Consider the following 461373-nt stretch of genomic DNA (forward strand, 5'->3'; position numbering starts at 1 on the left):
TGCTGAAGTGCCTGGCCAGCGGGCAGCGTTTCCGCCGTTCCGCAATCACCTGGAATGGTGCGGCCTTCGTCGCCGTGGTGGAGTAAGCGCAATGTCCTTGAGTGCTCAAGGCGCCGCCGCGCTCGCCCGGACGTTGGTCCAGGCCAGCGGCATTGCGTCCCTGGCCGACCGGTTCCTTAAAGCCGTTTGTTCGGCGCCGGGGATACGTTACGGGGTCTGCTACTGGCGCGAGGCGGCCGGTGACAGCATCCGGCCGATCGCCAGTCATGGCGTCGCGCTGGACCTGTTGCCGGCATACTCCTTGCTCGATCTCGACAACCCCATCACCCACTGCCTGACCACCGCTCAGGCCCGTCATGTCGCACGTCTGGACAGCATGTTCGGCGTCGCGGGCGGCTATGAGGAACTCCGCGAGCGGCTCGCTGCCGCAGAGGCATGGCTGGTGGTGCCGCTGCTGGATGCGCGTCAGAAGGCTGTGGCGGTGTTGTTCCTGGCGGGAGCGGCGTCCGGGCTCAGGTCCTGGACGGCGGACCCCACTTGGCAGGAACTGTGCAGGTTGTATGACGCCGTCTTGAATGGTCTGCTCGATCGGCTTGGTTCAGTCGAGCTGACGCAGACGCGCCAGACCATGCACCACCAGCAGTCCGAGACGCGCGGACGCCGGCGTCTGCTGTCAACCGGCTTTGTCGGCACCGGACAGATTGCGCGGCGGCTACGCGAAGACATGCTGCGTTTCGCCGACTCTTCCTTGTCGTTGCTGGTCACCGGAGAAACGGGCTCGGGCAAGGACCATGCCGCCTGGCTGATCCACCAGGCATCCGCGCGCAAGGGCAAGTTCGTGCCGGTGAACTGCGCGGCCATCCCGAAGGACCTGATTGAAGCGGAACTCTTCGGCGCAACCCGTGGCGCCTACACCGGGGCCACGCAGGCGCGGACGGGGCTGGTCGCGGAAGCCGATGGCGGCACGTTGTTTCTGGACGAAATCGGGGATATGCCGCTGAGCCTGCAGGGCGCGCTGTTGCGCCTGCTCAACGAAAAGAAGTACCGGCCGGTGGGCGCAACGCGAGAGCTGCCGTCCAACTTTCGGCTGATCTGCGCCACCCATCGGTCTTTGCTTGAACTGGTGCGGGACGGGCGGTTCCGAGAGGACCTGTACTTCCGTGTCTGCCAACTGACGCTGCACATTGCGCCCCTGCGCGAGCGCCTTGAAGACGTTCCGGCGCTGGTCGCGCACATTCTGCTCGAGCACAACCGGGCATTCCCCGGCCGAGTCGCCGGCATTTCCGACAACGCGATTGCACAGCTCCAACGTCATCGGTTTCCCGGCAACGTCCGCGAGCTGCGCAGTCTGGTGCTTGCGGCCGCGGAGCGAACGCCGCCCGGCAAGCGCATCCAGACCAACCGGCTGGTTGAGCTGACAGATGGCGCGCACAAACCCGTAATCGATGACTCCGGCGAAGCCCGCCTGCAGCGCCTGTGGCGTACCGAAAGTCTTCCCGACGCGCTAGCCGCGTTCGAGCGCTTGCTGCTGGAAGACCGCTTGCGACAGGCCGCGGGCTCCCGTCGGGTAGCCGCGCAAAGCCTGGGGATTCCCAAACGCACCTTGGCGCGCAAGTGCCTTGATATGAATCTGACTGGAGAGGAAGCAATATGAAGCCATTCGGGGCGCTCCTGCTGGTTGCCGCCGTGCTCGTGGGCGGCGACGCGGCCACGGACGCGGTGGCGGCGGGCCGTAGTTGCAGGACCATCGTGTCGGCAATTGAACGGTTGGCCTGTTTTGACGCCGAAGCGGGCACACCGCCTGTACCTGCTGCGGAAATGGCGACACAGTCCACCGTGGCGCCGACTGCCGCGGCACCGGCCGCCGTGGTATCGACCGCCACGCCTCCCGCCATGGTTCGGGTGCCGGACATCGTCGGGCTGGTGCAACGCAACGAATCCCGCCGCAAGGCAGATCACGCCGGCGTGCTGCTGCTGCGCGTCGGCGATGCCATACCGGGCCAGGACAAGGTCGTCATCTCGGCGCCGGCTCTGACGGGAAGCGAGCCGCGGCCGCTGCTGGCAATCAGTTGCCTGCAGAACATTTCTCGCTTGCAGCTCATCACCCCCGAGCCGCTGGACGTCAGCCGCGTGAGCATCCGCGTGCTGTTGGACGGGCGGCCGATTTCCGACCGCCGGCCGTGGCAGGTCGTGGAGGACGGCACGGTCACGGATGCGGGTCGCGGCCTGGTCGCGATCGAACAGCTTCGTCATCTGACGCGCGCGTCCCAGCAGATGCAGCTTGAAAGCGACCATGCCGCGTTTCACGGGCTGTCGTTCGACACCGCGGCGCTTCACGAGCTGATGGCGCAACAACGCGAGGCATGTCATTGGTGAGCACGTTTCCCACGCTGGACCTCGACGCCATCCTGTCACCCATCTCGCCGCATCAGCCGGCCGGCGATTTCGACGAGGAAGACAACGCCTACCAGGGTGTCGAAAGCGAAATGATGAAGCTCGGCGGGCTGCAAGAGGCGACCATCGACTGGAGCTATGTGGATTCGGCATCGCGCCAGTATCTGCAGTCGCAGTGCAAGCACCTGCGCATTGCCGCGCAATTGGCGACCGCTCGCATGCGTTCAGGCGGTTGGCGCGGCTGGGCCGAGGCGGCGGGCGTGTTGGCCGGCATGACCAGCCGGTACTGGAGCACCAGCCATCCGAAGCCGGGCGCGGCCGGGTTGACGGCCAAGCGGCGCCTGATTTCTCAGCAGCTGGAGCGCCTGGGAGAGGCGCTGGCCAAACTGGACGGCAAGGGATACGCCGACGAGTTCTACAAATCTGGCCAACGGGCCTTGGACACGCTGCAGGGCTGTGCAAGCGAATCCAAGCTGGACGTGCCGACGCTGACTCGCCTGGAGGCGCAGCTACGGCTGAAGGCGGAGGCGACACGCGCGCCCGAGCTCGCCGATGCGCACATGGAGCTGTCGGCGCAACCCACCGGGATCACCGAGGCCTTCTTCACGCCGATGGCCATGGCGCAGGGCAACGAACGTGAAACGCGCCGATCGCTGTTGGCCGTGGCGGACCTCATCAACCAGCAAGACGCCTATGACCCGACCGGCTATCTGCTGCGCCGCTTCGCCTTATGGGCACACCTGAGCATTGCGCCATCGACTCGAAAGGACACGATGCGGACGGAGCTGATGGCCGTTCCCGCCGAAACCGCCGAGGCCTATTGGGATGCGCTGAAAGCGAATGCGGTCGATCCTGCGCTCCTGCAGCGCGTCGAAAAAAGCATTACTTCGTCGCCGTACTGGCTGCGCGGCAGCTTTCTGGCCGCCGGTATCGCCCGCCGCCTGGAGATGCAGAACGTCGCCGAGGCGATCCGCCAGTCCACCGAGCGCTTTGTGGCCAAGCTGCCCGCGTTGGTGAAGCTGCAATTTGCTGATGGCCGCGCTTTCGTCGATGGCGAAACGCAGTCGTGGATCAGTGGGGCGGATGCGGACACCGCGAAGCTGGGCGCCGGCCATGAGTACCCGGCGTTGCGCGAGGAGCTGCGCGAGGTGTTGGAAGCCACAGGGGTGGAATCGATGCTCAGGCGGCTGGAGGCCATCCAGAAGACGTCAGCAGATCCGCGCCATGGTTGCCATGTCATCACGATCGCCGCCGAACTGCTCGGCGCGCGTGGTTTGGCGTGGCTGGCCGATGGCTTGTATGCCCGCGCCCATCAGATCATGCAAGACGCATCCGCGGCGCAATGGGAGCCCAGTCTGTTCGGCCTGCTGGGGCGCCACGTCAACGCCGCAATCGAATGCAAGAAACAGGAGCAACCCCATGTTTAAGATTTGGTCGAAAGTGAAACGCTATGGCCAGCCCCTACTGAAATGGACAAAGCAGGGCATGCCAGTGGCGTTGCTGCTGATGCTGGCGCTCGCCTTGGCCGCCATCTGGTGGTTGGGGCCGATGTGGACCTGGGATGAATACCAACCGCTGGCAAGTCTGACCGCGCGCGTGCTGGCCACGCTCGTGCTGATTGCGCTGCCCTTGCTGGTCTGGGCCATCAGGCTGCGCAAACGGAATCTGACGCTGGAAGCCGAGCGGGCGCAGACGCAGAAGCAGCAAGACGATCCCTGCTTGCGCTACGTGCAGGCGCAGGAGCGGGATCTGGACAAGAGCCTGAGCGTGCTGCAGGCAAACCTGAAGGGCCGCAACGCGCTTTACCAACTGCCTTGGTACCTGGTGCTGGGACAGGAAAACGCGGGCAAAACCAGCTTCGTCAACCGGTCTAGCCAGACGTTTTCGTTGACCGGTGAGGTCAAGGCGGGCAGTCAGCGCCTGCAGGACGACCCGGACCGGATCTATCGCATTGACTGGTGGATCGGCGATGACGCGGTGCTGATCGACCCGCCAGGCGAACTGATCAGCCAGCCGCGAGTGACGGCGGAAATTGAAGCGTCTGCGGCGTCCGGAAGTACGGAAGCGCCAAGGCCGGGAGACGCTGCGGGACCCGCGCTCCTGCCCGAGGCGCTTCATTCCCGTCTGTGGGATAGCTTTGTGAGCTGGCTGGGGCGCAATCGCAGCCGCCGTCCGCTCAATGGTGTGGTGCTGATGGTCAGCCTGGTCACGCTGCTGAATCAGCAACCCAGCGACCGCAAGGCGCTGGCCTCGTTGCTGCGCGCGCGGCTGGCCGAACTGAGCCGACAGCTCGGCACGCGTCCGCCGCTGTATGTCGTGCTGAGCAAATTCGACTTGCTTGAAGGATTCGAGCCGCTGTTCGCGCGGCTGTCCAAGTCCGCTCGCGAGGACATCTTTGGGTTTTCGTTTACGCTGGACTCGGTGCAGCGTTACGATGCGTGGCGGGATGAACTGGGCGCGCGGTACGACGAATTTCTGACGCGTCTGAACGAGCAGGTATTTGATGCGTTGGCCGACGTCCGCGAATTGCGTCAACGGGAAGCCCTCTATTCCCTGGTGCGGCAGCTGACCGGCATGCGGCCGCTCTTGATGGAATTCCTGACCGATGTGCTGGGCAGCGATCGCTACATCACGCCGGCGCTGCCGCGTGGCGTCTTTCTGTCGTCGGTCTATCAGCAGGGCGTGCTGACCAACGCGTTCGTGGCGTCTGCCTCGCAGAACTACGATATCCGCGAGCCCGTGCCGGCCACGCATCCCAGCGGCCGCGCGATGGTTTACTTCGCCCAGCAGCTTTTTCAGCGCGTCATCTATCCCGAATCCGGCCTGGCGGGCGACAACCCGCGTGTGCGTGCCGAGAAGCGCCGCGCGCTGGCCTTGCGCTTCGGAGTGGCGTCGCTGGGCAGCGCGGTGATCCTCGGCGGCTGGTATCACTACTACGCAGTGAACCGGGACAAGGCCATGAGCGTTCTGGAGCGCAGCCGCGCTTATAGCGCCCACGCCATCGACGGCAAGCTGGACACGACGGGCCGCAATCTGCTTCAGCCGCTGGATCAGATCAGCAGCGCGGTGGCAGTGTATGGCGATTATCGGGAAGCGTGGCCGCTTGTGGCGGACATGGGTCTGTATCAGGGATGGCAGATTGGTCCGAAGGTCGATCAGGCCTATTTGACGCTGCTGTCCCAGCGATTCCTGCCTGCGCTGGCCAATGGGGTGATGGAGCACCTTGACGGCACCTCGATCGACAGCGATGCGCAGCTTGAGGCGTTGCGCGTGTACCGCATGATTGAGGATCGTCCCAACCGCCGGCCGCCGGTGGTGGAGCGTTGGATGGGGCGGCAGTGGGCACAGGCTTTCCCCGGCGAGGACAAGGTGCAGCGTGCGTTGATGCGGCATCTGGACTACGCGATGAAGTATGCCGACACGCTGCTGCCGCAGTTCCAGCAGCGCGTGTCCGTCGTGCAGCGCGACCTGCGGCAGATTCCGTTGCCGCAGCGCGTGTACATGACGATGCGCCGTCAGGCGGGCGAATTTCTCAGGGCGCCGCTGGATCTGCGCAATGAAATCGGCCCGGCCTTTGATGTGGTCTATCAGCCGGCGGCTGCGGCCAAGGCAGAAACGGGACAGCCCGCTTCCGATGGCCGTATCGACGCGCTGTTGACGGCCAAGGGATTTCACAATTACTTCGCGCCGCACAGCCAGGATCTGACCGAACTGGCGATGATCGATCAGTGGGCGTTGGGCGAGCGGCGCAATATCGATTATTCGGAGGCCGACAAGCGCGCATTGGCCGAGCGCATCCAGGCCATCTACGGCCGTGATTACATCGACACCTGGCAGCGCAACCTCAACCAGCTTGAGGTTCGGGATTTTCATGATCTTGCCGAGGCGGTCAATGTGCTGGGCACGGTGACGAGTCCTGCGGCGCCGTTGCGCCGGCTGGTGGAAACCGTGCGCGACAACAGTGAACTTGGCGCCAACACCCCTGCAGTCACGGGCGCGCTCGACGGGAAGGGCGCAGCGGTTGCGCAGGCTTCTGGCGTGGCGGAAAAGGTGGCAGCTGGCAAGGACGAAACCGGCGCGATATTCGGGATTGCGCGGGCGTTTGCGCCGATGAGCCAACTGTTGCAGGCCAAGGGCGATCGGGCGTCGTACCTGGACGAAACTCTGGTGGCGATCGGTAGCGTGCAAGACAAGGTGCGCACGGTGCACGACAGCCCGGACCGCGGCAAGACGGCGCTTGACGTGGTGCTGGAGCGCTTCGGGCTGAAAGGGCCGGATCCGATCAGCAATCTGCAGCGTATTGCTGCGGGTCTGCCCGAACCGCTGAACCGTCAGGTGGGCAAGCTGGCCGACGAGTCGTCGCGGGTGATTCTGGTGGAGGCATTGCGCGAGCTTGAGCGTCGTTGGGACATCGACGTGTATCGCTTTTATCGCGAGCGGTTGGCGAATCGTTATCCGTTCAATCCGGCGAGCCGTGAGGAAGTGGCGTTGGACGATTTCACGGCGTTTTTCGGGCCGCAGGGGCGTTTGCAGCAGTTTCGCGAGAAGTATCTGAATCTGTTCATCGAGGACAACCTTGAGGCGTTGTACTCGGAGCGGTTGGGCGGATATCTGGTGCGCAATGACGTGCTGACGCAGCTTGAAGCGGCCGAGAAGATCCGGGACGCGTTCTTCAATAGCCGCGGCACGTTGGGTGTGCAGTTCCATGTGGAGCCGTTGGGAATGGCGCCGAGCAAGCGCAGCAGCTCGCTTAGCGTGGAAGGGCAGTTGGTGACTTACAACCACGGTCCGACGACCAGCACGGCGTTGATCTGGCCGAACACGCTGGCGTCCAGCAATGAAAGCCGGATGACGTTGGTGCATGCGGGGGGCAGCAGCAGCGGACTGGCTTATCGCGGTCCGTGGTCGCTGTACCGGCTGCTCAGTCAGGCCCGCCTGAACGGTGCGACGAGCTCGAGCGTTGATATCAGCTTTGCTGCGCCGGACGGCGGTATGCGCTATCGCATCAGTACGGAGAAGGCGAACAATCCGTTCACGCAGCCGTTGTTCAAGGGGTTTGCCTTGCCGAAGACGCTTCTAGAGGATGGCGTGCGCGGTAACGATGCAGGAGGGCAGAGTGCGGGGGGCAAGGTTGGCGGGAAGCAGGCTGCCTCGGCGGGTGGCATGCCTGCGCGGGTGGCTCGGCAGGTGGGGGGGCCGGTAGGCGTGGTCCGGTGAGGGAGGCGTGGCAACGTGATCGCGCTGCCACGCCTGGATGGATCATTCGACCAGCCAGCCGGCCTCGCCTTCGATCAGCGTGCCGCCATGGCTGGTTTTGTCGCCTTGGCGCGCAACGGGTTGTCCTTCGATGATGGTGCCGGGCGAGCCGGTCTGAATGATTGCGCCGCAACTGATGCGGTCGCCGATGCGAGCGACGGCGCGGCCGTTGACGATGGCTTCGCTTGCACCGGTGACGACGGTGCCGGTGCCGTGCGTGGGGCAGCTATGGTGATGACCTACAAGAACGATGGGTTTCATGATTGGCTTCCTGACGTTTGGGGCTGTTGATTAGCCCCGTGTCGATCAAGGTCGGATCAGAACGGACAAGGCCGGCGCGTGATGCGCCGGCCTTGTTATTTAAGAAACCTGGGATCAGGCTTCTTGGGGCTTGCGCCAGTCGTCGGAGGCTTCGGTGCCGGCGATGGCGTGGGTCCAGGTGATCTTGCGGTAGGCCATGGCGACCTTGACGAGCTGGGTGTACTCGGCCTTGGTGGGGTCCTGGGCGTGCGGGAGTACGGTGTTGATGTTGACGATGGTGGCGTCTTCGAGCTTGGTGGTGAAGAAGTGCTCTTGCTTGCCTTCGGTGGAGGTGCGGTACCACTTGACTTCGACTTCGGGCAGCATTTCGCCGGAGGCGAGGGCCTGGTACATGAGGGGGGTGGCCTTGTTGAGGGGCGCGGTGAAGACGAAGGGCTTGTGGACGCGCTGGCCGGAAGGCTGGCCGCTTTGCGGGTCGGTGGGGGTGGCGATCAGGTGTTCGATTTCCTGGACCAGGATCTGGTCTTCATGACCTTCCTGGTAGACGTTGCCGACGGAGTCGGCGGTAAAGGCGCCTTGCGTGATGTTGCCCTGGGTCTTGCCCTGGATGCTGATGTAGGCGGGAGTCGGCATTTGCTGTTTCCTGGTTTGGTTTCTTTTGCGTGATGGCCTTATTGGCCGGTGTGTCATCGGGGATGACATCCGGTTAATTGCAAAGTCCGTGCCAGGGTTTGGCTGAATGCTGGTTTCCTCTTATTTATCAAAGGCTTAATTGATGGTTTCGGGGCTGATCGCTGATTACGGATTGCTCGAAAAACCCGAAAGTGGCTTTTTCTGCGGGGATTCGGGTCAGTTGTGGCTCGGTGCTTTTTTAAGTCTTTAAAAACAAAGCGGAAAAATTCGGGTCGGGAATGGCTCGGGTGGGTCGGAGTTGGCTCGGTCTGTTTTTTGGCTGACTCGGAGAAGCTGTTCGTTCGGGGGGGGGCTGGCGTTCGGGCGGGGTGGGTTCTTTAGACGCCCGGCGTGGCGGCGGCCTGGGTGCGCGGGGCTACGATTGCGGTCCGGAGCCTTCGCTCCGGACTGCCCCTTCGTCATCGTCGTTGTCGCCTGCGGCGCCTGCCTTCCGATTCCCTCGGGCGCATCTACACGCCCCGCACACCCAGGCCGCCGCCACACCGGGCTGCGGTGGTTTGAACTTGATAGGACGCTGGCGTGGGTGGGGTTCTTGAGGTTCTTGCCGACGCTTTTCGTGAGTCGGACCGTCTTGCGGGGCCCGCCCCACTGCGGCCGCGCGGGCGGCCTGGTGGGGCTTACGCGGTGTCTTGCGTCGGGGTGATGGCGCTGCGCGCTGGCGCGTAGGTGGTTTTTTGGCGGTGCCGTGTCGGTTGGCGACGGCTTGGCGACGGCTTAGTGATGGCTAGGTGTCTGACACCCCTCGGGCTAAACCGTAACGAGTGCAAGCCGGTCTACGCGGGGTGTCTGACACCGGGTTAGAAACGCTTCGCGTGTCAGACACCAAACTGGTTTGCGTTACTTCGTCGCGACCTTTTCCGGCGGGACCGGATTATCCCAGCCGCCGCCGATGGCGCGAATCAATGCCACCGTCGACCGGGCCTGTTCGGCAGTCAGTTGCACCGACACGCGTTGCTGCAAGAGCACGCTGCGGTCGGCTTCAATCACGTCCAGATAGCTGATCGAGCCTTCGCGGTACTGCGTGTGCGAGAGTTTCGCGGCGCGGGCAGCCGCTTCCACCGCCTCATTCTGGGCCTTGGTCTGGTCCGCGAGGATGCGCAGGTTCGCGAGGTTGTCTTCCACTTCGCGGAACGCGTTCAGGACGGTCTGGCGGTAGACGGCGACGTCTTCTTCGTAGACGGCGCGGGCGCGGTCCAGGCCGGCTTGGCGGCGGCCGCCGTCGAAGATGGGCATGGACAGGGCGGCGCCGACCAGGGGGCCCAGCAGGAACGTGCGGCTGGACCATTGGAAGAGGTTGCCCAGTTCCGAGGACTCGTAGCCGAAGGCGCCGGTGATATCCAGGCGGGGGAAGAACGCGGACTTGGCGGCGCCGACGCGGGCGTTGGCGGCGGCCATGGCGCGTTCGGCTGCGGCGATGTCGGGGCGGCGTTCGAGCAGCGTGGAGGGCAGGCCGGCGGGGATAGTCAGCGCGATCTTTTCGATGGGCTGGGGCGGCATGGTGAATTCGGACGGGGCGCGGCCCAGCAGGACGGCCAGCGCGTGTTCGGCGGTGGCGCGGCGGCGGTCGATGCCCAGGGCTTCGGATTGCGCGGAGGCGAGTTCGGCCTTGGCGCGTGCCAGGTCCAGTTCACTGATGTCGCCGGCGTCGTAGCGGCGCTGGATGAGTTGAAGGGTGTCGGTGCGCAGTTTGACGGTCTGGTGGTAGAGGCGCGATTCGGCGTCTTGTTCACGGACCAGGAAGTAAGTGGTGGCGACGTCGGCTTGCAGGGCGAGCAGGACGGAGCGGTAGAGCGCTTCGCTTTGCTGGGCGTCGGCGGTGGCGGCGTCAACTGTCGATGCGACGCGGCCGAAGAGGTCGGCCTCGTATGACACCGTGCCTTGCGCGCGCCAGGTGGTGACGGGGGAAGTCGACGTGCCGTCGGGCAGGCCTTGCGAGACGGCCGAGGGGCGTTGGCGGTTGGGGCCGAAGCCGGCGTCGAGGCTGGGGAAGAAGCCGGAGCGCGCTTCGCGTTGCAGGGCGCGGGCCTGGGTGAGGCGGGCGGCGGCGGCTTGGAGGTCCTGGTTGGCGCGCTGGGCTTCTTCTTCAAGCTGGTTCAGGCCTTCGTCGTTGAAGACCTTCCACCAGGCGCCGCGCAGGGCGTCCTCAGAAGGTTCGGCGGGCTTCCAGGTGCCGGCCTCGGACGCGGGCAGGGCGGCTTCCTTGAAGGCGGCGGGCGTGTCGGCCGCGGGGCGCTGGTAGGTGGGACCCACCGCGCAGCCGGCCAGCACGAGCAGCATGGCGAGCAGGGCGGATCCTCGGGTCAGTCTTTTGATCATGATGACGTTTCTCTTTGGCGCGCGTCCCGTGCAAATTCGGACGGGACGCGCTGGCTACTCTTTTTTCTGTCGGCTTACGCGTGGTGTTGCGGCGCGGGCGGCGCGTTGGGGTCGATGTGCGGCACGCAGACGGGCGCTTCGTGCGGCGCGGCGGAGTGCAGCTTCTTGCCGCCGAGCGAGCGGAGCAGGACGTAGAACACCGGCGTGAGGAACAGGCCGAACAGGGTCACGCCGAGCATGCCGAAGAAGACGGCGACACCCATGGCGTGGCGCATTTCGGAACCGGCGCCAGAGGACAGCACCAGCGGCACCACGCCCATGATGAACGCGATGGACGTCATCAGGATGGGACGCAGGCGCAGGCGGCTGGCTTCGATGGCGGCTTCGAGCGGCGTGCGGCCGTTCATTTCGAGCTCCCGGGCGAATTCGACGATCAGGATCGCGTTCTTCGCCGACAGCCCCACCAGCACCATCAGGCCGATCTGCGTGAAGATGTTGTTGTCGTTGCCGGTGAGGTAGACGCCGGTCAGCGCGGCCAGGATGCTCATCGGCACGATGAGGATCACGGCGAGCGGCAGGGTCAGGCTTTCGTACAACGCGGCCAGCACCAGAAAAACGAGCAGGACGCTGATGGGGAAGACCCACAGGCCGGCGTTGCCCGCGAGGATCTGCTGGTACGTGAGGTCAGTCCATTCGAACTTGACGCCACGCGGCAGGGTTTCGGCGGCGACGCGCTCGGCGGCGGCTTGCGCCTGGTCGGACGAGTAGCCGGGGGCGGGGCCGCCGTTGATGTCGGCGGCGGTGTAGCCGTTGTAGCGCACGACCATTTCGGGGCCGAAGGTCTGCTTGACGGTGACCAGCGAGGACAGCGGGACCATGTCGCCGGCGGCGTTGCGGGTCTTGAGCTGCAGGATGTCGTCGGCGTGGGCGCGGAAGGGCGCATCAGCCTGGGCGCGAACCTGGAAGACGCGGCCGAACCGGTTGAAGTCGTTGACGTACATGGAGCCCAGATAGATCTGCATGGTGTCGAAGACTTCGGTCACCGGCACGCCAAGCTGCTTGGCCTTGACGCGGTCCAGGTCGACGTCGAGCTGCGGGACGTTGATCTCGTAGCTGGAGAACGTGGGGCCCAGTTCCGGCGTCTGGCGCGCCTTTTCCAGGAAGGCCTGCTTGGCCTTGTCCAGTTCGGCATAGCCGAGGGCCGCGCGGTCTTCGAGCTGGAGCTTGAAGCCGCCGAGCGTGCCCAGGCCCATGACGGGCGGGGGCGGGAACACGGCGATGAACGAGTCCTGGATGGCTGCGAACTTCTGGTTCAGGGACGCGGCGATGGCGTTGCCGGACAGCTCGGCGTTGTTGCGTTCGCCGAAGGGCTTGAGCGTGACGAACACGATGCCGGCGCTGGAGCTGTTGGTGAAGCCGTTGATGGACAGGCCGGGGAAGGCGATGGCCGACTGCACGCCGGGCTCCTTCAGGGCGATGTCGCTCATGCGGCGGATCACGTCTTCGGTGCGGTCCAGCGAGGCGCCGTTGGGCAGCTGCGTGAAGCCGATCAGGTATTGCTTGTCCTGCGCGGGTACGAAGCCGCCCGGCACCAGGTACGACACGCCAATGGTCGCGGCGACCAGCACGGCGTACACGCCCATCGCGCCGGCCTTGCGGCGGATGACGCTGGCCACGCCCGTGCCGTAGGACTCGGACGCGCGGCCAAACATGTTGTTGAACCAGTTGAAGAAGCGGCCGAAGACGCGGTTCATGCCGCGGGTCAGCCAGTCGGGCTTGTCGTGGTGGCTCTTGAGCAGCAGGGCCGACAGTGCGGGCGACAGGGTCAGCGAGTTGAAGGCCGAGATCACCGTCGAGATGGCGATGGTCATGGCGAACTGCTTGTAGAACTGGCCGGTCAGGCCCGTCATGAAGGCAAGCGGCACGAACACGGCGCACAGCGTCAGCGCGATGGCGATGATGGGGCCGCTGACTTCGCGCATGGCGCGATAGGTCGCATCGCGTGGACTCAAGCCGGCCGCGATGTTGCGTTCGACGTTTTCGACGACCACGATGGCGTCGTCCACCACGATCCCGATGGCCAGCACCATGCCGAACAGCGACAGCGCGTTGATGGAGTAGCCGAACATCAGCAGCAGCGCGAACGTGCCGACGATGGACACGGGCACCGCGAGCAGCGGGATGATGGACGCGCGCCAGGTCTGCAGGAACAGAATCACGACCAGCACGACCAGCGCGATGGCTTCGAGCAGGGTGTGCACGACGGCTTCGATACTGGAGCGCACGAATTGCGTGGGGTCGTATTCGATGCGGTATTCCACGCCCGGCGGGAAGTCCTGGGCCAGCTCGGCCATCGCGGCGCGCACCTGGCTGGAGACGTCCAGCGCGTTGGCGCCGGGCGACTGCATGATGCCCATGCCGACCGCCTGCTTGTTGTTCAGGAGCGAACGCAGGCCGTATTCCTGCGCATCCAGTTCCACGCGGGCCACGTCGGACAGGTGCGTCACGGCGCCGTCCGGCGAGGTCTTCAGGATGATGTCGCGGAATTCTTCTTCGGTCTGCAGTCGGCCGCGCGCGTTCACGTTCAATTGCAGCGGCACGTCGCCCTGCGTGGGCGAGGCGCCGATCACGCCGGCGGCCACCTGCACGTTCTGTTCGCGGATCGCGTTGACGACTTCGGATGCGGTCATGCCGCGCTGCGCGACCTTTTGCGGATCGAGCCACACGCGCATGGAGTAGTTGCCCGACCCCCACACCGTCACTTCGCCCACGCCCGTGATGCGCGACAGGCGGTCCTTGACGTTCAGGATGGCGTAGTTGCGCAGGTAGGTGATGTCGTAGCGGTCATTGGGCGAGATCAGGTGCACGACCAGCGTCAGCGTGGGAGAGCTCTTGGCCGTGGTCACGCCCAGACGCTGCACATCCGGCGGCAGACGCGGCAGCGCTTGCGACACGCGGTTCTGCACCAGCTGCTGCGCCTTGTCCGGGTCCACGCCCAGCTTGAAGTTGACCGTCAGCGTCAGGTTGCCGTCGCTGTTGGCCTGCGACTGCATGTACAGCATGTCTTCGACGCCGTTGATGGATTCTTCCAGCGGCGAGGCGACGGTTTCGGCGATGACCTTGGGGTTGGCGCCCGGGTACTGCGCGCGCACCACCACGGACGGCGGCACGACTTCCGGGTATTCGGAGATGGGCAGCTGGAACATGGCCAGCAGGCCTGCCAGCAGCACCAGGATCGATAGCACGCCGGCGAAGATCGGCCGGTCGATGAAGAATTTCGAGATATTCATAAACGTTCTCGTTCGACGCGTCGGCTCAGTTCTGCGCCGAGGCGGTCTTGACCGGGTTGCGCTTGGCGGCAACCATGGGGACAACGGTCGGGGTCACGGCGTCGCCGGGGCGGATGCGCTGCAGGCCGTTGACGACGATGCGTTCGCCGGCAGTCAGGCCGGCGTCGACGACGCGCAGGCCTTCCTGATTGGCGCCCAGCTTCACCTGGCGGTAGACGGCGTGGTTCTTGTCGTCCAGCACCAGCACGAAGCGCTTGTCCTGGTCGGTGCCGATGGCGCGTTCGTCGATCAGCACGGCCTCGCGGGGTTCGCTGCCGCCCAGGCGGATGCGGGCGTAGAGGCCCGGCAGCAGGGTGCCGTCGGCATTGTCGAACTCGGCGCGCACGCGGATGGTGCCGGAGGTGGCGTCCAGGCGGTTGTCCACCGACTGCACGGCGCCGGTGCGCGAGTAGCCTTCCTCATTGGCCAGGCCCAGTTCGACAGGCACCGCGCCATTGCGGCCGTTGCGGGCGGGGTTCACGTAGCGCAGGAACGTTTGTTCGTCCACGTCGAACGATGCGTACATCTTGGACACCGACACCAGCGTGGTCAGCGGCACCGATGCGGCGCCGGCGGCGACCACGTTGCCCACGGTGACCTCGGCGCGCGACACGCGGCCGTCCACGGGGGCCTCGATACGCGTGTAGCCCAGGTTGAGCTTGGCGAAGTCCAGCGCGGCCTGGGCGCCCTGCAGGTTGGCGGCGGCTTCGCGCGCGGCGTTCTGCTTTTCCTCGAAGTCGCGGCGGGCGATGGCGTTGTCGGTCAAGAGGCGCTGGCCACGGGCCAGTTCCGAGGCCGTGTAGGCGGCGCGCGCCTTGGCGGCGGTCAGCGCCGCGGCGGCGCGGTCCACCTCGGCCGCGTAGGGGCGCGGGTCGATGGTGAAGAGCACGTCGCCCTTCTTGACGATGCTGCCGTCCTTGAAATGGACGGCGGTCAGCGTGCCGGAGACCAGGGGGCGGATGTCCACGCGGTCGATGGCTTCCAGGCGGCCGGAATAGCGCTGCCAGTCGACGATCGTCTTGTTGAGGACTTCCGCAACCTCGACGGGCGGCGCGGCGGGGGCGCCCTGCGCCATCGCGACATTGCCGCCCGCGGGGCCGCGGGTGAGGGCATAGCCGCCGCCCGCCGCCAGCACGGCTGCAAATACGACGAGCACAGCAATACGTTTACGCGAAACCATGGTGTTTCCTTTAGTGGTCTTTTAGAGGCGGAAGCGCGCTTGCCCGGGATGCGGGGACGAGGAGTCGGCGGGGCGGGGATGCCAGTCCTAAGAATCCGGCGCTATATGGATATGCTGCGGTGCAGCATCGACCGGGGTCGCTTATCCAGAGGCGGCGGGCGCCTGATCAGGGCGGGTCGCTGCGGGGGCGGAATCTGAGGATTGACATGCCCTTTTCTTGCGCCGGGCGGCAAGGGCACTTCAAGATGGTTTGCATTCTGAGTGTTTTGTCCGGGCGGATAAACCTGTCTATCCCGGCAACACTGTTCGTGGAGAATGACTAATCCAGGCCGAAATCGGGTTATGCTCCGTCCACCCCGACTTATTTGCCTAAGGACACCCTTGCCATGGACCGCTTTCAGGCTATGCAGGTGTTTGTGCGCGTCGTGGACGCCAATAGCTTCACCCGGGCGGCCGACAGCCTATCGCTTCCGCGCACCACCGTCACCACCATCATTCAGAATCTGGAACGCCTTCTTGGCGTTCGCCTGTTGAATCGCACCACGCGCCGCATCGGCCTGACGCCCGACGGCGCAGGCTATTACCAGCACTGCGTGCGCATCCTGGCCGACGTGGAAGAGACCGAGGCCTGCTTCCAGGAAGCGGCCCTGCGGCTCAAGGGCCGGCTGCGCATCGATGTGCCGACCTGCATCGGCCGGCTGATCCTGATTCCCTCATTGTGTGATTTCCACGACAAATACCCCGACGTCGAGCTGGTGCTGGGCCTGGGCGACCGTCCGGTCGACATGGTCCAGGAAGCCGTGGACTGCGTGATCCGCGCCGGCGATCTCGAAGATTCCAGCCTGGTCGCCCGCCGCATCGGCACGCTGCAGACCGTGACCTGCGCGTCGCCGACCTACGTGGCGCGCCACGGCATGCCGCAGACGATCGAATCGTTGCGCGACCACCACGCGGTGCATTATTTCTCCAGCCGCACCGGCCGCAACTGTGCCTGGGACTTCAAGGTGGACGGCAAGCACCAGGAAGTGGACATGAAGGGCACGGTGGCCGTGAACGAAGCGGGCGCCTACCTGGATTGCGGGCTGAAGGGCTTCGGGCTGATCCAGACCGCCCGCTACATGGCGCTGCCGTATCTGCAATCGGGTGAGCTGATCGAGATCCTGCCGCAGTGGAAGCCCAGCTCCACGGCAATCTCGGTGCTGTATCCGCAGAGCCGGCAGTTGTCGCCCAAGGTGCGGGCCTTTACCGACTGGGTGGCCGAACTGTTCGCCGGGTGTCCGCTGCTCAGCGGCCGCGACGAGACCGACCCGGCCGCCGCGTCCTGCGCGGTGTACCAGCGCAATCAGGGACAGACCGCTCCGGCGCAACCGCCCGTGCCCGCTATCCCGGCGCTGGCCGACATGGCCCCGCGTCGCCGCACCGCCCGCGAGGAAGCTGCGGAATACGTGCTGTAAATCCGCGTAGGCTGGACGACGACATGGCGGACCTTCGGGTCCGCCATCTGCGTTAAGCACGGGAAACCCCGTAGTAAATACAGCCCTTACGTCCCTCGTATTGCATGAAACGTCTGTATAGTCCGACAGTCAAAGCCTACAACGCCCTTACAGTCGATCCGCTATGCAGCCTGTTCTACCCGCCTACCTGATCGCCCGTTGGCTGTTGCTGCTTGTGCTGTTGGCGGGGGTTTACTTTCTTAGCGGATTCCTGGTTCCGGCCCTGGCGGCGCTGATCATCGGCCTGGCCAGCTGGCCCCTGTACCAACGCCTCGTCGTCCGTTGCGGCGGCCGCACGGCGGTTGCCGCGTCGCTGGCGCTGCTGGTCGTCGTCGTGGTGCTGATTGTCCCGTTGTCGCTGGCCCTGTCCTATGCCATCAAGGAAGCCAGCGCTTTCGTCGCCTGGGCCATCGCGGCCAACCGCCACGGCGTGGACGTGCCTGCGTGGATTTCGTCCCTGCCGGTGGTGGGCGATCGCCTGGGACAGTACTGGCAATCCTATATCGGCCAGCCTCACGCGCTGGGCGCGCTGGTCGAAGCCGTCAGCGGCGAACACCTGGGCAACATCTACCGCATGGCGCTGGCCGCCACGGGCAACGTGTTCCAGTTGCTGCTGACGGTGCTGTTCATGTTGATCACGCTGTTCTTCGTCTACAAGGACGGCATCCGCATGGTCGCGCAGCTGGACGTGCTGGGCGAGCGCATTCTGCCCGCCCGCTGGCAGCGCTTTTCGCGCGTGGTCCCGGCCACCATCAATTCCACCGTCACCGGCATGGGCCTGATCGCGCTGGGCGAAGGCGTGGTGCTGGGCATCGCCTACTGGGTCGCGGGTGTGCCGTCGCCCGTGCTGCTGGGCGTGGTCACCGGCTTCATGGCGCTGATTCCCGGTGGCGCGCCGCTGTCGTTCACGCTGGTGTCCCTGTATCTGGTGGGCTCGGGCCATGTGGTCGCGGGCATTGCGCTGATGGTCTGGGGCAGCGTCGAACTCTTCATCGTCGACAAAACCCTGCGCCCGCGCCTGGTGGGCGGTCCCGTCAAGCTGCCGTTCCTGCCGACCTTCTTCGGGCTGGTGGGCGGCGTGAAGACCATGGGCATCGTGGGATTGTTCGTGGGGCCGGTGCTGATGGCCCTGCTGGTGGCCGTCTGGCGCGAATGGGTGCACCACGAGGTCCAGGAGCGCGACGCCGCCCGGCTGACGCCGCCGCCGGTCCGCCCCGAGAAGACGCCAGCGGGCTGAGGACGCGGGAGCCGCCCGGCGGCCTTGCCATTTGGTAATCTAGCCATCCCGCGTGACCGGCGCCTTGCCCGGTGCGCGCCTGCCCGCCCGCAGACGCGCCGCCTACGCCGCGGGCTGTGAGGATCAAGATGTCCGGGTTATTGCCTGATGATCAGATAGCCATCCTGCGCGAGCAGGGCTTCGTGGTGGCGCGCCAGTTCGCCAACCCGGAGCAGGTTGCCGCGCTGCGTGCGCTGGCTGAACGCCATTTGCGCGATCACGTCGCTCCCATCGAATACGAAGCCGACCTGCGCTATCCTGGCGCGCCGCAATCGCGCAACGCCGAGGGCGGCCTGACCGTGCGCCGCCTGCTCAACGCCTACGCGCGCGACCCCCTGTTTGCCCAATGGGCCACCGATCCGCGCATCGGCCAGTGGTTGAAGCGCTATTTCAACGAGACGCCGGTGCTGTCCACCGTGCACCACAACTGTGTGATGACCAAGCACCCGGCGTACGGCAGCCTGACGGGCTGGCATCAGGACATCCGCTATTGGTCGTTCTCGGATACGGATCTGGTGTCCTGTTGGCTGGCCCTGGGGCCGGAGACGCGCGCCAATGGCGGGCTGTCGTTCATTCCGGGCTCGCACGCGGCGGCATTTACGCCGGACCAGTTCGACGACAAGAAATTTTTCCGCGAAGACGTGCCGCAGAACGCCGACTGGATCGCGCGCGCCGTCTGTCCGGAACTGCAAGCGGGCGATGTGGTGTTCTTTCACTGCCGCACCTTGCACGCCGCGCAGGGCAACAGCAGCGACCGCGTGAAGCTGTCGGTGGTTCATACCTACCACCCCGAGTCCTGCCATCCGCTGCCGGGCACCCGGTCGTCGTCGCAGGCGGGCGTGCCGCTGGCGGGGGCGTGACGCCCCGGAAAGCCCGTAGACTGTGGCATCAATGATCCGCGCGCCGGCAATGCACCCCTGCCGGTCCGGTCCGCAATCCCTACTTCGGAACTGAAGCAACATGCGTGAAAAAATTGTCTTCATCGGCGGCGGCAATATGGCCTCCGCCATCATCGACGGACTGATCGGCCAGGGCCGGGCGTTGACCGATTTTCTGGTGATCGAACCCTACGCGCCGACGCGCGAGGCGCTGGTCGCACGCGGCTTGCCCTGCCAGGAAAGCGTCAGTGCCGACATCGGCGACGCCGCCCTGTGCGTGCTGGCCACCAAACCGCAAGTGCTGCGCGAAGCCTGCGGCCAGGTCCGGCAGCATCTGCCGGCCGAGGCCACCGTGGTCAGCATCGCGGCGGGCGTCGAGCTGGCTGCGTTGTCGGAATGGCTGGGCGGGCACGCGCGCATCGTTCGCGCCATGCCCAACACGCCGGCCAAGGTGGGCCTGGGCATGACCGGCCTCTTCGCCACGCCGGCTTGCGAGCAGGCCCAGCGCGATCAGGTCGACGCGCTGTTCGCGGCGGTCGGCGAACGCATCTGGACCGAATCCGAAGCCATGATCGACGCCGTCACTGCGGTGACGGGCAGCGGCCCCGGTTACGTGTTCCATTTCATGGCGGCCTTGGAAAAGGGCGCCGTCGAATTGGGCTTTGCGCCCGCCGATGCGCGCCGGCTGGCTGTCGCCGCCTTCCGCGGTGCGTCGGAACTGGCCGCCAGCGAGGACGTGCCGTTGACCGAATTGCAGGACCGCGTCACTTCCAAGGGCGGCACCACCTACGCCGCCCTGTCGCACATGCAGCAGGCGGGCGTGGCCCAGGCCATCACCGAAGCTGTGCACAAGGCGCAGCAGCGCGCCCGCGAGTTGTCCGCGGGATAAAGGCCCCGGCGCGGCAACGGGCCGTCAGCGATGACGGCCCAGCCGCCACAGCAAGACGGCCGCCACCAGAATGGCCGCGACATTGAACTGCATGGCCGACGCAAACGCCTGCGCATGGCGCTCCGCTGCGCTGGCTTCCGCGTAAGCCTCCAGCGAACCGCCATACAGCATGCCCGCCGCCGACACGCCCAGCGCGGCGCCCACCTGCTGCAAGGTCGACACCACGCCCGCCGCCATGCCGGCCTGGCGGTCGTCGACCAGCCCCATCGCCAGGTTGACCAGGGGCGTGTTGACCGCGCCTTGCGCCGCGCCCAGCCACACCAGCGCAGGCAGCAACGTCCACGGCGACAGGCTGGCGCCGCCGATGCCGGTTTGCATCATCAGCGCCGCCGTCGCCCCGCCGTACAACAGCGCGGCCAGCGCGATCGCGCGCGTGCCGTACCGGGCGACCAGTCTTGGCGCCACCATCGATCCCGCCACGAATCCGACGCTGGCCGGCGCGAAGATCATGCCGGCCGTCAACGCATCCAGGCCAAAGCCCGTCTGCACCAGCAAGGCGTAGCAAAGAAACATGGCGCTGGCGGTGGAGAACACCAGCATCACGACGAGGCACCCCGCCGCAAAGCGCGGCTGCGCCAGCAAGTCCATGTCCACCAGCGGCACGCCGCCGTGCGCGGCGACCCGGCGCTGCAGCCGCACGAAGGCTGCCAGCGCAACCACCGATGCCCCGCCGCAGGCGAGCGTCCAGGCGGGCCATTGCTGGGCGGGGCCTTCGATCAACGCCAGCAGCAGCAACGCCAACCCCAGGCCCACGAGCGCGGCGCCGGGCCAGTCCATCGCCGCGCCCGAGGGCTCGGCGGATTCGGGGATGTGCCGGGCAAGCCAGCACGCCAGCAGCCCCAGCGGCAGATTGATCAGAAAGATGGCACGCCACGCCAACCCGAACAGATCCGCATGGATGATCCAACCGCCGAGCACCTGCCCGGCGATGGCGGCCAGGCCCAGCGTCATGCCCAGCAGCCCGAACGCCCGGCGCCGCGCATGCCCCTCGAAGCTGACGCGGATCAGCGCATACACCTGCGGAAACAGCAGGGCCGCGGCGGCGCCCTGCAGGATGCGCGCGGCGATCAGCGTGTCCGGCGTGGGCGCCAGGCCGCACAGCGCGGACGCCACCGCAAAGCCCGCCATGCCCAGCATGAACAGCCGTCGCCTGCCATGGCGGTCGCCCAACCGGCTGCCCGCGATGAGCAGCACGCCATACGCCAGTTCATAGGCGGCGATGATGAAGTTGATCTGCGCGAAGCTGGCCGACAGCGTGGCCTGCATGCTGGGGATGGCCACGTTCACGACGAACAGGTCGAAGATCGTGATGAAGCCGCCGGATAGCAGCACCGCCAGGCCGAGCTTGCCGAGTCGTGGCGAAGCGGGGTCGGCAGGGGCGGCCGACGGCGTGGCGGGAAGGGTAGTGGTCGACATGAAAGCGTCCAAAAAGTCAGGATCGGCGCTATTCTGGGCGGACCTTTAGCCTTATACAATTTAGCTGTTTATGCTATTACTCCGTGCAACCCCGTCATGACCGAACCCGCCATTTCACGCCGTCTGGACCGCACCCGGGCCGACCTGTCCGAATTCCTGCGCCTGCGCCGGGAACGGCTCACTCCCGCTGACCTGGGGCTTCCGCCCGGCCGCCGCCGCCGCACGCCGGGGTTGCGCCGCGAGGAAGTGGCGGCGCTGGCCGGCGTCGGACTGGCCTGGTACACGTGGTTTGAACAGGGGCGCAACATCAGTGTGTCGGCCACCTTTCTCGAAAACCTGGCGCGCGTGCTGCGGTTGGACGACGCCGAGCGCCGCCACCTGTATCTGCTGGCGCACCAGCGCCCGCCGGCCGAGACCGGCCGCACGTGGTGCACCGTGCCCGCGCAAGTTCGCCGCTTGATGGATGACCTGCCCGCGCGGCCCGCCTACATCCTGAACCTGCGTTGGGACGTCGTCGTGTGGAACGCCGCCGCGGACAAGGTGTTCAATTTTTCCGGGCAGGCGCCGGGACGGCGCAACCTTCTCTGGATGCTGTTCGTGGACCCCGCGATGCGTGAACGCTTTGTGGATTGGACGGTGCAGGCGTCCCGCATGCTGTCCTCGTTCCGGCGCGATTTCGCCAGCGCGACCGGCGTGTCCGATATCGCTGAACTGGTTGATGAATTGGAACGTGTGTCGCCCGAATTCCAGTCGTGGTGGCGCGAGCACGACGTGCATGGCACGTGCATGGGACTGCGCACGCTGCATGTGGATGCGTTGGGCGATATCGCGTTCGAGCATGCCACCTTGAGTGTCGATGAAAGCCGGCACTTGCGATTGGTGGTCTATGCGCCCGCGCCGGATGAACCCCGTGCCGCCGACTTCGCGCGATGGGTGCAGGCGGGTCCAGCTGTGTCGCTGGCGCCCTCGGAGTAGGATTTTTAGGGGACGCCAGCACAAGACATTGGCAGGGGATTTGACGCGACGGACAACGCGGGTATATCGTACGAGCTATCGTAAGACATATCGTAAGAGCTACCTATGCGCCAAACGGCTTTCCGCGAACACCCGCACCATGGGCGTCCCCACCATGGCCACCACCACCCCAGTCACCGCCACCCGCGTCACGCCAGCGCGGGTGGCGACTGGTTTTCCGGTTCCTCCGACGGCCGCGGCGATGCGGACGGGTTCGGCGGCGACGGACGCGGCTTCACTCGCAGCCGCAAAGTATCCAGCGACGACCTGCAACTGATGCTGCTCGGACTGCTGGAACAGAACGCCAGCCACGGCTACGAACTCATCAAGGCATTGGGCGCGCTCAGCAACGGTTTCTATACGCCCAGCCCCGGCATGGTCTACCCCGCGCTGACGTATCTGGAAGAACTGGGCTACGCCACCGTCGAGCAAGAGGGCGCCAAGAAGCGCTATCACCTGGCGGAACCGGGCAAGGCGTATCTGGACGCCAACCGCGACCGCCTGACGCTGATGTTCAACAAGCTCAAGCATGTCGCGCGCAAGATGGACTACATGCGCCAGGCCTGGAGCGGCCAGCCGCGCGCCACCGGCCCGGAAGGCGAGGACGCCCGCACCGGCTGGCTGCCGGAGTTCGTGGAGGCGCGCCAGGCGCTCAAGCGCGCGCTTCTGGACCGTACCGACGCCTCGCCTGCAGAACAACGACGCATCGCGGCCATCCTGGCGCGTGCGACCGATGAGATCACCGGCAAATCCGGCGCGTGATCCCGTCTCACCCTACTGGAGTTTCCATGACTCAAAGCGACCTGACCGTGGCGCGTGTGCGCCACACCCTCAAGATGCGCACGCTGACCGTGGCGCGCGTCGAACGCATTGCCGGCCTGCTGGCGCGCGTCACCTTCACCGGCGAAGACCTGCAGGATTTCGTGTCCGCTTCATTTGATGACCACGTGAAGATCTTCTTTCCCGCCGATCCCTCGCAGCCGCCCGTGCTGCCCACGGCCGGGCCCGACGGCATCAAGTTTCCCGATGGCGTGGCCCGGCCCGCGGCGCGCGACTACACGCCGCGCCGCTTCGATACGGCGCGCCAGGAACTGGAAATCGAATTCGTGCTGCACGGCGACGGCCCTGCGTCGACGTGGGCCGAACAAGCCGCGCCTGGCCAGCAACTGGGCATCGGCGGCCCGCGCGGTTCGTTTGTGGTGCCGACGGCGTTCGACTGGCATGTGCTGATCGGCGACGAGACCGCATTGCCGGCCATCGCACGGCGGCTGGAAGAACTGCCGGCCTCGGCGCAGGCGCTGGTGCTGATCGAAGTGCCGGGAGCAAACAACGAAATCCCGCTGCAAACGGCCGCGAAGGCATCGGTGCGCTGGCTGCATCGCAACGGAACGGCGCCCGGCTACAGCACGCTGCTGCTGGAAGCGGCGCGCGAACTGGCGCTGCCGTCAGGCGAAGGCTATGTGTGGGTGGCGGCGGAATCGGCCACGGCAAAAGCCGTGCGCGAAATCATGGTGGCGCAGCACGGCATCGACAAGAGCCGCATTCGCGCGGCCAGCTACTGGAAGCGCGGCGCGGTTGCCGTCCACGAATCGCACGACGATTGAGCGTCAGGACTTGCGGGCGGTCCGCGCCAGCGCCAGCAGATTCGCTGCCCGTCCACCCGCCGTGTCGCGCAAAGCCAACCCCAGCACCGCGCGCGGCCATTCCAGCGCGAACGGCCGATACACCACGCCATCCGGCCGCAGGTGACGCAGCGACGCCGGCACGATGGCCACGCCCATGCCTGCCGCCACCAGGTTCACCGCCGACGACAACTGCGGCGCTTGTTGCCCGATGCGCGGACTCAGCCCGTGCTGCCGGCACGCCGCCATGATGTCCGCGCTGAGTCCATAGCCCGATTTGCGCGAATACAGAATGAAGGTCTCGTGCTGCAGGTCGGCTGGGGCGAGGCGCTTGCGGCGCGCCAGCGCATGACCCAGCGGCAGCGCCACCACCAGCGGCTCCTCGACCAACTGCGTGAACGCCAACCCGCCATCAAGCGCGAAAGGCGGACGCACGAACGCGGCGTCGATCGTACCGTCGCGCAACTGCGCCACCAGCGTTTCACTATCCCCCTGAGACAGCGTCATCTCGACCTCGGGATAGCGCTCGCGATATTGCCGGATCAGCTCGGTCACCACGCCATTGAAGGACGCCGATTCGGTAAACCCCAATGTCAGTTCACCGACCTCGCCGCGCGCGGCGCGCTGCGCCGTGCGCACTGCGGCGTCCGCGCGTTGCAGGATGTCCTGGGCGCACGCCAGGAATGCGCGTCCCGCGTCGTTAAGCGCCACGCCGCGGCCCATGCGGTCAAACAGCGGTGTGCCGACTTCCTGTTCAAGCTGGCGGATCTGCTGGCTGAGCGGCGGCTGCGCCATGTTCAGCAGTTCGGCCGCGCGCGTGAAATGCTGGGCTTCGGCAGTGACGACGAAATAGCGCAAATGGCGCAGTTCCATTTTGATATCCAAAAAGTACTGATGAACAATTTTCAATATATTGGACATTCTAATGGCGCGCGCCGATCATGCAGGCATCAGATCCCCGAATGAAGGAACGCCCATCATGACTGCCAATCCGTCCCCTGGCGCGCGACTGCGCCAACACCTTGCCGACAGCATCGTGGTGGCGCCCGGCGCATACGACGGCCTATCGGCCCGCCTGGTCGCCGCGGCCGGGTTTCCAGCGGTGTACGCCAGCGGCGGCGCCATTGCGCGCGCCGCCGGCTATCCGGACATCGGACTGCTCAGCTTTACCGAAGTCATGGACCGCGTTGAAAAGATCGTCGAGGCCAGCGGCCTGCCGGTGATCGCGGATGCGGACACCGGATTCGGCGGCTCGGCCAATGTTGAGCGCACGGTGCGCACGATGGAACGCGCGGGCGTGGCGGCGTTCCATATCGAAGACCAGTCCTTTCCCAAGCGCTGCGGCCATCTGGACGACAAGAGCCTGGTGGACGCTGCCGAGATGGCCCGCAAGGTCCACATCGCGCGCCAGACGCTTGCCGACGCGGACACGCTGGTCATCGCGCGCACGGACGCCATTGCGGTCGAAGGCTTTGACGCCGCCATCGCGCGCGCCGAGCTGTACCTGAAGGCCGGCGCCGACATGATCTTTGTCGAGGCGCCCGAGACGCTGGCGCAGATCCGCGCCATTGCTGAGCGGTTGCCGGGCCTGAAACTCATCAACATGTTCTACGGCGGCAAGACGCCGCTGGTGCCGCTGCCGGATCTGGCCGCCATGGGCTATCGCCTGGCGATCATCCCGTCGGACCTGCAGCGCGCGGCGATCCATGCGATGCAGGCCACGCTCCAGGCCATCCGGCAGACGGGCGACAGCAGCGCGCTGGCGGATCGCCTGACCAGCTTCGCGGAGCGCGAAGAAATCGTGCAGACCCGCCGCTATCTGGCGCTGGACGCTCAGTAGGCGCGAGACGCCGCCGTGCGGTTGCAGCCATGCGGCATGCGCAGCGGCCACAGCCGTTGGCCGGCCGCACCGTACAGCGTGCGGATGCCGCATTGCATCTTCACCTGCGCCAGCATCTGGCCGGCGTGGTCGATGATGCGCGAATCGTCTTCCGTGGACACCACCGCGCGTTGGTCCGTAAAGCCCGACAAGGCCCGGAACTCGGCTGGAATGACGAACTGGCCCTGGCCGTTCACGTAGCCGTAGCTGCGGTCTTCGCTCGCGGGCGCCAGGCCTTCGCGCATCGGACCCAGCGCGTCGAAAGCCGGTCCCGTCAGCGCACCCTTGGCATCCACCCAACGCGCACCGCCGCCGGACAGCTGCGTCACGGCGCGTCCCTCCGAAAACGCGGACGCAAAGCCTTCGACCGTCACCCGGGTTTTGCCCGAAAGGTCGGTGTAGTCCGTCATGGTGCCGCGGTCTGCCGAGTAATGGCGGATCAGCAGGTCGGAACGCGACGGCCAGCTCCATTCGCCCTTGGGCAGGGTCGCGAGGATCTTGCCGCTGGCGTCCATCACGTGCGTGCCCGCCGCGTCCGCCGCCAGCGCGCGCGCCGGCGCGCCCTGGAACGCGGTGCCGATACGGGACGACGGCGCGATCTGCCAGGCGCCCTTCGCGTTCAGGTAACCCTGACGGTCGGCGCGGCGGATCTCCATCCAGTCACCCAGACGGACGTAGTCGGCGTCCTTCATGTCCAGCGCGTCCTCGCCGTCCGGCGAGATGATCCAGCGGCGCTCGCTATTGCCCGCGCTGACCGAGCCGTCTCCAAAATCGCCCACCTGCAACCCGCGCATGAACGCGGTCAGCGCCTTGCCCTTGGTGTTGAAGACCGCGGCGGGACGTTCGTATTCATTCTCTTGCTTACCCGGCTGCGTCACGCGCCACAGCGTGTCGTTCACGCGTTCCGCGCCTTGATGGCTGGCCGGCAGGATCCACTGCCCCTGCAGGTCGATGACGCCGACGCGCCCCGTGCCCAGCGAAGCGACGGCCTGGCCATTCTGGAACTCGCCGATGCTGCGGAACGCCGGCGCGGCCAGTTCCTTGCCGGCGACGAAGTCATACAGGCCCCACGGCGCGCCGTCGGCCGCCGTCTTCAAAAAACGCACCACGCCCGGGGCGACGACCTGCGTATCGAAGTTCTCGGGCAGTTCGAACGTCTTGCCGGCACGGTCGATCATGCGTACCACGCCGTCGCCATATACCTGCGCGTAGCCCTGGCGGAACATACCGATGTGCTGCTGCGCGGGCAGGTCCAGCGGCTTGCCGCGTGCATCCAGCAGCACCATGCCGTCGGCCGTCTCGGCCGCATAGCGCAACTGGTCCGCCGTGAGATCGGCGCCGTCGCCGGCGTCGTCCAGCGGCGTCACGGCGGTCCACGACGGATCGGTGACCGTGCTGCCGTCGGCCAGCAGCAGTCCCACCTGGACATCGTCGCAGTGGCAGTGGCTTTGACCCAGCAGGCCCAGCGGCGCGCCAGGCACGCCGGCCGGCAGTGACTGAAGCTGCTGGTTCTGAAGCGTCTTCACTATCTCGGGCTTGAGGAGCGCCTTGCCGTTCTTGTCCAGCACGTTGAGCAGCGCGCCTTGCGCGTCGGACAACCACAGATTGCCTTCGCGCGTTTCCATGCGGCGGGCGTCCGCCAGCCACGCGGGCGCCGCGTCGCCGTGCACCCACGCGCCCGTGGGCGTCAGTACGCCCGCGGTGCGGCTGGCGCCGTCCACGAACATCACATAGCCTTCGCTTTCGTCGCCGGCCGACAGGCCCTTGCCCAGCGTCAGGGGCTGCGGGCGCCCCGGCACCAGCGCCACGAGGTTTTCGCCGGACGGGTACACGATGGTGTCGGCAAAGCGTTGGGATGCGTGGCCTTCCGCGTCCGTCAGCGTCGCAATCACCGCGCCGTCGCGGTCCAGCACCGCAAACCCCGCCCGGCGCGGCAGCGCTGCGCTGTAGAAAGCCTTGCCCACGGGGTTCATGCTTTCGTATTGCTGGTCCGCGCCGATCAGTTTGCCGTCCGCCGTCACCAGCACCGAACCGTCAGGGCCATAGCCGGTGGCCAGGTTGCCGCTGTCCTGCGCGTAGATGTCGTCCAGCACCGGTTCCACTACCCAGTTCCAGTCCTTGTCCACCACGCCGTACTTGGACTCGCCGTTGGTGGCGATGTACAGGCCCTTGTCGCCCAGCGGCCGCGTGATCACGACGCCGGTTCCGCCGTAGCGCCGCTCGCCCTTGGCCGAGCGGTATTCCTCCTTGTACTGGACCGTGGCGCGCGCGGGCACGCCGTCGTACAGGCGCACCGCGCGCACCACGTCCTCGAACGGTTCGCCCGCAGGATTGCCGTGGCGATCGATCAGCAGCGGCTTGCCGTCCAGCGTCACAACTGCCAGTCCGATCTCGACAAAATCCTGCACTGCGTCAAAGCGCGGCGGAACGGCCATGCGGCCATTGCGGTCGATGTATCCCCACTTGCCTTGCCAACGCACCGCGGCCAGCCCGTGGCGGAAGTCGCCAACCGCCTCGAAGATCGGCTCGATCGCGACGCGGCCGTTCTGGTCCAGAAAACCCCAGGCGTGGCGGCGCAGCGAGTTGTCGTGCGGTACGCGGTCGATGTTCTCGATGGCGGACGGCAGCAGCACCGCGGCGCGGCCGTCGTGCAGGTCCCGGATGCAGCCGTTGCCGAAGGGGTTGCGCGAGGAAATGTCGTCGGCTGCCGGATAGGCCTGGTACTCCGCATCGCTCATGCAATACAGGTGCATCGACTGTATATAGCCGTTCTGCGCCTGGGCGGACAGGGATACGCCTAGCGCGGCCAGGGCGCAGGCAAGGCGGGTGGTTCGTAGCACGCGTGACGTCATGATCATTCTGCGTTGGCGTTGGCGGTCTCGGCGACGGGCGGTTTGACGCCGGTGGCCTCGGGGCAGGTGAGCTTCTGGGGCGGCCAGCTCTGCTGGTCCTTCGCATCCACGATCACCATCGTGTCGCACAGCACGCCGAACAGCGCGGTCGTGTTGCCCTTGGTGTCGATGTACTCGATCAGCCGATTTCGGCGGACCAGCGCGCGGCCTTCGTGAAAGTTGTCGGCCCACGTGAACGCCGGCGCAATCGCATAGCGTCCGGTCAGGTCGACGTACCCGAACAGCTTGCCGGTGCGTTCCAGGCGGCGGGCCCGCGCCAGGCCGTCCTTCAAGGGGCCAAGCTGATTGAAGTGCGCGCCCACGACGCGCTTGCCGTTTGCGTCGATGAAGCCGTACTTGTTGTCGCCATCGCTGTAAGGCACGACGCCTTCGCTGGCTTTGTCATAGTCGACGGCGTGGCGGCCCGGCAGGCGCGCGATCTCGCGTCCTTGCAGGTCCACCAGGATGCTGGACGAGCCCTCGTCGTCGTTGAATACGACGCGCTGCATCGAAGCCAGCGGCATGCCATCGCCCCATTTTTCCAGCATCGTCTTGCCGGTCTGGTCAATCACGCGATAGCCCGCGCCGCTATTGGCGCGCGCCAGGCCTTCGGGCTGGGTGAAGAAGGGATTGAATTCTCCATAGCGCGCCGGCACCTTCATGTTGCCGCGCGCGTCGATGGCGCCTTCGCGCTCGTCGAACTTGATGTAAAGCCAGTCGCCGTACTGCTGCTTGTCTTCGGGACGGCCGTCGGAGACACGAATCGCGCCGCCTTGCGCGTCGAACAACACGGCGCTCGCGTCGGCCAGTTCGCCCAGAAAGCGACCATCCTTCAGCTTCTGCGGCTTGCCTACTACCGGCTCGCTTGCCTTGCCGGTGCGCAGGTTGATGACGCGATAGGCGCGTTCGGTGTAGCCGCCGCGCTTGCGCGTGTCTTCGGGCGCTTCGGCCAGCATCATGCCGTTACCCAGGTATTCCAGGTCGTAGGCGCCGTTATAGCGGGCAGGCACTACCCACTGCCCCTCACGGTTGACCACGCCCCAGCGATTCTTGTCCCGCACCTTGGCCCAGTCGTCCTCGAACTCCTGGACTTCATCGAAGGCCGGCTTGAGCACGGGCGCACCCTTGCGCACGTTCCACAGGCCCATGCGGCGCTGGCGGTTTTCGTTCACCGCGCGGTATTGCAGCAGTTCGCCGTCGAGGCGCGATGTGTCTTCCAGCACGTTCGCGGGAACGGCCACCGTCTGGCCGCGGGTGTCGATGAGCAGCGCATCGCCGCGCAGCATGTCCTTCGTGCGGGCCCAGGTGTAGGGGCCTTTGAAGGGGCGCATTTCGCTGTACTGGGGCTCGATGGCCCACGTGCCGTCCGCGCCGATCGCGCCGACCGCGCCGGCCCGATCGGCCTTTGAACGCGCCACGATCGGCAGCGTGACGTCGTAGGTGTCGATGTTTGCCCAGTCTGGATTCGTGACGATATCGCCCGCCGCCGTCAGGATGCCGAGCGGCTGGTCATATTCGCTGGGTCGCAGGAGGGCCAGCGGCGCAGCGGCATCGGCGGCCGACTTGCGTGCGTAGTGGAACTCGCTGATGTCGTAGCCGCGCAGCTTGGCGACGGTGGTTTCGTCAAGGATGCCCAGGCCGTCGGGGTTGTAGATTTGATGCAGCGTCTCGTCGTCCGCGACGGCGTTGACGCTGCTTTGCACGGCGGCTGCGGCTGCGGCTGCGGTGGCGGTGTCGCTGGCGGCGTCCATTGCCGCGTCCATGGCAGCGTCTGCGGTCGCTTCTGACGGCGTTGCGGGGGTTGGGGCTGCGTCCGCGTAGGTCGCCTCCTTCGCGGCGTCCGCCGCGTCAGCGGCGACCGGCGGATCCTGGATCGCGGCTGCGGTTTCCGCTTGCGACGCGGCCTGCACGGCTGCACCCGCCGCAGCCGCCGCGGCCTCGTCTTCCGCGCTCATGTCGTCACGGGCGGCGTCCATGCCGGCGCCCGTAGCGCCTGCCAAAGAGACAGGCACGCCATACACCCATGCGCGTCCCTGATGAATCTTGACGTCGCCGTTGCGCAGGGCGAGCAGCTGCACGCTGCCTGCGGGATCGATCAGCAGCGTCATGCCGGGTTCGGCGGTAAAGCCCCAGCCGTCGCGGCGCTGCACGCCCAGATAGTCGCTCTTGAACGCGTGCAGGGTCTCAAGCTTGCTGTCCAACAGCACCGAACCGCCCTCGGCGTGGCGCGCCAGCCAGACGCCCGGCGCCAGCAATTCGACGCGTTCGTAGCGCTGTTCAGACAGCGGTTCGCCGCGTGCATCCACGAATTCCCAAGCGCGTTCGCGGTTAACAGCCAGCACGTCGCCATCGCGCAGCGGCGGGGCGAGCGAGCGCAGCACCTGCGGACTGATCGCCCATGCGCCGCTTTGGTCCAGCAATCCCCACCAGCCGCCGTAGCGCGAGTCGCGCGATTGCGCCGGCAGATAGTCGCCCGTCGGTTCGGCCAGCGCCATCACGCCGTCGGGCAGCGTGGCCGGTTTTCCGGTTGCGGTGTTGAATAGGCGCGGCGGGGTAGGGATCTCCATCGCCGCGAGCTTTTGGCCGGACTGGAACCCGCCCGTGCGCGTGCCCAGCGGAAAGGTCTTCACGACCTTGCCCTGGCGGTCGATCAGCACGTCCCGGCCGTCTTCCTCGGCCAGCGCCGTACCTTCGGCATTGAAGCCGGTGGCTTCCGAAAAGCGCGGCTCGATGACCCAGCGTCCACGCTTGTCGATGTAACCCCAGCGTTCATCCTGGCTGACGGCGGCCAGCCCATTCTGGAAGGACCGGGCGTCCGAATACGCAGGCGTAATCGACATCACTCCCTGCTTGTCGATGTAGCCCCACGCCGCAGATTCGCCATCGGCGGTGCCCACGAGCACCGCGGCTAGGCCTTCCTGGTAAGGCTGGTGGCACATGGTCCCCGCGCCTTCGCCATAGCTGCTGTAGGAGCACTGCTGCGTCCAGTCAGGCCGCGCCTGCGCGTTGCCAGGCGCCAGCAGCGTCATCCCGGCCAGCGCCACGACCAGCGCCAAGGGCTTGAAGAAGGGCGCCGCCGTCATGGCTTGCAGGCGCGGCGCAAGACCGCGGAAATGAAAGAGCCAGACCGGGCGTGCCACATGATTCGATGCCTGCCGAATGATTGGGAAGGCAGCACTGTAACCAGGGGTACCCGGGGACGGATCGACAGATGTAACTATTGCGGACGAAGCGTTAACACCTCTGGCTCTTTGATCTGAAATGTGGCTAATTTCGGCTAATGGTTCGCAAGTCAGGCATATTTAGATGTCACTTGCTGTGAAGAGACATTTTCCCTTCAAGCGTCGTCGCTTCAGGTCCGGAGGGCTTGACTCTCGCCAATACACATTCCTCCCGCGCATGCAGCGGACAAAAATTAATCGGTTGAATCGCCCGCGCGTCAGTTCTGTAATACATCCACTGCCCGCCCGGACGGGGGCGACGTTCCCTGCGAGAGGTTCGCCATGTCCACCCCCCAAAAACCTTCATTGGACGCATCCCAGCTTTGGCTGCTGGTCCTCGCCGGCGGCGTCGTCATGGGCCTTGCCCTGGGCGTGCGCCATGTGCAGGGCCTGTTTCTCCTGCCCGTCACGATGGACAGGGGCTGGAGCCGCGAGACCTTCGCCATCGCCCTGGCCGTGCAGAACCTGACGTGGGGCATCGTGCAGCCCTTCACCGGCATGATTGCCGACCGCTATGGCTCGGCCAAGGTGATTGCCGGCGGGTTGGTGTTCTACGCGCTGGGCCTTGCCGGCATGGCTCATGCCACGACGCCCGCCGCCTTCATGTGGACGGCGGGCGTGTGCATCGGCATCGCGTTGTCCGGCACGGCATTCGCAGCCATCTACGGCGCGCTTAGCCGTCTGGTGCCGCCGGAGCGCCGGAGCTGGGCGTTGGGCGTGGCGGGAGCGGTTGGCGGCCTGGGACAGTTCACGATGGTGCCGGCGGCGCAATGGCTGATCGGCGGCTGGGGCTGGGTCGCGGCGTTGCTGGTGTTCGCGATGGTGCTGATGATCTTGCTGCCGCTGGCGTTTCCGCTGCGCGAGCCCGCGAACCGCGTGCGCGATGCGGCCGCGCCCGACGCGAACCTGTCGCTGTCTGACGCCATCCGCGAGGCCTTCACACGCCCCGGTTTCTGGCTGCTGAATCTGGGATTTCTGGCGTGCGGTTTCCAGCTGGCGTTCATCGGCACGCACCTGCCCGCCTACCTGATGGACAAGGGCCTGCGCGCGTCGGACGCGGTGGCGGCGCTGGCCATTATTGCGCTCACCAACGTCATGGGCACGTACGTCTGCGGCATCCTTGGCGCGCATCATCGGCGCAAGTATCTGCTCGCGGGCATCTACCTGGTGCGGACCGCGGCGATTGCACTCTTCGTGCTCGTGCCGCTATCCACGTGGTCGGTCTATGCTTTCGCTGCCGTGATGGGGTTTGTGTGGCTGGGCACGGTGCCGCTCACCAATGGGCTCATCTCGCAGGTGTTCGGCGTGCGCTATATCACGACGCTCTTCGGCTTCGTGTTCTTTGGCCATCAGGTCGGCTCGTTCCTGGGGGTGTGGCTGGGCGGCGTGGTGTTCGAGGCCACACGATCCTACGACCTGATCTGGCTGGGCGCGATGGCGCTGGGCGTGCTGTCGGCCGCCTTGCACTGGCCGATCGACGACCGCGAGATCCAGCGCGCACGGCCAGCGGGCGCGGCGGGATAACCAGCGGGATGCGGCTACGCAAGCCGGTGCTGCGTGCCCGCGCCCATGGTGATGTGCAGCATGCGGCAAGGCTCCATGACCTTGACCGTATGCCATGCCCCTTTGGGGATGACGTAGGCGTCGCCGGCCAGCATCTTCACCACCTGGATGCCGGTGGGCCATTCCAGGTGCAGCTCGGCCGCGCCGGCCATCAGGCGCACTATCTCGTCGGCGCCGGGGTGCATCTCCCATTGCGGCCAGTCCGCGGCGAACTCGTATTCGGACACCAGCCAGCCGCGCCCGTATTGTTCGAGGTCTACCGGGGATTGGGACCAGAACTCGTCGCCGCCCGTCAAGGTGGCGGCGGCGCCGGAGGCGTCCAGGTACACATAGTGCGACGTCAGGTCGATAGCCATGTTGCGGGTCCTCGGGTGTGGGGATCAGGGCAGTGTATGTCAGCGCGCAGCCTGTCACATCGTTGCGTTTATCATGTCTGCCATCGGCAACAGGGAGAGCATGCGATGAGCAAGGGATTCGAAGGGGTGCGCCCCGCGTCCGAATCGTCCATCGAGATCGGGTTCTTCCACGACGGCCGGCATTGTGTCGAGCGTATCCGGGTCAAGCCCACCGCCGCCAACCTCAAGCGCGCTGCCGACCGGCGCGTTGCCATCCTGGAGGCCATAGCGCGCGGGGACTTCGACTACGACGCCGAATTCCCCAAACGCGGCGCTAAGCCATCACAGGGTCCCGCATGACGAGCAACACGCAGCTTGAAATCCACGATCTGTCGCCTGATGCCTTCAACGCCTACGGGTGGATGCTGGGCAAGCCTATGCCGGACGGCAACGGCGTTCCGTTGTACACGCACCCGGCCACCGACTTCTGGCACGAACACCAGTTCAACACCGGCGCCGGCGGCGATGCCGAACTGCTGTGGGTCAATTACCGCAGCCAATCGCTTGAGGTCGCCAGCCTTGAAAAGCATCTGCTGACGCAGCAGGCAATCGTTCCGCTGACCGGAAGCATCATCCAGATCGTGGCGCGCAGCGCCGCCGACGGCACGCCTGACCTGTCCACGCTGGCGGCCTTTCATGTGGCGCAGGGGCAGGGCGTGTGCATGCGGCCGGGCTGCTGGCACGCCACCCGGGTGGCGGGCGATGAGGTGACCTGCATGATGCTGACGCGTCGATCCACGACGGTTGATCTGATCCAGCATCTGACCACGGACGCCAACGCCACCGAAAGCGCCATCACCGCCATTCCCGCGCGTCAGCTGGAAGTGCCTCAGGATCTGCTGCAAAGCGCCTGAGAAGGGTCATTCCGCTTAGTTGCATTCGTAGCCCAGGCGCGCGAACAGGGGCCACTTGTTGCGGTAGCTGTCCGTCCAGCACATGCCGAAGAAGGCGGCAAACGGTGCATCGATCCGTTGCGCGGATATCCGCGCTGCCGCGTCGGCATCCCGAGGGCAGAAGGGCTGGCCGGGCGTCGGGTACAGCGCGCCGTCCCAGACCGGCTGCTCGCAATGCTCGCAAAAGTTGGACCATTCGCCGGATCGTGCCGGGTTTTCGCGGTAGAACGGCGCAATCGTGCGCAGGGTTTGCGCCACCTCGGGGGCGAGCGCCCGGGTCGACGAGATCATCGCCGGGCCGGGCATCGCCTGCCATTGCGCCGGCCCGAACAGCCAGTCCCGAAACGCCTGCGGATCCAGGCCGGGGCTGTCGGCGTCGTCTTCATCCAGCTCCAGTTCACCCTCGGTGCTTTCATGACCGGGCGGCACGGCCAGCGCCGCCACACGCGTCAGTTTGCTGCAGGCCGCGCAGGGGTGCTCGGCCTGCAGCACGAAGTACGACGACGCGCGAATGTTGAAAGCCTCTCCGTCCGGGCCGGTCATGCTGGGGTCTTGCGCTGCCATGCTGCTGTGTCTTTCCTGTTGCGTCGGCAAGGTGCGCCGATTCTTTGATATGCGGGGGAAATATGCCAGAATCCCCCGGAATTCGAGCCTGGCGCATTACACGCCGCCGTCACCGGGCGCCCGCGCCATCCCGTCATGCCGGAGCCCTGAATGCGCCACCGCCAGATTAGCACCGCATTTCGCCGCGCCACCTGCCGTCCGTTCATCGGTCTCGTTGCCGCCATCGCATTGGCGGGCGCCATGGCCGGCTGCACCTTCAGGTCACCCGACGCCGCTTCCGGCTCGCAGTGGGTCGGCATTGAAGGCGTCTCGGCACAACACGCGCGCACCATCGCCCGCGAATCCTACCTGTACGGCGCGCCCATGGTCGCCAGTTACCAGGCCATGTATGCATACAGCATCGACAAGAACGGCGCGCAATACAAAGGGCCGCTGAACACCATCAACCCGATGGGCACTGCCGCCGCTGCGGCGGCCGGGCTGGATCCCGCCTATCTGTATTCGTACGCGGCCCTGGACTTGCGCGCCGAGCCCGTCGTCGTCACCGTGCCTCGCGTGGAAAAGCAGCGCGACGCCTCGCTGCAGGTGATGGACCTGTATATGCACCACATCGGCGACCTGGGTTCGCGTGGCCTGGGCGGCGGCGTGTTCCTGGTGGCGGGTCCTTCCTGGAAGGGCAAGACCCCCGCGGGCATCACCAAGGTGATTCGCGCCGAGACGGAGCTTGCCACGCTGGTCGCCCGCACGCAGCGCTTCAATCCCGCCGACCAGGACAACGCCAAGCGCATCCAGTCACGCTTGAAGGTCCAGCCCCTGTCGGCGTTCCGCAACCGTTCCGCGCCTGCGGCGCCCGCCAAGGTTGAATGGATGGCGCCCGTACCGCGCGCGCAGATGTATTCGTCGCTCGAGTTCTACGACGAGCTGGCCTTCCTGCTGCGGTTCGCGCCCGCGCACAAGTCCGAGACGATGCTGCGCGAGCGCATGGCCAGCCTGGGCCTGCGGCCTGGCGATGCCTACGACACGGCGTCGTTGAACCCAGCCTTGCGGCGCGCGCTGCAAGAAGGCATGCACGACGGACAGAACGACATCGACAAGAACCGCGCGGCGCAGGGCGCCAACACCGATGCACTGTTCGGCGGCAGGGAGGCACTCAAGAACAACTACCTGACGCGGGCGACCGGCGCGCAGATGGGGCTGTTTGCGTTTGGCGGCATGAGTGCGGCCAAGGCGCCATCCAAGGCGCCACCCAAAGCCCAGCCTCCAACGCGTTAGGTGCGCACCGCATGAAGCGCAACTTCAACATCCACGACCTGCGGATTTTCTACGCCGTGGTCATGACCGGCTCGACGCGGCAGGCGGCGTTGGCCATGCACCTGACGCAGCCGGCGATCAGCCACGCGATCTCGCGCCTGGAAAGCGCGACTGGCGTCCAGCTGTTCGACAGATCGCACAAGACCCTGCGTCCCACGGAGGCGGGGCAGTATCTCTACAGCGAGGCCAAGTTCGTGCTGGACGAACTGGTGCGTATCGACGAGGCCCTGCACAGCATCGAACAATTCGGCGGGCGCGGCTTGCGCATCGCTTCTTCGCCCGCGTTGGCTCTGGGTTACGCGCCCGACGCCGTGCGCCGCTATCTGGACATCAACGGTACGCGGCCGTTTTCCATCGACGTGGAATCGTCGATGCAGGTCATCAGCGCGGTGGAAACGATGCGCGCCGACTTCGGCCTGGGCGCCGTGGGCCGCGACAGCACGCGGCTGACCTTCACCCCGTTTCTGCGTGCGGACGTCATGGCGATCGCGCATCGGGAACACCCGCTGGCCGGACGCGAGACCATTTCGGTGCTGGATATTCCGCCGGACACCTACGTCAAGCCGTTGTGGTCCGACTACGTGGTGGCGCAGGGCGACATCGCCGACTCGCTGCTGCTGCGGTCCGGCATGCAGGCGCACATGTCGCTGCTGCCGGGCACGGTGCGCGCGGTCAAGGGCATCAGCCTGGTGAACGCGCTGTCCGCGTCCGATATCGTCGCGTCGTTTCCAGATCTGGTGGCGGTGCCGCTCGCCTCGCGCCAGTGGTTCGACTTCCTGCTCATCACGCGCGCCGAGTCCCGCAACAACGAGCTGACCGGGCGGCTGCTGGATGCGCTGAGGTCCACGGCGCAGGCGCGGCGGCAGGGCGTTTACGCGGAGACGATCGCGCTGCTGTAGCGGCGATCGCCACGCCGTCATTGCGCCGGCGGCTGCCACGGCAGCGATTGCAGATCGCCGTCGATGCTGATTGCCTGGCCGCTGACCATGGCCCCGAACGGACTGGCCAGAAACAACGCCATGTTGGCGATGTCCGCCGCGCGAACAAACTGCCGCAGGCTGACGCCCGACAGCTCCAGTCGGGTCTGTTCCTCCACCGACAAGCCCATGTTCTTCGCCCGAGCCGCAATCACGCGTTCGATGCGTGGTCCGGCGACCAGTCCCGGCAGCAGCGCATTGACGCGGATGTTCAGCGGCCCCAGCTCCATCGCCAGCGAACGTGTCAAGCCCACCACGCCCCATTTGGTGGCGGCATACGGCGTGCGCATGGGCAGGCCCATCCGGCCTGCCACCGAACTGATGTTGATGATGCTGCCACCGCCAGCCTCGCGCAGCGCCGGCAACGCATGCCGCACCGTGTGGAATTGCGAGGCCAGGTTGATGTCCAGCGTGGCGTCCAGCTCCGCTTCCGTGATGTCGGCGATGCCCGCCGTCGGACCCGCGATGCCGGCGTTGTTCACGAGCACGTCAAGCCCGCCCAGATGCGACAGCGCGGTCTGCATGTAGCGGTCGATCTCGGCTCGGCTGCCCACATCTGCGCGCGCCCAGGGATGGCGGCACGCGGTCAGGGCTTGTTCATCCACGTCGCACAGATGCACGCGCGCGCCGCGCTCCGCAAAGGCGTCGGCCAGCGCGGCGCCGATGCCGGACGCGCCGGCCGTGACGATGACGCGCTTTCCGGACAGGTCGACGGGCAGGGCGGTGATCGCGGCGGGCGTATGCATAGGGGTTTCCGGTCGGTTCATGGTCAGGGCTTCATCAAGCGGCAGGTCGATTCCGCAGGCGACGTATACACCTGGTCGCCCGGCACCCGCGCCACCAGCTTGTAGTAATCCCACGGCGCCTTCGATTCCGCCGGCGTCTTCACCTGCATCAGGTACATGTCGTGCACCATCAGCCCGTCCGCACGGATCTTGCCGTCCTTCACGAAGAAGTCATTCACCGGATTGGCCTTCAGCCACTTCATGATGGTGTCGCCGTCGGTGCTCTTGGTGGCTTCCACCGCCTTTAGATAGGTCGTTGCCGCGGAATAGTCGCCGGCCTGCAGCATGGAAGGCTTTTTCTTCATCACGGACTCGAAACGCGACGCCCATTTACGCGATGCGTCGTCCTGATCCCAATACCACGCCGTGGTCAGGTACATGTTCTGCGCCGCTTGCAGGCCCAGCGCATGCACGTCGGTGATCAGCACCAGCAGGCCGGCAATCTTCATCTTGGGCGTCAGGCCGAACTCGTTGGCTGCCTTGACCGCATTGCTGGTGTCGCTGGCGGAATTGGCCAGGCCCAGCACCTGCGCGCCCGAGGCCTGCGCCTGCAGAATGAACGACGAGAAATCGGCTGTGTTCAACGGGTGCCGCACCCGGCCCTTGGCGTTGCCGCCATCGTCCTGCACCACCTTCGATGCGTCCCGCTCCAGCGCGTGACCAAACGCGTGGTCTACCGTCAGAAAGAACCAGTCCTTGTTGCCTTCCTTCATCATCGCGCGCGCCGTGCCGCGCGCCAGCGACACCGTGTCGTACACGTAATGCACGGTATAGGGCGTGCACTGTGAGTTCGTCAGCTCGGATGCGCCCGCGCTCACCACGAAGAACGGCGTTTTCTTTTCCTCGGCCACCTTCGCCATCGCCAGCGCTGCCGCAGAGTTTGCGCCCGCGATCAGCATGTTCACGCCGCGCTGATCCAGCCATTCCCGGGCGCGTGACGACGCGATATCCGCCCGGTTCTGATGGTCTGCGACCAGCACCTCCACCTTCTTGCCCGCCACGGTGCCGCCCAAGTCGGCGATCGCCATCTTGATCGCCTCGGCCCCGCCCGGTCCATCGGCGTCGGCCGACAGCCCCGACATATCCGTGATGAATCCGATTCGGATGACCCCGTCATCGGCCTGGGCCGCGCCCGCCATGCCCAACAGCGCGGCCAATGCCGTCGCACGCAACGTTTTCTTCATGTCTCGTCTCCCCACTGGGTGGATGTGTGTTTTCAGAACGCGACGTTGCCGCGTCCCTTCAGTTGCAGGGTCTCGCGTGCGTCGTCGGGTGTGGCGACCTGCAAGGACAGGTTTTCCAGAATCCGCCGGATGCGGCGTACCTGGTCTGCGTTGGACTGCGCCAATTCGCCGGGGCCGTCCCACAACGAATCTTCCAGGCCCACGCGCACGTTCCCGCCCATCGTGGCCGCCATCGTTGCCAACGGTGTCTGCTTTCGACCAGCGGCCAGCACCGACCAGATGTAGTCGTCGCCAAACAACCGGTCCGCCGTGCGCTTCATCATCATGACGTCTTCCGGGTGCGTGCCGATGCCGCCGCGGATGCCGAACACAGACTGGATCAGGAACGGCGGCTTGAGCAGCTTGCGGTCCACGAAATGCGCGGCCGTGTACAGGTGGCCGATGTCGTAGCACTCGATCTCGAAGCGCGTGCCGTTGTCACTGCAAGACGTGAGGATGTGCTCGATGTCCTTGAACGTGTTGCGGAAGATCAGGTCGTTGCTGCCCTCCAGATAGGGCCGTTCCCAGGCGTGTTGAAATTCCTTGAACCGCTCCAGCAGCTCATACATCCCGAAGTTCATCGACCCCATGTTCAGCGACGCGACTTCGGGCTTGAACTTCAGGGCCGGCGCCATGCGCTCGGCAATGGGCAACACTGGCGATCCACCCGTTGTGATGTTGACCACAACGTCCGACGCCTCCTTGATGCGCGGCAGAAACTGCGCATACAGCGCCGGATCCTGCGTAGGCTGGCCGGTGTCCGGCTGACGCGCGTGCAGATGCACGATGGCCGCGCCCGCCTCGGCGGCATCCAGCGCAGACTGCGCGATCTGATCGGGCGTGACGGGCAGATAGGGCGACATCGACGGCGTATGGACCGAACCGGTGATGGCGCAGGTGATGATGACCTTCCTGGACTTTTTCATGGGCCTCTGGCGCCGTGTGATTGCGCTGTGGATTCTTGTGGCCCCGGCTGTCTCCTCCGGGTGTAGGCCATTCTGTCGCAGGCCTTCAGGTTCTGTCACCTGAACAGAAATTATCAATTGATAGGAAATCCGGTGCTGCGGTGCAGCGTGGCGTGGCGCTGGCGCCAGGCGAAAAAAAACCGCCGCCAGGATCGCTCCGGGCGGCGGCTTTCTGAGCCAATTGGCGGCGAGGACTTAGTCCTTGCGGCTGGTCACTTCAACCAGGTGGTAGCCGAACTGGGTCTTCACCGGGCCTTGCACTTCGCCGACCGGGGCACTGAACACGACGGTGTCGAATTCCTTGACCATCTGGCCCGGGCCGAAGGTGCCCAGATTGCCACCGTCGCGGCTCGACGGGCAGCTCGAGTTTTCCTTGGCGAGCTGGGCGAAGTCAGCGCCATTCTCGATGGCGGTCTTGAGTTCGTTGGCCTTCGCTTCGGTGGAAACGAGGATGTGACGGGCGGAGGCTTGTGCCATGAGGGAACTCCTTGCAGACTGATTTGGGGAGGGGAGAGTAACGCATTCGCGTGAACTCGCTACGTTGGCAATGATAAACGGGGATTGATCCGGCCCCGGCTCAGGCTTGGTATGCGCATGTGACCAGCATCCGCACTTCCCCTAATACCTGCCCATATCCTTATACGATTATCGTATTTTCAACGCGCCCCTCCCGGGACGCGTCCACAGCCGAGGCAACGCGGGCTGGCAATGAGATGCACGTTTTCGGACGAGACTTCCTATGCCTGATTCAGCTTCCCGAGTACTGTTGAAAAGAGAGTCGGTCCCGCCGTTCTCGTCAGAGCCCAATCTGACGGACCGCGTCACCGAGATGCTGCTGGACGAGATTACCAGTGGCGACTACCAAGTCGGCGAGGTCCTGCCCCCAGAGCAGACCATCGCCACCCGGCTTGGCGTTTCGCGCACCGTGCTGCGCGAAGCGGTTTCCCGCCTGAAGGGCGACGGCATTGTGCAAAGCAAGCAGGGGCGCGGGCTGACCGTCATGCAGACGGCGCGGCCGTCGGTGCTGCGCATGCAGGCGGCGGACATTGGCGACGCGGATCAGGTGCTGCGCATCGTGGAATTGCGCCGGGGCTTCGAGATCGAGGCAGCTCCACTGGCGGCGGCTCGGCGGGACGAGGACGATCTGGCCGCGATGCGGCTGGCGCTGCGCAAGATGGCCGATGCGATTGCGTCCGGCGACGTGGCAGTTGGCGTGGATGCCGACATGGAGTTCCACCGCTGCGTGGCGCGCGCCACGCGCAATGAACACTATCTGAATTTCTTCGATTTCCTGGCGGTCCTGCTCAAAAAGAACCTGCGCGTGTCGCGCTCGCGGTCGGCCAAGATCGCGGGCCGCGGGGCGCAGGCGCAGAAGGAGCATGAAGCGCTGTTTGCCGCCATTGAGAAGGGCGACGTGGAACTTGCGCGGCAGTACGCGCGCACGCACGTCGACAACACGGAAGCACGTCTGCGTACAGCGGCGGCCACGGCTGAGAAGCCGTAGGCGCCCACTAAGGGCATCCTCCAAGGGGAAGTGGTGATGGGTCAGAAGACGATCGATGAGTTGGTGCGCGCCGAGGAAGGACTGGTCAGCCGGTCCATCTTCGTGGACGAAGAGATCTTTCAGCAGGAGCTGAAGCAGATCTTCTCGCGCGCGTGGCTGTTTGTGGGGCACGAAAGCCTGGTGCCCAAGCCGGACGATTACTTCGTCTCGCGCATGGGCACGGAGTCCGTGATCCTGACGCGCGACCGGCAGGGTCAGATTCAGGTCATGCTCAATAGCTGTGCGCATCGCGGCATGAAGCTGTGCCGCTATGACCACGGCAACAACCGCACCTTCACCTGTCCGTACCATGGCTGGAGCTTTTCCACCGACGGCAAACTGGTGGAACGGCCCGGCGAGCTGGTCGGGGTGCCCGGCCACGCGACGCACTACAAGGGCGAGCTCGACAAGAAGCAGTGGGGCCTGAAGACCGTGGCGCAGGTGGTGAACTACAAGGGCGCCATCTGGGCAACATGGGATCCCAACGCGCCGCCGTTTCTGGACTACATCGGCAACATGCGGCTGTACCTGGACGCGGCGCTGGATCACCGCAACGGCAGCCCGGGCGGCTCGGAAGTGATCGGTGGCGTGCAGAAGTGGCGCGTGAAGTGCAACTGGAAGTTCGCGCCCGAAAACTTCATTGGCGATCTGTACCACGACATCAGCCACCGCTCGGTGGACATCGTGGGCATCGGGCCGGGCGGCGGAAAAGGGCGGCGCGATGCGTCGGCCACGCGGTCGGCAATCTGTTTTCCGGAACTGGGCCACGGCCTGCTGGGCCGCTTGCCGTTCTACGAAGAAGGCCCCTACGCGCCGCAATACGGCCGCTACCCGGAGGTGGAAGCCTACTACCGCGAAATCCATGAGCAGCGCGAACGCACGCTGGGTTCGGCGATGCGGGTGCAGACCAGCGTGGGCACCATCTTCCCGAATATGTCGTTCCACGGACGCCAGCCGCGCACGCTGGCAGTGTTTCATCCGATCAGCTCGACCGAGATGGAAATGTGGCGCATGTATCTGGTGGACAAGGATGCGCCGGAGGCGGTCAAGGAGGCGGCTCGCCATTATTTCCTGCGCTATTCCGGACCGGGCGGCATGACGGAATCGGACGACATGGAGAACTGGACGGGCGCCACCGAGGCCAGCATGGGTGCGATGTCGCGCGAACTCTTCTTCAACTACCAGATGGGCGTGGGCCACCGCCAGGACGTGCCCGAGATTCCCGGCTGTGCGGTCAACGGCGAATACACCGAGGAAAACGCCCGGATCTACTACCGGCGCTGGGCGCAGTTCATGAACGGCATGTCCTGGGACCAACTGATGGCGGGCGCGGTGCGCCTTGAGGAGGCGGCATGAACGCACCCATCGAGAGCGCGCCGCCCGTGGCGCAGGACGACAGCGTGGACGACATGCTGCTGTGGTGGGAAGCGCACCGCTTCCTGCACTACGAGGCCGATCTGCTGGACCACCGCGAGTTCGACAAGTGGCTCACCCTCCTGGACGAGGCCATCACGTATCGCATGCCGCTGACGCGCAATGTTCGCCGCGACGCGATGGCGCAGGAATACTCCGGCAAACAGGATGCCGCCTGGTTCGACGAAGGCATCGACACGCTGCGCCAGCGCGTCGCGCAGATCAAGACGGGCATTCACTGGGCCGAAGAGCCGGCCTCGCGTGTGTCCCATCTGGTGACCAACATCCGCGTGCTGGACGTGACGCCAGACGACGACGGCGGCGATCTGGTGCGGGTGCGGTCGCGCTTCCTGATCTACCAGAACCGCCTGCAGTCCGAAGTGAATCTGTTCGTCGGCAAGCGCGAGGACGTGCTGCGCAGGCGCGATGGACGCTTCACGATTCTGTCGCGTGAGATCCACCTGGACCAGAACGTTCTCTTATCGAAGGCGCTGACGATCTTCTTCTAGCGCGCCCATGCCGGACCCGGCCCGTCTGCCGGGATTCGATGGTTTTCCTTCCACTCGGGGCCTGACCGCCGACAGGACGCGCTCGCCCACACCTGGAGTTGCAGCATGCAAAGACGTACTGTACTGAAGGCCATTGCCGGCGCGGCCGCGATGACGGCGACGGGAATTTCGTGGGGCGCCGACGCGGCATATCCCAGCAAGCCGATCCGCCTGATCGTCCCGTATCCGCCGGGCGGCGTCACGGATGTGGCGGGTCGCCTGGCCGGCGAGATCCTCACCCGCAAGTTCGGCCAGCCGGTGGTGGTGGAAAACCGGCCGGGTGCAAACGGCATGATCGGCAGCCAGCAGGTGGCTTCGGCGCCGCCGGACGGCTACACGCTGCTGCTCAACGGCCTGGGCGGCATGGTGCTGCCGATGGCCACCGTGACCGGACTGCCGCTGGACACGGCGCGCGCCTTCACGCCGATTGCGCAGATGGCCGAATTCATCAACGTGCTGATCGTGCGGGCGGATTCGCCGATCCGCAGCGTCGACGACCTGATCGCCACGGCGCGCAAGCGCAGCAAGGATGGCCTGAACTATGGGTCCAACGGCATCGGCTCGTCGGTGCATCTGACCACCGCGTTCTTCGCGCAGCACACGGGCACCAACCTGCTGCATGTGCCGTACAAGGGCAGCGGCGAGATGCTGGTGGATGTGGTGAACGGCAATCTGGACTTCAGCTTCAGCAACCTGCCGCCGGTGATGGGCCTGATCCGCAAGGGATCGATTCGTCCGATTGCGGTGACCAGCAGCTATCGCAGCAAGCAGTTGCCGGATGTGCCGACGATGGCCGAGCAGGGCGTGGCGGACTTCGACGTGACGAGCTGGCTGGGCGTGTACGGCCCCGCCGGCATGCCACCCGACATCGTGCAGAAGCTCAGCGCGGCTTTGCAGGAAGGCATGGCGCAACCCCAGTCGGTGGAAACCTTGACCGCCGCGGGCTTTGAGCCCAAGCCGAGAGGGGCGGGTGCTTTTGCTGAGCTGAACCGGGCCGAGCTGACGCGCTGGAAGCAGGTGGCCACCAAAGCCAGCATTTCCCTGAAATTCGGAGCGTGAGCATCATGGAAACCTCATCTGCTCCGCAGCGTGTCCACACGGCCATCATCGGCGCGGGGCATGCGGGCGTCGAATGCGCGTGGGCGTTGCGCGCCGCGGGCGTTGAAGGCGATATCGCGCTCTTCGGCGCGGAGACGCATGCGCCTTATGAACGGCCGCCGCTCTCCAAAGCGTTGCTCACCGGCTCGACCAGCGCCGAGCGCATCGCGTTGCGCGCGGGCAGCGCGTACGAGAAGTCGCGAGTGATCGTGGTGGCAGGCGATCCGGTGGCCGCCATCGACACGGCGGCGCACACGTTGCGCACGGCGTCGGGTCATATAGTGGCCTATGAACACTGCGTGCTTGCCACCGGCGCCAGCGCGCGTGGCATTGCGGAGGTGGCGGGCGAACAGGTGTTTTCCGTGCGCGGCCTGGACGACGCGCACCGGCTGCGCGAGGCGCTGCGCCCCGGCATCCGGCTGCTCGTCGTGGGCGCAGGATATCTGGGGCTGGAGGCCGCGTGTTCAGCGCGCAAGCTGGGCGCCGAGGTATTGGTGCTGGAACAGGGCGGCAACGTGATGGCGGGCAAGGTGTCCGAATCCACTGCCACGCGCATCGGCGACCTGCACCGCGAGGCCGGCATCGAGATCCGCCACGGCGCGGCGGTGCGGCGCTGGGAACGCACGGCGACGGGTTGGCGCGCGCATCTGGCCAGCGGAGAGCCCATCGACGCTGAACTCGTGCTGGTGTCCATCGGCGCGGTTGCCGAGACGGCGCTTGCCGAAGCGGCGGGCCTGATCTGCCTGGACGGCGTGGTCGTCGACGAATGTTGCCGGACTTCGGCACCCGGCGTCTACGCCATTGGCGATTGCGCAAGCGCCTTTCGCGGAGAGCTGCAGCGTTATGCCCGCATCGAAAGCGTGCAGAACGCGCTGGCGCAGGCGCGCACGGCGGCGGCAACCATTGCCGGCAAGGCCCCGCCAGCGGCGCGTCCGCCCACCTTCTGGTCCGAACAGCAGGGCCGCCGTCTGCAGATGGCCGGCCTCGTCGACCCTGCCGCGCCTTGCCGTGACGTCTTGCTGCCCACTGCCAAGGGCTGGCTGGTCGAGCGATACCAGCACGGCCGACTGGCCGCGATCGAAGCGGTCGACAGTCCCGTGGAATTCATCAAGGGCGTGCCACGGATCGGCGCGCCCGAAGCGGTTGCGGCCGCTGTGTAAACGAACCCTGGAGACAACATGCCCGTTGCGATATTTGAATTGCCCGATGGCGCCGAACAGGTGCTGGACGTGCCCGACGACTGGTCGCTGATGGAAGCCGCGCGGCGCGATGGCCTGGAAGGCATCGTCGCCGAATGCGGTGGCGGCGCCATCTGCGGTACCTGCCACGTGCAGGTGGACGCGGATTGGCACGCGCGGCTGGAGCCGCCCGGCATGGCCGAGGAGGCGCTGCTGGAAGTCGTGCCCGAGCGCTGTCCGACCAGCCGACTGTCCTGTCAGGTCATCATGACGCCCGAGCTGGACGGCATTCGCGTACGCGTGCCTTCGTCGCAGCTTGAACTGTAGCCGCGGCGCCTGACTCGCAAGACGCGAACACAAGGAGCAACCGCATGGCCGACAACAAATCCATCAACCTCGTCGATCTGCAACCCGGCGTGCGCGTGCGCATGGCGGGTGGCGCGTTGGCCGAGATCGTCGAGAACCCGCAAGACGGCTTCTGGCTGATCGTCCGTTACCTGGACCATCCCGCCGAGCCCGCGCTGGTCGACGCCGGAGAGCAACAGGTATTTGCCACCGACGTCGAAGCAATCGAACCCTGACCCCACTGGAGCCCCCAATGAATCAAAAGCCCAAAGTTATCGTCTCCGCACCCGTGCCACCCGACCTGCGCGAGCGCCTCGCTGAGCGCTGCGACATCGTCGAAGTGCCCACCGGACAGAATCCGGCCGAGGTGCTGGGCGCGGACGAGCGTGCGCAGATCGAAGGCATGGTGTGCACCGTGCGCACCAAGGTCGATCAAGCGCTGCTGGATGCGTTGCCCGCGCTGAAGGTCAGCTCGAACTTCGCAGTTGGGTTCGACAACGTCGACCTGGCGGCCGCCACGCGGCGCAAGGTGCTGATCTGCAATACGCCGGGCGTGCTGGATGGCGCGGTGGCTGATGTGACCATCGGCCTGATGCTGTGCCTGTCGCGCAACCTGGTGGCGGGCGACGCCTTCGTGCGCAGCGGCGCCTGGACCAAGGGCGCCTTTCCGTTGACGCGCGACATCCGCGGCAAGACGCTGGGCCTCTTGGGCATGGGCCGCATCGGCCGTGTCGTGGCGCGCGCGGCGCAGGCCTTCGACATGAAGGTGATCTATCACAACCGCCGCGAGGACCCGCAGGCCGAAGGCCTGGCCACCTATGTGGACCGCGATGAACTTTTCAAGACGTCGGACGTGCTGAGCGTGCATATCCCGCTGTCGGCGGAAACGCGCCATTCCATCGGCAAGCGCGAATTGGAACTGATGAAGCCCACGGCGTATCTGATCAACACCGCGCGTGGCCCCGTGATCGACGAGGCCGCGCTGATCGAAGCGCTGCGCGCCGGCACCATCGCGGGTGCGGGGCTGGACGTGATGGAGCAGGAACCGCTGCCGGCCGACAGCCCGCTGTGCGCCTTGCCGAACGTGGTGCTGCAGGCCCACGTAGGCAGCGCCACGCACGAAACGCGGCGCGCGATGATCGATCTGGCAGTGGCCAATCTGATGGATGCGCTGGCAGGCCAGAAGCCGAAGGCCATGGTCAATGCCGAGGTGTGGCAGGCGCGCGCCTGACGGCACTGCGCCGATAGACGCGGCCCCGCCAACATGGGGCTGACATGGCGGGGCCGGCGCATGCAGCCGGTCCCGCCTTTCCCTATTTCCCGCCGTAATCCACCACGATTCCCGCCTGCTGCGCGACCTCGCTCCAACGCTTGAACTCCGCCTTGGAGAATGCCTGGAACTGCGCGGCGTCGCGCAACTTGGGTTCAAAACCGGCGTTGATGATGCGGTTCTGGTATTCCGGCGCGGCCAGCCCGGTGACGATGGTGTTGGACAGTTGGGCGATGATCGCCGGGTCCACCTGCGCGGGCGCATACATGCCCAGCCAGCTCGTCACGTCGAAGTCCTTCATGCCCTGTTCCTGCATCGTCGGCACATTGGGCAACTGCCGCGCGCGGTAGGCGCTGGTCACCGCCAGCGCCTTCAGGCGCTTGCCGTCCACCATCGGCAGCGTGGGCGGCAGGTTCATGAAACAGAGGTCCAGGTCGCCGTTGGCCGTGCCCACCAGCGCCTCGCTGGCGCCCTTGTACGGCACATGATCGAACTTCAGGCCCGTGCGCATGGCAAAGAGCTCGGCCGTCATCTGCGACGAACTGCCGACGCCATTGCTGCCGTACAGCGGTTTGCGCTTCGTGGCGCGCAGGTATTCGATCAGCTCAGGCACCGTATCGGCCGGATGGTCCACCCGCACGACGAGCGCGTTGACGAACTCGGCCACCTGGGCGATGGGAAGCAGTGCGGTGGGGATGTCGATGGGCAGCCCGCGCAGCGTGGCGGGGGGCAGCACGTTGTGGCCAAGACCCCCGGTGGTGAGGGTGTAGCCGTCAGGCTTGGAGGCGGCGGCGGCCTGCATGCCGATGACGCCACCGGCGCCGGCGCGGTTTTCGATGACCACGCTCTGGCCGTATTTGGCATAGAGCAGGTCGCCGACCAACCGTCCCGCAAGATCGGTGGCGCTGCCTGGGGTGGATGAGACGATGATCTTGATGACGCGGGACGGATACGCCCCGTTCTGTGCCCAGCTTGCGCCGGTCAGGTGCAGGCCGGCGGCGGCCCCCATCAGCTTCAACGCACTGCGACGTTTCATGACGACTTCCCCTTGGGTTATAGACCTACTGCTTCACGTGCTGCTCCAAAAATGTGATCCGGACTTTGTACGATAAACATATTTCTCGTACGGTACGGGGCACACAAGCGCACGCAAATTGCGGCTAACCCTAGGGGAGTCGTTGCGGGCCTTGCGGCCCGTTTTTTAGCGCACCGGCCAGCCGTACATCAGGCCGCCGTTGCGGTACGAGGCGTTAAGCCCGCGTTCCAGTTTCAGCGGGCTGTTGGGGCCCAGGTTCTTCTCGAAGCTCTCGCCGTAATTGCCGACGGTCTTGATGATGTTGTAGGCCCACTTGTCGTCCACGCCCAGGTTCTTGCCCATGCCCGGCGTCACGCCCAGCAGGCGCTGGATGTTCGGGTTGGTGCTTTTCAGCATCTCGTCCACGTTCTTGGACGTGACGCCGTATTCCTCGGCTTCCAGCATGGCGTTCATGGTCCAGCGGACCAGGTTGAACCACTGCTCGTCGCCTTGGCGGACCATGGGGCCGAGCGGTTCCTTCGAAAAGTTCTCCGGCAGGATGTCGTACTTTTCCGGGCTTTCCAGGTTGCTGCGCGCGGCGGCGAGCTGCGACTTGTCGCCCGTGAATGCGTCGCAACGGCCCACGGCGAAGGCGCGGATGATCTCGTCCAGGCGCTCGACGACGACCGGCTTGAAGTTCACGTTCTGCGAGCGGAACCAGTCGGCCAGGTTCAGTTCGGTGGTGGTGCCCGGCTGCACGCAGACGGTGGCGCCTTCCAGTTCCTTGGCGCTTTTCACGCCCAGGGACTTGTTCACCATGATGCCCTGGCTGTCGTAGTAGTTGACGCCCACGCCGATCAGGCCCAGCGTCGTGTCGCGGGTCAGCGTCAGGGTGGTGTTGCGGGTCAGCACATCGACTTCGCCGGATTGCAGGGCAGTGAAGCGCTGCACGGCGCTGATCGCCTGGATCTTGGCCTTGGACGCGTCGCCGAACAGGGCGATGGCCAGCGCGCGGCACAGGTCCACGTCCAGGCCGATCCAGCCGCCCTTGCTGTCGTTCACGGAAAAGCCCGCGACGCCCGTGGATACGCCGCAGTGGACAAAGCCCTTGCTTTTGACCGCGTCGAAGGTCGCGCCGGCATGGGCGGTCCAGGACGAGATGAACAAGGCGGTTCCTGCCGCAGCCAGTTTGAGTGCTTTCATGGTGTCTCCGCGCAGCGTTGCGCATGTTTATCGCTCAGCCGAAGGCTGAAGTGCGGCGCATAGTACCAGTGGGTCCGGGAGGGAGAATCGGGGAATTCCCCTTAAATCCGAGTGGCGGAATTTGATGGGGAATAGAATCGGCCTATGACACGACATGACGACCCCGCAGGGCCGGACGATCAGCCGAGGCGCCCCTTCGCCTTCGTCAAGGACCAGTTGCTCGGCACCTGGACCGAGCTGACCCGCGTCCACGCCAGTGACCGCCCGTGGGAAATGCCTCTGGCCGCCGCGCTGTCGTCGGGCCTGCCGCTGATGGTGGGCGCATATTTCGGGCGCATGGACTACGGGCTGATGTCCAGCCTGGGCGGCATGGTGTTCCTGAGCCTGCCCAACGCCTCGCTGCAGATCCGCATGATGATGCTGCTGGCCGCGTCGTTCGGCATGGTCGCCTGCTATGCGCTGGGCGCGCTGACGCAGTTCTGGCCCACCGCCACCATCGCGGCGCTGACGCTGATCGCCATGGTGGTGAACATGGTGTGCCGCTGCTATCGCCTGGGACCGCCGGGCAGCCTGTTCTTCATCATGGCTACGGCGATTGCCGCGTACACGCCCGGCACCGTCCACGACGTGCCGCTGCGCGTGGGCATGGTGGCGCTGGGCTGCCTGGTCGCCTGCCTGGTGGCCTTTGCGTATTCACTGCATATGACGCGCGTCGCGCCGCCGCCCGCGCCCATGGAACTGCCCAAGCCGACGTTCGATTTCGTGGTCTACGACTCGGTGATCATCGGTCTTTTCGTCGGTATCTCTTTGCTGGTGGCCGAACTGCTGCAACTGCAGCGGCCCTATTGGGTGCCGGTGAGCTGCCTGGCGATCATCCAGGGCGCCAGCCTGCGCGCGGCATGGAGCCGGCAGATGCACCGCATCCTGGGCACGGCGGTCGGCCTGTGCGTGGCGTGGGCGCTGCTCAGCCTGCCGCTCAACGTCTGGACGTTGAGCCTGGTGATGATGGCGCTGTCCTTCGGCATCGAGACGCTGGTGGTGCGGCACTACGCCAGCGCAGTTGTGCTGATCACGCCCTTGACCATCTTCCTGGCCGAGGCGCCGCATCTGGGGCAGGGCTATCCCATCGACGTCATCGAGGCACGCTTTGTGGACACGGTGCTCGGCGCCTTCATCGGCGTGCTGGGCGCGGTGCTGCTGCACAACCAGCGCATCCGTCCCGTGCTGTCGCGATGGATGCGGGCGGTGCTGCCTCGCCGGGTGAATTGACGCCGCCGCGCCAACGCGGCAGCATGGGCTTTCCAAAACCCTGGAGGCACTTATGGATTGTTCTGTCGAAGGAAAGGTCGCGTTCGCCGACGGCCAGTCGTATCACTTCGCGACCGTGGACGCGGCGCTCGCATTCGCGGAATGCGTCAAAAGCACCCAGAATCCCGCGCAGTGCGCCGCCAAGCACGGCAGCACCAGTCAGGTCAAGCTTGAAGACGTGGCCGCGCAGGAAGACGCCGAGCGGCGCGAGCAGGATCCGGGGGCGGGTGTGTGAATCGCGTGGCGCGGGGAATGACACCGCGCCATCGCTCAGGGATCAGTCCGCCGTCCCGTCAGTCCCTTCGCCCGCCAGATACGCCTGCACCAATGTGATGATCCGTTCCGCGGTAGGCGACAAGCTGCGGCGGGCGCGATGGATGACGCTGTAGGTCAGCGGGCCGGAGGCCGGATAGGGCAGGGGCAACGGCACGAGCGCCCCTTGCGCCAGCTCGGCGACGATGGCCTCGCGCGTGCAGAACAGCACCACGTCGCTCCCCACGGCCACGTCGCGCAGCGCGCTGACGCTATCGCACTCGAAGGCAATCGGCAGTTCATCCACGCCGGCCACTTGATATAGCTTTGCCAGATACTCTCGCGCGCGTTGCGGCAGGTCGGTGGCAGCCAGCCGATATTGCGCCAACGCGGCACGTAACTTTGGCTTTCGGACCGATTGCAGCGGATGCCCGGCCCGCACGAAAAGGCCGCCGTGCTGCGGTGGCAGCGCACGCACGATGAAGTCCGCCGGCGGCGGCAGGCTGTGCGTCACCGCCACGGCAAAGTCCAGCTTGTCCTGCAACAGCTTGTCCAACAGCCGCTGCCAGCTTTCGATCTCTACATGCACGCTCAGGCCCGGGTGATCGCGAGCCAGGCGGACCAGCAGCGGCGACAGAAACCCCGCCGCCGGAAAGGCCCCGACCCCGAAGCTGACTCGTCCCGTGTCGTGGCCCCTCATCAATTCGGCCTCGCGCCGAAGGGCGAGAACATCGCCCAGGATGCGGCGCGAACGATCGAGCACCATTTTTCCTGCCTGCGTCGGCGTCACGCCGATCGACGCGCGATCCACCAGCACCAGGCCCAGCGTCTCTTCAAGGGACTGGATGCTGCGCGTCAGCGCCGACTGCGTCAGATGCAGCCGCTGGGCCGCCCGAGAGAAGTGCCGCTCTTCGGCGAGGACGGAAAAGTGCTGGAGCGAACGTATCGTCAGGCCCATGTGTTTTTCTCATCGGAACTGCGCCAAATATGCAATTGATTCGCGTCAGTTGCAAGACTAAAACAGCTTGACCACGGGCCGGCAGCAAATGTTGCAAGCACCCGGGAAAACACCATACAGAGCGATGCGCGGCCCCGCGACACGCCAACCTCGCAGGAGGAGACAACATGAACCGCAAGCCGATATTCCATCTGGCGGGCTGGAGCGCAGCCGCTGCGCTGAGCATGCTGGCCTGTACGGCGGCCGTCGCGGCGCCATCCCCGCAACCCGACGCCTGGCCTGCCTCGGGCAAGCCGATACGCATGGTCGTGCCGTTTCCGGCGGGGTCGGGCTCGGATTCGCTGGCGCGCATGCTGGCGGCCAAGGTGTCGCAGCAGACCGGCGCCTCCGTCATCATCGACAACAAGCCGGGCGCGGGCACGATGATCGGCGCGCAGGACGTGGCGCGCGCCAAGCCGGACGGCTATACGCTGCTGTACACCATCGTCGTCACGCACACGCAAAATCCGCATCTGTACAAAAAGCTGCCGTACGACCCGGTCAAGGACTTCACGCCGGTCCTGCAGGCGGTCAGGTCGGCAACCGTGCTTGTTGCCAACAACAACGCGCCGTTCTCCACAACCGCCGAGCTGATTGCCTACGCCAAGGCAAATCCCGGAAAGCTCAACTACGCCTCGTACAGCGCCGGGTCGACATCCCACTTGAATGGCGAGATTCTCAAGATGAAAACGGGCACCGACATCGTCCACGTGCCCTACAAGGGCACAGCCGACGCCAGCCGCGCGCTGTTGGCGGGCGATGTGCAGGTCTACTTCGACGGCACCGCCACCGCGGTCGAGAACGCCCGCGCGGGCAAGGTCAAGCTGCTGGGCCCGGCGACGGACCGGCGCCTGAGCGTGCTGCCTGAATTGCCGACGCTGGAGGAACAGGGGATCGAGGGTCTGAACATCGTGGGCTGGCAAGGCATCTTCGGTCCGGGCGACATGCCGCCCGCACTCGCCGAACGCGTGGCCCAGGTCTTTCGGGCCGCGCTGGAAACCCCTGAAATCACCCAGACCATCCTGTCGCAAGGCAATGAGGTCAGCGGCGCGGGTCCAAAGGAATTCTCGGCCATCGTGCAGCGCGACAGCGCGCGGTGGGGCGACGTGATCCGCCGGATCGGGCTGGTATTGGAATAAGGCTGACGGGCCCCCGGGCCCCAGGAGACAACAATGCACGATGTAGTGATACGCGGCGGCACGCTGGTGGACGGTTCAGGCGCCAGCGCCCGGGTGGGCGACCTTGCCATTGACGGCGGCCGGATCGTACAGGCCGGCGGCAAGGCGGGCGCCGCGCGGCGAGAGATCGACGCGGCGGGCGCGCTGGTGACGCCGGGCTGGGTCGACATCCACACCCATTACGACGGCCAGGCGACGTGGGACCCGTACCTCAGTCCATCGACATGGCATGGCGTCACCACCGCCATCATGGGCAACTGCGGGGTGGGCTTTGCGCCGGTGAAGCCCGACCGTCGCGAATGGCTGATCAAGGTAATGGAGGGCGTCGAGGACATTCCGGGCTCGGTGCTGTCGGAAGGCATCGAATGGGACTGGGAAACCTTTCCCGAGTATCTGGATGCGCTGGATCGGCGGCCCAAGGCGCTGGACATCGGGGCGCAGATCCCGCACAGCGCGGTGCGCGCGTACGTGATGGGCGACCGCGCCATTCATCACGACGAGGCCTCGCCCGCCGACCTGCTGGCCATGCGCGAGGTCGTGCGCGCAGCATTGCAGGCGGGGGCGGTCGGCTTTTCGACGTCGCGGACGTTCCTGCACAAGTACGACGAGCGCAAGTACCCGCCGGGCACGTTCGCCACCGGCGAAGAGATCAGCGCGCTGGGCTCCGTCATGGGCGAGGTCGGCCACGGCGTGTTCCAGATGACGGCCAACCATCCCGCGATGGAGGGCGAGATTCCCTGGCTGGAACAGCTTGCCCGCCACAATCGTCTGCCGGTGCTGTTCAACCTTCAGCAGACCGACGGCGCGCCTGACGTCTGGAAGCAGATCGTGCGCACGCTGGACAAGGCGCGCGATGAAGGCGTGCCGCTCATGGCCGGCATCAGCGGCCGGCCGCTGGGCATCCTGTTCTCCTGGCAAAGCTCGTTGCATCCCTTCATTGCCCATCCGACCTATCAGGCGCTGCACGCGCTGCCCCTGCCAGAAAAGCTCGCGCAACTGCGCGATCCGCAGGTCCGCCAGAAAATCATGAGCGAGCAGCGTGGCCTGCTGGACCGCCGGGCCGAGACCTTGTTCAGCAGCTTTCACAAGATCTACCGGCTGGGCCAGGATCCCGACTACGAGCCGCTGCCCGAAGACAGCGTGGCGGCCATGGCGGCGCGCACCGGGCGCCCGCCGTTGGAACTGGTGTATGACCTGATGCTGGAGAACGAGGGCCGGGCGATTCTCTACTATCCGTCCTTCAACTATTCCTATGAAAACCTCGATCACCTGCACCAGCTGATGCAGCATGCGAACACGGTGAACAGCCTGTCCGATGGCGGCGCGCATTGCGGCTACATCTGCGATGTCAGCATGCCGACCTTCATGCTCAGCCACTGGACGCGAGACCGTCGCCGAGGCCCGCTCCTGCCGCTTGAACACGTGGTGCGCCGGCAGACCCGCGATACCGCGCTGGTGTATGGCTTGCACGATCGGGGGCTATTGCAGCCGGGATATAAGGCCGACATCAACGTCATCGACCCGGATGCGCTGAAGGTGCATTGCCCGGAAATGGTGTTCGACCTGCCGGGTGGCGGGCGCAGGCTGGTGCAGCGTGCCGATGGCTACGCGGCCACGTTGGTCAACGGCCTGCCGATCTTCGAGCGCGGCGAGGCAACGGGAGAGCTGCCGGGCAAGTTGTTGCGGGGTGCCGGACCGCAACCGGGATGAGCATTGGGGCGTTCCTGTCAGACCCCGGAAGGCGGCGCCTTTTTGGTCCTTCTGCCCAGCACCTTCACCCCCGCTGGCACCGGCTTGTCGTGGATAACGTCCCGGATGTACTGCAGGAACAGCTCGGAACTTGCCGACAGCGACCGCAAGCGTCGCGTGATCAGACAGACCTCGCGCGACAACCGGGGCGAACTCAGTTCCCGGAACACGAACGGCCCCGGCTCGCTCCCTAGCGTCTGCGGCGGCGCGATGGAGCTTGCCGCAAGCGCCGGCAGGATCGAATATCGCCCGCCGCCACGCAGCACGGCGTGCAGCGACGACGTGCGCGACACCTCATCGTGCTGCTGCTCGAAGAACCCCGGCTTGCCGGCGTGTGCGCGCAGGAACGCGCCGATGCCGGTGTCTTCGGTAAACCCCACGTATTGCGCCGGATCCAGGTCGGCCCACTTCAATGGCTTTGCGCCTTGCGCGTACGGATACGACGCGGCGCAGATCACGCCGTAGCGGTCCTCGAACAGCGGCGTATAAACCAACTCTTCCAAACCATGATGCGAGGTCGAAATCGCAAAGTCGATGTCGCCGTTGGCGATCATTTTCTCGACCAGTTCCGAGCCGGCGTCGTGCAGTGAAAACGTGATCTTGGGATAGGCCTGGCGAAAGGCCGCGATGGCGTCGCCCAGAAAGTAGTTGGTGACCGACGCCACCACCGCGATCCGCACGTGTCCCTGGCGGCCCTGCGACAACGCCTCCAGGTCGCTCAGTGCGCCGTCGAACTGGCTGAGGATGCGCTCGGCCTCCGCCTTGAAGCGGGCGGCCTCCGGCGTCATCGCCACGCGGCGCGTACTGCGGTCGAACAGTTTGACGCCCACGGCGTCTTCAAATTGCTGGATGGTCGCGGTCAGCGATGACTGCGTCAGAAAGAGCTGCGACGCCGCCACGGTGAACGAGCCGGTGTTGGCCACCGCCACGAAACTGCGGAAGTGCCGCAGGGTGATGCTGCGCTTGGTCGACATGCTTCGCCACCGCTCTATATATTGGCAAAAACGAATAATAAGTAAAAACCAACAATTTGTAGTGAAGAAAAGCGCGCTCTAGAATTCTCCTCGACTCGGCGTCCCGTGCCGCCGTCATCGCGTGTAAGAGGGAGCAACCTGAGATGAGCAGTGCAGATGTATCGCAGACCGCATCCTGCTTTTCGCGCGTGGGCTGCCGCCCATGACCACACCACAACAACCGCTGCGGATCCTCATGTCCGAACCGACGCTAAGCCGCATCGGCAGCGAGATCGCGCAGGCGTTGGATGGACGCGCGTTCGAACCCGTCATCGCGGCGCGGACGCAGGGCAACGCGCCCGCCGGTGCCGACGTCGCTTTCATCTCGCGAGATGTGACCGGCCTGTCGACCAAGCATCGCGTCCTGGAACCGCTTGAAGCCTTCTACGTCTCGCTGCGTCAATCGCCGAAGCTGGCCTGGGTGCACGTGCACTCGGCGGGCGCGGACCGGCCGATCTTTGGCGAACTGAAATCCCGCGGCGTGCGTGTCACCACCTCGTCCGGCGCCAACGCGCAGGTGGTGGCGCAGACCGCGCTGGCCGGGATTCTGGCGCTGGCGCGCGAGTTTCCGCGCCTGTTCGACGCCCAGCGTGCCCAAACCTGGACGCCGCTGATCGGTGACCGGATGCCGCGCGATCTGCCTGGGCAGACCGCCGTGATCGTGGGATGGGGCCCGATCGGCCGCGCGCTGGGCGGGTATCTGCGGATGCTGGGACTGAACGTCATCGCCATGCGCAGCGCGGCCGCGCCGCCCGCGGACGGCGTGGAAACCTACGCCTTTGAAGATCTGCCGCACATTGCGGGCCGCGCCGACTGGCTGGTGCTGGCGTGCCCCTTGAGCGACCGCACGCGCGGCCTGGTGAACGCCCGCGTGCTGGCCGCCATGGCGCCGCACGCCCGGCTCATCAACGTCGCACGGGGCGAAGTCGTTGCCGAAGCCGACCTGATCAAGGCACTACGCACCAACGCGCTGGCTGGCGCCTTTCTGGATGTCTTCGAACACGAGCCGCTGGACGCCGCGTCGCCGCTCTGGACGCTGCCAAACGTGATCGCCACGCCGCATTCGGCAGGGCACTCCGACGGCAACGAGGCGCGCGTGGACCGCATCTTCCTCGATTACCTGCGCGGCTGGCGGCAATGATGCCGCCCGCGATGCCCGCGACTTTCGGGAACCTTCATGCTCCAGACCGCCGCGCGCATCCAGCGCGGACCGTCTACGCGGCCGCCACGCAATACGGGCAATCGGTCGCGCACGCTTGTCCGTTGGCAGGTTTGCCAAGATCTGGCTTTCCTGGCGCTTGCCCCGCAGGGTCCGTGCCGCCGCCATGAAAGCACTCATGCGCCAGCCACTGGCTCAGCCGCTCGTAGCTTTCCATGTTGCTGCGCCAGTTCGGCGCGCAAAGATAATAGCCAAGCGGGCTTTCAAAGGTGCGATCGAATATGTCGACCAGCTGCCCCGTGGCCAATTCCTTTTCGATCAGGCAGTGCGGCATCAGCGCCACGCCAAAGCCGGACGACGCGGCCTGGATAATCATTGAAAACAGATTGAAGCCGGGGCCAAAACGGGCGCGGTCATAATCGCCCAGGTACGTCGAAAACCAATATTCCCAGGACAGCGGAATTTCGATGTGCTGCAGCAGCGTGCACTGCTTGATGTCTTCCAGGCTGCTGATCGGATGCTGATCCAGGTATTCCCGCGAGCACACCAGGCGGGTTTCGCGGCCCGTCAGATACTTGGCGGCGCCGTCGTGCCAGTCGCCATAGCCGTACTGGATGGAGGCATCGAAATCCAGCTCGGTGCTTTTGTAATCCGCGACGCTGTAACGCACGAAATTGATGGAGATGTCCGGATTGACCTCGCGGAACGTCTTCAGACGCGGAAACAGCCATTGCGCCGCAAACGTGGGCGCGGCCGAGACATTCAGGGATTTTGCCGACTGCTGCGTCGCCATGACCTGCGACGTGGCGCTTTCCAGCGTATGCAACGCCGGCCGGATCAGGCTGAGGTAGGTGGCGCCCATGCGCGTGAGCTGCAACCCGTTCGTACCCCGAATGAACAGCGCGTGGCCAAGATAGCTTTCCAGCGTGGCGATATGCCGGCTGATGGCGCTTTGCGTGACGAACAGTTCCTTGCCCGCCTTCGAGAAAGACAGATGCCGTGCGGCCGCGGAAAACGCGTTCAATTCGGACAGGGTGGGGCAGCGGCGTCTCATAGGGGGGTATGAGTAAAGCTCATAAGGCTCTTCAAATTTGTGTCGAACGCATAGGGGGAGACCCGGTATCGGACCCCGGAATTGTACCGGTAGAGTTCGGCATGCCCCGATTTCCCGGCGTTTTGAACTGTTTACGTGGTTGATTTATGAATCCGGTTGTCATCAAGAATTGCAGGATCCTCAATACCCGAACCTTGGCCCTCGAAGCCGCTTCGACCGTGCTGGTCGAGGACGGGGTCATCACCCGCATCGCCGCCGACGCAACGGCGCCGGCGGATGCGCAGGTGGTGGACGCCAAGGGCATGACCTTGATGCCCGGCATGATCGACTGCCACGTGCACGTGGTGGCGTCGTCGTTCAACCTGGGCCGCGTCGCGGCCCTGCCCAACGCGCTGGCGCTGCTGCGCGCGCTGCCCATCATGCAGGGCATGCTGGACCGCGGCTTCACCTCGGTGCGCGACGCCGGCGGCGCCGATTGGGCGCTGGCGCAGGCCGTGCTGGACGGCACCATCGACGGCCCGCGTCTCTTCTGCTCGGGCAAGGCCCTGTCGCAGACTGGCGGCCATGGCGACTTCCGCCAGCGCAACGACGAACTGGATCCTTGCCCGTGCTCGGTCAAGATCGGCAACATCGGCCGCGTGGTCGACGGCGTCGACAACTGCCGCCTGGCCGTGCGCGAGGAAATCCTCAAGGGCGCCACGCAGATCAAGGTCATGGCGTCCGGCGGCGTGGCATCGCCCAACGATCCCATCCAGAACCTGGGCTTCTCCGAAGCCGAGCTGATCGCCATTGTGGAAGAGGCCAGCAACGCCAACACCTACGTGATGGCCCACGCCTACACCCCGCGCGCCATCACGCGTGCCGTGCGCTGCGGCGTGCGCACCATCGAGCACGGCAACCTCGTCGACCGTGAGGCCGCCGAGGTCATGAAGGAACACGGCGCCTACATGGTGCCCACGCTGATCACCTACGAAGGTCTGGCCAACGACGGCGAGCGCTACGGCTTGCCGCTGGACTCGGTCAAGAAGATCGCCACCGTGCGCACGCAGGGCCTGACCGCGCTGGAGATCCTGGACGACGTCGGCGTAAAGATGGGCTACGGCAGCGACCTGCTGGGCGAAACCCACTACATGCAGTCCGACGAACTGGTGCTGCGCAGCCGCGTGCTGGGCAACGCCAAGGTCATCCAGCAAGCCACGCTGATCGGCGCCGAGATCCTGAACCAGCAAGGCCTGCTGGGCGAAGTGTGCGAAGGCGCCTACGCCGATCTGCTGCTGATCGACGGCAATCCGCTGGACGACATCGAACTGCTGACCAAGCCGGATTCGATCAAGCTCATCATGAACCGCGGCCTGCTGCACAAGAACGCCTGCTGACGTTCGACCGCTTCGTTCCCCTCTTCTTTACTCCGGAATTTCCCCCATCATGTTTTCCGTATCCGACCGCCTGGAGCGGTTGCCCTTCAGCAGCTTTCATTTCCGGCTGCTGATGATCGGCGGCCTCGGCCTGGCCTTTGAAGCTTTGGACGCTGGCATCATCGCCTTCATCATTCCCTCGCTGCGCACGCAGTGGGGCCTGACCACCGGCCAGATCGGCTGGATCGCCAGCAGCACCTATGTCGGCTTCCTGGTCGGGGCGCTGTTTTCCGGCATCCTGGGCGACCGCTACGGCCGCAAGAAGATCATGATGTGGGCGCTGCTGCTGTTCTGCGTCGCCACGTTCTTCAACGCCTTTGCCCGCAACTATCACGAGTTCTACATCCTGCGCATGATTGCCGGCATCGGCATGGGCGCTGAAGGCGCCATCATCGCGCCGTACCTGGCCGAATTCGTCAGCAGCAAGTATCGCGGCCGCTTCACCGGCGCGCTGGCCGGCTTCTTCTCGTTCGGCTTCGTGATGTCCGCGTTGCTCGGCTATTTCATCGTGCCGATGAGCGACGACGGCTGGCGCTGGATCATGATCATCGCTTCTGTTCCCGTCGTGTTCCTGTTGTGGTGGCGCAAGTCGCTGTTTGAATCGCCGCGCTGGCTTGAACACACCGGCCAGACCGCGGAAGCCAACCGCATCTGCGAAGCCATCGAAGCCGAAGTCCTGAAGAGCACCGGCCGCCCGCTGCCCACGCCCGTTGCTACGCGCAAGGCCACTGCCACCGCCGCGCCGCAGCAGACCGCGATGGCCAAGCTGGCGCAGCTGTTCTCGAAGGAATACCTGGGCACGACCGTGCTGGTGTGGGTGTTCTGGATCACGGTGCTGTTCTGCTACTACGCCTTCCTGGTGTGGATTCCCAGCTTGCTGGTCGAACGCGGCTTCACCATCACCAAGAGCTTCTCGTACACCATCCTGATCTACCTGTCGCAGATTCCCGGCTACTTTTCGGCCGCGTATTTCAACGACAAGATCGGCCGCAAATACACCATCCTGGCCTACATGCTGCTGTCGTGCCTGTCCGCGCTGGGCTTGGCGCTGGCCAGCGGCGAGCAACAGATCATCATGCTGAGCATGCTGCTGTCCTTCGGCATGAATGGCGTGATCGCCGGCCAGTACACGTACACCGCCGAGATCTATCCCACGTCGATCCGTGCGACCGGCATGGGCGCGGCGTCGGCCTTCGCCCGCATCGGCTCCATCGCTTCGCCGACCATCGTCGGCGTCGCGTACCCGGTCCTGGGCTTTGCCGGCGTATTCGCGATGATGACCGCCATCCTGCTGGTCGGCGGCCTGGGCATCCTGTTCTACGGCAAGAACACGCGTGGCGTCGTGCTTGAGGAGATCAACGCATGACGAAGGCCTCCGCATTCCGGCCGCTGGCCGGGCACGCGCGCGATCTGGCGCTGGCGGCGGACCGGCGGGCGCAGTGGAGCGTGATCTCCGACCTGCTGCAAGCCTGCTTTGGCCACAAGCTGTTCACCGCGCTGCTGTACCTGCAGGACCACCGGCTGATGAAGCGCCTGCATACGTCGGACGAAAGCATCAGCCCGCTGGGCGGCTTCAAGGCCACCGGCAACGGCCCGTGGTCCCGGCTGGTGCTGGAAGAAGGGCGCTTGTATGTCGCCAGCAACGAAGACGACGTGCGCACCGTGTTTTCCGAGGCGCCGATGCTGATCGAGCGCGGGCTGCAATCGGCGTTCAACATTCCGGTGCGGCATGCGGGGCGGGTGATCGGCTCGCTGAACATGCTGGCCGCGCGTCACGCTTATGACGATATCGATCAGGATCTGGCGGCGGTGGTGGCTGGGTTGTGCGCGCCCGTGTTCATCGAAGCGATGCAGGACGCGGCGTCTGCGGCGGCCAATGTGGACCGCTCCGTGCTGGACAGCGTGTGAGACACGTTATTTGAGTATCCGTCCCGGTGCGGGACTGGGTTTGCGGGCCGCTTTTCGAAGCGGCCCTTTTTTCGTCCGGACACCGGGACGGCCCCGGTTTTGCACATTGTTTCGGGAACTGGTCTGAATTGTTGCGTGTTACCGCGTTTTTGCAAGAGGGGGAGCGAGCTTTAGAAGTCTTTCGATGTGCGAGCTTGCGGGGCGTCAAGAGAATGGTTGCTTTTTTTCGTGGCGGTTCTGCGGCGCTGCAATTGGCCGGCATCTGGCTTTTCGCATCTCCGAAGCCGCGCACGGGTTACGGAGCTTGCAATGCACTTCCCCCTTTCCCCGGTTGTCGCGGCGATTCTCGCCGCCACGATCCCGGCCTTTCCCTTGATGGTGTTGGCGGCGCCGATATCTCCGATCCTCCTCGATGACCCAGAAGGCAACGTGACAGTGGTGGTGGTCCCCGGGTCGAGCATTACGGTCAGCACGGGAGATGCAATTCGTGTCAACCACGGCAATAGCGTGTCCGGCGCTGGTTTTACGCTGACCACCGAAGGAGACGGCCGGGGCGCGCATGCCTACGGCGGCGGCAAGATCAGGATGGCGAGCAGCACGATCCAGACGCAAGCCGGCGCTGCATTGTCTGCGTCCCTGGAAGATAGCGCTATCCACGCCGACATCTCCCTCCTATCCTCAGAGGCAACGACCGTGCTTGCGACCGATGCGGGCCGCATCGAACTGCTTGGCGGAGCCGTGTCGGGATCGGGCGGTTTCCTGGGGACAGTCCGGGCTTCCGATGGGGGTGTCATCACGGCAAGTGACCTGGAGATCAAGAGCATTGATCTCAATGGCGTCAACAGCTATGGCGTGCGCGTCCAGTCAGGCGGGCGCGTCGAACTGTCCAACGTCATTGTGTCCAGCGTGGATGACATGGGCGCGGCGACCGGGGCGGACCTTTCGGTGCAAGAAGGCACGCTGTTGCTGACCGATAGCCAGGTCAAGGCAGGAAGCACGGAAAACGCCACGGCGGCAACCATGCATATCTCGCAAAACGCCATCGTCACCATTCAAGGAAGCACCATTGAAGGCCAGATATCCGTTATCGACGGTTCCAGCCTGACCGTGACGGATACGGTGGTTGCTGGTCCGCATTCGGTGAGCTTCGGCGTGCTCTTGTATAACGAGACGACGCAAACCGGTGTGTCTTCGGCGTCTTTGACGAACGTGACGATCGGCAGCGAAGCCGTCGCGTTCAACGAGGGCGTCACGGTGATGAACAACCATGTGATGACCGGAAAGAACCTGGACATCCGTGCGGACTTGTATGCGATCCGAAGCCGCAATGGGGCGGTACAGATTGAAGGCGGGACCTTACGCGGAAGACGCGCCGGCCTGTATGCACACTCGATCGATGACACGGCGACGACAACGATCGACGCCGTGGGAACGCATATCCTGGCCGAAGCCATGAATGCGGTAGGCGTGAGTGCCAACCATCGCGGCACGCAAGTGACATTGGACGGGGTTACCGTGGACGTGTCCGGCAGCGCGGGCGCAGCGCTTCGGGCAACCGACGAGGCACGCATCGACGCTGTCAATTCGCAGTTGAACGGGCAATCCACAGGCTCGATCGGCGTGCAGATGCTTGGAAACATCGGCGCCGGCGACACGACGGTTTCGCTGAGCGACACGCAAGTCATCATGACGGGCCAGAACGCAAACGGCGTGCAGAGCGTGCGCTACGAGCCGCAGGGCGCCAACTCGCTCGTATTGTCGAACGGCAGCAACCTCCAGACCCACGATGGTGTGGGGTTTCTCGTCAGGGGTGGAGACCACGACATCACCATTCAGAACGCCACCGTGGTGGCCCGAGCCGGCGGCGACGAAGCCAGCGGCATCCTGCTTAGAACGCAGGCGACCCCCAGCGCGGGAATCGTCCCCGGGCAACCGTACCAGACGCAACGCGTCACCCTGAACGCCACAGGCGCGCTCATGACGGGCGACGTGTTGACCTCCGACAGCGGCCGCGTCGATATTGACCTGGCCAGCGGCAGTGAGTGGACCGGCGCGGTGCGCGCGGGGCAGGGTTCGGTGGACAGCGTCAAGTTAGACGCCAGCAGCGTTTGGAACATGCGCGGCGATTCGGCCGTCAAGACCCTGACCAACGCGGGTGTCGTGCAGTTCGTGTCTCCCGGTGCGCAATCTGGATTCAAGACGCTGACCGTGTCCGACTACATCGGCGGCGGCACCTTGGTCATGAATACCCACCTGGGCGACGACACGTCCCTGACCGACCGGCTCGTCGTGGACGGCGGCGCGGTCACGGGCACCACCGGGCTGCGTGTCTTGAATGCAGGCGGCGCAGGCGCGTTGACCACGCAAGGCATCCGGCTCGTGCAAGCCACCAACGGGGCCACCATTTCAGGCAATGCTTTTTATCTGGACGCGGACTCGACTGGCTATCGGCCTTCAACCATTAGCCTGGCGCTCAATGGCTACGACTATTTCCTGGTTCAGGGCGGCACGGGCGGCGTGGCGTCCGATTGGTATCTGACGTCAACGACGCCGCCCGGAAGTGGCGTTGAGACACCTCCTGGCAGCGGCATCGAAACGCCGCCTGGCAGCGGCATTGAAACGCCTCCCGGCAGCGGCACTGAAACGCCGCCGGGTGGTGGCGCCGAAACGCCTCCTGGCAGCGGCATTGAAACGCCGCCGGGTAGTGGCGCCGAAACGCCTCCTGGCAGCGGCACCGAAACGCCTCCTGGCAGTGGCACCGAAACGCCGCCTGGCAGTGGGGGGACGACACCTCCCGGTAGTGGCGGCGGCGCCACCGGTCCTGCCCCGGGCACGCTGCAGAACGTTTCCCCGGAAAGCGGCGCGCACATCGGCAACCAGTTCGCAGCCACCCGCATGTTCGTACATCGCCTGGCGGATCGTAGCGTGGCGCAAACGTCGGCCGGCCAGTCTGCACCCGCCAGTGCGGCATCCCGGCAGTTGTGGGCACGTACCGAGGGCGCGCGCCATACCGGAATGGAACTTCAGCAAGGCCGGGTAAGCATCGATACCGACACCGCCATGCTGCAGTTGGGCGCCGACCTGTTGAGCACGCGCCTGGGTCAGCAAGGCGTCCTCAAGGCAGGCGTCATGGCCGGCGCGGGCGATGCACGCACGAACGCCACTTCCCAGCTCATCCACCCCGGTACCGGCATGGCGATGCGCGTTGACGCCCGCGGCAAGGTCACCGGGTATTCGGTGGGCGTCTATGCAACGGCTTACGCCGACGATGCCACCCGCCTGGGCGCGTACGCCGACTCGTGGTTGCAGTTCGGCCGCTACTCCAACGAAATCAATAGCGAACTGGGCTCGGCCCGTTACCGTTCAAACACCTGGACCGCATCGGTGGAAACCGGCTACGCCTTCAAGCCCTTCGCTGCGGATTCGGCATTGGGTTCGATGGTGGTGGTGCCGCAGGCACAACTGGCCTATACGCGTTACAACGCCCAGGACGCCGTCCTGCCCAGCATGACGCTGAAAAATTCGCCCGCCAGTTCGGTCACTTCGCGCGTGGGTGTCCGGGCGTACCCGCTTGGCAACGACGCCGCCACGTCGCCGGTGCGGCCTTACGTCGAGGCCAATTGGCTGCATAACTCGGGCAGCGCGAAAGCCAACGTGGGCGCCTCGACGTTCCAGGCAACGCCGATGCGCGACGCGGCGGAACTGCGAATCGGCGTGGCCGGAAATGTCCGCGAGTCGTGGCAGGTTGGCGGCGAGCTGTTCGGCCAGGCTGGAAACGGCGGTCAGCGGGGCTACGGCGGCATGCTGAACGTCGGGTATCGCTGGTAGCCTGCGCGCTGAAGGGCGGACTGCAATGCGGGCCGTTGATGGCCGCGGCGGTCTGCCCTTCATGGCGATGGCCGAGGCGATTCAAGCCACGCGCTTGTTGAGAATCACCAGAGACACGCCCGCCAGCACGAGCGCGGACGCGGCCACCAGCAAAACCGTCAGCGGTTCATTCAGAAACAGCGTCCCGCCCAACGCCGCCAGCACCGGGACACTGAGCTGCACGGTGGCGGCGCGCGTCACGTTCAACCGTTTCAGCGCGGCGTACCAGAGGATGTACCCCAGGCCCGACGTCACCGCGCCAGACGCCACGGCATAGGCGGCGCCGGCGGCGTCGAGCCGAACGTGCGACATGACGAACTGCGCAAGCAACAACGCCAGCGCAACCGGCGCGGCGCGGATGAAATTCCCGGCGGTTGCCGCCACCGGATTCCTTGCGCCCCGGCCCAGCAGCGAATAAATGCTCCACGCCACGCCGGACAGGATCATCAGGAATCCGTAGAACACGGGTGGCGCGTCCGTACCGGGCAGCATCAACGCGACAAGCCCGGCAATCGCCAACGCCATGCCAACGCATTGCAGCGGCGCCAATCGTTCGCCAATCGCCAGGCCGTACAGGATCATGCTGATCTGGATCGCCCCAAACAGCAGCAGGGCGCCCGTGCCGGCGGGAATATGCGTGTACGCAAAGGAGAACGCCAGTGCATATGCCAGCAGCGCCAACGCACCCGCCCAGGACCCTTCCAGACGCTCGGACTGCCGTCGCAGTGCCAGCACCAGCCATAGCATCAGCGCACCCGACACAACGCGGATGACAACGAAGGTGGTGGGATCGATCGCCGTCTGTTTGAGCGCGAGGCGGCAAAGCAGGGAATTGCCGGCAAAGGCCAGCATGGCGGAAAGGGTGAGCGCGAAGAGGCGGAGGGTCATGGCGGGGGTCTTTGAATCACCACTGCGATCCGCGGCCTCTGCCGTCTACTGCACGGCCGAAGCGGTCTCGCGGAACCGCTGCACCAGCGGAGAGCCGTCTTCCGAACGATACGCCAGCAGCACCTGGCTTTGGGCGTCTGGCGTATCCAGTTCGCGATAGGCCACGCCGGGAATGCCCGTTTTCATGTAGGTGTCGGGGAGGATGGAAATGCCCATCCCCGCCGCGACCAGACCGATGATGGTTGCGCCTTCGCGCGCCTCCTGGCCGACTTGCGGGGCGAAGCCCGCCCGGTTGGCCAGTACGCTCACGTGGTCGAACAGGCCGCAGCCCAGTCCGCGCGGGAACAGGATGAAGGATTCGTCTGCCAGGTCCGTCATTGACAGCGGCGTGTCACGGCGCGCCAGCGGATGCGATTGCGGCAGGGCGGCCATCAGCCGGTCGGTCCACAGCGGCAGCGTCGCGATGTTGGGCGGCGGCACGAACAGGATGGATGGCCGCAGAAATCCCACGTCGATGTCTTTGGAAGCCAGCGCCCGCAATTGCTGGCCCGTCGACTGATGGCTCAAGTCCACGCCCACGCCGGGAAAGTCCGTGCGAAAGGCATGCACGATGCGGGGAAAGGCGTCGAACATCGGCACAGACGCCGTGAATGCCACGCGGATCTCGCCGGTTTCTCCCAGCGCCGACTGCCGCACGACCTCGCCGGCGCGTTCCAGGTGGGACAGCGCGCGGCGCGCCTGGTCCAAGAACAGCGCGCCCGCCTGCGTCAGTTCCACGCTGCGGCTCGTGCGGGTCAGGAGCGGCGCCCCGAGTTCTTCTTCCAGCGCCTTGATCTGCAGGCTGAGGGGCGGCTGGCTGACGTGCAACCGGCGCGCGGCCCGGCTGAAGCTCAGTTCCTCGGCGACGGCGACGAAGTAACGCAGTTGGCGGAAATCCATATTGATTTGGAAAGCAAATAGATGATCTTGAAAAACGGTATTGGACGATATGAGTGTACGCCGCGCATCATTCGGGCATACCAACACGTATAACGACACAGGAGACAACCATGAAGGCTTTCAAGCCCTCCCGGTCCCGCCGCACGTTTGCCGCCGCCGCAGGCGTGGGCGCACTGATCGCCGCCATGCTGGCGCCGCTGCCGGCTGCCGCGCAGGCCAATTTCCCCGACAAGCCGATCCGTATCGTGGTGCCGTATGCCGCCGGCGGCGGCGTGGACATCGTCACCCGCCTGGTCAGCCAGAAGATGGGTGATGCGCTGAAGCAGACGATCATCGTCGAAAACAAACCTGGCGCGGCCACCAATATCGGCATGGACACCGTGGCGCGCGCCCCGGCGGACGGCTACACGCTGCTGACCGCGTCGAATACGCTGGCCGCCAACGGTGCGCTGTTCTCCAAGCTGACCTTCGATCCCGCGCACGACTTCACCCCCGTGGGCGCCATCGGTTACGCGCCGCTGGCCGTGGTGGTGCCGGTCGAGTCGTCGTTCAAGACCTTGAAGGACCTGACGGACTATGGCCGCGCGCATCCCGACAAGCTGACCTACGCGTCGGCCGGCAACGGCAGCTCCGGCCATCTGGCCAGCGAACTGCTCAAGCGCGAGAGCGGTATGAAGGCGCTGCATGTGCCGTACAAAGGCGGTTCACCCGCGGTCACCGACCTGTTGGGGCAGCGGATTTCCTTCATGTCCATCAACCCGCTGGAAGTCGTCTCGCACGTGAAGGCGGGCAAGCTGCGCGCATTGGCCGTGCTGGACGACGAGCCGGCAAGCATGCTGCCCGAGGTGCCCACGGTGGTGTCGCAAGGCCTGCCGGGCGCGATGGCCACGGTGTGGTGGGGCTTGATCGGCCCCAAGGATTTGCCGCCCGAGGTCACGGCAAAGCTGAATGCCGCGCTGCAATCCGCATTGAAGGACCCCGCCGTAAAGCAGCGCTTCGGCGAAATGGGCGCGGTCGTCACGCCCGGTACGGACAAGCAGTTCGGCCAATTCGTGGCAGCGGAGACCACCAAGTGGACCAAGGTCATCAAGGACGCGGGCATCAAGGCTGATTGACCGCGCTCGCGCTGGTACGGGTCCGCAGGGCGGGTCCGGCCGGCAACCATGCATAGAGGAACTGAAATGGAACGGCAAAAGAACGGGCTGGTGGTCAGCGCGCACTCCGCGGACTTCGTCTGGCGCGCGGGCGGCGCCATCGCCCTGTACGCCAAACGCGGCTGGAAAATGACCGTGGTCTGCCTGTCGTTCGGCGAACGCGGCGAATCCGCCAAGCTGTGGAAGCAGCCGGGCATGACGCTGGAACGCGTCAAGGCCGACCGCCGCGACGAAGCGCGTCTGGCGGCCGACATCCTGGGCGCGGACATCCGGTTCATGGACTGCGGCGACTATCCGCTGCGCGTCTCGGACGAGGCGCTTTTTGAACTGGTGGATGTGTACCGCGAACTGCAGCCGGAATTCGTGCTGACGCATTCGCAGAAAGACCCCTACAACTTCGACCATCCGCTTGCCACGCACGTCGCACAAGAGGCTCGCGTGATTGCGCAGGCGCACGGGCACCATCCCGAGCAGGCGGTGCTGGGCGCGCCGCCCGTGTTTCTGTTCGAGCCGCACCAGCCCGAGCAGTGCGAGTGGAAGCCCGAAGTGCTGTTCGATATCTCCGAAGTCTGGGACCAGAAGCGCCGGGCCTTCGAAACCATGGCCGCGCAGGAGCACCTGTGGGAGTACTACACCCGCGTCGCCTTGCAGCGCGGCGTGCAGGCATCGCGCAACTCGAACCTGAAGATCAAGTACGCCGAAGGCTATCAGCGCGTGTTCCCGCAAGTCACCGGGGAGCTTGCATGAGCATTGCCGTCAGGAACATCGACCGCGGCGACAGCAGGGTCATCGCACGCCTGGCGTCGGCAGGCGTGGCCACCGCACACGAGGCGCAGCATCGCACCGGCCTGCTGCAACCCTACCTGCGGCCCGTGTACGCAGGCGCATCCATCGCAGGCAGCGCCGTGACGGTGTTGGCGCAGCCGGGCGACAACTGGATGCTGCACGTTGCGATCGAACTCTGCCGGCCGGGCGATATCGTCGTCGTGGCCTGCGCGTCGTCGAGCGAGGACGGCATGTTCGGAGAACTGCTTGCCACCTCGATGCGCGCACGCGGCGTACAGGGGCTTGTCATCGACGCGGGCTGCCGTGATGTCGCGGCGCTGAAGGACATGCAGTTTCCCGTGTGGTCGAAGTGCATCTCTGCCAAGGGCACGGTCAAGGCGACGCCCGGGTCGGTGAACGTGCCGGTCGTGTGCGCGGGCGCGCTCGTTCAGCCCGGCGATGTCGTCATCGCCGACGACGACGGCGTGTGCATCGTGCCGCGCGAGCGTGCGGCGCAGGTTGCTGACGCCTGCGATGCGCGGCTGATTAACGAGACGGCCAAACGCAAGCGGTTGGCCGCCGGGGAACTGGGGCTGGATATCTATGGCATGCGGGAAAAGCTGGCCGCGGCGGGGCTGGTATACGTGGACCGCAATCCTGGAGCCTGAAACGCCGGCGCAGAAACTTAAGACGACCGCCTCAAGCGATGGATGAGGCCATCTGGATGACTCTTAGGGCCGCCGGCACAGATTCCACGATTGATGCGCCGATGCCACATCAAGATAACCCCCCATAGCGATAACTAATAAGAATGCTTATCATGCGCGTTTTACATAAAAGAACGCATGGGGTGGGGCTGTGGGTAAAGCATCGAAAGGCCGTCAAGGCAGGCAGAAGGGCGTCGCCCTGGCAGTGAAGCAGGCACTGGCGGGCAGCGCCGCGCTCTATGCCGCGTCGGTTTCCGCGCAGACGCAGGCCCCGGCTCCCGCCGGGATCACCGTCCTGCCCACCGTCACCGTGACCAGTGCCCCGATCGCCCTGGGCGAGGCGCCTGCGCCCATCGCCGGCGGCCTGATCGGCGGCGGCGCCCGCATGGGCATCCTGGGCAACACGTCCGTCATGGACACGCCGTTCAGCGTCACCAGCTATACCGCCCAGACCATCGAGAACGAGCAGGCGCGTTCCGTGGCCGACGTCGCCACTATGGATCCGTCCGTGCGCATGAGCAGCGCGCGTTCGAACATCAACGAAGACCTGACCATCCGCGGCTTCAATGTGCCGACTGCAGACTTCGCGTTCAACGGCATGTTCGGGCTGACGCCATATTGGCGCGCACCGGTCGAGACCCTGGAACGCGTGGAGATCATCAAGGGCCCGTCCGCGGCGCTATTCGGCATGACGCCGGGCGGCAGCGTGGGCGGCGTGGTCAACCTGGTGCCCAAGCGCGCGACCGATGAGCCCATCACCCGGCTCACGGGCTCAGTCATGTCGGACTCCGTCTTTGGCGTGCATGCCGACGTCGGCCGCCGTTTCGGCGAAGGCAACGCGTTCGGCATCCGCGTGAACGGGATGCTGCGCGACGGCGACACGCCGATCAAGGACCAGTCCACGCGCGAAGCGCTCGGCTCGGTTGCACTGGACTATCGCGGTGAAAGACTGCGGTCGTCCCTGGACCTGATCTGGCAGAAGGAACGCATCGACAATGTCGTGCGCCAGTTCCAGCTTGGCGACGACCTGACCTCGATTCCCGAGGCGCCCAGCAACAAGAATCCGTATCCCGGCCTGGGCTGGAGCGACGGCCGCAATACCGCTGGCGTCTTCAAGATCGAATACGACATCACGGACTACCTGACTGCCTATGCGGGCTACGGCCAGCGCAAGCTGGACTGGGACGCCTTTGCCGCCAACCCCGTGCTGCAGAATTCGCAGGGCGATTACTCATTTTTCGGCGGCTGGCAGCGGATGACGGTGGACAGCAAGTCCACCGAAGCCGGCCTGCGCAGCAATTTCAAGACCGGCCCCGTGAGCCACAAGGTCGCCTTCAGCTACACGCTGCTGGACCAGGACTCCGACCTGGGCTTCAACACCGGTTTCCCGCCCGGCAATTCCAACATCTACGCCGGCAACACCTTCGACACGCCGTCCATCTCGGGCGTCAGCAATCCGCTGAACCGTTACCAGAGCGTCAAGCTGACCAGCTATGCGCTGGCCGACACCCTGGGCTTCATGGACGACCGGCTGCAGTTGACGCTTGGCGTGCGCCGCCAGAACGTGCAGGGCCAGAACTACAACTTCACCAACGGCGAGCCCAGCGGCCCGCGCTACGACAAGAGCGCGACCACGCCGCTGGCCGGCGTCGTCTTCAAGGTGCGGCCGGACCTGTCCGTCTATGCCAGCTACGTCGAAGGCCTGTCCCAAGGCGACACCGCGCCGACCAGCGCGGCCATCACCAACCCGGGCGAGACGCTGTCGCCGTTCAAGTCCAAGCAGAAGGAAATCGGCGTCAAGTACAACCTGAACGACAACATGCTGGCCACTGTCGCCCTGTTTGAGCTGACGCGGCCCAGCTCCGGCATCTCTGGCAACACCTTCGGCGAGTTCGGCGAACAGCGCAACCGCGGCGTGGAAGCCAGCTTTGCCGGCGAAGTCACCAAGGGCGTGCGTCTGTTGGGCGGCATCAGCTATATCGACGCCGTCATCAACAAGGCCACCACGCCCGACCTTCAGGGCAACAAGGCCATCGGTGTGCCTGACTGGCAATTCAACCTGGGCGCCGAGTGGGATACGCCCTTCGTTCCCGGCTTGACGGTGTTGGGCCGCGTCATCTACACCGACAGAACGTATGCCAACGCCGACAACAGCCTGTCGGTGCCAAGCTGGACCCGCGTCGACGCCGGTGCCCGCTACGAAACCAAGATCAGCGGCACCCCCGTCACCTTCCGCTTCAACGTCGAGAACCTGTTCAACCGGAACTACTGGGGAACCGCCACCGCCGGTTATCTGTTCGTAGGCTCGCCGCGCACCTACACGTTCTCGACCAGCATCGCCTTCTAAGGAGGCAGATATGTCCACGCAAGCCTGGTCATGGATACACAAGTGGAGCAGTCTGATCTGCACGGTCTTCATGCTGCTGCTGTGTCTGACCGGGCTGCCCCTGATCTTTCACGAAGAGATCGAGCACCTGTCAGGCGTGGTCGAAGCGCCGCCCATGCCCGCCGGCACGCCCAACGCCAGCATGGACCAGATCGCCCAGACCGCGCTGGAACGGCGCCCGGGCGAAGTCATCCGCTACATGTTCTGGGATCAGGACGAGCATCCCGACATTACGTATGTCTCGATGGCCAGCGCCGTCGACGCCCCGCCCGAGGAGAACAACGCGGTTGTCATCGATTCGCGCACGGCCAAGGTCCTGGACGAGCCGGCTACCGACGAAGGCTTCATGTACGTCATGCTCAAGCTGCATACCGATATGTTCGCCGGCCTGCCGGGCATGCTGTTTCTGGGCGCAATGGGCCTCTTGATGGTGGTCGCCATCGTGTCCGGGGTGGTGCTGTATTACCCCTTTATGCGACGTCTGAAGTTCGGCGCGCTGCGCACCCAGCGCAGCACCCGCGTCAAATGGCTGGACTGGCACAACCTGCTGGGCATCGTCACCGTGGTGTGGCTGCTGGTCGTTGGCATCACGGGCAGCATCAACACCTTGAATCGCGTCGTGTTGAGCCTATGGCAGATGGACCAGATGGCGGAAATGACCGCGCCGTTCCGCGGCCTGCCGCCGGTTACGCAACCCGCACACCTGGAAGACTCCATCCGCACCGCGCGTGCCGCGGTGCCGGACATGGCGGTGAGCCTGGTGGCGTTTCCCGGGACGATGTTCTCCAGCCCGCACCATTACACGTTCTTCATGAAGGGCAATACGCCCGTGACTTCGCGCCTGCTCAAGCCGGCGCTGGTGGACGCGACGAATGGGGAACTGACCGACACGCGCGAAATGCCGTGGTACGTGAAGACCTTGTTCCTGTCGCAGCCGCTGCATTTTGGGGATTACGGCGGCTTGCCGTTGAAGATCCTCTGGGCGGTGTTGGATCTGTTTGCGATCGTGGTGCTGGGTAGCGGGTTGTACTTGTGGCTGCGCAAGCCCAAGGCTGCGACGGCTGCCAAGCCCTTGGCAGAGGATGCTGCTGAAACCGCCAATGCGCTGCGCCAAAGCGACCGTCAGGAGGCTGCGCAATGAACAGGACGAGCGAAGCGCGCGGCGCGCGCACCGAACACCTGCAGTCGGCTGGCGAGGTGTTCCGCGCGCCCATCTGGCTGGGCGTGGCGTCGGTGGTGGGACTGGTGTCGGCGCTGCTGGGCGATGGGGTGTGGGATGGCGTGTCGTGGTTGGCGATCTTTGCGCCGATCGGGGCGGTGTGGTGGGCGTGGCGGAGGCGGGGCGGGTGAAGTCTCCTTCATCTCGCCGCCGGCCGCTCGTCAGTGGCGCGCGGCCATCAGCGTAAGCACGTCGCTTAGCGATTGAACGGAGTCCGCTGACTTTGACGTGGCCGCGTGCCGGTCAAGGTGATAGCCGTGAATGCCGAATTTTCGTGGCCCGATCATGTCGGCCTCGATGGTGTCGCCGATCATCAGCACTTCATCGGGCCGGCACGCAATGCCATCACAAAGGTATTGGTAGATCTCGGCTTGCGGCTTCACGGCGCCGGCTTCGTACGACCAGGCGCAGAAGTCCGGCCGAATGGGCAGCAAGTCCAGCACCGGCGGACCATACGGCGCGGCCAGGTTGGAGCAAAGCGCGACCTTGATGCCGCGTTTCCGCAATGCAAGCAACGTCGGCGTGGCATCCGCGAAAAGCGAGATGGATTGAATCTCTTCACGCAATTCGGCTTCAAGCGCGTTCAGATCTGCATCGCTGACCACTCCGCCAAACAGGCTGGCGGCCTGTCGCAGGTCGATCGGATTGCTCATCGCGCGGACCCCGTCGTCGCGCTGGCGCGGACGACCCGCTTCATGCAGCAGCCGGACCAGCTTGCGGAACGGTCGGGTCGGCCGTTCGATGTGGACCAAGGTTCCGAATACGTCGAATGCCACGGCCTTGATTGCCATTGAACCTCCTGCGCCAATGAGGCTTTCCGGTGATTGGCCGGACCGTGATGTCCAGCCTGTCTGCGACGGATTCTAGCGGCAAAACTTCCGGCGGCTTGCTGGACCCCTTGGTCTTCGGATGAGCAGGGAGGAAGGAGCACCGGGTGAGGGGCTACTCGTCGCGAGCGACCGTGACGAATATGCCGTCGGCTTCGTTCAAGCGGGGGCCCACCGGCAGGATCATTACCGACACGTCATCGGGCAGATGGGACGCCAGCGCTTGCAGCCGTTCGCTGACGATGCTGTCCAACGAATCGCGGCGCGACGCTGCTGACACCGCAAGGCTTACCCCAACCTTGTTCCAGCTTTCCCAGGATTCCGGCGCTTGCCGGTATGCCACTGTTGTCCATTCCGATGGGTTGACGACGGTGCCGTCCGCCAACCTTGGGGGCGCATCGCTCCAGGCTTCCAACTTCTCACGTGTCGCGCCGGAGTAGATCCACGCAGGGGGCGGGCGGATTCCCTGGGTGGGCTGGGCGGAAATATCAAGTTTGGCGGCCAGCGCCTCCAATGCCTGATCCGTGGACAGCTTGGCTTCCTTAAGCCGGGTGGGATCGATCGAGAGCCAAAGCTGGATGGGTTCCGGCACATTGCTCCAGACCTGGGTGATGGTATGGCTATCGCCAATACCACGACCGATCCTGTCGGCCACCAGTTGTTGCAGCTCGGGCTTGCTGAGGCGCGGACTGGCCACCAGCAGGTAGAGATCCGCGCTGGGAACGGCGCCCCACACGAGGGCCGGCGGCTGGATGGCGTCTGATGGCGTTGCCTGCGCGGCATTTGCGGGCAGGTAGACGCAGAGGGCCAAAGCGGCAAGCCAGTTGCAGCGCGCCGGCCAAAAGCGGTGAATCCAGGTCATCAGAGGCATAGGTTTTTAGTTGTTCAAATGCTGTTAAATCCCGCACGCGATGGTCACGAGCGGGGATTTGATGGACATGATCATTGTTTCGATACCGGTCTACGGAAGCGCTGAGTCGCGCTCCTGACGGATCTGACGGTTGAGGGACCGGAGATTATCCCAGACGGAAAAAAACCCGCAGCGCGCGAGCGGGTGCGGGTTTGAGGTACTACCTGATATCAGTCCAGACAGGTGTCTGGTGCCCGGCGCGCAAAATCGAATCGGCGCGCCTGTCTTGCGCCTGGATTACTCGCTTTTCTCTGCGCGAACAAAATGATCAAGGCAAGAGTGATGATGAGCATAAACGAACCGACGTCGATATTTAACGCGTTCACTCGCTCACGCGCCGCGGCAAAGGCCGGCCGCGGCGCGTGCGCCTATCAACGCCGACGCGCGGTCAGCCAGTCGATCGGCTGTAGCGCCTGGCCGACGATACGGATCTCGCCGACGCTGCCAAAGAAGCCATCGGCCCGCGCGCCATCCCACGAACCGGCGCCGACGATCCACGGCATGTTGGCCGCCAACGTCGCCAGGCCGCGAGCGCCCGAGGTGTTGCGCAGAACCGGCGCGCCTTCCACGTACAGGATGGTTTCGTGCGTGGTGTCATCGTTCACCACGGCAACGTGCATCCACTTGTCGGGGATGATCTCGCCAGACCAGTTTGCCTTGGGACTACGCGATCCCGTGTCGTCCGGCACCACTTCCCACTGGATCTCGCGCAGGCTCGACACCGCAAACAGCAGCGGCGGGGATTCGGGATCTCCGCCCGAAAAGCCCGCCAGATCGCCGCGCTTGCCGTCACGCGTCATGATGTTCATCCACGCGTGCTTGGAAGCGACCCAGTCGCGGTCGATCTTGATGAAGGCTTCCACTGTGTAGCCGTCGGTCGCGGTTTCACCGTTGATGATGGCCGCGGCATCCGTCGTGAAGTAGCTCATGCGAGCCGTGTTCTTGTCGGTGTTCAGGAAGCGCACCGAGCCGGGCGCGGCCGACAGGTAATGGTGATCGTCGGACCAGACCACATCACCCACCTGCGCACCGGCTACGCCGTCGATATTCAGCGGCGCGCGCCGCATCGGATTCAGACCTGCGCGGTCCGCGATCACTTCGCCCACCGGAACCGGCTGTCCGTTGGTGCCGCCAAAGAAGCGCCAGTGCGCCAGCGTGCCTTGCACCTGCGGATAATCATCCGGATCGGCGGCGGGCTTCTGCTCGGCGGCGACGGGATCCGTGTAGTTCGCCAAAATCAATGCGCGCGCCTGGTCGATCAGCGCGGTGTGCGACGGCGTAGCCGCCTTGAATTCCTTATTGAAGCCGCCAAAGCGCTTCGCAAAATCCATCTTGATGGTGAACTGCTCGTTCGCGCCGGTCAGAATGGCCTGGTCAAACGTGTTGAGCGTGTTCTTCGGCTTTTGCGGCACCCACGGTGAGAACGACAGCACGCGGATCTCGTTGTTGCTGAGGTCGAATTCGTACAGACGCATCAGGCCGTTGCCGCCCTGATAGGCCATCTGATAATCCACCACCATTTCCTCGACCGAATTGCCGAACGCATTGGTCTTGGTCAGATGCGCGGCGCCATGATAGTGGCCGTTCAGCGTCATGAAGATCTGATCGTTGTCGCGGATCAGCTTGTCCCACAGCATCAGCCCGTAGGGCACTTCCAGCGGCGTGACACCATCCTTGTCGATGTTCAGCAACTGGTGGTTGACCAGGATCACCGGCAGTGTCGGGTTCGCGCGAATCACCTGGTTGGCCCAGGTCAACGCGTCATCGGAGATGCGCCACGACAGCGACAGCACCATGAACTTCTGGCCCTCGGCTTCGAACACGTGATATTCGTGGAAGCCGCTAGGATCGCGGCCGCCAAACGTGGCCTGGTTCTTGGCGCGATCGGCACTGAAGGTTTTCAAATAGGGCTCGTTGGCCAGATTGCGCTGCGCGTCCGTGGCGCTGGCCTGGCTGCTGGCGTCGACGTAGTCGCGATCCAGGATCACGTCGTGGTTGCCGGCCAGAATCGAGTACGGGACCTTGGCGTGTTCCAGAATCGCCATGGCGGCATCGGCCACTTTCCATTGATCCGGTTTGCCCTGTTGATCGACAACGTCGCCCAAGTGGATCAGGAACGGAATGCCCAGCGACTTCGAATGATCGGCCACCCACTGCGTCTGCGCCTTGAACGGCTCGCTGCCGTACTTGCGCATGAACTGCTGGTTTTCGGCGTCGGTTGCGTAGCGCGAATAGAACTGCGTGTCCGGCAGTACTGCTACAGCGAAGCTGGAGATGTTGACGGGTTGCGGTTGCGGCTCGGGTTGGGGCTGCGGTTGCGGTTGCGTGCCAGGCGTGTCGGGCGACGTGATGTCGTCGTCATCGTCGTCGCTGGAGCAGGCAGATAACAGCAGCGAACCGCCTACGGGCAGCAGCGTGGCGCCAAAGCCGGCCTTGAGCAAACTGCGACGACGCGGATCCGCATCGGTCGGCAGTGCCGCGAGTTTATTGGCAACCTCAAGTTTGCCGTCGTGCTTGTCGTTCGCCATCTGTGCTGCCCTTCAGAAAAAGCGGGAAGCTTAGGTAGGGCGGATGACGGGATGATGAATGTTGGCGAGGGATTGTTAGGTTGGTTTGGACGCGTGTGGCAGCTTGGCGGTACCACGGTTTAGACGCTGACTTGAGTCTGAATTCTGATCGTCTTGCTCTGGTAATCGGTCGCCGATGGATCTCCAAATATCTCCAATTGCCGCGATGCCATCCGGGGCAGGGTTTGGGGATCGAGTGCGCTGGCGCTTGGACCTTTCTTGCCGGCCGATCTGGGAGAGCATGCATTGAGTACGACCTGCGTCCCCGATCTCCATGCCGCGCTCTGCAAGCAAGCTAGAGAGTTCGACGTATGTCTTATGCGGTTTTGGTGATGCCGCCTGAGCTAAGACGATTTCGTCAGAAATGAGAAGGCCCAAACATGCAGCCGGACAAGCCGACTACAGAGGTTTGGGCGCGATTACAGTGATTGTTGATTCTGCGGCCAGGAAACAGCAAGCGTTTGGCTGGTTCTCAGATCGGGAGGTTGCCAAAGCAGGACCAAGTCGGACGATAAATGCGGGGCGTGTCTTTTGCGGCTTTGACCTGAACGGTGGTCGGGACGCAGCTAGCAGCTAGGGCGGCTCGCCATCGTGGAGAACGACGCTATGAAGGGAAAGGTGGAGAGATGCGCTTTTGCAGCGCCACACGCATGGAATTCGTGGTGCCCGGGGCCGGAATCGAACCGGCACGCCTTGCGGCGGGGGATTTTGAGTCCTTTACGAGTTTCCAGTCTCCATGCGGGTTTCGAGGCAATCTGTTCCGCATTTTTCCCATACTTTCATCGTAGGGAGCAACTGCAAATGCGGAACGCGTTTTAGCGGACGGGCTTGAGGCGCGCGACCTTAGTTCGATAGTGTCTCCTGGTCAGGTTGACGCTGCTGTGCTGAAGCAGTTGACTGGCTGCTTCATCGCTCTCGGATAGATCGCCAGCGCGCTTGCGCATATCGCGGAGGATCATTGACCGGATTTCTTCGGCAAGCTGAGGTTCGCCAGCCGCTTCCATGTTTAAGGCGGCTAGCTCGCGCGCGAACTCCCAGCGGTTGCGCAGCATGGTGTACGTCACCGGCCGGCCGGTCGCCGTGCTGAGCAGCATCTGATGATGCGCGCGGATGGACCGCCGGCGCTTTATCAAGCCGGGCAGGATCGTTGAAAGCGAGACATCGAAATCTGCCTTCTTCCCCGTTTTGTTAGCCCGCAGCCGCAACAGGTCGCCGTCCGGCAAAGGAACGAGGATCGTGTCTTTGATCCGCATGCCAGTTGCGGTGGCGATATCCATGGCATCTTGCAGCACTTGGTCGCCCGCATAGTAGACGGCCTCGAAAAGGTCGTCGGTAACTTCGAACTCGCGAGCCTTCTCCGGGTTCTTCCAGCGTGACTTTTCCAGGCCTGCTGCGGGCCAATGCGCGGCTGTGTAGCCCTCCTTGCGGGCCCAGTTCCAGACGATCTGAAGCAAAGCCATTTCCCGGTTGCCGCGGGTCTTCGCTGTGCGGCGCCGCAGATAGCCAGTAAGGTGGACAAGTTCGATAGATTCCCACGTTGCACCAGCGAAAACTGGCCGCAGCTTACGCAGGCATTTGGTGTATCCGTCGCGGGTTTCGGCGTTCTGATAGGAAAGCAGCCCGGTTTCCTTGTCGGATTCCCAGGCCGCAAATGCTTCTTCAAGCGTGCCGACTATACGTGGGCCACCCTGACGAATTTCGTCCCACTTCGCCACCGCTTGCTCGTAGTCCGTGCCGAGCGGGATATCTGCTTCTCCATCCGAACGGCGATCATAGAAGTAGTACGTGACGACTCGGCCACTTTTCCGCTTTCGCGTATGGGAACGAAGATTCGGGAACTTGTTGGTCATGAGACAGCGGACAGATTGGGGGCGGAGTGGCGCGGCGTGGGGCGGCCCTCTACCCAAGCGGCCACGTGTGCGACCAAGACAATGTTGTGTTTGCGCACCACCTTGTAGGGGATGCCGTATTCGTTCAAGACGCGTTGCTGTGCCGCTGCCTGGGCGTAGCCGGTCAGCCGTTGCAGCGCGGCGTCGGACAAGATCGGGTCCATATCGCCTCCAGAGTGAAGCCCGCAGTTAGGTGGGACGATCCAATAACGAAACATTGATGCGTCGAATGCGTCATAAATGAGTCATTTGTCCCAAAAGTGCTTTGACGTCGGCATAAGCCCGCATCGCGCGCTGCTCGTCGATTTTGTCGGCCCCGAGGGTTTCGGCGCACTCGCTGAGCTGGGCGGACAGGCGCTCGATCGCTGCCGCAGCTTCCAGCATGATCAGGGACGGAAGACGCATTCCTTCTGGTGCTGGACCGCTGCAATCTCGCCATCCAAACTCAGGCTCGCCGTTGATCATCGGACCCATCGCATACTTGCAGCGCAGTCGATGGGTCAGGTCGTCGGCTACGGGCGCGCGCAGCTTGGACAGCACCTTTTGGGCTTCGTACATGAGCAGCGTCACGGAGTCTTCGCCACCGTGCAGGCCGATCCATTGATTGAGCCGCGCAATCACGGCTTCCGGGCTTTGGTAGCCGTGCTGCTGGATCACGGCATTGACGTATTCATTGCTCAGCTGGTTCGTGCTTGCTGCCTGGGAGGCGGGGGTGTGGTCGGTCATGCTGCTTTCCTGATTGCGTCGATGGCATATGCAGCCAGCGGCGGCGGGTTGGCGTTGCCCAGCATGTGCAGCGCCAGGGCCTGGTTGTTTGGGAGGTGGTAGTCGTCTGGGAAGCCCATGCCGGCGCGATTCTCAGCGGTCGTGAGCATTCGCATGCGATCGCCGTCCACAAGCGCCCAGCGTGCGCGGGTCGTGATGGTGCCCAGCGGGCGGTCCAGCGAGCGGCCGGTAAGTCCCGAGCCGGAGCCGTAGTACGGCATGACGAAGCGGTCGCCGTACTGGCTACGGCCTGCCCGGACGCGCGCCAGGGTCTTGGGTGAACGGTCGGCGCGTTCGATAGCGGACCAACTGCCCGCGCCGAAGTCGATCACCTCCCGGATGGGGCGGTGAGGCAGGGTGGGGGCCGAAAGCTGGATAGGATGTTTGCTGCGCGTGGCCGCGATCAAAATGCGCTGGCGGTGTTGCGGCACGCCGCAATCTGCCGCGTCCCAGATGACGGGCGACAGGGCGTAGCCCAGGGCGTGCATCGCCGCGCACCACGCCGGGTAAAGCTGCCACTGTGCGAAGGCCGGCACGTTTTCCACCAGCACGAAGGGCGGACGGTGGCATTCAGCGGCAGACACTACCGCCCATGCAGTGGCGCGCGCGGCGTCGTGGTGCGGTTGCTCCTTGCCTCGGGCCGGGGTGTGCCCAGTGCAGGCAGGAGACGCAATCAGCAGGTCATGCGCCGGCACCCGGGTCCAGTCGGCTTGGTGGAGGTCTTGGCAGACGTGCTGCGCATCCGGATGGTTGGCCGCGTGCGTGTCCACCGCAGCGCGCCAGTGATTGGCAGCCCAAACCACCTGCACGCCGACGCGGCGAGCGCCCTCGGAATTGCCGCCCAGGCCTGCGAAAAGGTCGATGGCGGTTTTCACGGTGTGGGCCGCCTATCTGTGCTGTGATCGACGTCGGGTCGGCTAGGGCTAGCGCTGCCCATTGTTTCGACGGTCACGGACCGCGTGCAGGCCTTCCCGCAGTTCTCTAAGTGCTGCGCGGTCACATGGGAAGCGGTACTGGTGAAGTAGACCCAGCGGCCGCCATCGGTGAAGCGGTAGACGGTGATGCCCTTGTGGGTGAAGAGTTCCGCAACCGGAATGTCCTGGTTGTCGGTGGTGGACACGGCAACGGGATCTTTGGTGCAACCGGCCAGCGCGACAGCCGCCAGGAGCATGACAAGTGTTCGAAACATCACCGTTGGCCCTCCGGCTGCTGAGCGGCCTCGATGGCCGCATAGATCTGATCGGGAGTGTCACTGACGGTATGCACCTTTCCGTCCGCCGTTCGAATGTTGGCCTGGTTGCCGCCATAGCTGGATCGCGCCGCCGAGACAGACGCAATCAATTCCGAATTCAGAACGAGGGGGTAGCCGTCATAGTCGGTCAGTCGGATGAAGGCCATCAGGCATCCCCCTTTTCCTGCTGAGAGCCGAAAAGGGCGGCGATGAACTCCGGCTCGGCCAGCAAGCCGCGGATCGCGTCAATGATCAACACGCGCTCCCCCTCGTTGGGGATGTAGCGCGCGTCCTGCCCGAGCGCGTCCTCGCCACACATCTCGTAATCTGCAACGTAGTCCTGCATGACCTGCTCAGCACGGGCGAAATCCGGCTTCCGTGTATCACTGCCGACGCGGGCACGGCGTGCGGCCGAATCCTTCCTGAGGTTCTCTTCCCAGCACGAAGGGCAGAGCGTGTCCCAGGACATGCCGGAGAATGCGCCGCGGCAAGTCGCGCATTTCTTGCCGGGGGCGGAAGGCGACGTTTCAGGTGTGCCCAGGGCGGCGCCCAGGAAACTGCGGAGGGGCGCGTCGGCGGCGTCGAGTGCGTCGCGATAGCGCTGGCGGTCTTCCGGGGTCATCTTGGCGACGATGTCATGGAGGACGCGGGTGGAGAGGGCGGCCAGGTCGACGTCGTCCAGGCCGTCAAGGTTGTCGGGGGCGTTCATGCGTGGGCATCCTCTGCTGTGGGGATTTCGGCCTGGCTGGCTGTCGCCGCGGCCTCGGCTTGGCGACGTTGCTTCTCCGCCTGTTTGGCGCGGACCGTTTCAACGGCGCCGTGGGCCTGGAACAGATCGAGCAGCGCGGCGGCGGGGATGGTGATGGTTTCGGCCGCTACGCGGCCTTCTTGGATGTCCAGAAGGGTCGCGCGCTGGTTGGCGTCCAATCCCTGCATGAACGTGTCCACGCCGCTGATGAGCGGGGACACGACTTTGCGGGGCAGGGCGCGGCCGTGGATGGTGCTGGGCGTCACACGGGACTTGCCCGAGGCCTTGGCCTTTTCGAACTCACCTTGCAGGAATGCGCCAGCACCCTCGCCATGCTTGGCAACCGCCTCGATGGCAGTGGACGCCTTCACCGCCCCGGACCGCACCAGGGCATGCACATCGCTGTTGGCGTGGGCCAGTGCGATCATCTTGGCGACCCATTGGGGCGATACCTGTTCCAGGCGGCTGATGCGCTCGTTGTCCCACTTGAAGCCGGCCAACTTGGCGTAGCCGAAGGCGGTTTCCAGCGGGGTCAGGTGCCGGCCCTGGGCGCTGCTGATGATGCGCGCGGTGCGGTCGGCGTCGTTGCCGACGAAGGCCGTGACGTCGATCCAGACGACGCCGTCCTCATCCTGCAGCGGCGCGCCGGCAGCAATCGCGCGGCCGATCTGCGCATGGCGGCGGTGGCCGTCCACCAGCCACACGCCACCCGCCGGCCGGGGGCGGACTTCGAGCGGCGGAATCTTGCCGCCCGCCATGATGTGCTGAAACAGGGCTTCGTCGTCGGCCTCGGCGCGCTCGCGTTCCTCTCCATCCAGCAGATCGAGAGGGGTGCGCAGGTTAAAGCCGGGTTCGACGTGCAGATCCTCGTAGCGGGCCTGCATGGCGTGGGCGCGTTTGATTTCCCTGGACAGGATCTTCTGCCGGAAGGAAACGGGGGCGGTGGATTCGGTCATCGGAGCTCCGATTTGTTCGTGATCGGTCAACTACTTGCGTTCAAGCCGAACGCGGGTAGGGCGCGGGACGGGAACGGCAGGGCACCGACCGCTCCAAATGTTGCTGATGGTCTGGGGCGAGACGCCGTAGCACTCGCCCAGGTCTTTGGCGGTGAGGCGACCCTTGGCGTCCTTGATGAACGCCAGTTCCTCGGGGCGCATGGCTTCCTGTTTGGGGTCTGCCCAGCGCAGGCGCCGACGAGGCAGCGGGACCGGGGGCGTCCAGCCGGTGCGATCCCTCAGAATGAAGTCGATCCCGTTCATGCGACCGCCCGCAGCATCCAGCCCAGCATCGTCGGACCGAAGAGGAAGAACGCGGCCAGCGCCAGGCTGGCGGGCCATGCCCACAGCGGGATATCCGCGTCGTCGTTCCAGTTGCCCTTGCCTGCGTGGTCGCGGGGAGCGATCAGGGCGCCGAGCTTGCGGGCCGCCTGCTTGATCGTGATGGGGTGGCGATGGCGCACCTGGGGCGCGCTTGCGCTGATGGTGTTCATGTCGGGTTCCAGGGATCTGCCGCGGCATGGCGGCGGGCAAAATAATCACCGAGAGGGGCCGGCACCAAACACGCGAAAGCGCAAAGGGCGAGCCCCCAGCTGAGAGCAGAGATGGATGAGGGCATGCTGACTTGAAGGGAGGGTTGGGATACGATGCGCAGCGAATCGGAGGCGATCTATGGAGAACGACCGTGCCGTTACTTGCGGCGAAGCATTGACTGCGCTTGGCTTTGTCGGGCTATGCGTTGCGTTCGCATTGCACTACCCGGATAAGTCGGATGAATGGGCCGCTTGGATGCAAGCATTTGGTTCTGTGGCCGCAATTGCCGGCGCAGGCTGGGTAGCACGAGTGCAGCTGCGGGAGGCCGCGCGAGGCGCAGCAGACCTCAGGGTGCAGCAGTTGCGCGCCATTGCGACTTTGGTGGACCAGTTGTTCGGAACGTTCAATTCCACAGCTGATGAGCTGAAGTTTCATGGGCTCACAGGAGGCCTTGCGCCATACGCGAGACGTCGAATTGCGCCATTACAAGTAGCCGTAGCCGCACTGGAAGCCGTGCCGTTGCATACGATCCCCAACGCTTATGTGGGGTTGCCGCTATCCAACCTGAAGAACATGATTCACCACGGCTTGGAGATCCTTTCCGCAATAGATGAGGCCGGACCGACAGCGCACCAGGGTGGTTATGCCGACTTAATCAAACGCGCTAATCAATTCAGCTGGCATAGAGATCGAGCCAAGAAAGACCTGGACAAGATATGGGCCATTACGGAGGCCTATAAGGGCTACGACTCCCCCGTCGTTCTTGCTCGCGATTTGTAATGGGATCGCGAGTGCAGGTTTCGAAGAGCAGGCCGGTAGGCCGGTGTTGTTCCTGAAAGTCACTTTCAGCGCGAGTGACGTTGCTGCGCCGACCCGCTTTCCAAAGTCGCCGCGAAGGGCTGGCACTGCCGATCAACCTTAGAATGCTAAGTTTTCGCGCCTTCGGGAAAACAAATGGATCGACGTCGCACGCTTATCGGAGCAATCGTCACGTTTCTCTATCTGGCTGTGGTCGTCCTGCTCTCTTGGAACGGACGCCAAGAGATTCTCAAGCTAGCCCCGAATGAAGTGGGCGACTACCTCGCAGGCATATTCGGTCCGCTCGCCGTTCTATGGCTGATTCTCGGATACCTCCAACAAGGCGAGGAACTCCGTCAAAGCACGATGGCGTTAGCGCAGCAAGCGGAGGAACTTCGAAAATCAGTCGAGCACCAGCAGGCACTGGTCGAAGTTTCCCGCGCGCAGGTCGAAGCTCAAACACGCGCCTTTGAGGCCGATAGCGATCGGTGGAAGGCTTCATGGCAGCCTAGCTTCGTTCTATCGCTCAAGAAGACTTATCGCGATGCAGAAGGCACCTACACGTTTGTAGTCCTGTGTCGCAACGAAGGAAAGGGTGCGGTTGAGGTTCACCTTGAGGTGCAGGGGAGGCTGGTGGCGGCAAGTCACCGGCGGTTCCCGGATTTCCAACACGGCGATGAAATGCAATTCGACCTCGTTGACCTTGAACCAGACAACTTTGCGCCCGTTCATTTGCATTTTTCCTATACGGACGTGGCCGGCCATTTAGGTCGGCTTTCCAGGATCGCGTACTTCCACCCTGAGCCTCCCTCCGGCTTCAAAACGGTTCGGTTTAATGCCGCTCCGGTCGATCATTGAGATCCGCGTTCCTGCAACGCCGGCCGGCAATTTCGATATCGCGGTCAACGGCGTCACGTATCGTCGAGGTCAAAGCGGGCAGAAAGCTACTTGTTGATAGTTTCGCTGAAGTTCAGGACGTCGATGATTTCTTCGATGAAGCGGATGATCATTGCAGTCATGGGGAGTTCCGTTTGTCTGTCTTGGGTCGCCAGTGGCGTTGAGATGCTCTTAAGTTTTCCGAAAATGTGCCGTCGCTTAGGAGTACCTCCGGAGAATCTATGTTTTCGAACTTTGAGATGTATCGCGCTGGGATCCCGTCGTTTGTTTTGGCTTTCGTCGTATTGGCAGTGATCACGGCCTTTAGCAGGCTGTTGTTCCGAAGTTGGGAAAAGCCGGCGGCCTTTTGGGGCTTGGTAGCATTGTTGTTCGCCTTCTTTCTAGGCGGGCCGCTCTGGGACTGGTGGACCGCAGATGATCCAGCGCAATTTGTTAGCCGTTTAAGTTCCTTTGAACCTTTGTTCACGAAAGATCAGCTGTGGTCATTGGTGACGTTCCGATTTTGGGGTTGCGTTGCAGGAACCATCGCCGGCCTCTTGGGACTGCACCTTTACGAAAATTGGCGCTGGCGCTAAGCATGCTGTCCAAGCCGGCGCTCTGCCGGCTTTTTTTGATGATGATCAGTCGTCGTATTGCTCGGCAGCTGCCGATTCCACGTCAGCGGGTTCCATGTCCAGTGCCAGACGGGTGCGGCCGACGTACATCGACATGAGCATTGCGTCGAAATGGCTGATCACGTCTGGCAGGCTCGCCGGTGTGATCTGTTTGTCGCCGAGCCGCAAGGCATAGACGCTGCCGTCCTTTTGAAATGCGATGTGGTACTTCGCGCTGTACTTCCCGCCGTCAATCCCGTAGCCCTTTCCGGGCGTTTCGTTTTCGTCCAGATACAGCCAGCCGCCGCCGGAATTTGATCTTTCGAAGAGGGCGTAAAAAGCCTTCCGCTCATCGGAATACAGCATGCCTTCGCGTGCTGCGGTCATCAGTTCTGACATCTTGACGACGGGAGGCACTTCCGGAAGGGCAGCTTCCGCTGCTTCGGCGAGGGCTGCGCGCACAGCTTCTGAGTTTTGCCCGTGCACTGCCGATTGAAGCGCCGTGTTCAGCACATGCTGGAACTTCGCCACGTCATCGAGACGGAGCCCGTGAGGCATCGCCTCGATCAACTGCGCTTCAACTGCCTCTCTGAACTTGCTGCGATAGCCTGTTGCGGCTCTGATGGCGCCGGTGATCGCTTCGGTGATGTGCATGTCCAGAATGGGCTGGAGCTTTTCGGGTGCGATTGCCTGGGCGACGACTGCTTCCAGGTCGATATTGACTTTCAGTTCCATGGGATTCCTTTGCGCGGGCATGCGCTGATGGGGGAGTGCTTCGGTAAGCGCTGACTCGCAGCGCTGGCCGAAACCCGCTTTTCGGCGGAGTCGGTGGTTACACTCGTTCCCTCAATCGGAGGTGTACAGGTGACCCAGTTCACGAAAAAACTTGCGGCGTTTGCCGTTTTGCTTGCGTCGTTCAGTTCGAACGCCGCGGTCGCTGCGCCATCAGCGCAAGACTTAACTCACTGCAAAACGATGTCTGAAATTGCGAATGCCGTGATGGCCGCGCGTCAGGCAGGCGTGCGAATGTCGGCGGCTATGGAGTCGGCATCCAGGGCTGACGACTATTGGTCTGCAATCTCCTCCACGCTTATCGAAGAGGCATATAAGGAACCTATTCGCGCGGACGAAACTGCAAAGGCCGCGGTTGCGGGGGAATTCGAGGACACGATCTATGCGTCGTGCTTACGGACACGAAACAAGAGTTGAAATACAGAGTGCATGGGATATCGTCGCCTCCCATGCGCGGGCAGTGGCGTGGCGCCTATTCATTCAGACGCCCTCAGGGGTCGGCCAAGCGCCGGTTGCCCTGTTTCGCCCGTCCTCCCTCGCGGGGGCGGGCGGCCTCGATTGTTAAAGAGCGGTTCTCGCCTTCCCCATTCCGACTTTGTGGCGGTGACGTCTCCCGCTTAAGGCGATGCCCTGATTGCTGGCTGCGGGTCCGTGGGGTCTTTGGCGCAACAACAGCTGCGTTAAGACGGATATTAGTAAACACTAAACTTATCGTCAAGTAAAAACTAAACTCGCCCAAAAGCGGGGCAAAAAAAAAGCCACCCGAAGGTGGCTGTGCTGTTGCGCTGCTGTTTGCTATGAGCGGGTCCATTGCCCCGATTCGCCGTCCCCGATTCGGGTTCCGGCCCAAACAATCTGGCCGAGCACCCGGACGAGCGCGCCGTTCTCCAGAGGGATGTCCGGATATGCAGGGTTGAACGAGCGTGCCACCCATCGCTTAGTTAATCTGTCCTTCGTCACCGTCTTCACGATCATCTTGCCGTCGTAGTTGATGGCGTACACGCCTCCCGCCGCTACGTCCTGCAAGGTGAGGTTTTCGTTGGGCACGACTAGTAGGGCGGCACCGTCACGAATGATCGGCTCCATGCTGTCTCCCTTTGCATACACGACGCGGGCCTTCCCAGCGCTTGCGCCCACTGACCGCAAAAAGGACCGCCGGAACTGGACGGTCCCGGTTTCTTCCTCGACTAGGTTCTCGATTCCCTCACCAGCCGCCAGACGCACGTCGGCCATTTCCGCGACCTTCTCGAACTTATCGTTAGCCGCGGGAGGATCGCCAGGTGCAACGTTTGCGATGACCCCCGTCCGGGTGCTGATTCGGATCTTGTTCTCTTGCTCGGTCTGAAGCGTGGTTTTCCCACCTTCCCACGGCGCAGGCGGCAGCCCGCCGATGCGCATAGGGAAGGCATCGTCAGCTGCGTCCATGTCGACCAAACCGCTTCGCACGGGAGTTCGGCCGGTGGAGGCGGGAGGCGGGGCCACTGTGATCCCCAGTTTCATCTGGGCGATTGCGAGCGAGATAGCACCTTCCAGCGCGCTCAGCTGGCTCGCCGGCAAGGCCCGCACATCCTCTTCTTTGATAGTCAGAAAAGGCCACGGGGAGGGCGGTACTGCCTCCGGTGTCTGGGGTGCGTCGCCCGACGCAGCATCTAAGAATCCTTCGCCCATTCGGTAATCCCGCTCGAGCCTGCGTGCGGCGCGTTCCCCAATCGGGGCCGTGCCGGAGAGGACTTGCGAGAAATAGCTCTTCTCCTTGCTCGGAGTCCCATTCTGTTGGACCCAGGCACGGAGGTTCGCCCGTCGAATTTCTTGGATGGTCATGGCGAAAGTTTATAGGACACTAAATTAGTAAACACTTGACCTTACGGTTTAGTCCTCACTAAACTCGCCGCATGGACCTGAAGACCTACATAAACAGTAGCCCGCGCGGCACGGCGGCGAGTTTGGCCAAGGCGATTGGCGTCTCGCCCTCTTACTTATCCCAGATGGCATCCGGCTTCTCGCCTATATCAGCAGAGCGCTGCGTGGCGATTGAGCGGGAAACGTCGGGTGCCGTTCGGCGCAAGGACCTCATGCCGGATTGCTGGGACCGAATTTGGCCTGAACTCAAGGAGGTGTCGCATGTGTAGTGCTGACGCGGACCAAGCGCCTGAAGTAGCCGCCGCCCCCAATCCTACTGACAAGGTCCAGATCGGACCGCTTGACGTCTGAGTGTCGTTTTCCATGCAGCGCATCGTAGGGCCGCTGCTCAGCAATAGATACGTTCAGGAAATTCACATATGAACATCACCACTGCGGCCGATTTGACGGTGCATGACTACAAGGGCGGCAGCGAGGCGCTGGGGGCGGTTATCGGCATGTCGCCGGCCGTCCTGCGCAACAAGGTCAATCCCAACAACACCACGCATCACCTGACGCTGGCCGAGGCCGACCGCATTGTGCGAATGACAGGGGATGTGCGCATCCTGGCGGCCTTCGCACATGGCAACGGCTATCTGCTGGTCAAGGCGCCCGAGTCCTGCGGCGAGAGCGACATGTCCGTGCTCGAGCAGGTCGCGGCGCTGATGATCGCGCATGGCAAGTTCGGTCATGAGGTGTACGACGCCCTGGCTGATGGCGGCGTTGACCAGCAGGAAATGCAGCGCGTGAATGCTGCGGGCCGCGCCCTGATGGAAGCGGTCGCAGGCGTCGCGCGCCGCCTTAGCGGGATGGCCGAGCAATGATGCAGCGCGGAACATCCGGTGTACCCGTGCGGCCTCGTGTGCCGTCCACGGAGCGCAAGGGGGCGGCGCTGTCGCGCGCGGCTGCAATGATGTGCAACGGCGCGAAGTTCCAGCGGTGGGTTGTGTCCCGCATCGGCGCCGCCCCTGATGGCGTGTCGGCGAGCCAGCATGCGGCGCAGTACGTCCGCGACATCTGCGGGATCACCAGCCGCGCCCAGTTGGACCACAACGCCAAGGCGGCCAGCTTGTTTCATGAGGCGGTCCGCAAGCCGTTCGTGGAGTGGAGCGGCATCTATGGCTGACTGCCTGCATATGTTCCGGGGCTACCGCGTGCCGCCCGAAACGGTGGAGCAGGTCAAGCAGGCCATCATCGACACGCGCGGGCGGGTTGACCTTGAGGCTTTGCGCGGCATTGTGGCACCCGCGATGAAGGCCGTCGATCCTTGGTCCAGCACGACGCGGGCACAGGCGGCGGCTTGCGCGGTCGACTCGTTTCTTTTCGACGCCGCGCGGGCCGGCTTGGTGGAGCGCCACACGAACGGTTGGAAGTTCCCGGCCTGGTGGCGCGCCAAGAATCAGGCGGGGGCGGCATGTCGCTGACGCGAAAGACGCCGCTCCGGCAGAAGACGCCGTTGAAGCGTAGTGCGCCGATGATGCGCGCAACGCCTATGCCGCCACCACGTGCGGCCATGAAGGCGCGCAAAAAGGGCAAGAAGCCGCCCAAGACCGTCTACCGCAACCAGGCGCTGCTGGACCTTGCCGAAGGCGAGGAATGCTTGCTGCGCGTGCCGAGGTACTGCCAGGGCGGCACCGATACCACTGTGGCCTGCCATTCCAACCTGCTGCGCGACGGCAAGGGGAAGGGCATCAAGGCGCACGACTGGGCCATTGCGTTCGGCTGCGGGCCTTGCCACTGGTTCATAGACCAATCGCCAGCACCGCTGGAACAGAAGCTCACCTATTTCATCCCCGGCTTGCGCCTTACGCGCTTGCGAATCATCGCTATGGGCAAGTGGCCCGAAGAGGCGGAGCGCGGGTATCAACTTTTGTATGGAGGTGCGCAATGAGCGCAAAGGTATTCGGCGCTGTGTTCGAGCGCTACCGCAACGGAGGGGGCGAGCTGCTGCTTGCTCTTGCCCTGGCGGACCACGCGCACGATGACGGGACGCACATTTTTCCCTATGTGGAGACCTTGGCCGTCAAGACCCGCCAGTCCGTCCGCGCGGTGCAGTATCAACTGAAGAGCATGCGCGAAGCCGGCTGGCTGATTGCTGTGAACTCTGGGAACGGTGGGCGCAGCCAAGCTTCGGAGTATCGGATTTCGCCGGAGTGGCTTGCCGGGGGAGAAGCAATTCCGCCTGCAAAGAAAGACGAAAAAGGGGCAGACGAAAAAATTGCACCCTTTTCGGATGGCACGGCAAAGGGTGCAAACGGCAGCACAAAGGGTGCAACTGACGGCGCAAAGGGTGCAAACGACGACGCAAAAGGGTGCAGTGGGTTGCACCCGCATATAACCGTCAAGAACCAAAAGAAGAACCGTCAAGAACCGTCACCCGCGCGCAAGCGCTCGTCGGGATTCGATCCGATGCGTGTGGAGTTGCCCGCCTGGTTGGATGCGGAATTGTGGGAGCGCTGGGTGCGCCACCGCGTGCAGTTGCGCAAACCACTGACCGAGGAAGCTGCACGGCAGCAGGTCAAGGACCTGGCGACCTTTCGCCAGCAGGGGCACACGCCCGCCGCAGTTATCGAAAACGCCATCGGCAAAAGCTGGCAAGGCCTGTTCGCCCCGAGTGGCACCGCAGTTGGGGGCGCGCAGCGTCCCGGCAAGTTCAACCCGACCGACTACGTAAATCGCAATCGCACCCATGGAGGCCCCGACTATGACGACGGTCGCACAATCGACGAGTGAGCGAGCCGGCTGGGCCGTGCCGCTGGCGAAGCTGGAAGGCATTTCGCTGATCGACCACCTTTGGAATCGCTTGTCGGGCACGTACGGGGGGCGCTGGCTGAAGGACTTCCCGGACATGCAGAGCATCGAGAACTGGAAGGCGGCATGGGCCGAGGCGCTGGACGATGATCGCGTGACGCCGCAGGAAGTGGCCGAAGGGCTGCGCACCTGCCGCCGCATGTTCCCCGACTGGCCGCCCGCAGTGGGCGAGTTCATCCGGGCATGCCGTCCGGGTCTGATTCCTGAGAACGCCTTTCACGACGCCGTTGCAGGGATGACAGCACGCCGCCGTGGCGAAATGGGCCAATGGACCCATCCGGCGGTGTACTGGGCCGCTGTCCGTGTCGGGTCGCATGACCTGTTGAACTGCGGTTACTCGGTCATGCAGTCCCGGTGGGAGCGTTCGCTTTCGGAGGAACTGAGCCGAAGCGAATGGGCGGCCATCCCAGCGCCGGCCGTTGCGCTGCCTGCTCCGGGTGCCACGCAAGCCACGCCCGAAGAGGCAGCGAAGGCAATGAAGGCGATGGGCGCGGGCGCGATCCTGAACGACTCTGGCCGCGATCCGCACCGCTGGGCAAAGCGCATCCTGGCCGAAGCGCAGCGGAAGGGCGGGCGGGTGCCATCCCTGGCGGTGCTGGGCATGGCGCAGGCCGCATTAGGCGCGCCGATGGACGCCGGGGGCGGGGCATGAGTGCGATGCAACGGAACAAGGGCGCGGCCTTTGAGCGCAAGGTTGCCAACCTGCTGACCGACGCGACCGGCACGACCTGGCGCCGCCGCGTGCGAAACCAGGCTGGCGATAGTGACGTGGTGGCCGATGAGCCAGCATTCGCTGGGATCAGCGTCGAATGCAAGCACGCGAATGTCTTGTGTCTGCCCGCTTGGTGGCGCCAGGCCGTGGAGCAGGCGGGGGCGGGTGGTGTGCCGGTGCTGATCTACAGGCAGACGCGGGCGCGCGGCGAAACGGTGATGGTCGACGCGCACGACGTGAACCCCAAGATTTTTCCTGTCCGGGGGCGGCACACCGTCACCCTCGGGTGGGAAGCAGCAATGCAATGGATGCGGGAAATGCTGCCCGCGAAAGTGACCTATTCCCCGGGGATTATCTGATGACTACCTTGACTCCTTCTCGCGTCCCCTCAGTGCCGACCGTGGCGGCTAAGGCGGTGCCGCTCTTTTCCAGCGCGCATGCGGCGCTGATCTTCGCGTTGCACTACTCGATGCAGCAGTATGATCGGCCGCTCATGAATCGGATTGCGTCGGGCGAATTGACAGCAGGAATGTCCACCGGGGACGGGCCGGGGCTGTCCGGACTGGATGGGGCAGGGCAAGCGGGCATGATCCGTGCAGAACTGGCCCGGCTCAGTCCGATTGAGCAGGCGGTCCTGGTCGCTCACGCTGCGCCTTCACAGATTCCGTGCGCTTGTGGAATTGCGTGCTGCTCCGGCTTCAAGACCAATCCGGAATGGCAGGATGCGATGAGCACACTTACGACTGCGGCGGCGTCTGGGGCGCTGTCCGGCTGCGTGTCGAACGGCCGTCTCCGCTCGGCGCTCATCCAACGTTTGTTAGGTGCGAAGGTTACGCTGGCCGAGCTGGCTGAGCGGTTTGAGGTCGATGACAAAACCGCGGCCGCACATCATGCGAAGCTGAAGCGTTGGCTGTTCGGGGGCGCAGGCGAAAAAGCCGGGGGACTGCACCATCGGGCTTATTGCGCGCTGAGCGATCGGCTGAAGGCGTGCAAATGGATTGCGGAGGACGCGGACGCGTGAAAAAATTGACGAATGGGGTTTTTTGCCCCAAGATACGTCCCTGACGGATACGGTGTATTAGTCTGTCCAAATAAACCCGCCAAGCGCAAGCAGGCGGGTTTTTGCGTTTTTGGAGGCGTCACTGTCGAAGACACTGGTTGGTCTCGCGCATAAACTCCATATAAGCGCTGGCTCGCTTCTCATCGCTAATGCAAATATAAGTTTGGTTCAGCATCGCGCATGCCGCAGCCGTATCGGGTACCTTTTGGAATGTCGCTTTAAAAACTTGTGAGGCCTCGGCCTTGAAATTTGCAGACATTGGAAGTTGAGCAAACTTCGTCAGATCGACTCCTGCCTGGATAGCGAGCTGTCGATTGGTGTCGTATGACGCCGGAGGCGCAACACTGCAGGGGGGGGATTGACAGCCGCTTAACAACATTAGCAGAGCTACGGGAGCCATGCTGAATTGAGTTGCGCATCTCATATTAGCTCTCCTAGTTAGCGGGAGGTCAGCGACAAATTGATCGGTTCTTTAAAGCTCCATCAGCTCCGCGAACTTGCAATGGCACGCATGTATCACTGGGTGCAAGGGAAATAACCTTGCTTTCCGCAGAACGGTTACTGTTGTAGAAGACGACTACCCGCACCTGTTCGCGCGGTCCCCTGTTCTTCATTCCGTCGAGAAAGGTGTACGTGACGCGAAATCTATCAGTCGATCTCGGTCCGAGCACTTGCGCCACGGGTGTTTCCACGATCAATACCGGGTCGTCGGATGGATACCAAGCTTTCGCAGGGCTGCGCATTTGGGATTTTGCACCAGCCACGATCGCGCCTGTACTGTCTACGGTGACCGCATAAATTTCGGTTAACTCGACCACGGACGCTAGACCGCGCGAGCTCCTTAAATTCTCGTCGAACCAGACCTTGACTACAGAGATCTGCGCTGGCTTGTCACCCGAATTTCTGACAAATATATCGATCGCGATCGGCGGGTTTGATGTCAAGTTTCCGGGGGCGGGAATTTGCTGGACTACTGAGTCCACCACCAGCTTCGCCTCATCGGTCCGCTCGCAGGAATGGGTCTCCTTCAGGTAGGTTCTGAACTCGCTAATTTGGGCGTCTGAACGCCCTTGCTCGGACAAGCACGCTACTGTCCTAAGAAGCATTAAGCAGGAAGCGTCTTGATCCTTCACGGTCTGATAAGTCTCCTCGAATCGGTTGCGCCATTGGGCTTGGCTAAGATTCGCCGCCTTAACTACGCTTGCACTGAGCTCCGTTTGGACCGAGAGAAGGACGTTCTTGTCGGTAAGCGTTCTTTCTGGTGCAGCAATAGCGCAAGGGGTTCCGCTATTGGTTGTGGAACAGGCAACCAACATCAAGGCAGCGGCTGAGGAACATATGGACGTCCAGACTTTCAAGGCACCACCTCGCAATTTGTGGCGGGATTTTCGGGTTGTACCGCTGTGTTTATCTACTTCGCAATGGGTATTTTTCACCGGTGCTAAATGTTCTAGCTCTCGGATTGGACCCGGAACGGGACCCCGATCTCGAGGGTAAAACATCCAATAATGAAAGATGAAAATCAAAACACTTAAGCCGCGACTGCCAATTGCGGGCTCGCGGCTGGCAGTAGCTCCTCCGATCAGCGCGAAACGCATGACGGGCCGCAAGCTGCAAGACCGCCGGTTGCGTGTCTGGTCTGCCGATCCGCACTGCGCCCACTGCGGCGCGTTGACCGCATACCCCGAAGGGTTCGAGCTGGACCACAAGGTCAGTCTGCACGATGGGGGCGCGGACACCGATGAGAACTCGCAGGTGCTGTGCGTCTCGCGCGATGCGCACGGGCGCAAGGTGGGATGCCACGACGCTAAGACGCGGCAGGACATGGGATACAGGAGCCGCACGTAATGGCGCAAGTCACGGTCAAGCTTTCCCTGCGCGTCGCGTGGTGGGTCCGCTGGTACTTGGTCGGCATCGTCATCGCGGCACGGCTGACGGGCGCAACCCCGGACATGACGAAGGTGGAACGGTGGATCAGACGCGGCCTGTCCGTCCACGCCAGCAGGAAGGCGTAGGACGCCTCTGCATCGAGGCCGGGCCCGAGGCGCACCCGGTCCATCGTCGCGTCCAGTATGGCCTCTGCGTGGCTCCCTGGGGCATCGGCAGAGGGGCAGCGGCCGGTGGTCAGGCGGCAGGCAGGGGGGGCGGGTCGAAAGTCTAGGGCGGCTCGACACTGGAAACCACCTGTTCCCTCACGCACAGAAAATTTCCCCGTTTCGGAAAATTGTTAACCTAATCTTGTTAACCAAAACCTATGGCATTAACCGACAAAAAGCGCCGATTCGTCGATGCGCTGCTGTCGGGTCTAACCGGTGCGAAAGCCGCTATCCATGCGGGTTACAGCGAAAACGGGGCGGCCCAAGCAGCCGCCCGACTGATGCGTGACAAGCATGTTCTGGCCGCCGTGGGGCGCATTGCCGAGGTTAACAAATCAGTTAACAAAAATCGGATTAACAAAAAGGCCGAATCACCGAATCCCAAGGAGACGGATTCTCCGGCAAGCGGACCGCAAGCCACAGCTGCCGACACAGATCTCATCGACGGAATCGGCCTGAAAGCTCTCGGGCTTACCTCAGATCCGCGGGCTGTTCTCGTGGCGATCATGAACGACGCGGGGGAAGAACCGAAACTTCGGCTGGAGGCCGCGAAAGCGCTTATGCCGTTCACGCACGGGAAAATTGCGGAACAGGGCAAGAAGGGCGCGAAGCAGGAGGCGGCAAACAAGGCTGCTACCGGTGGGCGATTCGCGCCGCCACCGCCTCCCACGCATCTACGCGTTGTCGGGAAGGGGTAAACCATGGCCTGGACAACCGCGTGCCCTGATTGGGCGGAACGCCTGCGCACACGACAGTCGATCATTCCGCCGCCGATCTACCCCGACCAGGCCGAATATGCGCTTGGCATCTTCAAGCAGCTCAAGGTCGTAGATCTGGCGCAGGTCTACGACGAGGCCATCGGGGCGTACCGACACCAGACCTTCGGGGAGTGCTCCGAAGAATGGGTATTCGACTTTGTGCGGGCGATCTTCGGCGGATATGACGCCGCCACCGGCAAGCAACGGATCCGGGAATATGGCCTGTTGATCAGCAAGAAGAACACGAAATCGACTATTGCCGCCGGCATCATGCTGACGGCGGTAATCATCTGCTGGCGCCAGGAAGAGGAACACTTGATCCTGGCCCCGACCAAGGAAGTCGCAGACAACAGCTTCAAGCCAGCAGCCGCGATGATTCGGGCGGACGAGGAACTGTCCGACATGTTCCACGTTCAGGACCACATCCGCACCATCACTCACCGGACGACGCGCAATAGCCTCAAGGTGGTGGCCGCCGACACCGATACGGTATCGGGCAAGAAGTCCGGCCGCATCTTGGTCGATGAATTGTGGCTATTCGGCAAGCGCGCTAACGCGGTGGCGATGTTCCTGGAGGCGCTCGGCGGCCAAATATCGCGTGATGAAGGCTGGGTAATCTACCTGACCACACAGAGCGACGATCCGCCGGCGGGTGTCTTCAAAGAAAAGCTCGCCTACTGGCGCGACGTGCGAGACGGGCGGGTGGTCGATCCGAAGACGCTGGGCATCCTGTACGAGTTTCCGGAAGAAATGGTCGAGGCAAAAGCCTATCTCGACCCGGCCAACTTCTACGTCACCAATCCGAACCTCGGCCGCTCGGTCAGCGCCGAATGGTTGGGGGATCAGCTCAAGCTATTGCAGGCCAGAACGGACGGAGCATTCCAGCAGTTCCTGGCCAAGCACCTGAATGTCGAAATCGGGCTCAACCTTCGTTCCGACCGTTGGGCAGGTGCTGACCACTGGCAGGCTCAAGCCGACGCATCTCTACGCCGGTTGGAGGACTTCTTACGGCGGGTGGAAGTGGTGACCGGCGGCATCGACGGCGGCGGCCTGGACGATCTGTTGGGGCTGAGCCTGGTTGGCAGGGAAGTTGGGACCGGGCGGTGGCTCCACTGGGGGCGGGCCTGGGCGCACCCTTCTGTGCTGGAGCGTCGGAAAGAAATTGCGCCTCGCCTACGCGACTTTGAGCATGAAGGCGACCTAGTCATTGTCCAAAAGATTGGGGACGACGTAGCCGACCTAGCCCGAATTGTCCGGCGAGTTTTCGATGCGGGGTTGTTTCCTGAAAAGGAGGGCGTCGGCACTGACCCTAGCGGCATCACATTTGCCGAGGCATTTGTTGAGGCTGCAATCCCCGAGGAACTGCTTGTCGGCGTATCGCAGGGTTGGCGGCTTGGCGGCACGATCAAGACCGTCGAGAGAAAGCTCGCCGAGGGCACCTTTTTGCATGGGGGGCGGCCAATGATGGCGTGGTCGGTGGGCAATGCGCGCATCGAGCAGCGCGCGAATTCGATCCTCATCACCAAGCAGGCCAGCGGTTCCGCAAAGATTGACCCGCTCATGGCCCTCCTCGACGCAGCGCAACTCATGGCGCTCAACCCGTTGGCCGGGCCTAAGAAAATTCAACAGGGATTCGTGGTGATGTGATGGGACTACTTTCCAGATTTTTCGGCTCGGACGGCCAGCCGGCGCAGCCCACCAGCCGACAAGAGCCGGCAATTGGCAACCTGGCGGACGGTGAGACAGTCTCATCGTCTGATATCCGCATGTTCGAGATCTTCGGCGATCCACGGACCGCGGCGGGGGCGGTGGTCAATGAACAGACCGCTATGCGGGTGTCGGCGGTCTACGCCTGCGTGTCGCTGATCGCGGGGTCCATCGCCCAGTTGCCGCTTCCAGTATTTGAGCGGGTGGGGGGCGCCCGGCAGCAGGTGGATCACGCCTATTGGTGGGCGCTAAATGAGCAGTGCTGCCCAACTTGGGTGGCTTCTGCGGCGTGGGAGTTCCTGGTTACGCAGATGCTGTTGAGGGGCGATGGAATTGCATACATCGTTCGAAACCGCGCCGGCATGATGACCAACCTGATCCCATGGCCGCGATCCCGGGTGGATATCCGCGAACAGGAGCGCGATAGTGCGCGCGAGCTTCGGCGGCTGCAATACACGTTCTATGACGACAAGGGATTCTTCACTGTCGATCAGGACGACGTGATCCACATTCCGGGCTTCGGTTTCAACGGCATCAGTTCGATGTCGGTGATTCAGTGGGGGGCGCGCAACGGCATTGGCATCGCAATCCAGGGCGACGAGCATGCTGGGAAGTTCTTCAGCGAAGGCGGCAAGCCCGAGGTGGCGATCAAGGCGCCCGCCGCCATGTCTCCGGACATGCAAGAGGATTTTCGCGCCGCTTGGATTGCGAAGTATGGCGGCATTCAGGGTAACCGCCGCATTCCGCTGATTCTGACCGAAGGGTTGGATGTCAAGGAACTAACCATGTCGGCGGTGGACCAGCAATTGCTGGAATCCCGCCAATGGCAGGTGATCGACATTGCGCGAGCCTTCGGCGTGCCGCCGCACATGATTGGCGAGATGACGAAGTCCAGCAGTTGGGGCAGCGGTATCGAGCAGATGGGTATCGGCTTTGTGAAATACACGCTGGCTCCGCACTTGAAGCGGATCAAGGGCGAATTGAACCGAAAGCTGTTCCGCACCGCCCGATACTTCACCGAGCACAACACGGATGGGCTCATGGCGGGTGATTCCAAGGCGCAGGCCGAGTACTTCGCTAAGGCGCTGGGCGGCCCCGGCACGCAGGGCTGGATGAGCGTGGACGAAGTGCGCCGCGTTAAAAACCTCCAACCGTTGGGCGGCGATTTCGACCGGCCGACGCTGGCCGGCGCGCAAGCACAACGCGATACCCAGGACGATAACGAGCAAGACAGGGAAACCGAGAATGAAACTTCCGAAACTGCTTCAGCTGGCGCGTGATAACGCCGCCGGGTCGAAGCCGTTGCGCGCTGAGGCGGGCGACGGCGAGCACACGATCTACCTGCATGGCGTGATCGGCGGCTGGTGGGGAGATATCGACGCGACTGAGTTTGCCAAGGCGCTCGCGGGCGTCAAGGCTGACACTATCCATCTGCGTATCAACTCCCCGGGGGGCGATGTGTTCGACGCCCGAGCGATGATGACGGCCATCCGTCAGCATTCGGCGAAGGTGGTTGCCCATGTGGACGGCTTGGCCGCTTCCGCGGCGACCGACGTTTGCATGGCCTGCGACGAGGTAGAGATCTCGCAGGGGGCGTTCTTCATGATCCATAACGCATGGACGGTTGCCATCGGCAACAAGGCGGACATGCGGGAGACGGCCGACCTGCTGGAAAAAGTGGACGGTTCGATCACCGCCGACTACGTGGCTCGGTCCGGGCAGACGGTAGATCAAATCAAGACCTGGATGGATGCAGAGACCTGGTTCAGCGCCGACGAAGCGCTGGAGCATGGCTTCGTAGATCGCATTGTTGACGCCGCTGCGAAGAAGCCGACCACCTCTAATGCATGGAATCTGGCGGCTTACCAGAACGCGCCTAAGGCGCTGACCGAGCCGAAATCTCCCGTTGTGGATGATGCCGAGGTCAAAGCTCTGCGAAACGATCTTGAGCGGCGGTTTTCGCTGATCGAGGCCACCCCTGCCTAAGCGGCTCCCGCACGCAGGACAACCCACCGCCTTTAGGCGGTTTTTTTTCGACTGAAGGAACCTAGATTATGGCTTTCAATCTTCAAGCCGAGCGGGAGCGCCGCAACGCGCTGGCCAAGGAAACCCGCGCCCTGCTGGACAACAACCCCGGCGCCAACTGGAACGCCGAGCACCAAAAGAAATACGACGAAAACACGGCGGAAATCGAGCGAATCGATGCTGCCATCGCGCGCCATCAGAAGATGATGGACCTGACTGCAGACAATGATCTGCGCGACGCGGGCGTGCGTGAAGTCGAAGCCAGCGGCCGTGGCGCCGGTATGTCGTCGGAACTGCAACTGTTCGACCGCTGGGCCCGCCGCGGTGACAGCGCGTTGTCCGCCGAAGATTGGCGCCAGGTGCGCGGTGCCATGTCGGGCAATCCGGACGTCAATCCGGAGCAGGGCGGCTACACCGTCCCCACGACGCTCGCGACCCAAATTCTGGACGCGCTCAAGGAGTTTGGCGGCATGCGCCAAGTTGCGGACATCATTCGCACGTCCGGCGGCGAGCCCATGCAGTACCCCACTAGCGACGGCACCAACGAGGAAGGGGAGATCGTCGCCGAGAACCAGTCCGCATCCGACGAGGATGTGACCTTCGGCACCAAGGGCCTGCCGGTTTACAAATACAGCTCCAAGGTGGTGACGGTTCCCTGGGAACTGCTGCAAGACTCCTCCTCCGACATCGCCGGGTTCATCAACAAGCGGCTGAACACCCGCCTGGGCCGTGTCACGAATCGCCACTACACCGTCGGCAGTGGCGTCGGTCAGCCGATGGGTGCCGCGACGGCTGCGGCGGTGGGAAAGATCGGCGCTGTGTCGGCGATCCCCATCATCACCTACGACGACCTGGTCGACCTGGAGCACAGCGTGGACCCCGCATATCGGCTCAGCGCCAAGTGGATGTTCCACGATGACATGCTGAAGCTGGTTCGCAAGGTGAAAGACCAACAAGGGCGTCCGATCTTCGTGCCGGGATACGACCAGGGCAACCCCGGGGGTGCCCCGGACCGGCTGCTGAATCGTGCGATCCAGATCAACCAGCATTTGGCGGTGCCGGCTGCTGGCGCGAAGTCCATCCTGTTCGGCGACTTCAGCCTGTACAAGATTCGCGACGTGATGGCTATCACGCTGTTCCGCTTCAATGATTCTGCGTACGTCAAGAAGGGCCAAGTGGGCTTCCTGGCATGGATGCGGTCGGGCGGGAACTTGGTCGACGTCGGGGGCGCCGTGAAGGCGTTCCAGCAAGGCGCGGCCGCCTAAACCGCCTCCGGGTGATCGCAGGCCAGCGGGATTCGCCCGCTGGCCTTCTCGTTCAAGGAAAAATCATGGCACGAAAAACGACAGCCCAGGCCGCGCGGAGTGCGGGCCCCCAAGTCACGCCCGCTCTGCCGGACCAGGCGGGCGCACCCGCTGCTGCCACCGGTGAAGTCGGCACGACCGCCCCGGCGACGACAACGCTGGGCGCGGCTGATCCGCAGGCCACTCAATCAGCCGCGCCAAGTGGTGAACCCCAAATCCCTGCGTCTCAGCCAAACCAGGCAGGCGCAGCGGACGCGGCGGCTGGTGAGGTGGGCACGACGGCGCCAGTGGCGACAACGCCGGGCGCGGCCAATTTGTCGCCACTGGCGCACGAACAGGGCACTCGCCAATGGGTGAGGGCTCTGGTGCTGCACGACAGCATCTATGGCAAGTGCGGCGAAGTACGCGAGTTCGCCACTGAACATGTTCCGGCTCTGAAGGGGGCCGGATACATCGACCCCCACCCGAAAGCGGTGGAATCGGCTGGAGGCTGACGATGCTGCGCCTGATCACTGCCGCGACTGCCGAGCCCGTGAGCGTGGAGCAGGCGAAGCGGCTTTTGCACATTGACCACGACGCGCTGGACGAGGCCATTCCCGGCGTCATTACGGCGGCGCGCGAGCTGGTCGAGCGCCGGACGAGTTTCGCACTGGCCGAGGCATCGTACGAGTGGACGCCGGTCGGCGGCCGGGAATCGCCCTTGCCCATCTGGCCCGGTGAAACCTCCAGTGAGCCGGGCGCGTACCCGGTGCTGTTCACGACCAAACCCGGTCCTGTCCCGGAGCCGTTGAAGCTCGCGATTGTCATGCTGGTTGGAGACATGCTGGAACACCCCGAAGCAGCGGGCGAAAAGGTTCTTCACGAGAACCCGGGATTTGCGCGCCTGGTCTTCCCCTATACCCGGGTGCTGCCATGACCGCCCGCGCGCGAAATCGCCGCATCCTGGTTCAGCGACGCTCTGGCTCAGTGGATGATGCAGGTCAACCACTGGACGAATGGGTCGATGTCGGCCCCCTTTGGGCGGGCATTGCGAACGAGACGGGCTTGGGTGCGATCCGGTCAAGCCTCCAGGGCAATGTGTCCTCCTCCATTGCGCGCTACAGCCTAGAGGTAAGTTTCGAGGCGGCCAGGGCCCTGGGCATCATTGAGGGAATGCGGGTGCTGCACGACGGCGATGTTTTCGAGGTCAAGGGGATTACACGCGACTTCAGAGACCGCAGGAAGGCGTTCGTAATCTGCCAGCAGGGAGGCAGCGATGGCTAAGGGGCTACAGGCGACGTTTGATACGTCCGGGTGGCCTGCGGGTTTGGATCGGCTGTTGGGGCCCGCACGGGTCAGCCTGGCGCGCTCGATGGCCGTTGCTGGCGGCGAGGTGCTGCGGGATGAGGCCAAGGCGCGGGTGAACACGCACAACGGCGTCCTAGGTGCCGCCATCTACCTTGCCTTCCGGGAGCGGCACTCAACAGAGCAGGAAGTGCAGTACGCCGTCACCTGGAACAAGCGTAAGGCGCCACACGGCCACCTGGTGGAGTTCGGGCATTGGCAGATCTATGCCGTGATCCGCAAGCCGGACGGCAGCTATGTCACGGACAAGCGTCGCAGGCTGGCAAGGCCAAGGTGGGTGCCCGCTTATCCGTTCCTGCGACCGGCGTATGAAGCCGCCTCGGAACGTGCTCAAGCGGCAATGATTCAGCGCGGACGGCAGCGCCTGCCTGAGCTTCTGACCGGGCAGGAGGTGAACGATGACCCTTGAGTCCAAGTTGAAATCGCTTCTGGGTCCGCTGGTCGGCGGACGCGCGTATCCGGACGTCACACCGGACAAGCCGGAGTTCCCGCTGATCGTTTACCAGGGCGCGGGCGGGCAAGAGCGCTGGTACGTCGAGGGCAAGCGCCGCGAGAAGAGGAACCAGCGCTTGCAGGTGTTTGTCTGGGCCGCCACGCGGGCGCAGGCAAGTGACATTGCTGACCAGATCGGCACCGCCTTGTGCGAAAGCGACTTTCCTGCTGTTGAGCCGTACGGCTCGCCCACCAGCCTCTACGAAGAGGCAATCAAGAAGTACGGCACCCGCCAGGACTTCGGTATCTGGTTCCTTCCTTCCTGAATTTTCCCTGCTTCTACATCGAACCCGGCCTCGCGCCGGGTTTTTCCATTGAGGAACAAAAATGGCTTCCATCTTCATCAACGGGTCGCAGTTCCGGGTTTCGAAAACGATTGCCCTGGCTGTGGCGATTTCTTCGATTGCGAACGGCGTCGATCCGCTCGCGTCTACCGTCACCCCGCCGGAGGACGGCGACATTCTGGTCATCGACTCCGGCTGGGCCGCCTTGACCGAGGCTGTTTACCGCGCCACTGGCGCCACCGCGGACGGCTTCAAGCTGGAGGGCGCGGACACAACGGACCTGCGGTTGCACCCCGCAGGCAGCGGGGCGGGCTCTTACCAGCCGGTCACCGATTGGTTCAGCCTGGATCAGATCACGGACGTGCAGATCACCGGTGGTGAGCAGCAATACCACCAGTTCCAGTACGTCGAGGACCCGAGCGCAAAGCAACGGCAGAAGCCGACGGTCAAGAGCCCGACGGTGCTTACCTACACGCTCGACTACGACCTCAACAAGGCGTGGTATGCGGCGCTGGTCAAGGCGGACCGCCTGCGTATCCCAGTCGTCCTGGAAACGAAGTATCCGGATGGCGCTATCACGTACTACTACGGCTATCCGTCCTTCAACAAAAATCCGACCGGCGGCCAGAACGTGAACCTGCAAAACACGTTCACGCTGTCGCTTATCGCGGATCCGGTCACCTACGAGAGCGCGTAATGACGTTTCAGATCAAAGCCAACCCTACCATTCCGGCGACGATCACCATCGTCGGCCAGGGCCGTGAGCAGGCTCTGAACGTGGTTTATCGCCACATGACCGGCTCGGAGTACGAAGCGCTGATGAAGCAGCTCCATGAAGGTGAAATCACCATCGCCGACCTGCTGGTGGCACTGCTCGATTCCTGGGATGCGGATCAGCCCGTCGGCAAGGAAGCAATTGAGCTTTTGCGTGAGCACCAGCCGGGTGCGGATCTGGCTATCGCCAGCGCATACAACGAAGCAATCAACGTCGAACGAAAAAAAGCCTGACGCGGGCGGTGGCGGCCTTCCTTTGGGAGCCGCCATCGGCCGCGACATTGGCAAAGGCGGGGTTGAAGCTTCGGTACTTCGCCCGGCCCTCGGTCGAGCTTTGGGCCGAGCATGTGCCTGCGTTCAGCCTGTTCACCCGGAACTACACGCAGTGGCGTGTAGGGGCTGGAGGGCCGATAGGTCTGGATTACGGGGTGCTGTACCTCGACCTGGACCGTCGAGAAACTCCGAGGGCGGAGCAGCAGGAAATCATGGCCGTTCTCCGGATCATCGAGCGGGCTGCCCTGGAAATATTCCATAAGAGTTGAAAATGGCACAGGAAAGCATTGGCACCGCGCGGCTAGATATCGTCGTCGATACCTCGCAGTTTGACGCCGCGATTGCTTCGGCCAAGCGCGGAACGAGCGACATGTCTCAGTCTGCGCAGGCGGACTACACGAAGCTGGCAGCTGCTGAGCGTCGACGTGTTGATGCACTGGTGAGGCAGGCCGACACCATTGGCATGACTCGAAAGGAGCAGATCCTTTACAACGCTTCCCTGCGCGGAGTGCCAACGTCGATCCTGGATGAACTGAAGACGAAGCTTTCTGCAACGGGCTCCGCGGCGGCTGGCGCCACCAAGCAGATGAATCAGTACGGGGTGAGCGCCGCACAGCAGGCAGCGGCGCTTCGCGGCGTGCCGGCGCAGCTCACGGACATCGTGGTTTCGTTGCAGGGCGGCCAGCAGCCCCTTACGGTGTTGCTGCAACAGGGCGGCCAGTTGAAGGATATGTTCGGCGGCATCGTGCCGGCGGCGCGTGCCCTGGGTTCCACGATCATGGGTCTGGTGAACCCATGGACAGTCGCCGCCGCGGCGGTCGCCGTCTTTTCAACCGCTCTCGCTTCGGGCAAGGGCGAGCAGCAAGAATTCACCGACACTCTCATTCTGAGCGGCAACGCTGCCGGGCAGACTGCCGCCGGTATGTCTAACCTGGCCACGCGCATCGCGGACGTGGCGGGGTCTCGCGGGAAGGCCGTCGATGCGCTCAACCTGATCGCAGCTTCGGGCAAGATTGCCGGGCAGAACTTCGCAGTGGTCGGAGAAGCGGCGGTTGAGATGAACCGCGTCACCGGGAAGGCCATTTCCGACACGGTGCAGGAGTTCGAAACGCTGCGCGGTAAGCCGGCGGAGGCCATCGCCGCGCTGAACGAGCAGCAGCATTTCCTGACGCTGGAGACCTATCAGCAGATCGCAAGCCTGGAGCGGCAGGGGCGCAGCCAGGAAGCAGCGGCGCTGGCGCAGCGCACCTATGCGGACGCTGTGAAGCAGCAAGCCGCGGAAGTGCGCGAGAACCTGGGGACGCTGGAGACGGCTTGGGATGCGGTCAAGCAAGGCGCCAGCAGCGCCTGGGAGGCGATGAAAAGCCTGGGCCGTGCTCCCAGCTTCGACGACCTCACCAGCAAGCTGCGCGCCGTCAATGCCGAACTGGTCCAGATGCGCGCTAACGCGACTCCGCAGACGGACGAATCGCAGGCGTTCTTCGGGGACGGCGGTCGCGGTGCGCGCCGGCGCGCCCGGCCGCTGGAGCAGGAGAGCCGCCGACTGACAGCTGAAACAGCAATGCTTCAGCAGCAGGCCGATGAAGCGGCGATCGTGGGCCTGCAGAAGCGCCAGGAAGCCGAGAAGATCGCCGCCGCGGCCCGACTGTCTGCTCTCGCGAAGGAAACCGAGACCAATCGGCAGAAGCGCGAGCGTGAGATTGCACAGGTCAAGAAGGACGCCGATATCACCGGGGCGTCCCTTGAGACACAGAAAAAGCTGATCGACCAGATCAACGACAAGTACAAGGACCCGGCAGTCAAGGCGTACACGGAGGACGCCGCGACCAAGCTCCTGCAGCAGTACCGCGAGGCTGAAGCCTCCTTGCTTGCCCAGATCACCAGCGAGGGAAAGCTGGCCACCTGGGGGCAGAAGCGTGCCGAGTTCGAGCAGCAGATTGCCGACCTGAAGGACAAGAAAGTTCTGACGGCGGATCAGAAGAGCCTACTCGCCCAGGAGGACTTGCTGCGTCGCCAGCTCGATCTGAACGTGGCAGCTGAGAAGGAGCTACGGACCAAACAGGAAACTGCCAAGGTCGAAGCGCTACGCGCCAGTCTGGCTGGATCGCGTGATCTGGAGCAACAGCAGTACGACGATCAGGTGGCGGGCCTGGGCCGAGGAAATCGCGCGCAGGAGGAGCTGCGGGCCCGTCAAGGGATTCTGCGGGATTACCAACGTCAGAAAGCGCAGTTTGACCGCTCGATGGCCTCGGGCCAAATCTCGCAGGAGACATATCAAAGCGAAACCGCGCTCTTGCAGGAGCATCTGCAGCTCCGCCTGGAGATGCAGCAAAAGTACTTCGACCAGGTCCGGGAAGCCCAGGGCGATTGGAGAAACGGCGCTACCTCAGCCTTGGAAAACTATCTTGACTCAGCTTCCGACATTGCAGGGCAGACCAACGCGCTGTTCTCCAACGCCTTTCAGGGTATGGAAGACGCGATCGTCCGCTTCGCGACGACCGGAAAGCTGTCGTTCAAGGACTTTGCGACTTCCATAATTTCGGACCTTGCGAGAATCGCTGCGCGGCAAGCCATAGTCGGGATGCTTAGCCGGCTGGTCGGTGGCCTAGGCGGCGCTTCTGCGGGTATTGGCGGGGCCACCGCCGCGGACGTGGCAGGAGCTGGGGATGGACTCATGTTTCTTTCCGGCGGGGGATACACCGGGGATGCGCCTCGAAACAAGATCACTGGCCTGGTTCACGGCCAAGAGTACGTGCTGAACGCGGCGGCGACATCCCGCATTGGACGGCAAGCGTTGGATGCAATGAACGCTGGCGCACCGATCGCCCTGGGCGGACTTGACGCAGGCTTCACCAAGCCCTTGATGAGTTCGGTTTCGTCAGCGGTTCCGCAGCAAATGCCAAGAATCACGATCCATAACAACGGCACACCGCAGGAGTACCGCGCCGAGCAGTTGACCCGAGACGATGTTGTCTTGATTGCGCGAGACCAGGTCTTTTCGCAAGGCCCCCAAATGATGGAATCGCAATTGGGCCGGCCTAACTCTCGGGGGGCGCGCGCTATGAGTAAGAACTTCAAAACAGAGCGAAAGCGATGAGCGACTTCCCTGTAATGCCATTTCGCCCGGTGCGGGCCGGGTACGCGCCAGCGCTCGGAGATGGGTCTCAGCGCATTGGCTTAGAAGGCGGGAGCGGCCGATATCGAGCTGGCGTGCAAGGCGCACCGCACATGGTTGCCGTCACCTACGTCGTCTTCGGAGAGGAGTACGACATGCTGATGGGCTTCTGGCGAAACATGCGCCGTTTGGGCGGCGGCCCCTTTCACGCGGATATGGTGATTGATAGCAGCACCAGTCGAAGGTACGTCGCGCATTTCATGCCAGAAACGGCGCGGCCGGTCCCCATCGGTGGCGGTGGCTGGTCGGTTTCGTTTCAGCTTGAGGTGGACACGCTGCCTGAATTCGATGACGCCGATCTAGATTATTGGGGCTCGCTGGTAAACATGCTCGCCGTCTACGGCAGCTTGCCGGCCGCCAAGGAGATTCTGAGCCTGTTGGCTAAGTTGGTGAATGAGGACCTGCCTCATGATTAGCGCGAACGACGCCCAATACGTGGATTTCTACTTCGGGGCACCTCCAAGCATCGCGGAGCTTCAGACGTTGGAGATCAGCCATCCCGCTTTCTCGCAAGTATGGCGGCTGCAGCCAAACTACCGTGAAGGCTTTTGGGGGCGCTTGGAGACGGGAGAATTGGTGTTCTGGCAATACGTTCCCATGAGACTTCAACCGCTAGGTGATCGCGGAAATCTCGATTTCGGGATCGCCGTGACGCTCGGGGATCTGGGTGAAATCCTTCCCGATGAGATCGAGCGCGCTAGGCGGGCTGGAACTCTTCGCACCATCCCGCCGACGGTGATCCATCGCGCTTACCGCTCCGATGATCTGGAGGTGCCCATGGTCGGACCGATCTCGCTACAAGCGCGGAAGATCACCAGGAACCGGGACGGTGCGCAGTTCGACGGGACGGCTCCACAGGCGAACCTGACAAAGACCGGCATGCTGTATCGCACGGATCTGTTTCCAATGCTGTTGGGCTATTTATGAGCATCGATTTTCTTCTCATCCGAAGCTATGACCTCAACTCGTACAACTGCCTGCATTTCGCAGCCGACGCTTGGGAACATTTGACCGGAGACCGCCGCCTTCGCCAGGTCAATGAGCGAGACATAGCAGCAGGTCGGCTGGCCGAGCTGTTCCGGGGAATGCGAAAGGTGCAGGGTCCTTCGCAGTTTCCGTCTATCGCGCTCATGGAGACGCTGTACGGGGAAGCACATATCGCGGTTTGCGTCAGAGGACGGCTTCTACAGAACAACGAGTCTGGGCCATCATTTTTCCCAGTTGAAGCCCAGACCCGGTTGTACCGAAATATGAGGTTCTACGCATGACGACCGTTCATCTCTATCGCGCGCCGGACGGTAAGCGCGAAACCCGTGAAGTGGCTGACCTGCATGCCTTCCTTAAGGCGGAGCTGGGTCCGAGGTTGCCCCCGGGCTGCCGGATCACCGACATGGCTACCGGTCGATCGGTGAGGCCGCGCCAGCCGCAAGACATCGCGGAGCTGCGCCAGCTTCCAGGCCCGTTCGTCGTAGAAGCCTATCCTCTTGGCCCCATGTTTCTGCCGGCATTAGCGGTGGCACTGGTCACATCGGTGGCGTCGATGATATTGACGTCTATCCTGGCGCAAGATCCGCCGAATCAAACCGCACGGAATGTCCAGAACGAATCGCCCAACAATGGCTTATCCGAACGCACGAACCAGGTGCGAGTCAATGGGCGCGTTCCAGACATATACGGGCAAGTCCGCTCAACACCGGACCTTCTAGCGAGGCCCTATCTGGTCTTCGAGAACCATGTAGAGAAGGAAGTGGCGTTCATGTGCGTGGGCCGGGGTGCATACGAGGCACATGATGCGCGCGATGACACGACTTTGATCGAGGAAATTCCGGGAGCCTCCGTGGAGATCTACGCGCCGTTCACCTCTCCTAACAGTGGGCACGCTCCGCAGCTTCGGATAGGCAACGCGATTAATCTCCCGGTCACGACCGCGAAGCGAGCGAACAGCGTGAACGGTCAGAGCTTGCTGCCGCAAGACTATGGCAGCGTGGTCCGGCGCGGAATGGTGTTCCGTTCTCCGAACGAAATAGCCTCGCAAGACGCCGATCTAGACTTCGCGGAGTTGTTCGTACCCGGTGATGTAATCACGGTCACCAACGCTGCTCAATCTCAAGGGACGTTCTCCTACACGCCGCCTGGTGGCGCTCTTTTCGCGTCTGAGAACTCTCCTTCATCGCAATGGGGGGTTGTTGCCTTCGCTGGAGATCAGGCTGCTTCGTGGGCCGCCGGCCAAATTGTTACGTTGTCGAACGGTTACGTCACGTGGACGGCGTCGACTGGCGGGGATGCGGACATTCCCTATACGGTTTCCAGTAATGTTACTGGCATCTACGGGATTTTAAGCTCCTCTTATGACCCCATCGATGATGTGACCCGGTTGCGCTTGGACGTCGCTCAGAACTCTGCCGCATGGGCTGCTTTCAGAAACGCTTCCGCCGGTGTAACAGGGTCACCGGTGCTAACCCGACCTTCGGACATTGTTCAGTTCGACTTATCCGGGCAGTACACCATCACAACGGTAACTGGCTCACTATTGACGCTCAACAACCCCGCCGGTGTAAACAGTAGCTGGACTGTTATGCAAGCGGAATATGGTGGTCAATCAGTTGTGATGAACCCCACGATAAGCACGACCGGCGAGCGTTGGGTTGGGTGGTTCAGCGTGGAAAGCGTGCGTCCGATCACACGGCTGATTTCAAACGTTATCGCACTCAATGGCCTCTACAAGGACAATGGCCGGCAGCAATATCGTCGTGATGTGGTGTATCGAATCGAAGCCCAGCGGCTCGACGCATCAGGGGTTCCACATGGAGATGTTCTTGCGTTTGAGCGCACCATCCAGGGATCCGCGGTCACGCGATCTGTAAGGGCGGACACTTTGGACGCGCAATTGTCAGGGTCGGCCAGCACGCGGTGGCGCCTGCGCGCCAGGCGCTTGACCAATTCTGATACTGACTTTGAAGGGTCGGTTGTCGACGAGATCAAGTGGCGGGATCTGTATGCATGTTCATCGGTTGATCAAGCACACTTCGGCGACGTCACCACGGTGCAATCGGTAACGCTGGCGACAGATGGCGCTTTGGCCGTCAAGGAGCGAAAGCTGAACCTCCTTGTGACGCGCAAATTGCCTCGGCGGGTTTCGGGCGCAACTTTCACGACCGAGCTGTATCCGACAACTGATGTTGCGGACATCATATCGGCGGTATGCCTAGACCCTCTTATCGGAAATAGGACGCCGGCGGAAGTGGATTTCGAGAACATCTACGCGACAGCGGACGAAATACGCGAGTATTTTGGTGTGGATGTTGCGCGGTTCGATTACACCATCGACAGCGACAACCTCAGTTTCGAAGAAACACTCGCGATGATTGCGGAGGCAGTGTTCTGTCGCGCGTACCGGCGAGGCAGCGTCATACGCCTGTTTTTTGAGCGTGCCACTGACGATTCAACCATTTTGTTCAATCACCGGAACAAACTTCCTGGTTCTGAACAGCGTACCGATGGCAGCGATGAGGAGTACGACGGCGTGGAGTTTCAATGGATCGACCCCGCAAACGATGCGCCCGTGACGATCTATCTGCCGGAGGATCGGTCCGCGGTCAATCCGCTTAGGGTCGAATCGGTCGGCGTCAGAATGCAAGAGCAGGCACACATACATGCCTACCGGCGGTGGAACAAGATCCGCTATCACGATCAAGCCACTGAGTTTGACGCGCTACCCGAGGCAAACTTGCTGCGGGTAAGCGAGCGAGTGCTATGCGCGGACAACACGCTGGCGCTCAGTCAGGACGGCGACATTCTTGACGTGGATGAGGAAGACAGTCGGCTCGTGACGTTGTCGCAACCGTTCAACTGGGGCGATGGTCCGTATGTGATTTTCCTACAGGGAGGCGACGGCTTGGTCGAAAGCATGGCGGTAGCTTCTGGTGGAAGCCCGCGACTGGCCCTCCTTCAGCGCATACCGCGCGCACCGGTCATCTGCCGAGGCGCGGGGTACAACGCGACCGGGTACATCATTACCGAGGCCGGCGATGACCGCACGGCCAAACCGTTCATCTTGACCGAGAAGAACGAACCCAATGATGACGGGACTGTCCCGTTAAAGGCGATCAACTACGACGCCAGGTACTACCAGAACGATCTGGATTTCCACGCTTGACCTGATCTCTCATTGAAGCCATTCAGCCCCGCTTGCGAGCGGGGCTTTTTTTTGCGAGTCACACATGGGCTATATCACCCCACAGGAACTAAAAGTCGCCAGCTTAGACGCCGGCACGTTAAGGAAATTTGCGACAGGGTCCGCCGGCCAACCCAATATCAATCGCGTGGGCGTTGACGTGAAGAATCTCGCGACAATTCGTGTGGAGGCTCTCGACGCCGCGTCAGCAGCTGCAAATCTGCGTACCTACTTGACGAAAGCCGTTATGGACGCGGATACCAGCCAGCCAGTTCCAACTACGGGCCGGGTAGTCAAAGATCCAACAGTCCTAAACAACGGAGATTACGTCTGGACAGGATCCAGCTGGGAATGGTCGGAAGTTCAACCCGCCACATCAGCTGCGGTGCAGGCGGTTCGCTCGGACCTAGTGCAGACTGAAACGCAGGTTATGGCCCGATCGACACCATTCCGCGTGCTCATTTCTTCGTGGGATGAGCAGGCGCAAGATATCGTTGTCGACCCGGACCGCAGAATCGTTGGCGGCGGGGATGTCCTTGAAAGCCATGAGAGGCGTATTTCCGCCGTGGAGCAAGTCGGCGGCTTTAGCGAGATAGATGGCCTTGTTATACAGGGGCAAAGCAACGCGCGCGGCGCCCGCGGTTTGCCCTTGGATCCCACAACCACTGATGCGCTCTATCCCAATGCTGTCCTAATGCCCGCGGGACCTGGGATGAACGTGGTTTGCGGAACAGCTGGTGGTGAAGATTATGGGCCTCTTGACCCTGCGGCATTCGAAGGGTTCCAGTCGTTAGTGTCCATGGATCTCGGTTCGGGAGCGGGAACAACGCATGTCGAAGGTATGGCATTCGCTATCGCGTTGCGTCAGGCAGAAGAAGGATCGGTTCGGCGAACACTTTCCTGGAGCACCGCGAAAGGCGGCGCGTCGCTGGGGAACCGCAGCCCTGGGACGATACCTTATGAAAACACGCTCACAGCGCTCGACCGGTCGGTCGCAATTGCGGAGGCCTTAGGCGCATCGTATTCCGTCAAGGCCATCGCTACGGTCGAGGGCGAGGCTGACGCGGGCAACACAGCTTATGCAGAAAATTTGATCGACGTATATGCCGGTTCCCTTACGACCGCAATCTTGGCGCGTACAGGCCAAAAGCATCTTCCACCGATTCTGATGGCTCAACCTTCATCATTTTTTGCCAGTGTGGACGGTGCGATGGGGATTTACAACGTGTGTAAACAGCATCCGCGCTTTCATCTGGTGTGCGCCGGCTATCACCTTCCTTATTCAGATGACCTACTGCATTACTCATCTAGGGGAAATGTGAAATTGGGCGAGTACTTCGCCAAGGCATTGAACTATGTGCGGCTCGTTGGGAGTTGGCGGCCGCTCATGCCAAAGATGATTAGGTGGGATGGTGAGAAGGGCATCGACGTTTGGTTCCATGTTCCCCAGCCTCCGATTGTTCACGATCTTTCGATGCCTGACCATGGGGATTGGGGGTTCGATGTGCGAAGTGCGGGTGCAAATGTCGGTATTGCAAGCATCGAGATCGTAGGCCCTGACTCTATCCACATAGAAACAGCCGCACCGCTGACTACAAACCGCTTCTTGAGATATGCCATGCGAGGCTATCAAAGCAGCCCCCGACAACCAGGCGATGGGCCGATCGGCTCGTTGCGAGACAGCGATAGCACGCCATCCTTCACGGATGGTGCGCCGCTCTACAACTGGTGCGTGCATTTTTCGGAGCAGTTCTGATGCATACCATTCGCTTTACTGAGAAGACGCAGCCCAGCCTTGCAGCGAGATTTGGACAGGGAATGATGCCGGCAGATTCCCATGTCGATCGGCTTTTTGCCAATCTGGCCGATCCTGAAGGGAGGCCTTTCTTCGATTACATGATCTCGCCGAGTATGGCACTACTGGGGCCCGGTGGCGTTGGCGTTCGCGATCGCAGACAGCGAGATCTTCGCTGGCTGACGACGGGTTCTGGTGTGCTGTCAACTTCGGCAGGCAGGTTCGTGTTGCCGGGCACGTTTCTGTTGTCAGCGGGGAGCGCAGCGGCTGCCAACCCTTCGGCCTTCACCCTTGTGTGCAGGGCGAAGTTGATTGGCACAGGTGGGGCGCTGGTTGGAAGTCAAAATGCGTCAATCACCGGCACGGGTGCTGTGACCTTGGGCCCTTCTGGGGTGTTGACTGCCGCTGGCGGCGCCTCAAATGTGGCCGATAACGCCGGCAGTCTGGTGGGGGTCGACCTAGTGGTTACGGTCACGTTTTCAACAGAGCGTGGTGTTCAGATACGTCGCAACGGCGTGCAGACTTACGTAAACGCGGGGCGAACGGCGGCTAACGCTGGTAGTCAATTGAAAATCGGCGGCACCGGCACGGTTTCGAGCAGGTTCAATGGCGAGATCGGCTATTGGTTCTATTCTCTACGTGATCTTTCTGACCCGCGCTTGCTGTCAGGATTGGAAGCAATTGAGCGTGAACTCATCGCGATGGGATAGTCAAAATATATGTGCCTCAGAGGGCGATATCCCATTTAAGGGAAGACTAATCAGGAGGATAGAAGATGATGAAGTTTACGTTCAATGACGACGGCGTCATGAATTGGCCGAGCGATTTTCCGGCTAAACACTAATAGATCTTTCAACCAAGAAATGAGCCCGCTTCGGCGGGCTTTTTTTCGTCTCGAAGGAACGCAATGTTGTCGCTTCAAGGAAAGTTTCATGGCTGACGAACATTTGTCGGACGCCTTCATCAAGTCGCTGCACGCTCGGGTCGTGCAGATGGAGCAGGACATGGCAAGCAATGCTGAGGCAACCGCCCGGAACACATCCTCGATCGAGACGATCCGGCAGAACACGCAGGACATCGTTGACACGTTCCAGGCGCTATCTGGTGGGTTCAAGGTACTGCAAGGGTTGGGCAGGGTGGCTAAGCCGCTGGCTTACATCGTGGGGCTGGGAACGGCAATCATCACTGCTTATTCGGCATGGAGGGGGATCAAATGATGTTGGGTGACCTGAAGCGAAAGCTATTAGCGGCCGGGGGCGCTGGCGCCATTGCCATTGCGGGCGTGCTGGTGACCCACTTTGAGCCAGGTAGAACGCGCGGAAAGCCCTACATCGATCCTGTGGGCGTGCTTACAGTTTGCGATGGGCATACCGGGTCGGATATCGACCCGGCGCGGATCTACACCGAAGCCGAGTGCGACGCGTGGCGCGATGCGGACATTGCGGAGGCCGATGCGGCTGTGAGCCGCCTGATCAAAGTACCGCTCAACGAGTGGCAGCGCGCGGCGCTGATCGACTTTGCCTACAACCTGGGCGCCGGCAATCTGGCGTCGTCGACCATGCGGCGCAAATTCAATGCGCGCGACTATGTCGGCGGTTGCGCCGAACTGAACCGCTGGGTCAAGGGGCGGCAGGGCGGCGTGCTTGTGACTCTGCCGGGCCTGGTGACGCGAAGGGAGGCCAACACATGGGTCTGTTTGCAACAGTGACAGGCTGGAAGGGCTACGCAATGGCGGCCGTGGTGGGTGCAGCGCTTATGGCTGGGTCTGCGGGCGCCCTCGTCTGGTACGGGAACGTCCAGCGCGCGGCCGGGCGGGCCGAATGCCAGGAGGCCAACCGCGTGGCCGGCTTGGTGGAATTTAAGACCGAGGCCGAGCGGCTGACTGGGCTATCAAGCGATCTGCAGGCCCGCATCGACCAACTCGCCGCTAATCGGCCACAGGTCATCGAGAGGTATACCCGTGAAATTGTTGAGCGTCCTTTGCCCGCTGACTGTGTGCGCGACCCTAGCCGGGTGCGCGCAACCAACGACGCCATCGACGCGGCCAACGCTGCCAGTCAACCTCAGCGCGCCGTGTCCACCTATCTCGCACGTTGACTCCTCGTCATGGGATGATTTGGCGCAAGCGCATGCGGCGCTGGCGTTTCAGTACGCGGAGTGCGCCGCTCGACACCGGGCTGTGGTGGACGGTTGGACGAAAGCTACCGTCCCTGCGGCAGGCCTGCTGAAATGACTGCCTCATATCCCAAGGTTTCTGATCGTACTTTATGACGATATCGAGGTCGCGTGGACAACCCTTGCTTTCCTGGGGACGGAAAGCAATTGAGCGTGTAGGTGGAGCGCTGCCAGCAGTCTTCGGCGAAGTGTTCGGCCGAGACAGCATGTTACGATTCCCACCCCAATTCCGCAGGGAGGCCAAAAATGACAGATCGACAGAAGCAGTCTCCCTATGCGGGGCGACCGAGAAGCGCGTTTTGGAAGGCGTCAGTGGGTGGCAAGACGCCCGCGACCCTCAGAGATCTCTACAAAAAAAAGTACGTCATTTCGCCAGAAGACAACATCGCGACAGCCGGCAGTTGCTTTGCTCAGCATATCGCCCGAAACATGAAGGCTCTGGGGTATAACGTCATGGACGTTGAGCCCGCTCCTGACGGCGTTAGTGACTCGGTTGCAGTCGCATATGGCTATGGCGTTTATTCCGCCCGCTACGGGAATATCTACTACGCTCGACAGCTTCTGCAGCTGGCTCAAGAGGCGCTTGGCCAGCGCCAGCCGGCAGATTTCGTGTGGGAACGAGATGGTCGTTACTTCGACGCCCTTCGCCCCAGTGTTGAGCCCAACGGGTTGGAAACACCGGCGGCCGTTGTGAGACATAGGGAACGGCACCTTCAGGCGGTGAAGTCGCTCTTGGAAGATTGCGATGTATTTATCTTCACGTTTGGTCTTACTGAAGCGTGGGAGCACATCGCGTCGGGTACCGTTTATCCCACCGCACCTGGCACCATAGCGGGATCTTATGACCCGACAACCTGCCGTTTCGTGAACTTCGGATTCAACGAGGTTTACGGGGATTTCGTCGCATTCAAGGAATTGGTTGAATCCATTAATCCCTCGGTCCGATTCCTCGTTACTGTGTCTCCTGTTCCGCTTGCTGCCACCGCGTCCGACACGCACGTACTGCCGGCAACGATCTATTCCAAGAGCGTCTTGCGCGCCGTAACCGGCCAACTGGCAAATACGTTTGAGAACGTGGACTACTTCCCCTCTTACGAAATCATCACAAACGTCTTGGCCGGTCAATCATTCTTTGATGAGCCTTCTGGGCTGCGCAATGTGACGCCAGAGGGTGTGAAGACTGCGATGACTTATTTTTTTGCAGAACACAAGCCTGCGTCCGCACCTGCCGACGCGAAGCTGCTGGGTGAAGACGATGTAATTTGCGAAGAGGTCATGCTGGAGGCGTTCGGATCATGAAACTTTGTGTGATTGGCAACTCTCACGCAAGTGGGGCTTATAGCTTGTTGAGCCATGGTACGGGGGCGTTTGAAGCTGATTTCTTCCTCGAAAGGGCCACGGGTAAAGCCTCTTTGAAAATCGCCGGAGAAGTAGGCGCCGCGGTAGAAATCGATGATGTGATGATGGCGCGACTTGTGCCTGTCAGAACTCAGAAATACGATGCGTTCGCAGTCTACGCGATGGGTTTTTCGTTTGGGCGGTGTGTGGAGATGTTCCGTGATTACGCGCCAGACGGCCACCCAAACTCCAAAGCGAAATATTTGGTGTCAGACGCATTTTTCGATGCGGCAGTGCAGTCGATCCTCTTGGATAGCAAAGCTGTTCGCATAGTGCGGGCTTTGCGCTCGTTCAGTAACGCCCCTATCGTGCTAGTGCCCCAGCCTTTGCCTATGGAGTGGGCCGCAACTCGCTCTTTACGGCGGACAGAAGTCTTTGCGGATGCCCTGAGGCAGAACGCGCTGCAGCGTGTTTTGAGGATCTATTCAGAAACCGTCGAGAGATTGAGGGGAGACGGATTCACTGTGCTGGGACAACCAACGGAAACGCTCGCGTCAGAACATTTCACATTGTCTGAATTTGGGCTTGCGGACCCCAACGACAATCGCGCTGACTCCCTCTTTTCTCGTGGCGACTTCTTTCATGCGAACGAACGCTACGCCGGCGCAGTCCTTACCAGCTTAGCCACAGCCCTACGCGTCTAGGCCCGGCGCCGGTCTTTGTTTCAATTTGGCCGGTCAGTGCATCGGCCTCTCTGATTCGGGTTCCTACCCTCGAAGAGGGGCCTCGGTGCGGTGCTAACTGCCGTCACAAATACTCCGCATTCACTAGTCTGATCGCGTCTTGGGATCGCCACTTGCGTGTGGGAACATAGTTCACCACTACGCCGCGTTGGAGGCTCCCGATGAAACTCCCCGCAGGCAACGAGCCAGGTGACAAGCCGGCTCGATCACAAAGTCCCGACCAAACTCCTGAGCCCGACCATGACTCTCGCGAGAAGCCCGAGGAAGACTATCCTCGCCCGATGCGTTGGCCTGCTGACTTCCCGGCCAAGCACTAGGCGGAGGCGCGTGCGGCGGTTCATTGCGCGGCGTGCACTTCACTAGCCGATCCACGTCGAGGCGCATCTTTGATGATAGGACTGGCCAGCGAGCTCGTAAGCGCCCAAAAAAAGCCCGGGCTGTAAGCCCGGGTGAATCGCGCAGCTATCCGCCGGCACGGGCGGCGCGATCGCTGAGGGTAAGATGGACCGCACGGATAGACCATAATAAATCTACTATTGTCCGCGTGGTGAACGGCTACCCTGGTTGAATCCATTGCATCCACCATCCTTGGTAGTAGCGCCGACCGTCGATCTCTTCGAAGCCGCAGACCATCATTCCCCTATCGGAACAGAAGGTCAGTAGCTCTGGTTCGAGCAGGTCGGGTATCGGCCCTTTCGCCGTCGCGCCAAACTTGGCCAAGCCATCCATCGTCATGATGCGCACCTGGCGCCGAAGGTCCTCACGCGTGATCGAGTACATACGCACCGTGCCAGTCACGGCTGGTGCGGGGTCATTGTCCCGGCGCTTCTGGCCGAGGTAGTGGGTGCGGACGACGGAGCAAAGCATGATTCTGCTGCGATATTGCTGTATTAATATACAGTATATGGCAACAGAATCAGGGTCGGGTCAGCGGTGTGGCAACCAGCTTGTCGGAAGGGAACGGCACGAGGAAGCCGCGGCTTTGATCGGCGCTGGCGGTCAGCCAGTCGCCATACGCCCCTCGGGAAGGATCACCACCATGCGTCTTTCTTTGCCGGGTTGGTGGTAGTTGCGGAAAAGCGGATCCTGATCGGCGTTGATGGTGAGCATGGTGAAGCTCTCGTGCCATTGACCGGCAGCGTCTCGGAAACGATCCCACAGCCCGGCCACGCCCAGCGGCGCACCGTCCTCCCGCGTGAACCTGGTGGCAACCGCTTTGCCGGATCGCCAATCCGGTTCGAAGATGGCATCGGCTGGGATGATGCAGTGCTGCGCCCGGCGCCAGGCGTTGCGGAAGGTGAAGGCGTTGGCGACGCGGTCGTCGCGCGCGTTGAAGGTCGACAGCTTCTCCGCGCCAGCCAGCGCGTCCGGCCGGGTGGATCCCGAGATCAGGCCCCATCGGCCAATGATGGCTTCAATGTCCGGCACCGCCTCATCGCCGGTGTCATGCTCGGGTGTCCGACGGACGAAGATGCCTTGATACCGCGGCCACATGTCGTACCTGCTCAGGACGCCGGGCCGGGTCACGCCGAACCTCTTGAGCAGCAGTTCGGCATCTTTCAGGGTCTTTCCGTATAAAAACGTGGTGTCGGAAGATAGATGGCAAAGGGCCAAATGTGCATGGTTGACCCTTCAATGCGGTAGGAAGCGCTTTCGATTTCAGAATTGTCGATAGGTTGTCAAAGGGTGCTCCACGCGTCCAAGAATTTACCGTCAATAAACCTCGGTATCGATCGAAGGAGGCGTCAGCTCCATGTACGGCTTCGGCAATCCCGCTTTGACTACTGCCGAATCGATTTCGAAGGCGACGAATGCGAAGACGCGGACCGCCAGCTGATTCAGCAGATCGGGATTCTGTGCGTGAAAATCATGCACGTCGTGGAGCGCAGTCCCGTCCGGATGTTGAAAAAAGCCCTCTGCCTCAAACTCGCCAACCATGATCGAACTGGCAGGCTCTCCCGTCGTGAACGCGTCGAGCCCGACAGTGACTCGGAGGAGTGTATATAGAATTCCGTCATCATCCTTCACCGCTGAGGCACGGGCCTGGATCGAAATCTTTAAGTCGGAATTTTTGAAAGGCTTCACGAACCCTTCATCGTCCTTCGCTCGGCGAAGTTCCATCACAGGGAAGTCAACTTTGGCCAAAATCGGAGCCGGCCTGTCGGTTTTCCTTCGCTTTGGAGATGCGGCGGATTTCAGTGCTTTTGCCATTGGGCTGTATCAGACTCGTGGGAGTTATCAGATGACCAGAGAGTTTTCGTCGTGAATTCGAGTACTTTGCGGTGCGTCATAAACTTGTGGGCTGTGAGTGTCGCACCCTGAGCGCCAACTACAGCGAGGATCTCGTTAGGGGCGGCGGATTGCTCCTCCACTGCTGCTTGCACGATTTGCCTGAGGTACTCATTCATATTCAAGCCCAGCCGTCGAGCTTTTTGCGCAAGCTTACGATGGAGGTCAGGTCCGATGCGAACATTGAACGAACCCTTGTAGGGCTTCTCTGCCGCCTTCCCTCGTTCGGAACAAAAGGCGATGTACGAGTCGACAGCGTCCTCAAATGAGCGCTTCAAGGCGACAACGTCCATTCCGTCATAGAGGATGGTGTCTTCAATGAACTGGATTTGGCCGAACAGGCACTCGTCCTCGAGGCTAACCTCTATAGATCCTTGGTAGCCTTTGTAATCCATCAATTGGGTCATAGCAGTCCCAACGCCTCAAGGGCGTTCGCGAGATTCTTCATCTGAAAGTGTTTCATCACCAGATTGGGATGTGGCTTGGTGACGTCAATAGTCCGTTCCTCCCCGCCCACTGTACCCACAAAGTACTTGTGGGACGATCCACCTTTTGGTTCATGCAGTTGGAAGCCAAAACCGGCCAGTAACGTAACAACTTCGTTCCAGTGAAAGTCTGTTGGGGGCGGCTTCTTGCGGAATCGAGCAATCAATTTATCTTTCTGGGACATGGATTGTCGTCAAAAGGTCCGGCAGGTGCAACTATAGTTCAGTTGCTGTCGATTGGAAATGGAAGGCTGTTGATCGCACAGTTTGTAACGAATGCTGCCGCATTGTAGTGGAGAGTTCGGAAACGTTGGCTCCCTGAGTATGCGTCACGCATGAGCCCTGTCGGTTTTGCTCTGTCCCAGCGTGATAGTGAGACGAGGCTGAAAAACGTGGAACAGCCCCAAACCACCGCGCCATGTGAGGTTTGGGCGCGCGTCTGAACTGGGTATGGTTTGCGCCCTTGATCTTATGCGCCATCGTACACGGCGCGGAACATGCCGAGGAACGGATGCGGAACAGATCTAATAGAGCGTTAGCGACTTACGAAGTAAGTCTTTGATATCTCTATGGTGCCCGGGGCCGGAATCGAACCGGCACGCCTTGCGGCGGGGGATTTTGAGTCCCCTGCGTCTACCAATTTCACCACCCGGGCTAGGGGGTCGCGAGCGCGTCCAGGTGACGGCTGCGGGAGATGCGAAGACCGCGATTATATGCCGTCTTTGCCATCTTGTCAGGCGAGGGCCGGGCGGCCCTGCCGTTAAGGGCTGGCCGGGGGTTGCACACCCCTGACACGCGCCCCGTCAATCCTCACTTCTTCTCAGGCAAAAACCAGTTCATCACCAGCGCGCAAATCCCGCCGGTAGCGACGCCCGATTCCAGCACGCTCTTTACCGAGTGCGGCAGGTGCGACAGAATTTCCGGCACTTGCGACACGCCCAGGCCCAGCGCCAGAGACACGGCGATGATGAGCAGCGCGCGGCGGTCCAACTGAATGCCCGCCAGGATGTTGATCCCAGACGCGGCCACCGCGCCGAACATCACCATGGCTGCGCCGCCCAGGACGGGTTCGGGCACGGCTTGCAGGACGCCCGCGACGACCGGGAACAGGCCCAACAGAATCAGCATCCCCGCAATCCACACGCCGACATGGCGGCTGGCGATGCCGGTCAGCTGGATGACGCCATTGTTCTGCGCAAATACCGAGCTGGGAAACGTATTGAACACGCCTGCCAGCAGCGAGTTCGCGCCGTTGACCAGCACGCCGCCCTTGATGCGCTGCATCCAGAGCGGACCTTCAACCGGCTGCTTCGACACCTTGCTGGTGGCAGTGACGTCGCCAATCGCTTCCAGGGACGTGACCAGATAAATGATCAGCATCGGCACGAACAAGGCCCAAGAGAAACCCAGACCGAAGTGCAGCGGCACCGGAACCTGGAAGACGGCGGCTTCGCGGGCGCCGGTGAAATCCAGACGGCCCATGTAGGCGGCGGCGATGTAGCCGACGGCCAGCGCCAGCACCAGCGCAGTGCTGCGAATCCACACCACCGGCACGCGGTTGAGCAGGATGATGGTGCCCAGGACGAGGCCGGACAGGGTCAGGTTCTCGGCGCTGGCGAAGGTGCCGTTGGCCATGGCGCCAAAGCCGCCGCCCATGCTGATGAGGCCGACCTTGATGAGCGTCAGGCCGATCAGCAGCACGACGATGCCGGTGACGAGCGGGGTGATGAGGCGTTTGACGAAGGGCAGGATGCGGCTGATGCCCATTTCAACAAAGGACCCGGCGATGACGACGCCGAAGATCGCGGCCATGACGGCTTCGACCGGGGTGCCTTGCTTGACCATGACCGAGCCGCCGGCGATCAGCGGGCCGACGAAGTTAAAGCTCGTGCCCTGCACGATGAGCAGCCCGGCGCCCAGGGGGCCGAAACGCTTGCATTGGACGTAGGTGGCGATGCCGGAGATCACCAGCGACATGGAAACGATCAGGGTGGTGTCGCGGCTGCTGACGCCCAGGGCCTGGCAGATGAGCAGGCCGGGGGTGACGATGGGGACCAGGATGGCCAGCAGGTGCTGCAGGGCGGCGACGAAGGCGACGGGAGGCGCGGGGCGGTCGTCGGGGCCGTAGACCAGGTCGTGGCTGGTGTCGGCGTCATCGGACGTGCCGTGGGGGGCGGGTTGGGTCAGGGAGGCGGGTTGCATGGCGGGAGGGCCGGCCGGGGAGGGGGTAGGTGAGAAAAGTGCGGGATTTTACCGGGGACAGCCGCCTGTCAGGTTGCTTCTCCGCCACCCTGGTCTTGAAAAGTTCCCATTGGCCCCCACATCAGTAGGGTTTCCGGGCGGCCGCGCGGGCGCATCGCCCCAGTCGACCGATATTTGTCCCTAATTTATTTTCCGAGCCACGTAGAACTATGAGCCAAACCGCCACGAATTCCGCGTCCGAAACCCTGGGGTTCCAGGCCGAGGTGAAGCAACTGCTTCATCTGATGATCCATTCGCTTTACAGCAACAAGGAAATCTTCCTGCGCGAGCTGGTGTCGAACGCGTCGGACGCCTGCGACAAGCTGCGCTTCGAAGCCATCGACCAGCCGGAATTGCTGGGAGGCAACGGCGAACTGGCCATCACGGTCAGCTATGACAAGGCCGCCCGCACCATCACGATCTCCGACAACGGCATCGGCCTGTCGCGCGAAGAAGCGGTGGCCAACCTGGGCACGATCGCCCGCTCGGGCACGCGCGAGTTTTTCTCGCAGCTGACCGGCGACAAGCAGAAGGACGCGCAGCTCATCGGCCAGTTCGGCGTGGGCTTTTATTCGTCGTTCATCGTGGCGGACAAGGTGACGGTGGTCAGCCGCCGCGCCGGTTCCACGGACGCGATCCAGTGGGAATCCGACGGCCAGGGCGAGTTCACGATTGCCGCCGCTGAAAAGGCCAGCCGCGGCACGGACGTGACGCTGCACCTGCGCGCTGACGAAGACGAACTCCTGAACGGCTGGAAATTGCGCGAGATCCTGCGCCGCTACTCCGACCACATCTCGCTGCCGATCCGCATGGCCAAGGAAGAGTGGGATCAGGAAAAGGGCGAGCAGGTCAAGACCGACGAACTGGAAACGGTGAACCAGGCGAACGCCCTGTGGGCCCGCAACAAGTCCGAAGTGACGGAAGAGCAGTACCGCGAGTTCTACAAGACGGTCTCGCACGACTACGACGATCCGCTGGCCTGGACGCACAACCGCGTCGAAGGCCGCAGCGAGTACACGCAACTGCTGTACGTGCCCAAGCATGCGCCCATGGACATGTGGGACCGCGACGGCCGCCATGGCGTGAAGCTGTACGTGAAGCGTGTCTTCATCATGGACGACGCCGACCAGCTCCTGCCGTCGTACCTGCGCTTTGTGCGCGGCGTGATCGATTCGGCGGACCTGCCGTTGAACGTGTCGCGCGAAATCCTGCAGGAAAGCCGCGACGTGCGCGCCATTCGCGAGGGTTCGGCCAAGCGCATCCTGTCGCTGCTGGAAGACCTGGCCGAGAACAAGCCGGAAGACTACGCGACGTTCTGGTCGGAGTTTGGCCAGGTGTTGAAGGAAGGTGCGGGCGAGGACTCGGCCAATCTTGAGCGCATCGCCAAGCTGATGCGTTTTGCGTCGACAAATTCCGGTGAACAGGCGCAGACGGTGTCGTTTGCCGACTACGTGTCGCGCATGAAGGAAGGCCAGGACAAGATCTACTACGTTACGGCGGACACCTTCGCCGCGGCCAGCAACAGCCCGCATCTGGAAATCTTCCGCAAGAAGGGCATCGAAGTCCTGCTGCTGTCGGATCGCGTTGACGAGTGGATGCTGTCGTACCTGCGCGAATTCGACGGCAAGTCGCTGGTGTCGGTGGCCAAGGGTGGCCTCGATCTGGCCGAACTGGCCGACGAGGAAGAAAAGAAGCACCAGGCCGAAGTGGCCGAGGACTTCAAGCCGTTGGTCGAGCGTCTGCAAAAGACGCTGGAAGACCAGGTCAAGGAAGTGCGCGTGACGCTGCGCCTGGTGGATTCGCCGGCATGCGTGGTGGTGGGCCAGAATGAACTCAGCCCGCACCTGTTGCGCATGCTGAAGGCCGCCGGCCAGGAAGCGCCGAACGTGAAGCCGGTGCTGGAGATCAATCCCGAGCATCCGCTGCTGGCGCGTATTCGTGCGGCTGATGATGGCGAGTTCGATCAGTGGGCGCGTCTGCTGCTGGATCAAGCGCTGCTGGCCGAGGGCGCGCAGATTGCGGACCCGGCGGCGTTTGTGAAGCGGTTGAATGCGCTGCTGTTGAAGTAAGCGGTGGTTGGTGCGAAGAGGGGCGTCCGGAAGGACGCCCTTTTTTTCGTGGGCCATCGGATTACCGAGCGGTAATTTATCCCGGAAAATGATGGGTCGAGGGCCGAATTATTACCGCTCGGTAACTGGGGACTGCAAACCTGAAGACCTGTCCTGGCGAGGGGACTTCCCCCACGGATTAATGACCTGAAGTCAAAAGTGTTTGCCCGCTAGACGCCTTTTTCTGCAAGTATCCGGCCGTCATACTGCACGCCTGTCTATCCGATGTGCCGGCCATTTCAGGCCGGGCGCGCCCCAGGAACTCCCCGCCGGCGCCGTCGAACCCAAGGAACTTGCATGAATCCCCAAGAAACCCAGCCGGTGAAGGCCGGCCCGCCGTTGTTGGCGCTTGCCGTCGGTGCGTTTGGCATCGGCGTGACCGAGTTCTCTCCCATGGGCCTGTTGCCCGTCATCGCCGAGGGGGTGAATGTATCCATCCCCAGCGCGGGCATGCTGGTCAGCGCCTACGCGATCGGCGTGATGGTCGGCGCACCGCTGATGACGCTGGCGTTCTCGCGCTGGTCGCGGCGCAAGGCGCTGATTCTGCTGATGGCGATCTTCACCATCGGCAATATCCTGTCGGCGCTGTCGCCCAACTACACGACGCTGCTGCTGGCCCGCCTGGTGACCAGCCTGAACCACGGCGCGTTCTTTGGCCTGGGCTCGCTCGTGGCTGCCAGCGTGGTGCCCCGCCACAAGCAGGCCAGCGCGGTGGCGACGATGTTCATGGGGCTGACCATCGCCAACGTGGGCGGCGTGCCGGCCGCGACGTGGCTGGGTCAGACGATCGGCTGGCGGATGTCGTTCTTTGCGACGGCGGTGCTGGGCCTGATTGCGATGCTGTCGCTGTGGTTCGCCCTGCCGGCGGGCGAGGCGGGCCGGCGTCCCAACGTGCGCCATGAGCTGGCCGTGCTGCGCAGCCCTGCGGTGCTGCTGGCGCTGCTGACCACGGTGCTGGGCGCGGGCGCGATGTTCACGCTGTACACGTATATCGCCCCGACGCTGGCCGAGATTACCGGCGCGTCCCCGGCGTTCGTGACGGGCATGCTGGTGCTGATCGGTCTGGGCTTCACATTGGGCAACGGCGTGGGTGGACGCATGGCCGACCGCTCGCTCGATGGCACGCTGATCTTCTTCCTGGTGCTGGTCATCGTGGACCTGCTGGCGTTCCCGTGGCTGGCGTCCACGCCGGTCGGCGCGGCTGTGGCGCTGCTGATCTTCGGCGTCGCGACGTTCGCGGTGGTGCCGCCCCTGCAGATGGGCGTGATGCGCGCCGCGACCGATGCGCCGGGACTGGCCTCGTCGATGAACGTGGGCGCGTTCAACCTGGGCAACGCGGTGGGCGCGGCGGCCGGGGGCGCGGTGATCTCGGCGGGCTTGGGTTACGCGGCGGTGCCGATCGCCGGCGCGGTGATTGCAACGGCGGGACTGGCGCTGGTGCTGGTGCAGCGCGCCGGGAACGTGCGGCGGCGCAAGCTGGCAGTGCAGGGCTGCTGAGGTTTCGGCCTGCGGGCCGCCCAATGAAAAGCCTCGGTGGACGTGGATCCGCCGGGGCTTTTTGTTTGCCGTGAGCATCGCAGCCGGACTGGCACTCCCCACGGTCAGGAATTCGCCTGATCAGACAGAAGAATAAGCTGCGCCAAATTCGCCCCATATGAAAAAGGGCGTCCCGCGGGACGCCCCTTCATTCAAGGCCAGAATTCAAATCCAGGCCGATTCATCAAGCCTCGATCCGCTCCACCTTCCCGACCAGCAGGATGTACGACAGCGCGCCCAGCAACGCCAGCGACGATACGTACACGATGGCCGGCGCAAAGCTGTCCTTGGACACCAGCAAGCCAATCACGATGGGCGTGCAGATCGACGACAGGTTGCCGACGAAGTTGAACACGCCGCCGGTCAGGCCCAGGAGGCGAACCGGGGCCAGGGTTGAAACGAGCGACCACGTGATCGACGCCAGACCGTTCCCAAAGAACGCCACGGCGAGGAAGAAGATGACCCACGGCGTGGAGTCCGTGAAGTTCGCGCCGATCATGGACGTGGAGATCAACAGGCCCAGAATGATCGGCAGCTTGCGCGCCATGCCGACCGTGGCGCCGCGCCGGATCAGGAAGTCGGACAGCACGCCCGAGCACAGCACGCCGATGAAGGCCGCCAGGAACGGCACCGAGGCCAGAAAGCCGGACTTGATGAAGTCCATGCCGCGGTACTTGACCAGATATGTGGGGAACCAGGTCAGGAAGAACCACAGCGTGGAGGTCAGGCAGAACTGGCCGAGGTACACGCCCCACAGCTTGCGCTTGCTCATGACCAGGCCCAGGTCGTTCCAGTTGAACGGGGCCTTCTTTTCACGCACGCGCGTGTCCAGGTCGACGACGCCGCCGCCTTTCTGGATCAGCTCGATTTCCGCTGCGTTGGCGCCTTTGAACTGGCGCGGTTCGCGGTAGATCATGAACCACAGCACGCCCCAGATGATGCCTAGGAGACCGGTGCTGACGAACACCATGTGCCAGCCGTAATGATGCTGCAGCCAGGCCAGCACCGGCGTCAGGAACGCCAGGCCGACGAACTGGCCCGACGTGTAGAAGCCGATGGCGGTGGCGCGTTCGCGTTCGGGGAACCACGTGGTGACGACGCGGTTGTTGATGGGATAGGCCGGGGCTTCCAGCGCGCCCACGGCCAGGCGCAGGACGAACAGGATGACGAAGCTGCCGGCAAAGCCCATGAAGAACGTGGCCGCGGACCACAGGATCAGCGCGGCGGCATACAGCACGCGGGGGGACACGCGGTCCACCAGCCAGCCGCCGGGAATCTGCATGGCGGCGTAGGTCCAGCCGAAGGCCGACAGGATCAGGCCTTCATGCCAGGTGTCCAGGCCGAACTCGTCCTTCAGGGCGGGGGCGGCGATGGACAGGTTGCTGCGGTCCAGGTAGTTGATGACGACGGTGATGAACAGCATCACCATGATGATGTAGCGGCTGCGGGTCGGGCGCTGAGCGCCTTGCAGGCCGGCTTGGGCGACGGTGGACAATGGAGTCTCCTCTCTCTTTTATCGGCTTACCACTCGGCGAAGCTGCCGTCGGCGTGACGCCAGATGGGGTTGCGCCAGCGGTGGCCCACTGCGGCCCGTTCCTTGACGTATTCCTCGTTCACTTCGATGCCCAGGCCCGGCCCTTGCGGGATCGCGACCATGCCGTCCTCGTACGCGAAGACCTCGCGGTTGCTGACGTAGTCGAGCAGGTCGTTGGCGGCGTTGTAGTGGATGCCCAGGCTCTGCTCCTGGATGAACGCGTTGTAGCAGCCGGCGTCGATCTGCAGGCAGGTGGCCAGCGCGATGGGGCCGAGCGGGCAGTGCAGCGCCAGCGCGACGTCATAGGCTTCGGCCATCGCCGCGATCTTGCGGGTCTCGGTGATGCCGCCTGCGTGCGACGGGTCGGGCTGGATGATGTCGACGTAGCCTTCGGACAGCACGCGCTTGAAGTCCCAGCGCGAGAACAGGCGCTCGCCCAGCGCGATGGGCGTGGACGTCAGCGGCGCCAATTCCTTCAGCGCTTCGTAGTGTTCGCTCAGCACGGGCTCTTCGATGAACATGAGCTTGAACGGATCAAGTTCCTTCATCAGCACCTTGGCCATGGGCTTGTGGACGCGGCCGTGAAAGTCCACGCCGATGCCCACGTTCGGGCCAACGGCGTCGCGCACGGCGGCCACGTTCTCCAGGCACTTCTCGACCTTGTCGAACGAGTCGATGTACTGCAGCTCTTCGGTGCCGTTCATCTTGACGGCGGTGAAGCCACGCTCGACGGCGCTCTTGGCGGCCGCGGCGGTGTCGGCGGGACGGTCGCCGCCGATCCACGAGTACACGCGGATGCGGTCGCGCACGTTGCCGCCCAGAAGTTGCGACACGGGCACGCCAAGATGCTTGCCCTTGATGTCCCACAGTGCCTGGTCGATACCGGCCAGCGCGCTCATGTGGATGGCGCCGCCGCGGTAGAAGCCGCCGCGGTACAGGACCGTCCAGTGGTCTTCGATGTTGCGCGGATCCTTGCCGATCAGGTAATCGGACAGTTCTTCGACGGCGGCGGCAACCGAGTGCGCGCGGCCTTCGACGACGGGTTCACCCCAGCCGACGATGCCTTCGTCCGTTTCAATCTTCAGGAAGCACCACCGGGGCGGCACGATGTAGGTGGTGAGCTTGGTGATCTTCATGCTTGTGTCTCCTGGGCAGGATAGGCGCGTTGCCAGGCCGCGACGAAAGCGCGCGCGTTCTGGCCGGTTGCTTCGGCCGACAGGCCGGGTTTGTACAAGGCGGAGCCCAGGCCGAAGCCGCTGGCGCCCGCCTGGGCGTAATTCGAAAGGTTGTCGGGCGTGATGCCGCCCACGGGAACCAGCGCGATCGGCGGGCGCATCACGGCGCGCCAGGCCTTGAGCACGGCCGGGCCAAGCTGCTCGGCCGGGAACATCTTCAGCACGTCGGCGCCCGCCGCCAGCGCGGCAAAGGCTTCGGTGGGCGTGGCGACGCCGGGGCAGGACGCCATGCCCAGCTTCTTGGCCTGGCGGATGACGGCCGGATCGCTGTGCGGCATGACGATGAGTTCGCCGCCGGCCTGCTGGATGCGCGCGCAGTCGTCGGGATTGAGGACGGTGCCGGCGCCGATGAGGCAGTCGGTGGGCAGCGCGGCGCGCATGGCGCGGATGCTGTCCAGCGGATCCGGGGAATTCAGCGGCACTTCGATCAGGCGGAAGCCCGCGTCGTACAGCGCTTGCCCGACGGGTTCGGCTTCGGCGGGCGTGATGCCGCGCAGGATGGCGATCAGGCCGCAGTGGGCCATGGCGGTTTGCAGACCGGGATGGTTCATCGAAGGTTCCTATGCGGGGATCGGGGTGGAGGGGGACACAAGCCCGGCGCAGATGGCCAGGTGCCACAGGCCGCGCTCGGTCGCGTTCTGCGCCTGCTCGGGCGCGCCCAGGCCGTAATGCTGCATGGCCAGGAGGTAGCGCTTGCACAGCGCGGGCTCGCCGCACAGCACGATGTGGGGCAGTTCGCCCTGCTGGCGCAGCATCTCGGCCAGCGCGGCGACTTCATGGCCGATCAAGAGGCCCGACAGGTAATCGGCCTGCGACTCAGGCGCGAGTTCGCCGGTCAGGCCCAGCGCGCGCGTGCTGAAGATGGTGGACATCACGCCCGCCCGGCCAGCCGGCGCGCCGGCAACTTTCACGCCGCGCTCGAAGGCGGCCATGTCGGCGTTGGGGGCGTCGGCCATCGTGCGGCCCAGAATGGTGTGGCCGCGCAGCGCCGCGTAGACCTCGCCGGTCATGAAGGTGTCGAAGTGCGTGACGCGGCCACGGCGTGCGTTGACCCATTTGGAGTGCGTGCCGGGCAATCCGATGAGCACGCTGTCGGCATTGGCACTGGCTTCGTCGGCCATCACGCCGAAGACCTGGGTCTCTTCGCCTCGCATCACGTTGGGCAGGCCGTGGCGCTGGATGAGGCCGGGCACGATGTGCACGGGCGTGCCGCCAGGGCGTTCCACCACGGTCAGCAAGGTGCCGATGCGCTCCAGGTCGACGGGCACGTCCAGGTAGGCGGCTTCCTTCCAGCCCTGCGCGCTGCCGACCATGCCGCAGGCAATGACGGGCAGGGCGGGCTCGGCGCGCAGCCAGTCGCCGCATGCCTGATCAAAAGCCAGTTCAAAGCCGGATAGTGTGGTGCTGGCGGCGCCGTCCTGCAGCGGTTGCGGCAGGCGCATGATGCCCCAGGGCAGATGGCGCGTATCGAGCGTACGGCCCGTGGCGTCCAGGCGATAGGCGCGAAGTGAAGAGGTTCCCCAATCCAGCGCGATGAGAGCCGCACGGGCGGGCGATCCGGTATTCATCAGAGTCTGTCTCGTCTCTGGCCGCGCATCCGGCTGCCGTCGTTGCGCCGTCATGCGCGCGGGACTGGGCGGAGTGGTCGCGGACCCTGTTGTCTGAAATCTTGCCGTGCGCGCGCGGGAGGCGCGCGGTGCACGATGGCAAAAATTCTAGTTCAGCGCTTGAAAAATCTCAAAATATAGAATTAAATCCCACATACAGGGAATATGATGTGCATTTCAAGTAGGCTTTCAGTTGAGCCTTCGAAGTGTTTTGTTCGCTCGGCGAAGCGCCGTGCATATCCCTATCACTCACGCATCCGTGCTGCGGCGCCCGGTATGCTTGCTGATCTTTCCCATCGCGCTGCAACATTGCCTTTGCCACATGACCGCCATCACACTGCCCCCCGAGCAACCTGCCACGCTTGACCCCGATGCCGCCGCGCCCGCCGGCACGCAGACGCTGATGCGCGGTCTTGCCGTGGTGCAGGCGGTGGCCGATGGCGCACGCGACCTGAAGGAAATCTGCGCGCGCATCGGCGTGGCGCGCAGCACGACGCACCGGCTTGCAAGCTGTCTGGTGCAAGAGCGCTACCTGCGCGCGCTGCCGGGCGTGGGTTACGTGCTGGGTCCCAAGCTGATCGAGCTGGGTTTTCAGGCGCGCGAGGCGTTTCCGCTGGCGACGCTGGCGCGGCCCTATCTGGACAGCCTGGCCGACATGACCGGCGACACGATCCACCTGGCCGTGCGCGACAACAACGACGTGCTGTACCTGGAGAAGATTCCGGGCAAAAAGGGATTGGAAATGCGATCGCGGGTCGGCCACCGGATGCCGCTCGCCGCGACCGGTGTGGGCAAGGCATTGCTGCTGGACGCGGATGAGCCGCAGTGGAAGGCGCTGCATCGCGTCGGCGCACCGGTGTCGTCGCGCGCGCCCGGCGGACAGCAGGGATGGGAGGCGTTCCGTGATCGCATGCGCGATTACGCGTCGCAGGGTTATGCGTTCGACCTGGAAGACAACGAGCCTTCGATCCGCTGCGTGGCAGCGCCCGTGCGCGATGCCTCCAGCGGCATCGTCGCCGCCATCAGTGTGTCGAGCACCGTGCCTTATATGTCGCTGGAGCGCATGCGCGAGATGGTGCCGGTGGTGCAGGGCGCGGCTGCGGGGATTTCGGCCGAGATGGGATGGAAGGTTGAGCGGGGTTGATGGCTACTCAGGCAAATGATCCCGGACCGCGTGGCCATCGACGCGCGCTTTCGAGCCACTGGCGATCAGTCGGGCGCCACACGCTGTCTTCATGCCGTGCAGCGCCACCGGGATGCCATTGACCTTGTACGTCGGGCTGCCTTCGACGATGGGAAAAACGCCCTCGCATTTTGGGCATGAAACCTGATGGCCGACGCCGGCCATGGGTCTGCCATTGAGGTTGGTGTGCGGGAAACCCTCGAGCACGAACCCGCCGTGGTCTGTGGTGTCGTCTTTGCGGATGATTTCTGGCATGTGGTTGTTGCCTCCGCTATAGCGCTTTGACCAGACGCCAGGTGACTATTTGGCCGTTCACTTCCGGCAAGAGATCGTTGTGCATGAAGGTCTGCCTGCCTTGAGAAGGATCCTCCTCGCAGATCCAGATGCCAGGCCACGGACAAGGTGTGCCCGAGGGCATACGGAGGAAGTGACGCTCGTCTGCTTTAACGTTGCCCGCCTCGTCGATTACGGCCTTGATTTCCTGCGGCGTATCGAAGCGGCGCAGCCAGAGGTTGCTGGTCAGCGGATTGAAGCGAACCTCGCCGGCGATGGAGCCGTAGTGGAGTGATCCGATGTCTTGCACGCGCAATGAACGGATGGCGTTGTTGACTTTCACGTAGAGTTCGGGAGTGGGGTCTGTCTCGGCTTTGCCTAGCGCGGGCCAATCGCCTGCGCGGATGGCGGTGCCCCATTCGTAGGGGAGAAGGGCGATGCGTTCGTCGTTGAGCTTGGTCTTCAGTTCTTCCGGCGTGCCCAACGTGGCAATCCAGTGGTGGGCGAGGAAGGTGTACCAGTTGAGATTGGAATAGCCGTCGCGCCATGCTTCATTTCCCGTGGGGGTGCAAAGGTCAACGCCTCTGTACGCCCAGGCTGTTTCGTACTCGATGGTCTGGTAGTCCCCCCAGTTGTGGCATTCCTGAATACCTAGTCCGGCAGCGCCGTGGAGTGGGCGGAGCAACGCGCAGCATTTCAGCAAGAAGCTCTCAAACCGGGCTTTCCCGTCACCATGGATTTCTTCCACAGGCAGGTAGAACCGGACAGTGGTAAATGTTTTGTGAATCTGTTCGAACCAGCCTTCTGGAGAAAAGACGCCAAACATGTAATCACTGGCATGCCCCAGACTTAGTTGAGACATGCACTTGAACTCGACGGCGTTCATTGGGGAGGTCTTCAAAACGTAGTCCCGATAGGCGTCAAAGTTCATCTTGGAGAAGGGGCGAATTATCATCCGCTTGTCTTCTCTGTATCCCCCCTTCAACTTATCGCCATAGAGGTCGTGGTAAAGGGAGAAAGCGTCCGCAATGCCTTTGCGACGAACTGGGATATACGCGTCGATAAGATGAAAGACCGCAACAATTCCCACCTGCTGCACTGGAAGGGTTTTGTCGTCTTCATCCATGAAGGTGAAGAACCAGCGCTCGGCGTCGAACGCGCTAAAGAAATCGGTCATTGTTTTGTCTCCGGCGCATCGGGCCAGAACAGATACAGTTGCTCCGTGCGCGGTTGATGACGTTGGCTGGCCTCCCACACTTGGTAGGCCTTCCATTGGCGTTGAAGTTCAGGAGACAGTACAGGCTCGGAGCTCCCGTCATCCGACTTCGCATAGGCCACTGTCGCTCCTGCCGTTCCCGTCCCGCCTGTGAAACGCGCCCAGGAAAGAAGGCGGCCGTAATGCACGACTCGAGGTCCGGCGCGCGCCGCCAAGGTTGTTCCGGATACTGCGGCGCTGCCTCCAGCAACGGTGGCCATGCCAGCGCCGATGCCCGTGGCGCCTACGATGACGAACGGTCCCACAAGCGACATTTCAATCTGTCCGCGAGCCCGTGCCGCCTGTGCGGCTGCCTCTCGCATGCCTGGACTGGCGCTTATAACAGGGGTTCCAGGCGGAGGCGGCCTGACTTCAAGAACCTGCCGGGCCGCCTGATGCTCGGCGTCAATCAGGCCAACGACCAAACCGTGCGGATCGGCCGAAGCTCGCAGGGGAAGGGACATGACCTGCGATACAGGTTTGTAGACGGGTTCTTGCTGCGCAGCGGTCATCCACTCGCGACGCTGACGCCTGTCCGCTCTGTCACAACGGTCATTGTTCAGCAATCGAAACTTGAGTCTGTCGCCCGCGATTCTCTCGTAGGCCTTCTGCTGTCTATCCGAAAGCGCGTCGCCGCCGAACTTCATTTCAATTACGCTGGTGAGATTAGGTTGGCTGTATTGCGGCGCTCCCCCCATCGTGTGATCGGTGACTCTCACAACATCGGGAATTCGCAAGTTCCCCAAGTTCTCCGACTCGACATCCTGCCAAATCCCTTTTTCGACGTTTGAAGGTGAAGGCACCGGAACCATCTCCTCCAACTCATGCAGACTCAACAGGTCCACCACCACCTCGACACTGCTGTACTGAGGAAATTGCCGGCTGCTGATCCGCTTGTATTGAGACAGCGGAAAGGAACTCGGCCGATGCGGTTGCCTTTTGCTCATGATCGGCGCCGGTGGCGTCTTCGTCATGTCGTAGCCGACTTCGGCGCAGTAAGGCCAGCGATACTCAAAGAGCTCGTTATCCGCCCGGATCATCAGTGCCACCGTGCGTTGATACATGGGCGCTTCGTCGTTGGCACGCCGGTACGGATTGGCGCTGGCATAGCGCGCCTTTTCGCACAGGTACCAAAGGTCAAGCGGGTTGGTCACGGGCAGCACCTGACCTGATGCGTCAGGTTTGGTCGAGCCTCTGGTGCTGCCCCCGGGATTCTTCGGCCCGGTACGTACATGCTGGGTGGCCATGGTTAAGCCTTTCTCCTCGATGGGGTTGCGGGTGACTTGGGCAGCGCTATGCTTGTCGGTACGCTGACGCACAGACGAGAAGCTGACCCGCTACAACGCTTTGATCAGACGCCAGGTAACTACCTGCCCGTTCACTTCCGGCAAGAGATCGTTGTGCATGAAGGTCTGCCTGCCTTGAGAAGGATCCTCTTCGCAGATCCAGATGCCGGGCCATGGGCAGGGTGAGCCGGAGAGCATGCGCAGGAAGTGCCGTTCGTTTGTTTTGACGTTGCCTGCCTCGTCGATTACGGCCTTGATTTCCTGCGGCGTATCGAAGCGGCGCAGCCAGAGGTTGCTGGTCAGCGGATTGAAGCGAATCTCGCCGGCGATGGAGCCGTAGTGGAGTGATCCGATGTCTTGCACGCGCAATGAGCGGATGGCGTTGTTGACCTTTACGTAGAGTTCGGGAGTGGGGTCTGTCTCGGCTTTGCCTAGCGCGGGCCAATCACCAGCGCGGATGGCCGTGCCCCATTCGTAGGGGATAAGGGCGATGCGTTCGTCGTTGAGCTTGGTCTTCAGTTCTTCCGGCGTGCCCAACGTGGCAATCCAGTGGTGGGCAAGGAAGGTGTGCCAGTTGAGATTCTGGTAGCCCTGGCGCAAGTTTTTCTCTCCGGTCGGTCCGCAGACGTCTACCCCTCGGTATGCCCAGGCCGTTTCGTGTTCAAGGGTCTGGTAGTCCTCCCAATCGTGGCATTCCTGAATCCCGAGTCCGGCCGCGCCATGGAGAGGACGAAGCAATGCACAGCACTGCAACAAGAAAGCCTCGAACCGTGCTTTCCCTTCTCCCGCAAGCTCTTCTACGGGCAAATACGCCCTTACCGTGGTGAGAGGTTTGTGAACTTGCTCATACCATCCGGCAGGAGAATAGACCCCAAACATATAGTCACTGACATGGCCGAGACTTAACTTGGACATACATTTGAACTCGACGACTCCCATGGGACTCGTGTCCACGATGTAGTCTCGATAGGCCTCAGAGTCCATTTTGGCGAAGGGCCGGACGATCATGCGCTTATCTTCGCGATAACCGCCCTTGAGTTTGTCGCCATAGAGCTCGTAGTAGAGCGAGAATGCCTCCGCGATGCCTTTGCGGCGAACCGGTAGATAGGCGTCAACGAGATGGAAGATGGCAACGATGCCGACTTGTTGGACCAGTAGTGTGTTGTCGTCCTCATCCGCAAAGGTGAAGTACCAGCGTTCGGCATCGAACTCTTTGAAAAAATCGGTCATTTTTTTGTCTCCGGGGCGTCGGGCCAGAACAGATACAGCTGTTCCGTGCGCGGCTGGTATCTTTGGCTGGCTTCCCATTCCTGATAGGCCTGCCATTGGCGTTGAACTTCGGGAGTCAGTACTGGCGCTGAGCTTCCGTCTCCAGATCGTGCGTAGGCCATACTGGCTCCAGCTGAACCAGTTCCTCCGATGAGACGGCCCCAGCCGACAAGGCGGCCGTAGTGAACCATTCTTAGGCCGGCGCTTGCAGTCAGCGTTGAACTGGGAATCGCTGCACTGCCTCCAGCAACCGTTGCCATGCCGGCGCTGATAGCTGCCGCGCCTACAAATAAGAACGGGGCGGCAAGCGATATTTCGATTTGCGCTCGCGCCTGAGCGGCCCGCCGATTGGCCTCTCGAATGTCGGGGCCGGCGCTCATCACAGGGGTTCCCGGAGGCGGCGGACCGACTTCAAGGATGTGCCGTGCAGCTTGGTGTTCGGCATCAATCAGCCCAACGACCAACCTGTGAGGATCCGCCGCAGCTCTCAATGGGAGCGACATGACCTGTGATACGGGCTTGTAGACCGGTTCGTTTTGGGCAGCGGTCATCCATTCGCGACGCTGGCGCTTGTCGGCTCTGTTGCATCGATCCGTATGAAGCAAGCGGAACTTATCGCTGGTGCCAGCAATATCTCGGTATGCTCTTCTTTGGTCATCAGCGAGCGAGTCTTTCCCAAACTTCATTTCGATCACACCGGCCAGATTCGGCTGACTATATTGAGGCGCACCTCCCATCGTGTGGTTGACGACCCGAACAACGTCGGGAATACGCATCGGGCTTGTCGGCGGTTTCTGAATATCCTGCCAAATTCCGCTTTCGACAGCTGGAGGTAACGGCACCGGAATTATTTGCTCTAGCTCCTCCAGCCCCAACAGGTCCACCACCACCTCAACACTGCTGTACTGAGGAAACTGCCGGCTGCTGATCCGCTTGTATTGAGACAACGGAAAAGAACTCGGCCGATGCGGATGTTTCCTGCTCATGATCGGCGCCGGTGGCGTCTTCGTCATGTCGTAGCCGACTTCGGCGCAGTAAGGCCAGCGATACTCAAAGAGCTCGTTGTCCGCCCGGATCATCAGCGCGACCGTGCGTTGATACATGGGCGCGCCATTGCCTGACCGCCTGTACGGATTAGCGCTGGCATATCGCGCTTTCTCGCACAGATACCAAAGGTCGAGGGGATTAGTTACGGGCAGCACCTTCCCCGAAGCGTCAGGTCTGGTGGATCCTCTGGTGCTACCCCCGGGATTCTTCGGCCCGGGTCGTGCAGTTTGGTTGGCCATGATTCAGCCTGGCTCCTAGTTGGGATTGCGAAGAAAATCCAGCGAATAGCTGCCACCGCCATCCCAATAGCTGGCTTCCAGATGCAAGAGATCGTCAGGGTCCGGTATTGCCGAAGCCTCCAGAGGTTCTCTTGCGTCGCTGGTGATGACCTGCGTACGGCCTTGCGCGTCGGTCCGTCCGCGCACGATGTCGCCGCTGGCGCGGACGATCTCGTACGCGTGATCCGGCAGGATTCTGTTCGTGCTGGCGTCGCGCAGCACGAAGAACTCTTCAAACGGCCCGGGCCGGCCAGAGAATTGGCCCAGCGTGGGCACCATCGTTCCCGGTCCGGTCAAGTTATGGTCCGTTGCCTTGACGGTGAAGACGCCGGGCATACCCATCTCGATGTTGCCGCCCGCCATCTTGATATAGGCGCCGCCGCACAACAGGGTGATGTGTTCTTCGGCGGATACCGTGACATGGTTGTTGTTGGCGCGAACCTCCACGCTCTTGTCGGCATCGATACGGATGGCGTTGTGTTGCGCCTGCAAGAGCAGCTGGCCGGTATGCGCGATGTGGCGCATGTCTCCCCGTTGCGCGAACGTGCCCAGGCCATTGCCGGCGTTGACGACCACGCGTTCACCGGCTGTCAGTTGCAGGTTTGCGTGGGCGACGGCATCCAGATGCTCGCCCGCGCCCAACGCGATGGAGAGGGGCGTTCCGGCCGCGATGCCGGCGGGGGCGGAGAGCGCTATGACAGGCGCCGCGCCTTCGCCTGTGCCGCGGGTCTGGTCGTTGGCGCCATGGCCCAGGTCTCGCACCAATGCGGTCAGGTCCCGGCGGGGCTCGGCGTCGTGCGGGGCTCCTTGATGTTCACTGGCGTAGTTGCCCAGGCTGCGGGCAAGTTGTAGCGCTGCCTCCAGGACGGCCACGATTTCGTCGCGGTCGAGTTGGCCGCCCTGGGCGTTGGCTTGCGCTTCCGTGGTCAACAGCAGGCCTTGCGCTGCGCGCAGCGTCCCGTGCAAGTCGGTGCGCAGTTCGAAGCCTTCGCCGCGGGGCGCGCCGCCACTCGGACGCGGATGGGTGAGGTAACCCAGGTGCAGGTGGCTTGCGCCATGATCGTTCATCAGGGCGGCGCTGATTTGGGATGGCGTGTCATCCAGGCGCAGTTCGCTGGCCCGCTTGCCCTTGTGCTCCTTGCTCTTGACGGTTGCGAGGTCTTTGAACTTGGGAAGTTCGTAGGGCGGCAACTGCAGGCGGTTGTAGACGCGGCCGGTGATCACAGGCTGGTCCGGATCGCCGTCGAAGTACGAGACGATGACTTCCTGGCCGACGCGTGGAATGGCCATGTGCCCCCAGGTGGCGCCGGCGATGTTCTGGGAGACACGAATCCAGCAGGAGCTGAACCCATCATGTTTGCCCACGCGGTCCCAGGGAAACTGGACCTTCACGCGTCCATATTCGTCGGTATGGATTTCTTCGTTGGGTGGACCGACCACCACGGCGTTCTGCGGGCCATCGATGCGAGGCCGGGGCAGCGGCTCGGCGCGCCATTCGGCATCGTCCGGGACCAGTTCGGCTTCGTAGCGGTAATGCGTACCCGACTTCGCCTCAGCGCTTTCCTCAGCCTGGCTGGTGTGCTGCCTGCCCCGGTGGACGATGCGTACGGGGCGCCAGCCGCGATTCATGTCTTCGCGTGGATGACCGGCCAGCGTGAATGAAATGCCCGGCTGCAAGCGGGGATCGTCGCCTTCGACCAGCGCAATGCGCGCATCACGGCGATGGCCGCGCAGGCGGTTCTCGGCAAAGGGCTTGCCGGCTTCGTCGAACTTGGCGCGCGCCGGATAGTCGTAGCGCTCGTAGCGGCGGCCCTGGTGGTTCAGGTCTTGCCCGTCGCGGCTGTGCTGGTGCGCGTATTGCGGATGGTGGAAGGTGTAGTCGCGCTGCGTCTGGCGCGCGGTGCGCACGTTTTCGGTGTACGCGAAGCGGCGCAGTGCGGGCTGCGGCTGATCGCCGCCGGGTGTGGGGTTGTACTGGACCGGTTCGTCGCCCACGCGGCCATGGATGAACAGGCGGTCGCTGTGGACCAGCCGATGGCCTTCGGGGCTGTGGCGGAAGGAATAGAAGAAGCCTTCCTCGCGCATGATGCGCTCGACGAAGTGGTAGTCGGTGTCGCCGGCCTGCACGCAGTACTCGCGGGCCTGGTGCTCGGTGGTGTTGCGCTGCTCGTAGTCTTGAGTCAGACCATGCGCTTTGAGCACCGCTTCGGCGATCTGCGGGACCGTGACGGCCTGAAAGATGCGCCAGTCGGCACTGAGTTTCAGGCGCGCCAGCCGCGGCTCGACGACTGCGCGATAGCGGGTGCGGCGAAAGCCTGTGTCGCCCTGGACAAATGAAGACACCGCGCCATGCACGTACCGCGCCGGGGTGTCGCCATGCCAGAGAGTGAGCAGCGCGGCGCGGTCCAGCACCTGGGCGAAGTCGATGGCGGCGTTGCTGCTGGCCAGTTCCACTTCAAGCAGGAAGGTCTCGGACAGGCCTTCTTGCAGGGTGAATTCGACGACCTCAAAGGATTCGTCGCCGACGGAGAACGTGAAGCGAAGATCGGATTGGATAGGTATGACGTGCTCCCGCAACGACAGACCTTTCCCTGCAACGGTGAGCGTCAGGTCCGCCTATAGGCAAGCGTCCGCCGCAATCGGAGAATTGCAATGGACTCGCATGGCATGCGCTTCCATTTCGTCATACCGGCCAATTTCTGGGTATCGAACCGTTCTTATATTTGTCGGCAAGGGCGCTGAAAACGCGCGGAAACAGCCGGGCGCGATGGTGTCGGCCCGGATCTGCAACGTGCCATTGCATGATGCGTGTTCGACGCGGACGTGCAGCCCCTAGCTCACCGCTACTTTGCGCCGCCCCGGTGCTCGATGGTCGACAGCATCTCCAGCAACACGTCCATATCCACCGGCTTGACCAGATGCGCGTCGAAGCCGGCTTCCATCGATGCTCGGCGGTCTTCTTCCTGCCCCCAACCGCTAAGCGCGAGAATCGTTGCGCGCTGGCCCCAGTCCAGGGTGCGGATGTGGCGGCAGGCCTCGTGGCCGTTCATGCCGGGCATGCCGATGTCCATGAGGATCACTTGCGGCCTGACCTGCTCGCCCACGGTGATGGCTTCTTGGCCATCGTACGCAGCGGTGACGTCGTGGCCTTCAATGGCGAGCACCGCAACCAGGGACTCGACGGCATCGCGGTTGTCATCGACAACGAGCACCTTGCTTGCCACCGGCGACAGCGCGCCGGCAGGGAGTTGCGGCGCCACCTCCTGAATGTCGGTGACCGGCAGCCGCACGACGAATGCGCTGCCTTTGCCTTGACCGTCGCTGTGCGCGCGCACCGTGCCGCCGTGCATCTCGACCAGGCGTTTGACGAGCATCAGGCCGATGCCCAGTCCGCCCTGCGCGCGTTCCAGCGTTCGATCGACCTGCGTGAACATCTCGAAGATACGGTCGAGCTGATCCGGCGGAATGCCCGATCCGTTGTCGCGGACCGTGATGTCGACGCTGTCCTTGCCGGGCTCGACGAAGAGTTCGATGTCGCCGCCGGGAGGCGTGTATTTGGCCGCGTTGGACAGGAGGTTGCCGAAGACCTGTGTCAGGCGTTCGGCGTCGCCGTGCAGCATGATCTGCGCGTCGGGCTGCACCAGTCTCAGCCGGTGGCCGTGCTGTTCCAAGGCCGGCTTGCACGACTCGACGGCATGCTGCAGAACGGAGTCGAGGGTGAGGGCGGTCAGCCGAAGTTCCAGCTTGCCGCGATTGATGCGGTTGACGTCGAGCAGGTCGTCGACCAGCCGGACCAGCTGGCGCAACTGTCGGTCCATCACTTCGCGGGCGCGCGCCGTCATGCCGGGGTCGCGTTCGGCGCGCTTCAGCACTTCCAGCATGTTGCGCAGCGCGGCCAGCGGATTGCGCAGCTCGTGGGCCAGCACGGCCAGGAACTCATCCTTGTGCCGCCGTTCGCGCGCCAGTTCGGACTCCGCGATATGGCGCTCCAGCAGTTCGGCGGCCTGCCGCGCCAGCAGGTCGATGTAGCGCAAGGCTTCGGGTGTGGGGCCGCCGGGCCAGCGGTAGTGGTTGTTCAGCATGCCCAGCAGTTGGCCGCTGCGGCTGAGCAGCGGCGTGCATTGGATCGACCGGATGTTGTCTTCCATGACGATCTCAAGCCCCAGCGTGCCTTGCAGATCCGTCAGTTGCTCGACATCGGGCACGACCAGCCGTTCCAGGTGCTGGGCGGCTTCGGCGCAGCTTGCGACCCAGCCGTCTTCGGCGAAGTGTTCGACCAGGCGCGCGCTCAGGCCCTGGTGCACGGCGATGCGCAGCGTGTTCTTTGCCGGATCGTAGATCTGGATGTTGCCCTTTTCCGTTCCGGAAATGTCGGCGGCGGCGGCCAGGATCTTCTTGAGCAGCGGTTCGAATTCGCCGGGGCCGACAAGTTCGGCGCTCAGTGCCTGCAACCGGGATAGCGCGTTGACCTCGTTGCGCAGATCCGCCGCGGCGCGGTCGCGTTCCACGACAATGCTGGTTGCCAGCGCACCGAACTCGGCGACGCGCTGTTCCCACGGCGTGCAATGACGCACCTGCGGCAGGCAGAGCAGAAACCAGCCGACCGGGGTGCCGTCGGGCGCCATCGCGGCGCGCGCGTGGCAGGCGTGGATGCCGTTGTCGCGGCAGATGGTGCGCCAGGACTCGGCCCACGTCGTCGACTGCTCGATGTCTTCGCTCTCGACGGGATTGCCCCGCCGGATTGCCGGATCATCCGTCGCAAAGAGCGCATCGTGGATCGGCAGGCCGCGCAGGGGGCATGCGATCGAGGCGGGGAGATGGGTGGAATAGGCGTCGCCGACGGTGACGCGATCGGAGCCGGTCAACAGGACGCATGCCCGGCTGCCGGGCGCCAGGCGGCAGACGGCTTCGGTAAGCGCGTCCAGGCATGACCCCGTGGGGGCCCCCGAGGCGACAAGGAGCAGAAGCTGCCGCTGTTCTTGGTCCAGGGCAGCTTGGCTCGCGGAATCTGGCGGCTCGTGGGTCAAGTGCATCTCCTCTTCTTGCGACGCCTTGGCGGCGGCCGTCCCCCATCAGGGCGGGGGATTGAAACGAGGCGCTCAAGGCAAGGGCCAAGGCGCCTCAGAGGCTTCAAATAATTGCACGAATCGCGCAGAAGGAATGTTGCAATTTGTCCCGGTTGTGGCGGGGCGTGACGGCCCCCGTCCGGTTACTCCAGCGGCAGGGTCAGGACGCCTTGCGGAGCGGGGCGCATCATGACGCGCCGATACCACGCGGACAGCGCGGGCGTGTCGGGCCGCTCGATGGGCAGGGCCAGCCAGCGGTGCGCGGCGGCGACAAGCGCGATGTCGCCCATGGTGAGGTGACGCCCGGCGATGAACTCGCGGCCTTGCAGGGCCTGGTCCAGGATCAGCGCGCGGGCGTTGGAGCGTTTGATCGAATTTTCGATGGCGGCCTTGTCACGCTTGTCTTCCGGGGTGCGGATCAGGCCCAGAAAGGCCGGCCCCATGGCCGGCTGCCATTCGGTCGCCTGCCAGTCCATCCAGCGGTCCGCATCGGCGCGCAGGCAGACGTCCTCGGGCCACAGCGTGCCCACGCCGTAGCGCGCCGCCAGGTAGCGGACGATGGCGTTGGATTCCCACAAGATGAAGCCGCCGTCGTCGATGACGGGGACGAGGCGGTTGGGATTGAGCTTGGCGGCGTAATCGGCGGTGTCGACCACGCCGAACGGGCCGCCGGCCTGGACAAAGGTGTGCGGCAGGGCCAGCTCGCGTACGGCCAGCATCACTTTCTGAACGTTGACGGAGGTCAGGCGTCCCCAGATCTTCAACATAGCCAATCCTTCTAAGGGTCAGGCCGGCGGCAGGTGCCGCCGCGCAAAGCCGCTGTCGCGCCCGAAGCGCGTCCAGTCGAATGCCGGCCCGGGGTCGGTCTTGCGCCCCGGGGCGATATGTTCGTGTCCCTGGGCGGCAACCAGGGGATAGCGCGCGCGCAGGGTGTGGGTCAACCGGCGCAGCGACGCGTACTGTTCGCCAGTGTAGGGCAGCGTGTCCGTGCCTTCCAGTTCAATGCCGATGGAAAAATCGTTGCAACGCTCGCGGCCGGCAAAGCGCGATACGCCAGCGTGCCAGGCACGCCGGTCCGTCGAGACGAATTGCACGATGCGGCCGTCGCGGCGGATGAAAAAGTGCGCCGACACGCGCAGGCCGCGCAGGCGTTCCAGCCAGGGGTGTGAGCTGTAGTCGAGCGTGTTCAGGAAGAGGCCAGCGACTTCCGGTCCACCGAACTGACCCGGCGGCAGGCTGATGTTGTGCACGACCAGAAGCGAGACCTGCGCGTCCGCGGGGCGCGCGTCGCAGTTGGGTGAGCGCAGAAGTGATACGCCCGGCGCCGGCGCCAGCCAGCCATGTCGATCCAGGAGCAAGGGCATAGGGAGGGAGCGTGTGAGAATTCCGGCACCCATTATGCCGCGCCGCCGCTGGATGCCCTATCCAGCAATCCGCCGGGGCCGCGGCGCCCCGAATGGACGGGTCAGCGCTTTGCCGGACCCAAGCGGGCGTGGTCGGGGCTGCACCAGGTCTGGCCTTCCTGCAGCAGGGCCTCGGAGCGGGGCAGATGGATGCCGCAATGGGCGCAGCGCACCATGGATTCGATGGCGGGCGGGGGCTGCGCGCCCTGCGCCTTTTTCTTCTGGCCGCCTTGTGCGTCGGCCTGGCGCTGCGCGGCCATGCGGCCGGCAATGCGGGCGACAAACAGAACCAGGATGATCAGAACGATCCAGAACAGCAACTTGCCCACGTCAGCCTCGATGCAGAATCATTTCCAGCACGAACCGGCTGCCGGTGTAGGCCAGAATCAAAAAACCAAAACCCGTCAGGGTCCAGCGCAGCGCGACGCGGCCGCGCCAGCCCCAGATATGCCGGCCGGCCAGCAGCACGCCGAAGGTCAGCCAGGACAGCAGGGTGAAGACGGTCTTGTGGTCGAACGGCAGGATCTTGCCGGTCAGCTTCAGGGAGGCGACCGAGCCCGAGCCCACCGCCAGCGTCAGCACGACAAAGCCGATCCAGATGATGCGGAAAAGCAGCTGCTCCTGCACCAGCAGCGGCGGCTGCGAATCGAGCACGCGCCCGATGATGCTGCGCTCGGCGGGGGCATCCAGGGGACGGTGCAGATGGCGGTCCAGCAGGGCCATCATCATGGCGTGCAAGGCGGCGATGGTGATCAGGCCGTAGGCCGCCAGGGCGATCAAGAGGTGCACGCGCAGCCAGGGATCGTCGGCATGGGGCACGAACTGCCCCTGCGGGAAGATGGCGGCAAGGCCGCTGGCGATGGCGGCGGCGGGCAACAGCAGCAATTGCAGGCCGTCGATGCGTACCAGCAGGCTTTCCAGCCAGAACACCACCATGCCCAGCCAGATGGCGGCGGACAGGGCCAGCGCCCATCCAATGAAAAGATGCTGGGATCCCAGCATCGATTGTTGCAGCCCGATTCCATGGAGAACCAGGGCGCCCAGCAGGCACAGACGGGCGATTCTGCCGGTCTGTTCCACTTCCCCGGCGCCGGCCAGGCGGATCCAAAGCGACCCCCCTAGCACCGCGTACGCCAAGGCAGCCGCTGTGTGAAATACAATGCCGAGTGACATAGAAACCGTTGTCTGGATGGGGCCTTGGGGTGCGCGTCACCCGAAAGCGCAGAATCCGCGCCTGCGGCCACCGTTCAATCAACTAGTTTAAGCGGAAACGCCTCTCATGCTCGATAACCTAACTCAACGCCTGTCGCGCGTCGTCAAGACGCTGCGCGGGGAAGCCCGCCTGACCGAGGCCAACACGCAGGAGATGCTGCGCGAAGTGCGCATGGCGCTGCTGGAAGCCGACGTCGCGCTGCCGGTCGTTCGCGACTTTGTCGCGCGGGTGAAGGAAAAGGCGCTGGGCGAAGAAGTCGCCGGCAGCCTCAGCCCGGGCCAGGCGCTCGTCGGCGTCGTCAACAAGGAACTGACTGCCCTCATGGGCGGCGACCTGGGTGCCGACGCCAACGAACTGTCGCTGGCCGTCCAGCCGCCCGCCGTGATCCTGATGGCGGGCCTGCAGGGCGCCGGCAAGACCACCACCACCGGCAAGCTGGCGCGCTGGCTCAGCGAAGGGCAGCACACGCAGCACGGCCGCAAGACCGGCAAGAAGAAGGTACTGGTGGTGTCCGCCGACGTGTACCGTCCGGCCGCTATCGACCAGTTGAAGAGCGTGGCCGCGCAGGTCGGTGTGGATTTCCTGCCGTCCGATCCCAGCCAGAAGCCCGAAGACATCGCGCGCGGCGCGGTTGATCACGCCCGCCGCCATCATTACGACGTGCTGATCCTGGACACGGCCGGCCGCCTGGGCATCGACGAGGCCATGATGCGCGAGATCCGCGCGCTGCATGACCTGGTCAAGCCGGTGGAAACGCTGTTCGTGGTGGACGCGATGCAGGGCCAGGATGCGGTCAACACCGCGCGCGCCTTTGCCGACGCGCTGCCCCTGACCGGCGTCGTCCTGACCAAGCTGGACGGCGACGCCCGCGGCGGCGCGGCCCTGTCGGTGCGGCACGTCACCGGCAAGCCGCTCAAGTTTGTCGGCGTGTCGGAAAAGCTGGATGGCCTCGAGCCGTTCTACCCCGACCGCATGGCGCAGCGCGTGCTGGGCATGGGCGACATCGTCTCGCTCGTGGAGCAGGCGCAGAAGAACATCGACATCGCCGAAGCGCAGAAGCTTGCGTCCAAGATCAAGTCGGGCAACAAGTTCGACCTGAACGACTTCCGCGACCAGCTCGGCCAGGTCAAGAAGCTGGGCGACATGGGCTCGCTGCTTGAAAAGCTGCCGGCTCAGTTCCAGCAGGCCGCCGGTCAGTTGCAGGGCGGCCAGGCGGAAAAGCAGCTTCGCCGCACTGAAGGCATCCTGAATTCCATGACGGCCGCCGAACGCGCCAAGCCCGAACTGATCAAGGCCTCGCGCAAGCGCCGCATCGCCGCCGGCTCCGGCGTGCCGGTTCAAGAGGTCAACCGGCTGCTGGCTCAGTTCGAGCAGATGCAGGGCATGATGAAGCAGATGAAAAAGGGCGGCATGGCCAAGATGATGCGCGCCATGGGCGGCATGAAGGGGCTGGGCCGCTTCGGAATGAAGTAAGAGGCCTCACGCCGCTCTCGCTTCGCTCGCTTGCAGCCCCCGAAAGGGCTGCCCCGCTCTGCTACGAGGCCAGGTGTCAGACACCCGTGGGGCAGGCTTTTGGCGCGTGCGGGTGTCGCTGGGGTGTCAGACACCTTCAGACCGTCAGCCAAAAAAATGGCCAGACATTGCGTCTGGCCAAGCAATCGCGGCAGGCAGGGGGCGCCGCACCGCGACACAAGCCGGAGAACGCATGGGTGTCCTCCGGATTGTTTGAATTCAGTGCCGCTTACGACAGCGGCGGAATGCGCAGCACCTGGCCCGGGTAGATCTTGTCGGGGCTGGTGAGCATGGGCTTGTTGGCTTCGAAGATCAGGGTGTTCTTGGCGCCCTGGCCCTTGCCGTACTGCGCTTCGGCGATCTTCCACAGGTTGTCGCCCTTTTGCACGGTGTACATCTTGGCTTCCGGCGTGGCCTGCTTGACCTGCAGCTGGTTGTCCACCGCGGCCACGCCAACCGTGTTGCCCAGCGCCAGTGAAATCTTCTCGGCGTCTTCCGTGCTCAACGCCTGACCCGCGACCGTGACCTTGTCGCCGTCCACCGTGATTTGCAGGCCATCCGCGTTCAGGCCGTGCTTATCCAGCTCTTTCTTCAATTCCTCTGCCGTCGCGGCCTTGGCCTCGCTGGCGCCGAAGAGCTTTTCTCCAACGTCCTTGATGAAATTGAGCAGACCCATAGCGTTTCCTTTATCGATATTGCGGTGAGAAAACCTGCGCGCCCTGAAGGCGCCTGCCTCGGTCGAGGCGGCGCGATAGAAACGATTATGACTCGCACATTTGCCCTACGACGAGGGGTTGTGGTGTAACAGGTTGCTAGCCTCTTGCCAGACTACGCAACAATGCTGGCACCTTCGCAGGACGTTGGTATCCGTGGGTGTAGGCCGCCTCGTGCGCGCGGCGGCATGCAAAAAGGCCGCTGAGTGTCAGCGGCCTTCAAAGGCGTATCGCGATGCGGCGCCAAGGCGCTGCGATGACGGTAAGTCAGCCGCCGCCCACCGCGACCACGATCTCGATCTGGTCGCCGTCGGACAGCGCCGTCTGCGCGTGCTGGCTTTTGGGCACGATTTCGCCGTTGCGTTCAACGGCCACGCGCTTGCCCGCGTAGCCCAGCGTTTCGAGCAATTCGTTGACCGTGGTGTCCAGCGGGAACTCGCGGGCGTCTCCGTTCAGGGTGATGTGCATGTCAGGGCTCCTCACTGTTTGGCGTAGGCGTCGGTGGCGGCGATCAGGCGCGCCAGCGTACCGGGTTCGTCGAAGGCATGGCCGGCATCGGGCACCAGGTGAAATTGCGCTTCCGGCCACGCGCGGTGCAGGTCCCACGCGGTGCGCGCGGGCGTGCAGACGTCGTAGCGGCCCTGCACGATGGTGCCCGGGATGCCGCGCAGCTTCTGCGCGTCGCGGATCAGCTGGCCTTCTTCCATGAAGCCGGCGTTGAAGAAATAGTGGTTCTCGATGCGCGCAAAGGCCAGCGCCGCGCGGTCCGCGGCATGGCTTTGCTGATGGCGCGGGCTGGGCAGCAGCGTGATCGTGCTGTCTTCCCATTTGCTCCAGGCCTTGGCGGCGCGCAGTTGCTCGACGGGGTCGTTGCCCGTCAGGCGTTTATGGTACGCGGTGACCAGGTCGCCGCGTTCGGCCTCGGGGATCGGCGCCAGGTACTCTTCCCAGCGGTCGGGAAACAGCCACGACGCGCCTTCCTGGTAGAACCATTGGATCTCGGCGCGCCGCAGGCCGAAGATGCCGCGCAGCACGAGTTCGCTGGTGTGCGCCGGGTGCGTCTCGGAATAGGCCAGCCCCAGCGTCGACCCCCAGGACCCGCCAAACACCAGCCACTTCTCGGCGCCGATGACTTCGGTGCGCAGGCGTTCGATGTCGGTGACCAGATGCCAGGTGGTGTTGTTGTCCAGGCTGGCGTGGGGTTGCGAACGGCCGCAGCCGCGCTGATCAAACAGCAGCACGTTGTAGCGTTGCGGATCGAACAACTGCCGATGCACGGGCGAGCAGCCGCTGCCGGGCCCGCCATGCAGGAAGACGGCGGGCTTGCCGTTGGGGTTGCCGCACATTTCCCAATAGATCTGGTGACCGTCTCCGGTATCCAGCATGCCTTGACGGTAGGGTTCGATCGGCGGATAGAGCATCAGGCGACTCGCTTGAAGATCAGGTCCCAGACGCCGTGGCCCAGGCGCAGGCCGCGTGTCTCGAATTTGGTGAGGGGGCGGTAATCGGGGCGCGGCGCGTAGCCGTCGACGGTGTTCTTGAGGAGCGGCTCGCCGCTCAGCACTTCGAGCATCTGCACCGCGTAGTCTTCCCAATCGGTGGCGCAGTGGATGTAGCCGCCGGGCGCAATGCGGCTGGCCAGCAGCGAGATGAAGGCCGGCTGGATCAGGCGGCGCTTGTGATGGCGCTTCTTGGGCCACGGGTCCGGAAAGTAGATGTGCACGCCGGCCAGGGAATCGGGGGCGATCATGTCGCGCACCACTTCGACGGCATCGTGCTGGATGATGCGCAGGTTCTGAATGCTGGAGTCTTCGATGCGGCGCAGCAGCGATCCGACGCCGGCGTTGAACACTTCCACGCCCAGGAAGTTGTCGCCAGGCCGGGCCAGCGCGATCTTTTCGGTGGTTTCGCCCATGCCGAAGCCGATCTCCAGCACCGTCGGGGCCTGCCGTCCGAAGGCGGCGGCCGGATCCAGGCGGCGGGGGGCATAGGGGAGGGACCATTGGCCCATCAGGCGTTCCAGCGCAGCGAGCTGGCCCTGGGTGATGTGGCCGCGGCGATGGACGAAGCTGCGGATGTGCGCGGCGCCGGGACTGTTGGGCGCATACGCGGCGCTGGTCAGCGCGGCCTGGGTTTCCGGGGAAACGGGGGCGGGCGCGGCGTCGGCGGCGGGCGTGGCGGGCGCGTCTGCGGGGAGGTCCGCAGGGGTGTTCGTGGAGCTGTTGGTGGGGTTGTTCGTATTCATAGGCGGGATTGTAGTGGCAGGTCTGCCCGCGCGGAGCCGGTCATAGGGACGAAAACAGGGACGCATTTATTCCGGACGCCTGCGGCTATAGTTTCAGCCCGGTTTCCCTGCGCCGTAGTCCTTTGTCATGAACTTTGCCCGGATCGACCTCGTCACGCTTGCCCTGTTTGTTTCTGTTGCGCGCCAGGGAAGCATCTCGGCCGGCGCGCGCCAGTCGCATCTGGCAGTAGGCGCGGCCAGCAAGCGGATTTCCGACCTGGAAGCCGCGCTGGGGTCGCCCCTGCTGTTTCGCAATGCCGCCGGCGTGGAGTTGACCGATGCCGGACAGGCGTGCCTGGTGCACGCGCTGCGGGTGCTGCAGGAAGTCGAGCAGATGGCCGGCGCGCTGTCCGACTTTGCGCAGGGCGTGCGAGGCCAGGTGCGCATTGCCGCCAACACCTCGTCGCTGACACAGTTCCTGCCCGAGGACCTGGCCGCCTTCATGGACGAGCATCCTGCCGTGCGCATCGACCTGGAAGAGCAGAACAGCAGCGACATCGTCACCGCCGTGCTGGAGAACCGCGCGGACATCGGCGTCTTTGCCGACCGCACGCTGGCAGACGGTCTTGCCACCTTCCCGTATCGCCTGGACGAGTTGGTGCTGATCGTGCCGCAGCGCCATCCGTTGGCCGCGGAGCCGCAGGTCGCCTTCGCGGACACGCTGGCCTACGACTACGTCGGCCTGCCGCCCGCGACGTCGCTGGCGACCCGGCTGTCGGAAGAAAGCGGCCGGATGGGCCGGGCGATGCGGCTGCGTATCCAGGTGCGCAGTTTTGACGCCATCTGCCGCATGGTCGCGGCCACGCGTGGCGTGGGCATCCTGCCGCGCATCGCCGCCGAGCCGCACGCGCGGTCCATGCCGATCCGGCTGATTCCGCTGACCGACGAGTGGGCGCGCCGCTGGCTGCTTTTGGGCGTGCGCGACGCCGACACCCTGACCGTGGCCGCGCGGCTGCTGCTGGCCCACCTGCGCGGCGAGGGCTGAGGGTTAGCCCGGGGTTTCTCGTTCCGGGAATGCCCCTTTCCCCGATTGTCCATTCCGCTCCCCGGCGCTTTGCGCGCACACTGCCGTCCATCACTACCGTAAGACGCGCCTGGGAGGCGATATGGCAGGGCAGATTCTTGCCGGCATTCGTGTGCTGGAACTGGGACAACTCATCGCGGGGCCTTTTGCGGCCAAGACGCTGGCGGACTTTGGCGCGCAGGTCATCAAGATCGAGCCGCCGGGCCAGGGCGATCCGCTGCGCAAATGGCGTCTGCTGCACGAGGGCACCTCGGTGTGGTGGGAGGCGCAGTCGCGCAACAAGCAGTCGGTCTGCGTGGACCTGCGCCAGCAGGAAGGCCAGGACATCGTGCGCATGCTGGCGCGCGAGGCCGACGTGCTGATCGAGAATTTCCGCCCCGGCACGCTGGAAAAATGGGGCTTGTCGTGGGAAGCCCTGCACGAACTGAATCCCCGCCTGATCATGTTGCGCATCTCGGGCTACGGCCAGACCGGTCCCAAGGCGCGCGAACCGGGCTTCGCCGCGATCGGCGAAGCCATGGCGGGCCTGCGCTACCTGAACGGTGAGCCGGGCCGGGCGCCGGTGCGCGCCGGCCTGTCGCTGGGCGACACCATCGCCGGCCTGCATGGCGCGCTGGGCGTGATGCTGGCGCTGTATCAACGCGATGCGCGCGGTGGCGTGGGGCAGGTGATCGACACCGCGCTGTACGAAAGCCTGTTCAACCTGAGCGAGAGCCTGCTGCCCGAGTATTCGGTGTTCGGCGCGGTGCGTGAGCCCGCCGGCGCGTCGCTGCCCGGCATCGCGCCGTCCAACGCCTACCCGTGCCAGGACGGCTACGTGCTCATCGCGGGCAACGGCGACGCCATCTACACCCGGCTGATGGCCCGCATCGGCCGCGACGACCTGGGACAGGACCCGGCGCTGGCGCACAACGACGGCCGCGCGCGCCGTGTGGAAGAGATCGACGCCGCCATCGGCGCGTGGACGCAGGAACGGCGGATCGACGACGTGCTGGCCGCCATGCTGGAAGCGGGCGTGCCCGCCGGCCGCATCTATTCCATTGCCGATATTGCCAAGGATCCGCACTACCGCGCCCGCAACGCCATCACATCGATGGAATCCGCGGCGGGCGTGCAGGTCGAGATGCCCGCCGTCTTTCCGTACCTGTCGTCCAACCCGGGCGCGGTGCGCGAACGCGCGCCCACGCTCGGCGAACACACCGATGCGGTGCTGGCGTCCGTAGGGCTGACCGAAGAACAGCGCGCCGCGTTGCGCGCCAAGGGAGTGATTGCATGAACCACGGACCCGCCCGCATCGAGATCAACGAGGTCGGCCCGCGCGATGGCCTCCAGATCGAGAAGACCATGGTGTCCACGGACGACAAGGTCGCCTTCGTGGATGCGCTATCCGACTGCGGTTATGCCCGCATCGAGGTCACCAGCTTCACCTCGCCCAAGGCCATTCCCGCGCTGGCCGACGCCGTTGACGTCATGCGCCGCATCCGCCGCCGTCCCGGCGTGATCTATACCGCGCTGGTCCCGAACGTGCGCGGGCTGGAACGCGCGCTGGAGGCCGGCACCGACGAGATGAACCTCGTCATGTCGTGCAGCGAGACGCACAACCGCGCCAACCTGCGCATGACGCGCGACCAGTCGTTTGCCGAGCTGTCGCAGGTTCTGGCCGCCGCGGCAAAGGCCGGCGCGCCGTGCAACGTGTCGTTGTCGACCGCGTTCGGCTGTCCGTTCGACGGCGACGTGCCCGCGGACACGGTGCTGGACCTGGCGGCGCGTCTGGTCGATGCGGGCGCTGCCGGCATCACGCTGTGCGACACGACAGGCATGGCGTTTCCGACGCAAGTGGCCGCCCTGTGCGAACAGGCGGCGGCGCGCCTGCCATCCACCGCGCTGACCGTACACCTGCACAACACGCGCGGCATGGCGCTGGCCAACGCCATCGCGGCCTGGCAGACCGGCATCACCCGCTTTGACGCCGCGGCTGGCGGCCTGGGCGGATGTCCTTACGCGCCGGGCGCCAGCGGCAACGTCAACACCGAAGAGCTGGTCCACATGTTTGCTTGCATGGACGTGGAGACCGGCGTGTCGCTGGAGCCGCTGCTGGCCATCGTGCGAAGCCTGCCCGGTTTGGTCCAGCGCGATCTGTCCAACGCATTGCTGCAGGCGGGGCCGAGGCTGGCCTTGCATGCGCCGCCCGCGTGGCTGGCCGAACGGTTTCCGGCCGACGCCTGATTGATCTGTCTTTTCCAAGCTGTACCTGCCGTACCCGAACCACCCACAGATAAAACAATACCCAGGAGACAACGCATGGCCTCTTTCCGCCTGCCCACCGCACTGCGCGTCAGCGCCGCCTTCGCCCTGATCACCGCCGCCGGCGCCGCCAGCGCACAGGCCGAGTTTCCGAACCGTCCCGTCACGCTGATCGTGTCTGCCGCGCCCGGCGGCACCACCGACATCGCCGCCCGCCTGATTGCGCAGCCCTTGGGCGCGGCGCTGGGCCAGAGCGTCGTCGTCGAGAACAAGCCCGGCGCCTCTGGCGGCATCGCTGCGCAGGCCGTGGCGCGCGCCAAGCCGGACGGCTACACGCTGCTGCTGCAGTACTCGGGCTTTCAGGTCATCACGCCGCACGTGACGCCCGCCGCCGGCTGGGACCCCATCAAGGACTTTGCCCCGGTCGCCAACGTGCTGTCCGCGCCGCAAGTCGTGGTCGTGCGTCCCGATCTGCCCATCAAGTCCCTGAAGGAACTGGTCGCGTACGCCAAGGCCAACCCGGGCAAGCTGAACTACGCGTCGTCCGGCAACGGTTCGCTGCAGCAGGTCGCCACGGAACTGCTCAACCAGATGGCCGGCACGCAGATCACGCACATTCCGTACAAGGGCACCGGCCCCGCGCTGAATGACTTGCTGGGCGGCGCTGTCGACATGACGATCACCACGCCGCCGCCACTGCTGGGCCAGATCGCCGCAGGCAAGCTGCGTGCGCTGGCGGTCACGGGCAATGCCCGCTTGCCGTCGCTGCCCGACGTGCCCACGGCCGCCGAAGCCGGCTACCCCGACCTGATCGTGTCGTCGTGGTTTGCCATGTACGCACCCAAGGACACGCCCGCGCCGGTCGTCGACAAGATCGCGGGCGAGATCCAGAAAATCATGAAGACCGACGAGTTCCGCAAGAAGGCGGCCGAGCAGGGCGCCGAGGCGATCTTCATGGGCCCGAAGGAACTGGGCGCCTACACGCAGACCGAACTGGACCGGTGGGGCAAGGTGGTCAAGGCCGCGAACATCACGGCGAATTGATGGCGGCGGGTTTTTGGTAGAACGGGGCGGGCATTTTTGACCCGCCCCGACTGAAAAAACCCGCGCTATAATCGCGGCTCTGCCCGGCCCACGGCTGCGGCACGACACCCGAGCGGGTGTAGTTCAATGGTAGAACGGCAGCTTCCCAAGCTTCATACGAGGGTTCGATTCCCTTCACCCGCTCCATCAATCCCGGCAAGTTCCCTTCATGCGACGCTGATCACTTGATTCTGCGGCGTCGGCATTCATTCCCTGCATCGATCAACGCATTGCCCGAGGATGTCCGCGTCGACCTGCGCTGGGGCGTTCCTGAGCGCGCCTTCCGGTCAAGCGAGCCGGTGACAAACGGCCTCGATGTTGTAGCCGTCGGGGTCCAGGATGAAGGCGCCGTAATAGTGGGGGTGGTAATGCGTGCGCAAGCCTGGCGGGCCGTTGTCGCGGCCGCCGGCTGCCAAGGCGGCGCGATGAAACGCGTCGACCGCTTCGCGGCTGCGGGCGCGGAAGGCCACATGCACGCGCGGCGCGCAGGGCGTGCCCTCATGTATCCAGAATTCGCCACCGGGGTTGTTCTCGTTGTCCGGTTCTCCGACGCCGAAGCCCATGTCGGTCTCGAACGTCTTGCGTGCCACATAACCCAGCGCCGCCAACGCGCTCAGGTAAAACGCGCGGCTGCGCTCGAAGTTGCTCACATGGATCGTGATGTGGTCCAACATGCAACGCTCCTTCAGAAAGGTGGCCCATCGGGCCGGAACGATCAGCATAGGCCATCAGGGCGGACGACAGGGCGGTGATTCGCAAGGTGGCGTGATGGGAGGGAGCCGGCGCGGGAGGCGCTCACACCTGCGCCATCCCGCCATCGACAAACAGCGCGATGCTATTGACGAAGTTTGCCAATCGATCACCGAAATAATGGACAAATCCGGAAGGATTGAAACGACTATGCGTGTTTGTGGATAATCGCTTCATCTCAAGGAGTCTTCGGCATGGATCAATTGACCGCGATTCGCGGGTTTGCGCGCGTAGTGGAGGCGGGCAGTTTCACGCGGGCGGCGGATTCGCTGGATATGCCCAATGCCACGCTGAGCAAGATCGTGCAGGACCTGGAGGCGCACCTGGGCGTGCGCCTGCTTCAGCGAACGACGCGGCGCGTCACGGTCACGCCGGAAGGGCGCGAGTACTACGAGAAAGCGTTGCGCATCGTGCGCGACCTGGAAGACATCGACGGGTCGTTCAATGCCGTGCAAGGCAAGCCGAAAGGACACCTGCGCATCGACGTGGGCGGCTCCACCGCGAGCGACGTGCTGATCCCCGCGATCTCCGATTTTCTGACGCGCTATCCCGACATCCGGATCGACTTCGGGGTGTCAGACCGCCCCGTCAACCTGATCAGCGACAACGTCGACTGCGTGATCCGCGGCGGTCCGCTCGACGACTCTTCGCTGGTGGCGCGGCAGATCGGTACCGCCGATCTGATCACCTGCGCCACGCCGGGATACCTCAAGCAGTTCGGCACGCCTGCCTATCCGAATGAGTTGAAGAACGGCCACAAGCTGGTCAGCTACCTGTCGCCGCAGAACGGCCGCGCATTTCCGTTCCGCTTTGAGCGCGATGGGGAAAAGACGGAGATCAAGGTCGAGCATCGCGTCGGCGTCAATGAAAGCAACGCGCATCTGGCGGCGGCGCTGGCGGGCCTGGGGATCGTTCAGACGTTCACCTATGCGGCGGGCCCCGCGTTGCAAAGCGGCGCGCTCGTCGAGATTCTGAAACCGTGGCGGCCCCAGCCTTATCCGTTTCATGTGGTGTACCCGCACAACCGCCATGTGACGCATCGGCTGCGTGTGTTCATTGATTGGCTCGTGGCGAATCTGCCCGCGCAGCTCAAAGGATGAAGGGCAGGTGCTGGTCCACCCAAGCCCTCATCGAAGATGTCATGTTGGGAAAGGCGCACCCCGTCAACACGAAGTGCGCCCCGTTCAGAATTACTGATACGCGTTAGAAGCTGGGCTTTCTGGACTGGCTGCGCTGCACATACTCGATCCGCGCATTCATCCATGCCGGGTCGTGCATCTGGATGCTGACGCCGCTGTATTTCAATATCGCCTGCGTCAGGTCCGTCGAGCAGCCCATGCCAGGGTTCGTGCTGGGTTTGGTGCACCATTCCATGTTCAGGTCGTTGGGATAGTTGGACTGGCGGCCGTATTTTTCCAGCACGGCTTTGCCCATGGCTTCCTTGTTGGCCGGCGTCCACGGCAGTTCATAGCGGATCTGCGACACCGCCAGCGGCCGTTGCTTGTCGACAGGCACGCGCGGCTCGAAGTGGACGATGAAGCTGACGCCATCTTTGTCGTAGCTGAAGTTCATCGGCATCTTGGTGTTCGTGACGGGGTTGTTCGTCGCGTAGCCGATCCGGATGTCCTTCTTGCCAACATTGAAGTTCTTGGCGGTGGCGGCAAGGGCTTCGTCGAAGTCCATGCCCGTCTTGACGCCGGCGACATCAAACGTGCGGGCGTCGACCGAACGGGGAGACGCGGCATTCGCGGGAGCAACGACGACGGCGGTCAGCGCGGAAATGAGGAGTGCAGCTTTCAACTTCAAAATAAAGATCCTTTTCGAATAGCGCGGGGATTATCCGATCGGGTCTTTCTTATGTCCCTAATAAAGTGCAACCAAACTTGTCACCGAGGCCTTTTATTCAAAGCCTGAAGGCCAGCACAAAGCCCAGCAGGGCAACGGTCATCAGCCCGCCCGCGACGGCTGCGGAAGGACGGTGATCCGGGCCGGAGCCGTTGTCCTTGAACCGGAAAGGCCGTTTGACGCTGATGTACACGCTGGCCGCCAAGGCGGCCGCCGCAACTGCGCCGATTGTGTAGGCAAGCATCTGAACTCCTGGACCAATGAAGCGGCCGGGCGCGGGCCCGGCTACCAAATCAAACCGGTTGGCTCGGCTCTTCGGCCAGGAAACCCCCGCTCTGATGCCGCCACAGGCGCGCGTACACGCCGTTCATTGCCAGCAGTTCCGCATGGCTGCCCTGTTCGATGATCTGGCCTTGATCCATCACGATGAGACGGTCCATCGCGGCGATGGTGGACAGGCGGTGCGCGATGGCGATGACGGTTTTGCCCTGCATGACTTCGTCCAGGCTCTCCTGAATGGCGGCTTCCACTTCCGAATCCAATGCGCTGGTAGCTTCGTCCAGCAGCAGGATGGGCGCGTTCTTGAGCATGACGCGGGCAATTGCGATGCGCTGGCGCTGGCCGCCCGACAGCTTGACGCCGCGTTCGCCGACGAGCGTGTCGTAGCCGGTGTTGCCGTGCGAGTCGCTGAGCTGCTGGATGAAGTCGTCGGCCTGTGCGCGGGCCGCGGCGGCGCGGATTTCTTCGCGGCTGGCGTCGGGGCGGCCATACGCGATGTTGTCGCAGATGGAGCGGTGCAGGAGCGATGTGTCCTGCGTGACCATCCCGATGGCGCTGCGCAGGCTGTCCTGCGTGACCTTCGAGATGTCCTGGCCGTCGATGCGGATGTGTCCCCGTTCGACGTCGTAGAAGCGCAGCAGCAGGTTGATGAGCGTGGATTTGCCGGCGCCGGATCGTCCGACCAGGCCGATCTTTTCGCCGGGGCGCACGGTGAGGGTCAGGCCGTCGAGGACCTGGCGCTCGTTGTTGTAGTTGAAATAGACGTCATCGAACTGGACTTCGCCTTGCGTGACTTGCAGGGTGGCGGCGTTGGGCGCGTCCTGCACCTTCGGGACGTGGGTCAGGGTGGCGATGCCGTCCTGCACGGTGCCGATGTTCTCGAACAGCGAGGTCATCTGCCACATGATCCAGTGCGACATGCCGTTCACGCGCAGCGCCATCGCGGTCACCGCCGCCACAGCGCCGGTGCCGACTTCGTTGCCGTGCCACAGCCACAGCGCGTAGCCGCCGGCCGCCAGGATCAGCGCCGACACCAGCGCCTGGTTCACGATTTCAAACTGGCTGACCAGACGCATCTGGCGGTAGCCGGTTTCCTTGAAGTCCTCCATGGCGGCGCGCGCAAAGCGGGCCTCGCGATTGGTGTGCGAGAAAAGCTTGACGGTGGTGATGTTGGTGTAGGCATCGGTGACGCGTCCGGTCATGGACGATCGGGCATGCGCCTGCTCTTTGCCGACCTTGCCCAGCCGCGGCACGAAATACATCATGGCCAGGCCGTAGAGCGCCATCCAGCCGATGAAGGGCAGCATCAGACGCCAGTCGAAGCCCCCGGCCAGCGCGACGATGGTGACGAAGTAGACAGCGATGCCGAGCACGATTTCGCAGAAGGTCAGCAGCACTTCGCGCACGGCAAGCGCGGTCTGCATGACCTTGGTGGTGACGCGGCCGGCGAACTCATCAGAGAAAAACGACAGGCTTTGCCGCAGCATCATGCGGTGAAAGTCCCATCGCAGGCGCAGCGGCAGGTTGATGGCCAGGACCTGATGCTGGACCAGTGTACGTAGCGCGACGACGCCAACGCTGACGCACAGCACGATGGCAATGCCCCACAGGACCTGGCGTTCGTGTGCCGACGCGGCCTCGCCGGCTTTCCAGGCGGTGAGCATGTCGACAACCTGCCCCAGGAAGGCGAAGAGCCACGCTTCGTATATGGAGACCGCCGCGCTCAGGATCGCCAGCGCGGCGATGTAGCGGCGCGAACCGTGCGTGCAGAACCACAAGAAGGCGAAGAAACCCGTGGGCGGCGGGGGGACATTCTCGGAAGGGAACGGATTGAGCTGGCTTTCAAATCTGCGGAACAAGGCAGAGACTCCGGATTCTGGATATGGCTTTCGACGAGGCGCGGTGGCGGCGCACATTGGCGCTGCTGGCCTTGGGAAGCGAGTCCCCAATTAAAGCGATATTTAAGCGCATTCGGCCGAAGCCGAGAAATGCGGCGACAGAATCGTAGGAGTGGTGGTACAGCAAGGATCCGTGCCTGCTGACGAGATGCCGGCCGTTAGCACGATGATGCGGAGGGAATCGGACTGACGAGGTCAGCTTTTGGGGGTGGAAAACGCCGTCGCGTGACGCGTCAGCCAGCGCTGGAACTCATCCGCAAAGCAATCGACAACCCGGTCCTCGTGCCCGAGCGACGCGGCGCTGTTATGCGGGCTGATCCACACCGACGGCAGCGACCATAGCGGCGACGCTTGCGGCAGCGGTTCTTCCGTAAACGTGTCGAGGTAAGCGCCCGCCAGGCGTCCCGCTGCCAGCGCATCCGTTAGCGCGATTTCATCCACCAGCTCGCCGCGCGCGACATTGACGATGCGCGCGCCGCGCGGCAACAGGGCAATCCGGCGCGCGTCGATGATGCCGGCCGTCTCGGCATTCAACGGAAGCGCCAGCACGAGCCAGTCGCAATGGGGCAACGCGTCGTCCAGCTGCGCCATGCCGATGACATCGTCAAAGCCGGCCAGCGGCTCGGCATGCCGGCGAACGGCCGTCGTGCCCAGACCCAGCGCCGAGCACAAGCGCCCGATCTCCTGCCCGATGGCGCCCGCGCCCAGCACCAGCAAGTGCATGGACGACAGATCTCGCGGACGGGCGTCGCCGGTCAGCGGCTGCCATTCGCGCCGCGCCTGCGACGCGAGCCAGCGGTCGAAGCCGCGCGACTGCGCCAGGATGGCGGCCACGGCGGTCTGCGCGATGGGGGCAGCGGTGACGCCGGTGGAGGCGGTGACCGGAACGCCGCGCGCCAACGTGTGCGCATACTGCGGCAGGTCCTGCCCCGACGAACAGACGTGCAGCCAGCGCAGCCCCGGCGCGGCGTCCGCCACCCGAAAGAAGGCATCGGACAGCGGGCCGGGCTTGCGCAGCGAACTGCCTTCGTACAGATCACGTGAAAAGAACGCCACGTCGATACGCGCGGGGTCGGCGTCTTCGACCCGATGGCGTCGCAGGCGCACGCCGGCATCCAGTGCGAGGGCGTCGAGGCGCGGGCCATGCGCGCGGTCGACCTTGGCCGACAGCAGCAGGCCCAGCGCGGGGGCGGCCGTGTTCAACGGACGACCTGCCAGCGGTCGCGTTCGCCGGGATAGACCACACCGTATTCGGCGATGGCGTCGTCGCTGAACCGGAAGGCAAGGCCGGGCTCGGAAGGCACCAGCAGGTTGCCATCCTCGGCCTGCAGTTGGCGGTCGATCAGGCGGCGGAAGTTGACGATGTGGTCGTCCGGCATCCATTCCACGTAGGTCGCGTTGGGCGCGCTGGCGGCCAAGTGGATGTGCACGTCGTGCCAGGCGTGCGGCGCCACGGTGATGCCGTGGCTGTCGGCCGTGGCCGCGATGCGGCGCCATTCGGTGATGCCGCCGCACACGGTCGCGTCGGTCTGCAGGATGGTGGTGGCGCCGCTGGCGATCAGGTCCTTGAAGCGCCAGCGGCCGGCCTCGACTTCGCCGGTGGCGACGGTGACCGGCGTGGCGCGCGCCAGCCGCACGTGGTTGTCGATGTCGTCGGGCGAGAAGGGCTCCTCGATCCAGAAGGGGTGATAGGGCTCGAACGCGCGCATGTATTCCAGCGCGGTGGGCAGGTCGCGCCACGCGTTGTTGGCGTCCAGCATCAGGCGCACGTCGTCGCCGATGGCCTCGCGCACGGCGGCGATGCGCTTGCGCTCGCCGGCCACGCTTTCCAGGCCGACCTTCATCTTGACGGCGCGAAAGCCCTCTTTGACGTGCTGCGCCATCTCGGCGGCCAGCTTGTCCGGCGTCTTGCCCGGCTGGTAGTACCCGCCGCTGGCGTAGGCGGGCACGCGGTCTTTCACGGTGGCGCCCAGGTATTGGTAGAGCGGCACGCCGGCGCTGCGTGCGTTCAAATCCCAAAGCGCCGTGTCGATGGCGGACAGGGCGCGCATTACGCCGCCGGCGCGGCCCAGCAGCAGCGCTTCCTGGTACAGCTCGTTCCACAGGCCTTCGACGCGCAACGATTCCTGGCCGATCAGGCGGGGCGCCAGCAGGTCCGTCACGGCTACGGACAACAGGCGTCCCGCGCTGTTCACGGCGTAGCAGTAGCCCAGGCCCTCCTGGCCGTCGGTGGAGCGCACGCGCACCAGGCAGTATTCGCGCGCCTTGACCTGGCGTGTGGAGAACGTGACCGGATTCGCGAGCGGCACGCGGGCAATGCAGACAGAGACGGATTCGATGGTAGGCATATGCGGGGATGCTCCGGGTTGGATGGGATCAGTCGAACTTGATGTTGCTTTGCTTGATGACGCCAGCCCATTTCACTTTTTCGCTGTCGATCAATTGCTGGAACTGCGCGGGCGATTCATCCAGCGGTTTCAGGCCCATTTCATCCAGGCGCGCCTGCATGCCGGGCTCGCGGACCACGCGCGAAATCTCCTTGTGCAGGAAGTCGACGACCTGCGGCGGCGTGCCGGCGGGCGCGATGATGCCGAACCACACGTTGGCCTCGTAGCCGGGCACGCCGGACTCGGCCAGCGTGGGCACGTCGGGCAGTTGCGGCAGGCGCTCCTTGGAGGTCACCGCCAGCGCCTTGAGCTTGTTCTGCTTGATGAAGGGCAGGCTCTGCGTGGGCGTGGCGAAGATCAGCGGAATCATCCCGCCGATCACGTCGGTCTGCGCGGGCGCGCCGCCCTTGTAGGGGATGTGGTTCATGCGGATGCCGGCCATCTGGTCCAGAAGCTCCAGCGAGATGTGCTGCGTGGAACCCTGCCCCGGCGTGCCGAAGTCGATGCCGCGTTCTTTCTTCTTGGCCAGCGTGATCAGATCCTTGGTGGTGTTGGGCTCGAACTTGGGATTGGCCACCAGCACGAACGGCGTGTCGGCGATCAGCGAGACCGGCGCGAAGTCCTTGAGCGTATAGGTGAGGTTGGGATACAGCAGCGTGTTGGTGACGTGCGAGGAAATCACCAGCATCAGCGTGTAGCCGTCGGCGGGCGAGCGCTTCAGTTCGCCCGTGGCGATGGTGCTGTTCGCGCCCGGCTTGTTCTCGACGATCATCGGCTGCGGCCAGGTCTTCGATAGTTCCGCGGCGACCAGGCGGGCCACGGTGTCATTTGAGCCGCCGGGCGCCATGCCGACCATCAGGCGCACGGGTTTGGCGGGATAGCTCTCGGCGAAGGCGAGGGGGGCGGCAGCGGCAAAGGCGGCGGACAGGCAGCCGCCAACGAGGACACGGGCAAGGCGCTTCATGAAGTTGTCTCCTTGGATTGTTCTGCTGTTGTGAACCCATGATAGACAGGCCGTCTTAGTCGATGAATGGATAATTTGGATAAGAAAATCGAGGAAATCGATAAATGCGCGCGGGCATGTAATTGGCGCGCGAATGCGGGCGCGAGGCATAGCTGCCGTCGCGCCCGCAGGCATGCTTTTGTTGGGGAGGCGTCAGTCCAGCGTGCGGGCCAGCGCCTGTACGGCGGGCTGCAGGTGTTCGCGCAGCAGCGCCAGGAATGCCTGCGCGGCCAGCGAATCGGTGGCGTCGCGGCGCCGTGCCAGACAGATGTCGCGCTCGTTGATCGGCAGCGTCAGCGGCACGGCTTTCAAGCCGGCCAGCCGGAACTGAAAGAGCGCCAAGGTGGGGGCGATGGTGACGCCCAGGCCAGCCGCGATGAATCCGGCTGCAGTCGACAGGCTGTTGACCTGATGCGAGCGCAGCCACTGCCGGGGATAGATGGCGGCATCCAGATGCTGGCGGATGCTGCTGTTGCTTTCGAATCCGATGATCGGATAGTCCAGCACGTCCTGCACCGACAGGCGGCGGCGCGTTGCCAGCGGATGGCTGGCGGGGCAGATGAAATGGAACGTGTCGCGCGCAAGCACCTCGATGTCGAGGTCAGTGCTGGGATAGGCGGCCGCGCACAGCGCGAAATCCACCTGGCGGTTGCGGACCATGTCGATGCATACCGTGCTGGCCACGTCCTGCACCTGCACGCTGATGCCGGGGTAATCCGCGGTGAAGCGGGCGATGAGACCGGGCAGGATGCCCGACGATATCGACGGCAGCGCGGCGAGCGCGACGCGGCCCTTGCGGCGCTCGACGTGGTCGCGCATTTCGGCCAGGGCACGCTCGGTCTCGGGCAGCAGGTGGGCGATGATGTTCTGAAAGGCTTCGCCCTCGGCGGTCAGTTCCACGTTGCGCGTGCTGCGCGAAAACAGCTTCACGCCGAGGTCGCTTTCCAGATTGGAGATCAACGCGCTGAACGCGCTCTGGGTCAGGCAGCAGTGCTCGGCCGCGCGCGTGAAACTGCGCAATGCCGCCAGGGCCGTGAAGGCCTTCATGTGGCGTAGCGAAAGATTCATGCGGCGGTCTCCGCTGCGCTAAGGACTAGAAACCATACAGCGCCGCGGGATTGGCCGCCAGCACCTGGCGCTGGAGTGCTGCGTCCGGCAGCCAGGATCCGATTTCGTGCAGCAGGCGGACGGCCGGGACGTCGCGATACGCGCTGATCTCGGTCGGAAGTTTGCCCGGCTCGCGATTCGTATGCGGCCAATCGCTGGCCCACAGTGCACGTTCCGGATTGCGATCGATAAAGGCGCGGGCCAGCGCGGTTATGCGCTGGGCTTCGCCGCCGTCATGAGGGTCCGCGCTAATGCGGTAGGACGCCGACAGCTTGACGTAGGCGGCGCCGCTGCCGACCAGGTCCAGCACCTGCAGGACACGGGGATCGTCCAGCGCAACCTGCGCCGGAATCATCGCGAAGTGATCCAGCACCACCGGGACCGGCAGCCGGGCCAGCGCGGGGGCGGCGCTGGCGATGGCGTCGAGCGAGGCGTAGACCTGGATGTGCCAGCCTTGCCCCGCCAGACGACCGGCCGACGCCGACAGCGCGCGGCTGACGGCGGCGGCGTCGCTGGCGCCCGTGCTTTCCAGGTTGACGCGGACGCCGCGGACACCGGCGTCGTGCAGGCGCGTGAGTTCGGTGTCGGCGACGTCGTCATCCGCCACGGCAACGCCGCGCGCCGCGCCGTCAAACGCCAGCAGGCTGTCGACGAGCAGGCGGTTGTCGCTGCCATAAATGCTGGGCTGCACGATGACGGCGTGGGCGAGGCCCAGCCGTTGCATGTGAGCGCGCAGCGCATCCGCTGACGCGGGGCCGGGCGTATAGTGCCGGTCCGCCAGCATGGGGTAGTCGGCCTGCGGCGCCACCACGTGGACGTGGCAGTCGCAGGCGCCGGCGGGTAGCTGCGGCGCCGTCATGGTCAGCCCACCTGCAGGCGCGTGACGAAGGCCGCGCCGGCTTCGCGCGTGCCCAGCTTGCCGCCGACGTCGCGTGTGCATTCCTGCGCGAGGATGGTGTCGGCGATGGTGGCCTCGATGGCGGCGGCGGCCTGCGTGAACGCAGCGTTACCGGTCTTCTGGCCGTGCCAGTTCAGCAGCATCGCGCCCGACAGGATCAGCGAGATCGGGTTGGCGATGTTCTGGCCGGCGATGTCGGGCGCCGAGCCGTGCGCGGCCTGGCCCATCGCGTAGTCGCGGCCGGCGTTCAGCGAGCCGCCCAGGCCCAGGCTGCCCGACAGTTCGGCGGTCAGGTCGGACAAAATGTCGCCGAACATGTTGGTGGTGACGACGACGTCGTAGCGCTGCGGCGCGCGCACCACGTGCGCCATCATGGCGTCGACGATTACGTCGTCCACGCGCACTTCCGGAAACTCCTGGGCGACCCGGCGGCACATTTCCAGGAACATGCCGTCGCCCAGCTTAAGCACGTTGGCCTTGTGCACCATCGTGACGTGCTTGCTCCGCGTCATGGCCAGCTCGAACGCCGTGCGCGCGATGCGCTCGCAGCACTGTCGGGTAATGCGGCGCAGCGACACGACGACGTCGGGCGTGATCAGCATTTCGCTGCCGCCGGACTCGACGTTGCGGTCGGCGTAGAAGCCTTCGGTGTTTTCGCGCACCACGACCAGATCGAATTCGCCCAAACGCGCCTGCATGCCGGGGTAGGTCCGCGCAGGGCGGATGTTGGCGTGCAGGTCGAGCTTCTTGCGAAAGTACATCGACGGATTGATCTCGCCGCGGGCCTCGTCCTTGAAGTCATACGTGGCCATGGGGCCGAGCATCAGGCCGTCGGCGGCCTTGACCTTTTCCAGGAGGGCGGGCGTGACGGTGGCGCCGTGCTTTTTCAGGCTGTCATGGCCCGCGATGTCGTGGTCGAACTGCAGATTCAGGCCGAAGCGGCGCGACGCGGCTTCAAGCACGTCGACGGCGACCGCCATGGTTTCGGGGCCGATGCCGTCGCCGGGGAGTACAACGATTTTCATGGGAGCGTTTTCCTGTGGGTTGATCGGCCGGGCTTATTCGACCTGGACCCCGGTGGCTTGCACCAGGTTTTGATACTTGGCGGCTTCGCTGTGCACGAAGGCCGTGAATTCCTGCGAAGTGTTCGGACGCACGGCGGCGCCGTCGCCTTCCAGCCGCGACTTGATCGCGGGCTCGGCCAGGATGGCGTTCAGCTTCGCGTTGAGCTGTTCGACCACCGCCGGGGGTGTCTGCGCGGGCGCGAAGACGCCGCCCCACAGACTGAATTGGAAGTCCGGCACGGCGGCCTCGCTGATGGTGGGGACGTTGGGCAGGATGCCCAGGCGCTCCCGCGAGGATACCGCCAGCGCCTTCAAGCGGCCGCTGTTGATGTGGGGCATGACGGCCGATGCGCTGGAAAAGAAGAAGTCGACGTGGCCGCCCAGCAGGTCGGACATGGCCTGGCCCGCGCCCTTGTAGGGCGCGTGGATCATGCGGGTTTGCGTGCCGAGCGCCAACGCGGCGGCGGCCAGGTGGCCGGGCGTGGCGGTGCCGGAGGACGCGTAGGCCAGGGCGTCCGGCTTGGCGCGGGCCGCGGCGATCAGCGCGGCCAGGTCCGCATAGGGCGACTTTTCCGGAACGGCCAGCACCAGCGGCGAATCGCCCACCAGAATCACCGGCGCGAACTCGCGCAGCGGGTCGTAGCCCAGCGACTTCATGGCGTAAGGGTTGACGGCGATTTCGCCGGTCTGTCCGAGCAGCAGCGTGTAGCCATCGGCCGGCGCGCGCAGCACGATGCGCGACCCCACGGCGCCCGACGCGCCGGGGCGGTTTTCGACAATGAAGGTCTGCTTGAATTCCGTGCCCAGGCGTTCGGCCAGGATGCGGGCGAAGACGTCGCCCTGGCCGCCGGGCGCGTAGGGCACGATCATCGTCACGGGCTTGGACGGGTAAGCGTCGGCCGCGCGCGCCGCGCCGGCCAAAAACAATGCCGTGCCGGCCGCCGCTCCTTGCAGTAGGCGGCGGCGCGCGGGGTTCAGGGGGAAAGAATGCTGCATGGTGTCTCCTTGTTGTCTCTGTGCCGTCGCGGCGCGCGGCAGCTCAATCCAGCGCCATGCCGGACTTCTTGACCACGCCTTGCCACATCTCCAGTTCGGCGGCCAGCGCCTTGCCGAAGTCGTTCGGAGACCCGCTGATGGCCTGCGCGCCTTCGTGCTTGAGGCGATCGGCCACCAGCGTGTCGGCGGCGGCCGCGTTGATGGACTGGTTCAGTTTGGCGACGACTTCAGGCGGCGTGCCGGCCGGCGCCAAAACGCCCCACCACGTCGTGATGTCGAAGTCGGGCACACCCGCCTCGGCCACGGTAGGCGTGTCGGGAAAGAGTGGCGAGCGCGTCTTGCCCGTGACGGCCAGCAGGTCCACGCGCTGGTCGCGCACCTGCGACAGAATGGTGGGCACCGTGGCGAAGAACACCTGGACGCGACCGGCCAGCAGATCGACGGTGGCCGGGCCGCTGCCCTTGTACGGCACGTGTGTCATGGCGGTGTTGGTCTTCTGCTTGAACAGTTCGCCGGCCAGATGGTTGATGCTGCCGTTGCCGGCCGAGCAGAAGTTCAGGTCGGCGTCCGGCTTGGCGGCGAGTTCGCGCAGGCCGGCGATGGAGGTCAGCTTCAGGTCCTTGGCCGTCACGACGAAGAGCGGCCCGCGGCCCAGCATGGCGATAGGCGCGAAGGACTTGCGCACGTCGTAGGTGGTGCTGATGCCGGCGGCGGCGTTGGTCACGAAGGTCGACGTGGCAAAGAGCAGCGTGTAGCCGTCGGGGCGCGCGTTGGCGACCAGCGCGGCGCCGATGGAGCCGCCACCGCCGCCGCGGTTTTCCACGACCACGGATTGGCCCAGCTTGTCGGCCAGCGTGCGTGCCATGTCGCGCGCAATGCTGTCGGTGCCGCCGCCCGCCGCAAACGGCACCACCAGCGTGATGGGCCGGCTGGGATAGGTGTCGGCGGACGCGGCCACCGGCGTGCAAAGCGCGGGCAAAAGAAGGGCCAGCCCCGCCAGCAGACGCTGCGGGGATACGTTGAACTGCTTCATCGACTTGTCTCCGATCGACGGCCGCGCTCAGCCCTGGCGCAGCATCTTTAGGCGTTCCAGCAGGGCCTGGTGAATGTGATGTTGGGCGGCGTCTTGCGCGCCTTGGACGTCGCGGGCGCGGATGGCGTCGACGATGGCCTGGTGTTCCTGGTTGGAGCGGCCGGCCCGCTCGGATGAGCTGAGCGTGCTGCGTCCCAGCAGATAGGTGGTCTCGGTCAGCGAATGCAGCGAGCGGATCAGGTAGCGGTTGTGCGCGGCGCTGTAGATGGCCTGGTGAAAGCGCAGGTTCTGCGCGACGGGGTCGCCGTTGTCGCCTTCGTCCAGGATGGCCTGCATGTTCGCGATCTCGGCGTCGGTGGCGTGGCGCGCGGCGAAGGCGGCGGCGGCGCCTTCCAGCACTTCGCGCATGGAATAGAGCTCGCCGACCTCCTGCTGGTCCATCGTGGTGACGACCAGTCCGCGGCCGGGCTCGTGCGTGATGAGTCCTTCGTCCTGGATGCGCTTGAGCGCCTCGCGCACCGGGGTGCGGCCCATTTCGAGCTGGTCGGCGACTTCCACTTCGCGCAGGCGGTGGCTGGGCGTGAACATGCCCACCAGGATGCGGCGCTTGATCTCGTTGTAGGCCGCAAAGGCCTGCGAATTGCTTTTCGGAATGGGCAAGATTGTCTCGGCGCGTTTTTTGTATATTTTTGCATACAAAAAAATGACGGGCAATCCGGCCCTTGAATTCAGGTTGTGTCGGCGCGCCTTACGCCATGGCCGCCACGCGCCGCCGGAACATATCCGCCATCGTGGCGGCCGCCAGCGAAAGCGGCGTGCCCTGCAGCGTCATGATGCCGATGCTGGCCACCGGCATCGGCACGTCCGCGCGGATGCGCCGGGCCTCGTCGCCATAGGGTTTGATGTCGAGCATGCCGGACGGGCAGATGATGAGCGCGTCGCTGCGGGTCATGAGGCTCCACATGACGCCGAAGGTGTCGCATTCGATCACGCGGGCGGGCTCGGGCAGGCCGTGCGCGCGCAGGCCGCGCAGGAAGGCTTCGGTATGGCTGCCGCCCGAGACGTTGAGCAGCCATTCGCTGCCGCGGATGTCTTCCCAGCGCCGCGCGCGCGCCAGCGGATGGCCCTTGCGGCAGGCAATCATGAATTCCAGCGGGCGCAGTTCTTCGAATTCAAATTCCTGGCCGCCAGCGCCGTCGTTCATGCGCGAGGCCAGCGCAAAATCCAGCGCGCCGTTGCGCAGGGCCGGCTGCACCGAGGCCAGCAGGCCTTCCGAGACCTTGACCTTCGCGGCCGGCATGCTGGCCCGGAATTCGGTCAGCACGTCGGGCAGCACGCTGAGCATGACCATGGGTGTCACGCCCACCGCCACTCGCGCTTGCGCACCGCTGAGCAATTGGCGGATGTCCTGGCGCGCCAGTGCGAGCTGCGCCTGCGCCAGGCGGGCCCGCACCGTCAGGTGTTCGCCGCATTCGGTGACGGCGATGCCCTTGGGGCTGCGCGTCAGGAGCGGCGCGTCCAGTTCGGCTTCGAGTTCCTTGATGGCCTTGGTCACGGCGGCCTGACTCAGGTGCAGGCTGCGGGCGGCGGCGCGGATGCTGCGCAGTTCAGCGACCTTCAGCCACGCCCGCAATTGATGGTCCTTCATGACGGTTTCCGGCTGACAACCTGGGGTAGTCACCTTAACAAAAATATAGCCTTACAGGCAGCGCGGACCATCCCTAAGCTGATCGTCGATCAGGCCCGGCAAGACCGAGAGGCCTGGCCCGAAAAGCGCTTCAGGAGAATGCCATGCCGATCTTTGCCCGCCGTGCCGTTTCCTTGTTTCTTGTCCTTGTGGCCGCCACTGCTGCCGGCGCCGCCCGCGCCGATTGGCCGGAACGGCCGATCAAGCTCATCGTTCCGTACGCCGCGGGCTCCGGTCCCGACGTGGTGTTGCGCCCGATTGCCGACGCGCTGGGCCGCGAACTGGGGCAGCCGGTCATCGTGGAAAACCGGGGCGGGGCGGGCGGCATCGTCGGCACGCAGGCCCTGGCGTCGGCGCCGCCCGATGGCTACACCATCGGCTTCGGCAACATCGTCACGCTGGCGATCAACAAGAGCATGTACGCCAAGCTGCCCTACGACCCGCAGCGCAGCCTGGCGCCCGTCAGTCTGGCCATCAGCAACGCGCTGGTGCTGATCGCCCGCAATGGCCTGCCGGCCAACAACGTGCAGGAGCTGGCCGCGTATGCCAAAAAGAATCCCGGCAAGGTCAGCGTGGGATCGCTGGGGGTCGGATCCAGCGCCCACCTGGCGGGCGAAATGCTCAAGAGCGAGACCGGCACCACCATGTTGCACGTGCCGTACAAGAGCGGCCAGCAGGCGGTTGTGGATCTGGCGGGCGGGCAGCTTGACGTGATGATCGACAACGTCGCCGGCGTTCTCCCCTTCATACGCTCTGGGCAGGTCAAGGTGCTGGGCGCCACCAGCCTGAAACGCGTGCCCGTGCTGCCGGACGTGCCGACGCTCGACGAGTCGGGCTTGAAGGGGTTCGAGGTGGTGTCGTGGGGCGGCATCGTCACGCCGGCGGGTGTGCCCAAGCCGGTGATCGATAAGCTGAATGCCGCAGTCGCCAAGGCGCTGCTGGACCCCGCGGTGCAGAAGCAGAACGAAACCCTGTCCGTCGACGCCACGCCGTCCACGCCCGAGCAGTTCGCCAGCCTGATCGCCGCCGAGATTCCGCGCTGGGCGGCGATGGTGAAGCAATCCGGCGCGTCCGCCGATTGAGCGCGCGTCGCAGGATGGGGCGGGCAGAACGCGTGCCGCGCAGCGGTTCCTGCACATCCGGTATTTCAGAATAGGGAGACAACATGACTAACGCACTCTGGCGCTGGAACGCGCTCGACCTGGCCCGCGCCATCCGCAACGGTGAAGTATCCAGCCGGGAGGCGGTGCAAAGCTGCCTGGACCGCGCCCAAGTCGTCAATCCAGCCTTCAACCCGCTGACGGAGACTTATGCCGATCAGGCGCTGCGCGCCGCGGATGCGGCCGACGCGGCGGTGCGCGGCAAGCAGGAGTTGGGCGCGCTGCATGGCGTGCCGGTCACGATCAAGGCCAACGCGGATCTGGCGGGCACGGCCACGACCAACGGCGTGACGGCCTACCGGGACCTCATCGCGCAGGAAAACAATCCGGCGGTCGACAACTGGCTTCGCGCGGGGGCGATCGTCATCGGTCGCACGAACGTCCCGGCGTTTTCCTGGCGCTGGTTCAGCGACAACGATCTGCACGGCCGCACCGTCAATCCGTTCGATGTGGCGCGAACGCCGGGCGGCTCCAGCGGCGGGGCGGCGGTGGCGGCCGCGCTGGGCGTCGGCCCGCTTGCGCATGGCAGCGACCAGGGCGGCTCGATCCGCTATCCCGCGTATGCGTGCGGCGTGGCAGGGCTGCGGCCCTCGCAGGGCAGGGTGCCCGCGTATAACGCGACCCAGCGCGCCGAGCGCCCGGTAGCCTCTCAGATGGCGGCCACGCAAGGGCCGTTGGCGCGTACCGTGGCGGATCTGCGCTTGGGGCTGGCGGCAATGTCGGGCGGCGACGCCCGCGATCCCTGGTGGGTGCCGGCGCCGCTAGAATTTCCTGACTTGAACAGCAGCCGTCGTGTCGCGCTGTTTGCGGGCACGGCGCAGCACAAGGCCGACGCTGCAGTCACCGACGCGCTGCAGCGCGCCGCCGGCTGGCTGCAGGACGCGGGCTACTTCGTCGAGGTTGCCGAGCCGCCGCAGTTCGACGCCGCGGCCGCGCTGTGGCTGGACGTGCTGATGAACGAAGCCGCCGGGTCCATGCAGCGCGAGATCGAACGCGCCGGCGACCGCGCCATCCAGAACGCGTACCAAAGCATGCTTGCGCACACGCCCCGCCGGGACAAGGACGGCTTCATCCAGGCGATGGCGATGCGCACGACGATCCTGCGCGAGTGGGGCCGCTTCTTTGAGCGCTATCCGGTCCTGTTGATGCCCGTGTCTTTCGCGCTGCCATTTCCGGTGGATCGGGATCAGCAGGGCGCGGACGTGATGGCGGACATCCTTCGGGCGCAGAGCCCGTTGATTTCAACGGCGATCCTGGGATTGCCGGGACTCTCCGTACCCGTTGGCCGCGCCGAGGGCGTGCCGGTTGGGGTGCAGTTGGTCGCCGGGCGCTTTCGCGAAGACCTGTGCCTGGCGGCCGGCGAGGTCATTGAGGCGCGGGCCGGGTGGTCGGTGCTGGACCAGCTGCACGTGTGAACGCGGCGCGTCCGCGTTTCAGCGGGACGCGGCGGTGTCTTGCAGACGCGCGTGGACGGTCGCGCCCAGCGCCGCGCCATGCACGGCCAGATGGGCGCCCAGTTGAATGGCTTGCAGGATCTCGCTGCGCGACAGGCCTCGTGCGAGCCCTTCACCGATGCACGCGCGCGTGTTTGCCATGTCGCCCTGCGTGAAGCACGCGTGCAAGGCGATGCGAATCAGCAAACGTTCCGTCTGCGACAGACCGCCGGCCGGCGCGCCGCCTTCCAGGAAGTCGAGCAGGACGGCGACATAGCCCCGGTCCTGCGCCGCCAGCCGCAACAGTCTGGGCGCCTGTTCCGGCCACAGCGCGGCGATGCGGGCGCGCAAGGGATCTTGCGCGTCCAGCGCCGGTAGCGGTGCGGCCTCGTGCAGCAGGTCGGCGGCCAGAAGGACCGCGCTCAACCCCTGCAGGGTCACCAGATGCAGCACCTCGAAGACGTCGGCATCCGTGGCGCCGGCCTCGCGCGCCATGCGCAGATGGGTGGCAAGTCCCGCTTCGTAAAGATGCGTGGCCGATGCGTCCAGCGCCACATAGATCAGTTCGACCATGCGCGGCGACAGCGGACCCGTGCTGGCGGGATGGCCCGCGTAGTCGGCATAGTGCGCGAGAAACCCCGGATTGGTGCGCAGCATCGCGTCCGTCCACGGCCGCCAATAGCCGCGCGCGGCGATGAAGCGCGCTTTGATCTCGTCCAGATCGCTTATTGGCTGCATAGCACCTGACCCGTGAGGTATTGCGCCTGCGCGCCCGCGACGAAGCGCAGCAGCGGCGCCAGCGCCTCGGGCGCGGCGCCCGGCGCAACCTGCACCGCGTTGATGCGGCGCGCCGCGGGGCCCCATTCGCAGGCCAGCGAGGCCACGAGCATCCGCGCCGCCGCGTGATCCCCGGCATGCTCCCACGCCAGGTCCTCGCCGCCGGGCAGCAGCAGCGTAAGGCTGGCGGGTCCGTCCAGGTCGAAGCGGCGCGCGGCATCCAGCACGGCCGCCAGGCGTTGCCCCGGCGGGCTGGATAGCACCGTGGCATCCAGCACGGCGGGATAGCCGTCGCCGGTCGCCTCGTCCCGTGGCGAGGGCCAATCGCCGCGCACGGTCAGCGACAAGGGCGCGTCGATTTGAATACGGTTTTCGGTCGCGGCCGGCGCATAGGTCTGGCTGCCGCCGTACACCGATGAGCCGCCATCCACGCACAGCAGACTGCCTGCCAGGGGCTTGGCCTGCGCACCCGCCGCAAAGACCAGCGCGCAGGCGATCTCGTCGGGATCGGCCAGCCGGCCCAGCGGAATCTTGGCGACCGCGCGCGCGGGGTCCAGGCGGCCGGATGCGATCAGGCCGTCCACCAGTTCCGTTTGCACATATCCCGGGCACAGCACGGTGACACAAAGTCCGGGGTCGGCCTGCGCCAGCGCGCGGCTTTGCGCGATCAGGCCGGCTTTGCTGGGGCTGTAGCCGCCGCGCCATGGGATGGCGCGCAGCCCCGCGCCCGAGGCCACGTTGACGACACGCGCTCCCGCGGCGAGGCAACCGCGCAGGGCGCTGACCACGCGCGCGGGCGCGTGCAGGTTCAGGTCCAGCAGCCGCTGCCAGTCCTCGTCCGTCTGGTCGACGGTGGGACGATTACTGCTGTCCGTCATGCCCGCGTTGTTGATGATGGCGTCCAGTCGCGGCATGCCGTCCGCCAGCGCCGCTATCTGCCCGGCATCGGTCAGGTCCGTCACGCAGGCAAGATGGTCGTCGCCTGCGAGGGCGGGCAGTTCCGCCTGCAGCGCGTGCAACGCCGGCGCGTTGCGATCGACCAGCACGCAGCGTTGGCCCGCAGCGGCCAGCCGGCGGGCCGTCGCCCGGCCGATGCCGCTGGCCGCGCCGGTGAGCAGGACGGTGTCCATCAGAGCGTCGTGAACGTGATGCCGCCGTCGACCACCAGCGCCTGCGCGGTGATGAAGCGCGCCTCGTCGCTGGCCAGGAACACGATGGCGTCGGCAATGTCGTCCACCGTGCCCAGACGGCCCATCGGCGTGCTTGCGACGCGGCGCGCATCGCGCTCGGCGTTGCGGTTGCGCTGCGTGCCTTCCGTGGGCACCGCTGACGGGCACACGGCGTTCACCCGGATGCGGCGCGCGCCCAGTTCGGCGGCCGCCGCGCGCGTCACGCCCAGCACGCCTGATTTGATGCCGGAGTACACCATCGAACTGGGGGCGGACTTGAGCGCCGCGGTCGACGCCACGTTGACGATGGCGCCGCCGCGTTCGGGGTCCATGACCTCGGCGGCGGCCTGGATGCCCCAGATCACGGCCTTGAAACCAATGTCCAGCATGCGTTCCAGCGTATCGGGCTGAATCTCCAGCACGCTCTGATAGCGGACCCAGGCCGCGTTGTTGACCAGGATGTCCAGGCGCGAGCCCTGTTCGGCGGCCTGTCGCACCGCTTGGCCGATACCTTCACGCGTGGCGACGTTCTGCACGACGGGGAAGGCCTTGCCGCCTTCGGCGGTGATGCCGGCGACGGCCTCGTCCACCAGCTCCTGCTTGAGGTCGTTGACGCCGACCGTGGCGCCGCGCGCGGCGAGCAGGCGCGCGGTGGCCCGGCCGATGCCGGCGCCCGCGCCGGTGACGAGCGCGACGCGCCCGGCGAGATCTTGTGCCATGGTGTCTTCCTATACCGATTGGATGAATGCGCGGCCGTTGCCGCTGGCCAGACCCGCGAAGGCGGCGTCCAGCTTGCGCACCGCGCGCAAGGCGCGATGCAGGGGCAGTTCCCACGTGAAGCCCATGCCGCCGTGCAGGTGGATGGCTTTCTCGATGACGAAAGCCGCGTTGGCGAGCGCGCCGGCCAGCGCGGGCTGCGTCTCGCGCGGCGCGCCGTATTCGTCGGCTTGCGTGGCGCGGCGGATCGCGGCGCTGGACACGTCCTGCAGCAGCCGCATGCGGGCCAGGAGGTGGCGCACGGCCTGCTTGGCCGACAGGGGGCGGCCGAACTGCACGCGGGTCGCCATGTACTCGGCCGCGGCCTGCAGGGCGCCTTCGGCGGCGCCGTTGGCGAACTCGGCAAGCAGCAGATGGGCCTGGCGCTGGAGCGCGTCCCAGGCCCGAGCATCCAAGCGCGCCAGTACGGGCGCGCCGTCCAGCGCGATCCACGCTTGCGGATGATCGGGATCGAGCGCCGCGTGTTCGTCGCGGGGCAGGGCGCTGGCATCGAGCAGCGTGGCGCCCTCGCCGTCAGTCACCAGCACCCAGTCCGCCGGGCCATTGTCCAGACGGGCATGGCCCGACTGCAGGCTGCCTTGCCACGCGATGCCGGCCAGGCGCTCGCCGGCGGCCAGCGCGGCGGCCTGCGGCGTGCCGGCCAGTGCGCTGGCAAGCAGGATCTGTTCGGGCAGCGGCAGTGGCAGGCGCAGGCGTCCGGCGGCGTGCGCGATCGGCAGCGCGAAATCGAGTGAGAGGCCCAGCCCGCCGTCTTCCTCGGCTGCCATCACGCCAGTCAGGCCGGCCTGCGCCAGCACCTGGGCCATGGCGCCGGCATCCGGGCGGGACAGGGCGTCGGTGATCGCGGCTTCGGCGGCCTGCGCGAATTCCTCGGGCCGCAGTTCTTCGTGGCTCATGTCAGGTCCTTGGGCAGATTCATGACGCGCTGCGCGATGACGTCCAGCTGCACTTCGGTGGTGCCGGCGTAGATCGTCTCGGCGCGCGAGAAGAGGTAGGCGGTGGTAAAGGCCTTCTGGGCGCGGCGCGCCAGGGGACTGGAGTGCGGGCCGACCTGCGACAGCAGAGACAGCGCCAGGCCGGCAAAGGCCTGGTGGCATTCCGACCAATAAAGTTTGGTCAGCGATCCGCGCGCGCCGATGGTCTCGCCACGCAGCATGCGCGCCACCGTGAGTTCAACCAGACCCTTCAATCCGTCGATTTCGCTGACCAGATCGCCGACGCGGCGCTGGACATAGCCGTCGTCGAGCGCGGACGCCAGTTGCGCATCGGACTTGCAGGCCGCAATGAGCTGGCGCAATTCGCACTCGAAGCGCCACGGGCGATACATGCGGTTGGTGGCGCGCTCGATGGACAGCACGCGGATGGCGGCGTTCCAGCCTTCGTCCGGCGCGCCCAGGCGTGCACTGTCGGGAACCACCACGTCGTCGAAGAACACCTCGGCAAAGGATTCCTTGCCGTCGATGGACTTGATGGGAACGACGCGGATGCCCGGCGTGTCCATCGGCACGGCGAACATCAGCAGGCCGCGATGCTTGTCGGCCACGGTGCCGGTGCGCGTCAGGAGCAGGCAGTAGTGCGCCTTGGCCGCGCCGCTGGTCCAGATCTTCTGGCCGTTGATGCGCCACGTGTCGCCTTCCTGAACGGCCTTGGTGCGCAGCCGTGCCAGATCCGAGCCGGCGTCCGGTTCTGAAAACCCCTGGCACCAGTACTGCCGCATCGCCAGAATCGCGGGCAGGAATTCCTGCTTCTGTTGCTCGGTGCCGACGGCCATGATGATCGGCCCGGCCAGTTCCTTGCCGATCGAACTGACGCTTTCCGGCATGGGCAGCGCGCCGATCTCCTTGTTCACCGCCAGGTGCTCGCGCAGCGTCAACCCGTGGCCGCCGTAGACCTTGGGCCACGTCATGCCGGCGAGTCCGGCCTGATACATCGCGGCCTCCCAGGCGCTGCTCTCGGCAAGCGTGGGCGCGCGCCAGTCCGGGCTGTCGGCGCGCATGAAATCTGGCAGGTTGGCGCGCAGCCAGGTGCGCGCATGCTGGCGGTAGACCTCGCGGCCTGCGCTCGGGTCAGGGACCGTGGCAAGTTGTTCGAATTGCATGGCTGTCCTCAATGGGAGGGCGCGGCGCGCGGGATCATCAGCGCGTCCAGGACGACCACGCCTTGGCCCTGCGGCCGGACCAGAATGGGGTTCATGTCGATCTCGGCGACGTCGTCGCGATGGCGGTACGCAAACGCCGACAGGCGCGCCACGCTACGCGCGGCGGCGGCGATGTCGGCCTTGGGCTGGCCCCGCGCGCCGTCCAGGATGGCAAACATCTTGAGCGAGCGGATCATTTCCGCGGCCTCGTCCTCTGTCACGGGCGCGGCCTGCACGGCCACGTCCTTCAGCACCTCGGCGTAGATGCCGCCCATGCCGACCATGACGATGGGGCCGAAGACGGGGTCTTGCGACACGCCGGCGATCAGTTCGGTACCGCCCGCGACCATCGGCGCGACCAGGACGCCATCGATGCGGGCGCCGGGCGCATGGTGCGCGACGTTGGCCAGGATGCGGGCGTGGGCGTCGCGCACGGCGTCGGCATCGGCCACGTTGAGCAGCACACCGCCGGCTTCCGTCTTGTGCGCGACGTCTTCGGAGGCGATCTTGAGCACGACGGGGTAGCCGATGGCCTCGGCCGCGCGCACCGCGTCGTCGGCACTGCGGGCGATGAATTCGCGCGGCACGTCGATGCCGGCGTTGCCCAGCGCCTGCTTGGCGTGGAATTCGTTGCGGAACACCGCGGGATCGACGGGTTCGGCGGCGGGCAGCGCCGTGTCGGCATAAGCGGCCGCGCGCAGCTTGCCCAGCTTCACCAGGCCCGACAGCCCCGTCGCCGCGGCGTCGATGCTGGAGAACACCGGAATGCCCAGCGCGTTGATCTGCTCGACGGCGTCGGCGGGGCCCTGGCTGATGACCATCAGCAGGCGGTCTGGATGGCTGGTGCGTACCTGGGCCAGCGCTTCCAGATAGATGCCGCGCAGCCGGGTGTTGTAGAGCGACAGCGACATGAACAGCGCCAGCGAACTGGCCGACGGATCGTCCAGCAGGGCCGTCAGCATCTTTAGCAGAATGTCGGGGCGGCTGGACATCTGGGCGGACGCGTCCACCGGATTGCCGGTGCTGGCCGTGGGCACGGCTTCCAGGATGCGCCGCTGGGTGTCGGGTGCGAGCGCGGGCAGCGCAAGGCCGGCGTCGCTCATGGCGTCGGCCATCATGATGCCGAAGCCGCCGGACGCGGCAACGAGCGTGACCGCGTCGTTGGCCGGCAGGCGGTCGGGCATGAGCAGCGAGGCCGCGTGTCCGATGTCGATCAACGCTTCAACAGAGCGCACGCGCAGCACGCCGTGCCGGCGGAAGACTGCGTCGATCACCGCGTCCGAGCCAGTAAGGGCGCCCGTATGCGAGGCGGCGGCCGCCTGGCCTTTTTCCGTGGAACCGATCTTCAGGATGATGACGGGCTTGCCCTTGCCGCGCGCAAGGCGCAACGCGTCGATGAGCTTTCCGGCATTCCGGCAAGTTTCCATGCAGCACAGGATGATGCGCGTGTCCGGATCCTCGGCCAGCGCGGCAATGCCGTCGGCGGCGTCCACATCCGCCTCGTTGCCGGTCGCGATGAAGCGGCTGACGCCCATGCCGCGCCGGGCGACGCTCTGCATGGTGTGGCTGCCCACGTTGCCGGACTGCGACACGATGCCCACGTGGCCGACCGGCGGCATGTTCTCTTCCAGCGCGATCGAAAAAGAGCCGATCAGGCGCTCGGCGACGTTGACGGTGCCCAGGCAATTCGGGCCCAGGACACGCATGCCGTGTTCGCTAGCGATCGCCACCAGTTCGGACTGTAGCGCCGCGCCTTGCGGACCGGCCTCGGTGAAGCCGGCCGACAGGACGATGGCGGCCTTCACGCCGCGCGCGCCGCAGTCGCGCAGCGCGGCAGGCGTGGCGGCGGCGGGCACGGCCAGGATGGCGAGTTCCGGCGCTGCCGGCGTGTCTTTCACCGATGTGTAGGCCGGTAGCCCCTGGATGGTGCCGCCCTTGGGGTTGATGGGATACACGGCGCCGCGGTAGCCATGCTTGATCAGCATGTGGACGGGGCGGCCGCCGATCTTGGTGACCTCATCGGAGGCGCCAATCACGGCGATGCCCGACGCCTGGAAAAAGGGGGCCAGCCCCGCACCGGGGCGTTGATTCTGCTGCGTCATGCTCAACGCCCCTTGAATTGCGGCTGGCGCTTTTCCAGGAACGCCATGCGGGCCTCGCGCGCGTCTTCGGTCTTGGCCAGCGCCATCGTGAAGTCCTGCTCGAAGCGATAGGCGTCGCGCTGCGGCATCAGGTCCACCATGTTGGCCGCGCGCTTGGCGTACAGCACGGCGAGCGGCGCCTTGGCGGCGATTTCGTGCGCCAGCGCCAACGCGGCGGGCAGCAGCTGATCGGGGGGCAGCACGTCTTCCAGCACGTTGCGGCGCAGCAGGTCGTGCGCGGTCAAACGCTGTCCGGTGTAGAACATGCGGCGCAGTGTCGAGCGCCCGAACAGCGTACGCAGCATGGAAGCGCCGCCGGCCAGGCCGACGTTGATCTCGGGCATGCCGAACGTGGCGTTATCGGACGCATACATGATGTCGCAGGCAGCCATGAGCCCAAGGCCGGCGCCCAGCGCCGCGCCGTTGACGGCGGCGATGACCGGCTTGGCGCACTCCTTGATGGCGTTGCCGGTCTCGCGGGTGATGCGGTTGTGTTCCAGAAAGTCGCCGGCAATGTCGGCGTTGGGGCGGTCCTTCAGGTCGGCGCCCGCGCAGAACACCGTGCCGTTGCCGGTCAACACCGCGCAGCGGATGTCCTCGCGCTCGGAGATCTCGTCGAAGATCGCCACGATGCGCCGCCGCATGTTGCGGTTCAGCGCGTTGACCGGCGCGTTGTTCAGGGTGACCAGGGCAACGCCATCGTTGACTTCGAACTTGACGGGGGTGTCGCTCATGCGCGCACCTCGTTCGACTGGGCATGGACAGTGGGGCGCCGGGCGCCGTGGGCGTGCTGCATGGAAGTCTCCTCGGGTCGGATCGACCTGTCTTGTCCGCAGTCCGTGCCGGGCGGCGCCGGACTTTTTTTTGATTTTAGGAAGGGGCTCCTGCGCGATCTACGCCAAAAACGGTGGTTGTGTTCTGCAGGAATGCCGCATATTCCCGCCCACGCCAAGCCGATACCATGGGGAAAAAAGTCGGCGGAAAGCCGGCTAATAAGGAGCGAGGCGGAAGATGCTGATTGAACAAATCGGGACGCTGCGCGCAGCCCTGGGCGAATGTCCGGTCTGGGATGCAGCGCGCGGGCTGCTGTGGATGGCGGATTGCCGCAAGGGGCTGATCCTGGCCGTGAACCCCGACTCTGGCAGCGTGCAACGCTGGCAGTTGCCTGCGCCGCTGGGTTCCTTTGCGTTCAACGGCGAGGACGAGCTGGTGGTGGCGCTGAAGGAGTCGTTTGCGCGCTTTTGGCCGGCGGACGGCAGCCTGCGGATGCTGGCCAGTATCGAGGACAGCCACCCGAATCTGCGGTTGAACGACGGCACGCCCCTGCCGGACGGCAGCTTCGTGGCGGGGACCATGCATATCTACCGCGAGGCCGGGGAGCCGCCGCTGGGCGGCCTGTACCGCCTTGATCCCGCCGGCCGCCTTGACCGCATCGACGCGGGGCTGGGGGTGGTCAACGGGCCGGCCCTGCATCCGGATGGCACGCACTTTTACGTGTGCGACAGTTCGGTGCGCAAGATCTACCGCTACCGCATGGACGCGCAGGGCAGATTGTCGGAACGCGACGTCTTCGTCGATACGGACGCGCTGGGGTCGGCGCCCGACGGCTGCTGTTTCGACCGCGACGGCGGGTTATGGACGGCGTTGGTGCATGCCGGCGCCATTGCCAGGTTCGACCGCGATGGAAAGCTGGATGTGCGCATCGACCTGCCGGTCGCGCATCCGGCGTCGCTGTGTTTTGGCGGGGACGGGCTGGCCGACCTGTACGTCACCTCCATCAGCGACAGCGGACGCCTGTCGGCGGACGGCCCGATGGATGGTGCACTGCTGCGCGTGCGCGGCACGAGTTATGCCGGCGCGCCGCGTCCGCATTGCCGGATCCGACCGCAAGCCTGAGGCCTGCCGGCGCGTCAGTCGCTGGCGGCCGGCTTGCCGTACGCCGCAAAGCGCAGTTCCGCGCCGGATACGTGCGAGGCCACGAAGTCCAGGAACAGCCGGATCTTCACGGGGATCATGGCGGTATCCAGGATGGTGGCGTACATGCCTTCTTCAAACGTCGTGTTGGTGACACGGTAATCGGGGCATAGCCGCACCAGCGTGCCGCGCTCGATGTCGTGGTGCACGGTGTAGTCGTCCAGCAGCGCAATGCCTTCGCCCAGCCGGGCCAGTTCCAGCAAGGCCACGCCGTTGTTGGTGACGTGCCGCGGCTTGATCAGCACCTCGTCGATGGCGTCGCCCTGCTTGAAGCGCCAGCAGGTCTGGTCGCCGGGCAGCAGATACGCCAGGCAGTCATGTTGCGCGATATCCGCGGGCCGCGTGGGGAGTTCGCGATTCGCCAGGTATGCCGGCGAGGCTACCAGGTAGCGTTCGCTCTTGAACAGGATGCGCCGCTTCAGGCCGGCCTCGACGGGCGGCGAGATGCGAAAGTCGATGTCGAAGTTATTGCGCCGCAGATCGGTTTTGGCTTCCGACAGCACGAGTTCGATGTGGATCTCGGGATAGGCCTCGCGGAATGCGGCGACCAGCTGCGGCAGCACGCCCAGGCCGAACATCATGCGCGAATGCACACGCAGGATGCCCTTGGGCGCGGCGCGGATTTCGGTGATGTTGCGGTGCGCCTCGTTGATGTTCCAGAGGATGGTTTCGAGCTGGCGCGCGTATTCCTGGCCCGCTTCGGTCAGCACCACCTGCCGTGTGGAACGCAGCAGGAGCTTCACGTTGAGCTCGTTTTCGAAGTCGGTGATCATGCGCGACACCGAGGTGGCGGAGATGCCGAACTGGCGCGCGGTTTCCGAGAAGCTCTCGGTCTTCGAGATCGACAGAAAGAGCTCCATTGCGCGCAGTCTGTCCATCATTCCTCCACTTTATGCAGCACAGAACGCCGCTTTTCTTGTATTCCAGCCCATGACTACCGGCCTCTAGAATTTCCTCAAGGATTCAAGCATCAATGAGGAGACACAATGGAATTCGGCGTATTCATTCTGGCGCAGCAACGAGGTTACCACCAGTCCTCCGCGCAAGTCATCAACAACTCCATCGAGCAGACGGTGGCGGCCGAGCAAGCCGGGTTCAACACGGCCTGGTACGCCGAGCACCACTTCAACAACTACTCGCTGTCGCCGTCGCCGCTCATGACGGTGGCGCATGCGGCCGCGAAGACCAGCCGCATCCGTCTGGGCACGGCGGTGTGCATTTTGCCGCTGTATCACCCAGCGCGTTTCCTGGCCGAGGTCGGCTTCGTGGATACGGTGTCCAACGGCCGCCTGGAACTGGGTGTGGGATCCGGGTATCAGCAGTTCGAGTTCGAGCGCTTCGGCGTGCAGCTGGAAGAGTCGGGCGCCATCTTCAATGAGTTCCTGGACGTCATCCCCAAGGGTCTGACGCAGAAGATCTTCGAGCATGACGGCAAGTTCCTGAAGATTCCGCCCAGCTCGATCGCGGTGCGCTGCATCCAGGATCCGATGCCGCCGCTGTGGATCACGTCGGGCAATCCCGTGACGCTGGGCCGCGGCGTGCGCGAAAACCACAACCTGTTCGTGACGGCGCTGCTCAAGGGCAACGACGCCATCGCCGAGCTGCGAGGCCGGCTGGAAAAGGTGGCGGACGACAATGGCAAGGACCTGGATCGCGATGTGAAGTTCGGCTTCCTGCGCTGCGGCTACGCGTCGGACAACAAAGCCGAGATCGACGCCTATCTGGATTGCGCGCGCTTCCAGCGCCGCATTTCCGAAAGCTTGAAGTTCCGCCGCGCGCAGAGCGACGACGGCTACATGGTCAAGGAAGTGCCTTCGGACACGGATCCTACCTTCGAGCAGCTGCGCAAGAACCTGCCGGTGGGGTCGGTCAATGAAGTCATCGACAAGATGCTGGAAGAGATCAGCATCCTGCGGCCCAAGCACATCGCGCTGCAAACGCAGCTTGGCGATTTCGACCAGAAGACGATGCTCAAGCAGATCGAACTCTGGGGCGACAAGATCATTCCCGCGATCCGCAAGGAAGTTGGCAGTACGACCGTCCTTGCCTGAAGGAGTCCAACATGCGTATCTACTTGAGCAATGCCGGCGCGATTGCGCTGCGCGACGCGGCGGACTTCGGCCGCCTGGATGTCATGGCGGATCCGCAGCCCGCGGATAGGCTCGAACGTGCGATCGCCCGCATTGGCCGGCGCGAGGACGAACGGCACGTGCGGCTGTCGCCGTCGGTGTTGCGCTTCCTGTCGCAGCACGCGGGCGATCCAGCTTGGGAAGCCAGCTTCTCGAAGATGGTGGATTACGCAGCGCGGCATGGATGGGTCGATGAACGCGGCGATATCCGCGCGCACATGGTGGTCAATGATTGCGACGAGGTGGTGTCGGTCGATGACTTCAAGGCGGCGATGCGCTCGCTGCCGGCGGGCATCAGCGCCGTCAGCACGGGCGACGGGGCCGATATGGCGGGGATGATCGTTTCCAGCCTCACGTCGATTTCCGCCGATCCGCCCATGGTCGGGTTCTTTGTGCAGCAGACCGCGTCGGCGCATGCGCCGCTGCTGCGAAACGGCCGCTTCGTTGCCAACATCCTGGGAGAAGGCCATGGCGAAGTGATCGAGGCCTTTATGAAGAACCCTCAGGGCAGGGCGCGGTTCGCCCAAGGCGGTTGGGTGATGAACGAACATGGCGCGCCTGTGCTGCCCGATGCGCTGGCCAGCATCGAGTGCGACATCGTCTGCACCGAGAAACTGGGCACGCATGATCTCATCGTGGGCAAGATCCGCAGGACCGCCTGCCGGGAGGCTCGCCCGGTGATCAACTTCCAGTCCGCCACGCACGGCATCGCGCCGGCGCAGATCCAATGAGCGAATGACCGCATCAGCCTGAACAGACAAGCCCGCCAAATTGGCGGGCTTGTCATTGGGAGAAGGGCTGGCTCAATCGAGAACGATGTGGTTTTCCTGGATGACCTTGCCCCAATATTGCCGGTCGGCGTCCAGTTGCGCTTCCAGTGCCTGCGGGCCGCCGGCCTTCTCGGTCTGGCCGTTGGCTACGAGCAGCTTTCGGAAGCTCTCGGATTGGACGGTCTTGATGGCGGCCGCGGAATAGGCCTCTATGATCGCGTCGGGCGTTCCCTTGGGCGCGTGCAACGCCGTCCAATAGCTGGCCTTGAGCTGGGGATAACCCAATTCCGTCACGCAGGGCACTTCCGGCAGGGCCGGATCGCGCTGGTCGGTTGTCAGCGCCAGGATCTTCACCGCGCCCGCCTTCTGGTGGTCGGCCAGCGCGATGGGCGTCATGTAGGAGAGGTCGTTGCGCCCGGTGATGAGGTCGATCAGGCTGGTGGGCGTGCTCTTGTAGGGCACGGCGGTCAGCGGGATGCCCAGCGTCTTGGACATGATCAGCCCGTACAGATCGGTGACGCTGCCGGGGCCTAGCGATCCGTAGGTGAGCGCGCGATTCTCTTTCTTTGCATAGGCCACCAGCTCCGCGAGGGAATTGACACCCATCTTCGCGGGCACGGTGATCGTGAGCGGGCCGTCGAACATCATGGCGACGGACTTGAAGCTGTCGAAGCCATAGTTCAGGCTGGGGCGCAGCAGGATGTTCAGCGATAGGGGGCCGGAGCCGCCCATCAGCAGCATGCTGCCGTCGGCGGGCGCGCGTGCGACCTGCGATGCGCCGATGATGCCGTTGGCGCCAGGCTTGTTCTCAACGATGAAGTTCATGCCCAGCTCGGCGCCCATGCCTTCGGCCAGGAGGCGCGCGAAATTGTCGTTGGGGCCGCCCGCGGCATAGGGCACGATCAGGGTCACGGGCTTGGCCGCGGCCAGCACCGGGCGGGCAAACATCATGAGGGTGCCGGCCGCGATGAAGCCGCGGCGCGTGAGCTTGCGCATCTGTCTCTCTCCAGGTTCCCGTCGCCATGCGGGGACCGTGCCTTCCGCAGGCCGGTTTCTTGTGTTTTGACGCTGGCGGCTGGGTTGACCGGAATCAGACTTCCGGCCAGGGGTTGTCTCATACGCCGATGATAATTTTTATCCGACCGGCCGATTACCCCATCGATCTGCAGAACAGTTCTGCGAAGCAAGAAAGATTGCGCTGTGCCGCGGCGTTGCCGTTCGTGTCAGCGCCGCGTGAGCGGCGGCAGCCCGGGCATTATGCCGGATTGCGGCTGATCTTTGCGCACCGGTACAACGCCTCCTTGTCCAGCACCGTCAACCCGCCGTAATGCGTTTGCAGTACGCCTTCGCGCGCCAGGCGGGTCAGCGCGGTGTTGCAGCGCTGGCGCGAGACGCCGCATAAGCCCGCGATCTCTTCCTGCGAGATCCGCAACCGGCCCTTCGTGCCCGAATGGACCTCGGCGTCCAGTTGCGCCGCAACGGCGCGCGCCACCGTGGTGTCGACGTCGAGCAGCACGTTGCCCGTGTAGCAGCCCATCAGCCAGTTCACCCGTTGCGCCAGATGCGTCATCAGCGCCTTGGTGAATTCGATGTTGTTGTTCCAGAGGCGTTCGCAGGTGTCGCGCGGCAGGATCACGATGCGGCTGGGGCGCAAGGCGACGACTTCGTATTCGAAGCGTTCGCGGCGGATCATGGTGGCTTCGCCGAACCAGCTTCCCGTGCTGAATCCGGCCAGCGACAACGTGCGGCCATCGGTGCCAGGGGACGACCACTTCACCAGGCCTTCGACCACGCCATACCACCCGGGCGAGCGGGACCCCGCGCGAAACAGGTATTCGCCCGTCGCCAGCGACACCGTCCGCAGTTCGGCGCGCACCACATCGCGCTCGAGTTCGGGCAGACCCTTGTACCAGGGCACCACGTCGAGCATCTTGTCCACGGCACTGCGCGCCGGCCTGCGATTCACGGCGGACGCGTCGTTGCCCGCCAGGGCAGGCGGTTCACGCATGTTCATTCCCTGTCTGGAGGTGGAATGCGGCCCAGGTAAACCCTAGGGTTCTTTGTCAACATGATGACTGTCCGCAGGGGCAGCCGGACCGCAGAATGTTTGACGCCCACGGGCCAAAAACCATAAGAGGAGACCGGTATGTTGTCAATGCCACGCCTGCTGTCCGCCACCGCCATTGCCGGCGCCATTTCCGCCACGCTGCTGCCCGCCACGGCCGCACAGGCGCAAGTGTCCGACGACGTGATCCGCATCGGGTTCATCACCGACATGTCCGGCGTCTACTCGGGGCCGGATGGTCCTGGCGGCGCCGAAGCCATCAAGATGGCGATCGAGGAAATGGGCGGGCAGATCAACGGCAAGAAGATCGAGCTTTTGACCGCGGACCACCAGAACAAGGCTGACGTGGCGTCGGCCAAGGCGCGCGAATGGTTTGACCAGCGCGGCCTGGACATGCTGATCGGCGGCACCAATTCAAGCACGGCGCTGGCCATGTCGAAGGTAGCCGCGGACAAGAAAAAGCCGATCATCGTTGTCGGCGCCGGCGCGCCCGCGCTGACCAACGAGCAATGCACGCCCTACACGCTGAACTATGCCTACGACACCGTGGCGCAGGCGCGCGGCACGGGCGCGGCGGTGGCCAAGGCGGGCGGCAAGAGCTGGTATTTCCTGACGGCCGACTACGCTTTCGGGCACGCGCTGCAGGCCGACACCACCAAGGTGGTTGAGTCCGGCGGCGGCAAGGTCGTGGGCAGCGTGAAGCATCCGCTGGCCGCCAGCGATTTCTCGTCGTTCCTGTTGCAGGCGCAAAGCAGCAAGGCCGAGATCCTGGCGCTGGCCAATGCCGGCGCGGACGCGACCAATTCAATCAAGGCCGCCAACGAGTTCGGCATCACCAAGTCGATGAAACTGGCGGGCATGATCATGTTCATCAACGACATCCACGCCATGGGCCTGCCGGCCGCGCAGGGGATGTACCTGACCGACAGCTGGTACTGGAATGCGTCGGACGAGACGCGCGCCTGGAGCCGCAAGTTCTACGACCGACGCCAGGCCATGCCGTCGTCGCTGCAGGCGGCCGATTATTCGGCGGCATTGCAGTACCTGCGCGCGGTCAAGGCAACCGGCACGGACGACGCCGACAAGGTGCTGGCTTACTTGCGGGACAACAAGCTGAACGACATGTACATAAAGGACGGCGTGGTGCGTCCCGATGGCCGCGTCGTGCATGACATGTACCTGCTGCAGGTCAAGAGCCCGGACCAGTCGAAGGAGCCGTGGGATTACTTCACGGTGGTGCAGGCCATCGACGGCAACGAGGCCTTCACGAAGCAGTCCGAAAGCCGCTGCGCGCTGTGGAAATCCTAGGAGAACTCGCATGGCCAAACGCAAAGTCATCGTGACCATTGCCCCGACCGGGGGCATGGCCCTGAAAAGCCAGAATCCGCACCTGCCGACGCAGCCCGCGGAGATCGCGGAGGATGTCTACCGCTGCTATAACGCGGGCGCCAGCGTGGTGGCGCTGCATGCGCGGCGTGCGGATGATCTGGCGACGTGCGACGCCGCCGTCTACCGGAAGATGAACCAGCTGATTCGCGAGCGCTGCGACATCGTGCTGAACAACTCCACGGGCGGTGGGGTGCATGGCGACATGGTCGGCGAGACCTCGCCCGGCACGTGGGAGATTCTGTGGGAGGAGCGTCTGAAGGGCATGGACGCGGGCGCGGAGATGTGCACGCTGGACGCCACCACGCTGAATCTGGCGTTCGGCGACCGCGACTACCTGATGAACACGCCGCTCAGCAAAGGGCGCGAGCTGGCCGCCGGCATGAAGGCGCGCGGCATCAAGCCCGAGTGGGAGGTGTTCAGTCCGACGCACATCCTGCAGGACGTGACGACGCTGATCAACGAGGACCTGGACGAAGGCCCGCACTTCATCAACCTGGTCATGAACGTGCATCGCAACTTCCAGAACGCCATGCCGTTTTCGCCGCGGCATCTGCAGATGATGGTGGACCTGCTGCCCAAGAACAGCGTCTTCTGCGTCAGTGGCATCGGGCCGTCGCAGTTGGAGGCCAACATCAGCGCGCTGCTGCTGGGCGGCCACGCGCGGGTCGGGCTGGAGGACAACCTGTATTACCGGCATGGCGAACTGGCCACCAATGTGCAGTTGACGGAGCGCATCGTGCGCATCATCCGCGAAATGGACATGGAGCCGGCCACGCCCGCCGAGGCGCGCGAGATCATGGGCCTGCCGCTGAAAAGCGGCATCCGTCCCGAGTTCGCGCTGTGACGTAACCGTCTGACGGTGCGGCTCGGAAGCCGCGCCGTCGCTTCTCATCATCGGAAAAGGACATGACCGAATCATTGAAAGGCGCCCGCGTGCTGGTCACCGCGGGCGCGCAGGGAATCGGACTGGCGATCGCGCGCAGGTTTGTGGATGCGGGCGCCGACGTGCATATCTGCGACGTGGACGAAGGGGCGCTCAAGGCGGCGCAAGAAAGCTTGCCCGCGTTGAGCGTCAGCCGGACGGACGTGTCTGATGAGACGCAGGTGCTGGCGATGTTCGAGGCGCTGGGCGCGCGGTGGGGCGCCTTGGATGTGCTGGTCAACAATGCGGGCGTGTCCGGGCCGACCAGCCGGCTCGAGGACACGACGCTGGACGCCTGGCGCACCACGCTGGATGTCAACCTGACCGGCACGTTCCTGTGCGCGCGCAGCGCGGTGCCGCTGCTGCGGGCCGCGGGCGGCGGCGCCATCGTCAATATCTCGTCCGTGGCGGGGCGCCTGGGCTTTTCTTTGCGTTCGCCTTACAGCGCCAGCAAGTTCGGGCTGGCCGGGCTGACCCAGACCTGGGCGATGGAGCTGGGGCCGTCGAACATCCGCGTCAATTCGGTGCTGCCGGGCGTGGTGTCGGGCGACCGCGTCGAGCGCATCATCGCCGCCCGCGCCGAGGCCGGCGGGGTCAGCAACGATACGATGCGTGAGCAGCTTGTGGAAAAGGTGTCGCTGCGCCGCATGACGCGTCCGGAAGATGTGGCGAATCAGGTGGTGTTCCTGTGCTCGGAGCAAGGGGCGATGATCAGCGGGCAGAGCATTTCGGTGTGCGGGAATGTGGAGTATCTGGGATGAGCCTTCGTGTACGCCCGACAGGCGCCGGGCGTGCGTGTCATCGGCAATCGGGCGCGGGGCCGCAAGGCTGGGGACTGCCTTGCAGCAGCCGGCCGATCAACTTTTCCACCGCGCCGGCCTCGGCCAGGACCGCGATGATCAGCGCCGCCGTGCCGATGACGAACATCGTCCGGTGCTGGCCGCCGCTGGCGCTGAACACGGCCGAGTAACCGTAACCGGCCAACGCCTGGAAGGTCGCAAAGCTGACCGTTGCGCGGCTCCAGGCCTGGTTCTGCGCAAAGGCATCGTGCGGAATCAGGTCGTGGATGCGCGCCAGCGCCAGCGGCACGATGCCCGGCGGGAAGGTGCCCGCCACCAGCGCGGCGGCGCCCAGCCATGCATGGTGGTGGCTGAAGCTCAAGGCGCCCATCGCGATCGCCTGAACAGCCAGCACGACGCGCAGGGCCTGGCGCGGGCCAAGCCGATCGCCCAGCCAGCCGTAAAGCGGGGGGCCCACCATTGCGCCGACGCCGTAGAGAATCCAGAAGCGCGCGCCGGCCGCGGCGCCCGCGCCCAGGCCGCGCTCGACGAAGTCCACCAGGAAGACCATCGCCGGGACCAGCGCTACGGCCATCAGCCCATACTGGCCGAACAGCAGGATCACGCCGGCGCGGTGATCGGAGGGCTGGCGGGCAGGGGAAGGCGTGCCCGCCACGGGGTTCGCCAACCGGCGCGACGCGGCGCCATGCGCCGGCCACGCACGCCAGGTCAGCAGGGTCAGCGCGGCCGAGATGGCGGCAAGACCCAGCCATGCCGCCCGCAGCCCCATGCCCAGCAGCCACGGCACGACTGTGCCGGAGCCTGCAATGCCGACGCCGATGCCCAGGAAGATGGCGCCGCCCGCCAGTCCGCGCCGTGCGCGCGGCACATGCGGCAGGATCGTCGCGGCGGCCAGCACCATGATGGCGCCGCCCGCGATGCCCGAGGCAAGACGCCAGCCGAAGAACCAGCCGATCGACAGCGGCAGGCTGCACGCCGCAAAGGCCAGCGTGACCAGCGCCATCATGACGCGCAGCACCTGTGTGCTGGAAAGGCGCCGCGCCAGCGGCTGGCCGATGAGCGCGCCGATGAGATAGCCGGTCAGGTTGGCGGCGCTCAGGAACACGACGCTGGACGAGGAGAACCAGTGCGCCTGGATCAGCGCGGGGACCAGCGGCGCGTAGGCGAAACGGGCCAGGCCGATGCTGGCCAGGCTGGCGGCGAACCCGGCAAGGACGTACCGCCATGCAGCGGTGCCTGCTACGGGCGGTGTTGCCACGGGAGTTGGCGTCGCGGAGGGGGCGACGGCGGATGAATGCGACATGGGGAACCTCACGCTTCGAATGCCGGGCGAAACCATCCGGGCTGCGAAAAAGTATAGGTAGCCGGTGCGCTGCAATCACGCAGCATTTTGCAATTCGACCAATGCAAAAATGCGGCAGTAAACCTGGGCAATAACCGGTGGCAATAACCGCTGACAGTCGTCGCTGACTATCGCCGTCTATTGCGGCGGCGGGTCGAACTGCTTTGCGACGGCGTCGATGAATGCCCGCACCCGGGCCGTGTGCCGCAGGTCCTGGTGCGTCACCAGCCACACGGGAAAGCCGCCTGCGCGTTCGCGCGCCGGCCACAGGCGGACGAGTCCGCCGCGTTCGGCCATGGGCACGGGCAGTTCGCCGATGCCGATGCCGTCGGCAATCATGGCGCGCAGCATCAGGCTGGAATTGGCCGTGGCCACGATGCAGCCTGCCTGGGCCGGTTCGCCGACGATGGTGGGCGCGCGGCCGCCTTCGAGGTAGGGCTGGTAGTACACCAGGTCATGCCCTTGCAGGCCCTCGCCTTCCGCCGGCGTGCCGCGCAGTTCCAGATACTGCTCGCTGGCGTACAGGCCCACTGGCCAGCGGGCCATTTGGCGCGCGACGAGATCCGGGTTCTCGGGCTTGATGTTACGGATGGCGATGTCCGCCTCGCGCCGGGCAAGATTGGCCATCTGGGTCGACACGTTCAAGCGGACACGCACGGCAGGGTGCTGCACGTGCAGCGCCGCGATGGCTGGTATGACGAATTCCATGGCCAGCGAGTCGGTCGTCGCAACCTTGACCTCGCCTTCCAGCCGCCCGTCCGTGCCTTGGGCCTGCCGCACCAGGTCGTGGGCAAATTGCTCCATGCGTTCGGCGGCGCGCAGCACGCTTTCACCCGTGGGCGTGAGCGTGTATCCGGTGGAACTGCGCAGGAACAGCGTCGCGCCCAGGGTGTGTTCCAGCGTGGCGATGCGCCGCCCGATCGTGGCCTGATCGACGCCGGCCACGCGCGCGGCGCGCCGCAGGGTGCCTTCCCGTTGCAGCGCCAGAAAGATCCTTGCATCGTCCCAGTTCATCGCTTCCTTCGCGGCTGTGTGCCGGCTTCGCCAGGCCCGTCGGGGCAGCGGGATTATCGCCTAAACCCCCGTTGCCAAACCTCGCCACCCCGGTCCATAATCTGCGCTTTGTTAATTGATAACCGTTCGCATTAATAAGCAATGTGAGCGGTATCGCGTGCGGGCGGGATCGTGAGCGGATCGGAAGGGGCATCCCAGGACTTCGAGAGCCTATACGGCAATCACCACGGCTGGCTGCTGGCCTGGGTGAACTGGCGCCTGGGCAACGCGGCGGACGCCGCCGACCTGGCGCACGACGCGTTCGTGCGCCTCTTGACGCGCCCGTGCAAGTTCGACAACGCCCGCCATGCCCGGACCTATCTGCGCCGGATGGCCAACGGCATGTGCATCGACCTGTGGCGCCGCCGCGACCTGGAGCAAGCCTGGCTGGACGCCCTGGCGGCGCAGCCCGAGCCCACGGTGTCCTCGGCCGAGGATCAGGCCATGGTGCTGCAGGCCCTGGGCGAAATCGACGCGATGCTGCGCGGATTGCCGCCCAAGACCGCCCACGCCTTCGTCATGGCGGTGGCGTGCGAGATGACCGACCAGGAAGTGGCGGACGTGCTGGGCGTGTCGTCGCGCATGGTCCGCAAGTACGTCGCCCAGGCCATGCTGTGCTGCATGCAGCTTGAGGCGCGCCTGGCGGCAGGACATGCGGACGAGCCGGCCGGCCCGCCGCAGATGCCCGCGGCATTGCAGGCGGCCGCCTCATGAGCGCCGCGCAGGCGCGCGAGCCCTCTCATCGCGCGATGGAGCAGGCCGCCGAGTGGTATGCGTTGCTGCGATCCGGCGATGCGTCGGCCGCCGAGCGCCAGCAATGGCAGCAATGGATCGACCGCGCGGCGGAACACCGCGAGGCCTGGGGTTACGTCGAACGCATTGGCCGCCGCTTTTCCCCACTGCAATCCAGTCCTGACCGGGACGCCGCCGTGACGGCGTTCGGGCAGGCCGCGTCGGCCCGGCCGCGCGCTCGCCGGCAACTGCTGCTGGGGATGGCGGGGGCCCTGGGCATCGCCAGCCTGGGGTGGACGGCGTGGCGGCAGACGCCCTTGCCCCTGGCGGCCTCGACCTGGGGCGCGGACCATCGCGCGGGGCTGGGCGAAACGCGCCACGTCGCGCTGGCGGACGGTACGCAGGTCTGGCTGAAGGCGCTGAGCGCGTTCGATGTCGACTATGGCGCCACATTGCGCCGCCTGCAGCTTGTCGCCGGTGAGCTGCTGATCCAGACCGCCGCGGACCCGATCCGTCCCTTTGTGGTCGACACCGCGCAGGGCCGGCTCCAGGCGCTGGGTACGCGTTTCACCGTGCGTGGGGAGGACGACGGCGTGGTGGTGGCCGTGCACGAAGGCGCCGTCCGGGTCGACACGGCCGCCAGCCGCGCCAGCGGCATCGTGCCGGCGGGGCGACAGGCGCGGTTTACGGCGGACACGTTGGACGGCTTCCTGCCGTTGGACCCCGCCCGGGAGGCCTGGACGCGCGGCGTGCTGGTGGCCGACAACACGCCGCTGGCGGACGTAGTGGCCGAATTGCGCCGCTATCACTTCGGCCACCTGGCCGTGGCGCCGGAGATCGCGCGGCTGCACGTCTTCGGCAGCTATCCCATCCGCGAGACCGACCGCGCGCTGGACATGCTGGCCTCGGTATTGCCGGTGCGCGTGCGCCGCACGATGCCCTGGTGGATCAGCCTCGAAGCGCGCGCCTGAAAAAAATTTCCGCGAAACGGTTCCGGGTTTTGCCCGCTCGTTCGAATAAGGACAGTAAGAGCCGCTCGCGCCCTGCAATCCGCATGGCTGGCGCGCCGCTCTCCCTTCCAGAACTTACGCACGAGAGCACAGGTCCCGTCATGTCCCACCGTCCTTCTTCCGCCGCCGCGGCCTTTCCCGTGACCCGCGCACGCGCCTTGGCCGCCCGTCGCGGGCGTATCCCGTCCTGGGGCCTGCCGTTGGCCCTGGCGATGGCCGTTTCCGCCGTCTGGGGGCCGACGGCCCACGCGCAGGCCGCGCCCGCGACGACGGGGGCGGCGGATCTGATGGCCTTCGACATTGCCCCCGCGCCGCTGAACCAGGTGCTGACGCGGCTGGCGAACGAGTCCGGCATCCTGCTGGCCGCGCAGCCGTCGCTGGTGGCCGACCGCCAGAGCAATGGCGTGCGCGGCCGCTATACCCCCCATCAGGCGCTGGAGCAGGCCCTGGCCGGAACGGGATTGCGCGCCACGCGCGAGGCGCCGAACCAGTACCGCCTGAGCGCTTTGCCCGCCGGCCAGACCACCACGCTGGAACCCGTGACGGTGACGGCCTCGGGGCTGGCGAGCGGCCTGCCGCCCGTCTACCCGGGCGGCCAGGTGGCGCGCGGTGGGCGTCTGGGCCTGTTGGGCGACCGCGACGACATGAGCACGCCGTTCAGCGCGACGCAGTACACCGCCAAGCTGATCGAGGACCAGCAAGCGCAGAACATCGGCGACGTGCTGGTCAATGACCCCACCGTGCGCAATACGTACTCGCGCGGTGCGGGGCGCGACGAGTTCAACATCCGCGGGTTCACGCTGTTCAATTACGACGTGTCGTTCAATGGCCTGTACGGCGTGTCGCCGCGCAATTCCAGTTCGCTGATCGGGGTGGAGCGCGTCGAAGTGCTGCGCGGTCCCAATGCCTTGCTGAACGGGATGGCGCCCTACGGTTCCGTGGGCGGCTCAATCAACCTCGTGCCCAAGCGCGCGGGCGCCGATCCGCTGAACCGCTTTACCGTGTCGTACATCGGCGACAGCCAGTTCGGCGCGCACGCCGACCTGTCGCGCCGCTATGGCGAGAGCCAGGAGTGGGGCGTGCGCCTGAACGTGGCCGGCAGCAGCGGCGACCTGCCGATGGACGGCGCGAAGGAAGACCTGGGCGCCGTGGCGCTGGGCCTGGACTACCAGGGCGAGCGCCTGCGCGTGGAAGGCGACATCAACTACCAGAACCGCACTACCGATGCGCGCAGCGGCCTGCTGTTTCCACCGCCGTCGGGCGTGGACATCGGCCGGGCGCCGGACGCGCGCCGTAATTTCTTTCCGTCGTGGACCTACTGGAAGACCAAGGAATGGTCGGGCGCGCTGCGCGCCGAGTACGACGTGTCGCCGGACTGGACCGTCTACGGCGCAGTGGGCGCGCGCAAGCACGACTTTGAAAGCATGCAGACCAGCTGGCTGATGCTGAACGAAGCGGGCGATATCGGCGCGGTGCCGGCCCGCCTGAACGAGTCGCTGCTGAGCAAGACGGGCGAAATCGGCGTGCGGGGGCGCCTGCAGACCGGCCCGCTCAAGCATGAGCCGGCGCTGAGCGCCAGCGTGCTGGACATCGACTATTCGGCGGCGCGAATCCGGTCCAGCACGGTGTTTTCCAACATCTACAACCCCGCGGACCTGCCCAAGCCGAACATCGCGCGGCCGTCGGATCTGCCGCGGGCCAGCGATTCCCGGCTGGTCAGCATTGCGCTGGCCGACACGATTTCGATGGCCGACGATCGCGTGCAATTCATCGCGGGCGTGCGGCACCAGCGCGTGGAGTCGACCAACTTCGACGCGATGAGCGGTCGCCAGACGTCGAACTACAACGAGTCCGCCGTCACGCCGGCGTTTGCATTGACCGTCAAACCCACGGAGCGGCTGGCGCTGTATGGCAATTACATCGAGGGCCTGAGCCAGGGCGGGACGGCGCCCGAAGGCGCCGTCAACGCGGGCGAAGTGTTCGCGCCTGAAATCTCCAAGCAGTTCGAAGTGGGCGCCAAGTACGATTTCGGCCAGTTTGAAACGACGCTCAGCGCGTTCCAGATCGAGCGTCCCAGCAGCTATCTGGATCCTGCCAGCCTGCGCTACGTGTCCAATGGCAAGCAGCGCAACCGCGGTCTGGAATTCCTGGTGCAGGGCGAGCCGACGCACGGCGTGCGCCTTTTGGGCGGCGTGGCCTATACCGATGCGCGCCTGACGCGTACCGAGGGCGGCGTCAACGACGGCAATCGCGCGCCGGCCGTGCCGCGTCTGCAATTCAACGCGGCAGCCGAATGGGACACGCCATTCGTGCCGGGCCTGACGCTGACCGCGCGGATGCTTCGCACCAGCTCGCAGATCGTCGACGTCGCCAACACGCAGGAGATTCCGGGCTGGACGCGCTTCGACGTGGGCGCGCGCTATGCCTTCAACGCCAACGGCAAGCCCGTGGTCATCCGTGCGATGGTCGAGAACGTGCTGAACAAGAACTACTGGCAGTCCGCGGCGCGCGAAGGTCTGACGGTCGGCGCGCCGCTGACGGTGCTGTTGTCCGTGAGCACGGAGTTCTAAGGCAAACGGTCCGCCATCAGAACTTGTACGCCACACCCGCGCTGAACGCGCGGCCGTTGCCCGGCAGGAAGACGGGCATGGCGGGCGTGGCCGTGTTGCGGATGGCGTAGCTGCTGGCGTAGGTCTTGTCGGTGAGGTTGTCGGCCGTGACATAGCCGCTCCAGTGCGCGTCGTGCTCGTAGGCGATCTTGAAGCCAAGGAGCGCATAGGCTTCCTGCTGCGTGCCGGGCGCGTTGGCGTGGTTGGTCTCCGTGTCGCTCATCAGCCAGCGCACGTTGGGGCCGAAACGCCAGCCGCCGATGCGGTACATGACTTCGGCGCTCAGCAGATGGCGCGGCACGCCGGCGATGCGGTTGCCTTCATATTGGCCGTTGCGGAAGCGGAAGTCGCTGAGCGTGTAGGCGATGCGGTAGTCGAACATGCCTTCGCCGGGCGAGGGTAGCGTGCCGTAGAGGCCGGCTTCGATGCCCTGGTGCCGCGTGCGGCCGTTGTAGTTGTAGGTGCCGGCGGGCGTGCCGTTTTCGTTGGTGACCGACATCAGCTCGTCGTCGACCTTGCTGCGGTACAGGGACACGCTCCAGTGCTGGTCGCGGCCGGCGACGGTGAACGTGCCGTCGCCGCCGACTTCATACGTGAGCGCGCGTTGCAGGTCCAGCTTGCTCATGGAGGTGCTGGCCGTGGCCGGGTTCATCGGCGCGGCGACTTCACCGTTGACGATTTCCCAGAAGGTCGGCACTTCGTTGCTGCGGCTGACGTTGGCATACCAGCGCTGCGTCGCGGCCGGCTGCCAGATCACGCCCAGCTTCGGCGTGGCGTAGCGCCAATCCTGATCCAGCGTCTTGCCGCTGTTGCGCTCGTGCGCGTCGCGCACCGCGACGGTGTATTTGACGTCACCCACCACGCTGAACTGCGGCGTCAGGTGCCAGTCCACGCCCACCATCGCGCTGCGGTTCTCGGCGCGCAGGTCGTAGTTGCCAAAGCGTTGCAGGCGCTGGCCATCGGACGGGCGGATGGCGTACAGGTCGCGGTCCATGTTGCTGCGCTGCCAGTCCAGTCCGGCGCGGTAGTCCACCGTGCCGATCTTGCCGTTCAGTTGCCAGGCAATGCCATAGGTGTCGCTGTCGGTCACGTTGGCGACCTGGGGATTGGTGAAGTCGTCGTTCGTGTGCTGCCAGTAGACGCCGGCGGTCTGGTTGAAGGCCTCGGTGCCCCAGAAGCTGCGGTTGGCCAGGCGGAACTGGTTGGTGTCGCGGTGCTGGTCGCTGTTGTAGACGTTGTTGGAAATATCCTGCGGCGAATTGCCGTCGCCCAGCACGCTGCGCGGGTCCTCGTACATGCGCGCCTTCGGGATTGGCTGGGGAATGTCGAACTTCAGGTCCGTGTACGAAAGATAGGTGCGGTTTTCAAAAAGGCCTCGCCGGAAGCCGACGTTGCCTTGAAAGCTGGTGCGTTCGGACGACGAGTGGTGGCGGTAGCCGTCCGACTTGTCGTAGCCGAAGGCGAAGCGGCCGTCGAAGCGCTCGTCCTGAAAGCCCTTGGCCAGCGTGACGTTGCGGGTGCCGAAGCTGCCGCCGCCCAGCCGGATGAAGTCGCCCTGCGTGCCGGTGAGCGACTGGAAGTCGACCTCGCCGCCCAGTGTGCTGGCGCCCGGGGCCAGCGCGTTGGCGCCGCGCCGCACGGCGATGATGCCGGCATTGCGCGGTTCGAGCAGGCTGATGATGAAGGAACCGTCCGCGTCGTTGAGCGGCAGACCGTCCTGCATCAGCAGGATGCCGCGCGACAGCGGGTTGCTCTGGATGCCGGAACCGCGGATGTTCAGGCGCGGCTGGTCCAGGCCGCCAAAGAATTCCTGCACGATGACGCCGGGCTGGTATTCCAGCGCGTCGCGCAGCGTGATCAGGCGCACCGCCTGCTGCGGCTGGATCAGGTTGGTGCCGCCGGGCACGGCCTGCAGTTCGGCTTGCGTGCGTTGTACGCTGGGTTCCAGTGCATTGGGGATGGTGGTCCCGGAAACGACGACGGGGGCCAGCGACGGCGCATCCTGCGCCGCGGCGACGGACAGCCCGAGGGCGCTCAGGGTGAGGGTGGATGCGAGCTGGCGCAGGACAGGGGTAGACATCAGATGGATTCCACGAAGGACGGGCCTGGGCGTTACCAGGAAATGTGAAACATGGTCTTGGCCAGCAATACGATGCCGGCCATATGACAGAACACGCTCAGATGCACGCGTGAACGGAGCGCGGCGTGCAGGCGTTGGCGGCGCGCCAGCGTCATGGCTGTGATGACGTGCAGCAGCACGCTGCCGGCCAGCGCCATCTTCAAGAGCAGCAAGGCGGCGAAGGCCGAGCTGCCGGGGCTGGCGAGCACGGCGCGGTAGTGCCAGGCCATGCCCAGCCCGCAGGCGTAGAGCACGACCAGGACCCAGGGCATTACGCCGCGCACGCGCGGCGCCAGTTGCTGCGACAGCGCGCGGCGCACGTCGGCGGGCAGGCGTCTGGCGACGGGTTCGAGGAACAGCACTTCGAAGATCACGGTGCCGATGAAGATCAGCGCGGCGAACAGATGCACGATGTGCAGGGCGAGGTAGGTCATGGTTGCTTCCTTGAGTCGAGCAGCAGGGCGTGCAGGCGTTCGGCGTCGGCGGCGCGCTGCGGGCTGCCAATAGACCCGCTGAGCGAGACGGGCTCGAGGCGGCCGTTGCCGACCATGACGCAGCGGTCGACCAGGCCCAGCAGTTCCTGCGGGTCGTGGCTGATGCAGATGAGGGCCGCGCCCAGGCGCGCGACTTCTTCGTGGCAGCACGCGGAGAGCTGGCGGCGCAGCGCGGGGTCGAGCGCGCTGAAGGGTTCGTCGAGCAATAGGAGGTCGGGCTCCAGCGCCAGCGCGCGGGCCAGCGAGACCCGCTGCGCCATGCCGCCCGACAGCTCTCCCGGCCAGGCATTGCCCGCGCCCACCAGCCCGACCCGGGCCAGCCATTCATCCGCTTTCGCGCGGGCGTCGGCCATGCGCAGGCCGGTGGCGCGCAGCGGTAGCGCCACGTTGTCGCGCGCATTGCGCCAGGGCAAGAGGCGCGGCTCCTGGAACATCAGCACCGGATGCCGGAACGTGTTGCGCAGCGTGCCTGCCGTGGGCGCGAGCAGTCCCGCCGCCAGACGCAGCAGCGAGCTCTTGCCCGCGCCGCTGGGGCCGGCAAGGCCCAGCCGCTCTCCGGCAGCCAGTTGCAGGTCGATGCGGGCCAGCACCGGCTGGGCGCCAAAGCGCAGCACGAGGTTTTGCATGTCAAGCATGGCTCGGCTCCATCCAGCGTCCCAGGCGGCGCTGCAACGGCTGCAGCAGTGCAAATTCAAGCAGCGCGACCAGGCCGAAGATCAGCAGCACCCACGCAAAGAGTTCGGCGGTGTCGAACGTGCTGCGGGCATTGGCGAGCGCATAGCCGATGCCGTTTTCCGCGCCCAGCACTTCGGCCATCACCACCAGCCGCACGCCGCCGCACAGGGCGATGAGCAGGGCGGCCAGAAGCGGCGCGCTGAGCGCGGGCAGGTAGAGGTGGCGCAGGCGCAGCCACGGGCCGTAGCGATAGACGTGCGTCATCTCCATCAGCCGCCGGTCCACGTGCAGCATGCCCTTGACGGTGTTGACGTACATGCCGGGCGCCATCATCAGCGTGGTGATGAAGATGACCATGGGCGATCCCATGCCGAACCACAGCATGGCCAGCACGACCATCACCACGGGCGGCACGGCCATCAGCAGCCAGCGCAAAGGTTCGATGAGGCCACGCAGGCGCGCGCTGTGCCCGGCCAGCACGCCGAGCGTGAAGCCGATGGAGGCGCCGGCCAGCACGCCCACGCCGATGCGCATCAGGCTGACGCCTGCGTTGGCGAAGAACTGTTCGCTGCGCACGAGGGGGCCGATGGCGCGCAGCGCGTCCCAGGGCGTGGCCATGAGCAGCGGGCCAAGATGGCGGGCGGTCAGGTGCCATGCCAGCAGCAACAGCAGGACGCCGGCCACGCTCCAGCCGCGCGACGTGCGCGCGGGACTTGCGGCGGGGGCGCTCATGGTCCGTAGAAGCCGACAGGGGGCAGCTCGCCGCCGATGGCCTGCGGAAAGCGGCTGGCCAGCAGGCGGTACAGCGCTTCCAGCTCGGGACGGGCATCGTGGGCGCTGCGGCTGTCCAGCCGCGTGCCGCGAATCGCAGTCACGACAGCCGGCGCGGGCAGGTGCGGCAGGTGTTTGCGCACGAGGTCGGCGCAGGCTTCGGGGTTGGCCGCGCACCAGCGCGCCGACGCGGCGTAGGCGGCGTCCACCGCGCGGCACAGCGGGGTATCGTCCGCCACGCCTGCGCCGGCCATGACGCCGGCTTGCGGCAATGAAGGCTGTTGGGGAAAGCTGCCGCGCCACGCGGCTTCCAGGCTCTGGCCGCGGTGCAGCGCCATGCCGCCGGCCTGTTGCGCGCGCCACAGCAGCAGCGAGGCCATGGGTTCGACGAGCAGCACGCTTTCCGCCTGACCACTCAGCATGAGGGCGATGGCGTCCTGGCCGTCGCGGGTGCGGCGCAGCGTAACCGGCGCCAGGCCTTTGTCGGCCTGGGCCTGCAGCAAGGTGTCCAGCAGCACGGCGGGAAGATCGCGCTGGAAGGGCGCGACCAGCTCGCGTCCCGCCAGGTCAGCGAAGGTCTTGATGTCGGGATTGCGGCTGACGAGCCACAGAATGCCCCAGACCGAGATGTTCAACAGGCGCACCGGCATGCCGCGGTTGTGCAGCAGGGCGGGCAGGGTGCTGGGCGCCGCGCTGAACTCGACGTCGCGGTTCACCAGCAGCGTGCGCAACTGGTCCGGCGTCTGCCACAAGCGGAAGCGCAGCTTGTCGGTGTGATCGGCCAGCGCGCCGGTGGCCGCCATGTGCATCAGCGGATAGCTGACCACGGCGCCCGGTCCCGCGAGGGTCAGTTGGGCCCGGCGTTCGAGCGTGGCGGCCCGGACAGATGCAAGGCGCGGCAGGAGGGCGGCGCCCAACGCCGCGGCGCAGAAGCGGCGGCGGGTGTGCTGAGGTGAGGTCATTATTCTAAATAGGAACTATTATCGTTTTATTCTCACACTCAAGCCGAACGACCCAGAATGACAAATATCAATGTGCTCGAGCCGCGCGCGGCGGCCGTCCGCCTGCTTGCACAGCATCCGCTGCTGGCCGGATTACCGGCGGGCGTGGCCGACGATCTTCTGCTCGATGCGAGCGTGCTGCGGGCGCCGGCCGGGCAGATCCTGTTCGGCGAAGGCGACGAGGCGCGCCACTACCTGCTGGTCGAGACCGGGCAGGCCGAGGTCATGCGCTACAGCTACAACGGCGACGAGCGCGTGTTCCGGGTTTTCGAGCCAGGGCAACTGATGGCCGAGGCCGCGATGTTCATGCCGCACGGCCGCTATCCGATGCAGGCGCGCGCGCGGACGGATGTGCAGTGCTGGCGGCTGGCTCGCACGAAGCTGCACGACGCGTGCCGGCGCTGGCCCGATCTGGCGCTCAAGCTGCTGGCCGGTATGAGCCAGGCGGTTTATGACCAGGTGAACAAGGTCGACTGGATGACGTCCAGTTCTGCAGCGGAACGGCTGGCGAACTACCTGATGGGGCTGCAGGAACCGCAGGGCGCCACGCTGACGCTGCCGCTGAACCAGCGCCAGCTTGCGGCGCATTTGGGCATACGCGCTGAAACGCTGAGCCGGCTGCTGAACGACTGGCAGGCGCAGGGCTATATCAGCGGCAAGCGTAGCCAGTGGGTGGTGACTGATCCGGCCCATCTGGCCAGCCTGTCGATGACGGCCAAACGGCCGTTCTGACACGCTCAAACGCACGCGTGCGCCGGGATCGGGCGCGCTTTTGATGCGGTCGCGTGACGTGGAATGGCGCGCGCGCCAATGACCTTCGTCATGTGATCGGATGCGCGGCGTGCGGAGAATGGCAGGCGTTCTCACGTCCAAGCGCTTCCCGCCTTTCATGCCTTTCACGCCGCAATCCGAACCCGCTAGCCCGACGCCAGCCCCCACCGAAGACGACATCCGCAGGCTGGTCCACACCTTCTACGCCAAGGTGCGCGAAGACGAGGTGCTGGGTCCGATTTTCAACGCGCGCGTGAAGGACTGGGACCATCACCTGTCGCTGCTCTGCGATTTCTGGTCGTCGCTGGTGCTGGGTACGCGCCGCTTCAAGGGAGCGCCGATCCCGGCGCATGCGCGCATTCCAGATCTGTCGTGGCCGCTCTTTGAACGTTGGCTGGCGCTGTTTCACGCCACGACGGCGGCGCTGGGACACGCGCAGCTGCAGACGACGGCGGACGCAATGGCCGATCGTATCGCGGCCAAGCTGTGGGCCGTCTGGCAGGCGCGGGCGGACATCGCCAGCCTGCCCGACCGCTTGCCGCCCGGCGTGCAGCCCTATATGGACAGTCCCGTGTTCACGCCGGACAACCTGCCGGACGCGCTGAAGGCGGCGCATTCCACCAAGCCCGGCACGTGGGGACTGTTGAAGGTGCACGCGGGCGTGCTGCGTTTTGTGCTGGACGATGCCCCGCATACCGAAGCCGTGCTGACCGCGGGCCAGCAGGTGGTGATCGAACCCGGCGTGCGGCATCACGTGGCGTTTGAACTGCCGGGCCGCTTCGAGATCACGTTCTGCCGGGCGGCCGAAGCCTGATGCGCGGCGCGGCCGGGGTCAGTCCTTGACCTTTGCAGGCTGATAGAAGCAGTAGCCGCTGCTGCGCAGTGTCTTGACGGGCAGCGTCTGGCCGCTCAGGGCTTCGACGCGGCGACGCAGCCGGCGCATCTGCGTATCGAGCCGGCGTTGATCGTAGTCCAGGTAATCGGCGCCCAGGGCTTCGACGATCTGCCGGCGGCTGATGTTTTCGCCGGGCTGGCTCATCAGGCAATGCAGCACGGTCAGGTCCTGCTGCGACAGCGGCATGGCCGCCGCGCCAGGAATGTGCAGGCGGCGGGGGCCGATTTCAAGCAGCCAGCTCAAAGGCGGCTGATCCCGGCCCGGCTGAGGCAGCCCCAGCCGGCGCACCAGCGCGGCCAGCGTTGCAGCCAGTTCATCCAGGTCGCAACCCTTGCCCAGATAATGGTCGGCGCCCATGCCCAGGCCCGAAATCCGGTCAGGGCCGGTCTGGCGCGCGCTGAACACCACGATGCCCACTTGCTGACCTTCCTGGCGCAGACGTTGGATCAGGTCCAGGCCGCAGCCATCCGGGAGACCGATGTCGATGACGGCCAGATGATGGCGGGCGGGGTCGAAGCGCTGGTCGAATTCCTGCAGGCTGGACGCGCACGAGGGGGCGTATCCCAACTCTTCGAGGAATTCGCCGAGCTCCTGACGCAGCACGGGTTCATCTTCGAGCAGGATCACTTCAGGCATGAGGCGCCTGAGGAATGCAGCGTGAGGGGCTGGTGTAATCTGCCGGGTTGCACGGAAATGCTGCGTAGATTGCGATTGATGAAACGGGAATGTTACTCCAGGGCCACGCTGTGGCTGACGCTGCTGGCCTGCCTGTTCGCGGGCCTGCTGGCCGCGGCCGCACCGGCGCGCGCCGAGCCGCTGCGCCTGGATGGCTTCCATAGCGTTCAGGACGCGGCCGGGCATCTTGAGCGCCTGATCGATCCCGATGGCGAGCTCGACGTGGGAAATGCCGCCAGCGCGAACGGCTGGACGCCGCTGCCGGGCAGCCTGAGCGCCGGCTTCACGCCCGCGACGATCTGGCTGCGCCTGCCCGTGCAGGTCGATAAGGTCATGCACGGCGGCTGGATGCTGCGCCTGACCAACGCACTGCTGGACGACGCGCGCATCTACGTGGGCCATGGCGGCGGCTGGACGATGCTGGGACGCAGCGGCGAGGATCTGGCGCGGCGCAAATGGCCGGTGGACTATCGCAGCCCCGTGATCCAGTTCAATCCGTCCAAGCCAGGCGAATACGTCATCCTGGTGCGGCTGCAAAGCAAGAACGCCATGGCGACGCGGCTGGAAGTCTGGCAGCGGCTGGCGTTCGACAACCAGTCGCGCCGCGAGGGCCTGCTGTTCGGGCTGTATTTCGGCTTCTATCTGCTGCTGATCTGCGCGCACGCGGCGTTCTGGCTGGTCACGCGTGCGCCGATGAGTGGATTGTTCCTGGCCTACATCGGCAATTGCGTCTTCAACGAGGTGCTGTCGCTGGGGCTGGTGCAGCAGTTGACCGGCCTGCCGGTAGCCTGGAGCGATCGGCTGCTGGGCGTTGGCATCGCCGTCAGCCTGCCGGTGGCGCTGCGTGTCGCGTTCCGCCAGTTGAACCTGGAAGCTTTGTATCCGCGCGCCGTGCGCTGGCTGGACTGGCTGTTCTGGGGCATCGCCGCGATCTGTTCCGCGCTGATCGTGACGGGGCACTACGGCGCCGGCATGCAGCCGATTCAGGCGCTGGCGCTGCTGGTGATCGTGGGATTCACGACGCTGGCGGCTTATCTGCTCAAGCGCGGCTGGCGGCCGGCCCGCTTTTTCGCGTTGGCGTTCGGGGTGTTCTACCTGGGCGTGCTGATCGCTTTCCTGCGCAACCTCGGGGTGTTTCCGGTCAACGCCTTTACCGAATACGTCTCCACGCTGGGCACGATGCTGCACATGCTGCTGCTGAGTCTGTTCATTGTTGGCCGTTACGAACGCCGCCGCCGCGTCCGCGAACTGCAGCAGGCCAACCTGGCGGCCGATCTGGCACGCCAGCACAGCCACTGGCTGGAACGCGAAGTTGCGCTGCGCACGGCCGAAATGCAAGGCGAGATCGAACGCCGCGTCGCGCTGGAGGGCGAGCTGCGCACGTCGCTGGAAAAGGAACGGCAGATGTTCACGGAGCAGCGCGAATTCGTGGCGATGGTGTCGCACGAATTCCGCACGCCGCTGGCGATCATCACGACGTCGGCGCAGCAGCTTGGTCGCAACCTGGCTGCGCCACTGGAGAAAAGCCTGGCGCGCTGCGCCAACATCCGCAATGCGGCCACGCGCCTGCTGGCGCTGGTGGACGAATACCTGACCGATGACCGCATGCGAGAGCCGCGCGCCGAGCTGCGCATGACCCGGTGTGATCTGCCCGCGCTGCTGCAGGACCTGGCGAGCGAGTATCCGCCGGGGCGGGTGCAAAGCACCTACGAGACGCCCATACGCGCGCTCGATTGCGACGCGGGCATGCTGCGGATTGCCCTGCGCAATCTGCTGGCCAATGCTGACCGGCATTGCGAGGCAGGTGGAAGGGTGAGCGTCTTGGTAAGCGAAGAAGGGGACATGCTGCGCATCGCGGTCTCCAATCCCGGCACCCGCATTCCGCCTGCCGAGCAGGAGCGGCTGTTCCAGAAGTACTACCGCGGCCACAACGCCATGCGGCATCCCGGGGCGGGCTTGGGCCTGTATCTGGTGAGTTCGATTGCAGAGCGGCTTGGCGGATCCGTCGCGCTGGCGTCGGCCGGCGGTTACGAACCGGTGTCTTTCTGCCTGGATTTGCCCCACGCGGCAGCAGCCTGAACGCGTGGTCGGCGCATTAATCGGGACGCCGCGGCGCGCGATTGTTGCGTGAACGCATCTATTTGTTTCAGGCGACGCCTTGGGTAGCTTTATTCAAAATCGGGAAAAGCGCGCGATTCTCTGCCTAATTTGCGCGATTTGAGGTGGCGGATTCTCGGATCTTACAAATCGCTCAGATTTGCTCAGATTCCGTTTTGCAATGGTCGGTACATTTCAGACACGAAATTTACATGGTCACTACAAAATGTCTCGCCGCTTCCCGCTTACTCGTATTGCTGTATTGCTTAGCTTGAGCCTTTCGCCTATTGCCACCCCGTACGCGCTGGCGCAGATCAGCCCGGAGTATTTGCAGGATGGATACGCGGATCCCCTCGTGTTTGGCAACATCGAAAACACGGCGTCCTCCAACTATCCCTACATTCGCCTGCAAAGCGGTGCGGTGCGGAATGGCGACCTTATCAACAGCGCGCGCCTGCAGGGCGGGTACTACGACGGCTCCTTCTCGGTGGAAGCGTCGACGCTGAACGGAAACATCCGCAACGAAGCCAACAGCACGGCTTACGGCGTGGGTCTCGCCCAAGGCAAAGTGAGCGGCGACATCGTCAACAACGGCGATCTCTACGGCCGATACATCATCTTCGGTTTTGCAGGCGTCTCGCCCATGGCTCAGCCGTCGAGTTCCAGCGTGACGATCACCAGCCACAGCACCGTCGGCGGCAAGATCATCAACAACGGAACCATCTATTCCGACAGCAACTCCGTCGTTTTCCCGACGAGCGGACTGGCGATTGAAATCTCGAACAGCAGCGCGGTCAACGGCGGCATCGAAAACAACGGCACGATCAACGGCGGCATTCTGGTCACGGACGGCTCTGCCGTGAACAGCGACATCGTCAACATCGGCACCATCAACGCGAACAACATCGCCTCCTCGTCCATGCCGGTGAACAATCTGGCCCTGGAACTCAGGAATGCCAGCACTGTCACCGGCAACATCGACAACAAAGGCACCCTGAACGGCGGCATCCTGATCGGCGACAATTCGCACGTGAAGGGCGACATCGTCAATGCCGGCGTCATCTACGCGAGCTCGCCCTCCCCGATCTTCCCGAGCAGCAATCTGGCGGTGGAAGTGCGCAATGGCAGCACCGTCGACGGACGCATCGAAAACTCGCAGACCATCAACGGCGGCATCATGGTGAGCGGCGGCGCCGAAGTGACGGGCGGCATCGTCAACAGCGGCTCGATCCTCGCCAACACCTACATGTTCGCCTCCAGCAGTGTCGCGGTCGACGTCGAGGGCGCCGGCCAGCCGATGGTGATCACGAACACCGGCACCATCATCGGCGACGTGCGCCTTGGCGCCTCCACGTTGAATATCGACGGCGGCAACATCTATGGCGCCATCACCGGCGAGGACAACCAGCACAGCTTCCTGTTTGCCAGCGGCGGCGGCACCAGCACGGTGAACATCAACACCAACTATGCGCCCCAAGGCAACATCACCGTCGGCGCCGTGAACGTCGCAGCGGGCAAGACGCTCACGCTGTCCGGCACGAAGGTCAATGGCCTGCTGACCGTGAACGGCACCCTGGCCGGTTCCGGCGATGTGGGCAACACGACGCTGGCGTCGGGCGCAACGCTGTCGCCGGGCACCGCCGCGAAAACGGGCCACGTGATGATGTCGGCCATGACGCTGGCGCCGATTGGGTCGATCGGCATCATCCCGACCAATTCCGAAATCGGCACCGTGACGGTGAACGGCGACCTGACCTTCATGCCCGGCTCGACCTACCGCGTCGATGCAACCGACGATGGCAAGAGCGACCGCGTGAACGTCACGGGCACGGCCAATCTGGCCGGTAACGTCGTGCATATCGGTTCGGGTGGCACCTACGCCGCATCGACCGCCTACACGATCCTGTCTGCCAACAGCGTGAACGGCAAGTTTGGCGGCGTGTCCAGCGATCTGGCTTATCTGCAACCGACGTTGAATCAGGAAGGCAACGACGTGGTGCTGAAGCTGGACATGAAGCAGGTGCCCGTGGACCCGGACCCGAAGCCGACCAATCCGGACCCCAAGCCGGCCGAGCCGGACACCAAGCCCAGCCCGGGCAAGCCCGTCGACAACGGTGGCGGCAACACGGACAGCGGAACCCGTCCGATCGAGTTCGCCGATTTGGCGGTGACCGGCAACCAGCGTTCGGCGGCGAACGCGGTGCAAACCCTGCCCAAGACCAGCTCGCTGTACACCCGCGTCCTGAACCTGCCCAACGGCGCCCCGGCCGGCGTGTTCGCCGATCTGTCGGGCGAATCGTTCGGCAGCAGCGTGTCGGCGATGCAGAACGTCAGCAACAACGTCGCCAGCCTGCCCACGGCACAACTGCGCGCCAACATGAACGCCGGCTTCATCCCCGGCCCGCCCACGGCGCAAGTCGGCCGCGGCGACGCCTCCATGCTGCCGCGTTCGAACGCGCAGCCGCTGTGGGCGCAGGCCTTCGGCAACTGGCGCTCGATGGACGGCAACGGCAACGTCGCCAAGTCCCGTGAACGTGATGTCGGCATCTTCGTTGGCGGCGACCACGGCGTGGGCAACGGTTGGCGCCTGGGTGGCGCGTTCGGTTACACCGACAGCCGCATCACCGTGGACGACCGTTCGGCCAAGTCCGACGTGAACAGCTACAGCGCGATCCTGTACGGCGGCAAGTCGTTCGAAGCCGGCTCGGGCAAGATCAACTTCACCGCTGGCCTGGCCTACACGTGGCATGACATCGACAGCAAGCGCAACATCAACGCGGCAGGCCAGTACCAGGAACTGAAGGCTGACTACAGCGCCAGCACCGGCCAGGTCTTCACCGACGTCGGCTACGCGATCCCGCTGAACGACCGTGTCACGCTGGAACCGTTCTTCGGCGCCGACTTCAGTGACCTGCGCACCCGCGGCTTCTCGGAGTCGGGCGGTGACGCCGCGCTGAGCGGTCGCAGCAGCACCAACAACGTGGGCACCACCACGCTGGGCCTGCGCGCGCAGACCACGTTTGACGTGAAGGACACCGCGGGCCGTCTGCGCGGCATGCTGGGCTGGCGCCATGCCTACGGCGACGTCAATCCGGAAGCCACGATGTCGTTCGACGGCAGCCAGCCGTTCACCGTGGCGGGCAACCCGCTGGCGCGTGACGCGGCTGTGATGGAAGTGGGCGTGGACCTGGCAATGAGCAAGAACGCCACGCTGGGCCTGGCTTACTCGGGTCAATTCGGCGACGGCAACCGTCAGAACACCGGCACCGTCAACGTGAGCTGGCGCTTCTAAGGCATTCCGTCTCGGCGGATGCGAAAGGCCGGCCTCTTCGGAGGCCGGCTTTTTTTGCGTCGGCGGCCTATCTTCGCTCAGCCCGTTGTCAGGCGCCCGCGCCTCCGTGCAATACCGGGTGTCCGGCGAAAACGCGCTCCGATACACTGTCCGGTCACCCCTATAACGAGAACGCCATGAGACAGTTTCTTCCGACCCTGGGCGCCGCCCTGGTGCTAACGCTGGCCGGCAATGCGGCCACCGCGCAGCAATCTCCGCCGCGCGACCCCTTCTTCTGGTTGGGAGAAATCAACAAGGCCACCACGGTCATCAATGCCGACGAAGGCCTGCTCGACAAGTCCATGGCGCCACGCCTGGCGGCTGGCGTCGCAAAAGTCATCCACGACGGCAACCAGCCCGGCGCCAAGCGGCCGGCCACCGTCATCACCTTTGAACCGCTACTGATCAAGGCCGCTGGCGAAGACATCACCCTGCTGCACGCCGGCCGTTCCAGCCAGGACATGCACGCCACCTACCGCAGCGCCATCCTGCGCGACAAGCTGCTGGATCTGGCGGACCAGTTGAATGCCACATCCACCACGCTGGTGGAGCTGGCGGCCAAGCATGCGGGCACCATCGTGCCCAACTACACCAACGGCGTGGCCGCGCAGCCCAACAGTTACGGACACTATCTGCTGGGTCAGGCCGCGGGTCTGGCGCGGGACGCGCAACGCATCCGCGAAGCCTACGTCCGCATCGACCGGTCGCCTATGGGCACCACCGTGCTGAACGGCACGAGCTGGCCGCTGGACCGCAAGCGCATGGCGCAATACCTGGGCTTCGAGGCGCTGGTCGACAACGCCTACGATGCCTCGCAGATCTCGTCCATGGACCAGCCCGTCGAGGTCGCCTCCATCGTCACCAGCATTGCGCTGCGCACGGGCAATTTCGTCGAGGACGTCATGACCCAATACGCCCAGTCGCGCCCGTGGATCCTGCTGGAAGAAGGGGGCGGCAACACGTACGTGTCCAGCGCCATGCCGCAAAAACGCAATCCGGGCCTGCTCAACGACACGCGCAGCGACGCGTCCACGGCTGTGACCTTGGCGATGGGGCCGGTCCTGCAGACGCACAACATCACGCCGGGCATGAGCGATCCCAAGGACGTGAAGCAGAATTCCGCGATGGTCGATAGCGGCATTTCGGCGCTCAAGCGCTGGGACCGCGTGCTCAAGGCCATGGTCATCAGCCCCGACCGTGCGCTGGAAGAGCTGAACAGCGACTGGACGGCCTCGCAGGAGCTGGCGGACGTGCTGATGCACAAGTACAAGCTGCCGTTCCGTGCGGGCCATCACTTTGCGTCCGAGGTCGTGTCGTACGCCAAGGCGAACAACATCAAGCCGCTGGATTTTCCGTATGACCAGGCGCGCCGCATCTATGCCGATGCGATGAAGGACTCGAAGTACGGCACCGACCTGCCGATGAGCGAAGCCGAGTTCCGCTCGACGCTGGATCCTGTGGCCATCGTGAAGAACCGCGCCACCATCGGCGGTCCGCAGCCCAAGGAAATGGACCGCATGATCCAGGCCGCGCGCGAACAGCTGGCCGCGCAGGACAAGTGGATCAAGGCGCGCCGCGCGCATATCCGCGATTCGCTGGCGGAACTGGACAAGCAGTTCGACGCACTGGTGGCCAGCGCGCCCAAGCAATAACGCCCGCCGGCGGAATTTGTGCGCACCGCCGGCGCGCTCCTTTCTGAGCGGACCTATCGGAGAGCGCCCGTCCCGCAAGCCTGAAGCACGATGCCGCGCAGCCAGCGATGGGCGGCATCGCCGTCCATTCGCGGGTGCCACAGCATCGACACCGTAAAGGGCGCCATTGCGAACGGCAGCGCAAAGCTGCGCATGCCCTCGCGCATCATGGCGGTGTGCCGATCGGGCACCGTGGCGATCATGTCGGTTTCGCGGGCCAGCGCCAGCGCCGTTGAATAGCTGCCCGCAATCGTGGCGATCTGGCGCGCGCGGCCGGCCTGCGCCAGGGGTTCATCCATGGGGCCTGATTCCCGTCCGCGGCGCGATATCAGAATGTGGCGCGCCGCCAAATAACGCGTCAGCGTGACGTTGCCGCGCGCCAACGGATGGGCGGCGCGCATGACGCCGATGTACCGATCCTGAAACAGCGCGCGCGTGCGCAGTTCAGGACTGGCCGACTCGCCCACCACCCCGGTTTCCAGGTCCACAGCGCCTTCGCGCAGCGGCGCGCTGTCCTTGTCCAGTTTCTGCATGAAGCGCAACCGCACCCCCGGCGCTTCGTCGTCAATCAGCGCGAGCAGACGCGCGCCAAAGTTCTCTACGAAGCCATCCGTGACGCGCAACGTGAAGGTGCGAACGAGCGATGCGATATCAAGGTCTTGCGAGGGACGCAGCACGGCTTGCGCATCCCTGACCAGCCCGCCGACCTGCTCGCGCAGCGCCAGCGCCCTTGGCGTGGGAACCAGACCACGTCCGGCGCGCACCAACAGCGGATCGCCCGTGGTGTCGCGCAGCCGCGCCAACGCGCGGCTCATGGCGGAAGGACTCAGGCGCAGACGCCGGGCGGCGCCGGCCACGCTGCCCTCGGAGAGCAGCGCATCCAGGGTGATGAGAAGGTTGAGGTCGGGCGCGGACATGCGGCAAACGTAGCACGCCGGCGAAAAACGCGCCGGGATTTGGCATGGCGTCACATGCAGGTATTTGCTGCAAATGGTGCGTCTTCCGCCAGGCATGGGAGAGGCATACGCTGGGATTCCATTTCCCCTTTGCACGTCGCCATCATGTCGCTCGCCGCTTCGCCCGTATCGTCATCCCCCTCCCGCCTCTCGCTATTGGCCTGCCTGTCCCTGTCGATGCTGCTGGCGTCCCTGGGCACCAGCATCGCCAACGTGGGCTTGCCCGCGTTCACCCACGCATTCGGCGCGTCGTTTCAGTCGGTGCAATGGGTGGTGCTGGCCTACCTGCTGGCCATCACGACCGCCGTGGTCAGCGCTGGACGGCTGGGCGACCTGATCGGCCGGCGGCGCCTGATGCTGGCCGGGATCGCCTGGTTTACGGTCGCCTCCGTGACGTGCGCAGCCGCGCCCGGACTGTGGACCCTGGTGGCCGCGCGCGCCGCGCAGGGCTTGGGCGCGGCCGTGCTGATGACGCTGGCCATGGCCTTTGCCGGCGAGGCAACGCAGAAGGGAAGGGCGGGCAGCGCCATGGGCCTGTTGGGCACGATGTCGGCGGCCGGCACCGCGCTCGGGCCGACGCTGGGCGGCGCGCTGATCGCGGGTCCGGGATGGCGGGCGATCTTTCTCATCAATCTGCCGCTGGGCCTGCTGGCGTTCTGGCTGGCGTGGCGGCATCTGCCCCGCGAGTCGCAACGCGCTGCGGCGCAGAGGATGCGTTTTGATTGGCTGGGCAGCGTGCTGCTGTCGCTGACGCTGGCGGTCTACGCGCTGTCCATGACGCTCGGACGCGGCAGCTTTGGTACTTTCAACGGTGTTCTGCTTGCGGCGGCGGCGGGCGGCGCGGGCCTGTTTGCGTGGGTGCAGTCGCGGACGGCAAACCCGCTGGTGCGGCCGGCGATGATGGCCAGTCCCGTGCTGGCGGGCGGCTTCGCGGCCAACGCGCTGGTCGCGACGGTGATGATGGCCACCTTGGTGGTTGGGCCGTTCTTTCTGGCGGGGGCTTTGGGGCTGGACGCGATGCGCGTCGGAATGGCGATGTCTTGCGGCCCGCTCGTTGCTGCCCTGGCGGGCGTACCGGCGGGGCGCTGCGTCGACCGCCTTGGCGCCCGGCCGATGACGCTTGCCGCATTGATCGCAATGACGGGGGCATCGGCGATGCTGCCCGTTGCGTCGGATGCGTTCGGAGTGACAGGATATGTGGTCGCGCTGGGCGTGCTGACGGCCGGGTATGCGCTGTTTCAGGCAGCCAACAACACCGCGGTCATGGCCGGGGCCGGCAGCAACGATCGCGGCGCCGTGTCTGGCTTGTTGAACCTGTCTCGCAACTTGGGGTTGATTACCGGTGCGTCGGCAATGGGCGCGGTGTTTGCCATGGGCGCCGGGGCGACGGCGCTGGCTGATGCCGCGCCCGCTCAACTGTCGGCCGGGTTGCACGCGACGTTTGTGATGGCCGCCGTGTTGTGCGCGCTGGCGATGGCAGCGGTGGCGGTTGGCGGGTTGAGGCTTGCTGCAGGCCGATCGTAAGGCGGCTTTGGCTCATGCGGTTGCCGGTCGCAACCGCGGCGCAGTGGCACGACCTGCGCCGCGTTGCCGCGCAACGCTGACAGTTACGCCGAAGTCATTCCGCCTTCAACCCCGCCTGCACGATCAGCGGTTGCCACTTCTGCCGTTCGCTGCGTGCAAACGCGGCCAGTTCCTCGGGCGTGCCGCCGCCGGGTTCATGCCCCAGATCCAGCAGCTTCTGCCTCACTTCCGGCCGCGCCAGGATCTTGGCCAGGTCCTCGTTCAATCGCTTGATCGCCGCCGGCGGCGTGCCCTTCGGCGCATACAGGCCGTTCCACGCGATCACCTGGAACCCATCCAGCCCCTGTCCCGCCACCGACGGCACGCCGGGCAGCAGGGCCGACTCCTTCAACGACGTCACCGCCAGCGGGCGCAGCTTGCCGCTGGTGATGAACGAGCGCGCGGCGCTGACGGTGTCGATGCCGACCTGCACCTGGCCGCCCAAGAGGTCCGTCGTGGCGGTGGCCGAGCCCTTGTAGGGGATGCCGCGAACGCTGTTGACCCCTTGCTGCTTGAGCAGTTCGTACACAAGGCGCGCGGTGGTGCTGGGCATGCCGACGTTGACGCTGTCGGGCTTGGCCTTGGCGCTGTTGCGCAGGTCGGCCAGGCTGGCGTAGGGCGAGGACGGCGTCGTCAGCAGCACCATGGGAAACGAACTGACCAGCATGACGGGCGCGAAGTCCTTCTCCGGGTCGAAGTTGGTGGACGCGTACATGTACTGGTTCAGCACGTGCGTGCCGTTGGTGCCCATCAGCAGCGTGTAGCCGTCGGGCGCGGCGCGCGCGGCTTCGGACGCGCCGATGTTGCCGCCCGCGCCGGGGCGGTTCTCCACGATGAAGGGTTGGCCCAGGTCGCGGGCCAGGTATTCGGCCAGATAGCGGGCGGCGACGTCGGTGCCCTGGCCGGCCTGGTAGGGGACGATGATCTTGACGGGTTTTGATGGGTAGCTGTCGGCGGCCGCGGCGGGCTGCGCGAACAGCAGCGGCGCCGCTAGCGCGGCGATCAGGCGTAAGGTCTTCATGGTGGTCTCCTCGTTTTTATATATGGCTGCATCGGATTGCGGCTAGGGCTTGGGAGGCGGCCATCGCGGCAGGATGCCCTGTTCCTGCAACGCCGCGATCTGTGAATCGCCGAAGCCGGCCTCCCGGAGGACTTCGACGGTGTGCTGTGCATAGGCGGGCGGCAGCCGGTCCACGCGCGCGGGCGCTTGCGACAGCCGGACTGCGGGACCGATGCCGTGATAGCCATCGCGATCGACGCGCATGCCGCGATGCGCGGTGTGCGCCTGCGCAAAGGCTTCGGGCACGCTGTTGACCGGCCCAGCCGGTACGCCAAGCTTCATCAGTTCCGCGCACAGCGCATCGCGCGCACGCGTCGCCAGGGCGCTTTCGATGGCGTCCCGCAACGCGTCGCGGTGCGACAGCCGCGCGCGGTTGGTGGCAAAGCGCGGATCGTCCGGCAACGATGGCAGGCCCGCGTAGTCGCAGAAGCGGCGGAACTGGCGGTCGTTGACGACGCCCAGGAAGATCTCGCCATCGCGGCAGGCGTAGCGGTCATACGGGGCGATGTTGGGATGCGCGCTGCCCAGGAGGCCCGGCGTCTGGTCGGTGTGCATCCAGTTGGCGGCATGCGGCACCAGCAGGCTGAGCGCGGTGTCGAACAGGGTGACTTCGACCCGCTGGCCAAGACCCGTGCGCGCGCGGTGATAAAGCGCCAGCAGGATGCCGGACTGCGCGGTGTAGCCGGTCAGGTGGTCGACGATGGGCACGCCGACGCGGGTCGGTCCGCCGGCGGGCTCGCCGTTGATGCTCATCAAGCCGCACATGGCCTGCAGCACCGCGTCGTAGCCGGGCAGGCCGCCCAGCGGCCCGTCTTCGCCGAAGCCAGTGATGGCGCAGTGGATGAGCTGGGGAAAGCGGGGCTTCAGGTCCGCCTCGTAATCCAGGCCCCACTTGGCCATCGTGCCGGGGATGAAGTTCTCGATCAGGACGTCGGCGTCGGCCAGCAACGCCAGCAGCACGTCGCGGCCGGCGGGCTTGGACAGGTCCAGCCCGATGGCGCGCTTGCCGCGGTTGACGGCGGTGAAGTAGGCGGCGTCGCCGTCGGCGTTGACCGGCGGGCCCAGCGTGCGCGTTTCGTCGCCGCCGGGCGGCTCGACCTTGATGACATCCGCGCCCTGGTCCGCCAGCATCTGCGTGCACAGCGGGCCGGCCAGGACGCGCGACAGGTCGATGACGCGCAGGCCGTCCAGCGCGCCCCGCGGACGGACCTCGGGGCTTGGTGCAGCATGTTCCGATGAATCAGACATCGCCCACCTCGTCTTGGGGGTTGCCGCGGGTCAGGCGCGGGTAGGCAATTCGACCACACCGGTGCCCAGGACGGAAAGCTCGTCGTCCTGGTTGCGCGCTTCCTGTTCGATCTCGACCAGGTGACGGCCGTCTTCCACGTACTTGCGCACCACCTTGCCCTTGAAGAACAGCATGTCGCCCTCGGGGTTGTGGCGGCGGATCTTGCACGTGGACTTGCGCAGGAACCCGGCGTCGCCCATCCAGTTGGTAAGGTGATGGGTCAGCCACGAATTGCGCTCGGGACCGTAGTCGTAGGCGCCGGGCGCGCCGACTTCCAGCGCGAAGTCTTCTTCCCAGTGGACGCGCTCGGGCACATCGGGAATGCCGAAGCGGTTGGTGATGCCCACGCCCGGATGCGCGTCGATGAGCTGCCACGCCAGCTTGTTGGCCCGGATGTACAGGCCGCCCCAGCCCTGCGCGAAGGCGATGAAGCCGGTGACCGTCATCGGGCCTTTGAACATCACGGGCAGTTCCTCGCCTTCCTTCACGTCTTCCCAGTAGCGCGGCGTGGCGCCGCGCACTTCTTCCTGGGCGTAGAGCTTGTAGGCTTCCTTGATTTCCTCGGGGCTGTAGCGGCGCGGCTCGCGGGCGCGGACTTCCGCGTATTTGCTGCCCTGTTCGCGCGCATGGTCGCGTTCCGTGCGGAAGCACCAGCTGTCGGCCTCGGCGACCTTGTCGCCGTCCTGGTTGAAGAAGTCCACGTGATAGATCTGCTGCACGGCGCGGCCCGCAAAGCGGGTCTGGTGTTCGATCAGGTTCTTCAGGTGCGCTTCGGTGGAAATGATGTCGTTACGCTTGACCGTCTTGTGCCAGGTCCAGTCCGCGCCCGACCACATGGCGTGTACGCCGGGCAGCCCGCCCACGTAGCCGGACACGATGCGGCTGGTGGCAAACAGGAAGCTGGGCAGCGCGATGATGCCGCCGTGCTGGGTCTTGGCTGCGTACTCCGGGTCCGACCACAGCGGGTTGTCGTCGCCGATGCCGTGGGCGTAATGGCGGATGTTGTCGCGCGTGGCTTCGTAGCACCACGGCTCGGCGGTGGCGCCGATCTTCACGCCGATGCGTTCGCGCAGCTCGTCCAGCCCGCGTTCGGTGATCTTGGGAAAGCTGCGTTCGGTCTTGGTCTGGGTCAGCATGATGTCTCCTGGGTTTGAGAGGTGGCCTGTGCCGGGTAGCCCTAGGCGTGGGCGGCGCCGGCGGGCGTGGTGTCGGCGGTCGCAAGCTCTTGCTCCCGCAATTTCCTGCGATGGATCTTTCCGGCGGGCGTCTTGGGCAGTTCAGCCACAAACACGACCTGCCGCGGATACTCGTGCTGCGCCAGGCGGCTGCGCACGGCGTCCTGGATTTCCTGCACGAAGGCGTCGTCGCCGGGGCGCGCCGACACCACGAAGGCCTTGACGACCTGGCCGCGCAGCGGGTCGGGCACGCCGATGGCGGCGGCCTCCGTTACGTCGCGGTGCTTGAGGATGGCGTCTTCGATCTCGACGGCGCTCATGGTCCAGCCGGCCGAGATGATGACGTCGTCGGCGCGGCCCCCATGCCAGAAGTAGCCGTCTTCGTCCACGCGCCCAAGATCCTTGGTGGCGACCCACGCGTCGCGGCGCCACAGCTTGAGCTCGCCGGTTTCGCCGGGCGCGCAGGGCTGGCCGTTGGCGTCCTGCACTTCGACGCGTAGGCCCGGCACGGGTTTGCCCAGCGAGCCGGCCTTGACCGTGAAATCCGGCGCGCCGGGATAGTTGACAAGGCAGACGCCGATTTCCGTCGTGCCGTACATGCTGCAGACGGGCCGGCCGAAGGTGGCTTCGACGAAGGCGGACGTTTCACTGTCGATGGGCTCGCCGGTGAAGGACACCTTGTCCAGGTGATAGCGGTAGCGTGCCGCCGCGCCGCTGTTGCGCATCATCCGGTAGTGGGTGGCGGCGGCGGAGATGTTGGTGAAACGGTGGTCCTGCAAGGCCTGCAGCAGACGTTCGGCATTGAACTTGCCGGCATACGCGCCGATGGTGACGCCAAGCGCCAGCGGCGCCAGCGTGCCGTGCCACAGGCCGTGCCCCCAGGCGGGCGACGACGGGCACATGTAGCGGTCGCCGGGCCGGATGCCGGTGCCGTACAGCGCGGCCAGCATCAGCGTGACCAGGGCGCGGTGCGTGTGCTTGACGGCGTCGGGCAGCTCGCGCGTCGTGCCCGACGTGTACTGGAAGATGGCCAGATCGTCGGCGCGCGTGCGGCATTCGTAATGGGGCGGGTAGGCGGCCAGTGTGCCGAGAAAGGCGTCGTCGGCGATGACCACGCGCATGTCCTCGCCGCCGGCGGCAAGCGGGGCCTTTTCGGCGTTGGTCACCAGCATGCGCGGCTGGCAGTCCTGAACACGCAACCGGATGCCGTCGGGGCCGAACAGCGTGAAGAGCGGCACGGCGATGGCGCCCATTTTCATCGCGCCGAACATGGCCACGTAGAACGGCAGCGACGGTTCCAGCATGACGGCGACGCGGTCGCCGGCGCGGATGCCCTGCTCAACCAGGTAGTGCGCGAAACGCGAGGATTCCTCGGCGATCTGGCGGAACGAGTAGGTCTCGTCCCCGCCGGCGGCGCGCACCAGGATGATCGCCGGCTCGGCCTTGTCCGCATGCCGGTCGATGCATTCGTGCGCGATGTTCATGTGTTCGCGGTTGCCATCGAACAGCTCCCAGAGCTTGTCCGAGGAGCAGAGCGCCTGGGCGTCCGCGTAGGAAAGGGTATCGGTCAGCTTCGTCATTTCGTCGTACCTGTGTGGGTCGGCAACCTGTGGAACCCACTATGCGCGCCGCCAAATAAATTGTCAATTACGTTTATTGATTGTATATAGACAATTAGGACGGCGTGGAGGCGGCCCCGCGAGGCGGGCGCCGCACGGTATGCTTGCCGCAATAAAAATGGAGAACCCGATGAGTGAAACCGGTACCCCGGAAATTGCCAGCGCCGCCGGCCCGCGCGTGCGGCCTGTGCCGGCCGTGACGCGATCGATCGCGATCCTGCGCCTTCTGGGCCGGGGCGGCGAGCCCATGACGCTGAAGGCCATCTCGCAGGAACTGGGCATGGTGACCAGCACGTGCCTGCACATTCTTCGCGTCCTGGTGGAAGAAGGCCTGGTGAAGGTCGACCCCGGCGCCAAGCGTTACAGCCTGGGCGTAGGCATGCTGACGCTGGCGCGCAGCGTGATCGAAAGCAACCCGTTCCCCGCGCTGGCGCAGCCCGTGCTGGATCGCATCGCCAACGCGGCCAGTGTCACCGCGATCGGCGTCGAGGTGTCCGGCAGCGATCACATGGTGGTGCTGGCGCTGTCACGGTCCAACGCGCCGTTCCGCCTGCATGTGGACGTGGGAAGCCGCTTTCCGGCGCTGATCAGCGCAACGGGCCGGTTGGTCGCCGCGTTTGCGGATCTGTCCGAGAAGGAACTGGAGCGGCGCTTCAAGGCCCTGCGCTGGGATCAGGCGCCCGAGTTCGCGGCGTGGAAGGCCGACGTGGACGCCGTGCGGCGGCAGGGCTACAGCGTGGACCGCAACAACTACATCAACGGCGTCGTCGTGATCGCGGTGCCGGTCTTCGACAGTCATCAGCGGCTGACGCATGCATTGGTGGCTGCGGGGTTGGCCGAACAGCTCGATGCGGCGCGCGTGGAATCGCTGGCGGCGGAACTGCAGGGCGAGGCGCGCGCGTTGTCGCAACTGATGGCGGCCAGGAGCTAGACCCATGGACACGCATTCCGCCGACGATTCCGCCGTTCCGCCCGGTTGGCGCAAACGCGCGCTGCCCGGTTTTGCGGGCCTGATCGGTCCGTTGTGGGTGCGCAAGGAGGACGATGGTTGGGCATATGGCCTGTTGACCACCGCCGACCATCTGAATCCCGCAGGCGTGGTGCACGGCGGATTGCTGACCGCGCTGCTGGACCACGGCATCAGCGCGATTGCGTGGGAAGCGCTGGGCCGGCGCGCCTGCGTGACCGTGCAACTGGACACGCATTTTCTGGCGGCGACGCGCGAAGGACAGTTTCTGCAAGTCCGCGGCCGCGTGGCGCGGGCCACGTCGTCGCTGGTGTTCATGCAGGGGGAATTGAGCGCGGACGGGGAGGTCGTCGCGACGGCGGTTGCCGTGCTCAAGCAGGTCGGCCCGCCCCGGAAAACGGGGGGAGAATCTGCGGCAGGCGGACCTGCGGCAGGCAAACCAGCCGCAGGCACGCCGGCGGAGTAACTCCCCGCCGGCGGTTCCGGATCAGCTCTGCGGCAGTGCGATCAGCCGGCCGGCGCTGGCCGCTTCTTCCTCGCGCAGCTTGAATCGCGCAACGGCATCTGCCAACACACGCGCCTGATCGCTCAACATCCCCGACGCCGCCGTCGATTGCTCGACGAGCGCCGCGTTCTGCTGCGTGGCCTGATCCATGTCGGCGACCGAGCGGTCGATCTGCCCCAACCCCGTGCTCTGCTCGGCCATGGCGCCGTGGATCTCGCTCACCATCCGCTGCACGCGGTTGATGCCGTCGACAATCTCGGTCATGGTCGAACCGGCGGCCTGCACGCGTTCCGTGCCGCTCTTCACGTTCTGCACCGACGCCTCGATCAGCGTCTTGATCTCCTGCGCGGAAGCCGCGCTGCGTTGCGCGAGCGTGCGCACTTCACCCGCCACCACCGCGAAACCGCGGCCCTGTTCGCCGGCGCGCGCAGCCTCGACCGCCGCGTTCAGCGCCAGGATGTTGGTCTGGAAGGCGATGCCGTCGATCACGCGGATGATCTCGGTGATGCGCCGCGACGATTGCGAAATCTCGTCCATGGTGGTGACAGCGTCCTTGACCACCTGCCCGCCGCGTGCGGCTACCGCGCTGGCTTCGTCGGCCAGGCGCGTCGCGTGCTCGGCGGTTTCCTCGGTCTGACGCACGCTGGACGCAAGCTCGGTCAGCGCCGACGACGTTTCCTCGAGCGAGGCGGCCGACGTTTCCGTGCGCTGCGACAGATCACGGTTGCCCATGTCGATCTCGCGCGTGGCGGCGCTCATCGAGTGCACGCCGCTGCGCACCTCGCGCATGACGTGGGTGATCTTCTCCACGAACGCGTTGAACGAGGCCGAAATCTGCGCGACCTCGTCATGACCGACCACCGCCAGACGATGCGTCATGTCGCCGTCGCCGGAACCGATGGTGTCCATGGCGTCGCGCACGGCGGACAGACGCTTGAAGGCGCGCGACGTGATCACGCTGGCGATGCCCACGGCCACCAGCGTCAGGACCACCAGCGAGATCAGGGTTGCGTGCAACACCTGCGTCAGGCCGACGGTGGCCTCGGTCTTGTCCAGCGCCACGACCAGATACCAGTCGGTGCCGGGAATGCGGCGCGCCTTCAGCAGCTTCTGCGCGCCGTCCAGCGCAATCTCGACGGGCGCTGCGCCGTCGCGGGCCATGGCGGCAATCGCCTCGGCGGTCAGGGCCGGCGAGATGTCGGTCGACGGCTTGAGCGCCAGCTTGTCGTTCAAGTGCGAGATCACCTGGCCGTCTGTGCCCAGCACAAATGCGCTGCTCGACGGGGTGGGGTGGATGGCCTTGATGATGTCCTTCACGCCATCGAGCGGCACGGCGCCGCTCAGCACGCCGGTCGTCTGGCCGTTGCGGATCATCGGCGCAGTAAACGCCACGTACAGCACGCCGGTGCTGGAATCTCCGTAGGGCTTGGTGATCGTCAGCTTGCCGGCGGCCACGGCGCTCTTGTACCAGGGCCGGGCGGTCGGATCGTAATCCGCCGCGGTCTTGGTGGTGGAAAAGAAGGTCTTGTCGGACCAGCCGATGGTGGTGATGGGAAAGCCGTTGGTCTCGCCCATGAGCTTGGTCAGGCCCCGGGGATCGCCTTTCTCGACCACCTTCGCCGTGGCGTCGACAGCCTGCGCCTTGTCGGCCGACCAGCGCTCGATGGCGCTGGCGTTGCCGGAGGCCACGGCGTTCAGGGTTGCGGCGATGGTGGACATCATGTTGTCGCGCACGATCTGGTAGGTGATGAGGCCCGAGAGCGTAAGCGCTCCCACCACCGTAAAGCAGGTAATAAGCAAAATGCGGTTGCGCAGCGACGTTATCTTCATGCTCGTGTACTGGATACGCCGACGTGGAAAGTCGGCGGGTTGCTAGTCGGCCGGGAAATCCCCGGCCGCAATCCGCTAACGGCAGGCGGATGCGGCGACTTTAGGGAGGGAGACCAGAACTTTTGATGTAGTGACCGCGCCGCGGTAAGCAAGCGATCAGCGCTTGAGCGATCTTTTGCGAGGCCTGCACGGGTTGATCTCCTAAAGCGGCGGGGCAGGCCGAGTAGCCTTCCGCAATACCCAAAATCGAGCATGCGAATCTACTGAAAAGCTGTCGATAATTTTTGACGGGTAGCTAAGGTGATTTTCAACGCCCAATTTGGCCGGCCGGGTCAACAACGAGAGGACCATCATGAATGAAAAAGGCGATTCTGTTGTTTCACTAGGCGCTTCACACTTGACCGCGAATGCTGATGCGGATCAGGCGGATTTTTCGCTTCCCGCGCCGGACGTCGCTACTGTTAAACAGCACAATCTTTGGGCGACCCATTACTTCGTGTACGCAGCTTCGGCCTCACCGGATGGCATACCATTTGTAGACAAGGCGGGGAATCCCATCTCCGATAATGTTTCGCAAAAGGATTGGTGTCTTGCTGCCATCGAGGGAACTGTTCAGGTCTCAATGAATGGCAAACTGCGGACGTTGAACTACGGCGGCACAAGAACCGATGCCCAAGTTGACTGTGCTGCGGTCCTAGGAATAGATCCCGCAATAAAGCCGTGGATCACGAAAACCGGACACTCGTACTTCAGGGCTGCGGTCGGCAAGTACGGAGATGGTGGAAGCAATTATCGGCTGATCCCGTTCCGGACCGTTGCCGTGGACAAAAACGTCTTCCCGTTTGGAACTGTCTTTTTTATTCCTGATGCGAAAGGGGTTAGCGTCACGTTGCCGTCAGGGCGTGTCGTTTATCACGATGGCTACTTCTTTGCCGCAGATACTGGAGGCGCCATCAAAGGCAACCATATCGATGTCTTCTGCGGTACCAGCGCGCAGAACTGTTTCCCCGGATTCATTACAAGCAATAGCGACAAGACGTTTGTGGCAATGGAGATTTCAGATGCTGCGGTAAAGGACGTTCTGGAAGCAATGCATACCGCGTAGAACTGCTTGCTTGGAAGAATGAGGGTGGTCGCTAGACCAACTCTGTCATCAGAACTTGGTCGGGCCGTTAAGCCCGGTGAGAGGAGTCTTATGTTGCCGCGGAGGGCGATAGTCTGGGCGGGCATATTTGCGCTGGCGACGAATTCCGTCGCAGCGGCGGAGCCTTGGTCCCCGCGAGCCGATTGCCCTTTCGTGCCGTCGGGTGATAACAGGCTGCCGCCCGAGGCGCAGACTGCCTTGGTCGATCTGGACATCGAACATCGAATTACCCAGACGCTCAATAGCCGGAAGACAGCTTCAAATTATCACGGGCCGGATATGACGTTGAAAGGCCGAAATTACACTGCGGCTGTAGATCTGAGTGTGCGTTGCTTGGACGCTTCGTCTATCAAGCGCCTACTGTCGCAACTGGCCAACCATGGCTTTGCCGCGTGGTATCGCGAGAATGGCAAGGATGGTTGGAAGGGCGCTAACCATATCCACGCGGTGTGGGCCGCAGAACCGCTGAAGCCGCAACTTCGCGATCAAATTAAGAGTTGGCTCAACGGCCGCACCGGTCTAGTTGGAAACGGAAAGTATGAATTTTGGCAGCCGTCGTCGGAAGAACTGTTGAAAGTCAGCGCACAGTACGAAGCATCAAAAGCGCTATTGCCGGGTGATAAGGGGGCGAAATAACGTGACAAGGCAGTCGCATGCAGCGACTGCCTGGATTTGCATGCTTCTTCGCATGGCCCTGACGCGCTCAGAACCCCTCACGCGGCACGTGCACGCGGCCTTCCATCAGCACGCGCGCGCTGCGGCTCATGATGGCTTTGGTCACTTTCCAGTCGCCATCCACCAACTGCGCTTGCGCGCCGACTCGCAGGGTGCCCGACGGGTGTCCAAAGCACACGTTGTCGCGCTCGCCGCCGCCGGCCGCCAGGTTCACCAGCGTGCCGGGCACGGCTGCTGCCGTGGCGATCGCGACCGACGCCGTGCCCATCATGGCGTGATGCAGCTTGCCCATGGACAACGCACGCACCAGCACGTCGATGTCGCTCGTGCCGATCTTCTTGCCGCTGGACGAAATGTATTCCTTGGGCGGGGCGACGAAGGCGATCTTGGGGGTGTGCTGGCGGCTGGCGGCCTCGGCGAGGTCCTTGATGAGGCCCATGCGCAGCGCGCCGTGGGCGCGGATGGTCTCAAAGCGCGACAGCGCGGCGGTGTCGCCGTTGATGGCGTCCTGCAGCTCCGTGCCGCTGTACCCCAGCGCGTCGGCTTCCAGGAAGATCGTCGGGATGCCGGAATTGATCATCGTGGCCTTGAACGTGCCCACGCCGGGCACTTCCAGGTTGTCGACCAGGTTGCCGGTGGGGAACATGGAGCCGCCGTCGCCTTCCTCCGCCGGGTCCATGAATTCCAAACGCAGTTCGGCGGCGGGGAAGGTCACGCCGTCCAGTTCAAAATCGCCGGTTTCCTGCACCGCGCCGCCGGTGATGGGCACGTGAGCCACGATGGTCTTCTGGATGTTGGCTTGCCAGATGCGCACGACCGCAACGCCGTCCTGCGGAACGCGGGCGGGGTCGACCAGGCCGTTGGTGATGGCAAAAGGGCCGACCGCGGCCGACAGGTTGCCGCAGTTGCCGCTCCAGTCCACGAAAGGCTGGTCGATGGAGACCTGGCCGAAGAGGTAGTCCACGTCATGGTCGGGTCGCGTGCTTTTGGCGACGATGACGGTCTTGCTGGTGCTGGACGTGGCGGCGCCCATGCCGTCAATCTGCTTGCCGTAGGGATCGGGGCTGCCGATCACGCGCAGGAGCAGCGCGTCGCGCGCGGCGCCCGGCACGCGGGCGGATTCCGGCAGGTCGTCCAGCTTGAAGAACACGCCTTTGCTGGTGCCGCCGCGCATGTAGGTGGCGGCGATCTTGGTTTGGGGAGCATGTGCCATGTGTCGATCCTGAAATATCGGTCCTGAGATATCGGAGTAGGGCGGCGGGCGCTGCACACGCCCGCCGGTCTGTACAACGGCCGGTCAGGCCAGCTTGCCGGCGTCCGTCGCCGAGGCGGCTTCCAGGAAATCCTGGGCAAAGCGCTGCAGCACGCCGCCGGCTTCGTAGATGGACACTTCTTCGGCGGTGTCCAGGCGGCAGGTCACCGGCACCTGTTCGGTGCTGCCGTTGCGGCGGTGAATCACCAGCGTCAGGTCCGCGCGCGGCTTGCGTTCCCCGATGACGTCGTAGCTTTCGGTGCCGTCGAGAGCCAGCGTCTTGCGGTCGACGCCCGGCTTGAATTCCAGCGGCAGCACGCCCATGCCGATCAGGTTGGTGCGGTGGATGCGCTCGAAGCCTTCGGCCACGATGGCTTCCACGCCGGCCAGGCGCACGCCCTTGGCGGCCCAGTCGCGCGACGAGCCTTGGCCGTAATCGGCGCCGGCCACGATGATGAGCGGCTGTTTGCGGTCCATGTAGGTCTCGATGGCCTCCCACATGCGCATGACCTGGCCTTCCGGTTCCACGCGCGCCAGCGAACCTTGCTGCACCGAGCCGTCGGCGTTCTTCACCATTTCGTTGAAGAGCTTGGGGTTGGCGAACGTGGCGCGCTGCGCGGTCAGGTGGTCGCCGCGGTGCGTGGCGTACGAGTTGAAGTCCTCTTCGGGCAGGCCCATCTTGTGCAGGTATTCGCCTGCGGCGCTGTCCATCAGGATGGCGTTGGACGGCGACAGGTGGTCGGTGGTGATGTTGTCGCCCAGAACGGCCAGCGGCAGCATGCCGCGCAGCGTGCGCTCGCCGGCCAGCGCGCCTTCCCAGTACGGCGGACGGCGGATGTACGTGCTTTGCGGGCGCCAGTCGTACAGCGGGCTGACGGCCGTTTGGCGGTCGTCCTTGATGCCGAACATGGGGGCGTAGACCTTACGGAACTGCTCGGGCTTGACCGCCGACTTGACCATGGCGTCGATCTCTTCGTCGCTGGGCCAGATGTCCTTCAGGCGAATATCGCGGCCATCGGCGGCCACGCCCAGCACGTCGCGCTCGATGTCGAAGCGGATGGTGCCGGCAATGGCGTAGGCCACGACCAGCGGCGGCGAGGCCAGGAAGGCCTGCTTGGCGTACGGGTGGATGCGGCCGTCGAAGTTGCGGTTACCGGACAGCACGGCGGTCGCATACAGATCGCGGTCGATGATTTCCTGCTGGATCTTCGGGTCCAGCGCGCCGGACATGCCGTTGCACGTGGTACAGGCAAACGCCACGACGCCAAAGCCCAGTTGTTCCAGTTCGTGCGTGAGGCCGGCTTCTTCCAGATAGAGCTGCACGGCCTTGGATCCCGGCGCCAGCGAACTCTTGACCCACGGCTTGCGCACAAGGCCCGCGCGGTTGGCGTTGCGCGCCAACAGGCCCGCGGCGATCACGTTGCGCGGGTTGCTGGTGTTGGTGCAGCTGGTGATGGCGGCAATGATGACGGCGCCGTCGGGCATCAGGCCCGGCTGGTTCTCGACCACGCCAGCGATGCCGCGTTCGGCCAGGTCGGACACCGGCAGGCGGCGATGCGGGTTGGACGGGCCGGCCAGCGTGCGCACGACGGTGGACAGGTCAAAGCGCAGCACGCGCTCGTACTGCGCCGTCTTCAGGCTGTCGGACCACAGGCCCGCGGTCTTGGCGTAGTTTTCCACCAGCGCGATCTGGTCGTCCTCGCGGCCGGTCAGGCGCAGGTAGTCGATGGTCTGCTGGTCGATGGAGAACATCGCCGCGGTGGCGCCATATTCCGGCGCCATGTTCGAGATGGTGGCGCGATCGCCCAGCGTCAGGCTGGACGCGCCTTCGCCGTAGAACTCCAGGTACGCGCCCACCACCTTTTCCTTGCGCAGGAATTCGGTCAGGGTCAGCACGATGTCGGTGGCGGTGATGCCGGGCTGCGCGCGGCCGGACAGTTCGACGCCGACGATGTCGGGCAGGCGCATCCAGGATGCGCGGCCCAGCATGACGTTCTCGGCTTCCAGGCCGCCCACGCCGATGGCGATGACGCCCAGCGCGTCCACGTGCGGGGTGTGGCTGTCGGTGCCGACCAGCGTGTCGGGGAAGGCCACGCCGTCCTGCGTGTAGATCACCGGCGACATCCGCTCCAGGTTGATCTGGTGCATGATGCCGTTGCCCGGCGGCACGACCTCGATGTTCTCGAAGGCCTGCTTGGTCCAGTCGATGAAATGGAAGCGGTCTTCGTTGCGGCGGTCTTCCACCGCGCGGTTCTTGGCGAAGGCGTCCGGGTCGTTGCCGTCGTATTCAACCGCCAGCGAGTGGTCCACGATCAATTGCACCGGCACCACGGGGTTGACCTTGGCCGGGTCGCCGCCCTTGTCGGCGATGGCATCGCGCAGGCCCGCCAGGTCCACCAGCGCGGTCTGACCCAGGATGTCATGACAGACCACGCGCGCGGGAAACCACGGAAAGTCCAGGTCGCGGCGGCGTTCGATCAACTGCTTGAGCGCGTCGGTCAGCAGCGCGGGGTCGCACCGGCGCACCAGGTTTTCAGCCAGGACGCGGGACGTGTAAGGCAGGCCGTCATACGCGCCGGGCGCGATGGCCTCGACGGCCGCGCGGGCGTCGAAGTAGTCCAGGCGGGTGCCGGGCAGGTTCTTGCGGTACGACTTGTTCATCATGCCTCCGTGCGCTGTTGGGTGCTTTGCGCGATCTGTTGTTCGATGTTGATGCGGGATGCGCGGATGTGCCGGCGCATCAGAAGTTCTGCCAGTTCGCCATCGCCGTCGGCGATGGCGTCCAGAATGCGGTGATGCTCGGCATAGGCCTGCCGCGGGCGGTTGGGCGTCGTCGAGTACTGGATGCGGTACATGCGCGCCAATTGATAGAGCTCGTCGCACAGCATGCGGAACAGCATCTGATTGCCGCTGCCTTTGACGATGCGATAGTGGAAATCGTAGTCCCCTTCCTGCTGGTAATAGCCCAGCCCGGCCTGGAAGGCTTCGTCGCGTTCGTGCGCTTCCAGCACGCCGCGCAGCTCGTCGATTTCCGACGGCGGCATGCGGTCAGCGGCCAGGCGGCAGGCCGTGCCTTCCAGCGATTCGCGGATTTCGTAGAGTTCGACCAGTTCCTGAATCGACAGGGACACGACGCGCGCGCCGGCGTGCGGCACGCGCACCAGCAGCTTCTGGCCCTCCAGCCGGTGCAGGGCCTCGCGCAGCGGACCGCGGCTGACCCCGTGGATGCGCGCCAGTTCGGGTTCGGAGATCTTGCTGCCCGGGGCGATCTCGCCCTTGACGATGGCGGACTGGATCTTGCGGAAGATGTGGTCCGACAGGGTTTCGCCATCGGGGGGCGGCGTGCCCGGCAGGGTGAGCACTTTGCTCATGGTGTCGACAATTCGTTCCGTTTTTGGGGTGATACTCGGAAAAACGCATGGATAACGCGTCGAAGTGTCAACAATTTACTCCCCGGGCGGGGGCGGGCGCAAGGGCCGTCGGCCCCCTGCGCGCCCGTTGCCCGTGCGCCTATCGCTTGTGGTGCACCTCCTGCATTCCGTATACCTGCACGGGGAGGCCGGCGTGGCGGGCCTTCAATTGCAGGGACAGATACTGCGAGTAATGGCGCGACTGATGCAGGTTGCCGCCGTGAAACCACAGCGCCTCCTGCTGCGTGGGCTTCCACATGTTGCGCTGTTCGCCTTCCCAAGGGCCGGGATCCTTGGTGGTGGCCGACCCCAATCCCCAGCATTTGCCAACCTTGTCCGCGACCTCCGGACTGATCAGGTCCGCCGCCCAGCCGTTCATCGAGCCGTACCCGGTGGCGTAGACCACCAGGTCGGCGGGCAGGGTGACGCCGTTGGTCAGCACGACGGCGTCGCGCGTGAGCCGGCTGACGTCGGTGCGCGATTGCAGCTTGATGCTGCCGTCGATGATGAGATCGCATGCGCCCACGTCGATGTAATAGCCCGAGCCGCGCCGCAGGTATTTCATGAAGAGGCCGGAGCCATCGTCGCCCCAATCCAGCATGAAGCCCGCGGCTTCCAGCTTCTGGTAGAACTCCGCGTCGCGCTCGCGCATCTGTTCGTAAAGCGGGATCTGGAATTGCGCCAGGATCTTGTAGGGCACCGACGCGAAGGTCAGATCGGCCTTGCGCGTGGTCATGCCATTGGCCAGCGCCTGCTCGGAATACAGCCCGCCCAGCCCGATGTCCATCAGCGTCTCGGAGCGCACGATGTGTGTGGACGATCGCTGCACCATCGTGACGTTGGCGCCGCCTTCCCACAACGCCGCGCAGATGTCGTGGGCCGAATTGTTGGCGCCGATGACGACGACGTTCTTGCCGCGGTAGGCGTCCGGGCCGGGGTGGCGCGAGGAATGCTGCTGCTCGCCCTGGAATTCGTCCTGCCCCGGAAAGCTGGGCACGTTGGGCTTGCCCGACATGCCGGTGGCCAGCACGAGCTGCTTGGGCCGCAGCACCACGGGCTTGCCCTCGCGCACGACGTGGACCTCCCATTCCTTTTTGTCCTCGTCGTAGCGTGCCGACTCGCAGACGGTGGAGGTCCAGTAGTTCAGCTCCATCACCTTCGTGTACATCTCCAGCCAGTCGCCGATCTTGTCCTTGGGCGCGAAGACGGGCCAGTTTTCGGGGAAGGGGATGTAGGGCAGGTGGTCGTACCAGACCGGGTCGTGCAGGCACAGCGACTTGTAGCGCTTCCTCCAGCTGTCGCCGGCGCGCTCGTTCTTTTCGAGGATGAGCGTGGGCACGTCGAGCTGGCGCAGACGCGCGCCCAGCGCGATGCCGCCCTGGCCGCCGCCGATGATCAGCACGTAGGGCTGCGTCTCGTAGCCCAGCTCGGCGGCTTCGCGCTCGCGCTTTTCCAGCCAGGTCTGGCGTTCGCGGCTGTGGCCGTGCTGGGCGCCCATGGGCCGACGCACGCCGCTCGGTTCTTCGTGGCCCTTCAGTTCCGACATGGTGGTGAGCAGCGTCCAGATCTTGCCGTCCTTGACCCGGATGTGGCCGTAGCCGCGCGCGAGATTCGTATCGACGCGGAACCACCCCTGCAGCAGGCCGCCTTCTTCGGTGGTCGCCTCGGCCTCGTCGCGGGTGAAGCGCACCGGCTCGACGTGTTGCAACTGATGTTCCAGCATGTCGCGGATCTGGTCCTGGCCTTCCAGCGTGCGCAGGTTCCAGGAAAACAGCACCAGGTCGCGCCAATAGCATTCGTCCTGGAACATCCGGGCAACGGCGTCGATGTCCTTGTTGCCCAGCGCAGTGTTCAGCTGCGTAAGCAACGCGTCCAAGGCGGCGTCGGCGGCGTGGTCGATCGGCATGTCATGTCTCCTTGCCCGGGGTGGGCGGTCGTTGTCGTGGCGGACGCACGGTCCGGCGGCCGGCGGTCCGGCGGTCCGGCGGTCCGGCGGTCCGGCGGTCCGGCGGCGGCCCCGTCCTGTGTCGGAAGGTGGTCGCCGATCAGGAACATGCAAATGCCATGCCAGGTGAGTCGGACGGGGGACGCCCCGGCGCGCGCGGGCCGAGGCGGGAGTGGGGGTGTGGCGCGATGCCACACCTGTGGCGCGACGCTGTGGCGCAACGCTGTCGCGCAACCCCGCGCAACCCCGCGCGATCCGCGCAACGCTGCGGCGTCAGCGGCGCGAGGCCAATCCGTAGCGCCGCATCTGGCGATGCACGGTGGAACGGTCCACGCCCATGCGACGCGCCGCTTCCGATACGTTGCCCGCGCAGCTGGCCAGCGTGGCGCGCAGCGCGGCTTCCTCGGGGCTGCCAGCCGCTGGCGCTGCCGCCAGCGCCAGTGTGTCGGGCAGGTCGTGCGGCTGGATGACGCCGTGTTCGCATAGCGCGGCAGCCACCGCAATGACGTTGGCCAGTTCACGGATGTTGCCTGGCCACGCGTGGGCTTTCAGCGCAATCAACGCGGCAGGCGACAGCGCGGGCGCGCCGGATTCGTCCTGGTGCCGCGCCAGCATGCGCGCGATCAGCCAGTCCAGGTCCTGGCGTTCGCGCAGCGGCGGCACGGTGAGCGCGGCCGCGTTGATGCGGTAGTACAGGTCTTCACGAAAGCGCCCCTCGCGCACCAGCGCGCCCAGGTCGCGGTGCGACGCCGACACCAGCGACAGGCGCAGCGCGCGCGGCGCATTGGCGCCGATTGGCGTCACCTCGGATTCCGCCAGCACGCGCAGCAGGCGGCTTTGCAGCGCCAGCGGCATGTCGCCGATCTCGTCCAGAAAGAGGGTGCCGCCGTCGGCCTCCTCGATGAGACCCTTGCGGCCCTTGGGGGCGGCGCCGGTGTAGGCGCCCGGCAGGTAACCGAACAACTCGCTTTCGATCAGCGATTCGGGGATGGCGGCGCAATTGACAGCGACGAAGCGGCCAGCGCGGCGGCTTTCATCGTGGATGGCGCGCGCCAGGTATTCCTTGCCGACGCCGGTTTCGCCCTGCAGCAGCATGGGCAGGCCCTGCCGCGCCAGCTTGGCGGCGCGCACCAGCAGCGCGGCCATGCGGTCGTCGCCGCCGTCCAGGCCGCGCAGCGCCGAGGGCGCCTCGCGCACCGCCACGGTGGCGCCGCGCGGGCGGCGGTTGGGTTCGATGGCGTGGGCAAAGAGGGCGTCCCCGTCACGCGCGACGATCAGCCGGTCCTGCGGCGCGCGGCCGCGCGTGTACTGCGGCAGATCGTCCAGCTGCACGTCGAAAAAGCGCGTCACCGGCAGGCCGATCAGGTCATGCGGATTGCGCCAGTCCAGCCCGGCGGCGCGCGCCAGCAGCTTGGCGCCGTTATGCGTCATGCCGAGCACGCCGCCGGCCCCGTCCAGCGAAATCGCGGCTTCCGGATCCACATCCAGGAATTCCGGCGAGCGGGCAAAGCGCAGCACCCATTCGTTGCGCGTACGCGCCATCAGGTTGGCGAGCTCGATGCGCCGCGTGGTGCTGTTGACCAGATGCAGCGCCAGATTCTGGCTGGCCTTCAGGCTGGGCGAACTGAGTAGCGAGATGTCCAGCACGGCGGCCAGCTCGCCGTCGGCGCTGTAGATGGGCGCGGCGGTGCAGGACAGCGGCGTGTGCGTGTTGTCGAAGTGATCGGTCTGGTGAATGGTGAGCGCTTCGCCCGTTTCCAGGCAGGCGCCGACGGCGCAGGTGCCGGCGCGCTGCTCGGACCATTCCGACCCCAGATACAGCCCGGCCTTGCGCAGTTGGGCGGTCTGCTGGGCATCGCCCAGGAATTCCACGGTGACGCCTTGCCGGTCGGCCAGCAGCAGCACGTAGTTCTGGCCCGCCACCTGCCGGAACAGGTGATCCAGCCCGCTGCGGGCGATGGCGATCAGGGCTTCGGATTGCTGGCGGTGTTCACGCAGGCGGCCGTCCGGGACGATGTAGGCCTCGCAGGCGTGGGTCGGGTCGAGGCGGTACTGATCCAGGCAGCGCAACCAGCTGCGCACCACGTGCGCGTCTCGCTGCGTGGGCAGGCCCTGGCCGACCTGTTCGATTTCGCGGATATGGGCGGAGTGCAGGGATTCCTGACTGGGCATGTCGTCTCCAGGTTTGCCCGATCTGCGCCGGATCAACGGGCAGCATGCCCAAGCGGAGACGCCGCTGTAAATGCTGGTTATCCAGCAGTCGCGCGGCCCCGGCAGCCGGCATCCCGGGGTTCCAAATCCGGCCCAGCAATCTGGCCCCGCGTTCCGGCCCCGAATCCCCCTTAGGTCGGCTTGCTACCGCCTACAGATCCACCCGCACCTTCCCCGACTGCACCAGCCCGGCGACATCCCGGATCTCTGCCAGCAGCGCGTCTTGCAACTGCGCGGGCGTGCCACCGGTAGGCTCGAAACCTTGCTCAGCCAGCTTGGCGTGCACGGACTCGGTTTTCAGGGCGCGGTTGATGCCTTGGTTCAAGGCCGCAATCGTCGCCTCGGGCGTTCCCGCCGCGCAGTAAGTGCCGAACTGGATCTGCGCCGAAAATCTCGCAAAGCCGCTTTCGGCAACGGTGGGAATGTCCGGGTATTTGGGCAGGCGCTCCGGGCTGGTCACGGCCAGCACGCGCAGGCGGCCGCTCTTCAGGTAGGGCTCGACCGCGGCGACGGTGGCCACCACCACCTGGATCTGGCCGCCCAGCAGGTCGGTCATCATCGGGCCGGTGCCGCGATACGGCACGTGCAGCATCTCGATGCCGCACGCGGCCTGCAGCAGTTCGGTGGCCAGGTGCTGAGGTGTCGCGTTGCCCGGGGTGCCGAAGGTCAGCCCCTTGGGCTCGCGCCGCGCCTGCGCCACCAGTTCGGCGATCGTCTTGGCTGGCAGGTCGCTGTTGACCGCCACCATGTAAGGCGAACGCGCGATGGGGCAGACGGGGGCCAACTGTTTCAGCACGTCTTCGGGCGGCCGGGCGTAGTAGCGCACCGACGGGACCAGGCCGGCAAACAGCAGCATGCTGCCGTCCTTGGCGCCATTGGCCGTGTAGTCCGCGCCCAGCATGCCGCTGGCGCCGGGTTTGTTTTCGACGATGACCGAGCGCTCCAGCGCGCCTTCCAGCGACGCTGCGATGACGCGGCCCAGCACGTCGGTGCCGCCGCCCGGCGGGAAGGGCACGATCACGCGCAGGGGCTGTTCGCGCGCGACGGCCAGGCGGGTGGCGGTGGCGCCCAGCGGGGCGAGCGACATTGCCGCGAGGGTCTTGATGAGGGTTCTGCGGTCCATGTGTTTTGTCTCCGTCCCCGCATCGTGGCGGGGTGTCGCGCATCGTCTCTGTCAGGGCGGACGATTTCGGGTTCTGGGGATTGCGGTTGATGCGGTGTCGTCAGCTACGCCTTTGCGGAATGCGTCGGCGCTGAATTCGGTTGCGCCGAGTTCGCCTGCGTTGAATCCGCTTGTGTTGAATTCGTCAGCGTGGTTTGCGTCTGCGTGGATTGCGTCTGCGCCGGATGCGCCGACACAAAGCTGCGCAGCGCGGCCGCCACCGTGCCGGGTTCCTCTACCGGCAGCATATGACGCTGTTCGGGCGCCACGCGAGCGCACGCCCGAGGCAGCGCGCGCGCCAGCTCCCGCGTCATGCGCGGGTTGGAGCCGACATCGTTCTCGCCCGTCATGACCAGCACAGGGCACGCAATGTCCGGTGCGGCCTGCGCCAGCAGCGGATCGCCCAGCGCGAACAGCGCGTAGGCGGACAGGAAGCTCTCGCGGTCGTTGTCCAGCAGGCGCTGTTCGATCTGCGCCACGCGCGCGGGCCGCGCCGCTTGAAACGCCGGCGTGAACCAGCGCGTCAAGGACACCTTGGCGGCCTCCTGCGGGTCCTGCGTGGCGGCCGACGCCAGCCGGGCGCGCACCGCCGCGGCTTCTTCTTGCGTGCGGCGAAACACGGTGCTCAGCAGCGCTAGCCGGCTGACGCGATCGGGGCGGGCCGCCGCATAGGCGCCCGCGATGAGGCCGCCCATGGAATAACCCAGCACGGTCGCCTGTTGCCAGCCTGCGGCGTCCAGTTCCGCATCCAGTTGCGCAATGAAGTCCTGAATGTCCGCCTGGCCGCGCAACGCGGGCGCGGCGCCGTGGCCCAGCAGGTCATAGCGCAGCACGTCGAAATCCGGCTCCAGCAAAGGCGCCAGATCGTCCCACAGCGTGTGGTCCAGGCCGACGCCGTGCAGCAGGACCAAAGGTTCGCCGCGGCCGGTGCGCCGCCGTTGCGTATTCATTTTGCGCGCGCCTCCTGCGCTTCCTGTTCCAGTTCCTTCAGGTCCGAATAGCGGTTGCCGATGCGGTGATGCGGACGGCCTGAGGTGGCCGCGCCCAGCGCGATCACGATCTCGTCCGGCGCCGGCGCGTCGTTGATGGTGGTCTGCACCGTCAGGTAGTGCGAGCGCAGGCCTTCGTCCAGCTTGTGCATCAGCGGCACCGAGATCACGCAGCCGGGACCGCCGCGCATGTTGGTGAAGCTGAGATAGCTGGTGCCGCCCACCGCGTTGCGGTAGAAGTTGCCGAAGCGCAGCGTGTGGATCAGCGCTGACGCGTGTTCGACCTCGCCAGCGGTGCCCACCACGGCGGCCTTGCCGTAGGCCTCGATGTTGTCCGCCGATCCGGCCTGGCGCAGGATCTCGCTGACCAAGAGTTCGCCCAGCGGCGGCGCGGCTTCCAGGATGCCGGGCCGCAGGTCTTCCTGGAACGGCAGGCCGGCCCACGGATTGCGGATCACGGCGGCGGCCACGATCATCACCAGCGGGCGTTCGGCTGCGCGGCCGCCTTCGATGAGGGTTTTCTCGACGTAACTGACTACCTTGCGCACTTGCAGTGACATACGCGCTGCTCCGAAAGCTGGGGGATGAATGACGAGTCCATTGTTCGGCTCGAAGCGCGTTTTTGACAATCCAAATTAACGTGAGCTAACTTCAGAATATCCGAATTCAGTCCGGCGCCCGTCATGCCCACCCCTCTGAAAATCCAGCACCTGCGCCAGTTCCTGATGGCCGCCGACCACGGCAGTTTTCGGGTCGCCGCGCAGGGCACGTTCCGGTCGCAGGCGGCCGTGTCCGCCGCCATGCAGGACTTGGAGCAGCAGTTGGGCGCGCCGCTCTTCGAACCCGGCAAGCGCGCCCAATTGACGGCGCTGGGCCAGGCGGTGGCGCCGCTGTTCCGCGAGCTGCTGGCCACGCATGACCGCGTGCTGGATGCGGCGCGGCAGTTCGGCATGGGCAGCCAGGGGCCCGTGGCGCTGGCCGTCATGCCGTCGCTGGCCGACGAATGGCTGCCCCGCCTGCTGGAACGCTATGCGCGCAGCCATCCCGATGTCCGCATCCGCGCACTGGACGAAACGTCGCCCGAGGTGCACCGGCTGGTGCTGTCGGGAGAGGTGCAGGTGGGCGTGGCTGGACAATCCCCGCGCACCGCCGAGGTGGCCTTCACCCCGGTGGCGCGCGACGCCTTTGGGCTGGTCTGCAAGAAGAGCCACCCGCTTGCGCGGCGCCGGGGACCCGTGTCGTGGGCGGCGCTGGCGGATGAACGCCTGATCGGCAACGCCACCTTCGAAACGCTGAAGAACCGTCAACTCGGCAGCGGCATCGACGACCCGGCGATCGTGGTGTCCAACCGCGCGTCGCTGTTGGCCAGCGTGGTAGGCGGCCTGGGCGTGACGGTGCTGCCGGTGCTGGCGCGGCCCGCGGCGGGCAGCGGGCTAGCTTTCGTGCCGCTGGTGGAGCCCGTGGTCGAGCGCATCGTCGGCGTGCTGACACGCAAGGAAGAGACGCTGCTGCCGTCGGTGGCTGCGATGCACGCGCTGGCGCTGCGGTCGCTGGCGCAGTTCACGCGCCGCAAGGGCGCGGTGCTGGTGTAGGCGGAAAGCGGTCAGCCGGGCTGCGGGCCGGCGTCACCCTCCGCACGCATAGATCATGAATTGCCGGAAGGCCTCGGCCGGCTTGGCCATGGCCGCGCGCGGATGCCACAACAGACCGGCTTCCATCGGCGGCACGGCGTCGGTGATGGGCACCGCCTCGATCTTGCGGCCCTCAAGCGACCAGGGACGGTAGACCATGTCCGACAGCATCGTAATGCCAAAGCCGTGCGCGACCAGCCCCCGCAGCGCCTCCATCGACCGCGTCCTGAAAGCAATGTCCGGCTGCAGGCCGTGGCTGCGCCAATAGCCCAGCGTGGAACGTTCACCTTCGTCCATTTCCAGCAGGATGTACGGATAGCGCGCAATGTCGGCCAGCGCGGGCGCGGCCGCCTGCGTCAGCGGATGGCCCGCCGCCGTCCACAACTGGCGCCGCGATCGCACCAGCACGTGATGGCCGAAGCGCTCGCGTTTGTCGACGTTGGACAGCAGCGCCACGCCCAGCTCCACGTCGCCGCTGGCCACGGCCTGTTCGATCTCGGGGCGGTCCAGGTCGACCAGGTCCAGCACCACGTCGGGATAGCGCCGCCGAAAGCGCGCCAGTAAATCGGGCAGAAAGTACCCCAGCACCGTATACGACGCCGCGATGCGCACCGAGCCGCGCAGCGCATAGCGCTGAAACCCCGGCTCGCGCAGTGCGTCATCCAGCGAATCGAGCACGTCGCGCGCGCGCTGATGGAAGTTGTGGCCCTCGGGCGTCAGCGTCACCCCGTGCGCATGGCGGTCGAACAGGCGCACGCCCAGTTGCGCCTCCAGCGCCAGTACGGCGTTGGTCACCGCCGATTGGGACACATGTTCGTCGGCCGCCGCCATGGAAAACCGCCCGGTGCGGGCGGCGGCGGCGAAGTACCGGAGTTGGCGAAGCGTGACTTCATTAGCCATGTGTTTTTCACATACCAGCTAGTCGAATATATGAATATACGATGGCTGCGCGCCTTCCTACACTGCGGAAAACACGTAAATGCCCGCACCGCAGATTGCAGGAGACAACACCGATGAACGCCCCTCTACCCCCCGGCGTGGCCGATACCCATGGCCTGTCGCTGGACGACAAATACGCGCAGCCCACCGGCCGCGTCTACCTGAGCGGCACGCAGGCGCTGGTGCGCCTGCCGTTGATGCAGAAGCAGCGCGACCAGCAGGCCGGCCTGAACACGGCGGGCTATGTGTCCGGTTACCGGGGCTCGCCGCTGGGCGGTCTGGACCAGGCGCTGTGGAAGGCCAAGCGCCATCTGAAGGCGAACGACGTGGTGTTTCAGCCCGGCCTGAACGAAGACCTGGCGGCAACCGCAGTTTGGGGATCGCAGCAGCTCAATCTGTTTCCCGGCGCGCAGCGCGATGGCGTCTTTGGCATGTGGTACGGCAAGGGGCCGGGTGTGGACAGGTCGGTGGACGTGCTCAAGCACGCCAATTCGGCCGGCACGTCCGCGCACGGCGGGGTGCTGATGCTGGCGGGCGACGACCACGCCGCCAAGTCGTCGTCGGTGGCGCACCAGTCGGAACACGTGCTGATCGCCAGCGGCATTCCGGTGCTGTACCCCTCCAACGTGCAGGAATACCTGGACTACGGCCTGCACGGCTGGGCCATGAGCCGGCACACCGGTCTGTGGGTGGCAATGAAGTGCGTGACGGATGTGGTGGAATCCAGCGCGTCGGTCGACGTGGACCCGTCGCGCGTGCAGATCGTGCTGCCCGAAGACGGCATGCCGCCGGGCGGTTTGAACATCCGCTGGCCCGATTCGCCGCTGGCGCAGGAAGCGCGTCTGCTGGACCACAAGTGGTACGCGGCGCTGGCCTATGTGCGCGCCAACAAGCTGAACCGCGTGGTGCTGGATTCGCCCAATGCCCACTTCGGCATCATGACGGCCGGCAAGGCGTATCTGGACGTACGGCAGGCGCTGAACGACCTGGGGCTGGACGAGGCGGCCTGTGCGCAGGCCGGCATCCGCGTGCTGAAGGTGGGCTGCATCTGGCCGCTGGACGCGCAGGACGCGCGCGAGTTCGCCACCGGGCTCAAGGAAATTCTGGTCGTCGAGGAAAAGCGCCAGATCCTGGAATACGCGCTGAAGGAAGAACTCTACAACTGGCGCGACGACGTGCGGCCGCGCGTGTTCGGCAAGTTCGACGAACGCGAGAACGGCGGCGGCGAATGGTCCACGCCGCGCGGCGGATGGCTGCTGCCGGCGCGCTATGAGCTGTCGCCCGCGCTGATCGCCCGCGCCATCGCCGCGCGCCTTGAAAAAGCCGATCTGTCCGACGCACTGCGCGCCCGCATCGCGGCGCGCCTGGCCGTGATCGACGCGAAAGAACGCGAGGCCAGCCGCCCCACGCTGGTCGAAGAGCGCAAGCCCTGGTTCTGTTCCGGCTGTCCGCACAACACCTCGACCCGCGTGCCGGAAGGGTCGCGCGCGGTCGCCGGCATCGGCTGCCACTACATGGCGATGTGGATGGACCGCAATACCGACACCTTCAGCCAGATGGGCGGGGAGGGCGTGGCGTGGCTGGGCCAGAAGGACTTCACGTCCGAGCGCCACATCTTCGCCAACCTGGGCGACGGCACGTATTTTCATTCGGGCCTGCTCGCCATCCGCGCGGCCATCGCGGCGCGTGCGCGCATCACCTACAAGATCCTCTACAACGACGCCGTGGCCATGACGGGCGGGCAGCCCGTGGACGGCGTGCTGACCGTGCCGCAGATCGCGGCGCAGATGCTGGCCGAAGGCATCGTCAAGACGGTGGTGGTGACGGACGAGCCCGATAAATACACGGGCGCGTTGACCTTGCCGGCCGGCATCGAGGTCCACCACCGCAAGGCGCTGGACGACGTGCAGCGCGCGCTGCGCGACATCGACGGCGCCACCGTGCTGATCTACGACCAGACCTGCGCGACCGAGAAGCGCCGCCGCCGCAAGCGCGGGGATTATCCCGACCCGGCCAAGCGCGCCTTCATCAACGAAGCGGTCTGCGAAGGCTGCGGCGATTGCTCGGTGCAGTCGAACTGCCTGTCGGTCGAACCGCTGGATACGCCGCTGGGCACGAAGCGGCGCATCAACCAGTCGTCGTGCAACAAGGACTTCTCGTGTGTCGAGGGCTTCTGCCCCAGCTTCGTGACGGCCGAAGGCGCGGTGCCGCGCAAGCCCGGCAAGCAGGGCGGCGCGCCCGCGCTGCCCGAGGCCCCGCTGCCCGAGCGCGCCGATATTGCGCCGGGCGCCGCGTATCGCGTGGTGGTCGCCGGCGTGGGCGGCACGGGTGTGGTGACGGTCGGCGCGCTGATCGGCGCGGCCGCGCACATCGAGGGCAAGGGCGTGACCGTGCTGGACATGGCCGGGCTGGCGCAGAAGGGCGGGGCCGTGCTCAGCCACGTGCAGCTGGCCAACCGGCCCGAAGACCTGCACGCCACCCGCGTCGCGCTGGGCGAGGCGGATCTGGTCATCGGTTGCGATGCGCTGGTGTCGGCGTCGCCCGAGGTGCTGTCGCGCCTGCGGCCCGATCATGGCCGCGCGGTGGTCAACAGCAGCGCCGCGCCGACCGCCGCGTTCCTGTCGCAGCCGGCCTGGCGCTTTCCGGGCGCGCAGGCGCAGGCCGCGTTGACGCAGAGCACCGGCGGACATGTCGACTTCCTGGAGGCCGGCCCGCTGGCCGAAGCGCTGCTGGGCGACAGCATCTACGCCAATCCGCTGCTGTTGGGCTATGCGTGGCAGAAGGGCGGCCTGCCGCTGTCGCTGGATAGCCTGCGCCGCGCGATCGAGATCAACGGCGTGTCGGTGGACAAGAACCTGGACGCCTTCGAACTGGGCCGTCAGGCCGCGCATCGCGGCGCCGACGCGCTGCGCCCGGCGGCGGCCGAGCGGGTGGTGGCGCTGCCTGAAACCCTGGATGCGCTGGTGAACCGGCTGGCGGCGCACGTGCGCGATTACCAGGACGACGCGTACGCGCAGCGCTATCTGGCGGCCGTGGCGGCGGTGCGCACCCGCGAAGCCACGCTGGGCGACAAGCGTCACGAGGTCACGCGCGCCGTGGCCCGCAATCTGGCCAAGCTCATGACCTACAAGGACGAGTACGAGGTGGCGCGGCTGCATGCCGACCCCGCGTTCAAGGACCGGTTGCGCGCGCAGTTCGAAGGCGAGCCGGGCCGCGACTACACGCTGCGCTATTACCTGGCGCCGCCGGCGTTGGCGCGCCGCGACGCGCGGGGCCGTCCGCAGAAGCGCGCGTATGGGGCGTGGATGGAAACGGCGTTCCGATTGCTCGCGCCGATGAAGCGCGTGCGCGGCACGTGGCTGGACGTATTCGGCAGGACGGCCGAGCGCCGCATGGAGCGTCAGCTTGCGGCGGATTATCTGGCGCTGGCCGAGGAGTTCGCCCGCACGCTGGACGACGGCAACCGCGACGCGGCGCTGGAACTGGCCAACGTGCCGGATGCGATCCGCGGGTATGGGCATGTGAAGGAAAAGAGCGTGGAGCAGGCGCGCGGCAAACAGGCGGCGCTGTGGGAGCGGTATCGCGCAGGCAAAGCGCGGTTGGCGGCCTGAGCTGGCGGACGGGTCGACCGCGCGCAGCTGCAGCCTGACCGCGCTGGGAGACGACCTGGCCCCGCGATCTGAGCCGCCCGGCCATGCTGGCGCTGCGGGAGCGTGGTGTACGATCCCCCGTCAATGCGGGGGGCCGTCCCCGCCGCCCGCTGGATCCGCCATGGAAAGCATCCTCCGCAAACTCGACCTGACTTCGCTGCGCCTCTTTGTGGCGGTCTGCCAGGAGAACAGCATCGCGCGGGCGGCCGAGCGCGAGTTCATCGCGCCTTCCGCCGTCAGCCGGCGCATCGCCGACATGGAAGCGCTGATCGGCCTGCCGCTGATCGCCCGGCACACCCGCGGCGTCTCGGTGACGCCCGCCGGGCAGACCGTCCTGCGCCATGCCCGCCAGATCATCGGCGACGTCGAGGCGATGGGGGCGGAGCTGTCGCGCTTCTATGAGGGCGTGAAAGGGCACGTGCGGGTGGTGGCCAACCTGTCGGCCATCGTGCAGTTCCTGCCCGAGGACGTGGCGGCGTTTCAGCGCCTGTTTCCCGACGTGGACATCGACCTGGAAGAACAGCACAGCCCGGATGTCCTGCGCCTGGTGCGCGAGCGGGCGGCCGACTTCGGGATCTGCAACCAGATTGCGGGCGCCGATGGGCTGGAACAGTTGCCTTACCGCCGCGACCGGCTGGCCGTCATGCTGCCGTCCAATCACCCCAAGGCGTCGGCGCGCCAGCTCAGCCTGCAGGACATTGCCGACGAGACCTTCGTCGGCCTGCGCGAGAACAGCGCGTTGACGCAGCTGCTCGCGGCGCGGGCCGCGGCGCTGGGCAAGACGTTGTCGGTGAAGATCCGCGTGGCCAGCCTGGACGCGCTGTGCCGGATGACGCATGCCGGTCTGGGCATTGCCGTGATGCCGCAGCAGGTCGCGGAGCTGTATCTGCAGGCGCTGGACGTGGTGGTGCGTCCCCTTTCCGATGCGTGGGCACGTCGCCAGCTTTGCATCGTGTTTCCGAACCAGGCGCAGTTGTCGGCGACCGCCAGCAAACTGGTCAGGTTTTTGGCGCAGCAGGGCTGACGGCCGGCGGCCCTGCTGCGCCGCAAGCAACGCAGCGACCGAGGCGGTTGCCGCCGCAGCCATGGGCGCCTCCCGTCGTCGGAACCCGCCGCCGGAACCCGCCGCCGGAACGCGTCGTCGGAACCCGTCGTCGCCATTCGCGATGGCGGGGCTGCCGATATGACACTTCGCGGTTGGCGGCCGTCTTCGTATAGTCAAAGCGCGTTCATCGCCGGTACGGGGCATCCAGACCCCGCTGCGTCCTATACGGAGACATCATGACCCCCACCAGATTGCTCGCGAGCTGTGCGCTCGCGCTTGGCGCCATGTGCGCGGCTGCGGCCGCGTCCGCCGCCGGCTACCCGGACCATCCGATCCGCCTGATCGTGCCCACGTCGCCCGGCTCGACCGCCGACGTGGTGGCGCGCGTCGTGGCCGATAACCTGGGCAAGACGCTGGCCCAGCCGATGATCGTGGAAAACCTGGCCGGCGCGGCGGGCATCCCCGGCACACGCCAATTGGTGTCGGCCAAGCCCGACGGCTACACCCTGGGCATCGTGTCGTCCAACCACGCCATCAACCCCAGCCTGTACAAAAGCCTGCCCTACGACACGGTCAAGGACATCACGCCGATTTCCGTCATCGGCACGACGCCGCTGGTGGTCGTGGTGGCGGAGAACTCGCCGTACAAGACGATGGACGACCTGCTGAGGGCCGCCCGCGCGCAGCCGGGCAAGATCAATTACGGCTCGTCCGGCACGGGCAGCGTGCTGCACCTGGCTGGCGAGCTGCTCAAGTCCAAGGCGGGCGTGGACATGATGCATATCCCGTACAAGGGCGGCAACGCGCTGATCACCGACGTCATGTCGGGACAGATCCAGGTCGCCTTCCTGGCCACGCCGTCCGTGCTGGCGCAGGTGCAGGCAGGCAAGCTGCGCGCATTGGCGGTCAGCACGCCCGAGCGCCTGGCCATCCTGCCCAACGTGCCCACCTTGGATGAAGCCGGCGTGAAGGGCTATTCGTACGATGCCTGGATCTCGCTGATCGGACCGACCGGGCTGCCCGCCGATATCGTGCAAAAGCTGCAAGCCGCCACGCACAAGACCATGCAGGAGCCGGCGGTGCTCAAGGCGCTGTCGCCGCAGGGCTTTGTGTCGCAGGGCACCACGGCGGAACAGGCGGCGCAGACGCTGGCCGCCGAGATCACCAAGAGCCAGACGCTCGTCAAGGCGGCGGGCGTCACCATCGAATGACCGGATTGCCATGACTGCCGTATCTGTACTCGACGCCCCGGCCCGCCTGCTGTTTCTGACGCAGGATCCGTCGCGCGTGACCGCGCAACTGGGCGGCGCGGCGCTGACGCCGCCCCAGGCCGCGCCGCTGCGCGACGACATCTCCACCGACGAGATCACACCCGTACCGATCCTGACCCACTTCGACGAGAAGCTGGGCCGGTATCCGTACACGGGTTTTCGGGCGGGCGACACCCAGCCCATCGGCATCGATGCGATCCGGCAGGCCGGCATCAACGTCGTCGTCGCGGGCAAGCGGTACGGCAAGGGATCGTCGCGCGAGCACAGTCCGATGGCAGAGAAGTCTGCCGGCGTGCGGCTGGTGATTGCCGAGAGCTTCGAGCGCATCTACCGTCAGAACGCCGACAACATCGGGCTCTACACCAGCACCGACATGGGGCTGGTGGCGCGGCTGCAAGGGGGCGAGCGCATCACGGTCGATGAGATCGTGGCGGGACGCGACGCGCTGGCGGCGGCGATTGTAAGGGCGGGCGGGCTGCTGGCTTTCGGGCAGGCGCAGTTGCGGGATGTGTCGGCGGCGGGTGAACGTCTGGAGGAGGACGGTCCGGGAACTGGCGCGCCGCAAGCTGGCGTGTCGGGTGTCAGTGATTCCACCGCCGATTCGGCCGCGCCTTCTGTCGGGCCTCCGCTCACGCTCTTCGAGAAGATCGTCCGGCGCCATCTCTTGAGGACCGCTGCGACCGCGGCCAACCCGCAGCAGGGCGACGGCGTCTTCCTGCGCGCGGACTGGCGCTTCATCCATGAGTACTACTCCGGCATGGCCGCCCATATGCTGCATGCGCGGTGTGGCCGGCCCCTGCGATTGGTGGACCCCGAACGCATCGTGGTGTTCGAGGACCACACCTCCTACGTCGAGGAAAGCCCCAACCACGTGCGCGCGGGCATCGTGCCCAACGTGCGCGCCATGTGCCAGGCGCAGCGCGACTTCGCCGACGCCTACGGCCTGCGCCAGCACCGTACGCTGACCGAGGCCGAGGCCGCGCGCGACACCGGCGCCAACGTGGCCGGCATCTCGCACGCCATGATGGCTGAACACTACGCGCTGCCGGGGCAGGTCGTTGTGGGCACCGACTCGCACACGCCGCACAGCGGCGCGTTGGGATGCGTGGCCTTTGGTGTGGGCACCACCGACATGGCGAACGCGTTCGTCACGGGCGCGGTGCGGTTGACGCTGCCGGCCTCGCTGCGCATCGAACTGGACGGTGCGCCTGCGCCCGGCGTTACCGCCAAGGACATAGTGCTGCACCTGCTGGCCCTGCCTGAAATCCGCGCGGGCGCCGGCGTGGGCAAGGTGTTCGAGTTTGCCGGCGAGGCCATCGCCAGCCTGTCCATCGACGAGCGGGCCACGCTGACCAACATGACCGCTGAACTGGGCGGACTGACGGGCATCGTCGCACCCGATGCCGAGACGGCGCGCTTTCTGCGCGAACGCCGCGGCGTGGATGCCGCCATCGAACCGTGGATGCGCAGCGATCCAGGCGCCGACTACGCCGCTGTTCTGCGCGTGGACTGCGCGGCGCTGTCGCCGCTGGTGGCGGCGCCCGGCGATCCGGGCAATGGCGTGCCGCTGTCCAGCCTGACCGCGCGGCCGCGCATCGACATTGCGTATGGCGGCTCCTGTACCGCCGGCAAGCGCGAGGATTTCGACTACTACCATCAGGTGCTGGCGTGGGCGGTGGCGCGTGGATTGCGGCTGCCGGACGGCGTGACGCTGTATCTGCAGTACGGCACCACGGCCGTGCGCGACTACTGCGTGGCGCAGGGGTACGACAAGACCTTTGCCGCCGTGGGCGCGCGCATCCTGCAGCCGTCGTGCGGCGCGTGTGCGAACTGCGGGCCGGGGTCGTCCACCGAGGCGTCTCAGGTGACGATCAGCGCCATCAACCGGAATTTTCCGGGCCGATCCGGCCCCGGCAGCGTGTGGCTTGCCAGTCCGCCAACGGTCATGGCGAGCGCGCTGGCAGGGGAACTGGCGTCGTTCGCCGAGTTGCAGGCGCGATACGGCGCGTAGCCATGCCGGACCGCCCGGATCACTAGGGTTCCCCCCACTTCGCGCGCCGCGAAGCCCAGCTTCACAAATCCTTAATTGGCAGCCAAACCGGGCTGCGTCAGAGTGCGCAACAGAGAAAACGGCCGCCAGATGCCGTTTCCGGCCGCGCGCATGGATCTCGCGGCCCGCCGCAAGGCGCCTTCGCACGGAAAAAAACACCCTGTCGACGATGTGAACCCGGGACACACCGGGAGCTTGCTGATCGGCCGCGCCGTCCGGGCTGCGGCTTACCCCTGTTGGTCCGAGGAGACAACAATGAGCAAGAGCTGGAAGGCAATGGTTGGGGCGGTGGCGGTCATGGCGGGCGGATGGGCACATGCTGCCGACGCGCCGCCGGTGGACGTGAAGCTGATGCAGCTGTCGGTGGGCAAGATCGAGCTGGACAAGGGTTTCATGACCGCGATGGTCGACGTGGGCACCAAGATCAAGATTCCGGTGCCGGCCTACGTGATCCAGCACCCGCGCGGCCTGGTGCTGTTCGACACCGGCATGAACCAGGCCACGGCCGACGGCAATTGCGCCAATTATTGGGGCCAGGGTCTGTGCGGCGCGTTCAATTCCATCCAGGGCCGCGACGAGGTCATAGACCGCCAGCTCAAGGCCGCCGGCTTTGACGTGAGCGACGTGAAATACGTCGTGTACTCGCACTTCCACCTGGATCACGCCGGCAACATCAAGATGTTCCCCAAGGCCAAGCACGTGGTGCAGAAGGCCGAGCTGCGCGCCGCCTGGTGGCCCGAGAAATTCCAGCGCGCGGCCTACGTCATGAAGGACTTCGACACCACGCGGGACTACGACTTCATCCAGGTCGAGGGTGACTTCGACCTGTTCGGCGACGGCACCATCGTGCTGCTGGACACAAAGGGCCACACGCAAGGTCACCAGTCGCTGCAGGTCAAGCTGCCCAAGACCGGCGTCGTGCTGCTGGCGGCCGATGCCATCTACACGGGTGAAAACGAGGCCGGCGTCATTCCCGGCATCACCTGGAACACGGCGGCGTCCATGCAGGCCATCGACCGTCTCAAGCAGATCCGCGACGCGCGCCAGGGCCAGCTCTGGTACAGCCACGACGCGGAGCAGCACGCGCAGAACGCCAAGACCAAAGTGTTCGACTAAAAGGCGCGCCATGGAGCCCGCCGTCGCCTTGCACCAGGTCTGCAAGTCGTTCGGATCCCGCCAGGTCCTGGAATCCCTCAGCCTGTCCGTCAGGCCGGGGGAGATCCTGGGCCTGCTCGGGCCGAACGGCAGCGGCAAGACCACCACGCTGCGCCTGATGGCGGGCTTTTACACGCCCGACAGCGGGCGCATCACGATTCGCGGACGTGAGCCCGCGCCGGGCCGCGGCAACGCCGACATCGGCTATCTGCCCGAACGCGCGCCGCTCTATGACGCGCTGACCGTCACGCAGTATCTGGAGTTCGGCGCGGGCGTCAAAGTGCAGGGCGGCGCCAGCGCGCGGCGCCTGGCCATCGAACGCGCCATCGACGGTTTCGATCTGCAGGGCGTGGCGCGCTCGGTGATCGGCCGCCTGTCCAAGGGGCAGCGGCAGCGCGTGGGGCTGGCGCAGGCCGTGCTGAACGACCCGCCCGTCCTGCTGCTGGACGAAGCCACCAACGGCCTGGATCCCGTGCAGATCGTGGAAGCGCGCGCGATGATCCGCCGCTGCGCCGAAGGCCGCGCTGTGGTGTTCAGCAGCCACTTGATGCAGGAGGTCGAGGCGCTGTGCTCGCGCATTGCGATCCTGCGGCAGGGCCGGTTGGTCGAGGACCAGCCGCTGGGCGAATCGCGGTCGGCGCTGCAATGGTTGCTGGCGTTGCCCGCCGCCGGGCATGCCGCATTGCACGCGGCGTTGTCCGCGTGTCCGGGCGTGAAGGCTGTGGACATCACGCTGCTGGATGCCGGCACCAGCAAGTGGCGCGTCACGTGGGACGCCCCGGGTGCAAACGTGACCGGCCACAAGATCGCCAGTGCGACTACAAACGCCGCCAACAACGCCGCCAACAACGCCGCCAACAACGCGACCAACGCCGCCGCCTGCGACGCCGTCATGCGCACCGCGCTGGCGCACGCGGAACTGCGCGCCGTGCTGCCCGCGCAGGAAGCGGTCGAGGCCCGCCTGCTGGCGGCGCTGGCGCCTAACGATCCCCCGTTACGGAGACGCGCATGAAGGGTTTTGCGGCGTTATACCGCAAGGAACTGCGCACCGACTTCGGCTCGCCCGTGGCGCTGGCCGTCGTGGCGGTGTTCTGGGCTTTGTCGGGCTATCTGTTCAGCTTCAACCTGTTCTTCGTCAGCACCGGGCAGATGGTGACGGCGTTTCACAACATGACCATCCTGCTGATGCTGGTGATGCCGCTGGTCAGCATGCGCGCCTTTGCCGAAGAGGCGCGGCAGGGCACGCTGGAGCTGCTGCTGACGCTGCCGCTGTCGGACTTCACGCTGGTGGCCGCCAAGTTTGCGGCCGGGCTGACCATGCTGGCGCTGATGCTGGCCGGCACGATGTCGGCGGTGCTGCCGCTGGCCTGGTACGGCCAACCGGACTACGGTCCCATCGTGGGCGGGTACATCGGCGTGTTCCTGTACGGCGCGCTGTTCCTGGCGATCGGCATTGCCGTGTCCAGCGCCTGCTCGAACCAGATCGTCGCCGCCAGCGCCACGTGGGGCATCCTCGTGCTGTTGTGGTTCATCGACTACCCGGCGGCGCTGGATGCGTTTCCGGCGTTGTCGCCTTTCTTCCAGGCCCTGTCGCTGTCGGCGCAGCACGTGGACTTCATCCGGGGCGTGCTGCCCGGACCCGCCACCGTCACGCTGGCCAGCGTGGCCGTGCTGGCGTTGATGGTGGCCGCCGTCAACCTGAAGCGCTGGAGGCTGCGATGAGCCCCGCCGTGCGCCGCGCCGGTCGGCGGCTGTCGCTGTGGCTGCCGGTGCTGGCCGTGGCCGCGCTGCTGCTGGCGCTGAACCTGTGGGCGTCGCGCCATCTGGGCCGTATCGACCTGACCGCGCAGCGCGTGTACAGCCTGGCCCCTGAAAGCCTGGAAGTCGCGCGGCAGGTGCGTCAGCCGGTCGAGGTGACGTGGTTCTATGACCTGCGCAACAAGAGCATGGTCGACGCGCTGGAACTGCTGCGCCAGTACGAACGCGAGAACCCGCTGATCCGCGTGCGCGGCGTCGACCCGGCGCTGCGCCCGGCCGAGGCGCGCGCTGCCGGCATTCAGTTCGCGGGCAGCGCGGTGCTGGCCTCGGGCGAGCGTCGCACCACCATCAACGGCGGCACCGAAACCGACTTCACCAACGCGATCATCCGCATCAGCCAGAACGGCGCGCAGACGGTCTGCTTCACGCAGGGCCATCGCGAAGCCCCGCTGGACAGCCTGACGTCGCTGGACGACCTGGAAGACCACGACCACGACGAGAACCTGGTGGCGCGTGTCGAGGTGCATGAACAGCACGGCATGGCGATGGCGCGCAACGCCTTGCAGACGCTGGGGTTTTCGACGCGCGCGGTGGGCGCGGGCACTCTGGCGCAGGCGTTGCCGCGCTGCGCCGTCGTGGTGGCTGCCGGTCCGCGTACGCCGTTTGGCGAGGACGACGCCCAGGCGCTGCGCCGCTGGACCGGCGCGGGCGGCAAGACGCTGTTGCTGCTGGAACCCGATACCCGGCACGGCCTGGACGGTCTGCTGTCGGACTTCGGCATCGCGCTGGCGCCTGGCGCGCTGGCCGATGCGGGTAGTCACTACCGCAACGATCCCGGCAGTCCGGCCGTCAGCGACTACACGCGCCACAAGATGACGCGCGGCTTGCCGCTCAGTTTCTTTCCGGGTGCGGCCGGTCTGGAACCGGCGGGCGACGCCTTGCCCCCCGGCGTGGTGGTGACGCCGCTGGCGCAGACCTCTGCCGATGCCCAGGTGCCCGGCCAGCCGCCCTCGCGCTACACGCTGATGGCGCTGGCCACGCGCAACGCGCAGGCGGCCAACGCGGACGGGGCCGCGCATCCCACGCTGCTGGTTGCGGGCGACAGCGATTTCGCCATCAACCGGCATTTCGCCACGCTGGGCAACGGCGCGCTGTTCACCAACGCCGTCACCCTGCTCGCGGGCGAGGACGCGTTGTTGACCATTCGGCCCCGGCATTACGAAAACCGCCGCGTGGAACTGACCAACCGTCAGATGCGCGCGGTGTTCTGGACCAGCACGGTGGCCTTGCCGCTGCTTGCGCTGCTGACGGGACTGCTGCTGTGGTGGAGGCGGCGGTGAACGCGCGCGCGACCCTGTGGCCGGCGCTGCTGGCGGCAGGCATCGTGCTGTCGGCGTGGCAATGGCACGAGGCCGCCGAATCGCCGGCGCATCACGACGGCCACACGCATCTGCACGACGATCGCGGCAAGCCCGCGCGGCTTTACGCCTGGGAACCCGGCATGGCTGCGCAGGTGACGCTGGCGGGTCCCGACGGATCGGTTCGACTGGCGCGCGGCCCGCAGGGCTGGACCGCCACGCCATCGGGCGCCGCAGCAGGCTTTGATGTGGCCGACTTCATCGCGCTGTTCGCGCAGACCCGCAGCGACCGCACGCTGACCCCGCAGGACGGAGAAACCTATGGCCTTGCGCCGCCGCAACTGCGCATCGACGTGCGCGATGCCGCGGGCGCGACCTTGGCAACGCTGGATGTCGGCGCGCTGGCGCCGGATGGATTAGGCCGTTATGTACGCCTGCCGGATGAGGCGCAGATCCGGATTATCCCGGACTATCAAACCCGGGCGCCGCTGGCGGCGCTGGGGGCGCCAGCCGCCACTCCATCGCTTGTTAAACCCGCCTTGCACAAAGATAAATAGGTCGCCGATGAACCCCTACCTATACTTCGCAAACATAGGACGGCGGACCGGCCCAAGCCGTTGCGGGACGGGCCTGTAAGCCAGCCATAAAAGTGCCTTCTGGCGTCTTGCGCAGCCTGCGCAGGACAGCACGGAAAGGTTGATAACGAGACAAGGGCGCGCCGGGCGCGCCCGGGGCGCAAGCCCGCACGCCGCGCGATCCTGACGGTTCGTCGCGTCCGTGCTCAGCGTATTGGGAGAAGACGCTTGACCTTGGATCTACTGCCTCTCGCCTTGGTGGACGGCGTGGCATACGCCAGTCTGCTATTCCTGGTGTCGATGGGGTTAACCCTGGTGTTCGGTGTGATGGGGATACTGAACGTTGCCCACGGCGCGTTCTACGCCTTTGGCGGCTATGCCGCGGCCAGCCTCGTCATGTTCGTGGCGCCCAAGACCGACTCCCCCATTCTTCTTTTCGCGGCGCTGTTCGTGGCGGCCATCGCCGTCGGGCTGCTGCTGGGCAGCATCATGGAATTCGTCCTGATCCGCCGCGCCCAGAACTACGATCCCATCCTCAAGCTGCTGCTCACCTTCGGCGCGTTCCTGATGCTGGAAGACATCCAGCGCATGCTGTGGGGTGCGCAACCCTATAGCGCCAGCGAAGTCGTCAACCGGCTGGGAAACATCGAGATCGGCGACATCACCTACACGACATATCAGCTTGTCGTGGTTCCCGCCACGGCGCTGCTGGCCTACGTGTGCCTGGAGTTCTTCCTGCGCCACACCAAGCTCGGCAAACAAACCGTGGCCACCACGCACCACCGCGAGGTCGCCACGTCGCTCGGCATCAACGCCAAGAAGATCGGCTACGTCACCTTCGTGATCGCGACCATCCTGGGCGCGCTGGGCGGCGCGCTGGCTTCGCCCACGACCTCGCTGGTGCCGGGGGCGGGCACGGACATGACGGTGCTATCGTTTGCCGTTGTTGCCACCGCGGGCCTTGGCCAGATCACCGGCGCGCTGATCGCCGCGCTGCTCATCGGCATCATCCGCGCCATCGCCGTGTATGCGGCGCCGGAGCTGGAAGTCGCCGTGCCCTACATCATCATGGTGCTGGTGCTGATCATCCGCCCGCACGGCCTGTTCACCGTTGCTCAAGCGAGGACGATCTGATGAAAGTCCCTGTCCTCAGCCTGCTGGCCGCGTTGTTCACGCTGTTTCTTGGCTACACCTATTCCTGGACCATCACGCCCATCGTCATCGGCCTGACCTACGCGATTGCCGCGCTGGGCGTGTCGGTGATGGCGCGCGCCGGCCAGATTTCGTTCGGCCACGCCATGTTTGCCTGCATCTCGGCGTACACCGTGGCGTTCCTGGCCAAAGCCATGCCCGGCCTGGATGCGCTGGTGCTGATCCTGGCCGGCGTCGTCGCCAGTTTTGTCGCCGCCGTCGTCATTGGCCTGTTCGTGGTGCGCTACCGCGGCATCTTCTTCGGCATGTTGAACCTGGCGCTCAGCATGGTGCTGTTTGCGCTGCTGGGTAAGCTCTACACGCTGACCGGCGGCTCCGACGGCATGCGCATCGTGCGCCCGACCATGGCCGGCATCGTGATGGAGCGCGAATCCTTCGAACGCGCGCTGCTGATGCTGACGCTGGTCCTGTCGCTGGTGCTGGCATGGTGGGTGCAGCGTTACTTCCGCTCGGGCAGCGGCCAGGCGCTGTCGGCCATCAAGACCAACGAAACGCGCATCGAGTACCTGGGCTTTTCCGCGTACTTCATCATGTGGAAGGGCTATCTGCTGTCGGCGGTGGTGGTGGGCTTTTCGGGCGCGATCCTTGCGCTGATGCAGGGGCTGGTCACGCCGGAAATCGGCTCGTGGCTGCGCTCGGGCGAATTCGTCTTCATCACCATCCTGGGCGGGGCGGGCCACGCGGCCGGCGCTTTCCTGGGCGCCGTGGGCTTCGAATCCGTGAAGCTCGTGTCCGCCGCCTACTTCCCCGGTCTCTGGCAGTTCCTGTTGGGCCTCACGCTGATCCTGGTCATCTTCATGTTCCCCACGGGCTTCGTGGGCCAGATCACCAAGCGCATCAAATCGCGTGAGCGTGCGCAGCGGCGCGCGCAGGCGCCCGTGCAGGTCGCGGCAAGGAACTGACATGAAACCCCTGATTCAAACCACCGACCTGTACCTGGCCTTCGGCGGCGTGGTGGCCGCCGACAACATCAACTTCGAGCTGCACGAGGGCGAACGCCTGGCAGTGATCGGCCAGAACGGCGCGGGCAAGACCACCTTCATCAACATCTGCACGGGGTACCTGACGCCCGCCAAGGGCAAGGTCTATTTCGACGGCAAGGACGTCACCGCCATGGCCCCGCGCAAGATCGTGCGGCTGGGCATGGGTCGTTCGTTCCAGCTGCCGCAGCTGTTCACCGAGCACACCGTGCGCCAGTGCGTGCAGATCGCCGCCGCGCGCCGCAACAAGGAACTGAGCTGGTTCCGGTCGCTGGAAAGCACCATCGACGCGCGCGAGGTGGACGCCACGCTGGACCTGGTGGGTCTCTTGCCCGACGCCGACGAAGCCTGCATTGAGCTGCCCGAAGGCAAGCGCAAGCTGCTGGACGTGGCGATGGCGCTGGCGTTGCAGCCCAAGCTGCTGATCATGGACGAGCCCACCAGCGGCGTCGCGTCGGAAGACAAGTTCGCGCTGATGGAGACCGTGATGCACGCGCTGGACGAGCGCCGCGTGACGAGCTGGTTCGTCGAGCACGATGTGGACATCGTGTCGCGCTACGCCACCCGCGTGGCGGCGTGGATCGCCGGCAAGGTGGCCGCCGACGGCTCGCCCGAGGAAGTCTTGAACAATCCGCAGATCAGAAGCGAAGTGCTGGGGGCCTGAACCATGTTGAATCTATCGGCCATCAACGTCGACCTGGCGGGCAATCGCATCCTGCGCGACGTCAGCGCCAACTTCGAAGCGTCCCGCACCATCGGCATCGTCGGGCGCAACGGCGCGGGCAAGACCACGCTCTTGCGCACCATCATGGGCCTGACGCGCATCCGCTCCGGCAGGATCGCGTTCGACGGCACCGACCTCACGTCGCTGCCGGGTCACAAGCGCGCCGCGATGAAAGTGGGCTACGCGCCCGAAGACCGCGTCATCTTCCCGACCATGACGGTTGAGGAAAACCTGCACTTGCCGTGCGAAGTGCAGGGCCAGTCCAAGGCCGAGATCCAGGCCCGCATGGACACCGTGCTGAAGGTGGTGCCGCAGCTGGAGCCCATGCTCAAGCGGTCCGGCTCCGCGCTGTCGGGCGGGCAGGGCAAGATGGTGGCGCTTGCGCGCGCCGTCATGGTCGGCACGCGGCTTTTGATGCTGGATGAACCCTTCCAGGGGCTCGCGCCCAAGCTGGCGCGCGACTACACCGAGGCGCTGGGCCGGCTCAAGGAAATGCAGCCCGACCTGTGCGTGGTCATCACCGAATCCAACGTGAAGCTGCTGGGCGACATTCCCGACCAGATATGGACGATCGAGCGCGGCTCGATCACGCTGAACTGATACCCACGGAGACATTCCCATGACGCAGATGATTATCGGCGGCCGCCAGGTCGACGCCCAGGACGGGCGCACGATCGAGGTCGTTTCCCCCGTAGACGGCCAGGTGTTCACCACCATCCCGCGTGGCCAGCAAGCCGACGTGAACGCGGCGGTGCAGGCCGCGCGCGACGCGCTGGAAGGCGAATGGGGCGACATGACGGCGCTGGAACGCGGACGGCTGCTGATGCGCCTGGGCGAAAGCGTGCTGGCGCACCACGAGGAACTGGCGCAACTGGAATCGCGCGATACCGGCAAGCCCATGTCCACGGCGCGCGGCGACATCACCGTGCTGGCCCGCTACTTCGAGTTCTACGGCGGCGCGGCGGATAAAGTGCACGGCCAGACCATCCCGTTCCAGAAAGACTATTCGGTGCAGCTCATCCGCGAACCGCTGGGCGTCACCGCGCACATCATTCCGTGGAACTACCCCGCGCAGATGTTCGGCCGCAGCGTGGCGCCGGCGCTGGCCATGGGCAACGCGGCCGTCGTCAAACCCGCCGAGGACGCCTGCCTGTCTATCATCCGCGTGGCCGAACTGGCGCTGGAAGTGGGCTTTCCGCCGGGCGCGCTGAACATCGTCTCGGGCCTGGGCGAAGAGGCCGGCGCCGCGCTGTCGCGCCATCCCGGCATCAACTTCATCACCTTCACCGGCTCGAACGAAGTCGGCGTGCTGGTCCAGCAGGCTGCCGCGCTCAATGCGGTCAAGTGCGTGCTGGAACTGGGTGGCAAGTCGGCGCACATCGTCTTTGACGACGCCAACTACAAGCTCGCCATTCCGGCCATCGTCAAGGGCATCGTGCACAACACCGGCCAGACCTGCACCGCGGGCAGCCGGCTGCTGGTGCAAAAGGGCATCTACGACGACTTCATGAAGGCGCTGGGCGAGGAGTTTTCCAAGGTGCGCGCTGGCACGCCGGACATGGACCTGACCTGCGGCCCCGTCGTCAACAAGGCGCAGTACGACCGCGTCAACCGCTACATCGCCAAGGGCCTATCCGAAGGCCTGCAGGTCGCGGCCGAAGGCCGCATCGCCGACGGAGTTCCGCAGGGCGGCTTCTTCGTCAAACCCACGCTCTTTGCCGCCACCAGCCACGACAGCGACCTGTTGACGCAAGAGATTTTCGGCCCCGTACTGGTCGCGCTGCCCTTCGCCGACGAGGCCGAGGCCATTCGTCTTGCCAACGCCACCGACTACGGCCTGCTGGGCGCGGTGTGGACCGAGAACGGCGGACGCCAGCAGCGCGTGGCGCGCGGCATCAAGTGCGGCCAGGTCTACATCAACGGCTTCGGCGCGGGCGGCGGCGTCGAGCTGCCCTTCGGCGGTGTCAAGAAAAGCGGCCACGGCCGGGAAAAAGGCTTCATCGCGCTGGAAGAGATGAGCACGACCAAGACCCTGATTCAGTTCTATGGCGAGTGATCGCCGCGCATCATACGGAGACAGAAAATGAGCCAGTTGCAAGGCAAGGTTGCGATCGTCACGGGCGGGGGCAACGGTTTCGGCGAGGGCATCGTCAAGCTGTACGCCAAGGAAGGCGCCAAGGTCGTGATCGCGGACATCAATAAAGAGGCCGCCGACCGCGTGGCTGCTGAAGTCGGCGATGCCGCGCTGGCGGTGAAGGCTGACGTGTCCAGCCGCGCCGACATCGACAATGTGGTGCGCGCCGCGCTCGACAAATTCGGTGCCGTGGACATCGTGGTCAACAACGCCGCCATCACCCACAAGAACCAGCCGATGCTGGACGTGGACGAGGCCACGTTCGATCGCATGTTCGACATCAACGTGAAGTCGATCTATCACATGGCCCAGGCCGTCGTGCCCGTCATGCGCAAGCAGAAGCGCGGCGTGATCCTGAACATCGGATCGACGGCCGGCATCCGTCCGCGCCCCGGCCTCAGTTGGTACAACGCGTCCAAGGGCGCGGTCAACGTGCTGTCCAAGTCGATGGCCGTGGAGCTGGGCGGCGAAGGCATCCGCGTCAACGCCATCTGCCCGGTCATGGGCGTGACCGGCATGTTCGAACTCTTCATGGGCCTGCCCGACACGCCTGAGAACCGCGCGAAATTTGTGTCGACCATACCGCTGGGCCGTTTCTGCCAGCCGTCCGACGTGGCCGCGGCCGCGCTGTTCCTGGCCAGCGATGCGGCCGAGTTCATCACCGGCGTGGAATTTCCCGTCGACGGCGGACGCACGGTATAGGTTTGGACGCCGGCTTGCCGCGGGGTCGCGGCATGCCGGATGCCGCGACCGCCCGCGGTCCGGATCACTTCTGTGGATGAAGACGCATGAAAATCAAAGCGGCGTTATTGCGGCAAGTGGGGGTCGAAGGACCGTACGCGCAGACCCGGCCCCTGACCATCGCGGATATTGAACTGGACCCGCCGGGGTTTGGCGAGGTGCTGGTCAGAATCCGTGCGGCCGGGCTGTGCCATTCGGACCTGTCGGTCATCAACGGCGACCGGCCGCGCGGCGTGCCGATCGTGCTGGGCCATGAGTCATCCGGCGAAGTCGTGGAAACCGGGCCGGGCGTCTCGGACCTGAAGGCCGGCGACCACGTTGCCATGGTGTTCGTGCCCAGCTGCGGCTGCTGCAATCCCTGCATGGAAGGCCGGCCCGCCTTGTGCGAGCCCGGCGCCGTCGCCAACACGAAGGGCACGCTGCTCGGCGGCGAGCGCCGCCTGCACATCGGCGACGAATACATCAACCATCACACCGGCGTGTCCTGCTTTGCGGAATACGCCGTGGTGTCGCGGCGCTCGTGCGTCAAGGTGAACGTCGAACTGTCCCACCGCGAGGCCGCGTTGTTCGGCTGCGCCGTGCTGACCGGCGCCGGCGCCGTCATCAACCGTGCGCGCATCAAGATGGGCGACACGGCCGCGATCGTGGGGCTGGGCGGCGTGGGCCTGAGCGCGCTGCTGGCCGCCGTTGCCGCGGGCGCGCGCCGCGTGGTCGCCATCGACCTTAGCGACGAGAAGCTGGCGCTGGCCAAGGAGCTGGGCGCCACGCACCTCGTCAACCCGAAGCAGATCAAGTCGGACGACGACCTCATGGATCTGGCCGGCGGCCGCGTGGACTTTGGCTTCGACATGGCGGGCGCGGTGCCGGCCTTCGAGACCGCCTACAAGCTCACGCGCCGGGGCGGCGCCACGGTGACGTCCGGCCTGCCCAACCCCAAGTTCAGCTTCCCGCTGTCGCTGTCGCAGATGGTGGGCGAAGAGCGCGAGATCCGGGGCAGCTACCTGGGCTCGGGCGTGCCCGCCATCGACATCAGCCGCTACATCGACCTGTACAAGGCCGGCCGCCTGCCGGTGGACCGGATGATGGGCCAATCGTTTTCGCTGGACCAGATCAACGAGGGGTTCGATCACCTCGCCACCGGCGGCAGCCTGCGCGACGCCATCGTTTTCTAAGGGCACAGACCCGATCAACAACACTGGAGACAACACCATGAAGACCTCAAGACTGGCGGCCCTCTTGGGCGCTACCCTGCTGTCGGGCCTGGCCACGCTGGCCATCGCCGCCGACAAGCCCAAGGAACTGAACGTCGGCATCTCGACCTTCCTGTCGGGCTCGGCGTCCGTGTTCGGTGTGCCGGCCCGCGACGCGGCCGACATCCTGATCGAAGAGATCAACGCCAACGGCGGCATCGACGGCGTGAAGATCGTGCCCAGCTACATCGACGAAGGCGGCGGCGGCGAGAAGCTGCTGTCCGAATACCGGCGCCTGGCCGAAGGCGGCACGCGCGTGATGCTGTCGGCCATTTCCAGCGGCCACTGCAACATCGTCGCGCCCGTGGCCGAGGACCTGAAAGTGCTGAACGTGCTGTGGGACTGCGGCACGGAAAAGGCGCTGGAAGGCAAGAAATACAAGTACGTCGTGCGCACGCAGGCCAACGCCACCACCGAGATGGTCGCGCAGGTGCTCTACCTGATGAAGGTGAAGCCCGACTTCAAGACCATCGCCATCGTCAACCAGGACTACGCCTGGGGCCGCGATTCGCGTGACATCTTCCTGGCCGCGCTCAAGAAGTTCAAACCCGACGTCAAGGTCGTCGCCGAGATGTTCCCCAAATTCGGCGCTGCCGACTTCTCCACCGAAATCAGCCGCCTGCAGGCGCTGCGCCCGGATGTGATCGTCTCCACGTCATGGGGTGGCGACCTGGACAACTTCGTGCGCCAGGCCTCGCAGCGCAACCTGTTCAAGAACTCCACCTTCGTGCTGTCGCTGGCCGAAAGCTCGCTGGAGCGCCTGGGTAACGCCCTGCCGGAAGGCGTCCTGGTCGGCGCGCGTGGCGACCATTACTTCTTGCATCCGGAAACCAAGGACGATCCCAAGCACCAGGCCTTCGTGAAGAAATTCCACGACAAGACGGGCGCCTATCCGATCTACTCGGTCTATCACATGGTGCAAGGCATCAATGGCCTGAAGGCCGGCTACGAAAAGGCCATCAAGGACAACGGCGGCAACTGGCCGACGCCTGAACAGGTGGCCGCCGCCATGCACGACGTGACCTTCAAGGGCTATGGCCGCGAAGTGAAGATGCACCGGGCTGATGGCCAGGCGTTGGAAGCGCAGCTGTTCGGCGTGACCAAGAAGAGCGACAAATACCCGTTCAAGGTGCTGGCCGACATCACCATCGTGCCGGCTGAACTGGTCACGCCCGGGGTGACGGATACGTCGATGGCGTGGATCGAAAAGAGCCTGACGCCTGATGTATTGAAGAGCGATCAGATCAAGGTGTTCCCGAACTGATCGGGACGGACAGGGCAAGCAGCAGTGTGTGGTGCAGGGATAGCCCCGGCGTGCGCGCCGGGGCGTTTTTTTGCTACAGCTCCAGCACCACCTTCTTGCCCCCGCACGATCGCGAGCAGCAGGCCATCATCTTGTTGTTTGCCTCGCGTTCCGCGCGCGTCAGCACCACGTCGCGATGGTCGATGTCGCCTTCCAGCACGCGCACCTCGCACGATCCGCACAACCCTTCCTCGCAATCGCTCTGCACATCGATATTGGCGCCGCGCAATGCGGTCAGCAGCGTCTGGTCCGCGGGCACGTTGAGGACAATCCCCGAATCCTTCAGCACCACCTCAAAGGCCTGTTCCTTCGACGGGTCCAGCGTGCCCAGCGTGGAATGGAAGTGCTCCACCCGCAGCGTATCTTCCGGCCATGCCGCGCAGCAGCCGGCCAGCGCATCCAGCAGACCCTGCGGACCGCACGCATACACCTGCGCGCCGGCGCGCGGCTCGGCGAGCAGGGCGGCATAGTCCGCGCGAGTGCCCTCGTCTTTGACGTGCAGATGCAGGTGATCTCCGTGCAGCGACGCCAGTTCGTCCGCCAGCGCCATGCAAGCTCGCGAGCGACCGCTGTAATGCAGTTCGTAGTCCAGCCCCAGCTCCCGCGCACGCCGCGCCATGGCGCTGATGGGCGTGATGCCGATGCCGCCCGCGATCAGGATGAGTTTTGAAGCCGTTTCGTCCAGACGGAAGTGATTGCGTGGTCCACGAATGCGCAGGCGCGCGCCGGGCGTGGCGTTCGCGTGCATCCAGGCGGAACCGCCGCGGCCATTTTCTTCGCGCAGCACGGCAATTTCAAAGACGCCGGTCTCGGCCGGATCGCCGCACAGCGAATACTGTCGCGACAGGCCGGTATCGCCGCATTCCACGTCGATGTGCGATCCGGGCGACCAGCGGGGCAGGGGCTTGCCGTCCGGCGACACCAGGCGCAGCCGCACGATGCCGTCGGCCGCCGTTTCTGCGCTGTGCACCACGACCGGCCGGGTGATGGCGTGTGAGGACGGCTCGCCAATGCGCACGGGGTGCCTGTTTTCCAGCAGCGAAGGATTTGCACGTTCCGGATTCTGCGCCGGATCCCATTCAACCCAGAGATGTTCCGGGCCGCGGAACGAGGTGTTCGGCACATACGTAAACGCCTGTTCCGCCAGCTTCAGATGGGGCAAGCGGCGCGTCAGCTCTTCCAGGAAGATCTGCATCTCCATGCGCGCCAGATTCTTGCCCATGCACTGGTGCGAGCCATACCCGAAGGTGAGCTGGTCGCTGGCGTTTTCGCGGCGGATGTCGAAGAGGTCGGCGTCTTCAAACTGGCCCTCGTCATGGTTGGCCGACGAGGTCACGATCAGCAGCTTGGAGCCGGCCGGAATCGCCACGCCCGCGATCTCCACGTCGCGCGTCGCCAGCCGCCGCCAGGCAGCCACCGAGCCGTTGTGCCGCAGGCATTCCTCGACCGCGTTCGGGATCAGGTTCGGATCCTCGCAGATCTCGCGCCAGGCCTGGGGATGCTGCAGCAGCAGCTTGATCGCGTTGGCCGACGCGTTGGCGGTGGTCTCGTGCGCCGCGACGATGCCGGCCATCATCATCGAATGCAGGTACGAGTCGGTGACCACCTCCGGATGCGTTTGCTGCTTGCGCAGGCCGTATTGCATCCAGCCGGGGCCGGACGGGTCCTGCCGCATCTTGTCCAGGATCTTGCCGGCCAACTGCCAGAAATTTCCGACCGCGTGGGCGACGGCAACCTGTGCTTCCGGCTTGGGCCGGCCCCAGGTGTTCACCGTGTGCGCGATGGAATACTGGCGCAGCAGATCCATGTCTTCTTCGGGCACGCCCAGGAAGTGCAGCGCCACCGTCAGCGGCACTTCCCACAGCATCTGGTCCACGAGATCGGCGCGGCCGTCGTCGATGAAGCGGTCCACGTAGTCGCGCGTCAGGCGTCGCACCATCGGTTCGTGGTGCTTCAATTCTTCAGGCGTGAACGGGTCCATCAACACGCGGCGGCGCGGCATGTGCGCGGGCTCGTCCTCGTTCACCAGCGTGCGATTCATGGCGTAGCCGTACGACGCCAGCACCGCGTTGGCTTCCGGCCCCGTCGGCGTGATCTTCTCCAGCGCGATGGACGGGCTGAAGGTGATGTTGTCGCGGAAGATCGCCTTGATGTCGTCGTAGCGCGTCACGACCCAGTAACCCAGTTGCGGGCTGTAGAACACCGGCTCTTGCTCGCGCGCCCAACGCACGTATTCCGGCGGGTCCTGCTGATAGCCGTCGCCAAAGGGATCGAACGCGGCGGCGCGCGCGCTGACCGGACAGCCCGTCGGGCTCTGCGCCGCAGCCAACGCGGCGTGATCGATGGGACAGCCCGAGGGGCGCGGGGTGGCGGATGCTTGGTTCATGAGGTCGTTCCGTGTGTTCGTCTTGCGGGCCCGCCGCGGGTTCGGCGTTTGGTGCGCGGCATACGATGTGCGGCGGGCCGGTGATGCGGGTTCAGCGTGATGCCGTGAGCGTGATGCTCAGTCCAGCGTGATGCCCAGATCCTTGATCAGCTTCTGCCAGCGGGCGCGCTCGGCGGTCAGCATCTCGGCGTACTGCGCAGGCGTGTTGCCGATCGGCTCGATGCCGAACTCCACCAGACGCTGGCGCGTGGCCGGGTCATTGATGGTCGCGACCACTTGCTTGTTCAGCGCATCGATCACGGGCTTGGGCGTCGCGGCCGGCACCACCACGCCAACCTGCGCCGCGGCTTCCACGTTCTTCAGGCCGATTTCGGCAAAGGTCGGCACGTCGGGCAGTTGCGGCAGGCGGGTCGGATTGGCGACCGCCAGCGCCTTGACCTTGCCGCCGTTGATGAAGCCGGCGCCAGCGGCCAGATCCACCATCATCGCGGGCACCTGCCCGCCGGCCACGTCCGCCAGGGCGGGCGACGCGCCGCGGTAGGGCACGTGCGTCAGGGTCAGACCCGCTTCAACCTTCAGCAATTCCATCGCCAGGTGGTGCGGACTGCCCGCGCCGGCCGACGCGTAATCCAGGCCTTCCTTGCGCGCCTTGGCTTCCGCCAGGAATTCCTTGGCCGAGTTGACCTTCATGGCCGGACCGACCACCAGGATCATCGGAAACCGTCCCATCAGCGTGACGGGCGCCAGATCCTTCGCCGGGTCGTACGACAACTTCTTGTAGAGGGCCGGGTTGAACACCAGCGTGCCGTTGTCGGCGGACAGCATCGTGTAGCCGTCGGCCGGGGCGCGCGCCGTTTCCGACGCCGCAATCGCCGTGTTGCCGCCCGGCTTGTTCTCGATCACCACCGGCTGGTGCAGACGCCCCGTCAATCCCTGCCCGATGCTGCGCGCCAGGAAATCCGACCCGCCGCCCGCGGCGTACGGCACGATCCAGCGCACGGGCTTGGACGGGTAGTCCGCAGCTGCCTGCTGCGCGGACGCACTGGCACAAGCCAGCAGGGGCAGGGCCATCAGGCCGGCCAGGATGTGGTGTTTAACACTGCGCATGGACAAGTCTCCTCGTTGTGGAATGTCAAAAGTGCATTCCTTATTTGCGTAAAGCATATACGCAATGCGTAATTTTTGAAGAAGGGTTAACCTTAGTGCCGCTCCAGGCTTTCGGACCCTCGTTTGCCGGCGAGCGTCTGCCCCGGAGCCGTTTTTCCCTATGAGCAAAGCCGCCTTGCCGCCTGAATCCGACCTCGAATCCGCCCACGATCCGGCCGCCCGGCCGCGCGAGCGACGGCAGCGGGTCCAGGCGGCGGAAACCGGCATGTCGGTGCTGAAAGGGCTCGCTCGACTAGGCGGCCGCGCCAGTCTCACCGCGCTGGCTGCCCACGTCGGCGAAAGCCCCGCCAAGGTCCACCGCTACCTGATGAGCCTCATCGCCGAAGGCCTGGTCGACCAGGAAGTGGCGACGCAGCAATATCACCTGGGCCTGGAAGCGCTTTATGTCGGGGTAGCCGCCATGCGCCAGGCCGACCCCTTACGGATCGGCGAACCCGCGCTCGTGCGCCTGCGCGAAAGCCTGGCCGTCACGTGCTTTATCGCCGTCATGGGCAACAAGGGTCCGACCATCGTGCGATTCGAGGAGCCCGGCCTGCCGGTCACCGTGAACGTGCGCGTGGGGTCGGTGCTGTCGATGCTGTGGTCGGCGACGGGGCGGGCTTTTCTGGGCCTGCTGGACGAGGCGCCGGTGCGGGCGCTGGCGGAAGCCGAACTGGCCGGCGCACCGGCCGAGCAGCGCGCGCTGCTGGATCGGGATGACCCCATCGGCGTCTTGCGCCGCGATGTTCGGGCGGCGGGATGCGCCACCGTCAAGGACACCAATCTGCGCGGCATCAGCGCCGTGTCGGCGCCGCTGTATGACCACACCGGACGGGTCTGCGCGGTACTGACCGCGCTGGGCGCGACGGGCGGGTTCGACGTGTCCGAGGGCGGGGCGGTGGTGGCCGCGGTTAAGCGCGAGGCGCTGGCGGCCAGTGTGGCGTTGGGGTATGTGGCGGGATGACCCCGCGCAGAATCGACACTGTGTCAGACGCGTGAATCTACCGCCCCACCTCCAGCTTCCCCAACGCATCCCTGAAATCCGGATACTCCTTCAAAAACGCCTGGTTCCGCTCGAACCTCCCGAGCAACCGGTCATCGATCGTCAGATTCAACACCGTCTCCCGATCCCACACCCTGGGCCGACGCTTCACCGGAATCGGCACCTTCTCCGTGAACTCCTTGTACGAATCATGCGGTTCGCACTGTTCATAGTCGGTCGAGATCCGCTGCACCGTCCCCGTCTCTAGCCCCGCCTGCCGCGCCTTTTCCTGCAGCCATGCCGCCGGCAGCGTCTGCAGGCTCCCATCCTGATATCCGCCGCCCACATCGGAATGCGCGCCGATGAACCAGCGCTGTTCCACGGGCAGGTGCGCCGGCCGTGGCGGTGAACCCGCGCGACGAGTCCATAGCGTGGGAAAGTACGGCTCGCGGTATTCGTTGGTGGCGATGGCGTGGTAGGCGTTCAGGACGTGGTTGCTCAGTTCGGTGTCGTGGAAGTTGTAGAAGCTGGAGAAGCCGGGAAATGACACGCCGCCAACGGGGATGCCAAGGCTGCCGACGGTGTCCCAGACGCCGACAAAGTGCAGGTCGGTGTCGCGGGAGAAGCGGTCGCGGAAAGCGGCGGCTTCCAGGGACGATGGGGTGCAGTCGTCGCGGTAGAGCGCGTAGGCTTCCGAGACATTGTTTTCGGTGGGTTCGTTGAGCAAGCCGCACTTACGCACCATGCCCGCCAGGCTGCGGGCGGTGTAGGCGCCGCGGCTGAAGCCGAAGAGAAAGATGCGATCGCCGGGCTCGTGGCGCTGGCAGAGCCAGCGGTAGCCTTCGCGGATGTTGGCCGAGAGGCCTGCGCCGAACGCGCCGCCCATGAATTTGTCGATGGCGGACCACAGGCCCTGGCCTTGTGTCCCCACGCCCTCGATGTAGAGCGTTTCCTGCGTGCTGGTCTCGGGCGCGGCTTTGTAGAGCTCGTAGACGTTGGTGCGGTCGTTGGGTTCGTTCCACGTACCGTCGAAGAATACGGCGAGGTTCTTCACCATGATCGTCTCCCCACACACAGATAAAGGCTTGCGATACCTATGCTGCCGGCTGGGACAACGCCTGCGTGAGGCAAGCTAGCACGCGGCGTGTCGAAGGCAGGGCGCGGGGTTTCCCTGCTGCATGTTCATACACCACCTTTCTGCCTAGCCCCGCGTGCGCGACATTGCGTGCTGGCGGCATTCTGCGCGGCGTACCGTTTTCAAGAGTACGCCTTTACTACCGCATCAGGAGCCATCCGAAGCGTTTGCGGATGGTATCCAGGACAAGAAAAAAAGCGGCCCGAAGGCCGCCGTAGCAAACAGGGACAATCCCCGCTTCAGACGATCTGGAATTGCACATCGATGTTGTCGCGAATCGCGCGCGAATAAGGGCACAACTGGTGCGCCGATTCGACCAGCAACTGCTTCTGCTCGCCGGTCAATCCCGGCAGCGAAACGGCCAGCGTGACGCCGAGCGCGAAGTTGGCGCCGTTATCGACCTTGCCCAGCGACACGCTGGCGTCGATGGCGATATCGCGCGGCACGGTGATGTTGTGAGTGGCGCCGGCGCGCTTGATCGCGCCCATGAAGCAGGCCGAGTAGCCCACGCCAAAAAGCTGTTCGGGATTGGTGCCGGGCTTGCCGGATCCGGGCGTGCTCAGCGTGACGTCCAGCGCGCCGTCGCTGCTGCGTCCCGCGCCTTCGCGGCCGGCGGTGGTGTGGGTGTGGGCGGTGTAGAGAACCTGCTCGAGTTGCTTGGCCATGATGACTCCAGGAAGATCGGCGCGGCGCGGCCGTGCCTGTGGTTGAGAGCCTGCATTGCATCAAGCGGCTGTATCGGTCATGTGTCGGCGCCGGGGCGGGATGGCATCACCGCGTATCCAGGACCGGTCCGGATACGCTGCGATACAAACCGCGTCATTGGCGGACGCGGCGGCATTGGAGTATGTTGCGCGCTGGCGGCACGGGCCGCATTACGCAACGATCAAGCAACGATCACGGAAAAGCACACATCATGGGACGTCTCGCCATCCTGGGCGCGCTGCACGAAGAAATCGCCGACCTGCTGGCGGCCATGGATCCCGGCGCCGAAACGCGCCGCATCGCCATGCGCGATTTTCAGCTGGGCACGCTGTGGGGCACGCCCTGCGTGATCGCGCTCAGCCGTATCGGCAAGGTGGCCGCGGCGGCGACGGCGTCCATCGTCATTCAGGAGTTCGGCGTGTCGCGCGTGCTGTTCACGGGCCTGGCGGGCGGGCTGCATCCGCAGGTGCGCGTCGGCGACATCGTCGTGGCGGATGCCTTGATGCAGCACGACATGGACGCGCGGCCCTTGTTCGGCCGCCACGAAATCCCGCTGCTGGGGCGCGAGCGCTTCGATGCCGATGCCGCGCTGAGTGCATTGCTGCTGGATAGCGCACGTGACTTCGCGGCCAATGGCGGTTTACCGGGCGCGGCCGCCCAGCCACGCGTTCACCACGGCCTGATCGCGACCGGCGACATTTTCGTCAACGACAACGATCTGGCGCACGATCTGCGCCAACGCCTGCCCGACGCGCTTTGCCTGGAAATGGAAGGTGCAGCGATGGCGCAGGTGTGTCACGAGTTCGGCGTGCCGTTTGCCGTGATGCGCGTGATCTCCGACAGCGCCGATCACGCGGCCAAGACGGACTTCACGGACTTCCTGGTAAACCTGGCGCGGCTGTACACCGCCGGCATCCTGAGGCCGCTGCTACAGTCGGGCGCGCTGCGCGACGCCTGACGATCAACGCTACGCAGCCAGCGGCGCGATCCTGACTTCCGCCGACAGGCCGCCGCCTTCGCGGTTGGCAAGGATCAGCCTGCCGCCCAGCGCCTGTGCAAGCTGATGCGCAATGGCCAGTCCAAGGCCCGTCCCGCCCGTGTCCCGATTACGGGAGCTTTCCAGCCGGTAAAACGGTTGCAGCACCGCGTCCAGTTCGTCTGCCGGGATGCCCGGGCCGCGATCCAGCACATGGATGGATAGCGTCGCGTCGTCCCGTGCCGCCACACGCACTTCGGCGGCGCCCGCGAACTTCAGCGCGTTGTCGATGAGATTGCCCAGGATGCGCCGCAAGGCATGGGGGCGCGTCAACAGCGGCGGGACGGCGTCGCCCGACAGGGACACGTCCTTGCCGGTGTCCTGATAGTCGCAAACCAGACTGTCCAGAAAGGCATTCAGGTCGATCCGCGCGGGCTGCTCGGTCTTGCCGTGGGCGCTGCGCGCATAGTCAATGCCTTCGCGCACCAGCCGCTCGACTTCGTTCAGGTCCTGCGCCAGCTTGTCCCGGTCAGCGGATGCATCCATGAACTCCGTGCGCAGTTTCATGCGGGTGATGGGCGTTTGCAGGTCGTGCGAGATGGCGCCCAGCATCTGCATGCGCTCGGCCAGATGCGCGGCGATGCGGTCCTGCATGGCATTGAAGGCGACGGCGGCGTGCGCGACTTCGGCCGGGCCCGCCTCGTCGAGCAGCGGGCTTTTGTGGTCGGGATCCAGTTCCTCGGCGGCGCGGGCCAGCCGGGTCAGCGGACGCACGGCCAGTCGCACGGCCAGCCAGGCACAGCCGGCCAGCAGCAGCAACTGCACGCCCAGCACGCCAAACAGCCACGGCGCCGGCCGCATCCGCAGCAGTTCGATGTCCAGAATCGCGGGCTGGCCATCGGACAGCACGACACGCGCCTGGATGTGGCGTGGGTCGTCGGCCATGGCTCGGACCGTGACGGGACGCTCCGGCCCCAGCGCGGCCTCGATCGACTGGGCAGCGGTGCGCGCGGCGTCCAGAGACAGCGGCTGGTCGGCCTTGCCGTCGCCCAGCAGATACTGGCGGTTGTTGCTGGACAGGCGCGGCAGCCAGGCGGCGCGCTCGGCGGCGGGCAGGCGGTCCAGGATGTCCATGGCGATGGCGACGTCGCGTTCCAGGTCGCCCAGCATCATGTTGCGGGTGGCGCTGTAGCGTTCGTAGAACAGCGAGGCGAACGACAGGCCGTACGCCAGGATCAGCCCCGCCACGAAGATCAGGAACAGCCGCGCGACCAGCGTGCGGGGCCAGGCGTGACGGCGCGGCGCGGCGGCACTCACGGTTCGCCTTCCGAGACTTCCACCGCCGCGGAAAACACATAGCCTTCGCTACGCACGGTCTTGATGTACAGGGGTTCGCGCGCATCTTCGCGCAGGCGCTGGCGCAGGCGGCTGACCAGGAGGTCGATCGAACGACCGAAGAAGTCGGCGTCGCGGCCCTGCGTCAGGTTCAGCAGCTGGTCGCGGTTCAGCACGCGCTGCGGATGGTCCAGAAAGACGCGCAGCAGCCGGTACTCCGCGCCGCTGAGCGCCACGATGGTGCCTTCGGCGTCCAGCAGGTGCCGCGCCGTGGTGTCCAGCCGCCAGTTTCCAAAGCTGATCTCGCGGCCCGGCTCGGTCACCTGAAAGTTGGGCGGCAGCATGCGCGTGCGACGCAGGATGGCCTTGATGCGCGCCAGCAGCTCGCGCGCCACGAACGGCTTGACCAGGTAATCGTCCGCGCCCATCTCCAGGCCCAGTACGCGGTCCATGTCGTCGCTGCGCGCCGTCAGCATCAGGATCGGGATGCGGCGGTGCTTGCCGCTGCGCAGTTCGCGGCACAGCACCAGGCCATCGTCGCCGGGCATCATGATGTCCAGCACGATCAGATCGACCGTCAGGTTCTCAAGCAGTTGCCGCATCTGCCGTCCGTCGGCGGCCAGCGTGACGGTCAGGCCGTTCTTGCGCAGAAAGCCGCCGGCCAGTTCGCGGATCTCGCGATCGTCGTCCACGATCATGACGTGGTCTATGTGGTCCATCTGCGGGTGCCTTCCTGGTGGGTGATGGCGCGCCCGGCGCGCCGGCGGGGTTCCGGAATTCTATAGGCCTAGCGCTCGCCCGGGGGCAGGGGATCGCGGCGCGGGCGGGTGTTGGAGATGAGCTGGCATTGGAAGGGCTTGGCGGCCTCGGCGGTGAAGCCGCCAAAGAGCAGCAGCAGGACGGCAAGAAAGCGTTTCATGAGGGACTCCGTTGCGGGGTGTGATCGGTTTATAGCGCCGGGCCGCCCGCGGAGTGTGTCGTACTGTATACGGCCTGGCGGCGGATACACGCGCTTGAAAAAATCCGCCGATCCGGCACATGCCGGATACGTGCCACGGGTGCAATGGGGTCACTTTCCAAAGGACGACCCCCATGGACCTCATCAACACCCCCATCGCGTTGCTTGCCGGCATGCTGACCATTGCGTCTCCCTGCGTGCTGCCCCTGTTGCCCGTGCTGCTGGGCACTTCGCTGGAACGGTCCGGCCGCCTGCGCCCCTTGTTTGTCGTGTCCGGCTTCGTGCTGGCGTTCGCCGGCCTGGGCATTGCCCTCAGCCTCATTTCCAATCTGAATGAACACGTGCATGAAGCCGTGCGCTCGACCTCGATCGTCCTGCTGGCGCTGTTCGGCCTGGTGCGGATCTGGCCCGACCCTTACGACCGGCTGATCGCCCGCGTCGGCGGCCCGTTGCAGCGCCTGGCGGCGGCGGGCGGCACGGGCAGCGGCAATGCGGGCGGCTTTGTGCTGGGTCTGTCGCTGGGCGCCGTGTGGACGCCGTGCGCGGGGCCGGTGCTGGCTTCGATCCTGGTGCTGGCGGCCAAGGCGCAGGACCTCGTGCAGTCCAGCACGTTGCTGCTGGTGTTCGCCATCGGCGCCGGCGTCCCGATGCTGGTGATCGCCTACGGCGGGCAGGCCATCGCCACCCGGGTGCGCGGCCTGTCGCGCTACACGCAGCGCTTGCAGCAGGGCTTTGGGGTGCTGCTCGTCCTGACCGCAATCGCCATTTACTTCCAGTACGACGTCCTGGCCTATGCCTGGATCACCAACCTCTTCGCCTGACCCTCAAGGAGATAACCATGTTTGCCACGTTCAAGAAGATTGCCCTGGGCGCGCTGATCGGCGCCTGCCTGATGCAGGGCGCCGCGCAGGCCGCGCCGGCCGCCGCAGTCCCGGCCCCGGAATTCACCGGCATCGAAAAATGGCTCAACAGCGAGCCGCTGACGATGGAATCGCTGCGCGGCAAGGTCGTGCTGGTGGATTTCTGGACCTACACCTGCATCAACTGCATCCGCACGCTGCCTTACGTCACGAGCTGGTATCAGAAGTACAAGGATCAGGGCCTGGTCGTCGTGGGCGTGCACACGCCGGAGTTTCCGTTTGAACGGTCGACCCCGAATGTGGAAAAGGCGCTGCAACGCTTCGGCATCACCTATCCGGTCGCGCAGGACAACCGCTACGCCACCTGGACCGCCTACCGCAACCAGTATTGGCCCGCGGCGTACCTGATCGACAAGCAGGGCAAGGTGGTCTATAGCCACTTCGGCGAAGGCCGGTACAAGGAGACCGAGGCGGAGATCCAGCGGCTGCTGGCTCAACCCGGCTGAGCCCGGACCAAGGCCCGGAGGAAACCCGGGCCAATCCCCCCTCCGCCAAACCCCGCGCAAACCAGATATGCGATCCCGCGCATAGCCCCGGCCCCGCCCCGCGCCTACCATGCTGCAAACACAAGAACGAAGTTTGGAGACAGCATGAAGATCGTTAGCGCGCTGACCGCGGCCGGGCTTTTGCTCGGCGCGGGTCTGTTTTCCGCGGCTGGGGCCGCAGGTTCCTATCCCGACCGGCCCCTGCGGCTGGTCGTTCCCTTTCCGGCCGGCGGGGCCACCGACCTGATGGCTCGGGCGCTGGCGCAAGGGCTGGGCGAGAAGCTGGGCCAGTCCGTGGTGGTGGAAAACCGGGGCGGGGCGGGCGGCTCGATCGGGGCCGAGGCGGTGGCGACCGCCGCGCCGGACGGCTACACCCTGCTGTATTCGACGATGGGTGTGCTGACGATCAATCCATCGCTGTACGCCAAGCTGCGCTATGACCCGCAAAAGAGCTTTGCGCCGGTCTCGCTGACCAACCTGACCGCCAACCTGCTGGTGGTGAACCCGGCACTGAAGGTGAACTCCGTGACGGAGCTTGCCGAGCTTGCCCGCCGCCAGCCCGGCGAGCTGACCTTCAGTTCTTCGGGCAACGGCACGACCAGCCATCTGGCCGGCGAGATGTTCAAGTCCACGGCAGACGTGGATATCCGCCACATTCCGTACAAGGGCACGTCCGGCGCGATCAACGACTTCATGGCCGGCCGCATCTCGATGATGATCGACACCTCGTCCAATTTCGTGGAGCAGGTCAAGGACGGCAAGGTCAAGGCCTTGGGCGTGACGAGCCGCAAGCGCCTGGCGGCGTTGCCCGACGTGCCGTCGATCTCGGAGACGCCGGGTTTCGAGGACTACGAAGTCAGCCTGTGGTCAGGCGTGCTGGCGCCCGCGGGCACGCCGCGCGCCATCATCGATCGGCTCAACGCGGACATCAAAACCGTGATGACGGCGCCGCAGATGGTCGAGCGCATGGCGGGCTACGGCATTCAGACCACGTACAGCACCCCCGAGGAATTCTCCGAACGCATCCGCGCCGACACGCAGAAGTGGGCGCGCATCATCGACGCGTCCGGCGCGCGCGCGGACTGAGCACCGGCCCGCCTGGCCATCGCATCTCCAACCAACGGAACGACCATGCCTTCGATGATCCGAGCTTTGCTGGCGGCGGCTGCCGCACTGTCCTTCGCGTCCGCCCCGGCCGCCGCCGCGTACCCGGACCATCCCATTACGTTGATCAATCCGTACGCCGCCGGCGGTCCGGCCGACGTGGTGGCGCGCAGCCTGGCGCGCGCGCTGGAAAAGCGCCTGGGCCAGCCGGTCGTGGTCGAGAACAAGCCGGGCGGCGGCGCATCCATCGGAACGGGCTTCGTGGCGCGCGCCAAGCCGGACGGCTACACGCTGCTGCTCGGCACGTCGGCCGGCCACGTCGTGACGCCGCTGATGCAGAAGACGATATACGACGGCATCCAGGGCTTCGAGTTCTGCTCGGTGGTGGCGGTGCAGCCCATCATGCTGGTCGTCAACCCGTCGCGCGGCATCAGGACGGTGCCTGACCTGATCGCCCGCGCCAAGGCGGAACCCGGCAAGCTCAGCTACGGGTCGGCGGGCGTCGGAGGGGCCACGCACCTGGGCGCGGAACTGTTCCAGCAGGCCGCGCACGTGCAGCTCAATCACATTCCCTATGCCGGCGCGTCGCCTGCGATCAACGACGCGGTGGGCGGGCAGATCGACCTGGCCATGTTGAACCTGTCCGCCAGCCTGCCGTTCATCCGCCAGGGCCGGCTGGTGCCGTTGGCGTATGCGGCCGACAAGCGCTCGCCGCTGTTGCCCGACGTGCCCACGCTGGACGAGGCCGGCGTGAAAGGGGCGCAGGCCGCCACCTGGTACAGCTTGGCCGCGCCTGCCGGCACGCCGCCCGACATCGTGCAGAAGCTGAGCGACACCGTCCGAAGCGTGAACGACGATCCCGACTACCGCCGCATCATGCAGGACCAGGCGATAGAGTTGATGGCGCTGTCTCCCCAGGATGCCGGCGCCTACGTCCGGAAGGACCGCGCCGACATGCAGCGGCTGCTGGGCACACTGGGGCTGCTGGCCAAATGATTCCCCACTTTCCTGCGCCGCGATAGGCGCCCGCACCATGAACTTCGACTTCAGCAAGCTGGCCTCGGCCGACGCCTTCAAGCTGCTCTCCAGCGTGGTCGTGCCCCGGCCCATCGCCTGGGTGGTCAGCCAGTCGGAAGCGGGCGTGCGCAATGCCGCGCCGTTCTCGTTCTTCAACGTGGTCAGCAGCGACCCGCCCATCGTCGCGCTGGGCATCGGACCGCGCGGCGGGCAATTGAAGGACACCTCGCGCAACATCCTGCAGACGCGGCAGTTCGTGATCAACCTGGTGTCCGCGGAGCTGGCCGAACAGATGAATCACACCAGCCTGGACTACGACGCCGGCATCGACGAACTGGCGCGCGCCGGGCTGGCGACCGAACCGTCCCTGATCGTGGCGCCGCCGCGCATCGCGCAGAGTCCGGCCGCGCTGGAATGCGAGGTCTGGCAGGTGCTGGACGCAGCGCCGCAGCGCGTGATTGTGTTGGCGCGGGTGGTCGCGCTGTACCTGCGGGACGACGCCTTGCTCGATGCCGGCAAGTTCTATGTGGACACGCCCGCGCTGCGCCTGCTGGGCCGCATGCACGGCGCGGGCTGGTACGCACATACCAGCGATCTATTTCAGATGCGCACGCCCGACGCGGCCAACGATCCCGCCGTGCGGCCCGCGCAGGGGCATTGAATGCCCCGCAGACCTTGAACCCTTTTGGAGCCTGTCGATGAAACTGCATTGGTCGCCGCGATCGCCCTTCGTGCGCAAGGTGATGATCGTCATTCACGAGGCCGGCATCGAGGACCGCGTGGCGCTGGTGCGCACGCCGGTCGCGATGGACAAGCCCAACCTGGATCTGGTGCCCGACAATCCGCTGATCAAGCTGCCTACGCTGGTCCTGGACGACGGCACGGCGTTGTACGACTCGCGCGTCATCTGCGCCTACCTGGACACGCTGACGGGCTGCGGCCTGTTGCCGGACGATGCTCAGGCTCGCCTGACCGCCGAACGCCGCCAGGCCCTGGGAGACGGTTTCCTGGACGCGCTGCTGCTGTTCCGCCAGGAACGCAACAAGCCCGCCGAGCGCCAGACGCCCGCGTGGCTCGACGCCTTTGCGCTGAAAACCCGAGCGGTGCTTGCCGCGCTGGAAGCCGAGGCGCCGGCGCTGCAGGCCAGCGGCTTCGACCTGGGCCTGATCGCCATCGGTTGCGCGCTGTCGTACATGGACTATCGTTTCCCGGACATCACCTGGCGCGACGGCCACCCGGCGTTGGCGGCGTGGCACGCGCGGTTCGCCGCCCGGCCCTCGGTAATGCGCACGCAACCCGACGAAACCCCGTGAACAGAGGACGATGATGAGCCGTATCCCGCTACCCGATCCCGCCACCATGACCGATGCGCAGAAGGGCGTGTACGAGAAGATCGTCTCCGGTCCGCGCGGCCGCCTCGTCGGTCCCCTGCGCGCCGCGCTGCACAATCCTGATCTGGCCGATCGCTGGCAGGCGCTGGGGGCGCTGCTGCGCTTTGGCACCAGCCTGCCGCCCCGCGTCAGCGAGCTTGCCATCGTGGTGACGGCGCGCCGCTGGAACAGCCAGATCGAGTGGCATATCCATGCGCAAGCCGCCCGGGCCGCAGGCATCTCGGATGCCGTGCTGGACGCGATACGGGCCCGCGTGACGCCGGTATTCGACAACCGCGACGACGAAATCGTCTATGAGTTCGCGCGGCAGCTCCAGGAGACCGGGCAGGTCGAACCAGTCCTGTATGCGCAGGCGGTCGAGCGCTGGGCCGCCGTTGGCGTGGTGGAACTGACCGCTGTGATCGGCTACTACACGATGGTGTCCATGACGCTGAACGCGCACGAGATCCCGATGCCCGACGACGCGCCGCCGCCGCTGGATACACCGGCGCAGGATGGCGCGCCGGCGCTCAGCCGCCTGGCGCCGCTGGCCGGGAGCGCATCATGAGCGCCGCCGGCAACCCCAGCCCCGGCGCGCAGGCGCGCGCCTACGTGCCGGACAGCGTGGAGACGCCGCGCATGCCCGTGACACCCCGCCATACGCTGCCGGCGGGGGCGTGCGATACGCATTGCCACGTCTTCGGGCCCTACGAACGCTTTCCATTGCAGCATCCGTCGTCCTACGCCGCGCCGGACGCGCCGGCCGAACGCTATCTGCGCATGCTGGACACGTTGGGCGCCGCGCGGGGCGTGCTGGTGCAACCGGCGCCCTACGGGACGAATCCGGACGCGTTGCTGGCCGCCGTGGCGCAGGGCGGAGAGCGCCTGCGCGGAATTGCCGTGGCGGACCCCACGGCCACCGATGCGAAATTGCAGGCCCTTTACGACGGCGGCGTGCGCGGCCTGCGCTTTGTCGAGGCGCGCGATCCGGCGGGCAACCTGTTTGCCGGCAGCGTGGGATTCGATCAGGTGGCGGCGCTTGCGCCGCGCATGAAGCGGTTCGGCCTGCATGCGCAGCTTTGGGCGCCGTGCGATACCTACCTGCGCCATCTGCCTGCACTGGCCAAGCTGGATCTGCCGCTGGTCATCGACCACCTGGGCAGCCTCGTGCCCGCGCGCGGCGCCGAGGACCCGGTGTTCCAGATGCTGCACGGCCTGCTGGCCGATGGGCGGATCTGGATGAAGCTGACCGTATGCCGGGTCGGCACCGCGCCTGACTACGAAAACGCGCGCGGCATCCACGACGCCTTCACCCGCGCCAATCCGGACCAGGTGCTGTGGGGGTCGGACTGGCCCTTTGTGCGCATGGGCGCGGCGGCGCCGTCGGCCGATGCGCTGGTGGATCTGGCGCACGATTGGCTGGGCAACGACGCGTTGCGCAGGAAGGTTTGGGTCGACAACCCCGCGCGCCTGTACGGATTCAGGTAAGCGCCCGCACGCCGGCCCGGGTTTACGGGCTGGCGTGCCAGACGCCTTCGCCGCCGATCTCGCGCACCAGCGTCTGGATCTGGGAGGCCACCTCCATGACCGTGCGGCCCGGCCCCTTCGAGCGCGAGAACGCCATGGAGACGATGCGGCTCATCGTCGGATCGCGCAGCGCGGCAATGCTGAGGCGGCCTTCCTGCACCTCCTGCCATACCGCGTGCAGCGGCAGCACGGTGTACATCTTTTCGTGTTCGACGATGGACTTCATCAACGGCAGGGAGTCGGCCTCGATCAGCGGAGAGATGGCGATCTTGCGCGCCCGCGCCAGCCCGTCCAGCGCGTTGCGCAAACCGTTGGGCGCGCCCGGCAGGATGAAGGGCAGGCCATCGAGCTTGTCGAAGGTGATCTCGCCCGCCTGCGTGCGCGCGTCGCCCGCGGCGCCGACCAGGTACGAGTCCACGGAGGCCAGCGCCTGTTCGCCGGGCGGGCATTTGTCGCCGTAGCGATAAAGAATGGCGATGTCCACGCGGCTGTCGGTCAGCCATTCCTCGATCTGGCCGCTGGAGCCTTCCAGGATCTTGAGATGCACCTTCGGGAATTGCTCGCGCAGCCGGGAGAACAGCCTGCGGATGAGCGGGTGCGCGGTTGAAGGCAACAGTCCCAGCGTGACCTCGCCGGCAGGCTCGCGCGCCTCGCCGTTCAGTTCCATTTCCAGGCGTTCGGCGTCGCCCAGCAGCGTCTGCACCAGCGGGAACAGGCGCTCGCCCACTTCAGACAGGTTCACGCCGCGCCCAGTGCGGTTGAAGAGCCGCGCATTGCACTCGCGCTCGAGCGCATTGATGCGGCGGCTCAGCACCGACTGGTCCTGGTCCAGGTACAGCGCCGCGCGCGTGATGCTGCCCAGTTCCGCGATGGCCAGGAAGGCCCGCCATTTATGAAGGTCGGCGGTCAGGTCCAGGCTCAGGCCCGTGGCTTTTGCTGATGGCATGGTCGATGGCGCAGGTCGGCAGTCGTGGGAATCGGCATAAGCGTACGGCAAAAGCGCACGGGCATGGCGTTATTGCAGGCCCAGCTTGCCGCGCTTGATGACCTCGCCCCACTTCTTCGATTCCGTCTCCATCAGCGTGCGGTATGCGTCGGGTGTGGTCGCGACGGGGATGGCGCCCTGGTCGATCATCTTCTGCCGCAGGACCGGGTCGGCCAGGGATTTTGCAATCGCGTCGGACATCTTGTCGACGATGTCCTTGGGCGTGCCGGTGGGCGCGATGACGCCGTAGTTGGATTCCACGATGATGCCGGGAAAGCCGGCCTCCTTGGTGGTGGGTACGTCGGGCAGGCCCTCGAAGCGTTCCGGGCTGGCCACGGCCAGCGCGCGCAGCTTGCCCGCCTTGATGAAGCCCAGCGCGGCGGACGCGTCGCCGGGGAACATCTGCACCTCGTTGGACAGCAGCGCCGTGACTGCGGGCGCGGCGCCCTTGTAGGGCACGTGCATGATGTCGATGCCGGTCTGCTGCTTGAGCAGTTCGCCGCCCAGGTGCGGCGTCGTCACGTTGCCGGCCGAGCCGTAGTTGTATTTGCCGGGCTGCTTCTTGGCGCTGTCGACAAAGGCGGCCAGGGTGGTGTCCGGCAACGACGGATTGACCATGATGACCTGCGGAATGCGCGCGACCAGCGACACGTATTGGATCTTGGACACGTCGTACGGCACCTTCATGACGTGAGGCAGCCCGGTGATCGCGCCCGGCACGCCGAAGCCGAAGGTATTGCCGTCGGGCGTGGCGCGCACGGTGGCGTCGACACCGATGGTGCCGCTGGCGCCGGCCTTGTTCTCGATGACGATGGTTTGCCCGAGGCGCTCGCCCAGAGACGGCGCAAGCAGGCGCGCCAGGTTGTCCACCGAGCCGCCGGGCGGGTAGGGCACGATCAGCCGGATCGGCTGGCTTGGCCAGGGCTGGGCTGCGAGCGCGGCGGGCGTGGCGGCGACGCCGCCCAGGATCATTGCCGCCACCGTCAGTGCGGTTGCTTTCTTCATGTGTCTCTCTCCGGATGCGCCGGCTCGGGCCGGCGCGTTGTCGTTGTCAGGCGCCTTGCAGGCCCAGGACCTGCTTGGCGTAGATGTTGCGCTGGATCTCGTTGGTGCCGCTGAAGATGGTGGCCGCCAGGGCGTTGGTATAGGGCGCCAGCGCCTGCACGCCGCCGCCGCCATAGCTCAGGCGCATTGCCGCGCCGCCATATTCTTCAGCGATCTGGATCAGCAGGGCGCCCAGCCGCTCGTGGGTTTCGGTGGCCCAGATCTTCAGGAGCGACAGTTCCGGCGGCAGCGGAAGTCCGGCTTTGGCCATGTCCGCAAACACGCGGTACATCGCGGTCAGGTCGGCGCTGTCCAGCCGCAACTCGGCCAGCCGGTCGGCGAACGCCGGATCGGCCAGCAGGCCGCGCTGGCGCGCCAGACTGAAGATCTGTTGCAGGGCGTGGCTTGCGTGCTTGGGGCTGCCGCTGAACAGACGCTCGAAGCCCAGCAGGGCCTTGGCAATTCCCCAGCCCGCGTTGAGTTCGCCGACCACGTTGCCGCGCGGCACGCGGACCTGGTCGAAGAAGACCTCGCAGAACTCCTCGTGACCCGACAGCGTGCGGATCGGCCGGCGGCTGACGCCCGGGCTGTTCAGATCGACCAGCAGGAAACTGATGCCTGCCTGCTTCTTGACGGTCTTGTCGGTGCGCACCAGCATGAACATGTGCGTCGCTTCCTGCGCCAGCGTGGACCAGGTCTTCTGGCCGGTGACGACCAGTTCGTCGCCGTCGATCACCGCCTCGCAGCGCAGCGAGGCCAGATCCGATCCCGCGTCGGGTTCCGAGTAGCCCTGCGCCCACACCGCCTCGCCGGACAGGATGCCCGGCAGAAACCGCGCGCGCTGCGCGTCCGTGCCGTGGCGGATGAGGATGGGGCCCAGCATGACCAGGCCCTGGTCCGGCGCGCGCGCCACGCCGTAGCGTTCGGCTTCTTCGATGAACGCGATCTGCCGGGCGGGAGACAGCGCCATGCCGCCATGCTCGCGCGGCCACGACGGTGCGATCCAGCCCTGGCGCGACAAGGTGAAGTACCAGGCCTTGATCTCATCCCAATGCAGCCGCCACGGCACGTGCCGCAGGTGATCGGGGTAATGCGCGCGGAAGAAGCGGCGCAGCAGCTTGCGGAACGCCGCTTCCGGCATCGCGTTCCAGTCTGCCTCGCGCGGGAACTCCATGGCGTCCAGGCCTGGCGTTGAACCCTCCGGTGCGTCCTCTGCCGTATCGTCCGCCTCCGGCGCCGGGTCGGCTGCCAGCACGCCATAACGCTGACGATGCGCCGTGGCGTTGCCCAGCCAGGCGGCCAGGTGCAGGGCGCTGCGGAAGTACAGGCTGACGTCGCATTCGTCGGTGTAGCCGATGGCGCCGTGCAGCTGGATGGCCAGCCGCGCCGCATCGATGCCGGCGCGCGCTGCTCGGGCCTTGACCCGGCTGGCCGCCGCCTTGCGGGCCTTGACGTCGTCCGGCGCCGCGGCAATGGCGTTCAGTGCGTCCAGCAGACTGTTGGACGCCAGCTCGACCTGCAGGGTCGTGTCGACCAGGCGGTGCTGCAGCGCCTGGAATGACGAGAGCGTCTGGCCGAACTGCTTGCGCGTATTCAAGTAGGCGACCGAATCGGCCAGCACCTGCCGCGCGACGCCCACCAGTTCTGCGGACTGCATCAGGCGGCCGTAGTCCAGCGCCTCGTCAACGGCGTCCAGCACGCCCTCGCGCGCCAGCAACGCTTCGCCGCCAACCACCGCGGACTCGATCGTCAAATGGCAGGCCGGCGAGCCGTCCGCGCGTTCGTGCGTCTGCACCGTGACGCCGGGCGTGCCGGCCGGCAGATAGAACAGCGCAGACCCCGTTTCGCCATCGGCCGTGACAAGCCAGCCGTCCACGTCCGCGCCGGGGACGACGTGGCGCTTTTCGCCGTTCAGCACATAGGCGCCTTCGCGCGCGGTGACCGTGACGCCAAACGCCCCGGCGGATTCGCCGGCTTCGAGCTGTCCTTCGGTTTCCTGCCAGGCGAGGCCAACCCGTTTTTCACCGGTGCACAAGGCTTGCAGCAACGCGTCTCGGACGGTGCCATCGCCCGCCGGATTGATGCGCGCCAGCAGCGCCGTGCTCAGCACACCCGCCCCGACAAGCGGTTCGGGCAACTGGGCGCGGCCCGCTTCTTCCAGCACGGCGGCCATCGCGTGCCAGCCCAGTCCCAAACCGCCCAGCGCTTCGGGCACGCTCATGCCCAGCCAGCCGACGGCGGCAATCTCCTGCCAGTACGCGCGCTCGCCGCCCGGGGTGCGGCGCTTGCGCTGCCGCTGGTCGCGGCGTTGCAGGAAGTCGCGCGCGCTATCGCGGATTTCTTCGATCAGTTCGTGGTCTGCGGCGCTCATACGATGCCCTCGGCATGCAGGCGCTCGATCGCTTCGGCGGACAGGCCAAGTTCGGCGCGCAGGATGTCGGCCGTGTGCTCGCCCAGCATGGGCGGGGGCAGACCGGCGGCGATCGGCGTGGCGGAAAAGTGAATCGGGTTGCGGACGATCGGCATGCTGCCCAGCGCGGGATGCTCCACGCTGCCCAGCACCTGCCGATGGCGCACCTGCGGGTCCTCGAACACCTGATCCATGGTGTAGATCGGGCCGCAGGGTACGTTGGCGGCCGCCAGGGCCTGGTTCCAGTCCGCGACGGTTCGCGCCCGCATTGCCGGCTCGATCAGCCGCGACAGATCGGCCTGCGCCGCCGCGCGCTTGGGATTCGTATCAAAGCGTGGGTCGTCGGCGAGCGCGGGCAGCCCGATGACCAGGCAGAAACTGCGGAATTGCGAGTCGTTGCCCACGGCGACCATCAGATGTCCGTCCCGGGATTCGAAGGCACGGAACGGCGCGGTGATCTGCGAGGCCGAGCCCATGCGGGCGGGCAGCTGACCGCTGGCCAGATAGTTCATGCCGATGTGCGAGATGGCCGCGATCTGCGCGTCCAGCAGCGCCAGGTCGATGTGCTGACCCACGCCGGAGATCTGGTCGCGATGCCGCAGCGCGGCAAGAATGGCCGACACCGCATAGAAGCCCGCGGTCAGGTCGGAGACGGAATAACCCGCCTTGACCGGCCCGGCGCCCGGCTCGCCGTCCGGCACACCCGTCACGCTCATCAGCCCGCTCGTGGACTGGAAGATAGGATCGTAGCCCGGCAGGTGGCTGTAGGGGCCGGTCTGGCCGAAGCCGGTGATGGAGCAATACACCAGCCGCGGGTTCAGGGCCGACAGCGAGGCGTAGTCCAGTCCGTAGCGCTTCAGGTCGCCCGCCTTGAAGTTTTCGATGACGATGTCGGCCTTCTGCGCAAGCTGGCGCACCAGCGCCTGGCCTTCGGGCCGCGAGATATCGAGCGTCACGGATTTCTTGCCGCGGTTCATCGCGACGAACGACGAGGTTTCCCGGCTGGGCTTACCGTCGCGGTCCGGCATGGGATAGCCCTGGTGCCGCACGTCGTCGCCGCGGCCGGGGCGCTCCACCTTGATGACCTCGGCGCCGAAGTCGGCCAGCATCTGCGCGGCCCACGGCCCGGAAAAAACCCGGCTCAGGTCCAGGACCTTCACGCCTTCCAATGCACTGGTCATGTCGGCTCCCTTATTTGCCCTGGAACACCGGCGCGCGCTTTTCCAGGAACGCGCGGCGCGCCTCCTGCGCGTCCTCGGTCTTGGCGATGGCCGCCGTCATGTCCTGTTCGTAGCGGTAGCCGTCGCGCAGGCTCATGTCTTCGATGGCGTTGAGGGTCTGCTTGGCCAGCACGGTCGCCAGCGGACTCTTGGAGGCGAGCTCGCGCGCCAGTTCCATGGCGCGGTCCATCAACGCATCGGCGGGCACGGCGGCTTCGACGATGCCCAGGCGATAAAGCTCGTCGCCGTCGACGCGCAGGCCGGTCAGCATCATCCGGCGCAGGCGGGAGTGGCCGAAGAGCCGCATGCCATGGCGGCCCCCGCCCAGCAGCCCGACATTGATCTCCGGCAGTCCCACGACGGCGGTGGACGCGGCGATCAGGATGTCGCAAGAGGCCACGATGGCCAGCCCCGCACCCAGCGCCGCGCCGTTGATCGCGCCCACCACGGGCTTGGCGCATTCACGGATGGCATGAAAGCACTCCCGCGTGCGACGGGAATGCTGCGGCAGGTCGCCCGGCCCCTTGATCGTCTCGCCGCGGCTCTTCAGGTCGGCGCCGGCGCAGAAGATCTTGCCCTGGCCCGACAGCACCACCGCCCGCACCTCGGGCGTCTCCGAAATGCGGTCCAGCACCCATGACAGCTCGTTCATCATGTCGGTGCTGAGCGCGTTCACGGGCGGATTGGCCAGCAGGATGGTGGCGACCCCGTCGGCGATCGTGACGTCCAGCGCGCGGTAGGGGCCAGCCAGGTTCTCCGGCATGCTCATGTCTCTCTCCTTTTTTGTTCAGATGATCTTGCGGTCGCGGTAATCCTGGATCTGTTCGGCGGACAGGCCCAGCTCCGCCAGCACGTCGGCGGTGTGCTGGCCCAGCAGCGGCGGCGCGGCGTCGGCGCGCAGCGCGGCGCTGCCAAAGCGCAGCGGGTTCATCACCTGCGGCACCGAGCCCGCGGCCGGATGCGGCAGCCGACGCAGCATGGCGCGATGCACGACCTGCGGGTCTTCGAAGACTTCGGGAACGGTATTGATGGAGCCCGCCGGTACGCCGGCCTTTTTCAGCGCCGCCAGCCAGTGGGCGCGCGGCTGGGTGACGAAAATGGCGTCCAGGATGGGGTCCAGGGTGTCCTGATTGCGCACGCGCTGGCTGTTGGTGATGTAACGCGGGTCCTGCGCCAGCGCGGGCTGGCCCAGCATGTCGCACAGCGTGGCGAACTGCCCGTCGTTGCCCACCACGATCACGATGTCGCCATCGGCGCACGCGAAGGTGCGCTGCGGCTGGATGTTGGGATGCGCGGTGCCGGTGCGGCGCGGCGCCTTGTTGCCCAACAGGAAGTTCATTGCCTGGTTGGCCAGCAGGCCCACCTGCACGTCCAGCATCGCGACGTCGATGTATTCGCCCTGGCCGGTCTGTGCGCGGCGCAGCAGCGCGGCCACGATGCCCAGCGCGGCATACACGCCGGTGGTCAGGTCCACGATCGGCACGCCGACCTTCTGGGGACCGCCGCCGGGCTTGTCGTCGCGTTCGCCGGTGACGCTCATCAGGCCGCCCATGGCCTGGATCAGGAAGTCGTAGGCGGGTTCGGCGGCGCGTGGCCCGGTCTGCCCGAATCCGGTGACAGAGCAGTACACCAGGCGCGGATTGATCTTGGAGAGCGTGTCGTAATCCAGCCCCATGCGCGCCAGCGTGCCGACCTTGTAGTTCTCCAGCACCACGTCCGCATCGCGGCACAGTTCCTTGACGAGCGCCTGGCCTTCCGGCGTCTGCAGGTCCAGCGTGATGGAGCGCTTGCCGCGGTTGGTGGCAATGAAGTAGGCGCCGTCCTTGGTGTCCTGGCCTTGCTCGTCCTTGAGGAACGGGGGGCCCCAGGAGCGCGTGTCGTCGCCCTGGCCCGGCCGCTCGACCTTGATGACGTCAGCGCCCAGGTCGGCCAGGATCTGGCTGGCCCAGGGACCGGCCAGGATGCGGCTCAGGTCCAGCACTTTGAGATTCGATAACAGCGGCTGCAAAGCCTTCTCCTTGACTGCGGTATGTGCAGGCAGTCTAGGAGAGGGCGGGCGCTGCGGGAGGGGCCCGCGAGCGCAAAGCTGTTATGCGGATTGAGGCCGTCGTCGTGCGTCGGCGTCAGCGTCCCGTGTTGGGATAGTCAGGCCCGGCGTCGTTGAACCCGCCGGAGCTGTACGGATTTGCCGCGCCGGGGTGCGGCGGTCCGCCGGGGCCGGCGCCGCAACCGGCCAGGAGCAGGGTGGCGGCAAGAAGAGAAAGCAGGCGCTTCAGGGAGGATGTCATGGAGGTCTCCTGCGTCTGCCCCTCAGCAGGCGCGTGGCTTGCAGCGTATGCGCGGATTATAGGCCCGCAGTCTTCGCCTTGATCCGGGGTTTTGCGCAACGCGCGCGATACGCGTTCACCGGGTCGGAATCCGCGGGATGAAAGTACGGGTGCGGGTAGCCTGCTTCGCGCAGCGCCGCGTGCAGGCGAACGCCCCACACGCATTCGCGCTGCGCTTCGTCCCACAGCCGCGCCGCCAGGTCTTTTTGTCCGCTGCGCCACAGCGCCAGGCCGTAATCGGCCGCGATTTCTTCGTCGCGCGGCAGGTCGCGGTAGGCAAGGCGCATCAGGCGCAGGCCTTCGTCGGTCTGGCCGCGCAGGGCCAGAATCCAGCCCAGCGTGCCCTGGTTGTACGGACGCGGGCCGACGCGCGCCAGCGAGCGGCGGGCCTGTTCCTCCGCTTGCGGCAGGTAGTCGGGAAAGTCCGCCAGGAAGTAGGCCGTGTTGTTCGCCAGGTCCGTTGAGTCGGCGGCGTGCTTTTTCGATTGCCGGGCCTGCAAGACGTTCGAATCCTCCAGCACCAGATCGGGCATGCCGAGCAGGCGCTCCACTTCCAGCCGCTTGCGCCGGTCGGCGTCGTCAACCGGCTTGAACATGTCCGGAAACGGCCGTTGCCGGGTCTGCAGCAGCCAGTGCCGCGCCAGATCGGTTTGGCCAGCGGCCAGCAGCAACCGGGCCAGATCCAGCTTCTGCTCGGCGCTGCGGGTGCAGCGCATGGCGCCGATCAGCGCGCGGGCGCCGTCCGTGTCGTGCTGCGCGAACTTGCGGTTGACGGCGTCCAGCTCCGCAAAGCACTTGCTGTCGCGCGTGACGTCCGCATCGATATGCAGCGACACCGAACCTGCCGGCAAATCGTGGCTGAAGTAGGCGGTCGCGCCCTGCCGGGTGGTGTAGCCCAGGTCCACCCATTGTTCGCCCCAGCGCTGGGGCATGGTCATGATGTACGGCCAGGCCGGCAAGGGCTCGGTGCTGCCGCTGCGCTGCAACTGGAAGAAGTGCCCCCAAGGCCCGTCGCCGATGCGGCGGATCAGGGTGAAGTCGTCTTCCGTATGCGGCAGCGAGGTCCGGATCTGCGCCGTGCGGCCTTCGGCGTCGGTGACGCCATGCAGGATGCCATCGCCGGAAGGGGTATCGAGAATCTCGTCGTTCGAGCCGGTCACGAAGACGCGGTACGGCGTATGCGGCGCGGGGGCGGGGCCATTGCCATCCATCAGCGTCAACGTCAGGCTGCGCGTGCGGCTTGGGGTGTCTGACACCTGCGCGGCCGCCGTGCCTGCCGGAGCCGCTGCATGCGCGGCCGCCGCGGCCAGTCCCAGCACGGCCGCCAGGCATGACGCCGAGGCCGATGCGAACCAGGCGGGGCGCGATGCGGCGTCGGGAAGTGCGGGTGAGGCGGATTGTCCGGAACGTTGCTGCGGGTGCTTCATGGGGACTGCCAGTGGCGCCGGGCGCGGCGGGCTGCCACGGCGGTAGGGGAGAAGGCCTGCCAAAGCAGGGCGCTGCGACGCAAGCGCGAGCCGGATTGTGCATCACAAACCGAATGCGTAGCGGGCCGCGGGATCCGATGCGCGTGGCGGCTTCGCGCCGCTGACAGCCCCGCGCCCGCGTCAACGTGTGGCATCCTCGCGCCTTCGCCTTCGCCTTCCCCGCCGTGCCCCATGTCCAAACTCATTCTGCGCGCCCTGGACCTGTCTCTCCTGTCGTTTGCCGCCGCGCTTTTCGGCGCGTGCCTGACGTCCTTGCTGCAGACCGGTGACCTCGGCTGGGTGGTCCCCGACGCGCCGTACATGTTCTCGGCGCGCGATTTCTACGCCCAGGCGGTCCTGGCCGGCCTGGCTGGTGTGCTGATGCTGATCGTGGCCGAGCGCCCGGCCAAGCTGCGCCAGTCCTCCTCCTGGCGCCTCGCGGCGACGTTTGCCGCCGCGCTGCTCGCCCTGTACCTCGCGCCGCCTTCCCCGCAAGTGTTCGGCAACACCTGGGCCCCCGGCGAGGCCACACGCGAGCTGTTTCTGGCGCAATGGCGCCTGGTCCTGCCCATCGCCGTCGCGGCGACCGCGCTGCGGTGGGGTTTGCGCCGGCTTTTGCGCTAGGATTGTCGTCACCCAACCCCGCCTCCCCCGGAGATACCCTGCATGTCCTCCCTAGACGCCTTTGCCATCACCAAGAAGTGGCCCGCCCAGCATCCCGACCGCATCCAGCTCTATTCGCTGCCGACGCCCAACGGCGTGAAGGCGTCGATCATGCTCGAGGAAACCGGTCTGCCCTATGAAGTCCACCGGGTCGCCTTCGATACCAAGGACCAGTTCACGCCCGAGTTCCTGTCGCTCAGCCCGAACAACAAGATCCCGGCCATCCTCGACCCGAACGGGCCGGACGGCAAGCCGCTGGGCCTGTTCGAGTCCGGCGCGATCCTGGTCTACCTGGCCAGCAAGGCCGGCCAGTTCATCCCGGCGGACACGGCGGGTCGCTTCGAGACGCTGCAATGGGTGATGTTCCAGATGGGCGGCATCGGACCGATGTTCGGCCAACTGGGCTTTTTCCATCGGTTCGCGGGCAAGGACTATGAAGACAAGCGCCCGCGCGACCGTTATGTGGACGAGTCCAAGCGCCTGCTCGCCGTGCTGGACCAGCGCCTGGAAGGGCGCGACTGGGTGATGGGCGACCAGTACACCATCGCCGACATAGCCATCTTCCCGTGGGTGCGCAACCTGGTGGGCTTCTATGACGCCGGCGACCTCGTCGGCTTTTCGTCGTTCAAGAACGTCGCGCGCGTGCTGGACGCGTTCGTGGCGCGGCCGGCGGTTGCCAAGGGTCTGACCATTCCGGGCTGACCGATGGAACTGCGCCAGCTCCGTTACTTCGTGCGCGTGGTCGAGGCCGGCAGCATCGGCCGGGCGGCCATGTCGATCGGCATGGTCACGTCGGCGCTCAGCCAGCAGATCAGCCGTCTCGAAGGCGAGTTGTCCACGCGGCTGTTGCAGCGCAGCGCCAGCGGCGTGGTGCCCACGGACGCGGGGCTGGCGTTTTTCCGGCAGGCGCAGCTGGCCCTGCGCCACGCCGACGACGCCGTCCAGGCTGCGCAACAGGCCCGGCTGGCCGGGCACGTCAGCGTCGGCCTGCCATCCACGACGGCGGCGGTGCTGGGCGCGCCCTTCCTGCAGGCCATGAATGCGCGTTACCCCGACATCCGGCTTCATCTGGTCGAAGCGCTGTCCGGGCACCTGACCGACATGCTCAACGGCCGCCTGCTGGATCTGGCCATCGTGTTCCATGCCGAATCTGCGCGCCGCTGGAGCGTGATGCCGCTGCTGGACGAGCCCCTGTTCCTTTTTGCCCGGCCCGGCATGCCCGGCGTGCCGGCTGGTGACACGACACGGCTGGAAGCCATTGCCGACCTGCCGCTGGTGCTGCCCAGCGGCCGCCACGGCCTGCGCGCGCTGGTCAACAACGCCTTCCAGCAACTGGGACGCACGCCCCGGGTGGTGGCCGAAGTCGATGGCCTGTCCCTGCTGATGGACGTGGTGCAGCAGGGCGGCGCGGCGACGATCCAGCCCAGTTCGGCCACCGCGCGCATCGCGCCCGGCCAGTTGCAGATGGCGCGCATCGACGATGCCCACCTGTTCCGCTCCAACCTGCTGGCCAGCCTGTCGGACGAGGAGCTGTCACCCGCGGCGCTGGCGGCCCGGCTGGTCATGGCCGACGTGTCCCGCACCCTGGCCCGCGAAGGCAAATGGGCGGTGGTCGCTCTTCACGAATCGTGAATACCCGTTGACGCCTGCCTGATATCGCAGCGGCGCGCCGCTGCGTAGAGTCTGCCCCTTGAATTGGGGAAGATGGCATGGTTGACGTCTTGGTGATTGGTGGGGGCAATGCGGCGCTGTGCGCGGCCCTGATGGCGCGCGAAGCCGGCGCCAGCGTGCTGCTGCTGGAAGCGGCGCCAAAGGAATGGCGCGGCGGAAACTCGCAGCACACGCGCAATCTGCGCTGCATGCACGATGCGCCGCAGGACGTGCTGATCGACGCGTATCCCGAAGAGGAATACTGGCAGGACCTGCTCAAGGTGACGGGAGGGCTGACCAACGAACACCTGGCGCGGCTGGTCATCCGCGAGTCCTCCACCTGTCGCGACTGGATGCGCCGCCACGGCGTGAACTTCCAGCCGCCGCTGTCGGGCGCGCTGCACGTGGCGCGCACCAATGCGTTCTTCATGGGTGGCGGCAAGGCGCTGGTGAACGCCTATTACCGCAGCGCCGAAGCGCTGGGTGTGCAGATCCGCTACAACGCGCCGGTCGATTCGCTGGACCTGGACAACGGCCGCTTCGTGGCCGCGCGCATTGGCGACGAGCGCATCGAGGCCCGCGCCTGTGTGCTGGCCGCAGGGGGCTTCGAGTCCAACCGCGAATGGCTGCGCGAAGCCTGGGGTCAGAACGAGCGCGGCGAATGGCCGGCCGACAACTTTTTGATCCGCGGCACGCGCTTCAACATGGGCGTGCTGCTGAAATTCATGCTGGATGCCGGCGCGGACGGCATCGGCGACCCCTCCCAATCGCATTGCGTGGCCATCGACGCCCGCGCGCCGCTCTACGACGGCGGCATCTGCACGCGCATCGATTGCGTGTCGCTGGGCGTGGTCGTCAACCGCGACGCCGAGCGCTTCTACGACGAGGGCGAGGACTTCTGGCCCAAGCGCTACGCCATCTGGGGGCGTCTGACCGCCATGCAGCCGGGCCAGATCGCGTATTCCATCATCGACGCCAAGGCGATCGGCCGCTTCATGCCGCCGGTGTTTCCGGGCGTGAAGGCCGATACGTTGCCCGAACTGGCGGAGAAGCTGGGGCTGGATGCGGCCACCTTCGAGAAGACGGTCGGGGACTACAACGCGGCCTGCCGTGTGGGCAAGTTCGACCACACCGCGCTGGACGACTGCCATACCGAAGGCCTGACGCCCGCCAAGACGCACTGGGCGCGGCCCATCGACACCGCGCCGTTCTACGGCTATGCGCTGCGTCCCGGCATCACCTTTACCTATCTGGGCCTGAAGGTGGACGACACCGCCGCGGTCCGTTTCAACGACCAGCCCAGCGACAACCTTTTTGTCGCGGGCGAAATGATGGCCGGCAACGTGCTGGGCAAGGGATACACGGCAGGCGTGGGCATGTCCATCGGCACGGCCTTCGGCCGCATTGCCGGCACCCGCGCCGCTGCCGCGGCGCTTGGCCAGAACCCTGCGGGAGCACACCGTGAAGCAGCTTGAAGCCCTGGCCCGCGAGGCGCAGTCCTTTTCCACCAGCCAGTCCGGACCTATCCCGACTCCCGCGCCCACCGAGCAGCCCGTGCATTTTCATGCAAGGGGCGCCAAGCCGCTGACGGAATCGCTGACCGATGACGAGACCGAAGTGGCGCGCGTCATGCAGATCTGCAACGCCTGCCGCTACTGCGAAGGCTTCTGCGCGGTGTTTCCCGCCATGACGCGCCGCCTGGAATTCGGCAAGGCCGACCTGAACTACCTGGCCAACCTGTGCCATAACTGCGGCGCCTGTCTGCACGCGTGCCAGTACGCGCCGCCGCACGAGTTCGCCGTCAACGTGCCGCAGGCCATGGCCAAGGTGCGGATGCAGACCTACACCGACTATGCGTGGCCCGCGGCGCTGGGCACGCTGTACAAGCGCAATGGCCTCGCGCTGTCGCTGGCCACGGCCGCCGGACTGGCGCTGTTCCTGGTGCTGGCGGTGGTGATGGCGGGCGGCCTGTTCCACGAGCCGATGGCAGGCAATTTCTACGCCGTGTTCCCGCACAACACGCTGGCGCTGATGTTTGGCGTGGTGTTCGGCTTTTCGATGCTGGCGCTGGCGGTGGGCGTGACGCGGTTCTGGCGCAACGTCAGCCCGGGGGCGGCCTCCGGCCCAGCGGTGGCCGAGGCGGCGCACGACGCGCTGCGCCTGCGCTATCTGGACGGCGGCCACGGCAAGGGTTGCAACAACGCCGACGACGCCTTCACGCTGTGGCGCCGGCGGTTTCACCACTTCACGTTCTACGGCTTCATGCTGTGTTTCGCAGCCACCTGTGTCGCCACGCTTTACCACTATCTGCTGGACCAGCAGGCGCCATATCCGATCCTGAGCGCGCCGGTGCTGCTGGGCACCGCGGGCGGCATCGGCCTCTTGATCGGGCCAGCCGGCTTGCTGTGGCTGAATGTCAAGCGCCATCCCCTGCAGGGCGACGCGGCGCAGAAACCGATGGACCGGGGCTTCATCGTGCTGTTGTTCCTGACCAGCGCGACGGGCCTGGCGCTCTTGGCCGGCCGCGACGGCAGCGCGATGGCGCTGCTGCTGGCGATCCATCTTGGCGTCGTGATGGCGTTGTTCCTGACCTTGCCCTACGGCAAGTTCGCCCATGGCATCTACCGCTCGGCCGCGCTCTTGAAGTGGTCCATCGAAAAACGCCAGCCCAACAAGCTGCAGCTCGGTTCGGACTGACCGGACCGGCCTTATCGCCGGCCTGACAGCGCCCGCTCGAGGTGCTGCAGCCGGCCACAACCCTGGAGACTCCCATGTTCCGCACTCGTTTGCTGGCGCGCTGCGCGCTGGCCGCCTGTCTGAGCCCGGCCCTGCCGGCGGCGCACGCCCAGACCTTTCCCGTCAAGCCGATCACGTTGGCCGTCCCGCATTCTGCGGGCGGCACGTCCGACATCCTGGCCCGCACCGTTGCGGCCGAAGCCGCCAAGACGCTCGGCCAGACGATCGTGATCGACAACAAGGGCGGCGCCAACGGCACCATCGCCGCCAAGCAGGTGGCTTCGGCCGCGCCGGACGGCTACACGCTGCTGCTGGCCACCGCCAGCACGCACGGCATCAACCCGTCGCTGTACTCGCGCATTTCGTACGACGCGGTCAAGGACTTCACGCCGGTCACGCTGCTGGCCACCGTGCCCAACGTGCTGGTCGTCGGCCCCAACGTCAAGGCCAAGAATGTGCAGGAGCTGATCGCGTTCATCCGTTCGCAGGGCGACAAGACCAACATGGGCTCGGCGGGCGCCGGCACGCCGGGGCACCTGGCGGGCGAGATGTTCAAGAGCGAAGCGAAGCTGGAATTCACGCACGTGCCGTACAAGGGCGGCAGCCCCGCGATCACGGACCTGATCGGCGGCCAGATCGACTTCATGTTCACCACCATTCCGGGCGTCCTGCCACACGTTAAGGCGGGCACGCTGCGCGCATTGGCCGTGACGTCGCCTGAGCGTTCGTCCGCGATGCCGGACGTGCCGACGATGGCCGAATCCGGCTTGCCCGGCTTTCAGGCGGTGTCCTGGCACGGCATCGTCGCGCCGGCCGGTACGCCGGACGCGGTGGTGGCCAAGCTGAATCAGGCGTTGACCGGCGCGCTGGCCTCGCCCGAGGTCAAGCAGCGCCTGCTGGAAGAGGGCGCGCGCGCCTCCAGCGTGAACACCGCCGAATTCGGCAAGTTCATCCAGACCGAGATCGCGGCGTGGGCGAAGGCGGTCAAGGACTCTGGCGCCACGGCGAATTGAGGCGGCAGGCGGTCGCGCGGCTTCTTTCAGCCTTTGAGGATTTCTGAAGACCGACGGGATTTGCCGGGCATCAGACGGGCGGGTGAGCGCGAATCCGCCATGCTAGGATGCCCCGCATGCTGATTGCCGCCTTGCTTACCTCGCTGGCCCTGACCTCGGGCCCTGCCATTGAATACGACCTTTCGTGCTTCTTTGCGGACAAGGAAGCGGAAGGCTCCCTCGAACACGTCCAGCACTGCGCCCGAACCACAAACGGTGGCGTCGAGTTCCGTCCCGCCGTCATGGCGCGCATGGATTTCAGCAAGGATGGCCTGTCACCCGCAACGGCCAACGGCTCGTGGCACTGGGTGCGGCCCGACGGACGCGCCGTCGCCGTGGTCACGTTCGATAACGGCGCCGACGATTTCGAGGAAGGCCTGACGCGCGGACCGTGGGCGGGCGGCATGGCCTACTACGACAGGCAACTCAACCGCGTGCTGGCCACGCCTTACGACTGGGTCGACCGCTTCGAGGGCGGTCTCGCCGCGGTGTGCAAGGGTTGCCGCATCGAACGCACGCGCGACGGCGAACACAGTTATGTCACGGGCGGAGAATGGGGCGCCATCGACCGCGAAGGGCGGCTGGCGCTGCCCATGCGGCCGGATGCGATGTCGTTGCGGGCAGAGATGGAGGCGGCGCGCGGGGCGCCTCACCCGCAATAAATCTGCCGTACAGGGTGGGGGCCGCGCGTTACAAATATGAGGCTCAGCGCGCGGCCCGCGGCGCTACCGCTGGCACCGTTTGACGTTGCGCGCGCTGGCTCAGCCAGACGCTGCCCACCACCACCCCCATGCCTGCCAATTGCAGCGGCGACAGGCTTTGGCCCAGGATCGCCCACCCCAGCACCGTGGCGGACAGCGGACTCAGAAAGCCCAGCGACGACACCGCAGCGGGTTCCAGCCGCGCCACCCCGCGGAACCACAGCACATAGGTCAGCGCCGCGCCGATCAGTCCCAGCCAAGCCAGGCCCATGACATTGACCAGCGTGAACGTCGGCAGCGGCGCCTCGGCCAGCAGCGCTGCGGGCACGAGCAGGATGCCGCCCGCCGTCAATTGCCACGACGTGAAGGTCAGCGCCGACACGGGCGGTTGCCACCGGCGGCTCAGCACGGTGCCCAGCGCCATGGATGCCGCGCTGCCCAACCCGGCTGCAACGCCGACGGGGTCCAGCGCCGCCTTGGGCGTCAGCACCAGCAGCGCCACGCCAGCCAGGCCCGTCAACGCCGCCACCACGGACAGCCCGCGCACCGGAGCGCCCAGCAGCAGCCGGGCCAGTGCGATCACGACCAATGGCTGGATCGCACCGAGCGTGGCCGCCACCCCGCCCGGCAGGCGGTAGGCGGCGACGAACAGCAACGCCCAGAACACCGAAAAATTCAGCGCCCCAAGGATGAACACGCGCAGCCACCAGATGCCGTGCGGCAGCGCACGGACCCACAACATCAGCAGGATGCCCGCGGGCAGGGAGCGCAGCATGGCGACCGTCAGCGGATAGCCCGGCGGCAGCATCAGCGTGGTGACGACGTAGGTGCTGCCCCAGATCGTGGGGGCGAGCGCGGTCAGGAGGAGGTCGGTGTTGCGGGACATTAATCAAAGGGAAGCGGCCGGCCAGCGCGCGCAGCGCTGGCCGCCGCCTTCAATACATATGCTGCCCGCCGTTCATGGCCACGTTGCTGCCTGTCATGAACCCGGCCGCGTCGCTGCAGATGAACGCGATCAGCGCGCCGATCTCATCGGGCTCGCCCAGCCGTCCCACGGGGATCTGCGGCAGGATCTTTTCCTGCATGACCTCCGGCGGCACGGCCTGCACCATGCGCGTGGCCAGATAACCGGGCGACACGGTGTTCACCGTCACGCCCTTGCGGGCGACTTCCAGCGCCAGCGATTTGGTGAAGCCGTGGATGCCCGCCTTGGAGGCCGCGTAGTTGGTCTGCCCGAATGCACCCTTGCTGCCGTTCACCGAAGAAATGTTCACGATGCGGCCCCAGCCCCGATCCGCCATCGGCCCGCAAAGCGGCTGCGTCATGTTGAACATGGAGTCCAGGTTGCTGTGCATGACCTCGGCCCAATTCTGCGCGCTCATTTTGCGCAGGCTGGCGTCGCGCGTGATGCCGGCGTTGTTGATCAGGATGTCGATCTGGCGCCCGTCTTCTTCCAATTTGCGCGCCAGCGCCTGGCAGGCGTCGAAGTCCGCCACGTTGACCTTGTACATGGCGAAGGTGCGGCCTTTGGCGGCCTCTTCCTTGATCCATTCGCGCGTGGCGGTCTCGCTGGAATGGTAGGTGACGATGACGTCGTGGCCCGCATCGTGCAGCGCGACGGCGATGGCACGGCCCAGGCAGCCCGTCCCGCCCGTGATGAGGGCGGTTCGTTTAGCGGTCATGACGGCCTCCCTGCTGGTGGGCGTCCTGCATGGCCGCGCAGGCGGCCGCCATCTGGTTGGTCATCGTGGACCACATCTGCGCAAAGGGCGAGTTGTCGGCGGCCGCGCTGTTGGCCTGCTTGAACCATTCGCACATCGCTTCGCCCACGCCGGCGGCCATGGTGGCCTGCTCCTGCAGCGCGGCGTGCGTGAGGGCCTGGCTGGCTTCCAATTGCGCCTGCCAGCGTTTGCGCGCGAGCTCGCCCATGGCTGGCATGACATCCTGCCAGTTGGCGGTGGGGTTCAAGGGGGAGAGGGCGGCGAGGACTTGGCCGGAGCTGTCGCCGGCCAGACGCTGGCCCATTTCCAGCCAGCGCTGCTGGCTTTCCTGCGCAAGCTGGGCCAAGCGCTGGCAGAAGGCGACGTTGGCGCCGGTCAGGCCGGCGGGCAGGGAGGCATTTGCTTTCTTCATCATCCGTCCTTGTAAATGGCGTGCTAAGGGGAAACGAATACACACGAGCCTCATGCCGTCGGCAGAGGGGCTTGCCCGTCAACGATAGCCCAGCGAGCGGCGGTACGGCCAGCGTTGCGGACCCGATGCTTGCGCAAGCCGGGGGGCGCACACGCAGTTCTTGACGCAGCGCCGCACATGGTGTCCCATCGCAACGATGCAGCTGTACTAATGGCCCCCACTGCCGCGGAGACCCCTTGCCGACATCAGGCCTGATGGATCGTGTTCCCTCGTGGCGTTATCTGCCCGTGGCCTTGGCGCTGGTGCTGCCGGTGATCGCCTGCGTCGCCTGGACGTGGTGGCACGCGCAGAAGGAACAGCGCCTTGAAGCCGAGTCGGCCGCGCGCATCGTGCGTGTGCAGACGCAGCACGTCCTGACGCAGACGTGGACGCTGGCGGACCGGGTGGCGGCGCTGACGGCGCTGTCCTGCGACGAAGCGCTGCCCGACCTGCAACGCTGGGGCGCACTGAACCCGTATCTGCGGTCCCTGTTCCTGGTACGCGGCGATCGCATCTATTGTTCGTCGGCTGTCGGCAAGATCGACTACCCGGTCTCGGAGTTTCGCAAGTGGGTATCCGACCTGCCGCCCGACCGCTGGCGCTTTACCGTGACCGGCACGCCGCTGGCGCCCGAACGGCCGGCGATCCTGCTGGGCCGGCCCGGCGCCGAGGGCCGCAGCGGCGTCGTGGTGGTCGACGGACGGTACGTACAGGATCTGCTGGACGCCGTGGCAAGCCTGCGCGATTACCGCATCGAACTGCAGGTAGGCGAGGGCGGGGCGTTCATTCACAACGATTTCAAGGGCGCGGCGGGGGCGTCGCGCGAGCTGGTCTACCACGAGACCACGGGCCACGATGGGCCCACACCGCTGACCATCCGCGTCAATGCGCCGGCTGAAGCCGTCGTGCAGGCGTGGCAGCAATTGATGATGACCTACCTGCCTGCCGCCGCACTGCTTGGATTCGGCCTGGCCGTGGTCGCTTACCGCCAGCAGGCGAACCGCCGTTCCTTCAAAGAGCAGTTGCGCCGCGCGATCCGGGCTGATGAATTCAGGGTGCATTACCAACCCGTGTACGGTCATGCAACGGGCCAATGCAGCGGCGTCGAGGCGCTGCTGCGCTGGGAGCGGCCCGGGGTCGGATCCGTGCGGCCGGACGTCTTCATTGCCGCGGCCGAGGCCGATGGCATGATCGCCCCGCTGACGCGCCATCTGTTTACGCTGATCGAACGCGACATGCGCAGCTGGACCACGCCGCCGGGGTTTCACGTCGGAGTCAACATTGCCGCCGAGCATTTGTCATGCGCCGAGTTCACCACCGACGTTGAGCGCTTCGCCGCCAACATCGCCCATCGTGACCCGACCCTGGTATTGGAGATCACCGAACGCAGCCTGATCACCGATGACGGCCAGGCGCGGCGCAACATCGACGCGCTGCGTGAGCAGGGGGTGCGTGTTGCCATCGACGACTTCGGCACCGGCCACTGCTCGCTGTCGTATCTGCAGCGCTTTCCGGTGGATTACCTGAAAATCGACAAGGGCTTCGTGCATGCCATCGAACCCACCGGCGAAGACGCGCCGGTGCTGGACGTGATCATCACGCTTGCGCATCGTTTGGGCCTGGCGGTGTTGGCCGAAGGCGTTGAGACGGATCTGCAGTTCCGCTATCTCACCGGGCGCGGCGTCGCGTTCATCCAGGGCTACCTGTTTGCGCGGCCCATGCCGTCGGATCAGTTCGTGACGTGGTACGCCGGGCACGCGCCACCGAACGCACCGGTGGGCGAGCCGCAATCGCGTTCAAGTGGTCTTGGCGTTGGATGACGGCTTGGCAAAGAACAGGTCCGTGATGGCCTGGCTGTCCATGGGTTCGCCGTTGATCGCGCGCGTCAGCATTTCCGCGCCCAGCAGTTGCACCGAAAACACCAGATCGGGCTGCACCCGACGGATCTTCTCCAGATGCTTGCTGGTGTTGACCAGCGCCACCGTCTTGGCGCCGTCCGCGCCGGTCGCTTCCTTTACGGCCAGCACGATGAATGCGTTTTCCGCGTCGTCGTCGCGCAGCGCCAGCACATAACGCGCCCGCGCGACGCCCGCCACGTGCAGCACGTCCACGCTGGAGGGATCGCCTTCGATCAGGTCGGCGGCGGCGGGATAGTCGTGCGCCATGCCCGTTGGGACGATGACGGTGACTTCTTCGTTGCGGCTGCGCAGGCCCTGGTAGACGCTCAGCGCGAGGGGCGTCGCGCCGGCGATGATGATGTGGTTTTTTCTCATGGCCGAAGAAAACCTGCCTTTGACGAGCCGTTTCAGATTGCCGCCGATCACCGGTCCGGCGATCGCGCTGACGGAGGTGGCGAACACGGTAATGCCGAGGATGATAATCGACGCCGTGAACAGGCGCGCCGTGCCGCTATGCGGCACGATGTCGCCGTAGCCCACCGTGGACATCGAGACGATCGAGAAGTACAGCGCGGTGCCCGCGTCCAGAATCGGCGGGTTGAATTCGTTGCCCAGGTATAGCGTGCCGAACACCGCGTAGATCATCAGCGACAGCACGCTGACCAGCGCAAACAGCGACCCGGCCGTCACGCTGGCGCGGTCAAAGCGCCGCCAGTACGCCACCAGCGCAATCACCAGGACCAGCGTGTAGATGCCCAGCCCCGCGCGGCCCCCGTCGCCCAGGATGGCGAACGTGCCGATACCGATCAGCAGCACCAGCGAGAACGCCCACGCGATGCGCGCCTTCAGGATCAAGCCCAGCGCAATCACCTGCAAACCGACGCCGAGCACCAGGCGTGGAATCTCCAGCAGACCGACCACGCGCATGATCTCGTGCCAGTTGTCCAGCGCGAGCCAGAACGAATACTCGCGGGCACGGACTTCGCGCAGCACCGGGTGCATGAACGCGTATCCGTCCAGCGCCACCAGGATGGCAAGGCACCAGTTTGGCGGGAAAAACGCCAGTATCTTGCGGAGGCGATGGCGCAGGGATGGCTGGGGCAGGGGCATGGAGGGGAGGAGCTTGCTATATCAATCTGGTATGGAAGACTATCAACAAAGAATTACTGGAAACGCGTCCGAGGTCCTAAACTTTCCTCATCAGGCGGCTATCCGGAAGGAACACCGCCGATATGGCAGTAACGCCCCCCAGCAGCACGGGTGGACGCATTGCCAGGCGTTGATCACGTTGCAGCCCGTGCAGGGACTAGAGACCCGGCGCAGGCCACGGTCGGACCGTGCGTGAGTAGTATGAGGCACGAATGTTGGAATCGCGTGATCCAGGTAGAAGGCATCGGTGCCGGCCGATGACTCCGGGTTCACGTGTTGTTTTAGCGCGGCGTCTTACCCTTCGGGGGCAGCGCCGCGTTTTTTTCGCCTGGCGGTCTTGCGCCGGGCGATTTCAGGCAGACGCGTTCGCGTCCGCTTCTTCGCTGCGCCAGGCTTGTTGCCCGTCCGTGCGCGCGGTTGGCGTTGACACCCGATAGTCCAGATCCAGCGTGATGTCGGCTGCAAACATGTAGCCCCATCCGTGGACCGCGCGGATCGGCAGCGTCATCTGATTGGCCGCGGCCTTGCGGCGCAGGCGGCTGATCATCACATCCACGAAGCGGCGGCGCGTGATGCCGCTGTCGGCTTCGTCCGCGCCATCGGCCAGAAAGGCGTCGCGGCTGATCTTGCGGTCGGGCGACTTCACCAGCCGCGACAGAAAATCGCGTTCACCGGTCGTCAGGCCCAGCGTCCGGCCCTTGGGGCTGATGAGCGTCCATCCCTTGTTTGCCAGCCGCCAGCCCTCCTGGGCCGGTTCTTCTATGGCTTCCGTACCCGCGCCCGGCTCCATCCCGTCCAGCCCGACCGCGCGTCGCACCAGCGCCTGCAGCACCGCCGCGAGCTCCAGGCCGGTCACGTCCGGCGGCAGGCAGGCGTCCGCGCCGCAGAGCAAGGTGCGGATACGGCTTTCGGAATCGGTGAATGGGGCGATGGCCACGATGCCCAGGCTGCGATCGATGGCGCGCAGCCGCACGGCGGCGTTGTGCACATCGGTAAGCGGGGCTTCCAGGACGACCAGCGGGCTGGGCCGGCGGGAAAATCGGTCGTAGACATCCACGAGATCGTGGCAGCGGCGGACGTTGAATCCCAGGTGGGAAAGGGACTCGACGAGTCTGGCATGCCTGGCGTCGTCATTGCCAAGAAAAATGACATCCAGCGTGTTGTTCATTGATGCTTCCAATGAGGCGCCGCGACGGGGCGCTGGCGCCTTGAAAAAGCCGGACGTCTGGCAGAGCCATGCCGTTTCCGGCCGTTGCGGCGCTTGTCCTTCCAGAGTCACGCCTGTGTTGCATTTAAACACGGGCGTGTTTTTTTGTGAAGATACGTTTCTATGGTTTCGGACGGTAACAGTCGTCCAGGGGGAAATAGCCCGGCATCCATTGAAACAGCGTTTGATCCCCGATTTGCGTCAGAAAAATATTATGTATTACCGATACATTATTTTCTCTTTCGGCCGATTTCTGCCCATAAACTCATGCGGCTTTTTTTGCTCCGATTTTGCTGCAACGTCGCGCGACGGCAGCGGTGGGATGGGCGGGCACGGCGCTGCAAGCCGATGAAAGATATGACTTTTAACGGGGCGGACTGCGGCGTGAAGCGAGGGCGCGCGGCAGCATGCGCGCAAGGCCAGGGGGGCCAAGCGGCGATTTATGAATTAGCCCGGAAATTGGGGTCTAATCCCTTTATTTGGCCGTAGATTTGAAATGCTTTAATCCAAAAAAACCATACAAATTAATGTCTCAGGTTGATCGATTGGACACGTTTAGCCATCGTCTGCGCAACGCAAGAATGCTTCAGGGGTGGACTCAAAAAGACTTGGCGGTCGCAAGCAACCTGTCGCAAAGCGCTATTCGCAACTACGAAAGCGGACAGCGCCAGCAGCCGTCCAGCGAGGCGCTCATCAAGCTGACGCGCGCCCTGCGCGTCAACCCCCTGTGGCTGAGTACCGGCGAAGGGCCCATGCTCGACACGCCGTCCGGCCATGTTGCTGCGGGCAGACTGGGCGAAATCCCCGACCCGCCCGCTTGGCCCTTCGAAACCATCTCCTACGCGGCCTACGCCCGGCTTTCGCACCAGGAAAAACGGCAGATCGAGCTGGTGCTGGGCGCTTACATCAAGGCACGCGGCGAATAGTCCCCATCGGTTGCGCAGGAACCTGCGGGCGCGGGCGGACATCGGCGGGCGCGATGGCGCCGGTGCCGCGGGGATCGGTGCGCAGGCGGCTGCGCAGGCGTTCCACGGGATCCGCAATCAGGTAGTTCAGCACCGCCGAGACCCCGATGCATCCCGTGATGGCCATGGCGGCGAACAGCATGGGTTGATGCTCCTGCACATCGTGCATCAGCCAGCTGAACGCCATGATGACCAGCATGTGGCAGATGTACAGGGGATAGCTGAGTTCACCAATGGCCTTGTCCAGCTTGTGGCGCGATTGGAACAGGAATGCCAGCGGCAGCAGTGCGGCAAACAGCAGGACCGCCAGGCCATCGCGCACGGTGGGGTTGATGCCGATCGAGAAGTGCGCAACCGTATACAGGAACAGGATGCCGGTGCCCAGTTCGGGCAGTCGCTTCACGCGCTGCGTCCAGGCCTTCATGCGCGGCAGCAACACCTGATGCGACAGCGAACCGATCAGGAACAGCGCCAGCTCCGTGGGGAAAAAGCGATAGGTCCAAGGATCCGAGCGGCCGACCCCCGTCCAGATCAGGATCGCGCGCAGGGCCAGCGAGGCGGCCAGCAACGCCAGCAACCGGCGCGGCGAGCGCAGGATGAAGGGCGCAACCAGGTAGAAGCTCATTTCCACACCAAGCGTCCACGCTTGCGGCACCAGCAGACCCTTGTAGAGCGGCACGTCGCTGTTCGCGAAGCTGCCCGTGAAGGCCAGCGCCGAATCGCGGATGCCGAAGAACATCAGCCAGTCCTGGCCGAAGATGAAGAGGTTGGAGAGGAACAGGAAGACTTCGGCGCTGAAGGGCAGGGCTTCGTAGATGCGGAAGAACGAGCCGCCGCTGACGATGTGGGCCGTCAAGGTCAGGGCCGCCACCGCCAGATAGATCGGGAAAAGCCGCAGGAAACGATTGGCGTAGAACTTGCCCGTGGCGCCCTGATAATGGTCCGTCGCCGTCAGCACGTAGGAAATGAGGAAGCCGGAAATCACATAGAAGAGCTGCACGGCAAGCCTGCCGCCGACAAGCTGATCGGCGTAGCCGCCGCCCAGGTGGTCCAGCACCACTGACAATGCCAGTAAGGTTCTCAAGAAGCCCATCGCGCATCTCCCCGGTCGATATTGTTCTCAGCCCCGATGGGCCGGACACTGCGCATGCGGTTGTCGCGGGCTCCGCTCCTCTTTCCCTGTATTACTTTTTAGGCCGGAGTCATCAACTGTCATCGATTCTGCTCGCGGCCACCCACCCCCGCCATGCGGCATTCGATGCAGAACCGGCGATCATCGGAGCTAGAACCTCCGGCTCAAGCGTGCATCTTTTGGATACGGCTGACGGACGGAGAAAATCGCGTGATGGTCCACGGGGCGGTTACATTACGACGATACGCATCAATTGGAGGCTTGCTCATGCCCAATTTCATGTCCACGCCCAGCAGAATGCTCTGCCTGGGGCTGTTGACCGCGGCCCTGGCCGGATGCGCCGGCATGACCGGCGGCGCGCGTCCCGAAGGCGCCGCTGCGGCCAGCGCGGCCACCAGCAAGGATTCGCTGGCGCAGACGAGCTGGGAACTGGTCCGCTGGGCACAACCCGGTGGCCAGCTGCGCGACATCCCGCACGGGGACAACGGCGAGCCCATCCGCCTGACGTTTCTTGCGCAGGGCAAGCAATACCAGGTCAACGGATTCTCCGGCTGCAACCGTTACACCGGCACGTACAAGCTCGAGCGCAACAAGCTCGTCATCGACGCGCCCGCCACCACGCGCATGGCCTGCGTGCCGCCCGAGCGCGCAAAGCTGGAAGCTGACTACCTGCGCGCGCTGCGCGCCATCGACACGTTCACGCTGGACAGCGGCGGCGCGCCGCGCCACCTGACGTTCAATCTGCGGGGTGGCGACGTGCTGGAGTTCGAGCGCCGCCAGGATCCGCCGACCCCCTGATTCCCGCTTCGCTGAACGATCCGAGAGACCTGCATGCGCTCATTCCTTTTCCAGCGCCGCCTGGCGTCCGGCCTGCTGTGCGCGGGTCTCGTTGCCTGCTCGCCGCCGCCGATGCGCGCGGCCGATGGCCAGGATCCGCGTTTCCAGCCGGCCTCGGCCTCCGACATCCTGGTGCAGACGAACTGGGACTTGGCGCGCTGGACGCTGCCCGGCGGCGCGCTGCGCCCCGTGCCGCATCCGTCGTCCTCCACGCGCCCGATCACGGCTGCGTTCATCCACGACCAGGGCTCGCCCCGGATGATGGGATTCAGCGGATGCAATACCTACAACGCGCCGTACACCATCGCCAATGGCCAGTTGATCGTGCGCGCCGACCCGGTGTCGACCCGCATGGCCTGCGCGCCGCAGACGATGACGCTCGAGCACGATTTCCTGGCGTCGCTCACCCGGATCACGGCCAGTTCCTTCGATAACGCCAACAATCCGCAACGCATGACGTGGAAGCTCAGCACCGGCGACACGCTGGACTTCGGGCGCCGCGCGGATCCCGTGGCGGGCGGCCAGCGCGGCCCCACCAAGCTGGTCTACGTCAACGCCGAGCGGGTGCCCTGCGACACGGCCGGTGGCCGCGGTATGTGCTATCAGGTGCGGGACAGCGCCTCGCAGCCCTGGCAGGCCTGGCCGGGCGAGATCACGGGGTTCAATTTCCAGCCCGGCGTGCACTACCGCCTGCGCGTGGTCGAGATCAATGACCCGAATGCCACCTTGGGAGCTGCCCCGCTGCGCTGGGTGCTGGACGCGGTGGTCGAGCAGCAGGTCGTCACCCGCTAGGGACGGCAGGCGGTCTGGGCGGTGCGCGGTCTGGGCACCGGCCGCCCAGCGGTACTCCGTTCTGCGGCGCAAATGGCCCAGCGATTATGATTACGGGCTTCGCCGCCTGTTTTCTATCGCTTTGCCATGACTTCCGTCGTCAATATCGCCGCTTACAAATTCGTTCCGTTGGATAACCTGCCTGCGTTGCGCGAGCGCCTGCTCGCCGAGGCCGGCGCCGCCGGGCTCAAGGGCACGATCCTGCTGGCCGGGGAAGGCATCAACCTGTTCCTCGCGGGGGCGGCCGGCGGCATCGACACCTTCTTGCTGGGCCTGCGCGCCGATGCGCGGTTCGCGGACCTGGAGGTCAAGTTCAGCCACAGCAACGACGTGCCGTTCCGCAAGCTGCTGGTCAAGATCAAGCGCGAGATCATCCGCATGAACCACCCTGCCATCCGGCCGGCAGCGGGCCGCGCGCCCGGCGTCGATGCGCACACGCTGGCGCGCTGGCTGGCGGCGGGCGTGGACGACAATGGCCGGCCCGTGGTCATGCTGGACACGCGCAACGCCTTCGAGGTGGACGAAGGCACGTTCAAGAACGCCATCGACTGGCGCATCGACCGCTTCACGCAGTTTCCCGCCGCGGTCGAGGCAAACCGGGCGCAACTCGAGGGCAAGACCGTCGTCAGCTTCTGCACGGGCGGCATCCGCTGCGAAAAGGCCGCCATCTTCATGAACGAGGCCGGCATCGAAAACGTCTACCAGCTCGACGGCGGCATTCTGAAATACTTCGAGGAAACGGGCGGCCCCGGCTATGAAGGCAAGTGCTTCGTGTTCGACGAGCGCGTCTCGCTCGACCCGGCGCTGGCGCCCAGCAACGCCTGATCGGATTTCCCGCAGAAACAAAAAAGCGCCCGCATTTGCGGGCGCTTTGCATTGGCAGTGACGCGGTTCAGCGCACGCGCATGCCGGGCTTGGCGCCGGGGAACGGCTCCAGCACGTAGATGCCGGCGTCGACGGCTTCATCCGCATGGCTGGCGGCCAGCACCATGCCTTCGGACACGCCGAACTTCATTTTGCGCGGCGCCAGGTTGGCGACCATGACGGTCAGCTTGCCGACCAGGTCTTCCGGCTTGTAGGCCGACTTGATGCCCGAAAACACGTTGCGGTGGCGGCCTTCGCCCACGTCCAGCGTCAGGCGCAGCAGCTTGGTCGAGCCTTCGACGTGCTCGCAATTGACGATCTGCGCGATACGCAGGTCGACGCGCGCGAAGTCGTCGATGGAGATGGTCTCGGCCAGCGGCTCGCCGCCGGGCACCACGACGGGCGCGGCGGGCGGCTCGAACAGGTCTTCCAGCATCTGCGGTTCGACGCGCTGCATCAGGTGCTTGAACGGCGCCACGCGTTGCGGCAGGACCGAGGCATCGGCCCAGGTGAAGGGCGCCTGCGCGCCGAACAGTTCCAGGGCAACGCGTTCGGCCAGCTGGGGCAGCACCGGCGCCAGCATCACCGACAGCGCCTTGAAGCCGGCCAGCGAGCGCGAGCAGATGTCCTGCAGCGCGGCCTTCTGCGCGTCGTCGGCGGTGGCGATGCCCTTGGCCAGCACCCACGGCTGCGCGGTGTCGAACGCCTGGTTGATGCGGTCGGCGTAAGCCATGATCTCGCGGATGGCGCGGTTGTACTCGCGGGCCTCGAATGCGGCGCGGATGGACTCGGCCTGTTCGGCGTATTCAGCGGACAACGCGCTGGTGTCGCCGGAATAACCCAGGACGCCGTCGAAATGCTTGGTGATGAAGCTGGCGGCGCGGCTGGCGATGTTGACGTACTTGCCGACCAGATCGCTGTTCACCCGGGCAATGAAGTCCTCGGGATTGAAGTCCACGTCTTCGACGCGCGCGTTCAGCTTGGCGGCGATGTAGTAGCGCATCCATTCGGCGTTCATGCCGAGTTCCAGGTAGCGCAACGGCGAAATGCCGGTGCCGCGGCTCTTGGACATCTTTTCGCCGCTGACGGTGATGAAGCCGTGCACGTTGACCGCGTCCGGCGTCTTGCGGCCGGCGAACTTCAGCATGGCGGGCCAGAACAGGGCGTGGAAGTACACGATGTCCTTGCCGATGAAGTGGACCTGTTCGGTGTCGCCGTTGGGGTCGAGCAAGGCGTCAAAATCCATGCCCTTGACCGCGCAATAGGACTTGAGCGACGCCAGATACCCGACCGGCGCGTCCAGCCAGACGTAGAAATACTTGCCCGGCGCGTCCGGGATCTCGATGCCGAAATAGGGCGCATCGCGGGAGATGTCCCAGTCGCCCAGCTTGGCCTCGCCGTCTTCGCCGCCCAGCCATTCGCGCGTCTTGGCCAGCATTTCAGGTTGCAGATGCTTGGCGCCTGCCTTGTTGGAACCCGTGGTCCACTGCTGCAGGAATTCCACGCAGCGCGGATCGGACAGCTTGAAGAAGAAGTGATCAGACGACTTCAGGACGGGCGTGGCGCCCGTCAGCGCGGAGTAGGGATTGATCAGTTCGGTGGGGGCGTACACCGCGCCGCAGACCTCGCAGGAATCGCCGTACTGGTCCTTGGCGTGGCACTTGGGGCACTCGCCCTTGATGTAGCGGTCGGCCAGGAACATGCCCTTGACCGGATCGTAGAACTGCTCGATGGAGCGCGTTTCGATCAGGTCCTGCGCCTTGAGCGCGCGGTAGATGTCCTGCGACAGCGCGACGTTTTCCGCCGAATCGGTGGAATGCCAGTGGTCGAAACGGATGTGGAACCCGTTCAGGTATTGCGGACGCTCGGCCGCGTAACGCGCAACCAGCGCCTGCGGCGTGATGCCTTCCTTTTCGGCCTTCAGCATGATCGGCGCGCCATGCGCGTCGTCGGCGCCCACAAAGTGCACCGTGTGGCCCGCCATTCGCATCGAACGAACCCAGATATCGGCCTGGATGTACTCCATGATGTGGCCGATGTGGAAAGATCCGTTGGCGTAGGGCAGCGCAGTGGTGACAAAGAGGGTGCGAGACATGGTTGTCGACTGAGGTTGAGGGGAAAAGGGATTTGGCCGGCCATTTTAGGGCAAGCGCGCGCGCCTGCCGCTGATGCGGCCGCGGATGCGGTCCCGGACAGGGTTCCGGAGATGGTCCCGGAAAGTACACAACCCGCCCATCGCAGCGACGCGAATCAGGCGGGTTGAGGGAAGCGTGGCCAGGCGATGAGCGCGATTTCAGCGCAGCACGCATTGGCCGGCTTGCGCGCAATCACGCGCAAGCCAGGTTGAAAACCGCCGTCAGCGGATTTCGCGGGCCTCGACGTCAATCACATCGCCACGCGGTTGCGTGGCGAACGGGGCAGTGGCGGACTGGAAGGGTCCAGGGCGGGCGCCTTGGCGCTGGCTCCAATAGGCGCGAACGCCGAAGGGCTTGCCGCGCACCTTGGCGACCACATAAAGGATCGCCACGGCGAATGCCGTGGAAAGCATGAACACCAGCGCCATCGCCATGCCGATCAAGGCCAGGGCGGCGAATAAGACGGCACGAAAGAAGCGGATAAGTGTGTTGGTCATGAATGGTCGGATGCAAAACGCAGCGAAAGGTTCCCGTGTATCCGCTATCCTTTAGGGGATGGCGGCCCGCAGACGCCGCGCTGCCTACGGAACCATAGTGACATGAGTATAACGATAGAAAACATCCGCGCCGCACTGCGCGCCGCGCAAGACCCGAATACCGGTTTGGATTTGGGCGTTTCTGTAAAAGATCGTGACATTCAACTGGCCGGCGGCCGCGTCGCGTTGACGCTGGAGCTGGGCTATCCCGCCGATGCCGTCCGCGACCAGATTCGCGACATCGCCGTGCGTGCGTTGGCGCAAGCCGGCGCGCCCGATGCGCAAGTCACCGTCACCTGGAAGGTCGCCGCGCACGCGGTGCAGAAGGGCCTGAAGCCGCTGCCCAACGTGCGCAACATTATTGCGGTCGCTTCTGGCAAGGGCGGCGTGGGCAAGAGCACCACCGCCGTGAACCTGGCCCTGGCGCTGGCCGCCGAGGGCGCAACGGTCGGCGTGCTGGACGCCGACATCTACGGCCCCAGCGTGCCGACGATGCTGGGCATCTCCGGCCGTCCGGAAAGCCGGGACAACAAGAGCATGGAGCCGCTGACCGGCCACGGCCTGCAGGCCAACTCCATCGGTTTTCTGATCGACGCGGACTCGCCCGCCATATGGCGCGGCCCGATGGTCACGCAGGCGCTGGAACAACTGCTGCGCCAGACCAATTGGCGCGACCTGGATTACCTGATCGTCGACATGCCGCCCGGCACGGGCGACGTGGCCCTGACGCTGGCGCAGAAGGTGCCGGTCGTGGGCGCGGTCATTGTCACCACGCCGCAGGACGTGGCGCTGCTGGACGCGCGCAAAGGCCTGAAGATGTTCCAGAAGGTGGAGGTGCCGATTCTGGGCGTGGTCGAGAACATGGCCATCCACATCTGCTCGCAGTGCGGTCACGCCGAGCACATCTTCGGCGAAGGCGGCGGCCAGCGCATGGCCGAGCAATACCAGACGCCCTGGCTGGGCAGCCTGCCGCTGACGCTTGCCATTCGCGAACAGACCGACGCCGGCACGCCGACCGTCGTGTCGGACGCGGGCAGCGAAGCCGCGTCGCTGTACCGTGCGATCGCTCGAAAGCTGGCCGCGGGCGTTGCGGCGCTTCCGCGCGACATGGCCGGAAAGTTTCCCTCCATCGTCGTTCAACAACCGACCTGACGCATGCGGTGGGCTGCCCGCGCCTTATTGGCAGGACTTTGCATGATGGCGGGCGAGGCGTTGGCCAAGCGCCCGGAGGTTATTGTCGACCCCGGGGGCGTGCCCCCGGCCGCGCTGCAGGCGATCACCCAGGCGGTCGATGCGATCGCGCGTCTGGCCGAAGACCAGGACGGCGGTGAAATCAACCGCCTGCGCCGACGCGCGCGCGACGCGACGCTGGCGGCGCTGGCCACGCAGGGCTATTTCTCGCCCAAGGTGACGCTCGAAGCCGGTACGGATATCGGCGGCGAAACCTGGGACATCGCGATCGTGCCGGGCAAGCGCACGACCGTCGAATCCGTGAACCTGGAATTCTCCGGCCGCATCACGCGCCCCGAGTACGCGCAGCGCGTGCAGAAGCTGCGCGATGACTGGAGCTTGAGGAAGGGCCAGCCGTTCATCAACGGCGACTGGAACCGTGCCAAGGCCACGCTGCTGGACGACGTGTCCACGCGCGACTTCCTGCTGGCGCGCATGACGTCCTCGCGCGCCGACATCGACGCGGACAACGCGGCGGCGCATCTGCACGTCACCATCGACAGCGGGCCGCAGGTGCGCATGGGCGAGCTCAACACCCAGGGCCTGAAGCGCGTGCCGGAGACGCTGATCGACCGCTACGTGCGCTACAACGTGGGCGCCGCATTCGACCAGAACCGGCTGGACCAGTGGCAGCAGGACCTGCAATCGACCGCGTTTTTCCGCGGCGCGTTCGTCTCGCTGCAGGAGCCGCCCAGCCAGAACGATCAGCCCACCGATCCCATTTCCGACCGCGCCCGCGGCCCCGGATCCGAAGACGCCGCTGCCGCCGCGCCGGCGGGCGATCCCACGGTGTCGGGCGGCATGCCCCCGCCGCCGGCGCAATTCGATTCCGACGGCGAGATCACGCTGCCGGTGCAGGTGCGCGTGGTCGAGGCGCCCCCCAAGCGGTTTTCCGCGTCGATCGGCGTGGACGACGAGGCCGGCGTACGGGTGGAATCGGTGTATCGCCAGAACGTCGTGTTCGGCCAACCGGTCACCATGGAAACGGGCTTTGGCGTGGACCGGTTGCGCCAGCGCGCTTTCATGGACATCCTCTTGCCCCCTTCCGAGCGCGGCTACCGCGATTCCGTCGGGATCCTGGCGGACCGCTCGGACATCCAGGGGTTGGAAGTGACCCGCTACGCGCTGGGCGCCACGCGCACGCAAGAGCGCAAGGGCGCGGGCGACAGCCGCGTCGAATATGAAACACGCTACGGCGTGCTGCTGGCGCAAGACCACGTCAAGATCGACGGCGGCGACAGCTACACGCTGCCCACCATCACCACCACGGCCGAATGGCTGCGGCGCGATGTCGACAACAAATACGATCCGCGCGAGGGCAACCTGATTTCCGTGGGCGGCGGTGTCGGCGTGACGCTGGATACCGGCGAGCCCTACACCCGCCTGCGGCTGCGCGGCCAGAAATGGTGGCCTTTCGGCAAATGGGACGTGCTGACGATCCGTGGCGAGGTTGGCCGCGTGTGGTCCAACGGCGACGTGCAGGTGCCGGACGACTTCGGTTTCCGGACGGGCGGTGCGCGGTCGATCCGCGGCTATCGCTATCAAAGCATCGGCGTGCACCGCGACAACGCTGTCGTCGGCGCGCCCACGCTGCTCGTGGGCAGCATCGAGTACGACCATTATTTTGACGAGCGCTGGGGCATGGGCGTGTTCGTGGACGCGGGCGATGCCGCCGAATCGTTCGGCGACATGAAGATGTCCGTAGGCTACGGCGTTGGCGCGCGCGTGCGCACGCCCGCCGGGCCGCTGTTCCTTGACGTGGCCTACGGCCAGCGCGAACGTGACCTGCGTCTGCATTTCTCGCTGGGGATCGCGTTTTGAAGTTCGTGCGTAAATTCCTGCGCCATGTGCTGGTGTGGTGGCTGCCCGGCCTTGCCATGCTGGTTGCGCTGGCGGCTGGCTTCATCTTCTGGCTGGTGGCCTCGCAGAACGGCACGCGCCTGTTGCTGACGACCGCCGCGCAGCAACTCGAAGGCCAGGCGCTGGACGTGAACGGCTCGCTGCTGCACGGGGTCACCGTGGGGCGTCTGGAGCTGACGGCCGGCGGCACGCACGTCGACATCCACGACCTGGATTTGTCCGTGCGCTGGAGCGCGCTGGGCGACCGGCTCTTGCATGTGCGCAATCTGTCCGCCGGCTCGGTCCGCGTGGACATGGAGTCCTCGCCCGAGACGCCGCCCGCCGAGGAAAGCAGCGAACCCTTCACGTTGCCCAAGCTGCCTGTGACTATCGCCGTGGACCGGCTGGCGCTGGGCGACTTCCAGTTCACCCAGGACGGCGAGCCGCTGCCCGTCACCTTGAATGACCTGAACGCGACCTTTGCCGCCAGCCAACAGGGCGCGCAATTGCGCATCGCCAGCCTGCGCGTTGGCCACGAGGTGGGCGAGGCCGATGTGACCGGCCAGGCCGATCTGCAGGCTCTGGCCGACCCCTGGCCCTTTGCGGCGCGCCTGGACGTGACGGCGCGCGGCGCGGGTCCCGACTCTCCCCTGTGCCAGGCCGATCGGCTGAGCGGCGTGTTTGGTCCGGTGGCGGGGCAGGCGCCGGCCAAGGACAAGGCCGAAGAATCGGCCAAGGAGCCCGCTGCGGCCAAGAAATCGGCTGCGTCCAAGGCCCAGGCTCCGGCCAACCGCGCAGGCGCTCGCAAGGCCGAGGCCGCCGCCAAGGGCACAAATGCCGCCAAGCCGGCGGAAACGGCCAAGGGCCGCATCGACGCCGCAGCAGCTTCCAAGGGCAAGGCAGAGCCTGCCGCCACCGCGGCCGCGCCGATGGGGCCGCCCGTGCCTGCGTGCCTTGTCGTGCTGCACGCCGACGCCGCGGGATCGCTGGACGGCATCCAGGCCAAGATCGACGGCACGGGATCCAATTTCGTGCTCGATGTGGTGGCCGATCTGGCGCCGCGCACGGCGCTGGTGCTGCGCAGTGCCAGGGCGCGAGCGCAGTTGCCGGACAAGTCCACGCTGGCCGCGCAATTCGACCTGCAGGCGGGCGACGCGCCCGGCCGCGACCGCATCGTCGGATCGCTGGATGCGCAGCGTCTGGACCTGGCGCCCTGGACGGGCAATGCCATTCCACCCGCGCTGCTGACCGTTCGTGCCGATGTGCAGGCCGACATTGAAAACCTGAGCGCGCTGCGCCATGCCGCCGTCAACCTGCGTTTTGAAGAGGGCAGCCGCTGGAACCGCCAGCCGCTGAGCGGGGATCTGAAGGCGCAGGTGGATGTGACTGGGACGGGGGGCGGTGCGGCAGCCGGTGCTGCGGCAGCCGGTGCTGCGGCAGCCGGTGCTGCGGCTGGCGCCGCAGTGGCGCCTGCCGGGACTGCCGCGCGTGATCCGGCGGTGGACCCGTTGGCCGGCCTGCGCATCCATGGCCTGGACGTGGACCTGCGGCTGGGCCGCAATCGCGTCCGCGCGACGGGCGAACTGGGCGCATCCAGCGGCGCCATCACGCTGGATGCCCAGGCGCCGCAACTGGACGCCTTCTGGCCCGACATACCCGGCGGCGCCGACGTGAAGGCCCGCATCGACGGCACGGTGGCCGCGCACCGCGGCGAGCTCACCGCCAGCTATACGCCGCCGCGGCCCCGGCCCGGCATCATCGGGCAATCCCGCGCGCAGGCCAATCTGACCTTCAACGGCGGCTGGGGCAGGGGCCCCACAGGCCAGCCCGACGCGGCGCTGGTGGGCTGGCGCGGCACGTTTTCACGGCTGAGCGCGGATACCGCCGGATTCGCCGTTTCCCTGGATCGCCCGGTCACGCTGTCCTTCCTGCCCGCTGCCGTGGCGCCGCAATGGCAGTGGCAGGTCGGCCAGACCGGCGTGAGCCTGACCCTCCCGGGCAAGGAGCGCCTGTCCGTGGCGCACCAGGGATCGCGCGGCGGCGGCAAGCGCTGGGAAACCGCCGGGCAGTCGGACAACCTGATCATCACGGCTGGCGTGGCGCGCCAGGTGGTCGGCGCATTCGATCCGGAAGCCGCGGCCAAGCTGGGCCGCAACGCCGGCCGCGTGAACGCGATGGTTCCCGATGGCCAGCGCCGCATCGCGCTCGACCTGCTGTGGGACTTGAAATTCGACGGACGCCTGGCCGGCCGGGCCCGCATCGCGCGCCGGGCGGGCGACCTGCTGATTCCGGGCGATCCCCCGGTGCCGCTGGGCGTGAAGGCGCTGGTCGTCGACGTGACCGCCACGCCCACCTCGGCCAACGCCAGCCGGCTGGACGCCCGCCTGGACCTGTCGACGGAAAAGATGGGGTCGATCAACGGCACCGGCACGGCGGTCCTGCTGGTGGACGCGCAGGGCGGGATGGCGCTGGATTCGCGCCAGCCGCTGCGGGCGCGCCTGAATGCCGACATCGCCGACCTGGCGTGGGTTGGCCTGTTCGTGGGCGACGCCATGGAAGTGGGCGGTACGCTCAAGGCCAATATCGACGTGCAGGGCACGCTTGCCGGCCAATGGGGCGCCACCGGCTCGATCCGGGGCGACAAGCTGAGGCTGGTGCGCATCGACGATGGCGTGCGGCTGATCGATGGCACGCTGTCCGCCCGCCTGGACGGCCAGCGGCTCATTCTGGACAGCCTGCGCTTTCCGGCGTCGCTGCGCGTGATGCCTGCCGAATGGCGCACCAAGGAATGGATCACGACGAACGCGGGCGCCAAGGGCGGTTACGCCGAAGCGAAGGGCGACTGGAACATCATGGACGGCGGCGGCGCGATCAAGCTGACGCTGTTCCGATTCCCGGCCCTGCAGCGATCGGACCGCTACGCCATGGTGTCCGGCACGGTCGAGGTGCGGGCGGCCATGCCGCGCCTGGAGATCGTGGGCAACCTAAGCGCCGACGCGGGCTGGTTCAGCCTGGAGATCCTGCAGGGCGTGCCGACGCTGGATGACGACGTGCGCGTGATCCGCGCGGGCGACGATCCCAACAAGGTCTCGACGCCGCTGCAGACCAGCATGGACCTGAAGTTCGACATGGGGCCGCGCTTCTACATCACGGGCATGGGGCTGGACGCCGGCCTGCTCGGTTCCATCCAGATCCGGCTGAACGAGGGCCGGCTGACAGGCTGGGGACAGTTGCGCACGCGCGGCGGCGGCATCGAGGCCTATGGCCAGCGGCTGCGCCTGAGCCGCGGAACCCTGACTTTCCAAGGCCGTCTGGACAACCCCATCCTGGACATCGAGGCGCTGCGCACGGGTGAACTGGTCGAGGCCGGCGTGCGCGTGGTGGGCACGGCCCAGCGTCCGCGCATCGACCTGGTGTCCTATCCGGAAGTCAGCGATGTCGAAAAGCTGTCGTGGCTGCTGCTGGGCCGCGGGCCGGACGAAAGCGGCGGCGACGCGGCCTTGCTGGTGTCGATCGGCACCGCGCTGCTGGGGGGCGGGCAGCCGTTCTACAAGCAGTTCGGGCTGGACGACGTGGCGGTGCGCACCGGCAACATGGGAAGTTCGGGCAGCATCCTGCCGGACCGTACGGTGGCCGGCAATGTGAACCGCGATATCGGCAGCGACCTGTCCACGCAATTCCTGGTGGCCAGCAAGAACTTCGCCAATGGCATCACGCTGAGCGTCGAGCAGGCGCTGTCCGGCAGCGATACCGTTGGGCGTGCCAGCTACCGGCTGGCGCGTGGTCTGTCCCTTGATTTGAAGGGCGGCTCGGTCAACGGGATTTCGCTGGTGTACCGCACCCTGTTCGGCAATTGATCCGGCGCCCGGCTTGCGGCGGGACAAGTCTGTCCCGCCCGGCCGGAATCGGGTTCGGCGCGCTCGGGATAAAATGATGCCCATTCCAAATCCCTAGCACCACACCCACCATGAGCATCAAAAGCGACCGCTGGATCCGCCGCCAGGCCGAAGCCGGCATGATCGAACCCTTCGAACCGGGGCAGGTTCGTATGGCCAATGGCGGGCGCATCGTCAGCTACGGCACCAGCAGCTACGGCTACGACGTGCGCTGCGCCGACGAATTCAAAATCTTCACCAACATCAATTCGACCATCGTCGATCCCAAGAACTTCGACGAAGGCTCGTTCGTGGATTTCAAGGGCGACGTCTGCATCATCCCGCCGAATTCCTTCGCCCTGGCGCGCACCGTGGAATACTTCCGCATCCCGCGCAGCGTCCTGACTGTCTGCCTGGGCAAGAGCACGTACGCGCGCTGCGGCATCATCGTCAACGTGACCCCGCTTGAACCCGAATGGGAAGGCCACGTCACGCTGGAATTTTCCAACACCACGCCGCTGCCCGCCAAGATCTACGCCGGCGAAGGCTGCGCACAGATGCTGTTCCTGGAAAGCGACGAGGTCTGCGAAACCTCGTACCGCGATCGCGGCGGCAAATATCAAGGCCAGCGCGGCGTCACGCTGCCGCGCACCTGATCGTTCAGCCTGGCTGCGCCGGGCGCGAGTTATCGCTCGGGCAGTCACGCCGGTAGTCGATATCCCACTCGCCTTCGCCGGTCTGCACGAAGCCGTGCCGGCGATAGAAGCGGTTCGAATCGCTGCCGCGCAACGCGCTCAATGTCACCCCGACGCCGCGGCGGTCGGCGTCCCGCAAGATCCGGCGCAGCACCTGGCCGCCTACGCCTCGCCCCTGCGCAGAGGGATGCACGTACAGATGATCCAGCCGCAATCCCTCTCCCTCCGGCCGCAGGCAATAGAACCCGATGCGTTTGCCGTCTTCTTCGATGTGCCAGGTGCACTCGGGGCGGAAGGTGCCGCGCAGCCGCTCCCGCGCCCGGTCCGGGTCAAAGCGGCCCAGCCGTTCCAGGCTGTCGCGCATGGCCTCGATCCGCAGCGCCAGCAGCGCTTCGAAGTCGGCCTCGGCTGCAGGCGTGAAGCGCAGCGACGCAGGCGCCAGTTCGTCATAGCCCCGGCCCAGAAACTGCAGGATGCAGATGCCGTGGCCATAAGGATCGGCCAGATGCGCAATGCGGCCCCAGTCATGCGTGATGGGCGGATCCTCCAGGCGCGCGCCCGCGGCGACCGCCCGGGCCACGGCCTGGTCCACGTCATCCACCACGACGTCCAGATGCACGGGCGTCCAATGCCGCGCGTAGTCGCGGCGCTGACGGACAGCGCCGCCGGCCGCCGGACCGCCGGCCGCCGGAACGCCGGCCGCCGTGCCCGCCGCCTTTTCGAGCAGATAGATGGGGGCGTCGGCGCCCAGCAGTTCGGCCCCCGTGGAACCCAGCCGCCGGTTCAGCGTCAAGCCGAAGGCAGACAGGTAGAAACCGATCGCGTGTTCGAGATCGGGAACATCGATATTGACCAGGATTCTCATGGGGACATTCTGCGCTAAAGAACCTTATGCCGCGTCCGTAAAAAGATTACATGTGTTTGCCGATTTGGCGACGTCATTTCTGCAAGCGTTAGCAAGGCCCAATCCGTGCGTTACCCCCATATTCCCTGGCTGCCCCTGTTGTTCTATCCCGCGTTGCCGGTGGCCGCAGCGGTCGGGCTGCTGTTCTGGCGGGATTGGCCGCCCGCGCTCAGCCTGATCGTTCCGTTCGTGCCATGGGTCATGGCGCTGATCGGATCGGCGATCTGCCTGATGTATCAACGCTCGCAGACCATGGCGCTGATGCTGTGCGTGCTGGCCGTCACGGCGGCCTGGCCTACGCTTGCCCGGGAAGCCCCGTGGGCCATGGGGCCGGTGCTGGCCTGGTGGTCGCTCGTCTACACCATCAATGCCCTGTGGTCCGAACGATCCAGCATGCTGATCGACGTGGCGCTGCGCATCGGCTTGATCGCCGCCGGCGTGGCTGTGATTGCGCTGGTGGGCAAGGACGGCGTGGGCGAAATCTTCAGCACCGTCGCGCTCCAGGGCATGCTGGCGCGCCTGGGCGTACCGGCCGAGGCGCTGATCGCGCTGCTGGGCACGGGCCTGACGTTGACGCTGCTGCTGTTGCGCTACGGGCGCCCGCAGCAGGCAGGGCAGTGGCTGGGCTTCGTGTGCATGGCCTGGGCGCTGCCGCGCGGCGCGGCGCATCCGCTCGAACTGGCGCTGATGTCCGCCGCGGCGCTGACGGCCCTGTGCATCTCGTTGGCGCACGAAGGCTTTCACATGGCGTTCCGCGACGAGCTCACCGGTTTGCCCGGCCGCCGCGCGCTGAACGAGCGGCTGCAACGCATGGGCCGCCTCTACACGCTGGCCATGGCCGACGTGGACCACTTCAAGGCCTTCAACGACACGCACGGCCACGATGTGGGCGATCAGGTGTTGCGCATGGTCGCCTCGCAGTTGCGGCGCGTGCCGGGTGGCGGCCAGGCCTACCGCTACGGCGGCGAGGAATTCACGCTGGTGTTTCCCGGCAAGACCGCGGCCGAGGCCATGCCACACCTGGAAACGGTGCGCCGCGCCATCGAGGCCTACCAGATGCGCCTGCGCGACAAGCCGGCCCGGCCCAAGGCGGACCAGATCGGCCAGCGCCGCCGCGGCGGACGGGGAGGGCGCGGCGCCCGGCCCTTGCGCGTGACGGTCAGCATCGGGGTGGCGGAACGCAGCGATGCCCTGCGCGCCCCGGACGCCGTCATCAAGGCGGCCGACCAGGCGCTCTACAAGGCCAAGGACGGCGGTCGCAATCAGGTGTGTGCCTTCGGCGCGCGCCGCCGCGCGGGCGCTGGCTGAAGCCCGCGGCTAGCGGTCGGCCAGCGGCATCGCCATCAGCGCTTCGTCGTACAGCTTGCCGTTGACGCACAGCGCCTCGCGCTCGTGGCCATACACGGTGAATCCCAGGCTGGCGTAAAGCGCGGACGCCGCGACATTGTTGGCGGTGACGCTCAGCTGCACCTGCCGGATGCCGCGCATGGTGCGCGCATGGTCGATCGCCGCGTGCATCAGCATCCGGCCCAAGCCCCGGCCGCGCTCGGCGGGTGCGACGTACATGCTCCAGATGTGCGCCTTGTGCCGCACCTTCAGCTTGCGCTGGCGTCCCACGCCGACGATCCCGGCCAACGCCTCGCCCAGAAACACGCCAAACATCGCGCCATCGTTGGCCGGCGAAATCCATTCGCGGATGTCCGCCAATGTCAGCGTGTGTTCCTCTTCGTAACTCGATCCAAAGGACTCGGGCGTTTCGACCAGCGCATTCAAACGCAATTGCCGCAGGGGCGCGGCGTCGGCAGCGATCAGTCGTCGGACGACAGGCTCGTTCATGGCGGCTTTGAGAGTGTTGGGATTAGGTAACGTTTGAGGAGTATAGGGGGATGGGCTTGCCTATAATGGCCCCAACGCCGCTTGCGGTTTTCAACAAGGAGCCATTGATGTTCGGTTTCCTCAAGACAAACCAGGATGCGACGCGCCACGAAGTCCAGGAAGAATTCGTGGCCCGTGTCGCGGGTGCAGCGCAGGACTTCGTGGAGGCGGCCGGTTCAACCGGCGCCGTGCTGGACTACTCTCCGTCCAGCGTTCATGCGCTGGATGACGCACTGGAGGCCGCCCATCTGGGCACGCTGCCTCTGACCCCCATGCAAACCGTCGGTGCTGCCGCCTACCTTTACGAGGTTGGCCGCCGCGCGCATGGCGGGCTGTACGAGGTCTGCGACGACGAAGATCCCGTGGTCCTCGTCTGCGGAGAACCCGGCTCCGAAGTGTGCTTTGGCGCCATCGCCAAGGTCGAGCGGCGCATCCGTTACGGGGCCGCCGAGGCCATCCCCGCCTACTTTGAACGCTTCATGACAGCCCTCCAGACTGGCGAAGCGCAGACCATCCGGTAGGCTGATCTGGCGCTTCTGGGGATTTCCCTTAGGGCTGTAAGAAAAACAGCCCTACAATTCCGCAATTCCCGCCGGCCGGCGGGTGCTCGTGCCGTCTGTCATCAGACGGTTTTTTACTCGCAGTACATTCGCGCCGCGATACGCGTCCGATCCGCCATGCCCCCAGGAGCGCCTGCATGAAATTCCGCTTCCCCATCTTCATCATCGACGAGGACTACCGTTCCGAGAACGCGTCCGGTTTGGGTATCCGTGCCTTGTCCGCAGCAATCGAGGCCGAGGGCGTCGAGGTGATCGGGGTGACCAGTTACGGCGACCTGAGTTCGTTCGCGCAGCAGCAGAGCCGCGCCAGCGCCTTCATCCTGTCGATCGACGATGAAGAGTTCGACGTGGACTCGCCCGAGGACGTGGCCAGCGCAATCAAGAACCTGCGCGCCTTTATTGGCGAGCTGCGCTTTCGCAACGCGGACATTCCCATCTATCTGTACGGCGAAACGCGCACGTCGGAACACATTCCGAACGACATCCTGCGCGAGCTGCACGGCTTCATCCACATGTTCGAGGACACGCCGGAGTTCGTGGCGCGCCACATCATCCGCGAAGCCCGCAGCTACGTCGACAGCCTGCCGCCGCCGTTCTTCCGCGAGCTGGTGAAGTACGCGCAGGACGGTTCGTATTCGTGGCACTGCCCGGGGCACTCGGGCGGCGTGGCGTTCCTGAAGAGCCCGGTCGGCCAGATGTTCCACCAGTTCTTCGGCGAAAACATGCTGCGCGCCGACGTCTGCAACGCCGTGGACGAACTGGGCCAGCTGCTGGACCACACCGGCCCGGTCGCCGAATCCGAACTGAACGCCGCGCGCATCTTCCACGCGGACCATTGCTTCTTCGTGACCAACGGCACGTCGACCTCGAACAAGGTCGTGTGGCACGCCAACGTCGCCGCGGGCGACGTCGTGGTGGTGGACCGCAACTGTCACAAGTCGATCCTGCACGCCATCACGATGACGGGCGCGATTCCGGTGTTCCTGCGCCCCACGCGCAACCACCTGGGCATCATCGGCCCGATCCCGCTCGAAGAATTCCACCCGGACAACATCCGCAAGAAGATCGAAGCGAACCCCTTCGCGCGCGAAGCGGTGAACAAGAACCCGCGCATCCTGACGCTGACGCAGAGCACGTACGACGGCGTCATCTACAACGTCGAAATGATCAAGCAGCAGCTCGGCAGCTATGTCGACACGCTGCACTTTGACGAAGCCTGGCTGCCGCACGCGTCGTTCCACGAGTTCTATCAGGACATGCACGCCATCGGCCAGGACCGCCCGCGCAGCCAGGACGCCATGGTGTTTGCCACGCACTCCACGCACAAGCTGCTGGCCGGCATTTCGCAGGCCTCGCAGATCATCGTGCAGGAATCCGAGACCCGCAAACTGGACCGCAACGTCTTCAACGAGGCGTATCTGATGCACACGTCCACGTCGCCGCAATACGCGATCATCGCGTCCTGCGACGTGGCCGCGGCCATGATGGAGCCCCCGGGCGGCACCGCGCTGGTCGAGGAAAGCATCCGCGAAGCCCTGGACTTCCGCCGCGCCATGCGCAAGGTGGAATCCGAGTTCGGCAAGAACGACTGGTGGTTCAAGGTCTGGGGCCCGAACCGCCTGGTGGCCGAAGGCATCGGCAACCGCGACGAATGGATCCTGGAAGCCAACGATCACTGGCACGGCTTCGGTGAAATGGCCGAAGGCTTCAACATGCTGGACCCGATCAAGGCCACGGTCATCACGCCGGGGCTGGACATGTCGGGCAGCTTCGGCGAAACCGGCATTCCCGCGGCGCTGGTCTCCAAGTACCTGACCGAGCACGGCGTTGTGGTTGAAAAGACCGGCCTGTATTCGTTCTTCATCCTGTTCACCATCGGCATTACCAAGGGCCGCTGGAACACGCTGCTGACTGCCCTGCAACAGTTCAAGGACGACTACGACCGCAACCAGCCGCTGTGGCGCATCCTGCCGGAGTTCTGCCGCGACCATCGCCGCTACGAGCGCATGGGCCTGCGTGACCTCTGCCAGCAGATCCACGAGGCCTACCGCGAGCGCGACGTCGCCCGCCTGACGACCGAGATGTACCTGAGCGACATGGTGCCGGCGCTGAAGCCGTCGGACGCCTTTGCCCGCATGGCGCACCGCGAAGTCGAGCGCGTCGACATCGACAAGCTGGAAGGCCGCGTCACGGGCGTGCTGCTGACGCCGTACCCGCCGGGCATTCCGCTGCTGATCCCGGGCGAACGCTTCAACCGCACCATCGTGCAGTACCTGCAATTCGCGCGCGAGTTCAACGAACGCTTCCCCGGCTTCGAAACCTACATCCACGGCCTGGCCGACGAAGTGGGTCCGGACGGCGAAAAGCGTTACTACGTTGACTGCCTGATCGAAGAGTAAGCACGGGCGGGCCGGAAATCTTGATGTTCGATGTTGCAGTGCTTGGCGCGGGCGCCGCGGGCATGATGTGCGCGGCGGTCGCGGGTCAGCGCGGCCTGCGCGTGGTGCTGGTCGACCACGCGCAGCGCCTGGCCGAGAAGATCCGCATTTCGGGCGGCGGGCGCTGCAATTTCACGAACATCGGGGCCGGGCCCGCCAATTTCCTGTCTGAAAATCCCCATTTCTGCCGGTCGGCGCTGTCGGCCTACACGCCGCAGGACTTTCTGGCGCTCATGAAGCGCCACCGCATCGCCTGGCACGAGAAGCATCGCGGCCAGCTGTTCTGCGACGACTCCAGCGAAAACATCATCGACATGCTGCGCGCCGAGTGCGACGCGGGCAATGTGCAATGGCGCATGGGCTGTTCGGTGGCCGAGGTCGCGCATGGGGCCGAAGGTTTCGAGCTGCGCACCAGCCAGGGCGTCATCCGGGCCGCCAAGCTGGTCGTCGCGACCGGCGGCATGGCGATTCCGCAACTGGGCGCAACGGACTTCGGGCTGAAGATTGCCCGCCAGTTCGGCCTGAAGGTCGTCGAGCCGCGCCCCGCGCTGGTTCCGCTGACCTTCGACCCCGCGCAGTGGCAGCCGCTGTCCGAGCTGTCCGGCGTGGCGCTGGAAGTGAACCTGCAGACGGGGCAGGGCAAGACGCGCGGCGAATTCCTTGAAGACCTGCTGTTCACGCACCGAGGGCTGTCGGGGCCGGCGATCCTGCAGATCTCCAGCTACTGGAAGCCGGGCGAGCCCATCGTGATCGACCTGGCGCCGGGGCGCGATCTGGCGCAGGAACTGCTGACATCCAAGTCCGGCAACCGCCAGCAGCTTCATACGGTGCTGGGCGGACTATGGCCCAAGCGGCTGGCCGACCGCTGGCTGCAATTGGCCGAGCAGGGCGGCAAGCCGGGCCTGGCTGCGCTGCGCCTAGCCGACGCGCCGGACAAGACGCTGCGCGGGCTGGCGCAAGACATCCATCAGTGGACGCTCGTGCCCAGCGGCACGGCGGGCTACAAAAAGGCCGAAGTCATGCGCGGCGGCGTGGACACGCGCGGCCTGGACCAGAAGTCCATGCAGGCCAAGGCCGCGCCGGGCCTGTATTTCATCGGCGAGGCCGTCGACGTGACCGGCTGGCTCGGCGGCTACAACTTCCAGTGGGCGTGGGCCTCGGGCGTCGCCTGCGGCCAGGCGCTGTAGCTGCGGCCAGGCGCGCTGGTTAGGCACCGGCCGCTTTCACCCCAAATCCTGAAAATTCCCGAAGCAACCTGCGTGGCCGCCACTGCGGCTTTCCGGCATTCCAGCATTGTGATATCAAATAAAAATACATATCATTTATGTTTTGATCTTTATCAAAGCCGTCCCGCGAGGGACGGATCAGCCGGAGACTCGCATGGCCTACACCCTTCCGCCCCTGCCGTACGCCTATGACGCGCTGGAACCTCACATCGACGCAATGACGATGGAGATCCACTACACCAAGCATCACCAGACCTATGTCACCGGTCTGAACACCGCGCTCGAAGGCGCCGGCATCGCCACGGACGAACCCGTGGAAGCGCTGGTCGCGCGCATCAAGGAATTGCCGGAAGCCGTGCGCGGCGCGGTGCGCAACCACGGCGGCGGCCACGCCAATCACAGCCTGTTCTGGTCCGTCATGTCGCCGCAGGGCGGCGGCGAGCCGGATGGGGCGCTGGCTGCGGCCATCGACGCCGAGCTGGGCGGTCTGCCCGCCTTCAAGGAAGCCTTCACCAAGGCGGCGCTGACGCGCTTCGGCAGCGGTTGGGCCTGGCTGAGCGTGACGCCGGCCGGTAAGCTGGTGGTCGAGAGCAGCGCCAACCAGGACAGCCCGCTGATGGACGGCAATACGCCGATCCTGGGCCTGGACGTCTGGGAACACGCTTATTATCTGAAGTACCAGAACCGCCGGCCGGAATACATCGGCGCTTTCTACAACGTGGTGAACTGGCCCGAGGTCTCGCGCCGCTACGCTGCGGCAAAGGGCTAAGCGCATCTCCCGAAAGGAGCGCAGCCGCATATGAATACCTTCAGCCGTCATCGCGTGCGGCCGGCGGCCACCAGCATCAGCGTCTGGACGCTGGCCGTGATGGTGTCCTGCCTGGCCCTTTACCAGCTCTGGGTTTACCTGGACGTGCGGGCGCCGCACGTGGCCGACGCGCTACTGGGGGGGCTTGTCGCGGCCGCCGCTACCGCCCTTGGCACCCTTCCCATTCTCTTTGCCCGCACCATTCCGCAGAAGGCGCAGGACAGCATGTTCGGCTTTGGGGCCGGCGTCATGCTGGCCGCCAGCGCGTTTTCGCTGGTCGCGCCGGGCATCGCGGCGGGTGAGGAATTGGGGTACGGCCCCTGGGGCGCCGGCCTGACGGTCGGCGCCGCCCTGCTGTTGGGGGCGGCCGTGCTGCTGCTGATGGACCGGGTCCTGCCGCACGAGCATTTCATCAAGGGCAGGGAAGGGATGGAGGCGCACCGCCTGCGCCGCACCTGGCTGTTCGTGTTCGCGATCATGCTGCACAACCTGCCCGAGGGCCTGGCGATCGGCGTGGGTTATGCAGCGGGCGACCCCGTGCGCGGCACGGCGCTGGCCACCGGCATTGCAATCCAGGACATTCCCGAGGGGCTGGTCGTGGCGGTGGCCCTGCTTGCCGCCGGCTACAAGCGCACGTTTGCCGTGGCATTGGGCATGCTGTCGGGGCTGATCGAGCCCGTCGGCGCTGTGCTGGGCGCCGCCGTGGTCGGCTGGTCGGCGCCGCTCCTGCCGTGGGGCCTGGGCTTTGCCGCGGGCGCCATGCTGTTCGTCATCAGTCACGAGATCATCCCGGAATCGCACCGCAAGGGGCACGAGGTCTACGCCACCTGCGGCCTGATGATCGGTTTCGTGCTGATGATGCTGCTGGATACCGCGCTGGGATAGCGCCGCCGGGCGTGCAACAGGCCTAGGCTTACCCCAGGCTTTCGTTGTATGCTTTCGGCGCTGTCACGCATGCTGCGGGAGAGAGCGGCCGAAGGCGTCAAGCCCGGCCGCCGCCGAAGGCGCAATTCGCCCAGAATCGCTCAGGTAACCGATACCGCGCAGGCTTGTCCCGTCCCGCATTTGCCGCCATTGCCGGCTACGCAGACGTGGCAAAACAGCACTCTGGAGAGACCTGGCGCCGCGCCCTGAACAGGGACACTGCGAGCAGCCCAGGCGCCGAAGGTGCAAACCCGCTTCGCGGGGCAACTCTCAGGCAAAAGGACAGAGGGGCGGAAGATTCAGCCGTTGCGCGGGCGCCGTCCGCCCGCAACCAGCGGCATTCCGTAACCCTGGCATCGCTGCCGTCCCGGAGTTCCCCCGCATGTCCGCATCCCTCAAACGCACCCCGCTCGCCGAAGAACACATCGCCGCCGGCGCCCGCATGGTCGATTTCGGCGGCTGGGACATGCCGCTGGCCTACGGTTCGCAGATCGAAGAGCACCATGCCGTGCGCCAGGACGCCGGCATGTTCGACGTCTCGCACATGCTCAACGTCGACGTGACGGGCCCGGATGCCTTCGCCTTCCTGCAGCGCCTGGTCGCCAACGACGTCGCCAAGCTGACGGTCCCGGGCAAGGCGCTCTACAGCTGCATGCTGAACCCGCAGGGCGGCGTCATCGACGACCTCATCATCTATTTCTTCGCTGCCGACGAATGGCGCGTGGTGGTCAACGCCGGCACGGCCGACAAGGACGTGGCCTGGATGCAGCGCGTCAAGCAGGCCGGCGCGTTCGACGTGACCATCGTCCCGCGCCGCGATCTGGCCATGGTGGCTGTGCAGGGCCCCAACGCCCGCGCCAAGGTCTGGGCCGCCCGCCCGGCCTGGCAAGCCGCCAGCGAACCGCTGACTCCCTTCGTCGCCGCCCGCGTGGGCGACGACACGCTGGTCGCCCGCACGGGCTACACCGGCGAAGACGGTTTCGAAATCGTCCTGCCCGCTGCTGAAGTCGTGCAACTGTGGCGCGACCTGATCGCCCAGGGCGTGCGTCCGGCAGGCCTGGGCGCGCGCGACACGCTGCGCCTGGAAGCCGGCATGAACCTGTACGGCCAGGACATGGACGAACTGACCCACCCCGGCGAAGCCGGCCTGACCTGGACCGTGTCCGGCAAGAACGCCGAGCGCCGCTTCATCGGCCGCGACGCGATCGAACAATTCGCCAAGCCCGCCACCTTCATCGGCCTGAAGCTGCAGGAACGCGGCGTCATGCGCGCGCACATGGCCGTGCGCACCGCGCAGGGCGTGGGCGAGCTGACCAGCGGCACCATGTCGCCCACGCTGGGCGTGTCGATCGGCTTTGCCCGCCTGCCGCAAGGCGTGGTCGCGGGCGACAAGGTCGAGGTCGACATCCGCGGCAAGTGGGTGCCCGCCGTGGCGTGCAAGCTGCCTTTCGTGCGTAACGGCAAAGCCGTCGAACACTCGTAAACTCGAACCTCGCGCGTGCACCGGCCCGGTCTGGGCAACGGCCGCCCGCGCGAGGCGCGCAACACCATTCATCTACCCGCATTCCCTCAGGAGTTCCCATGAGTCTGCCCACCGATCGCAAGTACACCGAGTCCCATGAATGGGTCAAAGCCGAGGGCGACGTGTTCGTCGTCGGCATCACCGACACCGCCCAGGAGCAACTGGGCGATCTGGTCTTCGTTGGCGACGTGAACGTCGGCGCGAAGCTGAGCGCGGGCGAAACCGCCGGCGTGGTCGAGTCGGTCAAGGCCGCCTCGGACATCTACGCGCCCGTGTCGGGCGAAATCGTTGCCTTCAACGAAGAACTGGAAAGCAACCCCAACCTGATCAACGAATCGGCCTTCACCGCCTGGATCTTCAAGATCAAGCCGGACAACGCCGCCGACGCCGACAAGCTGCTGGACGCCGCCGGCTACGAAGCCGTCGCCAACGGCTGATGCCGCACGCGGGGGAGCGGCGGCGCCGCCTCCCTCGCCAGACGCAATACCGTCCGTTCGCAGGACGACACCCGCTACCCCCGAGATCCCCCCATGTCGCGCGCCCTAGACACCCATACCGACTTCATCCCCCGCCACATCGGCCCCTCCGACGCCGACCAGGCCGCCATGCTCGCCGTGATCGGCAGCGACAGCCTGGACGCCCTGATCGAAGAAGTCGTGCCCCCCAAGATCCGCAGCAAGGAGCCGCTGGCGCTGCCCGCGTCGCGCAGCGAAGCCGACGTGCTGGCTGAACTGAAGCAGGTCGCGGGCCGCAACAAGGTCTACCGCAGCTACATCGGCCAGGGGTACTACGGCACGCAGACGCCTAACGTGGTGTTGCGCAACATTCTTGAAAATCCCGCCTGGTACACGGCCTACACGCCCTACCAGCCCGAGATTTCGCAGGGCCGCCTGGAAGCCCTGCTGAACTACCAGACGATGGTCGCCGACCTGACCGGCCTGGACATCTCCAACGCCTCGCTGCTTGACGAAAGCACCGCCGCCGCCGAAGCGATGACGCTGGCGCGCCGCAGCGCCAAGTCCAAGAGCCCGGTGTTCTTCATCTCGCGCCACGTGCATCCGCAGACCATCGAAGTCGTGCGCACGCGCGCCGAAGGCCTGGACATCGAGATCCGCATCGGCGACGAAGCCGAAGGCCTGCCCGAGTGCTTTGGCGTGCTGCTGCAGTACCCGCACAGCACGGGCTCGGTGTCCGACTATCGCAAGCTGGCCGAAGCCGCCCACGCGCAAGGCGCAGTGGTTGCGTGCGCGACCGACCTGCTGGCGCTGGCCGTGCTGGCCGCGCCGGGCGAGTGGGGCGCCGACATCGCCGTCGGTTCGGCCCAGCGCTTTGGCGTGCCGTTCGGCTTTGGCGGCCCGCACGCCGGCTTCATGGCCTGCAAGGACGCATTCAAGCGCAACATGGCCGGCCGCCTGGTCGGCGTGTCCAAGGACGCGCAAGGCAATCCCGCGCTGCGCCTGGCGCTGCAGACGCGTGAACAGCACATCCGCCGCGAGAAGGCCACTTCCAACATCTGCACGGCGCAGGTGCTGCTGGCCGTGATGGCCGGCATGTACGCGGTGTGGCACGGCCCGGCCGGCATCCGCCGCATCGCCGAGCGCGTGCAGCGCGCCACCGCCATCCTGCGCGCCGAGCTGATCAAGCTGGACGTCAAGGTCGCCAACGACACGTTCTTCGACACGCTGCTGCTGGAAACCGGCGCCGCGACGCCCGCCATCCTGACGGCCGCCGACTGCGCGCACATCAACCTGCGCCGCGTCGACGGCGCCCGTCTGGCCATCTCGCTGGACGAGACCGTCACCGTGGCCGACCTGGAAGCCCTGGTCAACGTCTTCGCCGCCGGTCTTGAGCGCGATGACGTCGAACTGGACATCGACGCGCTGGACGCCGCGGCCCCCGGCGGCATTCCCGCCTCGGTTGCTCGCGAAAGCGCGATCCTGAAGCACCCCATCTTCTCCAGCATCCAGTCCGAAACCGACATGCTGCGCTACCTGCGCAAGCTGGCCGACAAGGATCTGGCGCTGGACCGCACGATGATCCCGCTGGGTTCGTGCACCATGAAGCTGAACGCCACGGCCGAGATGATCCCCATCACCTGGCCCGAGTTCGCGCTGATCCATCCGTTCGCCCCGGCCTCGCAAAGCCAGGGCTACGTCGAACTGATCGATCGTCTGTCCGCCGCGTTGTGCGAAATCACCGGCTACGACAACATCAGCCTGCAGCCCAACTCGGGCGCGCAGGGCGAATACGCGGGCCTGCTCGCCATTCGCGGCTACCACCAGGCCAACGGCCAGCACCAGCGCAACATCTGCCTGATCCCGTCTTCCGCGCACGGCACCAACCCCGCCTCGGCGCAGCTTGCCGGCATGGACGTAGTGGTCGTGGCGTCGGACGCCAACGGCAACGTGGACCTCGCGGACCTGCGCGCCAAGATCGAACAGGTCGGCGACAAGCTGGCCGCGCTGATGATCACGTACCCGTCGACGCACGGCGTGTTCGAAGAGGCCGTCACCGAAATCTGCGATCTGGTCCACCAGGCCGGCGGCCAGGTGTACCTGGATGGCGCCAACATGAACGCGATGGTTGGCGTGGCCAAGCCGGGCAAGTTCGGCTCGGACGTGTCCCACCTGAACCTGCACAAGACCTTCTGCATCCCGCACGGCGGCGGCGGACCCGGCGTGGGTCCGGTGGCGGTGCGCTCGCACCTGGCGCCCTACCTGCCGGGCGTGGTGAACGAACAGGGCAAGCTGCCCGGCGAGGCCAAGGTCGGCCCGGTCTCGGCCGCGCCGTTCGGCTCGGCGGGCATCCTGCCGATCCCGTTCGTGTACATCGCGCTGATGGGCGCCGACGGCCTGCGCCGCGCCACCGAAGTCGCCATCCTGAACGCCAACTACATCGCGACCCGCCTGCGCGGCCACTACGAGGTCCTGTACGCGGGCCGCAACGGCCGCGTGGCGCACGAGTGCATCCTGGACGTGCGCCCGCTCAAGGAAACCAGCGGCATCAGCGCCGAAGACATCGCCAAGCGCCTGATGGACTACGGCTTCCACGCGCCCACCATGAGCTTCCCGGTCGCGGGCACGCTGATGGTCGAACCGACGGAATCCGAAGGCGTGGCCGAACTGGACCGTTTCATCGACGCGATGATCGCCATCCGCGAAGAAATCGCCCAGGTCGAACGCGGCGAACGCGATCGTGACGACAACGTCCTGAAGAACGCGCCGCACACCGCGCAGATGCTGCTGGCCGAGGAATGGCTGCACGACTACCCGCGCCAGCAGGCCGCCTACCCGGTGGCAACGCTGCGCGACGCCAAGTACTGGCCGCCGGTTGCCCGCGTGGACAACGCCTACGGCGACCGCAATCTGGTGTGCGCGTGCCTCCCGATCGAGGCGTACGCGTAAGGCACGTGAATGCGTCCGGCCTTCGCCGGACGCACACTGCCCGATCCCCGCGATCAGGGCGAAAAAAAGCCCCCGACTTTTACAGGCGGGGGCTTTTGCTTGGGGCCAGGCCTTGGATCAAGGCCGGCCGTTCAGCTTACTTCGCAGGCGCTTTCGCCGCGGCGCCGAAGTCTTCGGCGATGCTGATGAACGTGTTGAGCAGGATCTGCAGGTTGTCCTTGCCCAGACCGCCTTCGGCGTTCATGTCCATCTGCAGCACGGCCTGGTTCTTTTCATCGAGGTAGGCGCGGCTCCAGCGGTATTCCTGGTTCCAGGCGTTGATGGCCTTGAGCGTCATCGGCTTCTTGGTGGCGTACGTGGCGGTCGCGACCAGGTCCAGGCACTTTTCCGTGAAGTCGTTGCACAGGAACTCCAGGCGCAGGTCGGTGGCGCCGGTGGTGCCCGGGTTCAGGACCAGCACGGGGCCGTCGGTGCCGTCGCTGCGGGTCACGGTGTAGCCCATGTCGTCCAGCATGTTGGCAACGTCTTCCAGGTTGAAGTCCTGCATGACGCCGGCAACCGGTGCCGGAGCGACGGGTTCGGCGTCCGGGTCCATGCCGATGCCGGACAGCTCATCGTCGTCGTCCAGGTCATTCATGCCGGTCGCGCCCAAGAGGCCGCTGAACAGTTCCTCGGCAGGAATCTTCTGGCCGTTCAGGTCGCCCATGCCGTCGGCAAAGGTGAACTTGCCGACGATGTTGTCGCCGTCGTTCTTGCCCACGTTCATCATTTCGGCCATGCCGGCCATCTGGCGGATGTTCTCGTCAGCGTCGGCCGCGGCCTTCTCGGCGGGCACGCCTTCGGTCTTGACGGCGTACTGCACCATCAGGTCCTTCACCATGGGCTTGGAGATCACCAGCGAGGCGTCGATCTTCTTGATCGCCTGCACCGCGATTTCCTGCGGGGTCAGGTCCTTGGCGTTGGCCGGATTGGCCAGGTCCAGCGTGAAGGTCAGCTTGCTCTCGCCCTTGGCCGTCTTCCAGCTCAGCGGATCGATGCTGAACGACGGATTGCCCGCCAGCAGCTTGCCGGCGTTGTCCAGCAGAACGTCGAACTGTTCGTCCTTCAGGCCTTCGTCGCTGGCGCCCAGCATGTATTGGCGCATGAGCTGGTTGTAGGTGTCCGAGAGTTGCTTGACGGCCTGGCCGTCCAGCCGGGCCAGCTTGATCACGGCCTGGCCATTGCCCAGCACCACGTCGTTCACGGTGAGGTCGCCCGTCTGGTAGGCGGCCTGCACGTTGATGGACTTGTCGTCTTCGGACAGCTTCACGCCGTAGCTGAAGTTGTCCAGCCCGACCTTCATGTCGTCGGTGGGACGCAGCACGTCCACGCGCTTGATCTTCAGGTCCGAATTGCCCATCGAGATGCCGAACTTGCCCATGCGGCTGTCGACGTCCATGGTCAGGCCGGCGATGGTCATCTTGACGGGGTCGTGGCTCTTGCTGCCGTCCACCGACAGCTTGTCCATCACGCCGTGCGCGGTGACGGCCTGCGTGGCGCGGTCGAAGGTGCCTTCCATCCGCATGCCGCTGAAGTCGAGCGCGTTGCCGTCATGCGTGACGACGATCGGCGCGATCGCGGCGGTGGAGGTGGCGTTGCCGCTGTAGCTGACGATGGCGTCGCCCATCAGCGGGGAGATGTCCTTGGTCAGTTCGAAGACGGGCTTGATGTTGTCCGTCTTGGCGATCTCGGTGTGGATGAACGCGAGCTTGGGCGCAATGGCGCCGCGCGACAGGGCGCTCTTGGGGAAGGGGCCGTGCTCGATGTTCGCGTCGAACTCGATCATGCCCGCGGGCAGGTCGTCCAGGCCCTTGTCGTTCTTGACGAGCGACACGCCATAACGTGCCTGCGTCGAGAACAGGCCGCGCTCGTACTTGAGCTGATCAATGCGCAGGCCGAACAGCGGCGTGATCTTGGCGAGCTTTTCGTTGGCCTGTGCCAGATGACGCTGCGCGTCTTCTTCGATGCGCTTGCCGGTGTACCACGTGGCCCCGACCCAGCTTCCCGCTCCCACTATGACCACGCCCAGGGTGATCGCTACGCTCTTTTTCATCGTTCTGCTTATATCGTTGATTGTCGAGTCATATCCGGCAGCGGCCTACGGCGCCACGCTCGTCCGCGCGAAGCGCAAGCGTCCTGGATACGCGTGTTCATCGGCCTGTCAGGCCCGCGGCGGAGTATACCGAGACGCGTGTCACGCTGAACGCGCGCGCAGTTACCGAAGATTTCAAAATGAAAGCCGGCGCCCGGGGCGCCGGCCTTTGTCGACAAAACGCCTGGTCTCAGAGCGGATCAAGCGGATAGATCGGACGGCGCACGTGCTTGAACTCGACCTGGCTGTAGTCGGACGTCGTGACGCCCACGCCGGTGCATTCGATGATCTCGGTCGCCATGTCAGAGAAGCCCGCGCGCCAGTGGATGCGGCTTTTCAGGACGACATACCGCTTTTGCAGCGGGTCGATGCCGGCCGACAGCAGGCAGTTGATGTCGAAGGGTTCCTGGTGGCGCGAGACGACCACGATCTCCACGCGCCCGGTGTCGATGACCACCGTCAGGCCGGTGTCGTTGCGCACGCCGCGATACATCGGGCCGCGGTTCAGGTAGACGCCGTCGAACACCAGCTTGACGCGGCCGGTAACTTCAAGCGGTTCGCTGGGCTGCTTGATGGCCGGCATGGGCAGCTTGCCGCCCAGCTTGAGCGTGATGGTGTTGCCCACGCCCGCGGCGGCGGCTTCCGTTGCGGCCTGCGGATCGCAGATGGCGTAGAAGACCACGTTATCCAGTTCCTGGCGCAGCACTTCGGCCAGCACGGCCGTTGTGTCCATCGTGCCGCCCGAGCCCGTGTTGTCGTAGTGGTCCAGCAGCACGACCGGGCCTTGTTCGATGCCCTTGGCGCGCGTGATGGTCGGCGCCAGCGGTTCCGAATGGAACACCCAGTCGGCGCGGCCCTGCCACGCGCGGTCCAGCAATTCGTCGCGATGCTGTTCGGCGGCGGCCAGGTTGCCGTCCGTACAGACCACGGCGCTCAGGCCCGCTTCGCGAATGTCCGCATGGGGAAAGCCCACGAAGACGGACGCCGCCAGCACGCCGCTGGCTTCAAGTTCCTTGCACCGTTCCTGCAGCGGCTTGTTGGGCGCGGCGTGCGTGCCCTGGCACATGATGTGCGGCAGCATGGGCTTGTTGGCCCAAGTCATCACCGGCTTGATCTCGCCCTTGAGCGTGCGGACGATGACGTTCGCGGCGCGCACGCCCGCATCGCGGATATCCACGTGCGGGTAGGTGTGAAAGCCGCTGATGACTGTGGCGTTGCGCACGATGTCGTCGTAGATGTTGGCGTGCATGTCCAGCGTCACGGCAACGGGCGTCTTGGGATCGATCTCGCGCAGGCGGCGCAGCAGGTCGCCCTCGGCGTCTTCCACGCCTTCGGCGACCATCGCGCCGTGCAGATCCAGCAGAATGGCGTCAAACCCGCCGCGCTTGACCTCGTCCAGGATCAGCGTGCACAGGCGTTCATGCGTCTGCGCGCTGGTGGGGCCGCTGGGCCAGGACTCGGCCGCGACCGGCAGCACGATCTCGGCGCCCTCGCGGCGGGCGACCTCGATGTAGCCGCCCAGGCCGCTGTCGGTGTTCTCGTAGGCCTTGATGGCGCGATCGCCAGCCAGGATCTCGGGACTGCCGCGAAAGAAACGTTCAAGCGGGGTGGGCACGGGCGAAAACGTGTTCGTCTCGTGCTTGATCATTGCCAAAAGCCAACGCATGGGAAGTTCCTGTGGGTTGCCGTGGAGGGTCAGTGTGCTGAGGGCGGCTGGGGCCAGGGGCGCTGGGCGGGACGCATCCGTTCCCAGGCGCGCGCCACGCGCAGCACGCCCAGATCGTCAAAGCGCGCGCCCGCGATCTGCAGGCCGATGGGCAGGCCAGCCTTGGTGTAGCCGCAATTGACCGAGGCCGCGGGCTGCTCGCTCATGTTGAAGGGCAGCGTGAACCCGATGTGGTGCATCGTCGTGGCGACCTCGTTCGTGGGCGAGGGCCATTCGGCGTTGTAGGCCACGACGGGCGCCACCGGCGACAGCACGTAGTCGTACGGCGCGCAGGCTGCGACGGTGCGCGCCCGCACATTCAGCGTTTCGTAGTAGCTGCGGAAGACGTCTTCGCCGCTATGCCCGCCGCCGCTTTCGGCCCACGCGCGGATGAAGGGCAGGATCTTGGCGCGGCGTGCCTCGGACAGCGCGCCCAGGTCGATGGCCGAGCGGGTGCGCCAGAACTTGTCCACGCCTTCCAGCATGCCGGGCGTCATCCACGGCTGCATCGGTGTGACGATGGCGCCCGCGGCCTCGAAGGCGCGCGCCGCGGCTTCGACGGCATCGCGCGTCTCGGGATCCAGCGGCAGCCCGCAGCCGGCGTCCAGCAACAGGCCGATGCGCAGGCCGCGCACGTCGTGTTCCAGGTTCAACCAGTCGATCTCCTGGAAGGGCAGGCTCATGTGATCGCGCGCGTCGGGCTGGGACAACACGCCCATCATGAGCGCCGTATCGGTGATGGTGCGCGTCATGGGACCGGCGCAGCGGCCCATGAAGGGCGGATCGATGGGGATGCGGCCCAGGCTGGGCTTGAGCGTGGCGATGCCGCACCAGGCGGCCGGCAGGCGGACCGAGCCGCCGATGTCGGTGCCGATGTGCAGCGGGCCATAACCGGCTGCTGCGGCGGCGCCGGCGCCCGCGCTGGAGCCGCCGGGGTTTTTGGTCAGGTCCCAGGGATTGCGCGTCAGTTCATGAAAGCTCGACAACCCGGACGACAGCATGCCGTAGTCGGGCATGGTGGTCTTGCCCAGCAGCACCGCGCCGGACTCGCGCATGCGCGCGGCGGGCGGGGCGTCGGCGGCGGCCGGGGTCAGGTCGGTGGCGGCGGTGCCCAGCGGCACGGGCACGCCGCGCGTGGCGATGTTTTCCTTGATGGTGGCGGGCACGCCGTCCAGCGAGTACCCGCCGCAGGCCTGCGGCTCACCCTTCATCCAGCGGGCCTCGGACGCGCGGGCCATCGCCAGCGCGCCTTCCGGATCCAGCGCGTAGGTGGCTTTCAGCCGGGGCTCCCAGCGCTCGATATGGTCCAGCACCGACCGCGTCGCCTCGACGGGCGACAGGGTCTTGCTGCGATACGCCTCAAGGAGTTCCTGGGCGGACATTTCATGCAGTTGCGGCATCTCGGTTCCAGTGGGTCGGAAAAGGCGTCAGACGGCCGGGGAGGCGGACGGCAACAAGCCGGGCGCAATGGGCCGGAAGTTGCGGAAGTCCCAATCCCGGCCGGGGGCGGCGTCGATCAGGGCCCGCGTGTATTGGTGGCGCGGTTCGGTCAATACGGTTTCGGCAGACCCGGTTTCGACCACCTGGCCGCGCTGCATCACCATGATGGTGTCGCAGATCTGCGCGGCCACGCGCAGGTCGTGGGTGATGAACAGCACGCCCACGCCCGTACGTTCGCGCACCTGTTCCAGCAGCTCCAGCACCTGCGCCTGCACGGACACGTCCAGCGCCGAGACGGCTTCGTCGGCCACCAGGATCTCCGGGTCCATGACCAGCGCGCGCGCGATGCAGATGCGCTGGCGCTGTCCGCCAGAGAACTGGTGCGGATAACGCCGCATGGCGTCGGGGCTCAGACCCACGACGCTGAGGGTTTCGCTGGCGCGCTTGAGCGCCTGTTCGCGGGCCACGCCAAAGTTCAGCAGCCCCTCGATGATGGATTCTCCCACCGTGCGGCGCGGATTCAGCGACCGGTACGGATCCTGGAAAACGATCTGAATGCGGCGGCGCACGGGACGCAGCGCCGAGCCGGACAGCGTGCTCAGGTCTTCGCCGCCCATCATCATGTGGCCGGCCGTGGGCTCGATGAGCCGCACGATGCAGCGCGCCACTGTCGATTTGCCCGACCCGGATTCGCCGACGATGCCCAGGATCTCGCCCTTGCGCAGCGTCAGGTTGACGTCCGTGGCGGCGATGACGTGCTGCGCCGCCTTGCGCGAAAACAGCGAGCCCTTGCCGCCATAGGTGCGGCCCAGCCCCTTGACGTGCAGCACCGGCGTGCCGGTGGGCGGTTCACGGCGCGACGGCACCAGGCTGGGCACCGACGAGACCAGCCGGCGCGTGTAGGACTGCTTGGGTTCGGCCAGGATCTCGTGGCGCGTGCCGCTTTCGATCAGGTCGCCGCGGTTCATGACGACGATGCGGTCCGCGATCTCGGCCACCACGCCGAAGTCGTGCGTGATGAACAGCACGGCCGTCTGGTGCTTGACCTGCAGTTCCTTGATCAGCGCCAGGATCTGCTTCTGCGTGGTGACGTCCAGCGCCGTGGTGGGCTCGTCGGCGATCAGCAGCTTGGGTTCCAGGATCAGCGCCATCGCGATGACGATGCGCTGACGCTGGCCGCCCGAGAGCTGGTGCGGATAGGCGTCGTAGATGCGTTCGATGTCGGGCAGGTGCACCGACTGGAACATGTCTAGCACCTTGGCGCGGCGCTCGGCCGCCGACATGTTCTTGCGGTGCAGGCGCAGCACCTCGTCGACCTGCTTGCCCACCGTGTGCACGGGATTCAGCGCGGTCATGGGCTCTTGAAAGACCATTGCCATGCGCGTGGCGCGCAGCTCGCGCAGGCGGCGCTGCGTGGCCGTGGCGACGTCTTCGCCCTCGACGCGGATCGAACCCGCGCTGATGTTCAGGATGCCCTGCGGCAGCAGGCCCATGACGGCCAGCGACGTGACGGACTTGCCCGAACCGGATTCGCCGACCACGCACACTGTTTCGCCGGCGTGCACGTCCAGACTGAGGTTGCGCACGACGCGGTTGCCCGCGCCGGCGACTTCGACCGACAGATTGCGGATGGCCAGGATGGCGGACGAAGTGTCGCCCGCGGGGGGATTGGGGGAATAGTTCATCGGCATCAGATCCTGCGCACCATTTTCGGGTCCAGCGCGTCGCGCAAGGCGTCGCCCAGGATGTTCACGCTGAGGACGGTCAGCGACAGGAACAGTCCGGGGAACAGGATCAGGCCGGGCAGCATGCGGAAGTACATGCGGCCTTCGGACATGATGTTGCCCCAGGACGCGATCTCGGGCGGGATGCCCGCGCCCAGGAAGCTCAGGATGGCTTCGGTCAGCATGGCGGACGCGAAGACGTACGTGCCTTGCACCGTCAGCGGCGCGATGGTGCTGGGCACCATGTGCCGCCACAGCAGCAGCGGCAGCGGGGTGCCCAGCGCCAGGGCGGCCTCCACGTAGGGCTCTCCGCGCACGCTCAGGATCTGGCCGCGCACCAGCCGCACCACCCGCGGGATTTCCGGAATGGTGATGGCCACGAGCACGGTCGTGATGCTGGCGCCGGTGACCGACACCAGCGCGATCGCCAGCAAAATGCCGGGAATCGCCATGATGGCGTCCATCGTGCGCATGATGGGGCCGTCCAGCGACCGGAACCAGCCGGCGATGACGCCGATGACCAGCCCGAGGGCCACGCTGACCAAGGCAGCGCCCAGGCCCGCGATCAACGAGATGCGCGCGCCGTAGGCCACGCGCGACCACACGTCGCGCCCGAACGCGTCGGTGCCCAGGAAATAGTCGGTGAAGGGCTGCTTCAGGCGCCCGCCCGGGTTGAGTTGGGTGGGATCGACCGTGCCCAGCAGCGGCGCAAAAATGGCGATGAAGACAATCGCCGCCAGCACCACCAGCGCCAGCATGACGGGCCAGCTCCTGAGTCCCTGGCGGATCTGCCGCCAGGCGGTGATGTGGGGCGTGCCGCCTCCGGGGAGGTCGGCGGCCGCCTGCGCGGCGGCGTCGGTTGGCGTTTGCATGCTCATGGCGTCAGTACCGGATACGCGGGTCGAACACCGTGTAGGCGCAATCGACAACCAGATTGATGAACACGTAGACGAACGCGAAGAAAAGCGTCAGGCCCTGAATGACCGGGTAGTCGCGCGCCAGCACGGCTTCCACCACCAGCCGGCCGAGGCCGGGGATGTTGAAGACCGATTCGGTGACGACGACGCCGCTGATCAAGAGCGCGATGCCCACGCCCACGACGGTGGCGATGGGCACGGCGGCATTGCGCAGCGCATGGCCGAGCAGGACGCCGGTTTCGCCCAGGCCCTTGGAGCGCGCAGTGCGGATGAAGTCCTCGCCCATGACCTCGATGACGCTGGTGCGCGTGATGCGCGCGATCAGCGCCACATACACAGTGGACAGCGCGAGCGAGGGCAGGATGAGCCGGTGCAGGAACGGCCAGAATCCCTTCTCAAGCGGCACGTAGCCCTGCACGTTGAACCAGCCCAGCTTGATGGCGAAGGCCCAGATCAGCAGGTAGCCGGTGACGAACACCGGCACCGAGAACCCCAGCACCGAGAAACCCATGACGGCGCGGTCCAGCAGCTTGCCTTGCCGCCAGGCGGCCAGTACGCCCAGCGGAATGGCGACGAGCAGCGTGAAGACCAGCGTCAGCACCGCCAGGCTCATCGACGGTTCAAGGCGCTGCGCGATCAGCTTGGTGACCGGCACGCCGGACATGAGCGAGGTGCCCAGGTCGCCCTGCAGGAGCTTGCCGCCCCAGATGAAGAACTGTTTGACCACCGGCTGGTCCAGGCCCATCGTCTGCCGTATCTGGACGATACGTTCGGGCGTGGCGCCGTCGCCCGCCATGATGATGGCCGGATCCCCGGGGCTGAAACGCAATATCGCAAAGACCACCACCGCGACCATCACCAGAACCGGGATGGTCGCGAGGAGCCGGCGTGAGACAAATGCCAGCATGTATTTCCCCCTGTACCAATTAGGCCTGCGCGGACTGCATGCTGCGGCGCGCAGGCCCCGAGCCCATCAAGGGGCCTTTTTGACGTTCCAGAACGCGAAGACCGGCGCGTGCACCAGGCCCGACAGCTTGGTCGAGTAGACGGTGGGCACGGACATCTGGCCCAGAGGCACGTACAGGCCTTCGTCGATGCCGATGCGCTGCACTTCCTCGGAGATCTTCTTCTGCTCGGCCGGATCCGAAGTCAACGCCATCTTGGTGCGCAGTTCTTCGATCTGCGGGAACTCGGGCCAGCCGAACCACGCGTTGTCGCCGTTTGCAGCCGCGGGGGCGGAGCGCACCGGGTCCATCACGTCGGTGGCGTACCAGTTGGTGTTGTGGACGTTCCAGCCGCCTTCGGCCGGCGCGGCCTTGGAGGCACGGCGCGTGGCCACGCTTTGCCAGTCCATCGCCGCCAGGTTGACGTTGAAGCCCGCCTTGCGCAGCGCCGCGGCCATCACGACCGGTTGCGCGGACAGCGTGCCCACGTCGGTGGCGTGCATGACCAGGATGGGCGTGTTGTCGTAACCCGCTTCCTTGAGCAGCGCCTTGGCCTTTTCGATGTTCGACGGGACGACCATGTCCTTGCCGATATCGCTTTCCAGCGGCGTGCCGCAGCCCCACAGCGAGGCGCAGGTCTTCCAGTACTTGGGATTGCCGACCAGCGCCTTCATCACGTCTTCCTGGCCGATCGCGTACATGGCGGCCTGGCGGATCTTCTTGTTGTTGAAGGGCGGGTACTTGAAGTTGAAGCGGTACATCGTGAAGTAGCCGACCGGGCTGAGCGACTCTTCCTTCAGGTCCGGGTTGCCTTCGATCATCGGCAGCAGGTCGTACGGGAACTGCTCGACAAAGTCGATCTCGCCGCCGAGCAGCGCGTTGGCGGTGGTCAGCGCATCGGGCATCACGTCCCATTCGACCTTGTCGACGTGCACGACCTTGCCGCCAGCCAGGCCGCTGACGGGCTCCTTGCGCGGCACGTAATCGGCGTTCTTGACGTAGACGGTCTTCACGCCCGGCTTGAATTCCGCGACCTTGAACGGGCCGGAGCCCGTCATGTCGGTGATGGGCTTGCCGATGGCCTGTTCTGCGATGCGCTTGGGCATCATGAACGGCGCGGTGCCGGTGGGCTTGGACAGGGCGCGCAGCGCCAGGTCCGTGGGTTCCTTCATGACGATGCGAAAGCTCTTGTCGTCGATGACTTCGATCTTGTCGGTGAACTTGAGCAGCGTGCGGCCCATGCCGTCGCCGGCGGCCCAGCGCTTGATCGACGCCACGCAGTCCTCGGCGGTCACCGGCTGGCCGTCATGCCATTTCTGGCCGGGGCGCAGCGTCATGGTGTAGGTCTTGCCGTCGGGCGAGACTTCCCACTTCTCAAGCATCTGCGGCTGTACCTTGTTGTCGGCATCGGTGGCCAGCAAGGTGTCGTAGATCATGTAGCCGTGCCACGTCGTGATGTAGGCGGTGGTGGCGTGCGGATCGGTCAGGCGCAGCGGTGAGTGCATCACCGTCTTGATGACGGTCTCGGCATAGGCCCCATGTGCCATGGCGAGAGTGACGCCGGCGAGCGCGGCCGCTCGGACAAACTTGAGCATGTATTTCCCCTTGAAGCGTAGTGAGCGGCGCGTGGGCCGCTACGTCGTTGACGCGCCGCGTTCAAGCGGCGCGCGAGGGTCAGGCTGTCGCAGCGGACCGGCCGTCAAACACCGGCCCGCAAGGCGCCATTCTGATGCCGGGACGCAACCGTGTCCATGGTTGTTTTGCCGCATCCATCAGCATGGAGCCGGGCGCCGCGCAGACCAGAATCGTGTGCGCGATGGGCGTGAAATCGGCTCGAAAATGCGCCGAACTCTTGACCACCAGGATGGCGGCGCGCGTGGGCTCCACGCCGGCAAACCGGAACATCTCCTGGTCGGCCATCTGCACCTTGTTCGAGGCCAGGATGATGCGCACGCCGCCGATGCGCAGGCACGCGCTGGGCCCCAGATCCATGTGAAAGCCGCGATAGAACGCACCATGCGTATCGAAGCGTCCTTCCGAAGTTTTCTCGACGATGAACTCGGTGTCCAGCGGTTCGTCGTGGGGAATACCCGAATGTCCACCCAGTGCAATCCGCACCGTGTTGCCTGCACCAGCGCGGTGGGCGGCCAGCGCGGCGGCGGGGTCCACAATCAGACCAATGGCCGTATCGCGCGCATCGTGGCGGATCAGCGCGCGCAGCACGCCGGTGGTGTCGGAACTGCCGCCCGCGCCGGGGTTGTCCTGCGCGTCGGCGATGACGACGGGTTTGGACGCATCGCGCGCCAGCCGCAACGCTTCCTGCACGGCTTCGTCCGGCGTGTAGAGCTTGCCGCCGAAGTCCTGTTCGGCATTCATCACCGCCCGCGTCATTTCGTCGGCGGCGGCATCGGCCTCGGCTTGCGTCATGCCGTAGGCCCAAACCGTGGGCGCGCATTCGGGAAAGTCCGCGGCCGGAAACCCGGTCGCAAAGGAAACGCTGGCCGCGCCCCGCGCTTCAAGATCGCCCACCAACTGATACAGGCTGCGCGCCGGCTCGATGTCGGTGGACTGCCAGCACAGGGGAATCAAAAAGGGCAGGCTGCGCAACGCCACGTAATGCCGCGGCATGCCGCCCAGCCGCTGCGCCAACAGCCCGGCGGCGCGCTGCCCGGTTTCGGCCATGTCGATGTGGGGATAGGTGCGATAACAGACCAGCGCATCGGCATGGCGCACCATCGCGCGCGTCACGTTGGCGTGCAGGTCCAGACTGGCCACGATCGGCACGTTGGGGCCCACCAGTTCACGCACACGCTTCAGCAGCTCGCCTTCACCGTCATCAAAATGCTCGGTGACCATGGCGCCGTGCAGATCCAGATACACGCCATCCAGCGGCATCGCCTGCGACAGCCCTTGCAGAATCATTGCGCTGATGCGCTCGAACGCATCACGGGTCACATGCCCCGAAGGACTCGCCGCCGCCCACGTCGTGGGAATCAACGCATGCTGCCCCATGGCCTCGATAAATCCCGCCACCGGAATATTGGCTCCCGCCACCGCCTCAAACATCGCGGGCCCGCTGACCAGTTTCGGCCACCCCCCACCCTTGTCCGCAAAATCCTCCCACGCCGCGCGCGACGGCGCGAACGTATTGGTCTCATGCTGAAAGCCGCCGATCCCGATGCGCATCAGGTTTCCCCTTGTCGTACAGATATTCGGAAGGCGCGGCAAAGCGCCGCGCAGTGTCAATGCTTCAAGCGACGCCCCTCAATCCCGAGGCAAGAACGACGCGCCCCAATTCATGCTCGCCCTCCCAAGCGGGGTCGCGCGGATCCGGGCTCCGCCGGTCCGCTGCGACGCCCCTGGGGGAAGGCGCGAAGCGCCTCGGGGGGGACATCTACTTCGCCACGGGCATGGTGAATTCGGCGCCCTTGGCGATGCTGTCGGGCCAGCGCTGCATCACGCTCTTGTAGCGCGAGTAAAAACGGATGCCTTCCTCGCCGTACGCATGGTGGTCGCCGAACAGCGAGCGCTTCCAGCCGCCGAACGAATGCCACGCCATCGGCACGGGGATCGGCACGTTGATGCCCACCATCCCGACCTTGATCTGCCGGGCAAACGCGCGCGCCACGCCGCCGTCGGACGTGAAGCACGCCACGCCGTTGCCGAACTCATGCGCATTGATCAGCTCCACCGCGCTGGCAAAGTCGGGCACGCGCACGATGCACAGCACCGGGCCGAAAATCTCTTCGCGGTAGATGTTCATGGCGGGCTTGACGTTGTCGAACAGCGTGCCGCCCAGGAAGAATCCCTTCTCGTTGCCCGCCACCTTCAGGTCGCGGCCGTCCACCACCAGATCGGCGCCGCTGGCGATGCCGTCCTCGATGTAGCCCATCACCTTCTTGCGGTGCTGCGCGGTCACCAGCGGACCCATTTCGGCGTCCGACTGCATGCCGTCCTTGACGATCAGCGCCTTGACGCGCGGCGTGAGGCGTTCGACGACCTTGTCGGCCACGTCGCCCACCGCCACGGCCACCGAGATCGCCATGCAGCGCTCGCCCGCGGAACCGTAGGCCGCGCCCATCAGCGCGTCGGTCACCTGGTCCAGGTCCGCGTCGGGCATGACCACCAGGTGGTTCTTGGCGCCGCCCAGCGCCTGCACGCGCTTGCCGCGCTTGGTGCCTTCGGCGTAGATGTATTCGGCAATCGGCGTCGAGCCGACGAAGGACAGCGCCTCGACATCGGGGTGCGAGATCAGCGCGTCCACCGCCTGCTTGTCACCGTGGACCACGTTGAAGACGCCGGGGGGCAGGCCGGCTTCGGTGAGCAGTTCGGCCAGGCGCACGGACGCGGACGGATCGCGTTCCGACGGCTTGAGGACGAAGGTGTTGCCGCAGGCGATGGCGACCGGGAACATCCAGCACGGCACCATCATCGGGAAATTGAACGGCGTGATGCCGGCCACGACGCCCAGCGCCTGACGCATGCTCCAGTTGTCGATGCCGCCGCCGATCTGGTCGGAGTACTGACCCTTGAGCAGTTGCGGAATGCCGCAGGCGAACTCGACGATCTCGATGCCGCGCATCACTTCGCCCTTGGCGTCCGAGAACACCTTGCCGTGCTCGCGCGTGATCAGTTCGGCCAGTTCATCCTGGTGCTGGTCCAGCAGCGCCTTGAAGTTGAAGAGGATGCGGGCGCGCTTGAGCGCCGGGGTCTCGGACCAGGCCGGAAACGCCGCCTTGGCGGCGGCCACGGCCAGCGCCACGTCGTCGTTGGACGCCAGTGGGATCGACGAGGAGATCTCGCCGGTGGCCGGGTTGAAGCCGTCGGCGTAGCGGCTGTTGCCGCCATCGTAGGGTTGGCCGTTGATGAAATGGGGAATCTTCTTCATGGATGCAAGGCTCGGTGATTCGTCAAAAATGCGGCTGGGCGGCCTGGGCCGCCCATGTGCGGGTCTGTTGCGCCGCGCGCCATGCGGGCGTGCGGCGGGGGAGGATCAGGCTACCTCTTTCAGGATCTTGCCGATCTGCTCGAAGATCCGGCCGATCTGCGCCTCGTCGATGATGAGCGGCGGCGAGACGGCGATGATGTCGCCCGTGTAGCGCACCATCAAGCCGCTGTCGAAGCAGCGCTGGAAGACTTCGGCGGCGCGTGCGCCCGGGGCGCCTGCGCGCGGGGCCAGTTCAATGCCGGACACCAGGCCAAGGTTGCGCACGTCGATGACGTTGGGCGCGCCCTTCAGGCTGTGCGCGGCCTCCTGGAACGCGCCCGACAGCTTGCGGGCACGGCCGAAGAGGTCCTCGCGGCGATAGATGTCCAGCGTGGCCAGGATGGCGGCGGCGGCCAGCGGGTGCGCCGAGTACGTGTAGCCGTGGAAGAACTCGATGCCGCCCGCGGGGCCGTTGACGATGGCGTCGTGCACTTCGCGTTTGACGGCGACCGCGCCGGCCGGCACGGCCGCGTTGCTGACGCCCTTGGCCATGGCGATGATGTCCGGCGTCACGCCGAAGAATTCGGAGGCCGTGGCGGCGCCCAGACGGCCGTACGCGGTGATGACCTCATCGAAAATCAGCAGGATGCCGTGCTTGGCGGTGATCTCGCGCAGCTTTTCCAGGTAGCCCTTGGGCGGAATCAGCACGCCGGTGGAGCCGGCCATGGGCTCGACGATCACGGCGGCGATGGTCGAGGCGTCGTGCAGGGCGATGATGCGCTCAAGTTCTTCGGCCAGGTGCGCGCCCCACGCGGGCTGGCCCTTCGAATAGGCGTTCTGCTCAAGATTGTGGGTGTGAGGCAGGTGGTCCACGGCGGGCAGCAGGGCGCCCGAAAACGTCTTGCGGTTGGCCGAGATGCCGCCCACCGAGATGCCGCCAAAGCCCACGCCGTGATAGCCGCGCTCGCGGCCGATGAGGCGCGTGCGCTGGCCTTCGCCGCGCGCGCGGTGGTAGGCCAGGGCGATCTTCAGCGTGGTGTCGACTGATTCGGAGCCAGAGTTCGTGAAGAACACACGGTCCAGCCCCTGCGGCATCAGGCCCGCGACTGCGGTGGCGGCCTCGAAGGCGAGCGGGTGGCCCAGCTGGAAGCCCGGGGCGTAGTCCATGACGCCGGCCTGGCGGGCGATGGCTTCGACGATCTCTTCGCGGCCGTGGCCGGCATTGACGCACCACAGGCCCGCCGTGCCGTCCAGGATCTGGCGGCCGTCCGTGGACGTGTAGTACATGCCCTTGGCCTTGGCCAGCATGCGCGGTTGGGCCTTGAACTGCTTGTTGGCCGTAAAGGGCATCCAGAGATGGGACAGGTCGGGCAACTGGGCGGGGGCGTTCATGGTGACTCCAGAAGGGGGACAACCGCAGCCGCCGCGAAACGCGCGCGGGCAGCGGGATTCGAACGATTCTGGAACGTCCCGCAGGGAATGAAAATATACAATCCGCGCATTTGCCGCTAACTGTATAGTCGAGAGCGTTGCAACTGTACAGTTAGCCCGTGATCGACTTCCAACCCGTCCGCGGCCGCGGGGCCGCGCCCACCCTCGTCGAACAGCTCGTCGCGGCCATTCTGCGCGCCGTCGAGGCGCAGACCCTGCGTCCGGGTATGTCCCTACCCTCGGTCCGCGAGTTCGCGCGCCAGTACGGCGTCAGCACCTTCACCGTGGCCAGCGCCTACAGCCGGCTGGTGTCGCAGGGCTGGCTGGCGGCGCGGCCCGGCGCGGGCTACCGGGTGGCGTCGCCCGACGCACCCGCCCGCCGGGTCGAACCCCTGTCCTGGGAACCGCCGCGGCTGAACGCGGGCTGGCTGCTGTCGGACATCTTTGCCGACCACTCCATCCCCATCAAATCCGGTTGCGGCTGGCTGCCCGGCGAATGGCTGAACGAAGAAGGGCTGCACCTGGCGCTGCGCCATATGGGGCGCGTGCCCGCGATGCGGATCGCCAACTACGGCCACCCGTATGGCTATGCGCCGTTGCGCGAGACCATCGCGGCCAGCCTGAGCGCGCAGGGCATGGAAGTCGAGGCGTCGCAGGTGCTGCTGACGCAGGGGGTGACCCACGGGCTGGACACGGTGATCCGCACGCTGCTGCGGCCGGGCGACACGGTGGTCGTCGAGCAGCCGGCCTACGCGAATCTCCTGCAGATGCTGCGCCTGGCCGGTCTGCGCGTGATCGCGGTGCCGCGCACTGTCGATGGCCTGGACTGCGACGCGCTGGAGCGCGTGGCCGCCCAGCACCGGCCGCGCGCGCTTTTCATCAATACGGCGCTGCAGAATCCCTCGGGCGCCAGCATCACCATGGCGAATGCCTTCCGCATTCTGCAGGCGGCGGAGCGGCATGGGTTGTGGGTGGTGGAAGACGACATCTCGCGCGAACTGGCGCCGGGCGTGACGCCGATGCTGGCCGCGCTGGACGGCGCGCGCCGCGTCGTCTACCTGGGCGGCTATTCCAAGGTCATCAGCCCGTCGGTACGGGTGGGCTACGTGGTGGCGCATCGCGATCTGGTGCGCGACATCGCGCGCACCAAGATGGCGGTGGGCCTGACGACGCCCGAGATCATGGAGCGCATCGTGCACCAGGTCATCCGCGAGGGCCGCTACCGCGCCCACATCGCGCGCACCCGCGAGCGGCTGGCCGAGGCGCACACCGAGGTCGCCGAGCAGATGCGCCAGCACGGATTCGAAGTGTATGGAAAGCCGCAGGGCGGCCTGTTCCTGTGGGCGAAGGTGGCCGGGCAGTGGCGCGAACGGGGCGCCAATGGCCTGGCGGAGCTGGCGCTCAAGGACGGCATCTGGCTGGCGCCCGGTTCTTACTTCGAAGCGGACGAGGCCGACACGGCGTGGGTGCGCTTCAACGTGGCGTATTCGGCGGCGCCCGCGCTGTGGCGGTTCATGCGCAACGCGGGTGCGGCGTAGTTCGGCTCGATGCGTTCGGGGCGATGCGTCGTGCCGATGCGTGCGGCCGGATGCATCAACGCCGATGCATCAACGCCGATGCGTCACGCCTGAATCCTCACGCGCGTTCGTACGTGACGAAATCGTAGTCGTAGCCGTTTTCGGCAGGCTGCTTCTCGCGCGCTGTTTCCTTCCACTGGAAAGACGGCAGCAGCGGAAAGAACGCGTCGCCGTCGACGTCGGCATGAACCTCGGTGGCCAGCACGCGCCGGGCCAGCGGCAGGGCCTGCGCGTAGATCTGCGCGCCGCCGATCACGAAGGCTTCGTCGATGTCGCCGCAGGCGGCCACCGCGGCCTCCAGCGTGGGCGCCAGGATGGCGCCGGCGGCGCTGAAATCGGGATTGCGGCTGATGACGATGTTGCTGCGGCCGGGCAGGGGACGGCCCAGCGAGTCCCACGTCTTGCGGCCCATGATGATGGGGTGGCCCAACGTGCTGCGCTTGAAATGCGCCAGATCGCCCGGCAGTTTCCAGGGCAGGGCGTTGTCGCGGCCGATGGCGCGGTTGGTGGAATAGGCGACGATCAGGGTAAGGCTGGCGGGCATGCGTGCTTGCAACGGTAAGGGTTGAGCCGGAACGACCCCGTAAGCGTAGCAAATTGCGGGGGCCGCCCGTCCGTCAGGTCGCCGCGTGTTCCAGGAACTCGGTGGCCGGCATGGGCTTGCCCAGCAGAAAGCCCTGCAGCGAGTCGCAGCCCAGTCCGGTCAGGAACTTCTGCTGCGCCGCGGTCTCGACACCTTCGGCCACGATGCGCAGGTTGAGCTGCTGCGCCAGCGCCACGATGGCCGAGACGATGGCCGCATCTTCGTTGTCGTTGTCCAGCTGGTTCACGAAGCCGCGGTCGATCTTCAGTTCGGTCGCGGGCAGCCGCTTGAGATAAAGCAGGCTGGAATAGCCGGTGCCGAAATCGTCGATAGAGATCGTGACGCCCAGATCGGACAGGCGCTTGAGCACCGTCAGGCTGGCTTCCGCGTCGCGCATGGCGGTCGATTCGGTCACTTCGATCGTCAGGCAGGCGGGCGGGACGCCATGCTTGGCCAATGCCGAGCGCACCGTCTCGACCAGGTTGGCATGTGAGAACTGCAGCGCCGAGATGTTGACGGCGATGGTCCAGTGGCCCTGGCCGACGTCGATCCATTCGCGCATCTGGCGGCAGGCTTCGTTGATGACCCATTCGCCGATCGACAGGATCAGGCCCGTCTTTTCCGCCGTGGGAATGAACTGGTCCGGGCCGACCAGGCCACGCGTCGGGTGGTTCCAGCGCAGTAGCGCCTCGGCGCCCATGATGGGGCCGGCCGGCGCTTCGTACTTGGGCTGGTAATGCAGGACGAACTGGCCGCGCTCCTGCGCCAGCCGCAGGTCGTGCAGCAGCTCGATCTGCTCGTGCGCGTCCGCGTTCATGGACGGTTCGAAGAAGCTGTAGCCCGTGCCGCCCAACCGCTTGGCGTGGTACATCGCCGCGTCCGCATTGGTCAGCAGGGCGTGGGTGTCCTGGCCGTCGTTCGGATAGACCGCGATGCCCACGCTGGACGTCACCAGCACTTCGTGGCCGTAGACCGTGACGGGGCGTGCAATGGCGTCGATCAGCCGATCCGCGACGTTCGCGGCGTCAGTGGGTTCGATCACCTCGCTCAGCACGATGAACTCGTCGCCGCCCAGGCGCGCGACCGTGTCCTGCGTGCGCAAGGCCAGGCGGATGCGCTGCGCCAGATCGATCAGCAGCGCGTCGCCGGTGTGGTGTCCGTACGCGTCGTTGACCGCCTTGAAACCGTCCAGGTCAAAGAACAGCACCGCGAAATGGCCTCGGCGGCGGCTGGCGCTTTCGATGGCCTGCTCCATCCGGTCTTCCAGCAGGATGCGGTTGGGCAATTTGGTCAGCGTGTCGTGCAGCGCCAGTTGCACCAGCTCTTCGTTGGCTTCGGCCAGCGACGAGGCCAGCGCCGACGTGCGCGCCTCAAGCCGGTTGTCCAGCACGGCCACCACCAGCGCGATCGCCAGCACGCTCAGCGTGACCGCGGTCACGGCGATGGCCAGCCAGCCGGCAGAAATGCCTTCGTCGGCCGCCATGCAGATGCTGCCCGCCGGAAAACTCGCGGCTTCCATGCCCGTGTAGTGCATGCCCACGATCGCCAGGCCCATGACCCCGGCGGCCAAGGGGCGCGACAACGCCACGCGCGGCGCGTCCTGACGCAGCCGGTAAGTGATCCACAGGGCTGCTCCGGACGCGGCGATCGCGATCGCCACGGACAGCGCGAACCACGTCGGGTCGTAGTCGATGCCCGGCGACATGCGCATGGCGGCCATGCCGATGTAGTGCATCGCCGCGATGCCGGAACCCATCAGCAGCGCGCCCGCGGCCAGCCGGCCCCACGGCAGTTCGTCCTTGCAGACCATCCACAGCGCGAAGGCCGAGCATCCGATTGCGATGGCCAGGGACAGCACGGTCAGGGGCAGGTCGTAGCCCATGGGGATGGGCAGGCTGAATGCCAGCATGCCCACGAAGTGCATCGACCAGATGCCGATGCCCATCGCGAACGCGCCGCCCGCCAGCCAGAATTTCGCGGCGGGCAGCCCGCTCGACGCCTTCACGCGGTTGGCCATGCCCAACGCCGTATACGACGCCAGGATGGCGACCCCTAAGGATACGAGGACGAGCGAAGGGTTATAAGTTCCAACGAGCATTTGTGGGGTCCTGTCCTAAGCGCATACAGCCGCGGCGCGGGGCACGATTTTCAATTCAATTGGTAGTCAACAGTTGCAGTCCGGTCGCAAGGAGAATCCTGCTCGCGTCGCTGGCTTTTCTCACACTCTATTTATAGGGATGGGGAATTGGGCGCGGCAACGCCAGCGGTCGGCGCGGTTCGGGCGCTCGGCATGGCGCGCCCGAAGGGCCGGTCGAAAGCAACGGGGCGCGCGGCATGCTGGACGCGCGTCCGTGGCTAAGGGATGGGTTATACCGAAATCGCGCTTCCAGAAGCTCACCAATCTTCACCTGCTGCGGGGCGTGCAAGGAATCGGACGCCGGACGGGCGTCCGGCGTGTTGCTGATATGACCTGAAAGGCGGTCGCCGGCGCTGCCGGCGCAAGGGTCAGACGGCCATCGCGGCCGTCAGGGGCGCGTGGTGCGTGTAGCCCGACAACGAAAAGTCGCCGGGTTCGACCTTCTCGAGCCACTCGGGTTCGTAGCGGCCGGTCACGGCGAAATCGGGAATGCGGTCCGACAGCACGAGCCGAGGCGATTCATACGGCGTTCGCGTCAGTTGCTCGCGCAGCATCGGCAGGTGATTCTCATAGATATGCGCATCGCCGATGAAGTAGGTGAACCAGCGCGGGGTGTAGCCGGTCAGGCGCCCGACCAGGTGCAGCAGCGCCGCGCCTTCCGTCAGGTTGAACGGCGTGCCCAGGCCCACGTCATTGGACCGGATGTACAGGCACAGCGAGATCTCGCGCGTCGTTGCGTTGGGCAGGAACTGATAAAGCAGGTGGCAAGGCGGCAGCGCCATTTCCTCGATCTGCGCCCAGTTCCAGCCGTGGAACAGGATGCGCCGGTCGCCCGGGCGTTCGTGAATGGTGTCCAGACATTGCCGCAGCTGGTCGACCGCCTTGTACAGCAGCACCTTCGGCACGCCGCCTTCTTCAAGGTCGGCCACCTTGGCGTACCCGCGCGACAGCGCGTCTTCGATCTGCGCGGGGCGGCTGGCGTCCAGCATCTTGTAGGCCGGCCATTGGCGCCACTGCACGCCGTAGACCGGTCCCAGATCGTCAGGACCTTCGCGGTAGGGGTTAGCCAGCCACTGCGCGTTCTCGTTGGCGTTCTGGTCCCAGACCTTGCAGCCGAGTTCCCGGAATTCTGCCGCGCTGCGCGAGGCGCGCAGGAAACCCACCATTTCGCCTATGGCCGACTTGAACGCCAGCTTTTTGGTGGTGACGGCGGGAAAGCCCTGCTGCAGGTCAAAGCGCAGCGAGGCGCCCGGCATGCTGAGGGTGCGGATGCCGGTCCGGTTTTCCTGCCACGAGCCGGTGTCGAGGATGGATTGAACGAGGTCCAGGTATTGTTTCATGACGATCCTTGTGCCTGCGGTCCCGGGTCGGGAAGCAAGCGCGCCGCCGCGGACGTGCCGCGGCGGCGCCTATATATGGTGAATGCCGAATTACACCACGGCCGCGCGAGCGGCTCAGGCGGTAGCGGCAGCTTCCTGCGTGTCGACGATGTCGACGGAGAAAGTCATTTCGGCGGTCTTTTCCAGCATGGCCGACGCCGAGCAGTATTTCTCGTGGGAAAGCTGCACGGCGCGTTCGACGGCCGCGCGCGGCAGGTTGGCGCCGGTGACGGTAAACGCGAAGTGAATCTTCGTGAAGACCTTGGGGTCGGTGCCGGCGCGCTCGGCCTGCAGCTTGACGCTGCAGCCCGTGACCGCGTGGCGGCCGCGCTTGAGGATCAGCACCACGTCATAGGCCGTGCAGCCGCCCGTGCCGGCCAGCAGCATTTCCATGGGGCGGGGCGCCAGGTTGTGGCCGCCGCCATCCACGGCGCCGTCCATCACGGCCACGTGGCCGCTGCCCGTGCTGGCGGTAAAGAGCATGCCGCTCGGGCCGCCCCAGTCGATCGTGCATTCCATTTCAGTGAGTCCTTGAGCTTGAGCGCAGTCAATGGCTGATGATACCCGTTGCGTACAATCCCGGGCAGGAGAACCCCACCCCGCATCAGGGGTGCAGGGCGTCCGCTTTGCCTAGGAGTTGCCATGTCCACCACGTTGTCCAAATCCGGCCCCGTTTCCCTGCGCCGCCGCCACGGTCCCCTGGATGCCCTGCTGGCCGAGACCGACCGTGCGCTGCGGGTGCTTTCGGGCAACGCCAGCGCCGGCCGCGCCTATCCCGCAACCGCCCAGGAATCGCCGCAAACCCTGTCCGTGCAAGAAAAACGCCACGCGGCGGGCCTCATGCGCGTCAACCACGTCGGCGAGGTCTGCGCCCAGGCGCTGTACCGCGGCCAGGCGTCGGTCTGCAAGGAGCCCGGGCCGCGCGCGCTGCTGCTGAATGCCGCCACCGAAGAAGTCGACCATCTGGTGTGGTGCAACGAGCGCCTGAACGAATTGGGCAGCCGGCCCAGCCTGCTCAATCCGGTCTGGTACGCGGGCTCGTTCGCCCTGGGCGTCATGGCCAGCGTGGCCGGCGTGCCGCGCAATCTGGGCTTCATGGCCGAAACCGAAAAGCAGGTCGAAGCCCATCTCGACGAGCACCTGCGCACCTTGCCGGTGCAGGACGAACGCTCGCGCCAGATCGTGCAAAAGATGAAGGACGACGAGGCCCAGCACCGCGCCAGCGCAGAGCAGGCCGGGGGCGTGCCGCTCCCTGCACCCGTGAAAATGGCCATGCGCGCCATGTCCAAGGTGATGACGACCACCGCGTATTGGATCTGACCGGCCACTTGAAACCGCATCTGATAAAAATGTTGCAATGCGCAAATTTGGCCGCCTCGTGGTGCGTGAAGCACCATTTTGGTGCGGCGGCCAGGGTGGGAATACCCGCTATTGTTCAGGGTTAGTCCGAAAGGGGAAAACCCCTTCGGCAAAAACCCCGTTTTTGGTCAGGGCATTGCCTGGTGCGGGTTTCCAGAGGGGCGCCGCGAATCTTGCAGCAAAAAAGCAACGTCGCAAACGCCTCTGAAAATAGATCAAAAAAAATCTTGCAACGCACAAAAAACGTAGGTACTATTCAGTCATTGGATGTTGAAACGCAGACGGCGCGGTGAAAACCCCGGAAGCGCAGCGAGCTGAAGTCCCGCTCCCAACATGCCACGGTTGTCTCCTCCACCCTCCTCCTTTGGTGGATTTAGCCCGAGATCTCACGATCTCGGGCTTTTTTTTGTCCCGAATCGTTGCGTCCCTATTTGTAAGCGATGTCGGCAAAAAACCGTGCAGCGCAACGCCGCGCGGAGCCTCGGGGCCTTCGCGTTTTCCCTTGCATATTTCGCGTGCCCAGAGGCGGAACGCTCTACAATCCCCCACATGAAACCAGCACTGCCAGGCGCTCGCGCGCCAGCGCGTTCCAGTCACATGCGCGGCGGACGGATAACCCGCCTGCGCGCGTTACGTTCTGTGCCTCGGAATTGCACTTCCTTATCCCTCCCATATATGGGCGTTACACCTGCCTCCGATAATGGCGGGCCTGTCTCGATAGACCAACCAGAGGTGATCCAGTGACCTGGCTGTATATATGCGTGGTCGCGTTCATGGTGGGGGGACTCATCGTGGCGTCCGAGCGCTGGCATGGCGCTTTCACCGGCGATAGCGACCTCAACAAGCCCCAAGCCAATCACTCCCGCGCGACGCCCCGAGTCGGCGGTCTGGCGGTGCTTGCCGGTACGCTGGCTGGCCTGCTGGTCCTCGGACCCAGCAACATGACCCTGACCTGGCTGTGGCCCGCGCTCTTCGTCGCGGCGTTGCCCGTTTTCGTGGCCGGCCTGCTTGAAGACATTACCAAGGACATCGGCGCCAGCAAGCGTTTGCTGGCTGCTTTTCTATCTGCAGCCATCGCGTGGTGGCTGCTGGGCGGTGTCAGCCGCGTCGGCATGGCGCCTGTGGATTACGTGCTGTCGTACTGGCCCGTGTCGCTGCTGTTCACCATGTTCGCGGTGGGTGGCTGTACCCATGCGCTGAATATCGTTGACGGCATGAACGGCCTGGCCGGCATGGTCGCCACGTTGATGGCGGTGTCGATCAGCCTCGTTGCCCTGCAGGTTGGCGATGTGCCGATCTTCCTGGTGGCCGCGGCGCTGGCGTCGGCGACCTTGGGCTTCCTGGTGTGGAACTTCCCGTTCGGACGCGTGTTCCTGGGCGATGGCGGCGCGTACTTCCTGGGATTCATGCTGGCCGAACTGGCCGTGCTGCTGGTCGTGCGCAACCCGTCCGTGTCGCCGTTCTACGCCCTGGCGGTCCTGTTCTACCCCGTATTCGAAACCGGTTTCTCGATCTGGCGGCGCCGCTTCAAACGCGGCGTGCCGGTTGACCAGCCCGATGCGCTGCACCTGCACCAGCTCGTGTTCCGCCGTCTGGTCCGGGTGACCTTCAGCCGCGGCCGGCGCCATGCCGTCCCCGCGCTTTGCAATGCGCTGGCGTCCCCGTACATGTGGGTGCTGGCGCTGATCGGGCTGGTGCCGGCCACGATCTGGTGGGACAACGCCTGGGCCCTGAGCGCCAGTCTGGTTGTCTTTGCCAGCGTCTATATCTGGCTGTATGCACGCCTGGTCTCCTGGCGCCGCCCGGGCTGGCTGTTGTTGCCGTCCGTGCTGCGAACCACCGAATAGTTCGAGTGCCCCGGCGATCGCCGCCGGGGGCTCGGTATCCATCACCAGACCATCTTTAAAATGCCGTAAACGTTCTACGGTGAAGGGAGAGTTATGTTGCGAATCCAGGATGTGAAACTCGCTGTCGTCGGCCTTGGCTACGTCGGTCTGCCCCTGGCCGTTGAGTTCGGCAAGAAGCGCCCGGTCATTGGCTTTGACATCAACACGCGCCGTATCGACGCGCTGAAGGCGGGTCACGACCATACGCTGGAAGTCAGCGACGCCGAGCTGGCCGAGGCCAGCCAGTTGAGCTACACCGCCGAACGCGCCGAACTGGGCGAGGCCAACGTGTTCATCGTGACCGTGCCCACCCCCATCGACGAGTACAAGCAGCCGGACCTGACCCCGCTGGTCAAGGCCAGCGAAACGATCGGCGCGGTGCTCAAGCGCGGCGACATCGTCATCTATGAATCCACCGTCTACCCCGGCGCCACCGAAGAAGACTGCGTGCCCGTCCTGGAGCGCGTGTCTGGCCTGAAGTACAACGTCGACTTCTTCGCCGGCTACAGCCCCGAGCGCATCAACCCGGGCGACAAGGAACACCGCGTCAGCACGATCAAGAAGGTCACCTCCGGTTCCACGCCGGAAGTCGCCACCCTGGTCGACCAGCTGTACAAGGAAATCATCACCGCCGGCACGCACAAGGCGTCCAGCATCCGTGTGGCCGAAGCCGCCAAGGTGATCGAAAACACGCAACGCGACGTGAACATCGCGCTGATCAACGAACTGGCCCTGATCTTCAACAAGATGGGCATCGACACCGAGGCCGTGCTGCAGGCCGCCGGCACCAAGTGGAATTTCCTGCCGTTCCGTCCGGGCCTGGTCGGCGGCCACTGCATCGGCGTGGACCCCTACTACCTGACGCACAAGGCGCAATCCATCGGCTACCACCCCGAGATCATCCTGGCGGGCCGCCGCCTGAATGACTCCATGGGCAGCTATGTGGTGTCGCAGCTGGTCAAGTGCATGACCAAGCGCCGCATCCACGTGCAAGGCGCCCGCGTGCTGGTGATGGGCCTGGCGTTCAAGGAAAACTGCCCCGACCTGCGCAACACGCGCATCGTGGACATCGTTCGCGAACTGGGCGACTACAACGTCGACGTGGACATCTACGATCCGTGGGTCGACACCGAAGAAGCCATGCACGAGTACGGCCTGACCCCGGTGGCCAAGCCCGAGGAAGGCAAGTACGACGCCGTGATCCTGGCCGTGGCGCACAACCAGTTCAAGGACATGGGCGCCGAAGGCATCCGCAAGCTCGGCAAGCCGCAACATATCCTGTACGACCTGAAGTACGTGCTGTCGCCCGCTGAATCCGACCTGCGTCTGTAAAAGGATTTCGCCATGACCACACGATTCGAAACTGTCACCCAGGAACTGGCCGCCTCTCCGCGCAAGTGGCTGGTGACCGGCTGCGCCGGCTTCATCGGTTCGAACCTGCTGGAAACCCTGCTCAAGCTCGGCCAGTCCGTCACCGGCCTGGACAACTTCGCCACCGGTCACCAGCGCAACCTGGACGAAGTCCAGGCGTCCGTGTCGCCGGAGCAATGGTCGCGCTTCACCTTCATCGAAGGCGACATCCGTGATCTGGACGCCTGCCGCCGCGCGGCCGAAGGCGTGGATTATGTGCTGCACCAGGCCGCGCTGGGTTCGGTGCCGCGCTCGCTCAACGACCCCATCACGACCAACGACGTCAACATCGGCGGTTTCCTGAACATGCTGGTGGCGGCGCGCGACGCCAAGGTGAAGTCGTTCGTCTATGCGGCGTCCAGCTCCACCTACGGCGATCATCCCGCGCTGCCCAAGGTCGAGGAAAACATCGGCAAGCCGCTGTCGCCGTACGCCGTGACCAAGTACGTCAACGAACTGTACGCCGACGTCTTTGCGCGTTCGTATGGCTTCGAGACGGTGGGCCTGCGCTACTTCAACGTGTTCGGCAAGCGGCAGGATCCGGACGGCGCCTACGCCGCCGTGATTCCGAAGTGGACCGCCGCGATGATCCAGGGCAAGGACGTCACCATCAATGGCGACGGCGAGACCAGCCGCGACTTCTGCTTTGTGGAAAACGCGGTGCAGGCCAACATCCTGGGCGCGCTGGCCGCGCCCGAAGCCCGCAACCAGGTCTACAACGTGGCCGTCAGCGGCCGCAGCACGCTGAACCAGCTGTTCAGCTTCCTGGTGCAGGCCCTGGGCAACCAGGGCGTGGACTACGGCAAGCAGCCGGTTTACGGTGACTTCCGCGCGGGCGATGTGCGCCACTCGCAGGCCGACATCGGCAAGGCCAGCCGCCTGCTGGGCTACGCGCCCACGCACACGGTGCTGCAAGGCCTGGAAGTCGCCATGCCCTGGTACACGCAATTCCTGCGTTGAAAGCACTCGTCCGAAAACTCGGCAACATCCACCCGGATCATCAGCGCATCTTCAAGGGCGCGTTCCGGGTGGCGGTGTTTCTGCTGCTGGGCAAGGCCGCCGGCGCCATCAAGGAGATGGCGGTGGCGTACCGCTACGGCGTCAGCGACGCCGTCGACGCCTACCAGTTCACGATGACGATGGGCACCTGGCTGCCGGTCACGATCGTGGGCGTGCTGTCGGTGGTGCTGATCCCGGTGCTGGTGCGCCTGGCGCGCACGGGCGGGGCCGAGAAAGAACTCTTCATCCGCGAGCTTCAGGGCTGGGTCGCCGCCGCCGGCGTCGCCCTCGCTTTGCTGACGTGGTTTGCCTGGCCATATGTGGTGGACCGGCTGGGGCAGGGCCTGTCGGCGCAAGTTCGCGCCATGACGGGCGACCTGCTTATCGCCTTCGCGCCCGTGTCGGCCCTGCTGCTGATCGCGGGCATCAGCGCCGCGCGGCTGCGCGCACAGGAACGTCACGTCAACACGCTGCTGGACAGCGTGCCTGCCGTGGCGACGCTGGCTTGGGTCATGCTGGCCGTCAGTGCCGAGGGCGTCGGACCCCTGCTGTGGGGCACGCTGGTCGGCTACGCGATTCAGACTGTCTGGCTGGCCTGGCTGGCCGCGCGCGCCGACGGCGGTTTCTGGGGCGCGCCGCGCCTGTCGCTGAAGTCGCCGCACTGGCCCGAGCTGATGAGCGCGGCCGGCGTGATGCTGATCGGCCAGGTCGCCATGAGCTTCGTGGGCCCGCTGGACCAATATGCCGCCGCCAACCTGGGCGCCAATGCCAACGCCACGCTGGGCTACGCAAGCCGGCTGCTGTCCTTGCTGCTGGGCATCGGGGCAGTGTCGGTGGGCCGTGCCGCGCTGCCCGTGCTGGCCGACGTGCAGGCCCGCGGTGATACGGCGCGCGCGCGCAGCATGGCGCTCAAGTGGTCGCTGCTGATGGTGGTGGCGGGCGCCGCCGCCGTGGCGCTGGGCTGGGTGCTGGCGCCGTGGGGCGTGTCGGTGCTGTTCCAGCGCGGCGCGTTCACCGCGGAAAACACCGAAGCCGTCGCGCACGTGCTGCGCTGGGGGCTGCTGCAACTGCCGTTCTACTTCGGCGTGCTGATCCTGGTGCAACTGCTGGCCAGCCAGAACCGATATCGCATCATGGCCGCCATTGCGGTCGCCAATTTTGCGCTGAAGGCCGTGCTGAACACCGTGCTCGCGCCCCGCATGGGCGCGGCCGGCATCATGCTGGCCACCAGCCTCATGTATGTGCTGTCCTTCGCATGCTACCTGGTGGTGGCGATGCGCAAGGCTGAACCCAAGGGGACCGATTGAATGTCCGTTGCCGACTCCGCCCGTCCGGCGCGCGTGTTGCTGTTCATCCATTCCCTGCATGGCGGGGGCGCTGAGCGCGTCGCCGCGGACCTCAGCGCCCATTGGGCGGCCGAAGGCAGCGAGGTCATGGTGGTCACGCAGGCCAGCGCCGACGGCGACGTCTATGCGCTGCATCCCAAGGTCCGGCGCGAAGTCCTGCACACGGCGGGCGAGGGCGGCGGGCTGCGCGGCATCCTCAGCAACCTGCAGCGCGTGCGCGCGCTGCGCCGCGTCGTCAAATCGTTCCGGCCCGACATCGTGCTGGGTATGATGACCACGGCGTCCGTGCTGTCCGTGCTGGCCTGCGCGGGACTGAACTGCCGCGTCATCGCCACGGAACACACCCATCCGCCGTCGCAGACCCTGTCGGGCTTCTGGCAGCGGCTGCGCCGGTTGACCTATCCGCGTGCCGCGCGCGTCGTCGCCTTGACCCGCGGCACCGCCGACTGGCTCGAACAGCATGTGCCGGGCTCGCGGCTCGCGGTCATTCCCAATCCCGTCCACTTTCCGTTGCCGCGCGCCGAGCCCATCCTGACGCCGGCGCCGCAAGACGGCCGCAAGCGTCTGCTGGCGGTCGGCCGGCTGCATGGCGACAAGGGTTTTGATCTGCTGATCCAGGCCTTTGCGCACCTGGCGCCGTCGCATCCCGGCTGGGACTTGGTTATTCTGGGCGAAGGCAGCGAACGCCAGGCGCTCGAAGCGCAGGTGCGCGAGGCCGGCCTGGCATCGCGCGTCTCGATGCCGGGACGCGCCGGCAATGTGGGCGACTGGTACGACAGCGCCGATCTTTATGTACTGACCTCGCGCTTCGAAGGATTGTCCAATACCCTGCTCGAATCCATGGCCAGCGGCCTGGCGGCCGTGTCGTTCGATTGCGATACCGGCCCGCGCGAGATCGTGCGCGAAGGCATCGACGGCGTGCTGGTGCGGCCCAATGGCGACGTGCCGGCGCTGTGCAAGGCGCTGGACGCGGTCATGGCCGATGACAAGGGCCGCGCGCGCATGGCGCGGGCGGCCACCGACGTGCGCGACCGATTCTCGGCCGTGCGCGTGCTGCAGAAATGGCAGGAACTTTTTGACGGCGTGCGGGCGTCGGGCCGCTAGGGCCCCGCGCGCGCCGTTGCCACGGTGAACACGAGAACAACATCATGTGTGGAATAGTCGGAATTTGGGGTCCCCAGGGGAACAAGGCGCAGGTGCTGGCCGATAGCTGCCGCCGCATCCGCCACCGCGGACCGGACAGCAATGGATTCTGGGAAGACGCCGACGCGGGAATCGCGCTGGCGCACGTGCGCCTGGCGATCCTGGACCTGACCGAAGCGGGCCATCAGCCGATGACGTCCGCCTGCGGCCGCTACGTCATGGTGTTCAACGGCGAGGTCTACAACCACCTGGACATCCGCAAGCAGCTCGAGGAATCGGCGCTGGCGCCGGCGTGGCGCGGGCATTCGGACACCGAGACGCTCCTTGCCGGCTTTACCGCGCTGGGCATCGAGGCCACGCTGCAAGCCTCGGTCGGCATGTTCGCCATCGCGTTGTGGGACAAGGCCTCGCGCAAGCTCGTGCTGGCGCGCGATCGCATGGGCGAGAAGCCGCTGTACTACGGCTATTCCAATTCGGAGCTGGTGTTTGCGTCGGAACTCAAGGGCCTGATGCCGATTCCGGGCTTTGGGCGCAACCTGAACCGCAACGCGCTGGCGTCGTTCATGCGGCACAACTACATTCCCGCGCCGCAATCCATCTACGAAGGCATCGCCAAGCTGCCGCCCGGCACGTGGATCGAATTCTCGGCCGACGACGCGCGCAACCGCCGCATGCCGGAGCCGCGGGTGTACTGGTCCGCGCGCGAGGCCGCGGATGCGGCGTCAAACGCCCGGCTCTCGTTCGACTCTGATGCACAAGCCACCGACGCGCTGGAAAAGGTGCTGTCCAAAGCCGTGGGCGGCCAGATGCTGTCCGACGTCAGCCTGGGCGCGTTCCTGTCCGGCGGCATCGATTCGTCGACCATCGTGGCGCTGATGCAAGCGCAAAGCTCGCAGCCGGTGCGCACGTTTGCCATCGGTTTTCACGAGAAGGGCTACGACGAGGCGCAGCACGCCAAGGCCGTGGCCACGCACCTGGGCACCGATCACACGGAACTCTACGTCACCGCGGACGACGCGCTGGCGGTCGTGCCCACGCTGGCCGACATGTACGACGAACCCTTTGCCGACTCGTCGCAGATCCCCACGTCGCTGGTCACGCGCATGGCGCGCCAGCACGTGACGGTGGCCTTGTCGGGCGACGGCGGCGACGAACTGTTCGGCGGCTATTCGCGCTACTTCCGCGTGGACAACTGGTGGCGCCAGTTCGAGCGCGTGCCCGGGCTGCTGCGCAAGCCGGCCGGCGCGATGCTCAGCGCGTCCACCCATCTGCCCGGCCGCGGCGCATGGCGCGGCAAGGTCGGCAAGCTGGGCGAACTGCTGCGCGCCGACACGCGCGGCGAGTTCTACCGCGGGTTCGTGTCGTACTGGCCGGACCCGGCCAGCGTCGTGAAGGGCGGCGTGGAACCCCAGTCGGTGTTCGAACGCGCCATGCAGGGATCGTTCTTCGAGTCGATGATGAAGCTCGACACGGTGACCTACCTGCCCGACGACATCCTGGTCAAGGTGGACCGCGCCGCAATGGCCGTCAGCCTGGAAACCCGCGTGCCGCTGATCGACCACCGTGTCTATGAATTCGCCTGGAGCCTGCCGCACCAGTACAAGGTGCGCGGCAACACCGGCAAGTGGCTGCTGCGGCAGGTGCTGCATCGCCACGTGCCGCAGGCGCTGGTCGACCGCCCCAAGCGCGGTTTCGCCGTGCCGCTGGCCGCGTGGCTGCGCGGTCCGTTGCGCGAATGGGCCGATGCGTTGCTGGATCCGGCACGCCTGCGTCAGGAGGGCTGGTTCGAACCCGAACCCATCCTGCGCAAATGGCGTGAACACACGTCGGGGCATCGCAATTGGGACAGCCATCTGTGGGGCGTGCTGATGATGCAGGCCTGGCTGGACCGCTACCGCGCGGGAATGGACCAAGGGGGACCGATTGAGGACCGTTGACGAATGAAAATACTGATGCTGGTCAGCTCCATGCACGCCGGCGGCGCGGAACGCGTCGCGGCGACCCTGGTCAACGCATGGTCAGAGCGCGGCGACACCGTCATCCTGACGCCCACCTACTCATCCAAGGGCACCTGCTTCTACCCCCTGTCGGACAAGGTTCAGCTGTCGTGGCTGGCCGATCTGGCCGGCACCCGGGTGTCGGGCGGGATGGCGGCCTTCAAGCGGCTGCTGGCCCTGCGCAAGCACATTCGCGATTCGCGGCCCGACGTGGTGGTGTCCTTCCTGACCAACGTCAACGTGGCCGCCATTCTGGCCACGCGCGGCCTGAACGTGCCGCTCATCGTCTGCGAGCGCACCAATCCGGTCGCTGAAACCACCACGGGAACCGTCTGGCGCAAGCTGCGCCGTGTGCTGTACCCGCGCGCCGACATGGTGACGGTGCAGGCCGAAGACACCGCCGGTCCGTTCGCGCGCCAGGTGCCCGGCATCCGGCGCCTGGCCGTCATCCCGAATCCACTGCCCGCGCCGCTGCTGGATGCGCCGCTGGTGCAGCAGCGTCACGAGGCCGGCCCGCGCGAGTTGATCGCGATGGGGCGGCTGGTGCCGGACAAGCAGTTCGACCTTCTGATCGACATCTTTGCGCAGCTTGCGCCGGAATTTCCCGACTGGAACCTGCGCATCTGGGGCGAAGGCCCCGAGCGCGAGGCGCTGCAGCAGCAGGTGGCGCGTCTGCGCCTGCAGTCGCGCGTCAGTTTGCCGGGGCGCACCGAAGCACCCTGGGAAGAACTGGCGCGCGGCCAGGCCTTCGTGCTCAGTTCGCTGGTCGAGGGCTTTCCCAATGTGTTGCTGGAAGCGATGTCGCTGGGCTTGCCCTGCGTGGCGTTCGATTGCCCCAGTGGTCCGCGCGAGATGACGCGGGACGGCCAGGACGCGCTGCTGGTGCCGGCGGGCGACCGGGTCGCGATGACCGATGCTCTGCATCGTTTGATGGGCGACGTGTCGCTGCGCGAGCAGTTGGGCGCGCGCGGCGCCGCGGCCGTGCGCCAGCGTTATGCGCTGTCCAGCGTGCTGACCGAATGGGATGAGCTGTTCGAAGCGGTGCGGGAGGGGCGATGAGCACCCGGCCGCTGCGCATCCTGCATGTCATCACGGGGCTGGGCCAGGGCGGCGCCGAATCGGTGCTGACGCGCCTGGCGACCTGGCCGGACGCGGGCGTCGAACACACGGTCGTGTCGCTGACCGATGAAGGTTTGTATGGCGAGCGCCTGCGCGCGGCGGGCGTTGCGGTGCATGCCCTGGGCATGAAGCGCGGCCGCGTCAGCCTGGGCGGCTTCCTGGCTCTGCGCCGCCTGATCGCCACGAACCGTCCCGATGCCGTTCAAACCTGGATGTATCACGCCGACCTGATTGGCGGCCTGGCCGCCCGCCTGGCAGGCGTTCGCGCCATTGCGTGGGGCATCCGCAATTCCGGCGAGCACCTTGAGCGCAGCAGCCGGTCGGCGCGGCTGGTGCTGCGCGCGTGCGCGATGCTATCGGGCAGCGTGCCGCGCGCGATCGTTTGCGCGGCGCAGAACGCGGCCGAGCGCCACGCCGAAAAAGGCTACCGCCGCGACCGCATGGTCGTGATCGCCAACGGCTATGACTTGTCGCGCTACGCGCCGGATCCGCAGGCGCGCTCGCGCGTTCGCGCCGCATGGGGACTGTCCGAAGACGCTCCCGTGATCGGCTGCGTGGCGCGCTGGGATCCGCTCAAGGACCACGCCAACCTGCTGCGCGCCGTGGCCGCGCTGGTGCGCGATGGACGCGACGCGGGGTTGCGCTGCGTGCTGATCGGCCGCGACATGACCGACGGTAACGCCCAACTGGGCGCCTTGCTCGACAAGCTGGACCTGCGCGACCGCGTGGTGCTCAACGGTCCCAGCGACGACGTGCCCGCCGTCATGAACGGCCTGGATGTGCACGTGCTGTCGAGCTGCGCCGAAGGCTTTCCGAACGTGGTGGCCGAAGCCATGGCGTGCGGCGTGTATTGCGTGGTGACCGACGTGGGCGACGCCGCCTACATCGTCGGCGACACCGGCGTGGTGGTGCCGCCCGAGCAGGCCGAGGCCCTCGCCCGCGGCATCGAATCCGCGCTGGGCGATGTGGCCGCGCGCGGCCGCGAGCGCGCGGGCGAGGCTGGGCGCGCGCGCGTCCTGGAACACTTTGATCTTGCACGCATGGTGCAAAGCTACATCGCCGTCTGGCGCCGTATTTCTGGAGTCCAAGCATGAGCGCCGGACGCTGCCTGCTGTTTGTCGTCAACAATCCGGCGTTCTTCATGTCGCATCGCGTGCCGGTCGCCCTGGCCGCGCAGAAGGCAGGCTACGACGTCCACGTCGCGACGATGGACGGTCCGGCGGTGGCTGACATCCAGGCGCTGGGCATGACCCATCACGCGATTCCCATGACGCGCAGCGGCAAGCATCCGCTGCAGGAACTGGGCACGCTGCTGGCGCTGGTGCGCCTGTTCCGCCGGCTGCGTCCCGATGTGGTGCATCTGGTCACCATCAAGCCCGTGCTGTACGGCGGCATCGCCGCGCGCATTGCGCGGGTGCCCGGCATGGTGGCGGCGATCTCCGGATTGGGATTCGTGTTCCTGTCGAACTCGCTGAAGATGCGGCTGGTGCGCGCCGTGGTGGCGCGCCTGTACCGCGTTGCGCTGGGCCATCCGAACAGCCGTGTGATCTTCCAGAACGCCAACGACCGTGACCTTCTCAAGTCGCTGGGCGCCGTGCGCGAGGACCAGGTGGTCATCATCCGCGGCGCGGGCGTGGACCTCGACGCCTATCGGCCCACCCCGGAGCCGCCCGCGCCGCCCGTTGTCGTCACGATGGTGGCGCGCCTGCTGCGCGACAAGGGCGTGCAGGAGTTCGTGCAGGCGGCCAAACTGCTGCGTGAACGCGGCGTGCCGGTGACGATGCAACTGGTGGGCGGCCTGGACGCTGGCAATCCGACGTCCGCCACGCAGGCCGACGTCGATGCCTGGCAGCAGGACGGCTGCGTGCAGGCGCTGGGCGAGCGTTCGGATGTGGCGGCGCTGTACGCGGCCGCGCACATCGCGGTGCTGCCGTCCTACCGCGAAGGCCTGCCGAAATCCTTGATCGAGGCCGCGGCCTGCGGCCGGGCGGTCGTGACGACCGACGTGCCGGGCTGCCGCGATGCCATCGAACCCAACGTGACCGGCCTCCTGGTGCCGGTGCGCGACGCGGCGGCGCTGGCTGAGGCCATTGCGCGCCTTGCGCAAGACGCGGCGTTGCGTCAGGCGATGGGCACGGCGGGCAGGGCGCTGGCGGAGCGCGAGTTTGACATCAACCAGGTCGCTCGCATCCACGTCGCGCTGTACGACGCGCTCAGCGCCTGATTGCGTCGATCCAGAACCGCGTGGACGGATCCTGCTGGCTGGGCTGGGGCGCGTCCAGCTCGCGCATGATGTTCTTGGCCAATACCTTGCCGAACTCCACGCCCCACTGATCGAACGGGTTGATGCCCCAGATCACGCCCTGCGTGAACACCTTGTGCTCGTACAGCGCCAGCAGCGCGCCAAGCGTGAAGGCTTCGAGGCGCGGCAACACGATCAGCGACGACGGCCGGCCGCCCGGATGCACGCGGTGCTGCGCCAGCAGGCGCGCACGCGCCGGGTCGCGTTCCGTGGCGGAGGTTTCCGCCAGGGCTTCTTCAAAGGTCTTGCCGCGCAGGAGCGCCGAGCGCTGCGCCAGGCAATTGGCGACCAGCAACTCGTGGTGCCGGGCATAGGCATGGTCGGGCTGCTCGCACAGGATGAAATCCACGGGCGCGCCCGTCGTGTCCTGATGCAGCCATTGGAAGAACGTGTGCTGGCAATCGGTGCCCGACATGCCCCACACCGCGGGGCCGGTCGGCACGCCAGCGGGGCTGCCGTCGGCGGTCGCGACCTTGCCCAGCGATTCCATTTCAAGCTGCTGGGCCCACGGCACGATGTGATACAGCCGCGAATCGTATGGGGTGATGACCAGCGAGTCGTAGCCCAGCACGCTGCGGTTGGCCACGCCGGCCAGCGCCATCTGCACGGGGGCGTTCTCGGCCAGCGGCGCGGTGCGGAAATGGTCGTCCATGGCCGCGGCGCCCGCCAGCAGCTGGTCGAAGGTGTCGTTGCCGAGCGCCAGCGCGACCGGCAGGCCGATGGCGGACCACAGCGAATAGCGCCCGCCCACCCAGTCCCAGATCTGGAAGATGTGATCGGGCAGGATGCCCAGGTTGAGTGCCGCCTCGACATTGCAGGTGATCGCGACGACCTGCTTGATGGGGTCGGCGACGCCGGCGTCGCGCAGCCAGTTCATCGCCACTTCGGCGTTGGCCAGCGGCTCGGTCGTGGTGAACGATTTGGACGCGACGATGACCAGCGTGTTGTGCGGATCCAGGCGGCTCATCGCATCGGCGACCGAGTGCGAATCCACGTTGGAGGCGAAGCGCACTTCGCGCCGCACGCCCTCGTGGCGCAGGGCACGGGTGACCAGGCGCGGCCCCCAGTCGCTGCCGCCAATCCCCAGATGCAGCACGCCGCTGTAGCGGCCCGCCGCGTCGGCCGCCCGCACGAATTCGCGCATGCGTTCGCGCTCGGCCAGCACCGCCTTGGCCACCATGGCGGGCGGTTCGGCCGCGCGCAGGGCGGTGTGCCAGGCGGCGCGTCCTTCCGTCCAGTTGGCCTGGCCGCCGTCAAACAGCCGCGCGCGGCTGGCCTCGAAGTCCTGCTGCACCAGCAGCGCCTGCGAGGCCGCCAGCAGGTCGGGCGACTGCGCCTGGGCGCTCAGATCCAGGCGCAGCCCGGGCGCATTGATGAGGCGCAGCTTCTGGCCGTCCCGGGATGCCGTACGTGTTGCGGTGATGAACTGCTGCCACGCGGGGCTGTTGGCTAACGACATGAGCGGATCAGAAGGGCAGTGTGGCGTTCGGCGCCAGCTTGCCGAGTTCGCGGCGGAAGTCGGCCTGGATGCGCGCGAGCGCCGCTTCGCTTTGCGCCTCGAAACGCAGCACGACGACCGGCGTGGTGTTCGACGGCCGCGCCAGGCCAAAGCCATCGGCGTATTCGGCGCGCACGCCGTCGATCGTGATCACGCGCTTGGCGTCGGGGAACTGGCCTTGGTCCTGCAACGCCTTGACCAGCGTGAACGGCTGGCCTTCTTCCATTTCGAGCTTCAGTTCCGGCGTGGAAACGTCCTGTGGCAGGGCTTCCAGCGGCTCGCAGGCGTCGGCAAAGCGCGACACGATCTCCAGCAGGCGCGCGCCCGTGTAGAGGCCATCGTCAAAGCCGTACCAGCGTTCCTTGAAGAAGATGTGCCCGCTCATTTCGCCGGCCAGCGGCGCGCCGGTTTCAGCCAGCTTGGCCTTGACCAGCGAGTGGCCCGTCTTCCACATCAGCGCTTTGCCGCCGGCCGCTTCGACCGACAGGCCGACGTGGCGGCTGCACTTGACGTCATAGATGATGGTGGCGCCGGGATTGCGCTCGAGCACGTCGCGCGCAAAGAGGACGAGCTGGCGGTCGGGCCAGATGATCTGGCCGGACTTGGTGACCACGCCCAGGCGGTCGCCGTCGCCGTCAAAGGCCAGGCCAAGTTCGCAATCGGTCTCGGCCACGTGCTTGATGAGGTCCTGCAGGTTTTTGGGTTCAGCGGGGTCGGGATGGTGGTTGGGGAAGTTGCCATCCACCTCGCAGAACAGTTCGTCGACCTCGCAGCCCAGCGCGCGGAACAGCTGCGGCGCGACCGCGCCGGCCACGCCGTTGCCGCAATCGATGGCGATCTTCATGGGACGCGCCAGCTTGACGCCGGAGGCCACGCGGGCAATGTAGGTCTGCGCCAGGTCGAGCTGGCGGCGCGTGCCGGCCTCGGCCGCGGGCGCCGGGGCATCGCCATTCATGGCCTGCGCCAGTTGCTGGACGTCGTCGCCGTACAGCGCGCGGCCGCCCATCATCATCTTGAAGCCGTTGTACTTGGGCGGGTTGTGGCTGCCGGTGATGGCAACGCCGGACCCGGTTTGCATGATGTTGGCCGCGAAGTACACGAGCGGGGTGGGAACCATGCCGACGTCCAGCGTATCCACGCCGCCTTCGAGCATGCCTTCCTGCAACGCGAGGGACAGCATTTCGCTGCTGAGGCGGCCATCGCGGCCAACCACGAGCGTCTGCACGCCTTGTTCGCGGGCGCGGGCGGCAAGCGCCACGCCGAGAGACCGGGCGAAGGCCGCGTCGATCAGGTCCGGCACCGTGCCGCGAATGTCATATGCCTTGAAAACAGAGGCCGGAAATTGTGTATTGTTGCCCACGACGGTTCCTTGTTGAGGGGGACAGCGCGGCGGCTGCCGGGTAATGGTAAACCCGCACATCCAAACCGCTATGGCAAGGGCCAAAGCTGGATTATCCCCCATCGGCGCGGGGGGCTTCATCCTTCGGGCGGAGTAGGGCATTTACCCGGTGCCGGCCTGCCCCGCCATGGTGCGGCGCATGGGGCGGCGCCGCCTGTTTCCGGTGCACGTCCGCAGGCAAAAAAGCCGCTTGCCGGGCGGGCGCGCATGGCACAAAAGTTGCTCGTCATCCGAAGGTGATACGCTTGCCGGGCAAGCAGAAAGACCAGGAGGGGCCATGGGCGCCAAAGTATCCACAGTCATGTCATCGGGCGGCGCCACAAGCAGGCGGGGACCACCCACGGACTTTGCCGGTCCGGCGGCCGGCCGCGAACGCAGGCTTGATATCCACGTCTTTGCCGCGGCAACGGGCGATCTGGCCGCTGGCCGCGCCTGGGAGCGCAGCGTCTGGCGCGATGCGCGCGTCCTCATCGCCGAATGCCCGGCGCCGCATCTGGCGGCATCGATCGAAAGCGCGTTGCGCACGGTTGCCGCCAGCGTGGCGCGCGACCGCGGCTGGCAGGCCGCAGGCACCGTGTCTTTCTCGCTCGACGACCGCAGCGGCGTCTTCCGCGTCATCGACGCGCAGGCGCGGGCCCGCACGCCGGACATGCCGGTTGCCGAACACGATCCCATCGCGCCGCACGTGCTGGAAGTGCGCATCGACGGTTGCGGCGATCGCCGCCTGCCGTGCACTCACCTCATGGTCTGCGGCGCCACCCGTGGCGAAGTCCTGCGCCGCGCCTACCGCGCCTTGTCCGAATTGCCCGGCCCCGCCGGCGTGGACCGCGCCTTCCTGATGGAGCGCATCGCCTCCCGCGCCTTCTGCTCGGGCATGACGGGCACCCGGCTGGACCAGGCGGTCGGCTGACAGGTCCAACAGGCACCCGCAGGGGGCTTCGGCGGGCGCCGCCCAGCCCCTACAATAGTCCGCACATCCGATGAACAGCGCCCGGCCCTCGGCGGCCGGGCCGACTCTCTGTGCGGCACCCATGACACTGCTGAGCGATCTCCGGGCCCTCTTGGGCGATTCCCACGTGCTGACCGGCGCGGACGCGGATTCCTATGTGCTGGATTGGCGCCGCCGCTATCGCGGCGCGGCCCTGGCGGTGATCCGCCCCGGTTCCACGGCGGACGTGGCCGCCGCGATCAAGCTGTGCGCGCAGCACGGCGTGCCCGTCGTGCCGCAAGGCGGCAATACCGGCCTGTGCGGCGGCGCCACGCCGGACGACACCGGCACCGCGGTCGTCCTGTCCACGGCCCGGCTCACCGCGGTGCGCGCACTGGATACCGACAACGACACCATCACGGTCGAGGCCGGCTGCATCCTGCAGGCCGTGCAGGAGGCCGCAGCGGCAGCCAACCGGCTGTTCCCGCTGAGCCTGGCGGCCGAAGGCAGCTGCACCATCGGCGGCAATCTGGCCACCAACGCCGGCGGCACGCAGGTGCTGCGCTATGGCAACACGCGCGACCTCACGCTGGGCCTGGAGGTCGTGACCGCCGAAGGCGAGATCTGGGACGGCCTGCGCGGCCTGCGCAAGGACAACACCGGCTACGACCTGCGCGACCTGTACATCGGCAGCGAAGGCACCCTGGGCATCATCACGGCCGCCACCCTCAAGCTGTACCCGCGTCCCGTGGCGTCCTGCACGGCGCTGCTTACGCTGGACAGCATCGACAACGCCGTCGAGGTCCTGTCGCGCGCCCGTTCCGGATTTGGCGCCTCGCTGACCGGGTTCGAACTCATGAGCGGCGCCTGCCTGCAAGGCGTGGTGCGGCTGTTTCCGCAGCAGCGCCTGCCTTTTGAAGGCGAGTCGGCGGCTTCGCCGTGGTTCGCGCTGCTGGAACTGTCCGACAGCGAAAGCGAAACGCACGCCCGCGAGCGCTTCGAGGCCGTGCTGGGCGACGCCATCGAAGCCGGCCTGGTGAACGACGCAGCCATCGCCGCCAACGTGTCGCAAAGCAAGGCGCTGTGGCATCTGCGTGAAAGCATTCCGCTGGCTGAGGCCGAGCTGGGTAAGTCGGTCAAGCACGATGTCTCGATCCCCATCTCGTCGATCGCCGGGTTCGTGCACAAGACCAACGCCTTGCTGCAGGCGCGCTTTCCGGGCGTGCGCCACGTGATCTTCGGCCACCTGGGCGACGGCAACCTGCACTACAACGTGGCCCATGCCCCCGGACAGACCGAAGCCGAGCTGCTGGCGCTGCAAGGCGAGATCTATGGCGTCGTGCATGACAGCGTGCACGCGCACAAGGGATCCATCAGCGCCGAGCACGGCGTAGGTCAGCTCAAACGCGACGAACTGCCGCGCTACAAGAACCCCGTCGAACTGGCGCTGATGCGCCGGATCAAGCGGGCGCTGGATCCCCAGGGTCTCATGAACCCCGGCAAGGTGCTGCAGGCATAACGCGGCCAGGATCGCAGACCATGAAAACCCCTCCCGCAGCGGGCGCGAACCACCGGGTGCTGATCGTCGAAGACGACCATGTCATCGCCGGCAATCTGTACAGCTTCCTGGAGGCGCGGGGCTTTCTGCCCGATGTGGCGTACAGCGGACCCGCGGCCCTTCAACGGTTGCAGGAACAGCGTTTTGACGCCGTGCTGCTGGACATCGGCCTGCCCGGCATGGACGGCAACGCCGTGCTGCATGACATGCGCACGGAACGGCGGCTGGCCGTGCCGGTGCTGATGCTGACCGCGCGCGACAGCCTCGAAGACAAGCTGGCGGGCTTTTCCCATGGCGCCGACGACTATCTCACCAAGCCGTTCGCGCTGCTCGAAGTGGAAGCGCGGCTGCTGGCGCTGATCCAGCGCGCCAAAGGGTCGACGGTCGATGCGGAGCGCACCTTCGGCCCGCTTCAGTTCGACGCGCGCAGCCGCGTCGTGTCGGTCAGCGGCGTGCCGGTCCACCTGACCCGCAAGGCGGGCCTCATCATCGAGGTGCTGCTGCGCGACCCGGGCCGCGTGGTGACGCGCGAAGAACTGGAATCGGTCCTGTGGGGCAACGAACCGCCCTCGTCCGATGCGCTGCGCAGCCAGGTCCACCTGCTGCGGCGCGCGCTGGCCGACGCGGGTTTTGACGGCATCGAGACCGTGCACGGCACCGGCTGGCGCCTGACGCTGCCCGCCGCCGCATCATGAGCCGCGCCGCCGCCGGCACGCTGACCCAGCGCGTGGTCTGGGCGCTGACGGGCACGGTCGCGCTGTTCGTCACCGCGCTGGCCCTCCTGGCCTACCTGACGTTCGACCAGATGGAAGACGATCTGGTCAACGACATCCTGAACACCGAGATGGACCGCCTGGTCCAGCATGCGCGCAGCAGCGACGAGTTCCTGCCGCGCCACGGCGCGCGCGAACTCGGCGGATCCATGCGGGCGTGGCTCAGCGTGGACGGTCAGCCGCCCGCCGGCATGCCGCCGGAACTGCTTTCGCTGGAAAACGGACTGCACCTGATCGAACCTGGCGCCTACACCTGGCACGTGATGGTGGCCGAGACGGGCCGGGGCACGGTGTACCTGCTGTACGACGCCACCGACAACGAAGAGCGGGTGCACGATTTCGGGCTGATCGTGCTGGGCGTGGGCGCCATCTGCGTCGTGCTCGCCTACGGGTTGGCGCGTCGTGTGGCGGGGGTGGCGGTCGGACCGTTGCTGGATCTGACGGACCGGCTGTCGACCTGGGCGCCGGGCTCGCCTGACATGGCCGTCACGCGCGACGACGAGGCCGGGCGTCTCATTGAAGCCTTCAACCGCGTGCAGAACCAGGTGGACCGGTCCATCGCCCGCGAACGCGAGTTCGCCAGCAACCTTAGCCACGAGGTGCGCACGCCGCTGGCGGCGATCCGCTCGGACAGCGAGCTCATGCTCCTGACGCAGGCATTGACGCCGGATCAGCAGCAGCGCCTGACACGCGTGGTGGACAACGTGGACGACGTCATCGTCAGTCTGGAAAGCGCGCGGGCAATGGCGCGCGACGAGTTGCGCGCGCCGGAACCGGTGGACATCGCCGAGTGCATGGAAGACGCGTGGCGGGGGCATGCCGCCCAGGCCAGTCTGGCCGACCTGCGCTTTGACAATCAATTGCCCGCCGGCCAGGTGCTGACGCTGGACCGCTACGCCTTGCTGACCGTGCTGCGCAACCTCGTGCGCAACGCCATCGAACACGCCGCACCGGCCACGCTGACCGTGGCGCTGGACGCGGAGGGCGGATTGGCGTTGCGCGACAACGGCAAGGGCATTGCTGCCAGCGATCTGCCTTTTCTGTTCCGCCGCTATTTCAGCGGCCGCCTGCGCGATTCCGGCGTGGCGGGCGGCGACGAGACGGCGCGCGGGCTGGGCCTGGCGATCGCCAAGCGCGTCTGCGACATGCAGGGCTGGTCGCTCAGCGTCGAATCCTCGCAAGCAGAAGGCCCGGCGCGCGGCACGCGCTTCCTGCTGCGTTTCGAGCCCGACGAGCGGGGCGGCCCGACGGCGCAAATTTGACGAATTTTCGACTGGCGGGACCGTAAAGTGCGCTGGCCCGAAACGTCCGGATCTTCGTCTCCATGCCGTCCCCATTGCTGCAGTCCCCCCTGGCGCCGGCGCTGCATGCGCCGACAAGAACCCGCTATCTGCTGACCCACGTCGGGGGCGTGACGCTGTTGCTGGCCTGTATGGCCTGGTGGTCACAGGCGTCGGGACTGGACATGCGCATCGCGCGCGCGCTGTTCGATCCGCTGCTGGACGACTTTCCGCTGCATGGCAGCCGGTGGCTTGAATTGCGGGGCCACCGGATGGTGCTGGCGCTGCCGATCAGCGTGGGTCTGGCCGCGGCGGGCGTTGCAGCGGGCAGCTACCGCATCGCGGCGTGGCGGCGCTGGCGCGGGGTGGCCTGTGCCGTCGCGATCACGTGCTTGACGGGGCAACTGCTCATTACGCAACTCAAGCATCACACCATGCTGCCGCGCCCCTACGATCTGGAGACGTTGGGCGGCTATACGCCTTATCCGGTGCACTGGTGGACCTGGGCAAAGGCGCGCGCCGGCGGCGCGTTGCCCAGCGGCCATGCCGGCGCGGGCTACGCCTTGCTGACCCTTTACTTCGCGGGGTGGGCGTTGGGCCGCCCGGCGTGGCGCTGGAGCGGACTGGCGATCGGCGTGGCGGCCGGCGTGGCGTTTTCGGCGGTGCGCATTCTGCAGGGCGCGCATTTTCTCAGCCAGACGCTTTGGTCCGCCGCCCTGATGTGGCTGCTGGCGGCGGTGTTCTTCTATCCGCTGATCGCGGGGCGGGCGCCCGGATGCCCGCCCCGCCAGCACCGCGTCAGTTGAGCAGCACGCCCGGCAACCATAGCGAGAACGCCGGCACATAGGTCACCAGCGCCAGCGCGGCCAGCAGCGCGCCGTAGAACGGCCAGATGGTGCGCATGACCGTCCCCACGGATACCCCGCCGATGGCGCACCCCACAAACTGCGTGGTGCCCACCGGCGGCGTGTTCAGCCCCAGCGCGCAGTTCAGCAGCAGCACCATGCCGAACTGCACCGGCCCCATGCCGTACTGCATGCAGATCGGCAGGAAGATCGGCGTGCAGATCAGGATGGTGGCGGCCATGTCCAGGAACGTTCCCAGCACGAACAGGATGATGTTGACCATCAGGAAGATGGCCCACGGCTCCGTCGAGATGGACGCCATCAGCTGCCCGGTCTTTTCGGCCACGCCATAGAAGCTGATCAGGTAGCCGAACGTTGCCGAAATGCCGATCAGCAGCAGCACCACGCCCGTGGTCTTCACGGCCTTGCTGGCGGCGCGCACGAACTGGTCCCAGGTCAGCGAGCGGTAGACGAAGATCGTCAGCGCCAGGGCATACAGCACCGCCACCGCCGCGGATTCCGTCGCGGTGAAGACGCCGCTCAGGATGCCGGTAATGATCAGCACCACCACGAACAACCCCGGCGCCGCGGCGACCAGCGAGCGGAACACGATGTGCCAGCCCGGAAAGGTGCCTGCCGGATAGCCGCGGCTGCGCGCCACGAAATACGCAGCGGCCAGGTTGCACACGGTCAGGATCAGGGCGGGCACCACGCCTGCCGCGATCAGCGCCGCGATGGACACCTTGCCGCCCGCGGCCAGCGTGTAGATGATGATGTTGTGGCTGGTCGGCATCAGCGCGCCCACCAGCGCCGCGTGGGTTGTGACGTTCACCGCGTAGTCAGCGTGATAGCCCTCGCGCTTCATCATCGGGATCATCACGGACCCCATCGCCGACACGTCCGCCACGGGCGATCCCGACACCCCGCCGAACAGCGTGCAGGCCACCACGTTGGACATGCCCAGGCCGCCCCGCACATGGCCCACCAGCGATTTGGCAAAGTTCACGATGCGGTCGGCGATGCCGCCGTACAGCATCAGTTCACCGGTGAAGATGAAGAAGGGGATGGCCAGGAACGAAAACGCGTTCATGCCCGAGGTCATCTGCTGGAAGGCCACCGCGAGCGGCAGGTCCTCGTACATGATGGCCGTGATGGACGACAGCCCGATGGCAAAGGCCACCGGCACGCCGATCACGAGGAACCCCATGAAGGTGAAGGAAAGCAGTGTCAGCGCCATGCCGGGACCACCTTCTGGTTGCGCAGGATCGCGATGATGTGCTCGATGGAAAAGAGCGCGATCAAGGTGCCCGACAGGGTTGCAGGAACGTACTTCCAGGCGTTGGAGATGCCCAGGTTCGGAATCTTGTAGGCCGCGACGGACTCGGCCAGCACGCCGCAATTCCAGGCCATCAGCACGCCGAACAGCAGCACGAGCAGATGGATGAAGATGCGCAGCCGCCGCTGCCCGGCGGCGGGCAGGGCGTCCAGCAGCGACTCGAAGCCGATATGGCCGGCGTCGCGCACGCCGACCGCGGCGCCCAGCATGGTGACGTACAGCACCAGCAAAAGGGCCAGGCTTTCTGCCCAGGTCGGCGTGCTGTTCAGGACGTGGCGGCCGAAGATCTGCAGCGAGACAGCGACGATCAGGCAGATCAGCCCGAAGACGCTGGTCCACATGCAGATTCGCGCCAGCCGGGCGCAGGCGCGGGAGTAGGCATCCAGCGGGGCAGCCAGGGCTTCTTCCCGGCCCCCCGCGGCGACATCTGGTTCATTCGTGGGTGTGGCCAACATGATGTCCTCACTGCACGGCCTGGATCTTGGCGACCAGATCCTTCATTTCAGGGGTGGTGACAAAGCGTTCGTACACCGGCTTCATCGCACCCTGGAACGAGGGTTTATCGACCTGCGAGATCTGCGAACCGGCCTTCTCGACCACGGCGCGCGACTTCTGCTCGCGTTCGTCCCACAGCTTGCGCATGTACGGCACCGATTCGCGCGCGGCCTCGCGCAGGATCTTCTGGTCGTCCGGCGGCAGCTTGTCCCACTGGCGCTTGGAGAAGATCAGGATCTCGGGCGTCATCGTGTGCTCGGTCAGCGAATAGAACTTTGCGACCTCGTAGTGATGCGCGCTCTCGTAGCTGGGAAAGTTGTTCTCGGCCGCATCCACCAGTCCTGTCTTGAGCGACGTGTAGACCTCGCCCATCGGCATCGGCGTGGCGTTGCCGCCCATCGCTTCCACCATCGCGACGGACAGGTCCGACTGCTGCACGCGGATTTTCAGGCCCTTGGCGTCGGCCAGCGTCTTGATCGGCTTCTTGGTCGTATACATGGAACGCGATCCGCTGTCGTACCACGCCAGTCCGACGAAGCCCGCAGCCTCGCACGAGCGCAGGATCTGGTCGCCGATCTCGCTGTCCAGCACCTTGTGCAGATGCTCTTTGGAGCGGAACAGGAACGGCAGCGACGGCACGCGCGTGGTCTGGCAGATGTTGTGCATCGCCGCGCTGGAGACGCGGGACATGGCCAGCGCGCCCAGCTTCACCTGCTCGATCGAATCATCTTCGTTGCCGAGCGCGCCGCCGGAAAACACCTTCACGGTGATGCGGCCGTTGGTCCGTTGCTTGACCAGTTCGCCGAAGTGGCGCACGGCCTGCACAGTGGGGTAATCGTCGGGATGGATGTCCGCGGAGCGCAGCTCGGCGGCGTGGGTGGCGGGAATCAGCGTCAGCAAGGCGGCCGCGGCCAGAACGGCGCGGCTCAGGTGAGGGTGCAGCATGTCTACCTCCGGATGGGGTACGGCGTTTCGTTGAGGGCCGTGATGGCCCCGAAGCTCTTTGATATGCACTGCCTGCTCGGGGTGGGCGCGCGCGAAGCCGCCCGTCGGGTGCTAACCGGCGCTGGCGGTTTCCTCCAGGCCCTGCACGCCGGGGTGCAGGGCGAATACCGCGCCATCCAGCGCGCCGGGAGCGGCGTTCGCGGGACGGATCGACGTGACGAAAAGGGTGTCCATACCGGCGCCGCCGAAGGCGCACATGGCGACCTTCGCGGCAGGCACGTCCAGGGTGCGGTCCAGACGGCCGTCGGGGGTGTAGCGGTACACCTTGCCGGCGTCGTTGCCGCAGATCCAGTAGCAGCCCGCCGCGTCCACGGCGGCGCCGTCCGGGCGGCCGGCGGGCAGGGCGGGGATGAAGACGCGGCGGTGGGACGGCATGCCGGCATCGGTGTCGTAGTCAAACGCCCAGACGGTCGCGCGCGATGGGTGCGAATCGGACAGGTACATTGTCCGGCCATCGGGACTGAAAGCCAGGCCGTTGGGCACGATCAGGTCGTCGAGCAGCACGGACGTGCCGCGCGCATCGTGGCGGTACAGTGCGCCGGCGGGCCAGGCGAGGCCCATGTCCATCACCATGGTGCCGGCCAGGAACCGGCCCTGCCGGTCGCAGCGGCCATCGTTGAACCGCATGCCGGGCGCGTTGTGGGCCACGGCGGCAAGTTGCCGGGGCAGGCAAGCCTCGCCCTCGCGCAGGGCGTCGCAGGCATAGAGGCCGTCTTCCATGGCCAGCAGCCACCCGTCGCCGCGCATCGCCATGCAGCCCGCCATCTGCGGCAACGCCCAGTGCGCGAATGCGCCGGTCTCGGGCGTCCAGCGCCACAGCGTCTTGCCGGGGATGTCGGTCCAGTAGAACGCCTTGTCCGCGCGCCGCCAGATAGGGCTTTCTCCGACGCCGCACAACAAGGTTCCAAGACGTTCGGCGGTGATGGACATGAAAGGCTTCAGGCGTTCGGGAAGGGGAAGGGGCCGGCCTTGACGAAGGCGCCGCCCTGGTAGCGCGCCGCGGGATCGTCCGCGGCCAGCGGGGGCTGCGCCTCGACCTGCGCGCGGAAGCGCTCGGAAGAGTCCTTGGGCGCAAAACCAAGCACGGCCGCGCCGCTGTTGTCCCACCAGCTGTCGCGATTGGCCGACGCACCATACACGATGAGGTGGCCGACGTCGGGAGTGAAAAGGGATCGGACAACCAGATCGGTCAGGTCGTCGTGGCTGAGCCAGGTGACCAGCATGCGCCGGTCCCTGGGTTCGGGAAACGACGAGCCGATGCGCAGGCAGACGGTCTGGATGCCATATCGGTCGAAGTAGAAGCGCGACAGGTTTTCGCCGTAGGCCTTGCTCAGGCCGTAATAGCCGTCGGGTCGCAGCGGCACGTCGGCGTCCAGGGTCTGTCCCTGTTCATAAAAGCCGATGACGTGGTTGGAGCTGGCAAACACCACGCGCCGCACGCCGTGCAGGCGGGCCGCCTCGTAGACGTTGTAGACGCCCTGGATATTGGCCGGCAGGATTTCTTCGAAGGGGCGCTCGACTGACACGCCGCCCAGATGCACGATGGCGTCCGTGCCGCGCACCAGTTCCGACACGGCGGACGCGTCGGCGAGATTGCATTGCACGACCTCTTCGCCGTCTTGTGCGGGGGCCATCGCCGCCACGTCGGAGACGCGCAGGATGTCCGCATGAGCTTTCAATCGGGGACGCAGTACCAGGCCCAGGTTGCCGGCGGCGCCGGTCAATAACAAACGATGACACCGAAGGGATTCAGGCATGTTGTTGACAGCTCGGCTCATGACGCAACGCTCTGTGAATGGCGCGGTGGAGTGGACTTGTCTGGTACGTTATCGTACAACTGTCGCAAAGTATAATGAACGCCATTTTTCAGCGTCAAGCGCTGCGCAACCGCTTCCGGATAATCCCTGATGAACGCTCCCGCCGATACCCCTGTTTTGCCGCAGCGTCGTCCCCGCAACCTGGCGCAAGGCCTGGTTGAAAACATTTCCGAACGCATCCGCAGCGGTGAAATCCGCCCGGGCGACAAGCTCCCCACCGAATCCGCCATCATGCGTCAGTTCGGCGTAAGCCGCACCGTCGTGCGCGAGGCGCTGTCGCGTCTGCAGGCCTCGGGTCTGGTCGAAACGCATCACGGCGTGGGCACCTATGCGCTTGAGCCTAGCGGCGGCGGCGACTTCCGCGTCGACCCGGCCGACATCGCCACCGTGCGCGACGTGCTGGTGCTGCTGGAACTGCGCATCTGCCTGGAAAGCGAGGCCGCGGGCCTGGCCGCCATCCGCCGCAGCGACGAACAGTTGCAGGCGATGCGTCGCGCGCTGGATGCCTTCAAACAGGCGCTGGATGCGGGCGGTGACACCATCACGCCGGACTTTCAATTCCATCTGCTGGTGGCCCAATCCACCGACAACCGTTACTTCGCGGACCTCATGGCGCACCTGGGCTCGGCCATCATTCCCCGCACCCGCATCAACTCCGCCAAGTTCGCCCTCGAAGACCGCGCCGCCTATCTGGCGCGCGTGAATCTCGAACACGAAGACATCTACAGCGCAATCACGCGCCAGGACCCCGAGGCCGCCCGCGCCGCCATGCGCACGCACCTGAGCAACAGCCGCGAACGCCTGCGGCGCGCGCAATAGCCATCATATTGAAGGCGATTGGTCCACGTGTGATGTCGTACAACGTTTGAACCGCCTCTCGTCGCCGTTGATAAGCCCGAAACCGCGTTACTCTTGGCGCGGTTATTTTTTTGGTTCTCGAAACGGCATGGTTCTGCGCGGCACATCAGGCAATACGCATTCTTCGTTGGGACAGGCATGTCCCGTTGCTCGGAGGGTCGCGGCATGCGTCGCCTGACACTTCGATTCATCATCGCCATCCTGGTGCTGCTGACACTGTCGCGGCTGGGATTGGCCTTCTGGATGTGGGACCGCGTCGAAGCGGCCGGGGGCTTCGGGCCGCTCCTCTTTGGCGGACTGCGCATCGACGTGTGCCTGCTGTCGATGGTGATCGCGCTGCCGGCGGTGTTTTCGCCGTGGTTCGGCCACCGTCCGCTTGCCGCGCGCATTACCGCGTGGTGGTTCCGCGTGTGGTGGATGCTGTACGTGCTGCTGGAAGTGTCCACCCCGCAATTCATCGCGGAATACGACACCCGTCCCAATCGCCTCTACTTCATCTACCTGCTCAATCCGAAGGAAGTGGGCTCGATGCTGTGGCAGGGCTACAAGGGCGTGCTGCTGGCCGCCTTCGTGGTGCTGGTCCTGGCGGCCTGGCTTGCGGTCAAGCTGTTCCCGACGCGCACGCGCGATCCGTTCATGGGATGGTGGAAGCGGCCTGTCGCATCCTTTGTGATCCTGGCGCTGGTGTTCCTGGGCGCGCGCGGCACGCTCGAGCATCGCCCCATCAATCCCGCCAAGGTGGCCTTCAGCTCGGACGCCATGGTGAACGCGCTGGCGCTCAATTCGCTGTACAGCGTGTTCGACGCGGCCTATCGCATGCGCGACGAACGCTCGTCGGCCGCGATGTATCCCAAGATGGCCGTGGACGAGATGAACGCCATCGTGCGCGAGAAGGCCGGCATGACCGGCGCGCCAATAGATCCGACGCTGCCCAGCCTGCATGAGCAGAAGGCAACCGTGCGGCGCGACAAACCACTGAACGTGGTGATCATCCTGCAGGAAAGCCTGGGCGCGCAATACGTCGGCAGCCTGGGGGGCCGCGACCTCACGCCGAACATCGACCGGCTGGGCAAGGAAGGCTGGATGTTCCACCGCGCCTACGCCACCGGCACGCGTTCGGTGCGCGGCATCGAAGCCGTCACCGCGGGCTTTTTGCCCAGCGTGGCCGATGCCGTGGTCAAGCTGCCGCGTTCGCAGACGGGCTTTTTCACACTGGCGCAGTTGCTGGGCAAGCACGGCTATCACTCGCGCTTCGTGTATGGCGGCGAGTCCCACTTCGACAACATGCGCGCCTTCTTCCTGGGCAACGGCTTTGACGAGATCGTGGACCGGCCCAAGTTCGTCGACCCCGTGTTCGAGGGATCGTGGGGCGCCTCCGATGAAGACATGTTCAATCAGGTCGACCGCCTGCTGCGCGCGGACGGCGACAAGCCGGTGTTCACGCTGGCGTTCTCGGTGACCAACCATTCGCCGTGGGAATATCCGCCCGGGCGCATCCAGCCCGTGGGCGATCCGGCCACGGTGGATAACACGGTGCGCTATGCGGACTGGGCGCTGGGCCAGTTCTTCGACAAGGCGCGCAAGGCGCCGTATTGGGACAACACGGTCTTCCTGGTCATCGCCGACCACGATTCGCGCGTTTACGGCTCCATTCCCGTGCCGGTACGGCATTTCCAGATTCCAGCGCTGATCCTCGGCGCGGGCATCGCGCCGCGGCAGGACGATCGGCTGGTCAGCCAGATCGACATGGCGCCGACGCTGCTGTCCTTGATCGGCCTGGATAATGTGAACCCCATGCTGGGCGCCGATCTGACGCAGCGCGATCCGAACCGCGCGATGATGCAATACGCGGACAACTTCGGTTATCTGAAAGGCGATCAACTGCTGGTGCTGGAGCCTTCCAAGGCGCCGCGCCAGTTCCGTTACGAGGCCGCGCCGGTGGGACAGGACGAGACGTATGCGCCGGTCGAGCCGGCGGATCCCGCGCTGACGCAGGAGGCGTTGGCGCACGCGTTGTGGGCAAGCTGGGCGTATCGCGAAGAGAAGTACCGGCTGCCGTGACGCATATGACGACCAAGGCGGCCACCCCGGCCGCCTGCCTTGATCCTGCTCAATCCGCATTCCGCGGGCCAATAGCACACTGGCGCCCATGACAACGCCCAACACGTCCTCGGGAGCCTCCCGCCCCGCATCTCCGGCGCTCTCCAGTGTCCAACACGCCGCGCAGCGCCAGCGTCCCCGTATGGCGATCCCCGTGCCGCGTGGCCGTTTTGCCTGGATCACCGGGGTCATCAGCTCGGTCTGGCTGGCCGCCAACACGCTGTTCTGGTGCCTGCTGCTGTTTCCGGTCTCGCTGCTGAAGCTGGCGTTGCCTTTTGCCGCAGTCAGGCGCCTCATCGATCCCATTCTGAATAGCATCGCCACCGCGTGGGTGGCGTGCAATTCCAGCTGGTTCGTACGCATCCAGCCGCAGGCCTGGGACATCCAGGGCAACAAGGACCTGCGCTATGCCGACTGGTATCTGGTCAACTGCAACCATCAGTCGTGGGTCGACATCTTCGTGCTGCAGTACTCGCTGAACCGGCGCATTCCGCTGCTCAAGTTCTTCCTCAAACAGCAGCTCATCTACGTGCCGGTCATCGGTCTGGCGTGGTGGGCGCTGGACTTTCCCTTCATGAAACGGCACGGCAAGGCGGCCCTGCGCAAGAACCCCGACCTGGGGCGCCAGGACCAGGAGGCCGCGCGGCGCGCCTGCGCCAAGTTTTCGCTGGTGCCCACCAGCGTGATGCTGTTTGCCGAAGGCACGCGTTTCAGCCAAGCCAAGCGCGCGGCGCAGAACTCGCCATACCGCCATCTGCTCAAGCCCAAGGCGGGCGGTCTGGCGGTGTCGTTGAATGCGATGGGGGCGCAGTTCCGGTCGATGATCGACGTCACCATCGCCTATCCGGATGGCGCGCCGAGCTTCTGGGATTTCGCCTGCGGACGCGCAGGACAAGTGCTGGTGCGCATGCGGCAATTGCCGGTGCCGCCGGCGTTTTGCGAAGCCGATTACTCGCGCGACAAGGCGTTTCGCACCACGTTCCACCAATGGCTTGGGCAGCAATGGCAGGCCAAGGACGAAGAGATCGAGGCGCTGGTGGCGCGCCCGGGGGCACCGGGTGCGGGGGCGTCAGATGGGGGGGCGCCTGCCGCGGGATCGCCCGCCGCCGGGTCGCCGGCCGCCGGATCGCCGGCCGCCGGATCGCCGGCCGTCACAAACCCGCCCGTCAACTAAATAAAAAAAGCCACGCAGCGGTCGCGCCGCTGCGTGGCTTTGTCCATGCCGCCTGAGCGTCAGACGCACGCGGGCAGCACCACGCCCGAGCACTCGCCGAAGCCGATACGCGGATAGCCCGCCTTCACGCATTCGGCGCGGATGATGATCTGGTCGCCATCCTGCAGGAAGGTGCGCTTCTCGCCCCACGGCAGTTCGATCGGCGCCTTGCCGCCATTGCTCAGTTCCAGCAGCGACCCCGCTTCCGAAGGCTGCGGGCCGGACAGCGTGCCGGTGCCCAGCATGTCGCCCGGCTGCAGGTTGCAGCCATTGACCGTGTGATGCGTGATGAGCTGCGCGACGTTCCAGTAGGCGTCGCGGAAATTGCTGCTGGACAGCTTCACCGGCGGCTTGCTGTCGGCGCGCGATTGTTCGGTGGTCATCAGCACCTGCATTTGGACGTCGTACGCGCCTTTGGCCCGATTGGCGTCGGAGGCCAGGTAAGGCATCGGCTGCGGCTCGCCCGCGCCGCGGGTCCATTGCGTGCGGAACGGCTCCAGCGCTTCCATCGTGACGATCCACGGCGAGATCGTGGACGCGAAGTTCTTGGACAGGAAGGGGCCGAGCGGCTGGTATTCCCAGGCCTGGATGTCGCGCGCCGACCAGTCGTTCAGGATGCACAGGCCGAACACGTGCGAATCCGCGTCGGCCAGCGTGATGCGTTCGCCCTGCGCGTTGCCGGTGCCCACGAAAATGCCCAGCTCCAGTTCATAGTCCAGCCTTGCGCACGGGCCGAATTGCGGCGCTTCGCCTTCGTTGGCGGGACGCGTCTGGCCGACCGGGCGCGGGAATTTCTGGTCCACGCCAATGCTGGAGGCGCGGCCGTGATAGCCGATCGGCACCCACTTGTAGTTGGGCAGCAGGGGGTTGTCAGGACGGAACTGCTTGCCCACGGCGGTGGCGTGGTGCACCGAGATATAGAAGTCGGTGTAGTCGCCGATGCGGGCGGGCGTGGTGTATTCGGCGTCAGCCTGCGCGACCAGCAGCGGTTCCACCGTGGCGCGCAGGGCGGCGCCTTCGCGCAGCGCGCGCGACAGCGCCAGGCGCAGCGCGCTCCAGTGCGATTGGCCCAGGGCCATCAGCGCATTCAGACTATCGGTGGCGCAGGCGGCCAGGGCATCCGCGGCCAGGCCTTCGAACGGCTGCTTGCCGGCCAGCGCGGCCAGGTCCAGGATCTGGTCGCCGATGGCCACGCCGGGGCGGAAGGATTCCTGCGAGCCCTTGCGGCGGAATGCGCCGTAGGGCAGGTTCTGCACGGGGAAATCCGACGTGTCCGAATTGGCGCTGGCGACCCAGCTCTTCAAGGACGGGTCGTGCGTTTCGTTGATCGTGGTGGTCATGGCTGCGTGTCTCGGTCAGTGTGGTTATGGGGGGCTGGCCGGGCGCTCGAGCGGTTCGTGCGCCGGATGAATCAAACGCCAAACGGCGATGCGCTGTTCGCGCATCGCCGCCGGCAACAAAGGCTGACGCGGTCGCGTCACGCCTTCTTGGGATCGAAGTGCTTTGCGATGCCCTGCCAGCACCGGTAGTAATCGCCCTGCAATTCTACCGACGCCAGCGCCTGCTCCGTCGGGCGGATCACGCGGCGGGTCTCGAACATGAACGCCATCGTGTCGCGGATGTAATGCGCCTTGCTGGTGTCCGCGTGCGACGCCTTCTCAAACGTTTCGGCGTCGGGACCGTGGCCGCTCATGCAGTTGTGCAGGCTGGCGCCGCCGGGCGCGAACCCGTCGGCCTTGGCGTCGTACACGCCCTGGATCAGGCCCATGAATTCGCTGGCGATGTTCCGATGGAACCAGGGCGGACGGAACGTGTTCTCCATGGCCAGGACGCGCGGCGGGAAGATCGCGAAGTCCATATTGGCCGTGCCCGGGGTGTCCGATGGCGCCGTCAGCACCGTGAAGATCGAGGGATCGGGGTGGTCGAAGCTGATCGATCCGATGGTGTTGAAGTGGCGCAGGTCGTACTTGTAGGGGGCATGCGTGCCGTGCCAGGCCACCACGTTCAGGGGCGAATGGTCGATCGCGGCACGCCAGAAGCCGCCTGTGAACTTGGCGATCAGTTCAAAGTCGCCGTCCACGTCTTCGTACCAAGCCACGGGCGTCTTGAAGTCGCGCGCGTTGGCCAGACAGTTCGAGCCGATGGGACCCAGTTCCGGCAGGCGCAGCGCCGCGCCGAAGTTCTCGAGCATGTAGCCGCGCGCCGTGCCGTCCAGCAGTTCCACGCGGAATCGCACGCCGCGGGGGATGACGGCGATTTCCAGCGGTTCCAGGTCGATAAGACCCAGTTCGGTGGCCAGGCGCAGGCGCCCCTCTTGCGGCACCAGCAGCAGTTCGCCGTCGGCGTTGTAGAAGAAGCGGCCCTGCATCGAGCGGTTGGCGGCATACAGATGGATGCCCACGCCGCCCTGTTCGTCGGGGCCGCCATTGCCGCCCCATGTCTTCACGCCTTCCAGAAAATCCGTGGGGGTATCGGGAATCGGCATCGGGCTCCAGCGCAGCTGGTTCGGCGTGACCGGGCCGTGGCCGAAGGTGCTCAGCCAGCCGGCGGCGCCGCCGAACGCTTCAAAGGGCTTGTGCTGCGCGCCCGGACGGATGCGGTACAGCCACGAACGGCGGTTTTCCGCGCGCGGCGCCGTGAAGGCGGTGCCGGACAGCTGCTCGGCGTACAGGCCGTAAGGACATTGCTGCGGTGAATTGCGGCCAGCGGGCAGGGCGCCGGGCAAGGCCTCGGTTGCGCATTCGTTGCCGAAGCCGGACTGATATTGCAGTTCCATGGAATCCTCCTGGGTGGCGGGCGCGGTGCTTGGCCGCGCAGCTTGGTGTGGTGGCGGGACGGGCGCCGCCCGAGCCGATGTGCCATTGTCGGAAAAAATCCCTGTTGCGGCTACGGGAATGCAAAAATAGCGACTATAAATTTCGTGAATAGTACGGGGCGCCGATGGCCGAACTGCGCGATGTCGATCTGAACCTGTTGCTGCTGTTTCAACACCTGCTGGAAGACCGCAACCTGTCAGCGGTGGCGCGGCGCATGGACCTGTCGCAACCCGCGGTGAGCAATGCGCTGCGGCGCCTGCGCGTGGCATTCGGCGATGAACTCTTCGTACGTACCGCGCAGGGCATGCTGCCGACGCCGCGCGCCCAGCGCCTGGCCGGACCCGTCAGTGAAGCGCTGGGGTTGCTTTCGCAGGCCTTGCAGGACCAGGACGAGTTCGATGCGACGACCAGCACCCGGCGCTTTCGTGTGGCCATGACCGACGTCGGCGAAATCCACTTCATGCCGCGCCTCATGGAAGTCTGCGTGCAGAAGGCGCCGCACGTGCGCATCGACTCGGTGCGGGTGCTGGGGCCGGATCTGCCGCGCGAGATGGAGTCGGGCAGGGTGGACCTGGCAATCGGCGCGTTCGATGAAATGGGAGCCGGCACGCTGCAGCGGATGCTGTTTCGTCAGGGCTACGCCACGCTCTTCCGCCAGGCGCATCCCACCGCGCATGCGGGCATGGGGATCAAGGCGTTTCGCGCGGAGCGTCATCTGATCGTGTCGCGCGCGGCGCCTTATGGGCAGGTGAATCAGTCGATGGAGCGGGCCGGGGTGGACCTGGCCGAGCATTTCAGCGTGCCGCATTTTTCCGCGGTGCCCTATATCGTCAGCGCGACGGATCTGCTGGCGACCGTGCCGGAGAAGCTGGCGGCCAGCGCCGCCGCACCGTTCGGCCTGCGCTTCATGACGCCACCGCTGAAAGTGCCCGCGCTGCAGACCAACATGTACTGGCAGCGCAGGGTGGATCGCGACGGCGGCAATCAGTGGCTGCGCGCGTTGATCGTCAATACCTTCGCGGTGGGCTCATGAGGGCCCGCGCGCGGCGTTGACGCCGCCGCGGACCCCACGCCGCTTGGATCGGACGCGCGCCGTCTTGAATTGCCGCCTTAAACCGCCTGCGTCACGGACGCGCGCGCATGCTGCAGCGCTTCCTTCAGCAGGGGCAGGTCGCCCAGGTGGTTCGCCAGCAGCAGGATCAGCGCCGCATTCAGCTCCTGGCTCTGCTCGTTCGTCAGGTCGCGATGGGCGTCGATCAGCGCTTCATAGAAGTCGTCCGGCGCGCTCAGGTTGGTTTCGGTGATAAGCATGGTGACAACCTCGGGAATCACTCGCGGCCCGTCGCGCGCTGAACGGCGGCGGCAACGGCGTCGGGATTGAAAACGCGCCAGCGCGCGGCGATGTGCTGGTCGGGGCGGATCAGGTAGGCGGTGCCGTCCTGCGCGTCGTAGCGCTTGGCCAGGCAGCCTTCGCTGTCGCGCACCACGGGCACGTCCGCGGCCACGGCGGACAGGTCGCACTGCATATCGGCCACCAGCACGGCTTTGACGGGCACCGGCGCCATCCGCAGCGCCTGCAACGCCATCAGCGTGTCGCGGCCGGGCAGCGTGCCAACGCAGAACACCGCCAGCACGAACTCGCCATCCAGTTGCGACAGCCACCAGCCCGCTTCGCCCTGAACCTGCAACGGCGCATCCAGCGCCACCGCGCCCGGCATCATGCGGCCGGTGAAGGCGTCGGCATCCGGCGTGTTCAGGGGCGATCCGGCGTAGGTGGCCGGCAGCGAAAGCCGCCCACTGTTCACGAGCGATCGCGCAAACGGGTGGTCTTTCGCCAGATTCAGCACCGCATTGCGGAAGCTGCGGCTGATGTCGCTCTTGGGCGTAATGAAGTCGGTGGCGCGCGACGAGTTCAGGATGTTCTCGTCGGCCGCGAATTCACGCTCGGCGCTGTAGCTGTCGATCAGCGTATCGGGCGCCAGGCCGGCCACGACAAGCTTGAGCTTCCACGCCAGGTTCTCGGCATCCTGCACGCCGCTGTTGGCGCCGCGCGCACCGAACGGCGACACGCGATGCGCGGAGTCGCCCGCGAACACGATGCGGCCGTGGCGGAACTTGTCCATGCGTTCGCACGCAAACGTGTAGACGCTGACCCATTCCAGTTCGAACTGCGCATCCGGACCCAGCAGCGCCCGGATGCGCGGCAGCACGTTCTCGGGCTTGACCGCTTCAACGGGGTCGGCGTTCCAGCCGAGCTGGAAATCGATGCGCCAGACGTTGTCGGGCTGCCGGTGCAGCAGCACGGATTGATTCGGGTGAAAAGGCGGATCGAACCAGAACCAGCGTTCGGACGGAAAATCCGCGGTCATCTTGACGTCGGCGATCAGGAAGCGGTCGCGGAAGATGCGGCCGTGGCTTTCCTGGCCGATCAGCTTGCGCACCGGCGATCGTGCGCCGTCGCAGGCGATCAGCCAATCGGCATGCAGCGTGTACGGGCCTTCGGGCGTTTCGACGGTCAGCGTCACGCCGTCATTGCCCTGCATGACGCCGGCGACCTTGTTCTTCCAGCGCAGCTCGATGTTGGGCTGCTGGCGGGCCTGCTCGTATAGATAGCCTTCGGCGTAGTACTGCTGCAGATTGATGAATGCCGGCCGGCGGTGGCCGGGTTCGGGCAGCAGGTCGAAGCGCCAGACCTCCTGCTCGCGGAAGAAAATCTTGCCGACGTTCCACGACACGCCCTTGTCGATCATGCGCTGGCCAACGCCCAGGCGATCCCAGATTTCGAGCGTGCGCTTGGAAAAGCAGATGGCGCGCGACCCTGTGGACAAGCGGTAGTCGTCGTCCAGCACCACCACGCGCACGCCCTGGCGCGCCAGGTCCAGCGCCGTAGTCAGGCCGACGGGGCCGGCGCCCACCACCACGACCTGATGGCGCGCCGGGTCGGCCGCCGTCTGGTCCGCGTGCTTTTCATAGGCGAACTCCATCGCCTGAAAGTCGATGTCTCCCACGGTTGTCTCCTGTGTGGGTCATTTTTTTATTTATGCGGACACGCTGCGCCGCAAGGGTCGCGCGTGTCCGGTTCTTGCTTGTTCGGGGCCTGGAGGAAGATCAGCCTTCCAGCTGGGCCCACATTTCCAGGTCGCGCTTGTCCGTCCAGATGCGCGGATGCGTGTGGCCCGAGGCCTCGTCATAGGCGCGCGACACGTCAAACGGCATGCAGTGGTCGAAGATGACCCAGTCGCTGTAGCGCGGCTTCATGAAGTCGTAGACCTCGCGGTAGATCGTCTTCAGGTCCTTGCCCTCGGCCACGCCGCGGTTCACGGCGCCGTACAGGTCCGTCAGGAAGGCGCGTGTGCCGGCCAGGCCCTGGCGCACTTCGGTGGCGTTCTTGAGCGCCGGGCCGCGGCCGGGCACCATTTTCTCGGCTTCAAAGCCCCACAGTGCGTCCAGCGTGGTGGGCCAGTCGCGGAAGTAGGCGTCGCCGCAGTAGGGCGTGGACTGGTACTCGACCAGGTCGCCCGCGAACAGGATCTTCTGCTCGGGCAGCCAGGCGATGGTGTCGCCCTTGGTGTGGCCGCGGCCGACCTGCAGCAGCTTGACTTCCAGGTTGCCCAGGTTGACCGTCATTTCGCCCTTGAACGTCATGGTCGGCCAGACGAGACCCGGCGGAATCGATTCGGCGTTGCGGAACAGGCGGGGGAATCGGCCGATTTCGCTGGCCTTGTCCTGCTCGCCGCGTTCGGCGATCAGGTCGTAGGTGTCGCGGCTGGCCAGGATTTCCTGGGCGTTGTAGGCCGACGCACCGAACACGCGCACGGCGTGGTAGTGCGACAGCAGGATGTACTTGATGGGCTTGTCCGTGACTTCGCGGATGCGGCGGATCACGTCCTGGGCCATGACGGGGGTGGCCTGGGTGTCGATCACCATGACGGCCTCGTCGCCGATGATCACACCCGTGTTGGGATCGCCTTCGGCGGTGTAGGCATAGGCGTTGTCGGACAGTTTTTCGAACGAGACGACCTTGTCGTCCATGTCCGCGTGCGAGGCGAATTGCTTGCTCATGGAGGCTCCTTCCACTTTTATAGGAATAGGGTGTGTGGAAGGAAATATAGTCCCGCGTTAGTTTTCGTGCAATACGTTTGCTATAAACGAATTCCCCAGTTGTAACGGCGATTTCCCCAGGCGCTTAGGGCGGGTGGCGGTCAATTCCGCTGGCATTTCGGGCAGTAGTAGGTGGCCCGCTGCCCCTGGACGAAACGGCGGATGGGGGTGGCGCAGACCCGGCAGGGCAGGCCTTCGCGTTCGTACACGGCCGCGTGGATCTCGAAATAGGCTCCCGGCTCGCCGCTGGCGCCCACGTAGTCGCGCAGCGTGCTGCCGCCGGAGGTCAGCGCGTCGGCCAGCGTGGCGCGCACCATGTCTGCCAGCCGCTCGCAGCGGGCCAGCGACAGCTTGTTTGCGGGCGTCTTGGGATTGATCCGGGCGCGGAACAGACTTTCGGACGCATAGATATTGCCCACGCCGACCACCGCCATACCGGCCAGCAGCACCTGCTTGATGGCGGCGGAATGGTTCTGGAAATGCCGGTGCAGCCAGGCCCCGTCGAACCGCGGATCGAAGGGTTCGATGCCCAGCTTGGCCAGCAACGGGTGCGCCTCGATGGGCCCCGCTTCGGCGTCGTGCCACAGCACCGCGCCGAAGCGCCGCGGATCGTGCAGGCGCAGGACCGCGCCGTCGAAGATCCATTCGACATGATCGTGCTTGCGCAGGAATTCGCCGGGCGCCACGCTGCGCAGCGAGCCCGACATGCCCAGATGCACGATCTGGGTGCCATGTTCGAAGCGCAGGAGCAGGTACTTGCCGCGCCGCGCGCATTCCAGCACCGTGCGTCCGCCGATCAGGGACGGCAGCTCCGGCGGGATGGGCCAACGCATGCGGGGTTCGTGAACGACCAGTCGCGAGAGCGTCTGGCCGGTGATGATGGCGTCGATTCCTCGGCGCGTGGTTTCGACTTCAGGCAGTTCCGGCATGAGCCAGTGTAAGATCATCAATTGCGTGTACGAAGATTGTGCCATCAACCGGACGGGCCGCGTGAAGTCGTCTTTTAAACAAATGAATATCGGGATCGCCGCGTTGGGGCTTGCGCTGGCAGCAATCATGGCCCCGCCGGCCCAGGCCGCCGACGGCCGGACGCGTGACGCGACGGGCCCCCGGATGGCCCCCCAAAGCCGCCAGCCTGAAACCGAAGTCATCCGCCTGCGCCCAGGTCAACTGCCTTATGTGTCGCTGACCGGCGATATCTTCTACCGCGTACTGGCTTCCGAAATCGCCGCCCAGCGGGGCATGTACGGCACCGCCGCCACCACCATGGTCGGTCTGGCCCGTGACACCGGCGATCCCCGTCTTGCCCGCCGCGGCCTTGAATTCCAGCTTGCCGGCGGCAACCTGCCCGGCGCGCTGGACGCGGCCCGCGTCTGGGCCCGCCTGGCTCCCAACGACGTCGAAGCCAGCTCCACCGAACTGGCGCTGGCGGCTGCCAATGGCCAGACCAAGGGCTTGGCCCAGGCCCTGCGCAAACGCATCGATTCCTCGCGCGACAAGCCCGCCGCCATCGGCCAGGCGCTTGCCGTGCTCAGCCGCCTGAACGACCGGCGCCTGGCGCTGCGCATCCTGGACGAATCCCTGAGCGACAGCGTGCGCAAGCTGCCCGCCGCCCATCTGGCGCTGGCCGATGTGGCCTCCGCCGCCGGCGACTACGAGCGTGCCGCGCAGGAATCCCGCGCCGCGCTGGCCGCCGATCCCAAATCCGAAGGCGCCGCCCAGCGCGTGCTGGAGTACGGCTCCAAGGTCGACCCCAAGCGCGCGCAGACTGAAGCCCGCACTTTCATCAACCGCAATCCGGGCGCCCGCAAGGTGCGCCTGATGCTGGCCGGTCAACTGGCCGACAGCGGCGACTACGACGCCGCGCTGGCCGAACTGCAAGCCATGTCGCGCCGGTCGCCTGAAGACTTCGACCTGCTCTTCATGCAGGCGCAACTGGCGTACAAGTCCGGGCAGCTTCCGCAGGCCAAGACCTTGCTGCAGCAGTATCTGGACGTCCAGAACCAGCGCCAGCGGGCCACGGTCCCGGGCGCGACCGACGCCGGCGCCGCCGCCGCCGATGCCCATGTGCTGCTGGCGCGCATCGCCGAAGACCAGGGCCATTACGACGAAGCCATCGCCGAACTCGGCCGCATCGATGACCCCACGCTGCGCTATTCCGTGCGCATGCGCCAGGCCGCGCTGCGCGCCAAGAGCGGCCGCGTGGATGACGCGCTGGCCATGATCGACTCGGCCGGCCCGCAGGACGAAGAAGAACGCGCCCTGGGCGCGCTGACCAAGGCGCAGATCCTGCGCGACGCCGATCGGATCGGCCAGGCGGTCACCGCCCTGGAAGCCGCCGACCAGGCGCTGCCGGACACGGTCGAAATCAAATACGAACTGGCGATGCTGTACGAACGCCAGAACCGCCTCTCTGACCTGGAACGCATGCTGCGTCAGGTCATCGCGCTGGATCCGGATCACGCCCATGCGTACAACGCGCTGGGCTACACGCTGGCGGACCACAATCAGCGCCTGCCCGAGGCCCTGGACCTGATCACGCAGGCGCTGGAGTTGTCGCCCAACGATCCGTTCATTCTCGACAGCATGGGCTGGGTCAAATTCCGCATGGGCGACACCACCGCCGCCGCGGATTATCTGCGCCGCGCCTACAGCGTGCGTCCCGAAGCCGACATCGCCGCGCATCTGGCCGAGGTGCTTTGGGCGCAAGGCAAGCGCGATCAGGCCATGGACCTGCTGCGCGCGGCCCTGCAGAAAGATCCCAAGAACAAGACGGTTCAGGACGTCGTGAAGCGTCTGGGGGTCAGCCTGTGACGGCAGTATTTGCAGGATTGCGCGGCGCCGCGGCCAGCGTGCGCTGGATGGCAATGGCGCTGTTGGCCTTCACCCTGGCAGCATGCACGTCGTTGCCCAAGCCGATCGAAGGCGCCAGCGCCGATGCGTTTTCTCGCATCGGGCGCTTTGCCATTACCGTCAACGAAGAAAGCGGCAAGCAAAACGCGGTGCAGGGCGGTTTTTCCTGGTCCGACGATGGCCGCCGTTATGTGCTGGACTTGACCAACCCGCTGGGCTCGACCGAAGCGCGAGTGGAAGGCACCCCCGGCGCCGCCAGCCTCACCAAGGCAGACGGCACCCGGCTGGTCGCCGACAACCCGGATGCGCTCGCCGAAGACGCGCTGGGCAGCAGCATGCCGGTGTCCGGGCTGCGCGACTGGCTGCGTGGCAAGGTGCCCGCAGACCCCGAGGCCACCGACGTCACCCGCGACGAACTGGGCCGCCCCGTGGCATTCGAACAGGGCGGCTGGCGCGCCAAGCTTTCCCGCTACGACGAAAAAGGCCCGCAACTGCTGGTGCTGGAGCGCCAGGAACCCGGACGCCGCATCCTCGTTCGGCTGGTCGTCAACCAGTCGTGAGCGCGCGCGGCGTCAGGCGCCGCGCTGGGTGATTCGGGTAAACCCTTATCACATCGCCTTCATTCCAATCAAGCGAATAACCGCCGCAAATCCGGGCGTGTTACCGCTTGAAATATATTGACTTCACTGAATAATTCTCCCTGCCCGCGCCCGGTTCGTGCGCGGCGCAGCAATTCGGGGTCGACGCTCGTCTGCCGCCACCCTTTTGGAGAATGGCCAATGTTCAGGAACACACGCATCGCGACGGTGCTATTGGGAATCATCGCGATATTTTTCACCTTCCAGTTGGTGATCGGCGGCATGGGCTTCGTTGCCCTGCGGCAGACCAACCACGATGTCGAGCAGCTTTATCGCCTGTCGGCGCAACAGGTCAATGCGGTCAATTCCGCGTCGCTGTCGCTCGTTGCGGCCCGCACGGACCTGAGCCGCTACGCCACGCGCGTCGCGCAGGGCAACACCGACGACAAGAGCTCGCTCCAGGCCGCGCGCCAGCGCATCGTGTCGGCCGATCGCGCCTTCCAAGGGTTCTCCGGCAGCCTGTCCGCCGAGGAAAAGGCCGAGTCCGCCGGCATCATCGATGCCTACACCAAGCTCAGCACCAACCTGCAGAACGTGGGCCGCGTCCTTGAGGCTGGCGACATGGACGCCTACTTCAAGCAGGGTACGCAGGCCGTGCAGGAGCGTCTCGTAAGCGAGCGCGACGCCTTCGTGCTGCGTGCCGAGAGCACCGGGCAGACGGTCATGGATGAAATCTCCATGTTCCACACGCTGTTCAGTTCGCTGCTGGCCGGCATTCTGGCGCTGGGCCTGTTGATGGCCGTCGGCGCGCATGTGTTGATCCGCCGCATGATCGTGCGTCCGCTGCTGGAAGCGGGCGAAGTCTTCCGCCGCATCGCCGAAGGCGACCTGACGCGCCGCGTGGCGGATATGGGCAAGAACGAAATCGGCGCGCTGATCGGCGCCCTCAAGGCCATGCAGGACAGCCTGGTGCGCACTGTGTCGGCCGTGCGCCGCGGCGTTGACGAGATCAACGTCGGTGCGCGCGAGATTTCTTCGGGCAACACCGATCTGTCCAGCCGCACCGAAGAGCAGGCTGCGTCGCTCGAAGAAACCGCGGCCAGCATGGAAGAGCTGGCCACCACCGTGAAGCAGAATGCCGACACCGCACGCGAGGCCAATCGCATGGTGGCCGCGTCGCAGGCGGTTGCACAGCGCGGCGGCGAGGCCGTGTCCAGCGTGGTCGAAACCATGCATGCGATTTCGGGCAGCTCGTCGCGCATCGCCGACATCGTGGGCGTGATCGACGGCATTGCTTTCCAGACCAACATCCTGGCGCTCAACGCCGCGGTCGAAGCCGCGCGCGCGGGCGAGCAGGGCAAGGGTTTTGCGGTCGTGGCCAGCGAAGTGCGCACGCTGGCACAGCGCAGCGCCGCCGCCGCCAAGGAAATCAAGCAGCTCATCGAGGATTCCGCGCAGAAGGTCGGCGTGGGTTCGGAGCAGGTTGAAAACGCCGGCGCCACGATGCGCGAGATCGTCGAATCCGTGCAGCGCGTGACCAGCCTGATGGCCGAGATCTCGGCCGCTTCGGAAGAGCAGGCCACCGGCATCGACCAGGTCAACCGCGCGGTGTCGCAGATGGATAGCGTGACGCAGCAGAACGCGGCCTTGGTCGAAGAAGCCGCCGCTGCTGCTGGCGCCCTGGAAGAACAGGCGCGCCAACTGGCCGGCGCCGTGTCGGTGTTCAAGCTGCCGGAGGGACAGGTCATCGACGCGCCTGCTGCACGACTTGGCGGGAGCGTGACGCCGCAGTTGGCGTAAAGGCGCCACGGTGCGCCGGCCCGTCTCGCTAGAATGACGGATTGATCCGCACCGGTTGTCTTTCGTGACCCTCTACGACGTTCCCGCTCCCGCCAAGCTGAATCTCTTCCTGCACGTCGTGGGCCGCCGCGCCGACGGCTATCACCTGCTGCAAACGGTGTTCCGCTTCATCGACCTGTGCGACACGCTGCACTTCGATGTGCGGTCCGATGGCGTCATCAGCCGCGCCACCGATCTGCCGGGAGTCCCCGAAGACCAGGACCTCACCGTGCGCGCCGCGCGCGCCCTGCAGAAGGCCACGGGCACGCGCCAGGGCGCGCAGATCAGCCTTGAAAAGCGCATTCCGCAAGGTGGGGGCTTAGGCGGCGGATCGAGCGATGCGGCATCGGTGCTGATCGCCTTGAACAAGCTGTGGAACACGGGACTGTCGCGTCAGGAACTCATGGCGCTGGCGTTGCCGCTGGGCGCGGACGTGCCCGTCTTCGTCTTTGGACAGTCGGCGTTTGCGCAGGGAATCGGCGAAGATCTCACCGCCGTGACGCTGCCCGAACGTGCCTATCTGGTGGCGCAACCCGATGCCAGCGTGCCGACTGTTGGAATATTTTCCGCACCCGATTTGACAAGGGATACTTCTTACATCACAATAGCGGACTTTCTTGCTTCGCAAACATTTTTGCCAAGCGGATCCCTAGGGAAACACCCCGGCGGTGAACACCGAAGTGGTGAAACCCCAAGCGGATGCGCGCTTTACGGAAAAAATGATTTGGAGCCGGTGGTCTACCGTCTTTATCCTGAAGTACTTGGGGCATCGCGGTGGCTTGCTGAGCGGGGTCTCCCTGTTCGCATGTCGGGATCAGGCGCGTGTTTATTCGCCGAATTTTCCGAAACATCGCAGGCCGTTTTGGCAGAACAAGAAATTACCGCTATAATGCGCGGCGCTGATAAAACATTCAGCCAAACGCATCCACGGTTTCGGTTAGTGCAGGCATGTACTGGGTTAGCTGAACATCCGTTGCGGAATTGGATTGCAAGATAGTTGGGGAGTCGCCAAGCTGGTTAAGGCACCGGATTTTGATTCCGGCATGCGAAGGTTCGAATCCTTCCTCCCCAGCCAACCGAATACATAAAAAAGCTGTTGAACACGCCTGTAAGACACTGGCCCGGGTTCAGCAGCTTTTTTATTTTCCGGATTCGCTGGTGCAAGTTGAACGTGCTTGTCCAAGTCACCCCGGGTATCACCCCGCATCATTCGCATCAATCGTTAGTGTCTCAAACGACCATCGCATCATCCATCATGGCAAACGATAGCTTCATGATTTTCACGGGCACCGCCAACACTCGGCTGGCCGTGGACGTAGTCAACCACCTCGACATGTCCCTGGGAAAGATGACCGTTGGTCGTTTTTCGGACGGCGAGGTGATGGTCGAGATCAACGAGAACGTGCGGGGTAAAGACGTCTTCGTCCTGCAGCCCACCTGTGCGCCTACGAACGACAACCTGATGGAAATCATGGTGATGGTCGATGCCCTGCGCCGCGCGTCGGCCGGCCGCATCACCGCCGCGATTCCCTATTTTGGCTATGCCCGCCAGGACCGCCGCCCGCGTTCGGCGCGCGTGGCCATCTCGGCCAAGGTCGTGGCCAACATGCTGCAAGTGGCTGGCGTTGACCGCGTCCTGACCATGGACCTGCACGCTGACCAGATCCAGGGTTTCTTCGACATTCCCGTGGACAACATCTACGCCGGTCCGATCCTGCTGGGCGACATCTGGCGCCGCAATTTCTCGAACCTGGTCGTGGTGTCCCCGGACATCGGCGGCGTGGTTCGTGCCCGCGCGCTGGCCAAGCAGCTTGAAGCCGACCTGGCCATCATCGACAAGCGCCGTCCGCGCGCCAACGTGTCGGAAGTGATGAACATCATCGGTGAAGTCGACGGCCGCACCTGCATCATCATGGACGACATGGTCGACACCGCCGGCACGCTGTGCAAGGCGGCCCAGGCCCTGAAAGACCGCGGCGCCGGCGCCGTTTACGCCTATTGCACGCACCCCGTGCTGTCGGGCGGCGCCATCGACCGCATCGAAGCGTCGGAACTCGACGAACTCGTCGTCACCGACACCATCCCGCTGTCCGAGCAAGGCCAGGCCAGCGGCAAGATCCGCCAGCTGTCGTGCGCCGCGCTGCTGGGCGAGACCATCCTGCGTATTTCCAACGCCGAATCGGTCAGCTCGCTGTTCGTCGATTGACGCGTAGGCGTTGATCGGGCCACAGCCCACATTTGCAGTTCTTTGCGCCTCGCTGGTCGCGGCAAGGCGCAAACAAGCACGGCGCGCCCTTTGCGCGCCGTGAATTCAACCGGTGAAGTCTCTTCACCTTTATCGTTTCGGAGTTATCCATGAAATTTACTGCCACTGCGCGTAGCGTCCAGGGTTCGAGTGCGAGCCGCCGCCTGCGCCGCGCGGGCCGCGTTCCCGCCATTGTTTATGGTGGTACGGCTGCCCCCCTGAACATCGAACTCGACCACAACGAGATCTACCACGCGCTGCGCAAGGAAGAATTCCACGCATCGATCCTGCAAATGCAGCTCGAAGGCGCCAAGGATGAGCAAGTTCTGCTGCGTTCGGTTCAATGGCACGCCTACAAGCCGCAAGTCCTGCACGTGGACTTCCAGCGCGTTGACGCCAACCAAGCCCTGCGTACCAAGGTGCCGCTGCACTTCGTGAACGCTGAAATCTCGCCGGCTGTGAAGCTGAGCGGCGCCATCATCAGCCACGTGACGACCGAACTGGAAATCACCTGCCTGCCGTCGGCTCTGCCCCAGTTCATCGAAGTGAACCTGGCTGACGTCCTGGCCGGCGGTTCGATCCACCTGGCCGACATCAAGCTGCCCATGGGCGTGACGTACGTCCCCCACGGCGGTGAAGACAACCCCCTGCTGGCCGCTGCGGTCACCAAGGGTGGCGCTGCCGCCGCCGACGACGCCGAAGAAGCTGCTCCGGCAGCCTAAGTCCTGCAGGAAAGCCTTTGCGGCTTTCCCGCGGCTTACGCCCGAAACCCTGCGTGTGCATTTGCATGCGCAGGGTTTTTTGGTTTAAACACCCCCATCATGTCTACTCCCATACGCCTCATCGTGGGACTGGGTAATCCAGGTCCCGACTACGAAACCACCCGGCACAACGCCGGCTTCTGGCTGGCCGACCATCTGGCGGACGATCTGCGCACTTCTTTTGCGCTCGAGAAATCCTTTTTCGGCATGGTGGCCAAATCGCGCCTGGGCGCGGACAACGTCCTGCTGCTCAAGCCCAACACCTACATGAACCGTTCCGGCCAGGCGGTCGGCGCGCTGGCGCGCTTCTACAAGCTGACGCCCGAAGAAGTGCTGGTGCTGCACGACGAACTGGACCTCATGCCCGGTCAGGTCAAGCTCAAGCAGGGCGGCGGCCACGCCGGCCACAACGGCCTGAAGGACATCCAGGCTGCGCTCGGCAGCCCCAACTTCTGGCGCCTGCGCATCGGCATCGGCCATCCGCGCACGTTGGGCCTGGCGCAACAGGTCGCCGACTTCGTCCTGCACCCGCCGCGCCGCGAAGAGCAAAAGGAAATCGAAGCCGTCATCGACCGCTGCCGCGCCGTCGTGCCGTCCATGCTGGCCGGTGACTTCGCACTCGCCACCCGTCAGTTGCATAGCGGCAACGAGTCCTGATGACAAAACGCCAGCCCAACGGGAAGATGCGTTTTCGCAGCGAGATCGCCGACTTCTGGCGCTTCATCCGCCATCCGCATCCGCTGTCGCGCCTGCCGAACCGGGCAGGTGGCAGCGGGCTGGTCGCCGACTGGTGGCCGGGCATCGGACCGGGACGCCTCCTGGCCTGGGCCGCCGTGCTGTGGGTCATCAATCTTTTTGCGCTGGGGCCCGTGGCCGTCGTCGCGGCCGGACTGGGCGGCGTCTCGCATCGCCTGGATCCCCACAACATTCCGTGGCTGACCGCGGTGCTGTGGGCGCCGCTCGTCGAAGAAATGCTGTTCCGCTACGGCCTGCGCCGGCCGCGTCAGGCGCTGTGGCTGATTCCCGCTCTGGTGCCCGTCGTGCTGTGGGGGCCGAAGCTCTGGACGGGGCTGCTGCTGGCTGCGTTCATTCTGCTGGCGGTGTGGGGGCTGCGCGCACGCCCTGAGCCCCTGAAAGGCTGGGACACGAGCTGGCGCAGGTATTACCTGCAGCACTATGGCGTCGTGTTTCATCTGATCGCGCTGACGTTTGCGGCGGTTCACCTCACCAACTTCGTCTACAACAAGACCCCGTACTGGCTGCTGCCGCTGCTGGTGCTGCCGCAATGGCTGACCGGGCTGGTGCTGGGATGGATGCGCGTGCGGCGGGGCATCGGGGCGGCGATTTTGCTGCACTCGGTGTTCAATGCCGGGCCGATTTTGATGATCTGGCTCGTTATGCGCTACGCGCCGACGGCGGCCGGTTAAGTTTCGCTGCCGGGGCGCTCGGCGCCCGGCGCTCGGCGCCCGGCGCTCGACGCCCGGTCCGAACGGAGGCGGGCTGGGCTGGTCTGATGATGGCAATTCGCGGGCGCCGTTCTTAGGATCGCAGCGGGATCGCATCGAGGTCACTTCGGGGCCGCATCCCCCCTCCGCCCACACGGCGTCGTTTCGCCCCGCCGGGGTAAACTACGCCGTTAACGCTCAATACCGTACTTACACAGGATTCCCATGGCTCTGCAATGCGGCATCGTCGGCCTGCCCAACGTTGGCAAATCGACACTCTTCAACGCTTTGACCCGCGCCGGCATCGCCGCCGAGAACTATCCGTTCTGCACCATCGAGCCCAACGTCGGCGTCGTCGAAGTGCCGGATCCGCGCCTGCAGAAGCTGGCTGAAATCGTCAAGCCCGAACGCATCCTGTCCGCCACCGTCGAATTCGTCGACATCGCGGGCCTGGTCGCCGGCGCGAGCAAGGGTGAAGGCCTGGGCAACCAGTTCCTCTCGCACATCCGCGAAACCGACGCCATCGTCAACGTCGTGCGCTGCTTCGAAGATCCCAACGTGATCCACGTTGCCGGCAAGGTCGACCCGATCGCCGACATCGAAGTCATCGAAACCGAGCTGGCCCTGGCCGACCTGCAGACCGCCGAAAAGGCCCTGCAACGCCACCAGAAGACCGCACGCTCGGGCGACAAGGAATCGCAACGCATCGTCGCCGTGCTGGAAAAGTGCATCGCCCAGCTCAACGAAGCCAAGCCCATCCGCGCGCTGGACTTGACCACCGAAGAAAAGGCCGACATCGCCCAGCTCTGCTTCATCACCGCCAAGCGCGCGATGTACGTGGGCAACGTCGCTGACGACGGCTTCACCAACAACCCGCTGCTCGACCGCCTGACCGAATTCGCCGCCGCCCGCAACGCGCCCGTCGTGGCTATCTGCGCCGCCATCGAATCCGAAATCGTCGACCTCGACGACGCCGACCGCGAAGCCTTCCTGAAAGACATGGGCATGGAAGAACCAGGCCTGAACCGCCTGATCCGCGCCGCCTTCAAACTGCTGGGCCTGCAAACCTACTTCACCGCCGGCGTGAAGGAAGTCCGCGCCTGGACCGTGGCCATCGGCGCCACCGCGCCCCAAGCCGCCGGCGTCATCCACACCGACTTCGAACGCGGCTTCATCCGCGCGCAGACCATCTCGTACGAGGACTACATCACGTACAAGGGCGAGCAGGGCGCCAAGGAAGCCGGGAAGATGCGCGCGGAAGGCAAGGAATACATCGTGCAGGACGGCGATGTTATGAATTTCTTGTTTAACGTTTGATCTTTCTTCGTACGTTTGGATGCGCTGTTAAGCGCATGGCAGTCGCTCGGGCCGCGCCCGTGCGGCTGCATCCCAAGTGAATGGGGTACTCGCGGTGACCACTGCGAAGCGTCGGCATGACACTTCTATCTATTGGGCGCACATACATTGATCCAGGGCGGCAGCAACTGCACGCCTCTCGACCGCGATCCTCGGGATTGCGCAGCTCACCCAGAATTCTCTTTTCCGTTTACGTGTTCGACGACGTCTCTTCTATTCGTCGCGATTGCGTTCGCCTAGCCGAGCCTGCGCGCATTGCTCGCTGCGTCGTGGGAGCCTCGCCGAACAATCACGCAAAGCGAGGCCGGCTGTTCCCGGGCAGAGAAATATTGAACAATCACGGGAAGTGAATCGACCGGTATAGGCTCGTAAGAGACAATCGTGTCCGAGCCGCCATGATTCCAACCCAAGCAGACAACGGAGAGCCGAGCCCATCGGGCCGGCAGCCATGATGGATACTCAAGTGACAAGCATCGATGCAAACGTCGAGCGATTTATCAACGCACTCGAAGCGATGGGCGGTTCTGCAGGGAACCAACGGTTGCGCGACGCGCTGGGGTGGCAGGAATCCACTTATGAGAGCGTCAGGCAACAACTGCTTGATTCGGGGCGCATTATGCCTGGCCGTGGTCGGGGCGGCTCGGTAACCTTGGCCGCAGTCAGCGCCGCGAATGGTGAGGAAACCTCCGGGCAGGAGGTTCGTGAAGTGGCCTTGCAGTACGTGGTCAAGAAGAGGCGTGCCGGCTCTTCGTCTGAAAAGGATAGCGTCGCCCCTGCAACCCGCACTCCGCGTAATGGGGTTGTCAAAAAATCCGACCTCTATGCGTCCATCTGGGCCTCCTGCGACGAACTCCGCGGCGGTATGGACGCCAGCCAGTACAAGGACTATGTCCTGTTCATGCTGTTCATCAAGTACATCAGCGACAAGTACGGTGACAGTGATGACTTCGCACCACCCGTGATCATTCCGCCCGGCGCCTCGTTCCGGGATATGGTGGCGCTTAAGGGTAAGCCCGATATCGGGGACAAGATCAACACCCAGGTCATCCAGAAGCTGATCGACGCCAACACCAAACTGGCACGCAGCGACTTCCCGGACTTCAACGATCCGAACAAGCTCGGCGAAGGCGCGGCGATGGTCGAGCGCCTGGGCAACCTGATTGCCATCTTTGAAAAGCCCGAGCTGAACTTCGCCAACAATCGAGCAGACAACGATGATCTGCTCGGCGATGCCTACGAATACCTGATGCGCCACTTTGCGCAGGATTCGGGCAAGAGCAAAGGACAGTTCTACACGCCATCGGAAGTGAGTAGCATCATCGCGCAAGTGATTGGCATCTCGCACGCAAACACTAAAGGCTCTACCACCGCCTATGACCCGACATGCGGGTCGGGTTCGTTGCTGCTGAAGGTGGCCGCCGAGGCTGGCCGACGGATCACTCTGGAAGGACAAGAAAAGGATGTGACGACCGCCGGTCTGGCGCGGATGAACCTGATTCTGCACGGCTTCCCGGATGCCACGATCCTAAATGGCGATACGCTGGTGAACCCCAAGTTCAAGGACGACGAACAGCTGCGCGCCTACGATTACGTGGTCGCCAATCCACCGTTCTCCGACAAGAAATGGTCCACCGGCCTCAATCCGGCGAACGATCCCTATCAGCGCTTCGCGTGGGGTGAACCGCCCGCTAAGCAGGGGGACTATGCCTATTTGCTTCATGTCATCCGAAGCATGAAGGCCACCACCGGCAAAGGCGCCATCATTTTGCCGCACGGTGTGCTGTTCCGTGGCAATGCAGAAGCCCACATCCGCAGGCAACTGGTGCGCTCCGGCATGCTCAAGGGCATCATCGGCCTGCCCGCCAACTTGTTCTACGGCACTGGCATCCCCGCCTGCATCCTGGTATTGGACAAGGAAAACGCCAGCGCCCGGAAGGGTGTGTTCATGATCGATGCCAGCAAAGGCTTTATCAAGGACGGCCCCAAGAACCGCCTGCGCGAGCAGGACATCCACCGCATCGTCGATGCCTTCCGCCGCAGCGCTGACGAGCCGCGCTATGCCCGCATGGTGCCGCTGGACGAAATCGCCAGCGAGAAGAACGACTACAACCTCAACCTGCCGCGCTACATCGACAGCAGCGAGCCGGAAGACCTGCACGACATCGATGCTCACCTCAACGGCGGCATTCCCGAGCGCGACATCGACGCTTTTGCCGCCGATTGGCAGGAAATGCCTGGCCTGCGCCAGGCGCTGTTCGAGGCCGAGCGCCCCGGTTATGCGCGGCTGCGCCAGCCGATGGCCGAAGTGCGTTCCGTCATCCTCGCCCACCCGCAGTTCCAGCAATTCCGCAGCAAGGTCGAAACCTTGTTTGGCAAATGGCAGCAGGCCGTCATGCCGCTGCTTACCGGTATCCAACCCGGCGACAAACCCAAGGCGCTGATTGCGCAGGTCTCCGAAACCTTGCTCACCACCTTTCACGCTGCGCCGCTGCTCGACCCCTACGACATCTATCAGCACCTGATGGACTACTGGGCCGAGACCATGCAGGACGATGCCTACCTGATCGCCGCCGATGGCTGGGTGGCCCTGCCCCGGCGCATCGTGGAAACCGACAAGAAGGGCAAAACCAAGGACAAGGGCTGGACTTGCGACCTGCTGCCCAAGCCCTACATCGTCGACCGCTACTTTGCCGCTGAACAGGCAGAACTGGCGGCCAAGCAGGCCGAACAGGAAAGTCTCGCTAGCCAGATCACCGAGCTGGAAGAAGAGCATGGCGGCGAGGATGGCGCCTTCTCCGGCTTCGACAAAATCAACGTCACGCAGGTGAAGGATCGCATCGCTGAAATCTCAGACGATGCCGACAGCGCCGACGAAGGCGCCATGCTCCAGCAATGGCTCACTCTCAGCACACGGGAAGCCGCGTTGAAGAAAGCCGTCAAGATGCTGGACACGGAACTCGACCAGCAAGCCCATGATCACTACGCAACCCTCAACGAAGCTGAGGTCAAAACGCTGGTGGTGGAAGACAAATGGCTCGCGCGCCTGCAAGCGGACGTGCAGCAGGAACTGGAGCGCATCTCGCAGACCCTCGCCCAGCGCATTCGCGAGCTGGCTGAACGCTACGACACCCCGCTGCCGAAGCTGGAAACGGCCGTTGCCGCCCTCAGCGCCAAGGTGGAAGCACACTTGAAACGGATGGGGGCGACATGGAAGTGAAACCGGGGTACAAGCAGACGGACGTCGGGGTGATTCCAGAGGATTGGTCGGATGTAGAAATTACATCTGTGGCAAAACTTGAAAGCGGACACACCCCAAGTAAGAAGAATTCGAACTATTGGAACGGTGTCGTGCAATGGGTTTCGTTGCACGACACCGATGCTCTGAATTCCTTGGAGATATATTCGACCCAAAAAACCATCACTGACGATGGATTAAAGAATTCCTCTGCTCGCTTGCTGCCTGCTGGTACGGTTGTTTTTTCGAGAACCGCCACCGTAGGCAAATGCAGCGTAATGGCTACTGGGATGGCGACCAGCCAGGACTTTGCTTGTTACATTTGCGGCCCATCTCTGCATAATTATTTCTTGGTTTATCTGTTTCGAGGGATGGGGCATGTATGGCGTAGCCTGATGGCAGGCAGTATTCACAACACTGTTTACATGCCTGTGTTTAAGGCATTAAAGATTGCACTACCTCCGATTGAAGAGCAGTGCGCCATCGCCACCGCCCTCAGCGACATGGACGCGCAGCTGGATGGACTGGATCGCCTGATTGCCAAAAAACACGCCATCAAACTGGCCACCATGCAGCAACTCCTCACCGGCCAAACCCGCCTGCCGGGGTTCAGTGGGGCGTGGGAGGTGAAGCGGTTGGGGGAATTGGCACAGATTCAACGTGGCGCATCACCTCGTCCGATCGATAGCCCACGATGGTTCGATGAAAATTCGAATGTAGGCTGGGTGCGAATTTCAGATGTTACGAGTTCCGGTATGTATCTGGAACAAACAACTCAGCGACTTTCGCCTGACGGCGTCGCACACAGTCGTCCCGTAGATGGCGGCAATCTCATCATGAGCATCTGCGCGACGGTTGGTCGCCCCATCATCACCAATATCGACGTATGTATTCATGACGGATTTGTCGTATTCGAAAATATAAAAGCAGATAGGTCGTTCATCTATTACGTACTGAAATGGATTGAGCCTGACTGGTCAAAGCATGGACAAACTGGCTCTCAAATGAACTTGAATACTGGTCTTATCAATTCGACCACTATCAACTTGCCATCAACCGACGAACAAACCGCCATCGCTACCGTCCTTAGCGACATGGATGCCGAAATCACAGCCCTCGAAACCCGCCGCACCAAGACCCGCGCCCTCAAGCAGGCCATGATGCAAGAATTACTGACGGGCAGGACGCGGTTGATTGAGCCCGCGGAAAACCCTATCCAGGAAGAGGTGGCGAATACGGAAGGACGCAAGGCGAACGTCCATTTCCTGAGAAGCGTGCTGGCAGCCGAAATCATCGACCAGTTGCACGATCAGCCGACCTTTGGCCACGTCAAGCTCGAGAAGATGATGTTCCTTGCCGAACACCTGTGTCAGGTGGATACCGGCTCTACTTACCACCGCAAAGCCGCGGGCCCATATGACAACCGGGCTTTTCGCTCGATAGACAGTCAGTTGCAGAAGCAGCAATGGTTCGAGGCTCGAAAGCAAGAAGGCCGTTACCAATACGAGCCACTGGCGAAGCGTGGCGGTCACAAACCGTACTTCGAGCAACATTTCTCCGGAGTTAGCGAAACTCTTGAGAAGATTCTGAGCGCCTTCAAGACTGCTAAAACGGAGCAGTGCGAAATCGTCGCCACCTTGCTGGCGGCGTGGAGCGATTTGCTGCGTGAAAAAGGAACCGTCTCCGATGAAATGATTGTGTACGAAGTGCTGCACAATTGGCACGAAGCAAAGCAGCGGATACCTGAAGATCGTTGGCTGGTGGCGCTTGGCTGGATGCGAGAGAAAGGTTTTGTGCCGAAGGGAGCGACATTGCCATGACTGACAGGCCCGTCTCACTAATTCCAGCCCCACAAGGCTACGCCGACTGGCTGTCCGACCTGAAGGGTCGCATCCACGCCGCGCAGCAACGTGCGGCGCTGGCGGTCAACCGGGAACTGGTGAGCCTGTACTGGCAAATCGGCCGCGACATTCTGGCGCGGCAGGCCGAACAGGGTTGGGGGGCCAAGGTGATCGATCGGTTAGCGCATGATCTGCGCACGGCGTTCCCGGAGATGAAAGGTTTTTCGCCGCGCAACCTCAAGTACATGCGTGCGTTTGCCGAGGCATGGCCGGACGCCGAAATTGTGCAGCAGGCTGCTGCACAATTGCCCTGGGGTCACAACTTGGTATTGCTGGATCGCCTGAAAGCGTCAACGGAGCGCCTGGCCTATGCTCGCGCCGCCATCGAACATGGCTGGTCGCGGAATGTGTTGAACATCCACATCGAAACTCGCCTGCTGGAGCGCACAGGCAAAGCCGTTACCAACTTCGATCAGCGCTTGCCTGCAGCGCAATCAGATCTGGCGATTGAGTCGCTGAAAGATCCGTACCGCTTCGATTTTCTCGGCCTGGGCGAGGAGGCACAGGAACGCGAAATCGAGAAGGCGCTGGTGCAGCACGTCACCGATTTCCTGCTGGAGCTGGGTGCGGGTTTCGCCTTCGTTGGCCGGCAGGTGTTGCTGGACGTGGGTGGCGAGGAGTTCTTCATCGACCTGTTGTTCTACCACCTCAAGCTGCGCTGCTACGTGGTGATCGAACTGAAGGCAGGCAAGTTCAAGCCGGAGCACCTGGGACAACTGGGCTTTTACCTGACGGCGGTGGATCGGCAGGTGAAGCACGCGCAGGACAATCCGAGCATTGGCCTGTTGCTGTGCAAGAGCAAGAACAAGGTGGTGGCCGAGTACGCCCTGGGCGACAAGTCGCAGCCGATGGGCATTGCCGAATATAAGTTGGTGGAGTCCCTGCCGCAAGAGCTGCAAACCAGCCTGCCGACGATCGAACAGATCGAGCGAGAGCTGGGTAAGCCGATGGATGATGGATCCGAGGAATGATGTAATGACCCAACCCATGCCGCGCTCCGAGCGCAACAGCCAAAACCGTGTCGCGCGGCTGTTTACCACCCCATTGGCCGACGGCGGCATGGGCTACCAACACCTGGGCAACTGGAGCAAGCGCGACCACAACCGCGCCATCGAAACCGAGTTGCTGCGCGCCAATTTGGCTGCTCGCGGGTACTCGCCCGCTCACATCAGCGCCGCCTTGCAGAAGCTGGAAGTCGCGGTTGATGTTACCGGCATCACGCCATACCAGGCGAACCTGCGCACCTACCAGTTACTTCGCTATGGCGTGCCGGTGCAGATCGCGGCGGGCCAATCGCATGAAACAGTGCAGTTGATCGACTGGGCGCTGCCCGAGCGCAATCACTTCGCGTTGGCTGAGGAAGTGACGCTACGAGGCGGGAGCACCCGTCGGCCGGACATCGTTCTGTACATTAATGGTTTGGCAGTGGCGCTGATCGAACTCAAGCGCAGCTCGGTTGACGTGGGCGACGGTATCCGCCAGTTATGGAGCAATCAGGAGGAAACCTTCAATCAGGGCTTCTTCAGCACAGTGCAGTTGCTGCTGGCGGGCAGCGATGCGCAAGGTTTGCGCTATGGCACCACCGGTACACCTGAACAGTTCTTCGTGCAGTGGAAGGACGAACAACCGCCGGCCATGGCAACGGCAGGGGCGTTGCTGGATCGCCCATTGACCCAGATGTGCGAGAAGGCGAGGTTGCTGGATTTGATCCGAAACTTCGTGATCTTCGATGCGGGCTTCAAGAAGGTGCCTCGCCAACACCAATATCAGGGTATCAGCGCGGCTCAGGCCCGCATCGCCAAGCGCGAAGGCGGCGTGATCTGGCATACCCAGGGCAGCGGCAAAAGCATTCTGATGGTGTTGCTAGCCAAGTGGTTGCTGGAGCATGATCCGCAGGCCCGAGTTTTGGTGGTGACGGATCGGGACGAGCTGGACAAGCAGATCGAAGGGGTGATGCGCAACGCGGGTGTGATCGGTGCGGAGTCCGCCTCACCGCGCATTACCTCGCGGGCAGACTTCGTGCAGAAACTTGGCGCTACCACGCCGCGTCTGCTGTGCGCGCTGATCCACAAGTTCGACGCCGCGGACCTCAGTGGCGATCCGCCTCCAATTCACGGGAGCTTTTATGTGTTTGTGGACGAGTGTCACCGCACGCAGGGCGGCAACATGAACAAGCAGATGAAGCGCTGGCTGGCCGATGCCATCTTCATCGGCTTCACCGGGACGCCCTTGCTGCGCAAGGACAAGCAAACAACACGCGATGTGTTCGGCACCTATATCCACACCTACAAGTTCCATGAAGCCGTGGCGGACGAAGTGGTGCTGGACTTGAAGTACGAGGCACGAGATGTGCCGCAGCGCTTGACGTCAAGCAAGGCCATCGATGCTTGGTTTGAGAAGAAGACGCGTGGTCTGAACAAATTCCAGAAGTCCATCTTGCGCAAGCGCTGGGCGACCATGGAAGAGTTGATGAGCGCCAGGGAACGCAAGGACCGCATCGTCGCCAATATCATCGAGGACTTCAGCCTCAAGCCACGACTGGACAGCAATCGGGGTACGGCCATCTTGGTGGCTGCCTCGATCTACGACGCCTGCCACTATTTCAGGTTGTTCCGGAACACGCACTTTGGCTCTCACGTGGGCGTCATTACGTCGTTCGAGCCCAACCCGGCGGCCATCTCAAGAGAGTCGTCGGGTAGCGATGAGCGCTACAAGTACGACACCTACAAGCAACACGTGTTGCGCGACGGTCAGACCACCAAACAGTACGAAGACGAGACCAAGCGCCGGTTCATCGAGGAGCCGGCCAGCATGAAGCTGCTGATCGTCGTCAGCAAGCTACTTACGGGTTTCGATGCGCCAAGTTGCACGTACATTTATCTGGACAACGAACTGCACGACCACAACTTGTTCCAGGCGATTTGCCGCACCAATCGGCTCGATGGTGCCGACAAGGATTACGGTCATATCGTCGATTACAAGGAACTGTTTGGCGACGTGCAGCGAGCGATCGCCGTCTACAGCTCGGATGAATTGGATATCGACGCCGGCGATGGCGGCGACAACAACGTTCATTTGAAGAATTGGCTGGAAGAGGGTCGTAAGCAACTGGACGATGCCCGAGAAGCGCTGCATTACTTGTGCGAGCCAGTGGAACAGCCGCGCGAGTTGGAGCAGTTCCTGCATTATTTTTGCGGCTATGCCGGTGATCCGGAGGCGCTACTCGAAAGCGAACCGCTGCGCATCGCGTTTTACAAGGCGGTGGCTACCTTTCTACGAGCCTTCGCGGCCATCGGTCAAAACCTGTCCGAAGCGGGTTACCTTGACAGCGAAGTTGAAACCTTACGACGCGAAGCGGATTTCTATGCCGAGGTGCGCTCGGCCATCAAGCATTACAGCGGTGAAGAGTTGGACATCAAGCCTTTCGAGGCAGACATGCGCCATCTCATCAACACCTACATCCAAGCAGATCCGGCAGAGGTGCTGGGTGAATTGGCAGAGCTGTCGCTGACCGACCTGATCATCAAGACCGGCATTCACGATGCGATCGCAAAGAAGATCAACGAAAAAGGAAAGCTGTCGAAGAATGCCATTGCGGAAACCATCATCAACAATGTCCGCAAGACCATCATCCGTGATCGCCTCACCGATCCGCGCTTTTACGAGCAGATGTCCAAGTTGCTTGATGATTTGATTCAACAAAGCCGCGAAAGCACAGAGGCGTATGAAGATTTTCTTCGCAATGCCGAAGCGTTAGTGAAAAAGGCTCACGAGAAGCAGCATGACACTGAAGAGCCCGCCATCCTGCGCGGGAATGCCCCTGCTTTACTCATTTACCGAAATCTGCCGGACATCGTGTCCAATGATGTCCAGGCTCCGGATAGCGTCCTCAATGAACCGTACCCCGTTTACGGTGACCCATTGAGCGCGCTAGCGTTGAAGATCGATCGACTGATGCGGGACGAAGCGCCTGCGAGTTGGCGGGGCGACGAAGCAAAGGAACGTATCGTGCAGAACATTCTGTACCCGTTGACTGGCCGTGATCGAGCGGCAACGCTCAAACTGTTCGAGCTGCTGAAAATGCAGCCAGACTATTGATGGCTGGGGCTTAATGGCACAAAAGCGCATCCGTGTGGGTGAGGTGGACATCAACATCACATTTAAGGCGGTGAAGAATGTTCATCTTTCAGTTCATCCACCGGAGGGTGCGGTGACCCTCGTGGCGCCAACCGGCACGCGGCTCGAAGTGGCGCGTGCCTTTGCCATTTCCAAACTGCGCTGGATTCGCCAGCAGCGCGCTCAATTGCAGAATCAGGCGCGTGAAGCGCCTCGTCGGTTTGTGACAAGGGAAAGCCATTACGTTTGGGGGCGGCGGTATCTACTTGAAGTGGTTGAGCGCGATGCGCCGCCTGTTGTGAAATTGGACCACCGGCGCATCACGCTATATGTGCGCCCTGGAACCGACGCAGGCAGCCGCGAAGCCGTGTATCAAGCGTGGCAGCGATCCTTGTTGCACCAGGTGATTCCCGATTTTATAGATCAGTGGGAACGACGGATCGGGGTAAAGGTGAAGGGATATTTCCTGCAGCGCATGAAGACCAAATGGGGCAGTTGCAATAACGTGCGCGCGCATATCCGGCTCAATACGGAATTGGTCAAGAAGCCTCGTGATCTGCTTGAGTACGTGATCGTGCATGAGATGATCCATCTGATCGAGCCGACGCACAATGAGCGCTTCATCGCTTTGCTGGATAAGCACTATCCCGCGTGGCGAGAGGCTCGGGCAGAGATCAATGCACTGCCTCTCGCGTAATAGCCGGGTGGCGCGAATTAGCACTACCCGCCCCGATCCCCCGCCGCCCGCACAAAATTCTCCTCCAACACACTCAACACCCGATTCAGCGTATCCACATCCGCTGCTGACAGCCCTTTAAGCGACTCCTCAAAAAACTGAGCCCGCTTCGGCAACGCCTCATTCACCACCGCCTGCCCGGCAGCGGTCAACGTCGCGTTCGTCAACCGGTTATCGTCCGCATCCACCGCCCGCGAAATCCACCCCAGCTTCTGCATCGCCTGCAACTGGCGCGTCAACGAAGCCGGATCCAGCCGGCAGCGCTCGGCCAGATGCTTCTGCGAGCACTGCCCGTTCTCATGCAGCGCCAGCAATATCCGCCACCGCGGCAACGCGTGACCCACCTTGCTGCTGAAGGCGCTCTGCATCACGCGATACGTTTGGCCCATGTGCTGGATGACTTGAAGGCCTTGTTGTTGTTTGGGCAAAAGCTACTCTCCGACGCCGGCGGGCTCCGGTTTGGATGGCCGGACCAGTTGCACCAGGGGCACGCGCCGCACGCACCAGAGTGCGAAGACGGCGACGGCGAGGGCGATGAGTTGCCCTTCATGGATGGCGCCCACCAGCGCGATGCGCGCGATTTCGATGAGCGACGTTCCGTCCTGGCCTTGATGGGCCAATTGTGCCAGGAACTCGGTCTGGGCCGCCGGGTTGACCAGCATCTGCGGGTCGTTGAGCTTGGGCAGCCACTGCGCTGAAGCGCCGCGCAGGGTGGATTCGACGCCGCTGAAGTAGCTGTGGCTGACCATGGTGCCGACGACGGCGGTGCCCAGCATGCCGCCGATCATGCGCAGGGATTGCAGAAGCGCGGTGGCGATGCCCAGGTGGCTGCGGCCGGCGGTCTGCTGGGCGAAGACGGTGAGGTTGGGCATGATGAAGCCCATGCCCAGGCCGGCCATCGTCATGTAGGCGCCGATCAGCAGGTGCGACGTGTAGCTGTGGGTCGTGACGATGCCCAGGCAAGAGAACGCCATGAGGATGAAGCCGGCGTACAGCATGCGGTTGGGATTGCGGATGCGCGTGATGATGCGGCCGTTGACGATGCTGCCGACGGTGATGAAGACGACCATGGGCGTGATGAGCAGGCCCGCCTGCTGGGGCGACAGCCCGAAGCCGCCTTGCAGAAGCAGGGGCGCGTAGAAAAGCAGGGAATACATCGTCACGCCGACCAGCAGGGCCAGAGTGAAGAGCATGGCCAGGCCGCGGTTGCGGAACATATCCAGGGGCAGGAGCGGATGTGGGCAGCGGCGTTCCCACCAGATCAGGGCAGCGAAGGCGGCGATGCTGCCGGCGCCCAGCATTACAAGGGAAGGCGTGAAGCCGTCCTTGGGCAGGAGTTCCACGAGCAGCTGCATGGTCCCCAGCGCCACGGCGATCAAGATCGCACCCTGCCAGTCCAGCCGGACCTTGCCCGGACTCTGGTTGCGCAGGTGCGGCAGGTAGCGGGCGACGAACCACAGGCCCAGGATGCCGATGGGCAGGTTGACGTAGAAGACGGAGCGCCAGCCGTAGTGTTCCGTCAGGGCGCCGCCAAGCGTGGGACCGACCGCGTTGGCGATGCCGAAGGCTGCGCTGAGCATGACTTGCCAGCGCAGCCGGACGTGGGGATCGGGGAAGAGATCGGGAATACAGGCGAAAGCGGTGCCGACGAGCATGCCCCCGCCGATGCCTTGCAGCGCCCGCGCCAGCACCAGTTCGAGCATCGTGTCGGCGGCGCCGCACAGGACCGAGGCCAGGGTGAACAACACGATGGCGGCCACGACGAAGGGTTTGCGGCCGTAGTAGTCGCCCAGCCGCCCGAAGATCGGCACGGTGATGACGGACGTCAGCAGGTAAGACGTCGCTACCCATGCATACAGTTCGAAGCCGCGAAGTTCCGCCACAATGGTGGGCAGCGCGGTGCCCACCACGGTCTGGTCGATGGCGACCAGCATCATCACGAAGCACATGCCCAGCATGGCCAGCAGGGTTTGCCGGAAGGGCAGCATCTGGCCGGGCGAGTGTGGAGAAGTGGGGGCGGGGGCGGTCATTGTTGGACGCATCAATAATTGATAGATCAATCATTCTAGCCCTACAATCCGCCGGTCAGGAAGCCGTCAGCTTGGCCGATCCCGCTGATCGGCCTGATTTGTTACGATAGCGGTTATCTGCACGCTGGGTTACCGGCGTCTTCAGCAGGCCTTCCTCGGTAGCACCTTCCTTTGGCGCCCATGCCGCAGGCTCGGCAGGAGCGAGGACACGCCCTGAAAGGCAAGCCTCTGAATGGCAAGTCGGTCCAGGCAAGTCCGTCAAGGCAAGCCCGGCAAGGCAAACCTGACAGGCAAGCCCAGGATTGCAGACAGTTCAATAGGCCAGCGGTCTTCCGCCGGCAACGCACCTTCCCCGCGCGTGGCGCGGTGGGTGGTATCAAGGATTTCCAGTCGAGGTACCGACGGGGCAGCAATGAAAACGTGGTTCAAGCGCATTTTGATAGGCCTGGTAGTGTTGGTTGTCGTGGCCGTCGTCGGCCTGGCCATCTTCTTGCTGACATTCGACCCCAACGCGTACAAGTACAAGCTGGAAGAGCTTGTCCAGGAACGCTATCAACGCACGTTGACGATCGACGGCGAAATCGAGCTATCGCTCTTCCCGCGGATCGGCCTGTATGTACAGGGCGTCTCCCTGTCCGAACCCAATAGCACGGACACGTTTGCCTCCATCGAGAGCACGCGCCTTGCCGTAGCCGTGTGGCCGCTGCTGTCCAACAGCTTTGTCGTGGACCACGTTGCCATCAGCGGGCTGAAGGCGCGCGTCGTGCGGGACAAGCAGGGCCAATTCAATTTCAGCAATCTGGTGGGCGGCACGCAGCCGGTCACCGATTCGCCCAGCAACCCGGCCGAAGCCTTGGTTGGCGCGGCCCAGACCGCGGCGCAGGCGATCACCAGCGGCAACCTGCCGCCGACGCGCAACAACATGCAGATCGACATTGCCGGCCTGGACCTGAAGGACGGCGAAGTGCAGCTGCAGGACGCGATAACGGGCATGGCGGTCGCGTTCACGCGCATCAACGCCAACACCGGCCGCGTCACGTTCAACCAGCCGTTCGATGTGCGCATGACGGCGCGTGTCGAAGGCGGCTATCCGCGCGTGGATGCCAACCTGACCGGCCAGGCGCTGCTGACGCTGGACCCTTCCGCCAAGCGCTATGCCGCACAGCGGCTGGACCTGCGCATGGACGGCAAGCTGCCGGGCGCCGAGGCCAAGAGCCTGGTGATGCGCGGCAACCTGGCGTTCAATGGCCAGAAGTCCGCGTTGGACGTCGGTGGTCTGGAACTGCTGTTCCAGGGCGACGTGACCGAACCCTCGGTCAAGGCGACCAATGTGGAAGCCAGCGTGGCGATCCCCAAGCTGGCGATCGATCCGCACAAGAGCCAACTCCAGATCGAAAAGCTTGCCGTGCGCGCCAAGGGCGGCGTGGTTGATGGCCCCTTCGAACTGGCCGTCGATGCGCCGGCGCTCAATATTTCCCCCGCGTCGGCTACCGGCGAAGCCCTGACGGGCCGGGTGCGGATCAGCGGCCTGGATGCCAGCTTCGGCCTGAACGGCATCAGCGGAAACGCCGGCGAACTGGATATCAAGGAAGCCAAGCTGGACAGCACGTCCAAGAAGGGCGATCGTGTGGTGAAGCTGAATTTCGCGTCACCGCTCAGCCTGAACCTGCTGATGCGCAGCGGCGCCATGTCGGCGTTGCGTGGCGACGTGAACATCACCGATCCTGGCCTGCCCAAGGGCAGCCTGCAGATTCCGGTGATCGGCAGCCTGACGGTGGACCTGCTCAAGGATCAGGCCACCAGCAAGATCAATGCGGTGCTGGAAGGCGGCAAGTTCGATCTCAGCGCCGACATCACGAAGCTGACCGACACGCCGCAGATGAAGTTCGCGCTGGTCGTGGACACGCTGGATCTGGACAAGCTGGTGCCGCCCGTGGTGGCCGCGCCGCCCAAGCCGCCCGCGGACGGCAAGAAGGACGACAGCAAGCCCGCGCCGGCCCCGGCCCCCGCCGCACCGGTCGATGACACGATCAACCTGTCGGCGCTGGTCGGCCCCAGCGTCAACGGCACGCTGAAGGTCGGCAAGCTGGTCGTGCGTGGCCTGAAGGCCGACGAAGTCTCGGCCTCGGTCAAGCTGGACAAGGGCAAGCTCGACATCTCCGACCTCGCGGCGGGCCTCTACGGCGGCAAGCTGGCGGGGGCGCTGTCCGTGGACGCGGCGCAAGGCAATCAGATCGCCACCAAGATGACGCTGGCCGGCATCGCGATCGAACCGCTGCTGGTGGATCTGGCCAAGCGCAACGTGCTGAGCGGCACGGGCAACCTGACGCTGGACCTGAAGACCGGCGGCGCCAACGTCTACGCGATGAAGAGCGGCCTGGGTGGCACGCTGCAATTGAAGCTGCGGGATGGCGCCGTGAAGGGCATCGATCTGACGCAGACGTTGCGCGACCTGAAAGCCCGCTTCTCGCCGGATGCGCAGAACGAAACGGTGGCTGCGGACACGGGCAAGCAGACGCAGTTCTCGGAACTGGACGCGGACTTCGCCATCGCCAAGGGCATTGCCACCGTCAAGCGCCTGAACTTCGTGTCGCCGCTGCTGCGGGTCACGCAGGGCGAGCCGGCCAGCATCGACTTCGTCAAGAGCGAGCTGGATCTGGTGGCGCGCGCTCGGGTCATCAACCCGGCGGCGAATCCCGATGGCAAGGAACTGATCGACCTGAAGGACGTGACCATTCCCGTCCATTTCAAGGGCCCGTTCGACAACCCTTCGTACACGCTGCTCTGGAAGGACGCCATCGGCGGCATTCTGAAGCGCAGCCTGGAGAACAAGCTCAAGGAAGCGGTCTCCGGCAAGGGCAAGAGCGGCGCCGCGGTGGACAAGGCCTTGAAAGGATTGCTGGGCAAATGAGCGCAGAACAGTTCCAGCCGATCGCCGAATGCGGCGTGACGACACAGGCGCAAGCGGCCGGCTATCACCGCCAGTGGCTGGTGGCCAATGATTCGGGGCAGTGGTTGAACCGCGAGCTGTGCCCTCGCCTGGCCGAGGTGTCGGTGGAGCTGCGACTGGGTTATCTGGTGCTGAAGGCGCCGGGCATGCTGCGCATGGACATTCCGCTGGACGTGATCGAAGACGACGACAGCGTGCGCTACAGCATGATGGTGGGCGAGCAGACCATCGACGTCGTTGACGAAGGCGAGCTGGCCGCGGCCTGGATCTCGAACTTCGTGCAGGTGCCTTGCCGCATCATGAAGGTGCACCCGGACACGCCCGTGTCAGCCTGGCCGGCCTGAAAGCGGCCAGCGCCGGTTTTCAAGCGCCCGCTCGGGCGCGCTTGTATTCGAAAGCGGTGTGAGCCACGAGGCCCGCCGCGAGGCCCCAGAAGGCCGACCCAATTCCCCAGAAACTGAATCCCGACGCGGTCGAAAGCAACGTGATGAGCGCGGCTTCCCGCCGTTGCGGATTGGCCATGGCGGCGGCCATGCCGCCCATGATGGTGCCCAGCAGCGCCAGTCCGGCCAGCGCCGCAAGCAGCGCGGCGGGCAGTGCCTGGAAGAAGACCGCAACCGCGCCCGCGACGATGCTGAGCGCGACGTAGCTGACGCCGTAGGTGGCGGCGGCGATGTAGCGCTTGCCCGGGTCGGGATGCGCTTCGGGCCCGGTGCAGATGGCCGCGCTGATCGCGCCCATGGTGACGCTGTGCGCGCCGAAGGGGGCGGCCACCAGGCCCAGCAGGCCGGTGGCGGCGACCAGGCGCGATGCGGGCGGACGGTAGCCTGCGGCCTGCAGGATGGCCAGACCGGGCAGGTTCTGCGACGCCATGGCCACGACAAAGAGCGGAATGCCAAGGCTGACCGCGGCCTGCGCGCTGAATGCGGGCGTGGTCCATACGAATTCGGTCAGGCGCCAATCCAGCTGGTCGACCTGCATGAGGCCCATTCCGGCCGCCATGGCTACCGCCACGGCCATCACCACCAGCACCGCGTAACGCGGCGCCCAGCGGCGGCACAGCAGGTAGGCGGCGCACATGGCCAGCACCAGCGCGGGCTGCTTGTTGATGTTGCTGAAGATGCCCATGCCGAAATTGAGCAGCACGCCGGCCAGCATGGCGGCGGCGACCTCGCCGGGAATGCGGCGCAGGATGGGATCGATCCAGCCGAACAGCCCGCATGCCAGCGTCAGGCCGGCTGCCAGCACGAAGGCGCCGACGGCTTCATTGAAGGGGACGCCTGCCAGCGCGGTGACGAGCAGCGCCGCGCCGGGCGTGGACCATGCCATGACCACGGGCAGGCCCGTGCGCAGGCTGTAGAACGCGCCGCCCAGGCCCAGCACCAGGCTTAGCGAGCCGATCCACGAGCCGATGCGTGCGGCATCCAGGCCCGCGGCATGACCCGCCTGCACCATCAGCACGGCGGTGCCGCCAAAACTGACCAGGACGGCGACCAGCCCGGCAGCGACCGCGGACGCGGAAATGTCGCGTCGGGCGTGGTGCGGGGAGGGGGAAAGGTTGATGCTGGGCGGCGCCGCGTCGCTCATGCGGCACCGGTGAGGCGTCGGTATTTGGCCATGAGCTGCTCCTGGCCTTCATTCCATTGCGGGTGCAGCTCGATGCACTCCACGGGACAGACCACCTTGCACTGGGGCTCGTCGTGATGGCCGACGCATTCCGTGCACCGGTCGGGGTCGATGACGTAGTAGTCCTCGCCCATGGAGATCGCGTCGTTCGGGCACTGGGGCTCGCAAACGTCGCAATTGATGCATTCTTCGGTGATGGTCAGGGCCATGATGGGCAACGGAAAGGCGATTGGCCCGGCCATTGTAGCGCCGGGCGGCCTGGGCCCGGAAAGCGCGAAAAGGGCGCTTGCGCGCCCCTTCGGGGATGTTGCAGACGGGGCTTCAGCCCGGCCAGGATTGTTCGCGGCGTTCCTTGGCCTTTTCCTGCAGCCAGCGCTCGACCGACGGGAACACGAACTTGCTGACGTCGCCGCCAAGCTGGGCGATTTCGCGGACGATGGTGCCCGAGATGAACTGGTACTGGTCGGACGGCGTCATGAAGAGCGTCTCGACATCCGGCAGCAGATGGCGGTTCATGCCGGCCATCTGGAATTCGTATTCGAAGTCGGACACGGCGCGCAGCCCGCGCACGATGACGCGGCCATTCTGTTCGCGCACGAAGTCCTTGAGCAGGCCGCCAAAGCTTTGCACTTCCACGTTGGGATAGTGTCCCAGCACTTCGCGCGCGATATCCACGCGCTCGTCGATGCTGAAGAAGGGCTTCTTGTTGCGGCTAGTGGCGATCCCCACCACGACTTTGTCGAAAAGCGTGGCTGCACGGCGAACCAGGTCCTCGTGGCCCCTGGTCAGCGGGTCGAAAGTGCCGGGATAAACAGCGATGATCATGCGAGCTCCGTACCGTTATTAGTGGTGTACACCATCCTCCGAAGCCGGATTATTGATCGATTTGCGCAATGCAGCAAATTCCAGAAGATGGAAGTGCACGGCGCCGGCCTTGTCCTGCCGCAGAATCTCGAATCCTTCGGGGGCTTCGATGGCGGATTCCGCCTCGACATAGACTAGTCCATGATCGGTCAGAATGCCCGGCAGGATCGGCCACAGGCGCGGCAGCCAGCCCTGTCCAAAGGGCGGATCCAGCAGGATGAGGTCAAACCGGGACGCATCCATCCGTTCGGCGACCTGCATCGCATCGCCCACATGGATGCGTATCATGTCGGCTTTGAGCTTGTCGCGCAGTGTCCGCAGCGCGGACGCGGCGGTCCTGTCCCGCTCGACCATCTGCACATGCGCCACGCCGCGCGAGGCCGCCTCGAAGCCCAGGGCGCCGCTGCCGGCAAAAAGATCCAGCACCTGCTTGTCGGCAAACTCGCCGCCCCACAGGTGTGTAAGCCAGTTGAAAAGCGTTTCGCGGACCCGGTCGGGCGTGGGACGCAGCGTCTCCACGTCGGGCACGGCGATGGGGGTGCGCCTGTATTGGCCCCCGACGATACGAATATACTTGTTACCCATGTTTAGCCGCTTCTTCAAGAAAAAATCCCCTCCGCCCGCCACGCCGGCTCAGCCCGCGTCGCCGCCGGAGGTTGTCGACGCGCCAGTCGCGCCCGCGGAGCCGTCTTCGGCTCCGTCCAGCCCGGCGCCTGCGTCGCCTGCTCCCGAGCTTCGTCAGGAACCGGTTGCCCCGGTTGCAGCGCCAGTCACTGCGCCAGTTCCGGCGCCAGTGACCCCGCCGGTCCCGGCGGCGCCTACGCCAGCGCCGGCCGTCTCGGTAACGCCTGCGCCGGCGACGACGTCTGCACAGGCTGCGCCGATTCCGACTCCGGCCGCGCCGTCCCTCACGCGTACCGCGCCGGCTTCCGCACCGGTGGCGGCGCCTGCAACAGCCGCTGCCGCCACGCCCGCCACTGAGCCGTTCCGCGCACCGCAGCCGCCCGTCCCGGCGCCTGCACCCGTCGTCGCGCCCGTGCCGGCACCCGCGCCTGTAGTCCGGGCGCCTGCTCCTGCGGCCCCGGCACCTGCGCCGGTATCGACGCTCGCGCCTGTCGCGGCGCCTGCGCCGGTTGTCCCAGCCGTCCCGGAACCCGCACCCGCCGAGGCGCCCAAAAAGGCCTCCTGGCTGTCGCGCCTGAAGCAAGGACTGTCCCGCACGGGCCAGAGCATCGGCGGCATTTTTGTCGGCGTGAAGGTCGACGAGAACCTGTTCGAGGAACTCGAATCGGCCCTCATTATGGCCGATGCCGGCCTTGAGGCCACCGAGAAGCTTCTGACCGCGCTGCGCGCGCGCGTCAAGAAGGAACGCATCGAAGACCCGGCCAAGGTGAAGACGGCGTTGCGCCAACTGCTGGCCGATCATCTGCGTCCGCTGGAGCGCGCCTTTGATCTGAAGCGCACGCAACCGCTGGTGGTCATGATTGCCGGCGTGAACGGCGCGGGCAAGACCACGTCCATCGGCAAGCTGGCGCATACGTTCCAGCGCCAGGGCGCCAGCGTGCTGCTGGCCGCCGGCGACACGTTCCGCGCCGCCGCACGCGAGCAGTTGGTGGAATGGGGCAGCCGCAACAACGTCAGCGTGATTTCGCAGGATGGCGGCGATCCGGCCGCCGTGGCGTTCGACTCGGTTAATGCCGGTCGCGCGCGCGGCATGGGCGTGGTGATGGTGGATACGGCCGGCCGTCTGCCCACGCAGCTGCACCTGATGGAAGAACTGAAGAAGATCCGCCGCGTCATCGGCAAGGCGGACGCCAGCGCGCCGCACGAGGTGCTGCTGGTGGTGGACGGCAACACGGGTCAGAATGCGCTGGCGCAGATCCGCGCTTTCGACGCCGCGATCAACCTGACCGGCCTGGTCGTGACCAAGCTGGACGGCACCGCCAAGGGCGGCACGCTGGCCGCCGTCGCAGCCGGCAGCCAAGGCGTGCGCCCGGTGCCGGTGTACTGGATCGGCGTCGGCGAAAGCCTGGAAGACCTGCAGCCCTTCGTGGCGGACGAGTTCGCGGCGGCGTTGCTGGCCGACTGAGTCGGTTCATCCGGGACTCATCGCTGTCTTGCAAGAGGCCGTAAAGGCCCATGAAGACCTATCTGACGGGACGACGCGAAAGCGCCGTCCCGTTGTCGTTTCCGGGCAGGCGCAGCCACGAATCGCGCTGTGAACGGCGCCGTCAGCAGCTTCCGCCAACGGCACCAGGCGCAGCGCCACCAGCGCCACCCGCAGCGCCGGCGTCCGCTTTACCCGACCTGACCCATCGCCGGATCGCTGATCAGATCCTTGCCCGTCTCCATCCGACCGGCAAAGCGCCGCTGGAACGCCGCATACCCCTCGCAAGCAACCGCGAAGTCATACCACTGGCCGCTGTCGCTGACCGGCCACGCAAGCTCGCCGGTCTGTCCAGGTTCGACCGTCGCGGTCCAAGGACCGTCGCCGCGGTACGCCATCGCCTTGACGGTGAACGTGCAAGCCGTCGCGCCGTTGTTGTGCAGCTTGACCAGCACCTGCGGATCATCACACGGCACGTAGCACACCTGGATCTCCGGCTGAGCGCCGCCCGCCTGCATCAGATCGCCTGCGAACGCGCGGTGAAAACCGTTCGGTCCCAGTACCCACAGGTCGTACTTGCCCGCGTCGCCGGACACGTCCCACGCGTCGTCCAGCGACTTGCCCGCTTCAACCACATAACGGCGCGGGATGCGGTCCAGATGCAGCTTGTCGTACACATGGAAGACAGCGGCGGTCTTGGCCGAGCTGGCGTTGGCGAACAGCAGCCGGACCCGGTTCTCACGCACGTCCTCGCGGGCGCTGGCGTGAAGTTCATACGGCAACGCACGCGAGGGCCGTGTGCCTTGCGCCTGCGGGGCCAGCGTCTGTTGCGCCGGGATGGCGATGGCCGGTTGTGCCTCCTGCCAAGTGGTCAGGCCGTCGGCGTCCGTCTTGGTGCTGCGGCCGGACAGCGTGGGCAGCGGCGCGCCGTTGGGCGACACGAAGTTCAGCGTGGACGTGAGGTCGCCGCACACGGCGCGGCGAAATGCGCTGATGTTGGGTTCCATGACGCCGAAGCGCTGTTCGAGAAAGCGCAACGCCGAGGTGTGGTCGAACACCTGCGAATTGACCCAGCCGCCACGGCTCCACGGCGAGATCACCCACATCGGCACGCGCATGCCGGGACCGTAGGGTTTGCCATCGGCGGTCAACTGCTTGGGCGTGGCGGGCGTGTAGGTGTTGTACTCGAAGGCCATCTCGGCGTCCGTCAGCGTGGACTTGCCGGCCAGCGTGCCGTCGTCGTTGCGGGACGGCGCGCTGGGTGTGGGCATGTGGTCGAAGAAGCCGTCGTTCTCGTCGTACGTGACCAGGAACACGGTCTTGCTCCAGACCTCGGGCGACTGCGTCAGCGCGTCCAGCGCGGCCTGGATGTACCACGCGCCCTTTACGGGGCTCGAGGGGCCGGGATGCTCGCTATACGCCGCGGGCGGGATGATCCATGACACCTCGGGCAGCGTGCCGTTCATCACGTCGTCGCGCAGGCTTTGCAGCAGGCCGCCGTCCGGCATGGTGTTGCCAAAGCCCTTGGCAAATGGGCTGAACTGGTCGTCGATGGCCGGGTTGTACGCGGGACCGCCCTGGTTCGTGACCTGGCGGTCCGCCGGCATCTTTTCGATCTCGGCGCGCCAGTGGCGAAAGCTCATCATCTCGTTGCAGCCGAAGTTGTCGGGGATGTTCTGGTAGACCTTCCAGCTCACGCCGGCCTGCTGCAGACGGTCGGCGTACGTCGTCCAGGTCCAGCCCTCGGTCGAAGGCCCCACGTCGGCGCCGTCGTTCATTTCGTTCATCACGACCGACACGTTGTCGCCGCTGGGGCCGTTGGTGCCCGTCCAGAAGAAGAGGCGGTTGGGGATCGTGCCCGCGTGCATCGCACAGTGGTAGCTGTCGCACAGCGTGAAGGCGTCGGCCAGCGCGCGGTGGAACGGCACTTCGGCGGTCTCGTAGTAGCCCATCGACAACGGCTGCTTGGCGCTAGGCCAGCGGTTCATGCGGCCGTGGTCCCAGGCGGCCTGACAGTTGGGCCACGAGTGCGGCGTGCTGCCCGCGCGCTGCGCGTTGCCCAGCCGCGCGTCCAGGTGATAAGGCAGTTCCAGCGTGCCGTCGCTGCGCGTTTGATGGAATACCGACTTGCCGTTGGCGAGCGGAATGGGGAAGCGGTCGCCGAAGCCGCGCACGCCCGGGAAGGTGCCGAAGTAGCCGTCGAATGAGCGGTTTTCCAGCATCAGCATCACGACGTGCTTGACGTCCTGGATGGTGCCGGTGGGGCTGTCGGCCTCGATCGCGAGGGCGCGGCGGATGCTGGGCGGAAACATCGACAAGGCGCTCATCGCGGCGGTGGCGCCGAGCGTGGTCGTGAAGAACTTTCTCTTGGAGGCGTCGATCGTCATTGGCTGTTCTGTCTGGAGTTTGCAGGAAACGGCAGCACTGCCGGCATCATGGCGCACAATGCGCCGCGCAGGTAGCCGGGGCGGGCGTCGTGGGCGTGGTGGGCGTCGTGGTAGGGGGCGGCGGCGCCGTTTCGTCCGTGTCGTCGTCGCCGCCGCAGGCGACAAGCGTGAACACCAGCGAAAGCGCGCAGCAGGCCGCGAGGCCGCGTCTGGCAATGACCAGCAAGGGGGAAGTGGTTTGCATGAGTCCGTGTGCGTGGATGGGCGGACGGCCCGCGCTGGCCGTTGCGCCGTCACACAGGACGAGTGTCGGGCGGAAGCTGCGGGCCACGAATGCGCCCGGCGGTGTGTCCGGACGACAGCCAATGAGTATTGGCACGCCGGATGTCGACGAATTGACAGGGGCCTGACGCGAAGCTGTCAGGCGGCCCTTTTTTGAAACGCCATGCTAGATGCGTGTCCAGGTGAAATCGAATTCAACGCGGGACTTTCGCATGGGTTAAACGCGCGCGATGCGCGTCACTTCCAGAACGGTTTGCTGCGTGCGAGGTCGTCAAAGGCCTGCTGCGCTTCGACGACCAGTTCGTCCAGGCGCGCGCTGATCCAGCCCAGCGCGAACCAGGCTTGCGGATGCGTCGCCGTACACGACTGGTAGTAGTCCTTTGCCATCGCCAGGTCGTTGATTTCACCCAGCACGTCCTGCACGCGGGACAGCAGCTTGCGATAGCCGCGCAGCTTGCTGGCGGGCAGCAGCGATTCAGCGAACGACAGGCCATAGCGCAGGCGCTTGCCGCGCTTGCGCAGATCGTGGCGGGCGGGGATGTCCAGTGCCGCGAAATGCGTGCCCTGGTCGGCCACCTTGTCGTGCCAGCGGTGCAGGCGGCGGGCGAGCAGCTTGTGCAGGTGCTGCGGCTCGGGTTCCGGCGTCAGCATCGGGATGATGGTGGGCTTGACGATGGGACCGGCCACACCGCCTTCCAGCCGGATGGCGGGCTCCGGCGCGGCGTCGCTGGGGGTGCCGTTGGCGATGGTCTGGCTGTCCGTGTCAGGTTGCACGGGCGGCACGTCGAGCGACCATTCCAGCAGCGTGAGCAACCATGCCTGGAAGGCCTGGCCGCCCGCGATGGTTTGCGCGTCTTCGTCGGGCGGCGCGGCTTCCATGGGGATCACGGGCATGCCGGCGCGCAGCAGCGCGGGGGCGACGGTCTCGTTCAGCACGTCCTGATCGCGGTTGGCGCCGAACGCCGCGAAGTGCGTGCGCACCCCCTGCAGCAGCGCGTCGGGCACCGGGGCGGTCCAGCCGTCGAAGAGCTTCCAGGCCGACCGCAGCCGGCGCACGCCGACGCGCAGTTGATGCACGTGTTCGGAGTTGCCGGCGCGGTAGACGCCTTCGGTGTCGACCTCGGCCAGCACCGCCGCATTGCGGCAGACCTGGTCCAGGCATTCGGCCGCGATCGCGCCCATGGCCTGCGGCGGCGTCATGTCGTCGCGCAGCTTCACGGACGACGCGCCGCGCGGGGACCAGAACTGGGCGATGGCCTGCGCGCGGCGCGCTTCGTGGTCGTCGCCGGCAGCGGCGTCGACCTCGGCCAGGCGATTCGCCAATTGGGCCAGCGCGTCGCCGCGTTCGGACTTGCTGCGGGGATCCAGGATCAGCGCATGACGCTGTTGCCAGCCGCGCGCCGCCGCGAAGATGGCGGCGGGACGGCCCGACACCAGTTCGAATTCCAGTTCTGAGATCGGCAGTTCCAGCGCGCCAGCGCGCAGGATGCCGGTGTCGTAGGCCAGCTCGACCGTGCCGAAGCGCGTGCGGATCTTGCGCAAGAGGCGCTGCACGTCGGTTTCATAGCGCAGGCCCAGTTCGCCCTTGATGGCAGACAGCGGGCCCTCGACGTCGGTGCCGGCATAGACGGACAGGTCGAGCACGGGACCGGGCCGGGGGTGGTTCATCTCGATGCGCGAGATCGCATCGGCGCCGGGCATCTTCAGCGTCTGCACCCAATCGGAGCCTTCCTGCCGCAGCCGGACGGCGATGCGCGCCCGCGCAAGCTCGCGTTCCGGCGTGTCGAAATACATGGCATGCAAGCGAATGCGCGTGGCCTCGCGTTGCTTGACTTCACGCAGCACGGCCTGGCGTGAAGCCGTGGGCACGTGCAGTTTCAATTCCTGTTCCGACATGGCAGCGGGTGTCCAACGGCAAAAGCCAAGATGTTAATCAAGGCGGGGGTGCGTTTTGATGACCGTTCATATTTTGTTCACATTGAGCATAGACGTGATCGCGGCGCAAAAACAAGGCGGCCCGTCGATGGCGACGAGGCGCTTTTGCGTTGCTTGCGAACGGAAAGGAAAGAAAACGCCGCCCCATGTGGGGCGGCGAAGGGAGCGCGAGTCAGGGGAAACCGACAGGCGTAAAGCGGAGCGGCAGCGCTACAGGATGCGTTTGCGCGCCTGGGTGATGATGACTTCGGCCAGCACGACGACTACGAAGATCGCGGCCAGCACCAGCGCGACGCGGTCCCACTGGAACAGGTTCAGCGCGGTATCCAGCGCCATGCCGATGCCGCCGGCGCCGACCAGTCCCAGCACCGCGGATTCGCGCACGTTGATGTCCCAGCGCAGCAGCACGATGGACCAGAACGCCGGGCGGATCTGCGGCCAGTAGGCGTACCAGATCACCGAGGCCTTGCTTGCGCCGGTGGCCGTGACGGCTTCGATGGGGCCGCGCTGGGCTTCCTCGATGGCTTCGCCGACCAGCTTGCCGACAAAGCCGATCGAGCGGAAGGCGATGGCCAGCGTGCCGGCCAGGGCGCCCGGTCCGAAGATGGCGATGAACAGCAGCGCCCACACCAGCGAATTTACCGACCGGCTCGACACCAGGATCAGGCGGGCCAGCATGTTGATGGTCTTGCTGGGCGTGAGGTTGTTGGCCGCCAGCAGACCCACCGGCACGGCCATGAACACCGAAAGAATGGTGCCCAAGGTGGCGATGTGCAGCGTTTCGATCAGGGCCGCGTGTACGCCATCCGGGTAGTAGGCCCAATCGATCGGCCACATCCGGCGGAAGAGGTCGGCCATCTGTTCCGGTGCGTCGTACAGGAACTCGGGGATGACCTCCACGCCGCGTATTGCTTGCACGACCGCCGCCACCAGCAGCAGGTACAGCGCAAAGCGCAGCAGGCGCTGGCCCATGCTGTAGCGTTGCCAGACGCGGGGCTGGCCCGCGGGGTTCAAGGGAGAGACGTGGGCGTTCATTCTTCCACCTCCGCCTTGCGCGCGGCCGTCGGCTTGCTGCTGCCCAGACCGCGGGCGCCAGCGAAGCGGCTTTGCAGGATTCGGTCAAAGCCCAGGTTGTCTAGGAACACCGCCCGCACGAAGCCGGCCAAGATTTCACCCAGCATGATGATCGCGATCAGGGTCAGCAGGATGGCGCTGACGAAGTCGTAATCGAAGCGCTGGAAGGCCGAGAACAACGTGCCGCCCACGCCGCCCGCGCCCACGATCCCCACCATGGTGGAGTTGCGCAGGTTGGAGTCGAACTGATAGGTGGCAAAGCCGATGAAACGCGCGAACACCTGCGGCAGCACGCCGAACACGATGACGTTGGAGAACGACGCGCCGGTCGCGCGCACCGCTTCGACCTGCTTGAGCGAGATTTCCTCGATGGCTTCGGTGAAAAGCTTGCCGATGAAGCCGATGGAGGCGACGGTCAGCGCCAGGATGCCGGCCAGCGCGCCAAAGCCCACGGCCTTGACGAACAGGATGGCGACGATGACCGGGTGCAGCGCGCGGCACAGCGCGACGATCGAACGCGCGGGCCACGAAATCCAGGCGGGCATCAGGTTGCGCGCGCCCAGGAGGCCCACGGGCAGGGCAAGGAAGATGCCCAGCATCGACGCTAGGACCGCGATTTCAAGACTTTCGGCGATGCCCTTCCACAAGGTGGCGGGCTTTTCGAAATTGGGCGGGAACATGCGCGCCAGGAACGTCGACGCATGGCCCATGCCGGCTTCGAAGCGCGACCAGCTGAAGTCCAGCTGTGCGGCGGCATAGACGGTGTAGAGCACCAGCAGCAGCACGCCTGCCTTGGCGCGTCCCGACATGGCGAAGGGGCGGATGCCGCCCCGGGGTTGCGTCATTCCAGCCAAGACTCGCCTCCGTAGATGGTCTTGAGCATGGTCGCGTCCAGGCCCTGGCCGTCGCCGTCGTAGACCACGTGGCCGCCCGACATGCCCACGATGCGCGTGGCATAGCGGCGCGCCAGTTCGACGTCGTGGATGTTGACGATGACCGGAATGCCCGAGGCGCTGCCCTGCGCGGACAGCAGTTCCATGATTTCGACGGAGGTCTTGGGATCAAGCGACGACGTCGGTTCGTCGGCCAGCAGCACCTGCGGGCGCTGCATCAGCGCGCGGGCAATGCCCACGCGCTGGCGCTGGCCGCCCGACAGCGCATCGGCGCGCTGGTCGGCAAACCCGGCCAGGCCCACGGTGTCGAGCAGCTTGTAGGCGTGCTCGATGTCCTCGGGCTCGAAGCGGCGCATCCAGGCCTTCATGGCCGAGGTGTACCCCAGCCGGCCGGTCAGCAGGTTTTCCATCACGGTCAGGCGTTCGACCAGGTTGTATTCCTGGAACACCATGCCGATGCGGCGGCGCGCGCGGCGCAGCGACGCGCCGCGCACTTGCGCCAGGTCCACGGTGCCGTCCTGGGACTGCAGGATGATCTCGCCCTTGGTGGGTTCGATCAGCCGGTTGATGCAGCGCAGGAGCGTGCTTTTGCCGGTGCCCGAAGGACCGATGATGGCGGTGAGCCCCTGACCGGCGATCTGCAGGTCAATGCCGTTCAGTACCGGCCGGCCGGCCCGGTATTCCTTGACCAGGCCGGAAATGCGTAGCGACGTCGTCATGCTGGATTACTTCTTGCTCTTTGCGGATTCGCGGTCGTAGGCCGCGCGGTTGAAGCTTTCGCCACCGGATTCAGCGACCTGGCGGACGATGGCCCAGTCCTTCTCGTACGTCACCGGGTAAAAGCGGTCGGCGTTGTCGAAGGCCTTGGACATTTCCGGCGGGAAGCGGTAGTCGTAGAAGCACTTGAGCATCTGGTCGCGGAACTTCGGTTCCAGGTCATGCGCGTAGGCGAACGACGAGGTCGGGAATTTTTCGCTGGTGTAGATGATGCGAAAATCGGCTTCCTTGACCTGGCCGCGTTCGACCATGCGCTTGAAGACGTCCGATGCCACGGCGGCGGCGTCGTAGTCGCCGGAGTTCACGCCCATGACGGACTGGTCGTGCTTGCCGGAGAAGATGACCTTGTAGTCCTTGTCGGGCGTCAGGCCTTCCTTCGGGAACAGGGCGACGGGCGCCATGTGGCCGGAGTTCGACGAGGGCGCGGTGTGCGCGAGCTTCTTGCCCTTCAGGTCGGTCAGCTTCTGGTAGGGGCTGTCCTTCTTGACGATGACGATCAGGTTGTAGCCCTGGAAGCCGTCGGCATAGCCCTTCACGGCAAACGGCACGGCGCCGGCGATGTTCACGGCAAAGGCGGTGGGACCGGTCGAGAAGCCGCCGACGTGCAGGCGGCCCGAGCGCATGGCTTCGATTTCAGCCGCGTTGCTCTGCACCTGATAGAACACGACGCGCTTGCCCGTGCATTCGGACAGGTGCTTGGTGAAGGGCTTGAAGATGTCTTCGTACACGGCCGGATCTTCGACCGGCGTGTAGGTGAACACCAGCGTGGAAGGCGTCTTGAGCTTGGACGCGTCGGTGGGCGTGTCGGCCACCAGGTCCTTGTTCGAGTCGCAATACATCTGGTCGAGATCGCCGCGGTTCGAGCAGGTGTCGGCGGCCTGGGCGGCGGAAGCTCCAAAAGCGAATGCGGCCAGCGCGGCCGCCTGCATAAGACGCAAGGCTTGCATCGTGTGTCTCCTCGTGTAGGTATGAATTGAATCTTTGCTGAATTCAAACACACAACGGGGGACGGCACACTCGGGAAAGTCCCTGCCTTTCTTTTCGTCTTTTGTTCGTTTTGTTCGCTTTGTGTTCGTTATTGCGCGAAAACGCGCTCAGCCGCGAAAGCCCAGCTTGCGGGAGATTTCCTGGGCGCACGCGATGAGCGGACGCGCGATCGCGCCGTCCCACGACACGTCGAACAGACCGGTGGGGCCCAGGCTGGTCAGCGCCAGCACGATGCTGCCCGTGTTGTCGAACACCGGCACCGACAGCGCGTCCACGCCCGGCAGCGGATTGCCCAGCGCGCGGGCCATGCCGTGCACGCGGATGTCGGCCAGTTGCGCCTCGATGTTGGCGCGGGAGGCCTTGCGGGGCGGCGGCACGCTGGCGATGACGGCGGTGTCGCCTTCTTCGCGCGCGATGTAGTGCTCGCTGACCTTGGGCGGCAGCCACGCCGCAAACACCAGGCCGGTGGCGGTGTGCAGCATGGACATCACGGTGCCCTTGCGCATGTTCACGTGGACCGGATAGCTGGCTTCGGTCATGTGGATCATGGTGGGGCCGTGCGAGCCCAGCACCGCGATGCCCAGCGTGTGGCCGATGTCGGACTGCAGCTTGGCGATTTCCGGCATGGCGACGCGCACCGGGTCCAGGCGCTGCAGGCTGACCAGCCCCATCTGCAGGGCGAACGGGCCCAGCTCGTACTGGCCGGTGACGGCGTCCTGCTGCACCAGTCCGACGCGGATGAAGCTCACGAGGTACGGGTGCGCCTTGGCGGACGTCATGCCCGCGCCGGCCGCCAGGTCGCGTAGCGTCAGGGGCTTGCCCGCGTCGACCAGCGCGGCCAGCAGCGGCACGCCGACCTCGATGGACTGGATGCTGCGGCGGCCGTCGTTGGCGGCGGGCGCCGCGGTTTTGGAAGTTGCCACGGTGTGCTGACCTTAAGCCGTTAGGCCGGCTGGACTTGGGAGGACTGACGGGCGGCAAGCAGCCGGTCGGCCATTTCGACGAAGCCGCCGCCGCCATGAAAGGCGGCGACAAAGGCGGGGCGGTGCGTCAGGCGGTGCAACTGGGCCTGGATGTTGGCCACGCCGACCGAGATCGGGAAGTAGGCGAACATCGGCTCGTCGTTGGGCGAATCGCCAATGAACAGCGTGCTGTCCAGGGCGCCGGCCACGTCCATGCCGAACTCGCGCTGGAACATCGTGCGCGTCATGGTGAGCTTGTCGTAGTCGCCAAACCAGCCGTTGACGTGGATGGAGCTGACCTTGGCCTGCGCGCCGGCGTCCTGGAAGATCTGGACGATGCGGCTGATGGCGGCGTCGGGCAGGGCGGGGACGTCTTCGCAGAAATCGATGGCCAGGTCGGCTACGCGATAGTCCTGGTCGCTGGCGACGGCGCTGCCGGGCACCTCGGCCAGGACGCGGTCGCGGATGGCGTCCAGCCGCTTGCGGCTTTCCTGGCGCGAGGCGGCGTCGGTCCAGTAATGCGTTGTCATGCGGCGGGCCTGGCGGTCGTAGGCGTAGTAGAACGCGCCGTTCTCGCCGACCACGGCGCGCACGGGCCACATGCGCGCGATGTGGTCACACCAGCCGGCGGGGCGGCCGGTGATGGGCACGACCTGGATGCCGGCCTGTTCCAGGCGTTCAAGCGCGGCGTACGCGTCGGCCGGCAGGCGGCCTTCGGTGGTCAGCGTGTCGTCGATGTCGGTCAGGACGACGCGGACAGCTGCCGCGACGTTCAAAGGCATGGCCGCGAGGGCTTGCATGAGGTTTTTCCTTCGTTTTTCTGGGGGGATCTCCGGGCGAAAGTTTAACCGGACGGCCCCATTCGGACGGGCCGTCCAGACACTAATAGGGGTTCGGCCCAGAGGGGCGGTAAAATCCGGGCTTTCCCGCCTGGTTTACGCGTCACGCCATGTCCGTCCAGTTGTCCTCCCTGCCCGGCTCCGAGCCGGAATCCTTCGGCATCGCTTCGGTTGCCGAGATCATCGCCGAGCTGCGCGCCGGCCGCATCGTCATTCTGGTTGATGAAGAAGACCGCGAAAACGAGGGCGACCTCGTCATGGCCGCCGAATTCGTCACGCCCGAAGCCATCAATTTCATGGTTACCCACGGCCGCGGCCTCGTGTGCCTGACGCTGACCGAAGAACGCTGCCGCCAGCTTGAGCTGCCGATGATGGCCGCCCGCAACGGCACCCGTTACGGCACCAATTTCACGCAGTCCATCGAAGCCGCCGAAGGCGTCGAGACCGGCATTTCGGCCGCCGACCGCGCCCGCACCATCCAGGTGGCCGTGGCGCGCGACGCCAAGCCGGCCGATCTGGTCCAGCCCGGCCACATCTTCCCGGTGCGCGCCGTGCCCGGCGGCGTGCTGGTACGCGCCGGCCACACCGAGGCCGGCTGCGACCTGACCGCCATGGCGGGCCTGACGCCCGCCGCCGTCATCTGCGAAATCCTCAAACCCGATGGCACGATGGCCCGCCTGCCGGACTTGGTGGAATTCGCCCGCCAGCACGACCTGAAGATCGGCACCATCGCCGACCTGATCCAGTACCGCAGCGAGCACGAGTCCATCGTCAAGCGCGTGGGCAAGCGCACCATGCAGACGGCCTGGGGCACGTTCGAGGCCGTGGCCTACGAAGACGCCGCCACCGGCTCCGCCCATTTGGCGTTGGTGCATGGTAATGTGACTCCCGACGCCGAGACGCTGGTGCGCGTGCACGAGCCCGCGTCCGTGCTGGATGTGCTGGATACCGGCGCCAGTCCGCATAGCTGGGGCGTGGCCCAGGCGCTCGAGGCCATCGCCGCCGCCCCGGCCGGCGTGCTGGTGCTGATGAACTGCCAGTCTTCCACGGAACATCTGTTTGGCCAGATTGCAGGTTGGAACGACCCGAAGGCGCAGGCCAATCCTGCGAACGCCGACCGCTTCGGTCTGCGCACCTACGGGATCGGCGCCCAGATTCTGCGCGACCTGAACGTGGGGCAAATGAGGCTCCTGGCCCGGCCGCGCAAGATGCCCAGCATGGCGGGCTTCTCGCTCACCATTACGGGTTACGATTGCGACCCGCAGAACACTCCCGCAACACACTGAAGGCCGACACATGAACCCTTACATCCTTACCCCCGACCTGAACGGCGAAGGGCTGCACATCGGCATCGTACGCGCCCGCTTCAATGAAGAAATCGGCCAGGCCGAACTCGAAGCGTGCCTGAAGGAACTGGCCGAATTGGGCGTGGACGAGCGCGACGTCATGGTCGCCACCGTGCCCGGCGCCCTGGAACTGGGCGTGGCCCTGTCCCACATGGCCGAAACGTTCGAGTTCGACGCCCTGATCGCGCTGGGCGCGGTCATCCGCGGCGAAACCTATCACTTTGAAGTGGTCAGCAATGAAATGGCCACGGCAATCACCCGTATCTCCCTCGAAACCGGCGTCCCCGTCGCGAACGGCGTGCTGACCGTCGACACCGACGAGCAGGCGCAGGCCCGCGCCGCCGGCAAGGGCCGCGACTGCGCCCAGGTGGCCGTCGAAATGGCCAATCTGGTGGCAGCGCTGGAACCCGAGGAAGAAGACGAAGACGAAGACGACGAGGACGAAGATTTTGACGACGAAGAAGACGACGACCAGCGCTGATAGCGCGGCGCAGGCCCGCGCCAACGCGCGCAGCGCGCGCCGCCGTGCGCGCGAATTCGCGCTGCAGGGCGTGTACGCGTGGCTGCTGCGCGGCGGCGAAGGCACGCAGGACGCCGGCGAGATCGACGCCCATCTGCGCGACACCGAGGACTTCTCCGAGGCCGACGCGCAATGGTTCAAGACCTTGCTGCACGGCGTGCTGCGCGAGGCGCCCACCCTGCGCGAACGCTTCACGCCCTACGTCGACCGCCCGCTGGCCGAGTTGTCGCCCGTTGAGCACGGCATCCTGCTGATCGGCAGCTTCGAACTGATTCATCACGTCGAAGTCCCGTACAAGGTCGCCATCAACGAGGCCGTGGAACTGGCCAAGTCGTTTGGCGGTACTGACGGCTTCAAGTTCGTCAACGGCGTGCTCGACAAGCTGGCCGCCGACGTTCGCGCGCACGAAGTCCAGGCCGCGGCGCAACAACGCCGATAGGGGGCGGAGTCCCCCCCGCAGCGCTTCGCGCTTCCCCCCAGGGGGCGCCGCTGCGGACCGGCAGAGCCCGGATCCGCGCGGCCCCGCTGTGGGGCACCCGTTAGAAGTCGACGGCGATTCTTGAACGCCGCTTAGGAGGCGCGGTGGCGTCTGAATTTGATCTGATTGCGCGCTACTTCACGCGTGCCGCGCCGAACGGCCTCCTGGGCGTTGGCGACGATTGCGCGCTGTTTCCTGTTCCGCCCGGTGAACAGGTGGCCACCAGCACGGATCTGCTGCTGGAAGGCCGGCATTTTTTTCCCGATGTTGATCCCAAAGCGCTGGGCCACAAGGCTCTGGCGGTGAATCTGTCTGATCTCGCCGCCATGGGCGCGCGGCCGATTGGCTGCGTGCTGGGGCTGGCGTTGCCCCACCTCCATGAACCTTGGTTGGCCGCCTTTGCTGAAGGCTTCCATGCGCTGGCGGCAGCCCACGGCTGTCCGCTTATTGGTGGCGACACCACGCGCAGCGCGCACGATCTTGCGATCAGTGTGACGGTGTTTGGCGCGGTGCCGGCCGGGCAGGCGCTGCGCCGCGATGGGGCGCAGGCGGGCGACGATATCTGGGTGTCTGGCGAACTGGGCGCGGCCGACGTGGCCTATCGGCTGCTGGACGGGCAATATCCTTCTGACGCCGCGCTGCTGGCCGCCACGCGGGGCGCGCTGGAGTGGCCCGAGCCGCAAGTGGCGCTGGGCCTTGCGCTGCGCGGCATCGCGAATGCAGCCATCGACCTGTCCGACGGCCTGTTGCAAGACTTGGGCCACATTTTGGCTGCCAGCCGCGCCGGCGCCTGCCTGCGGTTTGCAGACTTGCCCATGGCGCCTGCGCTGTCGGGCCTGGATGCCGCGCCGCTGCAACGCGCCCTGCTGGGCGGTGGCGACGTCTACCAACTGTGTTTCACCGCGCCAGCGTCTCGGCGCGAAGCGTTGCTGGCGGCCGCCGCGTCTGCCGGCTCCCGGGTGACCCGCGTGGGCGAGATTTTGCCGCAGCCCGGCATGACCGTCGTAGATGCGCACGGCCAGCCGCTGGCGGACCTGCCCGCCGGCTTCGATCACTTTCCCGCGGACTGATCCGCGGCCTCCTGTCGTTCTGACCCAACTCCCATGTCTTCCACTGATAAGCACTCCACCTCCATGCGCGATCGCAGCCGGGCCGCGTACCCGGCCGTGTCCTGGGTCTGCCGTGATCCCGGCCGGCTGATCGCGTTCGGCTTTGGCAGCGGACTGATCCGACCTGCCTCCGGTACGTGGGGCACGCTGCTTGCTTGGGGCATCTGGGTGGCGGCGGCGCCTGCGGCGTCGGACCTGGCCATCGGCGTGTTCCTGGCCCTGGCATTTCTGTACGGATGCTGGGCCTGCCATCGAGTCGGCCGAGAACTCCAGCAGCCGGATCATGTCGGAATGGTCTGGGATGAGATGGTGGCGTTCTGGCTGGTGCTGTGGCTGACGCCGGCCGGTTGGTTGTCGCAGGCGCTGGCGTTCGTGCTGTTCCGCACGTTCGACATCGTCAAGCCGCCACCCATCAAGTTCTTCGACGCCCATATCAAGGGCGGCTTCGGAGTCATGTGGGACGATATCGTGGCTGCCGGCTACGCCTTGCTGGTGATGGCGCTGGTAGCCCGCACAGGAGTCTTGGGATGAACGATCAGCTTGAAGGCGCGCGGACCAATCTGTCGGCCGCGCAGTTGTCGGAAGCGACGATACTCGGCCTGTCCGAACGGTTGGGCGACGTGCTGCGGCAGCACGGGTGGATGCTGGGCACCGCCGAATCCTGCACCGGCGGCCTGTTGGCCGGCGCTATTACCGCGGTGGCCGGTTCCAGCGAATGGTTCGAGCGCGGCTTCGTCACTTACAGCAACGACGCCAAGGTTACCGAACTGGAGGTGTCGCCTGAAACGCTGCATCACTTTGGCGCGGTCAGCGAACCCATCGCGCTGGAAATGGCCAACGGCGTGCTGCTGGCCGTGCCCAATGCGCACGTCGCGATGTCGACCACCGGCATCGCCGGTCCGGGCGGCGCCACGCCGGGCAAACCGGTGGGCATGGTGTGCTTCGGCTTTGCCATGCGGGTGGGCGACGGGATCAGCAGCCGCGCGGTGACGCATGTGTTCCAGGGCGACCGGGGACAGGTGCGCCAGGCGGCGGTGGAGTTCGCGCTGCGGGCGGTGCTGGAATTTGCCGGCGTGCCGATCAACCGGCGCTGAAATCCCGCGCCTGTTTTACCGGCGCAGAATCCTGGCGTTAAAAAGCCAGCGCAGAAATTCCCGGCGCTGAAATGAAAATAGCCGCTGCACCGTGCGCTTACGCACCGTGCAGCGGCTTTTGCCGCTTCTGGCGAATCAGCGGACCGCGTTGATCGCGTCGCGCAGGCCCTTGGCGGCTTCAGCGGAGGCCTCGCGCCAATCGTCGCCGCCACTGGCGTAGATGATGGCGCGCGACGAGTTGATCATCATGCCGTTGCGCGCCGCGTTGGCGCCGGCGTTCACGGTAGCGGTGATGTCGCCGCCCTGTGCGCCGATGCCCGGCACCAGCAGGGGCAGGGCGTCGCCGATGCGCTGACGCACGGCGGCCAGTTCATTCGGGAACGTGGCGCCCACCACCAGACCGCATTGGCCGTTGGCATTCCATTTGTCGGCCACCAGGCCCGCGACGTGCAGGTACAGCGGCTCGCCATTGTCCATCTTCAGGAATTGCAGGTCCGAGCCGCCGGGATTGGACGTGCGGCACAGCACGATCACACCGCGATCGCGCCACGCCAGGTACGGTTCCACCGAATCCAGGCCCATGTACGGGCTGACGGTGAGCGCGTGCGCCTGGTAGCGCTCGTAGGCTTCGCGGGCGTAGTTTTCGGCGGTGGAGCCGATGTCGCCGCGCTTGGCGTCCAGCACGATGGGCAGGTCGGGGTGCTTGTCGCGGATGTGCTGGCACAGCGCTTCGAGCTGATCTTCGGCGCGGTGCGCGGCAAAGTACGCGATCTGCGGCTTGAAGCTGCAGGCATACGGCGCAGTGGCGTCGACGATGTCGCGGCAGAACTGGAAGATGGCGTCCGGCTTGTCCTGCAATTCGCGCGGGAAGCGCTGCGGGTCGGGATCCAGCCCGACTTGCAGGAGCGAGTTGCTGGTGGTCCAGGCGTGTTCGAGTTTTTGCAGGAAATTCATGGGATTCAGTGCAGTTTGACCCGCGGGCGCGTACGCCGCATCAGCAGGCGGGCCAGGGCGAGGGAGACGGTACGCGAGGCGCCCAGCACCGCGCGGTGGTGCATCAGGTGCAGGCTCATGTACATCAGGCGCGCCAGTGTACCGCTTACGAACAGTCCCCGTCCGGCCAGCTTGCCCATCAGACTGCCTACGCCGGCGTCCTGGCCCAGGGACACCAGCGACCCGTGATCCTGGTAGACGTAAGGCTCGGTGGGCTCGGGGTTGTTGCGCAGCCGGGCCGTCAGTTTCTTGGCCAGGTAGTCGGCCTGCTGGTGCGCGGCCTGCGCGCGGGCCGGCACGGTGCGGCCGTCGCGCCAGGGCGCCGCGCAGCAATCGCCCAGCGCCACGATGTGCGGGTCGGGCGTTTCGAGCCGCTCGTTGACTTCGATCTGCCCCAGCTTGTTCAGCGGCAATCCCAGGTCGGCCAAGAGCGCCGGACCTTTGATGCCCGCGGCCCACATGCACAACTGCGCCGGAAATTCTCGGCCGTCGGCCGTGCGCACGGTGTTGTCCGTTACCTCGGACACACGGCAGGCGGTCTCGACGCGGATGCCCAGTTCGGTCAGGCGTTTAGTCGCCGCGACCGAAATCTTCTCGGGCAGGGCGGACAGGATGCGCGGCGCGCCTTCGACCAGCGTGATCGCCAGATCGCGATCCGCGCGGAAGTTCGGCAGGCCATAGGCGCTGACGACGTGGCTGGCTTCGGTCAGTTCCACCGCCAGTTCCACGCCGGTGGCGCCGCCGCCGACGATCACCAGGTCCAGGCGCGCGGACGGATTGCGCACCTTGGCCTGGTCCACCAACGCCATGGCCTTGAGCATGGTCAGGCGGAATTGCTCGGCGTTTTCGGTGGTGTCCAGCGTGACCGCATGTTCAGCCGCGCCGGGCGTGTTGAAGAAGTTGGACGTGCTGCCCAGCGCCAGCACCAGCGTGTCGTACGCCAGTTCGCGGCGCGGCAGGACTTCCTGGCCTTGCGCGTCGTTGACGGCGTCCACCGTGATCAACCGGCGTTCGCGGTCGATGCTTTCAAGGCGGCCCTGGGTGAACGAGAAGCCGTCCAGGTGAGCCAGCATCAGGTACGAAAGGCCTTCCTGGTGGATGTCCAGCGTGCCCGCCGCCGCTTCATGCAGCGAAGGTTTCCAGATATGGAAGGGGCGGCTATCGACCAGAGTGATGTGTTCGCGGCCGTGTGTACGGCCCAGTTTGGCGGCCAGTTCGAGGCCGCCTGCGCCACCGCCGACGATGACGATGCGCTTGGAGGGTGCTGACGTCGATTGAGGCATCATGGCTCCCAGTATAAATAGAGTTGCATCCCCGTCGCGGTGCGAACCCGTGTCAATGCATGACGAAACGGCTGATGGCCACCCCCACCCAGACCGTTCCGGCGAATATCAGCAGCAGCATCACCGCTGCGCTGCCCAGGTCCTTGGCCCGCCCCAACAGGGGATGGCGTTCGACGGACAGCGCATCGGCGAGCGCTTCGATGGCGGAATTGAGCAGTTCCGCCGCCAGCACCATGACCACCACGCCCACCAGGAAGAACACTTCGACCGTGGTGCGGCCCAGAAAGAACGCCGCCGGAATCATCAGCACGGCCAGGGCCAGTTCCTGCCGGAAGGCCGCCTCGTATTTGACGGCCGCCTTCAGGCCCTGCCAGGAATAGCGCAGCGCATTGAGGATGCGGCGCGCGCCGCCGGTGCTCTTGAAGGGCGAGTGTTGCGGATCGTGGGTCATGGAATCGGAAGAAAGCCGTGGTGGCGGCTTTTTAACAGATAAGGGTTGCCCGCGTGGCACACCGCGTGCCTATGGGCAAACCCTAATTGTGACCCAACGGCAGCAGGCGCAGGATTCTGGTCAATTGGTAAGGCCACTTTACCGTTTCGTCCTGTCATCGAGCTGTCTTCCTCATGCCGATTCAGACCATCGAACCTCGCCGCCTGTATCGCCAGATCGCCGATCAGCTTCGCCTGCTGATCGAGGCCGGCGAGTTTCCGGCCGGTGCGCGGCTGCCGCCCGAGCGCGATCTGGCGCTGAAGCTGGGCGTGTCGCGGCCGTCGGTGCGCGAGGCGCTGATCGCGCTTGAGGTCGAAGGCTGGGTGGAAGTGCGCATGGGTTCGGGCGTGTACGTGCAAAGCCCGGGCGTCGCACCGCGCGCCAGCCTCACCGCCGAAAGCCCCCTTGAAACCATCCGCGCCCGCCGCACCATCGAAAGCGAACTGGCCGCGCAGGCCGCACTGAATCCGGTGCCCGCGCTGGTGGAGGGCCTGCGCGAAGCCGTCGACGCCATGGAAGACGAGGCACGGGCCGGCAGCGTGCCCATCCGCGGCGACCGACTGTTTCACCTGCGCGTGGCCGAAATGGCCAACAACGCCGTGCTGGTGCGTGTCGTGGGCGAACTCTTCGACGAACGCCACAACCCGCTTTCCGTGAAGCTGGGCGATTACTTCGAGAATTCCGACAGCTGGGCCGTCGCCATCACCGAACACCGCCGCGTCATCGACGCCATTGCGGCCGGTGACGAACAGGGCGCGCGGGCCGCCATGCGTGACCATCTTTCCTGCTCGTACGACCGCCTGATGGCCAGCTGGCCCGGCGCGGCCGAAGCGTTGCGCGCTGAATAGCAATGGCTGCCGGCGCCCTGTATGGGCGCCGATGGCAGATCGCAGTCGCAGTACGAAGGTGCAGCTCCAGTAGGTGAACTCCATATGTAAAACATGACGCGTGGCCGCCGAGCCCGCCACCTCAAAGAGAGGAGACAACATGAAGCCGAGCAACGCTATCAAAGTGCTGTTTGCCGCCGTCGCGCTAGCCGTCAGCGGCTCTGCACTGGCGCAGACCAAACTGAAGTGGGCGCACGTGTACGAGACTTCCGAACCGTTCCATACCTCGTCGGTGTGGGCCGCCCAGGAAATCGAGAAGCGCACCAACGGCCGCTATCACATCGATGTCTATCCGGCCTCGCAACTGGGCAAGGAAAACGACATCAACCAGGGCCTGACGCTCGGCACGGTGGATATGATCATTTCCGGGTCTAGCTTCGCGGCCAAGAGTTTTCCGCGCATCGGCGTCACCTACTATCCCTACACGTTCCGCAGCCCCGAGCACCTGATCGCCTACACCAAGAGCGACATCTACAAAGAGCTCACGCGCGGCTACGACGAAAAGAGCGGCAACCACATCGTCGCGACCACGTATTACGGCACGCGCCAGACGACGTCCAACAAGCCGTTCACCAAGTGCAGCGAGATGAAGGGCCTGAAGATCCGCGTCCCGGACGTGGCCGCGTACCTGGCCATGCCGCGTGCCTGTGGCGCCAATACCGCGCCCATTGCGTTTGCCGAGGTTTACCTGGCCCTGCAGAACGGCACGGTCGAGGCGCAGGAAAATCCCCTGACCACGATCGAGGCCAAGAAGTTCTACGAGGTGCAGAAGAACATCATCCTCACGGGCCACATCGTCGATCACCTGAACACGGTGATCTCCGGCAAGCTCTGGAAGAGCCTGTCGGACGAGGACAAGAAGATCTTTGCGGAAGTCGCGCAGCAGGCCGCGGAAAAGGCGTCGGCCGAGGTGGCGGCGTCCGAGAAAAAGATGGTCGACGTGTTCAAACAGCGTGGCCTGACGGTGGCCGAGGTCAATATCGACGACTTCCGCAATACCGTGCTGGAGAAGGTGCCGTTCAAGCAGTACGGCTACGAGAAGTCGGACTGGGAAAAAATCCAGGCGGTGAAGTGAACCACGGCGGGCGGGCCGTTGCCGCGGCCCGCTGCGCCTGAATGCAGCGCCTGACCGCATCGCTTCCGGCAATCGCCTGACGCGATAGCTTGACCGATCCCGCACGAGGGGAATTCCATGCACTCCAACGCGAAGGCCGCGCCGATGGCGGCCGTCAGCCATCCGCCGGAACAGCCGCCCGGCCCGCATCACGTCTCCTCGGTGGACGAGATCGTCCAGAGTTTCGAGGAAGCCGATCATCACGAAGTCAGCCTGGCCGGCTACCAGCCGGAAGACTGGATCTGTCTGGCGATGTTCTGGGCGATGGCGCTATTGGTCTTCCTGCAGTTCTTTTCGCGCTACGTGCTGAACGATTCGTACGCCTGGACCGAGGAGCTGGCGGTGTACTGCCTGATCGGCGTGGTGTTCCTGGGATCGGCGATGTGCGTGCGCGCGTGCCGCCACATCCAGGTGGACTTTCTTTACCGCTACCTGCCCAAGCCCGCCGGCCGCGTGCTGTCCACGCTGATCGACATCTTGCGCACGGCCTTTTTTGGCTATGCCGTGTGGCTGACGTACCGCTACATCGTGCTGGTGGGCGACGAGCCCATGACCACGCTGTTCTGGAACAAGGCCTTCGTGTACTGGGTGGCGCTGGCCGGGTTCGCCATGATGTTCCTGCGATCGTTGCAGGTGTCTTGGCAGAACTGGCGGCAGGGCTATTCGATCCTGGAGAATCCCGCGGCCTATGAGTCGCTGGATTGAATTGCTGCACTGAATCGCTGGACAGAACCTCCCCCAATCCGCAGTGCCTTGCCAGGAGCGACACATGGGCACCCTGATAGGAAGCTTTCTGCTGTTGATGATCATGGGACTGCCGGTGGCGGTGTCCATGGCAGGCGCGTCCCTGCTGTTCATCCTGATCTCCGGCAGCGTGCCGGACGTCGTCATTGCCCAACGCATGATCGCGGGCGTCGAGTCGTTTCCGCTGCTGGCCGTGCCGTTCTTCATCCTGGCCGGCAACCTGATGAACATCGCCGGCATCACGGGCCGCATCTACAACTTCGCGGTGGCGCTGGTCGGCTGGATGCGTGGCGGGCTGGGGCAGGTGAACATCATCGGCTCGGTGGTGTTTGCGGGCATGTCGGGCACCGCCATCGCCGACGCTGCGGGCCTGGGCACCATCGAGATCAAGGCCATGAAGGACCACGGCTACCAGACCGAGTTCGCGGTCGGGGTGACGGCCGCGTCGGCCACGCTGGGTCCCATCATTCCGCCGTCGCTGCCGTTCGTCATCTACGGCATGATGGCCAACGTGTCGATCGGGTCGCTGTTCCTGGCAGGCCTGATCCCCGGCCTGGTGCTGACCATCCTGATGATGCTCACCGTCGCCTACTACGCGCGCCGCAACAACTGGGGCGGCGACGTGGCGTTCAACTGGAAGCGGCTGGGCGGCGCGGGGCTGGAAGTGCTGATCGTGCTGGCGTTTCCGCTGTCGATCTGGCTGATGACGCTGGCGGGTGTGTCGCCCAACATCGCCACCGGCATCTCGTTCGCAGCCCTGCTGCTGCTGGACTGGAAGTTCAACTTCTCGGCGGTCATGGCGCTGATGGCGCCGGTGATCCTGATCGGCGGCATGACGCTGGGCTGGTTCACGCCCACGGAAGCCGCGGTGGCCGCCGTGATCTGGGCGCTGTTCCTGGGGCTGGTGCGCTATCGCTCCATGACGTTCAAGACGCTGGCCAAGGCCTCGTTCGACACCATCGAGACCACCGCGTCCGTCCTGTTCATCGTGACGGCCGCGTCGGTGTTTGCGTGGCTGCTGACCACGACGCAGGCCGCGCAGGCGTTGACGGACGCGATCCTGAGCGTGACGCAGAACAAGTGGGTGTTCCTGCTGATGGCGAACATTCTGATCCTGATCGTCGGGTGCTTCATCGACACCATTGCGGCCATCACAATCCTCGTGCCGATCCTGCTGCCCATCGTGCTGAAACTGGGCATCGATCCGATCCACTTCGGGCTCATCATGACGCTGAACCTGATGATCGGCCTGCTGCATCCGCCCATGGGCATGGTGCTGTTCGTGCTGGCGCGGGTGGCCAAGCTGTCGGTCGAGCGCACCACGATGGCCATCCTGCCGTGGCTGGTGCCGCTGTTCGTGGCCCTGATCGCCATCACCTACGTCCCCCAGATCACCCTGTGGCTGCCCACCGCGATGGGCATGGCCGGCAAATAAGGAACCGCGAACATGTCAGGAAGACTGCAAGGCAAGACCGCCATCGTCACCGCCGCCGGGCAGGGTATTGGGCGCGCCGTGGCAATGGCCTACGCGAATGAGGGCGCCGACGTGCTGGCCGTGGACCTGAACGGGGCCGCGCTGGAAACCCTTTCCGGCTGCCGCACGCAGGTGCTGGACGTGACCGACGCCCGCGCGGTGCGCGCGCTGGCGCAGGACGCGGGGGCGGTCGATGTGCTGTTCAATGGCGCGGGCTTCGTGCACGCCGGCACCATTCTGGACTGCGACGAGGACGCCTGGGATTTTTCGTTCAACCTGAACGTGCGCTCGATGTATCTGCTGATCCGCGCCTGCCTGCCGGCGATGTTGGCGCGTGGCTCGGGGTCCATCGTCAACATGGCGTCGGTGGCCGGCAGCATCAAGGGCGCGCCCAACCGCTGCGCCTACGGCGCCACCAAGGCAGCCGTCATCGGCCTGACCAAGGCGGTCGCCGCCGACTACGTGGGCCAGGGCATCCGCTGCAACGCGATCTGCCCGGGCACCGTCGAGTCGCCGTCCTTGCGCCAGCGCATCGACGCGCAGGCGCTGGCCAGCGGCCAGCCTGTCGCGGCGGTCGAGGCCGCCTTCACCGCGCGCCAGCCGATGGGCCGCATCGGACGCGCCGAAGAGATCGCCGCGCTGGCGGTGTATCTTGCCAGCGACGAATCCGCCTTCACTACCGGCACCGCGCAAGTGATTGACGGCGGCTGGTCCAACTGACTTCTCTTTTTCCAGCAACAAGGAAACCGCTATGAAACTGATGCGATATGGCGCCAAGGGCGCAGAAAAGCCCGCGCTGATCGACGCCCAGGGCCAGGTCCGCGACCTGTCGTCCGTCATTGCCGACATCACCGCCCAGACGCTCGTGCCCGCCAAGCTGGCGGAACTGCGCGCGCTGGATCCGGCATCGCTGCCCCTGGTGTCGCAACCGGGCCGCGTGGCACCGCCGTGGAGCGGCATGGGCAAGTTCATCTGCATCGGCCTGAACTACGCGGACCACGCCGCCGAGTCCGGACTGCCGGTGCCGGCCGAACCCGTCATCTTCATGAAGACGACATCGGCCGTGGTGGGCTGCAACGATGCGGTCGTGCTGCCGCAGGATTCGGTCAAGTCGGACTGGGAGGTCGAGCTGGGTGTGGTGATCGGCGAGAAGGCCCGCTATGTCAGCGAGGCCGACGCCATGAAGCACGTGGCCGGCTACTGCGTGGTCAACGACGTGTCCGAGCGCGAATACCAGATCGAACGCGGCGGCACCTGGGACAAGGGCAAGGGCTGCGACACGTTCGGCCCCATCGGCCCCTGGCTGGCGACGGCCGATGAAATCCCGAATCCGCAGGACCTGGAGATGTGGCTGGAGGTCAACGGCAAGCGCTACCAGAACGGCAGTACCCGCACCATGGTGTTCGGCGTCGCGCAGCTGGTGTCGTACGTCAGCCGCTTCATGACGCTGTATCCCGGAGACCTCATCAGCACCGGCACGCCGCCCGGCGTGGGCATGGGCCAGAAGCCCGCGCCCGTCTACCTGAAGGCGGGCGACGAGATGAAACTGGGCATCGCCGGCCTGGGTGAACAGCGCCAGCGCGTCCACGCCTGGGATCCCGCGCTGATCGACGGCTGATCCGCTTCGCCCTCTTGCCTTCCGGAGTCCTCATGTCGCAGACCGATACCGCAGTCATACGCATCCACCCGGCGGACAACGTGGTGATCGCCCGGCGCCAGCTAGTCAGCGGCACGCGGCTGGAAGGCGAGGGCGTGACGGTCGTGGGGCTGGTGCCGCCCGGCCACAAGGTGGCGGTGCGCGCCATCGCGGCCGGCGAGCCGGTGCGCCGCTACAACCAGATCATCGGCGTGGCGCGGCAGGACATCGCGCCCGGTCAGCACGTCCACACGCAGAACCTGGAGTTCTCGGACTTCGAGCGTGATTACGCGGTCGGGCAGGATGCGCATCCGACGGACTTTGTGGACGCGCCGGCCATGTTTGACGGCATCGTGCGCGCCGACGGCCGCATCGCCACCCGCAACTACATCGGCATCCTGACCAGCGTGAACTGTTCGGCCACGGTGGCCCGCGCCATCGCCGACCACTTCCGCCGCGACATCCGGCCCGAGGCGTTGGCCGCCTGTCCGAACGTGGACGGCGTCGTGGCGCTGACGCACGGCGCGGGCTGTGCCACCGGCAGCGACGGCGAACCGCTGCGCGTGCTGCGGCGCACGCTGGGCGGCTACGCGCGGCATGCCAACTTTGGCGGGCTGATGGTCGTGGGGCTGGGCTGCGAGACCAACCAGATCGGCGGGCTGATGGAGCAGGAGCATCTGCGCGAAAGCGGCATGCTCCACACGTTCAACATCCAGGACACGGGCGGCACGCGCAAGACGGTGGCGCGCGGGATCGAACTGGTTGAACGCATGCTGGAGCAGGCCAATCGCGTCGAGCGCCAGGCCGTGCCCGCCAGCCACCTGACCGTGGGGCTGCAATGCGGCGGGTCGGACGGCTATTCCGGCATCAGCGCCAACCCGGCGCTGGGCGCGGCGGTGGACCTGCTGGTGCGCCATGGCGGCACGGCGATCCTGTCCGAGACGCCTGAGATCTACGGTGGCGAACACCTGTTGACGCGCCGGGCGCAGACGCCCGCCGTGGCCGAAAAACTGCTGGCGCGCGTGCGCTGGTGGGAAGACTACTGCGCCCGCAATGACGCCGAGATGGACAACAACCCCTCGGCCGGCAACAAGGCGGGCGGCCTGACCACCATCCTGGAAAAATCGCTGGGCGCCATCGCCAAGAGCGGCACAACCAACCTCACTGATGTCTATGAATACGCCGAGCCCGTGCACACCCGCGGGCTGGTCTTCATGGACACCCCGGGCTACGACCCGGTCTCGGCCACCGGCCAGGTGGCCGGTGGCGCCAACCTGATCTGCTTTACGACCGGCCGCGGGTCCGCCTATGGCTGCGCGCCCGCACCCTCGCTCAAGTTGTCCACCAACACGGCGCTGTGGCAGCGCCAGGCCGACGACATCGACATCAATTGCGGCGAAGTGGTCGACGGCGCGCAGAGCGTGGCGCAGATGGGCGAGCGAATTTTTCAGCTCATGCTGCAGACGGCGTCGGGCCGTCGCACCCGCAGCGAGACGCATGGCTACGGGCAAAACGAATTCGTTCCGTGGCAACTTGGCGCGGTGATGTAGCGAAGACGGCTCGGGGCGTGCTATACCCTGGCGTCGCCCCTTTTAGACATTGCGCACCCATGCTTGAACGTCTGAATTCCGAGTCATTGCCGCGTCTGCCCGCCGACGTGGAAAAGCCCAGCTACGACCGCAGCCGGCTGACGCCGGGCATCGTCCATCTGGGATTGGGCGCTTTTCACCGGGCGCATCAAGCGGTGGTCACGGACCAGGCCATGCAGGCCAGTGGCGACCTGAGCTGGGGCATCCTGGGCGTGTCCCTGCGCCATCCCGCCACGCGCGATGCGCTGACGCCGCAGGACGGCCTGTATACCCTTGCCGTGCGCGACGCCGGCCCGGACGGGCAGGACCGCGAACACCTGCGCATCGTCGGTTCCGTGCTGCGCGTGATGGTGGCCGACGAAGACCCCAACGCGGTCCTCGAACGCATCGCGTACCCGCAGACTCGCATCGTCAGCCTGACCGTGACGGAAAAGGGCTACAGCCACGAACCCGCCACCGGCCACCTGCGCTGGGACGATCCCGACATCCTGCACGACCTGGAAGACCCCATCCGGCCCCGCAGCACCATCGGCATTCTGGTGCACGGTCTGGCCTTGCGCCGCGAGCGCGGCCTGCCGCCGATCACGCTGATGTCATGCGACAACTTGCGCGGCAACGGCGATACGCTGCGCAGCCTGGTGCTGGCGTTTGCGCTGCGGGTGGACGTGACGCTGGCCGACTGGATCGACCGCAATTGCACGTTCCCGAATTCCATGGTCGACCGCATCGTGCCGGCCACCGAAGACCAGGACCGCCAGCGGATCGCCGGCCGCCTGGGCGTCGAGGACGCCTGGCCCGTGCTGGGTGAGCCCTACCTGAACTGGGTCATCGAAGACAAGTTCGCCGCCGGCCGCCCGGCGTGGGACGCGCAGGGCGGCGCGACCTTCGTGAGCAACGCGGCACCCTATGAACGGCTGAAGCTGCGCATGGTCAGCGGGCCGCATTCGGCGCTGGCCTACCTGGGCGCGACCCTGGGCCTGCACACCATGGCCGACGCCGCCAACACGCCGGCGCTGCGCTCCTTCATCGAGGCCATGATGCGCGAGGAGATCGCGCCCACCCTGCGCGGCATTCCCGATGCAGGGCTGGTCGAGTACCGTCTGCGCTTCCTGAACCGGATTTCCAACCCTGCGCTGCCGCATCCGCTGTCGCAGATCGCCATGGACGGGTCGCAGAAGCTGCCGCAACGCCTGCTGGACACGATCCGAGACCGCCTGCGCGCTGGCCATGGCATCGATCGCCTGTGCCTGGCGGTGGCCGCGTGGCTGAACTACCTGCGCGGCGAAGACGAGCAGGGCGGCGTTTACGCCATTCAGGATCCGATCGCGGCACGGCTGGACCGCCTGCTGTCGCGCGCCGAGGTGGCCGCGCATGCCGCCAAGCCGTCGCAGGCGGCGCAGCGGCGCGCGACGGTGCTGGCGCGCTTCAAACCCGTGTTCGGCGACCTGGGCGATTCGGCCGTGTTCGTTGAGTGCCTGACCAAGCATCTTGAAGCGCTGCGCGAACACGGCGTCCTCCACGCCGTGAAGGCAGCCACCTAGGAGACCCGCATGGACGCCGGCAGCCGCGTGACCGCCGATGATTGGGAACGCTGGGCCGAGGCGTGCCTGCTGGCGCAGGACTTTTCCGCCGACGACGCGCGGTGCCTGGCGCACAGTCTGGCGCAGACCAGTCTGTGGGGCATCGATTCGCACGGCATCGCGCGGCTGCCGCATTACCTGAATCGCGTGGCGCACGGCTCGATCCTGGCGCGGCCCGACGTGCGCATCGAACGCACCGGGCCGGGCACGGCGCAGGTGCATGGCGGCCGGGGGCAGGGCATCGTGGTGGCGCATCGGGCCAATGCGTTGGCCATCGAGATGGCCCGTGAGACCGGCGTGGCGGCGGTCGGCGTCAGCGATTCCTCGCACTGCGGGGCGATCGGGCTGTACAGCCGTGCGGCGGCCCGGCAGGGCTTGATCGGCATTGCTTTCACTCACTCGGATTCGATCGCCGCGCCCTATGGCGGGCGTGCAGCCTTCTTCGGCACCAATCCCATCTCGCTGGCCTTTCCGCGTGCGGACGGCGCGCCGCTATGCCTGGACATGGCCACGACCGCCATTCCGTGGAACCGCGTCATGAATGCCCGGCGCGACGGGGTCGCGTTGCCGGCGGGTGTGGCGCTGGACGAGAACGGCGCGGACTGCACCGACGCGCAGGCCGCACGCGCCCTGCGACCCCTGGGCGGCGAGGAATACGGCTACAAGGGCTATGGCCTTGCGATGATGGTCGAGCTGCTGTGCGGACCGCTCAACGGCAATCCGTTCGGCCCGCACATCTCGTCGATGTACGAGGCGCTGGACCAGCCGCGCGAACTGGGCGCGTTCTTCATCGTCATTGATCCGGCGCGCTTTGCCGGGGGCGCGGCGCTGGCTGCGGTGGTGGCGGGGATGGCCGTCGAGCTGTCGCAGGCGCCGGGCGCGCCCCGCATGCCCGGTGATCCGGAGGCCGACCACGAGCGGGAACGGCAACAGCTAGGTCTGCCCGTGCCGCCCGCGCTGTGGGACGAGATGCAGGCCTGGAGCAGCCGGCTGGGCGTCGCGCTGCCGGCGACGCGCCAGGCGTAGTGGCGTAACGCGCGGTCCTGTTCCTACACCCCCAGGTACTGCAGCAGCCGCGCTTCGTCGTCCAGGAATTCCTGCGACGTACCCGTCCACGCAACGCGCCCCTTTTCCACGATGGCGTGGCGGTCGGCGGTGGCCAGCAGCGGCTCCAGGTTCTTGTCGATGCACAGCACGGCCAGACCGGTCTGCTTCAGCGTGTCCAGCGCGGCCCAGATTTCTTCGCGCACCACGGGCGCGAGCCCTTCGGTCGCTTCATCCAGAATCAGCAGCCGGGGATTGGTCAGCAATGCGCGGCCGATGGCCAGCATCTGCTGTTCGCCGCCCGACAGGTGGCTGCCCAGGTGTTTGGCGCGTTCAGACAGGCGCGGGAACAGCGCGTACACCCGTTCCAGCGTCCAGGGCTGCGCCGCGCCTTGCCGGTTGTGCGCGGTGGCCACCAGGTTCTCTCGCACCGACAGATTGGGAAAGACATGGCGGCCTTCGGGCACCAGCCCGATGCCGCGCTGCGCCACCTTGTAGGAAGGCAGCCGCCCGATGTCCACGCCATCGAAAGTGATGGCGCCGCGCGAGGCGGAATTCAGGCCCATCACCGCCTTGACGGTGGTGGACTTGCCCATCCCGTTGCGTCCCAGCAGGGTCACAAATTCTCCCGGCGCGATGTCCAGGTCAATGCCGAAGAGCGCCTGGCTGGCGCCGTAATGCGCGGTGACGCCGCGCAGCGAGAGCAGGGCAGTCATGCGCGCGCCTCCCGGGGGCGGCCGCGTTCGCTGCCCAGATAGCATTCGCGAACCTGCGGATCGTCGCGGATCTGGTCGGCGGTGCCGCACGCGAGCGCGCGGCCGTACACCAGCACGGTGATGCGGTCGGACAGGGCGAAGACGGCCTGCATGTCGTGTTCCACCAGGAGGATCGTGTAGCGGCCGCGCAGCGACAGCAGCAGTCGCGTCATGGCCTCGGATTCGTGCTGGCTCATGCCCGCCATGGGCTCGTCCAGCAGCAGTAGCGACGGCTGGCACGCCAGCACCATGGCCAGTTCAAGCTGTCGCAATTCGCCGTGCGCCAGTTCGCTGGCCGGCGTGCCTTCGCGCGCCGACAGGCCGGCCAGGGCCAGCGCCTCGCGGGCGGGTTCGGTCAATGCTGGTGTTGACAGCACGGGCCGCCAGAACCGGAAGCTATGGCCGCGCCGCGCCTGCACCGCCATCGCCACATTCTCCAGCGCGGTGAACGGTTTGAAGACCGAGGTGATCTGATACGAGCGCGCCAGGCCGTGTCGCACGCGTTTTTCCACCGGCATGCGCGTGACATCCCTGCCGTCGAGCAGCACGCGTCCGGCGTCGGGCCGAAGCTCGCCGCTCAGCTGCCCGATCAGCGTGGTCTTGCCGGCGCCGTTGGGGCCGATCACGGCGTGCAGTTCGCCGCTGGCCACGTCCAGCGACAGCTTGTCGGTGACCGTCAGCCCGCCGTAGCGCTTTTCCAGGTTCTCGATGCGCAAGGCGCTCATTGCGGCTCTCCGGTGGGATGGCGAGCCGCCTTGCTGGGCAGACGCCACGGCGCGGCCGACAGGCTGCCATAGACACCGCGCCGCGAGGCAAGCACCACGCCGACGATCAAGAGGCCCATGACCAGCATCCAGTGCTCGGTGATGAGCTTCAATCCTTCCTCCAGCAGCAGGAACGCCAGCGCGCCCGCCACCGGGCCGAACAGCGTGCCGATGCCGCCTAGCGCCACCATCACGATCAGTTCGCCGGAGGTCGTCCACGCCAGGTAAGACGGCGAAACGTACATGGTCAGGTTCGCCAACAACACGCCCGCGACGCCGCAGATGACGGCGGAGATCACATAGGCGGCAAGCCGGTACCGCAGCGTGGGAAAGCCCAGCGCGCGCATGCGGCGCTCGTTGGCCTGGCAGCCGCGCAGGGCCATGCCGAAGGGCGCGTGGATCAACCGGTGCATCAGCCACAGCACCAGCAACAGCACGCCGAAGGCCGTGCAATACAGCGCGAGCGGCGTGTCCAGCCGGAAGAGACCGAAGTCGCTGCCGGCAAAGAGCGACATGCCGTCGTCGCCGCCAAAGCCTTCCAGCCCCGTGGCCAGAAAATAGAACATCTGGGCGAAGGCGAGCGTAATCATGATGAACGCGATGCCGTTGGTGCGCATGACCACATAGCCACTGACGATCCCGACAACCGCACACGCGCCGATGGCGCCAGCAAGATGCCACCAGCCGCTTTCGATGCCGTAGTGCGAAAGCACGCCGACGGAATAGGCGCCCAGGCCAAGATACAGCGCATGGCCGAAGCTCACCATGCCGCCATAGCCCAGCAGCAGATTGAGCGCCAGCGCCGCAATGCCGTAGACCAGCACGCGGCCGAACAACGCCAACAGAAACGGTTCGCCCTGCCACTGCGCGTACACGGGCACCAGGGCGAACAACAGCAGCAGCGCGGCGGCGGCCAGCGTGCGGGGAGATAACGTGAACATGGCGTCGCCGTCCTTATCCGTGCCTGACGGGAAACAGGCCTTGCGGCCGCATCGCCAGCACCAGCGCCATGACGATGTAGATCAGCATCGACGCGATGGCCGGGCCTGCGGCATTTGCTGCAGCGGGGGGCAGGGCGGCGCGCAGCAGGGTCGGCAGCAGCGCGCGGCCCAGCGTGTCGATCAGCCCGACCATCAGCGCGGCCAGGAACGCGCCGCGCACGGAGCCGATGCCGCCGATCACGATGACGACCAGCGTCAGGATCAGAATGGGTTCGCCCATGCCCGTCTGCGCCGACAGAATGGGACCGGCCATCAGCCCGGCCAGGCCCGCCAGCACCGCGCCCAGCACAAACAGCAGCGTGTTCAGGCGCGCAATGTTCACCCCTAGCGCGCCGACCATCATGCGGTCGGTGGACCCGGCGCGGATCAGCATGCCGAGCCGCGTGCGATGGATCAGCAGGTAGCACCCCGCTGCAACCAGCAGTCCGACCACGATGATGAGAAACCGGTACAGGGGATACGTGACGCCCAGGATGTCGATGGTGCCGGACAGCCAGGACGGCAGCCCCATGCTGATCGGCGCGGGTCCCCACAGGATGCGGGTCAGTTCATTGAAGAACAGGATGAAGCCGAACGTGGCCAGCACCTGGTCCAGGTGATCGCGCGGATACAGCCGCGCCAGCGCGATCCGGTCCAGCAGCAGCCCAAGCAGCGCCATGCCCGCGACGACCGCGGCGGCGGCCAGCAGGAACGAGCCGGTATGCCGGAACACGGTGGCCGCGATGAACGCGCCCATCATGTACAGCGACCCGTGCGCCAGGTTAATGAAATTCATGATGCCGAACACCAGCGTCAAGCCGGCGGCCAGCAGGAACAGCAGGATGCCGAGTTGCAGGCCGTTCAAGGCCTGCACCAGCAGCAGCGTCGTGGACATGGCTACACCCCCTTGCTGACGGCCCTCGGGGCCGCCCGCTTCACTTCATGACGCACTGGGCGGCGTACTGATCAGAGACCTTGGACAGGTCGGGGAAGATGGGGCCCTTGTTGACGAACGCGACCTTGCCGTCGGCGTTCTCGGCCACGTCAGCACGGAAGAACCCGGCCACGGGGAAGTGGTTGGGCTGATAGCGGAATTCGCCGCGCACGGATTGGAAGTCGGCGGCTTCCAGCGCCTTGCGCAACGCGTCCTTGTCGTCGGTCTTGCCGCCGGTCTTCTTGAGCGCCGAGCCGATCAACTGGGCGGCGTCATAGGATTGCGCGGCGTAGCTGGACGGCTCGCGTCCATATTTCTGACGGAAGGCTGCGGCAAAGGCCTTGTTGGCGGCGTTGTCCAGGTCGGGGGAGTACGGCACGTTGGTGACGGCGCCCAGCGCGTCCTTCTGCAGCGCGGGCAACGTGGCGCCGTCGATGGTGTCGACCGACAACAGCGGGATCTTGCCGAAGAGGCCGGCCTGGCGATACTGCTTGATGAAGTTCACGCCCATGCCGCCAGGAAAGAAGACGTATGCGGCGTCGGGCTTGGCGTCGGCCAGCGCGGCCAGTTCGACGGAGTAGTCGGGCTGGTTGACCTGCGTGAACACTTCGTTGACGACGTCGCCTTTGTAGAAGCGCTTGAAGCCGGCCATGGCGTCCTTGCCGGCCTGGTAGTTGGGGGCCAGCAGATAGACCTTCTTGAACCCCATCTGGTTGGCCATTTCGCCGCTGCCTTCGTGGCGCTGGGTGTTGTTCCAGGACGTGGAGAAGAAGAACGGCGAACAGTCCTTGCCGGCAAGATTGGTGGGGCCGGCGTTGGAGCCGACGAGGAAGACGCCGGCGCTGGTCACAGGCCGCACGACGGCGAGCATGACGTTGGAGTAGACGACGCCGGTGATGATGGGCACCTTGTCGCTTTGCACAAGCTTGCGGGCGGCCTGGACGCCGACCTCGGGCTTGAACTGATCGTCTTCCTTGATGACCTGCACGGCCACGCCGCCGAGCTTGCCGCCGCCTTGGTCGACGGCGAGCATGAAGCCGTCGAGCTGGTCTTGGCCGAGCACGGAGCCGGGACCGGTCAGCGTGGTCAGCAGGCCGATCTTGACGTCGGCCTGCGCGGCCGCGTGTAGCGACAGCCCGAGCACCGCGGCGGCGGCCAGCGTATGGATGCGTTTCATGTGATTCCCCTTGCTATGCCGTGTGTCACGGTCGTGGATGTGATGGCGCGCGGGTGCGTGGATTCGCTGGCGCGTGGTTTCACTGCTGCGCTACTGCATCATTGCAGCCCTATTTCATTGCTGCGCCTGCAAGCCAAAGAAGGTCATCGTGTTGCGGAACAGAATCTTCTGCTGCACGCCGGGCACCAGGTCTGCGTGGGTGACGAGCTTGCCGACTTCCTGTTCGCCCAGCGGATAGGGGTAGTCGGAGCCGAGCAGGACGCGGTCTTCGCCCATGACGTCGATGAGCAGGCGTAGCGATCGCGGGTCGAAGACGGCGCTGTCGGTGTAGAAGCGGTCGGTGTACGACGATGGCGGACGCGGGCAGTCTTCGCGGACGATGTCGCGATGGCGCCAGGCGTTGTCGACCCTTCCGAGCAGGTACGCAAAGCTGCCGCCGCCGTGGGCGAAGCACAGCTTGAGGCTGCGGGGAATGCGTTCGAAAGCGCCGGACAAGATCAGGGACAGGATGCCGAGCTGGGTTTCGGCGGGCATGGCGACAAGCCACGGCAGCATCCATTTCTTCATGCGGCCGTCGGTCATCATGTCCCACGGATGCACGAGGACGGGGATGTCGTCGTTGGCGCAGTGGACGAGGAACTGGACAAGCGTGTCGTCGTCGAGGTCGCGCGGGCCGACGTGGTTGCCGATCTGGACGCCTAGATGGCCGGCGGCGCGTGACCGAGTCGCTTCGCGGCAGGCGAGGTCGAGGTCTTGCAGGGGAACCTGGGCCAGGGATTTGAGGCGCGCGGGGGCGTGGGCGCAGTGTTCGAGCGCCAGGTCGTTCATGCGTGCGGCCCAATCGGCGGCAGCCTGCGCGGGGTAGGTGTAGCCGAACATGATGGGCGTGGCGCACAGGATCTGGACATCGACGCCGTGACGGTCCATCTGCTCAATGCGCAGCGCGGGATCCCAGAGGGTGGCGTCGACGGGGCGGAATGGGCGGTCGCCAGCCATGATCTGGCCGGTCGTGCCGTTGCCGTCCGGACGCAGCCAGGGCGCGTTGACGGGGTCAAGCGCAGCGGCTTCCTGCCGGGTGATCGGCGGGAAGAAGTGCGCGTGCATGTCGATTTTCTGGATCATCTTAGGTGGATGCCTGGGCGGGGGTGGGCTGCGCGGACGGGGCTTGGCCTTTGCCGGGATGGATTTCGCCGCAGCCGGGGCAGGTGCGTTTTTCCTGGCTTTGGTAGAAGGCCTGGAAGAGCGGGGGCAGGTCGGTGACGATGCTCTTGAGCTGGACTTCGACGCGATGCACGAGGTGGCGGCAATGCGGGCAGTACCACTCGAATCCGTCGAGCAGGCCTTCTGGGCGCTGGCGTTCGATGACGAGACAGGCGCTGTCGGTTTCGGGGCGTTGGGGGGAGTGGCGGACGTGCGGGGGCAAGAGGAAGATGTCGCCTTCCTTCAAGTCGACGCGTTCGGGCTTGCCGTCGATCCACAGGGATAGCCAGGCGTTGCCGCGTATCTGGTAGAAGAATTCTTCCAGCGGGTCGTCGTGGTAGTCGGTTCGATGGTTGGGTCCGCCGACTACGGTGACGATGAAGTCGCTGTCTTGCCAGATCTGCTGGTTGCCGACGGGGGGCTTGAGCAGATGCGCGTGGTCTTGGATCCAGCGCTGGAAATTCAACGGCGGGCCGTAGGCAGGCATGAGGAACTCCGTGGTGTCGCTTGATGAGGGAGAGTCTAGGCGGGGGAGCGGGGGGCTGCACAATAGAAATTGTGGGGGTGGATATGCGGGTTATCTATCGCGGGGTTTCCCTGGGGTCTCAGTCGTTTAACGCAGGGACTTAGCTTTCGAAGCGCGAGGCGGTTCAATGGCGGGCGCAACGGGGTGTGCAGGTGTTGGGGCACATTCAAGGCGAGCGGATTGAGTATTGAGAGGACTTGTTCGATCTTGAGAGGAGTGGATCGATCTTGGTGCCAACGGATGGTTCTTAAGGCGCCGGGCGCGTCGTCGGCCTGGGGCGCGCGGGGCTACGATTGCGGTCCGGAGCCTTCGCTCCGGACTGCCCCGTCGTCATCGTCGTTGTCGCCTTCGGCGACTGCCTTCCGATTCCCTCGGGCGCATCTACACGCCCCGCGCGCTCCAGGCCGACGCCGCACCCGGCTGCGATGAAATCAGCTTGGCGGTCCGTGGGGCGGGTTGGGTTCTTGAGGTTTTTGTCCGCGTCGGCGCGGGTTTGAAGCGGCTTGCGGTGCCCGCCCCACAGCGGCCGCGCGGGCGGCCTGGTGGGGCTTACGCGGCGTCTTGCGTCGTCGTGATGACGCTTCGCGTGTGGCTGCGATTACTCAGGTGTCTGCTCATCTAGGTGGCTGCTTTCGTAGGCGTCTGCCGACGTAGGTGTCTGACACCCCAGCATTGACCTGCCGCACAGAGCCGATGCTTCCCAGGTGTCTGACACCGGCCTACGAAGCGCCGGCGTCACAAGGCATGATGCCGCGTCGTTTTCAAGCACCCGCCAAGGGTGCGTCCGTCGTCGTCAGCCGCTGGGCCGTAATCTGCTTCAAATAATCCACCAACCGCTGACAAGCCGGCGTCAACGGCCGATCGGCTCTGATCGAATACCCGACGTCGCCAAACGCGCCAAACACGTTGGTAGGCAGCCGGGCCAGGATGCCCATCGAAAGAAACTGCGCCGCAGCGTCATGAGGAATAAGCGCCAGCGCATCGCTATGCATCAGCACGCCGATATTGGTCAAGAGAGACAGCGATTCAACATGCCGGGCCGGCAAACGCAATCCCGCATCAAAGAACGTGCGCTCTATCGACGCGCGCAGCGGCGACGTCGGTGCGGGCAGGATCCAGATGTGATCCATCAAATCCGCCAAGGCCACATCCGTGGCGCCAGCCATCGGATGACGCGCACCGACGACCAGGCACAGGTCTTCGTGGTAGAGCTTGTGATGATCGACAGCAACCCCGGAGATCGAAGCCATATCCGCGCCGGGCAGGCGGCCGACGACGATATCTACGTCGCCGGTTGCAAGCGCAGGCAGCAATTGCGCTGAGGGGCCTTCGCGGACAGTGACCTGGATGCCGGGGTGGTCGGTCATGAGGCGGGCGATGGCTTCGGGTAGGAGCTTGGCGGAGGCGGCAATCAAAGTGCCGACGACGACGTGGCCGCTGGCGCCGCCAAGAACAGCGTCGATGTCGTCGGCCATGTAGCGCACTTCGGCCATCATGGCGTGCACGCGGCGGCCCAGCACGAGGGCGAGTTCGGTGGGGGTGACGCCGCGGTTGGAGCGTTCGAACAAGGTCGAGCCGAAGAACGCTTCGAGGTCGTGGATGGCCTTGGTGACGGTGGGTTGCGTCAGGTGCAGTTCGCTGGCGGCGCGCGATAGGGAGCGGCGCGCCAGGACGCGTTCGAAGATCTGAAGCTGGTGCAGCTTGAGCTTGTGGCTCAGCGCGTTGGGCGTTATGCGGAAGTTCGACATCCGTGCGGCCGCCCCGGCGCGTGGCCGCGGACGATGGTCCTGTTCCCTGGGTGAGTCCGACATGCCGCCGCCCATGGTGCGTTGTCCGGATCGCCGGGGATCGGCTAGCGGGCGGCGGGCTTGTAGGCGACGGCCTTTATTTCGATCAGCAAATGCGGGTGCGGCAACTGGTGCACCGCAACCGTGGTGCGCGCCGGACCGTCGGCGTCGAAGAACTCGCCGTAGGTCTGATTGTATCCACCGAAGTCGTTCATGTTGACGAGGAAAGTGCTGATCTCGACGACGTCGGCAAGCGTGGCGCCGGCGGTGGCGAGGATGTCGCGGATGTTCTCGATAACGGCGCGGGTCTGTTCGCGGATGTCTAGCGTGGTGGTGCCCATGGCGTCGACCTCGGCGCCGGCGATGCGGTTGTCGGGCAGGCGCGAGCTGGTGCCGGAGACGTACAGGAAGTCGCCGGCGCGTTTGATGTGGGGATACTTGCCGCGGGGCGTGGCCTTGCCGGGGACGACGGTGGCGGTGGGGGTAGGCTGGTTCATCTTGCGGTCCTTTGTGTCGAGGTGGCAGCGTTTGATGCTGACGTTGCCGGTGCGGGGTAGTGCTGTCGGAGCTTGATGCAGAGGTTTGAGGGGCGTTCTCGCGTTATCAGAGCTTGATGCAGACGTTGGTCGGTTCGGTGTAGAAGTGCAGCGAGTGGCGTCCGCCCTCGCGGCCGATGCCGGAAAGGCCGCTGCCGCCGAATGGCGTACGCAAGTCGCGGAGGAACCAGCAATTGACCCACGCAAGGCCGACCCGCATGGCCTGGGCGACACGGTGGCCGCGCGTGAGGTTCTGGGTCCAGACGGCGGCGGCCAAGCCGTAGCGGGTGTCGTTGGCCAGGCGGATGGCTTCGTCCTCGGTGTCGAAGGGGGCGATGTGGCAGACGGGGCCGAAGACTTCTTCCTTGATGCAGCGGGCGTCTTCGGACAGGCCGGTCCAGATGGTGGGTTGTACGTAGGCGCCTTCATCGCGGGCGTCGCCGAAGGCGGGCACGCCGCCGCCGGTGACGACAGTTGCGCCTTCTTCACGGGCGAGGGCGAAGTAGGACAGCACTTTTTCGCGATGCTCGCGCGAGACGAGCGGTCCCATTTCGGTGTCTGGGTCCAGCGGCCAGCCTATGCGCATGGCGCGCGCGCGGTCCGCCAGCGCGGCGACGAAGCGGTCGTAGATGGGGCGCTCGACGTAGACACGCTCGGTGCACAGGCAGACCTGGCCGCAGTTGGCAAAGACCGAGCGCGTGACGCCGTCGACGGCCGCGTCGAAGTCGGCGTCGGCGAAGACCAATGCGGCGTTCTTGCCGCCGAGCTCGAACGATACGGGTTTCACGCCGGGCGCCACGGCGCGCATGATGGCGGCGCCGGTGGAGGATTCGCCGGTGAAGGTGATGCCGTCGATGTCGGGATGCGTGGTCATGAACTCGCCGGCCGAGTTCGGGCCAAAGCCATGCGTCAGGTTCAGGACGCCGGGCGGCAGGCCGGCGTCGTGCGCGACTTCGGCGAGCAGGGTGGCGGTGGACGGCGTGACTTCGGACGGCTTCATGATGACGGTGTTGCCGAACGCCAGCGCTGGCGCGACTTTCCAGGTCAGCAATAAGAGGGGCAGGTTCCAGGGCGAAATCACGCCGACCACGCCGAGCGGCTTGCGGTAGGCGTAGTTCAACGCCTGGCGGCGGTCGGGCGTGTCGGTCATGTAGCTTTCCATGTCCAGCGTGCGGGCCAGTTCCGCAAAGGTGCGGAAATTGGCCGCGCCGCGCGGGATGTCGATCTTGCCGGCCCAGCCGATGGGCTTGCCGGTGTCGCCGATCTCGGCTTGCAGGAAGTCGTCGAACCGGCGCTCTATGCCGTCTGCCAGCGCCAGCAGGTAGTCGGTGCGCGCCGCCACGGGGAGCGCCGCCCAGGCGGGCAAGGCGCGCCGCGCCGCGATGACGGCGCGGTCGACCTGGTCGCGGCTGGCTTCATGCACCTGCGCGAGCAGTTGCCCGTCTACCGGACTGTGTTTGTCGAAGGTGGACGCGCCGTTTTCGAAGCGGCCGTCCAGGTAGTTGCGCAGTTGGCGAGTCGGCATCGGCGTGTTCCCAAGAAGTCAGATAGGGCGTTTCAGATAAATACGTATACGTACTATATTGGCGGATATTAGGCAGTGGTCGAATCCAAGTCAATGCGCATTTGCGAGGACGGCTGCGCCTACAATCGCCAGGCACATTCCATGGATGCCAGATGACCGCCGCTTCCCGATCCGCCCGACCGGCTTCCGCCCGGACCCTGAAGGAATTCGACCTGACGCATGTGGCGTCGCACTTGCTGCGCCGTGCGCATTTCCGGGCCGAGGCGCTTTTCACGCAGGCGTTTCCGGACGAGGACCTGACCCCGCGCCAGAAGGCGTTGCTGGTCACGGTCTATCAAAATCCCGGCGCGACGCAGAATCGCATCGCCGAGCTGATCGCGCTGGATCGGAATTCCTTTGCGGAAATGATCGCGCGGATGACGAAGAAGGGGTACGTGCGCCGGACGCGGTCGGCGGAAGACGGACGCGCTTATGCGCTGGAGATTACGCCGGAAGGGGCGGCGCTGCTCGCGCGCGTCCTGCCCCGAGACGCGGAGGTGGAGGCGCAGGTGCTGGCGCCAATCCCAGAGGAATTGCGGCCGGTGTTCCTGCAGTGTTTGCGTCTGATGGCAGGTTTGGAAACCGCGCCCGCGCCTTGATGCGGACGCCGCAGGTATCGCGGCGAGTCAGCTCTCGCTTTTGGGAACTGGCGCAGGCGGGGGCGTTTGAGAAGACGCTTGCGAGGGCGCTTGTGGATAGGTCGGCGCAGGCGCTTGAGGATGCGCCTGCGGAGTCATGTGCGAAGACGCTGGAGGGACCGGGTGTGCGCTTGCCGGTGCAGGCGTCGGCGACGACGTGCGCGGCGGCATCTGCGCGGCCGCCTGCCGCGGCCGTTCCACTTTCCCAAACCGCAACGCAAACTGGCGCGTGAACACGGCGCCAAAGAAGAAGATTTGCGCGGAATACCAGATCCACAGCAGCAGCGCGATCAGCGAACCCGCCGCGCCGTACGCGGAAACGGCGGCGCCGCGGCTCAAGTACAGCCCGATACCCCACTTGCCCAGCAGGAACAGGGCGGCCGTCACGACGGCGCCCGGGATGACGTCCGGCCACGAAATCCTGGCGCTGGGCAGCAGCTTGAAGATCACGGCAAACAGCGCCGCCACGACCGAAAACGAAAACAGGTTTGACGCCCACTCCGCCACGATCGAGAAGGTCGAATTGGCCCAGAGCGAGCCATAGATGCCGCGCGCAGCAGCAAGCGCGGCGTTCACGGTCAACGACACCAGCAAGAACAGCGCCAGCACCAGCACCAGACCGAACGACAGCAGGCGGCTTCGCACCAGCCCTTTAATGCCGCTCTTCTGGTTGGCCTGCACTTCCCACAACTCATCCAGGCTGGCCTGCAATTCCGCAAAGGCGGTGGTGGCGCTGAAGATCAGCACGCCGATCGACACCATGGCCGCAATCCAGCCGCTGCCGGATTCGTGCGCACTGGCAAGTACCGTCTGGATCACCTCGGCGCCGCGCTCGCCGATGAGGTCGCGCAACTGCGCAAACAGTTCGGAACGCACGGCTTCTTCGCCAAAGAAAGCGCCCGCCACCGCAATCACCAGCAGCAGCATCGGGGCCAGCGAAAACACCATGTACAGCGCCAGCGCGGCGCCCTTGCTGGACGCGCGATGGCTGGACCATTGCCTGGCTGAGTCCATCAGCAAACCGCCGATCTGTGAGGGTCGCAGTACTTGCAGAACGGTTCTGGGCAGTCGCATGGCGCAATGTCTCGGTAGGGCGAGCCTTCATTGTAGGGACGCGTACAAGCCCCAGATACGGTCAGATTGTTGGCAAACGTTTTCAAACGCCGGGATATTTGCCGCTACTGAAACAACACGCAAAGTATCGGGCGCCATTTCGGTGCGCAAAAAAGAAAAACCCCCGGGGCGAAGGACCGGGGGTTTTTCGGATACTGCATTCCCCGGCCGAAGCCGGGGAGGCCTTGCAAGAACAGCGGGACTTAGAAGTCCATGCCGCCCATGCCGCCCATGCCACCGGGCATGGCCGGAGCAGCGGGCTTGTCTTCAGCCAGTTCAACAACGGCGGCTTCGGCCGTCAGCAGCAGGCTGGCGACGGAGGCAGCGTTTTGCAGGGCGGTGCGGGTCACCTTGGTGGGATCCAGCACGCCTTGCTCGACCAGGTCGGTGTACTCGCCGGTCGCGGCGTTGTAGCCGTAGTTGCCCTTGCCACCCAGCACGTTGCTGACCACGACGCTGGCTTCTTCGCCGGCGTTCGTGACGATGGTGCGCAGGGGCTCTTCCACAGCGCGCAGGATCAGCTTGATGCCGGCGTTCTGGTCAGGCGTGTCGCCCTTCAGGTCAGCGATGGCTTGCTTGGCGCGCAGCAGCGCAACGCCGCCACCAGCCACAACGCCTTCTTCCACTGCAGCGCGGGTGGCGTGCAGGGCGTCTTCGACGCGAGCCTTCTTTTCCTTCATTTCGACTTCGGTGGCAGCGCCAACGCGAATCACGGCAACGCCGCCGGCCAGCTTGGCCACGCGTTCTTGCAGCTTTTCACGGTCGTAGTCGGACGTGGCTTCTTCGATCTGCACGCGCACTTGCTTGACGCGGGCTTCGATGGACTTGCTGTCGCCAGCGCCGTCGATGATCGTGGTGTTTTCCTTGCCCACTTCGATGCGCTTGGCTTGGCCCAGTTCAGCCAGACCGGCCTTTTCCAGCGACATGCCGGTTTCTTCGGAGATCACCGTGCCGCCCGTCAGGATGGCGATGTCTTCCAGCATGGCCTTGCGGCGGTCGCCGAAGCCCGGGGCCTTGACGGCGGTGGTCTTCAGGATGCCACGGATGTTGTTCACAACCAGGGTGGCCAGCGCTTCGCCTTCGACGTCTTCCGCGATGATCAGCAGGGGACGGCTCGACTTGGCAACTTGTTCCAGCACGGGCAGCAGGTCGCGGATGTTGCTGATCTTCTTGTCGAAGATCAGGACGAACGGGTCGTCCAGGACGGCAACTTGCTTGTCCGGGTTGTTGATGAAGTAGGGCGACAGGTAGCCGCGGTCGAATTGCATGCCTTCGACGACGTCCAGCTCGTTTTCCAGCGACTTGCCGTCTTCGACGGTGATGACGCCTTCCTTGCCGACCTTGTCCATCGCGTCAGCGATGATCTGGCCGATGGAGGTGTCGCTGTTGGCCGAGATGGAACCGACTTGGGCGATTTCCTTGCTGGTCGTGACCGGCTTGGATTGCTTTTGCAGTTCGGCGACGGCGGCGGCGACAGCCTTGTCGATGCCGCGCTTCAGGTCGATGGGGTTGAAACCGGCGGCAACGTACTTCAGGCCTTCCTGAACGATGGCCTGGGCCAGCACGGTGGCGGTCGTGGTGCCGTCACCGGCGTTGTCGGAGGTCTTGGACGCGACGTCCTTAACGAGTTGGGCGCCGATGTTTTCGAACTTGTCCTTCAGTTCGATTTCCTTGGCGACGGACACGCCGTCCTTGGTCACGGTCGGGGCGCCGAACGAGCGCTCCAGCACGACGTTGCGACCCTTGGGGCCCAGGGTGGTCTTGACAGCGTTGGCGAGAACGTTCACGCCACGGACGATGCGCACGCGAGCGTCATCACCGAACAATACTTGCTTGGCAGCCATTTCTTAGCTTCCTTCGAAAATTCGTTTGAGGCGGGAGATTTACTGAACCACGGCGAGGATTTCGTCCTCGCGGATGACGAGCAGTTCTTCGCCATCAACCTTCACGGACTGGCCGGCGTACTTGCCGAACAGAACCTTGTCACCAGCCTTCAGGTCGACCGGCAGGATCTTGCCGTCTTCGGTCTTCTTGCCGGGGCCGACGGCCACGACTTCACCCTGGTCGGGCTTTTCAGCGGCGCTGTCGGGGATGACGATGCCCGAGGCAGTCTTGCGCTCGTTTTCGAGGCGTTTGACGATCACGCGATCGCCCAGGGGACGCAAGGCCATGAGGAACTCCTGTTAACTAAATGAAAGAGGTGGTCGGTTGCCCGGGAGGCGTTAGCACTCACCGGAGTCGAGTGCTAATTATAGGGATGATGTTCTGAGGTTCAAGGGGGGGCGGGGCGCTGTTACATATTTGGAGGCCCGGGCAGGGATCACGGTGTCTTGATCAACGGACTCGAGGTCAGTTGTTCTTCTCTGCCACCTGCCTCCCGCCTGATGACAAGTTTCGAACCTGTCTGATTCGAATGCGCAATCGATCTCTATATCGTATCGCCGCATCGCGGATGTGGCAGGCGAGTGGGCTTTCTCGGGTGAGTTGGCGGTCTCCGATATTTGCCAAGGCGAATACTGCAACTGACGCTCAAACCCGGAGGCTAATCTATCGTGTTGTTTGCACCCAGTATTAAAACCGTGAGGTTGACGAGTCGCGTTGCTGTCGCCGGAGCTATGCTGACCGTCGTCGCCAACCTGGCGGGATTTTATAACGTCACATACCGGCCTTGGAGCGATAACGAGATTCCGCCATGGCTGAACTGGTTTGGAATCCAGCTGGCATTCGGAGGCTGGCTCATCATGTTGCTTGGTGGCAAAAGGTGGCTCGGTTGGGGCGCGGTGGTGCTCTCTGTCGTACTGCTAAATGTATTTTGGCCCTCGCGAATGCACATTTACCTATTCGATGCGAGCAATGAATCCGTATACGGGCCACCTTATCGCATCAGCTACGAGCCTTTTCGCAACTGGAGATGGCGAGTCACTCAAGACGAGGGACTGACGCCCGGAAGTAGTACGTTTTCCGGCCAGAGATTCACGTACAAGAAAGTGACTGCCGCGGTGGCTGATGACGCTGGTGATATCTCGATTCAAGATTTCAGATGCGAGGCCCGCAGGGAGGTCTATTGGGGGCCCATATCGGTTACGTATGCGCGAGCTTTTCCCGACAATCCTCTGAGCCCCTATTTCAACTTGCCTGAAGACCCTGCAAGTCTCAATCTCAAGGGATGTTCCATCGTCGAGGAGAAAGGTAGGTAGTGCTGTGACGCGGCCACGAGGACCGTACATTCGGTATTCTGGACCTTCAAAAGTCGTAAAGCCGCGCCGCGTTATCGACCAGGATCGCCTGCCTCTCCGCTTCGCTCACCCACGCGCAGAAGGCCGACAGCTGTTCACCATCGTCAATCGGATGAAGCGGTTCACTGCGATCGCGCGTGCGGGCCACGCCCGGCCAAGCCCCCGAATGCGGCCAGTCGGTGCCCCACAGCATGCGATCAAGCCGGGTATTGATGAGGGCGCGTGCGATCTCTCGCGCCTCGATGGGCGGGCGGCCATCCTGCCAGACCGTCAGGCGGTACGGCGCTGAGAGCTTCACGTACACATTGCCTGATGCCACGATCTCCAGCAGCGCATCGAAGCCGGGCTGGCCCGTGCCGGCCACGGCGCTTGCCAGTGCGAAATGATCGATCACGACGGGCACGGGGCAGTCGCGCAGTGCGGGTGCGAGCGCGCTCACGACCGGCAGCGTGGTGTAGATCTGCACGTGCCAACCGAGATCGGCAACCTGTTCGGCGGTGCGCGCCAGCGCATCGCGCGCGATGGCCGGATCCTGCTGGCCGAATGATTGCAGGTTGACGCGTGCGCCCCTCACGCCCGCCGCATGCAGCGCGCGCAGGCCGTCGCGCGAGATATCGGGCGCCAGGACCGCGACGCCGCGCGATGCATGGCCTGCCGCATTCAGGGTGGCAAGAGCATCGGTCATGCACCGATTGTCGGTGCCTTGCGGGCTGGCCTGCACGACGACAGCGCGGTCGATCCCAAGCGCCGCGTGCAGCGCAAGCAGATCATCGGTCGACGCAAGCCCCGGCATGAACACGCGGCTTTCGGCCAGCTGATAGCGGTCGAACGGGCCGAAGATGTGCACATGGCAATCGCAGGCGCCAGGCGGAATTGTGCCGGTGACCGGGCTGTGACGGACGCCCAGCACGGTACGCGGGTCGTCGGGAGTAGCGGCAAGCTGGGTACGGCTCATGGGATGCTCGGGAAGATGATGGGGAAAGGGCGTACACGCGGCCGCGCTCAAGGGTTCTGCTTGATGCCGGCGGTCTGGATCAGCCGCACCCATTTGTCGCGATCGGCCTGGTAATAGCGGGTGAAGGCCGCCGGGCTGTCATCGGACAGTGCGTAACCCTGCGCCTCCAGCTTCTCGCGCACATCCGGCAGGCGAAGCACGCGGCGCACCTCCGCGTTCAGCGCGTTGACCACGTCGGGCGGCGTGGCGGCGGGTGCAAGCAGGCCAAGCCAGGTCGCGACCTCGTAGTCCTTCAGGCCCGCCTCTGCCGTGGTCGGCAACTGCGGCGCGAAGTTGACGCGCGCTTTGCTGGTCACGGCCAGCGCGCGCAGGCGCTGATCCTTCATGTAGGGCAGGGCCGTCGAGGCGTTCGCGAACATGAACGGCAACCGGCCCGCCAGCATTTCGGTGATGCAGGCTTGTTCGCCCGCAAACGGGATGCTGTGCAATTCGATGCCCGCCGTCTGGGCGAACAAGACGGCCGCCATATAGGGCGAGGTGCCGATGCCTCCCGAGCAGAAATCGATCTCGCCCGGCGCGGTCTTGGCCTGGGCAATGAGCTCCTGGACGGAGGTGGCGCGCAGCTTCGGCCCGGCCAGCAGCACTTGCGGCGCACTGCCCACCAGCGCCACGCCAGTGAAGTCCTTCATGGGATCGAACGTTGTCACGTTCTGCAGCGTGGGCGCGACGGCGACGGTCGTCTGGCTGGCGAGCAGCAGGGTGTTGCCATCGGGCCTCGCGCGAGCCACGTAGGCCGCCGCGATCATGGAGGCGGCGCCGTTCTTGTTCTCCACCATCACGGCGCGGCCGCCCACCTGCATGTGCTGCGCCACGATGCGGGCCACGGTGTCGGGCGCGCCTCCCGGCGGCGCACCGACCACGATCCGGATCGTGCCGCCCGCCGGGGTCTCGGACAGCGCGGGCGCGCCCGAAGCCAGCAATACGGTGCCGAGCAGCGGAGTAAGCAGTCTGGCCAGCAGCCTGCGTGGGTATACGCCAGGGGTCGTGCGCATCGGTGTCTCCTCGCGATGTCGCCGTGCGCCGCATGCAAGCCGCGCCGGCTGTTGTGATGTGGAGTCAGTGTCCGGCAGGCAGATTGATATAGTCAAATATATAAATTGAGTCATTTCATACATAGATATGTATGAACAACGAGGTTCACATGAATAAACGCGAGATGGCGCTGTTCGAAGCCGTGGGGCGCACCGGCTCCGTCACCTTGGCGGCTGCATCCACCGGGATGTCGCAGCCCGCGGCAAGCGCGATGCTGAAGTCGTTGGAAGACAAGCTGGGCTTCGCGCTGTTCAGCCGCGAAAAGCGCCGGCTGGCGCTGACCGCCGAGGCTCGCTTGCTGCTGCCGGAGATCGTCCATGCCTTGGCGGCGATGGACAACGCCGAACGTATGGCGGCCAGCATGCGGGGCGGGGCGCAGGCGCGACTGGACGTGGGGGCCGTTGCGGCCGTGGGCGCGAGCATCCTGCCCGGCGCGATGGCCTGGTTGCAGGCCCGGGAGCCCGGTGTGCGGGTCAGCGTGCGCACGGACATGACGCTAGGGGTGACGGGGCTGGCGGCCGATCAACGCATCGATATCGGCGTGGTGATCGGCTCGGCCGCGCTGCCAAACGTAGGCCAGCGCACGCTGGCGCGGCTGAGCCTGCAGGCCGTGATGCCGGCGGGCCACGCGCTGGCGAATCGACACCGTCTGGCATTGGCCGACCTGGCGGACACCCCCTACATCTCGCTCAGTCGTCACTTGCAGGTGGGGGCACTGACGGCGCGGCGGTTCGAGCAGGAGCGCTTGCCGTTTCTACCGGTGATCGAGGTGAATCAGTATTCGGCCGCCTGCGCCTTTGCGGAACGCGGCCTGGGCGTGGCCATCCTTGACAGCATGAGCGGCCTGTATGCGCGCCGTCACGGGCTCAGCGTCGTGCCCGTCGATGTGGAAGGCGGTCTCGATCTGGCCATCGTGTGGCCGTTGAATCGGGGGCTGGGACGCGTGGCGCGGCAGCTCGAGGCTGGGCTGGTGCATGAGATGTCGCACGCCACAGAGTAGGCGGGCGCCAGCCTTTTGAGCCTGAACTTGCCGGGAACCATGTCGAGCGCGCCCGGTGCAGGCGAGGTGCGCATCGCGGTCCCGCCTGGTACTGACCGCGGCTGCGGACAGTTGAATCGAATCGCCTGGTCGCTACGTCATTTGAAGAACGGACATCGACGAGACGCTCATGATGATTCCAGTTGCGGCAAGCAGTGTGCGCACAAGCAACCGCAGCACTACTGGCGAGAACGGAGGCGGCCTGCGTGCGGTCAGTATCGTGACCAAGAGCACGATCGGCACGGCCATTATCGTCAATTCGAATGACAGCCCGGTGAAGCCGATCGTCGGCATCATGACGGCGAATCGAATCAGTCCGGCGGCGCCGTTGAGGAACATCAGGGATTCCCGTGTTCTAGCCAGATCCCAAGGCTGCCGGTACAACAGGAATACAAGCGGCGGCCCGCCTGCGGCGAATAGACCGTTCATCAGACCGGAAAGGAATCCCACCGCAAGAAAAGCGCCTGGCGCAGACTCAGCGGCCCGCGGTTGGTTGCTCCGTCCCAACATCCAGGCGCAATAAATGATGCTCAGGCCGAGCAGAAGACGCAGTAGCTCATAAGCGTTACCCATGATCCACGCCAGGGCCGCTATCCCCAACATCGTGCCTAGCATGCTGGCAATCAGGAGCGGCCACAATTTCCGGTCCAGCCGTAATGCTCGCCGCCTGTAAAGAAACACGGCCGCGTTGACCACTGCAATGATCGAAACGGCATTGACGACATCCGGCAGCGGCAAGATTCCGGCGGCGCCGGTGAGGCCG

Annotated in this window: 413 protein-coding genes, 3 tRNA genes, 3 pseudogenes and 2 riboswitches (2 of these 421 cut by a window edge); of the genes and pseudogenes, 222 read left to right on the forward strand and 197 right to left on the reverse strand. The window is 65.4% G+C overall.

Annotation, left to right across the window (positions count from 1 at the left end):
* From tssH to tssM, 5 genes are all read left to right on the forward strand, one after another.
* Positions 1–86, forward strand: partial view of a type VI secretion system ATPase TssH gene (gene tssH / locus HV681_RS06135; RefSeq protein ID WP_175122240.1) — the end only. Its footprint begins 2485 nt before the window's first position; the window shows 86 of its 2571 coding nt (coding positions 2486–2571); its start codon lies off the left edge, out of view; it ends in the stop codon at positions 84–86.
* 5 nt (positions 87–91) lie between these two features.
* A complete protein-coding gene (locus tag HV681_RS06140) occupies positions 92–1654 on the forward strand; it encodes a sigma 54-interacting transcriptional regulator (protein ID WP_175122241.1) in 1563 nt (520 codons plus the stop codon).
* Entirely contained in the window at positions 1651–2376 is a 726-nt protein-coding gene (vasI, locus tag HV681_RS06145) for a type VI secretion system-associated protein VasI (RefSeq protein ID WP_175122242.1), read from the forward strand. The genes HV681_RS06140 and vasI overlap by 4 nt, the downstream gene beginning before the upstream one ends.
* On the forward strand, positions 2364–3821 hold the full coding sequence (tssA, locus tag HV681_RS27810) for a type VI secretion system protein TssA (protein ID WP_254594894.1): 1458 nt from the start codon (positions 2364–2366) through the stop codon (positions 3819–3821). The genes vasI and tssA overlap by 13 nt, the downstream gene beginning before the upstream one ends.
* Before the next feature lie 79 nt (positions 3822–3900).
* Entirely contained in the window at positions 3901–7611 is a 3711-nt protein-coding gene (gene tssM / locus HV681_RS06155; protein WP_302478740.1) for a type VI secretion system membrane subunit TssM, read from the forward strand.
* Positions 7612–7653: 42 nt separating this feature from the next.
* Here tssM and HV681_RS06160 read toward each other — a convergent pair whose 3' ends face one another.
* From HV681_RS06160 to HV681_RS06180, 5 genes are all read right to left on the reverse strand, one after another.
* Positions 7654–7911, reverse strand: a complete 258-nt coding sequence (locus HV681_RS06160) for a PAAR domain-containing protein (RefSeq protein ID WP_175122244.1) — start codon at positions 7909–7911, stop codon at positions 7654–7656.
* A 114-nt stretch (positions 7912–8025) separates the two neighbouring features.
* On the reverse strand, positions 8026–8544 hold the full coding sequence (locus HV681_RS06165) for an Hcp family type VI secretion system effector (protein WP_175122245.1): 519 nt from the start codon (positions 8542–8544) through the stop codon (positions 8026–8028).
* 897 nt (positions 8545–9441) lie between these two features.
* Complete coding sequence (locus HV681_RS06170; protein ID WP_175122246.1) at positions 9442–10920, reverse strand: efflux transporter outer membrane subunit; 1479 nt, start codon at positions 10918–10920, stop codon at positions 9442–9444.
* 74 nt (positions 10921–10994) lie between these two features.
* Positions 10995–14210, reverse strand: a complete 3216-nt coding sequence (locus HV681_RS06175; protein WP_175122247.1) for an efflux RND transporter permease subunit — start codon at positions 14208–14210, stop codon at positions 10995–10997.
* Positions 14211–14235: 25 nt separating this feature from the next.
* Positions 14236–15429: an efflux RND transporter periplasmic adaptor subunit gene (locus HV681_RS06180; protein ID WP_175122248.1), complete on the reverse strand. Its 1194-nt coding sequence runs from the start codon at positions 15427–15429 to the stop codon at positions 14236–14238.
* 386 nt (positions 15430–15815) lie between these two features.
* Between HV681_RS06180 and HV681_RS06185 the strand changes: the two genes are divergently transcribed.
* From HV681_RS06185 to proC, 4 genes are all read left to right on the forward strand, one after another.
* Entirely contained in the window at positions 15816–16883 is a 1068-nt protein-coding gene (locus tag HV681_RS06185) for a LysR family transcriptional regulator (protein WP_175122249.1), read from the forward strand.
* A gap of 163 nt (positions 16884–17046) precedes the next feature.
* The gene (locus HV681_RS06190) at positions 17047–18159 is read left to right on the forward strand and encodes an AI-2E family transporter (RefSeq protein ID WP_056559631.1); all 1113 of its coding nucleotides are present in this window, start codon (positions 17047–17049) and stop codon (positions 18157–18159) included.
* 128 nt (positions 18160–18287) lie between these two features.
* On the forward strand, positions 18288–19058 hold the full coding sequence (locus HV681_RS06195; RefSeq protein WP_175122250.1) for a phytanoyl-CoA dioxygenase family protein: 771 nt from the start codon (positions 18288–18290) through the stop codon (positions 19056–19058).
* 100 nt (positions 19059–19158) lie between these two features.
* Positions 19159–19965, forward strand: a complete 807-nt coding sequence (gene proC, locus HV681_RS06200; protein ID WP_175122251.1) for a pyrroline-5-carboxylate reductase — start codon at positions 19159–19161, stop codon at positions 19963–19965.
* Positions 19966–19989: 24 nt separating this feature from the next.
* On the opposite strand, the gene HV681_RS06205 is transcribed toward proC, so the two are convergent.
* Complete coding sequence (locus tag HV681_RS06205) at positions 19990–21441, reverse strand: MFS transporter (RefSeq protein WP_175122252.1); 1452 nt, start codon at positions 21439–21441, stop codon at positions 19990–19992.
* Between the two features lie 96 nt (positions 21442–21537).
* On the opposite strand from HV681_RS06205, the gene HV681_RS06210 reads away from it, so the two are divergent.
* From HV681_RS06210 to HV681_RS06220, 3 genes are all read left to right on the forward strand, one after another.
* Positions 21538–22416 (forward strand): helix-turn-helix transcriptional regulator, encoded by an 879-nt coding sequence (locus tag HV681_RS06210; RefSeq protein ID WP_175122253.1) that lies wholly within the window; start codon positions 21538–21540, stop codon positions 22414–22416.
* A gap of 105 nt (positions 22417–22521) precedes the next feature.
* Positions 22522–23217 carry a PadR family transcriptional regulator gene (locus HV681_RS06215; protein ID WP_254594895.1) on the forward strand — a complete coding sequence of 232 codons (696 nt, stop codon included), beginning with the start codon at positions 22522–22524 and terminating at the stop codon, positions 23215–23217.
* A gap of 26 nt (positions 23218–23243) precedes the next feature.
* On the forward strand, positions 23244–24059 hold the full coding sequence (locus tag HV681_RS06220) for a siderophore-interacting protein (protein WP_175122254.1): 816 nt from the start codon (positions 23244–23246) through the stop codon (positions 24057–24059).
* 3 nt (positions 24060–24062) lie between these two features.
* Here HV681_RS06220 and HV681_RS06225 read toward each other — a convergent pair whose 3' ends face one another.
* Positions 24063–24950 carry a LysR family transcriptional regulator gene (locus HV681_RS06225; protein ID WP_175122255.1) on the reverse strand — a complete coding sequence of 296 codons (888 nt, stop codon included), beginning with the start codon at positions 24948–24950 and terminating at the stop codon, positions 24063–24065.
* A 106-nt stretch (positions 24951–25056) separates the two neighbouring features.
* On the opposite strand from HV681_RS06225, the gene HV681_RS06230 reads away from it, so the two are divergent.
* A complete protein-coding gene (locus tag HV681_RS06230; RefSeq protein WP_175122256.1) occupies positions 25057–25917 on the forward strand; it encodes an isocitrate lyase/PEP mutase family protein in 861 nt (286 codons plus the stop codon).
* Here the strand turns inward: HV681_RS06230 and HV681_RS06235 are convergent.
* Both HV681_RS06235 and HV681_RS06240 read right to left on the reverse strand, forming a co-directional pair.
* A complete protein-coding gene (locus tag HV681_RS06235; RefSeq protein ID WP_175122257.1) occupies positions 25911–28808 on the reverse strand; it encodes a WG repeat-containing protein in 2898 nt (965 codons plus the stop codon). The two genes, HV681_RS06230 and HV681_RS06235, sit on opposite strands and share 7 nt — an antisense overlap.
* 2 nt (positions 28809–28810) lie before the next feature.
* A complete protein-coding gene (locus HV681_RS06240) occupies positions 28811–31987 on the reverse strand; it encodes a WG repeat-containing protein (protein WP_254594896.1) in 3177 nt (1058 codons plus the stop codon).
* Positions 31988–32350: 363 nt separating this feature from the next.
* Here HV681_RS06240 and HV681_RS06245 point away from each other — a divergent pair, with 363 nt between their 5' ends.
* Entirely contained in the window at positions 32351–33592 is a 1242-nt protein-coding gene (locus HV681_RS06245; RefSeq protein WP_175122258.1) for an MFS transporter, read from the forward strand.
* Positions 33593–33606: 14 nt separating this feature from the next.
* Here HV681_RS06245 and HV681_RS06250 read toward each other — a convergent pair whose 3' ends face one another.
* On the reverse strand, positions 33607–33987 hold the full coding sequence (locus HV681_RS06250; protein WP_175122259.1) for a cupin domain-containing protein: 381 nt from the start codon (positions 33985–33987) through the stop codon (positions 33607–33609).
* A 105-nt stretch (positions 33988–34092) separates the two neighbouring features.
* On the opposite strand from HV681_RS06250, the gene HV681_RS06255 reads away from it, so the two are divergent.
* Together HV681_RS06255 and HV681_RS06260 are read left to right on the forward strand one after the other, a co-directional pair.
* On the forward strand, positions 34093–34326 hold the full coding sequence (locus HV681_RS06255; protein WP_175122260.1) for an Arm DNA-binding domain-containing protein: 234 nt from the start codon (positions 34093–34095) through the stop codon (positions 34324–34326).
* Positions 34323–34880, forward strand: a complete 558-nt coding sequence (locus HV681_RS06260) for an ureidoglycolate lyase (protein WP_175122261.1) — start codon at positions 34323–34325, stop codon at positions 34878–34880. Before HV681_RS06255 ends, HV681_RS06260 begins: the two co-directional genes overlap by 4 nt.
* 15 nt (positions 34881–34895) lie before the next feature.
* Here the strand turns inward: HV681_RS06260 and HV681_RS06265 are convergent, their stop codons facing one another.
* A complete protein-coding gene (locus HV681_RS06265; RefSeq protein WP_175122262.1) occupies positions 34896–35483 on the reverse strand; it encodes a hypothetical protein in 588 nt (195 codons plus the stop codon).
* A gap of 150 nt (positions 35484–35633) precedes the next feature.
* Between HV681_RS06265 and HV681_RS06270 the strand changes: the two genes are divergently transcribed.
* Both HV681_RS06270 and HV681_RS06275 read left to right on the forward strand, forming a co-directional pair.
* The gene (locus tag HV681_RS06270; RefSeq protein ID WP_175122263.1) at positions 35634–36755 is read left to right on the forward strand and encodes a DUF1254 domain-containing protein; all 1122 of its coding nucleotides are present in this window, start codon (positions 35634–35636) and stop codon (positions 36753–36755) included.
* An 11-nt stretch (positions 36756–36766) separates the two neighbouring features.
* A complete protein-coding gene (locus HV681_RS06275) occupies positions 36767–37693 on the forward strand; it encodes a LysR family transcriptional regulator (protein ID WP_175122264.1) in 927 nt (308 codons plus the stop codon).
* 17 nt (positions 37694–37710) lie between these two features.
* Here the strand turns inward: HV681_RS06275 and HV681_RS06280 are convergent, their stop codons facing one another.
* The 4 genes from HV681_RS06280 to HV681_RS06295 all read right to left on the reverse strand — a co-directional run bounded on the left by HV681_RS06280 (position 37711) and on the right by HV681_RS06295 (position 41221).
* Complete coding sequence (locus HV681_RS06280; protein WP_217467829.1) at positions 37711–38517, reverse strand: SDR family oxidoreductase; 807 nt, start codon at positions 38515–38517, stop codon at positions 37711–37713.
* 23 nt (positions 38518–38540) lie between these two features.
* The gene (locus HV681_RS06285) at positions 38541–39740 is read right to left on the reverse strand and encodes an ABC transporter substrate-binding protein (RefSeq protein WP_175122266.1); all 1200 of its coding nucleotides are present in this window, start codon (positions 39738–39740) and stop codon (positions 38541–38543) included.
* A 32-nt stretch (positions 39741–39772) separates the two neighbouring features.
* Positions 39773–40705: a 3,5-dioxohexanoate:acetyl-CoA acetone transferase gene (gene kce / locus HV681_RS06290; protein WP_175122267.1), complete on the reverse strand. Its 933-nt coding sequence runs from the start codon at positions 40703–40705 to the stop codon at positions 39773–39775.
* A gap of 234 nt (positions 40706–40939) precedes the next feature.
* The gene (locus tag HV681_RS06295; protein WP_006385706.1) at positions 40940–41221 is read right to left on the reverse strand and encodes a peptidylprolyl isomerase; all 282 of its coding nucleotides are present in this window, start codon (positions 41219–41221) and stop codon (positions 40940–40942) included.
* Between the two features lie 262 nt (positions 41222–41483).
* Here HV681_RS06295 and HV681_RS06300 point away from each other — a divergent pair, with 262 nt between their 5' ends.
* From HV681_RS06300 to HV681_RS06335, 8 genes are all read left to right on the forward strand, one after another.
* Entirely contained in the window at positions 41484–42248 is a 765-nt protein-coding gene (locus HV681_RS06300) for a FadR/GntR family transcriptional regulator (RefSeq protein WP_175122268.1), read from the forward strand.
* A 36-nt stretch (positions 42249–42284) separates the two neighbouring features.
* A complete protein-coding gene (locus HV681_RS06305) occupies positions 42285–43643 on the forward strand; it encodes an aromatic ring-hydroxylating oxygenase subunit alpha (RefSeq protein ID WP_175122269.1) in 1359 nt (452 codons plus the stop codon).
* Positions 43640–44209, forward strand: coding sequence for a 3-phenylpropionate/cinnamic acid dioxygenase subunit beta (locus HV681_RS06310; protein ID WP_175122270.1), 570 nt, complete (start codon positions 43640–43642; stop codon positions 44207–44209). The genes HV681_RS06305 and HV681_RS06310 overlap by 4 nt, the downstream gene beginning before the upstream one ends.
* A gap of 105 nt (positions 44210–44314) precedes the next feature.
* Positions 44315–45307: a Bug family tripartite tricarboxylate transporter substrate binding protein gene (locus tag HV681_RS06315; RefSeq protein WP_254594897.1), complete on the forward strand. Its 993-nt coding sequence runs from the start codon at positions 44315–44317 to the stop codon at positions 45305–45307.
* A gap of 5 nt (positions 45308–45312) precedes the next feature.
* Positions 45313–46506 (forward strand): FAD-dependent oxidoreductase, encoded by a 1194-nt coding sequence (locus tag HV681_RS06320; protein ID WP_175122271.1) that lies wholly within the window; start codon positions 45313–45315, stop codon positions 46504–46506.
* Between the two features lie 18 nt (positions 46507–46524).
* Entirely contained in the window at positions 46525–46851 is a 327-nt protein-coding gene (locus HV681_RS06325; RefSeq protein ID WP_056324760.1) for a 2Fe-2S iron-sulfur cluster-binding protein, read from the forward strand.
* A 44-nt stretch (positions 46852–46895) separates the two neighbouring features.
* A complete protein-coding gene (locus HV681_RS06330; RefSeq protein ID WP_056324762.1) occupies positions 46896–47105 on the forward strand; it encodes a hypothetical protein in 210 nt (69 codons plus the stop codon).
* Positions 47106–47122: 17 nt separating this feature from the next.
* Positions 47123–48100 carry a 2-hydroxyacid dehydrogenase gene (locus HV681_RS06335; RefSeq protein WP_175122272.1) on the forward strand — a complete coding sequence of 326 codons (978 nt, stop codon included), beginning with the start codon at positions 47123–47125 and terminating at the stop codon, positions 48098–48100.
* A gap of 82 nt (positions 48101–48182) precedes the next feature.
* Here HV681_RS06335 and HV681_RS06340 read toward each other — a convergent pair whose 3' ends face one another.
* Positions 48183–49175 (reverse strand): Bug family tripartite tricarboxylate transporter substrate binding protein, encoded by a 993-nt coding sequence (locus HV681_RS06340; protein ID WP_254594898.1) that lies wholly within the window; start codon positions 49173–49175, stop codon positions 48183–48185.
* A gap of 165 nt (positions 49176–49340) precedes the next feature.
* Entirely contained in the window at positions 49341–50357 is a 1017-nt protein-coding gene (locus HV681_RS06345) for an amino acid ABC transporter substrate-binding protein (RefSeq protein ID WP_175122273.1), read from the reverse strand.
* 144 nt (positions 50358–50501) lie between these two features.
* Here HV681_RS06345 and HV681_RS06350 point away from each other — a divergent pair, with 144 nt between their 5' ends.
* Together HV681_RS06350 and HV681_RS06355 are read left to right on the forward strand one after the other, a co-directional pair.
* A complete protein-coding gene (locus HV681_RS06350; protein WP_175122274.1) occupies positions 50502–51626 on the forward strand; it encodes an FUSC family protein in 1125 nt (374 codons plus the stop codon).
* Between the two features lie 52 nt (positions 51627–51678).
* On the forward strand, positions 51679–51900 hold the full coding sequence (locus HV681_RS06355) for a hypothetical protein (RefSeq protein WP_175122275.1): 222 nt from the start codon (positions 51679–51681) through the stop codon (positions 51898–51900).
* Between the two features lie 42 nt (positions 51901–51942).
* Here the strand turns inward: HV681_RS06355 and HV681_RS06360 are convergent, their stop codons facing one another.
* Positions 51943–52875 (reverse strand): LysR family transcriptional regulator, encoded by a 933-nt coding sequence (locus HV681_RS06360; RefSeq protein ID WP_175122276.1) that lies wholly within the window; start codon positions 52873–52875, stop codon positions 51943–51945.
* A 167-nt stretch (positions 52876–53042) separates the two neighbouring features.
* On the opposite strand from HV681_RS06360, the gene HV681_RS06365 reads away from it, so the two are divergent.
* Complete coding sequence (locus tag HV681_RS06365) at positions 53043–54053, forward strand: Bug family tripartite tricarboxylate transporter substrate binding protein (RefSeq protein ID WP_175122277.1); 1011 nt, start codon at positions 53043–53045, stop codon at positions 54051–54053.
* 33 nt (positions 54054–54086) lie between these two features.
* Positions 54087–55802, forward strand: a complete 1716-nt coding sequence (locus HV681_RS06370; RefSeq protein WP_175122278.1) for an N-acyl-D-amino-acid deacylase family protein — start codon at positions 54087–54089, stop codon at positions 55800–55802.
* 17 nt (positions 55803–55819) lie between these two features.
* Here HV681_RS06370 and HV681_RS06375 read toward each other — a convergent pair whose 3' ends face one another.
* Positions 55820–56815 carry a LysR family transcriptional regulator gene (locus tag HV681_RS06375; RefSeq protein WP_175122279.1) on the reverse strand — a complete coding sequence of 332 codons (996 nt, stop codon included), beginning with the start codon at positions 56813–56815 and terminating at the stop codon, positions 55820–55822.
* Positions 56816–57017: 202 nt separating this feature from the next.
* Here HV681_RS06375 and HV681_RS06380 point away from each other — a divergent pair, with 202 nt between their 5' ends.
* Positions 57018–57995 (forward strand): D-2-hydroxyacid dehydrogenase, encoded by a 978-nt coding sequence (locus HV681_RS06380; protein ID WP_175122280.1) that lies wholly within the window; start codon positions 57018–57020, stop codon positions 57993–57995.
* Positions 57996–58068: 73 nt separating this feature from the next.
* On the opposite strand, the gene HV681_RS06385 is transcribed toward HV681_RS06380, so the two are convergent.
* The gene (locus HV681_RS06385; RefSeq protein WP_175122790.1) at positions 58069–59037 is read right to left on the reverse strand and encodes a LysR substrate-binding domain-containing protein; all 969 of its coding nucleotides are present in this window, start codon (positions 59035–59037) and stop codon (positions 58069–58071) included.
* A gap of 176 nt (positions 59038–59213) precedes the next feature.
* Here HV681_RS06385 and HV681_RS06390 point away from each other — a divergent pair, with 176 nt between their 5' ends.
* The 4 genes from HV681_RS06390 to HV681_RS06405 all read left to right on the forward strand — a co-directional run bounded on the left by HV681_RS06390 (position 59214) and on the right by HV681_RS06405 (position 66218).
* Positions 59214–60443: a metal-dependent hydrolase family protein gene (locus HV681_RS06390; RefSeq protein ID WP_175122281.1), complete on the forward strand. Its 1230-nt coding sequence runs from the start codon at positions 59214–59216 to the stop codon at positions 60441–60443.
* 49 nt (positions 60444–60492) lie between these two features.
* A complete protein-coding gene (locus HV681_RS06395; RefSeq protein WP_175122282.1) occupies positions 60493–61848 on the forward strand; it encodes an MFS transporter in 1356 nt (451 codons plus the stop codon).
* Complete coding sequence (locus HV681_RS06400; RefSeq protein ID WP_175122283.1) at positions 61845–62390, forward strand: GAF domain-containing protein; 546 nt, start codon at positions 61845–61847, stop codon at positions 62388–62390. Before HV681_RS06395 ends, HV681_RS06400 begins: the two co-directional genes overlap by 4 nt.
* A 309-nt stretch (positions 62391–62699) precedes the next feature.
* Entirely contained in the window at positions 62700–66218 is a 3519-nt protein-coding gene (locus HV681_RS06405; protein WP_175122284.1) for an autotransporter outer membrane beta-barrel domain-containing protein, read from the forward strand.
* 81 nt (positions 66219–66299) lie between these two features.
* On the opposite strand, the gene HV681_RS06410 is transcribed toward HV681_RS06405, so the two are convergent.
* Both HV681_RS06410 and HV681_RS06415 read right to left on the reverse strand, forming a co-directional pair.
* A complete protein-coding gene (locus HV681_RS06410; RefSeq protein WP_175122285.1) occupies positions 66300–67145 on the reverse strand; it encodes a DMT family transporter in 846 nt (281 codons plus the stop codon).
* 45 nt (positions 67146–67190) lie between these two features.
* Positions 67191–68084 carry a LysR family transcriptional regulator gene (locus tag HV681_RS06415; protein ID WP_175122286.1) on the reverse strand — a complete coding sequence of 298 codons (894 nt, stop codon included), beginning with the start codon at positions 68082–68084 and terminating at the stop codon, positions 67191–67193.
* A gap of 110 nt (positions 68085–68194) precedes the next feature.
* Between HV681_RS06415 and HV681_RS06420 the strand changes: the two genes are divergently transcribed.
* From HV681_RS06420 to HV681_RS06445, 6 genes are all read left to right on the forward strand, one after another.
* The gene (locus tag HV681_RS06420) at positions 68195–69199 is read left to right on the forward strand and encodes a Bug family tripartite tricarboxylate transporter substrate binding protein (RefSeq protein ID WP_175122287.1); all 1005 of its coding nucleotides are present in this window, start codon (positions 68195–68197) and stop codon (positions 69197–69199) included.
* A 66-nt stretch (positions 69200–69265) separates the two neighbouring features.
* Positions 69266–69985, forward strand: a complete 720-nt coding sequence (locus HV681_RS06425; protein ID WP_175122288.1) for a PIG-L deacetylase family protein — start codon at positions 69266–69268, stop codon at positions 69983–69985.
* Positions 69982–70671 carry a 4-carboxy-4-hydroxy-2-oxoadipate aldolase/oxaloacetate decarboxylase gene (locus HV681_RS06430; RefSeq protein WP_175122289.1) on the forward strand — a complete coding sequence of 230 codons (690 nt, stop codon included), beginning with the start codon at positions 69982–69984 and terminating at the stop codon, positions 70669–70671. The genes HV681_RS06425 and HV681_RS06430 overlap by 4 nt, the downstream gene beginning before the upstream one ends.
* 190 nt (positions 70672–70861) lie before the next feature.
* Complete coding sequence (locus HV681_RS06435) at positions 70862–73057, forward strand: TonB-dependent receptor (protein ID WP_175122290.1); 2196 nt, start codon at positions 70862–70864, stop codon at positions 73055–73057.
* 10 nt (positions 73058–73067) lie between these two features.
* Positions 73068–74237, forward strand: coding sequence for a PepSY-associated TM helix domain-containing protein (locus HV681_RS06440; RefSeq protein ID WP_175122291.1), 1170 nt, complete (start codon positions 73068–73070; stop codon positions 74235–74237).
* Entirely contained in the window at positions 74234–74446 is a 213-nt protein-coding gene (locus HV681_RS06445; protein ID WP_175122292.1) for a hypothetical protein, read from the forward strand. The genes HV681_RS06440 and HV681_RS06445 overlap by 4 nt, the downstream gene beginning before the upstream one ends.
* 30 nt (positions 74447–74476) lie before the next feature.
* Here HV681_RS06445 and HV681_RS06450 read toward each other — a convergent pair whose 3' ends face one another.
* The 13 genes from HV681_RS06450 to HV681_RS06510 form a co-directional block, all read right to left on the reverse strand.
* Entirely contained in the window at positions 74477–75106 is a 630-nt protein-coding gene (locus HV681_RS06450; RefSeq protein WP_175122293.1) for an HAD family hydrolase, read from the reverse strand.
* Positions 75107–75257: 151 nt separating this feature from the next.
* Positions 75258–76013, reverse strand: coding sequence for a hypothetical protein (locus HV681_RS06455; protein WP_175122294.1), 756 nt, complete (start codon positions 76011–76013; stop codon positions 75258–75260).
* A 410-nt stretch (positions 76014–76423) separates the two neighbouring features.
* Positions 76424–78580, reverse strand: a complete 2157-nt coding sequence (locus HV681_RS06460) for a LamG-like jellyroll fold domain-containing protein (protein ID WP_175122295.1) — start codon at positions 78578–78580, stop codon at positions 76424–76426.
* 854 nt (positions 78581–79434) lie between these two features.
* On the reverse strand, positions 79435–80469 hold the full coding sequence (locus HV681_RS06465; RefSeq protein WP_254594899.1) for a site-specific integrase: 1035 nt from the start codon (positions 80467–80469) through the stop codon (positions 79435–79437).
* A complete protein-coding gene (locus HV681_RS06470; protein WP_105240822.1) occupies positions 80466–80672 on the reverse strand; it encodes a DUF4224 domain-containing protein in 207 nt (68 codons plus the stop codon). The genes HV681_RS06465 and HV681_RS06470 overlap by 4 nt, the downstream gene beginning before the upstream one ends.
* A gap of 70 nt (positions 80673–80742) precedes the next feature.
* Positions 80743–81234 (reverse strand): hypothetical protein, encoded by a 492-nt coding sequence (locus HV681_RS06475; RefSeq protein ID WP_175122296.1) that lies wholly within the window; start codon positions 81232–81234, stop codon positions 80743–80745.
* Entirely contained in the window at positions 81231–82148 is a 918-nt protein-coding gene (locus HV681_RS06480; RefSeq protein ID WP_175122297.1) for a DNA cytosine methyltransferase, read from the reverse strand. The genes HV681_RS06475 and HV681_RS06480 overlap by 4 nt, the downstream gene beginning before the upstream one ends.
* Positions 82145–82444: a DUF4884 domain-containing protein gene (locus HV681_RS06485; RefSeq protein WP_175122298.1), complete on the reverse strand. Its 300-nt coding sequence runs from the start codon at positions 82442–82444 to the stop codon at positions 82145–82147. Before HV681_RS06485 ends, HV681_RS06480 begins: the two co-directional genes overlap by 4 nt.
* Before the next feature lie 17 nt (positions 82445–82461).
* Positions 82462–82671: a hypothetical protein gene (locus tag HV681_RS06490; RefSeq protein ID WP_175122299.1), complete on the reverse strand. Its 210-nt coding sequence runs from the start codon at positions 82669–82671 to the stop codon at positions 82462–82464.
* A complete protein-coding gene (locus HV681_RS06495) occupies positions 82671–83213 on the reverse strand; it encodes a hypothetical protein (RefSeq protein ID WP_175122300.1) in 543 nt (180 codons plus the stop codon). Before HV681_RS06495 ends, HV681_RS06490 begins: the two co-directional genes overlap by 1 nt.
* Entirely contained in the window at positions 83210–84208 is a 999-nt protein-coding gene (locus HV681_RS06500) for a ParB/RepB/Spo0J family partition protein (protein ID WP_175122301.1), read from the reverse strand. The genes HV681_RS06495 and HV681_RS06500 overlap by 4 nt, the downstream gene beginning before the upstream one ends.
* 30 nt (positions 84209–84238) lie before the next feature.
* On the reverse strand, positions 84239–84511 hold the full coding sequence (locus HV681_RS06505; protein WP_175122302.1) for a MarR family transcriptional regulator: 273 nt from the start codon (positions 84509–84511) through the stop codon (positions 84239–84241).
* Positions 84508–84741, reverse strand: coding sequence for a hypothetical protein (locus tag HV681_RS06510; RefSeq protein WP_175122303.1), 234 nt, complete (start codon positions 84739–84741; stop codon positions 84508–84510). Before HV681_RS06510 ends, HV681_RS06505 begins: the two co-directional genes overlap by 4 nt.
* A 178-nt stretch (positions 84742–84919) precedes the next feature.
* Between HV681_RS06510 and HV681_RS06515 the strand changes: the two genes are divergently transcribed.
* From HV681_RS06515 to HV681_RS06525, 3 genes are all read left to right on the forward strand, one after another.
* Complete coding sequence (locus tag HV681_RS06515; protein ID WP_175122304.1) at positions 84920–85561, forward strand: hypothetical protein; 642 nt, start codon at positions 84920–84922, stop codon at positions 85559–85561.
* A 174-nt stretch (positions 85562–85735) separates the two neighbouring features.
* Positions 85736–86437 carry a hypothetical protein gene (locus HV681_RS06520; RefSeq protein ID WP_175122305.1) on the forward strand — a complete coding sequence of 234 codons (702 nt, stop codon included), beginning with the start codon at positions 85736–85738 and terminating at the stop codon, positions 86435–86437.
* Between the two features lie 260 nt (positions 86438–86697).
* Entirely contained in the window at positions 86698–87051 is a 354-nt protein-coding gene (locus HV681_RS06525) for a hypothetical protein (RefSeq protein ID WP_175122306.1), read from the forward strand.
* Positions 87052–87096: 45 nt separating this feature from the next.
* On the opposite strand, the gene HV681_RS06530 is transcribed toward HV681_RS06525, so the two are convergent.
* Positions 87097–87804 carry a hypothetical protein gene (locus HV681_RS06530; protein WP_175122307.1) on the reverse strand — a complete coding sequence of 236 codons (708 nt, stop codon included), beginning with the start codon at positions 87802–87804 and terminating at the stop codon, positions 87097–87099.
* A 129-nt stretch (positions 87805–87933) separates the two neighbouring features.
* On the opposite strand from HV681_RS06530, the gene HV681_RS06535 reads away from it, so the two are divergent.
* Positions 87934–88278, forward strand: a complete 345-nt coding sequence (locus tag HV681_RS06535) for a hypothetical protein (protein WP_175122308.1) — start codon at positions 87934–87936, stop codon at positions 88276–88278.
* A 378-nt stretch (positions 88279–88656) separates the two neighbouring features.
* On the opposite strand, the gene HV681_RS06540 is transcribed toward HV681_RS06535, so the two are convergent.
* Positions 88657–89682: a S24 family peptidase gene (locus HV681_RS06540; RefSeq protein WP_217467830.1), complete on the reverse strand. Its 1026-nt coding sequence runs from the start codon at positions 89680–89682 to the stop codon at positions 88657–88659.
* A gap of 71 nt (positions 89683–89753) precedes the next feature.
* Here HV681_RS06540 and HV681_RS28015 point away from each other — a divergent pair, with 71 nt between their 5' ends.
* The 9 genes from HV681_RS28015 to HV681_RS06585 all read left to right on the forward strand — a co-directional run bounded on the left by HV681_RS28015 (position 89754) and on the right by HV681_RS06585 (position 94304).
* Entirely contained in the window at positions 89754–89990 is a 237-nt protein-coding gene (locus HV681_RS28015; RefSeq protein WP_175122309.1) for a transcriptional regulator, read from the forward strand.
* A 150-nt stretch (positions 89991–90140) separates the two neighbouring features.
* Positions 90141–90584 (forward strand): phage regulatory CII family protein, encoded by a 444-nt coding sequence (locus HV681_RS06550; RefSeq protein WP_175122310.1) that lies wholly within the window; start codon positions 90141–90143, stop codon positions 90582–90584.
* Between the two features lie 26 nt (positions 90585–90610).
* Positions 90611–90886, forward strand: coding sequence for a hypothetical protein (locus HV681_RS06555; protein ID WP_175122311.1), 276 nt, complete (start codon positions 90611–90613; stop codon positions 90884–90886).
* Positions 90879–91184: a hypothetical protein gene (locus HV681_RS06560; RefSeq protein ID WP_175122312.1), complete on the forward strand. Its 306-nt coding sequence runs from the start codon at positions 90879–90881 to the stop codon at positions 91182–91184. Before HV681_RS06555 ends, HV681_RS06560 begins: the two co-directional genes overlap by 8 nt.
* Positions 91175–91651 (forward strand): nuclease domain-containing protein, encoded by a 477-nt coding sequence (locus HV681_RS06565; protein WP_175122313.1) that lies wholly within the window; start codon positions 91175–91177, stop codon positions 91649–91651. Before HV681_RS06560 ends, HV681_RS06565 begins: the two co-directional genes overlap by 10 nt.
* Complete coding sequence (locus HV681_RS27820) at positions 91648–92493, forward strand: phage replication initiator YdaU family protein (RefSeq protein ID WP_254594900.1); 846 nt, start codon at positions 91648–91650, stop codon at positions 92491–92493. The genes HV681_RS06565 and HV681_RS27820 overlap by 4 nt, the downstream gene beginning before the upstream one ends.
* Positions 92465–93223 (forward strand): replication protein P, encoded by a 759-nt coding sequence (locus tag HV681_RS06575; RefSeq protein WP_175122314.1) that lies wholly within the window; start codon positions 92465–92467, stop codon positions 93221–93223. The genes HV681_RS27820 and HV681_RS06575 overlap by 29 nt, the downstream gene beginning before the upstream one ends.
* Positions 93220–93642 (forward strand): putative PDDEXK endonuclease, encoded by a 423-nt coding sequence (locus tag HV681_RS06580; RefSeq protein WP_254594901.1) that lies wholly within the window; start codon positions 93220–93222, stop codon positions 93640–93642. Before HV681_RS06575 ends, HV681_RS06580 begins: the two co-directional genes overlap by 4 nt.
* Complete coding sequence (locus HV681_RS06585; RefSeq protein ID WP_175122315.1) at positions 93642–94304, forward strand: hypothetical protein; 663 nt, start codon at positions 93642–93644, stop codon at positions 94302–94304. The genes HV681_RS06580 and HV681_RS06585 overlap by 1 nt, the downstream gene beginning before the upstream one ends.
* 488 nt (positions 94305–94792) lie before the next feature.
* Here the strand turns inward: HV681_RS06585 and HV681_RS06590 are convergent, their stop codons facing one another.
* The gene (locus tag HV681_RS06590; protein ID WP_175122020.1) at positions 94793–95941 is read right to left on the reverse strand and encodes a hypothetical protein; all 1149 of its coding nucleotides are present in this window, start codon (positions 95939–95941) and stop codon (positions 94793–94795) included.
* On the opposite strand from HV681_RS06590, the gene HV681_RS06595 reads away from it, so the two are divergent.
* From HV681_RS06595 to HV681_RS06720, 27 genes are all read left to right on the forward strand, one after another.
* Positions 95940–96191 (forward strand): HNH endonuclease signature motif containing protein, encoded by a 252-nt coding sequence (locus HV681_RS06595; RefSeq protein ID WP_254594902.1) that lies wholly within the window; start codon positions 95940–95942, stop codon positions 96189–96191. The two genes, HV681_RS06590 and HV681_RS06595, sit on opposite strands and share 2 nt — an antisense overlap.
* Positions 96191–96358, forward strand: a complete 168-nt coding sequence (locus tag HV681_RS06600) for a hypothetical protein (protein WP_175122317.1) — start codon at positions 96191–96193, stop codon at positions 96356–96358. Before HV681_RS06595 ends, HV681_RS06600 begins: the two co-directional genes overlap by 1 nt.
* A 239-nt stretch (positions 96359–96597) precedes the next feature.
* The gene (locus HV681_RS06605) at positions 96598–97137 is read left to right on the forward strand and encodes a terminase small subunit (protein ID WP_175122318.1); all 540 of its coding nucleotides are present in this window, start codon (positions 96598–96600) and stop codon (positions 97135–97137) included.
* Positions 97138–97140: 3 nt separating this feature from the next.
* Positions 97141–98844, forward strand: coding sequence for a terminase large subunit (locus HV681_RS06610; RefSeq protein WP_175122319.1), 1704 nt, complete (start codon positions 97141–97143; stop codon positions 98842–98844).
* 119 nt (positions 98845–98963) lie between these two features.
* Complete coding sequence (locus HV681_RS06615; RefSeq protein WP_254594903.1) at positions 98964–100184, forward strand: phage portal protein; 1221 nt, start codon at positions 98964–98966, stop codon at positions 100182–100184.
* The gene (locus HV681_RS06620) at positions 100150–100890 is read left to right on the forward strand and encodes a head maturation protease, ClpP-related (protein WP_175122321.1); all 741 of its coding nucleotides are present in this window, start codon (positions 100150–100152) and stop codon (positions 100888–100890) included. Before HV681_RS06615 ends, HV681_RS06620 begins: the two co-directional genes overlap by 35 nt.
* 68 nt (positions 100891–100958) lie before the next feature.
* Positions 100959–102194 (forward strand): phage major capsid protein, encoded by a 1236-nt coding sequence (locus HV681_RS06625; protein WP_175122322.1) that lies wholly within the window; start codon positions 100959–100961, stop codon positions 102192–102194.
* A 65-nt stretch (positions 102195–102259) separates the two neighbouring features.
* Complete coding sequence (locus HV681_RS06630; RefSeq protein WP_175122323.1) at positions 102260–102727, forward strand: hypothetical protein; 468 nt, start codon at positions 102260–102262, stop codon at positions 102725–102727.
* Between the two features lie 2 nt (positions 102728–102729).
* Positions 102730–103149, forward strand: coding sequence for a head-tail connector protein (locus HV681_RS06635; RefSeq protein WP_175122324.1), 420 nt, complete (start codon positions 102730–102732; stop codon positions 103147–103149).
* Complete coding sequence (locus HV681_RS06640; RefSeq protein ID WP_175122325.1) at positions 103146–103496, forward strand: head-tail adaptor protein; 351 nt, start codon at positions 103146–103148, stop codon at positions 103494–103496. Before HV681_RS06635 ends, HV681_RS06640 begins: the two co-directional genes overlap by 4 nt.
* Positions 103489–103986: an HK97 gp10 family phage protein gene (locus HV681_RS06645; RefSeq protein WP_175122326.1), complete on the forward strand. Its 498-nt coding sequence runs from the start codon at positions 103489–103491 to the stop codon at positions 103984–103986. Before HV681_RS06640 ends, HV681_RS06645 begins: the two co-directional genes overlap by 8 nt.
* On the forward strand, positions 103976–104335 hold the full coding sequence (locus tag HV681_RS06650; protein ID WP_175122327.1) for a DUF3168 domain-containing protein: 360 nt from the start codon (positions 103976–103978) through the stop codon (positions 104333–104335). The genes HV681_RS06645 and HV681_RS06650 overlap by 11 nt, the downstream gene beginning before the upstream one ends.
* Positions 104336–104396: 61 nt before the next feature.
* Positions 104397–105050 (forward strand): phage tail protein, encoded by a 654-nt coding sequence (locus HV681_RS06655; protein ID WP_175122328.1) that lies wholly within the window; start codon positions 104397–104399, stop codon positions 105048–105050.
* Complete coding sequence (locus HV681_RS06660) at positions 105050–105361, forward strand: phage tail assembly chaperone (protein ID WP_175122329.1); 312 nt, start codon at positions 105050–105052, stop codon at positions 105359–105361. Before HV681_RS06655 ends, HV681_RS06660 begins: the two co-directional genes overlap by 1 nt.
* An 8-nt stretch (positions 105362–105369) precedes the next feature.
* Complete coding sequence (locus HV681_RS06665; protein WP_175122330.1) at positions 105370–105669, forward strand: DUF1799 domain-containing protein; 300 nt, start codon at positions 105370–105372, stop codon at positions 105667–105669.
* A 2-nt stretch (positions 105670–105671) separates the two neighbouring features.
* Positions 105672–108497, forward strand: coding sequence for a phage tail tape measure protein (locus HV681_RS06670; protein WP_175122331.1), 2826 nt, complete (start codon positions 105672–105674; stop codon positions 108495–108497).
* Positions 108498–108628: 131 nt separating this feature from the next.
* Positions 108629–108991 (forward strand): hypothetical protein, encoded by a 363-nt coding sequence (locus HV681_RS06675; protein ID WP_175122332.1) that lies wholly within the window; start codon positions 108629–108631, stop codon positions 108989–108991.
* Complete coding sequence (locus HV681_RS06680) at positions 108984–109502, forward strand: DUF1833 family protein (protein WP_254594905.1); 519 nt, start codon at positions 108984–108986, stop codon at positions 109500–109502. Before HV681_RS06675 ends, HV681_RS06680 begins: the two co-directional genes overlap by 8 nt.
* 337 nt (positions 109503–109839) lie before the next feature.
* Positions 109840–112731, forward strand: a complete 2892-nt coding sequence (locus HV681_RS06685) for a host specificity factor TipJ family phage tail protein (protein ID WP_175122333.1) — start codon at positions 109840–109842, stop codon at positions 112729–112731.
* 64 nt (positions 112732–112795) lie between these two features.
* Positions 112796–114505, forward strand: coding sequence for a sialate O-acetylesterase (locus HV681_RS06690; protein ID WP_175122334.1), 1710 nt, complete (start codon positions 112796–112798; stop codon positions 114503–114505).
* A complete protein-coding gene (locus HV681_RS06695) occupies positions 114505–115254 on the forward strand; it encodes a hypothetical protein (protein WP_175122335.1) in 750 nt (249 codons plus the stop codon). The genes HV681_RS06690 and HV681_RS06695 overlap by 1 nt, the downstream gene beginning before the upstream one ends.
* A gap of 222 nt (positions 115255–115476) precedes the next feature.
* Positions 115477–115761, forward strand: a complete 285-nt coding sequence (locus HV681_RS06700; RefSeq protein ID WP_175122336.1) for a hypothetical protein — start codon at positions 115477–115479, stop codon at positions 115759–115761.
* Positions 115758–116252: a lysozyme gene (locus HV681_RS06705; protein ID WP_175122337.1), complete on the forward strand. Its 495-nt coding sequence runs from the start codon at positions 115758–115760 to the stop codon at positions 116250–116252. Before HV681_RS06700 ends, HV681_RS06705 begins: the two co-directional genes overlap by 4 nt.
* Entirely contained in the window at positions 116231–116641 is a 411-nt protein-coding gene (locus HV681_RS06710) for a hypothetical protein (RefSeq protein ID WP_175122338.1), read from the forward strand. Before HV681_RS06705 ends, HV681_RS06710 begins: the two co-directional genes overlap by 22 nt.
* Complete coding sequence (gene lysC / locus HV681_RS28155; RefSeq protein WP_437340377.1) at positions 116538–116777, forward strand: Rz1-like lysis system protein LysC; 240 nt, start codon at positions 116538–116540, stop codon at positions 116775–116777. Before HV681_RS06710 ends, lysC begins: the two co-directional genes overlap by 104 nt.
* 188 nt (positions 116778–116965) lie before the next feature.
* The gene (locus tag HV681_RS06715; protein ID WP_175122339.1) at positions 116966–118018 is read left to right on the forward strand and encodes a GSCFA domain-containing protein; all 1053 of its coding nucleotides are present in this window, start codon (positions 116966–116968) and stop codon (positions 118016–118018) included.
* The gene (locus tag HV681_RS06720; protein ID WP_175122340.1) at positions 118015–118761 is read left to right on the forward strand and encodes a hypothetical protein; all 747 of its coding nucleotides are present in this window, start codon (positions 118015–118017) and stop codon (positions 118759–118761) included. The genes HV681_RS06715 and HV681_RS06720 overlap by 4 nt, the downstream gene beginning before the upstream one ends.
* Positions 118762–119355: 594 nt before the next feature.
* Here HV681_RS06720 and HV681_RS06725 read toward each other — a convergent pair.
* From HV681_RS06725 to HV681_RS06755, 7 genes and pseudogenes are all read right to left on the reverse strand, one after another.
* Positions 119356–119667 (reverse strand): hypothetical protein, encoded by a 312-nt coding sequence (locus HV681_RS06725; protein WP_254594906.1) that lies wholly within the window; start codon positions 119665–119667, stop codon positions 119356–119358.
* A 49-nt stretch (positions 119668–119716) separates the two neighbouring features.
* Positions 119717–120414, reverse strand: a pseudogene (locus tag HV681_RS06730) (SOS response-associated peptidase).
* 99 nt (positions 120415–120513) lie between these two features.
* Complete coding sequence (locus HV681_RS06735) at positions 120514–121011, reverse strand: hypothetical protein (protein ID WP_175122341.1); 498 nt, start codon at positions 121009–121011, stop codon at positions 120514–120516.
* Positions 120996–121496: a type II toxin-antitoxin system HicB family antitoxin gene (locus HV681_RS06740; RefSeq protein WP_175122342.1), complete on the reverse strand. Its 501-nt coding sequence runs from the start codon at positions 121494–121496 to the stop codon at positions 120996–120998. The genes HV681_RS06735 and HV681_RS06740 overlap by 16 nt, the downstream gene beginning before the upstream one ends.
* A complete protein-coding gene (locus HV681_RS06745) occupies positions 121493–121759 on the reverse strand; it encodes a hypothetical protein (protein WP_175122343.1) in 267 nt (88 codons plus the stop codon). Before HV681_RS06745 ends, HV681_RS06740 begins: the two co-directional genes overlap by 4 nt.
* Positions 121760–122144: 385 nt before the next feature.
* Positions 122145–122229 (reverse strand) — tRNA-Leu (locus HV681_RS06750).
* Positions 122230–122384: 155 nt separating this feature from the next.
* Positions 122385–123776, reverse strand: coding sequence for a uracil-xanthine permease family protein (locus HV681_RS06755; RefSeq protein ID WP_105240768.1), 1392 nt, complete (start codon positions 123774–123776; stop codon positions 122385–122387).
* A gap of 209 nt (positions 123777–123985) precedes the next feature.
* Between HV681_RS06755 and htpG the strand changes: the two genes are divergently transcribed.
* Together htpG and HV681_RS06765 are read left to right on the forward strand one after the other, a co-directional pair.
* Positions 123986–125884, forward strand: coding sequence for a molecular chaperone HtpG (gene htpG / locus HV681_RS06760; RefSeq protein WP_175122344.1), 1899 nt, complete (start codon positions 123986–123988; stop codon positions 125882–125884).
* 336 nt (positions 125885–126220) lie between these two features.
* Positions 126221–127420 (forward strand): MFS transporter, encoded by a 1200-nt coding sequence (locus tag HV681_RS06765; protein ID WP_175122345.1) that lies wholly within the window; start codon positions 126221–126223, stop codon positions 127418–127420.
* Between the two features lie 223 nt (positions 127421–127643).
* On the opposite strand, the gene HV681_RS06770 is transcribed toward HV681_RS06765, so the two are convergent.
* From HV681_RS06770 to HV681_RS06785, 4 genes are read right to left on the reverse strand one after another with little or no spacing between them, the layout of a single operon-like run.
* Positions 127644–128954, reverse strand: coding sequence for an MFS transporter (locus tag HV681_RS06770; RefSeq protein ID WP_175122346.1), 1311 nt, complete (start codon positions 128952–128954; stop codon positions 127644–127646).
* Between the two features lie 26 nt (positions 128955–128980).
* A complete protein-coding gene (dgoD, locus tag HV681_RS06775; protein WP_056559450.1) occupies positions 128981–130129 on the reverse strand; it encodes a galactonate dehydratase in 1149 nt (382 codons plus the stop codon).
* Complete coding sequence (locus HV681_RS06780; protein ID WP_056324859.1) at positions 130126–130779, reverse strand: 2-dehydro-3-deoxy-6-phosphogalactonate aldolase; 654 nt, start codon at positions 130777–130779, stop codon at positions 130126–130128. The genes dgoD and HV681_RS06780 overlap by 4 nt, the downstream gene beginning before the upstream one ends.
* 9 nt (positions 130780–130788) lie before the next feature.
* Positions 130789–131796, reverse strand: coding sequence for a 2-dehydro-3-deoxygalactonokinase (locus HV681_RS06785; RefSeq protein ID WP_175122347.1), 1008 nt, complete (start codon positions 131794–131796; stop codon positions 130789–130791).
* Between the two features lie 361 nt (positions 131797–132157).
* On the opposite strand from HV681_RS06785, the gene HV681_RS06790 reads away from it, so the two are divergent.
* Positions 132158–132979, forward strand: a complete 822-nt coding sequence (locus tag HV681_RS06790; RefSeq protein WP_175122348.1) for an IclR family transcriptional regulator — start codon at positions 132158–132160, stop codon at positions 132977–132979.
* A gap of 3 nt (positions 132980–132982) precedes the next feature.
* Here HV681_RS06790 and HV681_RS06795 read toward each other — a convergent pair whose 3' ends face one another.
* The 11 genes from HV681_RS06795 to HV681_RS06845 form a co-directional block, all read right to left on the reverse strand.
* Positions 132983–133273 carry a PAAR domain-containing protein gene (locus HV681_RS06795; protein WP_175122349.1) on the reverse strand — a complete coding sequence of 97 codons (291 nt, stop codon included), beginning with the start codon at positions 133271–133273 and terminating at the stop codon, positions 132983–132985.
* Between the two features lie 16 nt (positions 133274–133289).
* Entirely contained in the window at positions 133290–134468 is a 1179-nt protein-coding gene (locus HV681_RS06800; protein WP_175122350.1) for a type VI immunity family protein, read from the reverse strand.
* Complete coding sequence (locus HV681_RS06805) at positions 134465–135793, reverse strand: VRR-NUC domain-containing protein (protein WP_175122351.1); 1329 nt, start codon at positions 135791–135793, stop codon at positions 134465–134467. The genes HV681_RS06800 and HV681_RS06805 overlap by 4 nt, the downstream gene beginning before the upstream one ends.
* A 90-nt stretch (positions 135794–135883) precedes the next feature.
* Positions 135884–137062 carry a type VI immunity family protein gene (locus tag HV681_RS06810; RefSeq protein WP_175122352.1) on the reverse strand — a complete coding sequence of 393 codons (1179 nt, stop codon included), beginning with the start codon at positions 137060–137062 and terminating at the stop codon, positions 135884–135886.
* Positions 137059–138204 carry a hypothetical protein gene (locus HV681_RS06815; protein ID WP_175122353.1) on the reverse strand — a complete coding sequence of 382 codons (1146 nt, stop codon included), beginning with the start codon at positions 138202–138204 and terminating at the stop codon, positions 137059–137061. The genes HV681_RS06810 and HV681_RS06815 overlap by 4 nt, the downstream gene beginning before the upstream one ends.
* A gap of 198 nt (positions 138205–138402) precedes the next feature.
* Positions 138403–141003 carry a type VI secretion system Vgr family protein gene (locus HV681_RS06820; protein WP_217467831.1) on the reverse strand — a complete coding sequence of 867 codons (2601 nt, stop codon included), beginning with the start codon at positions 141001–141003 and terminating at the stop codon, positions 138403–138405.
* Between the two features lie 266 nt (positions 141004–141269).
* Complete coding sequence (locus HV681_RS06825; RefSeq protein WP_175122354.1) at positions 141270–143459, reverse strand: hybrid sensor histidine kinase/response regulator; 2190 nt, start codon at positions 143457–143459, stop codon at positions 141270–141272.
* A gap of 176 nt (positions 143460–143635) precedes the next feature.
* Entirely contained in the window at positions 143636–144259 is a 624-nt protein-coding gene (locus HV681_RS06830; RefSeq protein WP_175122355.1) for a glutathione S-transferase family protein, read from the reverse strand.
* An 18-nt stretch (positions 144260–144277) separates the two neighbouring features.
* Positions 144278–144856 (reverse strand): 1,6-anhydro-N-acetylmuramyl-L-alanine amidase AmpD, encoded by a 579-nt coding sequence (gene ampD / locus HV681_RS06835; protein WP_175122356.1) that lies wholly within the window; start codon positions 144854–144856, stop codon positions 144278–144280.
* 101 nt (positions 144857–144957) lie between these two features.
* The gene (locus HV681_RS06840) at positions 144958–145224 is read right to left on the reverse strand and encodes a PP0621 family protein (RefSeq protein WP_175122357.1); all 267 of its coding nucleotides are present in this window, start codon (positions 145222–145224) and stop codon (positions 144958–144960) included.
* Position 145225: 1 nt separating this feature from the next.
* Positions 145226–146068: a cytochrome C assembly family protein gene (locus HV681_RS06845; RefSeq protein WP_175122358.1), complete on the reverse strand. Its 843-nt coding sequence runs from the start codon at positions 146066–146068 to the stop codon at positions 145226–145228.
* Positions 146069–146174: 106 nt separating this feature from the next.
* Here HV681_RS06845 and ffh point away from each other — a divergent pair, with 106 nt between their 5' ends.
* On the forward strand, positions 146175–147581 hold the full coding sequence (gene ffh, locus HV681_RS06850; protein WP_056559422.1) for a signal recognition particle protein: 1407 nt from the start codon (positions 146175–146177) through the stop codon (positions 147579–147581).
* Positions 147582–147849: 268 nt separating this feature from the next.
* On the opposite strand, the gene lysM is transcribed toward ffh, so the two are convergent.
* From lysM to trmB, 4 genes are all read right to left on the reverse strand, one after another.
* A complete protein-coding gene (gene lysM, locus HV681_RS06855; protein ID WP_056559419.1) occupies positions 147850–148296 on the reverse strand; it encodes a peptidoglycan-binding protein LysM in 447 nt (148 codons plus the stop codon).
* Between the two features lie 304 nt (positions 148297–148600).
* The gene (thiS, locus tag HV681_RS06860) at positions 148601–148801 is read right to left on the reverse strand and encodes a sulfur carrier protein ThiS (RefSeq protein ID WP_056559414.1); all 201 of its coding nucleotides are present in this window, start codon (positions 148799–148801) and stop codon (positions 148601–148603) included.
* Between the two features lie 11 nt (positions 148802–148812).
* A complete protein-coding gene (gene pip / locus HV681_RS06865) occupies positions 148813–149754 on the reverse strand; it encodes a prolyl aminopeptidase (RefSeq protein WP_175122359.1) in 942 nt (313 codons plus the stop codon).
* Positions 149754–150578 carry a tRNA (guanosine(46)-N7)-methyltransferase TrmB gene (trmB, locus tag HV681_RS06870; protein ID WP_056559408.1) on the reverse strand — a complete coding sequence of 275 codons (825 nt, stop codon included), beginning with the start codon at positions 150576–150578 and terminating at the stop codon, positions 149754–149756. Before trmB ends, pip begins: the two co-directional genes overlap by 1 nt.
* A gap of 127 nt (positions 150579–150705) precedes the next feature.
* Between trmB and HV681_RS06875 the strand changes: the two genes are divergently transcribed.
* From HV681_RS06875 to HV681_RS06895, 5 genes are all read left to right on the forward strand, one after another.
* Complete coding sequence (locus HV681_RS06875; protein WP_175122360.1) at positions 150706–151602, forward strand: LysR substrate-binding domain-containing protein; 897 nt, start codon at positions 150706–150708, stop codon at positions 151600–151602.
* A gap of 121 nt (positions 151603–151723) precedes the next feature.
* Positions 151724–152917 carry a CaiB/BaiF CoA transferase family protein gene (locus HV681_RS06880; RefSeq protein WP_175122361.1) on the forward strand — a complete coding sequence of 398 codons (1194 nt, stop codon included), beginning with the start codon at positions 151724–151726 and terminating at the stop codon, positions 152915–152917.
* Positions 152914–153867, forward strand: a complete 954-nt coding sequence (locus HV681_RS06885) for a hydroxymethylglutaryl-CoA lyase (RefSeq protein ID WP_175122362.1) — start codon at positions 152914–152916, stop codon at positions 153865–153867. Before HV681_RS06880 ends, HV681_RS06885 begins: the two co-directional genes overlap by 4 nt.
* A 75-nt stretch (positions 153868–153942) precedes the next feature.
* Complete coding sequence (locus tag HV681_RS06890) at positions 153943–154929, forward strand: Bug family tripartite tricarboxylate transporter substrate binding protein (RefSeq protein WP_175122363.1); 987 nt, start codon at positions 153943–153945, stop codon at positions 154927–154929.
* 112 nt (positions 154930–155041) lie between these two features.
* A tRNA-Gly gene (locus HV681_RS06895) sits at positions 155042–155115 on the forward strand.
* A 140-nt stretch (positions 155116–155255) separates the two neighbouring features.
* Here the strand turns inward: HV681_RS06895 and HV681_RS06900 are convergent.
* Positions 155256–155642 (reverse strand): VOC family protein, encoded by a 387-nt coding sequence (locus HV681_RS06900; protein ID WP_175122364.1) that lies wholly within the window; start codon positions 155640–155642, stop codon positions 155256–155258.
* Positions 155643–155912: 270 nt separating this feature from the next.
* Between HV681_RS06900 and HV681_RS06905 the strand changes: the two genes are divergently transcribed.
* Positions 155913–156818 carry a LysR family transcriptional regulator gene (locus HV681_RS06905; RefSeq protein WP_175122365.1) on the forward strand — a complete coding sequence of 302 codons (906 nt, stop codon included), beginning with the start codon at positions 155913–155915 and terminating at the stop codon, positions 156816–156818.
* A gap of 103 nt (positions 156819–156921) precedes the next feature.
* Here the strand turns inward: HV681_RS06905 and HV681_RS06910 are convergent, their stop codons facing one another.
* The 13 genes from HV681_RS06910 to HV681_RS06970 all read right to left on the reverse strand — a co-directional run bounded on the left by HV681_RS06910 (position 156922) and on the right by HV681_RS06970 (position 169876).
* Positions 156922–157524: a hypothetical protein gene (locus HV681_RS06910; RefSeq protein WP_175122366.1), complete on the reverse strand. Its 603-nt coding sequence runs from the start codon at positions 157522–157524 to the stop codon at positions 156922–156924.
* A 97-nt stretch (positions 157525–157621) separates the two neighbouring features.
* Positions 157622–157807 carry a hypothetical protein gene (locus tag HV681_RS06915; protein ID WP_175122367.1) on the reverse strand — a complete coding sequence of 62 codons (186 nt, stop codon included), beginning with the start codon at positions 157805–157807 and terminating at the stop codon, positions 157622–157624.
* A 49-nt stretch (positions 157808–157856) separates the two neighbouring features.
* Positions 157857–159701, reverse strand: coding sequence for an ABC transporter ATP-binding protein (locus HV681_RS06920; RefSeq protein WP_175122368.1), 1845 nt, complete (start codon positions 159699–159701; stop codon positions 157857–157859).
* A 234-nt stretch (positions 159702–159935) separates the two neighbouring features.
* Positions 159936–160943 (reverse strand): NAD(P)-dependent oxidoreductase, encoded by a 1008-nt coding sequence (locus tag HV681_RS06925; protein WP_175122369.1) that lies wholly within the window; start codon positions 160941–160943, stop codon positions 159936–159938.
* On the reverse strand, positions 160940–162088 hold the full coding sequence (locus HV681_RS06930; RefSeq protein ID WP_175122370.1) for a mandelate racemase/muconate lactonizing enzyme family protein: 1149 nt from the start codon (positions 162086–162088) through the stop codon (positions 160940–160942). The genes HV681_RS06925 and HV681_RS06930 overlap by 4 nt, the downstream gene beginning before the upstream one ends.
* Positions 162089–162116: 28 nt before the next feature.
* Positions 162117–163091, reverse strand: coding sequence for a tripartite tricarboxylate transporter substrate binding protein (locus tag HV681_RS06935; RefSeq protein ID WP_175122371.1), 975 nt, complete (start codon positions 163089–163091; stop codon positions 162117–162119).
* Positions 163092–163283: 192 nt separating this feature from the next.
* Positions 163284–164198, reverse strand: a complete 915-nt coding sequence (locus tag HV681_RS06940) for a LysR family transcriptional regulator (RefSeq protein ID WP_175122372.1) — start codon at positions 164196–164198, stop codon at positions 163284–163286.
* Between the two features lie 25 nt (positions 164199–164223).
* On the reverse strand, positions 164224–165096 hold the full coding sequence (locus HV681_RS06945; protein WP_175122373.1) for an amidohydrolase family protein: 873 nt from the start codon (positions 165094–165096) through the stop codon (positions 164224–164226).
* Between the two features lie 2 nt (positions 165097–165098).
* Complete coding sequence (locus HV681_RS06950; RefSeq protein WP_175122374.1) at positions 165099–166160, reverse strand: isocitrate/isopropylmalate dehydrogenase family protein; 1062 nt, start codon at positions 166158–166160, stop codon at positions 165099–165101.
* A 33-nt stretch (positions 166161–166193) separates the two neighbouring features.
* Positions 166194–167195 (reverse strand): Bug family tripartite tricarboxylate transporter substrate binding protein, encoded by a 1002-nt coding sequence (locus tag HV681_RS06955; protein ID WP_175122375.1) that lies wholly within the window; start codon positions 167193–167195, stop codon positions 166194–166196.
* Between the two features lie 43 nt (positions 167196–167238).
* A complete protein-coding gene (locus HV681_RS06960) occupies positions 167239–168228 on the reverse strand; it encodes a tripartite tricarboxylate transporter substrate binding protein (protein WP_175122376.1) in 990 nt (329 codons plus the stop codon).
* 27 nt (positions 168229–168255) lie between these two features.
* Complete coding sequence (locus HV681_RS06965) at positions 168256–168888, reverse strand: GntR family transcriptional regulator (protein ID WP_175122377.1); 633 nt, start codon at positions 168886–168888, stop codon at positions 168256–168258.
* Positions 168889–168976: 88 nt separating this feature from the next.
* Complete coding sequence (locus tag HV681_RS06970; RefSeq protein WP_175122378.1) at positions 168977–169876, reverse strand: LysR substrate-binding domain-containing protein; 900 nt, start codon at positions 169874–169876, stop codon at positions 168977–168979.
* 143 nt (positions 169877–170019) lie between these two features.
* Here HV681_RS06970 and HV681_RS06975 point away from each other — a divergent pair, with 143 nt between their 5' ends.
* Entirely contained in the window at positions 170020–170997 is a 978-nt protein-coding gene (locus HV681_RS06975; RefSeq protein ID WP_175122379.1) for a Bug family tripartite tricarboxylate transporter substrate binding protein, read from the forward strand.
* Positions 170998–171080: 83 nt separating this feature from the next.
* Entirely contained in the window at positions 171081–172490 is a 1410-nt protein-coding gene (locus HV681_RS06980) for an amidase family protein (RefSeq protein WP_175122380.1), read from the forward strand.
* An 18-nt stretch (positions 172491–172508) separates the two neighbouring features.
* Here the strand turns inward: HV681_RS06980 and HV681_RS06985 are convergent, their stop codons facing one another.
* Genes HV681_RS06985 through HV681_RS07015 form a run of 7 tightly spaced genes read right to left on the reverse strand, consistent with a single transcriptional unit; the run spans position 172509 to position 180243 of the window.
* On the reverse strand, positions 172509–173246 hold the full coding sequence (locus HV681_RS06985) for a carboxymuconolactone decarboxylase family protein (protein WP_175122381.1): 738 nt from the start codon (positions 173244–173246) through the stop codon (positions 172509–172511).
* Positions 173234–174415, reverse strand: a complete 1182-nt coding sequence (locus tag HV681_RS06990) for an SDR family oxidoreductase (protein ID WP_175122382.1) — start codon at positions 174413–174415, stop codon at positions 173234–173236. Before HV681_RS06990 ends, HV681_RS06985 begins: the two co-directional genes overlap by 13 nt.
* Entirely contained in the window at positions 174415–175173 is a 759-nt protein-coding gene (locus tag HV681_RS06995) for an SDR family NAD(P)-dependent oxidoreductase (protein ID WP_175122383.1), read from the reverse strand. The genes HV681_RS06990 and HV681_RS06995 overlap by 1 nt, the downstream gene beginning before the upstream one ends.
* Before the next feature lie 9 nt (positions 175174–175182).
* Entirely contained in the window at positions 175183–176127 is a 945-nt protein-coding gene (locus HV681_RS07000; RefSeq protein ID WP_175122384.1) for an acyl-CoA dehydrogenase family protein, read from the reverse strand.
* Positions 176124–177329 (reverse strand): acyl-CoA dehydrogenase family protein, encoded by a 1206-nt coding sequence (locus tag HV681_RS07005; protein ID WP_175122385.1) that lies wholly within the window; start codon positions 177327–177329, stop codon positions 176124–176126. The genes HV681_RS07000 and HV681_RS07005 overlap by 4 nt, the downstream gene beginning before the upstream one ends.
* A gap of 8 nt (positions 177330–177337) precedes the next feature.
* Positions 177338–179470 carry an acetate--CoA ligase family protein gene (locus tag HV681_RS07010; RefSeq protein WP_175122386.1) on the reverse strand — a complete coding sequence of 711 codons (2133 nt, stop codon included), beginning with the start codon at positions 179468–179470 and terminating at the stop codon, positions 177338–177340.
* A gap of 2 nt (positions 179471–179472) precedes the next feature.
* Positions 179473–180243 carry an enoyl-CoA hydratase/isomerase family protein gene (locus HV681_RS07015; RefSeq protein ID WP_175122387.1) on the reverse strand — a complete coding sequence of 257 codons (771 nt, stop codon included), beginning with the start codon at positions 180241–180243 and terminating at the stop codon, positions 179473–179475.
* Between the two features lie 277 nt (positions 180244–180520).
* Here HV681_RS07015 and HV681_RS07020 point away from each other — a divergent pair, with 277 nt between their 5' ends.
* Entirely contained in the window at positions 180521–181405 is an 885-nt protein-coding gene (locus HV681_RS07020) for an SMP-30/gluconolactonase/LRE family protein (protein WP_175122388.1), read from the forward strand.
* 14 nt (positions 181406–181419) lie between these two features.
* Here the strand turns inward: HV681_RS07020 and HV681_RS07025 are convergent, their stop codons facing one another.
* The gene (locus HV681_RS07025) at positions 181420–182361 is read right to left on the reverse strand and encodes a LysR family transcriptional regulator (protein ID WP_175122797.1); all 942 of its coding nucleotides are present in this window, start codon (positions 182359–182361) and stop codon (positions 181420–181422) included.
* A gap of 108 nt (positions 182362–182469) precedes the next feature.
* Between HV681_RS07025 and HV681_RS07030 the strand changes: the two genes are divergently transcribed.
* Entirely contained in the window at positions 182470–183534 is a 1065-nt protein-coding gene (locus HV681_RS07030) for an LLM class flavin-dependent oxidoreductase (protein WP_175122389.1), read from the forward strand.
* A gap of 11 nt (positions 183535–183545) precedes the next feature.
* The gene (locus HV681_RS07035) at positions 183546–184343 is read left to right on the forward strand and encodes a flavin reductase family protein (RefSeq protein ID WP_175122390.1); all 798 of its coding nucleotides are present in this window, start codon (positions 183546–183548) and stop codon (positions 184341–184343) included.
* 72 nt (positions 184344–184415) lie between these two features.
* Here the strand turns inward: HV681_RS07035 and HV681_RS07040 are convergent, their stop codons facing one another.
* Positions 184416–185378 (reverse strand): tripartite tricarboxylate transporter substrate binding protein, encoded by a 963-nt coding sequence (locus HV681_RS07040; protein WP_175122391.1) that lies wholly within the window; start codon positions 185376–185378, stop codon positions 184416–184418.
* A 259-nt stretch (positions 185379–185637) separates the two neighbouring features.
* Complete coding sequence (locus HV681_RS07045) at positions 185638–186390, reverse strand: Crp/Fnr family transcriptional regulator (RefSeq protein ID WP_239211271.1); 753 nt, start codon at positions 186388–186390, stop codon at positions 185638–185640.
* Positions 186391–186537: 147 nt separating this feature from the next.
* Here HV681_RS07045 and HV681_RS07050 point away from each other — a divergent pair, with 147 nt between their 5' ends.
* The 3 genes from HV681_RS07050 (at position 186538) to HV681_RS07060 (ending at position 189519) form a co-directional block, all read left to right on the forward strand.
* Positions 186538–187755: an ABC transporter substrate-binding protein gene (locus HV681_RS07050; protein ID WP_175122799.1), complete on the forward strand. Its 1218-nt coding sequence runs from the start codon at positions 186538–186540 to the stop codon at positions 187753–187755.
* A gap of 10 nt (positions 187756–187765) precedes the next feature.
* Positions 187766–188680 carry a beta-keto acid cleavage family enzyme gene (locus tag HV681_RS07055; RefSeq protein WP_175122392.1) on the forward strand — a complete coding sequence of 305 codons (915 nt, stop codon included), beginning with the start codon at positions 187766–187768 and terminating at the stop codon, positions 188678–188680.
* 62 nt (positions 188681–188742) lie between these two features.
* Positions 188743–189519: an SDR family oxidoreductase gene (locus HV681_RS07060; protein ID WP_175122393.1), complete on the forward strand. Its 777-nt coding sequence runs from the start codon at positions 188743–188745 to the stop codon at positions 189517–189519.
* Positions 189520–189556: 37 nt separating this feature from the next.
* Here the strand turns inward: HV681_RS07060 and HV681_RS07065 are convergent, their stop codons facing one another.
* Together HV681_RS07065 and HV681_RS07070 are read right to left on the reverse strand one after the other, a co-directional pair.
* The gene (locus HV681_RS07065) at positions 189557–190816 is read right to left on the reverse strand and encodes a YbfB/YjiJ family MFS transporter (RefSeq protein WP_254594908.1); all 1260 of its coding nucleotides are present in this window, start codon (positions 190814–190816) and stop codon (positions 189557–189559) included.
* A 222-nt stretch (positions 190817–191038) separates the two neighbouring features.
* Complete coding sequence (locus HV681_RS07070; protein ID WP_175122395.1) at positions 191039–191914, reverse strand: LysR family transcriptional regulator; 876 nt, start codon at positions 191912–191914, stop codon at positions 191039–191041.
* A 171-nt stretch (positions 191915–192085) separates the two neighbouring features.
* On the opposite strand from HV681_RS07070, the gene HV681_RS07075 reads away from it, so the two are divergent.
* The 3 genes from HV681_RS07075 (at position 192086) to HV681_RS07085 (ending at position 196265) form a co-directional block, all read left to right on the forward strand.
* Positions 192086–192667: a sigma-70 family RNA polymerase sigma factor gene (locus tag HV681_RS07075; protein WP_175122396.1), complete on the forward strand. Its 582-nt coding sequence runs from the start codon at positions 192086–192088 to the stop codon at positions 192665–192667.
* Positions 192664–193656, forward strand: a complete 993-nt coding sequence (locus tag HV681_RS07080; RefSeq protein WP_175122397.1) for a FecR domain-containing protein — start codon at positions 192664–192666, stop codon at positions 193654–193656. Before HV681_RS07075 ends, HV681_RS07080 begins: the two co-directional genes overlap by 4 nt.
* A 140-nt stretch (positions 193657–193796) precedes the next feature.
* Complete coding sequence (locus HV681_RS07085; RefSeq protein WP_437340374.1) at positions 193797–196265, forward strand: TonB-dependent receptor; 2469 nt, start codon at positions 193797–193799, stop codon at positions 196263–196265.
* 16 nt (positions 196266–196281) lie between these two features.
* Here HV681_RS07085 and HV681_RS07090 read toward each other — a convergent pair whose 3' ends face one another.
* From HV681_RS07090 to HV681_RS07110, 5 genes are read right to left on the reverse strand one after another with little or no spacing between them, the layout of a single operon-like run.
* Positions 196282–198384, reverse strand: coding sequence for a TonB-dependent receptor family protein (locus HV681_RS07090; protein ID WP_175122398.1), 2103 nt, complete (start codon positions 198382–198384; stop codon positions 196282–196284).
* Between the two features lie 32 nt (positions 198385–198416).
* Positions 198417–198857, reverse strand: a complete 441-nt coding sequence (locus tag HV681_RS07095; RefSeq protein WP_175122399.1) for a CopD family copper resistance protein — start codon at positions 198855–198857, stop codon at positions 198417–198419.
* Positions 198854–199552 (reverse strand): ATP-binding cassette domain-containing protein, encoded by a 699-nt coding sequence (locus tag HV681_RS07100; protein ID WP_175122400.1) that lies wholly within the window; start codon positions 199550–199552, stop codon positions 198854–198856. The genes HV681_RS07095 and HV681_RS07100 overlap by 4 nt, the downstream gene beginning before the upstream one ends.
* Positions 199545–200324 (reverse strand): ABC transporter permease, encoded by a 780-nt coding sequence (locus HV681_RS07105; protein ID WP_175122401.1) that lies wholly within the window; start codon positions 200322–200324, stop codon positions 199545–199547. Before HV681_RS07105 ends, HV681_RS07100 begins: the two co-directional genes overlap by 8 nt.
* On the reverse strand, positions 200321–201325 hold the full coding sequence (locus HV681_RS07110) for an ABC transporter substrate-binding protein (RefSeq protein ID WP_175122402.1): 1005 nt from the start codon (positions 201323–201325) through the stop codon (positions 200321–200323). Before HV681_RS07110 ends, HV681_RS07105 begins: the two co-directional genes overlap by 4 nt.
* A gap of 57 nt (positions 201326–201382) precedes the next feature.
* On the opposite strand from HV681_RS07110, the gene HV681_RS07115 reads away from it, so the two are divergent.
* Entirely contained in the window at positions 201383–202096 is a 714-nt protein-coding gene (locus tag HV681_RS07115) for a Crp/Fnr family transcriptional regulator (protein ID WP_175122403.1), read from the forward strand.
* Positions 202097–202214: 118 nt separating this feature from the next.
* Positions 202215–202949 carry a TehB-like domain-containing protein gene (locus tag HV681_RS07120; protein ID WP_254594909.1) on the forward strand — a complete coding sequence of 245 codons (735 nt, stop codon included), beginning with the start codon at positions 202215–202217 and terminating at the stop codon, positions 202947–202949.
* 18 nt (positions 202950–202967) lie between these two features.
* Here the strand turns inward: HV681_RS07120 and HV681_RS07125 are convergent, their stop codons facing one another.
* Positions 202968–203666: a response regulator transcription factor gene (locus HV681_RS07125; RefSeq protein ID WP_175122404.1), complete on the reverse strand. Its 699-nt coding sequence runs from the start codon at positions 203664–203666 to the stop codon at positions 202968–202970.
* A 78-nt stretch (positions 203667–203744) separates the two neighbouring features.
* On the opposite strand from HV681_RS07125, the gene HV681_RS07130 reads away from it, so the two are divergent.
* The 3 genes from HV681_RS07130 (at position 203745) to HV681_RS07140 (ending at position 210785) form a co-directional block, all read left to right on the forward strand.
* The gene (locus tag HV681_RS07130) at positions 203745–205784 is read left to right on the forward strand and encodes a sensor histidine kinase (protein WP_175122405.1); all 2040 of its coding nucleotides are present in this window, start codon (positions 203745–203747) and stop codon (positions 205782–205784) included.
* Positions 205785–206073: 289 nt separating this feature from the next.
* Positions 206074–209094 (forward strand): autotransporter family protein, encoded by a 3021-nt coding sequence (locus HV681_RS07135; RefSeq protein WP_175122406.1) that lies wholly within the window; start codon positions 206074–206076, stop codon positions 209092–209094.
* A gap of 176 nt (positions 209095–209270) precedes the next feature.
* Entirely contained in the window at positions 209271–210785 is a 1515-nt protein-coding gene (locus HV681_RS07140; protein WP_175122407.1) for an argininosuccinate lyase, read from the forward strand.
* Between the two features lie 53 nt (positions 210786–210838).
* Here HV681_RS07140 and HV681_RS07145 read toward each other — a convergent pair whose 3' ends face one another.
* The gene (locus HV681_RS07145; RefSeq protein WP_175122408.1) at positions 210839–211741 is read right to left on the reverse strand and encodes a LysR family transcriptional regulator; all 903 of its coding nucleotides are present in this window, start codon (positions 211739–211741) and stop codon (positions 210839–210841) included.
* A 144-nt stretch (positions 211742–211885) separates the two neighbouring features.
* On the opposite strand from HV681_RS07145, the gene HV681_RS07150 reads away from it, so the two are divergent.
* Positions 211886–213304, forward strand: coding sequence for an MFS transporter (locus tag HV681_RS07150; RefSeq protein WP_175122409.1), 1419 nt, complete (start codon positions 211886–211888; stop codon positions 213302–213304).
* A gap of 94 nt (positions 213305–213398) precedes the next feature.
* Here HV681_RS07150 and HV681_RS07155 read toward each other — a convergent pair whose 3' ends face one another.
* From HV681_RS07155 to HV681_RS07170, 4 genes are read right to left on the reverse strand one after another with little or no spacing between them, the layout of a single operon-like run.
* Positions 213399–214364, reverse strand: a complete 966-nt coding sequence (locus HV681_RS07155) for a Bug family tripartite tricarboxylate transporter substrate binding protein (RefSeq protein ID WP_175122410.1) — start codon at positions 214362–214364, stop codon at positions 213399–213401.
* Between the two features lie 42 nt (positions 214365–214406).
* Positions 214407–215651, reverse strand: a complete 1245-nt coding sequence (locus HV681_RS07160; protein ID WP_175122411.1) for a CaiB/BaiF CoA transferase family protein — start codon at positions 215649–215651, stop codon at positions 214407–214409.
* A 30-nt stretch (positions 215652–215681) separates the two neighbouring features.
* Entirely contained in the window at positions 215682–216827 is a 1146-nt protein-coding gene (locus HV681_RS07165) for an FAS1-like dehydratase domain-containing protein (RefSeq protein WP_175122412.1), read from the reverse strand.
* Positions 216828–216868: 41 nt separating this feature from the next.
* The gene (locus HV681_RS07170) at positions 216869–218446 is read right to left on the reverse strand and encodes an acetate--CoA ligase (protein WP_175122413.1); all 1578 of its coding nucleotides are present in this window, start codon (positions 218444–218446) and stop codon (positions 216869–216871) included.
* Positions 218447–218615: 169 nt separating this feature from the next.
* Between HV681_RS07170 and HV681_RS07175 the strand changes: the two genes are divergently transcribed.
* Positions 218616–219416: an IclR family transcriptional regulator gene (locus HV681_RS07175; RefSeq protein WP_175122414.1), complete on the forward strand. Its 801-nt coding sequence runs from the start codon at positions 218616–218618 to the stop codon at positions 219414–219416.
* Between the two features lie 4 nt (positions 219417–219420).
* Positions 219421–219918 (forward strand): PaaI family thioesterase, encoded by a 498-nt coding sequence (locus tag HV681_RS07180; protein WP_175122415.1) that lies wholly within the window; start codon positions 219421–219423, stop codon positions 219916–219918.
* A gap of 21 nt (positions 219919–219939) precedes the next feature.
* Here the strand turns inward: HV681_RS07180 and HV681_RS07185 are convergent, their stop codons facing one another.
* Complete coding sequence (locus HV681_RS07185) at positions 219940–221787, reverse strand: methyl-accepting chemotaxis protein (RefSeq protein ID WP_175122416.1); 1848 nt, start codon at positions 221785–221787, stop codon at positions 219940–219942.
* 352 nt (positions 221788–222139) lie between these two features.
* Here HV681_RS07185 and HV681_RS07190 point away from each other — a divergent pair, with 352 nt between their 5' ends.
* Positions 222140–222892 carry a 3D domain-containing protein gene (locus HV681_RS07190; RefSeq protein ID WP_175122417.1) on the forward strand — a complete coding sequence of 251 codons (753 nt, stop codon included), beginning with the start codon at positions 222140–222142 and terminating at the stop codon, positions 222890–222892.
* 237 nt (positions 222893–223129) lie between these two features.
* Positions 223130–223567 (forward strand): hypothetical protein, encoded by a 438-nt coding sequence (locus tag HV681_RS07195; RefSeq protein ID WP_175122418.1) that lies wholly within the window; start codon positions 223130–223132, stop codon positions 223565–223567.
* A gap of 67 nt (positions 223568–223634) precedes the next feature.
* On the opposite strand, the gene prpF is transcribed toward HV681_RS07195, so the two are convergent.
* From prpF to HV681_RS07235, 8 genes are all read right to left on the reverse strand, one after another.
* Positions 223635–224819, reverse strand: a complete 1185-nt coding sequence (prpF, locus tag HV681_RS07200; RefSeq protein WP_175122419.1) for a 2-methylaconitate cis-trans isomerase PrpF — start codon at positions 224817–224819, stop codon at positions 223635–223637.
* Between the two features lie 84 nt (positions 224820–224903).
* A complete protein-coding gene (gene acnD / locus HV681_RS07205; RefSeq protein ID WP_175122420.1) occupies positions 224904–227519 on the reverse strand; it encodes a Fe/S-dependent 2-methylisocitrate dehydratase AcnD in 2616 nt (871 codons plus the stop codon).
* Positions 227519–228229: a GntR family transcriptional regulator gene (locus HV681_RS07210; protein ID WP_175122421.1), complete on the reverse strand. Its 711-nt coding sequence runs from the start codon at positions 228227–228229 to the stop codon at positions 227519–227521. Before HV681_RS07210 ends, acnD begins: the two co-directional genes overlap by 1 nt.
* Before the next feature lie 139 nt (positions 228230–228368).
* Complete coding sequence (locus tag HV681_RS07215) at positions 228369–230174, reverse strand: NAD(P)/FAD-dependent oxidoreductase (RefSeq protein ID WP_175122422.1); 1806 nt, start codon at positions 230172–230174, stop codon at positions 228369–228371.
* Between the two features lie 312 nt (positions 230175–230486).
* Positions 230487–232385 (reverse strand): sigma-54-dependent Fis family transcriptional regulator, encoded by a 1899-nt coding sequence (locus HV681_RS07220; RefSeq protein WP_175122423.1) that lies wholly within the window; start codon positions 232383–232385, stop codon positions 230487–230489.
* Positions 232386–232575: 190 nt separating this feature from the next.
* Positions 232576–233547 (reverse strand): Bug family tripartite tricarboxylate transporter substrate binding protein, encoded by a 972-nt coding sequence (locus HV681_RS07225; RefSeq protein ID WP_175122424.1) that lies wholly within the window; start codon positions 233545–233547, stop codon positions 232576–232578.
* 104 nt (positions 233548–233651) lie between these two features.
* On the reverse strand, positions 233652–234536 hold the full coding sequence (locus HV681_RS07230) for an alpha/beta fold hydrolase (protein WP_175122425.1): 885 nt from the start codon (positions 234534–234536) through the stop codon (positions 233652–233654).
* Positions 234533–235135: an amino acid synthesis family protein gene (locus HV681_RS07235; RefSeq protein ID WP_175122426.1), complete on the reverse strand. Its 603-nt coding sequence runs from the start codon at positions 235133–235135 to the stop codon at positions 234533–234535. The genes HV681_RS07230 and HV681_RS07235 overlap by 4 nt, the downstream gene beginning before the upstream one ends.
* A gap of 123 nt (positions 235136–235258) precedes the next feature.
* Between HV681_RS07235 and HV681_RS07240 the strand changes: the two genes are divergently transcribed.
* Positions 235259–236167, forward strand: a complete 909-nt coding sequence (locus HV681_RS07240) for a LysR family transcriptional regulator (RefSeq protein ID WP_175122427.1) — start codon at positions 235259–235261, stop codon at positions 236165–236167.
* A gap of 33 nt (positions 236168–236200) precedes the next feature.
* Here the strand turns inward: HV681_RS07240 and HV681_RS07245 are convergent, their stop codons facing one another.
* The gene (locus HV681_RS07245) at positions 236201–237106 is read right to left on the reverse strand and encodes a LysR family transcriptional regulator (RefSeq protein ID WP_175122428.1); all 906 of its coding nucleotides are present in this window, start codon (positions 237104–237106) and stop codon (positions 236201–236203) included.
* Between the two features lie 113 nt (positions 237107–237219).
* Here HV681_RS07245 and HV681_RS07250 point away from each other — a divergent pair, with 113 nt between their 5' ends.
* The 17 genes from HV681_RS07250 (at position 237220) to HV681_RS07330 (ending at position 258312) form a co-directional block, all read left to right on the forward strand.
* Positions 237220–240756 carry an indolepyruvate ferredoxin oxidoreductase family protein gene (locus HV681_RS07250; protein WP_175122429.1) on the forward strand — a complete coding sequence of 1179 codons (3537 nt, stop codon included), beginning with the start codon at positions 237220–237222 and terminating at the stop codon, positions 240754–240756.
* Between the two features lie 160 nt (positions 240757–240916).
* Positions 240917–241819, forward strand: a complete 903-nt coding sequence (locus HV681_RS07255; protein ID WP_175122430.1) for a LysR family transcriptional regulator — start codon at positions 240917–240919, stop codon at positions 241817–241819.
* A 257-nt stretch (positions 241820–242076) separates the two neighbouring features.
* Positions 242077–243051, forward strand: a complete 975-nt coding sequence (locus HV681_RS07260; RefSeq protein WP_254594910.1) for a tripartite tricarboxylate transporter substrate binding protein — start codon at positions 242077–242079, stop codon at positions 243049–243051.
* Positions 243052–243061: 10 nt separating this feature from the next.
* Complete coding sequence (locus tag HV681_RS07265; protein WP_175122431.1) at positions 243062–245122, forward strand: aconitase family protein; 2061 nt, start codon at positions 243062–243064, stop codon at positions 245120–245122.
* Positions 245123–245416: 294 nt separating this feature from the next.
* Complete coding sequence (locus HV681_RS07270; protein WP_056559238.1) at positions 245417–246277, forward strand: N-acyl homoserine lactonase family protein; 861 nt, start codon at positions 245417–245419, stop codon at positions 246275–246277.
* Positions 246278–246287: 10 nt separating this feature from the next.
* Positions 246288–247328, forward strand: coding sequence for an ABC transporter ATP-binding protein (locus HV681_RS07275; protein WP_175122432.1), 1041 nt, complete (start codon positions 246288–246290; stop codon positions 247326–247328).
* Entirely contained in the window at positions 247325–248038 is a 714-nt protein-coding gene (locus HV681_RS07280; RefSeq protein ID WP_175122433.1) for an ABC transporter permease, read from the forward strand. The genes HV681_RS07275 and HV681_RS07280 overlap by 4 nt, the downstream gene beginning before the upstream one ends.
* The gene (locus HV681_RS07285; protein ID WP_175122434.1) at positions 248035–249414 is read left to right on the forward strand and encodes a GldG family protein; all 1380 of its coding nucleotides are present in this window, start codon (positions 248035–248037) and stop codon (positions 249412–249414) included. Before HV681_RS07280 ends, HV681_RS07285 begins: the two co-directional genes overlap by 4 nt.
* Positions 249411–249989 carry a DUF4340 domain-containing protein gene (locus HV681_RS07290; RefSeq protein WP_254594911.1) on the forward strand — a complete coding sequence of 193 codons (579 nt, stop codon included), beginning with the start codon at positions 249411–249413 and terminating at the stop codon, positions 249987–249989. The genes HV681_RS07285 and HV681_RS07290 overlap by 4 nt, the downstream gene beginning before the upstream one ends.
* Positions 249990–250235: 246 nt before the next feature.
* The gene (locus HV681_RS07295; protein WP_175122436.1) at positions 250236–251141 is read left to right on the forward strand and encodes a branched-chain amino acid ABC transporter permease; all 906 of its coding nucleotides are present in this window, start codon (positions 250236–250238) and stop codon (positions 251139–251141) included.
* Positions 251141–252121 (forward strand): branched-chain amino acid ABC transporter permease, encoded by a 981-nt coding sequence (locus HV681_RS07300; RefSeq protein ID WP_175122437.1) that lies wholly within the window; start codon positions 251141–251143, stop codon positions 252119–252121. Before HV681_RS07295 ends, HV681_RS07300 begins: the two co-directional genes overlap by 1 nt.
* 1 nt (position 252122) lies before the next feature.
* Complete coding sequence (locus HV681_RS07305) at positions 252123–252863, forward strand: ABC transporter ATP-binding protein (RefSeq protein ID WP_175122438.1); 741 nt, start codon at positions 252123–252125, stop codon at positions 252861–252863.
* A gap of 3 nt (positions 252864–252866) precedes the next feature.
* Positions 252867–253523, forward strand: coding sequence for an ABC transporter ATP-binding protein (locus tag HV681_RS07310; protein WP_175122439.1), 657 nt, complete (start codon positions 252867–252869; stop codon positions 253521–253523).
* A gap of 19 nt (positions 253524–253542) precedes the next feature.
* The gene (locus HV681_RS07315; protein ID WP_175122440.1) at positions 253543–254979 is read left to right on the forward strand and encodes an aldehyde dehydrogenase family protein; all 1437 of its coding nucleotides are present in this window, start codon (positions 253543–253545) and stop codon (positions 254977–254979) included.
* A 27-nt stretch (positions 254980–255006) separates the two neighbouring features.
* Entirely contained in the window at positions 255007–255759 is a 753-nt protein-coding gene (locus HV681_RS07320) for a glucose 1-dehydrogenase (RefSeq protein ID WP_175122441.1), read from the forward strand.
* Between the two features lie 86 nt (positions 255760–255845).
* Positions 255846–256970 (forward strand): zinc-dependent alcohol dehydrogenase family protein, encoded by a 1125-nt coding sequence (locus tag HV681_RS07325; protein ID WP_175122442.1) that lies wholly within the window; start codon positions 255846–255848, stop codon positions 256968–256970.
* Between the two features lie 37 nt (positions 256971–257007).
* Positions 257008–258312: an ABC transporter substrate-binding protein gene (locus HV681_RS07330; protein ID WP_175122443.1), complete on the forward strand. Its 1305-nt coding sequence runs from the start codon at positions 257008–257010 to the stop codon at positions 258310–258312.
* Positions 258313–258385: 73 nt separating this feature from the next.
* On the opposite strand, the gene HV681_RS07335 is transcribed toward HV681_RS07330, so the two are convergent.
* Both HV681_RS07335 and HV681_RS07340 read right to left on the reverse strand, forming a co-directional pair.
* On the reverse strand, positions 258386–260737 hold the full coding sequence (locus HV681_RS07335; protein WP_175122444.1) for a cytochrome P450/oxidoreductase: 2352 nt from the start codon (positions 260735–260737) through the stop codon (positions 258386–258388).
* Between the two features lie 117 nt (positions 260738–260854).
* Entirely contained in the window at positions 260855–261844 is a 990-nt protein-coding gene (locus tag HV681_RS07340) for a Bug family tripartite tricarboxylate transporter substrate binding protein (protein ID WP_105240652.1), read from the reverse strand.
* A 160-nt stretch (positions 261845–262004) separates the two neighbouring features.
* Between HV681_RS07340 and HV681_RS07345 the strand changes: the two genes are divergently transcribed.
* A complete protein-coding gene (locus HV681_RS07345; protein ID WP_175122445.1) occupies positions 262005–262847 on the forward strand; it encodes an IclR family transcriptional regulator in 843 nt (280 codons plus the stop codon).
* 37 nt (positions 262848–262884) lie between these two features.
* Here HV681_RS07345 and HV681_RS07350 read toward each other — a convergent pair whose 3' ends face one another.
* Both HV681_RS07350 and HV681_RS07355 read right to left on the reverse strand, forming a co-directional pair.
* Complete coding sequence (locus tag HV681_RS07350) at positions 262885–263922, reverse strand: T6SS phospholipase effector Tle1-like catalytic domain-containing protein (protein WP_175122446.1); 1038 nt, start codon at positions 263920–263922, stop codon at positions 262885–262887.
* 317 nt (positions 263923–264239) lie between these two features.
* On the reverse strand, positions 264240–264665 hold the full coding sequence (locus tag HV681_RS07355; protein WP_175122447.1) for an organic hydroperoxide resistance protein: 426 nt from the start codon (positions 264663–264665) through the stop codon (positions 264240–264242).
* A 251-nt stretch (positions 264666–264916) separates the two neighbouring features.
* Here HV681_RS07355 and HV681_RS07360 point away from each other — a divergent pair, with 251 nt between their 5' ends.
* Entirely contained in the window at positions 264917–265663 is a 747-nt protein-coding gene (locus tag HV681_RS07360) for a 5'-methylthioadenosine/adenosylhomocysteine nucleosidase (protein ID WP_175122448.1), read from the forward strand.
* 9 nt (positions 265664–265672) lie between these two features.
* On the opposite strand, the gene HV681_RS07365 is transcribed toward HV681_RS07360, so the two are convergent.
* The 3 genes from HV681_RS07365 to HV681_RS28020 all read right to left on the reverse strand — a co-directional run bounded on the left by HV681_RS07365 (position 265673) and on the right by HV681_RS28020 (position 267935).
* Entirely contained in the window at positions 265673–266998 is a 1326-nt protein-coding gene (locus tag HV681_RS07365) for a sensor histidine kinase (RefSeq protein ID WP_175122449.1), read from the reverse strand.
* Positions 266995–267735 (reverse strand): response regulator, encoded by a 741-nt coding sequence (locus HV681_RS07370; RefSeq protein ID WP_175122450.1) that lies wholly within the window; start codon positions 267733–267735, stop codon positions 266995–266997. Before HV681_RS07370 ends, HV681_RS07365 begins: the two co-directional genes overlap by 4 nt.
* Positions 267736–267803: 68 nt before the next feature.
* Positions 267804–267935: a hypothetical protein gene (locus HV681_RS28020; protein ID WP_255595163.1), complete on the reverse strand. Its 132-nt coding sequence runs from the start codon at positions 267933–267935 to the stop codon at positions 267804–267806.
* Between the two features lie 173 nt (positions 267936–268108).
* Here HV681_RS28020 and HV681_RS07375 point away from each other — a divergent pair, with 173 nt between their 5' ends.
* From HV681_RS07375 to HV681_RS07410, 8 genes are all read left to right on the forward strand, one after another.
* On the forward strand, positions 268109–268795 hold the full coding sequence (locus HV681_RS07375; protein ID WP_175122451.1) for a cytochrome c biogenesis CcdA family protein: 687 nt from the start codon (positions 268109–268111) through the stop codon (positions 268793–268795).
* A gap of 71 nt (positions 268796–268866) precedes the next feature.
* Entirely contained in the window at positions 268867–269340 is a 474-nt protein-coding gene (locus tag HV681_RS07380; protein WP_414632014.1) for a thioredoxin family protein, read from the forward strand.
* Between the two features lie 144 nt (positions 269341–269484).
* On the forward strand, positions 269485–270465 hold the full coding sequence (locus tag HV681_RS07385) for a Bug family tripartite tricarboxylate transporter substrate binding protein (protein ID WP_175122453.1): 981 nt from the start codon (positions 269485–269487) through the stop codon (positions 270463–270465).
* Between the two features lie 54 nt (positions 270466–270519).
* Complete coding sequence (locus tag HV681_RS07390) at positions 270520–271479, forward strand: tripartite tricarboxylate transporter substrate binding protein (protein WP_175122803.1); 960 nt, start codon at positions 270520–270522, stop codon at positions 271477–271479.
* A gap of 37 nt (positions 271480–271516) precedes the next feature.
* Positions 271517–272161 (forward strand): flavin reductase family protein, encoded by a 645-nt coding sequence (locus HV681_RS07395; RefSeq protein WP_175122454.1) that lies wholly within the window; start codon positions 271517–271519, stop codon positions 272159–272161.
* Positions 272162–272198: 37 nt separating this feature from the next.
* Positions 272199–272813, forward strand: coding sequence for a glutathione S-transferase family protein (locus HV681_RS07400; protein ID WP_175122455.1), 615 nt, complete (start codon positions 272199–272201; stop codon positions 272811–272813).
* Between the two features lie 13 nt (positions 272814–272826).
* A complete protein-coding gene (locus HV681_RS07405; RefSeq protein WP_175122804.1) occupies positions 272827–273438 on the forward strand; it encodes a carboxymuconolactone decarboxylase family protein in 612 nt (203 codons plus the stop codon).
* Positions 273435–274358, forward strand: coding sequence for an amidohydrolase family protein (locus tag HV681_RS07410; protein WP_175122456.1), 924 nt, complete (start codon positions 273435–273437; stop codon positions 274356–274358). The genes HV681_RS07405 and HV681_RS07410 overlap by 4 nt, the downstream gene beginning before the upstream one ends.
* Positions 274359–274380: 22 nt before the next feature.
* On the opposite strand, the gene HV681_RS07415 is transcribed toward HV681_RS07410, so the two are convergent.
* The 8 genes from HV681_RS07415 to HV681_RS07450 all read right to left on the reverse strand — a co-directional run bounded on the left by HV681_RS07415 (position 274381) and on the right by HV681_RS07450 (position 283810).
* A complete protein-coding gene (locus tag HV681_RS07415) occupies positions 274381–275343 on the reverse strand; it encodes a LysR family transcriptional regulator (RefSeq protein ID WP_175122457.1) in 963 nt (320 codons plus the stop codon).
* A 69-nt stretch (positions 275344–275412) separates the two neighbouring features.
* Complete coding sequence (locus HV681_RS07420; protein WP_175122458.1) at positions 275413–276387, reverse strand: Bug family tripartite tricarboxylate transporter substrate binding protein; 975 nt, start codon at positions 276385–276387, stop codon at positions 275413–275415.
* Between the two features lie 46 nt (positions 276388–276433).
* Positions 276434–278797: an acyl-CoA dehydrogenase family protein gene (locus HV681_RS07425; protein ID WP_175122459.1), complete on the reverse strand. Its 2364-nt coding sequence runs from the start codon at positions 278795–278797 to the stop codon at positions 276434–276436.
* Positions 278794–280017 (reverse strand): CaiB/BaiF CoA transferase family protein, encoded by a 1224-nt coding sequence (locus HV681_RS07430; RefSeq protein WP_175122460.1) that lies wholly within the window; start codon positions 280015–280017, stop codon positions 278794–278796. Before HV681_RS07430 ends, HV681_RS07425 begins: the two co-directional genes overlap by 4 nt.
* A 10-nt stretch (positions 280018–280027) precedes the next feature.
* Positions 280028–280825 (reverse strand): enoyl-CoA hydratase/isomerase family protein, encoded by a 798-nt coding sequence (locus HV681_RS07435; protein WP_175122461.1) that lies wholly within the window; start codon positions 280823–280825, stop codon positions 280028–280030.
* Positions 280826–280843: 18 nt separating this feature from the next.
* A complete protein-coding gene (locus HV681_RS07440) occupies positions 280844–282064 on the reverse strand; it encodes a CaiB/BaiF CoA transferase family protein (RefSeq protein WP_175122462.1) in 1221 nt (406 codons plus the stop codon).
* Between the two features lie 115 nt (positions 282065–282179).
* Complete coding sequence (locus HV681_RS07445; RefSeq protein ID WP_175122021.1) at positions 282180–282344, reverse strand: hypothetical protein; 165 nt, start codon at positions 282342–282344, stop codon at positions 282180–282182.
* 56 nt (positions 282345–282400) lie between these two features.
* A complete protein-coding gene (locus HV681_RS07450; protein ID WP_254594912.1) occupies positions 282401–283810 on the reverse strand; it encodes a hypothetical protein in 1410 nt (469 codons plus the stop codon).
* Between the two features lie 231 nt (positions 283811–284041).
* Here HV681_RS07450 and HV681_RS07455 point away from each other — a divergent pair, with 231 nt between their 5' ends.
* The 7 genes from HV681_RS07455 (at position 284042) to HV681_RS07485 (ending at position 290612) form a co-directional block, all read left to right on the forward strand.
* Entirely contained in the window at positions 284042–284473 is a 432-nt protein-coding gene (locus HV681_RS07455; RefSeq protein WP_175122463.1) for a hypothetical protein, read from the forward strand.
* A 42-nt stretch (positions 284474–284515) separates the two neighbouring features.
* Entirely contained in the window at positions 284516–285214 is a 699-nt protein-coding gene (locus HV681_RS07460; protein WP_175122464.1) for a glutathione binding-like protein, read from the forward strand.
* Positions 285215–285217: 3 nt separating this feature from the next.
* Positions 285218–286144, forward strand: coding sequence for a LysR family transcriptional regulator (locus HV681_RS07465; protein WP_175122465.1), 927 nt, complete (start codon positions 285218–285220; stop codon positions 286142–286144).
* A 77-nt stretch (positions 286145–286221) separates the two neighbouring features.
* Positions 286222–287637 (forward strand): FAD-dependent tricarballylate dehydrogenase TcuA, encoded by a 1416-nt coding sequence (tcuA, locus tag HV681_RS07470; protein ID WP_175122466.1) that lies wholly within the window; start codon positions 286222–286224, stop codon positions 287635–287637.
* Complete coding sequence (tcuB, locus tag HV681_RS07475; RefSeq protein WP_286939583.1) at positions 287624–288859, forward strand: tricarballylate utilization 4Fe-4S protein TcuB; 1236 nt, start codon at positions 287624–287626, stop codon at positions 288857–288859. The genes tcuA and tcuB overlap by 14 nt, the downstream gene beginning before the upstream one ends.
* A gap of 74 nt (positions 288860–288933) precedes the next feature.
* Positions 288934–289911, forward strand: coding sequence for a Bug family tripartite tricarboxylate transporter substrate binding protein (locus HV681_RS07480; protein ID WP_175122467.1), 978 nt, complete (start codon positions 288934–288936; stop codon positions 289909–289911).
* Positions 289912–290027: 116 nt separating this feature from the next.
* Positions 290028–290612: a WG repeat-containing protein gene (locus HV681_RS07485; RefSeq protein WP_175122468.1), complete on the forward strand. Its 585-nt coding sequence runs from the start codon at positions 290028–290030 to the stop codon at positions 290610–290612.
* 43 nt (positions 290613–290655) lie between these two features.
* Here HV681_RS07485 and HV681_RS07490 read toward each other — a convergent pair whose 3' ends face one another.
* Genes HV681_RS07490 through HV681_RS07500 form a run of 3 tightly spaced genes read right to left on the reverse strand, consistent with a single transcriptional unit; the run spans position 290656 to position 292784 of the window.
* Positions 290656–291537 (reverse strand): EamA family transporter, encoded by an 882-nt coding sequence (locus HV681_RS07490; RefSeq protein WP_175122469.1) that lies wholly within the window; start codon positions 291535–291537, stop codon positions 290656–290658.
* Positions 291538–291586: 49 nt separating this feature from the next.
* Entirely contained in the window at positions 291587–292333 is a 747-nt protein-coding gene (gene phbB / locus HV681_RS07495) for an acetoacetyl-CoA reductase (protein ID WP_175122470.1), read from the reverse strand.
* Entirely contained in the window at positions 292323–292784 is a 462-nt protein-coding gene (locus HV681_RS07500) for a hypothetical protein (RefSeq protein ID WP_313696518.1), read from the reverse strand. The genes phbB and HV681_RS07500 overlap by 11 nt, the downstream gene beginning before the upstream one ends.
* Positions 292785–293038: 254 nt before the next feature.
* Here HV681_RS07500 and HV681_RS07505 point away from each other — a divergent pair, with 254 nt between their 5' ends.
* Complete coding sequence (locus tag HV681_RS07505; protein WP_175122472.1) at positions 293039–294643, forward strand: EAL domain-containing protein; 1605 nt, start codon at positions 293039–293041, stop codon at positions 294641–294643.
* Here the strand turns inward: HV681_RS07505 and kch are convergent.
* Both kch and HV681_RS07515 read right to left on the reverse strand, forming a co-directional pair.
* Positions 294620–295831, reverse strand: a complete 1212-nt coding sequence (gene kch, locus HV681_RS07510) for a voltage-gated potassium channel protein (protein WP_175122473.1) — start codon at positions 295829–295831, stop codon at positions 294620–294622. The genes HV681_RS07505 and kch overlap by 24 nt on opposite strands.
* A gap of 391 nt (positions 295832–296222) precedes the next feature.
* A complete protein-coding gene (locus HV681_RS07515) occupies positions 296223–297038 on the reverse strand; it encodes a response regulator transcription factor (RefSeq protein WP_175122474.1) in 816 nt (271 codons plus the stop codon).
* On the opposite strand from HV681_RS07515, the gene HV681_RS07520 reads away from it, so the two are divergent.
* A complete protein-coding gene (locus HV681_RS07520; RefSeq protein ID WP_175122475.1) occupies positions 297028–297429 on the forward strand; it encodes a hypothetical protein in 402 nt (133 codons plus the stop codon). The genes HV681_RS07515 and HV681_RS07520 overlap by 11 nt on opposite strands.
* Before the next feature lie 175 nt (positions 297430–297604).
* Complete coding sequence (locus HV681_RS07525; RefSeq protein WP_175122476.1) at positions 297605–298003, forward strand: helix-turn-helix domain-containing protein; 399 nt, start codon at positions 297605–297607, stop codon at positions 298001–298003.
* Here the strand turns inward: HV681_RS07525 and HV681_RS07530 are convergent.
* Complete coding sequence (locus HV681_RS07530) at positions 297984–299135, reverse strand: acyltransferase family protein (RefSeq protein ID WP_175122477.1); 1152 nt, start codon at positions 299133–299135, stop codon at positions 297984–297986. The two genes, HV681_RS07525 and HV681_RS07530, sit on opposite strands and share 20 nt — an antisense overlap.
* A 306-nt stretch (positions 299136–299441) precedes the next feature.
* Between HV681_RS07530 and HV681_RS07535 the strand changes: the two genes are divergently transcribed.
* From HV681_RS07535 to HV681_RS07545, 3 genes are all read left to right on the forward strand, one after another.
* A complete protein-coding gene (locus HV681_RS07535; protein ID WP_175122478.1) occupies positions 299442–299972 on the forward strand; it encodes an META domain-containing protein in 531 nt (176 codons plus the stop codon).
* Between the two features lie 33 nt (positions 299973–300005).
* The gene (locus HV681_RS07540) at positions 300006–300803 is read left to right on the forward strand and encodes an META and DUF4377 domain-containing protein (protein WP_175122479.1); all 798 of its coding nucleotides are present in this window, start codon (positions 300006–300008) and stop codon (positions 300801–300803) included.
* A gap of 126 nt (positions 300804–300929) precedes the next feature.
* Positions 300930–301667, forward strand: coding sequence for a sulfurtransferase (locus tag HV681_RS07545; RefSeq protein ID WP_175122480.1), 738 nt, complete (start codon positions 300930–300932; stop codon positions 301665–301667).
* Positions 301668–301734: 67 nt separating this feature from the next.
* On the opposite strand, the pseudogene metG reads toward HV681_RS07545, so the two are convergent.
* Positions 301735–303834, reverse strand: a pseudogene (gene metG, locus HV681_RS07550) (methionine--tRNA ligase); the annotation flags it as partial.
* Between the two features lie 228 nt (positions 303835–304062).
* Complete coding sequence (locus HV681_RS07555) at positions 304063–304338, reverse strand: hypothetical protein (protein WP_056325207.1); 276 nt, start codon at positions 304336–304338, stop codon at positions 304063–304065.
* A 102-nt stretch (positions 304339–304440) separates the two neighbouring features.
* On the opposite strand from HV681_RS07555, the gene apbC reads away from it, so the two are divergent.
* The 4 genes from apbC to dcd all read left to right on the forward strand — a co-directional run bounded on the left by apbC (position 304441) and on the right by dcd (position 311977).
* A complete protein-coding gene (gene apbC / locus HV681_RS07560) occupies positions 304441–305529 on the forward strand; it encodes an iron-sulfur cluster carrier protein ApbC (protein WP_175122482.1) in 1089 nt (362 codons plus the stop codon).
* A gap of 3 nt (positions 305530–305532) precedes the next feature.
* Positions 305533–307428, forward strand: coding sequence for an autotransporter assembly complex protein TamA (locus HV681_RS07565; protein ID WP_175122483.1), 1896 nt, complete (start codon positions 305533–305535; stop codon positions 307426–307428).
* A gap of 56 nt (positions 307429–307484) precedes the next feature.
* Entirely contained in the window at positions 307485–311303 is a 3819-nt protein-coding gene (locus HV681_RS07570) for a translocation/assembly module TamB domain-containing protein (protein WP_175122807.1), read from the forward strand.
* Between the two features lie 110 nt (positions 311304–311413).
* Positions 311414–311977, forward strand: a complete 564-nt coding sequence (dcd, locus tag HV681_RS07575; RefSeq protein ID WP_175122484.1) for a dCTP deaminase — start codon at positions 311414–311416, stop codon at positions 311975–311977.
* A gap of 4 nt (positions 311978–311981) precedes the next feature.
* On the opposite strand, the gene HV681_RS07580 is transcribed toward dcd, so the two are convergent.
* Positions 311982–312881, reverse strand: a complete 900-nt coding sequence (locus tag HV681_RS07580) for a GNAT family N-acetyltransferase (protein ID WP_175122485.1) — start codon at positions 312879–312881, stop codon at positions 311982–311984.
* A 105-nt stretch (positions 312882–312986) separates the two neighbouring features.
* Between HV681_RS07580 and HV681_RS07585 the strand changes: the two genes are divergently transcribed.
* Entirely contained in the window at positions 312987–314228 is a 1242-nt protein-coding gene (locus HV681_RS07585; protein ID WP_175122486.1) for a GGDEF domain-containing protein, read from the forward strand.
* Between the two features lie 9 nt (positions 314229–314237).
* Here HV681_RS07585 and HV681_RS07590 read toward each other — a convergent pair whose 3' ends face one another.
* Positions 314238–314756, reverse strand: coding sequence for a GNAT family N-acetyltransferase (locus tag HV681_RS07590; RefSeq protein WP_175122487.1), 519 nt, complete (start codon positions 314754–314756; stop codon positions 314238–314240).
* Between the two features lie 107 nt (positions 314757–314863).
* On the opposite strand from HV681_RS07590, the gene HV681_RS07595 reads away from it, so the two are divergent.
* The 8 genes from HV681_RS07595 to gcvP all read left to right on the forward strand — a co-directional run bounded on the left by HV681_RS07595 (position 314864) and on the right by gcvP (position 325677).
* Positions 314864–315316, forward strand: a complete 453-nt coding sequence (locus HV681_RS07595; protein ID WP_175122488.1) for a hypothetical protein — start codon at positions 314864–314866, stop codon at positions 315314–315316.
* Between the two features lie 176 nt (positions 315317–315492).
* Positions 315493–317754: an arginine/lysine/ornithine decarboxylase gene (locus HV681_RS07600; RefSeq protein WP_062839975.1), complete on the forward strand. Its 2262-nt coding sequence runs from the start codon at positions 315493–315495 to the stop codon at positions 317752–317754.
* A 23-nt stretch (positions 317755–317777) separates the two neighbouring features.
* Positions 317778–318980 (forward strand): BaiN/RdsA family NAD(P)/FAD-dependent oxidoreductase, encoded by a 1203-nt coding sequence (locus HV681_RS07605; protein ID WP_175122489.1) that lies wholly within the window; start codon positions 317778–317780, stop codon positions 318978–318980.
* Between the two features lie 193 nt (positions 318981–319173).
* Complete coding sequence (locus tag HV681_RS07610; protein WP_175122490.1) at positions 319174–319788, forward strand: superoxide dismutase; 615 nt, start codon at positions 319174–319176, stop codon at positions 319786–319788.
* 30 nt (positions 319789–319818) lie between these two features.
* Positions 319819–320712, forward strand: coding sequence for a ZIP family metal transporter (locus tag HV681_RS07615; RefSeq protein WP_056559064.1), 894 nt, complete (start codon positions 319819–319821; stop codon positions 320710–320712).
* A gap of 65 nt (positions 320713–320777) precedes the next feature.
* Positions 320778–320879: riboswitch (glycine riboswitch) on the forward strand.
* A 45-nt stretch (positions 320880–320924) separates the two neighbouring features.
* A riboswitch (glycine riboswitch) is annotated at positions 320925–321047 on the forward strand.
* A gap of 86 nt (positions 321048–321133) precedes the next feature.
* A complete protein-coding gene (gene gcvT, locus HV681_RS07620) occupies positions 321134–322234 on the forward strand; it encodes a glycine cleavage system aminomethyltransferase GcvT (RefSeq protein WP_175122491.1) in 1101 nt (366 codons plus the stop codon).
* Between the two features lie 98 nt (positions 322235–322332).
* Complete coding sequence (gene gcvH, locus HV681_RS07625; protein WP_056559057.1) at positions 322333–322710, forward strand: glycine cleavage system protein GcvH; 378 nt, start codon at positions 322333–322335, stop codon at positions 322708–322710.
* 93 nt (positions 322711–322803) lie between these two features.
* The gene (gene gcvP, locus HV681_RS07630) at positions 322804–325677 is read left to right on the forward strand and encodes an aminomethyl-transferring glycine dehydrogenase (protein ID WP_175122492.1); all 2874 of its coding nucleotides are present in this window, start codon (positions 322804–322806) and stop codon (positions 325675–325677) included.
* A gap of 136 nt (positions 325678–325813) precedes the next feature.
* Here gcvP and HV681_RS07635 read toward each other — a convergent pair whose 3' ends face one another.
* From HV681_RS07635 to aptA, 10 genes are all read right to left on the reverse strand, one after another.
* Complete coding sequence (locus HV681_RS07635; protein ID WP_175122493.1) at positions 325814–327769, reverse strand: DUF945 family protein; 1956 nt, start codon at positions 327767–327769, stop codon at positions 325814–325816.
* 229 nt (positions 327770–327998) lie between these two features.
* The gene (locus tag HV681_RS07640) at positions 327999–329474 is read right to left on the reverse strand and encodes a M81 family metallopeptidase (protein ID WP_175122494.1); all 1476 of its coding nucleotides are present in this window, start codon (positions 329472–329474) and stop codon (positions 327999–328001) included.
* Between the two features lie 29 nt (positions 329475–329503).
* On the reverse strand, positions 329504–330913 hold the full coding sequence (locus tag HV681_RS07645; RefSeq protein WP_175122495.1) for an amidase: 1410 nt from the start codon (positions 330911–330913) through the stop codon (positions 329504–329506).
* Positions 330914–330940: 27 nt separating this feature from the next.
* Positions 330941–332638 carry an ABC transporter ATP-binding protein gene (locus tag HV681_RS07650; protein ID WP_175122496.1) on the reverse strand — a complete coding sequence of 566 codons (1698 nt, stop codon included), beginning with the start codon at positions 332636–332638 and terminating at the stop codon, positions 330941–330943.
* A 5-nt stretch (positions 332639–332643) separates the two neighbouring features.
* Positions 332644–333549 carry an ABC transporter permease gene (locus HV681_RS07655; protein ID WP_175122497.1) on the reverse strand — a complete coding sequence of 302 codons (906 nt, stop codon included), beginning with the start codon at positions 333547–333549 and terminating at the stop codon, positions 332644–332646.
* A 10-nt stretch (positions 333550–333559) separates the two neighbouring features.
* Positions 333560–334501 carry an ABC transporter permease gene (locus HV681_RS07660; RefSeq protein ID WP_175122498.1) on the reverse strand — a complete coding sequence of 314 codons (942 nt, stop codon included), beginning with the start codon at positions 334499–334501 and terminating at the stop codon, positions 333560–333562.
* A gap of 66 nt (positions 334502–334567) precedes the next feature.
* On the reverse strand, positions 334568–336133 hold the full coding sequence (locus HV681_RS07665) for an ABC transporter substrate-binding protein (protein ID WP_175122499.1): 1566 nt from the start codon (positions 336131–336133) through the stop codon (positions 334568–334570).
* A 79-nt stretch (positions 336134–336212) separates the two neighbouring features.
* Positions 336213–337724, reverse strand: a complete 1512-nt coding sequence (locus tag HV681_RS07670) for a M81 family metallopeptidase (RefSeq protein WP_175122500.1) — start codon at positions 337722–337724, stop codon at positions 336213–336215.
* A 208-nt stretch (positions 337725–337932) separates the two neighbouring features.
* Positions 337933–339426 (reverse strand): CoA-acylating methylmalonate-semialdehyde dehydrogenase, encoded by a 1494-nt coding sequence (locus tag HV681_RS07675; protein WP_175122501.1) that lies wholly within the window; start codon positions 339424–339426, stop codon positions 337933–337935.
* 105 nt (positions 339427–339531) lie between these two features.
* Positions 339532–340857, reverse strand: coding sequence for an omega-aminotransferase AptA (gene aptA / locus HV681_RS07680; RefSeq protein WP_175122502.1), 1326 nt, complete (start codon positions 340855–340857; stop codon positions 339532–339534).
* A gap of 158 nt (positions 340858–341015) precedes the next feature.
* Here aptA and HV681_RS07685 point away from each other — a divergent pair, with 158 nt between their 5' ends.
* Complete coding sequence (locus HV681_RS07685; RefSeq protein WP_175122503.1) at positions 341016–342434, forward strand: aminotransferase-like domain-containing protein; 1419 nt, start codon at positions 341016–341018, stop codon at positions 342432–342434.
* Positions 342435–342531: 97 nt separating this feature from the next.
* On the opposite strand, the gene HV681_RS07690 is transcribed toward HV681_RS07685, so the two are convergent.
* The 4 genes from HV681_RS07690 to HV681_RS07705 all read right to left on the reverse strand — a co-directional run bounded on the left by HV681_RS07690 (position 342532) and on the right by HV681_RS07705 (position 347091).
* Positions 342532–343017: a dihydrofolate reductase gene (locus HV681_RS07690; protein ID WP_175122504.1), complete on the reverse strand. Its 486-nt coding sequence runs from the start codon at positions 343015–343017 to the stop codon at positions 342532–342534.
* Between the two features lie 73 nt (positions 343018–343090).
* Entirely contained in the window at positions 343091–345154 is a 2064-nt protein-coding gene (locus HV681_RS07695) for a putative bifunctional diguanylate cyclase/phosphodiesterase (RefSeq protein ID WP_175122505.1), read from the reverse strand.
* A gap of 407 nt (positions 345155–345561) precedes the next feature.
* The gene (locus tag HV681_RS07700; protein WP_175122506.1) at positions 345562–346533 is read right to left on the reverse strand and encodes a thymidylate synthase; all 972 of its coding nucleotides are present in this window, start codon (positions 346531–346533) and stop codon (positions 345562–345564) included.
* Between the two features lie 114 nt (positions 346534–346647).
* Entirely contained in the window at positions 346648–347091 is a 444-nt protein-coding gene (locus HV681_RS07705) for an OsmC family protein (RefSeq protein WP_175122507.1), read from the reverse strand.
* A 123-nt stretch (positions 347092–347214) separates the two neighbouring features.
* Between HV681_RS07705 and coq7 the strand changes: the two genes are divergently transcribed.
* The 10 genes from coq7 (at position 347215) to HV681_RS07755 (ending at position 360055) form a co-directional block, all read left to right on the forward strand.
* The gene (coq7, locus tag HV681_RS07710; protein WP_175122508.1) at positions 347215–347892 is read left to right on the forward strand and encodes a 2-polyprenyl-3-methyl-6-methoxy-1,4-benzoquinone monooxygenase; all 678 of its coding nucleotides are present in this window, start codon (positions 347215–347217) and stop codon (positions 347890–347892) included.
* A 779-nt stretch (positions 347893–348671) separates the two neighbouring features.
* Entirely contained in the window at positions 348672–349778 is a 1107-nt protein-coding gene (locus tag HV681_RS07715; RefSeq protein WP_175122509.1) for an MraY family glycosyltransferase, read from the forward strand.
* A 93-nt stretch (positions 349779–349871) separates the two neighbouring features.
* On the forward strand, positions 349872–351149 hold the full coding sequence (gene tviB / locus HV681_RS07720; RefSeq protein ID WP_175122510.1) for a Vi polysaccharide biosynthesis UDP-N-acetylglucosamine C-6 dehydrogenase TviB: 1278 nt from the start codon (positions 349872–349874) through the stop codon (positions 351147–351149).
* Positions 351150–351161: 12 nt separating this feature from the next.
* Positions 351162–352187, forward strand: coding sequence for an SDR family oxidoreductase (locus tag HV681_RS07725; protein WP_175122511.1), 1026 nt, complete (start codon positions 351162–351164; stop codon positions 352185–352187).
* On the forward strand, positions 352184–353533 hold the full coding sequence (murJ, locus tag HV681_RS07730; RefSeq protein WP_175122512.1) for a murein biosynthesis integral membrane protein MurJ: 1350 nt from the start codon (positions 352184–352186) through the stop codon (positions 353531–353533). Before HV681_RS07725 ends, murJ begins: the two co-directional genes overlap by 4 nt.
* Positions 353534–354676 carry a glycosyltransferase family 4 protein gene (locus HV681_RS07735; RefSeq protein WP_175122513.1) on the forward strand — a complete coding sequence of 381 codons (1143 nt, stop codon included), beginning with the start codon at positions 353534–353536 and terminating at the stop codon, positions 354674–354676.
* 44 nt (positions 354677–354720) lie between these two features.
* The gene (gene asnB, locus HV681_RS07740; protein WP_175122514.1) at positions 354721–356652 is read left to right on the forward strand and encodes an asparagine synthase (glutamine-hydrolyzing); all 1932 of its coding nucleotides are present in this window, start codon (positions 354721–354723) and stop codon (positions 356650–356652) included.
* A 3-nt stretch (positions 356653–356655) separates the two neighbouring features.
* Positions 356656–357771: a glycosyltransferase family 4 protein gene (locus HV681_RS07745; RefSeq protein WP_175122515.1), complete on the forward strand. Its 1116-nt coding sequence runs from the start codon at positions 356656–356658 to the stop codon at positions 357769–357771.
* On the forward strand, positions 357768–358925 hold the full coding sequence (locus HV681_RS07750; RefSeq protein WP_175122516.1) for a glycosyltransferase family 4 protein: 1158 nt from the start codon (positions 357768–357770) through the stop codon (positions 358923–358925). The genes HV681_RS07745 and HV681_RS07750 overlap by 4 nt, the downstream gene beginning before the upstream one ends.
* The gene (locus HV681_RS07755) at positions 358922–360055 is read left to right on the forward strand and encodes a glycosyltransferase family 4 protein (RefSeq protein ID WP_175122517.1); all 1134 of its coding nucleotides are present in this window, start codon (positions 358922–358924) and stop codon (positions 360053–360055) included. Before HV681_RS07750 ends, HV681_RS07755 begins: the two co-directional genes overlap by 4 nt.
* Here the strand turns inward: HV681_RS07755 and pgi are convergent.
* On the reverse strand, positions 360045–361592 hold the full coding sequence (pgi, locus tag HV681_RS07760; RefSeq protein WP_175122518.1) for a glucose-6-phosphate isomerase: 1548 nt from the start codon (positions 361590–361592) through the stop codon (positions 360045–360047). The two genes, HV681_RS07755 and pgi, sit on opposite strands and share 11 nt — an antisense overlap.
* Positions 361593–361599: 7 nt before the next feature.
* Positions 361600–362991 (reverse strand): phosphomannomutase/phosphoglucomutase, encoded by a 1392-nt coding sequence (locus HV681_RS07765; RefSeq protein WP_175122519.1) that lies wholly within the window; start codon positions 362989–362991, stop codon positions 361600–361602.
* A 316-nt stretch (positions 362992–363307) separates the two neighbouring features.
* Between HV681_RS07765 and HV681_RS07770 the strand changes: the two genes are divergently transcribed.
* From HV681_RS07770 to HV681_RS07790, 5 genes are all read left to right on the forward strand, one after another.
* Positions 363308–363940 (forward strand): BPTD_3102 family carboxylase-like protein, encoded by a 633-nt coding sequence (locus HV681_RS07770; protein ID WP_175122520.1) that lies wholly within the window; start codon positions 363308–363310, stop codon positions 363938–363940.
* 121 nt (positions 363941–364061) lie between these two features.
* Positions 364062–365477, forward strand: coding sequence for an FAD-binding oxidoreductase (locus HV681_RS07775; RefSeq protein WP_175122521.1), 1416 nt, complete (start codon positions 364062–364064; stop codon positions 365475–365477).
* A gap of 20 nt (positions 365478–365497) precedes the next feature.
* Entirely contained in the window at positions 365498–366211 is a 714-nt protein-coding gene (locus HV681_RS07780; protein WP_175122522.1) for a response regulator transcription factor, read from the forward strand.
* Positions 366208–367551: a sensor histidine kinase gene (locus HV681_RS07785; RefSeq protein ID WP_175122523.1), complete on the forward strand. Its 1344-nt coding sequence runs from the start codon at positions 366208–366210 to the stop codon at positions 367549–367551. The genes HV681_RS07780 and HV681_RS07785 overlap by 4 nt, the downstream gene beginning before the upstream one ends.
* Positions 367552–367613: 62 nt before the next feature.
* Positions 367614–368375: a phosphatase PAP2 family protein gene (locus tag HV681_RS07790; protein WP_254594914.1), complete on the forward strand. Its 762-nt coding sequence runs from the start codon at positions 367614–367616 to the stop codon at positions 368373–368375.
* On the opposite strand, the gene HV681_RS07795 is transcribed toward HV681_RS07790, so the two are convergent.
* The 5 genes from HV681_RS07795 to HV681_RS07815 all read right to left on the reverse strand — a co-directional run bounded on the left by HV681_RS07795 (position 368368) and on the right by HV681_RS07815 (position 373007).
* Complete coding sequence (locus HV681_RS07795) at positions 368368–369651, reverse strand: TRAP transporter large permease (protein WP_175122524.1); 1284 nt, start codon at positions 369649–369651, stop codon at positions 368368–368370. The genes HV681_RS07790 and HV681_RS07795 overlap by 8 nt on opposite strands.
* A complete protein-coding gene (locus HV681_RS07800) occupies positions 369642–370205 on the reverse strand; it encodes a TRAP transporter small permease (protein ID WP_175122525.1) in 564 nt (187 codons plus the stop codon). Before HV681_RS07800 ends, HV681_RS07795 begins: the two co-directional genes overlap by 10 nt.
* A gap of 7 nt (positions 370206–370212) precedes the next feature.
* Entirely contained in the window at positions 370213–371190 is a 978-nt protein-coding gene (locus tag HV681_RS07805) for a TRAP transporter substrate-binding protein (RefSeq protein WP_175122526.1), read from the reverse strand.
* 111 nt (positions 371191–371301) lie between these two features.
* Positions 371302–372180 (reverse strand): SMP-30/gluconolactonase/LRE family protein, encoded by an 879-nt coding sequence (locus tag HV681_RS07810; protein ID WP_175122527.1) that lies wholly within the window; start codon positions 372178–372180, stop codon positions 371302–371304.
* 8 nt (positions 372181–372188) lie between these two features.
* Positions 372189–373007 (reverse strand): NAD-dependent epimerase/dehydratase family protein, encoded by an 819-nt coding sequence (locus tag HV681_RS07815; protein WP_254594915.1) that lies wholly within the window; start codon positions 373005–373007, stop codon positions 372189–372191.
* 150 nt (positions 373008–373157) lie between these two features.
* On the opposite strand from HV681_RS07815, the gene HV681_RS07820 reads away from it, so the two are divergent.
* The 3 genes from HV681_RS07820 to yihG all read left to right on the forward strand — a co-directional run bounded on the left by HV681_RS07820 (position 373158) and on the right by yihG (position 377199).
* Positions 373158–373886 (forward strand): FadR/GntR family transcriptional regulator, encoded by a 729-nt coding sequence (locus tag HV681_RS07820; protein WP_175122529.1) that lies wholly within the window; start codon positions 373158–373160, stop codon positions 373884–373886.
* A gap of 204 nt (positions 373887–374090) precedes the next feature.
* Complete coding sequence (locus tag HV681_RS07825) at positions 374091–375986, forward strand: LTA synthase family protein (protein WP_175122530.1); 1896 nt, start codon at positions 374091–374093, stop codon at positions 375984–375986.
* A 181-nt stretch (positions 375987–376167) separates the two neighbouring features.
* A complete protein-coding gene (yihG, locus tag HV681_RS07830; RefSeq protein WP_496349915.1) occupies positions 376168–377199 on the forward strand; it encodes a 1-acylglycerol-3-phosphate O-acyltransferase, YihG family in 1032 nt (343 codons plus the stop codon).
* 59 nt (positions 377200–377258) lie between these two features.
* Here yihG and fahA read toward each other — a convergent pair whose 3' ends face one another.
* Positions 377259–378578 (reverse strand): fumarylacetoacetase, encoded by a 1320-nt coding sequence (gene fahA, locus HV681_RS07835; protein ID WP_175122532.1) that lies wholly within the window; start codon positions 378576–378578, stop codon positions 377259–377261.
* A gap of 137 nt (positions 378579–378715) precedes the next feature.
* The gene (gene hmgA / locus HV681_RS07840; protein ID WP_175122533.1) at positions 378716–380014 is read right to left on the reverse strand and encodes a homogentisate 1,2-dioxygenase; all 1299 of its coding nucleotides are present in this window, start codon (positions 380012–380014) and stop codon (positions 378716–378718) included.
* 164 nt (positions 380015–380178) lie between these two features.
* Between hmgA and HV681_RS07845 the strand changes: the two genes are divergently transcribed.
* On the forward strand, positions 380179–381087 hold the full coding sequence (locus HV681_RS07845; RefSeq protein WP_175122534.1) for a LysR family transcriptional regulator: 909 nt from the start codon (positions 380179–380181) through the stop codon (positions 381085–381087).
* Between the two features lie 77 nt (positions 381088–381164).
* Here the strand turns inward: HV681_RS07845 and HV681_RS07850 are convergent, their stop codons facing one another.
* From HV681_RS07850 to mutM, 4 genes are all read right to left on the reverse strand, one after another.
* The gene (locus HV681_RS07850) at positions 381165–381365 is read right to left on the reverse strand and encodes a DUF2783 domain-containing protein (protein WP_175122535.1); all 201 of its coding nucleotides are present in this window, start codon (positions 381363–381365) and stop codon (positions 381165–381167) included.
* Positions 381366–381382: 17 nt separating this feature from the next.
* Positions 381383–383062 (reverse strand): FAD-dependent oxidoreductase, encoded by a 1680-nt coding sequence (locus tag HV681_RS07855; protein ID WP_175122536.1) that lies wholly within the window; start codon positions 383060–383062, stop codon positions 381383–381385.
* Positions 383063–383162: 100 nt separating this feature from the next.
* Positions 383163–384116: an MBL fold metallo-hydrolase gene (locus tag HV681_RS07860; RefSeq protein WP_175122537.1), complete on the reverse strand. Its 954-nt coding sequence runs from the start codon at positions 384114–384116 to the stop codon at positions 383163–383165.
* Between the two features lie 140 nt (positions 384117–384256).
* A complete protein-coding gene (gene mutM / locus HV681_RS07865; protein ID WP_175122538.1) occupies positions 384257–385084 on the reverse strand; it encodes a bifunctional DNA-formamidopyrimidine glycosylase/DNA-(apurinic or apyrimidinic site) lyase in 828 nt (275 codons plus the stop codon).
* Here mutM and HV681_RS07870 point away from each other — a divergent pair.
* The 15 genes from HV681_RS07870 (at position 385083) to HV681_RS07940 (ending at position 405181) form a co-directional block, all read left to right on the forward strand.
* Complete coding sequence (locus HV681_RS07870; RefSeq protein ID WP_175122539.1) at positions 385083–386969, forward strand: tetratricopeptide repeat protein; 1887 nt, start codon at positions 385083–385085, stop codon at positions 386967–386969. The genes mutM and HV681_RS07870 overlap by 2 nt on opposite strands.
* Positions 386970–387016: 47 nt before the next feature.
* A complete protein-coding gene (gene lolB, locus HV681_RS07875) occupies positions 387017–387568 on the forward strand; it encodes a lipoprotein insertase outer membrane protein LolB (protein ID WP_217467838.1) in 552 nt (183 codons plus the stop codon).
* 219 nt (positions 387569–387787) lie between these two features.
* Positions 387788–389386: a methyl-accepting chemotaxis protein gene (locus tag HV681_RS07880; protein ID WP_175122541.1), complete on the forward strand. Its 1599-nt coding sequence runs from the start codon at positions 387788–387790 to the stop codon at positions 389384–389386.
* Between the two features lie 64 nt (positions 389387–389450).
* Positions 389451–390422, forward strand: coding sequence for a 4-(cytidine 5'-diphospho)-2-C-methyl-D-erythritol kinase (gene ispE / locus HV681_RS07885; RefSeq protein WP_175122542.1), 972 nt, complete (start codon positions 389451–389453; stop codon positions 390420–390422).
* A gap of 1 nt (position 390423) precedes the next feature.
* A tRNA-Gln gene (locus HV681_RS07890) sits at positions 390424–390500 on the forward strand.
* A gap of 180 nt (positions 390501–390680) precedes the next feature.
* The gene (locus HV681_RS07895; protein WP_006227587.1) at positions 390681–391631 is read left to right on the forward strand and encodes a ribose-phosphate pyrophosphokinase; all 951 of its coding nucleotides are present in this window, start codon (positions 390681–390683) and stop codon (positions 391629–391631) included.
* 149 nt (positions 391632–391780) lie between these two features.
* Positions 391781–392392 carry a 50S ribosomal protein L25/general stress protein Ctc gene (locus HV681_RS07900; RefSeq protein ID WP_175122543.1) on the forward strand — a complete coding sequence of 204 codons (612 nt, stop codon included), beginning with the start codon at positions 391781–391783 and terminating at the stop codon, positions 392390–392392.
* Positions 392393–392491: 99 nt separating this feature from the next.
* On the forward strand, positions 392492–393088 hold the full coding sequence (pth, locus tag HV681_RS07905; protein WP_175122544.1) for an aminoacyl-tRNA hydrolase: 597 nt from the start codon (positions 392492–392494) through the stop codon (positions 393086–393088).
* Positions 393088–393858: a CPBP family glutamic-type intramembrane protease gene (locus HV681_RS07910; protein ID WP_175122545.1), complete on the forward strand. Its 771-nt coding sequence runs from the start codon at positions 393088–393090 to the stop codon at positions 393856–393858. Before pth ends, HV681_RS07910 begins: the two co-directional genes overlap by 1 nt.
* A gap of 243 nt (positions 393859–394101) precedes the next feature.
* Positions 394102–395193 carry a redox-regulated ATPase YchF gene (ychF, locus tag HV681_RS07915; protein ID WP_175122546.1) on the forward strand — a complete coding sequence of 364 codons (1092 nt, stop codon included), beginning with the start codon at positions 394102–394104 and terminating at the stop codon, positions 395191–395193.
* Positions 395194–395680: 487 nt separating this feature from the next.
* On the forward strand, positions 395681–398449 hold the full coding sequence (locus tag HV681_RS07920) for a type I restriction-modification system subunit M (RefSeq protein ID WP_254594916.1): 2769 nt from the start codon (positions 395681–395683) through the stop codon (positions 398447–398449).
* A complete protein-coding gene (locus HV681_RS07925) occupies positions 398440–400287 on the forward strand; it encodes a restriction endonuclease subunit S (protein ID WP_175122547.1) in 1848 nt (615 codons plus the stop codon). Before HV681_RS07920 ends, HV681_RS07925 begins: the two co-directional genes overlap by 10 nt.
* Positions 400284–401339: a PDDEXK nuclease domain-containing protein gene (locus HV681_RS07930; protein WP_175122548.1), complete on the forward strand. Its 1056-nt coding sequence runs from the start codon at positions 400284–400286 to the stop codon at positions 401337–401339. Before HV681_RS07925 ends, HV681_RS07930 begins: the two co-directional genes overlap by 4 nt.
* A 4-nt stretch (positions 401340–401343) precedes the next feature.
* Positions 401344–404466, forward strand: a complete 3123-nt coding sequence (locus tag HV681_RS07935; RefSeq protein WP_175122549.1) for a type I restriction endonuclease subunit R — start codon at positions 401344–401346, stop codon at positions 404464–404466.
* A gap of 13 nt (positions 404467–404479) precedes the next feature.
* Positions 404480–405181 carry a M48 family metallopeptidase gene (locus HV681_RS07940; protein WP_175122550.1) on the forward strand — a complete coding sequence of 234 codons (702 nt, stop codon included), beginning with the start codon at positions 404480–404482 and terminating at the stop codon, positions 405179–405181.
* A gap of 23 nt (positions 405182–405204) precedes the next feature.
* Here HV681_RS07940 and HV681_RS07945 read toward each other — a convergent pair whose 3' ends face one another.
* A complete protein-coding gene (locus HV681_RS07945) occupies positions 405205–405648 on the reverse strand; it encodes a MarR family winged helix-turn-helix transcriptional regulator (protein WP_175122551.1) in 444 nt (147 codons plus the stop codon).
* 3 nt (positions 405649–405651) lie between these two features.
* Positions 405652–407250 carry an MDR family MFS transporter gene (locus tag HV681_RS07950; protein ID WP_175122552.1) on the reverse strand — a complete coding sequence of 533 codons (1599 nt, stop codon included), beginning with the start codon at positions 407248–407250 and terminating at the stop codon, positions 405652–405654.
* Positions 407251–407662: 412 nt separating this feature from the next.
* On the opposite strand from HV681_RS07950, the gene HV681_RS07955 reads away from it, so the two are divergent.
* Together HV681_RS07955 and HV681_RS07960 are read left to right on the forward strand one after the other, a co-directional pair.
* Positions 407663–410161, forward strand: coding sequence for an AsmA family protein (locus HV681_RS07955; protein ID WP_175122553.1), 2499 nt, complete (start codon positions 407663–407665; stop codon positions 410159–410161).
* Entirely contained in the window at positions 410158–410544 is a 387-nt protein-coding gene (locus HV681_RS07960; RefSeq protein WP_175122554.1) for an MOSC N-terminal beta barrel domain-containing protein, read from the forward strand. Before HV681_RS07955 ends, HV681_RS07960 begins: the two co-directional genes overlap by 4 nt.
* A 19-nt stretch (positions 410545–410563) precedes the next feature.
* Here the strand turns inward: HV681_RS07960 and HV681_RS07965 are convergent, their stop codons facing one another.
* From HV681_RS07965 to rsmD, 4 genes are all read right to left on the reverse strand, one after another.
* A complete protein-coding gene (locus HV681_RS07965) occupies positions 410564–411787 on the reverse strand; it encodes a benzoate/H(+) symporter BenE family transporter (RefSeq protein WP_175122555.1) in 1224 nt (407 codons plus the stop codon).
* Positions 411784–412035 carry a YfhL family 4Fe-4S dicluster ferredoxin gene (locus HV681_RS07970; protein WP_006391351.1) on the reverse strand — a complete coding sequence of 84 codons (252 nt, stop codon included), beginning with the start codon at positions 412033–412035 and terminating at the stop codon, positions 411784–411786. The genes HV681_RS07965 and HV681_RS07970 overlap by 4 nt, the downstream gene beginning before the upstream one ends.
* A gap of 112 nt (positions 412036–412147) precedes the next feature.
* On the reverse strand, positions 412148–412651 hold the full coding sequence (coaD, locus tag HV681_RS07975; protein ID WP_056325406.1) for a pantetheine-phosphate adenylyltransferase: 504 nt from the start codon (positions 412649–412651) through the stop codon (positions 412148–412150).
* 18 nt (positions 412652–412669) lie between these two features.
* Positions 412670–413275, reverse strand: a complete 606-nt coding sequence (gene rsmD, locus HV681_RS07980) for a 16S rRNA (guanine(966)-N(2))-methyltransferase RsmD (RefSeq protein ID WP_175122810.1) — start codon at positions 413273–413275, stop codon at positions 412670–412672.
* A 451-nt stretch (positions 413276–413726) separates the two neighbouring features.
* Here rsmD and ftsY point away from each other — a divergent pair, with 451 nt between their 5' ends.
* The gene (gene ftsY, locus HV681_RS07985) at positions 413727–414779 is read left to right on the forward strand and encodes a signal recognition particle-docking protein FtsY (RefSeq protein WP_175122809.1); all 1053 of its coding nucleotides are present in this window, start codon (positions 413727–413729) and stop codon (positions 414777–414779) included.
* 209 nt (positions 414780–414988) lie between these two features.
* On the opposite strand, the gene HV681_RS07990 is transcribed toward ftsY, so the two are convergent.
* The 9 genes from HV681_RS07990 to HV681_RS08030 form a co-directional block, all read right to left on the reverse strand.
* Positions 414989–417184 (reverse strand): phosphocholine-specific phospholipase C, encoded by a 2196-nt coding sequence (locus tag HV681_RS07990; protein ID WP_175122556.1) that lies wholly within the window; start codon positions 417182–417184, stop codon positions 414989–414991.
* 46 nt (positions 417185–417230) lie between these two features.
* A complete protein-coding gene (locus tag HV681_RS07995; RefSeq protein WP_175122557.1) occupies positions 417231–417428 on the reverse strand; it encodes a hypothetical protein in 198 nt (65 codons plus the stop codon).
* 275 nt (positions 417429–417703) lie between these two features.
* Positions 417704–419362 carry a CYTH and CHAD domain-containing protein gene (locus HV681_RS08000; protein WP_175122558.1) on the reverse strand — a complete coding sequence of 553 codons (1659 nt, stop codon included), beginning with the start codon at positions 419360–419362 and terminating at the stop codon, positions 417704–417706.
* A 249-nt stretch (positions 419363–419611) separates the two neighbouring features.
* Positions 419612–420436 (reverse strand): phosphonate ABC transporter, permease protein PhnE, encoded by an 825-nt coding sequence (gene phnE / locus HV681_RS08005; protein WP_175122559.1) that lies wholly within the window; start codon positions 420434–420436, stop codon positions 419612–419614.
* The gene (phnE, locus tag HV681_RS08010) at positions 420433–421320 is read right to left on the reverse strand and encodes a phosphonate ABC transporter, permease protein PhnE (protein WP_175122560.1); all 888 of its coding nucleotides are present in this window, start codon (positions 421318–421320) and stop codon (positions 420433–420435) included. The genes phnE (HV681_RS08005) and phnE (HV681_RS08010) overlap by 4 nt, the downstream gene beginning before the upstream one ends.
* A complete protein-coding gene (gene phnC / locus HV681_RS08015) occupies positions 421317–422087 on the reverse strand; it encodes a phosphonate ABC transporter ATP-binding protein (RefSeq protein ID WP_175122561.1) in 771 nt (256 codons plus the stop codon). The genes phnE (HV681_RS08010) and phnC overlap by 4 nt, the downstream gene beginning before the upstream one ends.
* A gap of 6 nt (positions 422088–422093) precedes the next feature.
* The gene (gene phnD / locus HV681_RS08020) at positions 422094–423092 is read right to left on the reverse strand and encodes a phosphate/phosphite/phosphonate ABC transporter substrate-binding protein (protein WP_056558855.1); all 999 of its coding nucleotides are present in this window, start codon (positions 423090–423092) and stop codon (positions 422094–422096) included.
* A gap of 147 nt (positions 423093–423239) precedes the next feature.
* On the reverse strand, positions 423240–424055 hold the full coding sequence (locus tag HV681_RS08025; protein ID WP_105240545.1) for an IclR family transcriptional regulator: 816 nt from the start codon (positions 424053–424055) through the stop codon (positions 423240–423242).
* A gap of 20 nt (positions 424056–424075) precedes the next feature.
* Entirely contained in the window at positions 424076–424894 is an 819-nt protein-coding gene (locus HV681_RS08030; RefSeq protein WP_175122562.1) for an HAD-IIB family hydrolase, read from the reverse strand.
* A gap of 149 nt (positions 424895–425043) precedes the next feature.
* Between HV681_RS08030 and ribBA the strand changes: the two genes are divergently transcribed.
* The 6 genes from ribBA (at position 425044) to HV681_RS08060 (ending at position 429480) form a co-directional block, all read left to right on the forward strand.
* Positions 425044–426219, forward strand: coding sequence for a bifunctional 3,4-dihydroxy-2-butanone-4-phosphate synthase/GTP cyclohydrolase II (gene ribBA / locus HV681_RS08035; RefSeq protein WP_175122563.1), 1176 nt, complete (start codon positions 425044–425046; stop codon positions 426217–426219).
* Positions 426220–426229: 10 nt separating this feature from the next.
* The gene (gene ribH, locus HV681_RS08040) at positions 426230–426760 is read left to right on the forward strand and encodes a 6,7-dimethyl-8-ribityllumazine synthase (RefSeq protein ID WP_175122564.1); all 531 of its coding nucleotides are present in this window, start codon (positions 426230–426232) and stop codon (positions 426758–426760) included.
* Positions 426729–427238 (forward strand): transcription antitermination factor NusB, encoded by a 510-nt coding sequence (gene nusB, locus HV681_RS08045; RefSeq protein WP_175122565.1) that lies wholly within the window; start codon positions 426729–426731, stop codon positions 427236–427238. The genes ribH and nusB overlap by 32 nt, the downstream gene beginning before the upstream one ends.
* Positions 427239–427381: 143 nt before the next feature.
* Positions 427382–428347 (forward strand): thiamine-phosphate kinase, encoded by a 966-nt coding sequence (thiL, locus tag HV681_RS08050; RefSeq protein WP_175122566.1) that lies wholly within the window; start codon positions 427382–427384, stop codon positions 428345–428347.
* A gap of 63 nt (positions 428348–428410) precedes the next feature.
* On the forward strand, positions 428411–428917 hold the full coding sequence (locus HV681_RS08055; protein ID WP_056558833.1) for a phosphatidylglycerophosphatase A family protein: 507 nt from the start codon (positions 428411–428413) through the stop codon (positions 428915–428917).
* Positions 428914–429480 carry a CinA family protein gene (locus tag HV681_RS08060; protein WP_175122567.1) on the forward strand — a complete coding sequence of 189 codons (567 nt, stop codon included), beginning with the start codon at positions 428914–428916 and terminating at the stop codon, positions 429478–429480. Before HV681_RS08055 ends, HV681_RS08060 begins: the two co-directional genes overlap by 4 nt.
* Before the next feature lie 135 nt (positions 429481–429615).
* Here the strand turns inward: HV681_RS08060 and pyrF are convergent, their stop codons facing one another.
* The 3 genes from pyrF to HV681_RS08075 are packed head-to-tail and all read right to left on the reverse strand — an operon-like array spanning position 429616 to position 432207.
* Positions 429616–430434 (reverse strand): orotidine-5'-phosphate decarboxylase, encoded by an 819-nt coding sequence (gene pyrF / locus HV681_RS08065; protein WP_175122568.1) that lies wholly within the window; start codon positions 430432–430434, stop codon positions 429616–429618.
* 5 nt (positions 430435–430439) lie between these two features.
* On the reverse strand, positions 430440–431759 hold the full coding sequence (locus tag HV681_RS08070; RefSeq protein ID WP_175122569.1) for an NAD(P)/FAD-dependent oxidoreductase: 1320 nt from the start codon (positions 431757–431759) through the stop codon (positions 430440–430442).
* Between the two features lie 49 nt (positions 431760–431808).
* Positions 431809–432207, reverse strand: a complete 399-nt coding sequence (locus tag HV681_RS08075; RefSeq protein WP_056325453.1) for a diacylglycerol kinase — start codon at positions 432205–432207, stop codon at positions 431809–431811.
* 173 nt (positions 432208–432380) lie between these two features.
* Between HV681_RS08075 and HV681_RS08080 the strand changes: the two genes are divergently transcribed.
* The 9 genes from HV681_RS08080 (at position 432381) to HV681_RS08120 (ending at position 442296) form a co-directional block, all read left to right on the forward strand.
* Positions 432381–433094 carry a FadR/GntR family transcriptional regulator gene (locus HV681_RS08080; RefSeq protein ID WP_175122570.1) on the forward strand — a complete coding sequence of 238 codons (714 nt, stop codon included), beginning with the start codon at positions 432381–432383 and terminating at the stop codon, positions 433092–433094.
* Between the two features lie 139 nt (positions 433095–433233).
* A complete protein-coding gene (locus tag HV681_RS08085; protein ID WP_175122571.1) occupies positions 433234–434208 on the forward strand; it encodes a sialic acid TRAP transporter substrate-binding protein SiaP in 975 nt (324 codons plus the stop codon).
* Between the two features lie 117 nt (positions 434209–434325).
* Complete coding sequence (locus HV681_RS08090) at positions 434326–434952, forward strand: TRAP transporter small permease (RefSeq protein ID WP_175122572.1); 627 nt, start codon at positions 434326–434328, stop codon at positions 434950–434952.
* Between the two features lie 64 nt (positions 434953–435016).
* The gene (locus HV681_RS08095) at positions 435017–436426 is read left to right on the forward strand and encodes a TRAP transporter large permease (protein ID WP_175122573.1); all 1410 of its coding nucleotides are present in this window, start codon (positions 435017–435019) and stop codon (positions 436424–436426) included.
* Between the two features lie 12 nt (positions 436427–436438).
* Positions 436439–437185, forward strand: coding sequence for an SDR family oxidoreductase (locus tag HV681_RS08100; protein WP_175122574.1), 747 nt, complete (start codon positions 436439–436441; stop codon positions 437183–437185).
* A 31-nt stretch (positions 437186–437216) separates the two neighbouring features.
* On the forward strand, positions 437217–438083 hold the full coding sequence (locus HV681_RS08105) for a fumarylacetoacetate hydrolase family protein (RefSeq protein WP_175122575.1): 867 nt from the start codon (positions 437217–437219) through the stop codon (positions 438081–438083).
* Between the two features lie 32 nt (positions 438084–438115).
* On the forward strand, positions 438116–439651 hold the full coding sequence (locus HV681_RS08110) for a UxaA family hydrolase (RefSeq protein WP_175122576.1): 1536 nt from the start codon (positions 438116–438118) through the stop codon (positions 439649–439651).
* Positions 439652–439710: 59 nt separating this feature from the next.
* Positions 439711–441231, forward strand: a complete 1521-nt coding sequence (locus HV681_RS08115) for a mannitol dehydrogenase family protein (protein ID WP_175122577.1) — start codon at positions 439711–439713, stop codon at positions 441229–441231.
* Between the two features lie 9 nt (positions 441232–441240).
* Positions 441241–442296: an Ldh family oxidoreductase gene (locus HV681_RS08120; protein ID WP_175122578.1), complete on the forward strand. Its 1056-nt coding sequence runs from the start codon at positions 441241–441243 to the stop codon at positions 442294–442296.
* Between the two features lie 23 nt (positions 442297–442319).
* Here the strand turns inward: HV681_RS08120 and HV681_RS08125 are convergent, their stop codons facing one another.
* The 10 genes from HV681_RS08125 to HV681_RS08170 form a co-directional block, all read right to left on the reverse strand.
* A complete protein-coding gene (locus HV681_RS08125; RefSeq protein WP_175122579.1) occupies positions 442320–443030 on the reverse strand; it encodes an ABC transporter ATP-binding protein in 711 nt (236 codons plus the stop codon).
* Entirely contained in the window at positions 443027–443794 is a 768-nt protein-coding gene (locus HV681_RS08130; RefSeq protein ID WP_175122580.1) for an ABC transporter ATP-binding protein, read from the reverse strand. Before HV681_RS08130 ends, HV681_RS08125 begins: the two co-directional genes overlap by 4 nt.
* The gene (locus tag HV681_RS08135; RefSeq protein WP_175122581.1) at positions 443791–444774 is read right to left on the reverse strand and encodes a branched-chain amino acid ABC transporter permease; all 984 of its coding nucleotides are present in this window, start codon (positions 444772–444774) and stop codon (positions 443791–443793) included. The genes HV681_RS08130 and HV681_RS08135 overlap by 4 nt, the downstream gene beginning before the upstream one ends.
* Positions 444775–444787: 13 nt before the next feature.
* A complete protein-coding gene (locus HV681_RS08140; RefSeq protein ID WP_175122582.1) occupies positions 444788–445708 on the reverse strand; it encodes a branched-chain amino acid ABC transporter permease in 921 nt (306 codons plus the stop codon).
* 40 nt (positions 445709–445748) lie between these two features.
* Positions 445749–446924 (reverse strand): ABC transporter substrate-binding protein, encoded by a 1176-nt coding sequence (locus HV681_RS08145; RefSeq protein ID WP_175122583.1) that lies wholly within the window; start codon positions 446922–446924, stop codon positions 445749–445751.
* 114 nt (positions 446925–447038) lie between these two features.
* Positions 447039–448046, reverse strand: a complete 1008-nt coding sequence (locus HV681_RS08150; protein WP_175122584.1) for an amidohydrolase family protein — start codon at positions 448044–448046, stop codon at positions 447039–447041.
* Position 448047: 1 nt separating this feature from the next.
* On the reverse strand, positions 448048–448611 hold the full coding sequence (locus HV681_RS08155) for a 3-hydroxyanthranilate 3,4-dioxygenase (RefSeq protein ID WP_175122585.1): 564 nt from the start codon (positions 448609–448611) through the stop codon (positions 448048–448050).
* 800 nt (positions 448612–449411) lie between these two features.
* Positions 449412–450473 carry a LysR substrate-binding domain-containing protein gene (locus tag HV681_RS08160; protein WP_175122586.1) on the reverse strand — a complete coding sequence of 354 codons (1062 nt, stop codon included), beginning with the start codon at positions 450471–450473 and terminating at the stop codon, positions 449412–449414.
* Positions 450474–450502: 29 nt separating this feature from the next.
* Entirely contained in the window at positions 450503–450934 is a 432-nt protein-coding gene (locus HV681_RS08165) for a RidA family protein (protein WP_175122587.1), read from the reverse strand.
* 106 nt (positions 450935–451040) lie between these two features.
* Positions 451041–452498 carry a 2-hydroxymuconic semialdehyde dehydrogenase gene (locus HV681_RS08170; RefSeq protein ID WP_175122588.1) on the reverse strand — a complete coding sequence of 486 codons (1458 nt, stop codon included), beginning with the start codon at positions 452496–452498 and terminating at the stop codon, positions 451041–451043.
* 152 nt (positions 452499–452650) lie between these two features.
* Between HV681_RS08170 and HV681_RS08175 the strand changes: the two genes are divergently transcribed.
* Positions 452651–453136 (forward strand): MarR family winged helix-turn-helix transcriptional regulator, encoded by a 486-nt coding sequence (locus tag HV681_RS08175; protein ID WP_175122589.1) that lies wholly within the window; start codon positions 452651–452653, stop codon positions 453134–453136.
* Positions 453137–453355: 219 nt separating this feature from the next.
* Here the strand turns inward: HV681_RS08175 and HV681_RS08180 are convergent.
* From HV681_RS08180 to groES, 3 genes and pseudogenes are all read right to left on the reverse strand, one after another.
* Positions 453356–454249: pseudogene (locus HV681_RS08180) on the reverse strand (YihY/virulence factor BrkB family protein); the annotation flags it as partial.
* A 242-nt stretch (positions 454250–454491) separates the two neighbouring features.
* Positions 454492–456132 (reverse strand): chaperonin GroEL, encoded by a 1641-nt coding sequence (gene groL, locus HV681_RS08185; RefSeq protein ID WP_175122591.1) that lies wholly within the window; start codon positions 456130–456132, stop codon positions 454492–454494.
* A gap of 39 nt (positions 456133–456171) precedes the next feature.
* The gene (groES, locus tag HV681_RS08190; RefSeq protein ID WP_006221616.1) at positions 456172–456459 is read right to left on the reverse strand and encodes a co-chaperone GroES; all 288 of its coding nucleotides are present in this window, start codon (positions 456457–456459) and stop codon (positions 456172–456174) included.
* A gap of 444 nt (positions 456460–456903) precedes the next feature.
* Here groES and HV681_RS08195 point away from each other — a divergent pair, with 444 nt between their 5' ends.
* Complete coding sequence (locus HV681_RS08195; RefSeq protein ID WP_175122592.1) at positions 456904–457485, forward strand: hypothetical protein; 582 nt, start codon at positions 456904–456906, stop codon at positions 457483–457485.
* 46 nt (positions 457486–457531) lie between these two features.
* Here the strand turns inward: HV681_RS08195 and HV681_RS08200 are convergent, their stop codons facing one another.
* Together HV681_RS08200 and HV681_RS08205 are read right to left on the reverse strand one after the other, a co-directional pair.
* Positions 457532–458479 carry an amidohydrolase family protein gene (locus HV681_RS08200; protein WP_175122593.1) on the reverse strand — a complete coding sequence of 316 codons (948 nt, stop codon included), beginning with the start codon at positions 458477–458479 and terminating at the stop codon, positions 457532–457534.
* Between the two features lie 47 nt (positions 458480–458526).
* Positions 458527–459531, reverse strand: a complete 1005-nt coding sequence (locus HV681_RS08205; protein ID WP_175122594.1) for a tripartite tricarboxylate transporter substrate-binding protein — start codon at positions 459529–459531, stop codon at positions 458527–458529.
* Between the two features lie 149 nt (positions 459532–459680).
* On the opposite strand from HV681_RS08205, the gene HV681_RS08210 reads away from it, so the two are divergent.
* Positions 459681–460571 (forward strand): LysR family transcriptional regulator, encoded by an 891-nt coding sequence (locus HV681_RS08210; protein WP_175122595.1) that lies wholly within the window; start codon positions 459681–459683, stop codon positions 460569–460571.
* Between the two features lie 132 nt (positions 460572–460703).
* Here HV681_RS08210 and HV681_RS08215 read toward each other — a convergent pair whose 3' ends face one another.
* A protein-coding gene (locus HV681_RS08215) for a TSUP family transporter (protein ID WP_175122596.1) crosses the window boundary here: on the reverse strand, positions 460704–461373 show its 3' portion. It continues 89 nt past the right edge of the window; the window shows 670 of its 759 coding nt (coding positions 90–759); its start codon lies beyond the right edge, outside the window; its stop codon occupies positions 460704–460706.

This window comes from Achromobacter animicus, assembly GCF_902859585.1.
Lineage (GTDB): Bacteria > Pseudomonadota > Gammaproteobacteria > Burkholderiales > Burkholderiaceae_B > Achromobacter > Achromobacter animicus.

Bases quoted from the DNA above. Each gene is read 5' to 3' on its own strand.
- HV681_RS06140 (WP_175122241.1), top strand. From the start codon at position 92: ATGTCCTTGAGTGCTCAAGGCGCCGCCGCGCTCGCCCGGACGTTGGTC.
- vasI (WP_175122242.1), top strand. From the start codon at position 1,651: ATGAAGCCATTCGGGGCGCTCCTGCTGGTTGCCGCCGTGCTCGTGGGC.
- tssA (WP_254594894.1), top strand. From the start codon at position 2,364: ATGTCATTGGTGAGCACGTTTCCCACGCTGGACCTCGACGCCATCCTG.
- tssM (WP_302478740.1), top strand. From the start codon at position 3,901: ATGCTGGCGCTCGCCTTGGCCGCCATCTGGTGGTTGGGGCCGATGTGG.
- HV681_RS06160 (WP_175122244.1), bottom strand. From the start codon at position 7,911: ATGAAACCCATCGTTCTTGTAGGTCATCACCATAGCTGCCCCACGCAC.
- HV681_RS06165 (WP_175122245.1), bottom strand. From the start codon at position 8,544: ATGCCGACTCCCGCCTACATCAGCATCCAGGGCAAGACCCAGGGCAAC.
- HV681_RS06170 (WP_175122246.1), bottom strand. From the start codon at position 10,920: ATGATCAAAAGACTGACCCGAGGATCCGCCCTGCTCGCCATGCTGCTC.
- HV681_RS06175 (WP_175122247.1), bottom strand. From the start codon at position 14,210: ATGAATATCTCGAAATTCTTCATCGACCGGCCGATCTTCGCCGGCGTG.
- HV681_RS06180 (WP_175122248.1), bottom strand. From the start codon at position 15,429: ATGGTTTCGCGTAAACGTATTGCTGTGCTCGTCGTATTTGCAGCCGTG.
- HV681_RS06185 (WP_175122249.1), top strand. From the start codon at position 15,816: ATGGACCGCTTTCAGGCTATGCAGGTGTTTGTGCGCGTCGTGGACGCC.
- HV681_RS06190 (WP_056559631.1), top strand. From the start codon at position 17,047: ATGCAGCCTGTTCTACCCGCCTACCTGATCGCCCGTTGGCTGTTGCTG.
- HV681_RS06195 (WP_175122250.1), top strand. From the start codon at position 18,288: ATGTCCGGGTTATTGCCTGATGATCAGATAGCCATCCTGCGCGAGCAG.
- proC (WP_175122251.1), top strand. From the start codon at position 19,159: ATGCGTGAAAAAATTGTCTTCATCGGCGGCGGCAATATGGCCTCCGCC.
- HV681_RS06205 (WP_175122252.1), bottom strand. From the start codon at position 21,441: ATGTCGACCACTACCCTTCCCGCCACGCCGTCGGCCGCCCCTGCCGAC.
- HV681_RS06210 (WP_175122253.1), top strand. From the start codon at position 21,538: ATGACCGAACCCGCCATTTCACGCCGTCTGGACCGCACCCGGGCCGAC.
- HV681_RS06215 (WP_254594895.1), top strand. From the start codon at position 22,522: ATGCGCCAAACGGCTTTCCGCGAACACCCGCACCATGGGCGTCCCCAC.
- HV681_RS06220 (WP_175122254.1), top strand. From the start codon at position 23,244: ATGACTCAAAGCGACCTGACCGTGGCGCGTGTGCGCCACACCCTCAAG.
- HV681_RS06225 (WP_175122255.1), bottom strand. From the start codon at position 24,950: ATGGAACTGCGCCATTTGCGCTATTTCGTCGTCACTGCCGAAGCCCAG.
- HV681_RS06230 (WP_175122256.1), top strand. From the start codon at position 25,057: ATGACTGCCAATCCGTCCCCTGGCGCGCGACTGCGCCAACACCTTGCC.
- HV681_RS06235 (WP_175122257.1), bottom strand. From the start codon at position 28,808: ATGACGTCACGCGTGCTACGAACCACCCGCCTTGCCTGCGCCCTGGCC.
- HV681_RS06245 (WP_175122258.1), top strand. From the start codon at position 32,351: ATGTCCACCCCCCAAAAACCTTCATTGGACGCATCCCAGCTTTGGCTG.
- HV681_RS06250 (WP_175122259.1), bottom strand. From the start codon at position 33,987: ATGGCTATCGACCTGACGTCGCACTATGTGTACCTGGACGCCTCCGGC.
- HV681_RS06255 (WP_175122260.1), top strand. From the start codon at position 34,093: ATGAGCAAGGGATTCGAAGGGGTGCGCCCCGCGTCCGAATCGTCCATC.
- HV681_RS06260 (WP_175122261.1), top strand. From the start codon at position 34,323: ATGACGAGCAACACGCAGCTTGAAATCCACGATCTGTCGCCTGATGCC.
- HV681_RS06265 (WP_175122262.1), bottom strand. From the start codon at position 35,483: ATGGCAGCGCAAGACCCCAGCATGACCGGCCCGGACGGAGAGGCTTTC.
- HV681_RS06270 (WP_175122263.1), top strand. From the start codon at position 35,634: ATGCGCCACCGCCAGATTAGCACCGCATTTCGCCGCGCCACCTGCCGT.
- HV681_RS06275 (WP_175122264.1), top strand. From the start codon at position 36,767: ATGAAGCGCAACTTCAACATCCACGACCTGCGGATTTTCTACGCCGTG.
- HV681_RS06280 (WP_217467829.1), bottom strand. From the start codon at position 38,517: ATGCATACGCCCGCCGCGATCACCGCCCTGCCCGTCGACCTGTCCGGA.
- HV681_RS06285 (WP_175122266.1), bottom strand. From the start codon at position 39,740: ATGAAGAAAACGTTGCGTGCGACGGCATTGGCCGCGCTGTTGGGCATG.
- kce (WP_175122267.1), bottom strand. From the start codon at position 40,705: ATGAAAAAGTCCAGGAAGGTCATCATCACCTGCGCCATCACCGGTTCG.
- HV681_RS06295 (WP_006385706.1), bottom strand. From the start codon at position 41,221: ATGGCACAAGCCTCCGCCCGTCACATCCTCGTTTCCACCGAAGCGAAG.
- HV681_RS06300 (WP_175122268.1), top strand. From the start codon at position 41,484: ATGCCTGATTCAGCTTCCCGAGTACTGTTGAAAAGAGAGTCGGTCCCG.
- HV681_RS06305 (WP_175122269.1), top strand. From the start codon at position 42,285: ATGGGTCAGAAGACGATCGATGAGTTGGTGCGCGCCGAGGAAGGACTG.
- HV681_RS06310 (WP_175122270.1), top strand. From the start codon at position 43,640: ATGAACGCACCCATCGAGAGCGCGCCGCCCGTGGCGCAGGACGACAGC.
- HV681_RS06315 (WP_254594897.1), top strand. From the start codon at position 44,315: ATGCAAAGACGTACTGTACTGAAGGCCATTGCCGGCGCGGCCGCGATG.
- HV681_RS06320 (WP_175122271.1), top strand. From the start codon at position 45,313: ATGGAAACCTCATCTGCTCCGCAGCGTGTCCACACGGCCATCATCGGC.
- HV681_RS06325 (WP_056324760.1), top strand. From the start codon at position 46,525: ATGCCCGTTGCGATATTTGAATTGCCCGATGGCGCCGAACAGGTGCTG.
- HV681_RS06330 (WP_056324762.1), top strand. From the start codon at position 46,896: ATGGCCGACAACAAATCCATCAACCTCGTCGATCTGCAACCCGGCGTG.
- HV681_RS06335 (WP_175122272.1), top strand. From the start codon at position 47,123: ATGAATCAAAAGCCCAAAGTTATCGTCTCCGCACCCGTGCCACCCGAC.
- HV681_RS06340 (WP_254594898.1), bottom strand. From the start codon at position 49,175: ATGAAACGTCGCAGTGCGTTGAAGCTGATGGGGGCCGCCGCCGGCCTG.
- HV681_RS06345 (WP_175122273.1), bottom strand. From the start codon at position 50,357: ATGAAAGCACTCAAACTGGCTGCGGCAGGAACCGCCTTGTTCATCTCG.
- HV681_RS06350 (WP_175122274.1), top strand. From the start codon at position 50,502: ATGACACGACATGACGACCCCGCAGGGCCGGACGATCAGCCGAGGCGC.
- HV681_RS06355 (WP_175122275.1), top strand. From the start codon at position 51,679: ATGGATTGTTCTGTCGAAGGAAAGGTCGCGTTCGCCGACGGCCAGTCG.
- HV681_RS06360 (WP_175122276.1), bottom strand. From the start codon at position 52,875: ATGGGCCTGACGATACGTTCGCTCCAGCACTTTTCCGTCCTCGCCGAA.
- HV681_RS06365 (WP_175122277.1), top strand. From the start codon at position 53,043: ATGAACCGCAAGCCGATATTCCATCTGGCGGGCTGGAGCGCAGCCGCT.
- HV681_RS06370 (WP_175122278.1), top strand. From the start codon at position 54,087: ATGCACGATGTAGTGATACGCGGCGGCACGCTGGTGGACGGTTCAGGC.
- HV681_RS06375 (WP_175122279.1), bottom strand. From the start codon at position 56,815: ATGTCGACCAAGCGCAGCATCACCCTGCGGCACTTCCGCAGTTTCGTG.
- HV681_RS06380 (WP_175122280.1), top strand. From the start codon at position 57,018: ATGACCACACCACAACAACCGCTGCGGATCCTCATGTCCGAACCGACG.
- HV681_RS06390 (WP_175122281.1), top strand. From the start codon at position 59,214: ATGAATCCGGTTGTCATCAAGAATTGCAGGATCCTCAATACCCGAACC.
- HV681_RS06395 (WP_175122282.1), top strand. From the start codon at position 60,493: ATGTTTTCCGTATCCGACCGCCTGGAGCGGTTGCCCTTCAGCAGCTTT.
- HV681_RS06400 (WP_175122283.1), top strand. From the start codon at position 61,845: ATGACGAAGGCCTCCGCATTCCGGCCGCTGGCCGGGCACGCGCGCGAT.
- HV681_RS06405 (WP_175122284.1), top strand. From the start codon at position 62,700: ATGCACTTCCCCCTTTCCCCGGTTGTCGCGGCGATTCTCGCCGCCACG.
- HV681_RS06410 (WP_175122285.1), bottom strand. From the start codon at position 67,145: ATGACCCTCCGCCTCTTCGCGCTCACCCTTTCCGCCATGCTGGCCTTT.
- HV681_RS06415 (WP_175122286.1), bottom strand. From the start codon at position 68,084: ATGGATTTCCGCCAACTGCGTTACTTCGTCGCCGTCGCCGAGGAACTG.
- HV681_RS06420 (WP_175122287.1), top strand. From the start codon at position 68,195: ATGAAGGCTTTCAAGCCCTCCCGGTCCCGCCGCACGTTTGCCGCCGCC.
- HV681_RS06425 (WP_175122288.1), top strand. From the start codon at position 69,266: ATGGAACGGCAAAAGAACGGGCTGGTGGTCAGCGCGCACTCCGCGGAC.
- HV681_RS06430 (WP_175122289.1), top strand. From the start codon at position 69,982: ATGAGCATTGCCGTCAGGAACATCGACCGCGGCGACAGCAGGGTCATC.
- HV681_RS06440 (WP_175122291.1), top strand. From the start codon at position 73,068: ATGTCCACGCAAGCCTGGTCATGGATACACAAGTGGAGCAGTCTGATC.
- HV681_RS06445 (WP_175122292.1), top strand. From the start codon at position 74,234: ATGAACAGGACGAGCGAAGCGCGCGGCGCGCGCACCGAACACCTGCAG.
- HV681_RS06450 (WP_175122293.1), bottom strand. From the start codon at position 75,106: ATGGCAATCAAGGCCGTGGCATTCGACGTATTCGGAACCTTGGTCCAC.
- HV681_RS06455 (WP_175122294.1), bottom strand. From the start codon at position 76,013: ATGCCTCTGATGACCTGGATTCACCGCTTTTGGCCGGCGCGCTGCAAC.
- HV681_RS06460 (WP_175122295.1), bottom strand. From the start codon at position 78,580: ATGGCGAACGACAAGCACGACGGCAAACTTGAGGTTGCCAATAAACTC.
- HV681_RS06465 (WP_254594899.1), bottom strand. From the start codon at position 80,469: ATGACCAACAAGTTCCCGAATCTTCGTTCCCATACGCGAAAGCGGAAA.
- HV681_RS06470 (WP_105240822.1), bottom strand. From the start codon at position 80,672: ATGGACCCGATCTTGTCCGACGCCGCGCTGCAACGGCTGACCGGCTAC.
- HV681_RS06475 (WP_175122296.1), bottom strand. From the start codon at position 81,234: ATGACCGACCACACCCCCGCCTCCCAGGCAGCAAGCACGAACCAGCTG.
- HV681_RS06485 (WP_175122298.1), bottom strand. From the start codon at position 82,444: ATGCTCCTGGCGGCTGTCGCGCTGGCCGGTTGCACCAAAGATCCCGTT.
- HV681_RS06490 (WP_175122299.1), bottom strand. From the start codon at position 82,671: ATGGCCTTCATCCGACTGACCGACTATGACGGCTACCCCCTCGTTCTG.
- HV681_RS06495 (WP_175122300.1), bottom strand. From the start codon at position 83,213: ATGAACGCCCCCGACAACCTTGACGGCCTGGACGACGTCGACCTGGCC.
- HV681_RS06500 (WP_175122301.1), bottom strand. From the start codon at position 84,208: ATGACCGAATCCACCGCCCCCGTTTCCTTCCGGCAGAAGATCCTGTCC.
- HV681_RS06505 (WP_175122302.1), bottom strand. From the start codon at position 84,511: ATGAACGGGATCGACTTCATTCTGAGGGATCGCACCGGCTGGACGCCC.
- HV681_RS06510 (WP_175122303.1), bottom strand. From the start codon at position 84,741: ATGAACACCATCAGCGCAAGCGCGCCCCAGGTGCGCCATCGCCACCCC.
- HV681_RS06515 (WP_175122304.1), top strand. From the start codon at position 84,920: ATGGAGAACGACCGTGCCGTTACTTGCGGCGAAGCATTGACTGCGCTT.
- HV681_RS06520 (WP_175122305.1), top strand. From the start codon at position 85,736: ATGGATCGACGTCGCACGCTTATCGGAGCAATCGTCACGTTTCTCTAT.
- HV681_RS06525 (WP_175122306.1), top strand. From the start codon at position 86,698: ATGTTTTCGAACTTTGAGATGTATCGCGCTGGGATCCCGTCGTTTGTT.
- HV681_RS06530 (WP_175122307.1), bottom strand. From the start codon at position 87,804: ATGGAACTGAAAGTCAATATCGACCTGGAAGCAGTCGTCGCCCAGGCA.
- HV681_RS06540 (WP_217467830.1), bottom strand. From the start codon at position 89,682: ATGACCATCCAAGAAATTCGACGGGCGAACCTCCGTGCCTGGGTCCAA.
- HV681_RS28015 (WP_175122309.1), top strand. From the start codon at position 89,754: ATGGACCTGAAGACCTACATAAACAGTAGCCCGCGCGGCACGGCGGCG.
- HV681_RS06550 (WP_175122310.1), top strand. From the start codon at position 90,141: ATGAACATCACCACTGCGGCCGATTTGACGGTGCATGACTACAAGGGC.
- HV681_RS06560 (WP_175122312.1), top strand. From the start codon at position 90,879: ATGGCTGACTGCCTGCATATGTTCCGGGGCTACCGCGTGCCGCCCGAA.
- HV681_RS06565 (WP_175122313.1), top strand. From the start codon at position 91,175: ATGTCGCTGACGCGAAAGACGCCGCTCCGGCAGAAGACGCCGTTGAAG.
- HV681_RS27820 (WP_254594900.1), top strand. From the start codon at position 91,648: ATGAGCGCAAAGGTATTCGGCGCTGTGTTCGAGCGCTACCGCAACGGA.
- HV681_RS06575 (WP_175122314.1), top strand. From the start codon at position 92,465: ATGACGACGGTCGCACAATCGACGAGTGAGCGAGCCGGCTGGGCCGTG.
- HV681_RS06580 (WP_254594901.1), top strand. From the start codon at position 93,220: ATGAGTGCGATGCAACGGAACAAGGGCGCGGCCTTTGAGCGCAAGGTT.
- HV681_RS06585 (WP_175122315.1), top strand. From the start codon at position 93,642: ATGACTACCTTGACTCCTTCTCGCGTCCCCTCAGTGCCGACCGTGGCG.
- HV681_RS06595 (WP_254594902.1), top strand. From the start codon at position 95,940: ATGACGGGCCGCAAGCTGCAAGACCGCCGGTTGCGTGTCTGGTCTGCC.
- HV681_RS06590 (WP_175122020.1), bottom strand. From the start codon at position 95,941: ATGCGTTTCGCGCTGATCGGAGGAGCTACTGCCAGCCGCGAGCCCGCA.
- HV681_RS06600 (WP_175122317.1), top strand. From the start codon at position 96,191: ATGGCGCAAGTCACGGTCAAGCTTTCCCTGCGCGTCGCGTGGTGGGTC.
- HV681_RS06605 (WP_175122318.1), top strand. From the start codon at position 96,598: ATGGCATTAACCGACAAAAAGCGCCGATTCGTCGATGCGCTGCTGTCG.
- HV681_RS06610 (WP_175122319.1), top strand. From the start codon at position 97,141: ATGGCCTGGACAACCGCGTGCCCTGATTGGGCGGAACGCCTGCGCACA.
- HV681_RS06615 (WP_254594903.1), top strand. From the start codon at position 98,964: ATGTTCGAGATCTTCGGCGATCCACGGACCGCGGCGGGGGCGGTGGTC.
- HV681_RS06620 (WP_175122321.1), top strand. From the start codon at position 100,150: ATGAAACTTCCGAAACTGCTTCAGCTGGCGCGTGATAACGCCGCCGGG.
- HV681_RS06625 (WP_175122322.1), top strand. From the start codon at position 100,959: ATGGCTTTCAATCTTCAAGCCGAGCGGGAGCGCCGCAACGCGCTGGCC.
- HV681_RS06630 (WP_175122323.1), top strand. From the start codon at position 102,260: ATGGCACGAAAAACGACAGCCCAGGCCGCGCGGAGTGCGGGCCCCCAA.
- HV681_RS06635 (WP_175122324.1), top strand. From the start codon at position 102,730: ATGCTGCGCCTGATCACTGCCGCGACTGCCGAGCCCGTGAGCGTGGAG.
- HV681_RS06640 (WP_175122325.1), top strand. From the start codon at position 103,146: ATGACCGCCCGCGCGCGAAATCGCCGCATCCTGGTTCAGCGACGCTCT.
- HV681_RS06645 (WP_175122326.1), top strand. From the start codon at position 103,489: ATGGCTAAGGGGCTACAGGCGACGTTTGATACGTCCGGGTGGCCTGCG.
- HV681_RS06650 (WP_175122327.1), top strand. From the start codon at position 103,976: ATGACCCTTGAGTCCAAGTTGAAATCGCTTCTGGGTCCGCTGGTCGGC.
- HV681_RS06655 (WP_175122328.1), top strand. From the start codon at position 104,397: ATGGCTTCCATCTTCATCAACGGGTCGCAGTTCCGGGTTTCGAAAACG.
- HV681_RS06660 (WP_175122329.1), top strand. From the start codon at position 105,050: ATGACGTTTCAGATCAAAGCCAACCCTACCATTCCGGCGACGATCACC.
- HV681_RS06670 (WP_175122331.1), top strand. From the start codon at position 105,672: ATGGCACAGGAAAGCATTGGCACCGCGCGGCTAGATATCGTCGTCGAT.
- HV681_RS06675 (WP_175122332.1), top strand. From the start codon at position 108,629: ATGGTTGCCGTCACCTACGTCGTCTTCGGAGAGGAGTACGACATGCTG.
- HV681_RS06680 (WP_254594905.1), top strand. From the start codon at position 108,984: ATGATTAGCGCGAACGACGCCCAATACGTGGATTTCTACTTCGGGGCA.
- HV681_RS06685 (WP_175122333.1), top strand. From the start codon at position 109,840: ATGACGACCGTTCATCTCTATCGCGCGCCGGACGGTAAGCGCGAAACC.
- HV681_RS06690 (WP_175122334.1), top strand. From the start codon at position 112,796: ATGGGCTATATCACCCCACAGGAACTAAAAGTCGCCAGCTTAGACGCC.
- HV681_RS06695 (WP_175122335.1), top strand. From the start codon at position 114,505: ATGCATACCATTCGCTTTACTGAGAAGACGCAGCCCAGCCTTGCAGCG.
- HV681_RS06700 (WP_175122336.1), top strand. From the start codon at position 115,477: ATGGCTGACGAACATTTGTCGGACGCCTTCATCAAGTCGCTGCACGCT.
- HV681_RS06705 (WP_175122337.1), top strand. From the start codon at position 115,758: ATGATGTTGGGTGACCTGAAGCGAAAGCTATTAGCGGCCGGGGGCGCT.
- HV681_RS06710 (WP_175122338.1), top strand. From the start codon at position 116,231: ATGGGTCTGTTTGCAACAGTGACAGGCTGGAAGGGCTACGCAATGGCG.
- HV681_RS06715 (WP_175122339.1), top strand. From the start codon at position 116,966: ATGACAGATCGACAGAAGCAGTCTCCCTATGCGGGGCGACCGAGAAGC.
- HV681_RS06720 (WP_175122340.1), top strand. From the start codon at position 118,015: ATGAAACTTTGTGTGATTGGCAACTCTCACGCAAGTGGGGCTTATAGC.
- HV681_RS06725 (WP_254594906.1), bottom strand. From the start codon at position 119,667: ATGCTTTGCTCCGTCGTCCGCACCCACTACCTCGGCCAGAAGCGCCGG.
- HV681_RS06735 (WP_175122341.1), bottom strand. From the start codon at position 121,011: ATGGCAAAAGCACTGAAATCCGCCGCATCTCCAAAGCGAAGGAAAACC.
- HV681_RS06740 (WP_175122342.1), bottom strand. From the start codon at position 121,496: ATGACCCAATTGATGGATTACAAAGGCTACCAAGGATCTATAGAGGTT.
- HV681_RS06745 (WP_175122343.1), bottom strand. From the start codon at position 121,759: ATGTCCCAGAAAGATAAATTGATTGCTCGATTCCGCAAGAAGCCGCCC.
- HV681_RS06755 (WP_105240768.1), bottom strand. From the start codon at position 123,776: ATGCAACCCGCCTCCCTGACCCAACCCGCCCCCCACGGCACGTCCGAT.
- htpG (WP_175122344.1), top strand. From the start codon at position 123,986: ATGAGCCAAACCGCCACGAATTCCGCGTCCGAAACCCTGGGGTTCCAG.
- HV681_RS06765 (WP_175122345.1), top strand. From the start codon at position 126,221: ATGAATCCCCAAGAAACCCAGCCGGTGAAGGCCGGCCCGCCGTTGTTG.
- dgoD (WP_056559450.1), bottom strand. From the start codon at position 130,129: ATGAAGATCACCAAGCTCACCACCTACATCGTGCCGCCCCGGTGGTGC.
- HV681_RS06780 (WP_056324859.1), bottom strand. From the start codon at position 130,779: ATGAACCATCCCGGTCTGCAAACCGCCATGGCCCACTGCGGCCTGATC.
- HV681_RS06785 (WP_175122347.1), bottom strand. From the start codon at position 131,796: ATGAATACCGGATCGCCCGCCCGTGCGGCTCTCATCGCGCTGGATTGG.
- HV681_RS06790 (WP_175122348.1), top strand. From the start codon at position 132,158: ATGACCGCCATCACACTGCCCCCCGAGCAACCTGCCACGCTTGACCCC.
- HV681_RS06795 (WP_175122349.1), bottom strand. From the start codon at position 133,273: ATGCCAGAAATCATCCGCAAAGACGACACCACAGACCACGGCGGGTTC.
- HV681_RS06800 (WP_175122350.1), bottom strand. From the start codon at position 134,468: ATGACCGATTTCTTTAGCGCGTTCGACGCCGAGCGCTGGTTCTTCACC.
- HV681_RS06805 (WP_175122351.1), bottom strand. From the start codon at position 135,793: ATGGCCACCCAGCATGTACGTACCGGGCCGAAGAATCCCGGGGGCAGC.
- HV681_RS06810 (WP_175122352.1), bottom strand. From the start codon at position 137,062: ATGACCGATTTTTTCAAAGAGTTCGATGCCGAACGCTGGTACTTCACC.
- HV681_RS06815 (WP_175122353.1), bottom strand. From the start codon at position 138,204: ATGTATCAACGCACGGTCGCGCTGATGATCCGGGCGGACAACGAGCTC.
- HV681_RS06825 (WP_175122354.1), bottom strand. From the start codon at position 143,459: ATGCACTTGACCCACGAGCCGCCAGATTCCGCGAGCCAAGCTGCCCTG.
- HV681_RS06830 (WP_175122355.1), bottom strand. From the start codon at position 144,259: ATGTTGAAGATCTGGGGACGCCTGACCTCCGTCAACGTTCAGAAAGTG.
- ampD (WP_175122356.1), bottom strand. From the start codon at position 144,856: ATGCCCTTGCTCCTGGATCGACATGGCTGGCTGGCGCCGGCGCCGGGC.
- HV681_RS06845 (WP_175122358.1), bottom strand. From the start codon at position 146,068: ATGTCACTCGGCATTGTATTTCACACAGCGGCTGCCTTGGCGTACGCG.
- ffh (WP_056559422.1), top strand. From the start codon at position 146,175: ATGCTCGATAACCTAACTCAACGCCTGTCGCGCGTCGTCAAGACGCTG.
- lysM (WP_056559419.1), bottom strand. From the start codon at position 148,296: ATGGGTCTGCTCAATTTCATCAAGGACGTTGGAGAAAAGCTCTTCGGC.
- thiS (WP_056559414.1), bottom strand. From the start codon at position 148,801: ATGCACATCACCCTGAACGGAGACGCCCGCGAGTTCCCGCTGGACACC.
- pip (WP_175122359.1), bottom strand. From the start codon at position 149,754: ATGCTCTATCCGCCGATCGAACCCTACCGTCAAGGCATGCTGGATACC.
- trmB (WP_056559408.1), bottom strand. From the start codon at position 150,578: ATGAATACGAACAACCCCACCAACAGCTCCACGAACACCCCTGCGGAC.
- HV681_RS06875 (WP_175122360.1), top strand. From the start codon at position 150,706: ATGAACTTTGCCCGGATCGACCTCGTCACGCTTGCCCTGTTTGTTTCT.
- HV681_RS06880 (WP_175122361.1), top strand. From the start codon at position 151,724: ATGGCAGGGCAGATTCTTGCCGGCATTCGTGTGCTGGAACTGGGACAA.
- HV681_RS06885 (WP_175122362.1), top strand. From the start codon at position 152,914: ATGAACCACGGACCCGCCCGCATCGAGATCAACGAGGTCGGCCCGCGC.
- HV681_RS06890 (WP_175122363.1), top strand. From the start codon at position 153,943: ATGGCCTCTTTCCGCCTGCCCACCGCACTGCGCGTCAGCGCCGCCTTC.
- HV681_RS06900 (WP_175122364.1), bottom strand. From the start codon at position 155,642: ATGTTGGACCACATCACGATCCATGTGAGCAACTTCGAGCGCAGCCGC.
- HV681_RS06905 (WP_175122365.1), top strand. From the start codon at position 155,913: ATGGATCAATTGACCGCGATTCGCGGGTTTGCGCGCGTAGTGGAGGCG.
- HV681_RS06915 (WP_175122367.1), bottom strand. From the start codon at position 157,807: ATGCTTGCCTACACAATCGGCGCAGTTGCGGCGGCCGCCTTGGCGGCC.
- HV681_RS06930 (WP_175122370.1), bottom strand. From the start codon at position 162,088: ATGCCTACCATCGAATCCGTCTCTGTCTGCATTGCCCGCGTGCCGCTC.
- HV681_RS06935 (WP_175122371.1), bottom strand. From the start codon at position 163,091: ATGAAGCGCCTTGCCCGTGTCCTCGTTGGCGGCTGCCTGTCCGCCGCC.
- HV681_RS06940 (WP_175122372.1), bottom strand. From the start codon at position 164,198: ATGAATCTTTCGCTACGCCACATGAAGGCCTTCACGGCCCTGGCGGCA.
- HV681_RS06945 (WP_175122373.1), bottom strand. From the start codon at position 165,096: ATGACGGCGCCGCAGCTACCCGCCGGCGCCTGCGACTGCCACGTCCAC.
- HV681_RS06950 (WP_175122374.1), bottom strand. From the start codon at position 166,160: ATGAAAATCGTTGTACTCCCCGGCGACGGCATCGGCCCCGAAACCATG.
- HV681_RS06955 (WP_175122375.1), bottom strand. From the start codon at position 167,195: ATGCAGCATTCTTTCCCCCTGAACCCCGCGCGCCGCCGCCTACTGCAA.
- HV681_RS06960 (WP_175122376.1), bottom strand. From the start codon at position 168,228: ATGAAGCAGTTCAACGTATCCCCGCAGCGTCTGCTGGCGGGGCTGGCC.
- HV681_RS06970 (WP_175122378.1), bottom strand. From the start codon at position 169,876: ATGAAGGACCATCAATTGCGGGCGTGGCTGAAGGTCGCTGAACTGCGC.
- HV681_RS06975 (WP_175122379.1), top strand. From the start codon at position 170,020: ATGCCGATCTTTGCCCGCCGTGCCGTTTCCTTGTTTCTTGTCCTTGTG.
- HV681_RS06980 (WP_175122380.1), top strand. From the start codon at position 171,081: ATGACTAACGCACTCTGGCGCTGGAACGCGCTCGACCTGGCCCGCGCC.
- HV681_RS06985 (WP_175122381.1), bottom strand. From the start codon at position 173,246: ATGCAGCCAATAAGCGATCTGGACGAGATCAAAGCGCGCTTCATCGCC.
- HV681_RS06990 (WP_175122382.1), bottom strand. From the start codon at position 174,415: ATGGACACCGTCCTGCTCACCGGCGCGGCCAGCGGCATCGGCCGGGCG.
- HV681_RS06995 (WP_175122383.1), bottom strand. From the start codon at position 175,173: ATGGCACAAGATCTCGCCGGGCGCGTCGCGCTCGTCACCGGCGCGGGC.
- HV681_RS07000 (WP_175122384.1), bottom strand. From the start codon at position 176,127: ATGAGCCACGAAGAACTGCGGCCCGAGGAATTCGCGCAGGCCGCCGAA.
- HV681_RS07005 (WP_175122385.1), bottom strand. From the start codon at position 177,329: ATGCAATTCGAACAACTTGCCACGGTCCCTGACCCGAGCGCAGGCCGC.
- HV681_RS07010 (WP_175122386.1), bottom strand. From the start codon at position 179,470: ATGACGCAGCAGAATCAACGCCCCGGTGCGGGGCTGGCCCCCTTTTTC.
- HV681_RS07015 (WP_175122387.1), bottom strand. From the start codon at position 180,243: ATGAGCGACACCCCCGTCAAGTTCGAAGTCAACGATGGCGTTGCCCTG.
- HV681_RS07020 (WP_175122388.1), top strand. From the start codon at position 180,521: ATGCTGATTGAACAAATCGGGACGCTGCGCGCAGCCCTGGGCGAATGT.
- HV681_RS07025 (WP_175122797.1), bottom strand. From the start codon at position 182,361: ATGGACAGACTGCGCGCAATGGAGCTCTTTCTGTCGATCTCGAAGACC.
- HV681_RS07030 (WP_175122389.1), top strand. From the start codon at position 182,470: ATGGAATTCGGCGTATTCATTCTGGCGCAGCAACGAGGTTACCACCAG.
- HV681_RS07035 (WP_175122390.1), top strand. From the start codon at position 183,546: ATGCGTATCTACTTGAGCAATGCCGGCGCGATTGCGCTGCGCGACGCG.
- HV681_RS07040 (WP_175122391.1), bottom strand. From the start codon at position 185,378: ATGCGCAAGCTCACGCGCCGCGGCTTCATCGCGGCCGGCACCCTCATG.
- HV681_RS07045 (WP_239211271.1), bottom strand. From the start codon at position 186,390: ATGCGTGAACCGCCTGCCCTGGCGGGCAACGACGCGTCCGCCGTGAAT.
- HV681_RS07050 (WP_175122799.1), top strand. From the start codon at position 186,538: ATGCCACGCCTGCTGTCCGCCACCGCCATTGCCGGCGCCATTTCCGCC.
- HV681_RS07055 (WP_175122392.1), top strand. From the start codon at position 187,766: ATGGCCAAACGCAAAGTCATCGTGACCATTGCCCCGACCGGGGGCATG.
- HV681_RS07060 (WP_175122393.1), top strand. From the start codon at position 188,743: ATGACCGAATCATTGAAAGGCGCCCGCGTGCTGGTCACCGCGGGCGCG.
- HV681_RS07070 (WP_175122395.1), bottom strand. From the start codon at position 191,914: ATGAACTGGGACGATGCAAGGATCTTTCTGGCGCTGCAACGGGAAGGC.
- HV681_RS07080 (WP_175122397.1), top strand. From the start codon at position 192,664: ATGAGCGCCGCGCAGGCGCGCGAGCCCTCTCATCGCGCGATGGAGCAG.
- HV681_RS07085 (WP_437340374.1), top strand. From the start codon at position 193,797: ATGTCCCACCGTCCTTCTTCCGCCGCCGCGGCCTTTCCCGTGACCCGC.
- HV681_RS07090 (WP_175122398.1), bottom strand. From the start codon at position 198,384: ATGTCTACCCCTGTCCTGCGCCAGCTCGCATCCACCCTCACCCTGAGC.
- HV681_RS07095 (WP_175122399.1), bottom strand. From the start codon at position 198,857: ATGACCTACCTCGCCCTGCACATCGTGCATCTGTTCGCCGCGCTGATC.
- HV681_RS07100 (WP_175122400.1), bottom strand. From the start codon at position 199,552: ATGCTTGACATGCAAAACCTCGTGCTGCGCTTTGGCGCCCAGCCGGTG.
- HV681_RS07105 (WP_175122401.1), bottom strand. From the start codon at position 200,324: ATGAGCGCCCCCGCCGCAAGTCCCGCGCGCACGTCGCGCGGCTGGAGC.
- HV681_RS07110 (WP_175122402.1), bottom strand. From the start codon at position 201,325: ATGACCTCACCTCAGCACACCCGCCGCCGCTTCTGCGCCGCGGCGTTG.
- HV681_RS07115 (WP_175122403.1), top strand. From the start codon at position 201,383: ATGACAAATATCAATGTGCTCGAGCCGCGCGCGGCGGCCGTCCGCCTG.
- HV681_RS07120 (WP_254594909.1), top strand. From the start codon at position 202,215: ATGGCAGGCGTTCTCACGTCCAAGCGCTTCCCGCCTTTCATGCCTTTC.
- HV681_RS07125 (WP_175122404.1), bottom strand. From the start codon at position 203,666: ATGCCTGAAGTGATCCTGCTCGAAGATGAACCCGTGCTGCGTCAGGAG.
- HV681_RS07130 (WP_175122405.1), top strand. From the start codon at position 203,745: ATGAAACGGGAATGTTACTCCAGGGCCACGCTGTGGCTGACGCTGCTG.
- HV681_RS07140 (WP_175122407.1), top strand. From the start codon at position 209,271: ATGAGACAGTTTCTTCCGACCCTGGGCGCCGCCCTGGTGCTAACGCTG.
- HV681_RS07145 (WP_175122408.1), bottom strand. From the start codon at position 211,741: ATGTCCGCGCCCGACCTCAACCTTCTCATCACCCTGGATGCGCTGCTC.
- HV681_RS07150 (WP_175122409.1), top strand. From the start codon at position 211,886: ATGTCGCTCGCCGCTTCGCCCGTATCGTCATCCCCCTCCCGCCTCTCG.
- HV681_RS07155 (WP_175122410.1), bottom strand. From the start codon at position 214,364: ATGAAGACCTTACGCCTGATCGCCGCGCTAGCGGCGCCGCTGCTGTTC.
- HV681_RS07160 (WP_175122411.1), bottom strand. From the start codon at position 215,651: ATGTCTGATTCATCGGAACATGCTGCACCAAGCCCCGAGGTCCGTCCG.
- HV681_RS07165 (WP_175122412.1), bottom strand. From the start codon at position 216,827: ATGCTGACCCAGACCAAGACCGAACGCAGCTTTCCCAAGATCACCGAA.
- HV681_RS07170 (WP_175122413.1), bottom strand. From the start codon at position 218,446: ATGACGAAGCTGACCGATACCCTTTCCTACGCGGACGCCCAGGCGCTC.
- HV681_RS07175 (WP_175122414.1), top strand. From the start codon at position 218,616: ATGAGTGAAACCGGTACCCCGGAAATTGCCAGCGCCGCCGGCCCGCGC.
- HV681_RS07180 (WP_175122415.1), top strand. From the start codon at position 219,421: ATGGACACGCATTCCGCCGACGATTCCGCCGTTCCGCCCGGTTGGCGC.
- HV681_RS07185 (WP_175122416.1), bottom strand. From the start codon at position 221,787: ATGAAGATAACGTCGCTGCGCAACCGCATTTTGCTTATTACCTGCTTT.
- HV681_RS07190 (WP_175122417.1), top strand. From the start codon at position 222,140: ATGAATGAAAAAGGCGATTCTGTTGTTTCACTAGGCGCTTCACACTTG.
- prpF (WP_175122419.1), bottom strand. From the start codon at position 224,819: ATGGCACATGCTCCCCAAACCAAGATCGCCGCCACCTACATGCGCGGC.
- acnD (WP_175122420.1), bottom strand. From the start codon at position 227,519: ATGAACAAGTCGTACCGCAAGAACCTGCCCGGCACCCGCCTGGACTAC.
- HV681_RS07210 (WP_175122421.1), bottom strand. From the start codon at position 228,229: ATGAGCAAAGTGCTCACCCTGCCGGGCACGCCGCCCCCCGATGGCGAA.
- HV681_RS07215 (WP_175122422.1), bottom strand. From the start codon at position 230,174: ATGCCGATCGACCACGCCGCCGACGCCGCCTTGGACGCGTTGCTTACG.
- HV681_RS07220 (WP_175122423.1), bottom strand. From the start codon at position 232,385: ATGCCCAGTCAGGAATCCCTGCACTCCGCCCATATCCGCGAAATCGAA.
- HV681_RS07225 (WP_175122424.1), bottom strand. From the start codon at position 233,547: ATGGACCGCAGAACCCTCATCAAGACCCTCGCGGCAATGTCGCTCGCC.
- HV681_RS07230 (WP_175122425.1), bottom strand. From the start codon at position 234,536: ATGAATACGCAACGGCGGCGCACCGGCCGCGGCGAACCTTTGGTCCTG.
- HV681_RS07235 (WP_175122426.1), bottom strand. From the start codon at position 235,135: ATGTCACTGCAAGTGCGCAAGGTAGTCAGTTACGTCGAGAAAACCCTC.
- HV681_RS07240 (WP_175122427.1), top strand. From the start codon at position 235,259: ATGCCCACCCCTCTGAAAATCCAGCACCTGCGCCAGTTCCTGATGGCC.
- HV681_RS07245 (WP_175122428.1), bottom strand. From the start codon at position 237,106: ATGGCTAATGAAGTCACGCTTCGCCAACTCCGGTACTTCGCCGCCGCC.
- HV681_RS07250 (WP_175122429.1), top strand. From the start codon at position 237,220: ATGAACGCCCCTCTACCCCCCGGCGTGGCCGATACCCATGGCCTGTCG.
- HV681_RS07255 (WP_175122430.1), top strand. From the start codon at position 240,917: ATGGAAAGCATCCTCCGCAAACTCGACCTGACTTCGCTGCGCCTCTTT.
- HV681_RS07260 (WP_254594910.1), top strand. From the start codon at position 242,077: ATGACCCCCACCAGATTGCTCGCGAGCTGTGCGCTCGCGCTTGGCGCC.
- HV681_RS07265 (WP_175122431.1), top strand. From the start codon at position 243,062: ATGACTGCCGTATCTGTACTCGACGCCCCGGCCCGCCTGCTGTTTCTG.
- HV681_RS07270 (WP_056559238.1), top strand. From the start codon at position 245,417: ATGAGCAAGAGCTGGAAGGCAATGGTTGGGGCGGTGGCGGTCATGGCG.
- HV681_RS07275 (WP_175122432.1), top strand. From the start codon at position 246,288: ATGGAGCCCGCCGTCGCCTTGCACCAGGTCTGCAAGTCGTTCGGATCC.
- HV681_RS07280 (WP_175122433.1), top strand. From the start codon at position 247,325: ATGAAGGGTTTTGCGGCGTTATACCGCAAGGAACTGCGCACCGACTTC.
- HV681_RS07285 (WP_175122434.1), top strand. From the start codon at position 248,035: ATGAGCCCCGCCGTGCGCCGCGCCGGTCGGCGGCTGTCGCTGTGGCTG.
- HV681_RS07300 (WP_175122437.1), top strand. From the start codon at position 251,141: ATGAAAGTCCCTGTCCTCAGCCTGCTGGCCGCGTTGTTCACGCTGTTT.
- HV681_RS07305 (WP_175122438.1), top strand. From the start codon at position 252,123: ATGAAACCCCTGATTCAAACCACCGACCTGTACCTGGCCTTCGGCGGC.
- HV681_RS07310 (WP_175122439.1), top strand. From the start codon at position 252,867: ATGTTGAATCTATCGGCCATCAACGTCGACCTGGCGGGCAATCGCATC.
- HV681_RS07315 (WP_175122440.1), top strand. From the start codon at position 253,543: ATGACGCAGATGATTATCGGCGGCCGCCAGGTCGACGCCCAGGACGGG.
- HV681_RS07320 (WP_175122441.1), top strand. From the start codon at position 255,007: ATGAGCCAGTTGCAAGGCAAGGTTGCGATCGTCACGGGCGGGGGCAAC.
- HV681_RS07325 (WP_175122442.1), top strand. From the start codon at position 255,846: ATGAAAATCAAAGCGGCGTTATTGCGGCAAGTGGGGGTCGAAGGACCG.
- HV681_RS07330 (WP_175122443.1), top strand. From the start codon at position 257,008: ATGAAGACCTCAAGACTGGCGGCCCTCTTGGGCGCTACCCTGCTGTCG.
- HV681_RS07335 (WP_175122444.1), bottom strand. From the start codon at position 260,737: ATGAACCAAGCATCCGCCACCCCGCGCCCCTCGGGCTGTCCCATCGAT.
- HV681_RS07340 (WP_105240652.1), bottom strand. From the start codon at position 261,844: ATGCGCAGTGTTAAACACCACATCCTGGCCGGCCTGATGGCCCTGCCC.
- HV681_RS07345 (WP_175122445.1), top strand. From the start codon at position 262,005: ATGAGCAAAGCCGCCTTGCCGCCTGAATCCGACCTCGAATCCGCCCAC.
- HV681_RS07350 (WP_175122446.1), bottom strand. From the start codon at position 263,922: ATGGTGAAGAACCTCGCCGTATTCTTCGACGGTACGTGGAACGAACCC.
- HV681_RS07355 (WP_175122447.1), bottom strand. From the start codon at position 264,665: ATGGCCAAGCAACTCGAGCAGGTTCTCTACACCGCCCACACCCACACC.
- HV681_RS07360 (WP_175122448.1), top strand. From the start codon at position 264,917: ATGGGACGTCTCGCCATCCTGGGCGCGCTGCACGAAGAAATCGCCGAC.
- HV681_RS07370 (WP_175122450.1), bottom strand. From the start codon at position 267,735: ATGGACCACATAGACCACGTCATGATCGTGGACGACGATCGCGAGATC.
- HV681_RS28020 (WP_255595163.1), bottom strand. From the start codon at position 267,935: ATGAAACGCTTTCTTGCCGTCCTGCTGCTGCTCTTTGGCGGCTTCACC.
- HV681_RS07375 (WP_175122451.1), top strand. From the start codon at position 268,109: ATGGACCTCATCAACACCCCCATCGCGTTGCTTGCCGGCATGCTGACC.
- HV681_RS07380 (WP_414632014.1), top strand. From the start codon at position 268,867: ATGCAGGGCGCCGCGCAGGCCGCGCCGGCCGCCGCAGTCCCGGCCCCG.
- HV681_RS07385 (WP_175122453.1), top strand. From the start codon at position 269,485: ATGAAGATCGTTAGCGCGCTGACCGCGGCCGGGCTTTTGCTCGGCGCG.
- HV681_RS07390 (WP_175122803.1), top strand. From the start codon at position 270,520: ATGATCCGAGCTTTGCTGGCGGCGGCTGCCGCACTGTCCTTCGCGTCC.
- HV681_RS07395 (WP_175122454.1), top strand. From the start codon at position 271,517: ATGAACTTCGACTTCAGCAAGCTGGCCTCGGCCGACGCCTTCAAGCTG.
- HV681_RS07400 (WP_175122455.1), top strand. From the start codon at position 272,199: ATGAAACTGCATTGGTCGCCGCGATCGCCCTTCGTGCGCAAGGTGATG.
- HV681_RS07405 (WP_175122804.1), top strand. From the start codon at position 272,827: ATGAGCCGTATCCCGCTACCCGATCCCGCCACCATGACCGATGCGCAG.
- HV681_RS07410 (WP_175122456.1), top strand. From the start codon at position 273,435: ATGAGCGCCGCCGGCAACCCCAGCCCCGGCGCGCAGGCGCGCGCCTAC.
- HV681_RS07415 (WP_175122457.1), bottom strand. From the start codon at position 275,343: ATGCCATCAGCAAAAGCCACGGGCCTGAGCCTGGACCTGACCGCCGAC.
- HV681_RS07420 (WP_175122458.1), bottom strand. From the start codon at position 276,387: ATGAAGAAAGCAACCGCACTGACGGTGGCGGCAATGATCCTGGGCGGC.
- HV681_RS07425 (WP_175122459.1), bottom strand. From the start codon at position 278,797: ATGAGCGCCGCAGACCACGAACTGATCGAAGAAATCCGCGATAGCGCG.
- HV681_RS07430 (WP_175122460.1), bottom strand. From the start codon at position 280,017: ATGACCAGTGCATTGGAAGGCGTGAAGGTCCTGGACCTGAGCCGGGTT.
- HV681_RS07435 (WP_175122461.1), bottom strand. From the start codon at position 280,825: ATGAGCATGCCGGAGAACCTGGCTGGCCCCTACCGCGCGCTGGACGTC.
- HV681_RS07445 (WP_175122021.1), bottom strand. From the start codon at position 282,344: ATGACATCCTCCCTGAAGCGCCTGCTTTCTCTTCTTGCCGCCACCCTG.
- HV681_RS07450 (WP_254594912.1), bottom strand. From the start codon at position 283,810: ATGAAGCACCCGCAGCAACGTTCCGGACAATCCGCCTCACCCGCACTT.
- HV681_RS07455 (WP_175122463.1), top strand. From the start codon at position 284,042: ATGTCCAAACTCATTCTGCGCGCCCTGGACCTGTCTCTCCTGTCGTTT.
- HV681_RS07460 (WP_175122464.1), top strand. From the start codon at position 284,516: ATGTCCTCCCTAGACGCCTTTGCCATCACCAAGAAGTGGCCCGCCCAG.
- HV681_RS07465 (WP_175122465.1), top strand. From the start codon at position 285,218: ATGGAACTGCGCCAGCTCCGTTACTTCGTGCGCGTGGTCGAGGCCGGC.
- tcuA (WP_175122466.1), top strand. From the start codon at position 286,222: ATGGTTGACGTCTTGGTGATTGGTGGGGGCAATGCGGCGCTGTGCGCG.
- HV681_RS07480 (WP_175122467.1), top strand. From the start codon at position 288,934: ATGTTCCGCACTCGTTTGCTGGCGCGCTGCGCGCTGGCCGCCTGTCTG.
- HV681_RS07485 (WP_175122468.1), top strand. From the start codon at position 290,028: ATGCTGATTGCCGCCTTGCTTACCTCGCTGGCCCTGACCTCGGGCCCT.
- HV681_RS07490 (WP_175122469.1), bottom strand. From the start codon at position 291,537: ATGTCCCGCAACACCGACCTCCTCCTGACCGCGCTCGCCCCCACGATC.
- phbB (WP_175122470.1), bottom strand. From the start codon at position 292,333: ATGACCGCTAAACGAACCGCCCTCATCACGGGCGGGACGGGCTGCCTG.
- HV681_RS07500 (WP_313696518.1), bottom strand. From the start codon at position 292,784: ATGAAGAAAGCAAATGCCTCCCTGCCCGCCGGCCTGACCGGCGCCAAC.
- HV681_RS07505 (WP_175122472.1), top strand. From the start codon at position 293,039: ATGGATCGTGTTCCCTCGTGGCGTTATCTGCCCGTGGCCTTGGCGCTG.
- kch (WP_175122473.1), bottom strand. From the start codon at position 295,831: ATGCCCCTGCCCCAGCCATCCCTGCGCCATCGCCTCCGCAAGATACTG.
- HV681_RS07515 (WP_175122474.1), bottom strand. From the start codon at position 297,038: ATGAACAACACGCTGGATGTCATTTTTCTTGGCAATGACGACGCCAGG.
- HV681_RS07525 (WP_175122476.1), top strand. From the start codon at position 297,605: ATGTCTCAGGTTGATCGATTGGACACGTTTAGCCATCGTCTGCGCAAC.
- HV681_RS07530 (WP_175122477.1), bottom strand. From the start codon at position 299,135: ATGGGCTTCTTGAGAACCTTACTGGCATTGTCAGTGGTGCTGGACCAC.
- HV681_RS07535 (WP_175122478.1), top strand. From the start codon at position 299,442: ATGCCCAATTTCATGTCCACGCCCAGCAGAATGCTCTGCCTGGGGCTG.
- HV681_RS07540 (WP_175122479.1), top strand. From the start codon at position 300,006: ATGCGCTCATTCCTTTTCCAGCGCCGCCTGGCGTCCGGCCTGCTGTGC.
- HV681_RS07545 (WP_175122480.1), top strand. From the start codon at position 300,930: ATGACTTCCGTCGTCAATATCGCCGCTTACAAATTCGTTCCGTTGGAT.
- HV681_RS07555 (WP_056325207.1), bottom strand. From the start codon at position 304,338: ATGACCAACACACTTATCCGCTTCTTTCGTGCCGTCTTATTCGCCGCC.
- apbC (WP_175122482.1), top strand. From the start codon at position 304,441: ATGAGTATAACGATAGAAAACATCCGCGCCGCACTGCGCGCCGCGCAA.
- HV681_RS07565 (WP_175122483.1), top strand. From the start codon at position 305,533: ATGCGGTGGGCTGCCCGCGCCTTATTGGCAGGACTTTGCATGATGGCG.
- HV681_RS07570 (WP_175122807.1), top strand. From the start codon at position 307,485: ATGCTGGTTGCGCTGGCGGCTGGCTTCATCTTCTGGCTGGTGGCCTCG.
- dcd (WP_175122484.1), top strand. From the start codon at position 311,414: ATGAGCATCAAAAGCGACCGCTGGATCCGCCGCCAGGCCGAAGCCGGC.
- HV681_RS07580 (WP_175122485.1), bottom strand. From the start codon at position 312,881: ATGAGAATCCTGGTCAATATCGATGTTCCCGATCTCGAACACGCGATC.
- HV681_RS07590 (WP_175122487.1), bottom strand. From the start codon at position 314,756: ATGAACGAGCCTGTCGTCCGACGACTGATCGCTGCCGACGCCGCGCCC.
- HV681_RS07595 (WP_175122488.1), top strand. From the start codon at position 314,864: ATGTTCGGTTTCCTCAAGACAAACCAGGATGCGACGCGCCACGAAGTC.
- HV681_RS07600 (WP_062839975.1), top strand. From the start codon at position 315,493: ATGAAATTCCGCTTCCCCATCTTCATCATCGACGAGGACTACCGTTCC.
- HV681_RS07605 (WP_175122489.1), top strand. From the start codon at position 317,778: ATGTTCGATGTTGCAGTGCTTGGCGCGGGCGCCGCGGGCATGATGTGC.
- HV681_RS07610 (WP_175122490.1), top strand. From the start codon at position 319,174: ATGGCCTACACCCTTCCGCCCCTGCCGTACGCCTATGACGCGCTGGAA.
- HV681_RS07615 (WP_056559064.1), top strand. From the start codon at position 319,819: ATGAATACCTTCAGCCGTCATCGCGTGCGGCCGGCGGCCACCAGCATC.
- gcvT (WP_175122491.1), top strand. From the start codon at position 321,134: ATGTCCGCATCCCTCAAACGCACCCCGCTCGCCGAAGAACACATCGCC.
- gcvH (WP_056559057.1), top strand. From the start codon at position 322,333: ATGAGTCTGCCCACCGATCGCAAGTACACCGAGTCCCATGAATGGGTC.
- gcvP (WP_175122492.1), top strand. From the start codon at position 322,804: ATGTCGCGCGCCCTAGACACCCATACCGACTTCATCCCCCGCCACATC.
- HV681_RS07635 (WP_175122493.1), bottom strand. From the start codon at position 327,769: ATGAAAAAGAGCGTAGCGATCACCCTGGGCGTGGTCATAGTGGGAGCG.
- HV681_RS07640 (WP_175122494.1), bottom strand. From the start codon at position 329,474: ATGCGTTGGCTTTTGGCAATGATCAAGCACGAGACGAACACGTTTTCG.
- HV681_RS07645 (WP_175122495.1), bottom strand. From the start codon at position 330,913: ATGCCGCAACTGCATGAAATGTCCGCCCAGGAACTCCTTGAGGCGTAT.
- HV681_RS07650 (WP_175122496.1), bottom strand. From the start codon at position 332,638: ATGAACTATTCCCCCAATCCCCCCGCGGGCGACACTTCGTCCGCCATC.
- HV681_RS07655 (WP_175122497.1), bottom strand. From the start codon at position 333,549: ATGCAAACGCCAACCGACGCCGCCGCGCAGGCGGCCGCCGACCTCCCC.
- HV681_RS07660 (WP_175122498.1), bottom strand. From the start codon at position 334,501: ATGCTGGCATTTGTCTCACGCCGGCTCCTCGCGACCATCCCGGTTCTG.
- HV681_RS07665 (WP_175122499.1), bottom strand. From the start codon at position 336,133: ATGCTCAAGTTTGTCCGAGCGGCCGCGCTCGCCGGCGTCACTCTCGCC.
- HV681_RS07670 (WP_175122500.1), bottom strand. From the start codon at position 337,724: ATGCGCATCGGGATCGGCGGCTTTCAGCATGAGACCAATACGTTCGCG.
- HV681_RS07675 (WP_175122501.1), bottom strand. From the start codon at position 339,426: ATGAAGAAGATTCCCCATTTCATCAACGGCCAACCCTACGATGGCGGC.
- aptA (WP_175122502.1), bottom strand. From the start codon at position 340,857: ATGAACGCCCCCGCCCAGTTGCCCGACCTGTCCCATCTCTGGATGCCC.
- HV681_RS07690 (WP_175122504.1), bottom strand. From the start codon at position 343,017: ATGCCCGCCAGCCTTACCCTGATCGTCGCCTATTCCACCAACCGCGCC.
- HV681_RS07695 (WP_175122505.1), bottom strand. From the start codon at position 345,154: ATGCTCGTTGGAACTTATAACCCTTCGCTCGTCCTCGTATCCTTAGGG.
- HV681_RS07700 (WP_175122506.1), bottom strand. From the start codon at position 346,533: ATGAAACAATACCTGGACCTCGTTCAATCCATCCTCGACACCGGCTCG.
- HV681_RS07705 (WP_175122507.1), bottom strand. From the start codon at position 347,091: ATGGAATGCACGATCGACTGGGGCGGCCCGAGCGGCATGCTCTTTACC.
- coq7 (WP_175122508.1), top strand. From the start codon at position 347,215: ATGTCCACCACGTTGTCCAAATCCGGCCCCGTTTCCCTGCGCCGCCGC.
- tviB (WP_175122510.1), top strand. From the start codon at position 349,872: ATGTTGCGAATCCAGGATGTGAAACTCGCTGTCGTCGGCCTTGGCTAC.
- HV681_RS07725 (WP_175122511.1), top strand. From the start codon at position 351,162: ATGACCACACGATTCGAAACTGTCACCCAGGAACTGGCCGCCTCTCCG.
- HV681_RS07735 (WP_175122513.1), top strand. From the start codon at position 353,534: ATGTCCGTTGCCGACTCCGCCCGTCCGGCGCGCGTGTTGCTGTTCATC.
- asnB (WP_175122514.1), top strand. From the start codon at position 354,721: ATGTGTGGAATAGTCGGAATTTGGGGTCCCCAGGGGAACAAGGCGCAG.
- HV681_RS07745 (WP_175122515.1), top strand. From the start codon at position 356,656: ATGAAAATACTGATGCTGGTCAGCTCCATGCACGCCGGCGGCGCGGAA.
- HV681_RS07750 (WP_175122516.1), top strand. From the start codon at position 357,768: ATGAGCACCCGGCCGCTGCGCATCCTGCATGTCATCACGGGGCTGGGC.
- HV681_RS07755 (WP_175122517.1), top strand. From the start codon at position 358,922: ATGAGCGCCGGACGCTGCCTGCTGTTTGTCGTCAACAATCCGGCGTTC.
- pgi (WP_175122518.1), bottom strand. From the start codon at position 361,592: ATGTCGTTAGCCAACAGCCCCGCGTGGCAGCAGTTCATCACCGCAACA.
- HV681_RS07770 (WP_175122520.1), top strand. From the start codon at position 363,308: ATGGGCGCCAAAGTATCCACAGTCATGTCATCGGGCGGCGCCACAAGC.
- HV681_RS07775 (WP_175122521.1), top strand. From the start codon at position 364,062: ATGACACTGCTGAGCGATCTCCGGGCCCTCTTGGGCGATTCCCACGTG.
- HV681_RS07780 (WP_175122522.1), top strand. From the start codon at position 365,498: ATGAAAACCCCTCCCGCAGCGGGCGCGAACCACCGGGTGCTGATCGTC.
- HV681_RS07785 (WP_175122523.1), top strand. From the start codon at position 366,208: ATGAGCCGCGCCGCCGCCGGCACGCTGACCCAGCGCGTGGTCTGGGCG.
- HV681_RS07790 (WP_254594914.1), top strand. From the start codon at position 367,614: ATGCCGTCCCCATTGCTGCAGTCCCCCCTGGCGCCGGCGCTGCATGCG.
- HV681_RS07795 (WP_175122524.1), bottom strand. From the start codon at position 369,651: ATGGCGCTGACACTGCTTTCCTTCACCTTCATGGGGTTCCTCGTGATC.
- HV681_RS07800 (WP_175122525.1), bottom strand. From the start codon at position 370,205: ATGTTGGCCACACCCACGAATGAACCAGATGTCGCCGCGGGGGGCCGG.
- HV681_RS07805 (WP_175122526.1), bottom strand. From the start codon at position 371,190: ATGCTGCACCCTCACCTGAGCCGCGCCGTTCTGGCCGCGGCCGCCTTG.
- HV681_RS07810 (WP_175122527.1), bottom strand. From the start codon at position 372,180: ATGTCCATCACCGCCGAACGTCTTGGAACCTTGTTGTGCGGCGTCGGA.
- HV681_RS07815 (WP_254594915.1), bottom strand. From the start codon at position 373,007: ATGCCTGAATCCCTTCGGTGTCATCGTTTGTTATTGACCGGCGCCGCC.
- HV681_RS07820 (WP_175122529.1), top strand. From the start codon at position 373,158: ATGAACGCTCCCGCCGATACCCCTGTTTTGCCGCAGCGTCGTCCCCGC.
- HV681_RS07825 (WP_175122530.1), top strand. From the start codon at position 374,091: ATGCGTCGCCTGACACTTCGATTCATCATCGCCATCCTGGTGCTGCTG.
- yihG (WP_496349915.1), top strand. From the start codon at position 376,168: ATGGCGATCCCCGTGCCGCGTGGCCGTTTTGCCTGGATCACCGGGGTC.
- fahA (WP_175122532.1), bottom strand. From the start codon at position 378,578: ATGACCACCACGATCAACGAAACGCACGACCCGTCCTTGAAGAGCTGG.
- hmgA (WP_175122533.1), bottom strand. From the start codon at position 380,014: ATGGAACTGCAATATCAGTCCGGCTTCGGCAACGAATGCGCAACCGAG.
- HV681_RS07845 (WP_175122534.1), top strand. From the start codon at position 380,179: ATGGCCGAACTGCGCGATGTCGATCTGAACCTGTTGCTGCTGTTTCAA.
- HV681_RS07850 (WP_175122535.1), bottom strand. From the start codon at position 381,365: ATGCTTATCACCGAAACCAACCTGAGCGCGCCGGACGACTTCTATGAA.
- HV681_RS07860 (WP_175122537.1), bottom strand. From the start codon at position 384,116: ATGAGCAAGCAATTCGCCTCGCACGCGGACATGGACGACAAGGTCGTC.
- HV681_RS07870 (WP_175122539.1), top strand. From the start codon at position 385,083: ATGAGCCAGTGTAAGATCATCAATTGCGTGTACGAAGATTGTGCCATC.
- mutM (WP_175122538.1), bottom strand. From the start codon at position 385,084: ATGCCGGAACTGCCTGAAGTCGAAACCACGCGCCGAGGAATCGACGCC.
- lolB (WP_217467838.1), top strand. From the start codon at position 387,017: ATGGCAATGGCGCTGTTGGCCTTCACCCTGGCAGCATGCACGTCGTTG.
- HV681_RS07880 (WP_175122541.1), top strand. From the start codon at position 387,788: ATGTTCAGGAACACACGCATCGCGACGGTGCTATTGGGAATCATCGCG.
- HV681_RS07895 (WP_006227587.1), top strand. From the start codon at position 390,681: ATGGCAAACGATAGCTTCATGATTTTCACGGGCACCGCCAACACTCGG.
- HV681_RS07900 (WP_175122543.1), top strand. From the start codon at position 391,781: ATGAAATTTACTGCCACTGCGCGTAGCGTCCAGGGTTCGAGTGCGAGC.
- pth (WP_175122544.1), top strand. From the start codon at position 392,492: ATGTCTACTCCCATACGCCTCATCGTGGGACTGGGTAATCCAGGTCCC.
- HV681_RS07910 (WP_175122545.1), top strand. From the start codon at position 393,088: ATGACAAAACGCCAGCCCAACGGGAAGATGCGTTTTCGCAGCGAGATC.
- ychF (WP_175122546.1), top strand. From the start codon at position 394,102: ATGGCTCTGCAATGCGGCATCGTCGGCCTGCCCAACGTTGGCAAATCG.
- HV681_RS07920 (WP_254594916.1), top strand. From the start codon at position 395,681: ATGATGGATACTCAAGTGACAAGCATCGATGCAAACGTCGAGCGATTT.
- HV681_RS07925 (WP_175122547.1), top strand. From the start codon at position 398,440: ATGGAAGTGAAACCGGGGTACAAGCAGACGGACGTCGGGGTGATTCCA.
- HV681_RS07930 (WP_175122548.1), top strand. From the start codon at position 400,284: ATGACTGACAGGCCCGTCTCACTAATTCCAGCCCCACAAGGCTACGCC.
- HV681_RS07935 (WP_175122549.1), top strand. From the start codon at position 401,344: ATGACCCAACCCATGCCGCGCTCCGAGCGCAACAGCCAAAACCGTGTC.
- HV681_RS07940 (WP_175122550.1), top strand. From the start codon at position 404,480: ATGGCACAAAAGCGCATCCGTGTGGGTGAGGTGGACATCAACATCACA.
- HV681_RS07950 (WP_175122552.1), bottom strand. From the start codon at position 407,250: ATGACCGCCCCCGCCCCCACTTCTCCACACTCGCCCGGCCAGATGCTG.
- HV681_RS07955 (WP_175122553.1), top strand. From the start codon at position 407,663: ATGAAAACGTGGTTCAAGCGCATTTTGATAGGCCTGGTAGTGTTGGTT.
- HV681_RS07960 (WP_175122554.1), top strand. From the start codon at position 410,158: ATGAGCGCAGAACAGTTCCAGCCGATCGCCGAATGCGGCGTGACGACA.
- HV681_RS07965 (WP_175122555.1), bottom strand. From the start codon at position 411,787: ATGAGCGACGCGGCGCCGCCCAGCATCAACCTTTCCCCCTCCCCGCAC.
- HV681_RS07970 (WP_006391351.1), bottom strand. From the start codon at position 412,035: ATGGCCCTGACCATCACCGAAGAATGCATCAATTGCGACGTTTGCGAG.
- coaD (WP_056325406.1), bottom strand. From the start codon at position 412,651: ATGATCATCGCTGTTTATCCCGGCACTTTCGACCCGCTGACCAGGGGC.
- rsmD (WP_175122810.1), bottom strand. From the start codon at position 413,275: ATGGGTAACAAGTATATTCGTATCGTCGGGGGCCAATACAGGCGCACC.
- HV681_RS07990 (WP_175122556.1), bottom strand. From the start codon at position 417,184: ATGACGATCGACGCCTCCAAGAGAAAGTTCTTCACGACCACGCTCGGC.
- HV681_RS07995 (WP_175122557.1), bottom strand. From the start codon at position 417,428: ATGCAAACCACTTCCCCCTTGCTGGTCATTGCCAGACGCGGCCTCGCG.
- HV681_RS08000 (WP_175122558.1), bottom strand. From the start codon at position 419,362: ATGTCGGAACAGGAATTGAAACTGCACGTGCCCACGGCTTCACGCCAG.
- phnE (WP_175122559.1), bottom strand. From the start codon at position 420,436: ATGAACGCCCACGTCTCTCCCTTGAACCCCGCGGGCCAGCCCCGCGTC.
- phnE (WP_175122560.1), bottom strand. From the start codon at position 421,320: ATGACGCAACCCCGGGGCGGCATCCGCCCCTTCGCCATGTCGGGACGC.
- phnC (WP_175122561.1), bottom strand. From the start codon at position 422,087: ATGACGACGTCGCTACGCATTTCCGGCCTGGTCAAGGAATACCGGGCC.
- phnD (WP_056558855.1), bottom strand. From the start codon at position 423,092: ATGCAAGCCTTGCGTCTTATGCAGGCGGCCGCGCTGGCCGCATTCGCT.
- HV681_RS08030 (WP_175122562.1), bottom strand. From the start codon at position 424,894: ATGCAAGCCCTCGCGGCCATGCCTTTGAACGTCGCGGCAGCTGTCCGC.
- ribBA (WP_175122563.1), top strand. From the start codon at position 425,044: ATGTCCGTCCAGTTGTCCTCCCTGCCCGGCTCCGAGCCGGAATCCTTC.
- ribH (WP_175122564.1), top strand. From the start codon at position 426,230: ATGAACCCTTACATCCTTACCCCCGACCTGAACGGCGAAGGGCTGCAC.
- HV681_RS08055 (WP_056558833.1), top strand. From the start codon at position 428,411: ATGCGCGATCGCAGCCGGGCCGCGTACCCGGCCGTGTCCTGGGTCTGC.
- HV681_RS08060 (WP_175122567.1), top strand. From the start codon at position 428,914: ATGAACGATCAGCTTGAAGGCGCGCGGACCAATCTGTCGGCCGCGCAG.
- pyrF (WP_175122568.1), bottom strand. From the start codon at position 430,434: ATGAATTTCCTGCAAAAACTCGAACACGCCTGGACCACCAGCAACTCG.
- HV681_RS08070 (WP_175122569.1), bottom strand. From the start codon at position 431,759: ATGATGCCTCAATCGACGTCAGCACCCTCCAAGCGCATCGTCATCGTC.
- HV681_RS08075 (WP_056325453.1), bottom strand. From the start codon at position 432,207: ATGACCCACGATCCGCAACACTCGCCCTTCAAGAGCACCGGCGGCGCG.
- HV681_RS08080 (WP_175122570.1), top strand. From the start codon at position 432,381: ATGCCGATTCAGACCATCGAACCTCGCCGCCTGTATCGCCAGATCGCC.
- HV681_RS08085 (WP_175122571.1), top strand. From the start codon at position 433,234: ATGAAGCCGAGCAACGCTATCAAAGTGCTGTTTGCCGCCGTCGCGCTA.
- HV681_RS08090 (WP_175122572.1), top strand. From the start codon at position 434,326: ATGCACTCCAACGCGAAGGCCGCGCCGATGGCGGCCGTCAGCCATCCG.
- HV681_RS08095 (WP_175122573.1), top strand. From the start codon at position 435,017: ATGGGCACCCTGATAGGAAGCTTTCTGCTGTTGATGATCATGGGACTG.
- HV681_RS08100 (WP_175122574.1), top strand. From the start codon at position 436,439: ATGTCAGGAAGACTGCAAGGCAAGACCGCCATCGTCACCGCCGCCGGG.
- HV681_RS08105 (WP_175122575.1), top strand. From the start codon at position 437,217: ATGAAACTGATGCGATATGGCGCCAAGGGCGCAGAAAAGCCCGCGCTG.
- HV681_RS08110 (WP_175122576.1), top strand. From the start codon at position 438,116: ATGTCGCAGACCGATACCGCAGTCATACGCATCCACCCGGCGGACAAC.
- HV681_RS08115 (WP_175122577.1), top strand. From the start codon at position 439,711: ATGCTTGAACGTCTGAATTCCGAGTCATTGCCGCGTCTGCCCGCCGAC.
- HV681_RS08120 (WP_175122578.1), top strand. From the start codon at position 441,241: ATGGACGCCGGCAGCCGCGTGACCGCCGATGATTGGGAACGCTGGGCC.
- HV681_RS08125 (WP_175122579.1), bottom strand. From the start codon at position 443,030: ATGACTGCCCTGCTCTCGCTGCGCGGCGTCACCGCGCATTACGGCGCC.
- HV681_RS08130 (WP_175122580.1), bottom strand. From the start codon at position 443,794: ATGAGCGCCTTGCGCATCGAGAACCTGGAAAAGCGCTACGGCGGGCTG.
- HV681_RS08135 (WP_175122581.1), bottom strand. From the start codon at position 444,774: ATGTTCACGTTATCTCCCCGCACGCTGGCCGCCGCCGCGCTGCTGCTG.
- HV681_RS08140 (WP_175122582.1), bottom strand. From the start codon at position 445,708: ATGTCCACGACGCTGCTGCTGGTGCAGGCCTTGAACGGCCTGCAACTC.
- HV681_RS08145 (WP_175122583.1), bottom strand. From the start codon at position 446,924: ATGAAACGCATCCATACGCTGGCCGCCGCCGCGGTGCTCGGGCTGTCG.
- HV681_RS08150 (WP_175122584.1), bottom strand. From the start codon at position 448,046: ATGATCCAGAAAATCGACATGCACGCGCACTTCTTCCCGCCGATCACC.
- HV681_RS08155 (WP_175122585.1), bottom strand. From the start codon at position 448,611: ATGCCTGCCTACGGCCCGCCGTTGAATTTCCAGCGCTGGATCCAAGAC.
- HV681_RS08160 (WP_175122586.1), bottom strand. From the start codon at position 450,473: ATGGGCGGCGGCATGTCGGACTCACCCAGGGAACAGGACCATCGTCCG.
- HV681_RS08165 (WP_175122587.1), bottom strand. From the start codon at position 450,934: ATGAACCAGCCTACCCCCACCGCCACCGTCGTCCCCGGCAAGGCCACG.
- HV681_RS08170 (WP_175122588.1), bottom strand. From the start codon at position 452,498: ATGCCGACTCGCCAACTGCGCAACTACCTGGACGGCCGCTTCGAAAAC.
- HV681_RS08175 (WP_175122589.1), top strand. From the start codon at position 452,651: ATGACCGCCGCTTCCCGATCCGCCCGACCGGCTTCCGCCCGGACCCTG.
- groL (WP_175122591.1), bottom strand. From the start codon at position 456,132: ATGGCTGCCAAGCAAGTATTGTTCGGTGATGACGCTCGCGTGCGCATC.
- groES (WP_006221616.1), bottom strand. From the start codon at position 456,459: ATGGCCTTGCGTCCCCTGGGCGATCGCGTGATCGTCAAACGCCTCGAA.
- HV681_RS08195 (WP_175122592.1), top strand. From the start codon at position 456,904: ATGCTGACCGTCGTCGCCAACCTGGCGGGATTTTATAACGTCACATAC.
- HV681_RS08200 (WP_175122593.1), bottom strand. From the start codon at position 458,479: ATGAGCCGTACCCAGCTTGCCGCTACTCCCGACGACCCGCGTACCGTG.
- HV681_RS08205 (WP_175122594.1), bottom strand. From the start codon at position 459,531: ATGCGCACGACCCCTGGCGTATACCCACGCAGGCTGCTGGCCAGACTG.
- HV681_RS08210 (WP_175122595.1), top strand. From the start codon at position 459,681: ATGAATAAACGCGAGATGGCGCTGTTCGAAGCCGTGGGGCGCACCGGC.